404 protein-coding genes, 1 other RNA gene, 11 pseudogenes and 1 riboswitch (2 of these 417 cut by a window edge) are annotated in these 458,742 nt (G+C 60.1%); of the genes and pseudogenes, 229 read left to right on the plus strand and 187 right to left on the minus strand.

The features are described from left to right. Positions 1–6,658: the start of an immunoglobulin-like domain-containing protein gene (locus LOY38_RS00735; protein ID WP_258698439.1), read on the minus strand. It extends 18,575 nt beyond the left edge of the window; only the first 6,658 of its 25,233 coding nucleotides appear in the window; its start codon is at positions 6,656–6,658; the stop codon falls past the left edge of the window. Positions 6,659–7,017: 359 nt separating this feature from the next. Between LOY38_RS00735 and LOY38_RS00740 the strand changes: the two genes are divergently transcribed. From LOY38_RS00740 to LOY38_RS00790, 11 genes are all read left to right on the plus strand, one after another. After that, positions 7,018–8,370: a TolC family outer membrane protein gene (locus tag LOY38_RS00740; protein WP_258698440.1), complete on the plus strand. Its 1,353-nt coding sequence runs from the start codon at positions 7,018–7,020 to the stop codon at positions 8,368–8,370. Between the two features lie 39 nt (positions 8,371–8,409). Next, entirely contained in the window at positions 8,410–10,566 is a 2,157-nt protein-coding gene (locus LOY38_RS00745) for a type I secretion system permease/ATPase (RefSeq protein ID WP_258698441.1), read from the plus strand. Further along, the gene (locus LOY38_RS00750; RefSeq protein WP_258698442.1) at positions 10,556–11,923 is read left to right on the plus strand and encodes an HlyD family type I secretion periplasmic adaptor subunit; all 1,368 of its coding nucleotides are present in this window, start codon (positions 10,556–10,558) and stop codon (positions 11,921–11,923) included. Before LOY38_RS00745 ends, LOY38_RS00750 begins: the two co-directional genes overlap by 11 nt. 201 nt (positions 11,924–12,124) lie before the next feature. Next, positions 12,125–13,045 carry a LysR family transcriptional regulator gene (locus tag LOY38_RS00755; protein WP_258698443.1) on the plus strand — a complete coding sequence of 307 codons (921 nt, stop codon included), beginning with the start codon at positions 12,125–12,127 and terminating at the stop codon, positions 13,043–13,045. A 237-nt stretch (positions 13,046–13,282) separates the two neighbouring features. Next, on the plus strand, positions 13,283–14,821 hold the full coding sequence (locus tag LOY38_RS00760; protein WP_258698444.1) for an MFS transporter: 1,539 nt from the start codon (positions 13,283–13,285) through the stop codon (positions 14,819–14,821). A gap of 26 nt (positions 14,822–14,847) precedes the next feature. Beyond that, positions 14,848–15,912: an HlyD family secretion protein gene (locus LOY38_RS00765; RefSeq protein ID WP_258698445.1), complete on the plus strand. Its 1,065-nt coding sequence runs from the start codon at positions 14,848–14,850 to the stop codon at positions 15,910–15,912. After that, positions 15,909–17,477, plus strand: a complete 1,569-nt coding sequence (locus LOY38_RS00770) for an efflux transporter outer membrane subunit (RefSeq protein ID WP_258698446.1) — start codon at positions 15,909–15,911, stop codon at positions 17,475–17,477. Before LOY38_RS00765 ends, LOY38_RS00770 begins: the two co-directional genes overlap by 4 nt. 94 nt (positions 17,478–17,571) lie before the next feature. Beyond that, complete coding sequence (locus LOY38_RS00775; protein ID WP_258698447.1) at positions 17,572–18,354, plus strand: efflux RND transporter periplasmic adaptor subunit; 783 nt, start codon at positions 17,572–17,574, stop codon at positions 18,352–18,354. After that, positions 18,351–19,670, plus strand: a complete 1,320-nt coding sequence (locus tag LOY38_RS00780) for an efflux RND transporter periplasmic adaptor subunit (RefSeq protein WP_258698448.1) — start codon at positions 18,351–18,353, stop codon at positions 19,668–19,670. The genes LOY38_RS00775 and LOY38_RS00780 overlap by 4 nt, the downstream gene beginning before the upstream one ends. Continuing rightward, positions 19,671–21,767: an HlyD family efflux transporter periplasmic adaptor subunit gene (locus tag LOY38_RS00785; protein ID WP_258698449.1), complete on the plus strand. Its 2,097-nt coding sequence runs from the start codon at positions 19,671–19,673 to the stop codon at positions 21,765–21,767. Between the two features lie 12 nt (positions 21,768–21,779). Further along, on the plus strand, positions 21,780–22,277 hold the full coding sequence (locus tag LOY38_RS00790; protein WP_258698450.1) for a GNAT family N-acetyltransferase: 498 nt from the start codon (positions 21,780–21,782) through the stop codon (positions 22,275–22,277). 118 nt (positions 22,278–22,395) lie between these two features. Here LOY38_RS00790 and LOY38_RS00795 read toward each other — a convergent pair whose 3' ends face one another. Continuing rightward, positions 22,396–22,707: a DUF6916 family protein gene (locus LOY38_RS00795; RefSeq protein WP_258698451.1), complete on the minus strand. Its 312-nt coding sequence runs from the start codon at positions 22,705–22,707 to the stop codon at positions 22,396–22,398. A 56-nt stretch (positions 22,708–22,763) separates the two neighbouring features. Beyond that, entirely contained in the window at positions 22,764–23,351 is a 588-nt protein-coding gene (locus tag LOY38_RS00800) for a phage tail protein (protein ID WP_258698452.1), read from the minus strand. A gap of 261 nt (positions 23,352–23,612) precedes the next feature. On the opposite strand from LOY38_RS00800, the gene LOY38_RS00805 reads away from it, so the two are divergent. From LOY38_RS00805 to LOY38_RS00835, 7 genes are all read left to right on the plus strand, one after another. Next, on the plus strand, positions 23,613–25,184 hold the full coding sequence (locus LOY38_RS00805; protein WP_258698453.1) for a glycosyltransferase family 39 protein: 1,572 nt from the start codon (positions 23,613–23,615) through the stop codon (positions 25,182–25,184). 158 nt (positions 25,185–25,342) lie between these two features. Next, positions 25,343–26,179: a sulfotransferase gene (locus tag LOY38_RS00810; protein ID WP_258698454.1), complete on the plus strand. Its 837-nt coding sequence runs from the start codon at positions 25,343–25,345 to the stop codon at positions 26,177–26,179. Between the two features lie 50 nt (positions 26,180–26,229). Continuing rightward, positions 26,230–34,086, plus strand: coding sequence for an Ig-like domain-containing protein (locus tag LOY38_RS00815; protein WP_258698455.1), 7,857 nt, complete (start codon positions 26,230–26,232; stop codon positions 34,084–34,086). Positions 34,087–34,127: 41 nt separating this feature from the next. Further along, complete coding sequence (locus tag LOY38_RS00820) at positions 34,128–35,645, plus strand: TolC family protein (protein WP_258698456.1); 1,518 nt, start codon at positions 34,128–34,130, stop codon at positions 35,643–35,645. Beyond that, positions 35,629–36,234: an adenylyl-sulfate kinase gene (gene cysC, locus LOY38_RS00825; protein ID WP_258698457.1), complete on the plus strand. Its 606-nt coding sequence runs from the start codon at positions 35,629–35,631 to the stop codon at positions 36,232–36,234. Before LOY38_RS00820 ends, cysC begins: the two co-directional genes overlap by 17 nt. Then, entirely contained in the window at positions 36,231–37,016 is a 786-nt protein-coding gene (locus LOY38_RS00830; RefSeq protein WP_258698458.1) for an aspartyl/asparaginyl beta-hydroxylase domain-containing protein, read from the plus strand. The genes cysC and LOY38_RS00830 overlap by 4 nt, the downstream gene beginning before the upstream one ends. Then, a complete protein-coding gene (locus LOY38_RS00835; protein WP_258698459.1) occupies positions 37,004–37,939 on the plus strand; it encodes a sulfotransferase family protein in 936 nt (311 codons plus the stop codon). The genes LOY38_RS00830 and LOY38_RS00835 overlap by 13 nt, the downstream gene beginning before the upstream one ends. Before the next feature lie 146 nt (positions 37,940–38,085). On the opposite strand, the gene LOY38_RS00840 is transcribed toward LOY38_RS00835, so the two are convergent. The 3 genes from LOY38_RS00840 to LOY38_RS00850 form a co-directional block, all read right to left on the minus strand. After that, complete coding sequence (locus LOY38_RS00840) at positions 38,086–38,466, minus strand: DUF6124 family protein (RefSeq protein WP_258698460.1); 381 nt, start codon at positions 38,464–38,466, stop codon at positions 38,086–38,088. Between the two features lie 466 nt (positions 38,467–38,932). Beyond that, complete coding sequence (locus LOY38_RS00845) at positions 38,933–39,691, minus strand: slipin family protein (RefSeq protein WP_258698461.1); 759 nt, start codon at positions 39,689–39,691, stop codon at positions 38,933–38,935. Positions 39,692–39,693: 2 nt separating this feature from the next. Continuing rightward, positions 39,694–40,227 carry an NfeD family protein gene (locus tag LOY38_RS00850; protein ID WP_258698462.1) on the minus strand — a complete coding sequence of 178 codons (534 nt, stop codon included), beginning with the start codon at positions 40,225–40,227 and terminating at the stop codon, positions 39,694–39,696. A 214-nt stretch (positions 40,228–40,441) separates the two neighbouring features. On the opposite strand from LOY38_RS00850, the gene LOY38_RS00855 reads away from it, so the two are divergent. The 9 genes from LOY38_RS00855 to LOY38_RS00895 all read left to right on the plus strand — a co-directional run bounded on the left by LOY38_RS00855 (position 40,442) and on the right by LOY38_RS00895 (position 48,743). Beyond that, a complete protein-coding gene (locus LOY38_RS00855) occupies positions 40,442–40,909 on the plus strand; it encodes an aminoacyl-tRNA deacylase (protein WP_258698463.1) in 468 nt (155 codons plus the stop codon). 130 nt (positions 40,910–41,039) lie between these two features. Further along, positions 41,040–41,285, plus strand: coding sequence for a DUF2789 domain-containing protein (locus LOY38_RS00860; protein ID WP_258698464.1), 246 nt, complete (start codon positions 41,040–41,042; stop codon positions 41,283–41,285). Between the two features lie 101 nt (positions 41,286–41,386). Next, positions 41,387–42,862 (plus strand): Fic family protein, encoded by a 1,476-nt coding sequence (locus LOY38_RS00865; protein ID WP_258698465.1) that lies wholly within the window; start codon positions 41,387–41,389, stop codon positions 42,860–42,862. A 131-nt stretch (positions 42,863–42,993) separates the two neighbouring features. Next, positions 42,994–43,422, plus strand: a complete 429-nt coding sequence (locus LOY38_RS00870; protein ID WP_258700639.1) for a MarR family winged helix-turn-helix transcriptional regulator — start codon at positions 42,994–42,996, stop codon at positions 43,420–43,422. Continuing rightward, a complete protein-coding gene (locus tag LOY38_RS00875) occupies positions 43,419–45,491 on the plus strand; it encodes an FUSC family protein (protein ID WP_258698466.1) in 2,073 nt (690 codons plus the stop codon). The genes LOY38_RS00870 and LOY38_RS00875 overlap by 4 nt, the downstream gene beginning before the upstream one ends. Further along, positions 45,488–45,697: a DUF1656 domain-containing protein gene (locus LOY38_RS00880; RefSeq protein ID WP_018929385.1), complete on the plus strand. Its 210-nt coding sequence runs from the start codon at positions 45,488–45,490 to the stop codon at positions 45,695–45,697. The genes LOY38_RS00875 and LOY38_RS00880 overlap by 4 nt, the downstream gene beginning before the upstream one ends. Then, entirely contained in the window at positions 45,694–46,581 is an 888-nt protein-coding gene (locus LOY38_RS00885) for an HlyD family secretion protein (RefSeq protein WP_258698467.1), read from the plus strand. Before LOY38_RS00880 ends, LOY38_RS00885 begins: the two co-directional genes overlap by 4 nt. After that, positions 46,578–48,026 (plus strand): efflux transporter outer membrane subunit, encoded by a 1,449-nt coding sequence (locus LOY38_RS00890; protein WP_258698468.1) that lies wholly within the window; start codon positions 46,578–46,580, stop codon positions 48,024–48,026. The genes LOY38_RS00885 and LOY38_RS00890 overlap by 4 nt, the downstream gene beginning before the upstream one ends. Before the next feature lie 81 nt (positions 48,027–48,107). After that, positions 48,108–48,743: an NADH:ubiquinone oxidoreductase subunit N gene (locus LOY38_RS00895; RefSeq protein WP_258698469.1), complete on the plus strand. Its 636-nt coding sequence runs from the start codon at positions 48,108–48,110 to the stop codon at positions 48,741–48,743. Positions 48,744–48,805: 62 nt separating this feature from the next. Here LOY38_RS00895 and LOY38_RS00900 read toward each other — a convergent pair whose 3' ends face one another. The 3 genes from LOY38_RS00900 to exbB are packed head-to-tail and all read right to left on the minus strand — an operon-like array spanning position 48,806 to position 50,934. Next, complete coding sequence (locus LOY38_RS00900; RefSeq protein ID WP_258698470.1) at positions 48,806–49,552, minus strand: energy transducer TonB; 747 nt, start codon at positions 49,550–49,552, stop codon at positions 48,806–48,808. Beyond that, positions 49,549–49,977, minus strand: coding sequence for a TonB system transport protein ExbD (gene exbD, locus LOY38_RS00905; RefSeq protein WP_258698471.1), 429 nt, complete (start codon positions 49,975–49,977; stop codon positions 49,549–49,551). Before exbD ends, LOY38_RS00900 begins: the two co-directional genes overlap by 4 nt. A gap of 6 nt (positions 49,978–49,983) precedes the next feature. Further along, the gene (gene exbB / locus LOY38_RS00910) at positions 49,984–50,934 is read right to left on the minus strand and encodes a tonB-system energizer ExbB (RefSeq protein WP_258698472.1); all 951 of its coding nucleotides are present in this window, start codon (positions 50,932–50,934) and stop codon (positions 49,984–49,986) included. A 190-nt stretch (positions 50,935–51,124) separates the two neighbouring features. Here exbB and LOY38_RS00915 point away from each other — a divergent pair, with 190 nt between their 5' ends. Further along, positions 51,125–51,982 carry an SDR family oxidoreductase gene (locus tag LOY38_RS00915; RefSeq protein ID WP_258698473.1) on the plus strand — a complete coding sequence of 286 codons (858 nt, stop codon included), beginning with the start codon at positions 51,125–51,127 and terminating at the stop codon, positions 51,980–51,982. A 138-nt stretch (positions 51,983–52,120) separates the two neighbouring features. On the opposite strand, the gene LOY38_RS00920 is transcribed toward LOY38_RS00915, so the two are convergent. The 6 genes from LOY38_RS00920 to LOY38_RS00945 all read right to left on the minus strand — a co-directional run bounded on the left by LOY38_RS00920 (position 52,121) and on the right by LOY38_RS00945 (position 57,425). After that, positions 52,121–52,861, minus strand: a complete 741-nt coding sequence (locus tag LOY38_RS00920) for a hypothetical protein (RefSeq protein WP_258698474.1) — start codon at positions 52,859–52,861, stop codon at positions 52,121–52,123. 68 nt (positions 52,862–52,929) lie between these two features. Next, positions 52,930–53,310 carry a RidA family protein gene (locus LOY38_RS00925; protein WP_253546077.1) on the minus strand — a complete coding sequence of 127 codons (381 nt, stop codon included), beginning with the start codon at positions 53,308–53,310 and terminating at the stop codon, positions 52,930–52,932. A gap of 24 nt (positions 53,311–53,334) precedes the next feature. Further along, positions 53,335–55,440 (minus strand): bifunctional GTP diphosphokinase/guanosine-3',5'-bis pyrophosphate 3'-pyrophosphohydrolase, encoded by a 2,106-nt coding sequence (gene spoT / locus LOY38_RS00930; RefSeq protein WP_007934594.1) that lies wholly within the window; start codon positions 55,438–55,440, stop codon positions 53,335–53,337. A gap of 57 nt (positions 55,441–55,497) precedes the next feature. Then, entirely contained in the window at positions 55,498–55,761 is a 264-nt protein-coding gene (gene rpoZ / locus LOY38_RS00935) for a DNA-directed RNA polymerase subunit omega (RefSeq protein WP_003177259.1), read from the minus strand. Between the two features lie 167 nt (positions 55,762–55,928). Continuing rightward, positions 55,929–56,549, minus strand: a complete 621-nt coding sequence (gene gmk, locus LOY38_RS00940; protein WP_258698475.1) for a guanylate kinase — start codon at positions 56,547–56,549, stop codon at positions 55,929–55,931. Positions 56,550–56,561: 12 nt separating this feature from the next. Further along, on the minus strand, positions 56,562–57,425 hold the full coding sequence (locus tag LOY38_RS00945; protein WP_258698476.1) for a YicC/YloC family endoribonuclease: 864 nt from the start codon (positions 57,423–57,425) through the stop codon (positions 56,562–56,564). 268 nt (positions 57,426–57,693) lie between these two features. Between LOY38_RS00945 and rph the strand changes: the two genes are divergently transcribed. Together rph and LOY38_RS00955 are read left to right on the plus strand one after the other, a co-directional pair. Beyond that, the gene (gene rph / locus LOY38_RS00950; RefSeq protein ID WP_258698477.1) at positions 57,694–58,416 is read left to right on the plus strand and encodes a ribonuclease PH; all 723 of its coding nucleotides are present in this window, start codon (positions 57,694–57,696) and stop codon (positions 58,414–58,416) included. A gap of 30 nt (positions 58,417–58,446) precedes the next feature. Further along, the gene (locus LOY38_RS00955; RefSeq protein WP_258698478.1) at positions 58,447–58,815 is read left to right on the plus strand and encodes a DUF4870 domain-containing protein; all 369 of its coding nucleotides are present in this window, start codon (positions 58,447–58,449) and stop codon (positions 58,813–58,815) included. 109 nt (positions 58,816–58,924) lie between these two features. Here LOY38_RS00955 and LOY38_RS00960 read toward each other — a convergent pair whose 3' ends face one another. Next, positions 58,925–59,704: an exodeoxyribonuclease III gene (locus tag LOY38_RS00960; RefSeq protein WP_007934608.1), complete on the minus strand. Its 780-nt coding sequence runs from the start codon at positions 59,702–59,704 to the stop codon at positions 58,925–58,927. Positions 59,705–59,786: 82 nt separating this feature from the next. Between LOY38_RS00960 and pyrE the strand changes: the two genes are divergently transcribed. Beyond that, a complete protein-coding gene (gene pyrE / locus LOY38_RS00965; RefSeq protein WP_258698479.1) occupies positions 59,787–60,431 on the plus strand; it encodes an orotate phosphoribosyltransferase in 645 nt (214 codons plus the stop codon). Between the two features lie 205 nt (positions 60,432–60,636). Here pyrE and argB read toward each other — a convergent pair whose 3' ends face one another. The 4 genes and pseudogenes from argB to coaBC form a co-directional block, all read right to left on the minus strand. Beyond that, positions 60,637–61,542, minus strand: coding sequence for an acetylglutamate kinase (gene argB / locus LOY38_RS00970; RefSeq protein WP_071552791.1), 906 nt, complete (start codon positions 61,540–61,542; stop codon positions 60,637–60,639). A gap of 25 nt (positions 61,543–61,567) precedes the next feature. Further along, positions 61,568–62,971 (minus strand): annotated as a pseudogene (locus LOY38_RS00975) (phosphomannomutase/phosphoglucomutase); the annotation flags it as partial. A gap of 253 nt (positions 62,972–63,224) precedes the next feature. Continuing rightward, a complete protein-coding gene (gene dut / locus LOY38_RS00980; protein ID WP_258698480.1) occupies positions 63,225–63,680 on the minus strand; it encodes a dUTP diphosphatase in 456 nt (151 codons plus the stop codon). Between the two features lie 5 nt (positions 63,681–63,685). Further along, entirely contained in the window at positions 63,686–64,894 is a 1,209-nt protein-coding gene (coaBC, locus tag LOY38_RS00985) for a bifunctional phosphopantothenoylcysteine decarboxylase/phosphopantothenate--cysteine ligase CoaBC (RefSeq protein WP_258700640.1), read from the minus strand. A 135-nt stretch (positions 64,895–65,029) separates the two neighbouring features. Between coaBC and radC the strand changes: the two genes are divergently transcribed. Continuing rightward, a complete protein-coding gene (gene radC, locus LOY38_RS00990; RefSeq protein ID WP_258698481.1) occupies positions 65,030–65,704 on the plus strand; it encodes a RadC family protein in 675 nt (224 codons plus the stop codon). Positions 65,705–65,841: 137 nt separating this feature from the next. Here radC and LOY38_RS00995 read toward each other — a convergent pair whose 3' ends face one another. Further along, positions 65,842–67,428, minus strand: coding sequence for an ABC transporter substrate-binding protein (locus LOY38_RS00995; RefSeq protein ID WP_258698482.1), 1,587 nt, complete (start codon positions 67,426–67,428; stop codon positions 65,842–65,844). A gap of 447 nt (positions 67,429–67,875) precedes the next feature. Between LOY38_RS00995 and rpmB the strand changes: the two genes are divergently transcribed. Continuing rightward, a complete protein-coding gene (gene rpmB, locus LOY38_RS01000; RefSeq protein WP_007894701.1) occupies positions 67,876–68,109 on the plus strand; it encodes a 50S ribosomal protein L28 in 234 nt (77 codons plus the stop codon). An 11-nt stretch (positions 68,110–68,120) separates the two neighbouring features. Continuing rightward, complete coding sequence (rpmG, locus tag LOY38_RS01005) at positions 68,121–68,276, plus strand: 50S ribosomal protein L33 (RefSeq protein ID WP_007894709.1); 156 nt, start codon at positions 68,121–68,123, stop codon at positions 68,274–68,276. Positions 68,277–68,465: 189 nt separating this feature from the next. Here rpmG and LOY38_RS01010 read toward each other — a convergent pair whose 3' ends face one another. After that, complete coding sequence (locus tag LOY38_RS01010) at positions 68,466–68,828, minus strand: cupin domain-containing protein (protein WP_258698483.1); 363 nt, start codon at positions 68,826–68,828, stop codon at positions 68,466–68,468. Between the two features lie 229 nt (positions 68,829–69,057). Between LOY38_RS01010 and LOY38_RS01015 the strand changes: the two genes are divergently transcribed. Beyond that, entirely contained in the window at positions 69,058–70,551 is a 1,494-nt protein-coding gene (locus tag LOY38_RS01015; protein WP_258698484.1) for an aldehyde dehydrogenase, read from the plus strand. A 182-nt stretch (positions 70,552–70,733) separates the two neighbouring features. Continuing rightward, entirely contained in the window at positions 70,734–71,879 is a 1,146-nt protein-coding gene (locus tag LOY38_RS01020; protein ID WP_258698485.1) for an MFS transporter, read from the plus strand. A gap of 29 nt (positions 71,880–71,908) precedes the next feature. Here LOY38_RS01020 and LOY38_RS01025 read toward each other — a convergent pair whose 3' ends face one another. Further along, the gene (locus LOY38_RS01025) at positions 71,909–73,474 is read right to left on the minus strand and encodes a phospholipase D family protein (protein ID WP_258698486.1); all 1,566 of its coding nucleotides are present in this window, start codon (positions 73,472–73,474) and stop codon (positions 71,909–71,911) included. A 58-nt stretch (positions 73,475–73,532) separates the two neighbouring features. Next, positions 73,533–74,954, minus strand: a complete 1,422-nt coding sequence (locus LOY38_RS01030; RefSeq protein ID WP_258698487.1) for a PLP-dependent aminotransferase family protein — start codon at positions 74,952–74,954, stop codon at positions 73,533–73,535. Positions 74,955–75,134: 180 nt separating this feature from the next. Between LOY38_RS01030 and LOY38_RS01035 the strand changes: the two genes are divergently transcribed. Continuing rightward, positions 75,135–75,380 (plus strand): DUF1127 domain-containing protein, encoded by a 246-nt coding sequence (locus tag LOY38_RS01035; protein WP_258698488.1) that lies wholly within the window; start codon positions 75,135–75,137, stop codon positions 75,378–75,380. 127 nt (positions 75,381–75,507) lie between these two features. On the opposite strand, the gene LOY38_RS01040 is transcribed toward LOY38_RS01035, so the two are convergent. Beyond that, on the minus strand, positions 75,508–76,821 hold the full coding sequence (locus tag LOY38_RS01040; protein WP_258698489.1) for an FAD-binding oxidoreductase: 1,314 nt from the start codon (positions 76,819–76,821) through the stop codon (positions 75,508–75,510). Positions 76,822–76,968: 147 nt separating this feature from the next. On the opposite strand from LOY38_RS01040, the gene LOY38_RS01045 reads away from it, so the two are divergent. After that, positions 76,969–77,322 carry a YkgJ family cysteine cluster protein gene (locus LOY38_RS01045; RefSeq protein WP_258698490.1) on the plus strand — a complete coding sequence of 118 codons (354 nt, stop codon included), beginning with the start codon at positions 76,969–76,971 and terminating at the stop codon, positions 77,320–77,322. 126 nt (positions 77,323–77,448) lie between these two features. Here the strand turns inward: LOY38_RS01045 and LOY38_RS01050 are convergent, their stop codons facing one another. Further along, positions 77,449–77,937 (minus strand): Lrp/AsnC ligand binding domain-containing protein, encoded by a 489-nt coding sequence (locus LOY38_RS01050; protein ID WP_123403812.1) that lies wholly within the window; start codon positions 77,935–77,937, stop codon positions 77,449–77,451. A gap of 156 nt (positions 77,938–78,093) precedes the next feature. Between LOY38_RS01050 and dadA the strand changes: the two genes are divergently transcribed. The 6 genes from dadA to LOY38_RS01080 all read left to right on the plus strand — a co-directional run bounded on the left by dadA (position 78,094) and on the right by LOY38_RS01080 (position 84,226). Then, positions 78,094–79,398 carry a D-amino acid dehydrogenase gene (dadA, locus tag LOY38_RS01055; protein WP_258698491.1) on the plus strand — a complete coding sequence of 435 codons (1,305 nt, stop codon included), beginning with the start codon at positions 78,094–78,096 and terminating at the stop codon, positions 79,396–79,398. Further along, a complete protein-coding gene (locus LOY38_RS01060; RefSeq protein ID WP_123357430.1) occupies positions 79,370–79,723 on the plus strand; it encodes a RidA family protein in 354 nt (117 codons plus the stop codon). The genes dadA and LOY38_RS01060 overlap by 29 nt, the downstream gene beginning before the upstream one ends. A 97-nt stretch (positions 79,724–79,820) precedes the next feature. After that, positions 79,821–80,894, plus strand: coding sequence for an alanine racemase (gene alr / locus LOY38_RS01065; protein WP_258698492.1), 1,074 nt, complete (start codon positions 79,821–79,823; stop codon positions 80,892–80,894). A gap of 128 nt (positions 80,895–81,022) precedes the next feature. After that, entirely contained in the window at positions 81,023–81,571 is a 549-nt protein-coding gene (locus tag LOY38_RS01070) for a cupin domain-containing protein (RefSeq protein WP_258698493.1), read from the plus strand. A 182-nt stretch (positions 81,572–81,753) separates the two neighbouring features. Then, on the plus strand, positions 81,754–82,170 hold the full coding sequence (locus LOY38_RS01075; protein ID WP_258698494.1) for a cytochrome c5 family protein: 417 nt from the start codon (positions 81,754–81,756) through the stop codon (positions 82,168–82,170). 133 nt (positions 82,171–82,303) lie between these two features. Further along, on the plus strand, positions 82,304–84,226 hold the full coding sequence (locus LOY38_RS01080; RefSeq protein ID WP_258698495.1) for an acetyl-CoA hydrolase/transferase C-terminal domain-containing protein: 1,923 nt from the start codon (positions 82,304–82,306) through the stop codon (positions 84,224–84,226). A 127-nt stretch (positions 84,227–84,353) separates the two neighbouring features. On the opposite strand, the gene LOY38_RS01085 is transcribed toward LOY38_RS01080, so the two are convergent. Both LOY38_RS01085 and rep read right to left on the minus strand, forming a co-directional pair. Continuing rightward, complete coding sequence (locus LOY38_RS01085) at positions 84,354–84,926, minus strand: xanthine phosphoribosyltransferase (RefSeq protein ID WP_007934646.1); 573 nt, start codon at positions 84,924–84,926, stop codon at positions 84,354–84,356. Between the two features lie 58 nt (positions 84,927–84,984). Beyond that, positions 84,985–86,994, minus strand: a complete 2,010-nt coding sequence (rep, locus tag LOY38_RS01090; protein WP_095052389.1) for a DNA helicase Rep — start codon at positions 86,992–86,994, stop codon at positions 84,985–84,987. Between the two features lie 261 nt (positions 86,995–87,255). Here rep and LOY38_RS01095 point away from each other — a divergent pair, with 261 nt between their 5' ends. Beyond that, positions 87,256–88,929 carry a bifunctional diguanylate cyclase/phosphodiesterase gene (locus tag LOY38_RS01095; RefSeq protein ID WP_258698496.1) on the plus strand — a complete coding sequence of 558 codons (1,674 nt, stop codon included), beginning with the start codon at positions 87,256–87,258 and terminating at the stop codon, positions 88,927–88,929. 124 nt (positions 88,930–89,053) lie between these two features. Here the strand turns inward: LOY38_RS01095 and LOY38_RS01100 are convergent, their stop codons facing one another. Further along, the gene (locus tag LOY38_RS01100) at positions 89,054–90,448 is read right to left on the minus strand and encodes a NorM family multidrug efflux MATE transporter (protein WP_258698497.1); all 1,395 of its coding nucleotides are present in this window, start codon (positions 90,446–90,448) and stop codon (positions 89,054–89,056) included. A gap of 157 nt (positions 90,449–90,605) precedes the next feature. On the opposite strand from LOY38_RS01100, the gene LOY38_RS01105 reads away from it, so the two are divergent. The 3 genes from LOY38_RS01105 (at position 90,606) to LOY38_RS01115 (ending at position 95,168) form a co-directional block, all read left to right on the plus strand. Next, positions 90,606–91,526, plus strand: a complete 921-nt coding sequence (locus LOY38_RS01105) for a LysR substrate-binding domain-containing protein (protein ID WP_258698498.1) — start codon at positions 90,606–90,608, stop codon at positions 91,524–91,526. Positions 91,527–91,711: 185 nt separating this feature from the next. Continuing rightward, positions 91,712–93,688: a methyl-accepting chemotaxis protein gene (locus LOY38_RS01110; protein WP_258698499.1), complete on the plus strand. Its 1,977-nt coding sequence runs from the start codon at positions 91,712–91,714 to the stop codon at positions 93,686–93,688. Positions 93,689–93,953: 265 nt separating this feature from the next. After that, positions 93,954–95,168, plus strand: coding sequence for an aldose 1-epimerase family protein (locus LOY38_RS01115; RefSeq protein WP_008076137.1), 1,215 nt, complete (start codon positions 93,954–93,956; stop codon positions 95,166–95,168). Positions 95,169–95,174: 6 nt separating this feature from the next. Here the strand turns inward: LOY38_RS01115 and LOY38_RS01120 are convergent. Both LOY38_RS01120 and LOY38_RS01125 read right to left on the minus strand, forming a co-directional pair. After that, a pseudogene (locus LOY38_RS01120) lies at positions 95,175–95,345 on the minus strand (magnesium chelatase); the annotation flags it as partial. A 32-nt stretch (positions 95,346–95,377) separates the two neighbouring features. Next, on the minus strand, positions 95,378–96,877 hold the full coding sequence (locus LOY38_RS01125; RefSeq protein ID WP_258698500.1) for a PLP-dependent aminotransferase family protein: 1,500 nt from the start codon (positions 96,875–96,877) through the stop codon (positions 95,378–95,380). A gap of 288 nt (positions 96,878–97,165) precedes the next feature. Between LOY38_RS01125 and LOY38_RS01130 the strand changes: the two genes are divergently transcribed. From LOY38_RS01130 to glyA (LOY38_RS01140), 3 genes are read left to right on the plus strand one after another with little or no spacing between them, the layout of a single operon-like run. Continuing rightward, entirely contained in the window at positions 97,166–98,416 is a 1,251-nt protein-coding gene (locus LOY38_RS01130; RefSeq protein ID WP_258698501.1) for a benzoate/H(+) symporter BenE family transporter, read from the plus strand. Further along, on the plus strand, positions 98,416–99,234 hold the full coding sequence (locus LOY38_RS01135; protein ID WP_258698502.1) for a YggS family pyridoxal phosphate-dependent enzyme: 819 nt from the start codon (positions 98,416–98,418) through the stop codon (positions 99,232–99,234). Before LOY38_RS01130 ends, LOY38_RS01135 begins: the two co-directional genes overlap by 1 nt. A gap of 55 nt (positions 99,235–99,289) precedes the next feature. Continuing rightward, positions 99,290–100,555: a serine hydroxymethyltransferase gene (gene glyA, locus LOY38_RS01140; RefSeq protein ID WP_258698503.1), complete on the plus strand. Its 1,266-nt coding sequence runs from the start codon at positions 99,290–99,292 to the stop codon at positions 100,553–100,555. Positions 100,556–100,647: 92 nt separating this feature from the next. Here the strand turns inward: glyA (LOY38_RS01140) and LOY38_RS01145 are convergent. Next, positions 100,648–101,508 (minus strand): annotated as a pseudogene (locus tag LOY38_RS01145) (YifB family Mg chelatase-like AAA ATPase); the annotation flags it as partial. A 98-nt stretch (positions 101,509–101,606) separates the two neighbouring features. Between LOY38_RS01145 and LOY38_RS01150 the strand changes: the two are divergent. Then, positions 101,607–101,930, plus strand: a complete 324-nt coding sequence (locus LOY38_RS01150; RefSeq protein ID WP_258698504.1) for a hypothetical protein — start codon at positions 101,607–101,609, stop codon at positions 101,928–101,930. 108 nt (positions 101,931–102,038) lie between these two features. Next, a complete protein-coding gene (locus tag LOY38_RS01155; protein WP_258698505.1) occupies positions 102,039–102,470 on the plus strand; it encodes a response regulator in 432 nt (143 codons plus the stop codon). 190 nt (positions 102,471–102,660) lie between these two features. Here the strand turns inward: LOY38_RS01155 and LOY38_RS01160 are convergent, their stop codons facing one another. Beyond that, positions 102,661–103,368 carry a recombinase family protein gene (locus LOY38_RS01160; RefSeq protein WP_258698506.1) on the minus strand — a complete coding sequence of 236 codons (708 nt, stop codon included), beginning with the start codon at positions 103,366–103,368 and terminating at the stop codon, positions 102,661–102,663. Positions 103,369–103,548: 180 nt separating this feature from the next. Here LOY38_RS01160 and LOY38_RS01165 point away from each other — a divergent pair, with 180 nt between their 5' ends. After that, entirely contained in the window at positions 103,549–105,180 is a 1,632-nt protein-coding gene (locus LOY38_RS01165; protein WP_258698507.1) for a restriction endonuclease, read from the plus strand. A 408-nt stretch (positions 105,181–105,588) separates the two neighbouring features. On the opposite strand, the gene LOY38_RS01170 is transcribed toward LOY38_RS01165, so the two are convergent. The 6 genes and pseudogenes from LOY38_RS01170 to LOY38_RS01195 all read right to left on the minus strand — a co-directional run. Beyond that, positions 105,589–105,825: a hypothetical protein gene (locus LOY38_RS01170; RefSeq protein ID WP_258698508.1), complete on the minus strand. Its 237-nt coding sequence runs from the start codon at positions 105,823–105,825 to the stop codon at positions 105,589–105,591. A gap of 324 nt (positions 105,826–106,149) precedes the next feature. Continuing rightward, entirely contained in the window at positions 106,150–106,617 is a 468-nt protein-coding gene (locus LOY38_RS01175) for a hypothetical protein (protein ID WP_258698509.1), read from the minus strand. A 173-nt stretch (positions 106,618–106,790) separates the two neighbouring features. Beyond that, positions 106,791–108,188 (minus strand): hypothetical protein, encoded by a 1,398-nt coding sequence (locus tag LOY38_RS01180; protein ID WP_258698510.1) that lies wholly within the window; start codon positions 108,186–108,188, stop codon positions 106,791–106,793. Positions 108,189–108,420: 232 nt separating this feature from the next. Continuing rightward, positions 108,421–108,597, minus strand: a complete 177-nt coding sequence (locus LOY38_RS01185; protein ID WP_258698511.1) for a hypothetical protein — start codon at positions 108,595–108,597, stop codon at positions 108,421–108,423. A 1,632-nt stretch (positions 108,598–110,229) separates the two neighbouring features. Continuing rightward, on the minus strand, positions 110,230–111,957 hold the full coding sequence (locus tag LOY38_RS01190) for a recombinase family protein (RefSeq protein ID WP_258698512.1): 1,728 nt from the start codon (positions 111,955–111,957) through the stop codon (positions 110,230–110,232). Between the two features lie 46 nt (positions 111,958–112,003). Next, positions 112,004–112,648: pseudogene (locus LOY38_RS01195) on the minus strand (magnesium chelatase domain-containing protein); the annotation flags it as partial. Positions 112,649–113,031: 383 nt separating this feature from the next. Here LOY38_RS01195 and LOY38_RS01200 point away from each other — a divergent pair. Beyond that, the gene (locus LOY38_RS01200) at positions 113,032–113,295 is read left to right on the plus strand and encodes a HigA family addiction module antitoxin (RefSeq protein ID WP_258698513.1); all 264 of its coding nucleotides are present in this window, start codon (positions 113,032–113,034) and stop codon (positions 113,293–113,295) included. 11 nt (positions 113,296–113,306) lie between these two features. Here the strand turns inward: LOY38_RS01200 and LOY38_RS01205 are convergent, their stop codons facing one another. Both LOY38_RS01205 and LOY38_RS01210 read right to left on the minus strand, forming a co-directional pair. Beyond that, positions 113,307–113,828, minus strand: a complete 522-nt coding sequence (locus tag LOY38_RS01205; protein ID WP_258698514.1) for a Bro-N domain-containing protein — start codon at positions 113,826–113,828, stop codon at positions 113,307–113,309. 437 nt (positions 113,829–114,265) lie between these two features. After that, the gene (locus tag LOY38_RS01210) at positions 114,266–114,526 is read right to left on the minus strand and encodes an accessory factor UbiK family protein (protein ID WP_123720247.1); all 261 of its coding nucleotides are present in this window, start codon (positions 114,524–114,526) and stop codon (positions 114,266–114,268) included. Positions 114,527–114,942: 416 nt separating this feature from the next. Here LOY38_RS01210 and glnK point away from each other — a divergent pair, with 416 nt between their 5' ends. The 4 genes from glnK (at position 114,943) to sutA (ending at position 117,719) form a co-directional block, all read left to right on the plus strand. Continuing rightward, positions 114,943–115,281 carry a P-II family nitrogen regulator gene (gene glnK, locus LOY38_RS01215; RefSeq protein WP_002555808.1) on the plus strand — a complete coding sequence of 113 codons (339 nt, stop codon included), beginning with the start codon at positions 114,943–114,945 and terminating at the stop codon, positions 115,279–115,281. Between the two features lie 35 nt (positions 115,282–115,316). Continuing rightward, positions 115,317–116,654, plus strand: a complete 1,338-nt coding sequence (locus LOY38_RS01220) for an ammonium transporter (protein WP_052964517.1) — start codon at positions 115,317–115,319, stop codon at positions 116,652–116,654. A gap of 213 nt (positions 116,655–116,867) precedes the next feature. Further along, positions 116,868–117,293, plus strand: a complete 426-nt coding sequence (locus tag LOY38_RS01225; protein WP_008015517.1) for a secondary thiamine-phosphate synthase enzyme YjbQ — start codon at positions 116,868–116,870, stop codon at positions 117,291–117,293. A 102-nt stretch (positions 117,294–117,395) separates the two neighbouring features. Further along, complete coding sequence (sutA, locus tag LOY38_RS01230) at positions 117,396–117,719, plus strand: transcriptional regulator SutA (protein WP_007980816.1); 324 nt, start codon at positions 117,396–117,398, stop codon at positions 117,717–117,719. 188 nt (positions 117,720–117,907) lie between these two features. On the opposite strand, the gene LOY38_RS01235 is transcribed toward sutA, so the two are convergent. Genes LOY38_RS01235 through lptM form a run of 6 tightly spaced genes read right to left on the minus strand, consistent with a single transcriptional unit; the run spans position 117,908 to position 122,515 of the window. Then, the gene (locus LOY38_RS01235; protein ID WP_258698515.1) at positions 117,908–118,615 is read right to left on the minus strand and encodes an HAD family hydrolase; all 708 of its coding nucleotides are present in this window, start codon (positions 118,613–118,615) and stop codon (positions 117,908–117,910) included. Beyond that, positions 118,612–119,511: a tyrosine recombinase XerC gene (gene xerC / locus LOY38_RS01240; protein WP_258698516.1), complete on the minus strand. Its 900-nt coding sequence runs from the start codon at positions 119,509–119,511 to the stop codon at positions 118,612–118,614. The genes LOY38_RS01235 and xerC overlap by 4 nt, the downstream gene beginning before the upstream one ends. 2 nt (positions 119,512–119,513) lie before the next feature. Beyond that, positions 119,514–120,239 (minus strand): DUF484 family protein, encoded by a 726-nt coding sequence (locus LOY38_RS01245; RefSeq protein WP_258698517.1) that lies wholly within the window; start codon positions 120,237–120,239, stop codon positions 119,514–119,516. A 13-nt stretch (positions 120,240–120,252) separates the two neighbouring features. Continuing rightward, complete coding sequence (gene dapF / locus LOY38_RS01250; protein WP_258698518.1) at positions 120,253–121,083, minus strand: diaminopimelate epimerase; 831 nt, start codon at positions 121,081–121,083, stop codon at positions 120,253–120,255. Between the two features lie 4 nt (positions 121,084–121,087). Continuing rightward, positions 121,088–122,335 (minus strand): diaminopimelate decarboxylase, encoded by a 1,248-nt coding sequence (gene lysA / locus LOY38_RS01255; RefSeq protein ID WP_258698519.1) that lies wholly within the window; start codon positions 122,333–122,335, stop codon positions 121,088–121,090. Positions 122,336–122,344: 9 nt separating this feature from the next. Continuing rightward, positions 122,345–122,515, minus strand: a complete 171-nt coding sequence (gene lptM / locus LOY38_RS01260) for an LPS translocon maturation chaperone LptM (protein WP_074871901.1) — start codon at positions 122,513–122,515, stop codon at positions 122,345–122,347. Positions 122,516–122,884: 369 nt separating this feature from the next. Here lptM and cyaY point away from each other — a divergent pair, with 369 nt between their 5' ends. From cyaY to rnk, 3 genes are all read left to right on the plus strand, one after another. Next, positions 122,885–123,217 carry an iron donor protein CyaY gene (gene cyaY / locus LOY38_RS01265; RefSeq protein WP_258698520.1) on the plus strand — a complete coding sequence of 111 codons (333 nt, stop codon included), beginning with the start codon at positions 122,885–122,887 and terminating at the stop codon, positions 123,215–123,217. Positions 123,218–123,221: 4 nt separating this feature from the next. Continuing rightward, on the plus strand, positions 123,222–123,449 hold the full coding sequence (locus LOY38_RS01270; RefSeq protein WP_258698521.1) for a DUF1289 domain-containing protein: 228 nt from the start codon (positions 123,222–123,224) through the stop codon (positions 123,447–123,449). Between the two features lie 243 nt (positions 123,450–123,692). Beyond that, positions 123,693–124,103 (plus strand): nucleoside diphosphate kinase regulator, encoded by a 411-nt coding sequence (rnk, locus tag LOY38_RS01275; RefSeq protein WP_258698522.1) that lies wholly within the window; start codon positions 123,693–123,695, stop codon positions 124,101–124,103. 6 nt (positions 124,104–124,109) lie between these two features. On the opposite strand, the gene LOY38_RS01280 is transcribed toward rnk, so the two are convergent. The 3 genes from LOY38_RS01280 to LOY38_RS01290 form a co-directional block, all read right to left on the minus strand. Further along, positions 124,110–126,959: a class I adenylate cyclase gene (locus LOY38_RS01280; RefSeq protein ID WP_258698523.1), complete on the minus strand. Its 2,850-nt coding sequence runs from the start codon at positions 126,957–126,959 to the stop codon at positions 124,110–124,112. 207 nt (positions 126,960–127,166) lie between these two features. Next, a complete protein-coding gene (locus LOY38_RS01285; protein ID WP_007894898.1) occupies positions 127,167–127,412 on the minus strand; it encodes a TIGR02647 family protein in 246 nt (81 codons plus the stop codon). Between the two features lie 273 nt (positions 127,413–127,685). Next, positions 127,686–127,970, minus strand: a complete 285-nt coding sequence (locus LOY38_RS01290) for a hypothetical protein (protein ID WP_258698524.1) — start codon at positions 127,968–127,970, stop codon at positions 127,686–127,688. A 125-nt stretch (positions 127,971–128,095) separates the two neighbouring features. Here LOY38_RS01290 and LOY38_RS01295 point away from each other — a divergent pair, with 125 nt between their 5' ends. Next, positions 128,096–128,755: a glutathione S-transferase gene (locus LOY38_RS01295; protein WP_258698525.1), complete on the plus strand. Its 660-nt coding sequence runs from the start codon at positions 128,096–128,098 to the stop codon at positions 128,753–128,755. A gap of 126 nt (positions 128,756–128,881) precedes the next feature. Here LOY38_RS01295 and argH read toward each other — a convergent pair whose 3' ends face one another. After that, positions 128,882–130,276 carry an argininosuccinate lyase gene (gene argH, locus LOY38_RS01300; protein ID WP_258698526.1) on the minus strand — a complete coding sequence of 465 codons (1,395 nt, stop codon included), beginning with the start codon at positions 130,274–130,276 and terminating at the stop codon, positions 128,882–128,884. Between the two features lie 462 nt (positions 130,277–130,738). Here argH and LOY38_RS01305 point away from each other — a divergent pair, with 462 nt between their 5' ends. From LOY38_RS01305 to rsd, 7 genes are all read left to right on the plus strand, one after another. Beyond that, complete coding sequence (locus tag LOY38_RS01305) at positions 130,739–131,485, plus strand: LytTR family DNA-binding domain-containing protein (protein ID WP_258698527.1); 747 nt, start codon at positions 130,739–130,741, stop codon at positions 131,483–131,485. A 136-nt stretch (positions 131,486–131,621) separates the two neighbouring features. Beyond that, positions 131,622–132,563: a hydroxymethylbilane synthase gene (hemC, locus tag LOY38_RS01310; RefSeq protein WP_258698528.1), complete on the plus strand. Its 942-nt coding sequence runs from the start codon at positions 131,622–131,624 to the stop codon at positions 132,561–132,563. Then, positions 132,560–133,327, plus strand: a complete 768-nt coding sequence (locus LOY38_RS01315) for a uroporphyrinogen-III synthase (protein ID WP_258698529.1) — start codon at positions 132,560–132,562, stop codon at positions 133,325–133,327. The genes hemC and LOY38_RS01315 overlap by 4 nt, the downstream gene beginning before the upstream one ends. 16 nt (positions 133,328–133,343) lie before the next feature. After that, on the plus strand, positions 133,344–134,498 hold the full coding sequence (locus LOY38_RS01320) for a uroporphyrinogen-III C-methyltransferase (RefSeq protein WP_258698530.1): 1,155 nt from the start codon (positions 133,344–133,346) through the stop codon (positions 134,496–134,498). Continuing rightward, positions 134,495–135,733, plus strand: a complete 1,239-nt coding sequence (locus tag LOY38_RS01325; protein ID WP_258698531.1) for a heme biosynthesis protein HemY — start codon at positions 134,495–134,497, stop codon at positions 135,731–135,733. The genes LOY38_RS01320 and LOY38_RS01325 overlap by 4 nt, the downstream gene beginning before the upstream one ends. Before the next feature lie 263 nt (positions 135,734–135,996). Beyond that, the gene (locus LOY38_RS01330) at positions 135,997–136,548 is read left to right on the plus strand and encodes a disulfide bond formation protein B (RefSeq protein ID WP_258698532.1); all 552 of its coding nucleotides are present in this window, start codon (positions 135,997–135,999) and stop codon (positions 136,546–136,548) included. A 179-nt stretch (positions 136,549–136,727) separates the two neighbouring features. Continuing rightward, positions 136,728–137,198 (plus strand): sigma D regulator, encoded by a 471-nt coding sequence (gene rsd / locus LOY38_RS01335; protein ID WP_258698533.1) that lies wholly within the window; start codon positions 136,728–136,730, stop codon positions 137,196–137,198. A 61-nt stretch (positions 137,199–137,259) separates the two neighbouring features. Here the strand turns inward: rsd and LOY38_RS01340 are convergent, their stop codons facing one another. Further along, a complete protein-coding gene (locus tag LOY38_RS01340) occupies positions 137,260–137,925 on the minus strand; it encodes an FKBP-type peptidyl-prolyl cis-trans isomerase (protein WP_258698534.1) in 666 nt (221 codons plus the stop codon). Positions 137,926–138,117: 192 nt separating this feature from the next. Here LOY38_RS01340 and LOY38_RS01345 point away from each other — a divergent pair, with 192 nt between their 5' ends. Then, positions 138,118–139,215 (plus strand): AlgP family protein, encoded by a 1,098-nt coding sequence (locus tag LOY38_RS01345; RefSeq protein ID WP_258698535.1) that lies wholly within the window; start codon positions 138,118–138,120, stop codon positions 139,213–139,215. Here LOY38_RS01345 and LOY38_RS01350 read toward each other — a convergent pair. Further along, positions 139,212–139,676, minus strand: coding sequence for a TIGR02444 family protein (locus tag LOY38_RS01350; RefSeq protein WP_258698536.1), 465 nt, complete (start codon positions 139,674–139,676; stop codon positions 139,212–139,214). The two genes, LOY38_RS01345 and LOY38_RS01350, sit on opposite strands and share 4 nt — an antisense overlap. Positions 139,677–139,726: 50 nt before the next feature. Between LOY38_RS01350 and LOY38_RS01355 the strand changes: the two genes are divergently transcribed. From LOY38_RS01355 to LOY38_RS01365, 3 genes are all read left to right on the plus strand, one after another. Continuing rightward, positions 139,727–141,637, plus strand: coding sequence for an ATP-binding cassette domain-containing protein (locus tag LOY38_RS01355; protein ID WP_258698537.1), 1,911 nt, complete (start codon positions 139,727–139,729; stop codon positions 141,635–141,637). Further along, the gene (locus LOY38_RS01360) at positions 141,637–142,218 is read left to right on the plus strand and encodes a mechanosensitive ion channel family protein (RefSeq protein ID WP_258698538.1); all 582 of its coding nucleotides are present in this window, start codon (positions 141,637–141,639) and stop codon (positions 142,216–142,218) included. The genes LOY38_RS01355 and LOY38_RS01360 overlap by 1 nt, the downstream gene beginning before the upstream one ends. Before the next feature lie 213 nt (positions 142,219–142,431). Further along, complete coding sequence (locus LOY38_RS01365; protein ID WP_258698539.1) at positions 142,432–143,064, plus strand: LysE family transporter; 633 nt, start codon at positions 142,432–142,434, stop codon at positions 143,062–143,064. Between the two features lie 79 nt (positions 143,065–143,143). On the opposite strand, the gene LOY38_RS01370 is transcribed toward LOY38_RS01365, so the two are convergent. The 5 genes from LOY38_RS01370 to LOY38_RS01390 all read right to left on the minus strand — a co-directional run bounded on the left by LOY38_RS01370 (position 143,144) and on the right by LOY38_RS01390 (position 147,904). After that, positions 143,144–143,887 (minus strand): penicillin-binding protein activator LpoB, encoded by a 744-nt coding sequence (locus LOY38_RS01370; RefSeq protein WP_258698540.1) that lies wholly within the window; start codon positions 143,885–143,887, stop codon positions 143,144–143,146. 3 nt (positions 143,888–143,890) lie between these two features. Then, positions 143,891–144,478 (minus strand): penicillin-binding protein activator LpoB, encoded by a 588-nt coding sequence (lpoB, locus tag LOY38_RS01375; RefSeq protein ID WP_105340689.1) that lies wholly within the window; start codon positions 144,476–144,478, stop codon positions 143,891–143,893. 39 nt (positions 144,479–144,517) lie between these two features. Continuing rightward, positions 144,518–144,889 (minus strand): YcfL family protein, encoded by a 372-nt coding sequence (locus LOY38_RS01380; protein ID WP_223490503.1) that lies wholly within the window; start codon positions 144,887–144,889, stop codon positions 144,518–144,520. A 15-nt stretch (positions 144,890–144,904) separates the two neighbouring features. Beyond that, entirely contained in the window at positions 144,905–146,299 is a 1,395-nt protein-coding gene (locus LOY38_RS01385; protein WP_258698541.1) for a COG3014 family protein, read from the minus strand. A gap of 207 nt (positions 146,300–146,506) precedes the next feature. Further along, entirely contained in the window at positions 146,507–147,904 is a 1,398-nt protein-coding gene (locus LOY38_RS01390; RefSeq protein WP_258698542.1) for a COG3014 family protein, read from the minus strand. Positions 147,905–148,057: 153 nt separating this feature from the next. Between LOY38_RS01390 and LOY38_RS01395 the strand changes: the two genes are divergently transcribed. Both LOY38_RS01395 and LOY38_RS01400 read left to right on the plus strand, forming a co-directional pair. Further along, positions 148,058–149,956 carry an FTR1 family protein gene (locus tag LOY38_RS01395; protein ID WP_258698543.1) on the plus strand — a complete coding sequence of 633 codons (1,899 nt, stop codon included), beginning with the start codon at positions 148,058–148,060 and terminating at the stop codon, positions 149,954–149,956. Between the two features lie 107 nt (positions 149,957–150,063). Then, positions 150,064–150,519 carry a YaiI/YqxD family protein gene (locus LOY38_RS01400; RefSeq protein WP_258698544.1) on the plus strand — a complete coding sequence of 152 codons (456 nt, stop codon included), beginning with the start codon at positions 150,064–150,066 and terminating at the stop codon, positions 150,517–150,519. Between the two features lie 116 nt (positions 150,520–150,635). Here LOY38_RS01400 and elbB read toward each other — a convergent pair whose 3' ends face one another. Then, entirely contained in the window at positions 150,636–151,304 is a 669-nt protein-coding gene (gene elbB, locus LOY38_RS01405) for an isoprenoid biosynthesis glyoxalase ElbB (RefSeq protein ID WP_258698545.1), read from the minus strand. Between the two features lie 114 nt (positions 151,305–151,418). On the opposite strand from elbB, the gene LOY38_RS01410 reads away from it, so the two are divergent. After that, positions 151,419–152,666, plus strand: a complete 1,248-nt coding sequence (locus LOY38_RS01410; protein WP_258698546.1) for a sterol desaturase family protein — start codon at positions 151,419–151,421, stop codon at positions 152,664–152,666. Here LOY38_RS01410 and LOY38_RS01415 read toward each other — a convergent pair. Further along, a complete protein-coding gene (locus LOY38_RS01415) occupies positions 152,647–153,279 on the minus strand; it encodes a DedA family protein (protein ID WP_258698547.1) in 633 nt (210 codons plus the stop codon). The genes LOY38_RS01410 and LOY38_RS01415 overlap by 20 nt on opposite strands. 201 nt (positions 153,280–153,480) lie before the next feature. Between LOY38_RS01415 and hemB the strand changes: the two genes are divergently transcribed. Next, complete coding sequence (gene hemB / locus LOY38_RS01420; RefSeq protein WP_258698548.1) at positions 153,481–154,494, plus strand: porphobilinogen synthase; 1,014 nt, start codon at positions 153,481–153,483, stop codon at positions 154,492–154,494. Between the two features lie 18 nt (positions 154,495–154,512). After that, positions 154,513–156,735, plus strand: coding sequence for a polyphosphate kinase 1 (gene ppk1 / locus LOY38_RS01425; RefSeq protein WP_258698549.1), 2,223 nt, complete (start codon positions 154,513–154,515; stop codon positions 156,733–156,735). Positions 156,736–156,908: 173 nt separating this feature from the next. Here the strand turns inward: ppk1 and ppx are convergent, their stop codons facing one another. The 5 genes from ppx to LOY38_RS01450 all read right to left on the minus strand — a co-directional run bounded on the left by ppx (position 156,909) and on the right by LOY38_RS01450 (position 161,516). Beyond that, the gene (gene ppx, locus LOY38_RS01430) at positions 156,909–158,411 is read right to left on the minus strand and encodes an exopolyphosphatase (protein ID WP_258698550.1); all 1,503 of its coding nucleotides are present in this window, start codon (positions 158,409–158,411) and stop codon (positions 156,909–156,911) included. Between the two features lie 245 nt (positions 158,412–158,656). Further along, positions 158,657–159,394: an amino acid ABC transporter ATP-binding protein gene (locus LOY38_RS01435; protein WP_258698551.1), complete on the minus strand. Its 738-nt coding sequence runs from the start codon at positions 159,392–159,394 to the stop codon at positions 158,657–158,659. Further along, a complete protein-coding gene (locus tag LOY38_RS01440) occupies positions 159,381–160,031 on the minus strand; it encodes an amino acid ABC transporter permease (RefSeq protein ID WP_258698552.1) in 651 nt (216 codons plus the stop codon). Before LOY38_RS01440 ends, LOY38_RS01435 begins: the two co-directional genes overlap by 14 nt. Further along, positions 160,028–160,708 (minus strand): amino acid ABC transporter permease, encoded by a 681-nt coding sequence (locus LOY38_RS01445; RefSeq protein ID WP_258698553.1) that lies wholly within the window; start codon positions 160,706–160,708, stop codon positions 160,028–160,030. Before LOY38_RS01445 ends, LOY38_RS01440 begins: the two co-directional genes overlap by 4 nt. Positions 160,709–160,730: 22 nt before the next feature. Next, positions 160,731–161,516 (minus strand): transporter substrate-binding domain-containing protein, encoded by a 786-nt coding sequence (locus tag LOY38_RS01450; protein ID WP_258698554.1) that lies wholly within the window; start codon positions 161,514–161,516, stop codon positions 160,731–160,733. A 257-nt stretch (positions 161,517–161,773) separates the two neighbouring features. On the opposite strand from LOY38_RS01450, the gene LOY38_RS01455 reads away from it, so the two are divergent. The 6 genes from LOY38_RS01455 (at position 161,774) to LOY38_RS01480 (ending at position 167,875) form a co-directional block, all read left to right on the plus strand. Further along, a complete protein-coding gene (locus tag LOY38_RS01455) occupies positions 161,774–162,481 on the plus strand; it encodes a FadR/GntR family transcriptional regulator (RefSeq protein WP_258698555.1) in 708 nt (235 codons plus the stop codon). A gap of 120 nt (positions 162,482–162,601) precedes the next feature. Beyond that, positions 162,602–162,931 carry a thioredoxin TrxA gene (gene trxA / locus LOY38_RS01460; RefSeq protein WP_003206727.1) on the plus strand — a complete coding sequence of 110 codons (330 nt, stop codon included), beginning with the start codon at positions 162,602–162,604 and terminating at the stop codon, positions 162,929–162,931. A gap of 247 nt (positions 162,932–163,178) precedes the next feature. Then, complete coding sequence (gene rho / locus LOY38_RS01465; protein ID WP_007899384.1) at positions 163,179–164,438, plus strand: transcription termination factor Rho; 1,260 nt, start codon at positions 163,179–163,181, stop codon at positions 164,436–164,438. Between the two features lie 138 nt (positions 164,439–164,576). After that, positions 164,577–166,043, plus strand: a complete 1,467-nt coding sequence (ubiD, locus tag LOY38_RS01470; protein ID WP_258698556.1) for a 4-hydroxy-3-polyprenylbenzoate decarboxylase — start codon at positions 164,577–164,579, stop codon at positions 166,041–166,043. After that, on the plus strand, positions 166,043–167,011 hold the full coding sequence (locus LOY38_RS01475; RefSeq protein WP_258698557.1) for a CDP-6-deoxy-delta-3,4-glucoseen reductase: 969 nt from the start codon (positions 166,043–166,045) through the stop codon (positions 167,009–167,011). Before ubiD ends, LOY38_RS01475 begins: the two co-directional genes overlap by 1 nt. Before the next feature lie 195 nt (positions 167,012–167,206). After that, positions 167,207–167,875 carry a gamma-glutamylcyclotransferase gene (locus tag LOY38_RS01480; RefSeq protein ID WP_258698558.1) on the plus strand — a complete coding sequence of 223 codons (669 nt, stop codon included), beginning with the start codon at positions 167,207–167,209 and terminating at the stop codon, positions 167,873–167,875. On the opposite strand, the gene glpT is transcribed toward LOY38_RS01480, so the two are convergent. After that, entirely contained in the window at positions 167,851–169,200 is a 1,350-nt protein-coding gene (glpT, locus tag LOY38_RS01485) for a glycerol-3-phosphate transporter (RefSeq protein WP_258698559.1), read from the minus strand. The two genes, LOY38_RS01480 and glpT, sit on opposite strands and share 25 nt — an antisense overlap. Before the next feature lie 205 nt (positions 169,201–169,405). Further along, positions 169,406–170,383: an NADPH:quinone oxidoreductase family protein gene (locus LOY38_RS01490; protein ID WP_007899393.1), complete on the minus strand. Its 978-nt coding sequence runs from the start codon at positions 170,381–170,383 to the stop codon at positions 169,406–169,408. Between the two features lie 150 nt (positions 170,384–170,533). On the opposite strand from LOY38_RS01490, the gene LOY38_RS01495 reads away from it, so the two are divergent. Further along, positions 170,534–170,941, plus strand: a complete 408-nt coding sequence (locus LOY38_RS01495; protein WP_258698560.1) for a flagellar basal body-associated protein FliL — start codon at positions 170,534–170,536, stop codon at positions 170,939–170,941. Between the two features lie 101 nt (positions 170,942–171,042). Here the strand turns inward: LOY38_RS01495 and LOY38_RS01500 are convergent, their stop codons facing one another. From LOY38_RS01500 to LOY38_RS01515, 4 genes are all read right to left on the minus strand, one after another. After that, entirely contained in the window at positions 171,043–172,161 is a 1,119-nt protein-coding gene (locus LOY38_RS01500) for an ABC transporter permease (protein WP_258698561.1), read from the minus strand. Next, entirely contained in the window at positions 172,161–174,884 is a 2,724-nt protein-coding gene (gene rbbA, locus LOY38_RS01505) for a ribosome-associated ATPase/putative transporter RbbA (protein WP_258698562.1), read from the minus strand. Before rbbA ends, LOY38_RS01500 begins: the two co-directional genes overlap by 1 nt. Further along, positions 174,881–175,846, minus strand: a complete 966-nt coding sequence (locus LOY38_RS01510) for an HlyD family secretion protein (RefSeq protein WP_258698563.1) — start codon at positions 175,844–175,846, stop codon at positions 174,881–174,883. Before LOY38_RS01510 ends, rbbA begins: the two co-directional genes overlap by 4 nt. A gap of 129 nt (positions 175,847–175,975) precedes the next feature. Then, complete coding sequence (locus LOY38_RS01515) at positions 175,976–176,425, minus strand: EVE domain-containing protein (RefSeq protein ID WP_258698564.1); 450 nt, start codon at positions 176,423–176,425, stop codon at positions 175,976–175,978. A 194-nt stretch (positions 176,426–176,619) separates the two neighbouring features. On the opposite strand from LOY38_RS01515, the gene LOY38_RS01520 reads away from it, so the two are divergent. Next, a complete protein-coding gene (locus LOY38_RS01520; protein ID WP_007899400.1) occupies positions 176,620–176,769 on the plus strand; it encodes a hypothetical protein in 150 nt (49 codons plus the stop codon). Between the two features lie 35 nt (positions 176,770–176,804). Here LOY38_RS01520 and LOY38_RS01525 read toward each other — a convergent pair whose 3' ends face one another. The 4 genes from LOY38_RS01525 to LOY38_RS01540 form a co-directional block, all read right to left on the minus strand. Then, positions 176,805–177,410 carry a 5-formyltetrahydrofolate cyclo-ligase gene (locus LOY38_RS01525; RefSeq protein WP_258698565.1) on the minus strand — a complete coding sequence of 202 codons (606 nt, stop codon included), beginning with the start codon at positions 177,408–177,410 and terminating at the stop codon, positions 176,805–176,807. Positions 177,411–177,495: 85 nt separating this feature from the next. Continuing rightward, positions 177,496–177,674, minus strand: a non-coding RNA gene (gene ssrS, locus LOY38_RS01530) — 6S RNA. Positions 177,675–177,704: 30 nt separating this feature from the next. Then, complete coding sequence (locus LOY38_RS01535) at positions 177,705–178,022, minus strand: cell division protein ZapA (RefSeq protein ID WP_258698566.1); 318 nt, start codon at positions 178,020–178,022, stop codon at positions 177,705–177,707. Next, entirely contained in the window at positions 178,019–178,228 is a 210-nt protein-coding gene (locus tag LOY38_RS01540) for a TIGR02449 family protein (protein ID WP_007982902.1), read from the minus strand. The genes LOY38_RS01535 and LOY38_RS01540 overlap by 4 nt, the downstream gene beginning before the upstream one ends. Before the next feature lie 123 nt (positions 178,229–178,351). Between LOY38_RS01540 and LOY38_RS01545 the strand changes: the two genes are divergently transcribed. The 10 genes and pseudogenes from LOY38_RS01545 (at position 178,352) to gcvH (ending at position 187,657) form a co-directional block, all read left to right on the plus strand. Beyond that, a complete protein-coding gene (locus LOY38_RS01545) occupies positions 178,352–178,906 on the plus strand; it encodes a YecA family protein (RefSeq protein WP_258698567.1) in 555 nt (184 codons plus the stop codon). A 27-nt stretch (positions 178,907–178,933) separates the two neighbouring features. After that, positions 178,934–180,268 carry a Xaa-Pro aminopeptidase gene (pepP, locus tag LOY38_RS01550; protein WP_258698568.1) on the plus strand — a complete coding sequence of 445 codons (1,335 nt, stop codon included), beginning with the start codon at positions 178,934–178,936 and terminating at the stop codon, positions 180,266–180,268. Further along, positions 180,265–181,452 (plus strand): 2-octaprenyl-6-methoxyphenyl hydroxylase, encoded by a 1,188-nt coding sequence (ubiH, locus tag LOY38_RS01555; protein ID WP_258698569.1) that lies wholly within the window; start codon positions 180,265–180,267, stop codon positions 181,450–181,452. The genes pepP and ubiH overlap by 4 nt, the downstream gene beginning before the upstream one ends. A gap of 16 nt (positions 181,453–181,468) precedes the next feature. Then, positions 181,469–181,558, plus strand: a pseudogene (locus LOY38_RS01560) (tetrameric acyl-CoA thioesterase); the annotation flags it as partial. A gap of 9 nt (positions 181,559–181,567) precedes the next feature. Next, positions 181,568–182,785, plus strand: coding sequence for a 2-octaprenyl-3-methyl-6-methoxy-1,4-benzoquinol hydroxylase (locus tag LOY38_RS01565; RefSeq protein WP_258700641.1), 1,218 nt, complete (start codon positions 181,568–181,570; stop codon positions 182,783–182,785). Positions 182,786–182,882: 97 nt separating this feature from the next. Next, positions 182,883–182,975, plus strand: a pseudogene (locus LOY38_RS30230) (hypothetical protein); the annotation flags it as partial. 247 nt (positions 182,976–183,222) lie between these two features. Continuing rightward, complete coding sequence (locus tag LOY38_RS01575; protein WP_258698571.1) at positions 183,223–184,227, plus strand: extracellular solute-binding protein; 1,005 nt, start codon at positions 183,223–183,225, stop codon at positions 184,225–184,227. A gap of 140 nt (positions 184,228–184,367) precedes the next feature. Further along, a complete protein-coding gene (locus LOY38_RS01580; RefSeq protein ID WP_258698572.1) occupies positions 184,368–185,984 on the plus strand; it encodes an iron ABC transporter permease in 1,617 nt (538 codons plus the stop codon). A gap of 156 nt (positions 185,985–186,140) precedes the next feature. Beyond that, a complete protein-coding gene (gene gcvT / locus LOY38_RS01585; protein WP_258698573.1) occupies positions 186,141–187,223 on the plus strand; it encodes a glycine cleavage system aminomethyltransferase GcvT in 1,083 nt (360 codons plus the stop codon). A 50-nt stretch (positions 187,224–187,273) separates the two neighbouring features. Beyond that, positions 187,274–187,657: a glycine cleavage system protein GcvH gene (gene gcvH, locus LOY38_RS01590; protein ID WP_258698574.1), complete on the plus strand. Its 384-nt coding sequence runs from the start codon at positions 187,274–187,276 to the stop codon at positions 187,655–187,657. A 98-nt stretch (positions 187,658–187,755) separates the two neighbouring features. Here the strand turns inward: gcvH and LOY38_RS01595 are convergent. After that, a pseudogene (locus LOY38_RS01595) lies at positions 187,756–188,895 on the minus strand (DegT/DnrJ/EryC1/StrS family aminotransferase). A gap of 153 nt (positions 188,896–189,048) precedes the next feature. On the opposite strand from LOY38_RS01595, the gene gcvP reads away from it, so the two are divergent. After that, positions 189,049–191,922 (plus strand): aminomethyl-transferring glycine dehydrogenase, encoded by a 2,874-nt coding sequence (gene gcvP, locus LOY38_RS01600; protein WP_258698575.1) that lies wholly within the window; start codon positions 189,049–189,051, stop codon positions 191,920–191,922. A 176-nt stretch (positions 191,923–192,098) separates the two neighbouring features. Here gcvP and LOY38_RS01605 read toward each other — a convergent pair whose 3' ends face one another. The 5 genes from LOY38_RS01605 to LOY38_RS01625 form a co-directional block, all read right to left on the minus strand. Then, on the minus strand, positions 192,099–192,419 hold the full coding sequence (locus tag LOY38_RS01605; protein ID WP_258698576.1) for a DUF2388 domain-containing protein: 321 nt from the start codon (positions 192,417–192,419) through the stop codon (positions 192,099–192,101). Between the two features lie 68 nt (positions 192,420–192,487). Next, a complete protein-coding gene (locus tag LOY38_RS01610) occupies positions 192,488–192,925 on the minus strand; it encodes an NfeD family protein (RefSeq protein ID WP_258698577.1) in 438 nt (145 codons plus the stop codon). Between the two features lie 11 nt (positions 192,926–192,936). Then, on the minus strand, positions 192,937–193,851 hold the full coding sequence (locus LOY38_RS01615; RefSeq protein WP_258698578.1) for an SPFH domain-containing protein: 915 nt from the start codon (positions 193,849–193,851) through the stop codon (positions 192,937–192,939). 243 nt (positions 193,852–194,094) lie between these two features. Then, positions 194,095–195,879, minus strand: coding sequence for a GspE/PulE family protein (locus LOY38_RS01620; RefSeq protein WP_258698579.1), 1,785 nt, complete (start codon positions 195,877–195,879; stop codon positions 194,095–194,097). A 102-nt stretch (positions 195,880–195,981) separates the two neighbouring features. Further along, on the minus strand, positions 195,982–196,320 hold the full coding sequence (locus LOY38_RS01625; RefSeq protein WP_258698580.1) for a hypothetical protein: 339 nt from the start codon (positions 196,318–196,320) through the stop codon (positions 195,982–195,984). 126 nt (positions 196,321–196,446) lie between these two features. On the opposite strand from LOY38_RS01625, the gene LOY38_RS01630 reads away from it, so the two are divergent. Continuing rightward, entirely contained in the window at positions 196,447–196,911 is a 465-nt protein-coding gene (locus tag LOY38_RS01630; RefSeq protein WP_109635733.1) for an Lrp/AsnC family transcriptional regulator, read from the plus strand. 127 nt (positions 196,912–197,038) lie between these two features. Here the strand turns inward: LOY38_RS01630 and LOY38_RS01635 are convergent, their stop codons facing one another. After that, the gene (locus LOY38_RS01635; protein ID WP_258698581.1) at positions 197,039–198,406 is read right to left on the minus strand and encodes an inorganic triphosphatase; all 1,368 of its coding nucleotides are present in this window, start codon (positions 198,404–198,406) and stop codon (positions 197,039–197,041) included. 320 nt (positions 198,407–198,726) lie between these two features. On the opposite strand from LOY38_RS01635, the gene argE reads away from it, so the two are divergent. Next, the gene (gene argE, locus LOY38_RS01640; RefSeq protein WP_258698582.1) at positions 198,727–199,896 is read left to right on the plus strand and encodes an acetylornithine deacetylase; all 1,170 of its coding nucleotides are present in this window, start codon (positions 198,727–198,729) and stop codon (positions 199,894–199,896) included. A 267-nt stretch (positions 199,897–200,163) separates the two neighbouring features. Next, positions 200,164–201,462, plus strand: coding sequence for an amino-acid N-acetyltransferase (gene argA, locus LOY38_RS01645; RefSeq protein ID WP_007899457.1), 1,299 nt, complete (start codon positions 200,164–200,166; stop codon positions 201,460–201,462). Between the two features lie 162 nt (positions 201,463–201,624). Here the strand turns inward: argA and tauA are convergent. Next, positions 201,625–201,864 (minus strand): annotated as a pseudogene (tauA, locus tag LOY38_RS01650) (taurine ABC transporter substrate-binding protein); the annotation flags it as partial. A 454-nt stretch (positions 201,865–202,318) separates the two neighbouring features. On the opposite strand from tauA, the gene LOY38_RS01655 reads away from it, so the two are divergent. The 8 genes from LOY38_RS01655 to LOY38_RS01690 all read left to right on the plus strand — a co-directional run bounded on the left by LOY38_RS01655 (position 202,319) and on the right by LOY38_RS01690 (position 209,489). Further along, complete coding sequence (locus tag LOY38_RS01655; RefSeq protein ID WP_258698583.1) at positions 202,319–203,665, plus strand: OprD family porin; 1,347 nt, start codon at positions 202,319–202,321, stop codon at positions 203,663–203,665. Between the two features lie 293 nt (positions 203,666–203,958). After that, positions 203,959–204,597, plus strand: coding sequence for a peroxiredoxin (locus tag LOY38_RS01660; RefSeq protein WP_258698584.1), 639 nt, complete (start codon positions 203,959–203,961; stop codon positions 204,595–204,597). A gap of 212 nt (positions 204,598–204,809) precedes the next feature. Beyond that, a complete protein-coding gene (gene ssuE / locus LOY38_RS01665; protein ID WP_258698585.1) occupies positions 204,810–205,403 on the plus strand; it encodes an NADPH-dependent FMN reductase in 594 nt (197 codons plus the stop codon). A gap of 101 nt (positions 205,404–205,504) precedes the next feature. Then, positions 205,505–206,470, plus strand: coding sequence for a sulfonate ABC transporter substrate-binding protein (locus tag LOY38_RS01670; RefSeq protein ID WP_258698586.1), 966 nt, complete (start codon positions 205,505–205,507; stop codon positions 206,468–206,470). Between the two features lie 25 nt (positions 206,471–206,495). Beyond that, positions 206,496–207,644 carry an FMNH2-dependent alkanesulfonate monooxygenase gene (ssuD, locus tag LOY38_RS01675; protein WP_258698587.1) on the plus strand — a complete coding sequence of 383 codons (1,149 nt, stop codon included), beginning with the start codon at positions 206,496–206,498 and terminating at the stop codon, positions 207,642–207,644. Positions 207,645–207,653: 9 nt separating this feature from the next. Continuing rightward, positions 207,654–208,436, plus strand: coding sequence for an aliphatic sulfonate ABC transporter permease SsuC (ssuC, locus tag LOY38_RS01680; RefSeq protein ID WP_258698588.1), 783 nt, complete (start codon positions 207,654–207,656; stop codon positions 208,434–208,436). After that, entirely contained in the window at positions 208,433–209,239 is an 807-nt protein-coding gene (ssuB, locus tag LOY38_RS01685; RefSeq protein WP_258698589.1) for an aliphatic sulfonates ABC transporter ATP-binding protein, read from the plus strand. Before ssuC ends, ssuB begins: the two co-directional genes overlap by 4 nt. A 34-nt stretch (positions 209,240–209,273) precedes the next feature. Continuing rightward, a complete protein-coding gene (locus tag LOY38_RS01690) occupies positions 209,274–209,489 on the plus strand; it encodes a molybdopterin-binding protein (protein ID WP_003229256.1) in 216 nt (71 codons plus the stop codon). Positions 209,490–209,634: 145 nt separating this feature from the next. Here the strand turns inward: LOY38_RS01690 and LOY38_RS01695 are convergent, their stop codons facing one another. Together LOY38_RS01695 and LOY38_RS01700 are read right to left on the minus strand one after the other, a co-directional pair. After that, positions 209,635–210,270 (minus strand): TetR/AcrR family transcriptional regulator, encoded by a 636-nt coding sequence (locus tag LOY38_RS01695; RefSeq protein ID WP_258698590.1) that lies wholly within the window; start codon positions 210,268–210,270, stop codon positions 209,635–209,637. Positions 210,271–210,562: 292 nt separating this feature from the next. Further along, the gene (locus LOY38_RS01700) at positions 210,563–211,939 is read right to left on the minus strand and encodes a glutamine synthetase family protein (protein WP_007897683.1); all 1,377 of its coding nucleotides are present in this window, start codon (positions 211,937–211,939) and stop codon (positions 210,563–210,565) included. Positions 211,940–212,217: 278 nt separating this feature from the next. Between LOY38_RS01700 and LOY38_RS01705 the strand changes: the two genes are divergently transcribed. The 8 genes from LOY38_RS01705 to LOY38_RS01740 all read left to right on the plus strand — a co-directional run bounded on the left by LOY38_RS01705 (position 212,218) and on the right by LOY38_RS01740 (position 221,385). Next, positions 212,218–212,994: a gamma-glutamyl-gamma-aminobutyrate hydrolase family protein gene (locus tag LOY38_RS01705; RefSeq protein ID WP_258698591.1), complete on the plus strand. Its 777-nt coding sequence runs from the start codon at positions 212,218–212,220 to the stop codon at positions 212,992–212,994. Positions 212,995–213,031: 37 nt separating this feature from the next. Continuing rightward, the gene (locus tag LOY38_RS01710) at positions 213,032–214,390 is read left to right on the plus strand and encodes a glutamine synthetase family protein (RefSeq protein ID WP_258698592.1); all 1,359 of its coding nucleotides are present in this window, start codon (positions 213,032–213,034) and stop codon (positions 214,388–214,390) included. A gap of 57 nt (positions 214,391–214,447) precedes the next feature. After that, positions 214,448–215,812 carry an aspartate aminotransferase family protein gene (locus tag LOY38_RS01715; protein WP_258698593.1) on the plus strand — a complete coding sequence of 455 codons (1,365 nt, stop codon included), beginning with the start codon at positions 214,448–214,450 and terminating at the stop codon, positions 215,810–215,812. A 182-nt stretch (positions 215,813–215,994) separates the two neighbouring features. Next, positions 215,995–217,092, plus strand: a complete 1,098-nt coding sequence (locus tag LOY38_RS01720; RefSeq protein ID WP_038980879.1) for a polyamine ABC transporter substrate-binding protein — start codon at positions 215,995–215,997, stop codon at positions 217,090–217,092. 187 nt (positions 217,093–217,279) lie between these two features. Further along, the gene (locus LOY38_RS01725) at positions 217,280–218,377 is read left to right on the plus strand and encodes a polyamine ABC transporter substrate-binding protein (RefSeq protein ID WP_258698594.1); all 1,098 of its coding nucleotides are present in this window, start codon (positions 217,280–217,282) and stop codon (positions 218,375–218,377) included. A gap of 61 nt (positions 218,378–218,438) precedes the next feature. Next, on the plus strand, positions 218,439–219,581 hold the full coding sequence (locus LOY38_RS01730) for an ABC transporter ATP-binding protein (protein ID WP_258698595.1): 1,143 nt from the start codon (positions 218,439–218,441) through the stop codon (positions 219,579–219,581). A gap of 35 nt (positions 219,582–219,616) precedes the next feature. Beyond that, positions 219,617–220,498: an ABC transporter permease subunit gene (locus LOY38_RS01735; RefSeq protein ID WP_258700642.1), complete on the plus strand. Its 882-nt coding sequence runs from the start codon at positions 219,617–219,619 to the stop codon at positions 220,496–220,498. Continuing rightward, positions 220,495–221,385 carry an ABC transporter permease subunit gene (locus tag LOY38_RS01740; protein ID WP_258698596.1) on the plus strand — a complete coding sequence of 297 codons (891 nt, stop codon included), beginning with the start codon at positions 220,495–220,497 and terminating at the stop codon, positions 221,383–221,385. Before LOY38_RS01735 ends, LOY38_RS01740 begins: the two co-directional genes overlap by 4 nt. Before the next feature lie 227 nt (positions 221,386–221,612). Here the strand turns inward: LOY38_RS01740 and LOY38_RS01745 are convergent, their stop codons facing one another. Together LOY38_RS01745 and LOY38_RS01750 are read right to left on the minus strand one after the other, a co-directional pair. Next, on the minus strand, positions 221,613–224,015 hold the full coding sequence (locus LOY38_RS01745; protein WP_258698597.1) for a penicillin acylase family protein: 2,403 nt from the start codon (positions 224,013–224,015) through the stop codon (positions 221,613–221,615). 103 nt (positions 224,016–224,118) lie between these two features. Further along, entirely contained in the window at positions 224,119–224,697 is a 579-nt protein-coding gene (locus LOY38_RS01750; protein WP_258698598.1) for a DUF6436 domain-containing protein, read from the minus strand. Between the two features lie 97 nt (positions 224,698–224,794). On the opposite strand from LOY38_RS01750, the gene LOY38_RS01755 reads away from it, so the two are divergent. Both LOY38_RS01755 and LOY38_RS01760 read left to right on the plus strand, forming a co-directional pair. After that, on the plus strand, positions 224,795–225,742 hold the full coding sequence (locus LOY38_RS01755; protein ID WP_258698599.1) for an alpha/beta hydrolase: 948 nt from the start codon (positions 224,795–224,797) through the stop codon (positions 225,740–225,742). 238 nt (positions 225,743–225,980) lie between these two features. Continuing rightward, positions 225,981–226,928 (plus strand): transposase, encoded by a 948-nt coding sequence (locus LOY38_RS01760; RefSeq protein WP_258696476.1) that lies wholly within the window; start codon positions 225,981–225,983, stop codon positions 226,926–226,928. A 119-nt stretch (positions 226,929–227,047) separates the two neighbouring features. Here the strand turns inward: LOY38_RS01760 and LOY38_RS01765 are convergent, their stop codons facing one another. Next, positions 227,048–227,800: a DUF2059 domain-containing protein gene (locus LOY38_RS01765; RefSeq protein ID WP_258698600.1), complete on the minus strand. Its 753-nt coding sequence runs from the start codon at positions 227,798–227,800 to the stop codon at positions 227,048–227,050. 133 nt (positions 227,801–227,933) lie between these two features. Between LOY38_RS01765 and LOY38_RS01770 the strand changes: the two genes are divergently transcribed. Further along, positions 227,934–228,566, plus strand: coding sequence for a 2OG-Fe(II) oxygenase (locus LOY38_RS01770; protein WP_258698601.1), 633 nt, complete (start codon positions 227,934–227,936; stop codon positions 228,564–228,566). 2 nt (positions 228,567–228,568) lie between these two features. Beyond that, positions 228,569–229,054 carry a DUF523 domain-containing protein gene (locus LOY38_RS01775; protein ID WP_258698602.1) on the plus strand — a complete coding sequence of 162 codons (486 nt, stop codon included), beginning with the start codon at positions 228,569–228,571 and terminating at the stop codon, positions 229,052–229,054. Positions 229,055–229,177: 123 nt separating this feature from the next. Here the strand turns inward: LOY38_RS01775 and LOY38_RS01780 are convergent, their stop codons facing one another. After that, complete coding sequence (locus LOY38_RS01780) at positions 229,178–229,762, minus strand: transporter substrate-binding domain-containing protein (RefSeq protein WP_258698603.1); 585 nt, start codon at positions 229,760–229,762, stop codon at positions 229,178–229,180. Between the two features lie 136 nt (positions 229,763–229,898). Here LOY38_RS01780 and LOY38_RS01785 point away from each other — a divergent pair, with 136 nt between their 5' ends. After that, entirely contained in the window at positions 229,899–230,324 is a 426-nt protein-coding gene (locus LOY38_RS01785; protein WP_258698604.1) for a DUF4399 domain-containing protein, read from the plus strand. 130 nt (positions 230,325–230,454) lie between these two features. On the opposite strand, the gene serA is transcribed toward LOY38_RS01785, so the two are convergent. Then, on the minus strand, positions 230,455–231,684 hold the full coding sequence (gene serA / locus LOY38_RS01790) for a phosphoglycerate dehydrogenase (RefSeq protein ID WP_223488214.1): 1,230 nt from the start codon (positions 231,682–231,684) through the stop codon (positions 230,455–230,457). A 205-nt stretch (positions 231,685–231,889) separates the two neighbouring features. Between serA and LOY38_RS01795 the strand changes: the two genes are divergently transcribed. The 4 genes from LOY38_RS01795 (at position 231,890) to LOY38_RS01810 (ending at position 236,281) form a co-directional block, all read left to right on the plus strand. Next, positions 231,890–233,284 carry an FAD-binding oxidoreductase gene (locus LOY38_RS01795; RefSeq protein ID WP_032835036.1) on the plus strand — a complete coding sequence of 465 codons (1,395 nt, stop codon included), beginning with the start codon at positions 231,890–231,892 and terminating at the stop codon, positions 233,282–233,284. 36 nt (positions 233,285–233,320) lie between these two features. Then, complete coding sequence (locus LOY38_RS01800; protein ID WP_258698605.1) at positions 233,321–233,986, plus strand: fumarylacetoacetate hydrolase family protein; 666 nt, start codon at positions 233,321–233,323, stop codon at positions 233,984–233,986. A 255-nt stretch (positions 233,987–234,241) separates the two neighbouring features. After that, on the plus strand, positions 234,242–235,171 hold the full coding sequence (locus LOY38_RS01805) for an SdiA-regulated domain-containing protein (RefSeq protein ID WP_258698606.1): 930 nt from the start codon (positions 234,242–234,244) through the stop codon (positions 235,169–235,171). 192 nt (positions 235,172–235,363) lie between these two features. Continuing rightward, positions 235,364–236,281, plus strand: coding sequence for an SdiA-regulated domain-containing protein (locus LOY38_RS01810; RefSeq protein ID WP_258698607.1), 918 nt, complete (start codon positions 235,364–235,366; stop codon positions 236,279–236,281). A gap of 145 nt (positions 236,282–236,426) precedes the next feature. Here the strand turns inward: LOY38_RS01810 and rpiA are convergent, their stop codons facing one another. Beyond that, positions 236,427–237,101 (minus strand): ribose-5-phosphate isomerase RpiA, encoded by a 675-nt coding sequence (gene rpiA / locus LOY38_RS01815; RefSeq protein ID WP_111448403.1) that lies wholly within the window; start codon positions 237,099–237,101, stop codon positions 236,427–236,429. Positions 237,102–237,451: 350 nt separating this feature from the next. Between rpiA and ilvA the strand changes: the two genes are divergently transcribed. From ilvA to LOY38_RS01830, 3 genes are all read left to right on the plus strand, one after another. Continuing rightward, the gene (gene ilvA / locus LOY38_RS01820; protein ID WP_258698608.1) at positions 237,452–238,966 is read left to right on the plus strand and encodes a threonine ammonia-lyase, biosynthetic; all 1,515 of its coding nucleotides are present in this window, start codon (positions 237,452–237,454) and stop codon (positions 238,964–238,966) included. Between the two features lie 39 nt (positions 238,967–239,005). After that, positions 239,006–239,434, plus strand: a complete 429-nt coding sequence (locus LOY38_RS01825; RefSeq protein ID WP_258698609.1) for a DUF2269 domain-containing protein — start codon at positions 239,006–239,008, stop codon at positions 239,432–239,434. 244 nt (positions 239,435–239,678) lie between these two features. Beyond that, positions 239,679–240,626, plus strand: a complete 948-nt coding sequence (locus LOY38_RS01830) for a transposase (protein ID WP_258696476.1) — start codon at positions 239,679–239,681, stop codon at positions 240,624–240,626. A gap of 106 nt (positions 240,627–240,732) precedes the next feature. On the opposite strand, the gene LOY38_RS01835 is transcribed toward LOY38_RS01830, so the two are convergent. Continuing rightward, entirely contained in the window at positions 240,733–241,389 is a 657-nt protein-coding gene (locus tag LOY38_RS01835; RefSeq protein ID WP_258698610.1) for an HAD family phosphatase, read from the minus strand. Positions 241,390–241,532: 143 nt separating this feature from the next. Between LOY38_RS01835 and LOY38_RS01840 the strand changes: the two genes are divergently transcribed. Continuing rightward, positions 241,533–242,012, plus strand: coding sequence for an RNA pyrophosphohydrolase (locus LOY38_RS01840; RefSeq protein WP_007897732.1), 480 nt, complete (start codon positions 241,533–241,535; stop codon positions 242,010–242,012). 22 nt (positions 242,013–242,034) lie between these two features. Continuing rightward, entirely contained in the window at positions 242,035–244,314 is a 2,280-nt protein-coding gene (gene ptsP / locus LOY38_RS01845; RefSeq protein WP_258698611.1) for a phosphoenolpyruvate--protein phosphotransferase, read from the plus strand. A 162-nt stretch (positions 244,315–244,476) separates the two neighbouring features. On the opposite strand, the gene LOY38_RS01850 is transcribed toward ptsP, so the two are convergent. Beyond that, positions 244,477–245,223 carry an NRDE family protein gene (locus LOY38_RS01850; protein WP_258698612.1) on the minus strand — a complete coding sequence of 249 codons (747 nt, stop codon included), beginning with the start codon at positions 245,221–245,223 and terminating at the stop codon, positions 244,477–244,479. A 134-nt stretch (positions 245,224–245,357) separates the two neighbouring features. On the opposite strand from LOY38_RS01850, the gene LOY38_RS01855 reads away from it, so the two are divergent. From LOY38_RS01855 to LOY38_RS01865, 3 genes are all read left to right on the plus strand, one after another. Next, complete coding sequence (locus LOY38_RS01855) at positions 245,358–246,140, plus strand: sulfite exporter TauE/SafE family protein (RefSeq protein ID WP_258698613.1); 783 nt, start codon at positions 245,358–245,360, stop codon at positions 246,138–246,140. Between the two features lie 83 nt (positions 246,141–246,223). Then, positions 246,224–247,030: a prolipoprotein diacylglyceryl transferase gene (gene lgt / locus LOY38_RS01860; RefSeq protein ID WP_258698614.1), complete on the plus strand. Its 807-nt coding sequence runs from the start codon at positions 246,224–246,226 to the stop codon at positions 247,028–247,030. A gap of 65 nt (positions 247,031–247,095) precedes the next feature. Further along, entirely contained in the window at positions 247,096–248,067 is a 972-nt protein-coding gene (locus LOY38_RS01865) for a thymidylate synthase (protein ID WP_008068024.1), read from the plus strand. A 122-nt stretch (positions 248,068–248,189) separates the two neighbouring features. Here the strand turns inward: LOY38_RS01865 and cadR are convergent, their stop codons facing one another. Beyond that, the gene (cadR, locus tag LOY38_RS01870) at positions 248,190–248,639 is read right to left on the minus strand and encodes a Cd(II)/Pb(II)-responsive transcriptional regulator (RefSeq protein ID WP_258698615.1); all 450 of its coding nucleotides are present in this window, start codon (positions 248,637–248,639) and stop codon (positions 248,190–248,192) included. A gap of 84 nt (positions 248,640–248,723) precedes the next feature. On the opposite strand from cadR, the gene LOY38_RS01875 reads away from it, so the two are divergent. Continuing rightward, complete coding sequence (locus LOY38_RS01875) at positions 248,724–251,021, plus strand: heavy metal translocating P-type ATPase (protein ID WP_258698616.1); 2,298 nt, start codon at positions 248,724–248,726, stop codon at positions 251,019–251,021. Between the two features lie 102 nt (positions 251,022–251,123). Here the strand turns inward: LOY38_RS01875 and LOY38_RS01880 are convergent, their stop codons facing one another. Both LOY38_RS01880 and LOY38_RS01885 read right to left on the minus strand, forming a co-directional pair. Beyond that, a complete protein-coding gene (locus LOY38_RS01880; protein ID WP_258698617.1) occupies positions 251,124–252,500 on the minus strand; it encodes a GTPase/DUF3482 domain-containing protein in 1,377 nt (458 codons plus the stop codon). Then, positions 252,493–253,872 (minus strand): DUF2868 domain-containing protein, encoded by a 1,380-nt coding sequence (locus tag LOY38_RS01885; RefSeq protein WP_258698618.1) that lies wholly within the window; start codon positions 253,870–253,872, stop codon positions 252,493–252,495. Before LOY38_RS01885 ends, LOY38_RS01880 begins: the two co-directional genes overlap by 8 nt. Before the next feature lie 85 nt (positions 253,873–253,957). Here LOY38_RS01885 and LOY38_RS01890 point away from each other — a divergent pair, with 85 nt between their 5' ends. After that, a complete protein-coding gene (locus LOY38_RS01890) occupies positions 253,958–254,470 on the plus strand; it encodes a dihydrofolate reductase (protein WP_258698619.1) in 513 nt (170 codons plus the stop codon). Positions 254,471–254,588: 118 nt separating this feature from the next. Here the strand turns inward: LOY38_RS01890 and LOY38_RS01895 are convergent, their stop codons facing one another. Then, positions 254,589–255,980 (minus strand): L-cystine transporter, encoded by a 1,392-nt coding sequence (locus LOY38_RS01895; protein WP_258698620.1) that lies wholly within the window; start codon positions 255,978–255,980, stop codon positions 254,589–254,591. Positions 255,981–256,218: 238 nt separating this feature from the next. Between LOY38_RS01895 and LOY38_RS01900 the strand changes: the two genes are divergently transcribed. Beyond that, on the plus strand, positions 256,219–257,286 hold the full coding sequence (locus tag LOY38_RS01900; protein ID WP_258698621.1) for a haloacid dehalogenase-like hydrolase: 1,068 nt from the start codon (positions 256,219–256,221) through the stop codon (positions 257,284–257,286). Positions 257,287–257,488: 202 nt separating this feature from the next. Here the strand turns inward: LOY38_RS01900 and ilvD are convergent, their stop codons facing one another. The 5 genes from ilvD to LOY38_RS01925 form a co-directional block, all read right to left on the minus strand. Beyond that, entirely contained in the window at positions 257,489–259,330 is a 1,842-nt protein-coding gene (ilvD, locus tag LOY38_RS01905; protein ID WP_258698622.1) for a dihydroxy-acid dehydratase, read from the minus strand. A 257-nt stretch (positions 259,331–259,587) separates the two neighbouring features. Further along, the gene (locus LOY38_RS01910; RefSeq protein WP_258698623.1) at positions 259,588–260,808 is read right to left on the minus strand and encodes an MFS transporter; all 1,221 of its coding nucleotides are present in this window, start codon (positions 260,806–260,808) and stop codon (positions 259,588–259,590) included. Further along, on the minus strand, positions 260,801–261,778 hold the full coding sequence (locus LOY38_RS01915; RefSeq protein WP_258698624.1) for a diiron oxygenase: 978 nt from the start codon (positions 261,776–261,778) through the stop codon (positions 260,801–260,803). Before LOY38_RS01915 ends, LOY38_RS01910 begins: the two co-directional genes overlap by 8 nt. Beyond that, a complete protein-coding gene (locus tag LOY38_RS01920) occupies positions 261,775–262,854 on the minus strand; it encodes a SagB/ThcOx family dehydrogenase (RefSeq protein WP_258698625.1) in 1,080 nt (359 codons plus the stop codon). The genes LOY38_RS01915 and LOY38_RS01920 overlap by 4 nt, the downstream gene beginning before the upstream one ends. A gap of 435 nt (positions 262,855–263,289) precedes the next feature. Then, the gene (locus tag LOY38_RS01925; RefSeq protein WP_017341306.1) at positions 263,290–264,486 is read right to left on the minus strand and encodes a class I SAM-dependent rRNA methyltransferase; all 1,197 of its coding nucleotides are present in this window, start codon (positions 264,484–264,486) and stop codon (positions 263,290–263,292) included. A 345-nt stretch (positions 264,487–264,831) separates the two neighbouring features. On the opposite strand from LOY38_RS01925, the gene LOY38_RS01930 reads away from it, so the two are divergent. Genes LOY38_RS01930 through LOY38_RS01940 form a run of 3 tightly spaced genes read left to right on the plus strand, consistent with a single transcriptional unit; the run spans position 264,832 to position 266,865 of the window. Further along, positions 264,832–265,644, plus strand: coding sequence for an HDOD domain-containing protein (locus LOY38_RS01930; protein WP_258700643.1), 813 nt, complete (start codon positions 264,832–264,834; stop codon positions 265,642–265,644). 30 nt (positions 265,645–265,674) lie between these two features. Then, positions 265,675–266,487, plus strand: a complete 813-nt coding sequence (gene mutM, locus LOY38_RS01935; protein WP_258698626.1) for a bifunctional DNA-formamidopyrimidine glycosylase/DNA-(apurinic or apyrimidinic site) lyase — start codon at positions 265,675–265,677, stop codon at positions 266,485–266,487. A gap of 54 nt (positions 266,488–266,541) precedes the next feature. Further along, positions 266,542–266,865 carry a multidrug transporter gene (locus LOY38_RS01940; RefSeq protein WP_258698627.1) on the plus strand — a complete coding sequence of 108 codons (324 nt, stop codon included), beginning with the start codon at positions 266,542–266,544 and terminating at the stop codon, positions 266,863–266,865. 92 nt (positions 266,866–266,957) lie between these two features. Here the strand turns inward: LOY38_RS01940 and LOY38_RS01945 are convergent, their stop codons facing one another. The 5 genes from LOY38_RS01945 to LOY38_RS01965 form a co-directional block, all read right to left on the minus strand. Next, a complete protein-coding gene (locus tag LOY38_RS01945; protein WP_003195146.1) occupies positions 266,958–267,209 on the minus strand; it encodes a YfhL family 4Fe-4S dicluster ferredoxin in 252 nt (83 codons plus the stop codon). A gap of 148 nt (positions 267,210–267,357) precedes the next feature. Further along, positions 267,358–267,837 (minus strand): pantetheine-phosphate adenylyltransferase, encoded by a 480-nt coding sequence (gene coaD, locus LOY38_RS01950; RefSeq protein WP_040071510.1) that lies wholly within the window; start codon positions 267,835–267,837, stop codon positions 267,358–267,360. Positions 267,838–267,952: 115 nt separating this feature from the next. After that, on the minus strand, positions 267,953–269,548 hold the full coding sequence (locus LOY38_RS01955) for a GMC family oxidoreductase (protein ID WP_258698628.1): 1,596 nt from the start codon (positions 269,546–269,548) through the stop codon (positions 267,953–267,955). Between the two features lie 154 nt (positions 269,549–269,702). Beyond that, positions 269,703–270,248 (minus strand): twin-arginine translocation pathway signal protein, encoded by a 546-nt coding sequence (locus LOY38_RS01960; RefSeq protein ID WP_258698629.1) that lies wholly within the window; start codon positions 270,246–270,248, stop codon positions 269,703–269,705. A 28-nt stretch (positions 270,249–270,276) separates the two neighbouring features. Next, positions 270,277–271,707, minus strand: a complete 1,431-nt coding sequence (locus LOY38_RS01965) for a coniferyl aldehyde dehydrogenase (RefSeq protein ID WP_258698630.1) — start codon at positions 271,705–271,707, stop codon at positions 270,277–270,279. Between the two features lie 141 nt (positions 271,708–271,848). On the opposite strand from LOY38_RS01965, the gene LOY38_RS01970 reads away from it, so the two are divergent. Next, positions 271,849–272,520, plus strand: a complete 672-nt coding sequence (locus tag LOY38_RS01970; protein ID WP_258698631.1) for a TetR/AcrR family transcriptional regulator — start codon at positions 271,849–271,851, stop codon at positions 272,518–272,520. 45 nt (positions 272,521–272,565) lie between these two features. Then, the gene (locus LOY38_RS01975) at positions 272,566–273,420 is read left to right on the plus strand and encodes a sulfurtransferase (RefSeq protein ID WP_258698632.1); all 855 of its coding nucleotides are present in this window, start codon (positions 272,566–272,568) and stop codon (positions 273,418–273,420) included. Between the two features lie 138 nt (positions 273,421–273,558). Here LOY38_RS01975 and LOY38_RS01980 read toward each other — a convergent pair. The 5 genes and pseudogenes from LOY38_RS01980 to LOY38_RS02000 form a co-directional block, all read right to left on the minus strand. Further along, positions 273,559–273,657, minus strand: a pseudogene (locus LOY38_RS01980) (AraC family transcriptional regulator); the annotation flags it as partial. Between the two features lie 25 nt (positions 273,658–273,682). Next, positions 273,683–274,693 (minus strand): hydrolase, encoded by a 1,011-nt coding sequence (locus LOY38_RS01985; protein ID WP_258698633.1) that lies wholly within the window; start codon positions 274,691–274,693, stop codon positions 273,683–273,685. Positions 274,694–274,766: 73 nt separating this feature from the next. Next, the gene (rsmD, locus tag LOY38_RS01990) at positions 274,767–275,375 is read right to left on the minus strand and encodes a 16S rRNA (guanine(966)-N(2))-methyltransferase RsmD (protein ID WP_258698634.1); all 609 of its coding nucleotides are present in this window, start codon (positions 275,373–275,375) and stop codon (positions 274,767–274,769) included. Beyond that, positions 275,375–276,865: a pitrilysin family protein gene (locus LOY38_RS01995; protein ID WP_258698635.1), complete on the minus strand. Its 1,491-nt coding sequence runs from the start codon at positions 276,863–276,865 to the stop codon at positions 275,375–275,377. The genes rsmD and LOY38_RS01995 overlap by 1 nt, the downstream gene beginning before the upstream one ends. Continuing rightward, positions 276,858–278,213, minus strand: coding sequence for a pitrilysin family protein (locus LOY38_RS02000; RefSeq protein WP_258698636.1), 1,356 nt, complete (start codon positions 278,211–278,213; stop codon positions 276,858–276,860). Before LOY38_RS02000 ends, LOY38_RS01995 begins: the two co-directional genes overlap by 8 nt. Positions 278,214–278,556: 343 nt before the next feature. On the opposite strand from LOY38_RS02000, the gene ftsY reads away from it, so the two are divergent. From ftsY to rpoH, 4 genes are all read left to right on the plus strand, one after another. Continuing rightward, on the plus strand, positions 278,557–280,068 hold the full coding sequence (gene ftsY / locus LOY38_RS02005; protein ID WP_258698637.1) for a signal recognition particle-docking protein FtsY: 1,512 nt from the start codon (positions 278,557–278,559) through the stop codon (positions 280,066–280,068). Beyond that, positions 280,065–280,736 (plus strand): cell division ATP-binding protein FtsE, encoded by a 672-nt coding sequence (gene ftsE, locus LOY38_RS02010; RefSeq protein WP_105340799.1) that lies wholly within the window; start codon positions 280,065–280,067, stop codon positions 280,734–280,736. The genes ftsY and ftsE overlap by 4 nt, the downstream gene beginning before the upstream one ends. After that, positions 280,733–281,755: a permease-like cell division protein FtsX gene (gene ftsX, locus LOY38_RS02015; RefSeq protein WP_258698638.1), complete on the plus strand. Its 1,023-nt coding sequence runs from the start codon at positions 280,733–280,735 to the stop codon at positions 281,753–281,755. Before ftsE ends, ftsX begins: the two co-directional genes overlap by 4 nt. 113 nt (positions 281,756–281,868) lie before the next feature. Then, positions 281,869–282,723, plus strand: a complete 855-nt coding sequence (gene rpoH / locus LOY38_RS02020; RefSeq protein WP_007897890.1) for an RNA polymerase sigma factor RpoH — start codon at positions 281,869–281,871, stop codon at positions 282,721–282,723. A 180-nt stretch (positions 282,724–282,903) separates the two neighbouring features. On the opposite strand, the gene mtgA is transcribed toward rpoH, so the two are convergent. Next, the gene (mtgA, locus tag LOY38_RS02025) at positions 282,904–283,626 is read right to left on the minus strand and encodes a monofunctional biosynthetic peptidoglycan transglycosylase (RefSeq protein ID WP_258698639.1); all 723 of its coding nucleotides are present in this window, start codon (positions 283,624–283,626) and stop codon (positions 282,904–282,906) included. 74 nt (positions 283,627–283,700) lie between these two features. Here mtgA and LOY38_RS02030 point away from each other — a divergent pair, with 74 nt between their 5' ends. The 4 genes from LOY38_RS02030 (at position 283,701) to trmB (ending at position 285,971) form a co-directional block, all read left to right on the plus strand. Then, on the plus strand, positions 283,701–284,072 hold the full coding sequence (locus tag LOY38_RS02030; RefSeq protein WP_258698640.1) for a DUF423 domain-containing protein: 372 nt from the start codon (positions 283,701–283,703) through the stop codon (positions 284,070–284,072). 105 nt (positions 284,073–284,177) lie between these two features. Then, complete coding sequence (gene thiS / locus LOY38_RS02035) at positions 284,178–284,378, plus strand: sulfur carrier protein ThiS (RefSeq protein ID WP_007897898.1); 201 nt, start codon at positions 284,178–284,180, stop codon at positions 284,376–284,378. 63 nt (positions 284,379–284,441) lie between these two features. After that, entirely contained in the window at positions 284,442–285,236 is a 795-nt protein-coding gene (locus tag LOY38_RS02040) for a thiazole synthase (protein ID WP_258698641.1), read from the plus strand. Positions 285,237–285,245: 9 nt separating this feature from the next. After that, entirely contained in the window at positions 285,246–285,971 is a 726-nt protein-coding gene (trmB, locus tag LOY38_RS02045; RefSeq protein WP_258698642.1) for a tRNA (guanosine(46)-N7)-methyltransferase TrmB, read from the plus strand. A 113-nt stretch (positions 285,972–286,084) separates the two neighbouring features. On the opposite strand, the gene LOY38_RS02050 is transcribed toward trmB, so the two are convergent. From LOY38_RS02050 to LOY38_RS02095, 10 genes are all read right to left on the minus strand, one after another. Next, complete coding sequence (locus LOY38_RS02050; RefSeq protein ID WP_084322429.1) at positions 286,085–286,408, minus strand: DUF3392 domain-containing protein; 324 nt, start codon at positions 286,406–286,408, stop codon at positions 286,085–286,087. A gap of 23 nt (positions 286,409–286,431) precedes the next feature. After that, the gene (hemW, locus tag LOY38_RS02055) at positions 286,432–287,637 is read right to left on the minus strand and encodes a radical SAM family heme chaperone HemW (RefSeq protein ID WP_258698643.1); all 1,206 of its coding nucleotides are present in this window, start codon (positions 287,635–287,637) and stop codon (positions 286,432–286,434) included. After that, entirely contained in the window at positions 287,634–288,230 is a 597-nt protein-coding gene (gene rdgB / locus LOY38_RS02060) for an RdgB/HAM1 family non-canonical purine NTP pyrophosphatase (protein ID WP_258698644.1), read from the minus strand. Before rdgB ends, hemW begins: the two co-directional genes overlap by 4 nt. Then, positions 288,227–288,661, minus strand: coding sequence for a DUF4426 domain-containing protein (locus LOY38_RS02065; protein WP_223485289.1), 435 nt, complete (start codon positions 288,659–288,661; stop codon positions 288,227–288,229). The genes rdgB and LOY38_RS02065 overlap by 4 nt, the downstream gene beginning before the upstream one ends. 26 nt (positions 288,662–288,687) lie before the next feature. After that, on the minus strand, positions 288,688–289,308 hold the full coding sequence (gene metW, locus LOY38_RS02070) for a methionine biosynthesis protein MetW (RefSeq protein WP_027926558.1): 621 nt from the start codon (positions 289,306–289,308) through the stop codon (positions 288,688–288,690). A gap of 7 nt (positions 289,309–289,315) precedes the next feature. Next, positions 289,316–290,455, minus strand: coding sequence for a homoserine O-acetyltransferase (locus LOY38_RS02075; RefSeq protein ID WP_258698645.1), 1,140 nt, complete (start codon positions 290,453–290,455; stop codon positions 289,316–289,318). A gap of 279 nt (positions 290,456–290,734) precedes the next feature. Next, positions 290,735–291,028 carry a DUF167 domain-containing protein gene (locus tag LOY38_RS02080; protein WP_258698646.1) on the minus strand — a complete coding sequence of 98 codons (294 nt, stop codon included), beginning with the start codon at positions 291,026–291,028 and terminating at the stop codon, positions 290,735–290,737. Positions 291,029–291,032: 4 nt separating this feature from the next. After that, complete coding sequence (locus LOY38_RS02085; protein ID WP_258698647.1) at positions 291,033–291,623, minus strand: YggT family protein; 591 nt, start codon at positions 291,621–291,623, stop codon at positions 291,033–291,035. A 10-nt stretch (positions 291,624–291,633) separates the two neighbouring features. Next, positions 291,634–292,452 carry a pyrroline-5-carboxylate reductase gene (gene proC, locus LOY38_RS02090; protein WP_258698648.1) on the minus strand — a complete coding sequence of 273 codons (819 nt, stop codon included), beginning with the start codon at positions 292,450–292,452 and terminating at the stop codon, positions 291,634–291,636. Between the two features lie 33 nt (positions 292,453–292,485). Then, positions 292,486–293,172 carry a YggS family pyridoxal phosphate-dependent enzyme gene (locus tag LOY38_RS02095; protein ID WP_258698649.1) on the minus strand — a complete coding sequence of 229 codons (687 nt, stop codon included), beginning with the start codon at positions 293,170–293,172 and terminating at the stop codon, positions 292,486–292,488. A 56-nt stretch (positions 293,173–293,228) separates the two neighbouring features. Between LOY38_RS02095 and LOY38_RS02100 the strand changes: the two genes are divergently transcribed. Beyond that, on the plus strand, positions 293,229–294,263 hold the full coding sequence (locus tag LOY38_RS02100; RefSeq protein WP_258698650.1) for a type IV pilus twitching motility protein PilT: 1,035 nt from the start codon (positions 293,229–293,231) through the stop codon (positions 294,261–294,263). A 129-nt stretch (positions 294,264–294,392) separates the two neighbouring features. Here the strand turns inward: LOY38_RS02100 and LOY38_RS02105 are convergent, their stop codons facing one another. Then, a complete protein-coding gene (locus LOY38_RS02105) occupies positions 294,393–295,013 on the minus strand; it encodes a C40 family peptidase (protein WP_258698651.1) in 621 nt (206 codons plus the stop codon). Between the two features lie 250 nt (positions 295,014–295,263). On the opposite strand from LOY38_RS02105, the gene LOY38_RS02110 reads away from it, so the two are divergent. Continuing rightward, positions 295,264–295,695, plus strand: coding sequence for a TM2 domain-containing protein (locus tag LOY38_RS02110; RefSeq protein ID WP_258698652.1), 432 nt, complete (start codon positions 295,264–295,266; stop codon positions 295,693–295,695). 110 nt (positions 295,696–295,805) lie between these two features. Here the strand turns inward: LOY38_RS02110 and LOY38_RS02115 are convergent, their stop codons facing one another. The 7 genes from LOY38_RS02115 to gshB form a co-directional block, all read right to left on the minus strand. Next, a complete protein-coding gene (locus tag LOY38_RS02115; protein ID WP_258698653.1) occupies positions 295,806–297,077 on the minus strand; it encodes a dihydroorotase in 1,272 nt (423 codons plus the stop codon). Then, positions 297,074–298,078 (minus strand): aspartate carbamoyltransferase catalytic subunit, encoded by a 1,005-nt coding sequence (locus LOY38_RS02120; RefSeq protein WP_007897943.1) that lies wholly within the window; start codon positions 298,076–298,078, stop codon positions 297,074–297,076. Before LOY38_RS02120 ends, LOY38_RS02115 begins: the two co-directional genes overlap by 4 nt. 27 nt (positions 298,079–298,105) lie before the next feature. Next, complete coding sequence (pyrR, locus tag LOY38_RS02125) at positions 298,106–298,609, minus strand: bifunctional pyr operon transcriptional regulator/uracil phosphoribosyltransferase PyrR (protein WP_258698654.1); 504 nt, start codon at positions 298,607–298,609, stop codon at positions 298,106–298,108. Positions 298,610–298,698: 89 nt separating this feature from the next. Next, complete coding sequence (gene ruvX / locus LOY38_RS02130; RefSeq protein ID WP_018928712.1) at positions 298,699–299,145, minus strand: Holliday junction resolvase RuvX; 447 nt, start codon at positions 299,143–299,145, stop codon at positions 298,699–298,701. Then, entirely contained in the window at positions 299,145–299,717 is a 573-nt protein-coding gene (locus tag LOY38_RS02135) for a YqgE/AlgH family protein (RefSeq protein ID WP_258698655.1), read from the minus strand. The genes ruvX and LOY38_RS02135 overlap by 1 nt, the downstream gene beginning before the upstream one ends. A 190-nt stretch (positions 299,718–299,907) precedes the next feature. Further along, positions 299,908–300,807 carry an energy transducer TonB gene (locus LOY38_RS02140; RefSeq protein WP_258698656.1) on the minus strand — a complete coding sequence of 300 codons (900 nt, stop codon included), beginning with the start codon at positions 300,805–300,807 and terminating at the stop codon, positions 299,908–299,910. A gap of 77 nt (positions 300,808–300,884) precedes the next feature. Further along, positions 300,885–301,838 (minus strand): glutathione synthase, encoded by a 954-nt coding sequence (gene gshB / locus LOY38_RS02145; protein WP_258698657.1) that lies wholly within the window; start codon positions 301,836–301,838, stop codon positions 300,885–300,887. A gap of 233 nt (positions 301,839–302,071) precedes the next feature. Here gshB and pilG point away from each other — a divergent pair, with 233 nt between their 5' ends. The 6 genes from pilG (at position 302,072) to LOY38_RS02175 (ending at position 312,057) form a co-directional block, all read left to right on the plus strand. After that, a complete protein-coding gene (gene pilG, locus LOY38_RS02150; protein ID WP_038980984.1) occupies positions 302,072–302,476 on the plus strand; it encodes a twitching motility response regulator PilG in 405 nt (134 codons plus the stop codon). A 57-nt stretch (positions 302,477–302,533) separates the two neighbouring features. After that, positions 302,534–302,899 (plus strand): twitching motility response regulator PilH, encoded by a 366-nt coding sequence (gene pilH / locus LOY38_RS02155; RefSeq protein WP_258698658.1) that lies wholly within the window; start codon positions 302,534–302,536, stop codon positions 302,897–302,899. Between the two features lie 10 nt (positions 302,900–302,909). Then, positions 302,910–303,464: a chemotaxis protein CheW gene (locus tag LOY38_RS02160; RefSeq protein ID WP_258698659.1), complete on the plus strand. Its 555-nt coding sequence runs from the start codon at positions 302,910–302,912 to the stop codon at positions 303,462–303,464. Between the two features lie 141 nt (positions 303,465–303,605). After that, a complete protein-coding gene (locus LOY38_RS02165) occupies positions 303,606–305,663 on the plus strand; it encodes a methyl-accepting chemotaxis protein (RefSeq protein WP_258698660.1) in 2,058 nt (685 codons plus the stop codon). Positions 305,664–305,699: 36 nt separating this feature from the next. After that, positions 305,700–311,606, plus strand: coding sequence for an Hpt domain-containing protein (locus tag LOY38_RS02170; RefSeq protein WP_258698661.1), 5,907 nt, complete (start codon positions 305,700–305,702; stop codon positions 311,604–311,606). Then, the gene (locus LOY38_RS02175; protein ID WP_258698662.1) at positions 311,599–312,057 is read left to right on the plus strand and encodes a chemotaxis protein CheW; all 459 of its coding nucleotides are present in this window, start codon (positions 311,599–311,601) and stop codon (positions 312,055–312,057) included. Before LOY38_RS02170 ends, LOY38_RS02175 begins: the two co-directional genes overlap by 8 nt. A gap of 127 nt (positions 312,058–312,184) precedes the next feature. Here LOY38_RS02175 and LOY38_RS02180 read toward each other — a convergent pair whose 3' ends face one another. Next, a complete protein-coding gene (locus LOY38_RS02180; protein WP_258698663.1) occupies positions 312,185–312,562 on the minus strand; it encodes a DUF6124 family protein in 378 nt (125 codons plus the stop codon). 456 nt (positions 312,563–313,018) lie between these two features. On the opposite strand from LOY38_RS02180, the gene LOY38_RS02185 reads away from it, so the two are divergent. The 11 genes from LOY38_RS02185 (at position 313,019) to madM (ending at position 321,488) form a co-directional block, all read left to right on the plus strand. Beyond that, positions 313,019–313,648, plus strand: a complete 630-nt coding sequence (locus LOY38_RS02185; RefSeq protein ID WP_095052539.1) for a nucleotidyltransferase domain-containing protein — start codon at positions 313,019–313,021, stop codon at positions 313,646–313,648. Beyond that, positions 313,611–314,003 (plus strand): hypothetical protein, encoded by a 393-nt coding sequence (locus LOY38_RS02190; protein ID WP_258698664.1) that lies wholly within the window; start codon positions 313,611–313,613, stop codon positions 314,001–314,003. The genes LOY38_RS02185 and LOY38_RS02190 overlap by 38 nt, the downstream gene beginning before the upstream one ends. 225 nt (positions 314,004–314,228) lie before the next feature. Continuing rightward, on the plus strand, positions 314,229–315,899 hold the full coding sequence (gene mdcA / locus LOY38_RS02195; RefSeq protein WP_258698665.1) for a malonate decarboxylase subunit alpha: 1,671 nt from the start codon (positions 314,229–314,231) through the stop codon (positions 315,897–315,899). Further along, positions 315,899–316,774, plus strand: a complete 876-nt coding sequence (locus LOY38_RS02200; RefSeq protein WP_258698666.1) for a triphosphoribosyl-dephospho-CoA synthase — start codon at positions 315,899–315,901, stop codon at positions 316,772–316,774. Before mdcA ends, LOY38_RS02200 begins: the two co-directional genes overlap by 1 nt. Beyond that, positions 316,774–317,073: a malonate decarboxylase subunit delta gene (locus tag LOY38_RS02205; RefSeq protein WP_258698667.1), complete on the plus strand. Its 300-nt coding sequence runs from the start codon at positions 316,774–316,776 to the stop codon at positions 317,071–317,073. The genes LOY38_RS02200 and LOY38_RS02205 overlap by 1 nt, the downstream gene beginning before the upstream one ends. Then, positions 317,066–317,917, plus strand: a complete 852-nt coding sequence (locus LOY38_RS02210) for a biotin-independent malonate decarboxylase subunit beta (RefSeq protein ID WP_258698668.1) — start codon at positions 317,066–317,068, stop codon at positions 317,915–317,917. Before LOY38_RS02205 ends, LOY38_RS02210 begins: the two co-directional genes overlap by 8 nt. Then, positions 317,914–318,717: a biotin-independent malonate decarboxylase subunit gamma gene (gene mdcE / locus LOY38_RS02215; RefSeq protein WP_258698669.1), complete on the plus strand. Its 804-nt coding sequence runs from the start codon at positions 317,914–317,916 to the stop codon at positions 318,715–318,717. Before LOY38_RS02210 ends, mdcE begins: the two co-directional genes overlap by 4 nt. Continuing rightward, positions 318,711–319,331, plus strand: coding sequence for a malonate decarboxylase holo-ACP synthase (locus tag LOY38_RS02220; protein WP_258698670.1), 621 nt, complete (start codon positions 318,711–318,713; stop codon positions 319,329–319,331). Before mdcE ends, LOY38_RS02220 begins: the two co-directional genes overlap by 7 nt. After that, entirely contained in the window at positions 319,328–320,239 is a 912-nt protein-coding gene (gene mdcH, locus LOY38_RS02225; protein ID WP_258698671.1) for a malonate decarboxylase subunit epsilon, read from the plus strand. Before LOY38_RS02220 ends, mdcH begins: the two co-directional genes overlap by 4 nt. Before the next feature lie 66 nt (positions 320,240–320,305). Beyond that, a complete protein-coding gene (madL, locus tag LOY38_RS02230; RefSeq protein ID WP_258698672.1) occupies positions 320,306–320,722 on the plus strand; it encodes a malonate transporter subunit MadL in 417 nt (138 codons plus the stop codon). Position 320,723: 1 nt separating this feature from the next. Beyond that, positions 320,724–321,488 carry a malonate transporter subunit MadM gene (madM, locus tag LOY38_RS02235; RefSeq protein ID WP_038981001.1) on the plus strand — a complete coding sequence of 255 codons (765 nt, stop codon included), beginning with the start codon at positions 320,724–320,726 and terminating at the stop codon, positions 321,486–321,488. Between the two features lie 150 nt (positions 321,489–321,638). Here madM and LOY38_RS02240 read toward each other — a convergent pair whose 3' ends face one another. Continuing rightward, entirely contained in the window at positions 321,639–322,553 is a 915-nt protein-coding gene (locus LOY38_RS02240; protein WP_258698673.1) for a LysR substrate-binding domain-containing protein, read from the minus strand. 154 nt (positions 322,554–322,707) lie between these two features. Here LOY38_RS02240 and LOY38_RS02245 point away from each other — a divergent pair, with 154 nt between their 5' ends. Next, positions 322,708–323,325: a PAQR family membrane homeostasis protein TrhA gene (locus LOY38_RS02245; RefSeq protein WP_258698674.1), complete on the plus strand. Its 618-nt coding sequence runs from the start codon at positions 322,708–322,710 to the stop codon at positions 323,323–323,325. 36 nt (positions 323,326–323,361) lie between these two features. On the opposite strand, the gene LOY38_RS02250 is transcribed toward LOY38_RS02245, so the two are convergent. Both LOY38_RS02250 and LOY38_RS02255 read right to left on the minus strand, forming a co-directional pair. Further along, positions 323,362–324,081, minus strand: a complete 720-nt coding sequence (locus LOY38_RS02250; RefSeq protein ID WP_258698675.1) for a 16S rRNA (uracil(1498)-N(3))-methyltransferase — start codon at positions 324,079–324,081, stop codon at positions 323,362–323,364. Between the two features lie 179 nt (positions 324,082–324,260). Continuing rightward, a complete protein-coding gene (locus LOY38_RS02255; RefSeq protein ID WP_258698676.1) occupies positions 324,261–325,667 on the minus strand; it encodes an adenosylmethionine--8-amino-7-oxononanoate transaminase in 1,407 nt (468 codons plus the stop codon). 222 nt (positions 325,668–325,889) lie between these two features. Between LOY38_RS02255 and LOY38_RS02260 the strand changes: the two genes are divergently transcribed. Further along, positions 325,890–327,758, plus strand: a complete 1,869-nt coding sequence (locus LOY38_RS02260; protein WP_258698677.1) for a flavin monoamine oxidase family protein — start codon at positions 325,890–325,892, stop codon at positions 327,756–327,758. Between the two features lie 218 nt (positions 327,759–327,976). Here LOY38_RS02260 and LOY38_RS02265 read toward each other — a convergent pair whose 3' ends face one another. After that, positions 327,977–328,906, minus strand: coding sequence for a YncE family protein (locus LOY38_RS02265; protein WP_258698678.1), 930 nt, complete (start codon positions 328,904–328,906; stop codon positions 327,977–327,979). A 276-nt stretch (positions 328,907–329,182) separates the two neighbouring features. Between LOY38_RS02265 and LOY38_RS02270 the strand changes: the two genes are divergently transcribed. Together LOY38_RS02270 and LOY38_RS02275 are read left to right on the plus strand one after the other, a co-directional pair. Next, complete coding sequence (locus tag LOY38_RS02270) at positions 329,183–329,734, plus strand: cytochrome b (protein ID WP_258698679.1); 552 nt, start codon at positions 329,183–329,185, stop codon at positions 329,732–329,734. A gap of 32 nt (positions 329,735–329,766) precedes the next feature. Then, positions 329,767–330,360, plus strand: coding sequence for a YceI family protein (locus tag LOY38_RS02275; RefSeq protein ID WP_223485361.1), 594 nt, complete (start codon positions 329,767–329,769; stop codon positions 330,358–330,360). 253 nt (positions 330,361–330,613) lie between these two features. On the opposite strand, the gene LOY38_RS02280 is transcribed toward LOY38_RS02275, so the two are convergent. The 4 genes from LOY38_RS02280 to ahcY all read right to left on the minus strand — a co-directional run bounded on the left by LOY38_RS02280 (position 330,614) and on the right by ahcY (position 336,104). Next, positions 330,614–332,479 (minus strand): DEAD/DEAH box helicase, encoded by a 1,866-nt coding sequence (locus tag LOY38_RS02280; protein WP_258698680.1) that lies wholly within the window; start codon positions 332,477–332,479, stop codon positions 330,614–330,616. Between the two features lie 223 nt (positions 332,480–332,702). Further along, on the minus strand, positions 332,703–333,518 hold the full coding sequence (locus tag LOY38_RS02285; protein WP_258698681.1) for an ABC transporter substrate-binding protein: 816 nt from the start codon (positions 333,516–333,518) through the stop codon (positions 332,703–332,705). 169 nt (positions 333,519–333,687) lie between these two features. Then, positions 333,688–334,533: a methylenetetrahydrofolate reductase [NAD(P)H] gene (gene metF, locus LOY38_RS02290; RefSeq protein WP_258698682.1), complete on the minus strand. Its 846-nt coding sequence runs from the start codon at positions 334,531–334,533 to the stop codon at positions 333,688–333,690. Between the two features lie 161 nt (positions 334,534–334,694). Further along, positions 334,695–336,104, minus strand: a complete 1,410-nt coding sequence (gene ahcY, locus LOY38_RS02295) for an adenosylhomocysteinase (RefSeq protein WP_258698683.1) — start codon at positions 336,102–336,104, stop codon at positions 334,695–334,697. A gap of 23 nt (positions 336,105–336,127) precedes the next feature. After that, positions 336,128–336,226, minus strand: a riboswitch (S-adenosyl-L-homocysteine riboswitch). 198 nt (positions 336,227–336,424) lie between these two features. Here ahcY and LOY38_RS02300 point away from each other — a divergent pair. Continuing rightward, positions 336,425–336,883: a hotdog domain-containing protein gene (locus LOY38_RS02300; RefSeq protein ID WP_309475866.1), complete on the plus strand. Its 459-nt coding sequence runs from the start codon at positions 336,425–336,427 to the stop codon at positions 336,881–336,883. A gap of 150 nt (positions 336,884–337,033) precedes the next feature. Further along, a complete protein-coding gene (locus tag LOY38_RS02305; RefSeq protein ID WP_258698684.1) occupies positions 337,034–337,921 on the plus strand; it encodes a formate/nitrite transporter family protein in 888 nt (295 codons plus the stop codon). A 137-nt stretch (positions 337,922–338,058) separates the two neighbouring features. Here LOY38_RS02305 and LOY38_RS02310 read toward each other — a convergent pair whose 3' ends face one another. Next, entirely contained in the window at positions 338,059–339,228 is a 1,170-nt protein-coding gene (locus LOY38_RS02310) for an MFS transporter (protein WP_258698685.1), read from the minus strand. Between the two features lie 294 nt (positions 339,229–339,522). Between LOY38_RS02310 and LOY38_RS02315 the strand changes: the two genes are divergently transcribed. Further along, positions 339,523–340,356 carry an EamA family transporter gene (locus LOY38_RS02315; protein WP_258698686.1) on the plus strand — a complete coding sequence of 278 codons (834 nt, stop codon included), beginning with the start codon at positions 339,523–339,525 and terminating at the stop codon, positions 340,354–340,356. Between the two features lie 50 nt (positions 340,357–340,406). Further along, the gene (locus LOY38_RS02320) at positions 340,407–340,793 is read left to right on the plus strand and encodes an MAPEG family protein (RefSeq protein ID WP_258698687.1); all 387 of its coding nucleotides are present in this window, start codon (positions 340,407–340,409) and stop codon (positions 340,791–340,793) included. 116 nt (positions 340,794–340,909) lie between these two features. On the opposite strand, the gene LOY38_RS02325 is transcribed toward LOY38_RS02320, so the two are convergent. Next, on the minus strand, positions 340,910–342,094 hold the full coding sequence (locus LOY38_RS02325; protein ID WP_258698688.1) for a murein transglycosylase A: 1,185 nt from the start codon (positions 342,092–342,094) through the stop codon (positions 340,910–340,912). Between the two features lie 128 nt (positions 342,095–342,222). Here LOY38_RS02325 and LOY38_RS02330 point away from each other — a divergent pair, with 128 nt between their 5' ends. Then, complete coding sequence (locus tag LOY38_RS02330) at positions 342,223–342,672, plus strand: cytochrome c (RefSeq protein WP_258698689.1); 450 nt, start codon at positions 342,223–342,225, stop codon at positions 342,670–342,672. A gap of 130 nt (positions 342,673–342,802) precedes the next feature. Here LOY38_RS02330 and LOY38_RS02335 read toward each other — a convergent pair whose 3' ends face one another. The 4 genes from LOY38_RS02335 to LOY38_RS02350 all read right to left on the minus strand — a co-directional run bounded on the left by LOY38_RS02335 (position 342,803) and on the right by LOY38_RS02350 (position 347,380). Further along, the gene (locus LOY38_RS02335) at positions 342,803–343,198 is read right to left on the minus strand and encodes a DUF1090 domain-containing protein (protein ID WP_258698690.1); all 396 of its coding nucleotides are present in this window, start codon (positions 343,196–343,198) and stop codon (positions 342,803–342,805) included. 91 nt (positions 343,199–343,289) lie between these two features. Continuing rightward, on the minus strand, positions 343,290–344,969 hold the full coding sequence (gene ligB, locus LOY38_RS02340; protein WP_258698691.1) for an NAD-dependent DNA ligase LigB: 1,680 nt from the start codon (positions 344,967–344,969) through the stop codon (positions 343,290–343,292). Between the two features lie 206 nt (positions 344,970–345,175). Then, the gene (metK, locus tag LOY38_RS02345; RefSeq protein WP_258698692.1) at positions 345,176–346,366 is read right to left on the minus strand and encodes a methionine adenosyltransferase; all 1,191 of its coding nucleotides are present in this window, start codon (positions 346,364–346,366) and stop codon (positions 345,176–345,178) included. Between the two features lie 18 nt (positions 346,367–346,384). Next, positions 346,385–347,380: a metalloregulator ArsR/SmtB family transcription factor gene (locus LOY38_RS02350; protein WP_258698693.1), complete on the minus strand. Its 996-nt coding sequence runs from the start codon at positions 347,378–347,380 to the stop codon at positions 346,385–346,387. A 273-nt stretch (positions 347,381–347,653) separates the two neighbouring features. Between LOY38_RS02350 and tkt the strand changes: the two genes are divergently transcribed. The 6 genes from tkt (at position 347,654) to fba (ending at position 354,006) form a co-directional block, all read left to right on the plus strand. Then, a complete protein-coding gene (gene tkt, locus LOY38_RS02355; protein WP_258698694.1) occupies positions 347,654–349,651 on the plus strand; it encodes a transketolase in 1,998 nt (665 codons plus the stop codon). A 150-nt stretch (positions 349,652–349,801) separates the two neighbouring features. Further along, positions 349,802–350,863, plus strand: coding sequence for an erythrose-4-phosphate dehydrogenase (epd, locus tag LOY38_RS02360; protein WP_258698695.1), 1,062 nt, complete (start codon positions 349,802–349,804; stop codon positions 350,861–350,863). A 17-nt stretch (positions 350,864–350,880) separates the two neighbouring features. Then, a complete protein-coding gene (locus LOY38_RS02365) occupies positions 350,881–352,044 on the plus strand; it encodes a phosphoglycerate kinase (protein WP_105340859.1) in 1,164 nt (387 codons plus the stop codon). A gap of 35 nt (positions 352,045–352,079) precedes the next feature. Next, positions 352,080–352,301: a hypothetical protein gene (locus LOY38_RS02370; RefSeq protein ID WP_258698696.1), complete on the plus strand. Its 222-nt coding sequence runs from the start codon at positions 352,080–352,082 to the stop codon at positions 352,299–352,301. Between the two features lie 56 nt (positions 352,302–352,357). Next, positions 352,358–352,690, plus strand: coding sequence for an MliC family protein (locus LOY38_RS02375; RefSeq protein ID WP_258698697.1), 333 nt, complete (start codon positions 352,358–352,360; stop codon positions 352,688–352,690). A gap of 251 nt (positions 352,691–352,941) precedes the next feature. Continuing rightward, positions 352,942–354,006, plus strand: coding sequence for a class II fructose-bisphosphate aldolase (gene fba / locus LOY38_RS02380; protein WP_007975467.1), 1,065 nt, complete (start codon positions 352,942–352,944; stop codon positions 354,004–354,006). A gap of 708 nt (positions 354,007–354,714) precedes the next feature. Here the strand turns inward: fba and LOY38_RS02385 are convergent. After that, complete coding sequence (locus LOY38_RS02385) at positions 354,715–355,113, minus strand: hypothetical protein (RefSeq protein WP_258698698.1); 399 nt, start codon at positions 355,111–355,113, stop codon at positions 354,715–354,717. 429 nt (positions 355,114–355,542) lie between these two features. On the opposite strand from LOY38_RS02385, the gene LOY38_RS02390 reads away from it, so the two are divergent. Beyond that, positions 355,543–355,680: a hypothetical protein gene (locus tag LOY38_RS02390; RefSeq protein ID WP_258698699.1), complete on the plus strand. Its 138-nt coding sequence runs from the start codon at positions 355,543–355,545 to the stop codon at positions 355,678–355,680. Positions 355,681–355,950: 270 nt separating this feature from the next. On the opposite strand, the pseudogene LOY38_RS02395 reads toward LOY38_RS02390, so the two are convergent. The 3 genes and pseudogenes from LOY38_RS02395 to LOY38_RS02405 form a co-directional block, all read right to left on the minus strand. Next, a pseudogene (locus tag LOY38_RS02395) lies at positions 355,951–356,984 on the minus strand (IS110 family transposase). Between the two features lie 113 nt (positions 356,985–357,097). Further along, the gene (locus LOY38_RS02400) at positions 357,098–357,385 is read right to left on the minus strand and encodes a fructose-bisphosphate aldolase (protein ID WP_258698700.1); all 288 of its coding nucleotides are present in this window, start codon (positions 357,383–357,385) and stop codon (positions 357,098–357,100) included. Positions 357,386–357,928: 543 nt separating this feature from the next. Next, on the minus strand, positions 357,929–358,597 hold the full coding sequence (locus LOY38_RS02405) for a polysaccharide lyase family 7 protein (RefSeq protein WP_258698701.1): 669 nt from the start codon (positions 358,595–358,597) through the stop codon (positions 357,929–357,931). A 317-nt stretch (positions 358,598–358,914) separates the two neighbouring features. Here LOY38_RS02405 and LOY38_RS02410 point away from each other — a divergent pair, with 317 nt between their 5' ends. From LOY38_RS02410 to LOY38_RS02420, 3 genes are all read left to right on the plus strand, one after another. Beyond that, complete coding sequence (locus tag LOY38_RS02410) at positions 358,915–361,038, plus strand: bifunctional diguanylate cyclase/phosphodiesterase (RefSeq protein ID WP_258698702.1); 2,124 nt, start codon at positions 358,915–358,917, stop codon at positions 361,036–361,038. Between the two features lie 45 nt (positions 361,039–361,083). Next, positions 361,084–361,575, plus strand: coding sequence for a M48 family metallopeptidase (locus LOY38_RS02415; RefSeq protein ID WP_258698703.1), 492 nt, complete (start codon positions 361,084–361,086; stop codon positions 361,573–361,575). An 86-nt stretch (positions 361,576–361,661) separates the two neighbouring features. Beyond that, on the plus strand, positions 361,662–361,958 hold the full coding sequence (locus LOY38_RS02420; protein WP_258698704.1) for a winged helix-turn-helix domain-containing protein: 297 nt from the start codon (positions 361,662–361,664) through the stop codon (positions 361,956–361,958). Positions 361,959–362,062: 104 nt separating this feature from the next. Here LOY38_RS02420 and LOY38_RS02425 read toward each other — a convergent pair whose 3' ends face one another. Next, on the minus strand, positions 362,063–362,515 hold the full coding sequence (locus LOY38_RS02425) for a GNAT family N-acetyltransferase (RefSeq protein WP_258698705.1): 453 nt from the start codon (positions 362,513–362,515) through the stop codon (positions 362,063–362,065). 259 nt (positions 362,516–362,774) lie between these two features. Here LOY38_RS02425 and LOY38_RS02430 point away from each other — a divergent pair, with 259 nt between their 5' ends. Beyond that, complete coding sequence (locus LOY38_RS02430) at positions 362,775–363,512, plus strand: ABC transporter substrate-binding protein (protein WP_258698706.1); 738 nt, start codon at positions 362,775–362,777, stop codon at positions 363,510–363,512. Positions 363,513–363,646: 134 nt separating this feature from the next. On the opposite strand, the gene yccS is transcribed toward LOY38_RS02430, so the two are convergent. The 9 genes from yccS to betI form a co-directional block, all read right to left on the minus strand. Next, positions 363,647–365,830, minus strand: a complete 2,184-nt coding sequence (yccS, locus tag LOY38_RS02435; RefSeq protein ID WP_258698707.1) for a YccS family putative transporter — start codon at positions 365,828–365,830, stop codon at positions 363,647–363,649. A 223-nt stretch (positions 365,831–366,053) separates the two neighbouring features. Next, positions 366,054–367,232 carry an NAD(P)/FAD-dependent oxidoreductase gene (locus tag LOY38_RS02440; RefSeq protein WP_258698708.1) on the minus strand — a complete coding sequence of 393 codons (1,179 nt, stop codon included), beginning with the start codon at positions 367,230–367,232 and terminating at the stop codon, positions 366,054–366,056. Positions 367,233–367,363: 131 nt separating this feature from the next. Continuing rightward, positions 367,364–368,701 carry an ATP-dependent RNA helicase DbpA gene (gene dbpA, locus LOY38_RS02445; protein WP_258700644.1) on the minus strand — a complete coding sequence of 446 codons (1,338 nt, stop codon included), beginning with the start codon at positions 368,699–368,701 and terminating at the stop codon, positions 367,364–367,366. A gap of 105 nt (positions 368,702–368,806) precedes the next feature. Beyond that, positions 368,807–370,234 carry a multidrug transporter subunit MdtD gene (gene mdtD, locus LOY38_RS02450; protein WP_258698709.1) on the minus strand — a complete coding sequence of 476 codons (1,428 nt, stop codon included), beginning with the start codon at positions 370,232–370,234 and terminating at the stop codon, positions 368,807–368,809. A gap of 189 nt (positions 370,235–370,423) precedes the next feature. Beyond that, entirely contained in the window at positions 370,424–371,773 is a 1,350-nt protein-coding gene (locus LOY38_RS02455; RefSeq protein ID WP_258698710.1) for a TldD/PmbA family protein, read from the minus strand. Further along, complete coding sequence (locus LOY38_RS02460; protein ID WP_258698711.1) at positions 371,773–373,215, minus strand: TldD/PmbA family protein; 1,443 nt, start codon at positions 373,213–373,215, stop codon at positions 371,773–371,775. Before LOY38_RS02460 ends, LOY38_RS02455 begins: the two co-directional genes overlap by 1 nt. A gap of 270 nt (positions 373,216–373,485) precedes the next feature. Further along, on the minus strand, positions 373,486–375,189 hold the full coding sequence (gene betA / locus LOY38_RS02465) for a choline dehydrogenase (RefSeq protein WP_258698712.1): 1,704 nt from the start codon (positions 375,187–375,189) through the stop codon (positions 373,486–373,488). A 145-nt stretch (positions 375,190–375,334) separates the two neighbouring features. After that, positions 375,335–376,807 (minus strand): betaine-aldehyde dehydrogenase, encoded by a 1,473-nt coding sequence (gene betB / locus LOY38_RS02470; RefSeq protein ID WP_258698713.1) that lies wholly within the window; start codon positions 376,805–376,807, stop codon positions 375,335–375,337. Between the two features lie 107 nt (positions 376,808–376,914). After that, entirely contained in the window at positions 376,915–377,508 is a 594-nt protein-coding gene (gene betI, locus LOY38_RS02475; protein ID WP_258698714.1) for a transcriptional regulator BetI, read from the minus strand. Between the two features lie 380 nt (positions 377,509–377,888). Here betI and LOY38_RS02480 point away from each other — a divergent pair, with 380 nt between their 5' ends. Then, entirely contained in the window at positions 377,889–379,838 is a 1,950-nt protein-coding gene (locus tag LOY38_RS02480; RefSeq protein ID WP_258700645.1) for a BCCT family transporter, read from the plus strand. A 254-nt stretch (positions 379,839–380,092) separates the two neighbouring features. Here the strand turns inward: LOY38_RS02480 and choV are convergent, their stop codons facing one another. From choV to LOY38_RS02495, 3 genes are all read right to left on the minus strand, one after another. Beyond that, positions 380,093–381,271: a choline ABC transporter ATP-binding protein gene (gene choV / locus LOY38_RS02485; protein ID WP_258698715.1), complete on the minus strand. Its 1,179-nt coding sequence runs from the start codon at positions 381,269–381,271 to the stop codon at positions 380,093–380,095. Beyond that, complete coding sequence (choW, locus tag LOY38_RS02490) at positions 381,268–382,113, minus strand: choline ABC transporter permease subunit (RefSeq protein ID WP_258698716.1); 846 nt, start codon at positions 382,111–382,113, stop codon at positions 381,268–381,270. Before choW ends, choV begins: the two co-directional genes overlap by 4 nt. 65 nt (positions 382,114–382,178) lie before the next feature. Next, positions 382,179–383,126 carry a choline ABC transporter substrate-binding protein gene (locus LOY38_RS02495; protein ID WP_258698717.1) on the minus strand — a complete coding sequence of 316 codons (948 nt, stop codon included), beginning with the start codon at positions 383,124–383,126 and terminating at the stop codon, positions 382,179–382,181. A 437-nt stretch (positions 383,127–383,563) separates the two neighbouring features. Here LOY38_RS02495 and LOY38_RS02500 point away from each other — a divergent pair, with 437 nt between their 5' ends. Together LOY38_RS02500 and LOY38_RS02505 are read left to right on the plus strand one after the other, a co-directional pair. Further along, positions 383,564–384,940 (plus strand): L-serine ammonia-lyase, encoded by a 1,377-nt coding sequence (locus tag LOY38_RS02500; protein ID WP_258698718.1) that lies wholly within the window; start codon positions 383,564–383,566, stop codon positions 384,938–384,940. A gap of 537 nt (positions 384,941–385,477) precedes the next feature. Beyond that, complete coding sequence (locus tag LOY38_RS02505; protein WP_007937970.1) at positions 385,478–386,581, plus strand: GlxA family transcriptional regulator; 1,104 nt, start codon at positions 385,478–385,480, stop codon at positions 386,579–386,581. Positions 386,582–386,712: 131 nt separating this feature from the next. On the opposite strand, the gene LOY38_RS02510 is transcribed toward LOY38_RS02505, so the two are convergent. The 6 genes from LOY38_RS02510 to choX all read right to left on the minus strand — a co-directional run bounded on the left by LOY38_RS02510 (position 386,713) and on the right by choX (position 392,218). Then, positions 386,713–386,976, minus strand: a complete 264-nt coding sequence (locus tag LOY38_RS02510; RefSeq protein WP_253417918.1) for a hypothetical protein — start codon at positions 386,974–386,976, stop codon at positions 386,713–386,715. 372 nt (positions 386,977–387,348) lie between these two features. Then, positions 387,349–388,512 (minus strand): gamma-butyrobetaine dioxygenase, encoded by a 1,164-nt coding sequence (locus tag LOY38_RS02515; protein ID WP_258698719.1) that lies wholly within the window; start codon positions 388,510–388,512, stop codon positions 387,349–387,351. A 13-nt stretch (positions 388,513–388,525) separates the two neighbouring features. Then, entirely contained in the window at positions 388,526–389,002 is a 477-nt protein-coding gene (locus LOY38_RS02520; protein ID WP_258698720.1) for a thioesterase family protein, read from the minus strand. A 177-nt stretch (positions 389,003–389,179) separates the two neighbouring features. After that, a complete protein-coding gene (locus LOY38_RS02525; RefSeq protein ID WP_258698721.1) occupies positions 389,180–390,145 on the minus strand; it encodes an L-carnitine dehydrogenase in 966 nt (321 codons plus the stop codon). A gap of 141 nt (positions 390,146–390,286) precedes the next feature. Beyond that, on the minus strand, positions 390,287–391,174 hold the full coding sequence (locus LOY38_RS02530; protein ID WP_258698722.1) for a 3-keto-5-aminohexanoate cleavage protein: 888 nt from the start codon (positions 391,172–391,174) through the stop codon (positions 390,287–390,289). A 99-nt stretch (positions 391,175–391,273) separates the two neighbouring features. Continuing rightward, on the minus strand, positions 391,274–392,218 hold the full coding sequence (gene choX, locus LOY38_RS02535; protein ID WP_258698723.1) for a choline ABC transporter substrate-binding protein: 945 nt from the start codon (positions 392,216–392,218) through the stop codon (positions 391,274–391,276). 207 nt (positions 392,219–392,425) lie between these two features. Between choX and LOY38_RS02540 the strand changes: the two genes are divergently transcribed. Beyond that, the gene (locus LOY38_RS02540; RefSeq protein ID WP_258698724.1) at positions 392,426–393,370 is read left to right on the plus strand and encodes a GlxA family transcriptional regulator; all 945 of its coding nucleotides are present in this window, start codon (positions 392,426–392,428) and stop codon (positions 393,368–393,370) included. Between the two features lie 138 nt (positions 393,371–393,508). Here LOY38_RS02540 and LOY38_RS02545 read toward each other — a convergent pair whose 3' ends face one another. The 4 genes from LOY38_RS02545 to LOY38_RS02560 all read right to left on the minus strand — a co-directional run bounded on the left by LOY38_RS02545 (position 393,509) and on the right by LOY38_RS02560 (position 395,132). Next, positions 393,509–393,925, minus strand: coding sequence for a DUF3010 family protein (locus LOY38_RS02545; RefSeq protein WP_258698725.1), 417 nt, complete (start codon positions 393,923–393,925; stop codon positions 393,509–393,511). 32 nt (positions 393,926–393,957) lie between these two features. Further along, positions 393,958–394,281: a helix-turn-helix domain-containing protein gene (locus LOY38_RS02550; RefSeq protein ID WP_123719627.1), complete on the minus strand. Its 324-nt coding sequence runs from the start codon at positions 394,279–394,281 to the stop codon at positions 393,958–393,960. Beyond that, entirely contained in the window at positions 394,265–394,519 is a 255-nt protein-coding gene (locus tag LOY38_RS02555) for a type II toxin-antitoxin system RelE/ParE family toxin (RefSeq protein ID WP_123497261.1), read from the minus strand. Before LOY38_RS02555 ends, LOY38_RS02550 begins: the two co-directional genes overlap by 17 nt. A 211-nt stretch (positions 394,520–394,730) precedes the next feature. Further along, positions 394,731–395,132, minus strand: coding sequence for a lysozyme inhibitor LprI family protein (locus LOY38_RS02560; RefSeq protein ID WP_038981114.1), 402 nt, complete (start codon positions 395,130–395,132; stop codon positions 394,731–394,733). Between the two features lie 248 nt (positions 395,133–395,380). Here LOY38_RS02560 and LOY38_RS02565 point away from each other — a divergent pair, with 248 nt between their 5' ends. From LOY38_RS02565 to LOY38_RS02610, 10 genes and pseudogenes are all read left to right on the plus strand, one after another. Continuing rightward, entirely contained in the window at positions 395,381–396,358 is a 978-nt protein-coding gene (locus LOY38_RS02565; RefSeq protein WP_258698726.1) for a dipeptidase, read from the plus strand. Positions 396,359–396,437: 79 nt separating this feature from the next. After that, the gene (locus tag LOY38_RS02570) at positions 396,438–396,968 is read left to right on the plus strand and encodes a DUF5943 domain-containing protein (protein ID WP_007926354.1); all 531 of its coding nucleotides are present in this window, start codon (positions 396,438–396,440) and stop codon (positions 396,966–396,968) included. 15 nt (positions 396,969–396,983) lie between these two features. After that, complete coding sequence (dgcA, locus tag LOY38_RS02575; RefSeq protein ID WP_258698727.1) at positions 396,984–399,044, plus strand: dimethylglycine demethylation protein DgcA; 2,061 nt, start codon at positions 396,984–396,986, stop codon at positions 399,042–399,044. A gap of 145 nt (positions 399,045–399,189) precedes the next feature. Beyond that, entirely contained in the window at positions 399,190–401,139 is a 1,950-nt protein-coding gene (gene dgcB, locus LOY38_RS02580; protein ID WP_258698728.1) for a dimethylglycine demethylation protein DgcB, read from the plus strand. Next, on the plus strand, positions 401,139–402,359 hold the full coding sequence (locus LOY38_RS02585) for an electron transfer flavoprotein subunit alpha/FixB family protein (RefSeq protein ID WP_258698729.1): 1,221 nt from the start codon (positions 401,139–401,141) through the stop codon (positions 402,357–402,359). The genes dgcB and LOY38_RS02585 overlap by 1 nt, the downstream gene beginning before the upstream one ends. Before the next feature lie 15 nt (positions 402,360–402,374). Continuing rightward, on the plus strand, positions 402,375–403,145 hold the full coding sequence (locus tag LOY38_RS02590; protein WP_258698730.1) for an electron transfer flavoprotein subunit beta: 771 nt from the start codon (positions 402,375–402,377) through the stop codon (positions 403,143–403,145). 21 nt (positions 403,146–403,166) lie between these two features. Then, positions 403,167–403,365, plus strand: a pseudogene (locus LOY38_RS02595) (GNAT family N-acetyltransferase); the annotation flags it as partial. A 1,139-nt stretch (positions 403,366–404,504) separates the two neighbouring features. After that, complete coding sequence (locus LOY38_RS02600; protein WP_258698731.1) at positions 404,505–407,957, plus strand: GMC family oxidoreductase N-terminal domain-containing protein; 3,453 nt, start codon at positions 404,505–404,507, stop codon at positions 407,955–407,957. A gap of 22 nt (positions 407,958–407,979) precedes the next feature. Next, positions 407,980–409,848, plus strand: a complete 1,869-nt coding sequence (locus LOY38_RS02605) for a hypothetical protein (RefSeq protein ID WP_258698732.1) — start codon at positions 407,980–407,982, stop codon at positions 409,846–409,848. A gap of 26 nt (positions 409,849–409,874) precedes the next feature. After that, positions 409,875–411,122: a metallophosphoesterase gene (locus LOY38_RS02610; protein ID WP_258698733.1), complete on the plus strand. Its 1,248-nt coding sequence runs from the start codon at positions 409,875–409,877 to the stop codon at positions 411,120–411,122. 120 nt (positions 411,123–411,242) lie between these two features. Here LOY38_RS02610 and gbcA read toward each other — a convergent pair whose 3' ends face one another. After that, complete coding sequence (gene gbcA, locus LOY38_RS02615; RefSeq protein ID WP_258698734.1) at positions 411,243–412,535, minus strand: glycine-betaine demethylase subunit GbcA; 1,293 nt, start codon at positions 412,533–412,535, stop codon at positions 411,243–411,245. 282 nt (positions 412,536–412,817) lie between these two features. Here gbcA and gbcB point away from each other — a divergent pair, with 282 nt between their 5' ends. Beyond that, the gene (gene gbcB, locus LOY38_RS02620; protein WP_258698735.1) at positions 412,818–413,918 is read left to right on the plus strand and encodes a glycine-betaine demethylase subunit GbcB; all 1,101 of its coding nucleotides are present in this window, start codon (positions 412,818–412,820) and stop codon (positions 413,916–413,918) included. Positions 413,919–413,972: 54 nt separating this feature from the next. Here gbcB and LOY38_RS02625 read toward each other — a convergent pair whose 3' ends face one another. The 3 genes from LOY38_RS02625 to LOY38_RS02635 all read right to left on the minus strand — a co-directional run bounded on the left by LOY38_RS02625 (position 413,973) and on the right by LOY38_RS02635 (position 416,835). Beyond that, positions 413,973–414,797: an NAD(P)-dependent oxidoreductase gene (locus LOY38_RS02625; RefSeq protein WP_258698736.1), complete on the minus strand. Its 825-nt coding sequence runs from the start codon at positions 414,795–414,797 to the stop codon at positions 413,973–413,975. Positions 414,798–415,010: 213 nt separating this feature from the next. Then, a complete protein-coding gene (locus LOY38_RS02630) occupies positions 415,011–415,544 on the minus strand; it encodes an REP-associated tyrosine transposase (protein WP_258698737.1) in 534 nt (177 codons plus the stop codon). Between the two features lie 250 nt (positions 415,545–415,794). Then, positions 415,795–416,835, minus strand: coding sequence for a low specificity L-threonine aldolase (locus tag LOY38_RS02635; RefSeq protein ID WP_258698738.1), 1,041 nt, complete (start codon positions 416,833–416,835; stop codon positions 415,795–415,797). 132 nt (positions 416,836–416,967) lie between these two features. On the opposite strand from LOY38_RS02635, the gene LOY38_RS02640 reads away from it, so the two are divergent. From LOY38_RS02640 to LOY38_RS02680, 9 genes are all read left to right on the plus strand, one after another. Then, positions 416,968–417,684 carry a conjugal transfer protein TraX gene (locus tag LOY38_RS02640; RefSeq protein ID WP_258700646.1) on the plus strand — a complete coding sequence of 239 codons (717 nt, stop codon included), beginning with the start codon at positions 416,968–416,970 and terminating at the stop codon, positions 417,682–417,684. 312 nt (positions 417,685–417,996) lie between these two features. Continuing rightward, positions 417,997–419,250, plus strand: a complete 1,254-nt coding sequence (glyA, locus tag LOY38_RS02645; RefSeq protein ID WP_095052613.1) for a serine hydroxymethyltransferase — start codon at positions 417,997–417,999, stop codon at positions 419,248–419,250. A gap of 23 nt (positions 419,251–419,273) precedes the next feature. Next, entirely contained in the window at positions 419,274–420,524 is a 1,251-nt protein-coding gene (locus LOY38_RS02650; RefSeq protein WP_007907561.1) for a sarcosine oxidase subunit beta, read from the plus strand. Positions 420,525–420,538: 14 nt separating this feature from the next. Further along, positions 420,539–420,868: a sarcosine oxidase subunit delta gene (locus LOY38_RS02655; protein WP_008008142.1), complete on the plus strand. Its 330-nt coding sequence runs from the start codon at positions 420,539–420,541 to the stop codon at positions 420,866–420,868. After that, positions 420,865–423,882 carry a sarcosine oxidase subunit alpha gene (locus LOY38_RS02660; RefSeq protein ID WP_258698739.1) on the plus strand — a complete coding sequence of 1,006 codons (3,018 nt, stop codon included), beginning with the start codon at positions 420,865–420,867 and terminating at the stop codon, positions 423,880–423,882. The genes LOY38_RS02655 and LOY38_RS02660 overlap by 4 nt, the downstream gene beginning before the upstream one ends. A 150-nt stretch (positions 423,883–424,032) precedes the next feature. Beyond that, positions 424,033–424,665: a sarcosine oxidase subunit gamma gene (locus tag LOY38_RS02665; RefSeq protein WP_258698740.1), complete on the plus strand. Its 633-nt coding sequence runs from the start codon at positions 424,033–424,035 to the stop codon at positions 424,663–424,665. A 151-nt stretch (positions 424,666–424,816) separates the two neighbouring features. After that, positions 424,817–425,674 (plus strand): formyltetrahydrofolate deformylase, encoded by an 858-nt coding sequence (gene purU, locus LOY38_RS02670; protein WP_258698741.1) that lies wholly within the window; start codon positions 424,817–424,819, stop codon positions 425,672–425,674. Between the two features lie 207 nt (positions 425,675–425,881). Then, the gene (fdhA, locus tag LOY38_RS02675) at positions 425,882–427,081 is read left to right on the plus strand and encodes a formaldehyde dehydrogenase, glutathione-independent (protein WP_258698742.1); all 1,200 of its coding nucleotides are present in this window, start codon (positions 425,882–425,884) and stop codon (positions 427,079–427,081) included. 248 nt (positions 427,082–427,329) lie between these two features. Further along, a complete protein-coding gene (locus LOY38_RS02680; protein WP_258698743.1) occupies positions 427,330–427,944 on the plus strand; it encodes a DUF2780 domain-containing protein in 615 nt (204 codons plus the stop codon). A gap of 1 nt (position 427,945) precedes the next feature. Here the strand turns inward: LOY38_RS02680 and LOY38_RS02685 are convergent, their stop codons facing one another. Next, a complete protein-coding gene (locus LOY38_RS02685) occupies positions 427,946–428,830 on the minus strand; it encodes an acyltransferase (RefSeq protein ID WP_258698744.1) in 885 nt (294 codons plus the stop codon). Positions 428,831–429,167: 337 nt separating this feature from the next. Between LOY38_RS02685 and LOY38_RS02690 the strand changes: the two genes are divergently transcribed. From LOY38_RS02690 to creD, 4 genes are all read left to right on the plus strand, one after another. Then, entirely contained in the window at positions 429,168–429,674 is a 507-nt protein-coding gene (locus tag LOY38_RS02690) for an ATP-dependent zinc protease (protein WP_008008151.1), read from the plus strand. Positions 429,675–429,733: 59 nt separating this feature from the next. Then, positions 429,734–430,414 carry a two-component system response regulator CreB gene (gene creB, locus LOY38_RS02695; protein ID WP_258698745.1) on the plus strand — a complete coding sequence of 227 codons (681 nt, stop codon included), beginning with the start codon at positions 429,734–429,736 and terminating at the stop codon, positions 430,412–430,414. Continuing rightward, positions 430,414–431,841 carry a two-component system sensor histidine kinase CreC gene (gene creC / locus LOY38_RS02700; protein WP_258698746.1) on the plus strand — a complete coding sequence of 476 codons (1,428 nt, stop codon included), beginning with the start codon at positions 430,414–430,416 and terminating at the stop codon, positions 431,839–431,841. The genes creB and creC overlap by 1 nt, the downstream gene beginning before the upstream one ends. A gap of 112 nt (positions 431,842–431,953) precedes the next feature. Continuing rightward, the gene (gene creD / locus LOY38_RS02705) at positions 431,954–433,324 is read left to right on the plus strand and encodes a cell envelope integrity protein CreD (RefSeq protein ID WP_258698747.1); all 1,371 of its coding nucleotides are present in this window, start codon (positions 431,954–431,956) and stop codon (positions 433,322–433,324) included. A 210-nt stretch (positions 433,325–433,534) separates the two neighbouring features. On the opposite strand, the gene LOY38_RS02710 is transcribed toward creD, so the two are convergent. The 3 genes from LOY38_RS02710 to LOY38_RS02720 form a co-directional block, all read right to left on the minus strand. Beyond that, positions 433,535–434,164, minus strand: a complete 630-nt coding sequence (locus tag LOY38_RS02710; RefSeq protein WP_258698748.1) for a glutathione S-transferase — start codon at positions 434,162–434,164, stop codon at positions 433,535–433,537. A gap of 201 nt (positions 434,165–434,365) precedes the next feature. Beyond that, positions 434,366–435,073 carry a PolC-type DNA polymerase III gene (locus tag LOY38_RS02715; RefSeq protein ID WP_258698749.1) on the minus strand — a complete coding sequence of 236 codons (708 nt, stop codon included), beginning with the start codon at positions 435,071–435,073 and terminating at the stop codon, positions 434,366–434,368. Next, the gene (locus LOY38_RS02720) at positions 435,070–437,010 is read right to left on the minus strand and encodes a putative nucleotidyltransferase substrate binding domain-containing protein (protein WP_258698750.1); all 1,941 of its coding nucleotides are present in this window, start codon (positions 437,008–437,010) and stop codon (positions 435,070–435,072) included. The genes LOY38_RS02715 and LOY38_RS02720 overlap by 4 nt, the downstream gene beginning before the upstream one ends. Before the next feature lie 252 nt (positions 437,011–437,262). Here LOY38_RS02720 and LOY38_RS02725 point away from each other — a divergent pair, with 252 nt between their 5' ends. Next, complete coding sequence (locus LOY38_RS02725) at positions 437,263–437,709, plus strand: response regulator (RefSeq protein WP_258698751.1); 447 nt, start codon at positions 437,263–437,265, stop codon at positions 437,707–437,709. A gap of 220 nt (positions 437,710–437,929) precedes the next feature. Here the strand turns inward: LOY38_RS02725 and LOY38_RS02730 are convergent, their stop codons facing one another. Then, positions 437,930–440,122 carry a malate synthase G gene (locus LOY38_RS02730; RefSeq protein WP_258698752.1) on the minus strand — a complete coding sequence of 731 codons (2,193 nt, stop codon included), beginning with the start codon at positions 440,120–440,122 and terminating at the stop codon, positions 437,930–437,932. A 485-nt stretch (positions 440,123–440,607) separates the two neighbouring features. On the opposite strand from LOY38_RS02730, the gene LOY38_RS02735 reads away from it, so the two are divergent. Next, a complete protein-coding gene (locus LOY38_RS02735) occupies positions 440,608–441,126 on the plus strand; it encodes a glycine cleavage system protein R (RefSeq protein ID WP_007936467.1) in 519 nt (172 codons plus the stop codon). A 215-nt stretch (positions 441,127–441,341) separates the two neighbouring features. Here the strand turns inward: LOY38_RS02735 and rarD are convergent, their stop codons facing one another. The 5 genes from rarD to LOY38_RS02760 all read right to left on the minus strand — a co-directional run bounded on the left by rarD (position 441,342) and on the right by LOY38_RS02760 (position 447,196). Next, positions 441,342–442,229: an EamA family transporter RarD gene (gene rarD / locus LOY38_RS02740; protein WP_258698753.1), complete on the minus strand. Its 888-nt coding sequence runs from the start codon at positions 442,227–442,229 to the stop codon at positions 441,342–441,344. Positions 442,230–442,403: 174 nt separating this feature from the next. Next, positions 442,404–443,378 carry a serine/threonine protein kinase gene (locus tag LOY38_RS02745; protein WP_258698754.1) on the minus strand — a complete coding sequence of 325 codons (975 nt, stop codon included), beginning with the start codon at positions 443,376–443,378 and terminating at the stop codon, positions 442,404–442,406. Positions 443,379–443,584: 206 nt separating this feature from the next. After that, positions 443,585–445,486 carry a PhoX family phosphatase gene (locus tag LOY38_RS02750; protein ID WP_258698755.1) on the minus strand — a complete coding sequence of 634 codons (1,902 nt, stop codon included), beginning with the start codon at positions 445,484–445,486 and terminating at the stop codon, positions 443,585–443,587. Positions 445,487–445,627: 141 nt separating this feature from the next. Next, entirely contained in the window at positions 445,628–446,392 is a 765-nt protein-coding gene (locus tag LOY38_RS02755; protein WP_258698756.1) for a TOBE domain-containing protein, read from the minus strand. Positions 446,393–446,455: 63 nt separating this feature from the next. Beyond that, positions 446,456–447,196, minus strand: a complete 741-nt coding sequence (locus LOY38_RS02760) for a ComF family protein (RefSeq protein WP_258698757.1) — start codon at positions 447,194–447,196, stop codon at positions 446,456–446,458. Between the two features lie 90 nt (positions 447,197–447,286). Between LOY38_RS02760 and bioB the strand changes: the two genes are divergently transcribed. The 10 genes from bioB to LOY38_RS02810 all read left to right on the plus strand — a co-directional run. Continuing rightward, a complete protein-coding gene (gene bioB, locus LOY38_RS02765; RefSeq protein WP_008008198.1) occupies positions 447,287–448,342 on the plus strand; it encodes a biotin synthase BioB in 1,056 nt (351 codons plus the stop codon). Positions 448,343–448,581: 239 nt separating this feature from the next. Further along, the gene (gene bioF / locus LOY38_RS02770) at positions 448,582–449,760 is read left to right on the plus strand and encodes an 8-amino-7-oxononanoate synthase (RefSeq protein ID WP_258698758.1); all 1,179 of its coding nucleotides are present in this window, start codon (positions 448,582–448,584) and stop codon (positions 449,758–449,760) included. Then, the gene (locus tag LOY38_RS02775) at positions 449,753–450,484 is read left to right on the plus strand and encodes an alpha/beta fold hydrolase (protein WP_258698759.1); all 732 of its coding nucleotides are present in this window, start codon (positions 449,753–449,755) and stop codon (positions 450,482–450,484) included. The genes bioF and LOY38_RS02775 overlap by 8 nt, the downstream gene beginning before the upstream one ends. Continuing rightward, positions 450,477–451,289, plus strand: a complete 813-nt coding sequence (gene bioC / locus LOY38_RS02780) for a malonyl-ACP O-methyltransferase BioC (protein ID WP_258698760.1) — start codon at positions 450,477–450,479, stop codon at positions 451,287–451,289. The genes LOY38_RS02775 and bioC overlap by 8 nt, the downstream gene beginning before the upstream one ends. Continuing rightward, positions 451,286–451,966: a dethiobiotin synthase gene (gene bioD, locus LOY38_RS02785; protein WP_258698761.1), complete on the plus strand. Its 681-nt coding sequence runs from the start codon at positions 451,286–451,288 to the stop codon at positions 451,964–451,966. The genes bioC and bioD overlap by 4 nt, the downstream gene beginning before the upstream one ends. Before the next feature lie 120 nt (positions 451,967–452,086). Further along, positions 452,087–452,383, plus strand: a complete 297-nt coding sequence (locus LOY38_RS02790) for a pyrroloquinoline quinone biosynthesis protein PqqE (RefSeq protein WP_105340933.1) — start codon at positions 452,087–452,089, stop codon at positions 452,381–452,383. Positions 452,384–452,660: 277 nt separating this feature from the next. Next, a complete protein-coding gene (locus LOY38_RS02795) occupies positions 452,661–454,466 on the plus strand; it encodes a phenylacyl-CoA dehydrogenase (RefSeq protein WP_007936490.1) in 1,806 nt (601 codons plus the stop codon). A 226-nt stretch (positions 454,467–454,692) separates the two neighbouring features. Continuing rightward, complete coding sequence (locus tag LOY38_RS02800; protein ID WP_258698762.1) at positions 454,693–455,982, plus strand: GGDEF domain-containing protein; 1,290 nt, start codon at positions 454,693–454,695, stop codon at positions 455,980–455,982. Positions 455,983–456,072: 90 nt separating this feature from the next. Further along, complete coding sequence (locus tag LOY38_RS02805; RefSeq protein ID WP_258698763.1) at positions 456,073–457,869, plus strand: acyl-CoA dehydrogenase C-terminal domain-containing protein; 1,797 nt, start codon at positions 456,073–456,075, stop codon at positions 457,867–457,869. A gap of 268 nt (positions 457,870–458,137) precedes the next feature. Beyond that, positions 458,138–458,742: the beginning of an acyl-CoA dehydrogenase C-terminal domain-containing protein gene (locus LOY38_RS02810; protein WP_258698764.1), read on the plus strand. Its footprint extends 1,174 nt past the window's final position; only the first 605 of its 1,779 coding nucleotides appear in the window; the start codon lies at positions 458,138–458,140; its stop codon lies off the right edge, out of view.

A 458,742-nucleotide genomic window follows, 5' to 3' on the forward strand; every position in this document is an offset into this window, starting at 1 on the left:
CCGGGATGGTGATGGTCTGGCCGTTCGACAGGGTCACGACCACCGGCGAACCGGTGACCGGTGCCGAGACGGACGCGGTGTAAACCACGGTGCCGCCTTCGGCGACGGTGGACGTCGCGGTCAGGTTCACCGTCGAGGTGTCGACGGTGTCGGTGACTTCGGTAACTGCCGCCGCCGGATTGGTGGCCAGATTTTCGAAATTGCCACCGGTCGCGTCTTTGATCGTTGCTTCGACGGTACCGGCGTCTTTGTAGACGTCGTCTTTCGGCGCATCGACGGTCACGGAGCCACTGGTTGCGCCGGCGGCGATGGTGATCACGGCACCGTTCGACAGGGTCACGGTGACCGGAGTGCCGGCGGCATTGGTCAGGGTGGCGGTGTAAACGATGGAGCCGCCTTCTGCCACGGAGTCGGTCGCGCTCAGGCTCAGAGTCGTGGTGTCCGCCGTGTCGGTGATCGAGGTGTCCGCCGACTTGCCGTCGACTTCCAGCTTCTCGTAGTTACCGCCCTTGGCATCGTCGATCTTGACGCTCAGGGAACCACCGCCGGCCAACGCATCGTTCGGCGCGGTGAAGTTGACGCTGGCACTGCTCGAGCCGACTGGGATGGTGATGGTCTGGCCGTTGGACAAGGTCACAACGACTGGTGAACCGGTGACCGGAGCGGACACGGACGCGGTGTAAATCACGGTGCCGCCTTCGGCCACACTCGAAGTCGCGGTCAGGTTCACCGTCGAGGTGTCGGTGGTATCGGTGACGTCGGTAACCGCTGCCGCTGGGTTGGTGGCCAGGTTTTCAAAGTTGCCGCCGGCGGCATCTTTGATCGTCACCTCGACTTGGCCGGCATCTTTGTAGACGTCGTCCTTCGGTGCATCGACGGTCACGGAGCCACTGGTGGCGCCGGCGGCGATGGTGATCACCGCGCCGTTCGACAAGGTCACAGTGACCGGAGTCCCAGCGGCGTTGGTCAGGGTGGCGGTGTAAACAATGGAGCCGCCTTCTGCCACGGAGTCAGTAGCGCTCAGGCTGAGGGTGGTAGTGTCTGCCGTGTCGGTAACCGAGGTGTCGGCTGACTTGCCATCGACTTCCAGCTTCTCGTAGTTACCGCCCTTGGCATCGTCGATTTTGACGCTCAGGGAGCCACCACCGGTCAGGGCATCGTTCGGTGCGGTGAAGTTGACACTGGCACTGCTCGAGCCGACCGGGATGGTGATGGTCTGGCCGTTCGACAGGGTCACGACCACCGGCGAACCGGTGACCGGTGCCGAGACGGACGCGGTGTAAACCACGGTGCCGCCTTCGGCGACGGTGGACGTCGCGGTCAGGTTCACCGTCGAGGTGTCGACGGTGTCGGTGACTTCGGTAACTGCCGCCGCCGGATTGGTCGCCAGGTTTTCGAAGTTACCGCCGGCCGCGTCTTTGATCGTTGCTTCAACGGTACCGGCGTCTTTGTAGACATCGTCTTTTGGCGCGTCGACGGTCACGGAGCCTGTGGTTTTACCCGCTTCAATGGTGATGACTGCGCCGTTCGACAAGGTCACAGTGACCGGAGTCCCAGCGGCGTTGGTCAGGGTGGCGGTGTAAACGATGGAACCGCCTTCAGCCACGGAGTCGGTTGCGCTCAGGCTGAGGGTGGTGGTGTCCGCCGTGTCGGTCACCGAGGTGTCAGCCGACTTGCCATCGACTTCCAGCTTCTCGTAGTTGCCGCCCTTGGCATCGTCGATTTTGACGCTCAGGGAGCCACCACCGGTCAGGGCATCGTTCGGCGCGGTGAAGTTGACACTGGCACTGCTCGAGCCGACCGGGATGGTGATGGTCTGGCCGTTCGACAGGGTCACGACCACCGGCGAACCGGTGACAGGCGAAGTCACGGACGCGGTGTACACCACGGTGCCGCCTTCGGCAATGTCCGCGGTGGCCGTCAGCGATACGGTGCTGGTATCGAGGGTATCGTTAACAGTGGTGACAGCGGACGTATCGTTGGTGACCAGGTTCTCGAAATTGCCACCTGTCGCGTCTTTGATCGTTGCTTCGACGGTGCCGGCGTCTTTGTAGACGTCGTCCTTTGGCGCGTCGACAGTTACGGAACCGCTGATTTTACCGGCCTCGATGGTGATGACGGCACCGTTGCTCAGGGTCACGGTGACCGGCGTGCCGGCGGCGTTGGTCAGGGTCGCCGTATAGGTGATCTGGCCGCCTTCATCCACAGCGCCGGTGGCGGTCAGCGACAGGTTGGTGGTGTCCTGAGTATCAGTGATCGAGGTATCCGCTGACTTGCCATCGACTTCCAGCTTCTCGTAGTTGCCGCCCTTGGCATCGTCAATCTTGACGCTCAGGGAGCCGCCGCCGGCCAACGCATCGTTCGGCGCGGTGAAGTTGACGCTGGCGCTGCTGGCGCCGACCGGGATGGTGATGGTCTGACCATTCGACAGCGTCACGACCACTGGCGAACCGGTCACTGGCGCGGTAACGGAAGCCGTATAAACCACCGTGCCGCCTTCGGCCACACTCGAAGTTGCGGTCAGGTTGACGGTCGAAGTATCGAGGGTGTCGGTGACGTCGGTGACAGCTGCCGCCGGGTCAGTTACCAGGTTCTCAAAGTTGCCGCCCGCGGCGTCCTTGATGGTGACTTCAACCTTGCCGGCATCTTTATAGACATCATCGGCCGGGGCGGCGACGCTCACGCTGCCGGTGGTGGCGCCAGCGGCGATGGTGATCACCGCGCCGTTGCTCAAAGTCACGGTCACTGGTGTGCCGGCCGGATTGGTCAGGGTCGCGGTGTACAGAATCTGACCACCTTCGGCCACTTCGGTGGACGCCGACAGGCTCAGGCCGGTGTCGTCTTTCGAATCGGTAATGGTGGTGAGCGCCGGCTCGGTGCTCGGGGTCAGTTGTTCGAAGTTGCCGCCGGTGGTGCCGGTGATCGTAGTGCTGACGGTGCTGCCATTGTTGTAGACATCGTTGGCCGCGGTATCGACCGTCACGCTGCCGGTGGTCTTGCCCGCTTCGATGGTAATGACCGAGCCGTTGCTCAAGGTCACGGTCATCGGGGTGCCGGCCGGGTTGGTCAGGGTAGCGGTGTAGGTGATCTGGCCACCTTCGACGACGGTGCCGGTGGCGCTGAGGCTCAGGCCGGTGTTGTCGATCGAGTCGGTGATGGTGGTGACGGCCGGCGTGGTGCTCGGCACCAGGTTCTCGAAGTTGCCGCCGGTAGCGCCAGTGATCGTGGTGCTGATGGTGCTGCCGTTGTTGTAGACGTCATTGGCCGGGGTGTCGACGCTCACGGAACCGATGGTTTTACCGGCTTCGATGGTGATGGTCGAACCGTTGGACAGGGTGACGGTGACCGGCGTCTGCGCCGGGTTGGTCAAGGTCGCGGTGTAGGTGATCTGGCCGCCTTCAGTGACGCTGCCGGTGGCGGTCAGGGTCAGGCCGGTGTTGTCGACCGAATCGGTAATGGTGGTGACCGCCGGGGTCGTGTTCGGCACCAGATTCTCGAAGTTGCCGCCGGTAGTCCCGGTGATCGTAGTGCTGACGGTGCTGCCATTGTTGTAGACATCATTGGCCGGCGTCGGAACGTTCACGCTGCCGGTGGTGTTGCCTGCGGCGATGGTGATGGTCGAACCGTTGGACAGGGTGACGGTGACCGGCGTCTGCGCCGGGTTGGTCAAGGTCGCGGTGTAGGTGATCTGGCCGCCTTCAGTGACGGTCGAACCCGCTGTCAGTGTGACGGTGGTGGTGTCGACCGAGTCGGTAACGGTGGTGACCGCCGGTGTCGGGTTCGGCACCAGGTTCTCGAAGTTGCCGCCGGTAGTCCCGGTGATCGTGGTGCTGACGGTGCTGCCATTGTTGTAGACATCATTGGCCGGCGTCGGAACGTTCACGCTGCCGGTGGTGTTGCCAGCGGCGATGGTGATGGTCGAACCGTTGGACAGGGTGACAGTGACTGGCGTCTGCGCCGGGTTGGTCAAGGTCGCGGTGTAGGTGATCTGGCCGCCTTCAGTGACGGTCGAACCCGCTGTCAGTGTGACGGTGGTGGTGTCGACCGAGTCGGTAACGGTGGTGACCGCCGGTGTCGGGTTCGGCACCAGGTTCTCGAAGTTGCCGCCGGTAGTCCCGGTGATCGTGGTGCTGACGGTGCTGCCATTGTTGTAGACATCATTGGCCGGCGTCGGAACGTTCACGCTGCCGGTGGTGTTGCCTGCGGCGATGGTGATGGTCGAACCGTTGGACAGGGTGACAGTGACCGGCGTCTGCGCCGGGTTGGTCAAGGTCGCGGTGTAGGTGATCTGGCCGCCTTCAGTGACGGTCGAACCCGCTGTCAGTGTGACGGTGGTGGTGTCGACCGAGTCGGTAACGGTGGTGACCGCCGGTGTCGGGTTCGGCACCAGGTTCTCGAAGTTGCCGCCGGTAGTCCCGGTGATCGTGGTGCTGACGGTGCTGCCATTGTTGTAGACGTCGTTGGCCGGCGTCGGAACGTTCACGCTGCCGGTGGTGTTGCCAGCGGCGATGGTGATGGTCGAACCGTTGGACAGGGTGACGGTGACCGGCGTCTGCGCCGGGTTGGTCAAGGTCGCGGTGTAGGTGATCTGGCCGCCTTCAGTGACGCTGCCGGTGGCGGTCAGGGTCAGGCCGGTGTTGTCGACCGAATCGGTAATGGTGGTGACCGCCGGGGTCGTGTTCGGCACCAGATTCTCGAAGTTGCCGCCGGTAGTCCCGGTGATCGTGGTGCTGACGGTGCTGCCATTGTTGTAGACATCATTGGCCGGCGTCGGAACGTTCACGCTGCCGGTGGTGTTGCCTGCGGCGATGGTGATGGTCGAACCGTTGGACAGGGTGACGGTGACCGGCGTCTGCGCCGGGTTGGTCAAGGTCGCGGTGTAGGTGATCTGGCCGCCTTCAGTGACGCTGCCGGTGGCGGTCAGGGTCAGGCCGGTGTTGTCGACCGAATCGGTAATGGTGGTGACCGCCGGGGTCGTGTTCGGCACCAGATTCTCGAAGTTGCCGCCGGTAGTCCCGGTGATCGTGGTGCTGACGGTGCTGCCATTGTTGTAGACATCATTGGCCGGCGTCGGAACGTTCACGCTGCCGGTGGTGTTGCCTGCGGCGATGGTGATGGTCGAACCGTTGGACAGGGTGACGGTGACCGGCGTCTGCGCCGGGTTGGTCAAGGTCGCGGTGTAGGTGATCTGGCCGCCTTCAGTGACGCTGCCGGTGGCGGTCAGGGTCAGGCCGGTGTTGTCGACCGAATCGGTAATGGTGGTGACCGCCGGGGTCGTGTTCGGCACCAGATTCTCGAAGTTGCCGCCGGTAGTCCCGGTGATCGTGGTGCTGACGGTGCTGCCATTGTTGTAGACATCATTGGCCGGCGTCGGAACGTTCACGCTGCCGGTGGTGTTGCCTGCGGCGATGGTGATGGTCGAACCGTTGGACAGGGTGACAGTGACCGGCGTCTGCGCCGGGTTGGTCAAGGTCGCGGTGTAGGTGATCTGGCCGCCTTCAGTGACGGTCGAACCCGCTGTCAGTGTGACGGTGGTGGTGTCGACCGAGTCGGTAACGGTGGTGACCGCCGGTGTCGGGTTCGGCACCAGGTTCTCGAAGTTGCCGCCGGTAGTCCCGGTGATCGTGGTGCTGACGGTGCTGCCATTGTTGTAGACATCATTGGCCGGCGTCGGAACGTTCACGCTGCCGGTGGCGTTGCCAGCGGCGATGGTGATGGTCGAACCGTTGGACAGGGTGACAGTGACTGGCGTCTGCGCCGGGTTGGTCAAGGTCGCGGTGTAGGTGATCTGGCCGCCTTCGTTGACGGTCGAACCGGCCGTCAGTGTGACGGTGGTGGTGTCGACGGTGTCGGTGACCTGGGTCACGGCCGGTGCGGTCGGCGGGGTGACCGCGATACCGCTACCGCCCGTGGTGCCGGTGACGGTCACGTCGATCTGGGTCGAATCGTTATAAACAGTGTCGTTCGGTGCCAGCGGAACGTTGACGGTGCCGGTGGTTTGGCCGGCTGCGATCACGATCACCGAGCCGTTGGACAGGGTGATGGTCAGGTCGGTCAGCGGCGCCTGGGTCAGGGTCGCGGTATAAACCAGCACGCCACCGGCTTCGGTGATGGTCGGCGTGGCGCTCAGGCTCAGGGTCGATTCGAGCAGAGTGTTGGCGCTGGTGTTGGCCGTCTGGCTGCCGGTAATGTCTTGTGTTGCCGACGCGGCAGTGGCGAGGCCCGCTGTCTCGAAACCAATGGTCGGGGCAACCCGGGCCGCAGTTGCCTCCAGGTCCACGAAGCTGTGGCCACCACCGGCAGATCCACCCGTGCTCGCAGCAGTAGGGCCGGCTGCGGTGGCTTCAAGAGCAGTGGTCGGGTCGACGCCGGCGGCGATGGCTTGCTGTAATTCGTCAACCGATGGCGCGGCTTGTGCGGTGGCTTGCGCAAGGTCGGTGCTGGAGTCCGGATTGCTGCCGCTCCATTGAGTGTCGCGGCCCAGGTCCAGGGTCCGGCCGTCAGCCAGTTCGAGCGTGATGGCGCCAGCGGCACCAGTGTCTATCTGGTCGCCCACCAACAACCGGTCGCCTTCAACGAGTACGCGGCGGATGCCCTCTGGGGACACCGCGAAAACCTGACCAACAATGCTTTTGACGATGGCAACAACACTGCTCATTGAAGACTCTCCGGGTGTCACGTTCAGTTGACTTCCATGAACCGCTCGGGGGTGTTCACCGAGCGGGGCTGGACGTACTTTCTAAAATATTTGGTGCATAACGTTGATGCGAAATAGTCAATAATTTGACTATATTTTTTCGGAATTAACTTTATGCCAAACTATTGACCTTATTGGATCCATCCTAAACAATCGCCCCATTAATGTCACATTGATATTTAAGCGGCGACCTGTCCTACAGAGTGTGACCCAGTTCCGATTTTTAACTTTCCGACATACGGTCATTCCGGTTGCCATCATCCGATGCAGCGCCACGTTCTGCAGTGATTCAAGACAAGAAGTCCCGGGAAATTCCAACTATGCGTTTGCACCTGTTCAAGGTTCTACCCTTCGCCCTAGCCGCCAGCTTTGTTCAGGCGCAGACCCTTCCGCAGGCGATGCAGCAGGCACTGGACGTCCATCCGGAAATCCAGGCCGGGGTTAACAGTCGGCTGGCCGCGGATTATCAGTTAAAGGCGGCAAAAGGTGGATACTTGCCAAAGGTTGATCTGCTGGGCGGTTATGGTCGCGAAGGCACCGATAGCGTCAGCACCCGTGCCGCTGGCAACAGCAATCACTGGGAAACGCTGAACCGGAGTGAGTCAAGTTTACGTCTGTCGCAGATGGTTTTTGATGGTTTTGCGACGTCCAGCGAAGTGGGGCGTCAACAAGCCACCGTTAATTCCCGCGCTTATTCCTTGCTGGGCACGTCGGAACGCACTGCGCTGACCGTCGCTCAGGTCTATCTCGATGTGCTGACCCGCCGCGAATTCGTGCGTCTGGCCGAAGACAACCTGAAGAACCACGAACGGATTTTTGACCAGATCAAATTGCGCACCCAGCGTGGCGTGGGCAGCGGCGCCGACCTAGATCAGGCTGAAGCGCGTATGGCTCAGGCCCGCAACAACCTGATCACTGAGCAGACCAACCTGGCTGATGCCGAGACCAACTTCCTCAGCGCCGTCGGCCAGATGCCCGATCAACTGGAGCGGCCTGCCGATTTTATGGCGCTGTTGCCGGCCAACCTGAATGAAGCCCGGGCGCAGATGCTGGAAAACAGCCCGATCCTGCGTTCCGCCGAATCCGATATCGCTGCCGCCGAGAAACAGTACGAAGCCGCCAAGTCGAGCTTCTACCCACGCTTCGATGCCGAACTGGGGCGCACCGCCGACAACGATCTCGACGGTCAGAACGGTCACAGCAACGAATGGCAGGCCATGCTGCGCATGCGCTTCAATTTGTTTGCCGGTGGCAGCAACAAGGCTGATCTGGAATCCAAGTCTTATCTATCGAACCAGGCGCTGGATATTCGCAACAATGCCCTGCGTGTGTTGAACGAAGAGCTGGGCCTGGCCTGGAACGCCCTGAACAACGCCAACGCCCAAGTGCCGATCGCCCAGCAATATGTCGATCACAGCACCAGTGTGCGCGGCGCGTATCAGAAGCAGTTCGGCCTCGGCGAGCGGACGTTGCTCGACTTGCTCGACAGTGAAAACGAGCTATTCAGCGCTTCCCGTCGGCTGGTCGAGATCAAAAACATTCAGTTATTTACTCAATACCGAATCAAGGCGACCATGGGCGAATTGCTCAAAAGCCAGGGCGTGGTCGCACCGTTGGCTTCCGTCGTGCAAGACGACGTGAAGCCCAAGGTCCAGCTGCCTGGGATGAATTGAGTCCTGCCCCATTTCAATCGTTAGCCAAGAGTGTCGAGCGTGGAATCAGAAGTCAGTCGAGTTCAACTCATTCATGATCCACGCGCGCTGCACGACGATCCGTTACTGGACGGCCTGCTAGCCCTTTGCACCTTGCACCAGAAGCCGGCCAGCGCGGCGATGCTGACCACTGGCCTGCCGTTACCCAAACAACGCCTGAGCGTCGAACTGCTGCCCCGCGCGGCCGCTCGCGCCGGGCTGCAAGGGCGGGTGTTGCAACGCAAACTGGAGCAGATTCCGGCGATTGCCATGCCGGCGCTGTTGCTGCTCAAGGAGGGGCGCAGTGCGGTGCTGCTCGGCTGGCACGGTGAAGATCAGGCCCGCTTGCTGCTCAGCGAAAGCGATGGCGGCGAAGTCTGTGTCAATCGTGAGCTGTTGGCCGACGACTACAGTGGCAAAGTCTTCTTCGCCCAACCCCAGCACAAATTCGACGTTAACCATGGCACGCTGATCCCGCGCGCGCGTTCGTGGTTTCGCGACACCCTCAAGCGTTCGCGCTGGCTGTACGCCGACGCCATCGCCGCCAGTTTACTGATCAACATCATTGCCATGGCCGCGCCGCTGTTCGTGATGAATGTCTACGACCGCGTGGTGCCGAACCAGGCCGAGTCGACCCTTTGGGTCCTGGCCATCGGCATCACCGGCGCTTATATATTCGACCTGATCCTCAAGAGCCTGCGCAGCCTGTGTCTGGACCTGGCCGGCAAGAAAACCGACCTGATCATCTCCGCGACGCTGTTCGAGCGCATCGTCGGCATGGCCATGAAGTTCCGCCCGGCGCGGGTCGGTAGCTTCGCCCAGAATATTCATGAGTTTCAGAGCCTGCGGGACTTTCTCGCGTCGCTGACCCTCACCAGCCTGATCGACCTGCCGTTTACGCTGCTGATCTTCCTGGTCATTGCGATCCTGGGTGGGCATCTGGTGTGGATTCCGGTGCTGGCGTTCCCGATTGCCTTGCTGATTGGTTATGCCTTGCAGAAGCCGCTGGTGGCGACCATGGAGCGAACCATGGCCCTGGGCGCCGAGCGCCAGTCGAGCCTGATCGAAACCCTCGCCGGCCTTGATGCGGTGAAGGTCAACAACGCCGAAAGCGAACGCCAGTATCAGTGGGAGCAAACGATCGGCACCCTCAGCCGCCTCGAGCTGCGGGTGAAAATGCTGTCCGGTCTGGCGATGAACATCACCTTGCTGATTCAGCAACTGGCCGGGGTGATCATGATTGTCTTCGGCGTGTACCAGATCATCGACGGCCACCTGAGCATGGGCGGTTTGATCGCGTGCTACATGCTCAGCGGTCGCGCCCTCAGCCCATTGGCCTCGTTGTCTGGCCTGCTGACCCGCTACCAGCAGGCTCGTGTGACCATGACCTCGGTCGATCAGATGATGGAGCTGCCTCAGGAGCGCAATTTCGACGAGCGCCCGCTGAGCCGCAAGGTGCTGCAAGGCGCCATTGAATGCCGTCAGCTGAGCTTCACCTATCCGAATCAGCAGAACCCCGCGCTGAAGAACATCAACCTGATCATCAAGCCCGGCGAGAAGATCGGCATTATCGGCCGCAGCGGCTCGGGCAAAAGCTCCCTGGCCAAACTGCTGGTGGGCCTCTATCAGCCGGACGACGGCGCGTTGCTGGTGGATGGTGTGGATATCCGTCAGATCGACGTCAGCGAACTGCGCCACAACATTGGCTACGTGGCTCAGGACATCCAGTTGCTCGCTGGTACGTTACGCGACAACCTGGTGTCGGGCGCGCGCTACGTCGAAGACGAACTGGTGCTACAAGCCGCGGAACTGGCTGGCGTCCACGAGTTCGCCCGTCTGCATCCGCAAGGCTATGAGCTGCAAGTCGGTGAGCGTGGGCAGAACCTGTCCGGTGGTCAGCGCCAGAATGTGGCCCTGGCTCGAGCACTGCTGCTCAACCCGCCGATTTTGCTGCTGGATGAACCCACCAGCGCCATGGACAACACCGGCGAAGAACGCCTCAAGCAACGCCTCATGGCCGTGGTTGAAAACAAGACCGTGGTGCTGGTGACACACCGGGCCTCGTTGTTATCGCTGGTGGATCGCCTGTTGGTGATCGACCGTGGGCAGATTCTCGCCGATGGTCCGAAAGCCGTCGTGATGGAAGCGTTGAAGAAGGGGCAGATCAGTGTTGCTTAAGTCCGGGATCAAAGATTCCATTCGCCGCTACTTCAAAGGCTCCGCGTCGTTGCAAGGCCAGCCCCTTCCCGAGGTCAACAAAGCGCTGATCGAAGACGCCCCGCGCGTGGTGCGGTTGACGATCTGGGCGATCATCGGCTTCTTCGTGTTCCTGATGCTTTGGGCCAATTTTGCGGTGATCGACGAAGTCACCAAGGGCGACGGCAAGGCGATTCCGTCGTCGAAGATCCAGAAAATCCAGAACCTTGAGGGCGGCATCGTTTCCGAGCTGTTCGTCACCGAAGGACAAATCGTCGAGGCTGGCGCGCCGCTGATTCGTCTGGACGACACACGGTTCGCCTCCAACGTTGGTGAGACCGAGGCCGATCGGCTGTCGATGCTGTTGCGTGTGGAGCGCTTGAGTGCCGAGGTCGATGATCGCCCGTTGAATTTTCCCGCCGATGTGCTCAAAGCCGTACCCGGCCAGGCCGCCAGCGAACAGTCGTTGTACATCAGTCGTCGTCAGCAACTGCACGATGAGATCGGTGGCTTGCAGGAGCAGTTGATCCAGAAGCAGCAAGAGCTGCGCGAGTTCACCTCCAAACAGGCCCAGTACCGCAGCGGTCTGTCCTTGCAGCGTCAGGAAATCGCCATGTCCGAGCCGTTGGTGGCTCAGGGCGCGGTGTCCCCGGTTGAGGTTTTGCGACTCAAGCGTGCCGAGGTCGAAACCCGCGGCCAACTGGACGCCACCACCCTGGCGATCCCTCGCGCCGAATCGGCGATCAAGGAAGTGCAGCGCAAGATCGACGAGACTCGCGGCAAATTCCGCAGCGAAGCCCTGACCCAACTCAACGAAGCGCGCACCGATCTGAACAAGGCCCAGGCCACTGGCAAGGCGCTGGAAGACCGGGTCAGCCGGACGCTGGTGACATCGCCGGTGCGCGGTATCGTCAACAAGTTGCTGGTGAACACCATCGGCGGCGTGATCCAGCCGGGCAGCGACCTGGTGGAGATCGTGCCACTGGATGACACCCTGTTGGTGGAAGCCAAAATTCGCCCGCAAGACATCGCGTTCCTGCATCCGGGCCAGGACGCCACGGTGAAGTTCACGGCTTACGACTACACCATTTATGGTGGGCTCAAAGCCAAGCTGGAGCAGATCGGTGCCGACACCATCACCGACGAAGACAAGAAGACCACTTACTACATCATCAAATTGCGTACCGAACGCAGCCACCTCGGGACGGATGAAAAGCCGTTGCTGATCATTCCGGGGATGGTGGCGTCGGTGGATATCATTACCGGCAAGAAGACTGTGCTCAGTTACTTGCTCAAGCCGATTATTCGGGCTCGGGCCGAGGCGTTGCACGAGCGGTAGTTTTTCGGTGCTGCTGATGGCCTCTTCGCGAGCAAGCCCGCTCCCACAATTGATCTTCAGTGGTCGCGGGTTTTGTGTACGACAAAGAACCCATGTGGGAGCGGGCTTGCTCGCGAAGAGGCCAGTCCTGTCGCCACCTCATCCAGGGATGTTTGCTAGCATTGCGTCTGAATCAACTCAGATCAGACACGAGTGCTCAGCATGCAACTCCCGGACATGAACCTGTTGGTCGCCCTCGACGCTTTGCTCGATGAAGGCAGCGTGGTGGGCGCTGCGCGGCGGATGAACCTCAGCCCGGCGGCCATGAGCCGGACGCTGACGCGGATTCGAGAGGCCATCGGCGACCCGATTCTGGTGCGCGCCGGCCGTGGGCTGGTGCCGACGCCCAAGGCGCTGGAGTTGCGCGAGCAGGTGCGGGATCTGGTGGAACAGGCCGCATTGCTGTTCCGCTCCGCCGCCGACGTGGACTTGGGCAGTTTGCGCCGGCGGTTCAGCATTCGCGCCAATGATTTCTTTGTTGGCGTCTACGGCGGCAAGCTGTTCGACACGATGGAGCGCCAGGCCCCGCATTGTGAACTGCGCTTCGTCCCTGTAGGTGATGGCGACGACGAAGCCTTGCGCGAAGGACGCATCGATTTGAGCGTCAGCAACAATCGGCCGCTGATGCCGGAAGTGAAAGTGCAGAACCTGTTTTCCACTCACTTTGTCGGGCTGGTGCGCGAGGATCATCCACTGTTCGATGCAGAGATCACCGCCGAGCGTTACGCCGGTTTTTCCCATATCAGCATGTCGCGCCGGGGGATCGCCCGCGGACCCATCGATACAGCGCTCAACGCCTTGGGGCTGGAGCGACGGGTGGCGGTGATTGCGCCGAGTTTCCATGCGGCGATGTTCGCCTTGCCGGATTCCGATCTGATTCTGCCGGTACCCGAGGAAGCCTTGCTGAGTGTGCGGCGCCTGGGTTTGAAACTGCGCTCGTTTACCCTGCCGATCCCATTACCGACCCTGATGTTGACCCAGGCCTGGCATCCGCGTTTCGACAAGGATCCGGCGCACCGTTGGATGCGTGAAACGCTCAAGACCTGTTGCGACGAGACCTGGTTGGCCGCACAGCCAACCTAAAGTTGATCCCCAAATCCCTGTGGGAGCGAGCCTGCTCGCGATAGCAGTGGATCAGTCAACATCGATGTTGAATGTGGTGGCCCTATCGCGAGCAGGCTCGCTCCCACAGGGATCTGTGTTGTTTTCCGGAGTTAATTGCTGCATGAAACACACTTATAAGCTGTCAATAAGTCAATTTTCGTAAGTTTCCACGCTCCCTAAAATGCTTCGGTATTCCCCTCCCGGAGCTTGCAGTACATGACTTCCCTCACGGTCACGGCGCCTCTCGCAGCGGCCAAACCAGCGGCCGTCGTCACGCCACCGGTCTTCGGCCCGAGAATCATCATCGGCCTGGTGGGCGTGTTGCTGGCGGTGCTGGTGTCAGGTCTGAACGAGATGGTGACCAAGGTCGCCCTGGCCGACATTCGCGGTGCGTTGGCCATCGGTTATGACGAAGGCACCTGGCTGGTCGCCAGTTACACCGCGACCTCGGTGGCCGCCATGGCGTTTGCCCCTTGGTGTTCGGTGACGTTCTCGTTGCGGCGCTTCACTCTGTGCGCCATCAGTGCGTTCACGCTGTTGGGCGTGCTGTGCCCGTTTGCCCCGAATTACGAAAGCCTGCTGGTCTTGCGCACCTTGCAAGGTCTGGCCGGCGGCGCGTTGCCGCCGATGCTGATGACCGTAGCCCTGCGATTCCTGCCGGCCAACGTGAAACTCTACGGCCTGGCCGGTTATGCCCTGACGGCGACCTTCGGCCCCGGTCTCGGCACGCCATTGGCCGGGTTGTGGACCGAGTACGTCGGTTGGCAATGGACCTTCTGGCAAATCATCGTGCCGTGCCTGGCAGCGATGGCGGCAGTGGCTTACGGTTTGCCCCAGGATCCGCTACGGCTGGAACGCTTCAAACAGTTCAACTGGCGCGGTTTGCTGCTGGGGCTTGCGGCGATCTGCATGCTGGTGATCGGCATCCTGCAAGGTAATCGGCTGGACTGGTTCGAGTCGAGCCTGATCTGCGCGCTGCTCGGCGGCGGGATGCTGTTGCTGGTGCTGTTCCTGATCAACGAGTGGTCGCAACCGATTCCATTCTTCAAGTTGCAGATGCTCGGTATCCGCAACCTGTCGTTCGCGCTGTTGACCCTGGCCGGCGTGCTGGTGGTGTTGCTCGCGGTGATCATCATTCCTTCCAGTTACCTGGCTCAGGTCCAGGGTTATCGCCCGCTGCAGACCGCGCCGATCATGCTGCTGGCGGCGCTGCCACAGTTGATCGCACTGCCGTTGGTGGCGGCGCTGTGCAATCTGCGCTGGGTCGATTGCCGCTGGGTGCTGGGGATCGGCCTGGGCATGTTGGCGCTGTCTTGCATCGGCGGTTCGCAGCTGACGTCGGCGTGGATTCGCGATGACTTCTACGCGCTACAACTGCTGCAAATCTTCGGTCAGCCCATGGCCGTGCTGCCGCTGTTGATGCTCTCCACCGGCAGCATCAGCCCGATGGAAGGGCCGTTCGCTTCGGCCTGGTTCAATACCGTGAAAGGCCTGGCGGCGGTGATCGCCACCGGTGTGATCGAAGCGCTGACCACTGCAAGGCTGCATTTCCACTCGACCATGCTGGTGGACAACCTGGGTAATTCGCCTCTGGTTGACGGTGCTAGCGCTGGTCTCGCTCACCGACTGCATCAACAGGCCGTGGTGCTGACGTCCTCCGATCTTTATCTGTGCATGGCCGGTATCGCCGTGATGCTGATCCTGATGATTTTCTGGCTGCCGACGCGGATCTATCCACCGCGCGCGCCGACTTGAACGCTTCACTGAAACAGAAGGTTTTTATGACAACTCAATCAAAGCAAAAAATCGCTGTCGGCGTTGCCGCGGTGATGGCGGTCGGCGTGTTGATTTACCTGCTGGCGCCGGGCTTGTTCGGCAAGCGCACCCAGCAGAACACCAACGATGCTTTCGTCTCGGCGGACTTCACCCTGGTGGCACCGCGCGTGGCGGGGTTCATCAAGGAAGTGCTGGTGGAAGACAATCAGCAGGTCAAGGCAGGACAGCTACTGGCCTTGATCGACGATCGCGATCTGCGTGCTGCCGCAGAGGCTGCCGACGCTGAAACCCTGGTGGCCAGGGCGCAACTTCAGAACGCTCGTTCAACCCTTGAGCGCCAGACATCGGTGATCGCTCAGGCCCAGGCCACGGTGGTTTCGGCGAAAGCGGAAATGGCCTTCGCCGAGCATGAACTTAACCGCTACAACCACCTCGCCGGGGTAGGCGCTGGCACGGTGCAGAATGCTCAGCAAGCGCGCACGCGCATCGACCAGGCCTCCGCTCGCTTGGCCAATGCCACGGCAGTGCTCGCGGCGGAACGCAAGCAGGTAGAGATCCTGACCGCCCAGCGTGACGCGGCCGAAGGTGGGCTGAAACGAGCGCAAGCGGCGCTGGAAATGGCCAGCTATGAGTTGTCCTATACGCGCATCGTCGCGCCCCAGGACGGCATGGTCGGCGAGCGCGCGGTGCGGGTCGGCGCTTATGTCACACCGGGCAGCAAGATTCTGGCCGTGGTGCCGTTGGAGCGGGCCTATGTGGTCGCCAATTTTCAGGAAACCCAACTGACTGATGTACAGCCGGGGCAGAGCGTGCAAGTGCACGTCGACAGCCTCGGCGGCGAAGCCCTGCGCGGTCGCGTCGAGAGCATCGCACCGGCCACTGGCGTGACCTTCGCCTCGGTCAAACCGGACAACGCCACCGGCAACTTCACCAAGGTTGTGCAACGGATTGCGGTGAAAATCGTTCTGGAGCCGGGTCAGGCGTTGGCCGAGCGGTTGCGGGTGGGGATGTCGGTGGAGGCGAGGATTGATACTGCCAGCAGCGGCGAACGTGAGGTCGCGCAACGATGAACTTTGTTAATCGCACACCCCTGTGGCGAGGGAGCTTGCTCCCGCTGGGCTGCGAAGCGGCCCCAAAAATTGCGAGTGCTGCGCACTCGAACGGGAGCAAGCTCCCTCGCCACAGAGTCAGCATTCATTCAGTGGTTTTTGTGCTGAGCCTGTTTTCATTGAGCGCCTGCACCGTCGGCCCGGACTTCCAGAAACCGCTGCCGCAGCAAGTGGCCGAATGGTCAAAACCGGGCAACGCCGCCGCCAGTCAGATCGCTTCCAGCGAAATGGACGAACGCTGGTGGGAGGTATTCAACGACCCAAAACTCTCGGCCCTGACCCAACGCGCCCTGACCGATAACCTCGACCTGAAACTCGCCAGCAGCCGCTTGCAGCAAAGCCGCGCCGCGCGTCAGGTGGTCACCGCCAACCGCTATCCCAACACCGCCGCCACCGGCAGCTACGGGCGCAAACGCAACAGCGGTGAAGGCCTGAACGATCCGTCGGGCAACAACGGCGACTCGGCGTACAACCTGTGGGATGCAGGCTTTTCCGCCTCCTGGGAACTGGATTTCTGGGGCCGGGTGCGCCGCGAAACCGAAGCCGCCGATGCCACCCTGGAAGTGGCGGAAAACGATCGTCGTGGCGTGCTGCTGTCGGTGCTCGCCGAAACCGCTCAGGACTACATTCAACTGCGCGGTGTGCAAAGCACCCGGGCCGTCACCGAGCAGAACCTCGACGTCGCCCGGCACAGTTTGAAACTCTCGCAACTGCGCCTGGCGGACGGGGTGGCGACGGACCTGGACGTTGCCGAAGCCGCTGCGCAAGTCGCGGCCATCGAATCACGTTTGCCGGCGCTGGAGCAGCGTCAGTCGCAACTGATCAACGCCCTGAGCCTGTTGATGGGCGAACCGCCGCAAGCGCTGTCCGCCGAGTTATCCACAGACGCTCCCGTGCCGCAAACCCCGCGTCAGGTCGCCATCGGCTTGCCGTCGCAATTGGCCGAGCGCCGCCCGGACATCCGTCAGGCCGAAGCCCGTTTGCATGCCGCTACCGCCAGCATCGGCGTGGCCAAGGGTGACTTCTATCCGCGGATCACCCTGTCGGGCAACATCGGTTCACAAGCCCTGCAACTGAGCGATTTCGGCTCCTGGGGCTCACGTTCGTTCGGCATCGGCCCGCAATTGAGCCTGCCGCTGTTCGATGGCGGCCGCCTGCGCGGCATGTTGCACCTGCGCGAAGCACAGCAACAGGAAGCGGCCCTGGCCTACCAGCAAACCGTGCTGCGGGCCTGGCATGAAATCGACGATCAACTCACCGCCTACAACGCCAGTCAGTTGCGTCGCGACAGCCTCGCCGAAGCCGTGCGTCAGAACCAGATCGCCCTGCGCACCGCGCAACAGCAATACGTCGAAGGGGTGGTGGATTTCGTCAATGTCCTCACCGTGCAAGGCGAATTGCTGGCGACCCAGCAGCAGTGGGTCGAGAGCTCGACCGGGGTGTCGTTGGCGATGGTTGGCTTGTATAAGGCGCTGGGTGGGGGATGGGAGTCGGTGTATCCGGTGGCGGAGACGGCGCAGCTCTGATCGGCGAGCACACTCTTTCAACCAATGATGGCCATCCGCTTGACGCGCACCCCCGCTGTCGTAGACTCCGCTCATCCGTCAGGGAGTTACGGTTATGCGGCGTTTTCGTATTTTGGTTATGGGATTGACCTTTGTAACGTGCGTAGTACAGGCGCAAACGCCTGCGCCAGACGATCCGTTGCTGGAAAGCAGCGCGGTCGGCGGTGATGCGTCGGCCAGCAGTGAAGCCCGTGGTGTGCTGCGAGCCCGGGATCAGGCAGTGCTCGCCAGTGAGTTGTCGGGGCGGATTGTCGAGTTGCCGTTCAGTGAGGGCGAGTCGTTCAAGAAGGGCGATATCCTGGCGCGGTTTGACTGTTCGGCCTATCAGGCTCAGCTCAACGCGGCCCAGGCCGCCAACCGTGGCGCCGGTGAGGAGCTGGCCCATAACCGGCAACTGGCGGCGTTGAATTCGGTCGGGCGCTTTGAAGTGGCGCGGGCCGAGGCCAAGGTCAGCGAAACCCAGGCGCAATCTCAGGTTTATCAGGTTCAGGTCAAGCGTTGCAGCGTGGTCGCGCCGTTCGATGGTCAGGTCGTCGAACGCAAGGTCAAGCGCTACGAAAGCGTCGCTGCTGGCACGCCGCTGCTGGACGTAGTCGATAACCGCACTCTGGAAATTCATCTGTTGGTGCCGTCGCGCTGGATGGGCAAACTCAAGCCCGGCCAGACGTTCAGTTTTGTCCCCGATGAAACCGGTCGGCCTCTGGATGCCACGGTCAAGCGCCTCGGTGCGCGGATCGATGAAGGCAGCCAGACCTTGCTGCTGGTGGCGACACTGCCCAACGCCAGCGGTCTGTTGGCCGGCATGAGCGGAACGGCGCGTTTCGCGGAGCTCAAGTGAACGCCCCGGTAACGGGCGGCGCCGAGCAGGTGTTCGCAAGGTTTCTTGACCTCGAACGCCAGACCCGCGCCGCTCGCAATCCTTCGCAACTGGCTTACAGTCTGGTCAATGACGGCCAGGCGCTGTTCGGTTTCCGCCATGCCGCGCTGTTGATCGCCGGCAAGGTGCAGGCGGTGACCGGTGTCAGCGCCGTGGAACCGAATGCGCCGTTCGTGGCGTTTGTCGAGCAAGCGGTCGCGCAGTTGTTCAAGCTTGGCGTGCTGAAACAGGCTCGGGTGATCACACCCGATCTCCTTGGCCAATCCATTCAGGCCGACTGGCAAAGTCTGTCAGCCGCTCAGGTGTTCTGGTTGCCGCTGATCGATCATCGGGGCGAGGTGTTCGGTGGTCTGTGGCTGGCGCGGGATGTGCCGTGGAATCCTTCCGAGCAAGTGCTGCTGTCGCAACTGGGCGACACCTACAGCCACGCCTGGCTGGCGCTCCAACCGCGCAAACCCTGGCGGCTACGCTGGACGCGCAAGCGTCAGGTGGCGCTGGTCGCTGTGTTGTTGCTCGGGTTGCTGATTCCGGTGCGCCAATCGGTGCTGGCACCGGCCGAAGTCGTCCCGCTGGGCGGTCGGGTGGTGGCGGCGCCGCTGGACGGGGTGATCGCCGAGTTCCTGGTCAAACCCAACCAGACGGTGAAAACCGGCGACCTGCTGCTGCGCTTCGAAAGCACCACGCTCAAGGCTCAGGCCGATGTGGCCGAGCGCGCCCTGGGCGTTGCCGAAGCGGAACTCAAGGCCAATTCCCAACGCTCCTTCGCCGATGCCGAATCCAGTTCGAAAATCGATCTGCTGGCGGCCCGCGTCGAGCAAAAGCGCGCCGAGCGGGATTACGCCCGTGAACTGCTCAAACGCAGCGAGGTACGCGCCGAACGGGACGGCATCGCGGTGTTCGCCGACGCTGAGCGTTGGACCGGCAAACCGGTGCAAACCGGCGAGCGGCTGATGGAAATCGCCGACCCGAACCAGGCCGAGTTGCGCATCGAATTGGCCGTGGGCGATGCGATTTCCCTGGCGCCGGGAGCGCAAGTCGCGCTGTTTCTTGACAGCGATCCGTTGCAGCGGCATCTGGCCAAACTCGAACGTTCGGCCTACGAAGCGCAGCCCACCGCTGCCGGGCAACTGGCTTATCGACTGGATGCGACGTTCGACGCCGCACCGCCACGCATCGGCTTGCGTGGCACCGCGAAAGTCTTCGGCGACCGAGCGCCGCTGGCGTTGTACCTGTTGCGTCGACCGCTGGCCGGGTTACGTCAGAGCGTGGGTCTTTAGATGAGCCTGCCGAGCCTGCGGGCAGACCTGCAATTGTCGACGGCGGCTCCGGCCCTCGACGGTTCACCGTGCTGGACCCTGGCCGACCCGGTGCGAGGGCGTTATTTCAAACTTGGTGCGGCGGCGATGCGTCTGTTGCGCCATTGGTCTCTGGGCGATCCCGAGCAAGTGCTGCGTGCGGCCAACCGCGAGCCGGGGCTGGCGCTGGATGGCGCGGCGCTTGAGCAATTGCTGGAATTTTTGCGTGGCCACGACCTGATCAGCGCCCTCGATGCGCCGCAGCGCGCCAGTTACAGCTTGAAGGCCGCGGCTCAGCGCCAGAGCCTGTGGCAAATCCTGTTGCATCAATACCTGTTTTTCCGGATTCCGCTGTGGCGCCCGGACGCTTTTCTCAATCGCGTCTGGCCGTGGCTGGAGCGTTTCGGCCCACGCGCATTGCGCTACGGATTGCCCGCGACGCTGGGGCTTGGGGTGTTTCTGGTGTCGCGGGACTGGCAGCGATTCATCGCCACGTTTCCGCACCTGTTCAGCCTCGGCGGTGCGCTGGCGTTCGCAGTGGCGCTGTTTTTCGCCAAGCTGTGCCACGAGTTCGGCCACGCCTTCATGGCCAAGCGCGCCGGTTGTCGGGTGCAGAGCATGGGCGTGGCGTTCATGGTGCTGCTGCCGATGTTTTACACGGACGTCAGCGACGCCTGGCGCGTCAATGATCGACGTGCACGGTTGCTGATCGGTGCCGGTGGGGTGCTGGCGGAACTGGTGCTGGCGTGTATTGCGCTGCTTGCCTGGTCACTGCTGCCTGACGGCCCCGGACGTACGGCGGCGTTCATGCTCGCCAGTGCGACCTGGATCACCACACTGGTGATCAACCTCAACCCGTTCATGCGTTTCGACGGCTACTTCTTGCTCAGCGATTTCTGGGAAGTGGACAACCTTCAAGGGCGCGCCTTTGCCTTGTGCCGCTGGCGGCTGCGCGAGTTTTTGTTTGGTTACGCTGCCCCGGCGCCGGAGCCGTGGTCGCCGAAGATGCAGCGGCGTCTGCTGATCTGGGGGTATGGCGCGTGGCTGTGGCGCGCGGCGCTGTTTTTCGGGATTGCGCTGGCGGTCTATCACCTGTTCTTCAAGGTATTGGGGATCTTCCTGATGCTGGTGGAACTGGTCTGGTTCATCTTCTTGCCGATCCTGAACGAGTGGCGGCAATGGTGGAGCCGTCGCGAACAGGCGCATGCGCCTCGAGTGCTGCTCAGCGGTTTGACGTTGCTCGGGTTGTTGTTGCTGCTGGCGTTGCCGTGGCGCAGCGCGGTGGAGTTGCCGACGATGCTGGAGGCTGGACGCGCCAGTGCCCTGCACGCGCCGGTGGCGGCGCGGGTCAAAACAGTGAGTGTGCACGACGGCCAGGTCGTCGCTCAGGGTGAGGTGTTGATCGAACTGGAGTCGCCGGACCTGGACTCACGCCAGGCCATCGTCCGTCGCGAGATCCAGATTCAGCAGTTACAGATGCGTCGTCAGGCCGGTCGTAGCGAAACCGCGGCCGATGCTGGAATCGTCGAACAGCGCTTGGCTGAAGCCGTGGCCGAATACCGAGGCCTGGCCGCCCAGCGCGAGCGACTGCTGTTGCGCGCACCCCACGCCGGCAAAGTGCGCGATCTGCTGCCGCAGTTGGTGGCCGGTCGCTGGCTTTCGACCAAAGATCCTTTGGCGCGGGTGGTCGAAGACGGCGCGCGGTTGCGCGGTTATCTGGCCGAAGCCGAACTCTGGCGTGTTGCTCCGGGTGCCAGTGGGCGGTTCATCGCCGATGACCCGATGCACCCTGCGATCGCCGTGCAATTGACCGAAATCGATACCAACGGCGTGGCTTACGTCGATCAGGAAGCACTGACTTCCGATCACCATGGGCCGATTGCCGTACGCCGGGATCAGCATCAGCGCGCCGAGCCGGTACAGGCGCAGTACGGCGCGCGGTTGAGCATCCTCGAAAACACCCCGACACCGGTGCAACCCTTGCGCGGCCTAGTGGTGTTGCAGGGCCGCGGCGAGTCGGTGCTGGGCGTTGCCTGGCGGCGCATGGCGGCTCTGGGGGTCAGGGAAAGCGGTTTCTAAGGGAGAACAGCGATGGCGAACAGCGCTTCAGTGGCACCGGACGGTTTGGTGGTCAGGCCTTCGCGGGCCAGCGATGGACCTTTTTTGCACAGCCTTTACCAGGCGGCGCGCCCGGATCTGCAGTGGATCGACGGTGAGCAGGAGGTGGTTGAACAGGTGGTTGCCCAGCAATTCAACGTGCAGGAACAAGGGCTGGGGGAGAATTTCCCCAACGCCATGCATTACGTGATCGAGAAGCTCGACACGGCCATCGGCGCGCTGACCACGGATTTCGGCCCCAATGAAATTCGCGTGCTGTACCTGGCGTTCATCCCCCAGGCCCGAGGCCGGGGTTACGGTCGGACGGTGCTGCAAGGCGTGCAAAAAGCCGCGCAACAAATCCGCTGCCCGGTGGCAACGGTGGTCTGGGCCAACAACCCCCATGCGCGCCAGCATTACCTGGCCCTGGGGTTTCAGGTTGAAGAGCGCAACCCGGCGGCGGAGCGGCTGGTGTGGTATCCGAAGGGTTGAATACATACCGCCCCTTGTGGGAGCGAGCCTGCTCGCGAAAGGACCATCACTTTCAAAATCATTATTGAATGACCCACCGCTATCGCGAGCAGGCTCGCTCCCACATTGAGATCCATGTTCAGTTGAACGCGATGTAGAAGTACCCCAGTTGCGGATCACGCCCCATCGCCGGTACTCGCGAAACAAAAATATCTTCTACCTGACCCAGCTCCGGCAACTCCAGCGCACACAAGCCATCGACAAAGTCAGTGGGTTGCAGGCTGTTGAGCTCGACACTGAACGGCATGCGCTCGCTTTTGGGCATCTGTGAGTGGGGCGTTTCTTTCAGGGCGTCGATATGGATCGGCAGTTCACTGCCATCGGGCAACCGCAGCGTCCCCGTCTTGCCCAGCAGAGCCTGAAAGTGTTGGCTTTGAACCTGTTGCAGCATGGCATCACTCCATCAAGCAAAAGTGGCCGGGGGATTTGCATCCCCCGGCCAGCCCCTCAGTTACGCGAAGGGAACAAGCCGTTCAGGGCGATGCTGAAGTTGAGCACCAGGAACGGGTTCATCACCTCCATGGGCAAACCGTTGCCGGCGGACGAGATTTCCCCCGTCACCGTGCTGGTTACGCCCTTGAGCGGCACGGCTGCGGCACCTTGTTGATCGGAGTAAATACTCGCCGAGCCGGGCCCACCACCCGAAGCGCCGATGTAGGAGTTGGTCGCGGTCGGGTTGGTGACCGGGTTGCTCGCCGGGCTGGCCAGTTGCAGGGTGGTGGTGGCCGTGAGCCCGGACAAGGCGTGGGTGTGGTTGGGCAGGTTGTTGATGGTCGCGGTGACGTTCTCGGTGCCGGAGAATTCGCCGATGACACGCGGGGTCAGGCCCAGGCCGTTGCCCTGGGCCATCGGCAGACGGCCCTGCAGATTGGGCAACATGAAATTGGTGGTGCCATTGCCTCCATAGTAGGTTCCCAGTAGTGCGAAAACCGTGTTGTATTGCGAGATGCTCAGCGTCTGGCCGTTGCATAGGGCCCAGCCGTTGGGCGCGAAGTTAAAGGCGAAAGACTGGATAGTGCCGATGAATACTTCCATGGTTCCTCATCCCTCAGGTTAGTGTCTGAAGCGTCACGTTGCAGGCCCGGTTATCCGGGTAGATCGCAGTGATCAGCCGACTCCATTCATCTCCGTGGCTGGGTCACGCCACGCCAAAGCGTAGACGCTGATTGGAATGATTGCCGGACGTCGTCCGTCGCAAGGCCAGCATCGACGACGGCCCCGCGCCTGTCCTACAGTGCTCGGGACACTTCGGTATTCATTGGGTTGTAGCTCACCAGGTCGCAAGAAGGGGAGGCAATGGAGGCACGCAGAGAAACACCGCTGGGCGACACTCAGGACCCGCACGCGACGCCGGGGTCATGGGCGGTTGCCCGCCGCTTGCTTCGATGGGCGCGGGAGCACTGGTTGCTGCCGATCCTGGTATTGGCCACGCTGGTGCGTTTATACGACCTGACAGCGGCGGCGATCTGGGGCGACGAAGGTTCCAGCCTGTTGCTGAGCCAGTATTCGCTGGCCGGAATCTGGGAGCACGCGGCCCATGATGTGCATCCGCCGTTGTATTTCATGCTCCTGCACGGCTGGATCGAGTTGTTCGGCGACGGCATTTTTTCGATTCGCAGCCTGAGTGCGCTGCCGGGGATTGCCACCGTGGGGCTCGGCGTCTGGCTGGTGGACCTGCTCGCGACTCGCCGCGCCGCGTTGCTGGCCGGGGTTCTGCTGGCGCTGCTGCCCACGGCGGTGCGTTACAGCCAGGAAGTGCGGATGTATTCGCTGCTGGGGCTGTGGCTGATCGGTGCCACGATTGCCCTGATGTGCTGGATAAGACAGCCGCAACGCACGCGCTATCTGGTGATTTACACCTTGCTGATGAGTGCGGCGTTCTACACCCATTACTTCACCGCGCTGTGCGTGCTGTGTCATTGGCTGTATCTGGGCCTGATCCGCGTGCAGCCAGGGTATCGATTGCGGCACATTCAGCGCTCCGGCTGGTGGCTGGCCAATGTGGCCATTGTGCTGTTGTACCTGCCGTGGGTGCCCAGCCTGATCGATCTGATCCAGCACATGGATCAGCTCAAGGCCAATGGCGATGTGGGCTGGGAGAACCCCGTCACGCTCGGCTCATTGCCGTCGATGATCTGGTCGCTCCTGATCCAGGACGATGGCGAGAACCTGCCCACGCTGATTTTTATCGCGCTGCCACTGGCGCTGGCGGCCCTGGCGGGTGTGGCGCTGGCCCGGGACCGCAGTGTGTTCCGTGGCAGTGCGCTGGCGGTGATCTACTCCGTTGTCCCGTTGTTGCTGGTGTTTTCGGCGTCGTTCATCTCGCCGGTGTTCATCGAGCGTTACCTGACCGCTTATGCCTTGGGCCTGCCGATGTTTGTCGCGCTGGCCGTCGATCGCTTATACGCAGACTTCAAGGTATTGGCGCTGGCCGTGCTGCTGCTGTTTGTCGGCGTTGAGCTGGTGGGTCTGAAGAACAATGCCACGGTGGATACCAACGATCAGATCAGCGTCATGGTCAACTACGTGAACCAGCACTTCACCCCCGGCGACCGAATCGTCACCAGCGACATGCTCTGGTACCTCAGTTATGTCTATTACAACCGGACAGACGCCAAACCGTTGCTGTACACACCGCCCTTGGCCGATGGCAGGTCGAGCAGGCCGAACGCTTACGGTTTCGGCACGCTGGTAAGCAATGACATCTACCTGGATAGCCTCGGCGGCTTGGCCAAAGACACTGGTCGCGTGTGGCTGGTCGGTACCATCGACGGGCCGGACGAGTTCGCCTCCTTGCCCGCGGGGTGGCAACGTATCAACGAGACCCGGGCGGGAGGCGCCTATGCGCGCTTGTATGTGTTGAAGTAATCCCGTGATGGAAGGCTTAAACGATTCATCTTTCAGGCCGTTATATAAATGGCGTTTTCCAGTCGATTTAGCTCCGGTTTGATATCAAAACACCACTAGCTGTAAGACAATTCATGGTCTACGCTCGTCATACAAAAGGACTTTTGGCGGGTGAATGGATGCAGCACTTTCACTTTATTTCCGGTTTGCCGCGCTCAGGCTCGACCCTGCTTTCTGCGATTCTTTTGCAGAACCCACGCTTTCATGCCGGCATGACCAGCCCCGTTGGCGCGCTATTTTCCGGTGTTCTGGAGCAATGCAGCGCCGGCAGCGAATTCGGTGCGGTGATCGATACCGATCTGCGTCGCCGCCTGTTGCGTGGCCTGTTCGATTCCTTCTACGCCGACAAGGCCGACAAACAGGTGGTGTTCGACACGAACCGCCTGTGGAGTTCGCGCCTGCCGGCGATCAGCGATCTGTTTCCTCAAGCCAAGATCATTGCCTGCGTGCGCAATGTCGCCTGGGTCATGGACAGCCTCGAGCGCTTGTACCGCGCCAATCCCTTCGAAAACACCAAGCTGTTCGGCGATGCAGTCGAACGCAACACGGTCTACAGCCGCTGCGAAACCCTGGCCCAGCGCAATCGGCTGGTGGGGTTTTCCTGGGCCGCCCTCAAGGAAGCCTATTACGGCGAACACGCCGACTCGTTGCTGATCATCGATTACGACCTGCTGAGCCAGGCGCCGGAGCGGGTGATGCGGTTGGTCTACGACTTCATCGGCGAACCCTGGTTCGAACATGACTTCGATCATTTGGCCTACGACGCACCGGAATTCGATCAGGCCCTCGGCCTTTCGGGGTTGCACAAGGTGAAGGCCAAGGTCCAATTGCAATCCAGGCGCACAATCCTGCCGCCGGATTTGTTCAAGCAGTACGCCGAGTTGTCCTTTTGGCTCGATGGCTCTGCCAGCGCCGCCAATGTCATTCGTATGAAAGCCGACGCCGCGATCAGTTGATCGCGGCGTTTTCATTGATCCGTCAAAAAGTTCGAGTCCGGGTGAGCAGCATGTGGTGGAGCAAAGGCAAGTCGCGGGTTACCGAAGGCGCACGAGCGCTGGCCTCGCCAATGATTATGTCCCTGGAGCCGCGCATGCTGTTCGACGGCGCGGTGGCCGCCACGGTTGCCGACACCGCCCAGGCTGACAGCCATACCACCGCCGAGGCGATCAAGGCGCCGACTGCCGACCAGCCGGTCGCCAGCAAGGACACCCACGGTCAGGCCGATGCCACGCCCACACCGACCCCCGTTGCGGTGCCGGGGCAGAGCGTGGTGTTTGTCGATTCTCGGGTCAAGGACGCCAACAGCCTGCTTCAGGGCGTCGCGCCCGGCACTCAAGTGGTTCAGTTGGATGCGAGCAAGGACGGCTTGCAGCAGATTGCCGACTACCTCGATCACCATCAGGGCATCAGCTCGGTGCAGATCATTGCCCACGGCAACGCGGGCGATCTGTGGTTGGGCAATAGCTACCTGTCTGCCGACAACGTCGCGGCCCGCAGCGCCGTGCTGGCGGAAATCGGCAAGGACATGAACGTCGGCGGCGATATCCTGATCTACGGCTGCTACACCGCCGAAGGCGAGCGCGGCTTGAGTTTCGTCGACTCCCTGGCGCAACTGACCGGCCGTGATATCGCCGCTTCCAGCAACCGCACCGGGGTGGGTGGCGACTGGAATCTGGAAATCGCTACCGGCAACATCGAAAGCGCCAACGTGCTCTCGACCACGGCCATGAGTGACTATCAGTGGGGGCTGGCCACCTGGACCGCCACCAACAACGCCAACACGGGCGTCGGCTCACTGCGTGCGGCCATCGCCTCGGCGCAGAACGGCGACATCGTCACCTTTAGCAGCAGCATGACGGTGCAGCTGACCTCCGAACTGCTGATCAACAAGAACATCACCGTTGATGGCGACTTGAACAACGACGGCGCGGCGGATGTGACTCTCGATGGTCAGTACAGGACCCGAGTGATTGAAGTGGCGTCTGGCAGCATCGTGACGCTCGATGGTCTGGTGATCACCCGGGGTCTGGTGTCGGGCACGGGTGGTAACGGTGGCTACGGTGCCTCGGGCGCGATGGCCGGGGGGATTTTCAACGCAGGGATTCTGACCCTGAGCAACGTTACCGTGACCTCCAACGCCGCTTCCGGTGGCGGTGGCGGCGGCGGTGTCACCGGCGCTTTTTACGGCGGTGGCGGTGGTGGTGGCGGCGGCTTGGGCGGCCAGGGCGGCGGGCATGGCGGTTCGGCAGGGCCGGGCACCGGCACGTTGGGCGGCCAGGCGGGCGGCGGCGGCGCCGGTGGTTACGGCGGCGGTTATGACGCGACCCACATGGGCGGTCGCGGCGGTACCACCACTGGCGGAGCTGGCGGGCAGGGCGTTTCCTATTACAGCAACGGCGGTAACGGTGCGACGGCCACCAATGGCACGATTTCCATTGGCGGTGGCGGCGGCGGGGCCGGTTGGGACAAGGTAGGTGGCGCTGGCGGCAATGCGGTAGGCGGGATCTACAACGCCAGCAGCGGCACCATCACCATTGTCGGCACGTCGACCATTAGCAACAACATCGGCGCCGGTGGCGGTGGCGGCGGTGGCGGTGGCTACGGCAGCAATGCCACCAATGGCGGCGCGGGCGGCCGGGGCGTCGGTGCGATCTGGAACAAAGGCACGCTGCTGATCACGGCCGCCAACTTCGCCGCCCTGGCCGGTAATGCCGCGGGCAGTGGTGCCGGTGGTGCCGCGCTGGGCGGAGGTACAACCGGCACCTCGCCGACCTCCGTCGCGACCATCTACAACGACGGTGGTGTACTCAACACCGCGTATTCGCCGCCGCCGACCGCGACCATTGTGGTGGCTGACACCACGCTGAGCATCGGCGAAACGTCCTTGGTGACGATCACCTTTTCCGAGGCCGTGATCGGTTTCACCAATGCGGACCTGACCATCGCCAATGGCACCTTGAGTGCAGTAAGCAGCGGCGATGGCGGCATCACCTGGACGGCAACGTTCACGCCGTCCGCCAGTATTTCCGATACGACCAACGTCATCACCCTGGACAACACCGGGGTGATAAACGGCCTGGGCACCGCCGGCGTCGGCACCACCAACTCCAATAACTACACGGTCGACACGGTACGCCCGACCGCCAGCATCGTGTTTGCCGACACGGCACTGAAAGTCGGCGAAACCTCGCTGGTGACCATCACCTTCAACGAAGCGGTCACCGGTCTCACCAACGCCGACCTGACGATTGCCAACGGTACGCTCACAGCGGTGAGCAGCAGTGATGGCGGCATCACCTGGACGGGGACTTTCACCCCGACCGCCAGCATCACCGATTCGACCAACCTGGTCACCCTGGACAACACCGGGGTCAGTGACCTGGCGGGTAATGCCGGGAGCGGTACCACCGATTCGAACAACTACGCCATCGATACCGTGCGCCCGACCGCGACCCTGGTGGTGGCCGATACCAGCCTGAGTATTGGCGAAACGTCGCTGGTGACCATTACGTTCAGCGAAGCGGTCAGCGGGTTCACCAATGCCGACCTGACGATTGCCAACGGTACGCTCACGGCGGTGAGCAGCAGCGATGGCGGCATCACCTGGACGGCGACCTTCACCCCGACGGCCAGCGTCAATGACACGACCAACCTGATCACCCTGAACAACACCGGGGTCAGCGATCTGGCGGGCAACGCCGGTAGCGGCACCACCGATTCGAACAACTATGCGATCGATACGCTCCGTCCGACCGCGACCATCGTGGTGGCGGACACGGCGCTGAGAATCGGCGAAACCTCGCTGGTGACGATCACCTTCAGCGAGGCGGTGACCGGGCTCACCAATGCCGACCTGACCATCGCCAACGGTACACTCACTGCGGTGAGCAGCAGTGACGGCGGCATCACCTGGACGGCGACCTTCACCCCGAGCGCCAGCATCAGCGACACGACCAACCTGATCACCCTGGACAACACCGGGGTCAGCGATGCTGTCGGCAATGCCGGCAGCGGCACCACCGATTCCAACAACTATGCGATCGACACCGTGCGCCCGACAGCCACCATCGTGGTCGCGGACACGGCGCTGAAAATCGGCGAGACCTCGCTGGTGACCATCACCTTCTCCGAGGCGGTGAGCGGTTTTACCAACGCCGACCTGACCATCGCCAACGGTACGCTCACGGCGGTGAGCAGCAGCGATGGCGGTATCACCTGGACGGCGACCTTCACCCCGAGCGCCAGCATCAACGACACGACCAACCTGATCACCCTGGACAACACCGGAGTCAGCGACCTGGCGGGCAACGCCGGTAGCGGCACCACTGATTCGAACAACTACGCCATCGACACGGTGCGCCCGACCGCCACGATTGTGCTGGCTGATACAACCCTGACCGCGGGCGAAACGTCGCTGGTGACCATTACTTTCAGCGAAGCGGTGAGCGGTTTCACCAACGCCGACCTGACGATTGCCAACGGCACGTTAAGCGCGGTGAGCAGCAGCGATGGCGGCATCACCTGGACCGCGACATTTACTCCGACGGCCAGCGTCAATGACTCGACCAACCTGATCACCCTGAACAACACCGGGGTCAGCGATCTGGCGGGCAATGCCGGTAGCGGCACCACCGATTCGAACAACTACGCGATCGACACCGCTCCGCCGACCGCGACGATTGTGGTGGCGGACAACGCACTGAAAATCGGTGAAACCTCACTGGTGACCATCACCTTCGACCAGGCCGTTACCGGTTTCACCAACGCCGACCTGACGATTGCCAACGGCACGTTGACCGCGGTGAGCAGCAGTGACGGCGGCATAACATGGACCGCAACCTTCACTCCGACCGCCAGCATTACCGACGCGACCAACCTGATCACCCTGGACAACACCGGTGTGCAGGCTGCCGCCAGCGGTAACGTGGGCAGCGGCACGACCGACTCCAATAACTACGCCATCGACACGGTGCGCCCGACAGCCACCATCGTGGTCGCGGACACGGCGCTGAGAATCGGCGAAACCTCTCTGGTCACGATCACCTTCAGTGAAGCGGTCAGCGGTTTCACCAACGCCGACCTGACCATCGCCAATGGCACGTTGACTGCGGTCAGCAGCAGCGACGGCGGTATCACCTGGACCGCGACCTTCACACCTTCCGCGAGCATCAACGACACCACTAACCTGATTACCCTGGACAACACCGGGGCCAGCGACCTGGCGGGCAATGCCGGTAGCGGCACCACCGACTCCAACAACTACGCCATCGACACAGTGCGCCCGACCGCCACGATTGTGCTGGCTGATACAACGCTGACAGCAGGCGAAACCTCGCTGGTGACCATCACCTTCAGCGAAGCGGTGAGCGGTTTCACCAACGCCGACCTGACGATTGCCAACGGCACCTTGAGCGCGGTGAGCAGCAGCGACGGCGGCATCACCTGGACCGCGACCTTCACCCCGACCGTCGGTGTGAATGACTCGAGCAACGTCATTACCCTGGCCAATACCGGTGTCACCGATGTGGCCGGCAACACTGGCAGCGGCACCACCAACTCGGGTAACTACACCATCGATACGGTGCTGCCGACGGCCACCATCGTGGTGGCTGACAATGCATTGAAAATCGGTGAAACGTCGCTGGTGACCATTACTTTCAGCGAAGCGGTGAGCGGTTTCACCAACGCCGACCTGACGATTGCCAACGGCACCTTGAGCGCGGTCAGCAGCAGCGACGGCGGTATCACCTGGACCGCCACGTTCACCCCGACGGCCAGCATTACCGACGCAACCAACCTGATCACCCTGGATAACAGCGGTGTGCAAAATGGCTCGGGCAATGCCGGTAGCGGCACCACCGACTCCAACAACTACGCGATCGACACCGTGCGCCCGACGGCCACCATCGTGGTCGCGGACACGGCGCTGAAAATCGGCGAAACCTCCCTGGTGACGATCACTTTCAGCGAAGCGGTGAGCAGTTTCACCAACGCCGACCTGACCATTGCCAACGGCACGTTGAGCGCGGTGAGCAGCAGCGACGGCGGTATCACCTGGACCGCGACCTTCACACCTTCCGCGAGCATCGACGACACCACTAACCTGATTACCCTGGACAACACCGGGGTCAACGACCTGGCAGGCAATGCCGGGAGCGGCACCACCGATTCCAACAACTACGCCATCGACACGGTGCGCCCGACCGCGACCATTGTGCTAGCCGACGCTACCCTGAGTGCAGGCGAAACGTCGCTGGTGACCATTACCTTCTCCGAGGCAGTAACGGGTTTCACCAACGCCGACCTGAGCATCGCCAACGGCACCTTGAGCGCGGTCAGCAGCAGCGACGGCGGTATCACCTGGACTGCGACCTTCACCCCGACCGTCGGTGTGAATGACTCGAGCAACGTCATTACCCTGGCCAATACGGGTGTCACCGATGTGGCCGGCAACACTGGCAGCGGCACCACCAACTCCGGCAACTACACCATCGATACCGTGCTGCCGACGGCCACCATCGTGGTGGCTGACAATGCACTGAAAATCGGTGAAACGTCGCTGGTGACCATCACCTTCAGCGAAGCAGTGACCGGTTTCACTAACGCCGACCTGACCATCGCCAACGGCACCTTGACCTCCGTCAGCAGTGGCGATGGCGGTATCACCTGGACCGCAACCTTCACCCCGACCAGCGCCATCACCGACACCAGTAACGTCATCACCCTGGACAACAGCGGTGTGCAAAATGGCTCGGGCAACGCCGGCAGCGGCACCACTGACTCCAACAACTACGCCATCGACACCGTGCGACCAACGGCAACCATCGTGGTCGCGGACTCGGCACTGGCGGTGGGTCAAACATCGGTGGTGACCATCACGTTCTCCGAGGCGGTGACCGGATTTACCACGGCCGACCTGACGGTGAGCAACGGTACTCTGAGCAGTCTGAGCACCAGCGATAACATCACCTGGACCGCCACCCTGACGCCGACGGCGAGCATCACCGATTCGACCAACCTGATTACCCTGGACAACACCGGGGTGGCCGATGCGGCCGGCAACGCTGGTAGCGGCACCACCGATTCCAACAACTACGCCATCGACAGCCAACGCCCGACGGCGACCATCGTGTTGAGCGATACGACCCTGAAACCGGGGGAAACCGCCCTGGTCACCATCACCTTCAGCGAAGCGGTGACGGGTTTCGACAACAGTGATTTGAGCGTCGCCAACGGTACGTTGAGTGCGGTGAGCAGCAGCGACGGTGGCATCACCTGGACCGGGACCTTCACCCCGACTGCCGGGATTACCGACGCCAGCAACGTCATCACTCTGAACAATACCGGCGTGACCGACGTAGCCGGCAATACCGGGTCGGGCACCACCAACTCGGCCAACTATGTGGTGGAAACCCAGGTGCCGACCGCCACCATCGTGGTCGCCGACAACGCCCTCAAGGTCGGTGAAACCTCATTGGTCACCATCACCTTCTCTGAGGCGGTCAGCGGTTTCACCAACGCCGACCTGAGCGTTGCCAACGGCACCCTCAGCAGCGTTTCGTCCAGCGATGGCGGCGTCACCTGGACCGCGACGTTCACGCCTGCAGCCAGCGTGACGGACACCACTAACCTGATCACCCTGGACAACAGCGGTGTGATCAATGGGTCGGGCAACAGCGGCGTCGGCGTGACCGACTCCAACAACTACGCGATCGACACCGCTCGCCCGACCGCGACCATTGTGGTCGCGGACAATAAACTGGGTATCGGCGAGACCACCACGGTGACCTTTACCTTCAGCGAAGCAGTGTCCGGTTTCGACCTGTCGGACCTCAGCGTGGCCAATGGCGTGCTGTCCAACCTGGCCAGCAACGACGGTGGTGTGACCTGGACCGCTACGCTCACGCCGACCGCGAGCATCAACGATGCGACCAACCTGATCCTGCTCGACACCGGCAATGTGCTCGACGCCGCGGGCAATGCCGGCGCCAGCATCGCCATCTCCAACAACTACGCGCTCGATGCGACCCGCCCGACCGTCACCATCGTGGTTGCCAACCCGGTGCTGGGGATTGGCCAGACGACGCTGGTGACCTTCACGTTCAGCGAGGCGGTCAGCGATTTCGATTTGTCGGACCTGAGCGTGACCAACGGTGAACTGACCAACCTGGCCAGCAGCGACGGTGGCAAGACCTGGACCGGCACCTTCACGCCCACTGCGAACATCACCGACCCGAGTAACTTCATTGCACTGGACACCAGCAATGTAACGGACCTGGCGGGCAACCTGGGCGCCAGCGTCGCGGTATCCAACAACTACACGATCAACACCGTGCCGACGTTTGTGGTCTTACCGCCTGTCACCGTACCCGCTCAGCCCAACGTGCCATTGCAACCGATCATCTTCACCCCACCCACTGGCGATCTCGGCTCGCCGCTGACCTTTGCCCCGCTGTTTGAACAACGGGTGATCGGCAATGGCATTCGGCCTCTGGGCGACATTTTCATGAACCACGGGGCGCTGGCGCCAAGCTTTATCGCCCAGGTATTCAGCAGCAGCGACAACGGTGGCGATGGCTCGGGCCACGGTTTCCTGGGCTTTGGCGGGGGCGATGGCGGGGTTTTCGGCAGCAGCACGCTGTCGAGCCTGTTCAATCAAAACACCGGTAGCGAGGGGGATTCGCTGAACACCTTTGGTAATCAGTCAATCAGGGCGGGGGATGCTTCCCAAGGGTTGCGCGGCGTGTTTGGCGCACCAACTCTTGGCCAGCAATTACAACAGCTCAAAGACACCGAGCAACGGCAGGTCGACAGCCTGGCCGCGGCTTTGCAGCAGGTCGGCATCAGTGAAATGCAGGCCTGAAAAAACCATTAAAGCAGTGCGGCACCGGGGGCAATACGGGGATGAAAAGAAGTCAGAAGTTGTTCGGCGCCAGCTTGCTGGCGCTGGCGATCAGCGGATGTGCAGTCACCAGTCAACCGATCGAACGCAGCGTCAGCCAACAGCGCGCCAAAAGCGATCTGCAAAGCATGTACAAGGGTCAGGAGCCCCTCAGCGGGCCGCTGACCCTGCACCAGGCCATGGCTCGCGCGGTGAAATACAACCTCGAAGGCCGGCTCAAGATCATGGAAGAGGCCTTGGCTAAGCGCCAACTCGACCTCGCCAGTTTCGACATGTTGCCGCGCATGGCGCTGGATGCTGGTTACGTGGGGCGTAACAACGTCGACGCTTCCAGCAGCCAGAGCGTGCGAACCGGCACCCAGTCCCTGGAACCGTCGACCTCCCAGGACCGCGACCGTGACGTGGCGGACCTGACCATGGTCTGGAACGTGCTCGACTTCGGTGTCAGCTACATCAGCGCCAAGCAACAGGGCGATCAGCGGCTGATCGTGCAGGAGCGTCGGCGCAAGGTGATCAACACCATCGTCCAGGACGTGCGCTCGGCCTATTGGCGAGCCATGGCCGCCGAACGTTTGCTCAAACAGATCGACAGCCTGATGGCCCGGGTCGAAACCGCCCGCCACAATAGCCAAAGCATGAGCGAGCAGCGCATTGGCGATCCGATTCAGGCATTGGGTTATCAGCGCTCGCTGATTGAAGCCACCCGGCAACTGGAAGAACAACGCCGCGCGCTGTCGCTGGCGAAAACCGAACTGGCGACCCTGATCAACCTGCCACTGAATACCGAGCTGACGCTGGCGACCCAGGACGATTATGTCATTCCGGAACTCAAGGTCGACCTCGCCAGCCTGGAACAGGAAGCCCTGACCAGTCGGCCGGAGTTGCGCGAGCAGGATTACCAGACCCGCATCAGCGCCGCCGAAACCCGCAAAGCCATGCTGCGCCTGTTGCCGGGCCTGGAGTTCTCCGCTGGCGGGCATTACGACAGCAACTCGTTTTTAGTCGAGCAAGGCTGGGCGGATTACGGGGTGAAAGTCACCTGGAACCTGTTCAACGTGATTTCCGCACCCGCCGCGATCGACGTCGCCAAGGCCGGTGAAGAAGTCGCTACGGCGCGCCGTCAGGCGATGTCCATCGCGGTGCTGGCCCAGCTCTACGTGGCCAACGCCAATTACCGCGAAGCATTGCGACAGTTCCAGACCAATCAGCAACTGTCGAACATCGACGGGCAAATCGTCGGCCAACTGCGCAATCGCTATCAGGCGGCCGGGCTGGGCGAACTGGACCTGATCCAGGGCGAACTGAACACATTGCAGGCGGATCTGCGTCGCGACCTGTCCTACGCCGACCTGCGTAACGCTTATGGGCAAATCTTCGCCAGCGCCGGTCTCGATCCGCTGCCGGACGAAGTGCAATCGACCGAAGTCCAATCCATCGCCACGGCGCTGGCCAATCGCGAAGAGGCGTGGGCGGCGGGCAACATCTCAGTACCGCCGGTGGCCCATGCCCCGGCCCGCTAACCTGCTGGCACCGACGGCGAGCATCAGCCGCGCACAACGGGAGGCCCGCAACGGCCATCGCGGCACGGCGATTCTGCTGACCGGCTTACCGGCGGCGGGCAAGTCGACATTGGCCCAGGCACTGCACGCCGAGCTGTTCGAACACGGTGTGCAGAGTGTGGTGCTCGATGGCGACGGACTGCGGGTCGGGCTCAATCGCGATCTGGGGTTTGCCGACAGCGATCGCCTGGAAAACATCCGCCGCGCGAGCGAACTCGCGGCGCTGTTGGTCGAGAACGGGCAGATTGTCATCCTCGCGATGATTGCGCCCTTGGTGGAGTTGCGCGAAGTGTTCGCCCAACGGTTGGGCGAGGATTACCGCGAAGTCTGGTGCAGCGCCTCTTTGGCGGTGTGTGAACAGCGTGATCCAAAAGGTCATTACGCCCGGGCTCGACGGGGTGAGATGGCGGGGTTTACCGGTGTCTCTGCGCCTTACGAACCACCGCCGTGTGCGTCGCTGGTGCTCGACACGGGCGCGCAATCGGTCGAGGCCTGTCTTGACCGTTTGCTGACCTGGCTCGGCGAATGCGCGGTGCTGGCGAAACGATGAGCCGGCCGGCATTCTCCCGCTTGCCGGTGACGGTGGATTTGCCGTTGCTGTTGCAGGCGCTGGCGGCGATTGGCGAGGACGACTGGCATGGTCATTTCAACAGCGCTTATTACACTGGCGACTGGAGCGGCGTGGCGCTGATTTCCGCAGCCGATGCCTTGACTGAATTGTCGCCCGGTCGCGGTGATCCTCTTTTGCGTGCGCCATGGCTGCAAGATGTTCGATGGCAGCAAGGGCTGCGGGATCTGCCGCTGGAGATCGTCTGCGCGCGCCTTTTGCGGCTCGGCCCGGGCGGGCGCATCCACGAGCATCGCGACTATGACCTGGGCGAACCAGACGCTGATTTGCGTCTGCATATTCCGCTGCTCAGTCCCCCTCAAGTGGACTTCATGCTGGACGGTCGGCGCATGCCGATGACCGCTGGCGAGTGCTGGTATCTCGACCTGGCGCGGCCTCATCGCGTGGACAACCGCGATACCCAGGCACGGATTCATCTGGTGCTCGATTGCCGGCCCGGTGCCTGGCTGGAGCAGGCGATTATCGATGGGTTGGCAACCACGCCGTCGCCGCAAATCGCTCATGAAGCTTTTGCGCAGTTCAAGGCGTTGGTGGCCAGCGATCCGCAGTTATGCAAAACCTTGCAGAGTGTGCAGGACAACGAAGCCTTTATCGCCCGCACCCTGGCGCTGGCCACCGAGTGTGGCCTTGCGTTCACCCGTGAAGAACTGCGCGCGGCGATGCGCGACGGTCGCCGCCAATGGACTGAACAATGGAGCGCCTGAACCTGGAAGGCTGGTTGCCGATTCGCGTGTGGCCAGAGGCAGGGCAGTGGCAAGTCGACTGGTGCTGGTTCGGTGATACGCGGCTGCATCAGCCGTTTTTTCGTGATGCGGTGGAAGCCGCGCTGCGGCTGCCGTTCAATCAGGCGTTTCGCCGGAAAACTGCATTGTCGGCCCTCGCTGACTGGCAGGTTTGCAGCCCCGGTCTGACGCCGAGCGCCTTTATCTTTCACGCCTCCCGCTGCGGCTCGACCTTGATCAGCCAGATGCTGGCGCAACTCGACAACCACATCGTCATCAGCGAGCCACCGCCGCTGGATGCGTTGCTGCGCAGTGATTTACCGGCCATCGAGCGGCGTGCCGCCATCAAAGGATTGCTGTCTGCCTACGGACAATGCCGGCTCGGTATGGAACAACGGCTGGTGATCAAACTCGACACCTGGAACATCGGTGAACTGCCGTTGCTGCGCGAGTGCTTCCCCGAAACACCGTGGTTGTTTGTTTATCGCGATCCGCTGGAAATCGCCGTCTCGCATCTGCGTCGCCCGGGCATGCACATGGTGCCGGGGATGATCGGGGCGAGTGTGCTGGATGACGAATTTCCGTTCGGCAGCCGCGAGGATTACATCGCCCGACGATTGGGGCGGTTACTGGCGTCGGGCTTGGCGCAATGCCAGGCATTTGGCGGCCTGGCGGTGAATTACAGCGAACTGCCGCAGGCCATGGCGGGGCGGTTGGCAGCGTTCTTTGCGTTGGATATCGAGCAGCGCAGGCAGGTGTTTGCGGCAGTGGGGCAACATGCCAAGCAGCCGTCGCAGGTGTTTGTCGGCGACAGCGATGACAAGCATCGTGAAGCCTCGGCGCTGTTGCGTGAACGAGTGGAGCATTGGGCGCGAGCGTCTTATGAAGCGCTAGTTGCCAAGTGATGTATCGACGGCACTGACGCCATCGCGAGCAGGCTCGCTCCCACATTGAATCTCAGTCGTACACATAGGTTGTGTTCAATGAAGATCAACTGTGGGAGCGAGCCTGCTCGCGATGGCGGCGGTCAATTCACCACAAACCTGCGAGGCTAGGCCTTGGCCCGAGCCTGCACCTGCGACGCCTCCCAGTTATCCAGCGCTCGCTCTACGAGCAACTGCACGCCATCGGCCAAGCGGCTGAGGGCCAGGACTACCGAGCGCCGGGTCCCGTCCACATCGTCCGCCAGGTCGGCAGCAATGGCGCTGATGGACAGCAGGTCTTCGGAGGCGTTGGCCAGAAGGGCTTCGGTGTCGATGTCGGGAGAGACGGAGAAGAGGTTACCTTTGCGGCGTTTGGCCGGTTTTTCGGTGGCCGGGGGAAAGTAGTGGGCGAAGGCGCGGTCGGCGGCTTCTTTGAGTTTTTCGGCTTCGATGGATTCATCGGACGGGGTGCCAGAGTTTTCTGGCGGATTGGGCGTTACTTTGAACATGGGATTACTCGCTTTGATTGCAAGGAGGCTGACCTGATGTTCGCTTGCACGCGAATTAGGGTGGCAGCTATGTGCGGGGTGCAAGACCGAGTAAGCGATCCCAAAAACCTCGGCAGACCCGAAGGTCTCCCGCACACAGCCGCCATAAAGCAATCACAACAGGCATAGAAATGCCTGATGACTAGCCCGAAGCAGTGTTGGGAAATGCTTTTACCCGGACTTGCACGTCCGTGTCACCGATTATTCAGTGACAAAGCCAGACTAGACTTGGGCTAGGGTTGGAACAAGTTCACCAACACCGCTACAACTTGAAGGAAATCTCCGACGGGGCTACCGGACGTTGGTGTCTGTGGGGAAGGTCAAAAGATCGCAGCCTTCGGCAGCTCCTACGGAGCCGGGTTGGCCGCCGTTTCGGGTTGAAACACCGTCTGTAGGAGCTGCCGAAGGCTGCGATCTTTTAGCGCCCTCAAGGCTTGGACGACAAATCCGCCATCCCCTTGAGCAACTCGATCGGCAGCGGGAAGACGATGGTCGAACTCTTGTCCCCGGCAATCGAACTCAGCGTCTGCATGTAGCGCAACTGCATGGCCCCCGGCTGACGCCCGAGCATTTCGGCCGCCTGCATGAGTTTTTCCGAAGCCTGCAATTCACCTTCGGCGTGGATCACTTTGGCCCGACGCTCCCGTTCGGCTTCGGCCTGTTTGGCAATGGCGCGGACCATCGATTCGTTGAGGTCCACGTGCTTGATCTCGACGGTGGCCACCTTGATACCCCAGGCATCGGTCTGCGCATCGAGCACTTGCTGGATGTCGACGTTTAGCCGTTCACGCTCGGCCAGCAATTCATCGAGTTCATGCTTGCCGAGCACCGCCCGCAACGTGGTCTGGGCCAGTTGGCTGGTGGCCATGAGAAAGTCTTCGACCTGAATGATCGCCCTTTGCGGGTCGAGCACGCGGAAATACAGCACCGCATTGACCTTGACCGAGACGTTGTCCCGGGTGATCACGTCTTGCGGCGGTATGTCGAGCACCACGGTCCGCAGGTCGACGCGGACCATTTGCTGAACCGCCGGAATCAGCAGGATCAGCCCAGGGCCCTTGACCTGCCAGAAGCGTCCGAGCTGGAACACCACGCCGCGTTCGTATTCGCGCAGGATGCGGAAGGTCGACCCCGCCAGTGCAATCAGCAATAACAGGAGCGCGGCAAAACCCAGTTGCAAGCCCATAACTATTCTCCACCCGGCGCCGCGTCAGCCGCAGCCACTTTCAGCAATAGACCCTTGCGCGCCACCACCCGGACCTGTTGTCCCGGTTGCAGCGGTGTGGCGCTCATTACTTGCCATTGTTCGCCTTGCAGGTGCACCCAGCCGACATACGCATTGCCAGCCTGCAACGACGTTATCGGTGTCACGCTGCCCAGCAATTCGGCGTCGCCGCTGAAATTGCGGCGCGGTCGGGTTTTCAAGGCGCGGATCAGCAGGAAAATCAGCAGCAGCGCGCTGATCAGCCCCAGGCCGATGATTAAGGGAACAGGCACTTCGGCATCGGTCAGAATCACCGCGCCGATCACGAACATCACAATGCCGCCCAAACCGACCACACCGAAATTGGGCAAGGCCGCTTCGGCGATCATAAACACGATGCCAAAGGTGATCAGCCAGATCCCGATGGGGTCGGGAACCAGCACTACGACGGTGTCCGCCGCGAAAACCGGTCCGCTCAAGGCCAGCAGCAGCGCAATTACACAGCAACGAATGTTCACTTGACCCTCCGGGAGAGTCATCCGTCCGCGAGCCGGTCGTGGCTCTGTGTACAAGTCTAGTTGAGCCTGCGGCTGTATGAATTTTGAGCAGTTGTCGACCGCGTCCGACGGGCGGATTTCCCGCCGGATCCCTCCAGCAGGCCTAGACTTTTAATGGAGATAAAAAATTCTAACCATCGTCCGCCCTTCGCTGTTGCGGACACCGAGGTGCATCATGCGTATGGCAAGAACCGTGCAGAACAGCCTGGAAAAGGCGCACTGCGAATATGACATCGTTTCCCATCCGCACTCGGCCAGCAGCCTTGAAACGGCTCGGCTCGCAGGCATTCCCGCCGAACGGGTGGCCAAATCGGTGATCCTCGACGATCGCCACGGGCATTACTTGATGGCCGTGCTGCCCGCCAGCCGTCACCTGGACCTGAGCAAAGTACGTGGCAGCAGCGAATGGCAAGTCACCCGGGAAAGCAACCTGCCGCGCCTGTTCGACGATTGCGAACGCGGCGCCGTGCCCGCATTGGGCGAATCCTACGGGCTGGACATGGTCATCGACCCAATGCTGACCCGGCAGCAAGACATCTACCTCGAAGCCGGCAACCACAACAATCTGGTACACATGAGCGTGCCGGAATATTTGAAAATGGTGCCGCATGCCGAAGTGTGCGAGTTGAGTCAAACGGCATAGCATCGACATAACCGCCGTCATCGCGGGCAAGCCCGCTCCCACAGGGAAACGCAGTCAACTGTGGGAGCGAGCCTGCTCGCGATTGACCGCGCAGTGGTCACCCCATTCAGCCATCAAGAAGGAGCCCAACATGGAATCCCCTACCCACAGCCTCTCGTCCTTGTTCAAACAACTCGGCCTGCCTGACGACGCCGAAAGCATTGATAAATTCATCGCGACCCATTCACCGCTCAAACCCGAACTGCACCTGGCGGACGCGTTCTTCTGGAGCGAGAGCCAGGCGGAGCTGCTGCGTGAGGAGATTCTGGATGATGCGGATTGGGCGGAGGTGGTGGATCAGTTGGATGTGCTATTGAGGAAGGGGCGGGGGGTGTAAAAAAATCTGGAGAAAAATGGCGAAATGTAAAAAAAACTGGTGAGTGGTAAAAAAATCTGAGCTTTAATCGCCAAAGTGAATTTTTTCCATGGAAGCTCGCCATGTCTGTTATTGGATACGCCTACCTGCGCGATGCGCTGAATCTCAAGGCCTTCGCGCCCAAACGCACGGCGACGATCAAGCCAGTCACTCGTATCACATTGATCGGTGATTGCCTGGCTGTTCCCCAGTCTGTGGCACCCATTCAGGGCTCAATGCTTGAGCATATTCTTTTTGCTCTCAAGCACGAAGGCATCAATCTCTGCATTCTTGCCCAGGCGCTTGAAACGGTTTCTGCTGAGCAACTACTGGATGAGTTGGCTAAAGCCCCGAATGGCGTGTTTATCCGCAAGGCCTGTTTCTTGTGGGAGAGCTTCACCGGCCAACAGCTTGAGTATTCGGTACCGGTGCGGGGCAGTGTTGTTACGCTATTTGATCCAAAACTCTACGTAACCGGCCCGGCCGTGCGTAATAGCCGCTGGCGCATTGATTTCAACGGCTTGGGTTCTCTGCGTTACTGCGCCACCGTGGAGCGAACGCCTGAACTCGAAACCCTGCTCAGTCTCGACATACTCGGCCGAGCCAAAGCTTTCATGGCGACGTTGCCCCCCGAAATGATGGACCGCGCCATCAACTGGGCTTACCTCCACGAAACTCGCGATTCCTTCGCCATCGAGAAAGAAGAACCCAGTGAAGAGAAATCTCGTCGTTTTGTTCAACTGCTGCGCCAGGCCCATGAAGGGCGCGAGCTGAGTGAAGACTATCTGGTTGAGCTGCAGAACAGCACCGTTTCCAACCCTTTCGACAAAGCTGTTCTGTTTCGCCACGAACAGAACCACCTGCATAACGGCTTGAGAGGCGCCGCCGGCGTCAGCTACGTCCCGCCCGCGCCGGACCTGTGCCGTGAACTGATGGAAGAACTGATGACCTTTTCCAATCAGTCTTCAAAACAGGTCGACCCCTTGGTGGCGGCTGCAGTGACCGCATTTGGTTTCGTCTTTCTTCACCCGTTCATGGATGGCAATGGCCGGCTGTCACGTTTCCTGATCCACCAGACCCTTTGCCATTCCGGCGCGCTGGAAAATGGCCTTTTACTGCCTGTTTCCGTAGCGATGAAACACGAGGAGTCCAACTATCTGGCTGCCCTCAAGGATTTCTCACACCCCGCTCGCGATTTTTGGAATGTCACTTGGCTGGACGCTGATCAAATGGCTTTCGAATTCATTGGCCACCCATCCATTTATCGCTACTGGGACGCCACTCGTTGCGTCGAATTCACCCTGCAAATGGCCCGTCGTGCCTTGGAGGTTGAATTGCGGGAAGAGACCGAGTTTCTCGACCGGTACGACCGTGTAATCAAGGCGGTGAATCAACGTTTTGATGTGCGCGGGAGTGATCTGTCGAAGTTGGTGATGATGTGCCTGGACAATGACGGGAAGGTGTCAAAGCACCGGCGCAAGCAGTTTCAGTACAGCGTGCCGGAGGAGGTTTTTGAGTTTATTGAAGAAGAAGCCGGAAGGTTATTGACTGGTGTCTAGGCGTCAGACGTTCTTTACGGATTAGATTTGTTTCAAAACTTGACCAACTTTCCCCTCCAATGCCATATTGATAGTTAGCAAGCTAACAGTGTGTGCAGCCCCTCGTGCCAAAGAACCTCGCCGCTCTCCAGATGACCATCAGCAGCTCCATGGTGGTGGCCGCCCGGCATTGGCGGAAGATCTGCCAGACCACGCTGGTCAACTATGGAATCTCCGAAGCCTGCGCCGTCCCGCTGTTGATGATCGGGCGTTTGGGCGAGGGTGTGCGGCAGGTGACGGTCGCGCAGGCGGCAGGGATGGAGAGTCCGTCTCTGGTGCGTTTGCTGGATCAGCTGTGCCATGCCGGTTACGTCTGCCGTACCGAAGACGTCCATGATCGCCGCGCCAAGTGCCTGAGCCTGACCGAGACCGGTCGCGAGCTGGTGCAGGCGGTCGAAGTCGAATTGGTGCGTTTGCGCCATGAAGTGCTCGAAGGGATCGCCCCGAGTGATCTGGAAGCGGCACTGCGGGTACTGAGAGCTTTCGAAGCGGCCAATCATCCAGCGGTGGCGCACCCTTGAGCGGATTTTTCACCGGCGTCCCCCCCGCGCGGGACTGGTTCTATGGTGTGCGCACGTTCGCCGCATCGATGATCGCGTTGTACATCGCCATGCTCATGCAAATGCCACGTCCGTATTGGGCGATGGCCACGGTGTATATCGTTTCCAGCCCGTTCGTCGGCCCGACCAGCTCCAAGGCGCTGTACCGCGCAGTTGGCACTTTGCTCGGTGCGGCGGCGGCGGTTTTTTTCGTGCCGATGTTTGTGCAGAGCCCTTATGTGCTGGTGGTGGTCGTCGCGCTGTGGACCGGGATTCTGCTGTTCCTGTCCTTGCATTTGCGCACCGCCAACAGCTACGCCTTGATGCTCGCCGGTTACACCTTGCCGCTGATCGCCCTGCCGGTGGTGGATAACCCGCTGGCGGTGTGGGATGTGGCCGAGGCGCGCACCGAAGAGATCTTTCTCGGCATCGCCGTTGCGGCGGTGGTCGGTGCCATGTTCTGGCCGCGACGGCTGGCGCCGGTGTTCAACGATTCGGTGAACAAATGGTTTGCCGATGCCTCGACCTACAGCCTGCGCTTCCTCAGCCGTAACGTGCTGCCGGAGGAAGTCAGCGCCCTGCGTTCATCGATGGTGGCGAACTTCAACAGCCTGGAATTGATGATTGGCCAGTTGCCCCACGAGGGCGCGCGACCGCAGACGGTGCGTAATACCAACGAACTGCGCGGGCGAATGATCCATCTGCTGCCGGTGATCGATGCCCTCGACGATGCGCTTTACGCCCTCGAGCGGCGCACGCCGGAGCTTGTGGATAAGTTCGCGCCACTGCTGATCGCGACCACCGAATGGCTCGACCACAAAGACGCTGACCTCGACCGCTGGCAGGCCCTGAAAAACCGGCTTGAAGCGCTGCAACCGAGTGCCGAGGCGCTGGATGATCGCAAGCAGTTGTTGTTCTCCAACGCCCTGTATCGCCTCGGCGAATGGATCGATGTATGGCAAGACTGCCGCAGCCTGCAATACGCCATTCAGTGCGAGAGCCAGGACAGTTGGCGCGCGGTGTATCGGCACTGGCGCCTCGGTCGGCTGTCACCGTTTCTCGACCGTGGGCTGATGCTCTATTCAGCCGCGTCCACGGTCACTGCCATCATTGTCGCTTCGGTGCTGTGGATTCTGCTCGGCTGGACCGATGGCGGCAGCGCAGTGATCCTGGCGGCGGTGGCGTGCAGTTTTTTCGCTTCGATGGATGACCCGGCACCGCAGATCTACCGGTTCTTTTTCTGGACCGCGATGTCGGTGCTGTTTGCCAGCCTTTATCTGTTTCTGATCCTGCCGAACCTGCATGACTTCCCGATGCTGGTGCTGGCGTTCGCCATCCCGTTCATCTGCGTCGGCACCCTGACGGTGCAGCCGCGTTTCTACCTGGGGATGTTGCTGACCATCGTCAACACGTCGTCTTTCATCAGCATTCAGGGCGCCTACGACGCGGATTTTCTCAGCTTCGCCAACTCCAACCTGGCCGGTCCCATGGGTTTGCTGTTCGCGTTCATCTGGACCTTGATCGCCCGGCCATTCGGCGCGGAACTGGCGGCCAAGCGCCTGACCCGTTTCAGCTGGCGCGACATCGTCAGCCTGACCGAGCCGGCCACGCTGGCCGAACATCGGCACATGGGGGTGCAGATGCTCGATCGCCTGATGCAGCATTTGCCGCGTCTGGCCATGACCGGCCAGGACACCGGCATCGCCCTGCGGGAAGTGCGCGTGGCGCTGAATCTGCTGGACCTGCTCGCCTATTCGCCGCGAGTGCCCGGTGCGCCGCAAGTGCTGCTGCGCCAGGTGGTGGCCGAAGTCGGTGCGTACTTCAAGGCCTGTCTCAAGGCCGGTGAACGTCTGCCGGCTCCCAGTCCGTTGCTGATGACCCTCGACCGTACCCGCCGCGCCCTCGGCGGCCAAGGTGATGACGAAACCCGTCTGCATTTGCTGCACGCCTTGAGCGGCCTGCGTCTGGCGCTGTTGCCGGGGGTCGAATTTGTCGGCGCGGGTGAACTCGAGGAACCGCTTCCCCATGGCATCGATGGAGCGCCTTTATGATCGGTGATCTGGATATCAGCGGGGTGTTCCTGCCCACGCTGCTGGTGCTGATGGGCATTACCTACGTGTTGTTCCTGTTGGTGCACGGGGTGCTGACGCGCCTGCACTTTTACCGTCTGGTCTGGCACCGGGCATTGTTCAACGTGGCTCTCTACGCTGTGCTGCTTGGCGCTGTGGACTCACTCAGTCGATACCTGATGACATGAAAAAACCTTTTTTGACCCTCGGCCGTGTGGTCCTGACGCTGTTGATCGTGACCTTCGCCGTTGTCATGGTCTGGCGCATGGTCATGTATTACATGTTCGCGCCCTGGACCCGGGACGGGCACATCCGTGCCGATATCGTGCAGATCGCCCCGGACGTGTCGGGGCTGATCCAGCAAGTGGAGGTGCGTGATAACCAATGGGTGAAGCGCGGCCAAGTGCTGTTCAGCATCGATCAGGACCGTTTCAAACTGGCCCTGCGTCAGGCCAAAGCCGCTGTCGCCGACCGCCAGGAAACCCTGGCCCAGGCTCAGCGCGAAGCCAAGCGTAACCGTGGTCTCGGCAATCTGGTCCCGGCCGAACAACTGGAGGAAAGCCAGTCCCGTGTGGCCCGCGCCGAAGTGGCGTTAATGGAGGCGCAGGTGACGGTGGACAGCGCCCAGCTCAACCTCGACCGCTCGCTGATCCGCAGCCCGGTGGATGGCTACGTCAACGACCGTGCGCCGCGTTCCCAGGAGTTCGTCACCGCCGGGCGGCCGGTGTTGTCGGTGGTGGACAGCAATTCCTTCCACATCGACGGTTATTTCGAAGAAACCAAACTGGACGGCATTCATGTCGGCCAGAGCGTCGATATTCGCGTGATCGGCGACCGTGCGCGCCTGCGCGGCCATGTTGAAAGCATCGTCGCCGGCATCGAAGACCGCGATCGCAGCAGCGGCAGCAACCTGTTGCCCAACGTCAATCCGGCGTTCAGCTGGGTGCGGTTGGCGCAGCGGATTCCGGTGCGGATTGCTTTCGACGAAGTGCCGGAGGATTTCCGCATGATTGCCGGGCGTACAGCCACGGTGTCGATCATTGACGATCAAACCGGGGAGCCGGCGAAATGAGCAGGGCCTCGGGTTTGGCGGTCGCCGGATTGGGCTTGTTGCTGTCGGCCTGTCAGGTGGTCGGGCCGGATTATCACTTGCCGAACGAGGCCGCCGTGCACCGTGAAGAATTTCAGGGTGATCTGGCGGTGAGCGGTAAAGATGTGGTCTCGGCACCGGTGCCCAGTGATTGGTGGCGCTTGTATCAGGACCCGCGTCTAGACCAATTGGTGCAGCAGGCCATGGCTTCCAACACCGATTTGCGGGTGGCGGCGGCGAATCTTTCGCGGGCTCGTGCTCAGGTCGACGAAGCGCAGGCGGCGGGAGGGTGGAGCGGCGGCGTGAAAGTCGGCGCCCAGCGTTTGCAGGAGTCCGGTGAGGCGTTCTTGCTGGCGGATAAAGTGCCGGTGGTCAACGTCGGCGATATCGGCATCACCACGTCCTATCAGTTCGACCTGTTCGGCACGTTACAGCGCGGCATCGAAGCGGCCAAAGCCAATGCCGATGCGACTCAGGCGGCAGCGGACACCGCGCGCATCACGTTGGTGGCCGATGTGGTGCGGGCTTATACCCAGGTCTGTGCGGCCAACGAAGAGCGGGAGATTGCTCAGCATTCCCTCGATCTGCAAGCCCAGAGCACCACACTGACCCAGCGCCTGCGCGATGCCGGGCGCGGCGATGAAACCCAGGTCACCCGTTCGCAAACCCAATTCAAATCCTTGCGCGCCGAATTGCCGCGTTATGAAGCGGCACGTCAGGCCGGACTGTTTCGCTTGTCGATGCTGCTGGCCAAACCGGTCGAGCAATTGCCTGCGGGCACCAGCGACTGCGCTGAGCTGCCGAAAATTGCGCAATTGTTGCCGGTGGGTGACGGCGCCACGCTGCTCAAGCGTCGCCCCGACGTACGGCAGGCCGAGCGCAGATTGGCAGTCGCGACCGCCGGCATCGGCATTGCCACCGGCGAGTTGTACCCGGACATCAGCATCGGCGCGACCGTCGGTACCGTCGGCATTTTGGAAAACCTCGGCAAACCGGCGACCAATCGCTGGGGCTTCGGCCCGTTGCTGACCTGGACCGTACCGTCCAACGGCTCCCGCGCGCGAATCCGTGAGGCCGAGGCCGCGACCCAAGGCGCGCTGGCGCATTTCGATGGTGTGGTGCTCAACGCCATCCGCGAGACTCAGACTGGCCTGGCGCAGTATTCCGCGCAGCTTCAGCGCCGCGATGCGTTGGCTGACGCCGAGCAATCGGCGCAACTGGCGGCAGACCAGACCCACCGCTTCTTTCAGGCCGGTCGCGCGTCGTTCCTGGCGGATTTGCAAGCCACCCGCACCTACACCGATGTCCGGGCGCAACTGGCCTCGGCCAACACCCAAGTCGCCATGAGCCAGATCGATTTGTTCCTCGCTTTGGGCGGCGGCTGGGAAAGCGGACGAACGCAAGGCTCACAACCCGGCAAACCCTGAGGCCGTTGCTATGCTTTGAATTGATGGGGACGCGCGGCGAACCCGTCGAGCAAGGCTTGCGTTGGTCATGGGGATCTAATAATGAAAAACCCTTATGCTCCCGGCTTCTGGTGCGCCATTGCGGCATTGGTTTTGCTGTCGGCCACCTATTTCTACGGTGTCATGCTGGCCCACCAGCTCGACAAGGCGCTGATCTTCCTCGACAGCGTGGCGGCGCTGATCGCCGTGATGGCTATCGTGGTGGTCGCCTGGGCCTCGCTCCAGAACCAGCGCATCAAGAGACGACAACTCGAGCAAGGCAAAACCCTGGTACTGATCTGGGACACCAAGGTGGCTTTGCGCCGGGTAGAAACGGTGTTTGACCGGTATTTCTGGGGCAGTTACTGGCAACCGGGGCGCACCTTCCAGGAAGTCATGGGCGAACTCACCGGCACGCCGCTGGAAAAAAGCCTCGAAACCTTGAAGAAACAGTGTCTGGCGCTGGACAAGCAAGTACCCGACGAGGGGTGGCACTGGCTCAACAATGCCCGAGAACTGTCTGATGTCGCCAACGCCATGGCTCGCGAACGTTATCAGCTGGACTTCTGCGACCCGCGGGCGGAAGTGACCGGCGGGGCGGTGATCAATCGGGATTTTGAAGTGCTGGTGTATACGTGGACCGCGCGGTTGAAAAGCTTTGATCATCAGCTTGATGAGATCGAGGTTCAGTATTCCTGATCCGGTGTTGGCGGGACTGACGCCTTCGCGAGCAAGCCCGCTCCCACATGGGGGGCGGTGTTTTAACGGCGTCGTTCCAGCGAGTAAACAAACGGCGCAACGATTTCGATGGAGCCGTTGTTCAGCATGTCGGCCGGTGGCTTGGGCAGCGGTTGGGCGCGGCGGATCATTTCCAGGGTGGCCCGGTCCAGATCGGCGTTGCCGGAGCGGCCCACCAGTTCGAACGACAACACGTTACCGTCGGCATCCACTACGAAGCGCAGACGGTTCAAGCCTTCCTTGCCCCGCTGCTGTGCACTGGCCGGGTACTTTTTGTACTTGGCCAGGTGCGCGAGCAGGGTGCCTTGCCAGCTGGCCTTGGCAGCTTGTTGCGCCGGTGATGGGCCGGGTGCCGGCTGAGCGGATTTCTCCGTCGGTGCCTGGGTCGGTTGCGCGTCGCTCGGTTTTTCCTCGGAAGGCTTTTCCTTCGGCGGCTCTGGCTTTTTCTCCACAGGCTTGGGCGGTTGAGGCTTCGGCTTGGGTTTGACCGGCTTGGGCACGGCAATCTCGGCCTTCGGCGCTTCAGCGAGTTTCGGCAGCGGCAGTTCTTCCACCGGGGCCGGTGGCTGCGGTGGCGTGATCACCTTTGGCGGTGCGGGCGGTGGCGGGGCTGGAAGCGGCGCCAGTTCGACCATCATCGCTTGCGGTGGCAGCTCGATCGGCGGGCGCGACGTCCAGTTCAGCGCCAGCGCAATGGCCAGCGCATGGATGCCCAGCACCACGGCCAGGCTCCCGCTGTAACGCGTCAGCTTTTGGCGCATGTTGATCATTTTTTGGCTGCCGTCTCGAGTCCGACCAGGCCGACCTTCAGGTAACCGGCGGCGCGCAGGGCATCCATCACGCTCATCAGGTCGCCGTAGTCCACGCCTTTGTCAGCCTGGAAGAAGATCGTCGTGTCTTTCTTGCCCCGGGTCTTGGCGTCGAGTGTGGCGCCGAGGGCTTCGGCCTTCACTTCGTCTTCGCCGAGGAACAGGCGCTGGTCAGCTTTCACGCTGAGGAACACCGGTTTTTCTGGCCGAGGCGCCGGTTTGGCGGTGGAGGCGGGCAGGTCGACCTTGATGTCCACGGTGGCCAGCGGCGCCGCCACCATGAAGATGATCAACAGCACCAGCATCACGTCGATGAACGGCGTGACATTGATTTCGTGGTTCTCGGCCAGATCGTCGTCTGCGCCTTCTTTCAAATGCAGGCCCATGGCCGATTACCCCACTTTCACCATGTGCGGTTGCGAGATGCGCTCGGGCGGCAGGTGGTCGAGGTCACGGCTGACCAGCAGCAGGACTTCTGCCGAGGCATCGGACACTTGCGCTTTGTAACCGGCGATGGAGCGGGCGAAGATGTTGTAGATGACCACCGCGGGAATCGCTGCAACCAGACCCAGCGCGGTCGCCAACAGGGCTTCGGCGATGCCGGGGGCCACGACGGCGAGGTTGGTGGTCTGGGTTTTGGCGATGCCGATGAAACTGTTCATGATGCCCCACACGGTGCCGAACAGGCCGACGAACGGTGCGGTGGAACCGATGGTGGCGAGCACGCCGGTGCCGCTGCTCATGTTGCGACCGCAGGCGGCAACCAGGCGCTCCAGGCGGAAGCTCACACGTTCCTTGATGCCTTCTTTTTCGCGGCTGTTGGCCGACAGGCGCATTTCTTCCAGCGCGTCGTGGACCAGCAGGTTGGCGAGTGTGCCTTCCTTGGCCGCCGTCGCGCTGGCTTCTTTAAGGGTGGCGGCTTTTTTCAGGTGGGCGATTTCAACACGCAGACGACGCTTTGCGCCGATCAACTCGAAGCCCTTGGCGATCCAGATAGTCCAGGTGATGATCGAGGCGATGGCCAGGCCGATCATCACGATCTTCACGATAATGTCGGCGTTCTGGTACATGCCCCACGGCGACAGGTCATGGGCCATGCCCAGCGAGTTGTCGGCTTCGAGGACTTCCGGCACGTCAGCAGCGTCTACGGCCTGAGCCGGGTCGGTCGCGGCAGGTGCGGTTTGAACGGCTGGTGTCTGAGCGGCGGCAGGCTGTGTGGCTGGCGCTTGTGCATCGGCGAATGCGGCGGTCGGCGCCAGCGTCAGGCTGAGCAACAGGGCGGCCACCGCACTCCAGGCGCGAGGTCGTTTGGTTGGCGAAGCGGGGAATTGATTGCGTGTCATGCTGGCCGGACCTGAAAGGAAAAAAACGGTAGATGTTCTTCCAGGCCTCGTGAGGCCGAGAACAAAAGTGACCCGCATTATTGCAAGTAATTCTTGTTAACAAAAGTAATAGAGTATCTTTTTTTCCTTCATTGCTAGCCGCTCGTCCCTTGCCAGCGCTAGTCTGTGGCTTTCCGATAGGAGTTTTCTGATGTCCGCGCCTTCTGTTTTAATCGCCGGCTGCGGTGATGTCGGCAGTCGTCTGGCCACGCAATTGCTGAATTCAGGGTGGGAGGTTCACGGTTTGCGGCGTGACGTCTCACGCCTGCCCCAAGGGGTAATTGGCGTTGCCGGTGACTTGTTCAATAAAGACTGCCCGCCGACCTGGCCAATCGGCGCGGTGGATTACCTGGTGTATTGCGCGGCGGCTACCGATCACGATGAGGCCGGATACCGCGCCGCTTATATCCAGGGTTTGCAACACGTGCTGGAATGGCTGGGGGACTACGGGCAAGTGCCCAATCGGCTGCTATTCGTTTCCAGCAGCAGCGTTTACGGTCAGCAAGAGGGCGAGTGGGTCGACGAGAACTCGCCGACCGTGGCGGCTGGCTATTCAGGGCGTGTGATGCTGGAGGCCGAGCAAGTGGCGCGTGATAGCGGCATTCCGGCCAGCATCGTGCGCCTGACCGGCATTTATGGTCCGGGCCGAGAGTGGCTGCTGACCCAGGTCCGTCGCGGTTATCGCGTGGCGATCGATCCACCGTTGTACGCCAACCGCATTCACGTCGATGACGCTGCGGGGTTGCTGGCGTTTCTGCTTGAGGAGGATCGGCGTGGGGTGACGCTGGATGATGACTATATAGGCGTCGACGATGCGCCCGCGTCATTGGCGGAGGTGGTGGGCTGGTTGCGTGAGTATCTGGGTGTGACCGAATGGGCCGAGGATGCGAGTGTGCGTCGTGCCGGCAGCAAGCGCTGCAGCAATGCCCGGGCGAAGGCGTTGGGTTGGCAACCAAAATATCCGAGTTTCCGCGAAGGCTACGCTGCGATCCTCGAAGGTCGCTGCTGAAATCCGGTTACACACTACAACTGTGGGAGCGGGCTTGCCCGCGATGGCGGTGTAACAGTCAACCTGGATGTTGAATGTTATGGCCTCATCGCGGGCAAGCCCGCTCCCACAGGGTTATCTGTTGGCTTCAGATTCGGGTTACTGCTTTTCCAGCAACCATTTGCGATCACCCGGCGTAAACGAAGGCATCTCGTCCGCCAGTGCGGTATTCACGGTCTGGAAAATCTCCAGTTCCTTGCCCTTGCGCGCAAAGATCCAGGTATTGCCCTGGCCGTTCACCTGCAGCCAGATGTTGTCGTGGCCGCCGCTCATCGACGCGCAATCGCCTGCCAGGCACAGAGCATAACGATCGGTACCCGGAAGACCGGCAACCTGGCCATCGGCCTGGAACTGCACGGTGTTGCCTTCGCCGGGGCCGCTGAGGATTTTCCAGCTGCCGCCCATATAAGCCGAATACAGCGCCCGCTCGAAACTCGCGCCAATCGGTGCGCCGTCCGGCACCTGGACCGATGCGCGGTCGAAGACTTGCTCCGGCTCGTTGTCGTTGGCGGCCTGGCTCAGTTGCTTGCCGTCACGCTTCAGCTCGCTGGCGGAGCTGCCATAAAAGTCGATTTTCCAGGCGCCGGACTGTTCGCCCAGCAGCTTGCCTTCGACGTTTTCAAAACCATTGGTGTAGCGGGCCTGACCGGCCTTGGTGTTGACGTCCCATTCCAGGTTCGGGCCATAGGCCTGGAGCGCTTCACGCAGGGGGCCGCCTTTGGATGCAGCATCGATCGCTACCTGATTGATCCAGGTGCCGCTGATATCACGGTCGGCAGGGTTGCTGGCACATCCGCCCAAGAGTAGGGCGACCAGCGAGAGAACTAGCGCTTGGCGCATGGTGGAATCCTTTCAGAACCCTTTTTACAAGATCAGTCGGCGCAGCCTCGCAAGGCTGCGCCGCACGTTTACTCGATGACCAGAATGGCATCCATTTCAACCTGCGCACCCTTTGGCAGGGCCGCTACGCCGATGGCGGCGCGGGCCGGGTATGGCTGGTCGAAGTACTTGCCCATGATCTCGTTGACCTTGGCGAAGTGGCTCAGGTCGGTGAGGAAGATGTTCAGTTTGACGATGTCCTTGAACGAACCACCGGCCGCTTCAGCCACGGCTTTGAGGTTCTCGAACACCTGGACGGTCTGGGCTTCGAAGCCTTCGACCAGTTCCATGGTTTTTGGGTCCAGAGGAATCTGACCCGACATGTAAACGGTGTTGCCAGCCTTGATCGCCTGGGAGTAAGTACCGATGGCGGCCGGGGCCTTGTCGCTGTTGATAACGGTCTTGGTCATGTAAGACTCCTTGTGAAGGGTGGGCTACGCGCGCATGCGGGTGATGCGGATCACGCCGGTCAGGGCGCGCAGTTTCTTGATCACGCGGGCCAGGTGCACGCGGTCGTGCACACTGACCACCAGTTGGACCACGCTGATACGACCGTCGCGTTCGTCCATGCTGATTTTTTCGATATTGCCGTCGGCCGCGTTGACGCTGCTGGCCAGCAGGGCGATCAGGCCGCGCTGGTGTTCCAGTTCGACGCGCAGCTCGACGTTGAATTCGCCGGTGACATCCTTGGCCCACGAGAGCTGGATGCATTTTTCCGGGTTATGGCGGATTTCGCTGATGTTGCGGCAGTTGTCCAGGTGCACCACCATCCCTTTGCCGGCGGACAGATGGCCGACAATCGGGTCGCCCGGGATCGGCGTGCAACACTTGGCGTAACTGAGCACCAGACCTTCGGTGCCACGAATCGCCAGCGGACCTTCTGGGCTCGGCAGCTGTTCGCCTTCGCCCAGCAGACGACGGGCGACCACGTAAGCCATGCGATTACCCAGGCCGATGTCTTCGAGCAGGTCTTCGATCAGTTCGAGGCGGTATTCGTGGAGCATCAACTGCACGCGCTCGGCCGGAACTTTTTCCAGGGAGCTGTCGAAACCGTTGAGCACCTTGTTCAGCAGGCGTTCGCCGAGGCTGATGGATTCGGAGCGGCGTTGCAGTTTCAGCGCATGGCGGATGTGGGTCCGCGCTTTGCCGGTGACCACGAAGTTGAGCCATGCCGGGTTCGGCCGCGCGCCAGGGGCGCTGACGATCTCGACCGTGGAGCCGCTTTGCAGCGGTTCGGACAGCGGCGCGAGACGACGGTTGATCCGGCAGGCAATGCAGCTGTTGCCCACGTCGGTGTGCACCGCGTAAGCGAAGTCGACCGCCGTGGAGCCTTTGGGCAGCTCCATGATCCGGCCCTTGGGCGTGAACACGTAGACCTCGTCCGGGAACAGGTCGATCTTCACGCTCTCGATGAATTCCAGCGAGTTGCCGGCCCGTTGCTGCATTTCCAGCACGCCTTTGACCCACTGGCGGGCGCGGGCATGGGTGCCTTTGGGCTGCTCGTCGCCGCTGGATTTGTACAGCCAGTGGGCGGCGATGCCGTTGTTGGCCATCTCTTCCATTTCACGGGTGCGGATCTGGATCTCGATCGGTACACCGTGCATGCCGAACAGCGTGGTATGCAGCGACTGGTAGCCGTTGGCCTTGGGGATCGCGATGTAATCCTTGAAGCGCCCCGGCAACGGTTTGTACAAATTATGTACGGCACCCAGCACGCGGTAGCAGGTATCGACCTTGTCGACGATGATCCGGAACGCGTAGACGTCCATGATCTCGTTGAAGGCTCGACGCTTGCCGCGCATTTTCTTGTAGATGCCGTAGAGGTGTTTCTGACGACCGCTGACCTCGCCCTGAATGCCGTCGATGGCCAGGCAGTGGCTGAGGGACTCTTCGATCTTGTTGACGATTTCCTTGCGGTTGCCCCGGGCGCGCTTGACCGCCTGGTTGATCCGCGCGGAACGCATCGGGTGCATCGCCTTGAAGCCGAGGTCTTCGAACTCTATGCGGATGGCGTGCATGCCCAGCCGGTTGGCGATGGGCGCATAGATTTCCAGGGTTTCCTTGGCAATCCGCCGACGTTTTTCGCCGGACAGCACTTCCAGGGTGCGCATGTTGTGCAGGCGGTCGGCCAGTTTGACCAGGATCACGCGAATGTCGCGCGCCATGGCCATGGCCATTTTCTGGAAGTTTTCGGCCTGGGCTTCGGCTTTGGTCTCGAAGTTCATCTGGGTCAGTTTGCTGACCCCGTCGACCAGTTCGGCCACGGTTTCGCCGAACTGCGCTTGCAGCGCTTCCTTGGCAATACCGGTGTCTTCGATTACGTCATGCAGCATCGCAGCCATCAGGCTCTGATGGTCCATGTGCATGTCGGCAAGAATATTCGCAACCGCGAGTGGGTGCGTGACGTACGCCTCACCGCTACGGCGGCGTTGGCCGTCATGGGCTTGTTCGGCGTAGAAGTACGCTCGGCGGACCAGATTGACCTGGTCCTTGCCGAGGTAGGTCGATAAGCGATCGGCGAGGGCGTCTATGCTCGGCATGATAATTCCTGCCGTTTGCTATGACCCCGCGCCGTGCTACGTCGACCAGGCATGACCTTATACTGCCTCGTTGGACTCGTCCTCGAACGCTGCGAACAGCGGTTCGTCTTCGACGATTTCAGCGTTGGCGATGAACTCGTAGCTCATCAGGCCTTCAGCGATTTCACGCAGAGCTACAACAGTGGGCTTGTCGTTTTCCCACTGAACCAGGGGCTCTTTGCCACCGGTGGCCAGTTGACGGGCACGCTTGGTAGAGAGCATGACCAGCTCAAAGCGGTTTTCCACGTGTTCTAGGCAGTCTTCAACGGTTACGCGGGCCATGGTATTCCTCGGAGCGAATGCAATATGCGCGCTGCCCGGTTGGGCGAGCGGACTCAACAGTTTAAAAAATCACCAGCGATTAGGGAAGCGCTGATTTTTTGACCAGGCTCTTCAACGCGCTATAAGTGCCAATGTAAAGCCCTTGCAGCGGTTTTGGGAAGAGCTGTTTAGCCAAGCAATTCAGCCAATAACTTGCCATGACGCTGCTGCTGACGCTTCTGATGCAGCTGATTGGCGCGGAAAATCGCCTTCAGATCGTCCAGTGCGTGGGCAAAATCGTCGTTGATGATCAGGTAGTCATAGTCGACGTAGTGGCTCATCTCGCTGACGGCTTCGCGCATCCGGCCGTCAATGATCTCGTCGCTGTCCTGGCCTCGATTGGTCAGGCGCTGGTGCAAGGCCTCCAGGGACGGCGGTAGAATGAAAATCGAGCGGGCCTGGGGCATCAACTTGCGTACTTGCTCTGCACCCTGCCAGTCGATTTCCAGAATCAGGTCATGGCCCGCGTCCAGTGTCTGCTGCAGGTGGCTTTGGGACGTACCGTAGAGATTGCCGAACACTTCGGCGCGCTCGAGGAAGTCACCATGCTCGCCCATCTTCACGAACGCTTCACGCGAGACGAAGTGATAGTTCACGCCGTTCACTTCACCTGGGCGCATGGCGCGAGTGGTGTGGGAGACCGAGACGCGGATCGCCGGATCAGTATCGGTCAGGGCTTTGACCAGGCTGCTCTTGCCCGCGCCCGAAGGCGCAGAAATGATGTATAGGGTGCCGGTGCTGTGGGTCATGTCGGGTTTGCCTTACTCAATATTCTGCACTTGTTCGCGCATCTGCTCTATCAACACTTTGAGGTTGACCGCCGCCTGTGTGCTGCGCGGGTCGAAGGCTTTGGAGCCCAGTGTGTTGGCTTCGCGGTTGAGCTCCTGCATCAGGAAGTCCAGGCGCCGACCGGCGGCGCCACCGGATTTGAGTACCCGACGAACTTCGATGATGTGAGTGCTCAGGCGATCCAGTTCTTCGGCGACGTCGCTCTTTTGCGCGAGCATGACCATTTCCTGTTCCAGTCGCTGCGGGTCGAGGTCGGCCTTCATGTCGGTGAAGCGGTCGAGGACTTTCTGGCGCTGGGTGGCAAGCATTTGCGGGACCAGTTCACGCAGGGTCACCACATCTTCCTCGATGGACGTCAGGCGCTCGTTGATCAACCGCGCCAGCTCTGCGCCTTCGCGCTCGCGGCCGGCCTTGAGTTCCTTCAGACCCAGGTTGAACAGCGCCAGGGCTTCGGCATTCAGCGCTTGCGGGTCGGCGGCATCGGCCACCAGCACGCCGGGCCAGGCCAGGACTTCCAGCGGGTTCAGCGCGGCCGGGTTCTTGATCAGGCTGGCGACCGTCTCGGCGGCAGCGACCAGTTGAGCGGCGCGTTCGCGATCCACCTGCAACGGTTTACCGGTGCTTTCTTCGGTAAAGCGCAGGGTGCATTCGAGCTTGCCCCGGGAAATTCCCTGGCGCAGGGCTTCGCGGACCGCGCCCTCGAGGTCGCGGAATGATTCCGGCAGGCGCAGATGGGGTTCCAGGTAGCGGCTGTTGACCGAGCGCAGTTCCCAGCTCAGGGTGCCCTGGACGCCGGCTTTCTCGACGCGGGCGAAGGCGGTCATGCTGTGCACCATGGAGGTACCTCGCAATGCAGGTCGTCGCGTAACCAGAGTTTCGCGGACCCGCTATCTGTGAATTAAAGCCGACAGGCAGCAAAGGCGCAGGATTGTAGCGCAGTGGGGCGGATGCGCCCAAACACACGCTGTGACAAAGAGCTGCAGGCCGTCGGCTACGCTCTATTCAGGGGCTTCAATCGTCGGGCGATTTTTTTAGAAGTGCCCAGTCGCGGCCCACGGCTCTATAATGCTCGGCAGTTTTCCGTCCCCCGTACAGGTAATCCCTATGAAACGTCCAAGTGGTCGCGCTGCCGATCAGCTCCGCTCGATCCGCATTACCCGCAACTACACCAAACACGCCGAGGGTTCTGTGCTGGTCGAGTTCGGTGATACCAAGGTCATCTGCACCGTCAGCGTCGAGAACGGCGTGCCGCGTTTCCTCAAAGGTCAGGGCCAGGGCTGGTTGACCGCTGAATACGGCATGCTGCCGCGCGCCACCGGCGAGCGTAACCAGCGTGAAGCGAGCCGTGGCAAGCAAGGTGGCCGCACTCTGGAAATCCAGCGGCTGATCGGCCGCTCCCTGCGCGCTGCGCTGGACATGTCCAAGCTGGGCGACATCACCTTGTACGTCGACTGCGACGTGATCCAGGCTGACGGCGGTACCCGCACCGCGTCCATCACTGGCGCCATGGTTGCACTGGTCGATGCCTTGAAAGTGATCAAGAAGCGTGGCGGCCTCAAAGGTGGCGACCCGCTCAAGCAAATGATCGCTGCCGTGTCGGTGGGCATGTACCAGGGCGAGCCTGTGCTTGACCTCGACTACCTGGAAGACTCGGCGGCCGAGACTGACCTTAACGTGGTGATGACCAGCACGGGTGGCTTCATCGAAGTTCAGGGCACTGCCGAAGGCGCGCCGTTCCAGCCGGAAGAGCTGAACGCGATGCTGGCACTGGCGAAGAAAGGCATGATCGAGATTTTCGAACTGCAGAAGGCTGCACTGGCCGACTGATTGTTTTGACGTCCGGCAAAGGAGAGCGCCATGAGTGATGAACAGCAGTTGCTCCCCACCCCGAGCCCCGAGGCTCGCCAGTGGGCGATGTTTTGTCACCTCTCGGCGTTTCTCGGAGTCTGGTTTCCGCTCGGTCACCTGATCGGGCCGCTGATACTCTGGCAGTGGAAGCGTGAAACCGATCCGTTCATTGACGCCCAGGGCAAAGAAGCGCTGAACTTTCAGATCACCGTGGCGCTGGTCTCGGGCATCTGTTACCTGCTGATGCTGGTGTTGATCGGCTTTGTGCTGCTGCCGTTGGTGCTGATCGGGGCGATGGTGCTGTGCATCATTGCCGGGCTCAAGGCCAATGACGGGGTGCCTTACCGCTATCCCTTCACCTGGCGGTTGGTGACATAAATACACTGCTGATCCCCTGTGGGAGCGGGCTTGCTCGCTCCCACAGGGGATCAGCGCGCACAAAAAAGCCGACAGCGATGTCGGCTTTTTTGCATCTGCGAAAAGACGCTTAGATCGTCAGCGTCCAGTCGTAGTCCACGATCAGCGGCGCATGCTGCGAGAACCGTGGCTGACGCGGCAGGCGCGCACTGCGTACGAAGCGGCGCAGGCCCGGGGTCAGCAACTGGTAGTCGAAGCGCCAGCCCAGGTTGAGCATCTCGGCCTGTTCGTTGTCCGGCCACCAGCTGTACTGGTCGCCTTCACGGCTGACTTCCCGCAGGGCATCGACGTAACCCATGTTGCCGACAATCTCGTCCATCCAGGCACGCTCAGGCGCCAGGAAGCCCGGGGATTGCTGGCTGTCGCGCCAGTTCTTGATATCCAGCTTCTGTTGCGCCACGTACAGCGAGCCACAATAAATGTACTCGCGACGTTTGCGCCGCTGTTTATCCAGATAACGGGCGAAGTCGTCCATTAGCTTGAACTTCTGGTTCAAGTCTTCATCGCCGTTCTGCCCCGAAGGGAGCAGCAAGGTCGCGATGCTGACCTTGTCGAAATCGGCTTGCAGGTAACGCCCGTAGCGGTCGGCCGTCTCGAAGCCAAGACCGCTGATGACAGCCTTCGGTTGCAACCGCGAGTACAAAGCCACGCCACCTTGGGCGGGAACTTCGGCTTCGCAGGCATAAAGGAAGTAGCCATCCAGTTGGAAGGCTGGATCGTCCAGTTCAAAGGCGGAGGCACGGGTGTCCTGCAGGCAGATGACGTCGGCATTCTGTGCTTGCAGCCAACTGAGCAAACCACGCTCGACTGCAGCCTGAATACCATTGACGTTCACACTGATGATCCGCATAAGTGGCCCCAAAAATCGCGTGCGGGTATGATACACGGCGTCTACCTAATTAGCTAAATCCGTGGTATTTGGGGTTTTTTTCATGCAAGCGTATCAGCGCGACTTCATTCGTTTTGCCATTGATCGTGGCGTTTTGCGCTTCGGTGAGTTCACCCTGAAGTCCGGACGCACCAGTCCTTACTTCTTCAATGCCGGCCTGTTCAACTCGGGTTCCGCCCTGGCGCAGCTGGGGCGTTTCTATGCGGCAGCCATCGTCGAGAGCGGTATTTCGTTCGACGTGCTGTTCGGCCCGGCCTACAAAGGCATCCCGCTGGCGGCGACCACTGCGGTGGCGCTGGCCGAACATCATGGCCGTGATTTGCCATGGTGCTTCAACCGCAAGGAAGCCAAGGCCCATGGCGAAGGCGGCAGCCTGGTCGGCGCGCCATTGACCGGCGACGTGCTGATCATCGACGACGTGATCACCGCAGGCACCGCCATCCGTGAAGTGATGCAGATCATCGCTTCCCAGGACGGCGCCAAGGCCAAGGGCGTGCTGATCGCCCTGAACCGTCAGGAGCGTGGCAACGGCGAATTGTCGGCCATCCAGGAAGTGGAGCGCGATTTCGGTATTCCGGTGATCAGCATTGTTTCGCTGAACCAGGTGCTCGAGTTCCTGGCGGATGATCCGCAGCTCAAGCAGCATTTGCCGGCGGTTGAAGCCTATCGCGCCCAGTTCGGCGTCTGACCACAATTCCCCCTGTGGTATCGGGCTTGTGTGGCGAGGGAGCTTGCTCCCGCTGGGCTGCGTAGCAGACCCAAGGATTTTGTGAGTGCTGCGCACTCAAGCGGGAGCAAGCTCCCTCGCCACAAAAGGTGAATTACCACAGGAATTGCATACAAAAAAAGACCCCGCTCAGCTTGGCTGAGCGGGGTCTTTTTGTTTGTGTTGCTTAGTGACGCTTGCGGTTGCTGATCAAGGTACCCACACCCGTGTCGGTGAAGATTTCCAGCAGAATCGCATTCGGCACCCGACCATCGATGATCAACGAGCTGCCCACGCCGCCTTGTACCGCTTCCAGCGCGCAACGAATCTTCGGTAGCATGCCGCCGTAGATGGTGCCGTCGGCGATCAGCTCGTCGACTTGCTGGGTGCTCAGGCCGGTCAGGACCTTGCCGGTCTTGTCCATCAGGCCGGCGATGTTGGTCAGCAGCATCAGCTTTTCAGCCTTCAGTGCTTCGGCCACTTTACCGGCCACCAGGTCGGCGTTGATGTTGTACGACTCGCCGTTGGCGCCCACGCCGATTGGCGCGATCACCGGGATGAAATCGCCTTTGACCAGCAGGTTCAGCAGGTCGGTGTTGATGCCGACCACTTCGCCCACCTGGCCAATATCAATGATTTCCGGCTGGGTCATTTCCGGCGTCTGACGGGTAACAGTGAGCTTTTTCGCGCGAATCAGCTCGGCGTCTTTGCCGGTCAGGCCGATGGCGCTGCCGCCATGACGGTTGATCAGGTTGACGATGTCCTTGTTCACCTGGCCGCCGAGGACCATCTCCACCACGTCCATGGTCTGCGCGTCAGTCACGCGCATACCATCGATGAAGTGGCTCTCGATCGACAGACGCTTGAGCAGGTCGCCGATTTGCGGGCCACCGCCGTGAACCACCACCGGGTTGATACCGACGGCTTTCATCAGCACGATGTCGCGGGCGAAGCCGGTTTTCAGCTCCTCGCTTTCCATCGCGTTGCCGCCGTATTTGATCACCAGCGTCTTGCCGACATAGCGGCGAATGTAAGGCAGCGCTTCGGACAGGACCTTGGCGGTGTTGGCGGCGGCTTCGCGTTCGAGGGTCATTCAGGGCTCCGGGTGCTTCAGAAGATCAAAACGGTAATTGGAGATCAGGTGCAACGCGTTTCAGCTGGACGTGGAACACATCCTTGATGCGCTGCAATTCAGCCTCGTCATCGGCCTCGAAGCGCAGCACCAGCACCGGTGTGGTGTTGGAGGCGCGAACCAGGCCCCAGCCTTTGGCATAGTCGACTCGCACGCCGTCAATGGTGGTCAGGTCGGCGCCTTCACCCCACTGCGCGTCGTGCAGTGCATCAATGATGCTGAATTTGCTCTCTTCGGTCACATGGATATTGATCTCTGGCGTAGAAATATCGTTCGGGAAGGTCGCGAACAGCTCTTCCGCGGTGGATTTTTCCTTGCTGAGGATCTCCAGCAGCCGCGCGGCGCTGTAGATACCGTCGTCGAAACCGAACCAGCGTTCCTTGAAGAAGATGTGCCCGCTCATTTCACCGGCCAACAGGGCGCCGGATTGTTTCATTTTCTTTTTGATCAACGAGTGACCGGTTTTCCACATCAGCGGACGACCGCCGTATTCCTTGATCAGCGGGACCAGGCGGCGGGTGCATTTGACGTCGAAGATGATTTCCGCGTTCGGGTTGCGCGCCACGACGTCGCGGGCGAACAGCATCAGCAGGCGATCAGGGAAGACGATGCTGCCGGTGTTGGTGACGACGCCTACGCGGTCGCCATCGCCGTCGAAGGCCAGGCCCAGGTCAGCGTTGGTTTCCTTGACCTTGGCGATCAGGTCCACGAGGTTTTCAGGCTTGCCCGGGTCCGGGTGGTGGTTCGGGAAGTTGCCGTCGACGTCGCAAAACAGCGGGATGACTTCGCAGTTCAGCGCTTCGATCAGTTGCGGGGCGATCACGCCGGCCGCGCCGTTACCGCAATCGACCACTACTTTCAGGCGGCGGGCGAGTTTGATGTCCTGGACGATTTCGGTGTTGTAGCGGTCGAGGATCTCGACCTTGGTGATGCTGCCCTTGCCGCTGCTCAGGTTGTTGGTCTTGAGGCGTTCGTGCAGGGCCTGGATCTGTTCGTTGGCCAGGGTGTCACCGGCAATGACGATCTTGAAGCCGTTGTAGTTCGAGGGGTTGTGGCTGCCGGTGAGCATCACGCCGGATTTGCCGGCCAGTACGTTGGCGGCGTAGTACAGCGCAGGCGTTGGCACCAGGCCCACATCGCTGACGTGGCAACCGCTGTCGGCCAGACCCTGAATCAGTTGTTCCACCAGTTCCGGGCCGGACAGGCGACCGTCGCGGCCGACGGACACGTTGGGTTCGTCCTGGGCCAGGCTCTGGGAGCCGATGGCGCGACCAAGCCAATAAGCGGTTTCAGCGTTCAAGAATTCCGGGACGGTGCCGCGAATGTCGTAGGCACGGAAGATGCTGTCGGGGAACGTAGGTGCGACTTGGGCTGGGGTGCTCATTTCTGGAAATGCTCCATCTCTAAAGTGGCTGGACAAACCGGCGAAAAACTCGCGGGCTGGCTCAAACTGAAGGGTATGACGGCGTTTTCGGCAGAGAGTTCGTGGTGTGCAAAGGCCATGTCACCGGTGTTCGCGAGTGAATGGCCGGTCAATGCCTTGATTTTGGGCGGTAAACCTTTCAGGTGAGGTCTGCGCAATTTTTTCGTCCTTGAATACAAAATGCAGGATTCGGGCCGGGCAGGGTGCCCGGCCTTTGTGATCAGTGGCTGCCGGAGTGGCCGAAACCGCCGGTGCCGCGCTGGGTTTCGACGAACTCTTCGACCATTTCGAAGTGCGCTTGAACCACCGGCACCAGAACCAGCTGGGCAAGACGCTCGCCAACGACGATGTTGAAGTCGGCCTGGCCACGGTTCCAGCACGACACCATCAGCGGGCCCTGGTAATCGGAGTCGATCAGGCCAACCAGGTTGCCCAGCACGATGCCGTGCTTATGGCCCAGGCCTGAGCGCGGAAGAATCAAGGCCGCCAGGCCCGGATCGCCGATGTACACCGACAGGCCAGTAGGGATCAGCAGGGTTTCGCCCGGCTTGATGACGGTATCTTTTTCCAGCATGGCGCGCAGGTCGAGGCCGGCGGAGCCTGGCGTGGCGTACTGCGGCAGCGGGAATTCGGTGCCGATGCGTGGGTCGAGGATCTTGGCTTGCAAAGCGTGCATGTAAATTAAACCTGGTTCAGACGTTCGGCGATAAAAGTGATCAGCTGGCGGGCAATCTTGCCCTTGCTGGTCTGGGCAAAAACAGTGGCGTGCAGCTCCCGATCAATCACGCTGCAGGCGTTTTCTTCGCTGTTGAAGCCAATACTCGGGTTGGCGACGTCGTTGGCGACGATCAGATCGAGATTCTTGTCTTTCAACTTGCGTGCAGCGTAGTCGAGCAAGTGTTCGGTTTCGGCGGCGAAACCGACACTGAACGGACGGTCGGGACGGGTGGCGATGGTGGCCAGGATGTCTGGGTTGCGCACCATCTGTAGTAACAAGCCGTCGCCGCTCGTAGGGTCTTTCTTGAGTTTCTGTGGGGCGACGACCTCCGGGCGGTAGTCCGCGACTGCCGCAGAGGCGATGAACAGGTCGCAGGGGATCGCGGCTTCACAGGCTGCGAGCATGTCGCGGGCGCTGACTACGTCGATGCGCGTGACGCGATCCGGGGTCGGCAGGTGCACCGGGCCTGTGATCAGGGTCACGCGGGCGCCGGCTTCTACCGCGGCTTCGGCCAGGGCGAAGCCCATTTTCCCGGAGCTGTGGTTGGTGATGTAGCGCACCGGGTCGATGTTTTCCTGGGTCGGCCCCGCGGTGATCAGCACGTGCTTGCCAGTCAGTGCCTGACGCTGGAAGCAGTCTGCCGCGCACTGGGCGAGGTCGGTGGCTTCGAGCATGCGGCCCATGCCGACGTCGCCACAGGCCTGGCTGCCGGAGGCCGGGCCGAAGACTTTGAGGTCGCGGCTTTCGAGGGTTCGCAGGTTCGCCTGGGTCGCCGGGTCGCGCCACATGGCCTGATTCATCGCCGGTGCAACGGCAACGACCGCGTCGGTGGCTAGCACCAGCGTGGTCAGCAGGTCGTCGGCAATGCCTTGGGCCAGGCGGGCAATCAGGTCCGCGGTGGCGGGGGCGATCAGCACCAGGTCGGCCCATTTGGCCAGTTCGATGTGGCCCATGGCGGCTTCGGCCGCCGGGTCCAGCAGGTCCAGATGGACCGGGTGCCCGGACAGCGCCTGCATGGTCAGCGGGGTAATGAATTCGCTCCCGCCACGGGTCATGACCACGCGCACTTCGGCGCCCTGGTCGATCAGGCGGCGAACCAGATCGGCGCTCTTGTAGGCAGCAATGCCGCCGCCGACGCCCAGAACGATGCGTTTCCGATACAGCCGCTGCATAGGTCTGCCTTTCATTTCGTTGATGACTGCGTTGCGATACCCCCTCCCCAGGGGTGAAATCGCCCGCAAAAAAGATGGGCTACGATATCACAGCGACCGCTATGGAACAGCGGCGCCCACAGACATGGAGGTGTTATGAGCATTCGCGATTGGCCGGCGGCGGAACGGCCGCGGGAGAGGTTGCTTGAGTTTGGCTCGGGGAGTCTTTCGGACGCAGAGCTGCTGGCTATTTTTTTAAGAACCGGCGTATCGGGTAAAAGCGCGGTGGATCTGGCGCGACACCTGTTGAATCAGTTTGGCAGTTTGCGCGCACTACTTGAGGCCGATCAGGCGGCGTTCAGCAGGCAGCTGGGTCTCGGGCCGGCAAAATTCGCTCAGTTGCAAGCGGCCCAGGAAATGGGCCGGCGGCATTTGGCCGAACGTGCGCGCCAGAAATCGGCGCTGGAAAATCCGCAGGCGGTTCGTGATTACCTGAAATCGATGTTGCGCCACGAGCCTCACGAGGTGTTCGGCTGTCTGTTTCTGGATTCCAGGCATCAAGTACTGACCTTTGAAGTGCTGTTTCGCGGCTCCATCGACAGCACCAGTGTTTATCCGAGGCAAGTGGTTAAGCGCGCCTTGGTCCACAACGCCGCAGCGTTGATCCTCTGCCACAACCATCCGTCGGGTAACACCAACCCCAGCCAGGCCGACCGCACGCTGACCAAGCGCCTGCAAGAGGCGCTGGACCTGATTGATGTGCGGGTACTCGACCATTTCATCGTCGGCGACGGCGATCCGCTGTCGATGGCTGAGTATGGGTGGATGTGAGCGAGGGATGCGGAACCAAGTGAGTCCATGTGGGAGCGAGTCTGCTCGCGATGGCGTTGTGTCAGTCAACCTGTTCAGTGACTGAAGGGACGCTATCGCGAGCAGGCTCGCTCCCACAGGTTTTGTGTCGACGCTGATTACTTGAGGTTGACCTTGGAGTAGTCCTGGCGACCAAACGGGCTGACTGCATAACCCTCGACGTCTTTACGCGTCAGCGCAAAGGCGGTCGGGTGAGCCAGCGGCAGCCACAATGCCTGTTGCTGGATCTGTGTCTGGGCCTGTTCGTAGAGCTTGGTGCGTACGCCTTGCTCGTCGGTGGTCTTGCCGGCGCTGATCAGCTTGTCCAGATCCTGATTGCAGTAGCGGGCGAAGTTGGTGCCGGATTTGACCGCCGCGCAGGAAAACTGCGGCGTGAGGAAGTTGTCCGGGTCACCGTTGTCGCCGGACCAGCCCATGAACAGAAGGTCGTGCTCGCCGGCCTTGGCACGGCGAATCAGCTCACCCCATTCGATTACGCGGATCTCGGCCTGGATGCCGATTTCCGCCAGGTCGGCCTGCAGCAATTGTGCGCCGAGGCTCGGATTGGGGTTCAGCAGGCTGCCGGAAGGGCGGGTCCAGATGGTGGTCTGGAAACCATTCTTGAGCCCGGCCTTGGCCATCAATGCGCGGGCCTTTTCGACGTCATGCGGGTAGCCCGGCAAGCCTTTGGCGTAGCTCCAGGTATTGGGCGGGTACGGGCCGTTGGCGGCTTCGGCGGTGTCTTCGAACACAGCCTTGATGTAGTTGGCCTTGTCGAATGCGAGGTTGATCGCCTGGCGCACTTCAGGCTTGTCCAGCGGCGGATGTTGGCTGTTGATGCCGACGAACGCGGTCATGAACGCGTCGGTCTTTTCCACTTTCAGGGCCGGCTCTTTCAATGCGGCTTGTACGTCCAGAGGCTTCGGCGACAGGGCGATCTGGCACTCGTTGCGGCGCAATTTCTGCAAGCGAACGTTGGCGTCCGGGGTGATGGCGAAGATCAGTGGGTCAACCGATGGCTTGCCTTGGAAGTAGTCGCGGTTGGCCTTGTAGCGAATCGAGGCGTCTTTCTGGAAGCGCGTGAAAATGAACGGCCCGCTGCCGATCGGCTGGCTGTTGAGCTTTTCCGGCGTGCCGGCCTTCATCAGTTGATCGGCGTATTCGGCCGAATAGATCGAGGCGAAACCCATGCTCAGGGTTGGCAGGAAAGTCGAGTCCGGGTGATCGAGGGTGAAGCGGATGGTGAGCGGGTCCAGTGCGTCGATCTTCTTGATCAGCGCGGGTAACTGCATCGACTGGGCGTGCGGGAAGCCGCTCTGGGCGACTTTGTGCCACGGGTTTGCCGGATCGAGCATGCGGTCGAAGCTGAACTTCACGTCTTCGGCGGTCAGGTCGCGCGTCGGGCTGAAGTATTCGGTGCGATGAAATTTCACCTGCGGGTGCAATTTGAAGACGTAGGTCAGGCCGTCGGGCGTGACTTCCCAACTGTCCGCGAGGCTGGGGACTACTTTGCCGCTGGCGGTGTCGAAGTCCACCAGGCGGTTCATCAGCACGTCGGCCGAGGCGTTGGTGGTGGTCAGCGAGTTGTATTGCACCACATCGAACCCTTCCGGGCTGGCCTCGGTGCAGACGCTCAGGGCGGCGGCATGGGCCAGGGGGCTCAGCAGAAGCGGGGCAAGCAGCAGCGGTAGGGCAGCGAGGCGCATGGTCGGATTCCTTTACAGATCGAAGGCCCATCTGCAAGTGCAGTCTGGAAAAGGCCTACCCTAGTGGGCTCTTTTGCAAATGACTATCCCCTTTTTCATTTTGAGGGGAGTATGGGTGATTGTTTTCGGTGAGTGACGGTTGAGAAAAACCCGGAATGGGCCCGTTGGCCGATTCTCGGCGACGAGCGGTCGTTATCGGGCACGGCCTTTGTCCAAGGCGTTCGGCGCCAAAAAAACAGGGTTTTTATCAACTCAATGCACACCGGTTGTTGTTGCTCTCTGGTCTTTCTGGTATAAAGCAGCGCTCTTTTCTAGGGGCCCGGTTCCTTCACTTGTAGGTGTAGCCGGTAAGACCTCTAAAGAAACGCGGCGCCTGGCGCCAAATGACTGAGAGATTAAGCGGCCAACCCATGCCGGGTTGGGCATGTGGTTTTAGAGGGCTGAGGCATGTCGAGAGTATGTCAAGTTACCGGTAAGGGTCCGGTGACTGGGAATAACATTTCCCACGCAAACAACAAAACCCGTCGTCGTTTCCTGCCGAACCTGCAGCATCACCGCTTCTGGGTTGAAGAAGAGAAACGTTTCGTGCGTCTGCGCGTATCTGCCAAAGGCATGCGTATCATCGACAAGCGTGGCATCACTGTCGTGCTGGCCGAAATTCGCAAAGCTGGCAAGATCTAAGGGAGCTAATCATGCGTGAATTGATTCGTTTGATTTCGAGCGCCGGTACTGGTCACTTCTACACTACCGACAAGAACAAGCGCACTACTCCGGACAAAATCGAGATCAAGAAATTTGATCCGGTTGTTCGTAAGCACGTGATCTACAAAGAAGGCAAAATCAAGTAATTGATTTTTCCCTCTTACGAAAAAGGCCCGTATCGCGAGATACGGGCCTTTTTTGTTGCCTGTGGATTTTGTGTTGTCTGTCAGGGCCCCATCGCGGGCAAGCCCGCTCCCACAGGTATTGTGATCGACACAGATCCCTGTGGGAGCGTGGCTTGCCCGCGATGAGGTCGGCCCAAACAGCACAAATCTTCAGACCTTCTGTTCAAACACCACATAAATCTTGCGGCACGGCTCCAGCACCTCCCAAGTGCCCCTGAAACCGGCCGGAATCACGAAGCGATCGCCCACGCGAAGGGTCTTGGCGTTGCCGTCGTTGTCGCGCAGTACTGAAACCCCCTGCACGATTTCGCAGTACTCGTGTTCGGTGTAGTTCACCCGCCATTGGCCGACTTCGCCTTCCCAAACACCTGCACTCATCTGGCCGCACGGGCTGTTGTAGTGGTTGTACACCGCTTGCTCGGGATCGCCCTTGAGGATTTTTGCCGGGTCTGGCCGATAGCGATCGGGCTGGGTGGTGGCTTGGCTGAAATCGACGATATCCTGAATGCTCATGCGGGTATTCCCCCGTGATTGCGGCCTGGAAAATTGAAAGTCTATGTTTATTAAAATGAACATCGTAAGGCCGTTTACCGGCCTTTTGTCAAATATATTGAAACTTCACCTGCCGCTGGTTTAGGGTAACGGTTGCCTTGAGCCGAAAAGCAGGCTGGCCGGGCAGAATTCCTGACAGCGCCCGCGAAGACCGCGGGGCGCTCGTATTCAATAAGAGGAGGACACTCGTATGACCACCCTGACTCGTGCCGATTGGGAGCAACGGGCTCGCGATCTGAAGATCGAAGGCCGCGCCTACATCAATGGCGAATACACCGATGCAGTCTCCGGCGAGATGTTCGAGTGCATCAGCCCCGTCGATGGCCGTCTGCTGGGCAAGATTGCCAGCTGTGACGCCGCCGACGCCCAGCGTGCCGTGGAAAACGCCCGCGCCACTTTCAATTCCGGCGTCTGGTCGCGTCTGGCACCGACCAAGCGCAAAGCCACCATGATTCGTTTTGCCGGCCTGCTGAAACAGCACGCCGAAGAATTGGCCCTGCTCGAAACCCTGGACATGGGCAAACCGATCAGCGATTCCCTGTACATCGACGTTCCCGGCGCGGCGCAAGCCCTGAGCTGGAGCGGTGAAGCCATCGACAAGATCTACGACGAAGTCGCCGCCACCCCGCACGATCAGTTGGGTCTGGTGACTCGCGAGCCGGTCGGCGTGGTCGGCGCGATCGTGCCGTGGAACTTCCCGTTGATGATGGCCTGCTGGAAACTCGGCCCGGCGCTGTCCACCGGTAACTCGGTGATCCTCAAACCTTCCGAAAAATCGCCGCTGACGGCCATTCGCATCGCTGCATTGGCGGTTGAGGCTGGTATTCCGAAAGGTGTGCTGAACGTGTTGCCGGGATATGGTCACACCGTTGGCAAGGCCCTGGCCCTGCACAACGACGTCGACACCCTGGTGTTCACCGGCTCGACCAAGATCGCCAAGCAACTGCTGATCTACTCCGGCGAATCGAACATGAAGCGTGTCTGGCTCGAAGCCGGTGGCAAGAGCCCAAACATCGTGTTTGCCGATGCGCCAGACCTGCAAGCCGCCGCCGAATCGGCTGCCAGTGCCATCGCCTTCAACCAGGGCGAGGTCTGCACCGCCGGTTCGCGCCTGCTGGTCGAGCGTTCGATCAAAGACAAATTCCTGCCGCTGGTGATCGAAGCCCTCAAGGCCTGGAAGCCGGGCAATCCGCTGGACCCTGCGACCAACGTCGGTGCGCTGGTGGATACCCAGCAGATGAACACCGTGCTGTCCTACATCGAATCCGGTCACACCGATGGCGCCAAACTGGTGGCTGGCGGCAAGCGCATTCTTCAGGAAACCGGTGGCACCTACGTCGAGCCGACGATTTTCGACGGTGTCAGCAACGCGATGAAAATTGCCCAGGAGGAGATCTTTGGTCCCGTGTTGTCGGTGATTACCTTCGATACCGCCGAAGAAGCCATTGCGATTGCCAACGACACCCCTTACGGCCTCGCGGCTGCGGTATGGACCACGGACATCTCGAAGGCCCACCTCACCGCCAAGGCCTTGCGCGCCGGTAGCGTGTGGGTCAACCAGTACGATGGTGGCGACATGACCGCGCCGTTCGGTGGTTTCAAACAGTCTGGCAACGGTCGTGACAAGTCGCTGCACGCGTTCGACAAGTACACCGAGCTGAAGGCGACCTGGATCAAGTTGTAATAGGTCGCGGGCCCCGGTTCATATCGGGGCCCGCTGCAACATAGATCCCTTGTGGGAGCGAGCCTGCTCGCGATAGCGGTATGACAGTCGACGTCTATGTTGAATGTTGCTCCGTCATCGCGAGCAGGCTCGCTCCCACAGTGTTTTGCGCTGCACATAAAATATCCACAGGAGCGTGGAACATGCGTTGGGCGACGTATTTCGCCGTTTTGGCGTCTGTCTTGAGTGTCGGCCTGGCCCTGGGTGTCAGCATGCCGTTGGTATCGCTGCGCCTGGAAGGCTGGGGTTATGGCTCGTTTGCCATTGGTGTGATGGCGGCGATGCCGGCTATTGGCGTATTGCTGGGGGCGAAAATCTCCAGCCACCTCGCGGCCCGTCTCGGCACGGCCAATCTGATGCGCCTGTGCCTGTGGGCCGGGGCGGTATCCATCGGCTTGCTGGCGCTGTGGCCGAGCTACCCGATCTGGCTGGTGCTGCGGTTGATGATCGGGGTGATCCTGACCCTTGTCTTCATCCTCGGCGAAAGCTGGATCAATCAGCTGGTAGTGGAACAATGGCGCGGGCGACTGGTGGCGCTGTATGGCAGTAGCTATGCGCTGAGCCAGCTGGCCGGGCCGTTATTGTTGGGTGCGTTGGGCACCGAGCACGATTATGGCTTCTGGGTCGGCGTCGGTTTGCTGATGACTTCACCGCTCCTGCTGCTGGGCCGCAGCGGCGCACCCACCAGCGAAGCCTGCGGCGTGACCTTGAGCGACCTGCTGAATTTCTGCCGTGGCCTGCCGGCAATTGCCTGGGCGGTGTCGCTGTTCGCCGCGTTCGAAGCGATGATCCTGACCTTGTTGCCGGTCTATTGCCTGCGTCAGGGGTTCACCACGGAAATCGCCCTGGCGATGGTCAGCACCGTGGTGGTGGGTGATGCCTTGCTGCAATTGCCGATTGGCGCACTGGCTGATCGCTTGTCGAGGCGTGCATTGTTCACCGGCTGCGCGATGCTCTTGCTGCTGTCGAGTCTGGCGATTCCGTTGTTGATCGATACGCTGTTGATCTGGCCACTCTGGGTGTTGTTCGGTGCCAGTGCCGGCGGTTTGTTCACCTTGTCGCTGATTCTGATCGGCGAGCGTTACCGCGACGATGCCTTGGTGCGGGCCAATGCCCATATCGCACAGCTATGGGGGGTTGGTTGCCTGATCGGGCCGTTGGCGGCTGGTGCCGGGAGCCAGTGGATCAGCGGGCATGCCTTGCCGTTGCTGATGGCGGCGGGTGCGTTGGGGTTGGTGATTCTGGTGTCGCGGCAAGGGGCGTTTGGCACGGTTGCCGAACCGGCCTGAGCGCTGCGCAAGCCCCCTCGCCACAGGGTCTAGAGCATCTTCTCCAGGCCGACCGTACTGCTGAGCCACGAATTGAAGTGTCGCCACCAACTCCCCGGCTCCTCGGTCAATGTGTGCTGTTTGCCGTCATCTTCGGTGACCCAGACCATCTGACCTTTTTCCAGCCGTGCCTGATAGCTGAGGGCAGGCGCCATACCCTCCAGTGCCAGTTCGCGCACACGCCCGGCGAGTTCCGGGCTGTCCACCAGCACCCCGACTTCGGTGTTCCACAGCACCGAGCGCGGGTCGAAATTGAATGAGCCGATGAAGGCTTTCTGCCGGTCGAAGATGATCGCCTTGCTGTGCAGGCTGGAACCGGAACCGCGATAAGACTTGCTGTGAAAGAGATGCGGCGCACTGCCGCCTTCACCGGGCTGGCCGCGCAATTCGAATAACTGCACGCCATGCTCCAGCATCGTCTTGCGATACGGCGCGTACCCGCCATGCACCGCCGGTACGTCGGTGGCTTCCAGTGAGTTGGTCAGCATGCTTACCGACACCCCGGCATCGGCGCGCCCGGTCAGGTACACCAGCCCCGGTGGGCCAGGTACGAAGTAGGCCGAGATCATGATCAGCTCTTTGCTGACTCCATTGAGTTCGGGCGCCAACTGGGTGCTCAGCAGCAAGTGCGGATCAGGCTCGCCGTTGGACAGCACCTTGCTCGGTGCGTCCCACAGCGCCTTGTTCCAGGCCCAGATCAGCTCCCGACGCCAGACGTCCAGGCGCGGGTGAGTGGCGTAGGTCATCAACTGTTGATAGAGCGCGTGATTCTGTTTGCGCGTTTCCTCCAGGGACTCGTCCAGTCGGGTCCGGGTATTTTTCAGGTCCCTGGTTGTCGGCTTGCTCGAGAGAAACTGTTCGATCGGCTTGCTCAGGGCGCTGTTCCAGTACTGATCGAAGCTGTGCCCCAGCTGTTCTGCAACCGGGCCGACGCTGAGCATGTCGATGTCGGTGAAATTCAGCTTGGGCTCGGCATCGAAATACTCGTCCCCCAGGTTACGCCCGCCAACGATCGCCGCGCTGTTGTCCGCCAACCACAGTTTGTTGTGCATGCGTCGGTGTTGCAGCGACACGTTGAACAATCGGCCCATGGCTCGCGTGACGCCGGTGCTGCGACCCAGGTGCAGCGGGTTGAACACGCGGATCTGAATCTGTGGATGCGCGGCAAGGGTTGCGATGATCCGGTCCAGGCCATCGCTGGCGGTGTCGTCGAGCAAAATCCGCACCCGCACGCCACGGTCGACGGCTTTGAGCAACTCGCTTACCAGTATCCGTGTGCTGATGCCGTCATGGACGATGTAGTACTGCAAATCGAGGCTGCTTTGGGCGTTGCGAATCAGCTCGGCGCGAGCGGTGAAGGCCTCGGTGCTGTCGGAGAGCAAGCGAAAGCCCGATTGGCCCTGGTGGGGAGCGGCCTGGGCCTGGATCGAACGGCCGAACGCAGAAGTAGCCGCCGGCAGGGCCTGACTTGGTTCGCGAGGGATGTGGGGCGTCGCGCAGCCACCCAGGAACGAGGCGAGGAACAGAAGAGCAAGCAGGGGCTGTCTGATTCTCACGGGTAATGTTCCGGTGGCGGCCGTTGTTAGTATATGGACGCTGGTTCCCGAAGAAAGGTCAGTCGGTCTCCGCCAGCAGCTTGATCGCCGCGGCGCCGACCTTGCGCACGGCTTCTTCGATTTGCGGTGTGGGCTTGGCAGCGTAGTTCATACGCAGGCAATTGCGGTATTTGCCCGAGGCGGAAAAGATACTGCCGACGGCAATTTGTACGCCTTGATCATGCAGCGCACGATTGAGTTTCAGGGTGTCGAAACCCTCTGGCAGTTCGACCCACAGCATGAAGCTGCCTTGCGGACGACTGGCGCGGGTGCCTGTGGGGAAATAGCGGGTGACCCAATCGATCATCAAGTCGCGATTGCGCTGGTATTGCGTACGCATCCGCCGCAAATGCGGTTCGAAAAGCCCTGCCTTGAGAAACTCGGCAATCGCAATTTGCGGTTGCGGCGCAGTGGAGCCGGTGCTGATGTATTTCATGTGCAGCACTCGTTCCAGATAACGGCCCGGTGCGACCCAGCCAATGCGCAGGCCTGGTGCCAGGGTCTTGGAAAATGAACTGCACAGCAGGACGCGGCCGTCTTCGTCGAAGGATTTGATCGTGCGCGGGCGTGGGTAGGTGTAGGCCAGTTCGCCATACACATCGTCCTCGATAATCGCCACGTCGAAGCGCTGTGCCAGCGTCAACAACGCACGTTTGCGCGACTCCGGCATGATGTAGCCCAACGGGTTATTGCAGTTGGGGGTCAACTGTATGACCTTGATCGGCCATTGCTCCAACGCCAGTTCCAAAGCATCGAGGCTGATGCCGGTGAGCGGGTCGGTGGGGATTTCCAGGGCTTTCATGCCCAGGCCCTTGAGCGTCTGCATGGCGCCGTGAAAGCTCGGTGAGTCCACGGCCACGATATCCCCCGGCTCGCAGATAGCGCGGATGCTGGTGGACAGCGCTTCGTGGCAACCGGTGGTGATCACCAGATCGTTGGCGCTCAACTGGCAACCGGAATCGAGCAGCAGGCGAGCGATCTGTTCGCGCAGTTCGAGGGTGCCGCAGATGTTGTCGTAATACAGGCCGGGCATGTCCTGCCGACGGCTGATTCGCGCCAGGTTGCGTAGCAGAGGCTTCATGGTCGGCGTGGTGATGTCCGGCATGCCACGGCCCAGTTGCACGACATCCTTGCGTGGCACCGCGCGGATCAGTTCCAGCACCTGATCCCATTGCGAAATATCCACCGGGCGTTGGGCGGGGCGACCAACCACTGGCAGCTCCGGTAGCTCGCGGCCCACGGGCACGAAGTAGCCGGATTTGGGTTTGGGCATCGCCAGGCCCACGTCTTCCAGCACGCGATAGGCCTGCTGCACCGTGCTCAGGCTGACCCCGTGTTCGACACTCAGCGCCCGCACCGACGGTAGCCGGTCGCCGGGGCGATAAAAGCCCTGTTCGATACGTGTGCCGAGCAACTCGGCAAGGTTGACGTATAGGGTCATAGCTCAGTCTCGGTATGGGGGACTCGGTTAACCAGTACAGATTTGGCAAAAATAAGTGATTCAGAGGCCGAAACGGAAAAACTGTATGGAATTAATACAGGCTCTTTGAATCTGTAATGCTTTTATCCGTCCGCGCATCATGAAAGCTCTGGCTACCCAAGTAAACAGGAGCGACGAAAAATGAACGGCTTGAGCGATGTGCGGCTGACGTTACACAGTCAGGAACTGGCGGCAGGGCAAAAGAACGGCGCACGCGAGGCGGTCATGCGCAACGCACCGTCCTTCCTGGGTCGCTGGGGTCTGTTCTGGCATCGTCTGCACACGCGCAAGGCATTGCTGGAGCTGACACCGGCGCAACTCAAGGATGTCGGATTGAGTCTGGAGCAGGCGCGGGAGGAGGGGCTTAAACCCTTTTGGCGGATCTGAGCATTGCTGCGCTCATTAAATCGATTCGCGAGCAAGCCCGCTCCCACACTAAACCGGGTTGTTGGATAGAACGCGGTCAAATGTGGGGCTTGCTCGCGAAGGCGTCGGCACTGGCACCGAAAATCCGTCAGGCCCACTCTTTAAGACGATGCCAAAGCATCCCCAACGCCAGCAACGGCGAACGCAAATGCTGGCCGCCCGGGAAGGTGATGTGCGGCACTTTGGCAAACAGGTCGAACCCACCGCTCTGTTGGCCGCTGATGGCTTCAGTCAACAACTTGCCCGCCAGGTGTGTGGCGTTTACACCATGACCGGAATAGGCCTGGGCGTAATACACATTCGGCTGCTCCTTGAGCCGACCGATCTGTGGCAGGCGATTGGCGCCGATGCCGATCATCCCGCCCCATTGATAGTCGATCTTCACCCCGGCCAGTTGCGGGAACACCTCCAGCATCTTCGGCCGCATGTACGCGGCGATGTCCTTCGGGTCGCGTCCTGAATAATGGCAGGCGCCGCCGAACAGCAAACGTCGGTCCGCCGAGAGTCGGTAGTAATCCAGCGCCACTCGTTGATCGCAGACCGCCATGTTCTGCGGTAGCAGTGCGTGGGCCTGTCTTTCGCTCAAGGGTTCGGTGGCAATGATGTAACTGCCGGCCGGCAGCACCTTGCCGCCGAGTTGCGGGTTGAGATCGTTGAGGTAGGCGTTACAGCCCAGCACCAGCGTCTTGGCGCGAACCGTGCCCTGGGCGGTATGGACCTTGACCTCGGGGCCGTAATCGATACGGGTCACCGCCGACTGTTCGAACAGCTTCGCGCCCAATTGCCGGGCGGCGGCGGCTTCGCCCAGTGCCAGGTTCAGTGGGTGCAGATGCCCGGAGCCCATGTCGATCAAGCCGCCGACGTAGCGGTCGGAACCCACCACGCTGTGCATTTCGTTGGCTTGCAGCAGACGGGTTTCGTAACGGTAACCGAGGCTGCGCAGCTCGATGGCGTCTTCGGCGAAGCCTTCCAGGTCACGAGCTTTGTTGGCGAGGTCGCAGTAGCCCCAGGTCAGGTCGCAAGGGATCTGAAAACGCTCGATCCGCTGTCGGACGATTTCCACCGCCTCCAGCCCCATCAATTTCATCTGGCGCACACCCTCGACGCCAATCACGTTGGCGAACTGATCGAGGCCATGGCCGACGCCGCGAATCAATTGCCCGCCATTGCGTCCGCTGGCGCCCCAACCGATCTTGTGCGCTTCCAGCAGCACCACGTTGAAGCCACGTTCGGCCAGTTCGAGCGCGGTGTTCAGCCCCGAAAACCCACCGCCCACTACACACACGTCCGCGACCCACTCACCTGTGAGCACCGCAAGATCGGGTTGCGGCAGGCTGCTGGCGGCGTAATAAGAGGCCGCGTGCCGGTGGCTCGGGGCAGGTTGCTGAGCGGAGGCGTTCATGTGCGTCATCCAGAGGCGTGTGTTTGAAAAAGTTGACGGAGCATAAGCCGCCCCTTCGGACGCGGGCAACATTGGTCGGTTGGCGCTGTCTGGATCGGAGCTTTTACGTCAGAATCCCGGTCTATTCCGCATTCGGTCACGGCTTCGATGAGTTGCAACAGTCAGAAAATTCGTACGCTGCGCCAGCAGATCCCCACGTTCGAGTGCGTGCCCGGGTGTCATGACTGCTGTGGCCCGGTGACCACCTCGCCCGAAGAAATGTCCCGCCTGCCGCGCAAAACCCGGGCCGAGCAGGATGCCGCGATGGACGAGCTCAATTGCGTCCACCTGGGACCCAACGGCTGCACGGTGTATGACGAGCGACCGCTGATCTGTCGGCTGTTCGGTACCACCAAGACCCTGCCGTGCCCCAACGGGCGGCGGCCGGTGGAACTGATACATCCGCGGGTCGAGCAGCAGATTCATGAGTACATGGCTTCTACCCGACAGGTGTTGGTCTGACTGTTGCGTGAATTAGAGTCACCGAGTCGACCCCATCGCGGGCAAGCCCCGCTCCCACAAGATCGGCGCAACACCTGTGGGAGCGGGGCTTGCCCGCGATGGGGCCCGAACATGCACCACAAAGCCTCAATCCGGAATCGGCAGGCTCAAGCTCTCTTTCACTTCTTCCATCACGATGTAGCTCTTGGATTCCCGTACATGCGGCAGCTTGAGCAGAATGTCGCCCAGCAGTTTGCGGTACGAGGCCATCTCGGAGATCCGCGCTTTAACCAGATAGTCGAAGTCCCCTGACACCAAATGGCATTCCAAAACGTGGGGCAGTTTCAGCACCGCGCGTCGGAACTCTTCGAAAGTATCGCCGGATTTATAGTCGAGACTTATCTCGACGAACACCAGCAGGCTACCCTTCAAGTGCTGCGGATTCAGGCGAGCGTTGTAGCTCATGATGATCCCTTCGCGCTCCAGTCGCCGTACCCGTTCAGTGCAGGGTGTGGTGGAGAGGCCGACCTTTTCCCCCAGTTCGGTGAAGGAGATGCGCCCGTCCGCTTGCAGGATCCGCAGGATGTTGCGGTCGATCTTGTCCAGCTCACGTTTGGTCTGAGTGTTGGTACGCATAGGGGATGCGCCTCCGTGAAAAGGGTTTTTGCCGAGAATTGTCGCCAAATATAAGCACTTATATAGTGAAAAGCACTGGCTAATCTTTTTTAAACTGCCCACATCTTCGGTCTGCACAATACACGTCAGCGGTAAGCCGCGATGAGGGATATGAAAATGCGCGTTCTGGTCTTGGGTAGCGGCGTCATCGGTACCGCCAGTGCCTATTATCTGGCACGGGCCGGCTTTGAGGTGACGGTGGTTGACCGTCAGCCAGCAGCGGCCATGGAAACCAGTTTCGCCAACGCCGGGCAGGTTTCGCCGGGTTATGCCTCGCCGTGGGCCGCGCCGGGCGTACCGCTCAAAGCCATCAAGTGGCTGTTGCAGCGTCACGCGCCATTGGCGATCAAGGCCACCGCCGACATCGACCAATACCTATGGATGGCGCAGATGCTGCGCAACTGCACCGCCAGCCGTTACGCGGTGAACAAGGAGCGCATGGTGCGCCTGTCCGAGTACAGCCGTGACTGCCTCGACGAATTGCGCGCCGAAACCGGCATTGCCTACGAAGGCCGCAGCCTCGGTACTACTCAGCTGTTCCGCACCCAGGCGCAGCTTGATGGCGCCGCCAAAGACATCGCCGTGCTGCAAGAGTCCGGTGTGCCGTTCGAACTGCTCGACCGCGCCGGCATTGCCCGGGTCGAACCGGCCCTGGCCAGTGTCACCGACATCCTCGCTGGTGCGTTGCGCCTGCCGAACGACCAGACCGGCGACTGCCAGATTTTCACCACCCGCCTGGCCGAAATGGCCACGAAACTGGGTGTGGAATTCCGTTTCGGCCAGGACATTCAGCGCCTCGACTTCGCCGGTGATCGCATCAACGGCGTATGGATCGACGGCAAGCTGGAAACCGCCGACCGTTACGTGCTGGCGCTGGGCAGCTACTCGCCGCAACTGCTCAAGCCGCTGGGCATCAGGGCTCCGGTGTATCCGCTCAAGGGTTACTCGCTGACCGTGCCAATCATCAACCCGGCGATGGCCCCGACGTCGACCATTCTCGACGAAACCTACAAGGTCGCGATCACCCGTTTCGACAACCGCATCCGCGTCGGCGGCATGGCGGAAATCGCCGGCTTTGACCTGTCGTTGAACCCGCGCCGGCGTGAAACCCTGGAGATGATCGTCAACGACCTTTATCCTCAGGGCGGCGATCTGGCCCAGGCGAGTTTCTGGACCGGCCTGCGTCCGACCACTCCGGACGGCACGCCGATTGTCGGCGCTACGCCGTTCAAGAACCTGTTCTTGAACACGGGGCATGGCACGCTCGGCTGGACCATGGCCTGTGGTTCCGGTCGTTTGCTGGCCGACCTGATGGCGAAAAGGACGCCGCAGATCAGCGCCGAAGGTCTCGATATTTCCCGTTATGGCAACAAACTTCAGGAGTCTGCAAAACATGTCAATCCAGCGCCAGCTCACCAATGAGCGTATGAGCCAGATCGTTGTCCACAACAGTACCGTGTATCTGGCAGGGCAGGTCGGCGATGACATGAGCGCCGGGATTGAACAGCAGACCCGTGAAACCCTCGCCAACATCGAGCGTTTGCTGGATCTGGCCGGAACCGACAAGAACCGTCTGCTGTCGGTGACGATTTACCTGAAAGACATAGACGCGCACTTCGAAGGCATGAACGCGGTGTGGGACCAGTGGCTGCCAAAAGGCGTTGCCCCGGCCCGCGCGACGGTCGAATCGAAGCTGTGCGAACCGCAAATCCTGGTCGAGCTGTCGGTTGTTGCCGCGCTGCCATAACGCCAAGCCAGAAAGATCCCTCTCCCGGCGCTGTTGGCGGTTCACGCTGTCAGCCAGCGCCGGTTTTTTTCAAATGACCGACTAGAAGTCTGCCGCCATGCGTCCTGCCCGTGCCCTGATCGACCTTCAAGCCTTGCGTCACAACTACCGGATCGCCCGTGAAGTCACGGGGGCCAAGGCCCTCGCCGTGATCAAGGCCGATGCCTATGGCCATGGCGCGGTGCGCTGCGCCCAGGCGCTGGAAGCCGAGGCGGACGGGTTCGCCGTGGCATGCATTGAAGAGGCTCTGGAACTGCGCGCCGCCGGCATTCGAGCGCCGGTATTGTTGCTGGAAGGTTTTTTCGAAGCCGAAGAACTGTCGCTGATCGTCGAACATGACTTCTGGTGCGTGGTGCATTCGCTGTGGCAGCTCGAAGCCATCGAAAAAGCCGCGCTGAGCAAACCGATCACGGTCTGGCTCAAGCTCGACTCGGGCATGCATCGCGTTGGCCTGCACCCGGCGGATTACCAGGCGGCCTATCAACGGCTGCTGGCCAGCGGCAAAGTGGCGAAGATCGTGCTGATGAGTCACTTCGCCCGCGCCGATGAGCTGCACTGCCAGACCAGCGCCGAGCAGGTCGCGGTGTTCGAGGCGGCGCGTCAGGGTTTGTCGGCCGAAATCAGCCTGCGTAACTCGCCGGCGGTGCTCGGTTGGCCGCAGATTCCAAGCGATTGGGTGCGCCCAGGCATCATGCTCTACGGTGCAACGCCGTTCGAAGAAGCCAATGTCGTGGCGTCCCGCCTGCAACCGGTGATGACCCTGGCGTCGAAAGTGATTTGCGTACGCGAACTACCCGCCGGCGAGCCAATTGGTTACGGCGCGAAATTCGTCACCCCCAAGCCGATGCGCGTGGGCGTGGTGGCAATGGGTTATGCCGACGGTTATCCGCGCCAGGCACCGAGCGGCACGCCGGTGCTGGTGGCCGGGCAGCGCAGTCAGCTGTTGGGCCGGGTATCGATGGACATGCTCTGCATCGACTTGACCGACGTGCCGCAAGCCGGCCTCGGTTCGCCCGTCGAGTTGTGGGGTAAAAATATCCTCGCCAGTGACGTCGCGACGGCCGCGGGCACGATTCCTTACCAGATCTTCTGCAACCTGCGTCGAGTGCCGCTGCTCTATTCCGGGGCCTGACGAAAAACGTTCCCGACCGAAAGTCGTTTCGCCAAACAGGATTCCGGCCCAAGTGTTGTAAATACTGAACGCTGTCGCCATGATAACGCTCATTATTCCTGCAACCTGAATCCCTGGAGGCGCAAGCATTGGACGTCGGTGAACGACTGCAATCGATCCGTAAGCTCAAAGGTCTTTCCCAGCGTGAACTCGCCAAACGCGCGGGCGTCACCAACAGCACCATTTCGATGATCGAGAAAAACAGCGTCAGCCCCTCGATCAGTTCGCTGAGGAAGGTGCTGGGCGGAATTCCCATGTCCATGGTCGAGTTCTTTTCCGAAGAAATCCTGGAGGAAAAACCGACTCAGATCGTCTACAAAGCCCACGAACTGATCGATATTTCCGATGGCGCAGTGACCATGAAACTGGTCGGTCGGGCCCACCCGAGCCGGGCTATCGCGTTCCTCAACGAAATCTACCCGCCAGGCGCCGACACCGGTGACGAGATGCTCACCCATGAGGGCGAGGAAACCGGGATTCTGGTGGAAGGTCGGCTGGAACTGGTGGTCGGCCTCGAAACATTTGTGCTCGAAGCCGGCGATAGCTACTACTTTGAAAGTACCAAGCCGCACCGCTTCCGTAACCCGTTCGATGCCCCGGCGCGACTAATCAGCGCAGCCACGCCAGCGAATTTCTAAGAGAAGAGGCGTCCTGCCCGGATTGCGGAGACGCCCATGCTGTATATCCGTCCCACGACAAGACCCCTCCGACTTTGGGGTTGTTTCAGTGTGACGGGCTTACCGCTATACTTGCGCCCGCCTGCGAACCGTGGCCGTAGGCGTGACTAGCCACCATTGAGGGTGTACGCGTGAACCTAATTATGAAAATGCTGGCCGTACCAGCAACCGTATTGGCCCTATGGGCAGTCAGCGCACAAGCAGCGACCAACGACGATATTGCTAAACGTCTTGAGCCCGTTGGCCAGGTTTGTGTGCAGGGTAAAGAGTGCAAGGGGATGGAAGTCGCTGCTTCGGTTGGTGGCGGTGCAGCGAAAACTCCCGACGAAATCATTGCCAAACACTGCAATGCTTGTCATGGCACCGGCCTGTTGGGCGCACCCAAAATCGGTGATGCCGCAGACTGGAAAAAACGCGCCGATAAAGAAGGCGGCACCGCTGCTGGCTTGGCGAAGGTAGCATTGAGCGGGCTCAATGCGATGCCGCCAAAAGGCACATGCAGTGACTGCGAACTGAAAGACCTTGAAGGCGCCATCCAGAAGATGTCTGGCCTGAAATAAGCACGTCTTCAACGAAAAGCCGCTTTCGAGCGGCTTTTTTGTGCCCGCGATTTGCTCTGCGACACTGTTCATTGCCGCAAAGACCCGGCAAGCTCGATCCAACCCCAATTCATGGAACGGGCGGGAGGAGCAGATGGTGCAGTTGTGTTCTATCGAGCGGGCGGTCGATGACGTCCTGGCGCGGTTGCCGGCGCACATCCACATGGGCCTGCCACTGGGGCTGGGCAAACCCAACCACTTTGTCAACGCGCTGTATCAACGCGTCGCGCAACTGCCCGAGCGGCAGCTGACGGTCTACACCGCCCTGTGCCTCGGACGCCCGCCACTGGGCGATGGCTTGCAAAAGCGCTTCCTCGAACCCTTCATCGAGCGGGTGTTCGGCGATTACCCGGAGCTGGATTTCCTCGCTGATCTGCATCGCGACAGCCTGCCGGGCAACATCCACGTTCATCAGTTTTTCATGCAGCCGGGCAGCCTGCTTAACAGCGCAGCGGCCCAGCAGGATTACGTCAGCAGCAATTACAGCCACGCCGCACGGGATATCAACGCCGCCGGTTTGAACCTGGTGGCGCAACTGGTGGCCAGCCATGTCGAGCATCCCGATCGTCTGAGCCTGAGCTGCAACCCGGACATCACCCTCGACCTGTTGCCGATGATCGCCAAACGCCGGGCGGCGGGGGAGACGATCCTGATGGTGGGCCAGGTGCATAACGATTTGCCGTACATGCCGGGGGACGCGGAAATCGGCATCGACACCTTCGACCTGCTGATCGACGCGAAGGACAACACCACGCTGTTCTCCACACCGAACATGCCGGTGGGTTTTCAGGACCATTTCATTGGGCTGCACGCCAGCACGTTGGTGCGCGATGGCGGCACCTTGCAGATTGGCATCGGTGCCATGGGCGATGCCCTGACGGCGGCGTTGCTGGCGCGGCAGGCTGACAGTGACGGTTACAAGGCGCTGCTGGCGGACCTGGATCTCAGCCAGTGGGCGCAACTGATTGAGCGCGAAGGGGGCATCGAACCGTTCGCCAAGGGCCTTTATGGTTGCAGCGAAATGTTCGTCAACGGCTTGCTGGTGTTGGCGGATGCCGGGATCGTGCGGCGCAAGGTTTACCCGGACGTGCCGACCCAGCAGCAGGCGAATGACGGGACGCTGGACGAGGCCGCACAGACTGACGGCATCTCGGTGCATGGCGGGTTTTTTCTCGGGCCGCGCAGTTATTACGAGCGCTTGCGCGAGCTACCGCAGAGTAAGCTGCTTGAATTCAACATGACCCGCATCAGCTACATCAACGAGCTCTACGGTCAGGAAGAACTCAAACGCTTGCAGCGCCTCGATGCGCGCTTCATCAACACCGTCTTCACCATGACCCTGCTCGGTGCCGGCGTGGCCGATCAGCTTGAAGACGGGCGAGTGCTGAGCGGTGTCGGCGGGCAGTACAACTTTGTAGCCCAGGGCCATGCGCTGGAAGGCGCGCGCTCGATCCTGCTGCTGCGCAGTTGGCGCGAGTCGGGCGGTGAAGTCAGTTCGAACTTCGTCTGGGAATACGGTCACTGCACGATCCCACGGCATCTGCGAGACATCGTCGTCACCGAGTACGGCATCGCTGATTTGCGGGGCAAGACCGACGCAGCGGTGATCGAGGCGTTGCTGAACATCAGCGACTCACGTTTCCAGTTGGGGCTGATCGAGCAGGCGCAAAACATTGGCAAATTGCCGAAGCATTTCCGCCTCGATCCGCGTTTCGCCGACAACAGCCCACAGCGTTTGCAGGCCATCCAGGCACGGCATTCGAATTTGTTTCCGGAGTATCCACTGGGCTGCGATTTCACAGCTGAGGAGCGGGACTTATTGCGGGCGCTGAACTGGTTGAAGAGCAAGTTCAAGCTCCCGGAAATTCTGGAGCTGGGCAAGGCTGCGCTGGATGCACCAGAGCCTTCGGAATTTCCCATGCATCTGGAGCGGATGCAGCTGACCCACCCCGAAGGATTGAAAGAGGACTTGTTTCAGCGGCTACTGCTCACCGGCCTCAAAGCCACCGTGCAGTAACAGCCACCACAAAAACCTGTGGGAGCGGGCTTGCCCGCGATGGCGGTGGAACAGCCAACATCAATGTTGAATGTGATGACCTCATCGCGGGCAAGCCCGCTCCCACAGGTTCGGTGATGCAGCTGGTTTATTCGATGAAGGTTACAACGCCATCCTTCAGGGACTGCACCCGCGCCAACGATTCAACCCGATAACCCTGGGCATCCAATTCCGCACGACCACCCTGGAACGACTTCTCGATCACAATCCCCAAACCGGCCACGGTCGCGCCGGCCTGTTTGATGATCGAAATCAGCGCTTGCGACGCCTTACCGTTGGCCAAAAAGTCGTCGATGATCAGCACGCGGTCGCTGCTGGTCAGGTGGCGCGGGGAGATCGCCACGGTGCTTTCGGTTTGCTTGGTGAACGAGTAAACGGTCGCCGACAGCAGGTTTTCAGTCAGGGTCAGGGACTGATGCTTGCGGGCGAAAATCACCGGCACGCCAAGGTTCAGGCCAGTCATGATCGCCGGGGCGATGCCCGAGGCTTCAATGGTGACGATCTTGGTGATGCCCGAGTCCTTGAACAGCGTGGCGAATTCGTCGCCGATCAGCTTCATCAGGGCCGGGTCGATCTGGTGGTTCAGAAAGGCGTCGACTTTCAGGACCTGGTCGGAAAGCACGATGCCTTCTTCGCGAATTTTCTTGTGCAGTGCTTCCATGAAGCTTTCCTCTTCGGCGCCTTGTGCGCCCCTAAGCTCTTATGAAAAGTGTTCGATTCTAGCGCTTTAACATTGCGCGTATATCCGCCAATGCGCTGTTGCCCCGAACGGCTTTGACTTCGGTCGGGGTGTCATCGTTGCCTTCCCAGGCCAGATCGTCCGGCGGCAGTTCATCGAGGAAGCGGCTGGGCGCACAGTCGATGATCTCGCCGTATTGCTTACGCTTGGCGGCGAAGGTGAACGCCAGCGTCTGACGCGCTCGGGTAATTCCGACGTAGGCCAGGCGGCGTTCCTCTTCGATGGTGTCGGCTTCGATGCTGGAGCGGTGCGGGAGAATTTCCTCTTCCATGCCCATGATAAATACGTAGGGGAATTCCAGACCCTTGGAGGCGTGCAAGGTCATCATCTGCACACCTTCGGCGCCGTCTTCCTCTTCCTGCTGACGTTCCAGCATGTCGCGCAGCACGAGTTTGCCGATCGCGTCCTCGACGGTCATCTCGCCTTCTTCGTCTTTCTCCAGCGTGTTCTTTAGCGCCTCGATCAGGAACCAGACGTTACCCATGCGGTAATCGGCGGCCTTGTCGCTGGAGCTGTTGGTGCGCAGCCAGTTTTCGTAATCGATGTCCATGACCATGCTGCGCAGGGCGGAGATCGGGTCTTCTCCGGCGCACTGCTCGCGGACCTTGTCCATGAAACGCTTGAACCGCGACAGGCGATCGGTGAAGCGCGTGTCCAGATGCTCGCCCAAGCCGATTTCGTCGGTGGCGGCGTACATCGAGATTTTTCGCTCAGTGGCGTAGTTGCCCAGCTTCTCAAGCGTGGTCGAACCGATCTCCCGGCGTGGGACGTTGATCACCCGCAGGAAGGCGTTGTCGTCGTCCGGGTTCACGATCAGCCGGAAGTAGGCCATCAGGTCTTTCACTTCCTGACGTCCGAAAAAGCTGTTGCCGCCAGAGAGTCGGTAAGGCACCTGGTGATGCTGCAACTTCAGCTCGATCAGCTTGGCCTGGTAGTTGCCGCGATACAGAATCGCGAAATCACTGTAAGGCCGGTCGGTGCGCAAGTGCAGGCTAAGGATTTCCACGGCCACGCGCTCGGCTTCGGCGTCTTCGTTGCGGCAACGGATCACGCGGATTTCGTCGCCATGGCCCATCTCACTCCACAGCTGCTTCTCGAATTCGTGCGGGTTGTTGGAAATCAGCACGTTGGCGCAGCGCAGGATGCGGCTGGTGGAGCGGTAGTTCTGCTCCAGCATCACCACTTTCAGGGACGGATAATCGTCCTTGAGCAGCATCAGGTTTTCCGGGCGGGCGCCGCGCCAGGCATAGATCGACTGGTCGTCGTCGCCCACCACGGTGAACTGGTTGCGTTTGCCGATCAGCAGTTTCACCAGCAAATACTGGCTGGCGTTGGTGTCCTGGTATTCGTCCACCAACAGGTAGCGGACCTTGTTCTGCCATTTTTCCAGGATGTCGTCGTGTTCCTGGAACAGTTTTACCGGCAACAGGATCAGGTCGTCGAAGTCCACCGCGTTGAACGCCTTGAGCGTACGCTGGTAGTGGGTATAGACGATGGCGGCGGTCTGTTCCTTGGGGTTGCGCGCGTTTTCCAGGGCTTCGGGCGGCAGGATCAGGTCGTTTTTCCAGGCGCCGATCATGTTCTTGATCTCGTCGACGCCGTCGTCGCCCGAGTATTCCTTCTGCATGATGTCGGTCATCAAGGCTTTGACGTCGGTCTCGTCGAAGATCGAGAAGCCCGGTTTATAGCCCAGCCGCACGTGTTCCTTGCGGATGATGTTCAGGCCCAGGTTGTGGAAGGTACACACGGTCAGGCCACGGCCTTCGCCGCCTTTGAGCAGGGTGCCGACCCGTTCCTTCATCTCCCGCGCGGCCTTGTTGGTAAAGGTCATGGCGACGATGTACTGGGCGCGGATGCCGCAGCTCTGGATCAGGTGCGCAATTTTGCGCGTGATCACGCTGGTCTTGCCGGAGCCTGCGCCGGCGAGCACCAAAAGAGGGCCGCCGACGTAGCTCACGGCTTCTTGCTGCCGGGGATTGAGTCGGGACATACGAAATCAGGGAGTCGTTAGCGAAATGGGCCGGCATTTTAACAGGCTCAGCGAATTGTGCTGCTCTCTCCGACTTGTGACGCAACACACCATCTTCATTTGCCGGTTTAGCAACTTTCACGCAGGATGCGCGGTGAGTTTGCGTCTAATGTTCGTATTCAAGACACAAAACGTGTTTGATAACCGATGTCATTTTGTCATTGGATATCAGCGCGGCATAATGCCCGCCGCCTACATCATTGCAGAGTCTAGGGAGATAGCTTGTCTACGCCTGTCGAACCCTTGCGTTTGCTGCTACTGGCCGAAGAGCCGGCGTGGGCAGCGTTGTTGCGCGAGTGTCTGGCTCCGATGGGGAGTGCGGCGGTGCTGATCTGCGCGCCGAGCTGGGAGTCTGTCAGCAGCCTGTTCGATGACAACCGCTGCGCGGTGTTATTGACGATTCCTGCTCTCCAGCCGGCACCTGGCCGTTGCAGCCTGCCGACGGTGCTGCTGCTCGAACACGAGCCGCTGCTGCCGCCCGACGGTGTGAGCGACTGGCTGGTGCGCGATCTGCTGGACCCCGGCATGCTGCGTCGCTGCTTGCGTCATGTGCGTGAGCGCGGTGTGCTGGAAAACACGTTGCAGCGCCTGGCCGAACAAGACCCGTTGACCGGCATCGCCAACCGTCAGGGTTTCCAGACCTTGCTGGCGGCGCGTCTGGCGGAAAACGACGGCCGTGGCCTGGCCCTCGGTCACCTCGACCTCGACAACTTTCGCCATGCCAACGACGCCCTCGGCCATCAGGCCGGCGACCGGTTGATCTTGCAAGTGGTCGCGCGTCTGAAAAGCCAGCTGGAGGCCAGCGATCAATTGGCGCGGCTGGGCAGCGATGAATTCGCCCTGCTGATCGACACCCGCCGCGCCCCTCAGCGCGCCGAATGGATGGCCGAACGGATCATAGAAGTCCTGTCGGAGCCGTACTGGGTCGACGGCGAAAGCTTGTTGATCGGTTCCAGCCTCGGCGTTGCCCATGCTCGAGCCCAGGCCGGTGCCGACCCGCTGATGTGGCATGCGCACATCGCTATGCAGCAGGCCAAAAGCACCCAAGGTTGCACCTTTCACATCTTCAACGAACGGATCAATCGCAATGCCCGCAGCATCGCGGACCTCGAAAGCGAGCTGCGCCGGGCCTTGCGCCGCGATGAGCTGGAGCTGCATTACCAGCCTCGCCTGAACCTTGAAGACGGCCAGATTGTCGGCCTCGAAGCCTTGGTGCGCTGGCGTCATGGCGAACGCGGCTTGCTACCCCCTAGCGAATTCGTGCCGCTGGCCGAGCAAAGCGGCTTGATCGTGCCGCTGGGGTACTGGGTGATTTCCCGGGCCCTGCGGGACATGCAGGCGTTGCGCGAACGGGGGCTGCCGGCGCTGCACATGGCGATCAACCTGTCGTTCCGGCAGTTTCAGGACAGCCAACTGTTGTCGACCCTGAGCCGGCTGATTGCCGAGCGTGGCGTCGAGGCGCAATGGCTGGAATTCGAACTGACCGAAACCGCCGTGATGCGCCGCAGCGATCTGGTCAAGCAGACCATGGACGCTCTCGGGCGCCTCGGCGTGCGCTTCTCGCTGGACGATTTCGGCACCGGGTTCTCTTCGTTCGTGCACCTCAACAGCCTGCCGATTGCGTTGTTAAAGGTCGACAAGAGCTTTGTCGGTGGCATGGAAGAGCGGGAAGAGAATCGCAAACTGGTGCACGCGATGATCAACCTGGCGCACAACCTCAACCTCGAAGTGGTCGCCGAAGGTGTGGAAACGCCGGAGCAGCTGGATTTGTTGCGCGGGTTTGGTTGCGATCAGGTGCAGGGGTATCTGATCAGCAAGCCGTTGCCGTTGGCCGAGTTGGTGGAGTATCTGGCCTTTGGCAGCAGTCAGCAGCCGGTGCTGGAAATCGTGAGCTGACCACGACTTTTCAGTTGGCACAAAACCTGTGGGAGCGAGCTTGCTCGCGATAGCGGAGTATCAGTCGACATGGATTTTGACTGACCTGGCCTCATCGCGAGCAAGCTCGCTCCCACAGGGGATCTCACTCCGCCTGAACTGTCTCGAATTGCTGTGACCCCGGCTCGGACCGAATCATCCGCGTCATCTTCCACTCAAACGCCAGCGTCAGACTCACCGCCGCACACGCCAGCCCCAGCGCCAACCCCCACCAGACCCCCGTTGGCCCCCAGTTCAAATGGAAGGCCATCCACCAGGCGGCCGGTGCACCGATCAGCCAGTAGCAACCCAAACCCACCAGGAACGTGGTCTTGGCATCCTTGAGCCCGCGAATGCAGCCCATGGCGATGGTTTGCGTGCCGTCGAACAGTTCGAACCACGCCGCCACCGCCAGCAGGCTCACGGCCAGATTGATGACTTCGCGGAACGCCGGGTCGTTGTGGTCCAGGAACAAGCCGATCAACTGATTCGGCAGCAGCCAGAAGACCATCGCAAACCCCAGCATCGACGCGGCTCCAAAGGCGATCCCGACGCGGCCGGCCAGCCGTGCATCTCGCAATTGCCCGGCACCGTAATGCTGGCCGATGCGCATGGTGATCGCATAGGAAAGCCCCGCCGGCACCATGAACGCCACCGAGACGATTTGCAGGGCGATCTGGTGCGCTGCCAGTTGCGTACTGCCCATGGTGCCCATGCACAGCGCGGCGAAGGCAAACAGGCCGACTTCCACCGCATAAGTGCCGCCAATCGGCAGGCCCAGGCGCCACAATTCCTTCAAGTACTGACGATTGGGCCGCGACAGACCCTGGCGCAATGGATACGCGTCATAGGCCGGATGCCGACGAATGTGCAGCGCGAGTGCCAGCGCCATGAGGTTGGCCACGATCGCTGTGACCAGACCGATGCCCATCAGACCCATTTTCGGCAGACCGAACATGCCGGTGATCAATGCATAGTTGAGCAGGAAGTTGGCCACGGTGCCGGCGAGGCTGATGACCATCACCGGTGTCGCCCGACCGATGGCACTGGTGAAGCCGAGCAGCGCCATGAAGCTCAGGTAGCCGGGCAGGGCGAGCGGCAGGATCAACAGAAACTGGCCGGCAGCCTGGACGTTGGTTTCGGTCTGACCGAACAGCAGCAACACCGGTTTCAGGTTCCACAGCAGCAAACCCGCCACCAGCGCCATCAACCATGCCAGCCACAACCCGGCCTGGGTCAGCCGCGCCGCGCCAATGATGTCGCCCGCGCCCTGACGAATCGCCACCAGGGTGCCGACGGCGGCGATCACGCCGATGCAGAAAATCGACACGAACGAATACGTCGCCGCGCCCAGACCACCGCCGGCGAGCGCCTCGGGGCTCAGGCGCGCCATCATCAAAGTGTCGGTGAGGACCATCAACATGTGCGCCAACTGCGAGGCAATCAACGGCCCCGCCAGCCGCAGGATGGCCCAGAGCTCAATACGCACTGGATGCTGCATGATCATCACGCTCGATTGTCAGAGAGAACAGGAAGCGTCGATTCTCGGCGCTCTGCGGGGTTTGCACAAAGGGATAAAAAGGATGGGTGGCATGATTAAAACTCATGCTCAGGGCTTTCTGATAAGTTGAGGCAACCGCGCTATAGGAGCTTTCCCAATGTCCCGTCGTCTTCCTCCCTTGTATGCCCTTCGAGCATTCGAAGCGGCGGCGCGGCATAGCTCGTTTACCCGTGCCGCCGAAGAATTGTCGATCACGCAAAGTGCGGTCAGTCGGCACATTCGTACGCTCGAAGAGCATTTTTCCTGTCGGCTGTTTCATCGCAGCGGGCGCAACCTGCAACTGACCGAATCGGCGCGGTTGATCCTGCCCGGCATTCGCGAAGGCTTCACCGCCCTTGAACGGGCCTGCAATACCTTGCGCGCCGAGGACGACATCCTGCGCATGAAGGCCCCGTCGACCCTGACCATGCGCTGGCTGCTGGCGCGGCTCAGTCGATTTCGGCACCTGCGGCCGGGGAACGAGGTGCAATTGACCAGCGCCTGGATGGATGTCGATACGGTGGACTTCAACCACGAACCCTTCGATTGCGCGGTCATCCTCAGTAACGGGCATTTTCCACCGGACTGGGAGACGACTTTGCTGTTCCCCGAAGAGCTGATACCGGTGGGGGCGCCGAATCTTCTGAAGGATCAACCGTGGGACGTTGCGCGCCTGGCCAGCACCGAGCTGCTGCACCCGACGCCGGACCGCCGTGACTGGCGCAACTGGCTGGAACGCATGGGCCTGACCGATCAGGTTTCGCTCAAGGGCGGGCAGGTATTCGACACGCTGGAGCTGGGCATGATTGCTGCCGCCCGAGGTTACGGCGTGTCGATGGGGGATTTGCTGATGGTGGCGGAGGACGTTGCGCAAGGACGTCTGAGTTTGCCGTGGCCGACGGCCGTTGCCAGTGGTGAGCATTATTACCTGGTCTGGCCGAAAACCCGTCCGGGAGGTGAACGTTTGCGCCGGCTCAGCGACTTCCTGCAAGGGGAAGTCCGAGCCATGGAATTACCGGATGTCGAACGCTTGGGCTGAATCGATGGAGTCGCCGCAATGGCGGCCTTGAGCCATATCCCGGTTAATCACTCAAGTATTCAGCTCTGCCGCCGAAAATCTGCTCATGGAACCTTCGTGCAGGGTCCACGTTATTCCCACTATCAGAAATTTTGCCGAGTGTGCGATGGGATCAGAGTGATCCGGCCACTGGGTCAGGAGCTGTCATGTCTCAACCTCGTGCTCGGATCGCTTCACAGCTGGGTCTTGCGCTTGCCGTGATACTGGCAATTGTCATCAGCGGCAGTACCGTGTTTGCCCTGCGTTCGCTGGACGCCGCCAACCTCGCCACCCGCGAAGAGCACCTGGCCAGCGAGGCACGGCTGCTGGCCGATCAGCTGAGCACTTTCCACGGCACGTTGCGTGAAAGTACCCAGCGCCTCAGCGGCCTGTTCGAGAAGCGCTTCAGCGCCGGTTTGAGTGTTCATCCGGATGAGCCGGTGACTGTGGCGGGTGTGCAGGCCCCGGGCCTGCACCTGGGCAGTGAAGTGCTGAATAACAACTTCGCGGAAGTCGATGAGTTCAAGCAGATGACCGCCGGCGTCGCCACGCTGTTCGTGCGCAAAGGCGAAGACTTCATTCGGGTCAGCACGTCCTTGAGCAAACAGGACGGCACCCGGGCCATCGGCACGCTGCTGGATCACGCTCACCCGGCCTATGCACGTTTGATAGCCGGGCAGAGCTATGTGGGTCGCGCCTTGCTCTTTGAACGCTCCTACATGACTCAGTACACCCCCGTACGCGACAGCGGCGGTAAGGTGATTGCCGTGCTGTTCGTAGGATTCGATTACACCGACGCACAGAAGGCCCAGTTCGAAAACCTCAAACGCTTCCGCATCGGCCAGACTGGCTCCCTGGCGCTGCTTGATGAGCAGAACAAATGGCTGGTGCCGATCGCCGGTGTGCAAGCGCCGGATCAGGCGGTCCCAAACATCGTTGGTCTGGCCAAGACGCCGGGCAAGGGTGATTTCTGGAGCGACACGTCGCAAGACTTCTACAGCGTTGCGGTGCCGTTCGAGGGCGGGCCCTGGTCGGTGGTGGCGAGTATGCCGAAAACCGAAATCCGCGCCGTGACGTGGAGCGTCGGTATTCAATTGGCCATCGGCAGTCTGCTGGCGATGTTGCTGGCGGTCGGAGCGGCAGTCTGGTTGTTGCGCAGCAAACTGGCGCCGCTGAGTGATCTGGTGCGTCAGGCCGAAGCCTTGGGCGCCGGTGATTTGAGTGTGCGCCTGAACGTGTCGAGCAATGACGAGATCGGTCAGTTGGCCCGTGCCTTCAACCAGATGAGCCAGGCACTGTCGGCCATGGTCGAGCATATCCGCAAGGCCTCGGAAGAGGTCAACAGCCGTGCTCAGGCGTTGTCCGGCTTATCAGGTGGTGCCTACGAAGGGATGGAGCAGCAGTCCGGCGAAATCACCAGCATGGCCGGCGCCGTGGAAGAGTTCAGCGCCACTTCGCTGAACATCGCCGACAACATGGGCAACACCCAGCGTCTGGCGCAGGAAAACGCACAGCAAACCCAGATCGGTCGTACGTCGATGGACGAAGCTTCCTCATCCCTGGAGCAAATCGCCGGTGCACTGAACAGCACCGCGACGGTGATCAATACCTTGGGTCAGCGTTCTCAGGAAATCGGCGGCATTGTCGGGGTGATTACCGCGATCGCCGAACAAACCAACCTGCTGGCGCTCAACGCCGCCATCGAAGCCGCCCGCGCCGGTGAGCAGGGCCGTGGGTTTGCGGTGGTGGCCGATGAGGTGCGCAACCTGGCCTCACGCACCCGCCAGGCCACTGACGAAATTTCCGGGATGATTCAAAGCATCCAGCAGGAAACCGGCAATGCCATCAGCACCATGGAACAGGGCAACGTACTGATGCAGGAAGGCCTGTCGCGCAACGCCAACGTCGCTTCGGCCCTGGCGCGGATCGATGAACAAAGCCGCTCGGCCGGTCAGCAGTTCGCTGCGATCACCACAGCGACCCAGGAACAAAGCAGCACCGCGACCTTGCTCAGCAGCAATCTGCAAAGCATCGCTTTGGCGAACAGTGAACAGCGGGAAGTGGTGTCGAACCTGGCTGTGACCGCCAAAGAGCTGGAGAAGCTCGCGGCGGATTTGCGGCATGAGGTTGACCGGTTTCGTTGAGTCACCTCTGAAATCGCCTTCGCGAGCAAGCCCGCTCCCACAGTAGATCTGCGGTGAACACAGTATTTGTGAACGCTGGAGATCATGTGGGAGCGGGCTTGCCCGCGAAGGGATCGACTCGATTCCCAATTTGTCTCAAAGCTGTGGATCAATTCCTCACTAATAGTCTTCCTTGGCATTTAGCACCAGTGTCTCGATTTTTATGCTTGCTGAAACGTTTCTTCAAGTCTATAAAATTGGCACAACTCCAAGAAAGGCTGCTGCCATGACCCCGCTCAAACTCTTCGTTGCCCTCAGCGCACTGTCCGCTGCCTCCCAAGCCATGGCCTGGGATTATGTTTTGCTCGACACCGACAAAGCCGCCCAGAACTGGCAGATCACCAGCCAGCAACTCGGCGTAAAAACCGACAAACCCTTCAGCGTCACCCTGCGCACCTTGCACGGCGGTCGGCAGGAAGGCGTCAGCATCGTCGACATCGATAACGGCACGATGAAACTTTCAGTAGTACCGACTCGTGGCATGAACGTCCTGCAGGCCTCCGTCGGCGATGTGCGCATGGGCTGGGATTCGCCGGTCAAGGAAGTGGTCAATCCTTCCTTCATCGAACTCAACGGCCGTGGTGGCCTGGGCTGGCTGGAAGGCTTCAACGAACTGGTCACCCGCTGTGGCTACGAATGGGTCGGTCACCCCGGCATCGACAACGGCGAACTGCTGACCCTGCACGGTCGCGCCGCCAACATCCCTGCGAACAAAGTCACCCTGCACATCGATGAAAAACCGCCGTACGCCATCACTCTGCGCGGCGAGCTGAAAGAGCAGGCGTTCAAGAAAGTCGACTTCTCCGTCGCGACCGAACTGGTCACCGAACCCGGCAGCGTAGCGTTCGCCCTCAACGACACCCTGACCAACAACGGCGACTATCCGAAGGAATACCAGGCGCTGTATCACAGCAACTTCAGTACCCCATTCCTGGAGCAGGGCGCTCGCTTCGCCGCGCCGGTGAAACAGGTGTCGCCATTCAACGACAAGGCCAAGGGCGATCTGCCCGACTGGCAAACCTACCGCGCACCGACCAAGGACTACGACGAAACGGTCTATAACGTGGTGCCATATGCCGATGCCAAGGGCGATACATTAACCGTGCTGCATAACAAGGCCGGCAGCCTGGGGGTTTCGGTCGGCTTCAATACTCAAACACTGCCCGTGTTCTCCCTGTGGAAAAACACCGATACCCAGGGGCAGGGCTATGTCACGGGACTGGAGCCGGGGACGAGTTTTTCTTACAACCGCCGGTATCAGCGGCCATTGAACCTGGTGCCGACAATTGGGCCGAAGGAACAGAAGCAGTTCGGGATCAGCTACAGCTTGTTGGCGGATAAGGCGGCTGTGGATAAGGCGTTGAAGCGTGTGAGCGAGATTCAGGGTGGGCGGGAGACAGAGGTGCGGCAGACGCCATTGGTTGATCTCACCAAGGGGTGACGCCTGCTAATTTGTGCTCGGCCGGTATTGCAGTGCCTCGGCCAAGTGCTCGCGGGTAATGCCATCGACTTGCTCAAGGTCCGCCAGGGTGCGCGCCACTTTGAGCAGTCGATGGGCTGACCTCAGCGACAAGGTCAGCCGTTCGCACGCCGTTTCCAGCCAGGTTTGGTCAGCAGTGACGGGTATCGCGCGAGCCTTCCCAAAATGCCCTACCGGGTTTTCAGTGCATTGGCCAAGCGCAGCATGGCCGCTTCGATTTCATAAGCGGTCAGGGACGAGTAACCCAATAGCCAGCCTTGTTTCTTCTCCTCGCCGGCGTACAACCGGCTCAGGCCGGAAAGCTGCACGCCCGCGCTGGCCGCTTGGCGGATGGTTTTTTCTTCAGACCAGCCATCGTGCAGCAGGCAGGGAATTTGTAGCCCGCCGGGAGGGCGCAAGGCGGTAACGATGCCGTCCAGGTGCTTGCCGATCGTGTCGAGCATGATGGCGCGGCGTCCGGCATACAACTTGCGCATGGCTCGGACGTGGGCGTTGTAATGGCCGTCCTCCATAAAGCGCGCCAGGGTCAGTTGCAGGATTTGTGGTGTATGGCCGTCAATCATGCTGCGGGCGTAGGTGAAAGCCTTGATCAGCTCGTGGGGCAGTACCATGTAACCCATTCGCAAGCCGGGGTAGAGGGTCTTGCTGAAGGTGCCGATATAGAGCGTACGCTGATACTTGTCCAGGCCCTGTACGCAGGCGGTCGGTTGCCCGTCGTAGTGAAACTCGCTGTCGTAATCATCTTCGATGATCCATTTGCCCTTCTCCGCTGCCCAGTTGATCAACTCAAGACGACGCTCCAGCGGCAAGGTCGCGCCGGTGGGGTATTGATGAGAAGGCGTGACATAAACGCAATTGGCGCCGCTGCGGTCGGCGTACAGCAGGTCGGTGCGTATGCCCAGTTCATCGACATCGATGGGAAGAACGTTGGTCTCGGCGGTTTCAAAGGCTTTCTTGGCGCCGTAGTAACCCGGGTTTTCCAGCAGGATCGGTTTGCCGGCGTCCACCAGCAACTGCGCACACAGAAAAAGAGCCTGGCGAGTGCTGCTCAATACCATGATCTGGTCGGGGGAGCATTTGGCCCCGCGCTCGAGGTTCAAGTAGGTGGCGATGGCCTTGCGCAGCGGCTCGGCGCCTTGCGGATCGCCGTGCAATAGCACGTTGGCGCGATAGTCCTTCATCACTTGGCGTTGCAGGCGCTCCCAGACATCGGTGGGGAAGGTGCGGGTTTCCGGCAGGCCGGTCGCGAATGCCTTGATTACCTGCTGATCGTTCACGCCGCCACTGTCGAAGATCATCCGCCCGCGCTGGCTCAATCCCGCCCCCGGTGCCGCCTGACTGCTTTTGACTTCCTGCGCCTTGATGCGTCGGCGCGCTGCGCCGCGCAATTCGGTGCCCAGCGTTTCACAGACATAACTGCCAGCCCCCTCGCGCCGCACGATAAAACCGTCGCGGTGCAGTTGCACGTAGGCGTTTTCAACAGTGTCGCGGGCAATCCCGAGTGACTTGGCCAGGACCCGGGTCGCGGGCAGCTTCAAGCCTGGGGCAAGGGCGCCATCGAGGATCAATGCACGCAGTGCGCGCTGAATCCGCTGATGCAGATTCAACAGCTGGAACTCAACATCGTTGAGGCGCATTTTCAGCGTTTCCAGCTCGAACGTCTTCGCCATGCGGTCTGCCTGATCTTAGTAAATTGGCCTGCAAAGGCAGGCCAGTCTATCCGTAGAATCCGCCCATCGTCACTGCCTTTGCGCTCGGTGATCGGTCGCTGCATTGAGCGACTTCATGAAGAATTTTGCCCGCGGGCTGAGGCAGGGATCGCTTTCAGTCACAGCAAGCGGTCTGGTAAGTGGTCTGGCCTTCTGCGAGAAAGTGCAGGGGCAAAACATGCCATTTCAACGTTATAAATCCGCCCTTATCCGGGACAGGCACCTCGTTTTGCAAGGAGCAAAGCCATCATGTCGTCTTCAGCATTGCCATCGCCCCTGCGTTTACGGGACCTTCTGCATCCGACTGTCGCCGGGCTGATTTCAGTCATCGTCAACTATGGCGGCACTTTCATCCTGGTCTTTCAGGCCGCCAAAGTGGCCGGGCTCAGCCCAGAACTGACAGCGTCGTGGGTATGGTCGGTGTCGATTGGCGTGGGCATTACCGGGCTGTTTCTGAGTTGGGTGAGCCGAGAGCCGATCATTACCGCCTGGTCGACACCCGCGGCGGCTTTTCTGGTCGTCGCGCTGTCCACCACGCCTTACGCCGAGGCGGTGGGTGCGTACATTATTTCGGCCGCCGCCTTCGTGCTGCTGGGTTTGTCCGGTTGCTTCGAAAAACTCATCCGCCTGATTCCGTCGGGTGTGGCTGCGGGCCTGCTGGCCGGTATCTTGTTGCAGTTCGGTATCGGCGCATTTGGTGGCATGAGTCTTGACCCAATGTTGGTCGGGTTGCTGATTGCCATTTACGTTGTGCTCAAGCGTTTTACCGCCCGCTATGCGGTGGTGGGCATTCTGGTGCTGGGGCTGGCGTTTCTTCTGACGCAGGGCCGTGTGGATCTTTCGGGGTTGGCGCTGCAATTCGCGGCACCGGTATTCACCCGACCTGAGTTTTCGATCAATGCGCTGCTCAGCGTGGCGCTGCCGCTGTTCCTGATCACCCTCACCGGCCAGTACATGCCGGGCATGCTGGTGCTGCGCAACGATGGCTTCAGCACCAGCGCTAACCCTATCCTGACTGTCACAGGGCTGGGTTCCCTGCTAATGGCGCCCTTCGGTTCTCACGCCTTCAATATCGCGGCCATCACGGCGGCCATCTGCACCGGCAAAGAAGCCTCGGAGGATCCGTCCAAGCGCTGGATCGCCGGGGTTGCTGCGGGACTGTTCTACATCCTCGTAGGGATTTTCGGGGTGACCCTTGCTGCGGTGTTCATGGCGTTACCGGCCACCTTCATTACGACGCTGGCCGGGCTGGCCCTGCTCGGCACTATCGGCGCGAGCCTGGCCAGCGCCATGGCTGACGTCAAAGCCCGCGAAGCCTCGCTGATCACCTTTCTGGCGTCCGCCGCGAACATCACCTTGCTGGGGATTGGTGGGGCGTTCTGGGGGTTGCTGATCGGTCTGGCGGCTTACGCCTTGCTCAATGGCCGCTTACCGCGTCGCGAGACGATGGTCATTCCGGCTGCCGACGCTGTTGTGACGACCAAAGGAGCCTCCCACTGATGTTTGATCAACTGGAACAAACCGTCACCCTGCACGAGCGTCATGGCCGTTACCCACAGGCCACCAGCGTCGAGGACTTTCGCCGCAACCTGGCAGCCGTGCAGCAGCGAATCGCCAATGCCTGTCAGCGGGTCGGACGTGATCCGGCGAGTGTGCGCCTGCTGCCGGTCAGCAAAACCTTTGACGAAGCTCATCTGCGTCTGGCCTACGCCGCTGGCTGCCGTCTACTCGGTGAGAACAAGGTGCAGGAAGCGCAGCGCAAATGGCAGGCCATGACCGACCTGGCCGACCTGCAATGGTCGGTTATCGGCCACCTACAAACCAACAAGGCCAAGCAGGTGGCGCGTTTTGCCAGTGAGTTTCAGGCGCTGGACAGCTTGCGAGTGGCCGAGGCCCTGGATCGTCGCCTGCACATCGAGGGGCGCCAACTGGATGTGTTCGTTCAGGTCAATACCTCCGGCGAAGCCAGCAAATACGGCTTGGCGCCCGAAGCCGTCGCGGACTTTTTGAATGCCCTGCCGGCGTTCCCGGCGTTACGGGTGCGTGGGTTGATGACACTGGCGCTGTTTTCGGCCGACGTGGTCCGTGTCCGTCCTTGCTTTGTACGGCTGCGCGAACTGCGCGAGCGCTTGCGCCAGCGCGCCCCGGCGGGCGTCGGGCTGGAGGAATTGTCCATGGGCATGTCCGGTGATTTCGAAGTCGCCATTGAAGAGGGGGCCACCGTGGTGCGTGTCGGTCAGGCCATCTTCGGTGCACGTGCCATGCCTGATGTCTACTACTGGCCGAACGCGGATGCCCATCCGGGAAGTGATGAGTAGTCGCCGCTGACACCCTCCTTAACATATTGATCCAGCTCTACAGGAAGCCAATCCGATGTACGACTCAACGCTGACCCTTAAAGCATTCGACGCCGAGCTGTGTGAGGCGATTCATAACGAAGAACATCGTCAGGAAGACCACGTCGAACTGATCGCTTCCGAAAATTACGCCAGCCCTCTGGTGATGAAAATCCAGAGCACCGTGCTCACCAATAAATACGCCGAAGGCTACCCAGGCAAGCGCTACTACAGCGGCTGCGAGTATGTCGATGTGGCCGAGCGTCTGGCCATCGAGCGGGTCAAGGCCCTGTTCAACTGCGACTACGCCAACGTGCAGCCGCATGCGGGTGCCCAGGCGAACGCTGCGGTATTCCTGGCATTGATCAATCCTGGCGATACGGTGATGGGCATGAACCTGGCCCAAGGTGGCCACCTGACCCACGGTAACCCTTCAAACTTCTCGGGCCGTCATTACAAGATCGTTCCTTATGGCCTTGACCCGCAGACGGGCTTTCTCGATTACGACGAGATGGAGCGTATCGCCCTGGAAACCCGGCCGAAGATGCTGATCGGTGGTTTTTCCGCCTACTCCCGGTACAAAGACTGGGCGCGTATGCGGGCCATTGCCGACAAGGTCGGAGCCATTTTCTGGGTCGACATGGCCCACGTCGCAGGATTGGTCGCCGCGGGAGAATACCCGGACCCATTGCCGCACGCCCATGTGATCACCAGCACCACGCACAAGACCCTGCGGGGCCCACGGGGTGGCTTGATTTTGTCCAAGGGGCAAGATGACGCATTCTACAAAAAGCTTGATTCTGCGGTATTCCCGGGTGTTCAGGGCGGCCCATTGATGCACCAGATCGCCGCCAAGGCCGTCGCTTTCAAGGAAGCACTGAAGCCAGAGTTCAAAACCTATCAGGCCCAGGTGGTGATCAACGCCCGGGCCATGGCGGCCGTGCTGCAAGAGCGGGGTTACAAGATCGTCTCCGGTGGCACCGATAACCACATGATGCTAATCGACCTGTCCGACAGGCCTTATACCGGCAAGGAAGCCGATACGGCCCTGAGCAATGCCTATATCACCGCTAACAAGAACTCGGTGCCCAACGACCCGCGCTCACCGTTCGTGACCTCCGGGTTGCGCATCGGTACCCCAGCCATCACCACCCGTGGTTTCGGCGTGATCGAATGTGAACAATTGGCGGGCTGGTTGTGCGACGTACTGGACGCCCTGGAAAACGGCAACAGCGAGAAGGTGGGGCATCACGTGCGTGAACAGGTGGTGGAGCTCTGCCGCCGTCATCCTGTCTATCGTTAACCCTGTTACTCCGGGCCATTACCCGGCTGATGTCATCATCGGGCGAAAAACCAGACGCTTGGGACGACCGGGTGCACTCGATGCCAATCTCTCTAGCTGGATGCGGATGGCCGATATTGCAGTGCTTCGGCGACGTGGCTGCGACCGATAGCGTCTACTTGTTCCAGATCCGCCAGGGTACGGGCGACTTTCAGTAGGCGGTGAGCGGCACGAAGCGAAAGGGTTAGTCGCTCGCAGGCGCTTTCCAGCCAGCCTTCATCTGCTTTGGATAACGCGCAATGCTGGCGCAGCCCTGGCAGGTCGAGAAAGGCGTTGGCGCAGCCCTGACGCTGTTGCTGACGCTCCCGGGCTTGGGCGACCAGGGCAGAAGCGCTGGCCGTATCGTCACCGGTTTTGATCGGGTTCAGCGCCGTGCTTTCCCGGGCCACTGTTAGATGCAGATCGATGCGGTCCAGCAGCGGCCCCGACAGTTTGTTGCGATAGCGCTGAACCATGTCCGGCGTACAGGAGCAACGACCGCTCGGCTCGCCAAGATATCCACAGGGGCAGGGATTCATCGCGGCGACCAGCTGAAAGCGCGCCGGGAAGCGTACTCGGTCCTTGGCGCGGGAAATCACGATATGGCCGGATTCCAGTGGCTCTCTCAGTACTTCCAACACCTTGCGATCAAATTCCGGGAGTTCATCGAGGAACAGCACACCATGGTGGGCGAGGGTGATTTCGCCGGGTTGCGGTTTCGAGCCGCCGCCCACCAGCGCCGGGCCTGAAGCGGAGTGGTGTGGTTGTCGGAAGGGGCGTTGCGGCCAATGACTCAGTGGCACACAACTGGCGACGGATTGAATCGCCGCGACTTCCAGCGCTTCACTCTCGGCCAATGGCGGCAACAGACCGGGCAGACGACTCGCCAACAACGTTTTCCCCGTCCCCGGCGGCCCGCTGAACAGCAGGTTGTGGCACAAAACACCTACGTAATGTGTTGATGGTGCTGGCGGCAAGGACAGCATCTATATGGTGGTCTAGGCTCCCCCACTACCTATCAGGAGAATGCCGCATGGACAGTGAAAAAAAGGCTACGTGCTACTACAAATATGAAATCGAGGGTCAGGAGAAATCTAGGAAAACTGTGTTATCAGAAGATCTCAAGCATCCGGCCTCAGTGGGACGCTTAGCAGAGCAATTGAGACAGGCAATCAGGCTGGATGAACCAAAGTATTTTATAAAAACACCCGAGGAGCACGGAACAACGCGCACGGGATATTTTGTAGGGCCTGCCAAGATCGTATTTGGTTGGGATAAAGAATTCGAGCGAGGGTTTGAGTCGGGAGCAACTGACAGATTCAACTTTTACGTAAAGGATAGGCCTCTCAAATTGTGAGGTTCGCTGCGCGAGGGCTGATCTGACCGTACCGCACGACAAGCCGTAGACCCAGCACACCGAAGGTGAAAGACTGACTAGCCAGATTGGAGGGTGGACAACTTCGCTATGGATGTGAACTTCCGGCTACAGCCAATCGATGGTGAAATCGTTGTGGTCGAGGACGACCCTCTACTACGTGACCTGATGCAAGACATCTTGGTGGACGTTGGCGCTCAGTGTGTCGCGTTCAGCAGCGGCGACGATGCGTTGATTTACTTGCTGCAATCTGACACCAAATGCGCCCTAATCATTGCTGACCACGGGCTACCGGGACAGGTTCAAGGAGCAGAGTTGGCGGAGCTTGTCCGTGGCAGATGGCCCGAGATACCAATAGTCATTACAAGCGGCTGGACTGACACCTTTATCGGGCTGCCGGGGGCTACCAACTTCCTTCCAAAACCGTGGACGTTAGAAGGTTTGGTGACGGCAGTTGCGGAATTGCTTCAACCCGGTGTGCCGGTGAGTAAGAAGTCTTCACTCCTCAGCGAAGATGATTGAGAGCTATGGCCGAAAACGGCGCTTTCTCAGGGGCATTAAGCAGTACCTGGATTTTCAATGACGGGGGCCGCTATCTTTGCCGAATATCTGAGGTTTCAGGGGCGCTTGAGGCTACCCCTGACGTTGTCTTGGGAGAGGCGCTAGAACGCCTCAGAAGGGTGGAAAAGCCCCTGTAATAGCCCGTTTCGACTTAGGGAAAGGTGATACCGAGACGTTGAACCAATCGGCTCACTGTCATAGGGGTGAACTCAGCACCACGGCTAGTCTTGATCGACTGTTTGTTGAGATAGGCTGCTACCCCAGCAAGAGTTTTGATTCCGTCGAAGCTTGCCGCCTTGATGTGATTCTTAACAGTCTGAGCGTAAACGTCTGCCTTCTCTACCTTGGCGGCTGTTGCTGCCTTAGGTCCAACCTTATGGGCCTCCTTACGACCAGCATCACGCCGTTCAATCTTAGCCTGAGCCGACATATCCCCATTTTCAGCACGTTGCTTCAGCGAGCCTAGAGCGTCTTTGGTGCGTTGGCTGATGAACTCTCGTTCCTGCTGTGCGAGTGCGGCGTAAATGTGGAGTTGGAAAGCGTCGGCGTCGGGCATCGTCGCAACCTTGAAGGAAGCCCGTTTCATCAGGCCCGCAATGTGTTCAACATCACGAGAGATACGGTCAAGTTTTGCCACTACGAGGATTGCACCTGTCTCTTTAGCAGCATTCATTGCCTTGATGCATTCAGGGCGATCCGTTGGCGCTATCGTGCCCGAAGCTGTATCGACGAATTCCGCGATGATTTCCCAGCCTTTCGCCTTAGCTGCAAGGGCGATATAGTCACGCTGAGCTTCCAGACCCAAGCCTGACTCGCCTTGCTTGACTGTACTGACTCGAAGATAGCTGACTACTTTCATGGTGGTGATTCCCGTCAATTCCTGTTGATGGGTCAATCATATCATAACGCTGACGAACGTCAATGGAATGATATGGTACGTTTTCACGACAGCGAGCGCTTGATGGAACCGTCTTGCAGTGGCAATCTGCCTTACACTTAGGCGTGTAACGTCTTCTGCCAACCATGGAAGGCCCATAACATGGAATTTTTCTATGTGCTCCTGATCACGCTCGTAATCTACTACGTGGGTGACTTCTGGAGAGCGCGTCTCTCCAAGCAACCTTGGGCAGTTAAAAAGTTAAACCCATTCAGTCAACGGGTAGATGTGGAGGCTTGGACGGGTTGGGATGAAAGCCCGTCCGAGGAGAAACCACGCCGGACCCTCCGAGAAATTAAAGATCGGCACGTCCAACAACGTGAAGCGGAAGCTTCGTTGAAGAATCAATGGAACGAAGAGATATTTGAAACCTACGAAAACATTTTGCATGAGAGTCTTCAGGCGCAACACTTTCTCGACTTTAACTCCCTTTACGAACCAGTCCTCCTTCCCGAATCCTCTGTTCCGTCTCATTTGGTGCAATGCGCTGCGCCTCCTAAGATAGAAAACTTCCGGCAAAGCAGATGGGTAGAGATATTGAGCAGGTTCTATCCGGGACATGCTTCGCGACTGATCAATGCAGACGAAGAGCAATCCTATCTGTATCAGCACGCATTGGAAGTTTGGGAGGAGGCAGAGAAGGCCAGGATTGCAGCCCTACAAACCTACAAAGATGAATTCGAACGTCAATACTTGGAAGCCGTTGCTCATAACGAATTAATAGTACAAAAGAAGAGCAGACTTACCGAAAATTATCTTTTGGGCGATGAGTTCATTGTTGCAGCTTATGTGAAGAAGATATTGGAAGCATCACCGTATCCAAAGTCACTTCCTCGTAAAATCAAAGTCACCTACGTAGGTTCGTCCAAACAGCTGATAGTGGATTTCGAGCTGCCCAAAGTTGACGTGATACCGGACCAGTCTGATTTCAGGTATGTCAAAGCAAGCGACAAGATATTGGGGAAGCGGAGGAAGACTAGGGATATCGACGACGACTACACAAAGCTTATTTCAGCGATAGCGCTGAAGGTGCTTCACGAGGTCTTTGCTTCTGACAGCGGTAACGTTATTGAGGTGTGTTGCTTCAACGGCTACCTAGACACAATCGACAGGTCTACAGGCAGCAAGGTCAGACCTTGCTTAATCTCCACTAGAACTACAAAGGAAAAATTGGCCGCTATTGATTTGGCACACGTGGACGCTCGCCTTTGTGTCCGCAATTTGGGCTCACATGTTTCAAGAAGTGCGACAGAGCTACAAGCAGTAAAACCTATTATCGAGTTCAACATGACGGACCGGCGCTTTGTTGGCGAAGGTGATATGTCGTTCCTAAGCTCTGCTCAGAATCTGATGGACTTGAACCCTTACGAATTCGAAAGGTTGATTGTTAAATTGTTTCAAGAGCTAGGATTGGATGCGAAATTAACGCAATCTTCACGAGATGGAGGTGTCGACTGCGTGGCATACGACACTCGCCCTATCATTGGCGGAAAGGTTGTTATACAGGCGAAACGATACCGACACACGGTCGGGGTATCGGCTGTAAGAGATCTGTTTGGAACTATGGGGCACGAAGGCGCGAATAAAGGTATTTTGGTCACAACAAGCGGTTATGGTCCCGACGCGTTCAACTTTGCAAAGGATAAGCCCATCGAACTTATTGATGGCGGTGGTTTACTCCATTATCTGCAAACTGTGGGGATTGAGGCTCGTATCGTCATGCCTAACGATTGAGCCGCCTAGTCATCACTACATGCGCTGCCGTGCATCCAAAACGTTCAACTGACTCTCTAGGCGATTGGTAGAGTTGTCCAGTCGTTCGGATAGGGTGTTTAACCTCTGCTCCTCGTATGCGGCCTGTGAAAGTTGAATCAGCCGTTGCTGTGCGAGGTCGTGCGTTAGGTTCGCTACCTGTTCCATTGCTGACTGTGCCTGGCTGTATGTGTGCAACGTGAACATGAGCGTTGTGGCTGCAATTGTTATCACTCCTGCACTAATTATGTAATTTATTCTTGTATTAATTGTATTGTCTCGTAATTGTGGGGCGGAACACGTCCGTGCTTGATTAATTTAATATTGACGTCAATAAACATGGCGTATTGAGAGATGAAGGGAGGGTGTCAGTCTCCCTGTCTCAGTTACTTAATTACCTGCTAAATTCTGTTGTGGGAATCTTTCAAGAAGGATTTGTTTAGTGCGGTCAACATACTCCGTGGGCTTGCTCGCCTCTAGCATTAGGTCGATGTAATGTTGTATCTCTTCTTCAGATAACTTAGGCGTAGGAGCTGGTTCTGGTGTTTTCTCTTTCTTGTTGAAGTATTGTTTGCTTAAGAGCTTTTCTTCGTAGGTTTTGGGAAATAGAACTTTCTTAATTGGCATTTTGTTACTCCGATTTCTTTAGATGGGAAAGTGTTTCGTTGGCGTACGTTAAAGCGTACGTGTCGATAAAAGTGTTGAAGGCGAAAAGGTCGTCGTGTCCGCCGATAGGCTTGCCATTTATAATCAGACGATGATTGACCCACAGCAACGACATTGCGTCCAAGTCATAAAGTATCTTGTACACATTAATGTTTGATATGGGACTATCAATCAGATATGACACCCTGCCGTTACGCAACGGCTGGGATGACACAACGTTAGGTATAAATGTACTGGCGATTCTACCGGCGTCGACGGGTCGGCCTGTGATAAGCCAGAAGTACATTAACTGGCTTTAAGGTTTTGGAATACTTCCTGAGCTTCAGCCAAAGCAGCAGCCATTTCCTTCTCTTCTTTTACTTGAAGAGCCTTGGCTTCTTTTGCTTTCTTTTGATCGAACAACTGCTGAGCCAGGAGCTGAATGTTACGTTCCTTGTCTGCTTCCAGTTCAAGTTCGTATTGCGCTTTCACCTCTTGTTCAATTCGCTGAAGCTCTTCTTCCAGATTTTCTTTCTCAAAACATACGAGCAAGTATCCGTTCAAGTTTTGAGGAGTTCGGAACTGACTGAGCTTTCGTCCTTTGGTAGCCATTTCCATAACCTTTGGAATTGCAAGGGATACAGGCTCGTGAATAGTTTCCAATGCTGCTGCTGAGCTTTTGAAACTGAAGATGGCGTTCTTCAATCGTTTATCAAATACTTCCTGATTGAACTGGAAGCTTTGGAGGCTGACGTGCTCTTTGATGCTGGTCATATTGTGTTTCCTTCTGTGATTTAGATGCCATTACGGCTTTGTGTAGGCAAAGAGATTACCTGTGTCGCCCTTATTGCAAGAGCAGATTCTTTAGTGTTAATTGTCTGAGAGCCTTATATATCAACGCTTAGAGTATGATGTGTGAATCAGTTGTACTATCTAGTAAGGTGTTGTTAGAAGTCGCAGAAAATAGGTTCTATGAACTTCTTTATCCGTGGGTTGTTTGGGTTAGGGACGTAATCTTCCTCTATCTGAATATTGATCGTTGAATAATCATGTTCGTCTGTACATGTTTCGTATCCAAAACTCTCAAAAATCGCCATTTCCCTATCGGCTTCACGGACCTTTTCAAGATATTCGTATTCTTGAATGCTGCTGCACACTCCCACAGCCAATATAGCTTTTTGTATCACTGGCACCTGAGAGTAGAAATTAGCATACTGATCTCTAAACGCTGATTGCATGCTGCTATTACTACGGCTGTAGTCAGGGGTCATTGCAGGAACGTGTAGATACTTACGCAAAGTTTTCAAGATCATCTTTCTATCAAGTGGTGCTCCCTGCATTGTCTGGAAAGTCTGAAATGCGACGAAATCCCGAAAGTCAGAAGCATCCATTCCGTCGCGAAGCTCTGCCGGGTTCCAATGCACGCCGTAAGGGCGATCTAGAATTGCAGCTAGGCCATCTTGCTCTTCCTGCCGGCTCAGCCACGCTCCAGCGACGGTTAGCACGGGAATGAGGAAAGCTATGTCGTCTCTGTGTTTACCGTGTGGGAGCTGCTTAGAAAGCCTTACAGCCTCATCCAGCGCTACGACGATTGATCGCTTGGTAGAAAGATCCATCTGATAGACCTCTTTCTCTTCAAACGCAGCCCTGATCTTCCTTAGCTCCGTCATGCCCATGCGCTCAAGCTTCGCTAGCGTGTGAACACAGCCCGTCACGTTCTTATGAATCCATTTAGCCAACGACAGCCGTTGACTCATGCGAATAGGGTTAACCTTGGCATATTCGATCAATACTGGCCCTAGATACTTCTGCACCTTCTGCAAGACTTTCGGGTCAGGCATGTCTTCAGAAATAAACCAGCGGGATTGGAGATTAAAGCGGCTGATGTCCAGCCCCGCGTTCTGATAACACTTCGTGCTGTGAACTTGATTCGCTAAGCTAGGGCCGATGAACAGGTTATGAGGATGAAGCAGACCTACAGTGTTTTGACCTTTAACCGGCTGGATATGGCAGAGATGAAACTTGCTTCTCTTCTTTTCAAAATCGAAGTCGTATGTTTTGTATTTGTAGTTGCGGAGTTCGAAAAGCTGTTCAAGTGTTTCTACTGTATGAGAATGCAAGCACTCGACTGTACCCGCTCGTCTAACCTCTCTTGCAATCCAAAGCCATTCTTCAGATACAGGTAATTTTACAACTCGTTTCTCTGCAAGCTTCTGCCGTTTTGCTTTTGTATTACTGATCTTCTGGGCGGTTCTGCACTCTTCACTACAATACTTGCTTTTGACCTGGGCTGTGACATAGGGGTTATTGCAATGCAGGCATGTTCTGTTTCTTGTGATAGTCATGTGTATCCTCACTAGGGGATTGTTGTTTTAAGAGTTGCATGAGGTGGAACAATGCTACGTTAGCTGTATGTGTTGGTGATTTATGACCGTACATATCCATAAGCTTCAATAGCAGTTCACTCGCCTCTTGAGAAAGACTTACTTTTATCTTTGACATTCTTATTACCTGTTGAATGGCTAGAGACCTTTAAACATCAAGGTTTGAGGGTGATGTAGGGATCATCTGTACTATCTACCGCAGCTTACTAAACTCTTTCTTCAGTTCTTTGTGCAGGAAGTATCGACGTACAACGGCTTGCACAGTCTTAGTGAAGCTTTCATAGTCGCGGGCTTCTTCTTCCAGCAAAGCAATCAAATCTAAGGGGAGAGCAATTCGAATTACTTTTGTGTCATGGATGGCTTGTGTCATTTTTAATTCCTTCTGCAATGTATTTATTTACCAATTCGCTGACGCTAGCGTTTTTTTGCAAGCTGAGTCCCTGAAGGCTGGCAAGAAGGCTACGCTCAATTAATAGCGTCTCTTTCGTGTAGCATTTGTCATTTATATAGATTTCGTTTCTCATGAACACACGTCTAGTACGTCTTGAAGCGATGCATCAAATGTCTTAAGAGCATCGGGAGTCTTCAATGTCTTCAGGGTTGCATTAATTTGCTCTCTTACCTTTTTACGCAAACCGTAAATACGAACTACACACAAATTGGAACAGTATTTATGGTTTGCGTTGGTGGGTTCAAAGTCGGTATCACATACTAAGCATTGGTTCATGGTTTTCTTCCTCGGCTGGTGTTTCATGGGTGGCTTCAAGTTCTGTCTTGTACAGTGAGATGATTTCATTCGTGCTCAGACCAAGCTTGACTCTTCGTTTATGCATTTTCGAGTGACAGAGGTTTGAGCAAGCGTACTTGTTGTTCCTTGCGCACTTCATAGGGGAGTGACAAACAATGCAGGGCCTAATTGTTATAGGCATGGGTATTTCTCCAAAGGGGATTGGTGAACTAAATTGTGGGTGGAATAAAAGATTTTAATTAAAAAACTAACCACAGCCTAGACTAAATTGTTAGCATAAGAAGTGGTTTGAAACTGGGGTGGTTTTTTAATGGCAGATATTGAAAGAAGGAGAACAATAGCTGCCTGCATTGACCGAGTGGGAGGAAACTCTTATTTAACCACCACCAGATCGATGTTCTTTTAACGAGGGGATGCGAGAGGGTGAAGCAAGTGAAACTTAGAATTTTTCGGCGTTGTTCTTTATTTACTGGTAAAGTATCTCATACTTGATGTTGAAATTGCAAATTTAGTTGTGTATGTTTAAGACTATTATATTATAACAACATAACAGTTAATAACTTAAATTGCATTATATTGTTTGTGGTTATATACCTTACTTATCGAAATGGGTTTCAGGAAGAACTTCGGTAAAAGCAACCCTTACCCAGCCATACAGAGCAAGCGCTCTGCCTAAGACCGAGTAAGAGCCTTCTACCTAAAGCTCAGCCTGATTCCATACCCGTAAAAGCAATAAATGCTATCGAAATTGGGAACGAGGTGAGTTGAACCCAATTATCTTAGGCTCAGTACAGTCTACACGGGTGGAGTAGCTGCCTTCGGAATTGGGACACTGATAACGCCCAATCTAGTCAGATAGAGTTCACACAGCTTTAGCAGAGCTGCTGGGGGGTGCTGACTTGAAGCTCACCCATCGACCTTTCCCATCTCACAGTAGGTCGCTTATTTAAGATTGTTGCTGCCAGTTCGTGCAGGAAGACACAAATCCACCACACTAGCCGACCACTTAGCCTAATTAGGGACAATCCGATCTTATAAATTTTACAAGAGCGTAATATTATACGGCATATATTTTAAATAGCAATTAATATGTTGCAATTACTGCTAGGGAAGTGTAGCGGCTCTAGAGCGTCTAGATAAGGCGGCAGGTATGAGGGGCTACACGGGTAGCTCTTTTCAGAGAACGGCGATTTGGCACCCAAAAACACCGCTGAAATACGGCTTTTCGATAGACATTAGAGGTGTTGAAGTGGGTTATTCTTCGCTTTCGATTTGATCAAGCATTGTTTCGTGAAACCTAGCAAGGTCTTCAGCCGTCACCGACCTACTTCCTTTGACTTTGCTAATGTCACGGCTGCGGTTGAGGTGCTCCATCATACCTATAGCGAAACTGTCGCCTTGATCCTCTGACAAGATTGTTAATGGTCGAGTTAAGGGAATAAAAACCAAACTCTCACCGTCATCCTTGATACCGAGTAAGGTTTTGTCACCTGAAAAAGCCCAATAGTTGATAATGTGTGTGGATAGGCCTTTTCCCCTACGACTAAGAGTTACTGTGATATCCAGTCCCTTCAAAAGCCCATTGGCACGCGATCTGCCTTGGAAGCTAACAAGGTCTAGACGTTGAAAGAAATCAGTTTTAGAGAGGATTTTCTCTCGTGAAAGGTCTGTCTTTAACTGTTCACGTTGGCGCTGCCAGTCCTCCAGGCTGTCTTCAAGATCGACCATCGTTTGGACAAGAAAAGAGGGCAATTTTCCGACTGACGCCACTTGCTCCTTAAGTTCGCCTAGCCTTGATTGGACTTCAGCTATCTTGCCGTCCAGCACCTGCACGTTGCGCTGAAGCTGGCCCTGACTATTTTGAACCAGACTCAAACTGTCCACTTTAGCCAATAGCTCTCTGAATACGACTTCTGATCTATCCAGCCGGAACTGCTTGCTCGGGCATACGCCTTTTGCACTGTTGTAGCAACGAAGGTACTTACTTCCCTTTGGAGGCTTGCCCTTGTTTACGAGGTGCAGCGGCCCTTTGCACAAACCACATTTGGCTATTCCTTGCCACACGTTGAAATTCTTGGAAGGCTTCGTCGCCTTGCTGACATTTCGGGACACGCGAGCCGCTTGGGCCGCATAGTAATCAGCTTCCGATATGACTGCTGGAAAGAAATCCTTTACCGGATCCCCTATAAGCTGACGCGAGCCATCTACAAGACCAGTTGGCTGGTATTCGCCCAATAGAGCCTTGTTACTGAGGATCTTACCGGTGGAGCTGCTGCCCCACTTCCCGGTCAGGTTACGTTTAAGGCTCCCAAAAACCGGTACGTTTTCTTCATTCAGAATCTTAGCGATTGCGCGATGCCCATGCCCATCACACGCAAGCTGAAATATTCGTTTCACAACCTCTACACGTTCGGGCAATGGGTGGTATTCGCCATTGTTGAATTCGAGCCAATAGGGGCATGCACGACCTAGCGGTTTCTTCTCGGTTCGTGCCAATGTTTGTTTTTGTTTCCACGCTTTGCTAACCCGCTGTCCCTTGAGATTGCTCTCATTATGGGCACGGCTCATGTGGACAATTGAAATGATTAGGTCTAGCTCGTTGTAATCCTCCGTGTATAGCTTGCCATCGGCAGAGGTGTAGACCTTGATGCCTTTGTTCAGGAGGTCAAGAAAACGCGGTAGAGCATCTTTCACCCGTTCCCGACTCAGGCGGTCCAAGCTCTCTACAATCAGAGTCGAGCCAGCAGGTACGGTGCCGTCTTCCACGTATCCGAGGAATCTCGCTAACTCGCCCGTATCGTCAAGGTGTTTCGCCCTAAACGCTGATCGCCCCTTGTCAAAAAATAGATAGTCACGAGAGCTAACAAGCTCTAACCCATTGGCCTGACAGTACTGATCTGCTGCCTCCCGCTGGCGCCTGTAACTATCACCTTTAGCTTGCTCTGGGCTGCTGAAGCGTATGTAGCTGTAGGCTTTTGACATGACAAAGGGCACGGTTAATGGGTGGAGGTGTAAAGTAGCACAAGGTAAGCAAGTTGTGAGCCCCTGCCGCTGCAATCAGCAACGCGCGTTTGGCCGCAAGTTGCCCCTGCACTTCATTCAAGTCTGGATAGGGCTTGTTGGCATAGAGCAAACCATTGGAAGCGTAGGGTGCGATGGGCGTGTGACCATTGAAATGCGCGACCGCTTCCAGCAAATGATCCACCGCAATCACTTTCAACCCCGAAGCCAGGCAGGCCTCCTCGGCATTCGCTCGCGGCACCACCAGCGTGCGCCCGGCCTTGCGCGCTGCCAGCGCCGCCGGCAACACCCCGCGAACCGCCCTCACCGCGCCCGACAGCGCCAGCTCTCCCAGGCACTCCACATCATCCAGCGTCAACGTCGGCACTTGCACACTGGCCGACAGAATTCCCAAGGCAATCGCCAGATCGAACCGCCCGCCATCCTTCGGCAAGTCTGCCGGGGCGAGATTCAAGGTGATACGCCGTGCTGGAAATTGCAGCCCCGAATTGATGATCGCGCTGCGTACCCGGTCCTTGCTTTCCTTCACCGCCGCCTCGGGCAGCCCGACCATGGTCAGCGACGGCAAGCCGTTGGCCAGATGGACTTCTACGGTGACGGCGGGTGCATCTACGCCAATCTGGGCGCGGCTGTGGACGATGGAGAGGGACATGGTCGTTCCTTGAGCTACATGGAAACCGCTTCCTGCGGTTTTTTGAAGGGTAGTCGGGGAGTCAGGGTTTAGCGTGGCAGTAGAGCTGCCAAACTTTCGCAGGATGTTGCTGGGGGCGGTGAGTTGATTCCAGTCAGTTAAGCCGTAACGCGACTCGTAGCAGCTGGCGGAGCCTGCGTTCGGCTGCGCAGCCGAACGCAGGCTCCGCCAGCTGCTACAACGGTATGTCGCGGCTGGTATTTGGGTGTAATCAACTGCGAGAGCTGTTTTTTGTAGGATCGGGCCTGGATAGATGAAGGACTTCGGTGAAAACGCATAGACACCCTTGTCGGATCGAAGTGGCTACTTATGATCACGGCTGATCAAGCCCTCAGGAGGGGGAAATGAGCAATTCTGGAATGCGGCCGATTCATCCTGGCGAAATCCTTGAAAAGGAGTTTCTTAAGCCAATGGGCATTACGGCGGCTGGTTTGGCTAGCTCGTTGAATGAGGTTGGAGATGAGGTGAGTGCCCTTGTGATGCAGGAGAGCGGTGTAGGCCCTGATCTTGCCGAGAGGCTTTCCATTTACCTGAACACCACGCCCGATTTCTGGCTAAACCTGCAATCGACCTACGATCTGCGTAAAGCCGAAATCGAGCGTGGTTGAGCTTCGGGTACTTAAAAAGACTGCAGCACCCGCGAAGCACGCTTCCACCACGGAGCATTGACCGTACTCCGTGGTCGTTCCTCATTCGGCAGCAGTTGCGGAACATCCTGCAACCGAATCCACGGCTGGTTATTCCAGTGCAGCAAACTCAACGACATCTGCGGCCAATTCAGCAGGCTCAGAATCGGGCGTTCGGTTGAGGTGGGTTGCTGAGCGTCTCTAAGGGTTGGCACTACGTCGTGGGTCAGCCATTCGCGCAGGCCTCGGTATTCGGGGCAGTAGTGGTAGACCAGCAATGCGTAGACGCCGGATTCGCTGATTAGCAGGGTGTTTTCGACGGTGCCGTGGATGAACATCTGCAAGTTCTGGTGTTGGTCGGGATCGAGTTTGCGTAGTGCTCGTTCGTCCAGGAATAGCCTGAGTAAGCGGCCGAGGTCGCGAGCGCTGAACCAGGGTTGGTTTTCGAGGAGGAGGGCGTGGAGGTGGAGTTTGTGGCGGGTGAAGATGTGAGGGATTAGATAGTTTTCGTTCATGGTGCAGTTCTCAAGGTGCGATGAAGAAAACTGCCTCTGATCGTCGCCAAACGAAAAGGGTGGCAGCCATGCGGGGGTTGGCGAACCGGTAACGCACCAAACCGGCAGACCCGAAGGTCTCCCACGCATAGCCGCCATAATTCGAGATGAGAGCAAATTTCTCGGTCGAATGCGGTCGCGATGCGTTGTGGTTTTCCGGGTCGCCAAACCCAGAGCTGAACATTCAGCTGGGGATGAGCATAGAAACTGGAGGCCTTACGACGCAATCGGACGGCGGTGGTTTTGTTGTAGGAAGGTGCTTGGATTTTTGAGCGCTTAAAGATCAAAAGATCGCAGCCTTCGGCAGCTCCTACAGATAAATCTGAAGGTCGTTCCGACCTTATCGCGAGCAGGCTCGCTCCCACAGTGGATTGGGTTTCACAGTGGGATCGGTGGGGTTATTCAGTCGGTGGATTCAGCTTCGCTTCCAGCTCAGTCACTTTCGCCTCAAGACTCTCCAGCCGTGCGCGGGTTCGTGCCAGCACAACCATCTGGCTATCGAATTCTTCCCGGCTCACCAGATCCAGCTTGCTGAAGCCGCTCTGCAACAAAGCTTTGAACTGGCTTTCGATTTCGCTTTTTGGCAGTGGGGTGTCGCCGCTGAAGAGGCGGGAGGCGGTGCCGCTCAGGGCGTCGAGGAAGTCTTTGGGCGCGAGCATGGGAAATGTCCTGTCAACAATGGCGGGCAGTGTATCACGCAGTGTCTATAGTCAATCTCGGCGGCTGCGATGCACGCTTTTCGCGCATGCGGGCGGATGGCGCTGCACTGTTTTTGTGCGTAACCGTGGCGTCAGTCGTGCGAAGGGGCCTGCGGCAGCGGCCAAGGGCTTGAAATCAATGGGTTTTGGATAGATGGCAAGCTTTCTGCTTAGTTGCTGGTGACCCATGCACTGATGCAGTCGCTGTGACGAATGCAGTGCGCCAAGCGGAACGGAGGAAGTTTCGTGCGGAGTGGTTAGCTGGCGTCGGACGGGCAGGTAAGGCCGACGATGCGTTACAAAGCCAGGCACTGCGCTTAGACTTGAGTCGGGTTTGTTTTCCTGGGGCAAGTCCACCAATTCGGGAGAGAGTTTTCATGAAGCTAGTCACTGCCATCATCAAGCCGTTCAAACTGGACGACGTGCGCGAGTCGCTGTCCGAGATCGGCGTGCAGGGCATTACCGTTACTGAGGTCAAAGGCTTCGGTCGGCAGAAGGGTCATACCGAGCTGTATCGCGGCGCGGAGTACGTGGTCGATTTTCTGCCCAAGGTGAAGATCGATGTCGCCATTGACGACAAGGATCTGGATCGGGTTATCGAGGCGATAACCAAGGCTGCCAACACCGGCAAGATCGGTGACGGCAAGATCTTCGTGGTCAATCTGGAACAGGCGATTCGCATCCGTACCGGCGAAACCGATACCGACGCAATCTAAGCCGCCACAAACCCAACGCCCCAGGAGAAAACAATATGACTCTGCGTAAAATCGCAGGGCTAGGAGCCCTGTTGTCCCTCGTAATGCCCGGCCTGGCCATGGCGGCAGACGAAGTGGCGGCCCCAGTCCTCAACTCCGGCGATACCGCCTGGATGATGACCTCGACAGCCCTTGTGCTGTTCATGACCATTCCCGGTCTCGCGCTGTTCTACGGCGGCATGGTTCGCTCGAAAAACATTCTTTCCGTGATGATGCAGTGCTTCGCCATTACCGGTCTGATCAGCATTCTGTGGGTCATTTATGGCTACAGCATTGCGTTCGACACCACCGGCATGGAGCAGGGCGTCGTCAACTTCAACTCGTTCTTTGGCGGCATGGGCAAGGCGTTCCTCGCCGGTGTCACGCCTTCGAGCCTGACCGGCCCCGCGGCGCTGTTCCCCGAGGCGGTCTTCATTACCTTCCAGATGACTTTTGCCATCATCACCCCAGCGTTGATCGTCGGTGCTTTCGCCGAGCGGATGAAGTTTTCCGCCATGCTGATCTTCATGGGCATCTGGTTCACCCTGGTTTACGCACCGATTGCGCACATGGTCTGGTCCGGCAACGGTGGTCTGATGTGGGATTGGGGCGTACTCGACTTCGCCGGCGGCACCGTGGTGCACATCAACGCCGGTGTGGCCGGTCTGATTGCCTGCCTGGTGTTGGGCAAGCGTAAAGGTTTCCCGACCACCCCGATGGCTCCGCATAACCTCGGCTACACCCTGATGGGCGCCGCGATGCTGTGGGTCGGCTGGTTCGGCTTCAACGCCGGTTCTGCTGCCGCCGCTAACGGCACTGCCGGCATGGCGATGTTGGTCACCCAGATCGCCACTGCTGCTGCGGCGCTGGGCTGGATGTTTGCCGAGTGGATTACCCACGGCAAGCCAAGCGCACTGGGTATCGCTTCGGGTGTTGTGGCCGGTCTGGTTGCAATCACTCCGGCGGCCGGCACCGTGGGCCCGATGGGCGCTCTGGTGATCGGTCTGGCGGCGGGCGTGGTGTGCTTCTTCTGCGCAACCACCCTGAAACGCAAGCTCGGTTATGACGACTCCCTGGACGCCTTCGGCGTACACGGTATCGGCGGTATCCTCGGCGCGATCCTGACGGGTGTCTTCGCGGCACCGTCCCTGGGTGGCTTCGGCACCGTCACCGACATCGCGGCTCAAGTCTGGATTCAGTGCAAAGGCGTCGGCTTCACGGTGATCTACACCGCGATCGTCACCTTCATCATCCTCAAGGTGCTGGACGCCGTCATGGGTCTGCGTGTCACCGAGGAAGAAGAGGCGGTTGGCATCGATCTGGCGCTCCACAACGAACGCGGCTACAACTTGTAAGCACGCCTATAAAAAAATGCCCGGCTTGCCGGGCATTTTTTTGTCTTGAATTTGTCAGTGAAGGACGGGCTGAAAGGTTTTTTCATACGCGTTCAGGGGCGTTTACAACGGGCGTTTTTCTGCGGCCAATGGCTTACACGATTGAAGGAATATTAGGGCCTTTGTTTTTTCCCAGAGCGCGCTAGAATGCGCCCCGAACGTGCGGAGAACTGTATGTGGCAACAGACTCTGATTACCTTGCGGGCACGGCCCCGGGGCTTTCATCTGGTAACGGACGAGTTACTCGCCGGCTTGCCTGAACTCAAGGCGTGTCGGGTCGGTCTGTTGCATTTGTGGCTGCAGCATACCTCGGCGTCGTTGACCATCAACGAGAACGCCGATCCGGCGGTACGTCGCGACTTCGAACGATTTTTCAATCGTCTGATCCCACAAGGAACAGACGGCTATGAGCATAACGACGAAGGCCTGGACGACCTCCCGGCGCACTTCAAGGCCAGCGTGCTTGGCTGTCAGCTCAGTTTGCCGATCTCGGCAGGCCGACTGGCGTTGGGGACCTGGCAAGGTGTTTATCTGGGCGAGCACCGTGATCATGGCGGTGCCCGCAAAGTCCTCGCCACCGTGCACGGTGAAGAGGCATAAACCGCTGGTCACCAGCGGTGGTTGAATTTTTTCCAGCAGCCTTCGACAGATGGCAAAGCTGGGCTATAACTAATCTGCTTTTCGCAAGTCATGAGGTAGAACATGAGCGACGATGATCTGGAAAACGACGACCTCGAAGTAGGCGACGACGACGAAACCGAAGAAGGCCTTGAAGCGGCGGCAGAAGACGTCGCTGAAGACGACGGCGGTGATGCACCCGTTCCGACTGCCAAAGGCAAGGCCAAGGCTGCGGTATCGGTCGATGAGCTGCCGAGCGTCGAAGCCAAGAACAAGGAACGCGACGCCCTGGCCAAGGCCATGGAAGAGTTTCTGGCACGGGGTGGCAAGGTGCAGGAAGTGGAGGCCAATGTGGTCGCCGATCCTCCCAAGAAGCCTGATAACAAGTACGGCAGCCGGCCTATCTAAGCGCCTGCTTCCTGCTTGCTGAGAAAGCCCGCCGTCGCTGCGGGCTTTTTCATGGGTGAGGATAAGAAATCAAAGTTTACGGTGATCCCTGTGGGAGCGGGCTTGCCCGCGATTGGGGCGTCACATTCGAAATTGATGTCGTCTGACACGCCGCTATCGCGGGCAAGCCCGCTCCCACAGGTTATGTGTCAGGCGGAAGCCGAATTCCACTGCGCCAACAACCCCGGCAACTCGGTCAAACTGCGAACCTCGGCATCCGGCGTCTTCTCGGCTTCCCACACCTTGCCCGCCGGGTTAAACCAGATTGCCCGCAACCCCGCCTGCTGGGCGCCGGCAATGTCATCGCCGGGATGATCGCCGATATGCACCGCGGTTTCGGCGGTCGCGCCGCCACGTTGCAGCGCTTCATGAAACAGTCGTGCATCCGGCTTGGCGATGCCGAGGTCTTCGGCGCACAGGGCAAATTTGAAGTAGTCCGCCAGCCCCAGCCGACGCACATCGGCATTGCCGTTGGTGACTACACCGAGGGCGTAGTGCTTGGCCAGAGTCTCCAGAGTCGGCTCGACGTCGGGGAATACTTCCAGCTGATGCCGGGCATGCAGAAACACTTCAAAACTTTGATCAGCCAGGTCTTGGGCCTGACCATGGTCGTAACCAGCCTCTTCCAGAGCATGAAAAAGCACGCGGCGCCGCAAGGCGCTGATGCGGTGCTTAAGGCTCGGTTCGTTGCTCAAAACCCGTTCGCGAATCAACCACAAATGCTCCACCGGCACCGCGCCCAGGTTCGGTGCATGCTCGGTCAGCCATTCACGCAATACGACTTCGGCGCTGGCGATCACCGGGGCGGTGTCCCACAGGGTGTCGTCGAGGTCGAAGGTGATCAATTGGATGGTCATGAATCATCGCCTTTAATGCGTTTGGCCCGTGGATGGGCGCTGTCGTAGACCGTCGCCAGGTGCTGGAAGTCCAGGTGGGTATAGATCTGGGTGGTCTTGATGTCCGAGTGGCCGAGCAATTCCTGCACCGCGCGCAAGTCCTGGGAGGACTCCAGCAAATGACTGGCGAAGGAATGTCGCAACATGTGCGGATGCAGGTTCTGCCCCAGCTCGCGCTCGCCGGCGGCCTTGACCCGCACCTGAATCGCCCGAGGGCCAAGGCGCCGACCTTGCTGGCTGACAAACACCGCGTCATCCGCCGGGTTGGTCATGGCCCGCAACGGCAACCATAGCTCCAGTGCTTCACGAGCCTTTTTGCCCACCGGCAGCAGTCGCGTCTTGCTGCCCTTGCCTAGGACCTGAACCATGCCGTCAGCCAGATCCAGCTGATCAAGGTTGAGTCCGGTCAGCTCCGAAAGCCGCAAGCCGGAGGAATAGAACAGCTCCAGAATTGCCTGATCCCGACGCGCCAGAAAGTCATCCTCAACCGCGCCTTCCAGCAGTTGCAACGCGCGATCGGTGTCGAGGGTTTTCGGCAGGCGGCGTTCGCCCTTGGGCGGTGCCAGACCATTGGCCGGGTCGTGGTCGCACAGACCTTCGCGGTTCAGATAGTGATAGAGCCCGCGCACCGCCGAGAGCAGTCGCGCCAGGCTGCGGGACGACTGGCCTTGGGCATGCAAACGAGCGATCAGGCTGCGCAGACGCTGGATGTCCAGCGCGGCCCAGCTACCGATGTTTTGTTTGAGGCACCAGCCCAGCACTTTGTCGAGGTCGCGGCGGTAGGCGTACAGCGTGTGTGGCGACACCTGCCGCTCACTGCGCAGGTGTTCGCAGTAAGCGTCCAGTTGTCGTTCCATGGTTAGCGTACCGAGCGCAGGGAATTGTTGACCCGTGGCAGCACGCGGCCCATGACTTCGGCGATGTAACTCAGGAACAGCGTGCCCACCGAACTTTTGTAGTGCTGCGGATCGTGGCTGGCGATGGCCAGGACGCCGTGGATGCCCTGGTGGCTGATGGCGACGACGGCAGTGGAGCCGATCTGCTTGCGCTGTTCTTCGCCGAACAGGAAGTCCAGTTCGTATTCACGCAGGCTGCCGCTGACGCTTTTGTCTTCCGAGAGCAAACCGCCGATGGCTGTTTGCGCGTCGGCATGTGTCACCCAGCGCCCCACCGGCATCGGGTTGTCGCCCAACAGGATCAAGCTGACAAAGGGCACCTGGAAGTCCTGGCGCAGGCTGTCTTCGACGCTGATCACCACGTCTTCCAGGCTGGTGGCGTCCATCAGCGCGAGAATCAGGCGACGGGTTTTATCGAAGAGACGGTCGTTGTCGCGGGCCACGTCCATCAAGTGCGAGAGGCGGTGACGCAACTCGATGTTGCGGTCGCGCAGAATCGTCATCTGGCGTTCGACCAGCGAAATGGTGTCGCCGCGCTGGTGCGGAATGCGCAGGGCCGGGAGCAGTTCTTCGTGCTCGATGAAGAAATCCGGATGAGCCTCCAGGTACGCGGCAATCGCCGCCGCCTCAAGGCTTTCGGAAGGGGATTCGTCGGGCTGTAGGGCGGGAACCTGAGGCTTGTCGGTCATGGATTTGGCTCACTCAAAGACGCACTTGTCCTTCGTATACGCGCACTGCCGGGCCGGTCATCATGACCGGTTGGCCAGGGCCTGCCCATTCAATGGACAAACGCCCGCCGGGCAGGTCGATCAATAGCGGCGAATCCATCCACCCCTGGCTGATCGCGGCCACTGCGGCGGCACAGGCACCGGTTCCGCATGCCTGGGTTTCCCCGGCCCCGCGTTCCCAGACGCGCAACTGCGCACGGCTCCGGTCGATGACCTGGAGAAAACCAACATTGACCCGCGCCGGGAAGCGCGGGTGATGTTCGATTTTCGGTCCCAGTTCATGCACCGGTGCGTTGTTGATGTCGCTGACCCGCAACACGGCATGGGGGTTGCCCATGGACACCGCGGCCAGTTCGACCGAGGTGCCGTCGACGTCGACCTGATAGCTCAGGGCCTGGCTCGGGGCTTCGAACGGAATCTCGGCCGGCACCAGGCGCGGAGCGCCCATGTTGACGCTGATCTGGCCATCGTTGCGGATGTCCAGTTCGATGATGCCGCTTTTGGTCTCGACGCGAATCAGCCGCTTGGCGGTCAGGCGCTTGTCGAGAACGAAGCGGGCGAAACAGCGCGCACCGTTGCCGCACTGTTCCACTTCGGAGCCGTCGGCGTTGAAGATCCGATAGCGGAAATCCACGTCCGGGTTGCTGGGGGCTTCGACGATCAGCAACTGGTCGAACCCGATGCCGGTGTGCCGATCGCCCCAAAGCTTTGCGTGCTTGGGCAGGATGTGCGCGTGCTGGCTGACCAGGTCGAGGACCATGAAGTCATTGCCCAGGCCGTGCATCTTGGTAAAACGCAGCAGCATGGTTTTACTCCGGCAGCAGGCTTTCGCCAGCAAACAACTCGGCTACCGCCTCACGGCGACGCACTTCAAATGCCTGATCACCGTCCACCAACACTTCAGCGGTACGGCCGCGGGTGTTGTAGTTGGAACTCATGACAAACCCGTAGGCACCGGCCGAATGCACGGCCAGCAGATCGCCTTCTTCCAGGGCCAGCTGACGATCCTTGGCCAGGAAGTCGCCGGTTTCGCAGATCGGGCCGACGATGTCGTAGGCGCGAGCGGCGCTGTTGCGCGGGCGCACGGCGGTGACGTCCATCCAGGCTTGATACAGCGCCGGGCGAATCAGGTCGTTCATGGCCGCGTCGACGATGGCGAAGTCTTTGTGTTCGGTGTGCTTGAGGTATTCGACCTGGGTCAGCAGCACGCCGGCGTTGGCGACGATGAAGCGGCCTGGTTCGAACACCAGCGCCAGGTCACGACCGTCGAGACGTTCGCGCACGGCTTTGATGTAGTCGGCAGCCAATGGCGGCTCTTCATCGCGATAACGCACACCCAAGCCACCACCGAGATCGATGTGGCGCAGATAGATGCCGCAATCGCCGAGGCGGTCGACCAGGCCCAGCAGACGGTCGAGGGCATCGATGAACGGCGGCAGGGTGGTCAGTTGCGAACCGATGTGGCAATCGACGCCGACCACTTCCAGGTTAGGCAGTTGCGCGGCACGGATGTACACGTCTTCGGCGTCGGCGATGGCGATGCCGAACTTGTTTTCTTTAAGACCGGTAGAAATGTACGGGTGAGTGCCGGCATCGACGTCCGGGTTGACGCGCAGCGAGATCGGCGCGCGAACGCCCAGCTCGGCTGCCACCACTTGCAGGCGTTCCAGCTCATCGGTGGATTCGACGTTGAAGCAATGCACGCCGACTTCCAGGGCGCGACGCATGTCGTCACGGGTCTTGCCGACACCGGAGAACACGATCTTGTCGGCGCTGCCGCCCGCGGCCAGTACGCGCTCCAGCTCGCCACGGGAAACGATGTCGAAACCGGCGCCAAGGCGGGCCAGGACATTCAGTACACCCAGGTTGGAGTTGGCCTTGACCGCAAAGCAGACCAGATGCGGCGTGCCGGCCAGCGCATCGGCGTAAGCCAGGTACTGGGATTCGATGTGGGCACGGGAGTAGACGTAGGTCGGTGTTCCAAAGCGTTCGGCGATGGCGGACAGGGCAACACCTTCCGCGAACAGCTCGCCGTCACGGTAGTTAAAAGCGTCCATGGCGTTCCCTTAGTAGACGTCGTGCTTGTGAGCTTTCGACGGAGTCTGCTGCGACGATTTGGCTTGCTCTGCAGGATCCTGATTTTCATCGGGCAGGTACAGCGGGCCTTTTTGACCACAGGCCGACACCAGGCAGGCAACCGCGACGAGCGCAGCAAGGGAAGAGATCAGGCGCTTCATGGCGAAATCCTTGAAAATGCGTTAATTGCGCCGGAGTATACCGGCCACCCGGCAGCTTGCCTATGCGACGCGGCTCCCGTCCGGCGGGCCTTCGCCCGATGCCGGTCAGTTATGTGTAATCCATCGTGGGAGCGGGCTTGCTCGCGAATGCGGTCATTCATTCAATATTGATGTTGACTGACACGGCGCTTTCGCGAGCAAGTCGGATCGCCGCACCGCCGCTCCCACATTAGATTTTGGCGCTATCAGGTCCTGCGTCGATATTTCGTACCGCTAGCGAGCCCTTGGTGGTTATCCTTTGCAATCACCGGGGCTCGCCCGTATCTTGCGGCGCTTGAGCGTGAGTAGACACTTTTTGAGGTTCCCGCAATGAGTTTGACCGAAGCCCGTTTCCACGACCTGGTCGATGCAACCCAGCAGTCGCTGGAGGATATTTTCGACGAAAGTGACCTGGATATCGATCTGGAGAGCTCGGCCGGTGTGCTCACCGTCAAGTTCGAAAACGGCAGCCAATTGATTTTCAGTCGGCAGGAGCCATTGCGACAGTTGTGGCTGGCGGCGGTGTCCGGTGGCTTCCACTTCGATTACGACGAAGAGAGCAAGCGCTGGATGTGCGACAAGAGCGACGAACAACTGGGCGAGATGCTCGAGCGCATCGTCAAGCAGCAAGCCGACGTCGAACTCGATTTCGAAGGCCTGTGAAGTCATGACCCAGCCTGCGCCCGTTCGCCCGCCCAAACCGCTCTATAGCAACGTCAGCCCGGCAGTGCCTTCGCCGTGCAGCGGTGTGTGTCGGTTGGATGAGCAGAAGGTTTGCCTCGGGTGTTTTCGGCATGTCGAAGATATTCGCGAATGGCGCTCGGCCGACGATGAGCGGCGGCGGGTAATCTGCGCGCAGGCCTCGAATCGCAAGACCACCGCCAATCCCTTGTAGGAGCTGCCGAAGGCTGCGATCTTTTGGCGGCGCTGAAGATTGCCGAAGAGCAAGATCAAAAGATCGCAGCCTGCGGCAGCTCCTTGTACAGGGTTCGCGCAGGCTGTCCGGTGGCGGCTTGTATATTTATTGAGCTGTGATAGTGTCCAGAGACGCCTCAACCCATCGAGGTTCGTGAAAACCCCGCCTTTTTCTGGCGGGGTTTTGCTTTTTTCGTGCAGAAGAAAGGAGTCTGCCCTGATCATGACCGCACCTTCCATCACCCTTACCCGTCTGGACGTGCAACGTCTGGAGCGCCTGATCGACAGCCTGGATGACACGCTGCCGGGCGTTATCGCGCTGCAAACCGAACTGGATCGCGCCGATACCCTGGTCGGTCACGAAGATGTGCCTGCTGATGTCGTGACCATGAATTCCAAAGTGCATTGCCGTGAAGAAAGCAGCGGCAAGGACTACCACCTGACGTTGGTTTACCCCAAGGACGCCAACGCCGACGAAGGCAGGATCTCCATTCTGGCGCCGGTCGGTAGCGCACTGCTGGGTCTCAAGGTCGGTCAGCACATTGACTGGCCTGCTCCGGGTGGCAAGACCCTGAAACTGACCTTGCTGGAAGTCGAATCGCAGCCGGCCAATGGCGGCGACTTCCCGGAATAACCCCCCTCAGACCTGCTCGAGCGCCTCGTTCAATGCGTTCTCCAGGTCGGCCTTGTAACGCAGATACAGCTGGCTTGAACTCTGACCATCACCGAGCAAGCCCGACAGGTCCAGGTCGGTGATGTAGCAGCGATAGCGTTCGGTCTCGCGGCGCTGCTCGACGATTTCCCGGGCGACCACGCTGAACAGTTGGTCGCCATGTTCCAGCTCTGAAAATTCCCGCTGATTGCAATACAACGTGACCTGCACCTGTCCCGGTGCGGCTTTGCCGACGATCGCCTGCACGTCGTAGAACGGTTTGTTGACCGGGGTTTGCGGTGCCGGCCGGGCTTCGACCCGACGCGCCCGCGCGGTACCCGAAGGCAACAATTGGTAATACAAAGTGTCCAGGCTCAGTGGTTGGGCGGCGTCCATCGGCAGCAAGGCGTCGCGCCGGTACTGGATCGATTGCAGGAAACGTTGCAGCGGCACCAGCAGGCTTTGCTCGTCGTGATAGGGCAAGCGCTGCTGCCACAGGGCATTGAATTCATCCAGTACGTACAAATCAGCCTGGTGTTCGTTGTTGATTCGGTAGAACACCTGAACGCAGTCGGGTTGCCCCATGGGCAGGATCAGCGCCAGATCGTGGTCTTCCAGCGCCATCGGGTCCAGATGCAGGGGGCTGTAGCTCGCCAGTTCTTCGCTGAGGTAGGCAAGCAGCGCCGGCAGCGTGGCGAGGGCAACGTGATTGATCTGGCCGGGCACCAGCTCCAGCACGTGGTAATGCTGCTGGACCTGAATCAGGTAACGATGATTGAGTTTGCTCAGCAGCAGGTTCTGCGCGGTGTCGAGGATTTCTTCAACCCGTCGGGCGATGAATTGCGCGCGGTTGTGGCAGAAGCAACGCACCCGCAACTTGGGCTGCTCTGGCCCGCTTGGCAGGTTGTTGAGGTAATCGCGCAGGCAGTCGAGCAGAGCGTGGGGGCCGCCAAAGCGGCTGACCAGCACCTCATTCCAACTATTGAGCGTGACCTGATCCAGGGTCAGCACCAGGTTTTCCCGCACGCCGGCGTAGCTCAGGGAATCGGTGCGCTCGGTAGTCATCAGGATATTCAGGTCGCGATGGTGCTTGAGCGGATCGATGCCGACGTTCACCAGAATCAGTACTTCGCTCGGCACGCTGGCGCGCAGCAAAGGCTCCTCGGCGACGGTGGTCAGGGGCAGGGCGATGCTTTGTTGCAGGCTGCCGAGCAAGTTGAACAGTTCGAACTCGCTCAAGTCGCTGGTGCCGGGGTGCAGGGCCAGGCGGGTGCTGCTGTCGATCACGCCATTGCGGTGGCACCAGGTGAGCAGCTCCAGTAACTGACGGCTGCGCTTGATGGGCGCGAAATGCTCCCACTCGTGGGCGGCCAGGCTGCCGTTGTACAAACCCCATTGGGTTTGTCCCGGTTCTCTCTTGTTCGGGGCTTGCACCAGCGTCAGGGTGTCTTCGGCGAGATCGGGGGCGATGCCCGGGTTGATGAATTCGACCTTGTCGGCCTTGCGTTCGAAGGCCGCGTACAACCGCCGGCCCAGCACATTGAGGTCGCGTTTGTTGATCAGGCTGACGGTCTGTTCGTTGCGGGCAAACTGCGTCAGGAAGCGGTAGCTGTAATTCAGCTCGCTGACCAGGGCCCGCCGTTCGGCGCTGACCTGGCGGACTTTCCACTGGCTGCGGCTGTCGAGCAATGCCAACTGACGCTGATCCCAATGCCATTCGTGGGCCAGGCGTTCGAGCAGCGAACGCTGCCAGCTCTGGGTGCGTCCGCTGCTGCCGGTGAGCTTGCGATTGACCTTCAGGTACAGCGCGCGGCGTACCAGCTCCAGCCGTTCCGGTTCGCCCCGGGCCGTGAGGTATTCCTCGATGCGCCGGTAAACCACCATGTACGGGTCCAGCTCATCGAGGTCCAGTTGATTGGCAAACACGGCCTGCTTGAAACGCAGGCTCAGGCAGTGGACCTTGGGGTGTTCGCTGGCGTAAACCTCGGTCAGCAGCAGTTTGAGCACCGATTTGTACGGTGACTCAATGCCTTTGAATAACTGCCAGAGCCCGGCACCAACGAATTCCCCGGGCGGGATGTACGCCAGATGCCCCAGGTCCAGGGTTTCGTCGGCACGGATGAAACGCTTGGAAAGCAGCGTATGGGTGTAACGGTCATACGCCGCCTCTTCGTAAACCGGCACCAGCCACCAGATGGGTGTGCGCCCGGCCAGCCAGATTGCGGTGCGGTAGAACTCGTCCAGCAGCAGATAGTGCTGGGTGGTGCCGCAGTCTTCCGAACTCAATTGCGTATCGCGTTCGCCGAGCACGAAGCGGGCCGGGTCGATCAGGAAGAAATGCGCCTCGGCGCCCTGGCTGGCGGCCCATATCTCAAGCAACTGGCATTTCTTGCGCAGCTCAGCAAGCTCGCTTTCGCTCAAGTCCGGCCCGTGGCAGACCCATACATCCATGTCGCTCTGGTCAGCCTGGGCCAGAGTGCCGAGGCTGCCCATCAGGAACAGGCCGTGAATCGGTCGCGGCGGATTGCTGCCGTGGCGTGGCTTGTAGGAAAACGAGCGGGTCAGGCGTTGGGCTTCGGCGAGGGTGTTGGTGTCGGGTTCGTAATTCGACAACCCGGCTGGGGTGCTACCCGAAACGTAACCCGGCAATAGCGGATGATTGACGTGGAAAAACAGCGGCAACAAGGTCAGAACCGCTTGCTGGCGGGTCGACAACCCTTCCATGGCACGGGCCATGCGGCCCTCGTTGAGCTTCAGAAAACGGGCGCGCAGCTGGCTGAGAACCTTGCGGTCGATTCCCTCGTCCAGATCGGGGCGGATTTCATGGGTGCGGGTCATGTCAGCTCAATCCGGCTCGCGGGGCTCGGACGTGGGAGGGCTCAGGATGAGGGGCAGTTTAGCGCCTCGGCCCCGGGACTTTTAAGCTGATTTTGTTTTTCTGGCGTCAGATTTTTATCGTTTGGCGACGGCAGATAACAGGGCCGGTAATCAAGTGAGCCCGCGGAAATCCCGTGACAGAGGTTTCCGTGGGCAATGCAGTGGTACTCAGGCAGTTTCCCGCACGGACAGAATGGTTAGAACGGTTTGCACGTTTTGTGCAGCGTCACGACCCAGGCTGGTCAGGTAACCGCCATCGGGTTGGGTGATCAATTCTTTGTCGAACAGTCTTTGGGCGGCGGCAATGGCTTTCGGGGCAGCGGTCTGATGAATTTTCAAACCTTCCTGGGAACTGTCCAGGTTGAAGAGTGCGAGGATTTCCAGTTCGGCAACCAGCTCAGGGGTAAGCGACATAAGGACTCCAGACTTTCTAGGAATTGGACGACAGCGCCCCTAAGGTGATCCCACACGCGCAGCATGTCCAGTGCTCGTAACAGGGTTTTTCGCCTCGGGGGCGGTTTCCAGTGTAGTCAGGGTCTGGGGGAAGGCGGCACTGAATGGGTGACAATCTGTGTGGGAGCGGGCTTGCTCGCGAAAGCGGCGTGTCAGCCAACATCAATGCTGGATGTGACGGCCTATTCGCGAGCAAGCCCGCTCCCCCAGTTATTGCGCCAGGCAATCGCTTGTTTATTGTTTTTCCGGCGGCAACTCTGGCAGCGCGCGCAGCGCCGCTTCATACCATTGGGTGTTGAACGCGCGGTCTTCTTCGAGGATCGCGTCGATTTCCACCGCCAGCACGTGGGCCATCAGGTTGAGGATTTCTTCACGCTCGTAACCCACCAGGGTCAGCTTGTTGAAGGTCGCCTTGGCCGCTGGCGGGTTATCGCTTTCGATCTGGTTCTCGATCGCTTCGATCAGCGTCGTTTCGGCGAACGCTTCTTCGTCGTTGTCGATGTCGTTTGGCTCGCTCATGGCAGGCTCCTCAAGGAAAGGCGGCCAGTTTACCTGCATTCAGCGCTGTGATGCTGCTGGCAAGAAGTGCCCGGGCGTTCTATAACTGGCGTTGCCAACCCCCTGCACGGCCTGGAGGCTATGTAATGCTCAAGCTTTATGGATTTTGCGTCAGCAACTACTACAACATGGTCAAGCTGGCGTTGCTGGAGAAGGGACTGCCGTTTGAAGAAGTGCCGTTTTACCCAAGCGCAACCCCCGAGGCGCTGGCTATCAGCCCACGTGGAAAGGTTCCGGTGCTGGGCGTCGAACAAGGTTTCATCAACGAAACCAGCGTGATTCTCGAGTACCTCGAACAGAGTCAGAAAGGCACGCCGCTGCTGTCCAGCGAGCCCTTCGAGCGAGCGCAGGCGCTGGCTTTGGCCAAGGAAGTCGAGTTGTACATCGAACTGCCGGCGCGCGCCTGCTACCCCGAAGCATTTTTCGGCATGTCTGTGCCGGAGGCGATCAAGGACAAGACCAAGGCCGAGCTGCTGCTGGGGTTCGCCTCGCTGGGCAGGCACGGCAAGTTCGCCCCTTACGTAGCGGGCGACAGTCTCAGCATTGCGGATTTGTATTTCCTGTACAGCGTGCCGATGGCCTGTGCCGTGGCGCAGAAGCTGTTCGATATTGATCTGCTGGCCGAGATGCCAGCGGCCAGGGCGCTGCTGGAGCGTCTGGGGCAGAACCCGCATGTACAGCGGATCGCAAAGGACAAGGACGCGGCGATGCCAGCGTTCCTGGAGATGATCGCGTCGAAGAAGTAAGTTTGTAGTGCTCTGAAGTCAGTCATCGCGGGCAAGCCCGCTCCCACAAGGATCTCCGGCCAGCCAAAATCTATGGCAGACAGGGAAACCTGTGGGGGCGGGTTTGCTCGCGAAGCTCTTGGCGATTTAGCGGCTGGCGAGCAGCGCCTGACCGCGAGCAACAGCCTTCTTGACCTGCGCCGGCGCAGTCCCGCCGATATGGTCACGGGCATTCACCGAACCTTCCAGGGTCAGCACGGCAAACACGTCCTGCTCGATCTGGTCGCTGAATTTGCGCAGTTCTTCCAGGCTCATTTCCGCCAGGTCCTTGCCGCTTTCCACGCCGTACTTCACCGCGTGGCCAACGATCTCGTGGCAGTCACGGAACGGCAGCCCGCGGCGTACCAGGTAGTCGGCCAGGTCGGTGGCCGTGGAGAAACCGCGCAGGGCCGCTTCGCGCATCATGGCGTGCTTGGGCTTGATCGCCGGGATCATGTCGGCAAAGGCCCGCAGCGAGTCGCGCAAAGTGTCGGCGGCGTCAAACAGCGGTTCCTTGTCTTCCTGGTTGTCCTTGTTGTAGGCCAGGGGCTGGCCTTTCATCAGGGTCAGCAGGCCCATCAGTGCGCCGAACACCCGGCCAGTCTTGCCGCGAACCAGCTCCGGCACGTCCGGGTTTTTCTTTTGCGGCATGATCGAACTGCCGGTGCAGAAACGGTCCGGCAGATCGATGAACTGGAACTGCGCGCTGGTCCACAGCACCAGCTCTTCGGAGAACCGCGACAAGTGCATCATCGCGATGCTGGCGGCCGAGCAGAACTCGATGGCGAAGTCGCGATCGGACACGTTGTCCAGGGAGTTGCCGCCGACAGCGTCGAATCCCAGCAGTTGCGCGGTGTATTCGCGGTCGATCGGGTAGGTGGTACCGGCCAGTGCGGCGCTGCCCAGCGGCATGCGGTTGGTGCGCTTGCGGCAGTCCACCAGACGCTCGTAGTCGCGGCTGAGCATTTCGAACCAGGCCAGCATGTGGTGTCCGAAGGTCACCGGCTGTGCGGTTTGCAGGTGCGTGAAGCCTGGCATGATACTGCCGGCTTCGCGCTCGGCCTGCTCCAGCAAGCCTTGTTGCAGGCGGGTGATTTCGCCGAGGATCAGGTCGATCTCGTCACGCAGCCACAGGCGGATGTCGGTGGCGACCTGGTCGTTACGGCTGCGGCCGGTGTGCAGTTTTTTACCGGTCACGCCGATGCGGTCGGTCAGACGCGCCTCGATGTTCATGTGCACGTCTTCGAGGTCGATGCGCCAGTCGAACTGGCCGGCCTCGATTTCACCCTGGATGGTCTTGAGGCCATCGATGATGCTGTCGCGCTCGGCATCGGTCAGCACGCCGACCTTGGCCAGCATGGTGGCGTGGGCGATCGAGCCCATGATGTCGTGGCGATACAGGCGCTGGTCGAAGGTGACGGAGGCGGTGAAGCGGGCGACGAAGGCGTCGACGGGTTCACTGAAGCGGCCGCCCCAGGACTGATTGGTCTTGTCAGTGCTCATGAATTCGCTCGTATCGGCTTGAAGAAAGATGGCGTGGAACGCTGAGGCGGATAATAACAGGGTTGCCAATCCTGTCGCTGACACTGGTCGACACGTTTTTTTCTCATGGCGTGACCCATACTCGAAGCAAGCGATGCGCAAATTGCGCAACGATATTTCTCATTTGAGCAATATCGTCCCGGCAACCGTCTACAGTTGGACAGTAGGATCAGCGCACTTCTCGATGCTGCAGCTGACTATATAGAGAAGAGGGGTGTTCATATTGTGTATCAGCAAACCCTACGGCGATGCCTCGCCAATGCGGGCCTGGGCCGCTAGTCACCCGGCAGATGAAAATTTAGCCGGCGGTCTCGCGGCACTTTTTGGCCCTCGCGCTAGTCTTAGCGTGGATCGCGGTGACGGACGTCACTTCACCTGTCTACGCTATCTTTGTGCGAGACTCACGCAGGAATCCAGCGCAATATGAATGTCCTGATCGTTGATGACGAACCCTTGGCCCGCGAGCGCCTGAGCCGAATGATCGGCGAACTCGAGGGATACAACGTCCTGGAGCCCAGCGCTACGAATGGCGAAGAGGCGTTGGCACTGATCGACAGCCACAAGCCGGATATCGTACTGCTCGATATTCGCATGCCGGGCCTCGATGGCCTGCAAGTGGCGGCACGATTGTGCGAACGTGAAACCCCGCCCTCCGTGGTGTTTTGCACAGGGCCCGATGAATTTGCCGTGGAAGCCCTACAGGCCAGCGCCGTGGGCTATCTGGTGAAGCCAGTGCGCACAGAACAGTTGCACGAAGCATTGAAGAAAGCCGAGCGTCCCAATCGCGTCCAGCTCGCGGCCTTGACTCGCCCGGCGGCCGAAACCGGCAACGGTCCGCGCAGTCACATCAGCGCCCGTACCCGTAAAGGCATCGAGTTGATCCCGTTGGGGCAGGTGGTCTACTTCATCGCCGACCACAAGTACGTGACCTTGCGCCATGAAGGCGGTGAAGTGCTGCTCGACGAGCCGCTCAAGGCCCTCGAAGACGAATTTGGCGACCGTTTCGTGCGGATCCACCGCAATGCACTGGTTGCCCGCGAACGCATCGAACGGCTGCAACGCACCCCCCTGGGACATTTCCAGCTGTTTCTCAAAGGCCTGAACGGCGACGCCTTGATCGTCAGCCGACGTCATGTGGCCGGCGTGCGCAAAATGATGCAACAACTGTAATCCGCCATTCGGGGCGGATTTCTACCCTGTTTCTGGGCATTGAAGGCCAGGGAGGCCATGCAGTTTCTGATACAAGTCAAAGTGGATTTGGCTGAGCTGTTATTATCCGCCGTATCTATTCAGTACGGATTGATCCATGTCCTCTCGCGAAATCCGCATCGCCACCCGCAAAAGTGCTCTCGCCCTGTGGCAGGCCGAATACGTCAAGGCTCGTCTGGAACAGGCCCATCCGGGTCTGCTCGTGACGCTGGTGCCCATGGTCAGTCGCGGCGACAAGCTGCTCGATTCGCCTCTGTCGAAAATCGGCGGCAAGGGCCTGTTCGTCAAAGAACTGGAAACCGCGCTGCTGGAAAACGAAGCCGACATCGCCGTGCATTCCATGAAAGACGTGCCGATGGACTTCCCCGAAGGCCTCGGTCTGTTCTGCATCTGCGAGCGCGAAGACCCGCGCGATGCGTTCGTTTCCAACACTTACTCCAGCCTGGATGAGTTGCCGCCGGGCAGCATTGTCGGGACCTCCAGCCTGCGCCGCCAGGCGCAACTGTTGACCCGTCGCCCGGACCTGGAAATCCGCTTCCTGCGCGGCAACGTCAACACTCGCCTGGCCAAGCTCGATGCCGGCGAATACGACGCCATCATCCTCGCCGCGGCGGGTTTGATTCGCCTGGGCTTCGAAGACCGCATCACGTCAGCCATCCGTGTCGAAGACAGTCTGCCGGCCGGTGGCCAGGGCGCGGTCGGTATCGAGTGCCGCAGCGTCGATACTGAAATCCACGCGCTGCTGGCGCCGCTGCATCATCAGGACACCGCCACCCGCGTGACCGCCGAACGTGCACTCAACAAGCATCTGAATGGCGGCTGCCAGGTACCGATCGCTTGCTACGCGGTGCTTGAAGGTGAGCAGATCTGGTTGCGTGGTTTGGTGGGCGATCCGAGCGGTGGCCTGTTGCTCAGTGCCGAGGCTCGTGCACCACGGGTTGATGCCGAGGCCTTGGGCGTTAAAGTGGCTGAAGACCTGCTGAGTCAGGGCGCCGACGAGATTCTGAAAGCAATCTATGGCGAGGCAGGGCACGAGTGACTGGCTGGCGCCTGTTGCTGACACGCCCTGCGGATGAGTCGGCGGCGCTTGCCGGTGTGCTGACCGAAGCGGGGGTTTTCAGTAGCAGCCTGCCGCTTTTGGACATCGAGCCGATTCCTGCCTCTGCCAAAATGCTCGAAGTGATTCAGAATCTGAATCGCTATTGCGCGGTGATCGTGGTCAGCAAACCGGCCGCCAGAATCGCTGTCGATCTGCTCAACCGGCACGGGCCGCAACCACCGGTTCTGAAGTGGTTCAGCGTGGGCGCGGCGACGGCGCAGATCCTTGAGGATAACGGGCTGGATGTGAGCTTCCCGGTCGACGGCGATGACAGCGAAGCCTTGCTTGAACTTCCACAGTTGCGCGAGGCTATCGTCCGACCCGATGCACGGGTGCTGATCATGCGCGGGGAGGGTGGGCGCGAGTTGCTGGCTGAGCGTTTACGCGAGCTTGGTGCTAGTGTCGAGTATCTGGAGTTGTACCGACGCGGTTTGCCGCAGTACCCGCCAGCGACGCTGCCTGAGCGGATCGAAGCGGAACGCTTGAACGGGCTGGTGGTCAGCAGTGGACAGGGTTTTGAGCACCTGCACCGATTGGCCGGCGATGCCTGGCCGCTCATGGCACGGTTGCCGTTGTTTGTTCCAAGCCCCAGGGTCGCCGAGCTGGCACGTGCCGCCGGGGCCCAAACAGTTGTGGATTGTCGTGGCGCCAGTGCCGCGGCCTTGCTGACGGCGTTACGGGAGCACCCCGTACCCGTTTTCTAATGCAAAGGATGGATACGTGAGCAAAACAGCCTTGCCTGAAGATGACGTCCAGCCGGTGCTCGATGCGCCGGTAGAAGCACCGGTTGAAACCGGGCTACCTGCTACTGAGCCGCGCCGAGGCAATGGGCTGGCAATCATCGCGCTGCTGTTGGGCGCTGCCGGTGTTGCCGTGGGCGGTTGGGGAGTCTGGCAGGTGCGTCACCTGCAAGCCAATAACCTGCAACAGTTGAGTCAGGTACAGGCGTTGAACGATCAGGCGCAGAGCCTGAAGCTCAACGAGCAGCGTCTGACCGCTCGCCTCGAACAAATGCCTGCCGCCGAAGAACTCGATGCGCGCAGTCGCTTGGTCACTCAACTTCAGGGTGATCAACAACGCTTGAATCAACGCCTGGAAACCGTCCTCGGCGCCAGCCGCAAGGATTGGCGTTTGGCCGAAGCCGAGCATTTGCTGCGTCTGGCCAGCCTGCGTCTGTCGGCGTTGCAGGACATCAGCAGCGCCCAGGCCCTGGTGCAGGGCGCCGATGAAATTCTCCGTGAACAGAACGACCCGGGCTCATTTGCCGCCCGCGAGCAAGTGGCCAAAACGTTGGTAGCGCTACGCAGTACCGAACAGCCGGATCGCACCGGGTTGTTCCTGCGACTGGGCGCCTTGCGCGATCAGGTGATCAACCTCACCGAGCTGGCGCCTGAGTACAAGGACCGTGGCGAATCCCTGCTGGGCCTGACTGCCGATGGCGACGGTGCCAGTCGCTGGGCGCAATGGTGGGATCAGATCTCGCGTTATATCCGCATCGACTTCAACGCCGACAAGAATGTCCGTCCGTTGCTGGCAGGGCAGAGCCTGAGCCAGGTGCGTCTGGCCCTGAGCCTGGCGCTGGAGCAGGCGCAGTGGGCCGCGCTCAATGGCCAGGCCGCGGTTTACACCCAGGCGCTGGCCGAGGCGCGGGACGTGCTCAAGGGCAACTTCAACCCGGACAACCCGCAGAGCAAAATCATGCTGGAGCAGGTGGGCGAATTGAGCAAGCAGCCGGTCATAGTGGTCACGCCAGATCTGACGGGCACGTTGAGCGCGGTTCAGGCCTACCTTGAGCGGCGCAATGTCAACGCCGAGGACTCGGTGAAACCTCTGGTCAAACCGACTGCGAACGCCGCGCAGGAGGCGACGCCATGAAGCGCCTCTATGTGATCGTGTTCGTGGTCATCGCCGCTGCCGCGGCGCTGGGGCTGGCGATTGCCGAGCATTCCGGTTACGTGCTGATTGCCTACAAAACCTTCCGTTACGAATCGAGCCTGTGGGCCACCCTGGCCCTGGTGGCCGTGCTGTGGCTGGTGTTCTGGGGCATCAAGGCGTTGATCGAGCTGGTGACGACTTCCGGTGGAGTGGTCAATCCATGGTCGCGACGCAATCGCAGTCGGCGGGTGCAAGTGGCGATCGAGCACGGCCAGCTGGATCTGGCCGAGGGCCGTTGGGCCAGTGCGCAGCGTCATTTGTATCGCGCAGCGGAAGCCGAACGGCAACCGCTGCTCTATTACCTGGGGGCTGCCCGTGCCGCGAACGAACAAGGTCACTATGAGGAAAGCGACAACCTGCTGGAGCGCGCGCTGGAGCGCCAGCCCCAGGCCGAGTTGGCGATTGCCTTGAGCCATGCCCAATTGCAGACCGACCGCGGCGACACTGAAGGCGCCCTGGTGACCCTGCAAGCCATGCACGAGCGTCATCCTCACAACGTCCAGACCTTGCGCCAGTTGCAACGCCTGCATCAGCAGAGGGGCGATTGGTCGGCAGTGATTCGCTTGTTGCCGGAGTTACGCAAGGACAAGGTGCTGCCGACGGCCGAGCTGGCTGAACTGGAGCGCCGCGCCTGGGGTGAGAATCTTTCTCTGGCGGCACACCGGGAAGAGGACGGAACGGTCGGTTTGCAATCGCTCAATCGCGCCTGGCAGCAGCTCACCGCCGCTCAGCGCCAGGAACCGCAACTGGTGCTGGCCTATGCCGAGCAATTGCGGCAACTGGGCGCGCAGGTCGAGGCCGAAGAGGTTCTGCGTGCGGCTCTCAAGCGCCAATACGACAGTCATCTGGCACGGCTGTACGGTCTGGTTCGCGGCAGCGATCCGGCCAGGCAACTGCACACCGCCGAAGGTTGGCTCAAGGATCATCCGGCCGATCCGAGCCTGTTGCTGACGTTGGGCCGCCTGTGTCTGCAAAGCAGTCTATGGGGCAAGGCCCGGGATTATCTGGAGAACAGCTTGCGCGTGCAGCGCAATCCTGAGGCCTGCGCCGAACTGGCGCGGTTGCTGGCGCAACTGGGTGACACCGAACGCAGTAATCAGCTGTTCCAGGAGGGCTTGGGTCTGCTGGACGAGCGCTTGCTGTCGGCACCGCTGCCGCTGCCGGCTCACGCCTGAGACCTGTCGCCGGGCCTACGTAGGAGCTGCCGAAGGCTGCGATCTTTTGATCTTGTTATTAAGAGCGCAGTCGCTCCGAATCCAACACTGTTTTTGCGCTGTAGTCCTTCGCCGGCAAAGTCCTACAGCGGATTACATCTTATCCTCTCGACTCTGTCGGGAATTCCCTACACTTCTGGTGAAGTGTCCGTGCTGGCCTGCCTTGAAAGGCTGCCGTGCTTTCCTCTACCGTAACCGCTTGTCTCTACAGTTACGGAAAAGCCATGTCTTTGGCCTGCTCACGCTCCTTGTTTTTCATGGTTTTCATTGCAGGTGCCCTGGCCTTGGGCGTTTCCTATTACCTGGAATATTCGGTCGGCCTCAAGCCTTGCGGGTTGTGCCTGCTACAGCGGTTTTGCCTGGCGCTGCTCACGGGTATTTGTTTGACGGCTTCGGTGCAGGGGCCTGGCCGCTTCGGATCGTTCCTGTATTGGCTGCTGGGCCTGCTTTGCAGTCTGGCGGGTACCGTCACGGCGTGGCGGCAGGTCGTGTTGCAGAGTGATCCGGTGCATCAGTTATCGGCGTGCTCACCCAATCTGGCCGATCTATTCGCCAGTACGCCCTGGTTGTGTGTCGTGCAGCGAATGTTCAAGGGCACCGCCGACTGCGCGGAAATCTCCTGGACGCTGTTCGACCTGAGCATCCCGGAATGGAGCCTGCTGTTCTTCGTTGCGATGATGATCCTGGGCGGGTATCAGTTGCTGCGCCTTGTCTGGATCGCGTGTCAGCGACCGCTCGGCGGCGAGTCGTCGCACCGGGTACTGGCGGGCGATTAAACACTTGTATGAACTTTATCTCCTGCGTACCTTGAAGCCATAGGCGTGCGGGCATAATCTGGCCCGCACGTGTCATTGGAATTATGTTGCTCGTTGCTGTTCTGTCTGAGCCAAACCGGATATACCGAGTCTTGTTGCAGGTGTAGAACGGCATGACCCATTAGGGAAGAGAGATCGCCATGTTAGATAGTTGTCAGAATGCTCAGGAACGCTGGGGTGGGGTTCATAAGCTCATTGACCGCTGGCTACAGGAGCGTGAAGAGTTGGTAAAGGCGTTCCGCGACTTGCGAGATGCCAAACCGGCTTTCGCCGACAAGTCCTTGAACGGTCGGTTCTGCGAGATTCTTGTCGATTACGTTTCTGCCTGGCACTTCGAAGTAAGTGAGCATCTGGTCAATGAGGCCAAGGCCTTTGGTGACGATGGCGGTCTTGAGCTGGTTGAGCAGATCAACCCGCGTATCGACGTGAGCACCGAGATGGCTCTGTCCTTCAATGATCATTGTCACAAGGGTGACTGCAACGACACCGAGCGTTTCGCCGAAGCGCTGGAAAAGCTGGGCAGCCAACTGCGTGAACGCTTCGAACTGGAAGACTGCCTGATCGAAGTGCTGCATACCGCCCACAAGGAAGAGAGTTCGGTTCAGGCCTGAACCCTTCCTGGCCAGAAACTGGAAACGGTGCGCAATGCGCACCGTTTTTCGTTTCTGGCATTCAGCTTGTCGCACCACGCAATTCGACTTCGAATACCAGCGGTGTGAACGGCGCGATCAAGTCGCCGGCACCGTCGGCGCCATACGCTTGCGCCGATGGAATCACCAGGCGCCATTTCGCGCCGACCGGCATGTTTTGCAAGGCAGTGCGCCAGCCCGTGATCACACTATCAAGACTGAACCACTGCGGCTGGCTGTTCTGGTCGAACACTGTGCCGTCAGGCAAGCGACCGATATACAGCACCTGCACTTTGCCGTTCGGACCTGCCTTGGCGCCGGTGCCCGGCGCCAGCTCTGTCAGCAATATTCCATCCGCCAGTTCGCGAACCCCTGGTTTGGCTTTTTCTTCAGTGAGAAAACGCCGTTCCTTTTCGAGGGCGACTTCGCTTTGCGCGACTGCGGGTTGCTCGGCAGTCTGTGCTTCGTGCTCGGCAAGAATCTGTTCGATCCGCTCGTCTTTCAGTGCCAGCGGCTTACCTTGATAGGCTTGCTGCAAACCGTCGAGCAGCGCCTGAAGTTGCAGATCCGGAACCTCCTGGCGCAAGCGTTCGCCAAGGCTCGCACCCAGGCTGTAAGCGAGATCGTGAGCGTCATTCGTGGAGGTTTTTTCGGCGGCCTGAGCCATGGGAAAAAACACGCACAGCGATAAAAAAAGGTAGCGCGACATGGGCACTCTCCGACCTGAGATGCGCAGGATTATGCCAGTGTGAATGCGCTCGAAGGTGAACTGGTTTTGCGTAAGTGCAGAACATTTTTACTTCGTTGCAACGTAGCGCTTTCGATACTGTCAACATGCCCTAGCGGCGGTTGCAGCAGAGGTCTAGTATGAGCCGCATTCACGTCAGCCAGGAGGTAAACCATGTCGGCCACCAAGAAGCCAGTAAATACTCCGTTGCACTTACTCCAACAACTCTCGGGCAGCCTGCTCGAGCATTTGGAAAACGCTTGTTCCCAAGCCTTGGCTGATGCTGAAAAACTGCTCGCCAAACTGGAAAAGCAGCGCGGAAAAGCGCAGGAAAAACTGCACAAGTCTCGCACCAAATTGCAGGACGCTGCGGCGGCCGGCAAAGCCAAGGCACAAGCCAAGGCCAAAGAGGCGGTGAAAGAACTTGAGGACCTGCTCGACGCCCTCAAGAATCGTCAGTCCGAAACTCGCAGCTACATCCTGCAACTCAAACGCGACGCTCAAGAAAGCCTGAAACTGGCCCAGGGCGTCGGTCGTGTTCAAGAGGCTGTCGGCAAGGCGTTGTCCCTGCGTTCGGCCAAGCCTACTGCGGCACCTGCGAAGAAAGCCGCTGCCAAACCGGCTGCTGCAAAAGCACCGGCCAAGCCTGTCGCCAAACCGGCTGCCAAAGCACCGGTAAAAGCCGCAGCAAAACCTGCGGCGAAAAAAACAGTCGCTGCCAGCGCTGCGAAACCAGCAGCTAAAACGGCGGCTGCCAAACCTGCCACCAAGCCAGCTGCTGCCAAAACAGCTGCTGCTAAACCTGCTGCAAAAACCACCGCTGCCAAACCCGCCGTGGCGAAAACCGCAGCTGCAAAACCGGCCGCTAAACCAGCAGCCAAAACTGCCGCCGTAAAACCAGCTGCCAAGCCAGCCGCCAAACCTGTCACGGCTAAAACAGCTGCTGCCAAGCCTGCTGCAAAACCGGCGGCGAAACCCGCCGCTAAACCTGCTGCTGCGAAACCTGCCGTCGCTGCCAAGCCAGCCACTGCCGCCAAGCCAGCTGTAGCGAAACCAGCAGCCAAACGTGCCGCTGCCAAACCGGCTGTAAAACCTGCCGCCAAGCCAGCCGTGAAAAAGCCAGTAGTTGCTGCGAAGCCGACTGCCGCACCTGCTGCCAAGCCAGCAACCCCGGCTCCGGCTGCGGCGGTCCCGGCAGCCACTACCTCGACAGCTTCGCCTGCGCCAACGCCAGCCGTGTCGTCGAGCACCACCCCAACCAGCGCTTCCTAAGTGCCGGTTACCGCGACGCGCAGCTGATGCAGCGCGTCGCGGTCCAGGTTGGCGGCGCCTGCCGCCATACCTTCCAGCCAGGTCGAGAGATCGTTCGTCTCATCCTGCGGCCAGCCCTGCGCCAGTCGTTCCAGCCGCAACAACAGTTGCCGCTCGGCTTCCAGTTCCAGTGTTTTGACTTGCTCGCGCAACGTATTCAGTTCGGCGTCCTCCGCCGCGTCGGCTTTCCATTGCCTGCGCAACGCCCGTAGCGGTCGCACGACATCCGCGTCCCAGGGGGTGACCACATCGCGAAGTTGCTGCAATCGTTGTTCGTTACAGGCGACGCCCCGCTGTCCCAGCCACAATCCACAGAGCAGCAGGCACACGTTCACCCCCGCCGACTGCAATTGCAGGCAGGCGTCTTCAACGCCGGGACGGGCGTAAGTGTCGAGGGAAAAGCTCCACAGGTCAGAGGACATAGTGCTACTCGCGCCAGTTGCGAGCGAAGCTGGTAGACTCCGCCGCCATTATGATTCGACTTCAGAACCTGACTTTACAGCGTGGCCCGCAACGTCTGCTAGAAGACGCCGAGCTGACCCTGCACGCCGGCCACAAAGCCGGCCTCATCGGTGCCAACGGCGCCGGCAAATCGAGCCTGTTCGCCTTGCTTCGGGGCGAGCTGCACCCGGACTCGGGTGACTGCTTTCTGCCGGCCGACTGGCGCATCGCCCACATGCGCCAGGAGGTCGACACGCTCGAACGCCTGGCGGTCGACTACGTGCTCGATGGCGACCTGCGCCTGCGCCAGGTACAACATGACCTGGCGGCAGCCGAAGCGGCGCATGACGGTGCCGCTCAGGCCCGCCTGCACTCGGAACTCGACAGCGCCGATGGCTACACCGCCGACGCCCGGGCGCGCAAGTTGTTGGCAGGCCTTGGGTTCACCAACGATCAGATGGATCGACAGGTAGGAGATTTCTCCGGTGGCTGGAGGATGCGTCTGAACCTGGCGCAGGCCTTGATGTGCCCTTCAGACCTGTTGCTGCTCGACGAACCGACCAACCACTTGGACCTCGATGCCATCATCTGGCTCGAAGAGTGGCTCAAAAGCTATCCCGGCACCTTATTGCTGATTTCCCACGACCGCGATTTCCTCGATGCCGTGGTCGATCACGTGGCCCACGTCGACCAACGCAAGATCACCCTGTATCGCGGTGGTTATACAGCGTTTGAGCGGGCCCGTGCCGAACGTCTGGCCCAGCAACAGCAGGCCTACGAGAAGCAACAGGCACAACGTGCGCACATGGAAAGCTACATCGCCCGCTTCAAGGCCCAGGCCACCAAGGCCCGTCAGGCCCAGAGCCGGATCAAGGCGCTGGAGCGGATGGAGGAACTGTCCGCCGCCCACGTCGATTCACCCTTCGACTTCGTCTTCCGCGAATCGCAGAAAATCTCCAGCCCGTTGATCGACCTGTCGGATGCGCGCTTGGGTTACGGCGACAAAACCGTGCTGGAGAAGGTCAAGCTGCAACTGACCCCCGGGGCGCGGATCGGTTTGCTCGGCCCTAACGGTGCGGGTAAATCGACCCTGATCAAAAACCTCTCCGGTGAACTCGAGCCATTGGCTGGCCGACTGACCCGGGGCGAGAACACCGTGGTCGGCTACTTCGCCCAGCATCAACTCGACTCCCTTGACTCCAAGGCCAGCCCGTTGCTGCATTTGCAGTGCCTGGCGCCAACCGAGCGTGAGCAGACCCTGCGCGATTTCCTTGGCGGTTTCGACTTCCGTGGGGCGCGCATCGATGAGCCGGTGCTGAATTTCTCCGGCGGTGAGAAGGCCCGTCTAGCCCTGGCGTTGATCGCCTGGGGGCGGCCGAACCTGTTGCTGCTCGACGAACCGACCAACCACCTGGACCTGGAAATGCGCCTGGCGCTGACCATGGCCTTGCAGGAATTCAGTGGCGCGGTACTGGTGGTCTCCCACGATCGTCATCTGCTCAAAAGCACCACCGACAATTTCTATCTGGTGGCCGACGGCAAGGTCGAGGAGTTCGACGGCGACCTGGAAGACTACACCCGTTGGCTGGTGGAATACCGTCAGCGCAATACGCCGGTCAGCAACACCCCGGTCAACCCGGACAAGACCGACAAGAAAGCTCAGCGCCAGGCCGCCGCCGCGTTGCGTCAGCAACTGGCACCGCACAAGCGCGAGGCCGACAAGCTCGAGGCCGAGCTGGGCAAACTGCACGAAAAACTGGCGAAAATCGACGCCAGCCTCGGTGACAGCGATATTTACGAGCCGGCGCGCAAGAACGAATTGCGTGATCTGCTGGCCGAACAGGCCAGGCTGAAGGTGCGTGAAGCCGAACTGGAAGAGGCCTGGATGGAAGCGCTCGAATTGCTCGAAAGCATGCAGGCGGAGCTGGAGGCCCTGTCTTGATGGAGGCCTTCAAGCTGCCGTTGCCGGCGATGTGGGTCGAGCCGATCTGGCTGGTCGTGCAAATCCTGCTGATCCTGCTGGCCGGTTATATCGCCCAGCGCGTCGTCGCTAAATGCCTGACTCGCCTGGGCGAGCGCTACCCGTTTCCGCCGCAGTTTTTGCTGCCGCTGCGTGGCGGTTTGCGCTGGCTGATCATGGGCAGTGCGCTGATTTTTGTGCTGGAACGCCTTGGGGTGTCGGCAACGGTGCTCTGGACGGCATTATCCGGTTTCGTTGCGGTGGCCGCCGTGGCGTTTTTCGCCATGTGGAGTGTGCTCTCCAACCTGTTGTGCGCGATCCTGATCTTCACCGTCGGCCCATTCCGTATCGGCGATGTGGTCGAGTTGGTGGACACTACCGACAAGCCCGGCGTCAAAGGCCGGGTGGTGGCGATCAATCTGCTCTACACCACGTTGATCGAAGCCGAAGAGCTCGGTACCGGCAGCGCCATGGTGCAAGTGCCCAACAGCCTGTTCTTCCAGCGCTCGGTTCGACGCTGGCGCGGTACTGATGCATTCCCTTCGAACGGGTTCGAAAAGTAAGCCTTCTGTTGCCTGATACACCGCTTTCGCGAGCAAGCCCGCTCTCACCCTCAGTCTAATTCCTGCGCAAGACACAAGCGGGCTTGCTCGCGAAGGGGCCCTACTGCCGTAAACGCTGTTCGGCAGCCGCCACGTCCTATAAAAAATCGGTAGTCATCGGCCCAAAGGCGCATTAGCTTAGACGTCTGTCACGGGTCTGAGTCGAGGTGTGCAATGGTGCTTCAAACATGGCTGGCGTTTTTTGCCGCCTGCTGGGTGATCAGTCTTTCCCCCGGTGCCGGCGCCATTGCGTCGATGTCCAGCGGTTTGCGCTACGGTTTCTGGCGCGGTTACTGGAATGCCCTGGGCCTGCAACTGGGCCTGGCGTTGCAGATTGTGATCGTCGCTGCCGGTGTCGGCGCAATCCTCGCGGCCTCCGCCACTGCCTTTTACGTGATCAAATGGTTCGGCGTGGCCTACCTGGTCTACCTCGCGGTCAAACAATGGCGCGCGCTGCCTGGCGAGATGAGCGACGACGCTGCCATTCGGCAGATCGGCAAGCCGATGGCGCTGGTGTTCCGCGGTTTTCTGGTGAACGTCAGCAATCCCAAGGCCTTGGTGTTCATGCTTGCGGTGCTGCCGCAATTCATCGACCCCCACGAGCCGTTGGTAGCCCAGTACCTGATCCTCGGCGTGACCATGATCTGTGTCGATCTGATCGTCATGGCCGGCTACACCGGGCTGGCGGCCAAGGTCCTGCGTTTGTTGCGCACGCCCAAGCAGCAGAAGCGCATGAGCCGTACCTTTGCCGGACTGTTCATCGGCGCGGCGGCGTTCATGGCGACCCTGCGCAAAGCGGCGGTATAAAACCTCAGGCACAAAAAAGGCGACCTATCGAGGTCGCCTTTTTTATGGTGGCTGGGAGCTTTTTGTGGCCAGCCTGAGATCAGTGCAGAATCACCGGTGCCGTATCCCGCGGCAGGTTGTTGCGCAGTGGCGCTTGCCCTGGTTGCTCGTAGCCACCGCCACCGAGCTGTTGGCTCAGTTGCGCGGCCACGTCTTCACCCAGCGCCTTGGACACGTCACGCACCACCCGTGGGCGGTTCAGGGAAACCCGAATGTCCCGGCCATTCACCAGTTTGGTGTCCTGACCTTCGCCCATCGCCGTGAAGGCCGAGGTGATCTCAAAGGTCTTGGTGTTGATCAGGCTGAAGTCTGCCACCAGCGTCAGCCCCAGCACCGCCGAATAGCTGTCGGTGTTGGCCAGCTCGTTCATGTCGCGGGTGAAGTCGATGTCGGACACGGTGCCGAACAGCACGTAGTCGGCACCCTTGAAACTACCGGCCTTGATGCGCTTGATCACGTCATATACGTCACCTTTGGACGATGCTGTGTAAGGCGTGCCCTGCACCAGCTGAAACATGCCGGTGCGCAGAATCTCGCCCTTGATGTCGCCGGTGAATTTGCGTAACTCACCTTGCTCGATGTAGCTGCTGGTTGCTTCGTACTCTTCGTAACTGGACGAACCACTGGCGCCGTAATAGCTCTGGCTGTGGTTGCTCTGGGCCGAAATAGTGTGGACGTATTGCTCCACCCGTTCCTGATAGGCCAGGTCAGCCACTGCGACTTTCGGGGCCGCTTGCACGCTGAACGCGCAAGCCAGGGCCATCATGCCAATCCATGTGCGCATCGATTAACGCTCCGTGGTTTTGCGGATCTCTTTTTCGTCCATCCACTCGGCCAGACCGCTCTCAACGTCGATCAATTGCAGGCTGAATTTGTAGAAGACGTCCTTGTAGTCGCTGCTGCGCTTGACGATCGAGCTGATCGAACCTTCAAGACGGTATTGGGCGGCGATCATGTTGCCAGTCTTGGCCACAGTGCTCTTCTTGTACAGGCCGCTCTGGTTTTGCAGCTTGAGCTGGTCGACCTGGCTCTGCATGGCGGTGTTGTCGCTGGCAAAACGGGCCACGCCGGTTTTCATCAGCTGGGTCTTGATGCTGGTGGTGATTTCGCGGGTATCGATGTACTCGCTGGTCTTGTTCTTCACGTCGTAGACCTGAACCACCGGGCGGCCTTGCAGAATGCCGGACTGGGCCAGGGAGCGGGTCATGGATTCGGCGATCATCTGCAGGTCGGTGGAGCCGAACTCGTTGGTCACGGTTTCCACAGCCTTGGTGTCGCCGTAGCTGATGTTTTTACTGCCCAGCGTCGGCGAAGTGTTGGCGCAACCACTGGCCAGGAGGGCGATGACGGCGATGAATGAAAAGCGTGCAAACATGGGAATGCTCTCTAGAACTGAACGAATAGGGTGTCGAGCTTAAGGCGTTTTGATTTCGAGACGGAAATCCACGGCTTTGGCGGTTGGCGCAATGGCCTGAATGAAACTGGTCTGCTCGCCGTACATCATCTGGCTTTTCCAGGTCTCTTCTTCTGCAACCGGGAAACCTTCAGGGCCGAGCCAGGCAAAACGGTAGTAGAAGGTCTTGTTGTTGTAGCTGGTGTTGCTCAGCTGCACATTGACCGTCATGAAGCCGTTTTCCCGGGCCACGCGCATGGCGCCGACCACGATGTTCTTGAGCTTGCCCATGGCCACGACCTTGCTGGCAGCGCTGCCTGGTTCCGGTGGTGGCGGGGTGGCGCAGCCGGCCAGCAAGGCCAGGGCGACGACAGCGATGAGTTTGAAGCGCATGCAAAGACTCCGTTCTTAAGGTTGTTTGAGGCTGGCCACGGCGGTCGGGTTGGCGCTCGGGATCACGTGAGCGGCCAGGCCGCTGGCGAATACCTGATTGCCCACGGCGCGAAGGCTGATGACCTGATAGCGCTGATCCACAGTGACCTTGACCACTGAGCCGCCCACGGCGCTCGGCAGGGTGACTTGGTGCTCGCCTTTCTTCAAGCGCAGACGCACTACTTGAGTGTTGTCCGGCAGGGTGCGCCACGTACGGGTATCGGCACCTTCGAGCACGGCTGAAGAGATACCGACTGCAAGACCCGCCAGCGGGTTGGTTTCGTTGATCTGCTTCTGTGCCACGCCACGGGTGATCGCCCGCACGGTGGTGCGCAGGATGATCCCCGGCATGTCGTCACGCAATGCGCGGCGGGACATGGCGGTGGTGCTGTTGAGTTGAGTCAGGTTCAGTTGCTGACCGTCCACGCCGATCTGGGCAAAGGTGGCGGTGGAGGTATCCGGTTTGATGATCGGGAACGACAGCGGCGTGATCACCACGTTGTTGCTGATCGGCAACGGCAGCGGAATGCGGATGGAGTCGCGGGACGGCGCCAGACCGCTTTGCACGACGATCAGGATGTCGCTGTCCTCGTCCTTGGCGGGTTTGTCGAGATTCACCAGCGCCTGTTCCAGCAGCGGCGTGTTCGGGCGCAGCTCGGCGGCCTTGCGATAGCCCGGTGCGGCCAGGTCTTTCTCGCCCAGGGCTTCATACACGAAACCGGCCAGGTAATGGCTGAACGCACTCTGGTAGCTGTTTTTCAGGCTGACCACGTCCGGCGCGTCGAGGCTGGCCACCGGATAACCCTGAAGATCCTTGTACTGGGTTTTGACGCCTTCTTTCTCGGCCTGCTCTTCGCTCTTGAGGTATTCCTTGTCGCGCAAGTCGGCGATCACCGCTTCACGTTCGTGGGTCTTCTTGATTGCGGTGCGCGCGCCGTCGAAGTCATTCACCGCCAGCAGGTTGAGGGCCATCTGCGTGGTCAGCATGACTTTTTCGTAGTCGTAGCCTTCGTAGCGACGGACCTTGTCGTTGACCAGAAAACTGCCGAACTGGGCCAGGTACTTGTCGGTGTCGAGCTTGACCGAGTCTTCCCACTTGCCCACCACCTGATCGGCGCTGGTCCAGGCGTTCTGGCTGCCGGACAAATCGCCCTTGGCGCGCAGCAGTTCACCCTTCTCGAAGTAATAGAGCAGGTCTTTGTCGGCGCCGGTGTTGTTCTTTTCCAGCAGGGTCAAGGCGGCATCGACGTTGCCGGCAGCCAGTTGCTGGTTGGTCTGTGCCAGTTCGGAGTCGTAGTTACGAAAAGCCGAGCAGCCGGAGAGCAAGGTGACAGCACTGAGCGCGATCGAGGTAAGGGCGCGGGAGGCCATAGGGGGTACTTCTTCCCTGAGTTAAGCAGCCACGCGTGCTGGTCGGGCTGTTGGGACCTATCGGCAGGGCTGTTGGCGTCCTGCCAATTCCTCATAAAAAGAGGAGCTTAAATGCCATATCGAAATAACGAAGGCGCGGCATTATAAACAGGGATGCTGGCTATGTAATGGCTTTTTAATTACATGTTTTCACAACTGTGCCATTGCTTATTTCTGGCCTGATACCGGCGCTGGCGAGGTTTGCACATAAGTCCTTCCGACGACGAATGTCACGGTGTTTATTGTGCGCAGGTTGATGACTTGAAAGTCGCGGTCGATGCGCAGGGTAACCGGTGCGGTGCCGGGCGCGTTCGGCGCGTTGAACAGGTGTTCACCTTTTTTCAGCCGCAGACGCGCGACCAGGGTTTTGTCCGGCAGGGTGCGCCACGTGCGGGTGTCGGCCTCCTCGAATGGGTCTTCGCGGGTGACCACCAGCGATGCTTTGGCCGGGTTGCGTTCGTTTTCCTCGGCCTGGCCGATTGCCGCCATGTTGGCGCGGAACATGGCCCGCGAGATGATGGCGGGCATGTCATCACGCAAGGTGCGCAAAGCCATGTCGGTGACGCTGTTGAGTGCGGTCAGCGGCCGTTTGCGACCATCGACGATGATGTGGTCGAACGTTGGCGTGATGGTGTCCTGGATCATCACCGGGAAAGAAATCGGGGCAACGATCACCAGGTTTTCGTTCAGCCGTACCGGAATCGGCACGCGCACCGAGCTGCGTGCCGGCGCCAGGCCGCTTTGGACGATGATTAACACATCACTTTCATCGGCTTTTGCCGGCGGCTTGTCTAGATTGCGCAGCGCCTGCTCGAGAAGCGGCAGGTTCGGGCGCAATTCAATTGCCTGGCGATAGCCCGGCGCGGCGAGATCGCGTTCGCCGAGGGCTTCGTAGGTGAAGCCAGCCAGGTAATGACTGAAGGCACTCTGATAGCCGTTTTTCAGTTCGATGACGGCCGGCGCATCGAGCGTGGTCACCGGGTAGCCCTGCAGATCCTTGTAGCGCACGGCAATGCCCTGGGCCTTGGCCTGCTCCTCGAGCTCTTCGTACTGCAGCTCGCGCTGACGGGCAATCAGCGCTTCGCGTTCGTGGGTTTTCTTGATGTCGGCGCGGGCGCCGTCGAAGTCATTCGCAGCTAATTGGTTGAGGGCCATTTGCGTGGTCAACATGACTTTTTCGTAGTCGTAACCTTCATAGCGACGCAGTTTGTCATTGACCAGCAGGGTGCCCATTTCATTGCCAAACCGTGTGAGCAGTTTCATGGCGCCGGAGGGCACCGCTTCTTCGCGCTGGAACACCATCTGGTCGGCGCTGCGCCAGGCTTTCTGGCTCTGCGGCAGCGCACTGGCGACACTAAGGATGGCGCCTTTCTCGAAGTAATAGAGCAGATCCTTGTCTTCCCAGGGATTGTGCAACTCCACCAGGTCCAGCGCACCCTGGAGGTTACCCACCAATAGTTGGTCGTTGGTCTGTTGCATTTCCTGATCATAATTTCGGTACGCGGCACATCCACTCAGTTGCAGGGCGAGACTCAGAAGCAGCGAGAAAAACAGGCAGGAGCGCATGGACGATGATTCTTCCCTGATCGGATACCGCGAAGAGATAGCAATTTGCCGCCGAATGTACACGCCGTTGCGCGGGAAATACCAACAAAGCTTGAGCGAAACTCATTGGAAGTGAACAATGTGTTACTTCGTATTTCCATTTGAGATTTATTCATGACTGGCTCCTCTCGTTTTCTGGCGTGGCTCATGCTGCCGATGATCGCGTTCTGCAGCTTCAATGCGCTGGCCGAAACCGCAGAGGGTGCGCCCAAGGCCCTGCATTTGCTCGATTACATCGCCGCCGATTACCCGGCGGCGGTCGAGGGTGGCAAGGTTATTGATGAGGCTGAATATCTCGAACAGCAGGCGTTTCTGGGGTCGCTGCAAGGGTTGATCGCCGATTTGCCGGCCAAACCCGAACGTGCCGAACTGGAGCAGGGCGTCAACGGCCTGCGCACCGCGATCGCCGCTCGCAAGGACAGCGCGGACGTCGCCCGTCAGGCGCGGCAACTGGGGGCAAAGCTGGCAGTGACCTATGAAGTCAGCCAGGCCCCGGTCATCACCCCGGACCCAACCCGCGGCGCGCCGCTGTATGCCCAGCAATGCTCGGTGTGCCATGGCGATGCGGGCGCCGGTGACGGCCCGGCGGGCGTCGGCATGACACCACCGCCGACCAATCTGCGCGATGCCGCGCGACTGGACCGTCTGAGCCTCTACGCGATCTACAACACGCTGGGCATGGGCGTCGAAGGCACCGACATGCCGGCCTTCGCCGATCAGCTGGATGATCGTCAGCGTTGGGACCTGGCGACCTATATCGCTAGCTTCAGCGCCGATCCGGCTGCGGCAAAATCCGAGAAAACCTACAACATCGCTGACCTGGCACGTCAGACGCCAGCCGAAGTGCAGGCCGCCGAAGGTCCGCAAGCGGCCGCGACCTTCCGGGCGCAACGGGCGCAACCGCCGCAGGTCAAGCGTGGCCCGGGGCAACTGCTGGAATACACGGCTGCCACGTTGGACAAGAGCATCGCCGCCTACCGTGCCGGCGATCACGACCAGGCCTACGACCTGTCGGTGGCGGCGTACCTGGAAGGCTTCGAACTGGTCGAAAGCTCCCTGGACAACGTCGACGCCAATGTGCGCAAAGACACCGAGAAGTCCCTGATGGCTTACCGTCAGTCGTTGCAGGACGGCTTGCCGGTGGCCCAGGCCGAGCAGCGTCTGGAGGTGGCCAAGGCCAAGTTGAAAGAGTCCGCTGGCCTGCTTGGTAGCGATGGCTTGAGCTGGTCGCTGAGCTATATTTCCGGTCTGTTGATTCTGTTGCGCGAAGGTCTGGAAGCGATTCTGGTGCTCGCGGCGATCCTCGCGTTCCTGCGCAATACCGGCCAGCAATCGGCGGTGCGCAGCGTCAATATCGGTTGGGGCCTGGCGCTGCTGGCCGGGCTGGCGACCTGGGCGGTGGCGGCGTATGTGATCGACGTCAGCGGGGCCCAGCGTGAGCTGCTGGAAGGTGCCACGGCGCTGTTTGCCAGCGTCATGGTGCTCTGGCTCGGCGTGTGGATGCACGACCGTCGCCACGCAGCGGCCTGGCAGGATTACATCAAGAGCAGTCTGGTCAGTGGTGGCGGACGTTTCGGGTTTGCGATCCTGGCGTTCTTCTCGGTGTATCGCGAGCTGTTCGAAGTGATCCTGTTTTACGAAACCCTGTGGTTGCAGGCCGGGCCTGCTGGGCATAACGCCGTACTGGCTGGCGGGGCGACGGCGCTGGTTATGCTGGTCGGTTTGGCCTGGGTGATTCTGCGCGGCTCGGCGAAACTTCCGCTGGCGTTGTTCTTCGGCATCAATGCCGGGCTGCTGTGCGCGTTGTCGGTGGTGTTTGCCGGCCATGGCGTGAAGGCGTTGCAGGAAGCCGGGATCTTCGGCACGCGGCCGGTACCGTTTTTTGACTTCGACTGGCTGGGGATCCACGCTGATGCGTATTCGCTGAGTGCTCAGGCCGTGGCGATCATTGCGATCGTCGTGCTGTACAGCCGTAGCCGGATGGCCGAGAAGCGGCGTCTGCCGGTTTCTTAAAAGCATTCGCTGCGCTCACAATCGCGAGCAGGCTCGCTCCCACAGGTTCAGCGCTAACCTTGTGGGAGCGGGCTTGCCCGCGATGCTTTTCAACAGAGGAAAACACAATGCGCGTGTGGATCGATGCCGACGCCTGCCCAAGGGCAGCCAAGGATCTGGTGGTGAAATTCGCCCTCAAGCGTCAGTTCGAAGTGGTGATGGTGGCCGGGCAGCCGCAGATCAAGCCGGGCCTCGCTCTGGTGAAGCTGATCGTGGTGCCCAGCGGCCCGGATGCCGCCGACGATTACCTGGTGGAACACGCGGTGCCGGGGGAGTTGGTGATTTGCAGCGATGTACCGCTGGCGGACCGGCTGGTGAAGAAGGGTGTTGCGGCGCTGGATCCACGGGGCAAGGAGTTCGATGCGCAGAACATGGGCGATCGACTGGCGGTGCGTAACCTGTTCACCGACCTGCGCGAGCAGGGTCAGATGAGCGGCGGACCGGCGCCGTTCGGCGACCGCGAGAAGCAGGCGTTCGCCAATGCGCTGGACCGGATACTCACGCGGTTGTCCCGCAGGTCTTAAGCAAGACGGTGGTCCCTGTGGGAGCGAGCCTGCTCGCGATGGGGTCGGCACGCTCAACATTGATGTTGACGGTTAGACCGCTATCGCGAGCAGGCTCGCTCCCACATTAAACAGTGTTACTCGTCGTTTTCGTGGGTCAGTTCCAGTACGCGGTCGACCAGTTTGTTGATGCCGGAAGCCGCCTCGCTGATCGATTGCGCCAGCATATAGGCCGGGGTACTCACCAGCTTGCGTGCTTTATCTTCGATGATATCGGTTACCGCGCACTCGGCATGGGTGGCGCCCATTTTGTTCACCGCGGCGGCGGTATCGGCGTCGTTACCGATGGTGCAGGTCACGCCCGGGCCGTAGATTTTTGCCGCCAGGGCCGGCGAGATGCAGATCAGCCCCACCGGTTTGCCAGCCTCGGCGAACGCTTCGGTCAACGCCAGGACGTCAGGTTGAACGCTGCATCCGGCGCCTTCGACGGCAAAGCTCGACAGGTTCTTGGCCGCCCCGAAACCACCGGGAACGATCAGCGCATCGAAATCTTCGACGTCCGCTTCACGGATATCCTTGATGTTGCCCCGGGCGATACGCGCCGATTCCACCAGCACGTTGCGCGATTCGGGCATTTCTTCGCCGGTCAGGTGGTTGATCACATGCAACTGCGCGATATCGGGTGCGAAACACTGCACCTGGGCACCGCGCTGGTCCAGCCGCAGCAGGGTGATCACGCTTTCGTGGATCTCGGCGCCGTCGTACACGCCACAGCCGGAAAGGATCACTGCAATTTTTTTGCTCATGGGCTTTTCTCCAGGTTCATGGCGTTAAATGTCCACTAATTTGTCACTCGTTGCCATAGGGTTAATTCGCGGCTACACCTAATCTCTGCTGAACGATTCCGATCAGGTCGCGTCATGAACTTCATTCTGTATGCGGTGCCGTTTTTCTTTGTGCTGATTGCGGTCGAATTGCTGGCCGACCGTTGGCGCGGGGCGAGCAATTACCGCGTGGCAGACGCGATCAACAGCCTCAGTACCGGCGTGCTGTCGACCACCACGGGCCTGTTGACCAAGGGCGTCGGGCTGGTGACTTATGCCTTCGCCCTGGAGCACCTGGCCGTGATCGAACTGTCGGCCGACAGTGTCTGGGTCTGGGTGTTCGCTTTCGTCTTCTATGACTTCTGCTACTACTGGCTGCATCGCATGGGCCACGAGCGCAACATCCTCTGGGCTGCCCATTCGGTGCATCACCAGAGCGAGGACTACAACCTCTCCACCGCCTTGCGCCAGACCAGCACCGGGTTTCTGCTGAGCTGGATTTTCTACCTGCCCCTGGCCGTGCTCGGCGTGCCGCTGCTGGTGTTTGTCAGCGTTGCGGCGCTGAACCTGCTGTACCAATTCTGGGTGCATACCCGGCACATTCCCAAGCTCGGCTGGTTCGAGTGGTTCTTCGTCACGCCGTCCAATCATCGGGCTCACCATGCACAGAACGCCCTCTACATGGATCGCAACTATGGCGGGGTGTTCATTATTTGGGACCGTCTGTTCGGCTCGTTCCAGGAAGAGGACGACAACGAACCGGTGATTTTCGGCGTGACCACGCCGCTGGCGAGCTGGAATCCGTTGTGGGCGAACGTGCAGTTCTATGCGCAGTTGTGGGATGACGCCCGGCGAGCCGAGCGCGGGTGGGACAAGCTGCGGATCTGGTTCATGCGCACCGGGTGGCGGCCGGCGGATGTGGCGGCCAAATACCCGATGAACAAGCCGGACCTGGCTCAGTTCCGCAAATTCGAGGTGCCGCTGGATGGGCGCCAGCAGTGGTATGTGGCGCTGCAATTCTGCGTTTACATCGCCTTGGGCAGTTACTTGATGAATTTGGAGCAGAGCCTGCCGACCGCAGCCCTGGTGTTGGGCTGGGGCGCCGTGGCGTTGGGGTTGTTTGTGTTGGGCGCGGCCCTGGAGAATCGCCCGCAGGCACTGAAACTGGAGCTGTTGCGGCTGGCGTCGAACCTGCCGCTGGTATGGCTGGCACCGATGGTCGGGCTATGGCCGGGCGGTGTGGTGGGAAGCGCGGCGGGCTGGGTGGTGCTGCTCAGTTACAGCCTGCTCAGCGGCATCGGTCTCTACTGTTGTAGAAGCCGTGTCACTCGATGGGCGTCGTAGGTTCGTTGGACTTGGCCTGTTCGGCTTTCAGCGCCTGCTCGTCGGCGTAGACCTTCTTCGCCAGACGGGCATTCTTGAAGCGCCGCCGCAGCCATAGGAAAAAGCCCAGGACCAGCAGGGCGCCCAGCACCCACAGCTCGTACTTTTTGACGCTGCCCAGCATGCCTTCGAGCACCGAGCCGAAGTGATACGCGGCAGCGGCCAGTGCGGCGGCCCAGATCGCCGCGCCAATCCCGTTGAGTAGCAAATAGCGTCCTGGCGGATAGCCCGACAGGCCGATCGCCACCGGCATCACGGTGCGCAAGCCATAGACAAAGCGGAAGCTCAGCACCCAGATGTCCGGGTGTTTGCGGATATGTTCCAGTGCCCGATCGCCCATCAGTTGCCAGCGCGGTTTGCGTGCCAGCAATTTGCGCCCGTGCTTGCGCCCCAGGAAGTACCACAGCTGATCGCCGGCATAACTGCCGAAGAACGCCACGACCACCACCAGATTGATGTCCATGTATCCGCGGAACGCGAGGAAGCCTGCGAGTACCAGAATGGTTTCGCCTTCGAAAAACGTGCCGAGGAATAGGGCAAAGTAGCCGAAGTCATGCAGAAATTGTTGGAGCATTGTCTGGGTGCTGGCGAAATGAACGCGCAGCCTAACCCTTCGTGCACATTCATGAAAGTGTCCAAATGTGTCTCGACGTGAACATTTCCTACAAGGACAATGGAATGCGGCTCTAGGGGTGCACATAACTGTCATGCGTTCGTCATAATGGCCGCTTATAACTGTCACGCTCGCCCGCCAGCGCGGGCTCAGGAGTCTGCCGTGAGCTTTACCCCCGCCAACCGTTTGTTTCCTGCAACCCGCCTGCGTCGCAATCGCCGTGATGATTTTTCGCGTCGACTGGTCCGTGAAAACGTTCTGACCGTCGACGATCTGATCCTGCCGGTGTTTGTGCTGGACGGTGAAAACCGTCGCGAAGCGGTGGCCTCGATGCCGGGCGTCGAACGCCTGACCATCGATCTGTTGCTCGAAGAGGCCGCCAAGTGGGTCGAGCTGGGGATTCCGGCATTGGCACTGTTCCCGGTGACGCCACCGGAGCTCAAATCCCTGGACGCCGCCGAAGCCTGGAACCCCAACGGCATCGCCCAGCGTGCTACTCGTGCCTTGCGCGCGCGGTTCCCTGAACTGGGTGTGATCACCGACGTCGCCCTGGACCCGTTCACCACCCACGGTCAGGACGGCATTCTCGACGAAGAAGGCTACGTGCAGAACGACATCACCGTCGACGCACTCGTCAAACAGGCCCTGTCCCACGCCGAAGCCGGTGCCCAGGTGGTGGCCCCGTCGGACATGATGGACGGCCGCATTCAGGGGATTCGCGAAGCGCTGGAGCTGGCCGGCCACGTCAATGTGCGGATCATGGCTTACTCGGCCAAATACGCCAGCGCCTATTACGGCCCGTTCCGCGATGCGGTGGGCTCGGCGCTGAACCTGGGCAAGGCCAACAAGGCCTCCTATCAGATGGACCCGGCCAACAGCAACGAAGCCCTGCACGAAGTGGCGGCCGACTTGTCAGAAGGCGCGGACATGGTCATGGTCAAGCCAGGCATGCCGTATCTGGATATCCTCTATCGGGTCAAGGAAGAGTTCAAAGTGCCGACCTTTGTGTATCAGGTCAGCGGCGAATACGCCATGCACATGGCAGCGATCCAGAATGGCTGGTTGAGCGAAGGGGTTATTCTCGAATCCCTGACCGCTTTTAAACGTGCAGGCGCTGATGGCATCCTGACTTACTTTGCCGTCCGTGCTGCTCAATTGTTACGAGAGCAAAAATAGCCCTCCCAGGAACATTCGATGAATACCGAAGGACTCACTGAAGTTGCCGTAAAGGATGCTCAACCCGTGGTGGAGCAAATCGCCGAAACCCCGCCGGAGCTGGAGCCTGCTCCACCGGCGGTGGTGGCCGAGCCCGTTGTTGCGGCGCCAGCGATTGCCATTCCCGGCCTGGATGACAGCAGCCTGTACATCCATCGCGAGCTCTCGCAACTGCAGTTCAACATCCGCGTGCTGGAACAGGCGCTGGATGAGTCCTACCCATTGCTGGAGCGGCTGAAGTTTCTGTTGATCTTCTCCAGCAACCTGGACGAGTTCTTCGAGATTCGTGTGGCCGGCCTGAAGAAACAAATTACCTTTGCCCGCGAACAGGCCGGTGCCGATGGCCTGCAACCGCACCAGGCCCTGGCCCGTATCAGCGAGTTGGTGCACGGTCACGTCGACCGTCAATACGCGATCCTCAACGACATTCTGTTGCCGGAACTGGAAAAACATCAGGTCCGCTTCATTCGTCGCCGCTACTGGACCACCAAGCTCAAGACCTGGGTTCGCCGTTATTTCCGCGACGAGATCGCGCCGATCATCACCCCGATCGGCCTCGACCCGACGCACCCGTTCCCGTTGCTGGTGAACAAGAGCCTGAACTTCATCGTCGAGCTCGAAGGCATCGACGCCTTCGGTCGCGATTCCGGTCTGGCGATTATTCCTGCACCACGTCTGCTGCCGCGGATCATCAAGGTGCCGGAAGAAGTCGGTGGCCCAGGCGACAACTACGTGTTCCTGTCGTCGATGATCCACGCCCACGCCGATGACCTGTTCCAGGGCATGAAGGTCAAGGGCTGCTACCAGTTCCGCCTGACCCGCAACGCCGACCTCGCGGTCGATACCGAAGACGTGGAAGACCTGGCCCGCGCGCTGCGCGGCGAGTTGTTCTCCCGTCGCTACGGTGACGCGGTGCGGCTGGAAGTGGCTGACACCTGCCCGAAACACCTGTCCGATTACCTGCTCAAGCAGTTCAACCTGCAGGAGACCGAGCTGTATCAGGTCAACGGTCCGGTCAACCTGACCCGGCTGTTCAGCATCACCGGCCTGGACAGTCACCCGGAGCTGCAATACACGCCGTTTACTCCGCAGATCCCGAAACTGCTGCAAAACAGCGAGAACATTTTCAGCGTGATCAGCAAGCAGGACATCCTGCTGCTGCACCCGTTCGAGTCGTTCACCCCGGTGGTCGACTTGCTGCGCCAGGCGGCCAAGGATCCGCACGTGTTGGCGGTTCGCCAGACGTTGTATCGCAGCGGCGCCAACTCGGAAATCGTCGATGCGCTGGTGGACGCGGCGCGTAACGGCAAGGAAGTGACGGCGGTCATCGAATTGCGCGCGCGGTTCGACGAAGAATCCAACCTGCAACTGGCCAGCCGTCTGCAAGCGGCCGGTGCGGTGGTGATTTATGGCGTGGTGGGCTTCAAGACCCACGCCAAGATGATGCTGATCTTGCGTCGTGAGGCTGGCGAGATTGTCCGTTACGCCCACTTGGGGACCGGCAACTACCACGCGGCCAACGCCCGCCTGTACACCGACTACAGCCTGCTGACCTCCGACGATGCCTTGTGCGAAGACGTTGGCAAACTGTTCAGCCAGTTGATTGGCATGGGTAAAACCCTGCGCATGAAAAAACTGCTGCACGCGCCGTTCACGTTGAAGAAGGGCATGCTCGACATGATTGCCCGGGAGACTCAGTTCGCTCTGGACGGCAAACCGGCGCACATCATCGCCAAGTTCAACTCGCTGACCGATCCGAAGATCATCCGCGCGTTGTACAAGGCCAGCCAGTCCGGGGTACGCATCGATCTGGTGGTGCGTGGCATGTGCTGCCTGCGGCCGGGCATCGCGGGGGTCTCGCACAACATCCATGTGCGCTCGATCATCGGTCGCTTCCTGGAACACACCCGGGTCTTCTACTTCCTCAATGGCGGTGAAGAGCAGATGTTCCTGTCCAGTGCCGACTGGATGGAGCGCAACCTCGACAAGCGCGTCGAGACTTGCTTCCCGGTAGAAGGGAAGAAGCTGATTTTGCGGGTCAAGAAAGAGCTGGAGCTTTATCTCACCGATAACACTCACAGCTGGAGCCTGCAGTCGGACGGTCGCTACGTGCGCAATACGCCGACCGGCAACCAGAACCCGCGCAGTGCCCAGGCAACGTTGCTTGAGCGTTTGGGCAGTCCGATTCTGGCTGTTCGTTAACGTAGATTCGGTTGATACAAAAAAGGGCGATCCGCATGGATCGCCCTTTTTTACCCCGCCCGAGCGGTGAATGACTTGTGGCGAGGGAGCTTGCTCCCGTTGGACTGCGCAGCAGTCCCTCTTTTTGGGGCCGCTTCGCAGCCCAGCGGGAGCAAGCTCCCTCGCCACAGAGTTTAGCGAACGTTCAGCACAAAGCTGACGCGGGTCAGCCATTCCGCTTCGAGGGCGAAGTCGGCCTGGGTCAGCTGGTTGTCGTCCAGCCAGTGTTCCGGGAACAACACGTCCAGGCTATGGCCGTTGACGCGCAACACGACCTGAGGCATTTCCTGGGTGCCGCGGATGTGGTGAAACAGGATCGCAAAGCGCAGCAGCACGCACAGACGAATCAGCTTGATGCCGTCGTCGCCGAATTCGGCGAACTTGTCCTTGGGAATGTTGCGTCGGTGGCCCCGCACCAGCAGCGCGAGCATTTGCTGGTCTTCGCGGGAGAATCCGGCCAGGTCCGAGTGCTCGATCAGGTAGGCGCCGTGCTTGTGGTACTGATAGTGTGCGATGTCCAGGCCCACTTCATGGACCTTGGCCGCCCAGCTCAGCAGCTCGCGCCAGACGCCGTCATCCAGCTCCCAATCCTCAGCCACTTGATCGAAGGCATGCAGCGCCTTGCGTTCGACTCGTGCCGCTTGTTCGAGGTCGACGTGGTAACGCTCCATCAACGAGCTGAGCGTGCGCTCACGGACGTCTTCGTGATGATGACGGCCCAGCAGATCATAGAGCACGCCTTCGCGCAGGGCGCCTTCACAGTGGTCCATGCGTTGCAGCTCGAGGGCATCGAAGATCGCTTCGAGAATCGCCAGGCCCGCGGGGAAGATCGCCCGGCGGTCGGGCTTGATGCCTTCGAAGTCGATTTTCTCGACATCGCCGAGTTTGATCAGCTTGCGCTTGAGCCAGGCCAGGCCTTCGGCATTCACCTCGCCAGTGCCATGCCCGCCGGCCTTCAGCGCCAGGCCAATGGCGCGAATGGTACCCGAGGAGCCGATGGCTTCATCCCAGGTCAGGCGGTGCAGGGCGTGTTCGATGCTCATGATCTCCAGCCGCGCCGCGGTGTACGCCTGGGCGTAGCGGGCCGGGGTGATCTTGCCGTCCTTGAAATAACGTTGGGTGTAGCTGACGCAACCCATTTGCAGGCTTTCACGCAGCAATGGTTCGAAGCGCTGGCCGATGATGAATTCGGTACTGCCGCCGCCGATGTCGGCCACCAGGCGTTTGCCCGGGGTATCGGCGAGGGTGTGGGAGACGCCGAGGTAAATCAGGCGCGCTTCTTCACGGCCGGAGATGACTTCTACCGGATGGCCGAGGATTTCTTCGGCGCGGTGGATGAATTCGCCGCGGTTACGGGCTTCGCGCAGGGCGTTGGTGCCGACGATCCGTACGGTGCCGGGTGGCATACCGTTGATCAGTTGGGCAAAACGCTTCAGGCAATCGAGCCCGCGCTGCATCGATTCTTCGCTGAGTTGACGTTCTTCGTCGATGCCGGCGGCCAGCTGAACCTTCTCCCCGAGACGCTCGAGAATCCGGATTTCGCCGTTCTGGGCCTTGGCCACGACCATGTGAAAGCTGTTGGAGCCCAGGTCGATGGCGGCGATCAGGGACAGATTCTTGACTTGGGGTAGCGGCATGGTCAGGGGTCTCGGTCGATAACCCCGACATCGTGCCACGATCAAACGCTCGCGCCAACGCGCAGGAGCTGCCGAAGGCTGCGATCTTTTACCACGGGTGGCATTCGTGGGCGTTGCAGAAGGCCTCTTCGCGGGCAAGCCCGCTCCCACAGGTTTTTGCGTCGAACACATGATCGCGTTCCAACAGAGAACCCTGTGGGAGCGGGCTTGCCCGCGAAGGCGGCCTTAAAGGCACTGAATATCCTTCAGCCCGCCGCTTCCACCGTCCCAATGAAATTCGCCAGCTCCGCCGTCTGCGGGTTGGCAAACAGAATCTTCGGATCCCCCACCTCATGCACCTTGCCATGGTGCATGAACACCAACTTGTCCCCAACCTCGCGGGCAAAGCGCATTTCATGGGTGACCATGATCAGCGTCATGCCTTCCTTGGCCAGTTGCCGGACCACGCTCAACACTTCGTTGACCAGTTCCGGGTCCAGGGCCGAGGTGATTTCATCGCACAACAAGACTTTCGGCGACATGGCCAGCGCCCGGGCGATTGCCACGCGCTGTTGCTGGCCGCCGGAGAGTCGATCCGGGAAGGCGTCGAATTTCTCCCCCAGCCCGACCCGCTCCAGCATCTCTCGCGCCAGTTCGGCGGCTCTGGCTTTTGGCACTTTCTGCACCACTTGCGGCGCGAGCATGACGTTCTCGCCGACGGTCAGGTGCGGGAACAGGTTGAACTGCTGGAACACCATCCCGACTTTCTGCCGCAGGCTGCGCAGGTCGGCGCGGGCGGCGTCGAGGTATTCGCCGTCGACTTCGATCACGCCGTCATTGATCGACTCCAGGCCATTGAGGGTGCGCAACAAGGTGGATTTTCCCGAGCCGCTGCGGCCGATGATCGCCACGACCTGGCCTTCTTCGACACTCAGGTCGATGCCTTTGAGCACATGGTGGTCGCCGTAATATTTATGCAGGGCGGAAATTCTAAGCAGAGGCATGCAGTCTCCTTTCCAGGTAGCGCGCACTGAGGGACAAGGGGTAGCAGAGCAGGAAGTAACCGAGGGCGACGAGGCCGTAAACCATGAACGGCTCGAAGGTCGCGTTGGCGAGCATGCCGCCGGTTTTGGTCAGTTCGGTGAAGCCGATGATCGAGGTGACGGCGGTGCCTTTGACCACTTGCACCGAAAAGCCCACGGTTGGCGCCACGGCGATGCGCAGGGCTTGCGGCAGGATCACGTAACGCAATTGCTCCAGCGGGTTGAGCGCCAGGCTCGACGAGGCTTCCCACTGGCCGTTGGGGATCGAGTCGACGCAACCACGCCAGATCTCCGCCAGGTAGGCGCTGGTGAACAGCGTCAACGCAATCGCCGCCGCCATCCACGGTGAAATTTCCACGCCGGCCAATGCCACGCCGAAGAACACCAGAAACAGCTGCATCAACAGCGGCGTGCCCTGGAACAGTTCGATGTAGGTGCGGGCGAAGTGGCTGGGCAGGGATTTTTTTGAAATCCGCATCACCATGATCAGCAGGCCGATCATCCCGCCGCCGATAAACGCCACCAGCGACAACGCCAGGGTCCATTGCAGGCCCGTGAGCAGGTTGCGCAGGATGTCCCAGAAGGTAAAGTCGCTCATTGACTGGTCCTTACGCTGCTTCTTGATATAAACCGGCGGCCGATCCAGTTCAGCAATTGGCGGATCAACAGCGCCATGCACAGGTAGATCAGCGTGGTCAGGGCATAGGTTTCAAAGGCGCGAAAGTTGCGCGATTGAATGAAGTTGGCGGCGAAGCTCAACTCTTCGGTGGCGATCTGCGAACAGACCGCCGAGCCGAGCATGACGATGATGATCTGGCTGCTCAGGGCCGGCCAGACCTTGCCCAGCGCCGGCAGCAGAACCACGTGGCGGAAGGCTTCGAGGCGAGTCATCGCCAAGGCGGCCGCGGCTTCCAACTGCCCACGGGGGATCGCCTGAATGCCGGCGCGGATGATCTCGGTCGAATAGGCGCCCAGGTTGATCACCATCGCCAGCACCGCCGCCTGCCATTCGGAAATCTGCAGGCCCAGCGACGGTAAACCGAAGAAGATGAAAAACAACTGCACCAGGAAGGGCGTGTTGCGGATCAACTCGACGTAGACCCCGAAAATGCCGGCAAACGGGCGGATGTTCCACGCCCGCACCAGCGCCCCGACGATGCCTACGCTCACCCCGAGTAACGCGCCGATGGCCGTCAGTTCAAGGGTGAACAGCGCACCGCGTAGCAGCAGATCGGTGTTTTCCACCACTGGCAAGAAATCGAACTGATAAGCCATAAGTCGTCTCCCGCGCGAACGATCAGAGATCGGCCGGCAGCGGCTCTTTCAGCCAGGTTTGCGCGTTCTTTTCCAGTGCACCGTCAGCCTTGGCCGTGGTGAGGATGTCGTTGACCTTGCCCAGCAGCGCCGGCTCGTTCTTGTTCACGCCAACGTAAACCGGCGAGTCCTTGAGCTTCACTTTCAGGGCTGGCACGCGTTTCGGGTTTTTCTCGCTGATCGCCACCATCACCACGTTGCCGCTGGCGATCAGGTCGACTTGCCCCGCGAGGTAGGCGGCGATGGTCGAGTTGTTGTCTTCGAAGCGTTTGATGGTTGCGCCTTCGGGGGCGACTTTGGTCAGCTCGATGTCTTCGATGGCGCCACGGGTGACGCTGATGGTTTTGCCCTTGAGATCGTCCAGACCCTTGATGGCGGCGTCTGGCGGGCCGAACACGGCGAGGTAGAACGGCGCATAGGCACGGGAGAAGTCGATGACTTTCTCGCGCTCAGGGTTCTTGCCGAGGCTGGAAATCACCAGGTCGACCTTGCCGGTGGTCAGGAACGGGATGCGGTTGGTGCTGTTGACCGGGGTCAGTTCGAGTTTGACCTTGAGCTGGTCGGCCAGCAGTTTGGCGGTGTCGATATCGAGGCCGCGAGGCTTCATGTCCGGGCCGACCGAGCCGAATGGCGGGAAGTCCTGGGGCACGGCAACTTTGAGGGTGCCGCGTTTGACCACATCCTCCAGACCGTCGGCGTGGGCGGGTGCCTGGCTCAGCATCAGGCTGGCAAACAGGGCGGCGAGAAGGGCGCTATAACGCTGAGTCATGGCAAATCTCCGGATCGGCGGGAAGTGATTTCTGCGGATCGACAGAGCACGGGTCATGCCAAGATTCGTTTTTGAGGGCCGCAGGCCACGGTTTTGCTGGTGTCTATCGGTCTTACTGGTCTGAACAGTCAGGTGGCATTTCGCACCCTGATGGCGCACCCGTGAAAATACTCGAACCCCCATGGGGCACGACTTGCCGGACGTCGCGAATAGCTTTACAACTAGCCGCTCATTGGCCTGGCTCATCCAAAACAATCATGAACTCGATCTCTCGCGCGGTGCCCGAAGTGGCGCTGCAAGCCATCCGCAAACTGATCACCGAGCAAGGCTTCGGGGCGGGGGATGCGTTGCCCTCGCAACGGGACCTGGCGGTGCAATTGGGGGTCAGTCGGGCGTCGCTCCGCGAGGCGTTGTCGTCCCTGAGTGCGCTGGGCGTGATCAGTATCCAGCCGGGCAAGGGCGTGTTCGTGCAGTCACCGGTCGATTTGCCCCGGGGTGATGCGACGCCGGGCTGGCCGTTCGCGGCCCAGGCATCGCCGTTGGACATCTTCCAGTTGCGCTACGCGCTGGAAGGTTTTGCCGCCGGGTTGGCAGCCGTGACCCTGAGCACCGATGAGCTCGATGCCCTGGAAGACAATGTCGCTGCCATGCGCAACGAACTGCGTGCCGCCGACTTCGATGCGGCGGCGCGACTGGACTTCGAGTTTCACCGGCGCATCCTCCTGGCCAGCGGCAATCAGGCGATGCTGAGCATCCTGACGGCCAGCGCCGACATCTTCCTGGAGAGCCAGAAGCTACCGTTCATCCGGGCCGAACGGGCCATGGAAACCTGGCAGGAACACCGTAAAATCCTCCGTGCGCTGGCTCGCCGGGCCTCAGGTGCCGCGCAGAAGGCCATGCAGGAACACGTACGCAACGCCGCCCTGCGCACCGGAATTGCCTTCGTCGCCCCCGCCACCTCGTGACTTGAGCTATACCCAAATTCATGGGGCACCATAGCGAGACTCAATCATCTGCGGCTTCCTGAACGGGGGAAGGGCAGCTATGATGGGCCACGTTTTTTTGCTTACAACCTGGAGACTTCCATGAGCAGCGATCTTATCAAACACGTTAGCGACGCTAGCTTCGAGGCTGACGTACTCAAGGCCGAAGGCGCTGTACTGGTCGACTACTGGGCTGAATGGTGCGGCCCTTGCAAAATGATCGCTCCTGTTCTGGACGAAATCGCTGAAACCTACAAAGGCAAGCTGACCGTTGCCAAACTGAACATCGACGAGAACCAGGAAACTCCGGCCAAGCACGGCGTGCGTGGTATCCCGACGCTGATGCTGTTCAAGAACGGCAACGTCGAAGCCACCAAGGTTGGCGCGCTGTCGAAGTCGCAACTGGCGGCCTTCCTCGACGCCAACATCTAAGCGTTGTTATAAAGCGTCATGAAAAGGCCCCGCATATTGCGGGGCCTTTTCGTTATTGAGGGCTAGACGCTCCGAAACTCAGGTGGTACATTCGGCCCCGCACTGGTTTCTCCACTGCCCCCTGCTAGCCGTCGCCGACGCACTCCTTTTCGAATAAGTACGCGATCCTGTCGCCTTCTCTGCGGCGCGGCCTCATTAAGCCAAAAGCTTAATTTCCCCCCTCCATAAATGATTACGTCATTCCTATATGAATCTGACTGAACTCAAGCAAAAGCCGATTACCGAACTGCTCGAATTGGCCGAACAGATGGGCATAGAAAATATGGCCCGTTCGCGCAAGCAGGACGTGATTTTCTCCCTGCTCAAAAAGCACGCTAAAAGCGGCGAGGAAATCTCCGGTGATGGCGTGCTGGAGATTCTCCAGGACGGCTTCGGCTTCCTGCGCTCCGCTGACGCTTCCTATCTTGCCGGCCCGGACGATATCTACGTCTCGCCGAGCCAGATCCGCCGCTTCAACTTGCGCACCGGTGACACCATCGTTGGCAAGATCCGTCCTCCAAAGGAAGGCGAGCGGTATTTCGCGCTGCTCAAGGTCGACACGATCAACTACGATCGTCCCGAGAACGCGAAAAACAAGATTCTCTTCGAGAACCTGACCCCGCTGTTCCCGACCGTGCGCATGAAAATGGAAGCCGGCAACGGTTCCACCGAAGACTTGACCGGTCGTGTCATCGACCTGTGCGCCCCGATCGGCAAAGGCCAGCGCGGCCTGATCGTTGCACCGCCGAAAGCCGGTAAAACGATCATGCTGCAGAACATCGCGGCGAACATCGCACGTAACAATCCTGAAGTTCATCTGATCGTGCTGTTGATCGACGAACGTCCGGAAGAAGTGACCGAAATGCAGCGCACCGTGCGCGGTGAAGTGGTTGCCTCGACGTTCGACGAGCCGCCAACCCGCCACGTGCAGGTTGCCGAAATGGTGATCGAGAAGGCCAAGCGCCTGGTCGAGCACAAGAAGGACGTGGTGATCCTGCTCGACTCCATCACCCGTCTGGCACGTGCCTACAACACCGTGATCCCGAGCTCCGGCAAGGTGCTGACTGGTGGTGTCGATGCTCACGCCCTGGAGAAACCGAAACGTTTCTTCGGCGCTGCACGGAACATCGAAGAAGGCGGTTCGCTGACCATCATCGCTACCGCGCTGGTTGAAACCGGCTCGAAGATGGACGAAGTGATCTACGAGGAATTCAAAGGCACCGGCAACATGGAACTGCCTCTGGATCGCAAGATCGCCGAAAAGCGTGTGTTCCCGGCCATCAACATCAACCGTTCCGGTACTCGCCGCGAAGAGTTGCTGACGGCCGACGACGAACTGCAGCGTATGTGGATCCTGCGCAAGCTGTTGCACCCGATGGACGAAGTCTCTGCCATCGAGTTCCTGGTCGACAAGCTGAAACAGACCAAGACCAACGATGAGTTCTTCCTGTCGATGAAACGCAAGTAAATCGAACAGGCCAAAAAGCCGGGGAAACCCGGCTTTTTGCTATCTGATTTTTGATCAACGGCAGTTCGTGGTTCTGAACTGAGGGGTTCGGCGCTAAACTGCCACCCCCGAACGCCACGGCCAAAACGAGGCTCACGCATGCAGTATCGCGACTTGCGCGACTTTATCAGCGGCCTGGAAAAGCGCGGCGAACTCAAGCGCATCCAGGTTCCGGTGTCCCCAGTGCTCGAAATGACCGAGGTCTGCGACCGCACATTGCGCGCCAAAGGCCCGGCCCTGCTTTTCGAAAACCCGACCGGTTATGACATCCCTGTGCTCGGCAACCTGTTTGGCACGCCTGAGCGCGTGGCGCTGGGCATGGGTGCAGAAGCGGTCAGCGAGCTGCGCGAAATTGGCAAGCTGCTGGCGTTCCTCAAGGAACCCGAGCCGCCGAAAGGTTTGAAGGACGCCTGGTCCAAGCTGCCGATCTTCCGCAAGATCATCTCGATGGCGCCGAAAGTGGTCAAAGACGCGGTCTGCCAGGAAGTGGTCATTGAAGGCGATGATGTCGATCTGGCGATGCTGCCGGTGCAGACCTGCTGGCCAGGCGACGTCGGTCCGCTGATCACCTGGGGCCTGACCGTCACCAAAGGTCCGAACAAGGATCGGCAGAACCTCGGCATCTACCGTCAGCAAGTGATCGGCCGCAACAAGGTGATCATGCGCTGGTTGAGCCACCGTGGCGGCGCGCTGGATTATCGCGAGTGGTGCGAGAAACACCCCGGCCAGCCGTTCCCGGTTTCCGTTGCACTGGGCGCTGACCCGGCAACCATTCTTGGCGCCGTGACGCCGGTGCCGGACAGTCTCTCCGAATACGCCTTCGCTGGTCTGCTGCGCGGCAATCGCACCGAACTGGTGAAATGCCGCGGCAATGACCTGCAAGTCCCGGCTACCGCCGAAATCATCCTCGAAGGCGTGATCCATCCGGGTGAAATGGCCGATGAAGGTCCATACGGCGACCACACCGGCTACTACAACGAAGTCGACAGCTTCCCGGTGTTCACCGTCGAGCGCATCACCCACCGGATCAAACCGATCTACCACAGCACCTACACCGGCCGTCCGCCGGATGAGCCGGCGATTCTCGGCGTGGCGCTGAACGAAGTGTTCGTGCCGATCCTGCAAAAGCAGTTCCCGGAGATCACTGATTTCTACCTGCCGCCTGAAGGCTGCTCATACCGCATGGCCATCGTGACCATGAAGAAGTCATATCCTGGTCATGCCAAGCGGGTAATGCTCGGTGTCTGGTCGTTTTTGCGACAGTTCATGTACACCAAGTTCGTTATCGTCACCGACGACGATATCAACGCACGGGACTGGAACGACGTGATCTGGGCCATTACCACGCGCATGGACCCCAAGCGCGACACGGTGATGATCGACAACACGCCGATCGACTACCTGGACTTCGCCTCGCCGGTCTCCGGCCTGGGTTCGAAGATGGGGCTCGATGCCACGCATAAATGGCCGGGCGAAACCACTCGCGAGTGGGGCCGGGTCATCGTCAAGGATGAAGCCGTTACCCAACGGATCGATGCCATCTGGAATCAGTTAGGAATAGATTGATGCGTGTAACTTTGCAGCCCTCCGGAGCAGTGCTACAGATTCTGCCCGGCGAGCGGATTCTCGATGGCGCGCGGCGCCTGGGCTATGAATGCCCGCAAAGCTGTCGCAACGGCAATTGCCATGTGTGCGGCGCATTGTTGGTGGAAGGGCGGGTCGAGCAGGCCGGTGATGTGCGCGACCATGGCGAGTTCTACACTTGCATTGCAGAGCCGCTGGAAGACTGCATCGTGCTGTGGGATGGCGTGCTCGCGCTGGGAGAACTGCCGGTGCGTAGCGTGTCGTGTCAGGTCATTGAGTGCAGAGACGTCGGCGGCGATACCTGGCGCGTGCGTCTACGGGCGCCAGCGGGCAAGCCGCCGCGCTATCACGCCGGCCAGTACCTGATGATCGAGCGTGAGAATGGCGAGAAGTCTGCCTTCTCCCTCGCTTCTGCTCCGCATTCGGGACGTGATCTGGAAATACATGTGCTGGCGCGCGAAAGCAGTGCGCTGAGCCTGATCGAACAGCTTCAGCGCAACCCGATGGTGCGGATCGAAATGCCATTCGGCGACACCCATCTGGCGGAACTGCCGGACGGTCCACTGGTACTGATTGCTGCCGGTACCGGTATGGGCCAGATCCACAGCCTGATCGAACATTGCCGGGCTGCGGGTTTCAAGCATCCGGTACATTTGTATTGGGGCGTGCGCCGTCCTGAAGACTTTTATGACATCGAACATTGGGATGAGTGGGAGAAACTACCCAATCTGTTCCTGCATAAAGTCGTCAGCGATCAATGCGGCTGGCAAGGGCGCTGCGGCATGTTGCATGAGGCGGTGTGTGAAGATTTCCCTGATCTGAAAGCCTTGCACGTCTATGCCAGCGGCTCTCCGGCCATGGTCTATGGCACGCTGGATGCGCTGGTCGAAGCGGGGATGGATGCCCATCAGATGCGCGCGGATGTGTTCGCTTACGCTCCGCGATCTTGATCGTTATAACTCCATATATAGCCGATCGGTATTTATAAAAAGATATAAATGCCGGTAGGTTATATGTCATTCAGGCAATAAGTTTAAAACAGAGCCATGGCACTTAAATTGCCTTAAAACATATGTGCCTTGTTGTTACAGCGGTGCGTTCTATTAAGTAGTTCTTTACCCGCGGGGAGCTGAACGCTATTCGCCATGAGTGCCATTGAATCTGCTTTTTTGAATCTGGCTTACCCTCCGCGACTCGATCTGGGGCCGCAGCTTACGCACGAACAATTGCTTACCTCGATGCAGTCCACCATGGCCCGCCACAAGGGTGGGCCAGTCTGGCTGTTCGCTTACGGTTCGCTGATCTGGCGCCCTGAATGCCCGGCGGTGGAGCGGGTGCGCGGCCGGGTGCATGGCTATCATCGCGGCTTGTACCTGTGGTCCCACGAACATCGCGGCACGCCGGAAGTACCGGGTCTGGTGTTTGGCCTGGATCGCGGCGGCTCTTGCAGCGGGTTCGCCTATCGCTTGCCCGAAGAACAACTCGAAGCTTCGCTTTATGCGCTCTGGCAGCGTGAAATGCCATTCCCGTCCTATCGCCCACACTGGCTCAACTGCCGTCTTGAAGACGGAAGCCAGGTTCAGGCATTGGGATTCGTTCTGGAGCGGCACCTGCCCAGCTATGCCGGCAACTTGCCGGATCATGTGCTGAGTCAGGTGTTCGAAAACGCTTGCGGGCGTTACGGCACCACTCGCGAGTATGTCGAGCAGACCGCCCACGCCCTGCGTAGCCACGCCATGCCAGACCGGAATCTGGAGGCGCGGCTCAAGCGCTGTAAATCAAAGGTTGATCAGGCGAGCGCTTCGCGACCCTGACTGGCGACGTTCTTGTGGCCCAGAGTGGGTGCCAGGAACGCCATCGCCAGCAGGCAGGCAGCGACCAACAGAATGAAGCCGCCATCCCAGCCAAAATAGTCCACCGTGTAGCCCATCATGGCACTGGCCGCGACTGAACCACCCAAGTAACCGAACAGACCGGTAAACCCCGCGGCCGTACCCGCCGCCTTCTTCGGAACCAGCTCCAGCGCCTGCAGGCCGACCAGCATCACCGGTCCGTAGATCAGGAAGCCGATCGCGAACAGCGAGATCATATCGATCATCGGGTTGCCCGGCGGATTCAGCCAATACACGATCGTCGCAACGGTCACCAACGCCATGAACACCATGCCGGTCAGGCCACGGTTACCCCGGAAGATCTTGTCCGACATCCAGCCACACAGCAGCGTGCCCGGAATGCCTGCCCACTCGTACAGGAAATACGCCCACGACGTTTTGTCGAAGTCGAAGTGCTTGACCTCTTTGAGGTAGGTCGGCGCCCAATCCAGAATGCCGTAGCGCAGCAAGTAGACGAAGACGTTGGCCAGGGCGATGAACCAGAGCATTTTGTTGCGCAGCACGTATTTGACGAAGATGTCTTTGGCGCTGAATTCTTCTTCGTGACTGGCGTCGTAGCCTTCCGGGTAATCGTTCTTGTACTTCTCGATCGGCGGCAGGCCAGTCGATTGCGGCGTATCGCGCATCACAATGAAGGCGAATACGGCGACCAGTAAGGCCACGGCAGCCGGCACGTAGAACTTGCTGTGCCAGTCGTTGAACCAGCCCATGCCGAGTATCGCCAGCGGGCCGATCAAACCGCCGCCGACGTTATGCGCGGTGTTCCAGACCGAAACCACACCACCGCGCTCTTTCTGCGACCACCAGTGCACCATGGTTCGCCCGCTCGGCGGCCAGCCCATGCCTTGCGCCCAGCCGTTGATGAACAACAAGATGAACATCATGGTCACGCTGGACGTTGCCCATGGCGCGAAACCGAAAACGAACATCACCCCGGCGGACACCACCAGGCCAAAGGGCAAGAAGTAACGGGGGTTGGAGCGGTCGGACACGATGCCCATCAGAAACTTGGAAAGACCGTAGGCGATCGCAATCGCCGACATGGCTACACCCAGTTGACCTTTTGTATAGCCCTGGGCGATCAGATCCGGGAACGCCAGGGTGAAGTTCTTGCGCAGCAGGTAGTAACCCGCATAGCCAATGAAAATCCCGGCGAAGATCTGCCAGCGAAGGCGCCGGTAGGTGCTGTCTATTTTTTCTTCAGGCAATGGAGCCTGATGTGCGGCAGGACGAAAGAAAGCAAACATTCAAGAGCTCCAGATTTCTTGTTTTGACTGCGGATACGAATGTTACAGTTTCGTTACCGAAAATAGCATCGGTTCGCATCGGCAAAACAGCGGAAATGTTGGAGATGGTATGTTCCTTTATGAACATGTCGCTCAGGTATAAATGCAGGTCGTTGTAGGGATGGTGGACCCGAGTCGCGAGGCTGCGACTCGGTCAGGTAAACAATCAGCGAACCTGCACCACCACTTTCCCGACCGCCTTGCGCTGACCAAGATCATTGATCGCCTGCGCCGCATTGCTCAGCGGATACACCTGCGACACCAGCGGCTTCAACTTGCCTTCGGCAAACCAGCCAAACAACTGCTGGAAGTTCGCCGCGTTGTCCTGGGGCTGGCGTTGGGCGAAGGAGCCCCAGAACACGCCGACCACCGCTGCGCCCTTGAGCAGCGCCAGGTTCACTGGCAATTCCGGAATGCGTCCGCTGGCGAAACCGACCACCAGCAGGCGGCCGTTCCAGGCGATGGCGCGGATGGCCTGGTCGAACAGGTCGCCGCCCACCGGATCGTAAATCACGTCGGCACCCTGGCCGTCGGTCAGGCGTTTGATCTCGTCCTTGAGGCTGGTTTCGCTGTAGTTGATCAACTCATCGGCACCGGCGGCCTTGGCCACCGCGAGTTTTTCCGCGCTGCTGGCGGCGGCGATCACCCGGGCACCCATGGCTTTGCCGATTTCCACGGCGGCGAGGCCGACACCGCCGGAAGCGCCGAGCACCAGCAAGGTTTCGCCAGGTTGCAGGTTGCCCCGTTGCTTGAGGGCGTGCATCGAAGTGCCGTAGGTCATGCTGAATGCGGCGGCGGTGTTGAAGTCCATCGATGGCGGGATCGGCAGCACGTTGTAGCCCGGCACCGCGACCTGCTCGGCGAAACTGCCCCATCCTGTCAGGGCCATGACCCGGTCACCGACCTTGAGGTGGCTGACCTTTTCGCCCACCGCGCTGACCACGCCGGCCGCTTCGCCACCCGGTGAAAACGGGAAGGGCGGTTTGAACTGGTATTTGCCCTCGATGATCAGCGTGTCCGGGAAGTTCACCCCGGCGGCGTGCACGTCCAGCAGGATTTCGTTCTTCTTCGCGACAGGACTGGCGACGTCTTCCAGCACCAGCGATTCGGCAGGGCCGAAGGCTTTGCACAGCACGGCTTTCATCAGGGCTATTCCTTTGGGAGTGATGGCCGATAAGTGTAGGTGTGTGAGTCAACGGGTCAACGAGCATGCCCGACCCTGATAGTCAGCCATAAGCTTGTGCTTGAGCGGCGGGTCGTTATGCTAGGCCGCAAACCGGATAAGGAGCGAATTGTGAAAGCGTGGATCATGTTGATGCTGGCCCTGTCTCTGCCTGTGGCAGCGATGGCCGAAGAAGCCAAAGAAGGTGAAGCCCCGAAGGTCAACTACATCACCCTGAGCCCGCCGTTCGTGGGCAACTATGGGCTGGACGGCACGCAGAAGCTCAAGGTCTACAAGGCCGATGTGGCATTGCGGGTGACCGGCGAAGAGGCGACCAAAGCGGTGAAGGCCAACGAGCCATTGATCCGTAATCAGCTGGTGGCGTTGTTTACGCAGCAGACCACCGAAACCATGAACAATGTCGAAGCCAAGGAAAAGCTGCGTCAGGAAGCCTTGAAGCAGACCCAGCAAGTGATGAGCGATGAAACCGGTAAGCCGGTGGTTGAGGATTTGTTGTTCAACAACCTCATTATCCAGTAAGACTTTTGTTGTCTGGGCTGGCCTCATCGCGGGCAAGTCGGATCGCCGCACCGCCGCTCCCACAGGAACTGCGCAAATCCTGTGGGGGGACGACCGGTCCGTCAGGACGTCAGGCTCCTGCGAAACCGCATCAGCGCAATGGTAAAAAACAGCAGGCCAATGGCGCTCAACGCCAGCAAGTCCGGCCAGACCACGCTGATGCCGGCATCGCGAAACAGTATCGCGGCGCTGAGGCTGACGAAGTGCGTCGATGGCGAGCCTTGCATCACCCATTGCAACCATTGCGGCATGCTGTCGAGCGGTGTACTGCCGCCAGAAAGCAGCAACATCGGGATAATCACCGGAATCGCCAACAGGCCGAACTGCGGTGTCGAGCGGGCGAGGGTCGCGAGAAATATCCCCAGCGCTGTGCTGGCGAACAGATAAACCGCCGTCACCAGTAAGAACAAAGTCATGGAGCCGGCCAGCGGCACGCCGAGGGCGCCTTTGACAATCACCTCCAACGAGATCCAGGTGCACAGCACCACCACCAGCATGTTGCTCCAGATTTTTGCCAGCATGATCTCCAGCGCCGTCAGTGGCAGCACCAGCAAATGGTTGAGAGTGCCGTGTTCGCGCTCACGCAGCAGCGCTGTGCCGGTCAGGATGATGGCGAGGATGGTGATGTTGTTGACGATCTGAATCACCGCCAGGAACCAGCCACCCTCCAGGTTGGTATTGAACAGTGCTCGCGTCGTCAGCCGCACGGGTGTCGTGCTCGCCGCATCGGCCTGGCCACTGTAAGTCAGCAGCTCACGCTGGAAAATCCGTCCGATGTAGCCCGCGCCCATGAACGCCTGGCTCATGGCGGTGGCGTCGACGTTGACCTGCAACGCCGGCTGGCGGCCGGCCAACAGATCCGTCTGGAAATTGGCCGGAACATTGATCACGAAGGTGTATCGCCCGCTGTCGAGCACTTCGTCCATTTGCCCATAGGGCAGCGACACCGGCGGCTGGAATTCCGGGGGTTGCAGGGCTTGGGCCAATTGTCGTGACAGGTGGCTGTGATCTTCATCGACCATGGCCACGCTGGCATTGTGCACGCCGATCACGGAGCCCGCGGCCGGCATGTAGATCGCCACTGTGAAGGCGTAGAACAGGAACAGCAGCAACACACTGTCGTGTCGCAGGCTTGTGAGTTCCTTGAGACCAAGACGCAGGATATGCGCAAGCTTATGCATCAGACCTCCTGCTTTTTCAGCATGGCCAGGCTAAGCCCGGTGAACCCGAGAAAGAACCCGAACAGTGCCAGGCATTGCGGCCATAACTGTCGGATATCCAGCGCCTTGGTAAAGGTGCCGACGGCGATGTCGAGGAAGTAGCCCGCCGGAAACAACATCCCCATGACGGCGGCCGCGCCATCAAGGGACGAGCGCGGCACGATCAAACCGGAAAACTGAATGGTCGGCAGACTGGTGATGATCATGGTGCCGAGGATGGCGGCGATCTGGGTTCGGGTGAACGCCGAAATCAACAGACCCATGCTGGTGGTCGCCAGCACGTAGAGCAGCCCGCCGAAGGCCAGGGTCAGTGCGCTGCCCTTGAAGGGCACGCCGAACAGCCAGCGGTTCATGGCCGTCAGGACGGCGAGGTTGATCAGGCTGACGGCCAGATACGGCGCTTGTTTGCCTAGCAGGAACTCCAGGCGGGTCAGCGGTGTGGCGTAGAAGTTGGTGATCGAGCCCAATTCTTTCTCCCGCACGATGCCCAGCGCAGTCAGCATGGCCGGGATGAACGCCAGGATCAGTGCCATCACCCCGGGACCGATGGCGTTGACGCTGATGACGTCCTGGTTGTAGCGGAAGCGGGTTTCCAGTTCGGCCGCTGCTTGCCGGTTTGGCGCTGGGCTGGACTGCTCGGCCAATTGCTCCAGATTGGCCAGGTGTACCGCTTCCACATAGTTGCGGCTGGTTTCGGCGCGAAACGGCATGCCGCCATCGAGCCAGGCCGCCACAGCGGGTTGGCGACCGGCGAACAGGTCTCGGCCGAACCCTGGCGGGATCTCCAGCGCCAGTTTGATTTCCGAGCGCTGCAGCCGTCGATGCAACTGCGTCGCATCGCTTATGGGGGGTTGCTCATCGAAGTAGCGGGAGCCGCGGAAGGCCTCCAGATAAGCCCGGCTTTGCGGAGTCTGGTCCTGGTCGTAGACCGCGAAGGCGAGTTTTTCCACATCCAGGGAAATGCCGTAGCCGAAGATCACCATCATGAGCATCGCCCCGAGCAGGGCGAAGGCCATGCGCACTTTATCGCGCAGCAGTTCCTTGCCTTCACGACTCGCCAGTGCCCGCAGCCGTCCAAAACTGAAGCCGTGATCTTTCATCGGTGTGGTCGGTGCGATTGTCGCGTCGATGGATGCTGGTGGCGCCGCCGTTGCGTTCGGGCCCTGGGCCTGTTCCAGGCAGGTGACAAATGCGGCCTCCAGTGTCTGGCCGTTGAACTGCTGTTGCAGGGCTACCGGGGTGTCGCAGGCCAGTACCTTGCCGGCATGCATCAGTGAAATGCGGTCGCAGCGCTGGGCTTCGTTCATGAAATGGGTGGACAGGAAAATCGTCACGCCCTGTTCGCGGGACAGTTCGATCAGCAGTCGCCAGAAATCGTCCCGGGCCGCCGGGTCGACGCCGGAGGTCGGTTCGTCGAGGATCAGCACTTCCGGGCGATGCAGTACCGCCACCGCCAGGGATAACCGTTGGCGCAGGCCAAGCGGCAGTGCACCGGATGATTGATGAGCGACGCTGCCCAGGTTGAAGCGCTGGATCAGCTCGTCGATGCGCTGCGCGCTGTCGGCCTTGGGCAAATCGAACATCCGCGCGTGCAAGTCCAGGTTCTGCCGCACGCTGAGTTCGCCATACAGCGAGAAGCTCTGGGACATGAAGCCGACGCGTTTGCGGGTGGCCAGATCCTTGGCGTTCACCGGATTGCCCAGCAGCGTGGCGCTGCCTTCGCTGGCAGGAATCAGCCCGGTGAGCACTTTCATGGTGGTGGTTTTGCCGCAGCCGTTGGAGCCCAGAAACCCGAAGATCTCGCCGCGGCCGATGGCGAAGCTGACCTTGTCCACAGCCGTGAAATCGCCGAAGCGCAGGGTCAGGTCATGGGCTTGGATGGCGATGTCGGCAGTGGCATTGGTTCGAGGAGGGATTGCCAGCGGCTGGTTGTCATGGCCAGTGACGCCCTGAAAATGGGTGAAGGCCTCATCGAGCTTGCCGCTGGGGGTAGCCGCTCCCAAGTCGCGGCTCAAACCGGCGGCGATCAGTTTGCCGCCATCGAGCATCAGGCAGTGTTCGAACTGCTCGGCCTCTTCCATATACGCGGTAGCGACCAGTAGCGTCAGTTGCGGGCGTTGGCACCGAACGTCATCAATCAACTCCCAGAAGCGCCGCCGGGACAAGGGATCGACGCCAGTGGTCGGTTCATCGAGGATCAACAGGTCCGGTTCATGGATCAGCGCACAACAGAGGCCGAGCTTCTGTTTCATTCCGCCCGATAGCTTGCCGGCCGGGCGCTCGGCAAAGCGTAGTAGATCAGTGGCCAGCAGCAGGCTATGCATGCGCTGATCGCATTCGGCCCCGGACAGCCCGAACAGTGTGGCGAAGAAGTGAATGTTCTCGCGGATCGAGAGATCAGGGTACAGGTTGCCGCCCAAACCTTGAGGCATGAACGCGATTCGCGAGTAGAGGCTGTTGCGGTGGCGCCGGTCCTGGATCGAGCCACCGAGCACTTCCAGTTGGCCGTCTTGTAACGTCTTCACGCCGGCGATCAATCCCAGCAGGCTGGATTTACCGGCGCCATCCGGACCAATCAACCCGCATCGGATACCGGCGGGCAGGCTGAACGTGATGTCGGTCAGCGCCTGCTGTTGGCCATAACGGTGCTGAAGGCGCGTGGCGTTCAGTGCCAGGCCGGTCATTGAAGATTGGCCGGCCAGTCAATGGGAGCGGTGCGCACGTAGCCACTACCGGGCATCCCCGGTTTGGCCTGGGGCACGGCGCTGGGTTGGGTCAGGCGTAGCTTGACCCGAAACACCAGTTTCTGACGCTCGTCGCGGGTTTCGACTTCTTTGGGCGTGAACTGCGATTTGGCCGCCACGAAACTGATTTTCGCCGGCAACGGCTGGCCGGGCAGGGCGTCCAGCAGAATCCGCGCATCATCGCCGACCGCCAGGCGTCCGGCCACGGATGCCGCTAGATAGAGGTTCATGTACTGGTCGTTCGGGTCGATCAGCAGCAGTACCCGCCCACCGGCGCCGAGCACTTCACCGGGTTCGGCCATGCGAAGCTGAATCACTCCGTCGATGGGGGCCCGTAAGCTGCTGTCGTCAATTTCGCTGGTTAACTGAGCGACTTGTGCCTGAGCCGCGCCAATGGCTGCGCCAACGGCGGACACCTGAGCGCGGGCCGCGGTGACGGCCGCGTTACCGGTGTCGAAGCGCGACTGCTGTTGGTCGATGATCTGGCCACTGGCGAACCCGCGCTTAAACAATTCCTGGGAGCGTTTGAGCTCTTGATGGGCAAGCAGCTGCTCGCTCTGGCGCAGTTGCACATTGGCCTGGGCGGCAGAGAGGTTTTCCCGGGCGCGTATCACTTCGGCTTCAGCCTGACGGCGTTGAGCTTCAAGGGTTCGGGTGTCCATGCGGGCCAGCAGTTGGCCTTTGGTCACCTTGTCGCCTTCGTCCACCAGTACTTCAGCCAGCCGGCCGGGTGTCTTGCTGGCGATCTGCACTTCAGTGGCTTCAAGCCGGCCATTGCCGACATACAGCCCTGCAGGCAGCCGGTTAAGCGTCGACTTCCAATAACCAAATCCCCCAGCGGCCAGTAGCAAAGCCCCCAGTAGAAAAGCGAAAAAAAGCGAGGAACGGCTGTGCGTCGACATGTCTGCATCCTGCGTCTGTAGCGTCGTAGTCTGACAGGCAAGCGCCTGGGCGACTTGATGTCAGTCAACTGAGGGCCAAACCTGACCGATCGGTAAGGTAAACCAGAGTGACGGGCGGTTCTGCTTTATTTAGCGCAGACCAAGCACCGCTGCCCATTGCTCGGCCGTCACCGGCATCACCGACAGTCGCGAACCTTTCTGTACCAGTGGCATCTGCGCCAGCGCCGCTTGCTGCTTCAGATAGTCCAGCTTCAGAACGTTGGGAAACGTTTTGACGTGAGCAACATCGATCGCACTCCAGGCGTTTTTCTCCTGGGTGGCTTTCGGGTCGAAGTAATGACTCTCCGGCTCCAGTGCCGTCGGGTCCGGGTACGCCGCCTCGACAATCTTGCCGATCCCGGCAATCCCTGGCTCAGGGCAGCTGGAATGGTAGAAAAAGAACTCATCCCCCACCGCCATGGTTCGCAGAAAATTCCGCGCCTGATAGTTACGAACCCCGTCCCAGCGCGCTCGGCCAAGCTTCTCCAGATCTTGGATAGAGAACTCGTCCGGCTCGGATTTCATCAGCCAATAGGCCATGTTTTTTGCTCCTTGCGAGGTAGTGGCAAACTTGTCGGGCAATTTTATGACAAACCGACAGTCGGTTGACGCCAGCGTTTGCGTGTGGGTTCACGTTGTCGCAAAATGCCGGCCTTCTAAGCTTGACGCTGCTGCACGGCCTACAACGGAAACCGCTGCTGTCATCGTGTTGATATGCCTTTGGGGGGCAATCGATGAAACGCAAACCGGATTTACTATGGATATTGGTTATTTTGTTCGGTTTGGGCGTCGTGACCACCGGCTATGCCCAAAGCCTGTGGGCCAACAAGACCGATGCTCCCGTCGAGATCGCGCAGCAACAGCCGTCGGCCTTCAAGCGCTGAACTGGTCTTTTGGACACCGCTGATTTCAGTGGCGTCTAGCCCGCGAGATACCACGCCTTGTCCGTGACCGTTCCCTGCAGCGGCACATCCCAGCTCGCCTGAGCCAATCGTTGAACCTTCTGACATTCATGGGCCAGGCCCAATAGCGTCGGCTTGCGCCAATTTTTACGGCGCGCCAGGTACGCCAGGCTCCGATCGTAGAAACCACCGCCCATTCCCAGGCGCCCGCCGACATCGTCAAACCCCACCAGCGGCAACAACACCAGATCCAGCGCCCAGACCTTGCGTTGTCGGGCGATGTTGTGCCGTGGTTCGGGGATACGGAAGCGGTTGGGTTTGAGCTTTTCGCCGGGACGAATCCGCTGGAACACCATTTTGGTTCGCGGCCAGGCACTGAGCACCGGCAGGTACGTCGCCTTGCCCCGACGTTGCGCGGCACGCATCAGCAGGCGCGGATCGATTTCACCGTCGGTGGGCAGGTACAGAGATATGTGTTTGGCGCGGCGGAACAGCGGGTGCTGGGCCAATTGCTTATACAGCCCGCGAGCGGCCTGGCGCTGCTGATTGGGAGTCAGTGCGCGGCGGGCCTTGCGCAGCATGCGTCGAAGTTGCGGGCGGGGCAGCAGCGCAGGTTCGGTCATGGATTCGGGCTTCGGATGTGCGAGTACTAAAGCGTACCCGTAAAAAAGCCGATGCCGGTATGAAAACCGGCATCGGACTGAAATCAGGCTCCCCGGATGAACCGCTGTCGACTTAGCCCTTGAACCCGAAAGTTCAAGGTGGAAGATGCAGTAGGCTTTAAGGCTTTCCGTCTAGCGGACATGCACACCAGCCCAACGTGCAACCTCCAGGGTAGTGCGAATCGGCTCAGGGACGTCGTCAACTGGCAAGCACCCCAGGGAGTGATGCGAGTATACCCCAAGCGGTCTCGCGTTTCAGCCCTTGGTGACATCCGGATCGGTCGACAGCACCAGATCGACGCGGTCCAGCAGGTCGCGAACCTGCTCTCGGGTCGAGCTGCTGGCCTGCACATCCGGGCGTTCTTCCTTGTGCAGGAGATCGTGCGTAATGTTCAGCGCGGCCATCACCGCGATGCGGTCGGCGCCGATGACTTTGCCGCTGCTGCGGATTTCGCGCATCTTGCCGTCCAGGTAACGGGCGGCGCTGATCAGGTTGCTGCGCTCTTCCTGGGGGCAGATGATCGAATATTCTTTGTCGAGGATCTGCACGGTAACGCTATTGCTTGAACTCATGAGTCTTGCTCCAGGGCCTTGAGGCGCGAAATCATCGATTCGACCTTACGCCGGGCGATTTCATTTTTTTCAATGAGGTGCGCGCGTTCCTCGCGCCAGGTCTTTTCCTGAGCTAATAGGAGTCCATTCTGACTCTTTAGTTGCTCGACTCGAGTAATTAGCAGTTCAAGTCTGGCCATCAGCGCTTGCAGGTCGGTGTCTTCCATTGGGTCCACTGGGGTCTGATGGATGGTAGCGGGCGGACAGCCTTTAATAGTCTTGGCGAGTCTGTCGATGTAGGATACAAGGCCTTCATTCTAGACATAGCGCCGTCTGGCGCCTAGCTGCCCATGCCCATTCAGAATTCTCCGTACCAAGCCTTTGCCACCCTGCTGAGCACCAGCGGCCATCCCGTCTCGCCTGCCGAACTGCACGGCCTGTTGCTCGGCCGCAGTTGCGCCGGTGCCGGTTTCGATGCCGACAGCTGGCTGGCCGACGCCACCGAGCTGCTCGAAGGCGAGCCGCAAGACAACGTTCGCAACGCCTTGATCGGCCTGCAAGAGATGGTCAAGGGCGAGCTGACCAGCGACGACATGACCGTGGTTCTGCTGCTGCCGACCGACGACGCGCCGCTCACCGAGCGTGCGGCCGCGCTGGGCCAGTGGTGCCAGGGCTTCCTCACCGGCTTCGGGCTGACCCGTCGCGAATATGCCCTGAGCACTGAAGCCACCGAAGTGCTGCAGGATCTGGCCGCCATCGCCCAGGTGCAAGACGCCCTGGAAGAGTCCGACGACGGCGAAAGCGACTACATGGAAGTCATGGAATACCTGCGCGTCGCGCCGCTGTTGCTGTTCACCGAAACCAAGAAAACCGACGAAGCGGCTGCCAAACCGTCGTTGCATTAATCGCGTGCAAGGGAAAGCCATCTGCCCATGATTCATATCCCGAAATCGGAATACAGCCGTCGCCGCAAGGCCCTGATGGCGCAGATGGAACCCAACAGCATCGCCATTCTGCCCGCTGCCGCGGTTGCCATCCGCAACCGCGACGTCGAGCACGTCTACCGTCAGGACAGCGACTTCCAGTACCTCAGCGGGTTTCCCGAGCCTCAGGCCGTTATCGTGCTAATGCCGGGTCGCGAACATGGCCAATACGTGCTGTTTTGCCGTGAGCGTAATCCCGAGCGTGAATTGTGGGACGGTTTGCGCGCCGGTCAGGAAGGCGCGATCCGCGATTTCGGCGCTGACGACGCTTTCCCGATCTCCGACATCGACGACATCCTGCCGGGCCTGATCGAAGGCCGTGACCGGGTGTATACGGCCATGGGCAGCAACCCGGAGTTCGATCGACACCTTATGGACTGGATCAACGTGATCCGCTCCAAGGCGAACCTCGGCGCCCAGCCGCCGAACGAGTTCGTTGCCCTGGATCATCTGCTTCATGACATGCGCCTGTATAAATCGGCGGCAGAAGTGAAGGTGATGCGCGAAGCCGCGCGGATTTCCGCTCAAGCCCATATTCGTGCGATGCAGGCCAGCCGCGCCGGTTTGCATGAATTCAGCCTCGAAGCCGAGTTGGATTACGAATTCCGCAAGGGTGGGGCGAAGATGCCGGCCTACGGTTCGATCGTCGCCGCTGGGCGCAACAGCTGCATCCTGCATTACCAGCAGAATGACGCGGTGCTCAAGGACGGCGATCTGGTGCTGATCGACGCCGGTTGCGAGATCGACTGCTACGCCAGCGATATCACCCGCACCTGGCCGGTCAACGGCAAGTATTCACCGGAGCAGAAGGCGATCTACGAGTTGGTGCTGGCTTCCCAGGAAGCGGCGTTTGCCGAAATCGCGCCGAACAAACACTGGAATCAGGCGCACGAAGCCACGGTCCGGGTGATTACCGCCGGGTTGGTGAAATTGGGCCTGTTGCAGGGCGATGTCGACGAACTGATCGCCAGCGAAGCCTACAAGGCGTTTTACATGCACCGCGCCGGCCACTGGCTGGGCATGGATGTGCATGACGTTGGCGAGTACAAGGTCGGCGGTGAATGGCGCGTGTTGGAAGTCGGCATGGCGCTGACGGTGGAGCCGGGCATCTACATTGCTGCGGACAACCAGAACGTGGCGAAGAAATGGCGCGGCATTGGCGTGCGTATCGAGGACGACGTGGTGGTCACCAAAACCGGTTGTGAAATCCTGACTGACGGCGTGCCGAAAACGGTCGCCGAGATCGAGGCCTTGATGGCCGCTGCACGGACACAAGCGGCATGAATCGAGTCAATCTGGCAATCATCGGCGGTGGCCTGGTTGGCGCCAGTCTGGCGTTGGCGTTGCAGGCCGGGGCCAAGGCCCGTGGCTGGAAGATCGTGCTGATCGAACCGTTTGCCCCCGGCGATACGTACCAGCCAAGCTATGACGCCCGTTCTTCGGCGCTGTCCTTTGGCGCCCGGCAGATTTATCAACGGTTGGGTGTGTGGCAGGAAATCTCCCGCCGCGCCGAGCCGATCAAACAGATTCATGTCTCCGACCGTGGGCGTTTCTCCACCGCGCGGCTGTCGGCAATGGAAGAGGGCGTTCCGGCGCTGGGTTATGTGGTGGAAAACGCCTGGCTCGGCCAATGCCTCTGGCAAGGTCTGGACAAGGACGTAATCAGTTGGCGTTGCCCGGCGGAAGTCACCGGCATGGAACCGCTGACCGATGGCTATCGCCTGACCCTCAACGATGAAACCCTGCTGGAGTGCGACCTCGCGGTGCTGGCCGATGGCGGGCGTTCGGGGCTGCGTGAACAACTGGGGATCGGTATCAAAAAACGCCCTTACAACCAGAGCGCGCTGATCGCCAACATCACCCCGAGCGAAGCCCACAACGGCATGGCCTTCGAGCGTTTTACCGACGATGGCCCGATGGCCTTGCTGCCGCTGCCGGACAATCGCTGCGCCTTGGTCTGGACCCGTCTGGGCATGGACGCGCAACGGCTGGCGGCCCTCGATGAGCGCAGCTTTCTCAGCGAGTTGCAGGGCGTCTTCGGTTATCGCCTGGGCACCCTGAAACAGGTCGGTGCACGGAATTTGTATCCGCTGTCGCTGATCGAAGCCGAGGAACAAGTCCGCCCGCATCTGGCGATCCTCGGCAACGCCGCTCACAGCCTGCATCCGATTGCCGGACAAGGCTTCAACCTGTCCCTGCGCGATGCCCAGGCCTTGGCCGACACCTTGTTGGGCAGCGAGACAGCGCCCGGCGACTTCGCCACCTTGCAGGCCTACCGTGAGCGCCAGCGTCTGGACCAGAACCTGACCGTGGGTTTCTCCGATCAGGTCACCCGGTTGTTCGGCAGTACCCAGCCGCTGGTTTCCCTGGGCCGCAACATCGGCCTGCTCGGCCTCGATCTGCTGCCGCCGGCCAAGCGCTGGTTCGCCCGGCAGGCCATGGGCCTGGGTACGCGTCCCGATGTTTGAGTGGCTGGCGAACCCAGTCGATATTCACGACAGCGCAGGCACCTTGGTGGCGTGCGTCGAGAAAACCCTTTACGTGCGGCTCAAGCCGCAAGCGAGACAGGCCTAAAGCATGGAAATGCGCGCAGATCTGCTGATTGTCGGGGCCGGAATGGTCGGCAGTGCCCTGGCGCTGGCGTTACAGAACAGTGGGCTCGAAGTCCTGCTGCTGGACGGTAGCCCCCTGAGCGTCAAACCCTTCGATGGGCAAGCGCCGTTCGAACCGCGTGTAAGCGCCCTGTCGGCGGCCAGCCAACGCATACTCGAACGCCTGGGCGTCTGGGACGGCATCGCCAATCGACGCAGCAGCCCCTACACCGACATGCACGTCTGGGACGGCAGCGGCACCGGGCAGATCCATTTCTCGGCGACCAGCGTACATGCCGACGTGCTCGGGCATATCGTCGAGAACCGCGTGGTTCAGGACGCCTTGCTCGATCGACTGCACGACTGCGATCTCGGGATGCTGGCCAATGCGCGTCTGGAGCAGATGCGCCGCTCCGGTGACGACTGGCTGCTGACCCTGGCCGATGGCCGTACCTTGCGGGCGCCGTTGGTGATCGCGGCGGATGGCGCCAACTCGGCGGTGCGGCGCCTGACCGGCGTCGCGACCCGCGAGTGGGATTACATGCACCACGCGATCGTCACCAGTGTGCGCAGTTCCAAACCTCATCAAATGACCGCCTGGCAGCGTTTCACCGACAACGGCCCGCTGGCGTTTCTGCCACTGGAACGGGACGGCCAGCAGGATTGGTGCTCGATCGTCTGGTCGACCACGCCGAGCGAAGCCGAACGCCTGATGGCGCTGGACGACGAAGGCTTCTGCAAGGCGCTGGAGCGGGCCTTTGAAGGCTGCCTCGGCACGGTACTCAGCGTCGACCCGCGCCTGTGCGTGCCGCTGCGTCAGCGTCATGCCAAGCGTTACGTGGCCGAAGGCCTGGCGCTGATCGGTGACGCGGCCCACACCATCCATCCGTTGGCCGGGCAGGGCGTGAACCTCGGCTTTCTCGATGCCGCGGTGCTGGCCGAAGTGCTGCTGCAAGCGGCCGCGCGCGGTGAGCGGTTGGCGGATGTGAAAGTGCTCAGTCGCTACGAGCGTCGGCGCATGCCCCACAACCTGGCGTTGATGGCGGCGATGGAAGGGTTCGAGCGCTTGTTCCAGGCCGATCCGTTGCCGGTGCGCTGGTTGCGCAATGCCGGGTTGAAGATGGTCGATCAGATGCCCGAGGCCAAGGCATTGTTCGTGCGCGAAGCGCTTGGGTTGATCGGGGATTTGCCGGCGCTTGCCAAGGCTTGAGATCTTCGCTGCGGTAACTGGCGCCATCGCGGGCAAGCCCGCTCCCACAGGATCTTCAGGGCTCACACATAATGCATTAACACCTGAATACCTGTGGGAGATGGTCGATCAGATGCCCGAGGCCAAGGCGTTGTTCGTGCGCGAAGCGCTTGGGTTGATCGGGGATTTGCCGGCGCTTGCCAAGGCTTGAGATCTTCGCTGCGGTAACTGGCGCCATCGCGGGCAAGCCCGCTCCCACAGGATCTTCAGGGCTCACACATAATGCATTAACACCTGAATACCTGTGGGAGCGGGCTTGCCCGCGATGGCGGCAGATCAGACACCTCATATCCCTAGCTGTGCAACATCTGGTAACGCCTCCACCCACTGTTCGATTGAGAAGCGAAATGTGAGTCCTTATCATTTGGCATCACTTCCCCTTTCGAGAGACCGCCTCCATGTTGGCACCCAAGCGTCTACTGACCGCACTGGCCCTGACCCTGATTGGCAGCGCCGCCGCCCAGGCCGCCGACGAGGTGGTGGTTTACTCCTCGCGTATCGATGAACTGATCAAACCGGTCTTCGATGCCTACACCCAAAAGACCGGCGTGCAGGTGAAGTTCATCACCGACAAGGAAGCGCCGCTGATGCAGCGGATCAAGGCCGAGGGCGAAAACGCCACCGCCGACCTGCTGCTGACCGTCGATGCCGGCAACCTCTGGCAGGCCGAGCAGATGGGCATTCTCCAGCCGTTCACGTCCACGGTGATCGACGCCAACATCCCGCTGCAATACCGCGCTTCTTCCCATGCCTGGACCGGTCTGAGCCTGCGGGCGCGGACCATCGCCTACTCCACCGGCCGGGTAAAACCCGGTGAGCTGACCACCTACGAAGCGCTGGCCGACAAACAGTGGGAAGGCCGCCTGTGCCTGCGCACGGCGAAGAAGGTCTACAACCAGTCCCTGACCGCCACCATGATCGAAGTCCATGGCGCCGAGAAAACCGAGAAAATCCTCAAGGGCTGGGTCAACAACCTGTCCACCGACGTGTTCTCCGACGACATCGCGGTACTGGAAGCGATCAACGCCGGTCAGTGCGACGTCGGCATCGTCAACACTTACTACTACGGCCGCCTGCACAAACAGAAGCCAGACCTGCCGGTGAAGCTGTTCTGGCCGAATCAGGGCGACCGGGGCGTACACGTGAACCTGTCGGGCATTGGCCTGACCAAGCACGCGCCGCACCCGGAAGCCGCCAAGGCTTTGGTGGAGTGGATGACCACGCCTGAAGCGCAAAAGATTTTCGCTGACGTGAACCAGGAGTTCCCGGCCAACCCTGCCGTTCAGCCTTCAGCGGAAGTCGCGAGTTGGGGCAAGTTCGTGGCCGACACCTTGCCGGTGGAAATCGCCGGCAAGCGCCAGGCTGAAGCGATTCGGATGATGGATCGGGTCGGCTGGAACTGAGTCTGTTGTTTTAAAGATCAAAAGATCGCAGCCTTCGGCAGCTCCTATATTGGGATGATGTACGCCCGGTAGGAGCTGCCGCGGGCTGCGATCTTTTTGCATATTCCCTACACTTCGTTGATTTACCCGAGAGCTTTTCCTTGGCCCACCCCGCCCAACGCCGCTGGTATCCCCTGGTCTTCGCCATCGCTGCGCTGGTCCTGCTGCCCCTGAGCGTCCTGCTTCTCTCCTGGCAAACCATCGATCAGCAGATCTGGTCCCACCTGTGGGACACCCAAATGCCGCGACTGCTGGGCAATACCCTCACTTTGGTACTCGGCGTTGGCTTCGGTGTAACACTGCTGGGCGTCAGCCTGGCCTGGCTCACTAGCCTCTGTGAGTTCCCGGGGCGGCGGTGGCTGGACTGGGCGTTGATGCTGCCATTCGCGATTCCTGCTTACGTGCTGGCCTTCGTCTTCGTCGGCCTGCTGGATTTCGCCGGCCCGGTGCAAACCCTGCTGCGCGAATGGTTCGGCAGTGGTTTGAGGCTGCCGCGAGTGCGCTCCACCGGCGGCGTGGTTCTGGTGCTGGTGCTGGTCTTCTATCCCTATGTTTACCTGTTGGCGCGCACCGCGTTTCTGGCCCAGGGCAAGGGGTTGATGGAAGCGGCGCGAGTCCTTGGGCAATCCCCGTGGCAGGCGTTCTGGCGAGTTGCGTTGCCGATGGCACGTCCGGCCATCGGCGCGGGGGTGGCGTTGGCGCTGATGGAAACCCTGGCGGATTTCGGTGCGGTGTCGGTGTTCAACTTCGATACGTTCACCACCGCCATCTACAAGACCTGGTACGGATTTTTCAGTCTCTCCACCGCCGCGCAACTGGCCAGTCTGTTGCTGTTGGTGGTGATGGTCGTGCTGTATGGCGAGCGCCGCGCCCGTGGGGCCAATCGGGCGAGTAACGAGCGGCCGCGGGTCAAGGCGTTGTATCACCTGCGCGGAGTCAAGGCACTGGCGGCCATGAGCTGGTGTGGTCTGGTGTTCGCCTGCGCCTTCGTCATTCCCGTGCTGCAACTGGTGGTGTGGTTCTGGCAACGCGGGCGCTTCGATCTGGATGAGCGTTATGCCGGATTGATCGTCCATACCCTTTACCTGGGCGGCGTGGCGGCGCTGATCACCGTCAGTGTCGCACTGGTGCTGGCCTTTGCCCGTCGATTGGCGCCGACCCGGGCGATCCGTTCCGGCATCAGCCTGGCCAACCTTGGCTATGCCTTGCCGGGCTCGGTGCTGGCGGTATCGATCATGCTGGCGTTCAGTTACCTGGATCGCGAACTGGTGGTTCCGTTGTCGGGCTGGCTTGGCGGCGCGGGCAAGCCGTTGCTGCTGGGCAGCCTGTCGGCGTTGTTGCTGGCCTATCTGGTGCGATTCATCGCCGTGGCTTATGGCCCGCTGGAAAGCAGCCTGGCGCGAATACGACCCTCTTTGCCCGAAGCAGCACGTAGCCTTGGCGTCAGTGGGCCACGACTGTTTTTCAAAGTGTATCTGCCGCTGCTGCTGCCGGGCACGTTGAGCGCGGCGTTGCTGGTGTTCGTCGATGTGCTCAAGGAAATGCCCGCAACCCTGCTGATGCGCCCGTTTGGCTGGGACACGCTGGCGGTGCGGATCTTTGAAATGACCAGCGAAGGCGAGTGGGCCAGGGCCTCGTTGCCGGCACTGACCCTGGTGTTGGTCGGGCTGTTACCGGTCATCGGATTGATCCGACGTTCGGCGCATCGAAACACGTAGGTGTCAGTCCTACACCATGCGGCTACAATGCGCGGCATTCGGTGCGGTCCGTCTTTGAGACCGGTTCGCTGAGATCGGCTGAAAGCCTTTATTTCAAGGCGTTTCACCCCGTACAGCGTCTGTCCGCACCTTCGCCACGCCCGGAAGGAGAAACCCATGGGACAGCGCACGCCTCTGTATGACCTTCATCTCGCCCTCGGCGCGAAGATGGTCGATTTTGGCGGTTGGGATATGCCTCTGCATTACGGCTCGCAGGTCGAGGAACACCATCAGGTGCGCCGCGATTGCGGGGTATTCGATGTATCCCACATGACCGTGATCGATGTCGACGGCCCCCAGGCCAAGGCCTGGCTGCAATATTTGCTGGCCAATGACGTCGAACGCCTGCACAGCCCCGGCCGTGCCTTGTACAGCGCCATGCTCAACGAGCACGGCGGTATCGTCGACGACATGATCGTCTATCGTCTCGATGACGGCTATCGGCTGGTGGTCAACGCCTCCACCCGCAACCAGGACCTGGCCTGGATGCAGGCTCATCTCGGCGACTTCGATGTGCAGCTCAACGAGCGCTCCGAGTTGGCGATGCTGGCCATTCAAGGGCCTCACGCCCGGCACAAGATTGCCGAACTGGTGACGCAGTCCCGTAGCACGTTGATCCAGCAACTCAAATATTTCGAGGGGCAGACCGACGGTGACTGGTTCATTGCGCGCACCGGTTACACCGGTGAGGATGGTCTGGAAATCGTGCTGCCGGCCGATCAGGCGCCGGGGTTCTTCAACGATCTGGTGGGCGCGGGTATTTCCCCGATCGGCCTCGGCGCGCGGGACACCTTGCGGGTCGAAGCCGGCATGAACCTCTACGGTCAGGACATTCATCAAGAGGTTTCACCGCTGGCCTCCAACATGGCCTGGAGCATTGCCTGGGAACCGGCCACGCGCCAGTTCATCGGTCGTACTGCTCTGGAAGCCGAACAGGCCAGTGGCGTGCAGCACAAACTGGTCGGTCTGGTCCTTGAGGAACGTGGGGTTTTGCGTGCTCATCAGGTGGTTCGCATCGCCGATGTTGGCGAAGGGGAGATCACCAGTGGTAGTTTCTCTCCTACGCTTAGCAAGTCGATTGCACTGGCGCGCGTGCCGGTGGCCACCGCCGACCGCGCTGAAGTGGAAATCCGTGGCAAGTGGTACCCGGTCCGAGTGGTCAAACCGACCTTCGTACGCCACGGCAAAACCTTGATCTAACTTTTTTTGGCGGGCAATGACCGCTGACATTTTTCTTGAGGACACAGAACATGAGCGAAATCCCTGTCGACCTGCGTTTTGCCGAAAGTCACGAATGGGCCCGTCTAGACCATGATGGCGGCGTGAAAGTGGGTATTTCAGACCATGCTCAGGAAGCCTTGGGTGATGTAGTGTTCGTTGAGCTACCGGAAATCGGCAAAGTGTTCGCTGCCGGTGAGGCTGCGGGTGTCGTCGAGTCGGTCAAGGCCGCGTCGGATATCTACTCGCCAGTCTCCGGCACAGTCATTGCCGTTAATGAAGAGCTGGCCAACAGCCCGGAACTGGTCAACAGCGCGCCCTATGACAGCTGGTTCTTCAAACTGGAGCCAAGCGATACCTCTGAGCTGAACAACCTGCTCGACCCGGTGGCCTACAAGGCCGCTATCGGCGAGTAATTCATGTGGGAGCGAGCCTGCTCGCGAAAGCGGTGTGTCAGCAAACATTTATGCCAACTGACACGCCCACTTCGCGAGCAGGCTCGCTCCCACAGGTTCTACGGCTTTAGAACGGCTTTCACCGCTGCCACCGAACGCTCGACATCCGCTTTATCCATGGTCGTGAACATCGGTAGCGAGACGATCAGTCGTCCGACCCGTTCGGCTACCGGGAACATGCCTTCCTTGAACCCGCGTTCGCGGTAAAGACTCAGCAGGTGGATCGGCGGGTAGTGATAGCCGATACCAACCCCCAGTGCCTGCATCTGCTCCATGAACGTGGCCCTTGCCGGTTTGCCATCCTGGCGTTCCGGGAGCACCAGCTGGAACAAATGCCAATTGCTGTTCTCGAAGTCCGCAGGGGGCAGTTGAGCCCCGTATTGCGCTTCGAAGTCCTCGCCAAAGCAGGCGAAATAATGTTTGGCCAGCTCACGACGATGAGCGGTGATCGCCTCGATGTGGGCAAACTGCCCCAGGCCAATGGCTGCCGCGACATCGGTCATGTTGAACTTGCCGCCCAGCACATCAACGTCCAGCCCATCGAACCCGCTGCGGGTGACGCCCTGCAAGCGGTACTTTTCCGTCAACCGCACTTCCTCGGCATTGTTCAGCACCAGGCAACCGCCCTCTTAGCAGGTGACGTTCTTGTTCGCCTGGAAACTGAAGGACACGAAATCGCCAGTCGCACCGATTCGCTGCCCGTTCCAGCTCGAACCCAATGCTTGGGCCGCGTCTTCCACTACTCGCAAACCGTGCTTTTTTGCCAGCGCGTAAAGGCGCGTCATGTCCACGGGCAGTCCCGCGAGAAACACCGGGATGATGGCTTTGGTGCGCGGGGTAATCGCCGCTTCAAGCTGAGCCAGGTCGATATTGCGGGTGACCGGGTCGATGTCGGCAAACACGGGCGTAGCGCCAACTTCCAGAATCACGTTGGCGGTGGCCACCCAGGAAATCGGCGTGGTGATCACTTCATCGCCCGGCCCGACTCCGGCAATACGCAACGCGATCTCCATGGTACAGGTGCCGGAATTGAACGTACGCACCGGGCGCCCGCCAAAATATTCCGAGAGTTGCGCTTCAAAAGCCTGCACCTTGGGGCCGCTGGTAATCCAGCCCGAGCGCAGCACATCGCCGACAGCGGCAATCGTGGCTTCATCGATGGTGGGTTTGGAGAAGGGCAGGAAAGACAGTTGGCTCATAAATGCAGATACCCGATCAGCGAACGTTTGTAGGCCCCGAGCATGATGATCCGGATTGACCAACGGCGCCACGCCATCCGTGCGGGTATCGACTGCTATGCTGGTTTGACCGTATCGCATCGACGCTGAGCGCCAGTCAAGAGAGAGCCCGTCATGTCCCAGTTGCCGTCCTTGAGTCAGTTACGCGATCCCAATGCTTTCCTGCGCCGCCACCTCGGGCCCGATGCCGCCGAGCAGCAGGCGATGCTCGACAGCCTCGGCCTTGGCAGCCGCGTCGAGTTGATCGAGCAGACGGTGCCGCCGGGAATTCGCCTCAACCGACCGCTGGACCTGCCGCCCGCCCTCGATGAAGAAGCCGCGCTAGCCAAACTGCGCAGCTACGCCGAACAGAACCAGGTCTGGACCAGCCTGATCGGCATGGGTTATCACGGCACTCTCACACCGGCCGTCATCCTGCGCAACGTGCTGGAAAATCCCGGTTGGTACACCGCTTACACGCCCTATCAACCGGAGATCGCCCAAGGCCGGCTCGAAGCGTTGCTGAACTTCCAGCAGCTGACCATCGACCTGACCGGTCTGGAACTGGCCAACGCCTCGCTGCTGGATGAAGCCACGGCGGCGGCCGAGGCCATGGCCTTGGCCAAACGCGTGGCCAAATCCAGAAGCAACCTGTTTTTCGTCGATGAGAATTGCCATCCCCAGACCATTTCCGTGGTGCAGACCCGTGCCGAAGGCTTCGGTTTCGACCTGATCATCGACGCTGTGGATAACTTGAAGCAGCATCAGGTGTTCGGCGCGCTGCTGCAATATCCCGACACCCATGGTGAAGTACGCGATCTGCGTCCATTGATCGATCATCTGCATGCCCAGCAAGCCCTGGCCTGTGTGGCGACCGATCTGCTGAGCCTGCTGTTGCTGACTCCGCCGGGAGAGTTGGGCGCCGATGTGGTGTTCGGTTCATCACAGCGCTTTGGTGTGCCCATGGGCTACGGCGGCCCGCACGCGGCGTTTTTTGCCAGTCGCGATGAATACAAACGGGCGATTCCCGGGCGGATCATCGGCGTGTCGAAAGATGCTCGCGGCAACGTGGCATTGCGCATGGCCCTGCAAACCCGCGAGCAACATATTCGCCGGGAGAAGGCCAACTCCAACATTTGCACCGCCCAGGTACTGCTGGCCAATATCGCCAGTTTCTACGCGGTCTACCACGGCCCGGAAGGGCTCAAACGGATTGCCCAGCGCGTCCATCGACTGACCTGCATCCTCGCCGCCGGCCTGGAACGTCACGGGATCACTCGTCTCAACCAGCACTTCTTCGACACCCTGACCCTGGAGGTCGGTGGTACTCAGACCGCGATCATCGAAAGTGCCCAGGCGGCGCACATCAACTTGCGCATTCTCGGTCGTGGGCTGTTGGGCCTGAGCCTCGACGAAACCTGTGACGAAGCCACCGTGGCGAAGCTGTTCGATGTATTTCTCGGTGCCGACCATGGGCTCAATGTCGACGAACTGGACGCTGAAGTCCTGTTGTCCGGCATCCCTGCGGAGTTGCAGCGCCGTACGCCTTGTCTGCGTCATCCGGTGTTCAACGCTCATCACAGCGAAACCGAAATGCTGCGTTACCTCAAGCAGCTGGAAAACAAAGACCTGGCGCTCAATCAGTCAATGATCCCGTTGGGCTCCTGCACCATGAAGCTCAATGCCACCAGCGAGATGATCCCGATCACCTGGCCGCAGTTCGCCAACCTGCACCCGTTCGTACCGAAAGAGCAGGTGGCGGGTTATTCGTTGATGATCGAGGAACTGGAGCGTTGGCTCTGCGCAATCACCGGTTTCGATGCGATCTGCATGCAACCCAACTCGGGCGCTCAAGGCGAGTACGCCGGGTTGCTGGCGATCCGTAAATATCACGAGAGCCGCCATCAAGGCGCGCGGGATATCTGCCTGATCCCGTCCTCGGCCCACGGCACCAACCCGGCCTCGGCGCAAATGGCCGGGATGCGGGTGGTGATCGTCGAGTGCGACGAGGCGGGTAACGTTGATCTGGATGATCTGAAGGAAAAGGCCACGCAGGCGGGGGACAAACTCGCCTGCCTGATGGCGACCTATCCTTCGACCCACGGGGTCTACGAGGAAGGCATCAGCCAGATCTGTGAAGTTATCCACAGCCATGGCGGTCAGGTGTACATGGATGGCGCCAACCTCAACGCGCAGGTCGGGTTGGCGCGGCCGGCAGACATCGGTGCCGACGTGTCGCACATGAACCTGCACAAAACTTTCTGCATTCCCCACGGCGGTGGCGGACCGGGGATGGGCCCGATTGGCGTCCGGGCACACCTGGCGCCGTTCGTCGCCAATCACCCGGTGGTGCCGATCGATGGCCCGCTGCCGGAGAACGGTGCGGTGAGTGCGGCCCCCTGGGGCAGTGCAAGCATTTTGCCCATCAGCTGGATGTACATTGCCATGATGGGGCCGCAACTGGCGGATGCGAGTGAGGTGGCGATCCTCGCCGCGAATTACCTGGCGCAGCATTTGTCCGGGGCGTTCCCGGTGCTCTACACCGGGCGCAACGATCGAGTGGCCCATGAATGCATTCTCGACTTGCGGCCGCTCAAGGCGCTGACCGGGATCAGCGAAGAAGACGTTGCCAAGCGCCTGATGGATTACGGCTTCCATGCGCCGACCATGTCGTTCCCGGTGCCGGGGACGTTGATGGTCGAGCCTACCGAGAGTGAATCGAAGGCGGAGCTGGACCGTTTTATCGGCGCGATGCTGAGCATTCGCGCGGAAATCAACGAGGTGCAGAATGGCAACTGGCCGGCGGAGGACAACCCGCTGAAGCGTTCGCCGCATACCTTGGCCGACATCACCGGGGTTTGGGAGCGGCCGTACAGCATCGAGCAGGCGGTGACGCCGGATGCTCACACCAAGGCCCATAAGTACTGGCCGGTGGTGAACCGTGTGGACAATGTCTACGGCGACCGCAATCTGTTTTGCGCGTGTGTGCCGGTGGACGAATACCGCTGAAGTCACGGAACACACAAACCCAATGTGGGAGCGAGCTTGCTCGCGATAGCGGCGTAACAGTCACTGATGGTTTCGACTGATCCACCGCTATCGCGAGCAGGCTCGCTCCCACAGGGATTTGCATCAGGCAAAAAAATGCCGCTCATCCAGAGCGGCATTTTGTTGAGCAACGAACCTTATTTCGAGGCGATGGCATTCTTCGCCAGGATGGCGTTCGCCAGTTCCATGTCCGTGGCTTGCAGGCCAGGGTTTTCAGCGCGGACTCTCTGCATGGCGGCTTCCAGATAGGGGCCGCGAATGGCGCCGTCACTGGCGACAAAGCTACCGGCGTCGTCTTGGGCGGCGACGACCAGTTTGTGATCCCTGGAGGTCAGGTAGGACGTACCGGTGGTGGCACCGGAAGTAAGGACGTTACGCAAAAAGCTGTCATCAGCCATCGCCGAACCGACTGGAAGGGACAACACGGCGAAGGTAGCGACAGCAAGTTTGAGACGCATAAAAGGTGACTCCACTGGGTTTTAACTGCGGCCTTTGATTGCCCATAACCCAATCGAGTTCCGTGACGTTAGTCGGCCCGCTCCACCAGTAAAATTGCCCCTTGCTGCCCGACCACCCGAACACGGCTGCCGGATGCGGTGTCGGGCCCCCGGGCCATCCACACGCCGTCGGCGACCTTGATCTTGCCGCGGCCGTCGACAATCGCTTCGCTGACCACGAACACCTTGCCGATCAGCTCTTGCCCTCGCAGGTTCAGGTTCGGCTGATCGCTGGCCCGCACCACACCGCGTTGACGTCTCCACCAGTACAGGGCGGTGAGGATTGAAAAGACGGCAAACAGCAGCACCTGCAATTCCCAGGGCAAGCCCGGTATCACGAAGGTCAGCACGCCGACGGCGGCGGCCGCCATGCCGATCCACAGAAGATAACCGCCGGCACCGAACACTTCGAGGATCAATAGCAGCGTGCCCAGGGCCAACCAGCTCCAGAACGAAAACAGTTCCATGGGCAGCGACCTCAGCCTTTCTTGCCGTCGAAGGTGGCTTTGACGATTTCGCCAATGCCACCGACGGCGCCGATCATCGAACCGGCTTCGAGCGGCATCAGGATCACTTTGCTGTTGTTGGCCGAAGCCAGTTTGCCCAAGGCATCGATGTACTTCTGCGCAACGAAGTAATTGACCGCTTGCACGTTACCGCCGGCGATGGCTTCGGACACCACTTTGGTGGCTTGGGCTTCGGCCTCGGCCTGACGCTCCCGGGCCTCGGCTTCGAGGAACGCCGCCTGACGGCTACCCTCGGCTTCGAGAATCTGCGCCTGCTTCTTGCCTTCGGCGGTGAGGATCGCCGAGGCGCGCAAACCTTCGGCTTCAAGAATCTGTGCGCGTTTGATTCGCTCGGCTTTCATCTGGCCGGACATGGCGGCCATCAGGTCGGCGGGAGGGCTGATGTCCTTGATCTCGATCCGGGTGATCTTGATGCCCCACGGCGCCGTGGCCTCATCGACGGTGCGCAGCAGCTTTTCGTTGATGTTGTCGCGCTGGCTGAGCATCGCGTCCAGCTCCATGGACCCGAGCACGGTGCGGATATTGGTTTGCAGCAGATTGCGGACGGCATGTTCGAGGTTGTTCACCTCGTAGGCGGCCTGGGCGGTATTGACCACCTGGAAGAAGCACACGGCGTCGATCTGCACGGTGGCGTTGTCGGCGGTGATGACTTCCTGGGGCGGAATGTCCAGCACGCTTTCCATCACGTTGATCTTGCGGCCGATGCGGTCCATCACCGGAATGATGATGCTCAGGCCTGGCTTGAGGGTGTTGGTGTAGCGGCCGAAGCGTTCGACCGTCCATTCAAACCCCTGGGGCACCACTTTGAAGCCCATGAAAAGAATGGCCACGGCCAGCGCGACGAAGAGAATCAGTGCAATGCCCATAACGGTCCCTGTCCAGTCTGGTTGAGTTGCGATGACCAGAGTGTAGGGCAAAAGATTTGAATGCGACTTGGAGAGGCCAAATGCCGGTAAGTCTAGAAATTTGAGCGACGAAAATCCTGTGGGAGCGTGGCTTGCCCGCGAAGAACGATGACGCGTAATGCCTGAAAAAACGCGGTGTATTCTTCGCGGGCAAGCCACGCTCCCACAGGTTATGCGTCCTGACTTGCCGGCATTAGGGGCTGTCTATTTCTGCTCACTCTGCGGCGTCACTCGCAACACCTCTTCGAGCGTGGTCAAACCCGCCGCCACTTTCTGCGCCCCCGACAAGCGCAAACTGCGCATGCCTTCCTTGAAGGCCTGGCGCCGGACCGCGAGCAAATCGGTGTCGGGGTTGATCAGCGCTTTGATGCCGTCCGTCAGCTGCATGATTTCGTAAACCCCGGCGCGACCGCGATAGCCGGTTTCGCGGCATTCCAGGCAACCGATGGCGCGTTGGGCATTGCCTGGCAATGGTGCTTGCCAGGGTCGGGTCAGGGTTTGCCAGTCGTCCTCACCCAAGGTCAGCGGCGCCTTGCAGTGAGGGCATAACGTGCGAACCAGGCGCTGGGCCATGACCCCGAGCACCGTGGCCTTGATCAGGTAATGCGGCACGCCGAGTTCCAGCAGGCGGCTGATGGCGCTCGGGGCATCGTTGGTGTGCAACGTCGACAGCACCAAGTGGCCGGTGAGTGCGGCCTGAATCGCCATCTCGGCGGTTTCGAGGTCGCGGATCTCGCCGATCATGATGATGTCCGGGTCTTGCCGCATCAGCGCGCGCACGCCGGCGGCAAAGGTCAGGTCGATGTTGTGCTGGACCTGCATCTGATTGAACGCCGGCTCGACCATTTCGATCGGGTCTTCGATGGTGCAGAGGTTGACCTCTGGCGTCGCCAGCTTCTTCAGGGTGGTGTACAGCGTGGTGGTTTTGCCTGAACCGGTGGGCCCGGTCACCAGAATGATGCCGTTGGGCTGGCGGATCATGTCTTGCCAGCGGCGCAGGTCATCGGCGGAAAAGCCCAACTGATCGAAATCCTTGAGCAGCACTTCCGGGTCGAAGATCCGCATGACCATTTTTTCGCCGAATGCAGTCGGCAAGGTCGACAGCCGCAGCTCGACTTCGCCGCCGTCCGGGGTTTTGGTCTTGACCCGACCGTCCTGGGGTTTGCGCTTTTCCGCGACGTTCATTCGCCCCAGGCTTTTCAGGCGACTGACGATGGCCATGGTCACCTGCGGCGGGAATTGATAGACGTTGTGCAGCACGCCGTCGATGCGAAAGCGCACCGTCCCTTGCTCGCGCCGGGGTTCGATGTGGATATCGCTGGCCCGCTGCTGGAACGCGTACTGGAACAGCCAATCGACGATATTGACGATGTGCGCATCGTTGGCGTCCGGCTCCTGGTCGCTGGCGCCGAGGTTGAGCAACTGTTCGAAGTTGCCCAGGGTGCTGGTCTGCTGATCAGCGTTGGTGGCGCCGCTGACCGATTTGGCCAGGCGGAAAAACTCCACGCTGAAGCGCTGGATGTCCACCGGGTTGGCCACCACGCGCTTGATCGGCAGCTTCAACACGTGGGTCAGATCGGCTTCCCAGCCGCTGACGAAGGGTTGGGCGCTGGCCACGGTGACGGCGTCGCGGTCGATGGACACTGCCAGAATCTTGTGGCGTTGGGCGAAGGCATAGGACATCAGCGGCGTAATGGCCGCGACGTTGATTTTCAGTGGGTCGATGCGCAAGTAAGGCTGGCCGGCCTGCTGAGACAGCCACAGCGTCAGGCTTTCCAGGTCGAGATGTTTGCCGGGACGACTGAGGTCGTCCAGGTGTTGGCTGGCGATGAACTCCAGCGGGTGCTGCTGAGCATTTATGGCGTGACGGCGGCGGGCGTTGAGTGCGTGTTCGGCCGAGTCCTGGCTGATGAAGCCTTGGGCGACCAGTTCACGCAGCAAATCGTTAAGGTCCAGCCAGCGGTCCTGAGTGGCAAGTTGAACGGACATGCGGGCTCCTTATGAACAACCGTTCGCAAAGGATAGCTGCGCTCCCGCAGACCGTTGGGCCACTACCGGACCAAGGCGTGTCGGTTTTTTTCAGGTTTTTTTTTAACCAGCTGCCTGAACCGGCTCATCCCACGCAGAGTCAGCGGCTTGCAGATTCACTGAGCAGACGCTGATCAGGTTACGTAATTTTTCCGCGATCACCTGAGCACGGTGCCAGCTCAGGCCGTCCATGACGATGTCGACCGACAGCAGATCGTCCATGCGCTGCACGTTGACCCGCTGCGGCGTCAGAAACTGCAAGGCGAACAGGTTGAGCGCCCGGCACAGCAGATCCGGCTCGGCCTCGGCCAGCAGTTGGTAATGAACCCGGCAGTGGGCGTTGCTGACGTTCCAGACATCGGCGCGGACGGGAAGGGGGTTCACGGCTTCAAGAGGCGGCATGGTCGGGCTCCAAAATTACTGGAGGAATTTTTACATTCGGTGCGGGGTATTTCTTATCTATGATGGAGACTATTGACGGTTTTTCGAATCGTTCAATTCGATTTTATGCAAACTATGGGTTTTTCTATGCACAGCGAGCTGGATAGCTACGACCGCAAGATTCTCGCGTTGCTGCAGGAGGACGCTTCGCTCTCCAGCGCGCAGATCGCCGAACAGGTAGGGCTCTCGCAGTCGCCATGCTGGCGGCGGATTCAGCGGATGAAGGAGGAGGGAATCATTCGCGGTCAGGTGACGTTGCTTGACCGCAAGAAAATCGGCCTTAACACGCAGATCTTCGCCGAGATCAAACTCAACGCTCACGGACGTTCGAACTTCACCGAATTCACCGAGGCGATTCGCGGTTTTCCCGAAGTGCTGGAGTGTTATGTGCTGATGGGGTCGGTGGATTTCTTGCTGCGGATCGTCACGGCAGACATCGAGGCTTATGAGCGCTTCTTCTTCGAGAAGTTGTCGATGGTGCCGGGGATTCAGGAGGTCAACTCGATCGTGGCCTTGTCGGAAATCAAGTCCACGACGAGTTTGCCGGTCTGAAGCTTTTGCGGTGAATGTGCTGGCCTCATCGCGAGCAGGCTCGCTCCCACACTTGATCTTCAGCGAACACAAAATATGTGTACGACAGATAACTCAAGTGGGAGCGAGCCTGCTCGCGATGGCGGTATTACAGACGCAGCAAAGTCTTCCAGGCACGATTCTGATACACCGCGATCGCCTGCTGCTTGCGCGCATCCAGCGACTCATCGGTGATCGGCTCGTTAGCTAGCAGGGCAAGCTGTTTCAGCTCACCGTACAGGCGATCCATTTCCGGGATGTCCAGCACGCTACGGGCGTGGTGCAGCCAGGCCTGGATACGCTCGATGCGCGGCAGTTGCTCGGCCAGGTCCTCCGGCTGTTGCTGGTAACGCTGCAATTGCAGCGAGTTGGCTTCTTCGCCCAGAAGGCGTGGCAGCCAGCTGCCCAGTTGCGCGGCGCCCTGGCGATTGCCACGGGTGTTGCGATCGGCAGCCCAGGTACGGGCCAGCAACCAGCGCGAAGTGTTCAGCGAGAACAGGCCCCAACGCGGGTCTTCCAGCTCTTCGAGGAACTGCTCCGGCGCGGCTTTGCGCACGTCTTCGTCGTCCAGGCCGGCTTGTACCAGCGGGCGCCAGTCTTCCAGCAAGGCATCCAGCGCGACCCGCAGATCGTGAGTCGACTGACGCGGCGCGGCCTGACCGAGGCTGCTGATCAGCGCGCGCATTTCAGCGAGGTTCTCGACCCAGTCCTGCAGCAGGCGCCAGTGGCCATTGAAGCGATATTGCTCGGCCAGGCGCTGGCTGCTGCCCAGCAAATGCCAGCACAGGGCGGCGAACGCATCGTCCAGCGGCATTTCGGCGGTGATCTGCGGCGCCGGCAAGCTCAGCGAGTAGCTGTTGGCGTCGAACAGGCGATAACCGCGTTCGGCCTTGCTGATGTCGCATGGCATCAGCGGCAGGGTCGCGGCCAGTTCGGCGGCCAGTTCCAGCAGCGCGGCCGGCTCGCCTTCGCGCAGTTCCAGTTCCAGTTCGCAGATTTCTTCTTTCTGCTTGCCGACCACCACGTGGCCCAGGTCCAGCGCGGCTTCGATGACCACTTTGGTCTTGCCACGGCCCCAGGCGATTTCCGCGCGTTCGCGAACGAAATCGGTGGTGAAGATGGCTTTCAGGGTTTTCTTGTCCAGCTCGGCCAGCTCTTCGGGCCAGCATTCACCGTCGAGTTTCTTCACGTCGAGCTTGGCTTTGGGTAGATCCCAGTCGTATTCGTGACGCTCGGACAGGCCGGCGACGCTCTGGCCACGGGTCTTGAGGGTCTGAATCACTTCTTCGCCATCGCGGCGCAGGCGCAGGGCAACCTTGGCGCGGGCCAGATCGCGCTCGGGCGTGTCGAAGTACTGGTTCATCAGTTCACGGCGTTCCCAGCCACTTTTGTTGCGTTTTTTCAGTAACGGGTGCTCGCGCAAGGCGGCGAGGGTTTCGCGGCTGACGCGGAGTTTGATTTCGGTTTCTTTCTGCATGGCCGGAAAATCCAGGATCGGGAGCGCAGCCGGGGGAATGTGTGGCTGCCAAGGTCGTGCAGTGTACAGGACTCACCCGAGATAGGGTCTGTTGACGCTTGGTGACGACCGGGACGGGCCCCACTTGGCGCAGGGCTGCGTTGCTCGGAACTTATTTGGGACAACCAAACCACGTTCCTCGCGCCTTGCCCTGCACCAAGTGGGCCGCCGTCGCGGCTCGTCACCAAGCGTCAACAGACCCTACCCGCGTCGCGGCGGTTTATTCCTGTCGCCGGATGGTTCTATGATGGACTTCAATTCGGGAGTGTTGGGAGTCAGCGATGCCTTTGCCGTCCATGAAAGATCAGTTCGCTGCGCTGATTGCCGCGCCGTCCGTCAGCTGTACCCAACCCAGCCTGGATCAAACCAATCGGCCGGTCATCGACTTGTTGGCGACATGGCTCGGGGACTTGGGTTTTGCCTGCGATATCCAGCAGGTCAGCCCCGGCAAATTCAACCTGCTGGCCAGTTTCGGTTCTGGCCCCGGCGGCCTGGTGCTGGCTGGTCACAGCGATACGGTGCCGTACGACGCGGCGCTGTGGCAGACCGACCCGCTGAAACTGACGGAAGTGGACGGCCGTTGGGTCGGCCTGGGCAGTTGCGACATGAAGGGTTTTTTCGCCCTGGCCATCGAAGCGGTCAAACCCTTGCTCGACCAACCGTTCAAGCAACCCTTGCTGATCCTCGCCACCTGCGATGAAGAAAGCTCGATGTCCGGGGCTCGCGCCTTGGCCGCAGCCGGGCGTCCACTGGGCCGGGCGGCGGTGATCGGCGAGCCGACCGGGCTGAAGCCGATCCGTCTGCACAAAGGCGTGATGATGGAGCGTATCGACATCCTCGGTCAGAGCGGTCACTCCTCGGACCCGAGCCTGGGCCATAGCGCCCTCGAAGCCATGCACGATGCCATCGGCGAACTGCGCGGCTTGCGTCTGGCGTGGCAGCGGGAATTTCGTAATCCGCAGTTCAGCGTGCCGCAGCCGACGATGAATTTCGGCTGTATTCACGGTGGCGATAACCCCAACCGCATCTGCGGCCAGTGCTCCCTGGAGTTTGACCTGCGTCCGCTGCCGGGCATGGATCCCGGCGCCCTGCGCGCGGCGATCCTGGAGAAGCTCAACCCCATTGCCGCGCGGCACCAGGTGAAGATCGATTACGCGCCGCTGTTCCCCGAAGTGCCGCCGTTCGAGCAGGCCGAGGACTGTGAATTGGTCCGGGTCGCGGAAAAGCTCACCGGCCATCGCGCCGAAGCAGTGGCGTTCGGCACGGAAGCGCCTTATCTTCAGCGCCTTGGCTGTGAAACACTGGTCTTGGGCCCCGGCGATATCGCCTGCGCCCACCAACCGGGGGAATACCTCGAAATGTCACGTTTGCAGCCTACCGTGCATCTATTACGTCAACTGATCGAACATTACTGCCTGACGCCGGCCAAAACGGCGATGTCAGTCAGTTGAGCGCATATACAAGTGGGAGCGGGCTTGCTCGCGAATAGGGAGTGTCAGTTGATATTAATGTGCCTGATACGCCGCCTTCGCGAGCAAGCCCGCTCCCACAGGTTCTGTGTTTTGACTGGCTAACCGTATAAATTGCCGATGTCCCAACCCGTATTCATGAGGAGAGCGCGCGTGTCGCCAAGCCTGTTCCGACGATAACCATCAGCCCGCTGTGCGTTTATTGCGTTAATTTTTTTTTCGGCTGCTATTTATTACAGGCCCAGGTTCATGCCCGAATACGTCAATTGGCTTCGTCACGCTTCGCCTTACATCAACGCCCACCGCGATTGCACCTTCGTCGTCATGCTGCCCGGCGACGGCGTGGAGCACCCGAACTTCGGCAACATCGTCCACGACCTGGTGCTGCTGCACAGCCTGGGGGTGCGTCTGGTGCTGGTTCACGGTTCCCGTCCGCAAATTGAAACCCGCCTCGCTGCTCGCGGCCTGACCCCGCATTACCATCACGGCATGCGCATCACCGATGCGGCGACGCTGGAGTGCGTGATCGATGCGGTCGGTCAACTGCGCATTGCCATCGAAGCGCGACTGTCCATGGACATGGCCTCGTCGCCGATGCAGGGTTCGCGCCTGCGGGTTGCCAGCGGCAATCTGGTCACCGCACGGCCGATCGGTGTGCTCGAAGGTGTCGACTACCACCACACCGGCGAAGTGCGCCGGGTCGACCGCAAGGGCATCAATCGCCTGCTGGACGAACGCTCCATCGTGCTGTTGTCGCCGTTGGGTTACTCGCCGACCGGTGAGATCTTCAACCTCGCTTGCGAAGACGTCGCTACTCGCGCGGCCATCGACCTTGGGGCAGACAAGCTGCTGTTGTTTGGCGCGGATCTCGGTCTGATCGACGAAAATGGTCGTCTGGTGCGCGAACTGCGTCCGCAACAGGTGCCGGCGCATTTGCAGCGTCTGGGCAGCAACTATCAGGCCGAGCTGCTGGACGCGGCCGCTGAGGCGTGCCGGGGCGGTGTGGCGCGCAGTCATATCGTCAGCTATGCCGAAGACGGCGCGCTGCTGACCGAACTGTTCACCCGTGACGGTGGCGGTACGCTGGTGGCTCAGGAGCAATTCGAAGTTGTGCGCGAGGCTGCTATCGAGGATGTCGGCGGTTTGCTGGACTTGATCAGCCCGCTGGAAGAGCAGGGCATTCTGGTGCGTCGTTCCCGCGAGGTGCTGGAGCGTGAGATCGAGCAATTCAGCGTGGTCGAACGTGAAGGCATGATCATCGCCTGCGCGGCGCTGTACCAGATTGCCGATTCGGATGCGGGGGAGTTGGCGTGTCTGGCGGTGAACCCGGAGTACCGCCATGGCGGTCGCGGCGATGAATTGCTGGAACGCATCGAAACCCGCGCCCGGGCTCAGGGGCTGAAAACCTTGTTCGTGCTGACCACCCGGACCGCCCACTGGTTTCGTGAGCGGGGTTTCGTGCCGAGCAGCGTCGAACGGCTACCGTCGGCGCGGGCGTCGCTTTACAACTACCAGCGTAATTCGAAGATCTTCGAAAAAGCGCTCTGACGAAATGGCCGTCGGTGTCTCGGCTTTTGTGGCGAGGGAGCTTGCTCCCGCTGAGTTGCGAAGCAGCCCCAAAACCAGTGAACGCGTTATGACTGATTCACCGCGTTGTCGGGTTTGGGAGTCCTCCGGCCTCCAGCGGGAGCAAGCTCCCTCGCCACGGGGTTACTCGGCGACAAACTTCGCGCTGACATACGGCGAATAATCCGGCAGCACCGTTTCTACCTTTCCTTGCTCCTTCAAGAACTTCGCCGTCTCGCCAATCGCCTGGGCCGTGCCACCGTCCAACAGCGCGGTGATCCGTTGTGCCTTGGCATCCGGGAAGGCGGAACCAGCCAGCAGTTCCGGCACATCGAGGGCATTGGCACCGGTCAGTTTGGCGATTTTCTGCACCGGTACCGAATCGACGTGAGATTCGCTGCCTGGGCGGAGAAAGAAAATACTAGCGATATACAAACTGTAACAAATTGACTAGATAGTGCGCGTTTAGTCATGATCGCGTCGCCTTTTCGAAAGTGATTGACGTATAGGGGATGCGGCAACGCTAATCGATCTAAAAAAATGGCAATAAATACCATTTAGGAATTAGCTTATGAGTCGATACCTTGTGATCCGGCTCGAATCATTGGTAGCGAGCTATATTCCTAAAAGGTATGAAAAAGAATTGAATAATTCTTTTTGGGTTTATGAGGAAATCATTACCCTGCAGGGACCAAATTACTGCGGTTAGACCTTGGTCGTAGACACACATGGTTGCAATTGACTTGGCAGTCACGGTCCAGAGCTAATCGCGCATCTGTGGATCTGGGGCGTTAGACCCGAGACCAAAGAACACAAAAATTAGAACGAGGAGCGATACATGAAGAAGTCCACCTTGGCCCTGGCTGTGGCCGTAGGGGTTTTGGCGCAGCAGGCAGGCGCCGCCGGTTTCATCGAAGACAGCAAGGCCACATTGGGGCTGCGTAACTTCTACATCAACACCGATAACCGCGATTCTGCTGCCAGCACCGCTGCGGGCGTTCAGAACAAAAACGAAGAATGGGGCCAAGGCTTCGATCTGCGTTTCACCTCGGGCTACACCCAAGGCACCGTTGGCTTCGGTATTGACGCTATCGGCCTGCTGGGCGTGCGCCTGGACTCGGGTGGCGGCACTAACGGTGCCACTTCGACTTCTTACGGCGGCACTGTTTTCCCAAGCAAGTCCAACGGCGAAGCGGTTGATAACTTCTCCAGCCTGGGCCTGACTGCCAAAGCCAAGATCTCCCAGACCGAACTGAAGTTGGGCACCCTGCAGCCAAAACTGCCGGTGATCGTGACCAACGACGGTCGTATGCTGCCGCAAACCTTCCAGGGCGGTCAGATCACCTCGAACGAAATCAAAGACCTGACACTGGTCGGCGGTCAGATCGAGCACGCCAAGGGCCGTAACTCCAGCAACAACGAAGAACTGTCGATTGCTGGTGCAAACGCTCACACTGCTGCCGGTCGTGACAGCAACAAGTTCATCTACGGTGGCGGTGACTACAAAATCACCAAAGACCTGACTGCCCAGTACTACTACGGCAACCTGGAAGACTTCTACAAGCAGCACTTCCTGGGTCTGGTGCACAACTGGTCCATCGGTCCGGGCGTACTGAAAAGTGACCTGCGTTACTTCAACAGCAAAGACGATGGCGCCAACGGTCACAACTCCAGCTACTACACAAGCGGCTACTACCCGGACAGCACCCCTAAAACCAAGGGTAAAGTCGACAACAACCTGTACAGCGGCTTGTTCCTGTATACGGTTGAAGGTCACACCTTTGGTGGCGGCTACCAGGTCAGCAGCGGCAACAGCGACTTCCCATGGTTGAACCAGGGTGACGGTTCGTCGGCCTACCTGACCACCGACATGCAGATCCAGAAATTCGCCCGTGCCGGCGAACGTACCTGGCAAGCTCGCTACTCCTATGACTTCGCCAAGGTCGGCCTGCCGGGCGCTACCGCCGGTATCGTTTACCTGAAAGGCGATGACATTGATAACGCTTCTGGCGACAACCTCAGCGAGTGGGAACGCGACCTGACCCTGTCCTATGTCGTTCCGGAAGGCAAGCTGAAAAACCTGGGCTTCACCTGGAAAAACGCCATGTGGCGCAACGACGTCCCAGGTCAGCGCGACCAGGACGAAAACCGTCTGATCGTCAGCTACTCGATCCCGCTGTTGTAATAGCGCTCGCGTAACCGACGTAAAAAAGCCCCGCCCGGCATCACGCCGGGCGGGGCTTTTGCGTTTTCAAGGCGGGCTCACCCCCGTAAACCCTCCTTGAAGTTCCCTTCTTTTGCAGCAACTCAAGGCCTTCTCGAACCTTGTGATCGATGTTCGTCCCGATGACCGTTCAGGTCCAGTGAACAGATCTTTAATATTCTTTTCGGGTCTAAATAAATCGATATTTATTCTTTTTAATTAAGTTTGAACGCAGGCACAGTTGAGCTCAACAAGCACTCACCAGGAGCCGCACCATGAGCCTCAGACTTGGCGATATCGCCCCCGATTTCGAACAGGATTCCAGCGCCGGCACCATCCGTTTCCATGAATGGCTGAGCGATAGTTGGGGCGTGCTGTTTTCCCATCCGGCGGACTTCACGCCGGTGTGCACCACCGAGTTGGGCTTTACCGCCAGGCTCAAGGATGAATTCGCCCAGCGCGGCGTCAAAGCCATTGCTCTGTCGGTAGACCCGGTGGACTCGCACCACAAGTGGATCGAGGACATCAACGAAACCCAGAATGCCATCGTTAACTTCCCGATCCTCGCCGATGCGGACCGTAAAGTGTCCGACCTCTACGACCTGATCCACCCGAACGCCAACGACACCCTGACCGTGCGTTCGCTGTTCGTGATCGACCCGAACAAGAAGATTCGGCTGACCATCACTTACCCGGCGAGTACCGGCCGTAACTTCAATGAGATTCTGCGGGTGATCGATTCGCTGCAGCTCACCGACAACTACAAGGTGGCCACTCCGGCGAACTGGCAGGACGGTGATGAGGTCGTGATCGTGCCGTCGCTCAAGGACGAAGATGAAATCCAGCGACGTTTTCCCAAGGGGTATCGGGCGGTGAAGCCTTACCTGCGCCTGACGCCGCAACCTAATCGTTAGCGATCTGTTCAAGGCATACACCAAAGCAGGGGATTTCGGGCCGTTTCGACGGCCTGTTTTTTTGCCCGGAAAAAGACAATTGGCATATTCATTAAGAGAATAACTAAATGAATAAATATGATTTATAGATATATAAATCGCCTGCTAAGGTCACTCCATCGACGCGAGATCGCAAGCCGCGTATCGCCAACACCGCTCAAGGAATTGTCTGAATGCTGGTCGTCTCACTCGGTGGCAGTCCCAGCCCACGCTCCCGTTCCGGGGTGCTGCTGGAACGCTCCCAACGCTGGTTGCAAGCGCAAGGTGTGGAAGTGGTGAGTTATCAGGTACGGGACTTCCCGGCCGAAGACTTGCTGCATGCCCGCTTCGACAGCCCGAAGGTGATCGACCTGTTGCAACAGATTGATAACGCCGATGGATTGCTCATCGCTACACCGGTTTACAAGGCGTCGTTCTCCGGTGCGCTGAAAACCGTACTCGATCTGCTGCCCGAACGCGCCCTGAGCCACAAGGTGGTTCTGCCGATGGCCACCGGCGGCAGCATCGCCCACATGCTGGCGGTGGATTACGCGCTCAAGCCGGTGTTGTCGGCGTTGAAGGCCCAGGAAATGCTCCACGGGATTTTCGCCGTAGACAGTCAGATCGCTTACGGCGAAGGCAGTGCCCAGGCGCAGTTGGCACCGGAGCTTGCACAACGACTGAATGAATCGCTGGAGCTGTTTTTCAGCGCCATGGCCCGACGGCCGAAACCGCTCGATCCGAACCTGTTGAACGAACGTTTGTTGAGTGCTCGCTGGAGCATTTAAGCCGGCACTTAAGCCACACCTGAATTTGAAGTACTCACCTTACTCAGCCGCTAACGGCCAAGCAGGTGCAGCCAAAACCCAACTGCAAAAAGGAGAGCGCTATGCGCACTGTCATTTTGCGTCGGGGTCTGGTCGCTCTGTTTGCTGCGGCTGTGTCCTTCGGCGTCATTACTCAAGCTCAAGCCGAGACGTTGCGAATCGGCTATCAGAAATACGGCACTCTGGTGCTGCTCAAAGCCAAAGGCACCCTGGAAAAACGCCTCGCCGCCCAAGGCGTGGACGTGCAATGGACTGAATTCCCCGGAGGCCCGCAACTGCTCGAAGGCCTGAACGTAGGCTCCATCGATTTTGGCGTCACCGGTGAAACGCCGCCCGTGTTCGCCCAGGCGGCCGGCGCCGATCTGCTCTACGTCGCCTACGAGCCGCCAGCGCCGCACAGCGAAGCGATCCTGGTGCCGAAGGACTCGCCGATCAAATCGGTGCAGGAGCTCAAGGGCAAGAAAGTCGTGCTCAACAAAGGCTCCAACGTGCACTACCTGCTGGTGCGCGCACTTGAAGACGCCGGCCTCAAATACACCGACATCCAGACCGTGTTCCTGCCTCCAGCCGATGCCCGTGCCGCGTTCGAGCGTGGCAGTGTCGACGCCTGGGTGATCTGGGACCCCTACCAGGCCGCCGCCGAACAACAACTGCAAGCGCGCACCCTGCGCGATGGCAAAGGCCTCGTCGACAACCACCAGTTCTACCTGGCGACCAAACCCTACGCGCAGAAAAATCCTGAAGTGATCAAGGCGCTGGTGGAAGAAGTGCGCGCGGTTGGCGAATGGTCCAAGGCCAATCCCGAGGACGTGACCAAGCAAGTTTCGCCACTGCTCGGCCTGCCAGCGGACATCACCCTGAACTCGGTGAAACGCCAGGGCTACGGCGCGCTGTTCCTTACGCCGGAAGTAGTCGCGGCCCAGCAAAAAATCGCCGACAGCTTCTACCAGCTCAAGCTGATTCCCAAGCCCTTGAGCATCAAAGACGTGATCTGGACACCCTCCGCCGCTGTGGCCAAAGCGCCGTAATTCGATTCCCTAAGGAGACGACTCCATGAGCCTTAATATCTTCTGGTTCCTGCCTACCCACGGCGACGGCCATTACCTTGGCACCGCCGAAGGCGCTCGCGCCGTCGACCACGGTTATCTGCAACAGGTTGCGCAAGCGGCGGATCGTCTGGGCTTCGGCGGGGTACTTATTCCAACCGGTCGCTCCTGCGAAGATTCGTGGCTGGTGGCCGCATCGCTGATCCCGGTGACCCAGCGTTTGAAATTCCTTGTCGCCCTGCGCCCCGGGATCATTTCCCCGACGGTGGCGGCGCGTCAGGCCGCGACACTGGATCGCTTGTCTGGCGGTCGTGCGCTGTTCAACCTGGTTACCGGTGGCGATCCGGAAGAATTGGCCGGCGACGGTTTGTTCCTCAGTCACGAAGAACGCTATCAGGCCTCGGTGGAATTCACCCGCATCTGGCGCCGGGTGCTGGAAGGCGAAACGGTTGATTACGATGGTCAGCACATCAGCGTGAAGGGCGCCAAATTGCTCTATCCGCCAATCCAGCAACCGCGTCCGCCACTGTATTTCGGCGGCTCGTCGGAAGCCGCGCAAGACCTCGCGGCAGAACAGGTCGAAATGGTCCTGACCTGGGGCGAGCCACCGGCCGCGGTGGCGGAAAAGATCGAGCAGGTACGCGCCAAAGCCGCGAAGCTCGGCCGCACCGTGCGCTTCGGCATTCGCCTGCATGTGATCGTTCGCGAAACCAACGCCGAGGCGTGGCAGGCCGCGGATCGACTGATCTCTCATCTGGACGACGACACCATCGCCCGTGCCCAGGCTTCTCTGGCGCGTTTCGATTCGGTCGGCCAGCAGCGCATGGCGGCATTGCATGGTGGCAGTCGCGACAGTCTGGAAGTCAGCCCTAACCTGTGGGCCGGCGTCGGTCTGGTGCGCGGCGGTGCCGGCACGGCGCTGGTCGGCGATGGCCCGACCGTGGCCGCTCGGGTGAAGGAATACGCCGATCTGGGCATCGACACGTTCATCTTCTCCGGTTATCCACACCTGGAAGAATCCTACCGGGTGGCTGAGTTGCTGTTCCCGCACCTGGACATCGAGCGTCCGGAACTGCCGAAAAGCGCCGGTTACGTCAGCCCGTTCGGCGAGATGGTGGCCAACGACATTCTTCCCAAAGCCGCGTCCCAGAGCTGAGGCGCCGCCATGAAGAAAATTATCCACAGCCTCGCGCCCTGGGCGTTGCCGCTCTTGCTGCTGGCGGTATGGCAGTTGTCGGTGTCGGCGGGCTGGTTGTCGACGCGGATTCTGCCGGCGCCGATCGCAGTGATCGAAGCGGGTGTGAGCCTGTTCCGCAGCGGTGAAATCTGGACTCACCTGGCCATCAGCGGCTGGCGCGCGGCGCTCGGTTTCGCCATTGGCGGCGGCATCGGTCTGGCCCTGGGTTTCATCACCGGCCTGTCGAAATGGGGCGAACGCCTGCTCGACAGTTCGGTGCAGATGATCCGCAACGTGCCGCACCTGGCGCTGATTCCGCTGGTGATCCTGTGGTTCGGCATCGACGAGTCGGCGAAGATTTTCCTGGTGGCGTTGGGCACATTGTTCCCGATCTACCTCAATACGTATCACGGCATCCGCAACGTCGATCCGGCGCTGGTGGAGATGGCGCGCAGTTATGGCTTGTCCGGTTTCAGTCTGTTTCGCCAGGTGATCCTGCCGGGGGCATTGCCTTCGATTCTGGTCGGCGTGCGTTTTGCCCTGGGCTTCATGTGGCTGACCCTGATCGTCGCCGAAACCATCTCCGCCAGCTCCGGCATCGGCTACCTGGCGATGAATGCCCGGGAGTTCTTGCAGACCGACGTCGTGGTGCTGGCGATTCTTTTGTACGCGGTGCTCGGCAAGCTGGCCGACCTTGCGGCGCGCGGACTTGAACGCGTGTGGCTGCGCTGGCATCCGGCCTATCAGGTTGCCAAGGGAGGTGCCGCATGACGGCTCAACAACCTCCACGCTTGCTGCGCGGCATTCCGCTGGTGGTGCGCAAACTGCAAAAAACCTTCGGTTCGCGGCGAGTGCTGCGTGAAATCGATCTGCACATTCCGGCCGGGCAGTTTGTGGCGGTGGTCGGGCGTAGCGGTTGCGGTAAAAGTACCTTGCTGCGCTTGCTCGCCGGTCTCGACAAACCCACGGGGGGCGAATTGCTTGCAGGTGCAGCGCCGCTGAGTGAAGCCCGGGAAGACACCCGACTGATGTTCCAGGAAGCACGTCTGCTGCCGTGGAAAAAGATCATCGACAACGTCGGTCTCGGGCTCAAGGGCAACTGGCGGCCGCAAGCACTGGACGCGCTGGAAGCGGTCGGCCTGGCGGATCGCGCCAACGAGTGGCCGGCAGCGTTGTCCGGTGGGCAGAAGCAGCGTGTGGCCCTGGCTCGCGCGCTGATCCATCAACCGCGCTTGCTGCTGCTCGACGAGCCCCTGGGCGCACTGGATGCCTTGACCCGAATCGAGATGCAGCAACTGATCGAACGGCTCTGGCAACAGCATGGCTTCACCGTGTTGCTGGTGACCCACGACGTCAGCGAAGCGGTGGCGATCGCCGATCGGGTCATCCTGATTGAAGAGGGCGAAGTTGGCCTCGACCTGACGGTGGAACTGCCGCGCCCTCGGGTTCGTGGTTCCCATCGGCTGGCGGCTCTGGAAACCGAAGTGCTCAATCGCGTGCTGTCCTTGCCCGGCCAACCGCCGGAACCGGAACCTGTTTCACCACTACCTGCGCAATTGCGCTGGGCTCAATAACTTAAAGATTCATCCAACGACAGGAATCAACATCATGACTATCAAAGCCATCAACGTTCGTAACCAGTTCAAAGGCTCGATCAAGGAAATCGTGCTGGGTGACGTGTTGTCGGAAATCGACGTTCAGACTGCCTCCGGCATCGTCACTTCGGTGATCACCACCCGTTCGGTGAAAGAGCTGGAACTGGTGGTCGGCAGTGAAGTGATCGCGTTTGTGAAATCCACCGAGGTGTCGATCGCCAAGTTGTAAGTGCGTGCGCAAACAACAACCCCGGAGGGTGTGAGCCCTGATCGTTCCCACGCTCTGCGTGGGAATGCCTCTTCGGACGCTCCGCGTTCGGCTTTTGGGACGCAGAGCGTCCCGGGCTACATTCCCACGCAGAGCGTGGGAACGATCAAAGCACTTCGCGCTTGGGCAGGTAGGGTGGCAAATACAACCCAAGATAAGCATCAAACACCCGCATCCCTTCCTCAGCCATTCGCGGCGTGATCTGCCCATGCTGCTGTACCGAGCGTGCATACACCCGGTCCCCCAGCTCCATGGCCAGCGCAAACACATCGACATCCGTCGGCAGCGTTGGCAGTTCGAAGTGGTGATCGAACAGCTTGTGCATCAGGTCGCCGAGCTCGATGTCGTGCTGGCGGTCAGCCTGGGTGACTTCGGTCAGGCCGTGCTGGGCGAGGATCAGTTGGCGGGCGGCGGCGTCTTCGTCGTAGATGGCGAGCATGCGTTGTTCCACCAGTCGCGACAGGTCGCGCCAGCCGTTGAGGGCGCTGTGGTCGATGGGGGCTTGCAGGCAGGCACGGAACGCAGCGTGGACGTCGGCGGTCAGGGCTTCAAGCAGGGCCGGAACGCTGGCGAAGAAATGGTAGACGGAGGAGGGCGGGATCTCCGCGCGCTCGGCGACGCTGTAGATCGACAGACTGGCCACCCCCTCGGCGGCCAGCAGCGTGCGGGCGGCATCGAGTATCGAGTCGATCCGGGCCTGACTGCGGGCGCGGGGTTTGCGAATGGTGGCGGTGCGCGTCATTGAAGTCTCCTGCGGGGCAGCGGGCATTGTACGAGTCGAGTTGTGTGTTGTCTTCTCGGCCGCCATCGCGGGCAAGTTGATCGTTCCCACGCTCTGCGTGGGAATGCAGCCCGTGACGCTCCGCGTCACATCGATGTCAGGCAAGACATCATCGGTGAGACTGGAACGCGGAGCGTCCCTTGATGCATTCCCACGCAGGAGCGTGGGAACGATCGAAGTCGGATCGCCGCAGGCGGCCATAAAAAACGCCGCAGGCTGTGAGGCCGGCGGCGTTCTTTTTTACTGCAACCGCTTATACGGTATGCAGGTACCAGTTGTACTCGAGGTCGGAGATGGAGTGTTCGAACTCCTCCAGCTCGCTCTCTTTACAGGCCACGAAGATATCGATGTATTTCGGATCGATGTACTTGGCCATGACTTCGCTGTCGTCCAGCTCGCGCAGTGCATCGCGCAGGTTGTTCGGCAGGCTTTGCTCGTTCTGCTCGTAGGAGTTGCCTTCCACGGGGGCGCCTGGCTCGATCTTGTTGGTCAGACCGTGGTGCACGCCCGCCAAAACCGAAGCCATCAACAGATACGGGTTGGCGTCGGCGCCGGCGACACGATGCTCGATGCGCACGGCATCGGAGGAACCGGTCGGTACGCGGATGGCCACGGTGCGGTTGTCCAGGCCCCAGCACGGCGAGTTCGGCACGTAGAACTGTGCGCCGAAACGACGGTAGGAGTTGACGTTCGGGCAGAGGAAAGCCATCTGCGCCGGCAGGGTCTCGAGCACACCGCCGATCGCGTGACGCAGTGCGGCGTTCTGCTCGGGATCCTCGCTGGCAAAAATGTTTTTGCCATCTTTATCAAGAATCGAGATGTGGACGTGCAGACCGTTACCCGCCTGGCCCGGATAAGGCTTGGCCATGAAGGTGGTGTCCATCTCATGGTCGTAGGCGATGTTTTTGATCAGACGCTTGAGCAGGACCGCATAGTCGCAGGCCTTGATCGGGTCGGCCACGTGGTGCAGGTTCACTTCGAACTGTGCAGGGGCACTTTCCTTGACGATCGCATCGGCAGGGATGCCTTGCTCTTTCGCACCTTCCAGAATGTCCTGGAGGCAGTCGACGTATTCGTCGAGGTCGTCGATCAGGTAGACCTGTGTCGAATGCGGGCGTTTGCCGGAGATCGGCGAGCGCGGCGGTTGTGGGCGACCGTTCACGTTCTCCTGGTCGATCAGGTAGAACTCCAGTTCGAACGCGGCGCAGATGGTCAGGCCCATCTCGTCAAACTTGGCTACGACTTGTCGCAGGACTTCGCGCGGGTCGGCGAAGAAAGGATCACCTTCGAGTTCGTGCATGGTCATTAACAGTTGCGCGGTCGGGCGCTTCTGCCAGGGCTCATTGCACAGGGTGTCGGGGATTGGATAGCAGATTCGGTCAGCATCGCCGATGTCCAGGCCCAGGCCGGTGCTTTCCACCGTCGAGCCATTGATATCCAGAGCAAATAGAGAGGCCGGCAGGTTGATGCCTTTCTCGTAAACCTTGTGGAGGCTGGTGCGTTCGATGCGCTTGCCGCGCACCACACCATTCATATCCGCAATCAGAAGGTCAACGTACAGAACCTCAGGATGTTCCTTAAGGAACGCGTTCGCTTCGTTAAGCTGAACGGCACGCGGGGGTACCGACATGATGCAACACCTTTGTTGTTAAAAATATCAATCATTGATCTCTTCGGATTCCAGTCAACCCGAACGGCATGCCGAAGTCAAGCGAGGCCTTTTTTGCCCTAAAAAAGCGCTCGTTGGGCTTTTTTGAGGCACTTTGGAGCGTTTTTTTGCCTTCTGACGTCTTGGTCCCCGCGAGCTTGAGCGGGCCGTGTTGTATTTTTTACGGGGGTGTTGTGTAAAAAAATGAACAAGGCTAAGCTCGATTCAAACCCATAACAGCAATAATACCGGGGTGCTTCATGTCTCGCCTGCCGTTAATCGGCGTCACCGCCTGCTCAAAGCAGATCGGTCTGCATGCTTATCACATCAGTGGCGACAAATACGTACGCGCCGTGGCTTCAGCTGCCAAGGGCCTGCCGTTGGTCCTTCCATCCCTGGCGGATCGACTGGCGCCGTCCGATATTCTGGACGCTCTGGACGGCATTCTCTTTACAGGCTCTTCTTCTAATATAGAACCGTTTCACTATAACGGCCCGACCAGCGCGCCAGGCACTGCTCATGATTCTGCACGCGATGCCACTACTCTCCCGCTGATCCGCGCCGCTGTCGAGGCCGGCGTTCCCGTGCTCGGCATCTGCCGCGGCTTCCAGGAAATGAATGTGGCGTTCGGCGGCAGCCTGCATCAGAAGGTTCATGAGGTCGGTCCCTTCATGGATCACCGTGAAGACGACAGCCTGCCGCTGGAAGGGCAGTACGCCCCCAGTCACCCGGTGCACGTCCAGCCGGGCGGTGTACTGGCGGGCCTGGGCCTGTCTCGCGAGATTCAAGTCAATTCGATTCATGGTCAGGGCATTGAACGACTGGCGCCGGGCCTTCGCGTGGAAGCCGTAGCGCCCGACGGGTTGATCGAAGCCATCTCTGTGATCGAAGGCAAGGCTTTTGCTTTGGGCGTGCAATGGCATCCTGAATGGCAGGTAAGCTTGAATCCTGACTACCTTGCGATTTTCCAGGCATTTGGCGATGCCTGCCGCAAGCGCGCACGACAACGCGACGCCGATGCGTCAAACAACGCCTGACTTATAAAAGTCAGGAAACTCAGCCTAAGAGGCATTTATGAGTAACAACCTCGACCAGCTCACCGATTGGTTGAAAGACCACAAGATCACAGAAGTCGAATGCATGATTGGCGACCTGACCGGCATCACCCGGGGCAAGATCTCGCCGACCAACAAGTTCATTGCCGAAAAAGGCATGCGCCTGCCCGAAAGCGTTCTGTTGCAGACCGTGACCGGCGACTATGTCGAAGACGATATCTATTACGAACTGCTCGACCCGGCCGACATCGACATGATCTGCCGTCCCGACCAGAACGCCGTGTTCCTGGTGCCCTGGGCCATCGAGCCCACCGCCCAGGTGATCCACGACACCTACGACAAGCAGGGTAACCCGATCGAGCTGTCGCCGCGCAACGTGCTCAAGAAGGTGCTGAAACTCTACGCCGACCACGGCTGGCAGCCGATCGTGGCGCCGGAAATGGAGTTCTACCTCACCAAGCGCAGTGATGACCCGGACTACCCGCTGCAACCGCCGATTGGCCGTTCCGGTCGTCCGGAAACCGGTCGCCAGTCTTTCTCCATTGAAGCGGCGAACGAATTCGACCCGTTGTTCGAAGACGTCTACGACTGGTGCGAACTGCAGGAGCTGGACCTCGACACGCTGATCCACGAGGACGGCACGGCACAGATGGAAATCAACTTCCGTCATGGCGATGCCCTGTCCCTGGCCGACCAGATTCTGGTGTTCAAGCGCACCATGCGCGAAGCCGCGCTCAAGCACAACGTGGCCGCGACCTTCATGGCCAAGCCCATGACCGGCGAGCCGGGCAGTGCCATGCACTTGCACCAGAGCGTCATCGACATCGAGACCGGCAAGAACGTCTTCTCCAATGAAGACGGGACCATGAGCCAGCTGTTTCTCAATCACATCGGCGGTTTGCAGAAGTTCATCCCTGAGCTGCTGCCGTTGTTCGCACCCAACGTCAACTCGTTCCGCCGCTTCCTGCCGGATACCTCGGCGCCGGTGAACGTGGAGTGGGGGGAAGAGAACCGCACGGTGGGCCTGCGGGTTCCGGATGCCGGGCCGCAGAACCGTCGGGTGGAAAACCGTCTTCCGGGTGCCGATGCCAACCCTTACCTGGCCATCGCCGCCAGCCTGTTGTGCGGCTTTATCGGCATGGTCGAAGGGCATAACCCGAGTGCTCCGGTGGTGGGGCGTGGTTACGAGCGGCGCAACCTGCGCCTGCCACTGACTATTGAAGACGCCCTGGATCGCATGGAAAACAGCAAGACCATCGAAAAGTACCTGGGCAAGAAATTCATCACGGGCTACATCGCGGTCAAGCGGGCCGAGCATGAAAACTTCAAGCGCGTGATCAGTTCGTGGGAGCGGGAGTTCCTGCTCTTCGCCGTCTGATGCGCCGGGCGCGACGGATCCTCGTCGCGTCGTCACTGCAATCCAAGGAGAATTCGCATGACCAGCAACAATCCGCAAACCCGTGAATGGCAAACCCTGAGCAGCGATCACCACCTGGCCCCGTTCAGCGACTTCAAGCAGCTGAAAGAGAAAGGCCCGCGGATCATCACCCATGCCAAGGGCGTCTACCTCTGGGACAGCGAAGGCAACAAGATCCTCGATGGCATGGCCGGCCTGTGGTGCGTCGCGATCGGTTATGGTCGCGATGAGTTGGCCGATGCGGCCAGCAAACAGATGCGCGAACTGCCTTATTACAACCTGTTCTTCCAGACCGCTCACCCGCCGGTGCTGGAGTTGGCCAAGGTCATCGCCGATATAGCGCCTGAAGGCATGAACCACGTGTTCTTCACCGGCTCCGGCTCCGAAGGCAACGACACCATGCTGCGTATGGTCCGTCACTACTGGGCGATCAAGGGCCAGCCGAAGAAGAAAGTCATCATCAGTCGCAAGAACGGCTATCACGGTTCCACCGTGGCCGGCGCGAGCCTGGGCGGCATGACCTATATGCACGAACAGGGCGACTTGCCGATTCCGGGTATCGTCCACATCGCCCAGCCGTACTGGTTCGGCGAAGGCGGTGACATGACGCCGAACGAGTTCGGTATCTGGGCGGCCAATCAGCTGGAAGAGAAAATCCTGGAAGTCGGCGTCGACAACGTCGGTGCCTTTATTGCCGAGCCGATCCAGGGCGCCGGCGGCGTGATCATTCCGCCAGACAGCTACTGGCCGCGGATCAAGGAAATCCTCGCCAAGTACGACATTCTGTTCGTGGCCGACGAAGTGATCTGCGGTTTCGGCCGTACCGGTGAGTGGTTCGGTACCGATTTCTACGACCTCAAACCTCACATGATGACCATCGCCAAAGGCCTGACCTCCGGCTATATCCCGATGGGTGGCCTGATCGTGCGTGACGACGTGGTCGAGGTGCTCAACGAAGGTGGCGATTTCAACCACGGTTTCACTTATTCCGGGCACCCGGTGGCCGCTGCGGTGGCGCTGGAAAACATCCGCATCCTGCGCGACGAGAAGATTGTCGAGCGCGTGCGTGCAGAAACGGCACCTTATTTGCAAAAGCGTCTACGGGAACTGAACGATCACCCGTTGGTGGGGGAAGTGCGTGGGGTCGGTCTGTTGGGGGCCATCGAACTGGTTCAGGACAAAGCCACCCGCAAACGTTACGAAGGGCGGGGCGTCGGCATGATCTGCCGGCAGTTCTGCTTCGATAACGGCCTGATCATGCGTGCCGTCGGCGACACCATGATCATTGCTCCGCCACTGGTGATTACACCGGCTGAAATCGACGAGTTGGTAACCAAGGCACGCAAGTGCCTGGACCTGACCCTGAGTGCGTTGCAGGGCTAAGTGCTAGGCTCTGAGCGAGGTGCGAAGATCGCGCTTCGCTCAGTGCAAACAAAGGATGGGTCTTTCCTTGAAAGCCTGCCTTGGATCTTGCCAGACTACCGGTTGTTCGGATGCCCAGTAACAGGCCGCTGAGCACGTGGTTAAAAAGAAAAATTGGAGCATTACCCATGAAGGCATTAGGTATGAAGATAGCTGGCAAGACCCTCCTCGCCATGTCCCTGATGGGCGTGATGGCGGGTGCCGTTCAGGCCGACGACAAGGTGCTGCACGTGTACAACTGGTCCGATTACATCGCACCGGATACCGTGAAGAAGTTCGAGGCCGAGTCGGGTATCAAAGTCGTCTACGACGTGTTCGACAGTAACGAAACCCTTGAAGCCAAGTTGCTGGCAGGCAAGTCCGGCTACGACATCGTCGTGCCGTCCAACAACTTCCTGGCCAAGCAGATCAAGGCCGGCGTTTACCAGAAGCTGGACAAGTCCAAGCTGCCTAACTGGAAAAACCTGAACACCGACCTGCTCAAAGCGGTATCGGTGAGCGACCCGGGTAACGAACACGCGTTCCCTTACATGTGGGGTTCGATCGGTATCGGTTTCAACGCCGAGAAGGTCAAGGCTGCACTGGGTGCCGATGCGCCAACCAATTCCTGGGACTTGCTGTTCAAACCTGAAAACGCTGCCAAGTTGAAGGCGTGCGGTATCAGCTTCCTCGATTCGCCAACCGAGATGATTCCGGTGGCGTTGCATTACCTGGGCTATCCAACCGACAGCCAGGACAAGAAACAACTGGCTGAAGCCGAAGCACTGTTCCTGAAAATCCGTCCTTCGGTGGGCTACTTCCACTCCTCCAAGTACATCTCCGACCTGGCCAACGGCAACATCTGCGTCGCCGTGGGTTACTCGGGTGACATCTACCAGGCCAAGGCTCGCGCCGCTGAAGCCGGTGACAAGGTGAAAGTCAGCTACAACATTCCGAAAGAAGGTGCCGGCAGCTTCTATGACATGGTCGCCATCCCTAAAGATGCCGAAAACGTCGAAGGTGCCTACAAGTTCATGACCTTCCTGCAGAAGCCGGAAATCATGGCTGAAATCACCAACGCGGTACGTTTCCCGAACGGTAACGCGGCGTCTACCGCACTGGTTGATAAAGAAATCACCAGCGATCCAGGCATCTACCCGCCAGCGGAAGTACTGGCCAAGCTGTACGCGATTGCCGACTTGCCGGCCGCGACCCAGCGGATCCTGACTCGTAGCTGGACCAAGATCAAATCCGGTAAATAAGCCGGTTTGAGGCAATACCTGTTGCCGTCGTCTGCGCGACGGCGGCAACAGGAATAATTAAATGACAGAAAGTTTTGCTGGAACGGTTTTTCGAGGGTAAGTTGCGCGCCGGTTTTGTTGCCAGGCAGCCATGGCTGTCATGGAGCACGGGGCAACTTGGGCCCAACTCATTTTAGAGGACCTCCACTTGCCTATTTTTTCTTTGTTGCGCAATGCCCTGCTGGTCGGCGCCGGGCTGACGCTTGCCGTCAGTGTTCAGGCCGCTGGCACGGTGCATATTTATAATTGGTCGGACTACATCGGTGCGACCACCCTGGCCGACTTCCAGAAAGAAACCGGCATCAAGCCGGTATATGACGTCTTCGATTCCAACGAAACCCTGGAAGGCAAGTTGCTGGCCGGGCGCACCGGTTACGACGTGGTAGTGCCGTCCAACCACTTCCTTGGCAAGCAGATCAAGGCGGGCGCTTTCCAGAAGCTCGATAAATCGAAGCTGACTAACTATTCCAACCTCGACCCGGTGCTGCTTAAGCGCCTGGAGCAGAACGATCCGGGCAACCAGTACGCCGTGCCGTACCTGTGGGGCACCAACGGCATCGGTTACAACGTCGACAAGGTCAAGGCGGTGCTGGGCCTCGACAAGATCGATTCCTGGGATGTGGTGTTCGAGCCGCAGAACATCAAGAAGCTGCACAGCTGTGGCGTAGCGTTCCTCGACTCCGCCGATGAGATGATGCCGACGGTCCTCAACTACATGGGCCTCAACGCCAACAGCACCAACCCTGAAGACTATAAAAAGGCCGAAGCCAAGTTGCTGGCGGTACGGCCTTACGTGACGTACTTCCACTCGTCCAAATACATCGCAGACCTGGCCAATGGTGACATCTGCGTGGCGATCGGTTTCTCCGGCGATATGTTCCAGGCCAAGGCCCGCGCGGCTGAAGCCGGCAAAGGCATGAACATCGCCTACGCGATTCCGAAAGAGGGTGGTGCGCTCTGGTTCGACATGCTGGCGATCCCCAAGGATGCCGCCAACGCCAAAGAAGCCCATGCCTTCATCAACTATTTGCTCAAACCCGAAGTGATCGCCCAGGTCAGCGATTCCGTAGGCTACGCCAACCCGAACCCCGGGTCGGACAAACTGATGGAACAGTCCATACGCACCGACGCATCGGTCTATCCACCGCAAGCGGTCCTCGACAAGACGTACGTATCCATCGAGTTGCCACCGAACATTCAACGTTTGATGACGCGCAGCTGGACCAAGGTCAAGTCGGGCAAATAGCTTCAAACTATCCAGGTTCGCCACGTTGAGCGAACTGCAAATTCTGTTGGGAGTTTCGTAAATGGCAGTTGCCTCCGGCGCCTATAAGAAAGCCCTCGAGGGCGACCAGACACCTAAACAGGTGCTGGTCAAAATCGACCGGGTCACCAAAAAGTTCGACGAGACGATTGCCGTGGACGACGTGTCCCTGGAAATCAAGAAAGGCGAAATTTTCGCCTTGCTCGGCGGCTCGGGTTCGGGCAAGTCCACCTTGCTGCGGATGCTGGCAGGTTTCGAACGGCCCACGGAGGGGCGCATTTACCTCGACGGCGTCGACATCACGGAGATGCCGCCGTACGAACGGCCGATCAACATGATGTTCCAGTCCTATGCTTTGTTCCCGCACATGACGGTGGCGCAGAACATCGCCTTCGGCCTCAAGCAGGACAAGATCCCATCGGCTGAAGTCGATGCTCGTGTGGCCGAGATGCTCAAGCTGGTGCAGATGAGCCAGTACGCCAAGCGCAAACCCCATCAGTTGTCCGGCGGCCAGCGTCAGCGTGTGGCGCTGGCGCGTTCGTTGGCCAAGCGGCCGAAGCTGTTGCTGCTCGACGAACCGATGGGCGCGCTGGACAAGAAGCTGCGTTCGCAAATGCAGCTGGAACTGGTTGAGATCATCGAGCGGGTCGGCGTGACCTGCGTCATGGTGACCCACGATCAGGAAGAGGCCATGACCATGGCCGAGCGCATCGCGATCATGCACCTGGGCTGGATCGCCCAGATCGGCAGCCCGATCGACATCTACGAAACCCCGACCAGCCGTCTGGTCTGCGAGTTCATCGGCAACGTCAACATCTTCGAAGGCGAAGTGGTGGACGACGCCGAGGGCCATGCGCTGATCACCTGCAAGGACCTGGATCGCAACATCTACGTGGGCCACGGCATCAGCACCTCGGTGCAGGACAAGTCCGTCACCTACGCGATCCGTCCGGAAAAACTGCTGGTGACGGCCGACATGCCGACCTGTGAACACAACTGGTCCAGCGGCAAGGTGCACGACATCGCCTACCTGGGCGGCCACTCGGTGTTCTACGTCGAACTGCCGAGCGGCAAACTGGTGCAGTCCTTCGTCGCCAACGCCGAGCGCCGTGGCCAGCGGCCGACCTGGGGTGATCAGGTTTACGTGTGGTGGGAAGACGACAGCGGCGTGGTACTTCGCTCATGAACATGCGCAAACTCAAACGCCGCCTCAATCGAATAATTCCCGGTGGCCGTCAGCTGGTCATCGGGGTTCCGTTCATCTGGCTGTTCCTGTTCTTCATGTTGCCGTTCTTCATCGTCCTGAAGATCAGCTTCGCCGAAGCCGACGTGGCCATACCGCCGTACACCGAGATCTATAGCTTCATCGACCAGAAGCTCCAGGTGCTGCTTAACTTGGGCAACTACGCGATGCTCGGTGACGATGAGTTGTACATCGCCGCTTACCTCGGCTCGCTGAAGATGGCGCTGGTCAGCACCATCCTCTGCCTGCTGATCGGCTACCCGATGGCCTACGCCATCGCCAGTGCGCGCAAAGAGCTGCAAACGGTGCTGGTGCTGCTGATCATGATGCCGACCTGGACCGCGATCCTGATCCGCGTGTATGCGTGGATGGGCATCCTAAGCAACAACGGCCTGCTCAATGGTTTCCTGATGAGCATGGGCTGGATCGACGAACCGCTGCAGATCCTCAACACCAACCTGGCCGTGTACATCGGCGTGGTGTATTCGTACCTGCCCTTCATGATCCTGCCGCTCTACGCCAACCTGGTCAAACACGACACCAGCCTGCTGGAAGCCGCATCGGACCTCGGCTCGAGCACCTTCAACAGTTTCTGGAAGATCACCGTGCCGCTGTCGAAAAACGGCATCATCGCCGGCTGCATGTTGGTGTTCATCCCGGTGGTGGGGGAGTTCGTGATCCCGGAACTGCTCGGCGGTCCGGAAACCCTGATGATCGGTAAAGTGCTCTGGCAAGAGTTCTTCAACAACCGTGACTGGCCGGTGGCGTCAGCGCTTGCGGTGGTGATGCTGGCGATCCTGATTGTGCCGATTATCCTGTTCAACCGTAGTCAGGCCAAAGAAATGGAGGGCAAGGAATGAAGCGCTTCCGTTTCTCAAGTTTCATGCTGGTAGCGGGTTTGCTGTTCATCTACGCGCCGATGCTGATCCTGGTGATCTACTCGTTCAACGCCTCGAAACTGGTGACGGTGTGGGGCGGCTGGTCGATCAAGTGGTACGTGGGGTTGCTGGACAACACCCAATTGATGGGCTCGGTGGTGCGCTCGCTGGAAATCGCCTGCTACACGGCGATTGCAGCGGTGGCACTGGGGACGCTGGCGGCCTTCGTGCTGACCCGCATCACCCACTTCAAGGGCCGCACGCTGTTCGGTGGCCTGGTGACCGCGCCGTTGGTGATGCCCGAAGTGATCACCGGCCTGTCGTTGTTGCTGCTGTTCGTGGCCATGGCGCAGATGATCGGCTGGCCGCAGGAGCGCGGCATCGTCACCATCTGGATCGCTCACACCACGTTCTGCGCAGCCTATGTGGCGGTGGTGGTGTCGGCGCGCTTGCGTGAGCTGGACCTGTCCATCGAAGAAGCGGCCATGGACCTCGGTGCGCGGCCGTGGAAGGTGTTCTTCCTGATCACCATCCCGATGATCGCACCGTCCCTGGCGGCGGGGGGCATGATGTCGTTCGCGTTGTCCCTGGATGATCTGGTGCTGGCGAGCTTCGTGTCGGGCCCGGGTTCCACGACCCTGCCGATGGAAGTGTTCTCGGCGGTGCGCCTGGGCGTGAAACCCGAGATCAACGCCGTGGCCAGTCTGATTCTGCTGGCGGTGTCGCTGGTGACCTTCCTGGTCTGGTTCTTCAGCCGCCGTGCCGAAGAGATTCGCAAGCGTGCGATCCAGCAGGCTATCGAGGAAGGCGCCGCCGACTCCTGGAAACAACCGGACGTGCGCCGAGCGCCGGCGCCGGAAGCGGCTTGAGCGTCTGCAGGGTGACTACAAATGTGTGGCCACCCAGACCCACTGTGGGAGCGGGCTTGCCCGCGATAGCGATCTATCCATCGACATCTATGTTGAAGGTGAGGACGCCATCGCGGGCAAGCCCGCTCCCACAGTGGTTTTCTGTCATACACATGTTTTGTGTTCGCTGAAGATCAACTGTAGGAGCGAGGCTTGCCCGCGAAGGCGTCAGCCGGGCCAGCAAAAATCTACCGCGCCGGCAACAGCTTCAAGGTGCTGCGGGTATTGGCCGTCACTTCTTCATCATTGAAATTCGCCTGGTAATAAACCCCTTCGATATACGCCTCGGCCTGGTCGGCATAGTGGCTGTCGAACGGCACGCCGCTCTGGCCGACCGGGTTGATGGTCAGGCTGTGGGCCGGGTCGGCGAAGTCGATCAGGCGCCGGGTCGACGGGCCGTAGGTCACGGGCCACGGCGCCGGGCCGATCTTGGCCGAGAGGTTGTTCGGCACTTCGTGGGTGCCGGGTGCCGCGAACGGGCCAACGTTGAAGATCCGGTCCAGCGGCTTTTGCATCCCCAGCGGATGGCCGTGGGTCAGGGTGTGCGCCTTGCCCCACTGCCATTGCGTGACATCGGCGCCCAGGGCGGTCTTGAGGTGAGCCATGCTCGCTTGCCAGGCCACCTTGACCGTATCGGCGCGGGTTTCCTTGTCGGGGGTGTTGCGGTTGTCCCACCACGGCGAATCGGCGGAGGCCGCCAGACGCGGCAGTGCGGCATCGATCACCCGGGTCGGGAGCAACGTTTCGAAGAAGTCATTGCCCAGTTCATCGCGCATCGCTGCGTCGGCGAGGTTGAACAAGAACTGGTTGAACAGCGTGGCGCTGATGGAGTCCAGCGGGTAGTCGCCGCTCCACTGCGCCAGTTGCTCCACCCGTTTGAGCTCGGCGGGGTCGCTCACCACTTCACGCAGCACCGGCAACAATGGCGCCAGCAAACGCGGACCGTAGGCGGTGGTGGTGCCCAGTTGCAGCTTCTGGTTGGCTTCGTTGTCCCACTTCACGTTTTTGTCGCTGAGCTGACGATTGAGCTGCTGACCGCGATCGGCGAGGTTGTAGTAACCGGGAATCTCCATGCCGGTCGGCGATACCGGCTGGAAATTGGCCGAGACGATGTAGCCCCGCGCCGGATTCTCTTCCTGTGGGTTGGCGCTGAACGGATAAAAGCCTTCCTTGTCCGCCTGAGGGGTACTGCCGTCGAGGATGAAACCGGGCTTCACCCCGGCCGGGCGCTTGGGCAGCAGCGCCGAGGCCCACCAACCGATGTCGCCCTTGGCGTTGGCGTAGACGATGTTCAGCCCCGGTGCCTGAACCTTGGCCGATGCGGCGCGGGCCTTGGCCAGGGTGTCGGCGCGGTTGAGCTGATAGAAGCCGTCGAGGATCGGATTCGGGGTCTCGAGGAAGGCCCACCACATGGCAACCGGTGTCTTGCCGGCGGCAGTGCCGAGTGCATCGTTGATGATCGGACCGTGGGGCGATTGACGCAGGGTCAGCGTGACCGGTGACTGGCCTTTGACCGCGATCTGTTGTTCGGTGTTGACCATGTCGACCCACTGGCCGCGATACCAGACCTGGTTCGGGTTGTCCGGGTTGACCTTCTCGGCGATCAGGTCCAGATCGTCGTTCTGGAACATCGTCAGGCTCCAGCCGAAGTCCAGGTTGTGGCCGAGAAATGCAAACGGCACCAGCGCCTGATGGTAGCCATAAAGCTCGAAACCCGGCGCTGACAGGTGCGCTTCGTACCACACCGACGGCACCGAGAAGCGAATGTGCGGGTCACCGGCCAGCAGTGGTTTACCGCTTTTGCTGCGGTTGCCGGAAATCACCCAGGCATTGCTGCCTTCGAATTGCGGCAGGCCGTGGTCGGCCTGCGCTTGCTCACTCAAACGGGCGAGGGCGTTCAGGTCCTTCCAGTCATTGGCGGTGAGGGCCGGTGCGGGGGTGGTGTGCCCTTTGGCCAGCACGCCCTTGGGCTGCCAGTCGAGATCGAAGATGTTCAGGTATTCGACGCCCAGTTGGTCACGCACGTAAGTCAGCAAGGGTTCGGTGCGAAACGCCGCGGCAAAGCTGTAGGCCATGTAGCCGGCGATGCTGATGCTGTCTTCGGCGGTGAAAGGGCGCTTGGGGATCCCCAGCACGTCGAACTCTGCCGGCGCAGCGTGGTTGTCCTGATATTGATTGATGCCGTCCAGATAAGCTTGCAGGGCCTTCCACGCCGGCGACTGACGATCCAGCGCGGCCACGTAGCTTTCAGCCCGTTCGCGGATGCGCAGGCTGCGAAACAGTTTGTCGGTGTCGAGCAGTTTCGGGCCGAGGACTTCGGCCAGCTCCCCACGGGCCAGACGCCGCACGGCTTCCATCTGGAACAATCGGTCCTGGGCTTGCACGTAGCCGAGGGCGCGATAGAGGTCGGTTTCGTTTTCGGCGCGGATATGCGGCACGCCGCGCTCGTCGTAGCGCACGGTCACCGAACCTTGCAGGTGCTGCAACTTCACCAGGCCCTGGCGCGTCGGTTGCTTGCTGTACACATACCAGCCGCCCCCGGCGACGAGCACGACGATCAGCAAGGCAAGTACGGTCAGGACGCGTTTCATGGTGACTCCTTGTTCGGTCGGGATTGCCGCCCGCGTGGGCTGCAAACGTGTAGCACAGCCCTCCTGTGCCGGGCATCGCGGTCCTGGAAAAGCCAGGAATGCCTTACTTCACCTGCGCAGGCCACGGGCAGTAGCAACCCACCGCCAGCGTATGGGTGGCGTTCACCGCCCGGCCTTCGTTCAGCGCTTGCAGGATGGGCTCGATAAAACTGTTGCTCGAATTGCAGGTCAGGCCTTCGCTGTACGGACCGAAATACGCCAGCTGGCCGCTGCGGTCCCAAATCGCTACTGCCGGGCTGGCAGGGATCTGTTCGGAGCCTGGCAGGACGGCGATGGTTTTAAGGCGGCTCAAGGTGCCGGGCAACTGAGCATGGCTGCCGGGCTTTTGTACCGCATAGAACTCGACGCCCTGCGGTACATATTGCTCAACCAGTTCGGTCAGGTGTTGTTGGTTGCCGACATTGCACGGGCAGGCCGGGTCCCAGAAGTGCACCAGGCGGATGGCGCCGGGGCCGGCAAGTTCGTCCGGCAAGTGCAACGGGTCGCCGGAGAACACCGCCGTGTGCGAACTGAAGGCTCGCAAGTAGCGCCCCTGAAACCAGTCATAGGCGGCCCACAGCCCGCCGGCACACACAAGGGCGAGCAGGCTGGCAAGCAGTGTGGTGCGGTAGGCCGGGCGCATGGGTTTCAATCCTCGAAGGTCGGCTAGCTTGCCATGCTTGCCGCGACAGATGAATATCGCAGGCCCATAAAGTCCGTTTAGCGCTTTGGAATAGCCCATGTCTGCCACTTTCGACCCCGATCATTTGCGTGCCAGCCTGCGGCCATTGGCCGAGTGGCAGCCGCTGTCGACGGAGGCCATGGCCTATCAGCGTTTTTATGGGCTGGACTTTGCGCCGCGAGCCCTGCGCAGTGGCCTGGGGCGTTTCGAGGTCGATGGCTATGAAGTGGTCAGCCAGCTCTGGTGGCCCGAGCGGGCAAAGGCGACGCTGTTTTTGTTTCACGGTTTCTACGATCACACCGGGCTCTACGGGCATGTGATCGAGTGGGCGCTGGACCAGGGTTTTGCGGTGATCGCCTGTGATCTGCCGGGGCATGGGCTGTCCAGTGGCGAACGGGCGAGCATCAAGGACTTCGCCGAGTATCAGGATACTCTGCAAGGGCTGTTGGCCGAGGCGCAGTCGCTGGGCCTTCCGCAGCCCTGGCACTTGTGCGGGCAAAGCACCGGCGGGGCGATCGTGATCGACCATGTGCTCAATCAGGGGGCGAACAGTCCGGCCCAAGGGCAGGTGATTCTGCTGTCGCCACTGGTGCGGCCGCGAGCCTGGGGCTGGTCGAAGCTCAGTTATTACCTGCTCAAGCCGTTCGTCAATGGCATCGCCCGGCGCTTCAGCGAGAACTCCAACGACCCTGACTTCCTGGCATTCCTGCAAGCCGATCCGTTGCAGCCGCTGCGTCTGCCAACGGCCTGGGTCGGTGCGCTGGGACGGTGGATCAAGCGTATCGAAGCGGCACCGAAGAGCCCGCGGCGGCCGCTGATTGTGCAGGGGCAGGCGGACATGACGGTGGATTGGGAGCACAACCTTGAAGTGTTGCGGGCAAAGTTCGATCGGCCTCAGGTATTGATGCTGCCTGAGGCGCGGCATCATTTGGCGAATGAGTCGCCGGGGTTGCGGCAGGAGTATTTCGGGTTTTTGAGCAAGCGGATCGAGGGGCGGAATCTTTAGCGGTCGTTCGGGCCACATCGCGGGCAAGCCCGCTTGTATGGTAGGACTTGAAGGGAGGAGGAGGGACAAAGCCCGATTCTGACTGTTGACGCAGTACAGATCCGTGGGAGATTTCGCCCCTCCTCCTTTCACCCAAGCGCCGATAAAGAATGCATCTGGCTAGACCGACGATAGGAACAAGCCTGCGCCTCTGAGTGAGCCCTTCAAGTGTTCAAAACCATATCCCGGAGGAAATACAATGGCAATGCCGGTTTCTGTCACACAGCCGATCGTAGGCGTGGATGTCGCCAAGAACGAACTGGTGATCTATCGCGCCGAACTTGACCTGCTTGAAGAGATTCCCAACAACAAAGCAGCCATCAAGACGTGGTTGAAGGCCTTGCCAGGGACAGTCGCGGTAGCTATTGAATCGACCAATATCTATCACCTGGAGTTCGCTGATCTGGCCTATGAGGCCGGCTGCACGATTTACATGGTGGGTGGCTATGAGCTCAGCCATTACCGCAAAGGGGTGAATGTCCGTGCCAAAACCGACGCGCTGGATGCCAGGCTGCTCGCTCGCTATCTGAAGAACGAAGGTGATGATCTTCATCCATGGACCCCGCCATCACCGCTGTACCGCCAGCTCCTGAGCCTCTTCCGTCGTCGCGCAGCCTTGGTTCAGGCGCGGGTCGGCCTGGTGCAAAGCTGGGCGAATGAGCCACTGTTGAAGACAGCTTTTGCCGAGCAAGTGAAATCCATGCAGCAGCTTGAGGCGCTGGTCGAAAAGACGATTAATAATCATCTGAAGGAAGCCGGCTTGCTCGGTCAGTTGAAGCGTTGCGTGAAAGTTGAAGGCATTGGATTTTTGACCGGAGCCCGCTTGCTCACGGCGTTTCAGCGGGGCGACTTCAGAAACGCGGATGCCTTTATTGCCTTCCTGGGAATGGATCTGCGCGTGTCGAAGTCAGGACAAAAGGATGGTCGTCGGAGTCTGACCAAGCGAGGTGACCCGGAAGCCCGCCGGCTTTTGCACAATGCAGCCATGTCGGCCAGCCGTACGCCTGCCTGGAAAGGCTTTTACGAAGAGCAAAGAGCTCGGGGCTTCAGCACCACTCAGGCGCTGGTGATACTGGCTCGCAAGCTTGCTCGGATCGTATTCGCTCTGCTGAAAGGGCAGAGCGAATACCAACCAAAAGCCGGTTGAGGGCTTCCCCTCAACCATAGAATCTCCCACAGTATCTGTGTAAGTCACCCATTTTGTGACCCGTACAAAACTTGTGGGAGCGGGCTTGCCCGCGATGGCGATCTGGCGGACGCCAAAAACTACTGAGCCAGGCTCGACGTGCTTTGCCCCACCGCCAACCCCGCACGAATCGCCGCCAGTGCCGCTTGATAGTAAGCCTTGCCTTCAGTGGACTCGGCAAAGGTCGAAAACTCTTCCAGTTCGTCATCCGACAGGTCGCGATAGACATACAGCAGCGTGTTGTTCAGGTCGGCGCCGATCTGCTCCATCAGGCGCTGGCGCTGGCCGTTCAACATGCCCTGAGCCTGACCACCGCCGAGCAGGCCGGGGATCATCGAACTCAGGCTGTCGGCTGCCACGCCAGCGATCGCGAGGCTGACTTCCGCGCCGGCCTCGCGGGCGGGCAGGGCCTGGGCGAGGTGGCCGATGATCAGCTGGCGAGTATCGCTGGCCTGCATTTTCGGCAAGCCCTTGGCGTTTTTCGCCAATTGATCGCGACGGGTCGCCAGCAACTCGGCGGCGACGACTTTCTTGCCCAGGGGCGATTGGAAGAAGGTCAGCGCAGGTTTCGGGTCGGCGAGCTTCTTGCGCAGATGCGCTTCGGCACGCTGGTCCATGGATTTGGGGGCGAAACGCTGATTGCTGTTGTTGACCAGGGCCTGAAACACCGCTGGCGGCAGGCTGTTCTGGTAACGCTGCTGAGCGGCCGAGAGCGCATCGTTGAAATGCGCGCGTTGTTCTGGCCAACCGGCGACCTTGTACAACTGGTCGTGGCCGTCCGCCCAGGCGGGCAAAACGCAGAACATCAGCAGTGAGAAAAGCAAGCGACGCATAGGGGCTCCTGTCAGCAGCCGACTATTCTCCGTGCGGCATTCGTACTTGTCGAGAATTCGTATCAGGTTGAGTGCCTTATCCGACCAATCCTCCGCTGCGCGGCTCTGTCGGATTTGCGGGCACAGGAATACTATGCGCGCCATGCACATACCCTCTGATCACCCGCTGCTGTTACGTATCGTCGACGACCTGGCTGCACGCGGCTGGTCGCGGCAGAATATTTTCCTGCCTCTGGATCTGACTCGGGCACTGGCGGCCGAGTGCCGCAAGCGTGCCGCCGAGGGCGAGCTCGCACCGGCCGCCGTGGGGCGCGGGCCGTTTTCGGAGATCCGTGAGGGCATTCGCGGCGACCATATCCAGTGGATCGAGCCCGGTCAGGTCGAGGCTTGCGACCGCTATCTGGGGTTGATGGACAGCCTGCGCGAGGCGATGAATCGCGGCTTGTTTCTGGGGCTGGAAGATTTCGAAAGCCATTTCGCCCTGTACCCGCCTGGTGCTTTCTACCTCAAGCATGTCGACCGTTTCCGCGACGACGACCGGCGCATGGTCTCGGCGGTGATCTACCTCAATGACGCCTGGCTGCCCGAGCATGGCGGTCAGTTGCGCATGTACCTGGATGAGGGCGTCGAACACGATGTGGTGCCCACCGGCGGATGCCTGGTGGTGTTCCTGTCGGGCGAAGTCCCCCACGAAGTCTTGCCCGCGACCCGAGAGCGCCTGTCGTTGACGGGCTGGTTCCGCCGTCGTGGCAACGAGCCGTTCTGATCATGCAAAAGATTCTGGTAAGCCGCTGTTTGCTCGGCCACCGCGTCCGTTATGACGGCGGGGCCAGTGGGCCGTTCGATCTGTTGGAGCAGTGGATTGCCGAAGGCCGGGTGGTGCCGTTGTGCCCGGAAGTCGCCGGTGGTTTACCGACGCCAAGGGCCGCGGCGGAAATTCCGGGCGGGCAGGGCGGTGAAGTGCTTGATGGCTGTGCATCGGTCATCACCACCGAGGGCAAGGATGTCAGTGCCGAGTTTCTTTCGGGGGCTTATCAAGCGCTGGAACTGGTGCGGCAGCACGGCATCCGGATTGCCGTACTCAAGGCCAACAGCCCGTCCTGCGGGAATCTGTTGGCCTATGACGGGACGTTCAGTGGCGTGAAGGTCAGCGGTGAAGGTGTCACAGCGGCCTTGCTCAAGCGCCATGGCGTTCAGGTATTCAGCGAGTTGGACTTGGCCGAAGCGGCGCACGCTCTGGCAACCCTGAACTAGCGCCTTGCCCAAAACCCATGTGGGAGCGAGCCTGCTCGCGATAGCGGTCTTACATTTAGCATCAATGTTGACTGTTATGACCCCATCGCGAGCAGGCTCGCTCCCACAGGTTTCTCCGCGATTTCAGGGTTTCGGCACACCCGTATCCGCCCCAAACCATTTCTTCTCCAGCGCCTCCAGCCGGCCATCGGCCTTGATCCGCTGCAATGCGTTTTCCAAGCTGACGTGAAACGCCGGGTTACCCTTCTGAAATGGAATCGCCAGGCTCACAGCAGGGGCGGCTTTCGGCTTTTCCTCCGTCAGCGACTGCACCAACAGGATTGAACGCGGTTGCTCGTCTTTCTGCGCGATCAATTGCGCATCGGTGTGAATGTAAGGTTCGCTGAAGTCGAAACGATCCTTCAGGTCCGGAGTCAGTGCTATGTGATTGATGGCGACGTCGTACTTGCCGCTTTCGACGCCGGTCAACAGATCGTCGGAATCGGTGACGACGAAGTCGGCCCGTACATCCAGCTCATTGGCCAGCAGTTGACCCAGCTCGACCTCGAACCCGGCCAGTTTGTCGCCTTCCTTGAAATTGAAGGGCGGTGTATTAGCCTCAAGGGCAATGCGCAATTCGCCGCGGTCGTTTACATCGTCAATCAGTTCGGCATGAGCCAAGGGGCTCAAAAGGGGTAGCAGGCAGATCAGGCCAGGCAAAAAACGCATGGTCACTCCTTTGAATTCATTTATCGCGACGCGCTGTTCAGGCTCGCTTTGCTATGGTTATCGAGTGCCTTCGACAACGAATGGCCGTTAAGTTATTCACGGCCGAGCGAATTTTACGGAAAAACTGGAGAAGAGAATGAAAAGCTTTATGTCACGTGCAGCGTTGGCTGGTGTGCTGATGGGTATTTCGGTGCTGGCCAGTGCCGCCACCCCGGCTCCGAAGGGGGCAGAAGTATTCATCGTTTCTCCCGAGGACGGGGCCACTGTTGCGCAGACCTTCATTGTCAAGTTCGGCACCAAGGATGTTGCGCTCGCGCCGGCCGGTGATGTCACCAAGAACACCGGCCACCATCACCTGCTGATCGACGTCGACAAGATGCCGGCCGCCGGTCAGCCGATTCCGAACGATGCCAATCACATGCACTTCGGCAAAGCGCAGACCCAGGCTGAACTCAAACTGGCCCCGGGCAAGCACACCTTGCAGCTTGAACTGGGCGACAGCGGTCACATGCCGTTCGATCCGCCGATCGTTTCGAAGAAAATCACCGTAACGGTGAAGTGATTTTTCCACCGGCATGAAAAAGGGAGACCCTCGGGTCAATGCCTGTCAGTTAAGCGCAATCCACGTGGGAGCGTCTTAACTGACGGGCATTGGGCCCTCGGGTCTCCCTTTTTTGTCGCTCAAGTCGCTATCAGAACAATACACGGCAACGAATGGTGCCGTTGATGTGCTGCAGCTTCTCTTGCGCCAGGTCCGAGTACTCGGCATCGACGTCGATCACGACGTAACCGACTTTCTCGTTGGTCTGCAGGAACTGACCGGAAATGTTGATGCCGTTTTCGGCGAAGACCTTGTTGATCTCGCTCATCACACCCGGAATGTTCTCGTGGATGTGCAGCAGACGGTGCTTGCCAGGGTGAGCCGGCAGGGCCACTTCCGGGAAGTTCACCGATGATACCGACGTACCGTTGTCGCTGTACTTGACCAGTTTTTCCGCCACTTCCAGACCGATGTTGGCTTGCGCTTCAGCGGTGGAACCACCGATGTGCGGGGTCAGGATCACGTTGTCCAGGCCACGCAGCGGGCTTTCGAACTCTTCTTCGTTGGAGCGCGGCTCCACCGGGAATACGTCGATGGCCGCGCCGATCAGGTGCTTGTCCTTGATCGCGTCCGCCAGGGCGTCCAGTTCGACTACGGTGCCGCGCGCAGCGTTGATCAGGATGCCGCCTTTCTTGATGGCGCGGATTTCCTTCTCGCCGATCATCCACTGGGTGGCAGCGGTTTCCGGAACGTGCAGGGTGACGATGTCAGACATGCCCAGCAGCTCGGTCAGGCTGGCAACTTGCGTTGCGTTGCCCAATGGCAGCTTGGTCACGGTGTCGTAGAAATACACCTGCATGCCCAGGCCTTCAGCCAGAACAGACAGTTGAGTACCGATCGAGCCGTAACCGACGATACCCAGCTTCTTGCCGCGGATTTCGAAGGAGTTGGCTGCGCTCTTGATCCAGCCGCCACGGTGGCAGGAAGCGTTCTTCTCTGGGATGCCGCGCAGCAACAGGATCGCCTCGGCCAGTACCAGCTCGGCAACGGAGCGAGTGTTGGAGTACGGCGCGTTGAATACCGCGATACCGCGTTCGCGAGCCGCGTTGAGGTCGACCTGGTTGGTGCCGATGCAGAAACAGCCGACAGCCACCAGTTTCTTCGCGTGATCGAAGATTTCTTCGGTCAGTTGAGTGCGGGAGCGAATGCCGATGAAGTGAGCATCAGCGATCTTTTCCTTCAGCTGGGCTTCCGGCAGAGAACCTGTGAGGTACTCGATGCTGGTGTAGCCCGCCGCCTTGAGGACGTCGACAGCCGATTGGTGGACGCCTTCGAGAAGAAGGAACTTGATCTTGCTCTTATCGAGAGAAGTCTTGCTCATCTGCGTAAACCTGTGTCCCGGAGAAAAAATGGCAGGAAGTGGTCAACAGAGGCTGACCCGGACGGCAAGAAAGCCGTCACCGCAGAACAGCCTTTGGGCACTATCCTGCGGGGTCGGTATGCTAGCATATGCACCCCGCTAAACACTCATTCCTGCGACGTGAAGCGTTCTCAGGATGACCATGAAATGTTCGAGAGTTCTGTCGATGACCAATCCTGCCCTGATTGATGAGCTGAAGACCCTGGTTGAGCCTGGCAAGGTGCTGACCGATGCCGACTCCCTGAATGCTTACGGTAAGGATTGGACCAAGCATTTCGCCCCGGCCCCGACGGCCATTGTGTTCCCCAAGACCACTGAGCAGGTCCAGGCCATTGTCCGTTGGGCCAATGAGCACAAGGTTGCGCTGGTACCGTCCGGCGGTCGTACCGGGCTTTCCGCGGCTGCGGTGGCGGCCAATGGCGAAGTGGTCGTGTCCTTCGACTACATGAACCAGATCCTCGACGTGAACCTGACCGACCGCACGGCCGTTTGTCAGCCGGGCGTAGTCACCGAGCAATTGCAGAACAAGGCCGAAGAGCACGGCCTGTACTATCCGGTGGACTTCGCTTCGGCAGGTTCCAGCCAGATTGGCGGCAATATCGGCACCAATGCCGGCGGGATCAAGGTGATTCGCTACGGCATGACCCGCAACTGGGTGGCCGGCATGAAAGTCGTCACTGGCAAGGGTGATCTGCTGGAACTGAACAAGGACCTGATCAAGAACGCCACCGGCTACGACTTGCGTCAACTGTTCATTGGCGCCGAAGGCACCCTGGGCTTTGTGGTCGAGGCCACCATGCGTCTGGACCGTGCGCCGAAAAACCTCACCGCGATGGTCCTCGGCACCGCCGATTTCGATTCGATCATGCCGGTATTGCACGCGTTCCAGAGCAAACTGGACCTGACCGCGTTCGAATTCTTCTCTGACAAGGCCCTGGCCAAGGTCATGGCGCGCGGCGATGTGCCGGCGCCATTCGAATCCGACTGCCCGTTCTATGCGCTGCTGGAATTCGAAGCGACCACCGAAGAAGTGGCCAACCACGCCCTGGAAACCTTCGAGCACTGCGTCGAGCAGGGCTGGGTGCTGGACGGCGTGATGAGCCAGAGCGAAACCCAGTTGCAGAACCTCTGGAAGTTGCGCGAGTACATCTCCGAAACCATTTCCCACTGGACGCCGTACAAAAACGACATTTCGGTCACTGTGTCGAAAGTTCCGGGGTTCCTGAAGGAAATCGACGCGATCGTCGGCGAGCACTACCCGGATTTCGAAATCGTCTGGTTCGGCCACATCGGCGATGGCAACCTGCACTTGAACATCCTCAAGCCGGATAACCTGAGCAAGGACGAGTTCTTCGCCAAATGCGCCACCGTCAACAAGTGGGTGTTCGAAACCGTCGAGAAGTACAACGGTTCGATTTCCGCCGAGCACGGCGTGGGCATGACCAAGCGTGACTACTTGACCTATAGCCGTTCCCCGGTTGAGATCGAGTACATGAAAGCCGTCAAAGCGGTATTCGACCCGAACGGCATCATGAACCCGGGCAAGATTTTCGCTGTTTGATTCTTCGAATTTAAGAGCACGAAGCAGGAGTCGGTAATGAGCTATCAGCACCAGTATGTCGACGGTACGCGAATTCATTTCCCGCTGGGGAAGGTGGTGTGCATCGGCCGCAACTACGCCGAACACGCCAAGGAACTGGACAACCCGGTGCCTACCGAGCCACTGCTGTTCATCAAGCCCGGCAGTTGCGTGGTGCCGCTGGAAGACGGTTTCAGCATTCCGACCGAGCGTGGCTCGGTGCATTACGAGGCAGAAATCGCCGTGTTGATCGGCAAACCGTTGTCGACCAAGCCAAGTCGTGAAGAAGTGCTGGATGCCATCTCCGGATTCGCCCCGGCCCTGGACCTGACCCTGCGCGACAAACAGGCTGAGCTGAAAGCCAAGGGCCTGCCGTGGGAAATCGCCAAGTCCTTCGACGGTGCGGCGGTGATTGCACCGTTCGTGGCCGGCAGCACCTTTGCCGACCTGACCGACATCGCCATTCGCCTGACCATCAATGGCGAGGTCCGCCAGGATGGCAACAGCAAGGACATGCTCAATCCGATCGTACCGATGATCCAGTACATGGCCGGCTGCTTCTCGCTGCAGGCCGGTGATGTGATCCTCACTGGCACGCCGGTGGGCGTTGGCCCGCTGAATGTCGGCGACGAACTGGTGCTCGAATTGCCGGGCGTCAGCCGTTTCACCAGCAGCGTCCGCTAGCACCAACACCGCAAAACCCTGTGGGAGCGAGCCTGCTCGCGATGAGTCCATAACATTCAACATCTATGTTGACTGTTACACCGCCATCGCGAGCAGGCTCGCTCCCACATTTGTTTTGTGATCGGCCATAGAAGGGCGATCCCGCCATTTCCCGTTTTTTTCACATCGTATCTGGATAATTCCGGGGCTTCTGGCGTCTGAGCCTGCCTCAATGTGCTATTACCTATAGCCTGATTTTCTGGAACGCATCCCTGCATGACCACCCAACCGCTGCCCAAGCTGAAAATTGCCCGCCGCTCGCGCTTTGTCATGCGTTGGTATTCCTGGCTTTTACTGGCGGCGGTCGCTGCATATGGCCTTGCGTTTGCGATGCATTGGGATGATCGCGGCGTACTCTGGGTGAAGGAGCGCTTCGAAAGTCCGGCCGAACGTCAGGAGAGTGTCTGGCTGCCGGATTACCGGGCGGTGATCGACGCCAAGCTGCTGCCGGGCATGGAGACGGACGAAGCCTCGGATGTGTCTTATGACCCGCAGACCAAAACTCTGTTTGCGGTGATGGGCAAGCACCCGTTCCTGGTCGAGCTGACGTTGCAGGGCGACGTATTGCGCAAGATGCCGCTGGTAGGCTGGAGCAACCCGGAAGGGGTGACGGCAATGGGCAACGGTCTGCTGGCGATTACCGATGAGCGCGAACACCTGCTCTCCATCGTCAAGGTCGATGCCGATACCCGCGAGCTGAACATCGCCAATTTCCCGAAATACGACCTCGGCCCGTCGAAAGACCAGAATAAAGCCTTCGAAGCCGTCGTCTGGGATGCACACAACCAGCAACTGCTGTTGGGTGAAGAACGTCCGCCGGCGTTGTTCAGCTGGAAAAGCGACGGCAGCCAGACCCTCAAGGGCGACAAGCAAAAACTGCCCAGCGATGCACTGGATATCCGCAATTTGTCGGCCTTGGCCATCGACTCGCGCACCGGCCATACCCTGGTGCTGTCCGCCGACTCTCACTTGTTGCTGGAATTGGACGAGAAAGGCGAGCAGGTCAGTTTCATGACCTTGTTCGGTGGTTTCAACGGCCTGAAAAAAACCATTCCCCGCGCCGAAGGCGTGACCATTGACGAGGCGGGCACGCTCTACATGGTGAGCGAGCCGAACCTGTTCTACCGCTTCGAAAAACAACGCTGACCCTGTGGGAGCTGCCGCAGGCTGCGATGATCTTGATCTTTAGTCATGTCAGCACCGCCAGAAGATCAAAAGATCGCAGCCTTCGGCAGTTCCTGCGAGTTCGATGGTTGTGGTCGAAGGCCAGTGGCCATTAAGCTTGAATTCATACAGCCGTGGTATTTCATCCGCCCGTCCTGTTTTCGAGCTGCCTGAATGCGCCGACTTGTCCGTCCCAAGCCCCTGATACTGATTCTGTCGGTCATTGCACTGAGTGTGCTGGTTGCCGTCGGCCAGTACCTGCGCCTGTTCGAGCGCACCTGGTTCAATGTGCAGGCGCTGTGGCAGCCGATGAATGCCCAGTCCATTGGTCTGGATCAGTATCAGGTCGCGATCGAGGCGCGAGTCATTGACGGTCTGGACGACGATGTTTCAGCGCTGACCTTCGATCCCGTGCGCAAAAGCCTGTTCACCGTCACCAACAAAAACGCCGAGCTGATCGAATTGTCCCTGGAGGGCAAAATCCTGCGGCGTGTGGCGCTGGTCGGGTTTGGCGATCCGGAAGCGGTGGAGTTCATCAGCGCTGACACTTACGTGATCACCGACGAGCGCCAGCAACGGCTGATAAAGATTCATCTGGAGAAGGGCACGACGTTCCTGGATGCGGCGGATGCCGAACAGATGACCCTCGGTGTGCACATGGGCGGCAACAAGGGGTTCGAAGGGCTGGCCTATGATTCGGTGGGCAAGCGCCTGTTCGTCGCCAAGGAGCGCGACCCGATGCTGATCTACGAAGTGCAGGGCTTTCCCCATTACAACCCGGAGAAATCCTACGCGGTGCACGTGGTGAACAACCCCAGGCGCGATGCCGGAATGTTCGTGAGAGACCTGTCGAGCCTGCAATACGACGAGCGCAGCGGCCATCTGCTGGCGCTGTCCGATGAGTCGCGGCTGATTCTTGAGCTGGATGTGGATGGGCGACCGCTGAGCACGCTGTCACTGAGCAAGGGCCGTCAGGGATTGCGCAAGCCTGTGCCGCAAGCGGAAGGCATCGCCATGGATGACGACGGCACCCTGTACCTCGTCAGCGAGCCAAACCTTTTCTACGTCTTCAAAAAACCGGCACAACCCTGACAAACACCCCAAAACACCGTGGGAGCGGGCTTGCCCGCGATAGCGGCCTTTCAGTCAACATCAATGTTGAATGTGACGGCCCCATCGCGGGCAAGCCCGCTCCCACAGGTATTTCATCTGCCCGCAGATATGTGGGCAATTTCGCTTACTGGGCGCGCAGGGTTTTCACACCTTCACTCGTTCCTAGCAGCAGCAAGTCGGCCGGGCGGGCCGCGAACAAGCCGTTGGTGACCACGCCGACGATGGCGTTGATCTGTGTTTCCAGCTCCACCGGGTTGGTGATCTGCATGTTGAACACGTCGAGGATGATGTTGCCGTTGTCGGTCAGCACGCCTTCACGGTAGACCGGGTCGCCGCCGAGCTTCACCAGTTCGCGGGCCACATGGCTGCGGGCCATCGGGATCACTTCCACCGGCAGCGGGAACGCACCGAGGACCGGCACCAGTTTGCTGGCGTCGGCGATGCAGATAAAGGTCTTGGCCACGGCCGCCACGATCTTCTCGCGGGTCAGGGCTGCGCCGCCGCCTTTGATCAGGTTCAGGTGTTCATCGCTTTCGTCGGCGCCGTCGACATAGAACTCCAGATCGCTGACGGTATTGAGTTCATACACCGGAATGCCGTGGCCCTTGAGGCGAGCTGCGGTGGCTTCGGAGCTGGCAACTGCGCCGTCAAACGCGCCTTTGTGCTTGGCCAGGGCGTCGATGAAACAGTTGGCGGTGGAGCCGGTGCCGACGCCGACGATGCTCTTGTCGTCGAGTTTCGGAAGGATGAAGTCGACGGCGGCCTGGGCCACTGCCTGTTTGAGTTGATCCTGGGTCATGCGGGCTCCGAAGTGCCGAAGAGGGGACGATAGGCCGGCATTATAGGCCTCGCGATGGGGAAGGTCATTGCCGGTATGTCGAATGGTGACGGGGGGGGGCTTGCCTGTGGCGAGGGAGCTTGCTCCCGCTCGGCTGCGCAGCAGTCGTAAAACCTGCTGATGCGGTGTGTCTGAAAGAATGGGAGTGTCTGTTTTGGGAGCGCTTCGCGCTCCAACGGGAGCAAGCTCCCTCGCCACAATGAGTCTCTTGCGCTCGCGAGCGGCTAAAACCATCTGTTTAGTGTGGTCGCCCGCCCAATAGCCGGGTTAGACTCCTTGGTCCTGCCCAACCCGCTCAGTGATGCTTTCCGATGCTCGAACAGTACGTCAAAAAGATCCTCACCTCGCGCGTTTATGACGTTGCCGTAGAAACCCCATTACAGACTGCCCGCCAGCTCTCCGAGCGGCTGGGCAACGAAATCTGGCTCAAGCGTGAAGACCTGCAACCGGTGTTCTCGTTCAAGATTCGCGGCGCTTATAACAAGCTGACGCAGCTGAGCGATGAAGAGCGCGCGCGCGGCGTGGTCACCGCTTCGGCCGGCAACCATGCGCAAGGCCTGGCCCTGGCCGCCAAGGTATTGGGCGTGAAAGCGACCATCGTGATGCCCAAGACCACCCCGGAGATCAAGGTCGAAGGCGTGCGTTCGCGCGGCGGCAAAGTGTTGCTGCACGGGGATTCGTTCCCCGAAGCCCTGGCCTACTCGCTGAAACTGGTCGATGAAAAAGGCTACGTCTACATTCACCCTTACGACGATCCCCACACCATTGCCGGGCAGGGTACGGTGGCCATGGAGATTCTGCGCCAGCACCCGGGGCGTCTGGATGCGATTTTCGTTCCGGTGGGCGGCGGCGGGCTGATTGCCGGGATCGCGGCGTACGTGAAATACCTGCGCCCGGACATCAAAATCATCGGCGTCGAACCGGATGACTCCAACTGCCTGCAAGCCGCCATGGCGGCCGGCGAGCGCGTGGTGCTGCCGACCGTGGGCCTGTTTGCCGACGGCGTCGCGGTGGCGCAGATCGGCCAGCACACTTTCGATATCTGCAAAGACTACGTTGATGAAGTGTTAACTGTCAGCACCGACGAGATCTGTGCCGCAATCAAGGATATCTACGACGATACCCGCTCGATTACCGAGCCTGCCGGTGCACTGGGCGTGGCCGGGATCAAGAAATACGTTGAGCAACACAGCGTCACCGGCCACACCTTCGTGGCCATCGACTCCGGTGCCAACGTCAACTTCGACCGCCTTCGCCATGTCGCCGAGCGCGCCGAGCTGGGCGAGGGCCGCGAAGCGATCATCGCCGTGACCATCCCCGAGAAACCGGGCAGCTTCAAGGCGTTCTGTGAAGCGATCGGCAAACGGCAGATCACCGAATTCAACTACCGCTACAACACCGGCAGCGAAGCGCACATCTTTGTCGGCGTGCAGACCCATCCGGAAAGCGATCCGCGAAGTGCGCTGCTCGCCAGCCTCACCGAGCAGGGTTTCCCGGTGCTCGACCTGACCGACAACGAGCTGGCCAAGTTGCACATCCGCCATATGGTTGGCGGGCGTGCTGTGCATGTGGTCGATGAAGTGGTGCTGCGCTTCGAGTTTCCGGAGCGTCCGGGCGCGTTGTTCAACTTCCTCAACAAGCTCGGCGGGCGCTGGAACATTTCGATGTTCCACTACCGTAACCACGGCGCCGCGGATGGCCGTGTGGTCGCGGGCCTGCAAGTGCCGCACGACGAGCGTCATCTGGTACCCGCTGCACTGGAAGAAATCGGCTACCCGTACTGGGACGAAAGCGACAACCCGGCCTATCAGCTTTTTCTCGGCTGAACGGCTACGCTGACGAGCGGGCCATAAGGAAATCGAACAATGGAAACGCTAACCACCCTCAAAATCGCTCATGCCGTGGCGACAGCGCTGCTGTTGATCAGCGCACCGGGGCTGGCGATCTGGGTCTGGCGCACACGCCGTAACGGTGATGCGACGGCTCATGTTCGTACCTTGCGACGGCCGCAGGTGTTCATCTGGCTATTGATGGGGCTGGCGTTGCTGAGCATGCCGTTCACCGGGTGGTGGATGGTGCATCTGGTGGGCTGGCCGTTGGGGCAGACCTGGCTGCTGGCGTCCAGTGTGCTCTACACCGTGGCGGTACTGGGCTGGTTCTGGCTGCTGGTGCGGCTCAATCGGCTGCGCACGGCGCCGGCGGGGGGGAGCGGGAAGTTTACGTTTGCGTTGGCGCTGTTCAGTTTTGTTTGCTTTATCGCCATTGCGGGGTTGATGGGGGCCAAGCCGGTTTAAGGCTTCAGACCGAGTCGACCCAATCGCGGGCAAGCCCGCTTGTATGGTAGGACTTGAAGGGAGGAGGAGGGACAAAGCCCGATTCTGACTGTTGACGCAGTACAGATCCGTGGGAGATTTCGCCCCTCCTCCTTTCACCCAAGCGCCGATAAAGAATGCATCTGGCTAGACCGACGATAGGAACAAGCCTGCGCCTCTGAGTGAGCCCTTCAAGTGTTCAAAACCATATCCCGGAGGAAATACAATGGCAATGCCGGTTTCTGTCACACAGCCGATCGTAGGCGTGGATGTCGCCAAGAACGAACTGGTGATCTATCGCGCCGAACTTGACCTGCTTGAAGAGATTCCCAACAACAAAGCAGCCATCAAGACGTGGTTGAAGGCCTTGCCAGGGACAGTCGCGGTAGCTATTGAATCGACCAATATCTATCACCTGGAGTTCGCTGATCTGGCCTATGAGGCCGGCTGCACGATTTACATGGTGGGTGGCTATGAGCTCAGCCATTACCGCAAAGGGGTGAATGTCCGTGCCAAAACCGACGCGCTGGATGCCAGGCTGCTCGCTCGCTATCTGAAGAACGAAGGTGATGATCTTCATCCATGGACCCCGCCATCACCGCTGTACCGCCAGCTCCTGAGCCTCTTCCGTCGTCGCGCAGCCTTGGTTCAGGCGCGGGTCGGCCTGGTGCAAAGCTGGGCGAATGAGCCACTGTTGAAGACAGCTTTTGCCGAGCAAGTGAAATCCATGCAGCAGCTTGAGGCGCTGGTCGAAAAGACGATTAATAATCATCTGAAGGAAGCCGGCTTGCTCGGTCAGTTGAAGCGTTGCGTGAAAGTTGAAGGCATTGGATTTTTGACCGGAGCCCGCTTGCTCACGGCGTTTCAGCGGGGCGACTTCAGAAACGCGGATGCCTTTATTGCCTTCCTGGGAATGGATCTGCGCGTGTCGAAGTCAGGACAAAAGGATGGTCGTCGGAGTCTGACCAAGCGAGGTGACCCGGAAGCCCGCCGGCTTTTGCACAATGCAGCCATGTCGGCCAGCCGTACGCCTGCCTGGAAAGGCTTTTACGAAGAGCAAAGAGCTCGGGGCTTCAGCACCACTCAGGCGCTGGTGATACTGGCTCGCAAGCTTGCTCGGATCGTATTCGCTCTGCTGAAAGGGCAGAGCGAATACCAACCAAAAGCCGGTTGAGGGCTTCCCCTCAACCATAGAATCTCCCACAAGGTTCTGCTGTGTGGCATAGATAGTATTTACAACAGAGATCCCTGTGGGAGCGGGCTTGCCCGCGAAGGCGATCTCAACCGCGCAACGAAATCACCGGCCAACCCCGTTTCTCGGCCTCGGCCCGCAGGTTCGGGTCTGGATCGACAGCGATCGGATTCGTTACTTGCTCCAGCAACGCCAAATCATTCATCGAGTCGCTGTAGAAATAGCTGTCCTCCAGGCTGTGGCCAGTTTCTTCCAGCCAACGATTCAAGCGTGTCACCTTGCCTTCACGGAAGCACGGGACATCGGTGCTGCGCCCGCTGTAACGGCCGTCGATCATTTCGCATTCGGTGGCGATCAGGGTTTCAACGCCTAAGCGCGTGGCAATCGGCCCGGTCACAAAGCGGTTGGTGGCGGTGATGATCACCAGCTTGTCGCCAGCCTCGCGGTGTTGGGCCAACAGATCGAGGCCCTTGGCCAGCACGATCGGTTCGATGCAGTCGCGCATGTAGTCCATGTGCCATTGACCCAGCGTGGTCATGTCGGTGCGACCGAGGACTTCCAGGCAGAAGTTCAGGTACGCGTCATTATCCAGCTTGCCGGCCAGGTAGTCCTGATAGAACTCGTCGTTGCGTGCCTTGTAGGCGACGGCGTCGAGGAAGCCGCGTTCGCACAGATAATCGCCCCAGGCGTGGTCACTGTCACCGCCCAGAAGCGTGTTGTCCAAGTCGAATAAAGCCAGCCGCATTGAAGTTACTCGCTGAAAAGTCTGTAGAAAGGTGTCCAGAATACGGACTTTTCACAAGAGTGCACATAAGGTAGGTCGGCGCGTTGCTGCTTTCACAACCTTTGTGGAACAATGCGACGACATGCGTTTGCGAGGTTGTTGCCGTGATCGACCCCGATGGTTTCCGCCCCAATGTCGGGATCATTCTGACGAATGATGCTGGCCAGGTGCTATGGGCTCGCCGTATCAATCAAGATGCCTGGCAGTTTCCACAGGGCGGGATCAACCCCCAGGAGACGCCGGAAGACGCCTTGTACCGCGAGTTGAACGAAGAAGTGGGCCTGGAGCGCGAAGATGTTGAAATTCTCGCCTGCACCCGGGGCTGGTTGCGTTATCGTTTGCCGCAACGCTTGGTCAGAACGCACAGCCAACCGCTGTGCATCGGCCAGAAACAGAAATGGTTTCTCCTGCGCCTGATCTCCAACGAGCAGCGGGTGCGGATGGATTTGACCGGTAAACCGGAATTCGATGGCTGGCGCTGGGTCAGTTATTGGTATCCGTTGGGCCAGGTGGTGACATTCAAGCGCGAGGTGTATCGACGCGCTCTCAAAGAGCTTGCCCCGCGCCTTTTAGCGCGCGACTGACGACGGAGTTCGACCCCGAGCCATGCTCAATACGCTGCGCAAGATCGTCCAGGAAGTTAACTCCGCCAAGGATCTCAAGGCGGCGTTGGGGATTATTGTGTTGCGCGTCAAAGAGGCCATGGGCAGCCAGGTCTGCTCGGTCTACCTGCTTGATCCAGAGACCAACCGCTTCGTGCTGATGGCCACCGAGGGCTTGAACAAGCGCTCGATCGGCAAAGTCAGCATGGCACCCAACGAAGGTCTGGTCGGCCTGGTCGGCACGCGTGAAGAACCCCTGAACCTCGAAAACGCCGCGGATCACCCGCGCTACCGTTACTTCGCCGAGACCGGTGAAGAGCGCTACGCGTCGTTCCTCGGGGCGCCGATCATTCACCACCGTCGCGTCGTCGGCGTGTTGGTCATTCAGCAAAAGGAACGCCGCCAGTTCGATGAAGGTGAAGAAGCCTTCCTCGTGACCATGAGCGCGCAGCTCGCCGGTGTTATCGCTCACGCCGAGGCCACCGGTTCGATCCGCGGCCTGGGTCGTCAGGGCAAAGGCATCCAGGAAGCAAAGTTCATTGGCGTACCGGGTTCGCCGGGCGCGGCGGTCGGTACCGCGGTCGTCATGCTGCCACCGGCCGATCTGGACGTGGTGCCGGACAAGACCATCAGCGACATTGATGCAGAGCTTGCGCTGTTCAAGACCGCCATTGAAGGCGTGCGCGCCGACATGCGCGCCTTGTCCGCCAAGCTGGCGACCCAGCTGCGGCCGGAAGAGCGAGCGCTGTTCGACGTTTACCTGATGATGCTTGACGATGCCTCGCTCGGTAGTGAAATCACCACCGTGATCAAGACCGGTCAGTGGGCTCAGGGCGCGTTGCGTCAGGTGGTCACCGAACACGTCAACCGTTTCGAATTGATGGACGACGCCTACCTGCGTGAGCGCGCCTCGGACGTCAAAGACCTCGGCCGTCGCTTGCTCGCCTACTTGCAGGAAGAGCGGCAGCAGACGCTGGTCTACCCCGACAACACCATTCTGGTCAGCGAAGAACTGACGCCGGCGATGCTCGGCGAGGTGCCGGAAGGCAAGCTGGTCGGTCTGGTGTCGGTACTCGGCTCCGGTAACTCCCACGTGGCGATCCTGGCACGCGCCATGGGTATCCCGACGGTGATGGGCCTGGTCGACCTGCCGTATTCCAAGGTCGACGGCATCCAGATGATCGTCGACGGCTACCACGGCGAGGTTTATACCAACCCCAGTGACGTGCTGCGCAAGCAGTTCGCCGACGTGGTCGAGGAAGAGAAGCAACTGGCCCTCGGGCTGGATGCATTGCGTGACCTGCCGTGCGTAACGGTCGACGGCCACCGCATGCCGCTGTGGGTCAACACCGGCCTGCTGGCGGACGTGGCGCGGGCGCAAAAACGCGGTGCCGAGGGCGTAGGCCTGTACCGCACCGAAGTGCCGTTCATGATCAACCAGCGCTTCCCGAGCGAAAAGGAACAGCTGGCGATCTATCGCGAGCAGCTCGCCGCGTTCCATCCGCAACCGGTGACCATGCGCAGCCTGGACATCGGCGGCGACAAGGCGCTGTCGTACTTCCCGATCAAGGAAGACAACCCGTTCCTCGGCTGGCGCGGCATTCGTGTGACCCTCGACCACCCGGAAATCTTCCTGGTGCAGACCCGCGCCATGCTCAAGGCCAGTGAAGGCCTGAACAACCTGCGCATTCTGCTGCCGATGATTTCCGGCACTCACGAACTGGAAGAAGCCCTGCACCTGATCCATCGGGCCTGGGGCGAAGTCCGCGACGAAGGCACCGACGTGCCGATGCCGCCGGTTGGCGTGATGATCGAGATTCCGGCGGCGGTGTATCAGACCAAGGAACTGGCGCGGCAAGTGGACTTCCTGTCGGTCGGCTCCAATGACCTGACCCAGTACCTGCTGGCCGTGGACCGCAACAACCCACGGGTGGCCGACCTTTACGACTACCTGCATCCGGCCGTGTTGCAAGCCTTGCAGAACGTGGTGCGCGACGCCCATGCCGAAGGCAAGCCCGTGAGTATCTGCGGCGAAATGGCCGGTGACCCGGCAGCGGCAGTGCTGTTGATGGCGATGGGCTTCGACAGCCTGTCGATGAACGCCACCAACTTGCCGAAAGTGAAGTGGATGCTGCGTCAGATCAATCTGAGCAAGGCCAAGGAGTTGCTGGCGGAGCTGATGACCATCGACAACCCGCAAGTTATCCACAGCTCGCTGCAACTGGCGCTGAAGAACCTTGGGTTGGCGCGGATGATTAATCCGGCTTCGGTCAAAACCCTCTAAAACGCTGAGGGCCTGTGGCGAGGGAGCTTGCTCCCGCTGGAGGCCGAAGGACTCCCGATTCAGGCAACCGTGTTCTTTCATTGAGACACGGTTGTCTGGTTTCGCGGCTGCTGCGCAACCGAGCGGGAGCAAGCTCCCTCGCCACAGTTTATCGCTCGACCTTCAAATCCTGACCTCAACTTCCCCCAAATGCCCCCCATACGGCCCGAAGCTCCGCTCGACCATATGCCGCACTCCATCCGCCTGCACGATCAACGCCGTGCTCGCCCGTGTCCCGTAAGTCGGACTCTTGATAAACACGCTCGACAACAACGTCTCGGTGACCTGCCCCACGCCGGTGTCCGGCAGCTCGGCAAGCGGCGCCGTCTGCGGGTCACTGAGCAAGGCCAGCAGCGCCTGCGGCTGCGGATCACCCAACACTTCGCTCAACGCGGCCTTGGCCTTGAGCACTTTTGGCCACGGCGTATCCAGCCCCGCGTTCGATAACCCATAAACCCCAGGGTTGAGCATGACCGCCTCCGTCTCCCGGACATTGAAGTGCCACAGCTCATTAGCATCACCGATCAGCAGGTTAAACCCGGCGTATTCCGGCGAGCGTGCAGCAACATCGCTTAAGTAGTCGGTAATCGACATCTCCCCGCTGATAAATTGCGCCACCAGTTCACCCCGGGACTTGCGCGCCGTTGGCTGAAGGGGATCACGAATGTTGGTCAGTGCCGCGAAGCGCCTGTTGGCGCCGACACCGAGCCACGTACCGCCGGCCTCAAGGTCGCGACCGGCATACACATGTGGGGCATGCGGCCATTGCGCCAGGGGCAGGCTGGGCCGGGCATAGAATTCGTCGCGGTTGGCCGCCACGATCAGCGGCTGGGCATGACCCGGCCGCCAGGCAAAAACAATCAGGCACATAAGGTGGTCCTTGTGTGTTTTTTGCTCACTCTACGCAGACATCGCTCATCGATCCATCGCCATCCACAGTGGAGCCCGAGGCCATGCATCCGTTACCATGCCGCTCCTGATTTGGGATGCTTGGGGATGTGGCCATGGAATTTCTGCTCTATCTGGCGCTGGGCGCCTGTGCGGGCGTGCTGGCCGGGCTGTTCGGGGTAGGCGGCGGGATCATCATTGTCCCGGTGCTGGTGTTCAGTTTCACTTTGCAGGGATTCGATCCGTCGATCCTGACACATCTGGCTGTCGGCACATCTCTGGCGACGATCATCTTTACGTCGGTCAATGCGGTTCGCGAGCATCATCGCCGTGGCGCCGTGCGTTGGCCGATTTTTGCCTGGATGACCCTCGGCATTCTGATCGGTGCCGGTTTCGGCGCGCTGACCGCCGAAGCGATCTCCGGGCCGAATTTGCAGAAGATCATTGGCGTATTCGCGCTGATCATCGCTGTTCAACTCGCTTTGGACTTCAAACCCAAGGCCAGCCGAACGGTGCCCGGCAAAGTCGGCCTGACCGTGGCCGGCAGCGTCATTGGCTGGGCCTCGGCGATATTCGGGATTGGCGGCGGCTCGTTGACCGTGCCGTTCCTGACCTGGCGCAGCGTGCCGATGCAGCAAGCGGTGGCCACTTCGTCGGCCTGTGGCCTGCCCATCGCCTTGGCCAGTGCATTAAGTTTCATGATTCTGGGGTGGCACGATCCACTGCTGCCGGCCCATAGTCTCGGTTTTGTTTATTTGCCGGCGCTGCTGGGGATCGCCCTGACCAGCATGGTATTCGCCCGCCTCGGTGCGCGACTGGCCCACACGCTGTCGCCGCGCTTGCTGAAAAGACTGTTTGCCGCTTTGCTGTTTTGCGTCGGCTTGAGCTTCTTGCTCTGACGCGTAGCGCAATCCTGGCTTAATCCTGGTGTGACAGCGTCACCCGGGAATTTTGAAGGTTTCAACTCTAACGAGGAGTCGCAATGCTGCCTTACCCGCAGATCGACCCGGTGGCCCTGGCCATCGGTCCGCTGAAAATCCATTGGTACGGCCTGATGTACCTGATCGGCATCGGCGGTGCATGGCTGTTGGCGTCCCGTCGGCTGAACCGCTTCGATCCGACCTGGAGCAAAGAGAAACTCTCCGACATGGTGTTCTGGATGTCGATGGGCGTTATCGTCGGCGGCCGCTTGGGTTATGTGCTGTTCTACGACCTGAGCGCCTACATCGCCAACCCACTGCTGATTTTCGAAGTATGGAAGGGCGGCATGTCGTTCCATGGCGGCTTTATCGGCGTGATGCTGGCGGCGCTGTGGTTCGGTAAAAAGAACAACAAGTCGTTCTTCCAGCTGATGGACTTCGTCGCACCGATGGTGCCGATCGGCCTGGGTGCCGGGCGCATCGGTAACTTCATCAACGCCGAGTTGTGGGGCAAGGCGACCGACGTGCCGTGGGCGATGGTCTTCCCGACCGATCCGGCGCAACTGGCGCGTCATCCGTCGCAGCTGTACCAGTTCGCGCTGGAAGGCGTGGCGCTGTTCGCGATCCTCTGGCTGTTCTCGCGCAAGCCGCGGCCGACCATGGCGGTGTCCGGGATGTTCGCGCTGTTCTATGGCATCTTCCGTTTCATCGTCGAATTCGTTCGCGTGCCGGATGCGCAACTGGGCTATCTGGCCTGGAACTGGCTGACCATGGGCCAAGTGTTGTGCGTACCGATGATCGTCGGCGGGCTGTTCCTGATCTGGCTGGCTTATCGACGCGCCCCGGCGGCCCCCGCAGCTGCTGTGTAAGAAGCAGGCGCTATAAATTCGAACCCCGGGGGCTTTGGCCCCGGGTTCAAGGACACAGGTAATTCATGAAGCAATATCTCGAACTGGTCGCCCACGTCATCAAGAACGGCACCAAACAGGCCAACCGCACCGGCGTGAACACCATCAGCTTTCCGGGCGCGATGCTGCGCTTCGATCTGCAGGAAGGTTTCCCGGCGATCACCACTCGCAAGATGGCCTTCAAATCCGCCATCGGCGAGATGTGCGGTTTTCTGCGCGGGGTGAATAACGCCGCCGAATTCCGTGCGCTGGGCTGCAAGGTCTGGGACCAGAACGCCAACGAAAACGCGCAGTGGCTGGCCAACCCGTTCCGTCAGGGTGAAGACGACCTCGGCGAGATCTACGGCGTGCAATGGCGCAAATGGCCTGCGTACAAGCAGATCCCGGTCAGCAACCAGGCCGCCATCGAGCAGACCCTGAGCCAGGGTTATCGTCAGATCGCCGAAGGCGAAGAGGACGGTCAGGCTTATGTGGTGCTGTACAAGGCGATCGACCAGATTCGCCAGTGCGTCGACACCATCATCAAGGATCCGGGCAGCCGTCGCATCCTGTTCCACGGCTGGAACGTTGCGCAGCTTGATGAGATGGCCCTGCCGCCGTGCCACTTGCTGTACCAGTTCCACCCGAATGTCGAGACCAAAGAGATCTCTTTGACCCTCTACATCCGCTCCAACGACCTGGGCCTGGGCACGCCGTTCAACCTCACCGAAGGCGCCGCGTTGCTGAGCCTGATCGGTCGCCTGACCGGTTACACGCCGCGTTGGTTCACCTATTTCATCGGTGATGCCCACGTCTACGAAAACCACCTGGATATGCTGAATGAACAGCTCAAGCGCGAGCCGTTCCCGATGCCGAAACTGGTGATTTCCGACCGCGTGCCGGAGTTTGCCAAGACCGGTGTTTATCAGCCGGAATGGCTGGAGTTGATCGAGCCGAGTGATTTCTCGCTCGAAGGCTATGAGCACCATGCGCCGATGACGGCGCCGATGGCGGTCTGAAGATCAACGACTGAACCTGTGGGAGCGGGCTTGCCCGCGATGACGGCGTCACATCCAACATTGATGTGACTGACAAACCGCTATCGCGGGCAAGCCCGCTCCCACAGGTTTTTGTGGTGTTCTCAATGCCCATGACTTCTCCCGACATGGGAATGCTCCACCTCCGTCGCCACCACCCCGCCGCTCACTTCCAACCGCTGCAAAATCCCGCACTGATCGATATCCGGCCCTTCGCTGCAGCGTTGGCGCAGGTCGAGCAGTTGTGTCTGCAAGGCCAGTAATCCGTCGATCCGAGCCTTCACATGGTGGATGTGTTCGTCGATCAGCGCGTTGACGTTTTCGCATTGATCCTGCGGGCTGTCGCGCAGGGCCAGCAGGCTGCGGATTTCCTCGAGGGTCATGTCCAGGGTGCGGCAATTGCGGATGAAGGTCAGGCGCTCGACGTGGGCCTGGGTGTAGACGCGGTAATTTCCGTCGCTGCGGGCCGGCTCCGGTAGCAGGTTTTCGCGCTCGTAGTAGCGGATGGTTTCCACGGCGCAGTCGGTGAGTTTCGCCAGTTCTCCTATTTTCATCGCGACAATCTCCAAAAGGATGCTTGACCCTATAGTGGCTACAGGGTCTTTACTTGGCAACAGGCACCTTCATGGACGCGACCAATGAGCGATTCTCTTCACACCCACAAACCCGAGGCTGATCACGATCACGATCACGATCACGATCACGATCACAGCCACAAGCTGCAGCCTGTGCAGAAACATGACCATGGCGGCCACGGCGATTCCTGCTGTTCCTCCAAAGTCGCGGTGCCATCGCTGATCAAGTTGAGCGAGACGCCGACCGCCGGCGCGCGGCTGAGCAATTTCCGCATCGAGGCCATGGACTGCCCGACCGAGCAGACGCTGATCCAGAACAAACTCGGGAAGCTTTCGGGCGTGCAGCAACTGGAATTCAACCTGATCAACCGCGTACTGGGCGTGACCCACGACCTGCCGGGCACCGCGCCCATAATCGACGCCATCAAATCCCTCGGCATGCACGCCGAGCCACTGGAACAAGGCGTCGAAGCGCCAACTCCTGTGCCACAGAAAAAACCTTGGTGGCCATTGGCGCTGTCCGGCGTTGGTGCGCTGGCGGCTGAAGTTATCCACTTCACTAACGCTGCGCCCAATTGGGTGGTGGCGGTTATCGCGCTGATCTCGATCCTCAGCGGTGGCCTCAGCACGTACAAAAAGGGCTGGATTGCCCTGAAAAATCTCAACCTGAACATCAACGCGCTGATGAGCATCGCGGTGACCGGCGCGATCTTGATCGGTCAATGGCCGGAAGCGGCGATGGTGATGTTCCTGTTCACCGTGGCCGAGTTGATCGAAGCCAGGTCTCTGGACCGGGCACGCAACGCCATCGGCGGGCTGATGCAGATGACCCCCGAGCAAGCCACGGTGCAGCAGGCCGACGGCAGTTGGGTCGCTCAACCGGTGAAAAACATCGAATTGGGTGTACGGGTGCGAGTGCGTCCTGGCGAACGAATCGGTCTGGACGGCGAAGTGGTGGCCGGCAGCTCGACCATCGATCAGGCGCCCATCACCGGCGAAAGCCTGCCGGTAGAGAAAACCGTCGGCGACAAGGTGTTCGCTGGCACCATCAACCAGTCCGGTTCGCTGGAATATACCGTGACTGCTGCGGCCAACCATTCGACCCTGGCGCGGATCATCCACGCCGTGGAACAGGCCCAAGGGGCGCGGGCGCCGACCCAGCGTTTCGTCGACAGCTTCTCGAAAATCTACACACCGGCGGTGTTCATCCTGGCCCTGGCCGTGGCGGTGATCCCGCCGCTGTTCATGGATGCGCTGTGGTTCGACTGGATCTACCGGGCGCTGGTGTTGCTGGTAGTCGCCTGCCCGTGCGCACTGGTGATTTCCACCCCGGTGACCATCGTCAGCGGCCTCGCGGCAGCGGCGCGCAAAGGGATTCTGGTCAAGGGCGGCGTCTACCTGGAGCACGGCCACAAACTCGATTACCTGGCCCTCGACAAGACTGGCACCCTCACTCACGGCAAACCGGTGCAGACCGACTATTTGTCCCTCGACCCAATCGCTGATGAAATAGCCCCGGCTATTGCGGCGGCGCTGGCCGGTCGTTCGGATCACCCGGTATCGCTGGCCATCGCCAATGCGGCTGCGGATGCAGTTGTGGATAACCAACTCGCGCCGCTGACTGTGGATAACTTCGAAGCCCTGGCGGGGCGTGGTGTGCGTGGGGAGATCAACGGTGAGCTCTACCACTTGGGCAACCATCGTCTGGTGGAAGAGCTGAACCTGTGCTCGCCTGCGCTGGAAGAAAAGCTGTTTGCTCTGGAGAAACAGGGCAAGTCGGTGGTGCTGCTGCTCGACCAGTCCGGCCCGCTGGCGCTGTTTGCCGTGGCCGACACCGTGAAAGAGTCCAGCCGCGAGGCCATCCGGCAACTGCACGATCTGGGCATCAAAACCCTGATGCTCACCGGCGACAACGTCCACACCGCCCAGGCAATCGCTGCTCAAGTCGGTATCGATCAGGCGAAAGGCGACTTGTTGCCAACCGACAAGCTACAGGCCATCGAAGCGCTTTATGCACAGGGCCATAACGTCGGCATGGTCGGCGACGGCATCAATGATGCTCCGGCTCTGGCGCGTGCCGAAATCGGTTTCGCCATGGCGGCTGCTGGTACCGATACCGCCATCGAAACCGCCGATGTTGCTCTGATGGACGACGATCTGCGCAAAATCCCGGCCTTCATCCGCCTGTCGCAGCAGACCTCGAATATCCTCAAACAGAACATCGCCTTGGCATTGGTCATCAAAGCGATCTTTCTTGGGGTAACCTTCGCCGGGCTCGCCACCATGTGGATGGCGGTGTTCGCCGACATGGGCGTGAGCCTGTTGGTGGTGTTCAACGGTTTGCGCCTGTTGCGCAAATAGACGATTTGCTGAGGCTCCGGCTTAAGCATTGCGGTGACTGGTCTGGCGCCTTCGCGGGCTTGCTCGCGAAGGCGCCCGCCTGAACAACACATCACTCGGGCTCTACAACTGCTGCGCCAACACCTCAACCTGTTCCTGCCGCTCCGCCTGATTCAACTTCGAATGAGGATTGAGCGACGACCACTGCGGATGCGCCCGAGCCTTGTTCAGCGCTTCCGGCAGTTTGCCTTCGCGCCAGGTCTTGTCCTGCGGTGTAGCGACCTGAATGCTGTCCATCGCCGCATGCCCGCGCTGGTTCAGGGCTTGCAGCAATTGCCGCTGGCGCAAGGCCAACAGCCGCAGCACGCTGTCGTCGACGGTCAGTTCTCGCTGGCCTTTGATCTTGCCCAGCAGGCGGCTGCCGTAACTGCGCGCGGTTTGCAGGGCGCCACCGGCAATCGCTCCGGCCAGCGCCGCCGCGCCGAGGGTCAGGCCGCCCACCAGCAAGTCGACCCCGGCCCCGGCCGCTGCACCGGCCGCGATGCCGCCGCCGACCCGCACACCGAGCTGTTTCAGGGTTTCCGGGTTGAATAAGTCATCGCCCCAGCGGCCATCAAGCAGCGGCAGGTCACTGGCTGCCGCGTCTTGTGGGCGGAAGGCGTAGAGCTTGAGCAAGGCCTCGACGCAGCGTTGTTCGCGCTGACGCACCGCTTTGCGCAGTTCGCCGATCGCTTGCTGTTCCTGCTCCGCCTCGCTGACCACACTGCGGCGGCAGGCGGCGCAATCGATCAATAAGTCGGCAATCAGCTGCGCTGCACTCTGCTGACGGGCCAGGCGTTGGGCCTGTTGATCGGCGATCAAGCGTTCCAGCTGTTCACGAGAGTTTTCCAGCAGCAGCGCGAGGCTTTCATAGAGTCGGCGTTCGCCATCTTCCGGCGGCGCGACACTGTCGAACCGCACCAATGCGTGCAAGCCCAATCGCGCCAGGGCTTCACGCCAGTCAGGTTCGCGATGCTGGGCGCTGCTGACAAAGTTCAGCACCGGCAGCAGCGGTTTGCCGCAACTGGCCAGTACTTCCAGTTCGTCGCGGTACTTGGCCAGCACCGGCTCCCGGGCGTCAATCACATAGAGGCCAGCGTCCGAGGCGAGCAGTTGCCGCAGTACTTTGGCTTCTTGTTCGAAGCGCTGCCGGGCTTCGCAGCCCTCAAGGAATCGTGCCAGCCGTGCCGGGCCGTCGAGGCGTTCGCCGGGCCGCTCCAGGCGCTCGAGGTAGTCGAGCAGGGCGATGGCATCTTCCAGGCCCGGCGTGTCGAACAGATCGAGCAACGGCTCGCCGTCGACCGACAATCGCGCGCCTTCGACATGGCGCGTGGTGCTGGGGCGATGGGACACTTCGCCGAAACCGACATCCCGCGTCAGTGTTCGCAGCAACGAGGTTTTGCCGACGTTGGTGTGGCCGACCACGGCGAGTTTCAACGGCTGTTTCCAGGCATCAGTCATGACCCGTCTCCAGCCAGTTCAACGGTGCGCAATCGGCGAATGGCAGGTCCAGTTGTTGTAGCGCCACATGCCAGTCGCCCAGGCGTTCGGCATCCAGCGCTTCGCCGGGGGGCGCTTGCAGCAACCACACGCGGGTGGCGGTGGCGCTGCGGGCCAGTTCGGCAATCAGCGCCAGGCTGCCACGGTCCGGCGAACGCCGGGGATCGCAGGCGATAGCCAGGCGAGCCGGGGGAAAGCGACTCAGCTGTTCGAGCAGTCTGTGCCGGGACTCGCGGCTGTCGAGGACGCCGGCATTGTTGACGCTTTTCGGCAGCTGCGGCGGCCAGGGACGTTGATCGTCCAGCTCGATGGCCACCAACAGCGCGCCATCGCTTTGCAGATCGCTGGCCGCGTTTTCAACCCGATGAAGTTGCTCAGGCGCGGCATCGCTGATGCCCAGGCGTTCGCTGGTGGGCATCAGCCGTTCGCGCAGTTGGGCGTAGCCGGGCAGGTTCAAATCCAGACGCAAGGCTGTTTGACCGGTTTTCCAGCGCCACAGGCAGAACAGTGCGAGGAGCAGGCGCGGCAAAACGCCGTACACCAGCAGCACGCCCACCAGCCACGCCGCCCAGGCCTGGCGAGCGCTTTCGATGTTCAGCGCGGCATCGCCGCTGGCGCGAATCATCTCCACGCTGGGCACACTGAAACCGAGCAAGGCCGGCAGGGCGCCGAGGGCCTGGGTCATGGCGACGAAGGTGTCGCCGCCGAGAATGGTGGTTTCCCAGACGAAGCCGTAGCGCCGGGTCGCCATCAGCGTCAGCACCATCACCAAGGCGCTGAGCATCGCCAGCAACCACAGTCCGTTGACCAGCACACCCAACGCCCAACGGTTGAGTTTCTGTCGTTGCAGCAACAGCAGCAAGGCCGGCGCCAGTTGCGCGGCGTTGGCATCGCGGGCGAGTTTTTCACTGAGCCACAGCCACAAGCGTCCGAGGGCGGCACCCTGTTCGCCGGCGAGCACCAGGCCCAGGGCCCAGCTCAGTAGCAGAATCAGGTTCAGCCCGAGCAGACTGCCCAACGCCCAGAACACATTGACCGGGGTCTGACCGTCACCCAGCGCGGCAAACGCCAGGCCGGCGCCGCTGATCACCGCCAGCACGGCCAGCACGGCCAGCGCCAGTCGCGCGCCTTGCAGCCAGTGTTTGAGGGCGCGTGTCTGTCCGTCGCGTTCGGCCAGCCACAGGGCGCGGCGTTGAATGCGCGTCGGCAGGTCGCCGCCAGCGCTACGGGCGATTCGGTTGGCTTCCAGATCATCCAGGGGGCCGGCGTGTTCTTCACGCAGGCGTATGGTTTCGCTCAGCCAGAGGTTTTGCAGGGGAGTCAGTTCAGTCACGCGGCATTCCGTCGCTTAATTGAGCGATGAGCATAACCGCTGTGACGCTTATCGGGGTAAGTGAGGCTCTGGTATCCTCGCCGGCATGACTAAATCACTCCCCCTCAGCCTGATCGCAGCTCTCGGTGAAAACCGTGTGATCGGCGTCGACAACAGCATGCCCTGGCACTTGCCGGGGGACTTCAAATACTTCAAGGCCACCACCCTCGGAAAGCCGATCATCATGGGTCGCAAGACCTGGGATTCCCTCGGTCGTCCGCTGCCGGGCCGGTTGAACATCGTGGTCAGCCGTCAGGCGGATCTGCAGCTGGAAGGCGCGGAGGTGTATCCGTCGCTGGAGGCAGCGGTGGTTCGGGCGCAGCAATGGGCGAACGAGCAGGGCGTCGATGAGGTGATGTTGATTGGCGGTGCGCAGTTGTACACGCAAGGGTTGGCACAGGCTGATCGGCTATACCTGACCCGCGTGGCGCTGAGCCCGGAAGGGGATGCGTGGTTTCCGGAGTTTGATGTGAACCAGTGGAAACTGGTATCGAATGTTCCGAATCCGGCGGAGGGTGACAAGCCGGCGTATAGCTTTGAGGTGTGGGAAAAAGCATAAAAGCATCGCGGGCAAGCCCGCTCACAGTGATCAGGGTGGAACACAAATTGTGTAAACACCAAAAAACCTGTGGGAGCGAGGCTTGCCCGCGAAGAGGCCCGCTCAGACGATGAAAGTCTTAAGCCTGAGCCAACGCCCCATGCTCATCGGCATCCAGCAGTTCTTTATCGGTCTGCTGCATCATCTGGCTGGTGATCGCCCCAGCGGTGATCGAACCACTGACGTTCAACGCCGTACGCCCCATGTCGATCAGCGGCTCAACCGAAATCAGCAACGCCACCAGTGACACCGGCAAACCCATGGCCGGCAGCACGATCAACGCGGCGAAGGTCGCGCCACCACCGACCCCGGCCACGCCGGCCGAACTCAGCGTCACAATCGCCACCAATGTTGCGATCCACAGCGGGTCCAGCGGGTTGATGCCCACGGTCGGCGCGACCATCACCGCCAACATTGCCGGGTACAGACCAGCACAGCCGTTCTGGCCAATGGTCGCGCCAAACGAGGCGGCGAAACTGGCGATGGACTGTGGAATACCCAAACGGCTGGTCTGAGCTTCGATGCTCAGCGGAATGGTGGCGGCGCTGGAGCGGCTGGTGAAGGCAAACGTCAGCACCGGCCAGATCTTGCGGAAAAACCGCAGCGGGTTGATCCCGGCGGCCGATACCAGCAGGCCATGGACGACAAACATCAAACCCAGGCCGATGTAGGACACCACCACGAAACTGCCGAGCTTGATAATGTCTTGCAGGTTGGAGCCGGCGACCACTTTGGTCATCAGCGCCAATACGCCATACGGAGTCAGCTTCATCACCAGGCGCACCAGACGCATCACCCAGGCTTGCAGGGTGTCGATGGCGTTGATCACTTTCTGACCTTTCTCGACATCATCCTTGAGCAATTGCAGCGCCGCGACCCCAAGGAATGCGGCGAAGATCACCACGCTGATGATCGACGTCGGTTTAGCTCGAGCCAGGTCGGCGAACGGGTTCTGCGGGATGAACGACAACAACAGTTGCGGCACATTCAGGTCGGCGACCTTGCCCGCATAGTCGGTCTGGATGGTTTGCAGGCGAGCCATTTCCTGAGTACCGGCGACCAGGCCTTCGGCGGTGAGGCCGAACAGGTTGGTCAGGCCGATGCCAATCAGCGCCGCGATGGAGGTGGTGAACAGCAGCGTGCCGATGGTCAGGAAGCTGATCTTGCCCAGCGACGAAGCGTTGTGCAGACGGGCCACGGCGCTGAGGATCGAGGCGAACACCAGCGGGATCACGATCATTTGCAGCAACTGCACGTAACCGTTGCCCACCAGATCGAACCAGCCGATCGAGGCTTTCAGTACCGGGTTACCCGCACCAAAAATCGTGTGCAGGGCGACACCAAACGCCACGCCCAGCACCAGCGCCAGCAGCACCTTTTTGGCCAGGCTCCAGGTGGTGTGACGGGTTTGCGCCAGGCCAAAGAGCAAGGCGAGGAACACCAGCAGATTGAGGATCAGCGGCAGATTCATAGAGGCTCCATAGACTTGTGCCAGCCACCTTCGTGTGTGACTGCGAACCGGTAAGCCTAACAGCTTGATATGTAATGAATTAATATCAAAAACAGCGGTCGGCTGTCGTTTTTGGAATAAGCCGATGGCGCGATGAGGAATGCCGCTGGCGGAATCAGGATGCAAGCGGTCGCGGGTAGGCGAGGACTGTCACACTTATTTGTTAGCGTCGATTTCTTTGAAACGGGGAGAAACGCCGATGAAGCTTGCACCGAAATTTCTTGCTGCTGCACTTGGATTGGGTTTGAGCCTTGGCCTTGCCGGCCAGGCGTTCGCTACTGACCTGAAGCACTGGCCAGCCGATCAGGCCAAGGCGCTGGACGCGATGATCGCAGCCAATGCCAACAAGGGTAACTTTGCGGTGTTCGACATGGACAACACCAGTTACCGCTACGACCTCGAAGAGTCGTTGCTGCCGTTCATGGAAAACAAGGGCCTGATCACTCGCGAGAGCCTCGATCCCTCCCTGAAACTGATGCCGTTCAAGGACACCGCCGACCATAAGGAAAGCCTGTTCAGCTACTACTATCGCCTCTGCGAAATCGACGACATGGTTTGCTATCCATGGGTCGCCCAAGTGTTCTCCGGCTTCACGCTTCAGGAGCTCAAGGGCAACGTCGATGAGCTGATGGCGTCTGGCAAACCGGTGCCGAGCACTTATTACGACGGCGACGTGGTCAAGACCATCGACGTCAACCCACCGAAAATCTTCACCGGTCAGAAAGAGCTCTACAACAAGCTGATGGAGAACGGCATCGAGGTCTATGTGATGACCGCCGCCTCCGAAGAGCTGGTGCGCATGGTCGCCTCCGATCCGAAGTACGGCTACAACGTCAAACCACAGAACGTGATCGGCGTGAGCCTGTTGCTCAAGGACCGCAAGACCGGCGAGTTGACCACGGCACGCAAACAGGTCACTGCCGGCAAGTATGACGAGAAGGCCAACCTGGGCCTCGAACTGACCCCGTACCTGTGGACCCCGGCCACCTGGATGGCAGGTAAACAGTCGGCGATCCTGACGTACATCGATGAATGGAAAAAACCAGTCCTCGTGGGCGGCGATACCCCGACCAGCGATGGCTACATGCTGTTCCACAGCGTCGACGTGTCCAAGGGCGGCATCCATTTGTGGGTCAACCGCAAAGACAAGTACATGACCCAGATTAACGGCATGATGGCCAAAAACGCAGCAGCCCAGGCGAAAGAAGGGTTGGCGGTGACGGCGGACAAGAACTGGGTGATCGTGAAGCCGGAAGAGATTCAGTAAGACCGAGTCGCCTCCATCGCGGGCAAGCCTCGCTCCTACAGGGGCTGAGGTGATGATCGTTCCCACGCTCTGCGTGGGAACGCAGCCCGTGACGCTCCGCGTCACTGGACGCGGAGCGTCCCTTGAGGCATTCCCACGCGGGAGCGTGGGAACGATCAGCCCCGCACTTGGCGGGGCATTTTTTTTGTTCGGCGGTTAAGTATTACAGCCCGTCGAGCATCGCTTTGTTACGTACCGCACCCTTGTCGGCGCTGGTGGCCAACAGGGCATAGGCTTTCAGTGCAGTGGTCACTTTACGTGGACGCTTTTCCACTGGCTTCCAGCCTTTCTTGTCTTGCTCGACCCGGCGCGCGGCCAGTTCTTCGTCGCTGACCAACAGGTTGATCGAGCGGTTCGGAATGTCGATCAGTACCTTGTCGCCATCCTGCACCAGACCAATCGCGCCGCCGGCAGCGGCTTCTGGCGAAGCGTGGCCGATGGACAGGCCCGAGGTCCCGCCGGAGAAACGGCCATCGGTGAGCAGGGCGCAGGCTTTGCCCAGGCCTTTGGATTTCAGGTAAGACGTCGGGTACAGCATTTCCTGCATGCCCGGGCCGCCTTTCGGGCCTTCGTACCGAATGATCACGATATCGCCGGCCTTCACTTCGTCGGCGAGGATGCCGCGTACGGCGCTGTCCTGGCTTTCGAAGATCTTCGCGTTGCCTTCGAAGACGTGGATCGACTCGTCGACACCGGCGGTTTTCACCACGCAGCCGTCCAGCGCGATGTTGCCGTACAGAACGGCCAGGCCGCCTTCTTTCGAGTAAGCGTGTTCGACACTGCGGATGCAGCCGTTTTCACGGTCGTCGTCCAGGGTTTCCCAACGGGTCGACTGGCTGAACGCGGTTTGCGTCGGGATACCCGCAGGGCCGGCCTTGAAGAAGTGATGCACCGCTTCGTCGTTGGTCTGGGTGATGTCCCACTTGGCGATACCTTCGGCCATGCTCTTGCTGTGCACGGTCGGCAGGTCGGTGTGCAGCAGGCCGCCACGGGCCAGGGAACCGAGGATGCTGAAGATCCCGCCGGCACGGTGCACGTCTTCCATGTGGTATTTCTGGATGTTCGGCGCGACCTTGCACAGTTGCGGTACATGGCGGGAGAGGCGGTCGATGTCGCGCAGGTCGAAATCGATCTCGGCTTCCTGGGCCGCGGCCAGCAAGTGCAGGATGGTGTTGGTGGAACCGCCCATGGCGATGTCCAGGGTCATGGCGTTTTCGAACGCCTTGAAGTTGGCGATGTTGCGCGGCAACACCGACTCATCGTTCTCGCCGTAGTAACGCTTGCACAACTCGACGATGGTGCGGCCGGCTTGCAGGAACAGCTGTTCGCGGTCGCTGTGGGTGGCCAGGGTCGAACCGTTGCCCGGCAATGCCAGACCCAGGGCTTCAACCAGGCAGTTCATCGAGTTGGCGGTGAACATGCCGGAGCAGGAGCCGCAAGTTGGGCAGGCACTACGCTCGTACTCGGCGACTTTCTCGTCGGATGCGCTGGAGTCGGCGGCGATTACCATGGCATCGACCAGGTCGAGACCGTGGCTGGCCAGTTTGGTCTTGCCGGCTTCCATCGGACCGCCGGAAACGAAGATCACCGGAATGTTCAGGCGCAAGGCGGCCATCAGCATGCCGGGGGTGATCTTGTCGCAGTTGGAGATGCAGACGATGGCGTCGGCGCAGTGGGCGTTGACCATGTATTCGACGGAGTCGGCAATGATCTCGCGGCTCGGCAGCGAATAGAGCATGCCGTCGTGGCCCATGGCGATGCCGTCATCCACGGCGATGGTGTTGAATTCTTTGGCTACGCCGCCGGCCCGTTCGATTTCGCGAGCGACCAGTTGGCCCAGGTCCTTGAGGTGCACATGGCCCGGTACGAACTGGGTAAAGGAGTTGGCAATGGCGATGATCGGCTTCTTGAAGTCGTCATCTTTCATCCCCGTGGCGCGCCACAGTGCGCGAGCACCGGCCATGTTGCGGCCGTGGGTGGATGTTTTCGAGCGGTAATCAGGCATGGAGCACTCCGGGCGGCTAATCAGGTATCAAAAGGGAAGTGAGCTTCTATTGACGTCTGGAACACTCAGAAATGGCCGTGTGTCCGGAAGTTGCCGATGACTTTGCGGGATCGCCGCGCGCTTCAGCTTGAGCTCATAAACCCGCCGGGGGATGACTGGCGATGAATCTCGCGATTCTACACCGCTGGCGTCAGGAGGGAATGCCGGAAAGCGTTGATCCAGCGCTGACGGGGCGTGTGGGGTGACGATCGGCGAGGTTATTCGACGCTTGGGCTGGCTTGCGGGCTTTTGGCTCGGCGATTGATACGACTGTTGAGCGCCAGCGCCACGCTGCTCAAGATGATGAAGCTGTATCCAAGGGTGGATTGCAGGTTGGCCGGGCTCAAGCTGATGAGCGCACTGATCAACCCGCCGCAGATGAAAATCACTGTGCTGCCGGCCGATGCCGAGGTTCCCGCATTTTCGGGGAACAGGCTCATGGCTTTGGAGGTGGCGGCCGGTCTGGCGATGGTGGTGCCGGCGGTACAGATGAGCATCGGTACCAGGACGGTGATCGGGGACAGCGCAAAGTGGCTTGAGAGGTAAAGCATGATCAGGCCGGACAACAGGATCAGGCTCAGCCCGCTGATGATTTGATGACCGGGACTGATGCGTTTACCCAGCAGCGTCGCAACCATGCCGCCGACGATGTAGGCGCCGCCGTATACCAGCAGGATCAGCGAGAAGTCATAGGCCGATAGCTGGAGTTGATCCATGAAAATCAGCGGTGAAATGACGATGAAGGAAAAATGGCAGGCGAATGCAAAGGCTGAAATCAGCCAGTAGGACAGGAAGTCGAAATCGCACAAGACCCAGCGGTAGGGCTGGAAGATATTCGGTCGCGCTCCGGTTGCCGCGGGCCGAGTGTTCTCGAGAAGAAAACAGGCTTTGAGCAGCACTATTCCAGCCAGCACGGTAAACCCCCAGAAGCTGCCTTTCCAGCCCAGAGTGGCTTGCAGGAACGTGCCGGCCAACGGTGAGACCGAGATGAAAACGCCGGTGGCGGTGACCATCAGGATCCGCAACCGGTCACGTTCCTCACCCTCGAACAGATCCTGAACCAGTGCCTGTGACAACACGAAACACCCGCAGCCGAGCGCCTGAATGACACGGAACAGCAGGAAGTAGACATAGTCCTTGGCCAGTGTGCAGCCCACCGCACCCAGCATCGAAACGGTTATTCCGGCGAGCAACAGTCCTTTGCGCCCGATCACATCCGACAGCGGCCCAATCAGCAGTTGGGAGGCCGCTATACCGACGGCAAACAGACTGATCGAGAGCGCAATATCAGCGGGTGTGCTGCGAAAGTGTTCGGCGAGCGCAGGGAACGAGGGCAGCAGGACATCCAGCGGGAACACGCCAAGCAGCACCATTGCCAACAACAGGCTGACCGCCCCTCGACGCTGTTTGACGGTCGCCGCAGAGTGCCCTTTATCCATCGATAAGTCCTGCCTTCATAAACAGTTGCTGGTTGTAAGACAGGTCGAAGAAGCCGGCCTTTTTCAACGCCTGAAGCGTCGCGTCAGCACCGGATCGCGTCCTTTGAAGGGTGGCTTGGGGGGTGGTCAGTCCGCCGAGAATTTCCGTGAGGGTGGTCTCGCCGATACCCGCGCTGTGCAGGCTTTCCCGCAGCCATCGTTCATCGGCCTCGAAGAAAATCCGGATGATGTCCAGCAGCAGTCTGGCGGCGAACATGCGTTGACGGTTGTTCAGCGTCAGCCACAGGTAATGGAACACTTCAGAGAAATAGCGACTGTGGCGCGCCTCGTCCGCCAGATGGTCCCTGAGCATTGCCCGGACGCTGGAAACCAGATCGTCGCGGCAGACGTCGAGCAGTTCCTTGGCAATGATCGTCTCCGACACGAACCCGACGAGAAACCAGGCCAGCGCCCTGTGTGTTTCAGGCGCGTGGTCGAGCAGGGTGTTCAATCGGGTTATGCGGTGGGGCATGACCGGGCGCAGGCTGATCCCGTAGAACCTGGCAATTTGTTCGGCCAGGCTATTGGAAAACAGGGCGTGATAACCCTCGTCGGTATAAAGCTGAAGCGCGGCGGTCTTCATCCGTGAGGGGATGTGGACCTTCAGTTCCCCGTGGATGATGGTTTCCACGGATCGGTTGACGATGCGGTGTTCGAGCAAGGTGGTGTAGTCGAGGAAGTACACCAGATGATTGGCCGACAGCCGATGGGTGACAGTTTGACCCAATGCTTCGATAGCCGGGTGATTCAGGTAAGCCAGAAACCCCGGGGGAAACCAGTGGCGTGTTTCCAGTTGCTGCTCCAGGTCTGGCGGTAATAGATAGTCGTGCTCGCTGGTGCGCACCGAGGCGCGGTTATTCCAGTCGCCGAGGGTGAAACGAAGCGCCCGGGAAACGGGGGGATCTATTGGGGCAACGATGGGGGCGGTCATTGTTGCGGCTCCCGACTGCTCAGCAGATCTTTCAATTCCTTGCACATCACTTGCCCGTCGCTCTGCCCGCAACCGACAAAAAACAGCGGTTGCTCCGCACTGTCTTCAAGCCCAAGCAAGGCCTCGACCTGATCATCGGCCAGCGCCCCCGTCAGCCAGGTGTTCAACCCCAGCGCAGTGGCCACCAACTGGAACGTCTGAGAAATATGCCCGGCTTCCACGAAGGCCATTCGGTAGGCTCGCGAGTGTTCATATTTCCACCACAACTTGTCGAAGCGAGCGGTGATGAACAGGCCCATTGGCAGGTTGTTGATGAAGTGCTGCCCACACAGCAGCTGCCCCAGCGGCGATACAGGTGCCGGGTTAACGAAGCTCAGTGCATGCTCGGTGGGATGATAGGCGTAGAGCCCGGGTTTCAGGCCGTTGACGTTATGTACATGAAGAAAGCCTTCGCAGGCATTCAGTCCGCCACCGGATGGGCTGCTGCGCCGGGCATCGAGGCCTTCGACAAGGGTTTCGTCGACATCGTTTTCGCGCTCATGCAAGTAGCCCAGGGACAGGTAAAGCAGCGTGCCGATAGCATCCAGTGAAACAGCAGCATCGGTGAAGGTGCGGCAGGTTTTTCGGCCGATCAGGACGTTGGCAAGAGACCCTTCCGGCAGGCAGGAAGGTTTTGGCAGGGCAATCAGCTCCCGCGCCTGGCGTTCTGTGGGGCGGTTGCCCGGTGCAGGAGCGGCCAGCACGTCGGTGCAATGGTCCAGGTAGTGTCTCGACCATTCGTGAATATCCTGAGGGACATGTTCGCAGGGAATGTTTTTGGTGCCGATATGGAAGATCTTCGATAGTTCATCCCAGCCCCATTCAATAGTGCCTTGTATTGATGTTGTCAGTATTCCTGCGTTTAGGAGTTGAGTGTCAACTATATTGCTGTCGTTATACAGTTTTGGGTTGTTGATAAGTTGCGTAAGTCTGTTTGAGTATTCAGGGCTTAGTTCAAATTGTTTGTGGTTTTTGTAATCCCAGACTATTTGGCCGGGCGTGCGAGGAAGTATGAATAAATATGGGTTTATCTGCATGATGGGCGGTTCGCTCTGGGCTGTGCCAAAGAAAACGCTGGGTAGCCGGCACTCCCCAGCGTCTCATTTACTTAGCGGGCTTTTGGCGCAACCAGAAAAGCCAGATTAGCGATCTTGTTAGCTTCCAGAGTAATTGCTTTCATGTTTTGACTCCTTGTCATTGATAGTGAGTGTCACTTTGCGGTGACAACTCAATCATAGGCTGTAATGAACGCTTATCAAGGGGGTATTAAGTAGGAATGTTCCAGTAATTTTGTCGGAGCGATCTTACGGTTGGAACAGGTTTGTAAGTTATGTTCTTTCAAATAAAAGATGCAGGGAAACGTCCTGCAAGTCTGTAGGGCTGCAGAGTAAGAAGTTGGGGTTGAAGAGTCGGTGCTGCGGCGTTGGAACGGCTGACGGAGAGCCTGTGGGCTCCCCGTCAAACCAGCGTACTCAGCTGTTTGGCAGCAGACGGCAGGTGATGCTCTTGATGTAACGAGTCTCGGCAATCGCCGGGTGTACCGGGTGATCCGGGCCTTGACCGCCACGCTCCAGCATCTGGATGTTGCGGTCCAGGTGACGGGCGCTGGTCAGCAGGATGTTCTGCAGATCGTCTTCCGGCAGGTGCATCGAGCACGAGGCGCTGACCAGAATGCCGTCCTTGCTGAGCAGGCGCATGGCTTGCTCGTTCAGACGACGGTAGGCGCCTTCACCGTTTTTCATGTCTTTCTTGCGTTTGATGAAAGCAGGAGGGTCGGCCACGATGACGTCGAAACGTTCTTCGCTGGCTTTCAGCTCTTTCAGGGCTTCGAACACGTCGCCTTCGATGCAGGTCATTTTTTCAGCGAAACCGTTCAGTGCGGCGTTGCGCTCCACGCCGTCGAGGGCGAAGGCCGAAGCATCGACGCAGAACACTTCACTGGCGCCGAAGGCGGCCGCTTGCACGCCCCAGCCGCCGATGTAGCTGTACAAGTCCAGCACGCGCTTGCCTTTGGCATAAGGTGCCAGACGCGCGCGGTTCATGCGGTGGTCGTAGAACCAGCCGGTTTTCTGTCCCTGGATGACAGGCGCTTCGAACTTCACGCCGTTCTCTTCCAGCGCCACCCATTCCGGCACCAGGCCGAACACGGTTTCGACATAGCGATTGAGGCCTTCGGCGTCACGGGCAGCGGAGTCGTTCTTGAACAGAATGCCGCTTGGCTTGAGCACTTGGGTCAGTGCCGCGATCACGTCATCTTTGTGCGCTTCCATGGTCGCCGAGGCGATTTGGACCACCAGAATGTCGCCGAAACGGTCGACCACCAGGCCTGGCAGCAAGTCGGAGTCGCCATAGACCAAACGATAGAACGGCTTGTCGAACAGGCGATCGCGCAGGGACAGGGCAACGTTCAGGCGATGCACCAGCAGCGACTTGTCCAGCGGCAACTTGATGTCGCGCGACAGCAGGCGCGCGCAGATCAGGTTGTTCGGGCTCATGGCAACGATGCCCAGCGGCTTGCCGCCGGCGGCTTCGAGAATCGCCTGATCGCCCGCCTTGAAACCGTGCAAAGGAGTAGCGGCTACATCGATTTCGTTGCTGTAAACCCACAAGTGGCCGTTTCGCAGGCGTCGGTCGGCGTTGGCTTTGAGGCGCAGGCTAGGCAGGGACATGACGTCGCTCCGGAAAAAAGAGCGGGAGTATAGCGTGTTGCGCAAGGGCTCGGCTTGGCGGATGGACATGCGGTGAGGGGGCCTGCAACTTGTGGGAGCGAGCCTGCTCGCGATGACGGCGGTACATTCAGCATCAATGTTGGCTAATCCGACGCTATCGCGAGCAGGCTCGCTCCCACAGGGAGTGCATTTGTTCTGGGCAATAAATGAAATTTCGGCGACATAACTGCGGATGTGTCGGACCCATCTTTTTAAGGGTTAGAATCCCCGCCTGACCCGGAGTGCGTACTGATGTCCCAAGAACTGACGACCGAACAGATTCAACAGTCCCTGCAAGGCATCAGCGTGCCGGCCCAGCCGCAGATCATGGTGGATCTGCAGATGGAGCAGTACATGCCCGACCCGGACCTGGAGGTGATCGCCAAGCTGATCTCCCAGGACCCAGGTCTTTCCGGCGCCTTGCTGAAGATCGTCAACTCGCCGTACTACGGTTTGAGTAACAAGATCACCGCGATCCAGCGGGCAGTGAACCTGTTGGGCAGCCGTTCGATCATCAACCTGATCAATGCGCAATCGATCAAGGGTGAGCTGAACGACGACGCCATCGTCACCCTCAACCGTTTCTGGGACACGGCACAGGACGTGGCGATGACGTGCCTGACCCTGGCCAAGCGTGTCGGCGTCCAGGCTGGTGATGAGGCCTATGCGCTGGGGCTGTTCCACGATTGCGGCATCCCGTTGATGCTCAAGAAATTCCCCGATTACATGAAAGTGCTGGAACAGGCCTATGGCAACGCCAGCGCCGAATGTCGCGTGGTGGATACCGAGAACAAGCAATACAACACCAACCACGCCGTGGTCGGGTATTACACCGCAAAATCCTGGCGCCTGCCCGAACATGTCACCCAGGCCATTGCCAATCATCACAACGCCCTGGCCATTTTCAGCGATGAGTCGTCCCGCAATACGCCGCTGAAAAATCTGCTGGCGCTCCTGAAGATGGCCGAACACATTTGCGCCTCTTTCCGGGTACTGGGTAACCAGTCCGAAGACCATGAATGGAACCTCGTCGGGCCCCTGGTGCTCGATTACATCGGTTTATCGGAATACGATTTCGAAACCCAGAAACAAGAGATTCGCGACCTCGCCACTCGTTGAGTGTCGAACCTCGCCTGATTCGAGAGCCCCATGCCTGAATTGCCGGAAGTCGAAACCACCCGCCGCGGAATTGCACCGCATCTGGAAGGCCAGCGCGTCAGCCGGGTGATCGTTCGCGAGCGCCGTCTGCGCTGGCCGATCCCCGAAGACCTGGATGTGCGGCTGTCCGGGCAGCGCATCGTGCTGGTGGAGCGGCGCGCCAAGTACCTGTTGATCAATGCCGAAGTCGGCACGTTGATCAGCCATTTGGGCATGTCGGGGAATCTGCGACTGGTGGAAGCCGGCATGCCGGCGGCCAAGCATGAGCATGTGGACATCGAACTGGAATCGGGCCTGGCCCTGCGTTACACCGACCCGCGACGGTTTGGGGCGATGCTCTGGAGTCTCGACCCGCTGAACCACGAACTGCTGGTTCGCCTGGGGCCGGAGCCGTTGACCGATCTGTTCGACGGCGAGCGACTGTTCCAGCAATCCCGTGGGCGTTCCATGGCGGTCAAACCGTTCATCATGGACAACGCGGTGGTGGTCGGTGTCGGCAATATCTACGCAACCGAAGCGCTGTTTGCTGCCGGTATCGACCCGCGCCGCGAAGCCAAGAGCATTTCACGGGCGCGCTATTTGAAGCTGGCGATCGAGATCAAGCGCATCCTGGCCCTGGCCATCGAACGGGGCGGTACCACGTTGCGGGACTTTATCGGCGGTGACGGTCAGCCAGGTTACTTCCAGCAGGAACTGTTTGTGTATGGCCGTGGCGGTGAACACTGCAAGGTCTGTGGCACCGGGCTGCGGGAAGTCAAGCTGGGGCAGCGCGCCAGCGTCTTTTGCCCGCGTTGTCAGAGCTGATATCGGCTACGGTCTATAGTCAGTGTTCTCACTGCATAGCCGAAGGACCGTGCCATGAATCTGTTTCGAACCTTTGTCGTTGCGCTGTTACTGAGCGTCGGTGCGCCCGCGCTGGCGGCTGAGAACGGCAGCGGCGACCCGCGTTACACCATCCAGAACCCGCCAGCCTACGCCATGCTTGGCGATCTACTGATTGCCCGACCGTTGCTGGTGGTGGCGACAGTGATCGGTGCCGGGGCGTTTGTGGTGTCGCTGCCGTTTACCGCGCTGGGTGGTGGCATTGGCGATGCGGGGCAGGCGTTGGTGGTCGACCCGGCGAAAGCGGCGTTTGTGCGGTGTCTGGGGTGCATCGGGGAAGGGTTTGAGCAGCGGGAGTGAAGCAGAATCAAAAGATCGCAGCCTTCGGCAGCTCCTGCTGGTGTACGCATTCCAGGGTAGGAGCTGCCGAAGGCTGCGATCTTTTCAGGCTTTCAAGCCTTACCGGTAATCTTGCGGTACTTCTCCATCAACTGTTCTTCAGTTTCCGGATGGGCCTCGTCCAGCGGGATGCAATCCACCGGGCAGACTTGCTGGCACTGCGGTTCGTCGTAGTGGCCGACACATTGTGTGCACAGGTTCGGGTCGATCACGTAGATCTCTTCGCCCTGGGAGATGGCGGCGTTCGGGCACTCGGGTTCGCAGACGTCGCAGTTGATGCAATCGTCGGTGATGATCAGGGACATGCTAACTCCAGCCGGGGCGGCAGGCCCGGGCGCAATAAACCAATGCGCACAATTGTGCCGCATTGGCGCCCGCAGTGCACGCGGGCGCGATCAAGTGCAGCGATCGAAGATTGCGGTAGCCGCAAAAGATCGCAGCCTGCGGCAGCTCCTACTTTTTAAAGCGCAGGGTGAGGGCGTCGGCCACCGCCGGGTGGACGAACTTGGTGATATCGCCGCCCAGGGCTGCGATTTCACGGACCAGCGTCGAGGAAATGAACGAATAACGCTCGGACGGGGTGAGAAACAGGCTTTCCACATCCGGTGCCAGTTGGCGGTTCATGTTGGCCAGCTGGAATTCGTATTCGAAGTCCGACACCGCGCGCAAACCGCGCAGGAACACGTTGGCGTTCTGCTCTTTGGCGAAGTGCGCGAGCAGCGTCGAGAAGCCGACGACTTCAACGTTCGGTAAATGTTTGGTGACCTCGCGGGCCAGCTCTACACGTTGTTCCAGGGGAAACAGCGGGTTTTTCTTCGGGCTGGCGGCGACGGCGATGATCACGTGATCGAACAGGCGCGCGGCGCGTTCGACCAGATCGCCATGGCCCTTGGTAATAGGGTCGAAGGTACCTGGGTACAACACTCGGTTCATCGCGTCGTCCTGGCGGGAGTCCGTTGGGGAGTCGGATGGTATCGCAGCCTTCCCGGTCGGCCAAGTCGCCTGTTGGGTAAGAAAGCACTATAGACGATGGGAATATTCCGCGTTTTCATGGGTTTTTCAAACGTTCGGCCAGTGAATTCGCCAGTTGCGCCGTCAGCCCGTAGACCGATAATTGTGGGTTTGCGCCAATGCTGGTGGGGAATAGCGAGCCATCGTGAATCGACAGATTGCGCAGTTGGTGATGTCGGCCGAGGCTGTCGGTCACGGCGTTTTTCGGGTCTTCGCCCATGGCACAACCGCCCATCACATGAGCACTGCCCAGGCGCGTGCGATACAACTCAAGGCTCAGGCCATCTATCAGCGTGCGCGCTTCGGCGAGGGTTTTCACGTAGCGCGCGTCGGCGTGCATCGGCATCACGGCGTTGGCGCCACCGGCAAACTGGATCTCGGCCATGCTGTGGAACGCCCGGCGCAACCCATCCCAGGCGTAGGGTGAAACCTGATAGTCGAGCACTGGCGTGCCGTCACCGCGCAATTCGACACTGCCGCCAGGGCTGTCTGGGTGAAAACCGTCCCGCAGCAACGCCAGCATGGCGTGGGTGTGCGGCAGGTTTTCCATGTGCCGGGCGTTTTCCGTGCCGAAGCCGCCGAGCAGGGTGCTGGCCAGCGCCGGGTGCAGTGGTGGAACTTCCAGTTTGTAGGACATTTTGCCGGTGACGCCGTCCTGCCATTGGAAATGGTCGGAATAGATCGACTGCGGCGCACCGTAGAACGGGTTGATCACCTCGTCGAACAGCCCGGCGGACATGTTCACCAAGTGCAGAAAGGTCCGTTTACCCAGGCGCTCATGAGGATCCGGCGCCTCGGAGCGCAACAGCAGTGCCGGGCTGTTGATCCCGCCGCCGGCCAGTACGTAATGCCGTGCCTTGACCTTAATCGTGCGTCCGGTTGGCGCAACACAACGCTCATCCATCGCCACACAGTGCAGGCCTGTGACCTTGCCGTCGTTAATCGACAGTTTTTCGGCGCGGGCCAGATAGAGCAGCTCGCCGCCTTTTTCCAGGGTCGCCGGGATGGTCGTGACCAGCATCGATTGCTTGGCGTTGGTCGGGCAACCCATGCCGCAGTAGCCGATATTCCAGCAGCCACGCACATTGCGCGGAATCACATGCCAGACGTAGCCGAGTTTTTCGCAACCTTTGCGGATGACATCGTTGTTGGCGTTGGGCGGCACCCTCCACGGGGCGACGCCCAGGCGTTGTTCCATGTGCTCGAACCAGGGCGCCATCTCGGCCGGCGTGTGGCCTTTGACGTCATGCTCTTTGGCCCAGTGTTCCAGCGTCGGGTCCGGGGTGCGAAAGCTCGAGGTCCAGTTGATCAACGTGGTGCCGCCCACCGCCCGACCCTGGAGGATGGTGATCGCACCGTCCTTGCTCATGCGCCCGATGCCTTCCTGATAGAGGCTGGTGTAGGCCTGGTCTTCGAGCATCTTGAAGTCACTGCTGGTTTTGAGTGGACCTTCTTCGATCAGCAACACCTTGTAGCCGGCGGCGCTGAGGATTTCGGCGGTGGTCCCGCCGCCGGCACCGCTGCCGATGATCGCCACGTCCGCGTCGAGGGTCAGGTCCTGGGTCAGTTGCGAACCGTTGTAGGTTTTCCAGCCACGGGCCAGGCCTTCGCGGAACAGATCGGGTACGGGCATGTATGGGTTCTCTTATTATTTTGGATTTGGTGGTGATGCGGCTGACGCCATCGCGGGCAAGCCACGCACCCACAGGTTTGAGTCGTTCACAAAAGGGCTGGCCACCTCAAACCCTGTGGGAGCGTGGCTTGCCCGCGATAGGGTCGCCACGATTTCAAACGGTTGGCGGCCCCGGATATCCGCAATGCACCCACGACTCCGCCCGGCTGTACCACGCCATCATCACCATTTGCAGCAATGAGCTATGCCCCATGCGCAACAGGCTTAACGAACTGTTTTCCCAACGATCAAGAAAGTGCCGGATCTGTTCGCTGCTGGCGTTTTCCCAACTGCCCCATACCCCGGTCAGTGGGCCACGGGTGATGCTCATCTCCAACACATCAAACAATTGCCCGGTCAGTTTGAGCATTTCCGGCGACAGGTGATTCAGTCCGTTATCAAGGCCGTGCAGGGTCTCGGCGACGGCGGCCGGCACTTTCTCGACGATCATGGCGCCGTCGAGCATCACCGGGATCAGTGCCCGCAGAAACAGCAGGTCACTGCTGCGCAGAATCGCGAAACCGCTGGCCGGGGTGCTCGACGAGCAGCCGCTGAGGCTCGCGCCTAATCCGGCCGTGGCCAGAAAAGCGCTGGCGCCGAGGCTGAGTTCAAGCAGGCCGCGCCGCGACAGCGCGGGTGTATCGGACAGGCTTGGGCTCATTATTGTTATTACCCGGCGGTGATGATCGTTAGCGGATGAATAGCTTCTGGATCAGTTTCTGAATGAATTTACCGTACGGCGGATAGATCAGCTTCGCTGCGTTGAAACGCTGTTTGATCAGTACGCCCTTGGCCTTGCTGAAGGTCAGGAAACCCTCGTGGCCGTGGTAGTGGCCCATGCCCGAGGCACCGATGCCGCCGAACGGCATGTCGTCCTGAGCAACGTGCAGCAAGGTGTCATTGAGGCAGACGCCGCCGGAATGGGTTTCGTGGAGGACGCGGTTTTGCTCGCGCTTGTCGTAGCCGAAGTAATACAGCGCCAGCGGACGAGGCCGTTGGTTGATGTAGGCAAACGCTTCATCGAGATCCTTGTACGGCACGATCGGCAGCAGCGGGCCGAAGATTTCGTCCTGCATCACCGTCATGTCGTCGCTGACGTTGAGCAGCAGGCTATGACCCATGCGTCGGCCCTGGCCCTGATCGAACAGCGGAATCAGCAGCGCGCCCTTGCTGGTGGCGTCGCTGAGGTAGCCGTTGAGCCGCGCCAGTTGTCGGTCATTGATGATGGCGGTGTAGTCCGGATTGTCGGCCAGGGTCGGATAAAACCCGCGAACCGCCTGACGATAGGCTTCGACGAAAGAGCCTACGCGGTCTTCCGGCACCAGCGCATAGTCCGGGGCGACGCAGGTTTGCCCGGCGTTGAGGGTCTTGCCGAAAGCGATACGTTCGGCGGCGTCCTTGAGCGGGACATCGCGGGAAACGATGGCCGGGGACTTGCCGCCCAGTTCGAGGGTCACCGGCGTCAGATTCTCGGCCGCCGCGCGCATCACGTGTTTGCCGATGCTGGTGGCTCCCGTGAACAGCAAATGATCGAAACGCAGCCGCGAGAACGCCACACCGATATCGGCCTCGCCGAGCACCACGCAGACCAGATCCTGGGGGAAAACCCGGCCCAGCAGTTCCTTGAGCAGCAAACCGGTGGCGGGGGTCGATTCGCTGAGTTTGAGCATCACCCGGTTACCCGCCGACAATGCACCCACCAACGGCCCGACGGCCAGGTAAAGGGGGTAGTTCCACGGCACGATCACTCCGACCACGCCCAACGGTTGATAAACCACTTTGGCCGACGCTGGTTGAAAGGCGAGACCGACTTTGCGTCGCGAGGTTTTCATCCAGTTTTTGAGGTGCCGGCTGGCGTAGTGAATACCGTGCAAGCTGGGCATCAATTCGGCGAGCAGGGTTTCATCGGCGCTGCGGTGGCTGAAGTCCTGGCTGATGGCGTCGATCAGGGCCTGGCGCTCATTGCTCAGCAGGTCCTTCAACGCCTTTAGCCATTGCTGGCGCTGAGCGGCGGGTGGCATCGGGTTGGCTGCATACGCTGCGCGTTGAGCGTCGAACAGGGTTTGGAGTTCGTCCAGAGGCTGCTGCAGGTTGTTCAGGTAGGCAATGTCAGCAGGCATGGTCGGCACCGGATTTATTGGAATGAGGAACTTTTTAGAGTCTATGCTCTAGAAAGTCAAATGGCACTTCGGTGCAGCTTTGTTTTAACCACGGGCGGATAGGTCGTAAGATGCCCTCATCGCACAATTAAAGCTCAAGCCATGGCCCCTCGGATCAAAACCAGCGAGCGCATCGTGCAGAACAGCCTGGAGCTGTTCAATCAACAGGGCGAGCGCAGTATCAGCACCAACCACATTGCTGCCCACATGGAGATTTCCCCGGGCAACCTGTACTACCACTTCCCCAACAAGCAGGCGATCATCGCCGTGTTGTTCAGTGAGTACGAAAACCTGGTGGACAGCTTTCTGCGCCCGCCCCAGGGGCGTGCCGCGACAGTCGAAGACAAGCGCTTCTACCTCAAGGAATTGCTCGCCGCCATGTGGCAATACCGGTTCCTGCATCGCGACCTCGAGCATTTGCTCGACAGCGATCCCGAGCTGGCCGCCCGTTATCGGCGCTTTTCCCAGCGCTGCCTGATCCAGGGCACACACATCTACGCGGGCTTCGTCGAGGCCGGCATTCTGTGCATGGACAAGGTTCAGATCGAATCCCTGACCCTCAATGCCTGGATCATCCTCACCTCGTGGGTGCGTTTTCTGTGCACTACGCGGGAAAACTCCAACCATCTGAGCGAACAGGCCATGAAACGAGGCGTGTATCAGGTGCTGGTGCTGGAGGCCGGGTTCGTCACTGATCAATCTCGCGATGCGGTGAATGCACTGTTCGAAGAGTTTTATGTGCCGCTGGCCCAGGCGCTGGAAGAAGTGGGATAAAGAGTGCCGTAGGATTGCAGACAGACAACATCACAGGAGCCCGTTATGCCCATTGCGCAACTGATCAGCCCGCAAGCGTTGGACCTGAAAAAGGAGGCGCCGGGGCTGGTAATTCTGGATTGTCGTTTTGCCCTCGAAGACCCGGACTACGGTCAGCGCAGCTATTGCGAAGGTCATATCGCCGGGTCGAGTTTTGCCGATCTTGAGCGTGATTTGAGCGGGACAGTGGTCAAGGGTGTGACCGGGCGTCATCCGTTGCCTGAGCCCGAAAACCTGATCGAGCGTCTGCAGGCCTGGGGCATCAACGCCGACAGCGAGGTGGTTTTGTATGATGACGGTCCCGGCGCCTACGCGGCGCGGGCCTGGTGGTTGCTGGCCTGGCTGGGCAAGCGCGATGGCGTGTTCATACTCGATGGCGGGCTGAAAGCCTGGCATGCCGCCGGATTGCCCTTGAGTCTTGATGCGCCGTCGATCACCCGCGGTACCTTCACCGGGACGCCGGATGCTTCGCTGTTGCTCAGCGCCGAACAGCTGCAGCAACGTCTCGGCCAGCCAGCGTTGACCTTGCTCGACGCCCGCGCCCTGCCGCGCTTCAAGGGCGAAGTGGAGCCGATCGATCCGATAGCCGGACACATCCCCGGCGCGCAATGTGCCGCGTTCACCGACAACCTGGGCAGTGACGGGCGTTTCCTGCCGGCCGATCAGCTCAAGCAACGGTTTGCTGCGAAGCTAGGTGTTCGTTCGCCGACGGAACTGGTCGCGTATTGCGGTTCTGGCGTGACGGCCTGCCACAACCTGTTCGCCCTGTGCCTGGCGGGTTATCCGTTGGGGTCGCTGTATGCCGGGTCGTGGAGTGAGTGGATCAACGATCCCGCACGAGGCGTCGCCACCGGCGAATGATCACCTCAATCCCCTGTGGGAGCGAGCTTGCTCGCGATGGGGCCATAACATTCAACGACGGTGGTGACTGTCCCGCCGCTATCGCGAGCAAGCTCGCTCCCACAGGGATAATGGGTGTTTGTGAGGCCTCATTAAACCTCAAGCACCTGCTGCGCACTGCAATACGCCCCCCGGTCCTACACCGTAAACCTGCTTGAACTGCCGACTCAGATGGCTCTGGTCGGCAAAACCTGGCTGATTCACCCTGACCGGAGTCCATGGTTCAGGTGCGCCCCGTGGCGGCCAGCCATTGGGGAATGCGCCGCTCCAGGTAGTAACCCGGTTGCCTGAACGTGCCCTCGACGAAACCGACATGCCCACCCTTGGCCTGCAACTCGAATTGAGTGCTGGCGGACAATTCGTCGGCTTGCGGCAGGCTATGAGGAAACACAAACGGGTCATCGGCCGCCTGGATAATCAGGGTCGGCGTGCGAATCTCTCCAAGGAAATAACGACTTGAGGCGCGGCGATAGTAATCCGCGGCATCGGCGAAACCGTTCAGAGGTGCGGTGACCCGGCCATCGAAATCCCAGAAGGTGCGCAAGTTCTCCAGCGAGCCCAGGGCTGCCAACGCCGCCAGGCCATCCTCATGTCCGTCATGCTGGAATTTGCGCTGCTTGTTCTTGATGTAGGCGACCATCTCACGCATGAAATGCGCTTGATAGAATTTGGAAAAACCCTGGCTGATACGATCGGCACACTGATCGAGGCGAAACGGCACCGACACTGCCACCGCGCCGAGCACACCGCTGTTGCTGCCGGTTTCGCCCAGATGCTTGAGCAATACGTTACCGCCCATGGAATAACCGACCGCATACAGCGGCGCGAGGGGGCGCAGGGTTCGCAAGTGTTTGATGGTTTCCGCCAGGTCTTCACTGGCCCCGGAATGGTAGCTGCGCGGCAACAGATTGGGCTCGCCGGAGCAGCCTCGCCAGTTCAGCGCGACGCTGGCCCAACCCCGGGCGCCCAGCGCCTTTTGCATGCCGGCCACATAAGGCGAATTCGACGAACCGGTCAGGCCGTGCAATACCAGCACCAGCGGCGCATTCGCGCTGTGGGGGGCGTGCCAGTCCAGGTCAAGGAAGTCGCCGTCTTCAAGCCACAATCGTTCCCGCTCGCGCTCGATATGCGTGGTTTTGCGCCATAGCGGTCCCCACAAGGTTTGTAAGTGCGGATTGCCCAGGCCGTAGGCGGGCGTGAAGGCGGGGGTGAAACGTTCTGGCAGATGGGACACGATTGCTCTCGATGCTGCGGTGCGTACCCGCAGCGTTAGCTGACGGAGCTTCGCACCGTTTTCTCAGGCCGGACTAGCCGGCGATCCCTGCCATACGTTGCCACAACGCGTAATACACTCGTCCGGATTTCTGCTCCCGATGCAGGCGCCAGTTTCCCGGCAAGCCAAGTATCGACGGTGCTGTTTCGCTTTCAGTGTAGACCCACGCATCGTCGGCCAGCCAATGACGCTCTTCGAGCAGAGTGCAAACGACTGGCAAAAGATTCTGATTGAACGGAGGGTCGAGAAATACCAGATCGAACGCCGTGGCCGGTTGGGTTTCCAGATAACGCAATGCGTCGGCAGTCTGTACCTGACCGGTGGTGCAGCGCAGGGTGCCCAGATGTTCTTTCAGGCTGGACACCGCGATGTTGCTGGCGTCCAGCGCCTGACCCATGGCCGCGCCACGGGACAAGGCTTCCAGAAACAACGCGCCACTGCCGGTAAACGGATCGAGCACCTTGGCCCCGGCGACGTAAGGCGCGAGCCAGTTGAACAGGGTTTCACGCACCCGGTCCGGGGTCGGCCGCAGGCCCGGAGCATCCGGGAAACTCAGGCGCCGGCTACGCCATTCGCCGCCGATGATGCGCAGTTGATTCACACCGTTATGGACGTTGTGAACAGGTTTTTTTGGACTGGCCATTAATGCTCCGGAACCCCGAGCGGTTGCTCGGCAGGTTTATCAGTAGGGGCCGGTAACGGCTTTTGTGGCACGGTCGGGCCAGCGCTGACGATGACCAGTTTGTCCGTGCTCAGGTGTTTGTTCAGGGCGGTTTTGATTTGCTCGACGGTCAGGCTCTGGGACTGCTGCATGAAGTCCTCCAGGTAGCTCAACGGCAAGTTGTAGAAACCCATGGCGCCGAGCTGACCGACGATATCGGCGTTGCTGGCGGTGGACAGCGGGAAGCTGCCGGCCAGTTCGCGCTTGGCGTCATCGAGTTCTTTTTCGGTGGGGCCGGTTTTAAGGTAGTCGGCGAGCACATCCTGCACCAGTTTCAGCGTGCCTTCGCTCATCTCGGCGCGGGTTTGCAGATTGATCATGAACGGGCCGCGAACCTGCATCGGGCTGAAACCCGAATACACGCCGTAGGCCAGGCCGCGCTTCTCGCGCACTTCGCTCATCAACCGGGTGCCGAAACCACCGCCGCCAAGGATCTGATTGCCCATGGACAACGCCGCGTAATCCGGATCGTCACGGTCGATACCCAGTTGCGCGATCATCAGGTTGGTCTGCTTGGACGGAAACTCGATGTGACCGATGCTGGGCGTGGGGTCGGTCGGTTGTTCGATTTTCGCCAGGGCCGGGCCTTTGGGCAGGTCGGCGGATACTTGTGCGGCAACCGCCTCGGCCTCGGCGCGCGACAGGTCGCCCACCAGCGCAATCACTACGTTGCCAGCGGCGTAGGCTTTCTGATGGAAGGCCCGCAACTGCGCCAGGGTGATCGGTGGAATGCTCTTCGCCGTGCCGTCACTGGAGTGCGCGTACGGGTGAGCGCCATACAAGCGATTCATCAGCTCCAGGCTGGCGAGTTTGCCGGGGTTTTGTTTCTGGTATTCGAAGCCGGCGAGCATCTGGTTTTTGATGCGGGCAAACGAATCGGCGGGGAAGGTCGGTTTGCCGACGACTTCAGCGAACAGCTTCAAGGCAGGCTCGCGTTTGTCCACGGCACTCAGGCTGCGCAAGGAGGCAAGCGCCATGTCTTTGTACGCGCCGTTGCCGAAGTCGGCGCCCAGGCCTTCGAAGCCCTGGGCGATAGCGCTGACATCTTTGCCGGCCACACCTTCGTTGAGCATGGCGTTGGTCAGCAGTGCCAGGCCGGGTGCATCGCCGTCCTGGCTGCTGCCGGCGGCGAAGATCAGGCGCATGTCGAACATCGGCAGCTCACGGGCTTCGACGAACAGCACCTTGGCGCCTTCGGCGGTGTTCCAGGTCTGCACGTTCAGCGAGCGATGGCTTGGGGCCTTGCCGTCGAGTTCGGCCAGCGATTGCAGCTTCTGGCTGGCCTTGGCTTTGTCGAGGGCTTCGCTGGCGTTGGACTCGTCGGGTTTGGACAAATAGAAGGCGGCAGACCCGATCAGTGCGACAGCGATCAGGCCGATCAGGGCCAGACGCGATTTTTTACGCTCACTCATGAGTCGTCTCCTGTGGCAGTACATGGGCGACGCTGAGACGTTCGCGGGTGAAATACAGCTTGGCGGCCTTCTGGATGTCTTGCGGGGTCACGCTTTCCAGGTCGGCGAGTTCGGTGTCCATCAGTTTCCAGGACAGCCCGACGGTTTCCAGTTGGCCGATGGCGGTGGCCTGACTGGTGATCGAGTCACGCTCGTAGACCAGACCGGCAATGACCTGTGCTCGCACGCGCTCCAGCTCTTCGGTGGACGGCGCAGTGGTTTTCAGCTGTTCGAGCAGTTTCCACAACCCGGCTTCAGCCTGGGCCATGGTTTTCTTCTTCTGGGTGTTCGGCGTGGCCGACAACGTGAACAGACTGTCGCCACGGGTGTAGGCGTCGTAGCTCGACGAACCGCCGGACACCAGTTCTTCGCCGCGCTCCAGTTGCGTCGGGATGCGGCCGCTGTAGCCGCCGTCGAGCAGGGCGGAAATCAAGCGCAGGGCGTTGACCGACTGTTTGTCTGCGGCGGTGGCGATGCTCGGCACGTTGAAGGCCAGCATCAGGCTGGGCAATTGGGTTTGTACATGCAGGGTTATCTTGCGTTCGCCAGGCTCAGCCAGCTCCAGCGGGATTTTCGCCGGTGGCACGTCGCGCTTGGCGATTGGGCCGAAGTAGCGCTGGGCGAGGGTTTTGACTTCGTCCGGGGTCACATCACCGACCACCACCAGGGTGGCGTTGTTCGGCACATACCAGGACTGGTACCAGTGGCGCAGTTCTTCGATCTTCATGCGGTCGAGGTCCGCCATCCAGCCGATGGTCGGCGTGTGATAGCCGCTGGCGGGGTAGGCCATGGCCATGAAGCGTTCGTAGGCTTTGGACATCGGCTTGTCGTCGGTGCGCAAGCGACGTTCTTCTTTGATCACCTCGATCTCGCGGGCGAACTCGTCGGCCGGCAGGCGCAGGTTGGCCATGCGGTCGGCTTCCAGTTCGAAGGCCACGCCCAGACGGTCGCGGGCCAGCACCTGGTAATACGCGGTGAAGTCGTCGCTGGTGAAGGCGTTCTCTTCGGCGCCGAGGTCGCGCAGGATCAGCGAGGCTTCGCCGGGGCCGACTTTCTCGCTGCCCTTGAACATCATGTGTTCCAGCGCGTGGGACAACCCGGTCTGGCCCGGGGTCTCGTAGCTGGAGCCGACCTTGTACCAGATCTGGGAAACGACGACCGGCGCACGATGGTCTTCGCGCACGACAACCTTCAGGCCGTTGTCGAGGGTGAATTCGTGGGTCGGTTGTGGATCGGCAGCCAGGGCCGAGAGGGGCAGACAAACTGTGCTGAGCAGCAGGCCTGCAGCGCGGCGGGCTAGAGCATTCATTCGTTTTTAAACCTGTTGGGCTGCCCGCTTGGTCTTAGCGTCGGCGGGCGAGAGGGTGCTAGGATACTGATCCGTTTTACTGGCGGCCACGCCTATCAAGCCTTGGTGTTTGATCAGGTTGTATGGGTTTGCGGCAGAAGACTGAGGTTTATCAACTAAACTCTGCTTTTTCGCCGATTTTGCCGCTTCAGTCCTTCGTGAAATCGTTTCTGTGAGGTGCCGTTCGCACCTCGACAAAATGTTGCGCGTGAACAAGCTGGATGAATCGCAGTCTGTTCTGCATCGAATTATTTATTGCCGAGGCGCCCTTTGGCGCGTCGCTACCGTGAGATAGCCGTCCTCCATGTTTGGTTCCAACGACGACAAGAAGACCCCAGCTGCGGCTGGCGAGAAGAAAAGCCTGTTCGGATGGCTGCGCAAAAAGCCGCAGGAGCCCGTTGTCGAACAGCCACAGCCACTTTCTGAGTCAGCACCAGCGCCGGTTATAGAGCAAAAGCCTGCGCCGATTGCCGAGCCGGCGCTACAACCTGCGGCCGTGCGTGCAACTGAAACCGAAGTCGCGGCCCCATTGCCGCTGACGCCAGTGGCCGCGCCGTGGCTGACATTGCCGGTAGCGGAAGAACCGGTGGCGTTGGTCGAAGATGAGCAAGCGCCTCACATCACGCCACCAATTCCGGCCCCGACCGCGTTTGCTCCTGAGCCGGTTCGGGCGCCAGTGGTTGAACCGGCAGGCGTTGCGCCCGTGTTCGTAGCCGAACCTGCGCCGGTTGTTCCAGAACCTGTAGTACCAGCATTTGTCGCTCCAGTTGCTCCAGTTGCTCAAGCGCCAGAACCGGCACCAGCACCAGCCATCGCTCCTGTTGCCGCCATACCGGTTGCGCCCGTCGAAACCCCGGCCGAGCCTGTGCGTACCGAAGAGACCAAGGCCGGTTTCTTCGCCCGTCTCAAGCAAGGCCTGTCCAAGACCAGCGCCAGCATTGGCGAGGGCATGGCCAGCCTGTTCCTCGGCAAGAAAATCATCGACGACGAGCTGCTCGAAGACATCGAAACCCGTCTGCTGACCGCCGATGTCGGCGTCGAAGCGACGTCGGTGATCATTCAGCGCCTGACTCAGAAAGTCGCCCGCAAAGAACTGGCCGATGCCGATGCGCTGTACAAATCCCTGCAAGCCGAGCTGGCAGCGATGCTCAAACCCGTCGAACAGCCGCTGAAAATCACCTCACAGAGCAAGCCATTCGTGATTCTGGTGGTGGGCGTCAACGGCGCCGGCAAGACCACCACCATCGGCAAACTGGCGAAGAAGCTGCAACTGGAAGGCAAGAAAGTCATGCTCGCCGCCGGTGACACCTTCCGCGCCGCCGCGGTCGAGCAATTGCAGGTCTGGGGCGAGCGCAACAAGATTCCGGTCATCGCCCAGCACACCGGCGCCGACTCCGCTTCGGTGATCTTCGACGCCGTGCAGGCCGCCAAGGCCCGGGGCATCGACGTGCTGATCGCCGACACCGCTGGTCGCCTGCACACCAAAGACAACTTGATGGAAGAACTGAAAAAGGTTCGCCGGGTGATCGGCAAGCTCGATGCCGACGCACCCCATGAGGTGCTGTTGGTGCTCGACGCCGGTACCGGCCAGAACGCCATCAACCAGGCCAAGCAATTCAACCAGACCGTCGAACTGACCGGCCTGGCGCTGACCAAGCTCGACGGCACCGCCAAGGGTGGGGTGATTTTTGCCCTGGCCAAGCAGTTTGGCTTGCCGATTCGCTATATCGGCGTCGGTGAAGGCATCGACGATTTGCGTACTTTTGAAGCAGAACCCTTTGTCCAGGCATTGTTTGCCGAGCGGGAGCGTTCATGATTCGTTTCGAACAGGTCGGTAAACGCTACCCGAACGGTCACGTCGGCTTGCATGAGCTGAGCTTTCGAGTCCGTCGGGGTGAATTCTTGTTTGTCACCGGCCATTCCGGCGCCGGTAAAAGCACCTTGTTGCGGCTGCTGCTGGCCATGGAGCGTCCGACCACCGGCAAATTGCTGCTGGCAGGGCAAGACCTGGGCACCATCAGCAACGCGCAGATTCCGTTCCTGCGTCGGCAGATCGGCGTGGTGTTCCAGAACCACCAGTTGCTGTTCGATCGCACGGTATTCAATAACGTCGCGTTGCCGTTGCAGATCCTTGGCCTGTCCAAGGCCGAAGTTGCCAAGCGTGTGGACTCAGCCCTGGAACGCGTGGCGCTCTCGGACAAAACCGATCTCTACCCCGGCGACCTGTCCACCGGCCAGCAACAGCGCGTCGGCATCGCTCGCGCCATCGTTCACCGCCCGGCCTTGCTGCTGGCGGATGAACCGACCGGTAACCTCGACCCGCGTCTGGCGGCGGAAATCATGGGTGTGTTCGAAGATATCAACCGTCTGGGCACCAGCGTGCTGATCGCCAGTCACGACCTGGCGCTGATAGCTCGCATGCGTCACCGCATGCTGACCCTGCAGCGTGGCCGATTGATCGGCGACGGGGAGGCTGGCGTATGAGTGCAACACGTAGCCCCAAGGTTTCCGAGCGCGTGGCCCCGAAGGCCGCCGATCCGCAACCGCAGAAGAAAAAGCGCGACGATGACGACGGCCCGGATTTCGCCACGCTGTTCCGCGCCTGGATCGAAAGCCACCGCGCCAGTCTGCTGGACAGCTTGCGCCGTTTGGGCAAACACCCGATCGGCAGCTTTTTCACCTGCATGGTGATGGCAGTTGCCCTGAGTTTGCCGATGGGTCTGTCACTTCTGCTAAGTAACGTCGAGCGTCTCGGCGGTTCCTGGCAGCGTGCGGCGCAGATTTCCTTGTACCTGCAACTCGATGCCGGCCCTGAACAGGGCGAGTCGTTGCGTGAGCAGATCAAGGGCATGCCGGGCGTGGCCGACGCCGAATACGTGGGTCGTGATCAGGCACTGGAAGAGTTCCAGCAGCAGTCCGGACTGGGCGAAGCGCTCAAGGAACTCCCGGAAAACCCGCTGCCGGGCGTGGTCCTGGTGACCCCGAACGAGGTCGACAAGCCCGCGCTTGAAGCATTGAGACAAAAACTTTCCGAATTGCCGAAGGTACAACAGGCGCAACTTGATCTAGTCTGGGTCGAGCGTCTGGCAGCCATCCTCAAGCTGGGCGACCGTTTTGTCTTCGGTCTGACCGTGCTTTTGGTTTCTGCATTACTTTTGGTGATAGGCAATACCATTCGTCTTCATATTGAAAACCGCCGCACAGAGATAGAAGTGATTAAACTCGTCGGCGGCACTGACAGCTATGTGCGCAGGCCCTTTCTGTATATGGGTGCGCTTTATGGCTTTGGTGCGGGGATTCTGTCCTGGGGTGTATTGGCGTTCGGCCTGAACTGGCTGAACGACGCGGTGGTTGGACTGGCCGGTTTGTACGGCAGTGATTTTGCGCTGGCCGGAGTGCCAGTTGCCGACGGTCTATCGCTCTTGCTTGGCGCGGTGCTGTTGGGGTATATCGGTGCATGGATTGCAGTCGCACGCCACCTGCGGGAGCTTGCGCCAAAGTAATATCATTTTGCTCGTATTGACCTTTCAGCGTTTATGGGAACTTGTCTTTTGGTTTCCGGTCAATTTTCGCAGTGCTGAACTGCACGAGTTATGTAAGTCGGAGGTTTTTTCGTATGACCAATTCTTTGCAGCCTGCATATGCTCTGGTCCCGGGTGCGAACCTGGAGGCCTATGTGCACACGGTGAACAGCATTCCATTGCTGACACCGGAGCAGGAGCGTGAACTGGCCGAGAGTCTCTATTATGAGCAGGATTTGGGGGCGGCTCGGCAGATGGTGCTCGCCCACCTGCGTTTTGTCGTACACATTGCCCGTAGCTATTCCGGTTACGGCCTGGCCCAGGCTGACCTGATCCAGGAAGGCAACGTCGGCCTGATGAAAGCGGTCAAGCGTTTCAACCCGGAAATGGGCGTACGCCTGGTGTCCTTTGCGGTGCATTGGATCAAGGCGGAAATCCACGAGTTCATCCTGCGCAACTGGCGGATCGTGAAAGTCGCGACCACCAAGGCTCAGCGCAAGTTGTTCTTCAACCTGCGCAGCCAGAAGAAACGTCTGGCCTGGCTGAACAACGAGGAAGTCCATCGCGTGGCGGAAAGCCTCGGCGTAGAGCCGCGGGAAGTACGCGAGATGGAAAGTCGCCTGACCGGCCATGACATGGCGTTCGATCCGGCCGCGGAAGCGGACGACGACAGTGCTTTCCAATCGCCGGCCAATTATCTGGAAGACCACCGGTACGATCCGGCCCGTCAACTGGAAGATGCCGACTGGAGCGACAACTCCAACCACAACCTGCACGAAGCGCTTGAAGTGCTGGACGACCGCAGCCGCGACATCCTCTACCAGCGCTGGCTGGCAGAGGAAAAGGCCACGCTGCACGACCTGGCGCAGAAGTACAACGTGTCGGCCGAGCGTATTCGTCAGCTCGAGAAGAGCGCGATGAACAAGCTCAAGTTGTCGATCGCCGCGTAACCTGCGCGAACGCAATAAAAAACGCCCCGATCATTGATCGGGGCGTTTTTGTTTCTGTGCCACACCACAAAACTAATGTGGGAGCGGGCTTGCTCGCGAATGCGGTATATCAGTCAACATTGATGTCGACTGGCACGACGCCTTCGCGAGCAAGCTCGCTCCCACAAGGGATTTGCGGCGTTATTGAGACCAAGGCGCCCGGCGCGAATCGTTCAGGTCGACCAGATAACTGTCACCACCCAACTGACTCATCTGCTGGCGAATCCACCCGGCTCGCCTTGCAACGTAAGAGGTCGGATGGCTGGCGCTCCACACCCGCGGGTTCGGCAGTACTGCGGCCAGTAAACTCGCCTGCTGCCGGGACAGTGAACGAGCGCCCACACCAAAGTGATGCCGAGCCGCGGCTTCGGCGCCAAACACGCCTTCATCCCACTCGACGCTGTTGAGGTACACCTCAAGAATCCGCTGCTTGGGCCAGAACACTTCGATCAGCCCGGTAAACCAGGCCTCCAGGCCTTTGCGCAACCAACTGCGCCCGGACCACAAAAACAGGTTCTTCGAAACCTGCTGGCTTAGCGTGCTGGCACCCCGAATCGAACCGCCCAGCTCGTTATGAGCCAGTGCCGCCTGAATCGCCCCGAAGTCAAAACCCCAATGCTCCGGGAATTTCTGATCCTCACCGGCAATCACCGCGACCTTCAGGTCGTCGGAGATTTCATCCCAGGGTTTCCAGGTACGTTGCAAGTCGATAGGTTCACCGTCGAACCAGGATTCAATCTTGCGTTCGACCATCAGTGCCGTTCCCGGTGGTGGCACCACCCGAAACAGCAACACCAGCAATACGCTGCCGCCCGCGAACCAGAGCAGGACCTTCGTGAAACGACGGAAAATTAATTGCAGCATAGAGATGGCTTGGCCGAACCCGTTGAGCCGGCCATTATACAGACCCTGTTGATCGAGTCTGACTGGAGTTCTTCATGTTGCGTGGCTTCCTGATGCTGGCTGCCTTTTTCGGCTTCACCGGTGTTGCCCTGGGGGCATTCGCCGCCCACGGCCTGAAAAGCCGTCTGACGCCGGAGTATTTGGCGATATTCCATACAGGCGTCACCTATCAACTGGTGCATACCCTGGCGTTACTGGGTGTGGCGCTGTTGGCTACGCAGGTTCCCGGTCGGCTGATCACTTGGGCTGGTGCGTCCTTTGCCATCGGTATTGTGTTGTTTTCCGGCAGTCTGTACCTGTTGACGATGACAGGCGTCAGCAAGCTCGGGATCGTCACCCCCTTCGGTGGTCTGGCATTCCTGGTGGGCTGGTTTTGCCTGGGGCTTGCCGCCTGGCGGTTGAGCTGACCTTGTAGGAGCTGCCGCAGGATCGTATTACAAGACGAATGGCTTGGGTCGGCCTGACTGATCGGGCTAGAATGCCAGCCCCTAAAAATGATGGCGGCATTCGGCATGCGCATTCAATTGAACGGCGAATCCCTTGAATTGCCCGACGGCGAAACCGTTGCGGCCCTGCTGACCCGTCTGGAACTGACCGGGCGCCGGGTGGCGGTCGAACTCAATCTGGATATCGTCCCGCGCAGCCAGCACGCAGAAACCACGTTGAACGACGGTGACTCGGTCGAAGTCGTGCACGCCATCGGCGGCGGCTAGCTGCCCGGCCCAAGCGGCCACAGAATTATTCTGCAAGAACCTCACCCCAACAGAGGATTTCCCATGAGCATCGTTCGTAGCGACAAGCCCTTCGTTCTGGCCGGTCGTACTTACCAGTCGCGTTTGCTGGTAGGCACCGGCAAGTACCGTGACATGGAAGAAACCCGCCTGGCCATCGAAGCCTCGGGTGCCGAGATCGTCACGTTCGCCGTGCGCCGCACTAACCTCGGCCAGAACCCGGGTGAACCGAACCTGCTCGAAGTCCTGTCGCCGGATCGCTTCACCTTCCTGCCGAACACTGCCGGTTGCTACGACGCCATCGAAGCCGTGCGCACCTGCCGCCTGGCCCGTGAGCTGCTCGACGGCCACAACCTGGTGAAGCTGGAAGTGCTGGCGGATCAGAAAACCCTGTTCCCCAACGTGATCGAAACCCTCAAGGCCGCCGAAGTGCTGGTCAAGGAAGGCTTCGACGTGATGGTCTACACCAGCGATGACCCGATCATCGCCCGGCAACTGGCGGAAATCGGCTGCATCGCGGTCATGCCACTGGCCGGTTTGATCGGTTCGGGTCTGGGGATCTGCAACCCTTACAACCTGCAGATCATCCTCGAAGAAGCGAAAATTCCGGTGTTGGTGGATGCCGGTGTCGGTACCGCTTCCGACGCCACCATCGCCATGGAGCTGGGCTGTGACGCGGTGCTGATGAACTCGGCTATCGCCCACGCCCAACAGCCGATCATGATGGCCGAAGCCATGAAACACGCCATCGTGGCGGGCCGTCTGGCCTACCTCGCTGGCCGCATGCCGAGAAAACTCTATGCCAGCGCCTCCTCGCCGCTGGATGGTCTGATCAAGTAAGAGCCATTGATGACTGAATCGAACGACACGCCTATCCAGACGGAAGAAGGCGACGAGCGCCAACACCGCCGCATCAAGAGTTTCGTGATGCGCGCCGGGCGCATGACTGAAGGCCAGCAACGCGGTCTGGATCAGGGCACGCCACTGTTCGTGCTGCCATTGGCCGATGCGCCGGTGGACTTCGACCAAGTGTTCGGTCGCTCGGCACCGCGCTCGCTGGAAATCGGTTTCGGCATGGGCCACTCGCTGCTGGAAATGGCCGTGGCTTCGCCGGAACAGGACTTCATTGGTGTGGAAGTGCACCGTCCGGGTGTCGGCGCGCTGCTCAATGGCGTGCTGACTCAGGGCCTGACCAACCTGCGCGTCTACGATTGCGATGCGATCGAAGTGCTCAACCGTTGCATCGCCGACAACAGCCTCGATCGACTGATGCTGTTTTTCCCAGACCCATGGCACAAAAGCCGTCACCACAAGCGTCGTATCGTTCAGGCATCGTTCGCTGAACTGGTGCGCAGCAAGTTGAAGGTTGGCGGTGTGCTACACATGGCCACCGACTGGGAACCGTACGCCGAGTACATGCTGGAAGTAATGAACGTCGCACCGGGCTATCGCAACCTCGCCGAAGACGGCAAATGCGTCCCACGTCCGGCCGAACGCCCGATCACCAAGTTCGAACGCCGCGGCGAACGTCTTGGGCATGGCGTGTGGGATCTGAAGTTCGAAAAACAGTCCTAACCGGCCAATGATCGTTCCCACGCTCCGCGTGGGAATACCTCAATGGACGCTCTTGGGACGCGGAGCGTCCCTGGCTGCATTCCCACGCAGAGCGTGGGAACGATCATCAGCGCTCAGCGGCGGTCTGCTACGACGCCAATCAACACCAGCACCACCAACAACACCGGCGCCAGGCTGTAGTTGTTGAACTGGCTCAGGCCTTTGATGATCCATGGCGTGGCATAGATCAGCGCCACGCCGCTGCCGACCATGCACAGCAGGGCCATCAGCGGGACGCGCAAGGCGCCGGCGATGCTGCCCAGGCGTTGGTCGACCCAGCCTTTGATGTCGGCGCCAAACAGCACCAGCAGGCAGCCTACCAGTGCCAGAGAGATTTCCGACAGGTTGCTACGGCTCCAGCGGGACACGGTGGCGAGCAGGTCGAGTATCAAATCCATTCGTTTTCCCTTAAGGCTGAAAATCAGCTCAGAAAATTCTGCAGCAAATCATTGAGAAAGAGTTGCCCGCGCAGCGTGGCCGCCAGACGTGACGGTTCGACCTGCAACAAGCCACTTTGTTCGGCTTCGCGGCGGCCTTCGGCGAGGCTTTCCAGAGGTAGCCCGGTGCGTTCGGGATACAACCGCGCTTCGACGCCCTCGGTCAGGCGCAAGGCGTTCATCAGAAACTCGAACGGCAACTCTTCGTTGGTCAGGGCTTTCTCGCCGGCCTGGAAGCTTTTGGCCGGGTTCAAATAATCCTTCGGCAAGCGAGTCTTCCAGGTGCGCACAATGCGCCCGTCCGGATGGCTGAGCTTGCCATGGGCGCCGGCGCCGATGCCGATGAAGTCGCCGAAACTCCAGTAATTGAGGTTATGCCGCGCCGGACGGCCGGGCTGGGCATAGGCCGAGACTTCGTATTGCGCGTAACCGTGTTCGGCCAACAGCGCCTGACCGGCCTCTTGAATATCCCACAGGGTGTCATCTTCCGGGAGTGTCGGTGGCTGGTTCCAGAACACCGTGTTCGGTTCCAGTGTCAGCTGATACCAGGACAGGTGGGTCGGCTTCAGGGCAATGGCCTGGCGCAGGTCGTTCAGGGCATCGTCCAGGGACTGATCGGGCAAACCATGCATCAGGTCCAGGTTGAAGTTGTCGAAGCCGGCCTGACGGGCCATGCCGGCGGCACGCACGGCTTCATCACCGTTGTGAATCCGCCCCAGGGCCTTGAGTTTCTCTTCCTGAAAGCTCTGGATGCCGATCGACAGGCGATTGATGCCCAGTGCCCGGTAGGCACGGAATTTTTCCTGCTCAAACGTTCCGGGGTTGGCTTCCAGGGTGATTTCGATGTCGCTGGCGAACGCAATGCGTTGCTCGACGCCCTTGAGCAAGCGACCCAGCGCCTCGGCACTGAACAGGCTCGGCGTGCCGCCTCCGAAGAAGATCGAGCTCAGCTCACGGCCATAAACCGCATGCAGGTCCTGATCGAGGTCGGCCAGCAAGGCGTCGACATATTCTTCCTCCGGCAATACGGGGCTGGCGGTGTGGGAGTTGAAGTCGCAATAAGGGCATTTGCGTACACACCACGGGATGTGGATGTACAGCGCCAGAGGCGGCAGCACGGGCAAGGGCGCTCGAGGCGATTGTGCGGCGCCACCGAAAATCAGCGGCGACGCGGACGATTCATGGATCATTTCAGGCCCAGACGCTGGCGCAGCAGATCCATTGCACGGGCGCGGTGGCTGATGAGGTTCTTGTCGCTCGAGCTCAATTCGGCGCTGGAGCATTCGCGCTCCGGCACCCAGAACAGCGGATCGTAGCCAAAACCGTGCTCGCCGCTGGCCTGGGTCAGGATGCGCCCATGCCACAGGCCTTCGCAGAGGATCGGCAACGGATCGTCGGCATGACGCACCAGCGCCAATACGCAGACGAATTGCGCGCCGCGCTCGGCTTGCGGCACGTCTTTCATGACGTCGAGCAGTTTGGCGTTGTTCGCCGCATCGCCTTTACCGTCAGCGTAACGGGCCGAATAGATACCCGGCGCACCGCCGAGGAAATCCACCGCCAGCCCCGAATCGTCGGCCAAGGCCGGCAGGCCGGAAATGCGCGAGGCATTGCGGGCCTTGAGAATGGCGTTCTCGACGAACGACAGACCGGTTTCTTCAGGCTCGACGCTGCTGAACTCGCCGATCGAGCGCAAGTGCACCGATTCGCCGAGCATGGCCTGGAGTTCCTTGAGTTTGCCGGCGTTATGGCTGGCCAGTACGAGTTGCGTGAAGTTCATCATTCGCCGGGGAAAAGCTCTTGGTTGAAATTGATGGTGTTGATTTTGTCACCGGTCTGCACCTTGATTTCAAAGGTGCGGATTTCCTGCTGTGGCACCGGGTACTGGGCGATGTAGTAGACCGCGCCTGTTTCGGTGATCTGTTTGAACTTCAACGGGACGCTTTGGCTGGTCAGGTCTTTGACCGTGCCGCTGACCTGAGCTGTTTGCGGTTTGCCATCCTTGAGTACCGAGATGTTGATGACGCCCTGGTTCTTGCTGCGGGTCAGCTCGGCGGCTTTGGCGATGTCCGGTGTCAGGAAAGTCGAGTTGAAGGTGTTGTAGTGCACCGTCACGTCGCCAAAGGTTTCCTGGCGCTCACCCTTGATGGCGTCGGCGGCCATGGCGGTGACGCTCAGGCAGGCAGTAAGTAAAAACAGCGCTAGACGACCCATGATCATTCTCCTCGAAGTGTCGTGATTCAGACCGCAACCTTGTGGTCTTGCAGCCCGGGGCTGCTGACTCGGTAGATACCGATTTCACCTAACAGATTAGGCCATAGCTTACTGGCCCACCCGTGCCGATGCTGTTGATCCACGGCAAGCCGATCAATGACCTTGGCTTCACGTTCGCGACACAGCGCTTCAAAGTCTTCGAAAGTGCAGAAGTGGATGTTCGGCGTGTTGTACCAGGTGTACGGCAGAAACTCCGAAACCGGCATCCGGCCCTTGCTCGCCAGGTACCAGCGGCAGCGCCAGTGACCGAAGTTGGGGAAGGTGATGATGCACTGGCGACCGACCCGCAGCATTTCGTCGAGGATCTTGTCCGGGTAATGCACGGCTTGCAGGGCCTGGGTCATGACCACGATGTCGAAGCTGTTGCTGGCGAAGTTACCCAGGCCCTTGTCCAGGTCCTGCTCGATGACGTTGATGCCCTTGGCCACGCATTCGGCAATGTTGTCCGGGTCGTTTTCCAGGCCATAGCCGGTGACCTGCTTGTTATCGCGCAGCCAGGTCAGCAGCTCGCCGTCACCGCAGCCGAGGTCGAGCACGCGGCTGCCGGCGGGGATCCATTCCTGGATGATTTCCAGATCGGCTCTCATGTCTTCCTCAAAGCGCTATACGGTTCATGTAATTGCTGAAGGCCTGCAAGTAACGCGGGATCGGAATCAGGAAGGCGTCGTGGCCTTGCGGAGCATCGATCTCCAGATAGCAGACGTCTTTCCTGGCCGCCATCAGCGCGTCCACCAGCTCCCGTGAGCGGGCAGGGGAGAAGCGCCAGTCGGTGGTGAACGACATCACACAGAACCTGGCCTGGGCATTGGCGAAGGTTTTCGCCAGGTCATCGTCGAAATTCGCCGCCGGGTCGAAGTAATCCAGGGCCTTGGTCATCAGCAGGTAGGTGTTGGCGTCGAAACGCCCGGAAAACTCCTCGCCCTGATACCGCAGGTAGCTTTCGACCTGGAACTCGACGCTGTGGAAGTCGTAGTTGAGCTTTTCGCTCTTAAGGCCGCGACCGAATTTCTCGCCCATGGAGTCGTCGGACAGGTAGGTGATGTGCCCAACCATCCGCGCCAGCATCAGCCCGCGCTTGGGGATCACGCCCGCCTCCTGGAACGAACCACCGTGGAATTCCGGGTCGGTGAGGATCGCCTGGCGTGCGACTTCGTTGAACGCGATGTTCTGTGCCGACAGTTTCGGCGCCGAGGCGATGGCCAGGCAGTGCCGCACGCGGTCCGGGTAGGTGATGGTCCATTGCAAGGCCTGCATGCCACCGAGGCTGCCGCCGATTACCGCCGCCCATTGGCGGATGCCGAGCAGGTCGGCGAGGCGCGCCTGGCTGTGCACCCAGTCTTCCACGGTCAGCACCGGGAAGTCGGCGCCAAATGGCTTGCCGGTCTCCGGATTGATGCTGCTGGGGCCGGTAGAACCATTGCAGCCGCCGAGGTTGTTCAGGCTGACCACGAAGAACTTGTTGGTGTCGATCGGTTTGCCGGGGCCGATGCAGCTGTCCCACCAACCGGGTTTGCGGTCGTCGGGGCTGTGGAAGCCGGCGGCGTGATGGTGGCCGGACAAGGCGTGGCAGATCAGCACGGCGTTGCTCGCCGTAGCATTGAGCGTGCCGTAGGTTTCGTAGATCAGGTCATAAGCTGGCAGTGAACGGCCACAGGCCAGGGCCAGGGGTTCACTGAAGTGCGCCAGTTGCGGCGTCACCAGACCAACAGAATCGGGGGGGAAGGCAGCTGGCATCGACCCTGCTCTCGTTGAAATGAGGCGTAAGTCTAAAGACCGGTGGGGTTAGCGGCAAGCAAAGGCCGGGCCTGATTTTTTGCCGGTGTACCTGTGGCGAGGGAGCTTGCTCCCGTTGGGGCGCGAAGCGGCCCCCGTAGGAGCTGTCGAGTGCAACGAGGCTGCGATCTTTCCTCTACCAATTGAATCCAAAGCAAAGATCAGATCAAAAGATCGCAGCCTTCGGCAGCTCCTACAGGGCGCAGCCCAGCGGGGATAAATCTCCTGGCCACATTGAAGTCAGGCCGGACGCACCAGATACGGCAACTCAGGCAGCGTCTTCGGCGAACAAATCCGCACCCGCTTCTGCCGGTTCAGCTCCCCGCTGATCAAGCTCACCTGACTCTTGGAGACCCCGAACGCCTTGGCCAGAAACGCCATCAGATACGCATTGGCCTTGCCCTCGACCGGCGGCGCCGTCAGGCGGATCTTCAGGCGATCGCCATGCAGCCCGCAGAAGTCATCGCTGCGGGCCGCCGGTTGCAGGTGGCATTCCAGAATCAGGTCATCACCGTCCCAGCGAAAGTAGCTCACCGGGTCAGATCAGCAGACGCAGGATTTGCGGCATCATGGTCAAGGCCGCGAGGTTGTTGATCACCAGCATATCGATCAGCTTGAGCACCATGAACGCCAGGATCGGTGAGATATCCAGGCCGCCGAGGTTTGGCACAATCTTGCGGAACGGCGCCAGGGCCGGCTCGCAGATCTGGTTCACCAGTTCGGCGCCCGGATTATGGCTACCCGGTGCGACCCAGGACAGAATCACGCTGATGATCAGGGCATAGAAGAAGATATTCAGGAACAGCGCAGTCACGCCGATCAGCGACCAGATCAGCAATTGCAGCGGGTTGCCGATGGTGCCGAAGGTCAGCAACAGGGTCAAGGCCATCAACGCCAGCTGCACGAGGATTGCCAGCACCAGCGAGGACATGTCCAGGCCGAACAGGCTCGGGATGATCCGGCGCAGCGGCTTGAGCAGCGGCTGGGTCGCTTTTACGGCGAACTGGCACAGTGGGTTGTAGAAGTTTGCGCGCACCAGTTGCAGCACGAAACGCAACAGCACGATCAGCAGGTACAGACTGCCGAGGGTTTGCAGCACGTAAATCGCCGCAGTGTTCAATCCAATCATGTAAGGCTCCTTATTTGCCCAGTTGTTCGGCCATTTCGGCCGAGCGGTGCGCGGCGGCGCCAAGTGCTTTTTCTACCAGAGCTTCGAAGCCGCCGGCCTGGAACGACTTGATCGCCGCTTCGGTAGTGCCCGCAGGCGACGTCACGCGGCGACGCAGTTCAGCGGCGTCGACATCACTGGTGACCGCCATCTGTGCAGCGCCCAACGCGGTTTGCAGGGTCAGTTGTGCAGCGGTTTCGGGTGGCAGACCGAGCTTCACGCCAGCGGCGGTCATGGCTTCGATCAGCAGGAAGAAATACGCAGGGCCCGAGCCGGAAACGGCAGTGACCGCGTCCAGTTGCTGTTCTTCATCCAGCCACAAGGCAATGCCGACCGCCGCCAGCAGCTCTTGCGCCTGCTGGCGTTGCCCGGCGCTCACTTCGGCCGTGGCGTACAAACCGCTCACGCCCTGGCGCAGCAGCGCCGGGGTGTTGGGCATGCAGCGCACGATGGGCTGGGCGCCAAGCCAGTTGTTCATGCTGGCGCAGGTGATGCCGGCCGCAATCGAGACCACCAGTTGATTCGGCTTGAGGCTTGGGCGAATGGCTTCGCAAACGGCTTTCATCGCCTGGGGTTTGATCGCCAGTACAACCACGTCCGCGCCCTGAATGGCTTCGGCATTGTCGGCAAACACTTCGATGCCGTGCTCGGCGTGTACGCGGGCACGGGTTTCTTCACCCGGATCGCTGGCGCGGATCTGCGCGGCGTCCAGACCTTTGGCGCGCAGGCCGCCGATCAGGCTGGCGGCCATGTTGCCGGCTCCGATAAAGGCAATACGAGTCTTGCTCATGTCAGGTCCTTAGATAGAGGGGTGTCAGCCACGTTATGGCTTGCTGTAGTCGCGGGCGCCAAACAGGGCCGTTCCGATACGGACCCAAGTGGCGCCCATGGCGATGGCCGACTCGAGGTCGTGGCTCATGCCCATGGAAAGTGTGTCGAGTGGCAGGTTCAGGCTGGCTTGCAGGCTCTGCACGGCAGCAAAGGCTGCATCCTGGGCGGCGCGATCTTCAGTCGGCTCGGGGATTGCCATCAGACCGCGCAATTTCAGGCGGGGCAGGGCACCGATGGCATTGGCCAGGACGGGCAGGTCGGCCGGGGTGCAGCCGGATTTGCTCGCTTCACCGCTGACGTTGACCTGGATACAGATGTTCAAGGGAGGCAAATCGGCAGGGCGTTGTTCGGACAGGCGTTGTGCGATTTTCAAGCGATCCACGGAATGCACCCAGTCGAAATGCTCGGCGATAGCGCGAGTCTTGTTCGATTGAATGGGGCCGATGAAGTGCCAGATCAAGGGCAGGTCGGCCAATTCGAGCTGTTTGCTCAAGGCTTCCTGCAAATAGTTTTCGCCAAAGTCACGGATCCCGGCGGCATAGGCTTCACGCAAGGCCTCGGCGGGCTTGGTCTTGCTCACGGCCAGCAGCTGGATGCTGTGTTCGTCCCGCTTTGCGGCAAGGGCGGCAGCGTGGATGCGTGAACTAACCTGAGCGATGTTGTCTGCTATCGTGGACATCAAGAGGCGCCAGCGGTCTGAAGGATCGCGGCATTCTACTGGAATTGAGGAGCGCTATGGATATCACTGAGCTGCTGGCTTTCAGCGCTAAACAGGGCGCGTCCGACCTGCACCTGTCCGCCGGCCTGCCACCGATGATTCGTGTCGACGGCGATGTGAGGCGCATCAACTTACCGGCGCTGGACCACAAGGCGGTGCATGATCTGATCTACGACATCATGAACGACCTCCAGCGGGTGGACTTCGAGAAGCATCTTGAAACCGACTTTTCCTTCGAAGTGCCCGGCGTGGCGCGTTTTCGGGTCAATGCCTTCAACCAGAATCGCGGTGCGGGCGCGGTATTCCGGACCATTCCGTCCAAGGTCCTGAGCATGGACGACCTGGGCATGGGGGAAGTGTTTCGCAAGATTACCGACGCGCCCCGGGGCCTGGTGCTGGTGACCGGCCCGACCGGTTCGGGCAAGTCCACCACGCTGGCAGCGATGATCGATTACCTGAACAGCCATCGCCATCACCACATCCTCACCATCGAAGACCCCATCGAGTTCGTCCACGAATCGCGTAAATGCCTGATCAATCAGCGCGAAGTCCATCGCGATACCCGCAGCTTCGCCACTGCCCTGCGCTCTGCCCTGCGCGAAGACCCGGACGTGATTCTGGTGGGGGAGATGCGTGATCTGGAGACTATCCGCCTGGCGTTGACTGCCGCCGAGACCGGCCACCTGGTGTTTGGCACACTGCACACCACGTCGGCGGCGAAAACCATCGACCGGGTGGTGGACGTGTTTCCGGGCGACGAGAAATCGATGGTGCGTTCGATGCTCTCCGAGTCATTGCTGGCGGTGGTGTCCCAGACATTGATCAAGAAAATCGGCGGCGGGCGGGTTGCCGCCCACGAAATCATGCTCGGCACCGCGGCGATTCGTAACCTGATCCGTGAAGACAAGGTGGCGCAGATGTACTCGTCGATTCAGACCGGAGGGTCGCTGGGGATGCAGACGCTGGATATGTGCCTGAAGGAGCTGGTGACCAAGGGCGTGATCAGCCGCGAACATGCGCGGGAGAAGGCGCGGTCGCCGGATAATTTCTGACAGGAAGTTGATCGTTCCCACGCTCTGCGTGGGAATGCCTCAATGGACGCTCCGCGTCCGCTTTGGCAGGGGGACGCGGAGCGTCCCGGGCTGCATCCCACGCAGAGCGTGGGAACGATCAGTGTCGGATCAACGCTGAACAACCCGCAATGCGTTTTGATCTTTAGGCAGAACCCGCTTGGCAACCACATAGTGGTTTTCCCAGTACGGTTTATTCAGGGTGTCGATGCTCACCGACTTGCCACGGCGTGGCGCATGGATGAAGCGGTCGTTGCCCAGGTAGATGGCAACGTGGTTGACCCGGCGGCTCTTGATATTGAAGAAAATCAAGTCACCTGGCTTCAGATCGTTACGATCGACTTTCTCGCCGCGACCGCTGGCCATGGCGTTGGAGGTGCGTGGCAGGTCAAACGTGGCGTCATTGAACGCGTATTTCACCAGGCCACTGCAATCGAACCCTTTACTTGGGCTGCTGCCGCCCCAACGATAAGGCGTGCCGAGGACGTTTACCGCGCGGCTCAACACGTTGCTGCTTTCTTTGGTCGCCATCGACGGGACCAGCTTGCGGTCGGCGCTGCTCAGTTGGGTGGAGCGTTTTACTGTCTGTTTGTTTTTGCTCGAAGGAGCAGAAACATGGGATTTTGGGGTGTAACCATTAACGTTGGGAAGACGTTGCTCACGATTGGTGGCGTGGGCGGCCAGGGGCAATAATAGGCAAATGGTTAGCCATGTCTTGAAAAATGGATGCATTAGGCAAGGCTCGTATGGGTTGGCGCGCAACTTTATAACAGCTTTTTTGGCCCTTCCGAGGCCGTTGGTCGATTCAACCTTGGGGTCAACGGAACCAAATAAGCGAAAAAAGGACGCAATTATCTGACACAAGTCAGGCGGTACAGGGCTTTGACGGAAGTGAAGGTAGCATTTGCCGTATGTCGGCCGCCTGTAAAAAAGTCACAAAGAATTCAAGAATATTTCTCTATCGTGTGAATCGAGGTCATCCATGAACACCTATCGACAACCCGTTTCACAACAAGATACGCACAGCAAAGTGATTGGTTACCTGCTGTGGATTTTCGGTTTTACCGGGGCTCACCGCTTCTATTACGGCAAGCCGGTGACCGGGACGATCTGGTTTTTTACCTTCGGTTTGCTGGGTATTGGCTGGTTGATTGACGTGTTCCTGATCCCGGCCATGGATCGTGAAGCGGACCTGCGCTTTACCGCCGGCCCCATCGAATACAACGTTGCGTGGATTCTGCTGACGTTTCTGGGGGTATTCGGTGTGCACCGGATGTATCAGGGCAAGTGGGTCAGCGGGTTGCTGTACCTGGTGACGGGTGGGCTGTTCTTTCTGGGGGTGTTGTATGACTTCTGGACGTTGAATGACCAGGTTTCTGTGCGCAATGCCCAGAATAGAGGCGCCTTTCAGTAAGTCATCGCGGGCAAGCCCGCTCCCACAGTGGATGTGTATTGTCCGCAAATCTTGCGGCCAACCGATAACCCTGTGGGAGCGGGCTTGCCCGCGATTGGAGCAGCGCGGTTTTAAGCCTGGTGACTGATCCGCCCATCCACCAGGGTATAACGCACCACGCTCGGCAGGCTATGGCCAATGAACGGGCAGTTTTCGCCCTTCGACAGCCAGGTCTCACCGGCCACGGTCGAGGCCGCCGGGTCGAACAGCACGATATCTGCCGGCCCACCCACCGCCAGCTTGCCCGCCGGCAAGCGCAACGCTTCGGCAGGACCGGCGCTCAAGCGTGCGAGCAGGGTCGGCAAGTCGAGCAAGCCGTCTTCCACCAATGTCATCGCCAGCGGCAACAGTAGTTCCACGCTGCTGATGCCAGGCTCGGTGGCGCCGAACGGTGCCAGTTTGGCGTCCCGCTCGTGGGGCTGGTGATGGCTGGAGATGGCTGACACCACACCGGACTTCACCGCTGCCCGCAGGCCGTCGCGGTCGGCGCGGGTGCGCAGCGGCGGCTGGACGTGATAGAGGCTGCTGAAATCGATCAGTGCTTCATCGGTGAGGATCAACTGATACAACGCCACGTCTGCGGTGACCTTCAGGCCACGGGCCTGGGCCTGGGCGATCAGCGCCACGCCACGCGCGCTGGTGAGCTGGCTGAAGTGCGCACGCACGCCGCTTTGCTCGACCAGCAGCAGATCCCGGGCCAGGGCCACGGTTTCGGCGGTTTCCGGAATGCCCGGCAAGCCGAGGAAACTGGCGGTCGGGCCTTCGTGAGCCAAGCCACCTTCGGCCAGATCATGGTCCTGCGAATTGAAAATCACCGTCAGGTCGAACGTCGCCGCGTATTCCAGCGCCCGGCACAGGGTGCGGGTATTGCGGAAACTCTCCAGGCCATTGCCGAAGGCCACGCAGCCGGCATCGCGCAAGGCGACCAGCTCTGCCAGCTGTTCGCCGTCCAGGCCTTTGCTCAGGGCGCCGATCGGGAACACTTTGGTGTTGCCGGCCTCGCGGGCGCGGTCGAGGATCAATTCAGCCACGGCCGAGGTGTCCAGCACCGGCCTGGTTTTTGGCGGGCAGCACAGGCTGGTGACGCCACCGGCGGCGGCGGCACGGGTTTCGCTGGCGATCGAGCCTTTGCGGCTGTAGCCCGGCTCGCGCAGGGCGACGTTCAGGTCAACCAGACCCGGGGCCGCCACCAGGCCCTTGGCGTCGATGGTGTCTACTGCAACAAAACCGGCCGGAGCGGCGCCGAGGGCGACGATCTTGCAGGCTTCAACGTGGATATCAGTCACTTGATCCAGGCCGCTGACCGGATCGATAACGCGTGCGCCGAGAATGCTGAGCTTCACTGGGCGTTCTCCTGCTCGAATTGGCGCTGGGCAGTCTGCCCGCTCATGGCCATGGACAACACGGCCATACGAATCGCGATGCCGTAAGTCACCTGGTTGAGGATCACCGAGTGCGGACCGTCGGCCACCGCTGACTCAATCTCCACCCCACGGTTGATCGGCCCCGGGTGCATGACGATGCAATCCGGTTTGGCCCCGGCCAGGCGCGCGGTGGTCAGGCCGAACAGGCGGTAGAATTCGCCTTCGCTCGGCAGCAGGCCACCCGTCATGCGTTCACGCTGCAAGCGCAGCATGATCACCACGTCGACGTCTTTCAGGCCTTCGGTCATGTCGGTGTAGACCTTCACGCCATATTGCTCGATGCCGATCGGCAGCAGCGTCTTCGGCGCGATCACGCGGATGTCCGGGCAACCGAGGGTTTTCAGGGCCAGCATGTTCGAGCGCGCCACCCGCGAGTGCAGGATGTCGCCGACGATGGCCACCGAGAGGTTTTCGAAGCCGCCCTTGTGCCGACGGATGGTGAGCATGTCGAGCATGCCCTGGGTCGGGTGGGCGTGACGGCCGTCGCCGCCGTTGATGATCGCCACTTGCGGGCAGACATGCTCGGCGATGAAGTGCGCCGCACCGGAATCACCGTGACGCACGACGAACATGTCGGCGGCCATGGCTTCCAGGTTGCGCAGGGTGTCGAGCAGGGTTTCGCCCTTGCTCGCCGACGACGTGGACACGTTCAGGGTGATCACGTCGGCCGACAGCCGCTGGGCCGCCAGTTCGAAGGTGGTGCGGGTGCGGGTGGAGTTTTCGAAGAACACATTGCACACGGTCTTGCCGCGCAGCAACGGGACTTTCTTCACCGCCCGTGCGCCGACTTCGAGGAACGAGTCGGCGGTGTCGAGGATTTCCGTCAACAGCTCGCGGCGCAAACCGTCGAGCGAGAGGAAGTGGCGCAGCTGACCCTGATCATTGAGCTGCAGCGGGCGCTTGGTTTCTAGAGGCGTCATCGCGAGGGGGACTCTCAATAGGGCGAATTAAAGGGCGAGGTCTTGAAGTTCGAGCTTGAGCTCCGGGCCGGACAGCTTCACCCGTTCGTGGGCCGCGAGCGTCAGGGTCGCGCCGACCACGTTCGGGCGGATCGGCAGCTCACCGGCGTCCAGGTCCAGCAGGCATACCAGCGTCACGCTGGCCGGGCGGCCGTAGTCGAAGAGTTCGTTCATCGCGGCGCGGATGGTGCGACCGCTCATCAGCACGTCGTCGATCAACACCAGGTGCTGGCCTTCGATCTCGAACGGTAGCGCCGAAGGGCGTACTTGCGGGTGCAGGCCGTTCTGGCTGAAGTCGTCGCGGTAGAAGGACACGTCCAGGGTGCCCAAGGGCGAGTCGCTGCCCAGTTTATCGAGCAACGCCTGAGCGACCCAGACGCCACCGGTCCGAATGCCGATGTAACGTGGTTCGCTGATGCCACGGTTTTCCAGATAAGCCTTGAGACGGATCGCCATCTGGCTGATCAGTTCGGCGGGATTGGGCAGGCTCATGGTTTGCTCCTTCTTTGTCCCGAGCCGGGTTCTTCTTGAATGGTGGCTCGGGTTGTCGCTAAGGGAGACGCCGCAGCGGCTCTTCAGAATCAGGTGCTTGAGGATTCAAACAGTGCGGTGTTTTCGTCGAGCCAGCCTTGCAGCAGCAGGGCGGCGGCGATGGCATCGACGGGGTTGTCGCGGTAACTGCCCTTCTGGCCGCCACGGACCAGGCGTTCGCCCTTGGCCTCGAAGGTGGTCAGGCGTTCATCGTGAGTATAGAAGGGCAGGTTGTAGCGGCCGTTCAGGCGGCGGGCGAACTTTTCGGCCCGCAGGCACATGTCGCTGGGTGTGCCGTCCATGTTCAGCGGCAGGCCGACCACCACGGCGTCGGGTTTCCACTCTTTGATCAGGGCTTCGACCTGATTCCAGTCGGGAATGCCGTTTTGCGCCTTCAAGGTGCACAGCTCGCGGGCCTGGCCGGTAATCACCTGGCCGACCGCAACGCCGATCTGTTTGGTGCCGTAGTCGAAACCCAGAATCAGCCGCAGGGCCATCAGGCGTGCCCCGCCTGGCTGGTGAGCAGGCTGAGGTTGACTCCCAGATGCCTGGCGGCCGCTTCGAGGCGCAATTCACTGCTGGTGTTGAACAGGATGTCGGCATTGAACGGGCAGGTCAGCCAGGCGTTGTCGGCCAGTTCGGCTTCCAGTTGCCCGGCTTCCCAACCGGCGTAGCCGAGGGTGATCAGGCTTTTCGCGGGGCCGACGCCGTCGGCGATGGCGAACAGCACGTCCTGGGAGGTCGACAGCGACAGTTCGCCTTCCAGATCAACGGTCGCCTGAAAAGATTTACCCGATGGGTGCAGGACAAAACCACGATCGGTTTGCACCGGGCCACCCATAAAGATCGGCACATGCTGGCAGAGCAATGGCGGTTCGATATCGGGGCGCAATTGCTCGAGGATATCGGCCAGGTTCAGGTCCTGCGGACGGTTGACCACCAGCCCCATGGCACCATTGGCCGTGTGCTCGACGATGTAGGTCAAGGTGTGCGCAAAGTTCGGGTCGGCCATGTGAGGCATGGCGATCAGGAAGTGATGCTTGAGGTAGCTGGGGCTGACGTTCTTCATGAGCGCTAGTGTGGCGTTGGAGGGGCGAACTGACAAGCTGAGGATGCACAGGAAATGCCCCGAATACCCGCAAACAACCTGTTCCCTGTGGGCGCGGGCTTGCCCGCGATGACGGCGGTACATCCAAAATTGAAGTGTCAGACAGACCGCTATCGCGGGCAAGCCCGCTCCCACAGGGGGTTTGCGGTGGTCAGTTACTGGAGAGCCTGTCCCCGCGCGCAAACCTCCAGGTGCGGATGATTTCCAGGCGGTCGATGTCTGACAGATCCCCGGTAAACGGTGCAAACGGTGCCGCGAGCCTTACGATGCGCTGCGCCGCCTGGTCCAGCAGCGGCTGGCCGGACGATTCCAGCACCAACACTTCATACAGCGAGCCGTCGCGGTTGATCGAGACCATCAGGCGCAAATTGCCGTAAATCTGTTTGCGCCGGGCCTCGTCGGGGTAGTTGAGGTTGCCGATGCGCTCGACCTTCTTGCGCCATTCGTCCTTGTACCAGGCACCTTTGTCGCGCATGGTCGACGCGGCGCTCAGGCGGTGGATGCGCGGGCGCTTGGCGTACAGCTGTTGTTCGTTGGCCAGTTCCGCTTCCAGGCTGGCGATGTCGCTGGACAGCTGCGAGCTGTCGAAGGTCGGCGCCTCGACCTTGGGCTTGGTCTCGGTCTTGACCTCTACCTGCTTGGTCGCGGCTTTTTTCGGCTTCGGCGCGACAGTCGTCACGGCGGCCTTGGGCGCGGCTTCCTGCACTTGGGGCTTGGCGGTTGGCGGTGGAGTGACCGTCTGCACCTTGTTGTCCTGGAAGGGCGCGACCTCGGTGGTCTTGGGTATCGCCTTTTTATCCAGGGTGCCACTGCCTTGCTGATTCTCTTGGGCGAGGAAATCGGCTTTCTTGGGCTTGGTTTCGCTTTTGAAGGTGGCGAGGGTGATTTCCAGGGTTTTGCTGATTTGCTTGGGTTCAACCATGGTGAACCCGACGCCCAACAGCAAGGCCAGGTGAATCAGCGCCGCGAGAAACAGGGTAAAACCGAGGCGATCGGCCGGGCGCACGCCACGATGGGCGAGTTCAGCGGGCAGATCGGACGGGAGTGTCATGACAAGAAAACCAACATCGCGTTTTTTACAGGCCGGGGATGATAACGCAATGTTGGTTGTTTCTTGGCTGTTCTCTATCAACGAGCCTTGAGCTTCTGATCGATGGCATCCATCAGCAAGCCGCCGATGTCGGTGCCGAACGCGTTATCGATCTCGCGAATGCAGGTCGGGCTGGTGACGTTGATTTCAGTCAGGTGCTCACCGATCACGTCGAGACCGACGAACAGCAGGCCTTTCTCGCGCAGGGTCGGGCCGACTTGTGCGGCGATCCAGCGATCCTTGTCGGTCAACGGTCGGGCTTCGCCACGGCCGCCGGCGGCGAGGTTGCCACGGGTTTCGCCTGCGGCCGGAATCCGTGCCAGGCAGTAATCCACAGGCTCGCCGTCGATCATCAGGATGCGCTTGTCGCCATCGACGATCGCTGGCAGGTAGCCCTGGATCATGATCTGTTGCTTGCCATGCAGGGTCAGGGTTTCGAGGATCACCGACAGGTTCGGGTGGCCAGCGGTGTGACGGAAGATCGACGAACCGCCCATGCCGTCCAACGGCTTGAGGATCACGTCGCCGTGATGGTCGGCGAATTCACGCAACACATCCGGGCGACGGCTGACGATGGTCGGCGGCGTGCACTGCGGGAACAGCGTGGCGAACAGCTTCTCGTTGCAGTCACGCAGGCTTTGCGGTTTGTTGACCACCAGCACGCCGGCGCGCTCGGCCTGCTCCAGCAGGTAAGTGGAGTAGACGAACTCCATGTCGAACGGCGGATCCTTGCGCATCAGGATCACGTCCAGGTCGCTCAGCAGTGCGTCGGATTCGGCGCCCAGTTCGAACCACTTTTCCGGGTTGGCGAACACCTTCAGCGGACGCATCCGCGCGCGAGCTTCGCCTTCGGCCTGATACAAATCACGCTGTTCCATATAGAACAGTTCCCAGCCACGCTTTTGCGCGGCCAGCAGCATGGCCAGCGAGCTATCCTTTTTATAGGAGATGCTGGCGATAGGATCCATGACAATCCCGACGCGAACGCTCATGGGGTTTTCCTCGAAATTGGGGTGGAAAGTGCGATGAAAAAGTGGCGTCAGAGTGGCGCCGAGTGGGTTCCCGGTCAAGGAAAAACCACTGCAAAGGCCACCCGATAGATTGGATGGGGAGACTGTGCTAAAAAGGCTGCCATGTCGTGCCGGCCCTTGAACATCAAGGGTTTCGAGCTGCCGATGAGCGGCAAACCGACAAATTGATTCACAAAGGCGACGGTAGAGCCACTATGGAACAGCATTCCAGCGCCTTGAAGGTCATGGTGATCGACGATTCGAAAACGATTCGTCGCACCGCCGAAACGCTGTTGAAAAATGTGGGCTGTGAAGTCATCACTGCAATCGATGGTTTCGATGCCCTGGCCAAGATTGCCGACAATCACCCCGGCATCATCTTTGTCGACATCATGATGCCGCGTCTGGATGGTTATCAGACCTGCGCTTTAATCAAGAACAACAGTGCGTTCAAGTCCACGCCAGTGATTATGCTGTCGTCCAAGGACGGGTTGTTCGACAAGGCCAAGGGTCGGATCGTCGGTTCCGACCAGTTTTTGACCAAGCCTTTCAGCAAGGAAGAACTGCTGAACGCGATTCAGGCCCACGTACCGGGCTTCGCCGCCGTTTCGCCGCAGTAGGACACGCACAGTGACGCTCGGCCATGGGGCCTGGTGTCGACAAGAATGGGGAAGACCATGGCACGTATTCTGATCGTCGATGACTCGCCGACTGAAATGTACAAACTGACCGGCATGCTCGAAAAGCACGGTCATGAGGTGTTGAAAGCCGAAAACGGCGCCGACGGCGTGGCCCTGGCCCGTCAGGAAAAACCCGACGCGGTGCTGATGGACATCGTCATGCCCGGCCTCAACGGTTTCCAGGCAACCCGTCAGCTGACCAAAGACCCGGAAACCGGGCGCATTCCGGTGATCATCATCACCACCAAGGATCAGGAAACCGACAAAGTCTGGGGTACGCGCCAAGGCGCCAAGGACTACCTGACCAAGCCGGTCGACGAAGACACCCTGATCAAGACCCTGAACAACGTGCTGGCCGGTTGATCGCCTAGCCATGACCGAGTCGCTGACGGCCTTCGAACTGCTGCTGCAGATTGACCGGCGCTGTCGTCTGCTGGCGGCGGACCTGCCGTCCCAGCCGGCTCGCCAGGACAGTTGGAGCGGCATCGGCTTTCGCTTGGGCGAGCATTGGTACGTTGCGCCCATGGGCGAAGTCAGCGAAGTCCTGCACGAACCGCGGGTTACCCAATTGCCGGGGGTCAAACCCTGGGTCAAGGGTGTGGCGAACCTGCGCGGGCGACTGCTGCCGATCATGGATTTGTGTGGCTTCTTTTATGGTTATGGGCTCGGTCATGAGCTATCGGCCCTGCGCAAGCAGCGGCGGATATTGGTGGTGGAGCACAAAGACGTGTTTGCCGGGTTGATGGTCGATGAGATTTTCGGCTTGCAACATTTTGCCCAGAACAGTCTGGAATCGGTGCCCATGGACGAGCTGCTGGGCCCGATCGCGCCGTTCGTCAAAGGCCGGTTTCAGCGTGAACAGAGTTGGCAGGTATTCAGCCCGTTTGCGTTGGTGCAATCGCAAGGTGTCATGAACGTAGCCGCATAACCCTGTGGGAGCGGGCTTGCCCGCGATAGCGGTGTGTCAGGTTCAACAGGTGTCGACTGACACGCCCTCATCGCGGGCAAGCCCGCTCCCACAGGGTTTCTGGCGGGTCTCACAAGGGTGTTGGTTAACAGGCGAGGACCGATGATAAAAGCTAAAACAGGCAAGCCAGAAGGGTCGCGCAGCCGGTCGCAGATCATCGTGCTGTTCATCGCGCTGATTGTCTTCATCATGTTGCTGTTCGCCAACTTCGCTTACCTCAACACCCAGGCGACGTACGACAAGCAGTACATCGGCCATGCCGGTGAGCTGCGCGTGCTATCCCAGCGCATTGCCAAGAACGCCACCGAAGCCGCCGCCGGCAAGGCCGCGGCGTTCAAGTTGCTCAGCGATGCACGCAACGACTTCGCCCAGCGTTGGGGCTATCTGAAGAAAGGCGATCCTTCCACGGGCCTGCCGCCGGCACCGTCGGTAGTGCGCCCGGAAATGCGCGCCGTGCAGCTGGATTGGGAGCGCCTGCTGAAAAACACCGACGCCATCCTCTCCAGCGAACAAACCGTGCTGTCCTTGCATCAAGTCGCCGCGACGCTGGCCGAAACCGTGCCGCAGTTGCAGGTCGAGTATGAAAAGGTCGTCGAAACCCTCCTGCAACGTGGCGCCCCAGCCGCTCAGGTGGTGATGGCTCAGCGTCAGTCGTTGCTGGCCGAGCGGATTCTCGGCGCGGTAAATACCGTGTTGTCCGGCGACGAAAGCTCGCAGCAGGCGGCCGACGCTTTTGGTCGCGACGCGGCGCGTTTCGGTCAGGTGCTCAACGGCATGCTTCAGGGCAACCCGGCGTTGAAAATCAGCCAGGTCGAAGACCGCGATGCGCGCGCCCGGTTGACCGAAATTTCCGAATTGTTTGAATTCGTGTCGGGTTCGGTGGATGAAATCCTCGAAACCTCGCCGCAGCTGCTCAAGGTCCGTGAATCGGCCACCAACATATTTACCCTGTCGCAAACCCTGCTTGATGAAGCCTCGCACCTGGCCAGCCGTTTCGAAAACCTCGCCGGCGGGCGTAACACCGACACCATCGGCGGCTACGTGCTGGGCTTGCTCGCATTGATGTCGATCATCCTCATCGGCCTGGTGATGGTGCGCGAAACCAACCGTCAGCTGCGTGAAACCGCTGAGAAGAACGAGCGCAACCAGAACGCGATCATGCGCTTGCTGGATGAAATCGAAGATCTGGCCGATGGCGACCTGACCGTGACCGCCTCGGTGACTGAAGACTTCACCGGGACCATCGCCGACTCGATCAACTATTCCGTGGACCAATTGCGCGATCTGGTGGCGACCATCAACCTCACCGCCGGCCAGGTCGCCGCCGCCGTGCAGGAAACCCAGGCCACCGCCATGCACCTGGCCCAGGCCTCGGAGCATCAGGCCCAGCAGATTTCCGAAGCTTCTACGGCCATCAACGACATGGCCCAGTCCATCGATCAGGTCTCGGCCAACGCCGCCGAATCCTCGGCGGTGGCCGAACGCTCGGTGGAAATCGCCAACAAGGGCAACGAGGTGGTGCATAACACCATCAACGGCATGGACAATATTCGCGAGCAGATCCAGGACACCGCCAAGCGTATCAAACGCCTTGGTGAGTCTTCCCAGGAAATCGGCGACATTGTCAGCCTGATCGATGACATTGCCGATCAGACCAACATCCTCGCCCTCAACGCGGCGATTCAGGCGTCCATGGCCGGTGACGCCGGGCGCGGTTTTGCGGTGGTGGCCGACGAAGTACAGCGCCTGGCCGAACGTTCGTCCGCGGCGACCCGGCAGATCGAAACCCTGGTGCGGGCGATTCAGACCGACACCAACGAAGCGGTGATTTCCATGGAGCAGACCACCACCGAAGTGGTGCGCGGCGCGCGTCTGGCGCAGGATGCCGGGGTGGCCCTGGAAGAAATCGAAGGCGTATCGAAGACCCTCGCGGCGCTGATCCAGAGTATTTCCAACGCCGCGCAGCAGCAGACTTCGTCGGCCGGCCAGATCTCCCTGACGATGAACGTGATCCAGCAGATCACCACGCAGACCTCGTCCGGTTCCACTGCTACCGCCGAGAGCATTGGCAACCTGGCGAAAATGGCCAGCCAGTTGCGGCGTTCGGTGTCTGGTTTCACCTTGCCGACCAAGCCTGTGCAGGCTGCGGACAACGCTTGAACCGCCTCAGGGCGTATGCATTTGATTGGAGTAGTTATGGGTGATCGGCACGACTATGTGGCCCTCGAGTGGGTCAAAGGCGAGATTGCCGAAACGCTGAAGCAGGCTCATCAGGCGATCGAAACCCTGATCGACGACCCGCAGGCGACGCACGCCCTGAGTGAGTGCCTGGCCTGTGTCCATCAGGTTCACGGCAGTTTGCAGATGGTCGAATTCTACGGCGCGGCGCTGCTCGCCGAAGAGATCGAGCAGTTGACCAGCGCCTTGCAGCACAACCGTGTCAGCCATCGTGACGAGGCGCTCCATCTCTTGCTCCAGGCCCTGGGGCAATTGCCGACTTACCTGGACCGGGTGCAAGGCGCCCGTCGTGACTTGCCGCTGGTGGTGTTGCCGTTGATCAACGACCTGCGCAGCGCCCGCGGCGAAAGCCTGTTGTCGGAAACCAGCCTGTTCAGCCCGCAACTGCCGGACCTGCCGCCCCTGAGCCAAGAAGCCCTGGCGCTGCTGGAACCGTCCGACTTGCCGAATGTGCTGCGCAAGTTGCGGCAAATGTTGCAGATGGCGCTGGTCGGCTTGCTGCGCGAGCAGGATGACGAAACCCACTTCGGTTATCTGGCCAGGGTTTTTACCCGTCTCGAAGGGCTGTGCGCCAATGCACCCCTGAGCCCGTTGTGGCAGGCCGCTTCGGCGCTGGTCGAAGGCATGCGCCATGGCGCGATCGCCAATAGCCCAGCGTTGCGCAGCCTGTTCAAGGACGCCGACAAAGAGCTCAAGCGTTGGCTCGAGCAAGGCATGTCCGCCATCAATCAACCGGCACCGCCAGAGCTGCTCAGGAGTTTGTTGTTCTATATTGCCAAGGCCGAACACCCCACCGGGCAGATGCTGACCATGAAAGATCGCTACTCACTGGACGACGCGCTACCCGACAGCGCGATGGTCGACGAAGAACGGGCACGGCTGGCCGGCCCTGACCGCGACGCCATGCGTTCGGTATTGGCGGCGCTGTGCGAAGAGCTGGTGCGGGTCAAGGAACGCCTGGACCTGTTCGTGCGCAGCGACCGTCAGCACACCTCGGACCTCGAAAGCCTGCTGGCACCTCTGCGGCAAATCGCCGACACCCTGGCGGTGCTCGGTTTCGGCCAGCCGCGCAAGGTCATCATCGATCAACTGGCGGTGGTGCTGAGCCTCGCCCAGGGCCAGCGCGAACCCAACGACGCGACCCTCATGGACGTCGCCGGGGCCTTGCTCTACGTCGAAGCGACCCTGGCCGGCATGGTCGGTACCGTAGAGCCGGAAAGCCAGGAAGACAGCCGTCTGCCGACCACCGACCTGACGCAGATCCACCAGATCGTGATCAAGGAATCGCGCATCTGCCTGCAACAGGCCAAAGACATGATCGTCGACTACATCGACGCCGACTGGGACCGTCAGTATTTGCAACCCTTGCCAGCGTTGCTGACCCAAGTGCGCGGTGCACTGGCGATGATACCGTTGGCCCGCGCGGCGAGCCTGGTCGAGGCCTGCAACGGTTTCATCCGCGAGCATCTATTGGTGGACCCGGGCCAGCCCGGCTGGCAGCAACTGGACAGCCTGGCCGATGTCGTCACCAGCATCGAGTATTACCTGGAGCGCCTCAGCGACGACCCCGAAGCGCCCGGAGAACAACTGCTCGACGTCGCGGAAAAGGGCCTGGCCTCACTCGGTTTTTTCCCCAGCGAACAGCACGTGCCAATGCTTGAAGATGTGCTCAGCCCCAATGAAGCCCTGGTCATGCAGGACATGCAGGAACTCGACGACCCCGAAACCGTTCAGTCTCTGGCCGATGTGTTGGCCAGCCCGGTGTCGTCCGTCAACCCGCCAGCTCTGACCACGCCGGGCAGCCTGTTGCCGCCGCCCGCCGGTGAAGAACCGGTGGACGATGAGCTACGGGAAGTCTTCCTCGAAGAAACTGACGAAGTGCTGGAAATCCTCCAGGAGTACTTGCCGCGCTGGTCGGCCAATCCCGACAGCACCTCGGCGCTGAGTGAACTACGTCGCGCCTTCCACACCCTCAAAGGCAGTGGCCGGATGGTCCGTGCGCTGGTGCTGGGCGAGCTGGTCTGGGCGGTGGAAAACCTGCTCAATCGTGTGCTTGAACACAGCGTTGCACCTGGGCCTGCGGTGCAGCAACTGGTGGGCGATGCGCTGAAACTGCTGCCGGAACTGGTGGCCGAGTTTGCCGCCAATGCCCAGCGCCAGCGCAACGATGTCGATCAATTGGCCGCCCGTGCCCATGCCCTCGCCAAGGGCGATGAACCGCTGCCCGATGAGGATGCGCAGGATGTCGCGGCGCTCGATCCTCTGTTGCTGGAGATCTTCCGCAACGAAGCCGAAACCCACTTGAACAGCCTCAATCGCTTCCTCGATCAAGCCGCCGAGCATGTGCCGCTTCAGGCCAGTGACGAGTTGCAGCGGGCGTTGCATACGCTCAAGGGCAGCGCCTCGATGGCTGGGGTGCTGCCGATTGCCGAGTTGGCGGCGTCGCTGGATGAACTGACCCGGGAATACAAGGCGCACCGGATTACCCTCGATCTGGACGAAGTCGAATTGCTGCTGGAAGCCGAAGGTTTGTTCCGCCTGGGGCTGCGACAGCTCAAGAGCGACCCGCTGGCCGACATCCCCGGCGCCCGTTCGTTGATCGAACGCACCCAGGCCTTGCTGGCCGAGCGTCTGCAAAGCCTGTCGAGCGCGCCCAATACGGGGCTGCGGATCAAGCGCGATCCGCAACTGATCAACAACTTCCTCGCCCAGGGCATGGACATCCTGCTGGATGCCGAAAGCCTGTTGCAGCGCTGGCAGCAGCATCCCGGCGAGCGGCAGGAACTCAGCGCATTGCTGGACGAACTGACCACCCTGGGCGAAGGCGCGCATCTGGCCGATCTGCATCCGGTGGATGAACTCTGCGAAGCCTTGCTCGACCTTTATGGCGCGGTGGAAGAAAGCAGCCTGGCGGTCAGCGACAGGTTTTTCCACGAGGCGCAAAGTGCCCACGAAGCGCTGATCAACATGCTCGACGAACTGGCCGCCGGCCAGGAAGTCACTGCGCAACCACAGCGAGTACAGGCCTTGCGCGGTTTGCTCGATGAGAGTCTCGACCCCTCCTCAATGGGCCTGATCCGCAGTGACGGCAGCCGCACCCTGAGCATTCGGGAGCTGGGCAGCGCCACGGCCGAGCTGGAACAGGCCGCCACTCAGGTGGAACTGGACGACGAAATCGTTTCGATCTTCCTTGAAGAAGCGGTGGATATCCTGGAAAGCGCCGGCCAGGCCTTGCAGCGCTGGCTGAGTGACCCGGACAACGCCGCGCCGCTGTCGTCCTTGCAGCGCGACCTGCATACCCTCAAGGGCGGTGCGCGGATGGCCGAGGTCGAGCCGGTCGGCGATCTGGCCCATGAACTGGAAAACCTTTACGCAGGCCTGGTAGACCGCCGTTACAGTCACAGCGAAGCGCTGGCGCAGTTGCTGCAACAGAGCCATGACCGGCTGGCCATGTTCCTTGAGCAGTTGCAGCACAACCGCCCGTTGGGCGATCCGGGTGAGTTGATCGAAGCCATTCGTGAGTTTCGCCAGGGCAATGCCGCCGGCAGCGCCGAGGTGATCGAACCGGCAGCCAGCAACGACTCGGCGGGCCATGATCCCGAGCTTCTGGAGATCTTCCTCGAGGAAGGTTTCGACATCATTGAAAACTCCGGTGCGGCACTGTTGCGCTGGCAGGCCGAGCCGTCGAATCGCCAGGAAGTGGAAACCCTGCTGCGCGATCTGCACACCCTCAAGGGTGGTGCACGGATGGTGGAGATTGCGCCGATTGGCGACCTGGCCCATGAACTGGAATTCCTCTACGAAGGCTTGTCGGCTGGCGTGCTGCAACCCACCGCGGCGCTGTTCACGCTGTTGCAGAGCAGCCATGACCGACTGGCGCAGATGCTCGACGCCGTCCGTGCCGGTCAGCCATTGCCACCGGCCGATCGGCTGATCGACGCGATCAAGAATTTCAGCCATCCGGCGGTGCTCGAAACACCGGCGCCGGTGGTGATGCCCGTAGGCCCTAAAGCCGAACCAGCCGCACCGCAATCCGAAGGCACCGACACGGTCAAGGTCTCGGCGGAGCTGCTCGACGATCTGGTCAACCTGGCCGGGGAAACCTCGATCTTTCGCGGGCGCATCGAACAACAGGTTAACGACGCACGGGTAGCCCTGAGCGAGATGGAAACCACCATCGAACGCATGCGCGACCAATTGCGCCGCCTCGATACCGAAACCCAGGGGCGGATTCTCAGCCGTCAGCAAGTCGAAGCCGAGCGCCTGGGCTACGAAGAATTCGACCCGCTGGAGATGGACCGTCACTCGCAGTTGCAACAGTTGTCGCGGGCGCTGTTCGAGTCTGCCTCCGACCTGCTCGACCTCAAGGAAACCCTCGAGCGGCGTAATCAGGATGCGGAAAACCTGCTGCAACAGCAGGGCCGCATCAACACCGAATTGCAGGAAGGCCTGATGCGCACGCGCATGGTGCCGTTCGAGCGAATGCTGCCGCGTTTGAAGCGCATCGTCCGTCAGGTTTCCAGCGAGCTGGGCAAGGACGTGGAATTCGTCGTCGGCAACGCCGAAGGCGAGATGGACCGCAACGTCCTCGAACGCATGGCCGCGCCGCTGGAACACATGCTGCGCAACGCCGTCGATCATGGGCTGGAATCGGCCGAGGTGCGTATCGCGGCGGGTAAACCGGCCCAGGGCAAGATCACCCTCGACCTGTCGCGAGAGGGCGGTGACATCATTTTCGACATCCGCGACGACGGTGCCGGCGTGCCGCTGGACGCCGTGCGGCGCAAGGCGATCAAGCGCGGGCTGCTCGACCAGGACAGCGACATCAGCGATCGCGATGTGCTGCAATTCATCCTGCAGCCGGGGTTCTCAACTGCCGAGAAAATCACCCAGATCTCCGGGCGTGGCGTGGGCATGGACGTGGTTCACGAAGAGGTCCGGCAGCTTGGCGGCAGCATGAGCATCGACTCGACGTCGGGGCAGGGCGTGCATTTCCGGATTCGCCTGCCGTTCACCGTGTCGGTCAACCGTGCGCTGATGGTGCAATGCGGGGAGGATCAATACGCGATCCCGCTGAACACCATCGACGGCATCGTTCGGGTGTTGCCCAACGAACTCGAAGGGCATTACCGGCTCGATCCGCCGACCTACGAATACGCCGGGCAACGTTATGAGTTGTGCTACCTCGGCGAGCTGCTGAAAACCAGCACCCGCCCGAAATTGCTGGGCCAGAGCCTGCCGTTGCCGGTATTGCTGGTGCAGTGCAACGAGCGGCATGTCGCGGTGCAGGTGGATGCCATGGCCGGCACCCGGGAAATCGTGGTCAAAAGCCTCGGCCCGCAGTTCGCCGCGGTGCAGGGTTTGTCCGGCGCGACAATTCTGGGCGATGGCCGGGTGGTGCTGATTCTCGACTTGCTGGCGCCGATCCGCGCGATGCAAACGCGGGTGCCGCAACGACCGGTGACGCAGGACGTAGAGCCCGAGTCGCAACGACCCTTGCTGGTGCTGGTGGTCGACGATTCGGTCACCGTGCGCAAGGTCACCAGCCGCTTGCTGGAACGCCACGGCATGAACGTGCTGACCGCCAAGGACGGTGTCGACGCCATGTTGCTGCTCGAAGAACACATGCCCGACCTGATGCTGCTGGACATCGAAATGCCGCGCATGGACGGCTTCGAAGTGGCGACCCAGGTGCGCGCTGACGAGCGTCTGCGGCATCTGCCGATCATCATGATCACCTCCCGCACCGGCCAGAAACACCGCGACCGCGCCATGGCCATCGGCGTCAACGACTACCTCGGCAAGCCGTATCAGGAATCGGTGCTGCTCGACAGCATCGCCCGGTGGAGCAAAACCCATGCATGAACACCGCTCCAGCAACCTCACTGGGCTTTTACTGCCCTTGGCGGATCGCAACCTGATCCTGCCCAATGTTGCCGTCGCCGAACTCATCGACTATCAGCCGGGGGCTTTCGATCTCGATACACCGCCGTGGTATCTGGGACGGGTGACGTGGCGAAACCGGCAGATTCCGTTGCTCAGTTTCGAATCGGCGTGTGGCAACAAAGTGGTGATCGGTGAGCGAGCACGGATCGTCATCCTCAACGCCCTCGGCGGGCGGTCTGAGCTGAAGTTCATTGCACTGCTGGTGCAGGGGATTCCGCGGTCTTACAAGCTGGATAGCCAGTTGAGCTATGTCGATGTGCCGTTGTGTTCGCTGGAGCAGGCGGCGGTGCAGGTGGGGGAGCAAGTGGCGAAGGTGCCTGACTTGCTCGCGCTGGAGGAGTTGCTTGTTACAGCAGGGTTAGCCCACTGATCGTTCCCAACGCTCCGCGTGGGAATGCCTCAACGGACGCTCCGCGTTCGGCTTTTTGGGACGCAGAGCGCCCCGGGCTGCATTCCCACGCAGAGCGTGGGAACGATCATGAACAAAGGTTTCTGCGCTAAACCCCGGTCTGAGCCTTCATCTGCAACGACTCATGATGATCCAGCACCCGCTCCACCAACAACTGCACGCCATCTGCCAAACGACTGAGCGCCAAGGCGACAGAGCGGCGTGAGCCCTCCACATCGTCCGCCAGATCGGCCGCAATGGCGCTGATGGACAGCAGGTCTTCGGAGGCATTGGCCAGAAGGGCTTCGGTGTCGATATCGGGGGAGACGGTGAAGAGCTGGGACTTGCGGCGTTTGGCCGGTTTTTCGTGGGGTGACGGGAAGTAATGGGAGAAGGCGCGGTCGGCGGCTTCCTTGAATTTCTCGGCTTCGAGGGATGCTTGGGAATCGACGCCGGTTTCCGGGGGATTGGGAGTAGCTTTGAACATAGTGAAGCTCCATTTAATGAGTTTCAGCTGCTCCATCGGGTTCCAATCGAAGGGGTGGCAGCTGTACGCGGGCTGGAACCCGGGCAAACGGACAAAACCCGACAGACACTAAGGTCTCCCGCGCACAGCCGCCATAACGGAATGCACACATTAAAGGTGCGCAAGCATACGTTATGAAAGGCGCTTTTGCCTCGTTAACACCACGGGGTTCCAATCCCGGTCGCTGAGCTTGCAGCGACCTCCAAACGATAGAGATCAACGCAAAACCGCACCAGTCAGCGGGTTCCGGCATTGCTGTAGGCAGCGACGCCAGATTGCGTAGCCTCACACCGTTCCTGCGGACAAACTTTTAAACACAAAACCCCAAGCGGTCGGACCTCGCCACAAAGGTTTCTGGCTTGAAGATTCCCAAAAAGGGACCTATCGTTCCTTTTTTGGGACTTATCGGTCGTTGCCGTGAAAAACCTGTCATTGAGCGAAGCCTTGTTCACCACCACCCAGCAAAAAGTGCTGGGCCTGCTGTTTGGTAAACCCGACCGTAGTTTTTATGCCAACGAAATCGCCCGCTGGGCTCAAGTGGGTAAAGGCAGCCTCATGCGCGAGCTGGATCGGTTGCAGCGGGCAGGCGTGCTGACCATGACCCGTCAGGGCAACCAGACCCACTATCAAGCCAATCCCGACTGCCCGATCTATGCGGAACTGCTGGGCATCGCCCGCAAAACCTTTGGTATTGCCGAACCTCTGCGTCAGGCGCTCCAACCCTTTGCCGAACAGATTACTTGGGCATTTGTGTACGGCTCTATCGCCAAGGATCAGGCAAACGCATCCAGTGACATTGATCTCATGCTGATCGGCGAGGGCCTGCACTACAGTGAAGTGATGGAGCGGCTTATACCGATGGAAGAGCAGTTGGGCCGCGTCCTCAACCCGACGCTCTACACCCCCGACGACTGGGCCGCAAAACTGGCGGCTGAAAATAGTTTTGTCGTGCGGGTAGCGCAGCAGGACAAGATCAACCTGATGGGGGGAAACCCTTTGGAGTCCAAGGATGGGCAGCAACGAGAACCTGGAAAACCTGTTACGTAGCGGTGGGCTGAAAGCTGAGCCGCCGGATCGCAAGGAGTGCGAAGGGCTGATGCGTTCGGCTGTGGATCGATTGAAAGACGCGCAAACGTCTTCGCTTTCCTTCGCGAGTCGTTTCGACCTGGCTTACAACGCTGCCCATGCCCTTGCACTGACGGCTCTTCGCTTGTGCGGCTACCGTTCAGACAAGCGATATCTGGTGTTTCAGTGCCTGTGTCATGAGCGACGAAACCTGGCGGAGTACGAAGGCTATATGGATGAAGATCCGGCGTTGTTGGCGCAGTTGTTGGAAAGTGCTGAACAGCTTCTGATTCGAGTGCAGGAACAGATGGCGTCCTTCAGTTCATCGCAGACCTGATCGTTCCTACGCGCAGCAAAGGAATGCAGCCCGGGACGCTCCGCGTCCCATTCGAGAGCTGGAACGCGGAGCGTCCCTTGAGGCATTCCCACGCAGAGCGTGGGAACGATCGGGACGGTGTTCGATCATTACGGTCAGCGTAACGATCCAACACTCTGCTTGATTGATGCCCCCCACCCAACGCTCCTAAGGTGACTCCCACGACAGCGAACCCGTGGAGTGGTCATGACAACAACAATATCCCCCGACTCGCGATGGACGCGGCGGCGCAGCGAAAAGCAGCGGCGTCTCGAGCTAGTGCGGGGTTTCGCCGACGGTGTGGTGCTGCCCACCGACAAGATCGTTGCGGCGCTGGAGGCGTTGATTCTGCCTGGCGACCGTGTGGTGCTGGAGGGCAATAACCAGAAACAGGCGGATTTCCTGTCTCGTTCCCTGGCCAAGGCCGACCCGGGCAAGCTGCATGACCTGCACATGATCATGCCCAGCGTCGGGCGCTCCGAGCACCTGGACCTGTTCGAGCGCGGCATTGCCCGCAAGCTCGATTTCTCGTTCGCCGGCACCCAGAGCCTGCGCATCAGCCAGTTGCTCGAAGACGGTCTGTTGGAAATCGGCGCAATCCACACCTACATCGAGCTCTATGCGCGGCTGGTGGTGGACCTGATCCCCAACGTCGTGCTCTCGGCCGGTTTCATGGCTGATCGCGCCGGCAACATCTATACCGGGCCGAGTACCGAAGACACCCCCGCGTTGATCGAACCGGCCGCCTTCAGCGACGGCATCGTCATCGTTCAGGTCAACCAATTGGTGGACGACGTCAGCGAACTGCCCCGTGTCGACATCCCCGCATCCTGGGCCGATTTCGTGGTGGTGGCTGACAAGCCGTTCTACATCGAACCACTGTTCACCCGCGACCCACGGCACATCAAGCCTGTGCACGTGTTGATGGCGATGATGGCGATCCGCGGGATCTACGAAAAACACAACGTTCAGTCGCTCAATCACGGCATCGGTTTCAACACCGCGGCCATCGAACTGATCCTGCCGACCTACGGCGAATCCCTCGGTTTGAAAGGCAAGATCTGCCGCAACTGGACGCTCAATCCTCACCCGACCCTGATCCCGGCCATCGAAAGCGGCTGGGTCGAAAGCGTGCATTGTTTCGGCACTGAACTGGGCATGGAAAACTACATCGCTGCCCGGCCTGATGTGTTTTTCACTGGCCGCGACGGCTCCCTGCGCTCCAACCGGATGTTCTGCCAATTGGCTGGGCAGTACGCGGTGGACCTGTTCATCGGCGCGACCCTGCAAGTCGACGGCGACGGTCATTCCTCCACCGTGACACGCGGTCGCCTGGCCGGTTTCGGGGGGGCGCCGAACATGGGTCACGACCCGCGCGGTCGCCGTCACGGCACACCGGCCTGGCTCGACATGCGTCACGACGATGCACCCGAAGCCTTGCTCGAACGCGGCAAGAAACTCGTGGTGCAAATGGTCGAGACCTTCCAGGAGGGCGGCAAACCGACCTTCGTCGAAACCCTCGACGCGGTGGACGTGGCGAAGAAAAGCGGCATGCCACTGGCGCCGATCATGATCTATGGCGACGACGTCACTCACCTGCTGACCGAAGAAGGCATCGCCTATTTGTACAAGGCCCGTTCCCTCGAAGAACGTCAGGCGATGATCGCGGCTGTGGCCGGCGTAACCGCCATCGGCCTGCGCCACAATCCGAAAGACACCGCGCGCATGCGCCGCGAAGGCCTGATCGCTTTGCCCGAAGATCTCGGCATCCGCCGCACCGACGCCACCCGCGAGCTACTTGCAGCGAAAAGCGTGGCCGATCTGGTGGAGTGGTCCGGTGGCCTCTACAACCCACCCGCCAAGTTCAGGAGCTGGTAATGCACGCACTCAATCTGCAACCCAAAAACCTCACCCTGGCCGAACGGCTGGCGGACCTGGCAGTGGATGCGCTGATCGACGAAGCGGACCTGTCGCCGAAACCCGCGCTGGTCGATCGTCGCGGCAATGGCGCTCATACCGATTTGCACCTCGGGCTGATGCACGCTTCGGCGTTGTCCTTATGGCCGGCGTTCAAGGCCATGGCGGACGCGGCCATCGAGTTCGGCGAAGTCGGTTTACCGCTGCGCGAAACCGTTGGGCGGCTTGGTCGTGAAGGGGAGCAAGAGATGCTTGCCACCACGGGCGGCGTGAACACCCATCGTGGTGCGATCTGGGCGTTGGGTCTTTTGGTCACTGCCGCCGCGCTGGAACCTGAATCCTGTTCTGCAGGCTCAATCGCTTTGCGCGCTGCACGCCTGGCCTTGCTCGATGACCGTTACTCGCCACGTCCTTTAAGCCACGGTGCCCAGGTCGCCCAACGTTACGGCGTTCGCGGTGCCCGTGAAGAGGCGCAGCTTGGTTTCCCGGCCGTGCTGCAACGTGGCTTGCCGCAACTCAAACGCAGCCGCGCCGCCGGCCATGGCGAACAGAACGCCCGGCTCGACGCCTTGCTGGCGATCATGACGACACTGGCCGACACCTGCGTGCTCTACCGCGCCGGCGAACAAGGCCTGCACACCATGCAACTTGGTGCTCAAGCCGTGCTCGACGCCGGCGGCAGTGCGAGCCTGGCCGGTCGCCGCCGTTTGCATGAGCTGGACCAACAATTAATCGCGTTGAATGCCTCGCCCGGCGGCGCTGCGGACTTGCTCGCAGCCTGCCTGTTTATCGACCGCATCGAGTCGGGCGCCGGCATCTTCCAGGGAGCGTTTTGATGGAAACCTTATCCTTTGAGTTCCCCGCCGGGCAGCCGCCTCGGGGCAGGGCGCTGGTGGGCTGCGTGGGCTCGGGCGATCTGGAAGTGCTGATCGAGCCGGGGTTGGCGGGCAGGCTGACGATCCAGGTGCAGACCTCGGTCAACGGCAGCGAACAACGCTGGCAGCATCTGTTCGCGCGGATGTTCGACGGCCAGACACCGCCCGCGATGGCGATCGATATCCACGATTTCGGCGCCACTCCCGGCGTGGTGCGTTTGCGCCTGGAACAAGGCTTCGAGGAGATCAGCCATGACTGACAACGCAGCGCTTCTCCACAAGCACAGTTTCGTCGAACTCGGCGCCCGGCAACGGGCAAAAGCGCTGCTCGACATCGGGACTTTTCGTGAACTGCTCGACCCGTTTCAGCGCGTCATGTCGCCGTGGCTGTCGCGCCAGGGCGTGGTGCCGCAAGCCGATGACGGCGTGGTGGTCGCCAAGGGCAGCATCGGTGGTTTGCCGGTGGTGATCGCGGCCATCGAAGGCGCGTTTCAGGGCGGCAGCCTGGGTGAAGTCGGCGGGGCGAAGATTGCCGGTGCGCTGGAACTGGCCGCCGAGGACAACCGCAAAGGCATTCCCACGCGTGCCGTGTTGCTGCTGGAAACCGGTGGCGTGCGTTTGCAGGAGGCCAACCTGGGGCTGGCGGCGATTGCCGATATTCATGCGGCGATTGTCGATCTGCGCCAGTACCAACCGGTAATCGGCGTGGTCGCCGGCAGCGTCGGTTGCTTTGGCGGCATGTCGATTGCCGCCGGGTTGTGCAGCTATTTGCTGGTGACTCAGGAAGCGCGCCTTGGCCTCAACGGCCCACAGGTGATCGAGCAGGAAGCCGGGCTTGAGGAATACGACTCCCGTGACCGGCCGTTTATCTGGAGCCTGACCGGTGGCGAGCAACGGTTCGCCAGTGGGTTGGTGGATCGCTATGTCGCTGACGACGTGGCGCAGATTCAGCAGCAGGTCGGCGAATTGCTCAAGCAGGGTTTGCCGGCGCAACAACGTAGCCGCCAGGCCGAATGGTTCCTGCAACGGCTGGCCAGCCTGGACGCTGAACCACAAATCGAGCCGGCGACGGTTCGCGATCTGTATCAAGGAGAGCGCTCATGAGTTCGTATTCCCTGAGGGGCTTGAATTGGTTCAACGCCTTGAGTGCCGGCGCGAAACCGGTCGCGGGTTTGCCGGCGTCGTTGAAAGTCGCCGATGGTTTATTGGGCAATCAGCCCGTGCGTTTTATCGCAGTGGTGGCCGACCCCGACAACCGCTTCGTCCGCGCCCGCAATGGCGAGGTGGGCTTACTGGAAGGCTGGGGCCTGGCCAAAGCGGTGGATGACGTCATTGCTGCGGACAACGACAAACCTCAAAAACGCGCCTTGATCGCCATTGTCGATGTGCCCAGCCAGGCTTACGGCCGGCGCGAAGAGGCCCTCGGCATTCATCAGGCCCTGGCCGGTGCGGCGGACAGTTATGCCCGCGCCCGACTGGCCGGGCACGCGGTGATCGGTTTGCTGGTGGGCAAGGCGATGTCCGGGGCGTTTCTCGCGCATGGCTATCAGGCCAACCGGCTGATCGCGTTGCGCGATCCGGGCGTGATGGTGCATGCCATGGGCAAGGCTTCGGCGGCGCGGGTGACGTTGCGCAGTGTCGAAGAACTGGAGGCGTTGGCTGCCAGTGTGCCGCCGATGGCCTATGACATCGACAGCTTTGCCAGCCTGGGTTTGCTCTGGGAAACCTTGTCGGTGGAGCAGATCGAACAGCCGACGACGGCGGATCTGGCGCGGGTGAACGAGTGTCTGGTTCAGGCGATTGCGGATGTCGAGGCAGGTCGTTGCGATTTGAGCGGCCGACTGGGTGCGAACAATCGCGCCGCGTCGAGCAAGGTTCGCCAACTGCTGAGAGAGCAGTGGTGAACACGCTTCTGGCCCACGACCTGCTGTGGGGGATGACCCCGGAGCAGTTGCCTGCAGATGCGCCTGCGTGGGTGGTCGAATCGATCAGCGCGGGTCAGCCGGTGGTGGTTCGGCGTGCGATGACTGCGCCGGATCAAATCGCGGTCGGGGTGCGCGGACGCTTGCGCGAGCAGCGTTATGCAACGTCGATGGCGATCACGGCGATTTCGCGTCGGGTCAGGCCGGAAGCGCTTTGTCGTGTCGCGACGACCCGCGACCTGCCGGCCCTGCGAGCGCTGGCGCAACTGCGGCCGATGCTCGACGCCTGCGGTTGGGTGTGGGGTGTCAGCGGCAGCGCCGGGTTTGAATTGGCCAGCGGTTTGGCGGCGCTCCATGAGCGCAGCGATCTCGATTTGATTCTGCGTACACCACAACCGTTGAGCCGACTTCAAGCGCAAGCGTTGGTGACACTTCTCGGTGCCGCTGAATGTCTGGTCGACATGCAATTGCAGACGCCGAATGGCGCCGTGGCCCTGCGCGAATGGGCCGGCCCGTCGCAACGGGTGCTGCTCAAAAACGCTCAGGTCGCTTGCCTGGTCACCGATCCCTGGAACCCGCAGGAGCAAGCAGCGTGAGCAGTTTGCTGGTGTTCCCCGGCCAGGGCGCGCAGCAACCGGGCATGCTCCATCGCTTGCCTCGGGAAACGTTGATCGAGGCGAGCGAGGTGCTGGGTGAAGATGTTTTGTTGCTCGATTCTGCCGAGGTGTTGCAGTCGACGAGGGCGGTTCAACTGTGCCTGCTGATTGCTGGCGTGGCGGCTTCACGTCAGTTGTTATTGAAAGCGGACTACGTGGCCGGATTGTCCATTGGCGCCTATCCGGCGGCGGTGGTCGCCGGCGCCTTGAGCTTCAGTGATGCACTGCATCTGGTCAGCCTGCGCGGCGAACTGATGCAGCAGGCTTATCCTCAGGGCTATGGCATGACCGCGATCATCGGTCTGGATCTGGCGAAGGTGGAAAGGTTGCTGGCGCAGGTTCACAGCGTCGACACGCCGGTTTACCTGGCCAATATCAACGCCGATAACCAGGTCGTCATCGCTGGCAGCGATGGTGCGATGAAAGCGGTTGCCGAGTTGGCGAAGGGTTGTGGCGCCGGACTGGCCAAACGCCTGGCGGTCAGCGTGCCGTCCCATTGCCCGCTGCTGGAAACACCGGCAAAAACCCTGGCCGAAGCCTTCGCCAAGGTGCAATTGAAAACGCCGATCCTGGGTTATCTGAGCGGCAGTCGCGCCCGGCCTGTTATCAATCCCGAGGCGTTACGCGACGACCTGGCCTTCAACATGTGCCGTGTGGTGGATTGGCGCGGCACGGTGCAAAGCGCTTACGAGCGTGGCGTACGTCTACAGATCGAACTGCCGCCCGGTGCGGTGCTGACCGGATTGGCGCGCCGGGTGTTCGAGCAGGGCACCGTGATTGCCTTCGACGGCGCGCGGCTCGATACCTTGCAGGCGCTGTTGCGTGAGGAGGGAAGCCGCCAACCCTAGATCACCGACTCAGGCTGCGAACTACAAAAACAACAATTCCGACGATGCACTTTGAGGACTACAACAATGATTATTTACGGTGTGGCGCTGTTGGCGATCTGTACGCTGGCAGGGGTGATCATGGGTGACATGCTCGGCGCATTGCTGGGCGTGAAATCCAACGTCGGCGGGGTCGGGATCGCGATGATCCTGCTGATTTGCGCGCGGTTGTGGATGCAAAAACGCGGCGGCATGACCAAGGACTGCGAGATGGGCGTCGGCTTCTGGGGCGCCATGTACATTCCGGTAGTGGTGGCGATGGCCGCGCAACAGAACGTCGTTACCGCCCTGCACGGCGGCCCGGTGGCGGTGTTGGCGGCGATCGGTTCGGTGGTGCTCTGCGGCTGCACCATTGCGCTGATCAGCCGGACCCACAAAGGTGAACCCTTGCCCGATGAACCGGCGGACGTAACGCCGGTTGGCGCACCGGCAGGAGGTCGCTGATATGTGGGATCTCATCGAGAAAGGTCTGGAACATAACGGGTTGGTGACAGCGTTCGCGTTCGTTGGCGTGATCATGTGGGTGTCGGTGGTGTTGTCCAAACGCCTGACGTTCGGGCGGATTCACGGCTCGGCGATTGCCATCGTCATCGGCCTGGTGCTGGCCTGGGTCGGAGGCACCATGACCGGCGGGCAAAAAGGCCTGGCGGATTTGTCGCTGTTTTCCGGCATTGGTTTGATGGGCGGTGCGATGTTGCGTGACTTCGCCATTGTCGCCACCGCGTTCGAGGTGCAGGCCACCGAAGCGAAAAAGGCCGGGATGATTGGTGTTATCGCGCTGCTGCTGGGCACGATCCTGCCGTTCATTGTCGGGGCGAGCATTGCCTGGGTGTTCGGTTATCGCGATGCGGTGAGCATGACGACCATTGGCGCAGGCGCGGTGACGTACATCGTCGGGCCAGTGACCGGGGCGGCGATTGGTGCCACGTCCGATGTGATGGCGTTGTCGATTGCCACCGGGCTGATCAAGGCGATTCTGGTGATGGTCGGTACGCCGATGGCGGCGCGCTGGATGGGGCTGGATAACCCGCGCTCGGCCATGGTGTTTGGTGGCCTCGCCGGGACGGTGAGTGGGGTGACGGCCGGGCTGGCGGCGACGGATCGGCGGTTGGTGCCATATGGCGCGTTGACGGCGACGTTTCACACCGGGCTTGGGTGCTTGCTTGGGCCTTCGTTGCTGTACTTCATTGTTCGCGGGATTGTTGGCTAGATTGGTGATTGCTTTTTGTGGTGAGGGAGCTTGCTCCCGCTGGGCTGCGCAGCAGCCCCAACTTCTACCACCGAGGTGTATCAGGTAAATTCGGTGGTCTGATTTTGCGGGCGCTTCGCACCCGAGCGGGAGCAAGCTCCCTCGCCACATTCAAGCCTGCCGATTGGCATACATCCGACACTCCGCCAGCAACGCCAGCAAATTCGGGTCACGCTCCTTGGCCTTCAGAAACACCACGCCGATGTGCTGTTGCAACCGATACTTTTCCTGCAACGGAATCAGCTTCACCCGGTTCTCATACACCGCCGCAATCCGCCCTGGAAGCAACGCATAACCCACCCCGGAGCTGACCATGCTCAGCAGGGTGAAAATGTCGTTGACCTGCATCGCCACCTTCGGCTCGAACCCCGCCTGCTTGAACACCCGAATACCGTCCTGGTGCGTGGCGAAGCCTTGGGTCAAGGTGATGAACGTCTCGTCGCGCACCTCGGCCAGATCGACTTCGGCCCGCTGGGCAAAGGGCGAGTCAGCCGGGGTGGCGAGGAAGATGTCATCGGAAAACAGCGGGATCTGCTCGCAATCCGGGTCGTTGACGCTGTCGTCCAGCGACACCAGGATCGCGTCGACTTCCATGTTTTTGAGCTTGTACAACAGGTCGATGTTCGAGCCCAGGATCAGGTCGATATTGAGTTCGCTACGGCGGATTTTCAGGCCCATGATCAGCTGCGGCACGGTCTTCACCGTCAGCGAATACAGCGAGCCGAGTTTGAAGCGCTCAGCGGAGAACCCGGCGGCTTCGCGGGTCAGGCGCACGGTTTCGAGCACGTCCTGAATCAGCTTCTGCGCCCGTTCTTCCAGCACATAAGCGCTTTCGAGTGGGGTCAGGTTGCGGCCTTCGTGTTTGAATAGCGGGCAACGCAGGGCGCTTTCCAGAGAGTGGATGGCGCGGTGCACGCTGACGTTGCTGGTTTGCAACTCGGCGGCAGCGCGGGCCAGGTTGCCGGTACGCATGAAGGCCAGGAACACCTCGAGTTTTTTCAGGGTCAACTCTTCATCGATCAGCATGGGCGTGACTCTTATTCGAATCGCTCGATTGTGCCCAATTGGCTGACGTTTGGCTCGATGGCTTTTTGAGCTGCGCTATACGGAAACATTGCGCTTTTAACCTTGAGGCCTGAGCCTTGCGCAAGGCTGTGACGAATTTTGAGGTGAGCAACACATGTATCACGGGGAAAGATTGAACGCCTGGACGCATTTGGTCGGGGCGGTGGCGGCGGTTGTCGGGGGCGTGTGGCTGCTGGTGATCGCCAGTATGGACGGCAGTCCGTGGAAGATTGTCAGCGTGGCGATTTACGCGTTCACCTTGCTGGTGCTCTACAGCGCCTCGACCGTGTACCACAGCGTGCGCGGGCGCAAAAAAGCGATCATGCAGAAGGTCGATCACTTTTCGATCTACCTGCTGATTGCCGGCAGTTACACGCCGTTTTGCCTGGTGACCCTGCGTGGGCCGTGGGGCTGGACGCTGTTCGGGATTGTCTGGGGGCTGGCGCTGATCGGTATCCTGCAAGAGATCAAACCCCGCTCGGAAGCGCGAATTCTGTCGATTGTGATTTATGCGGTGATGGGCTGGATCGTGCTGGTGGCAGTCAAGCCGTTACTGGCGGCGTTGGGCCCTGTCGGCTTCGCCTGGCTGGCGTCGGGCGGGGTGTTGTACACCGTGGGGATTATCTTTTTTGCCCTCGACCATCGTCTGCGCCATGCCCACGGCATCTGGCATCTGTTCGTGATCGGCGGGAGTCTGCTGCACTTTGTGGCGATTTGGTTTTACGTTCTGTAGGAGCGGGCAAGCCTCGCTCCTACAGTCGAAGGTGGCCTAGAAGTCCCCCCAAAGTTGCTGGGCCACCGCCAGTGCCACCACCGGCGCGGTTTCGGTGCGCAGCACACGCGGGCCGAGACGGGCGGCGTGGAAGCCGCCAGCCTTGGCCTGTTCGACTTCGACGTCGGACAAACCGCCTTCCGGGCCGATCAGGAATGCCAGGCTTGAGGGTTTGGCGTGACTCACCAGCGGCTCGGCCACCGGGTGCAGCACCAGTTTCAATTCGGCCTGCGTCTGCTTCAACCAGTCGGCCAACAGCAGCGGTGGGTGAATCACCGGCACCCGTGAGCGCCCGCACTGCTCGCAGGCGCTGATCGCCACCTGACGCCAGTGCATCAGGCGTTTGTCGGCACGCTCGTCCTTGAGGCGGACTTCGCAGCGGTCGGTGAAGATCGGGGTGATTTCAGTGACGCCCAGTTCGGTGGCTTTCTGTATCGCCCAGTCCATCCGCTCGCCACGGGACAAACCCTGGCCGAGATGGACCGCAAGCGACGACTCGACCTGCCCAGCGAAGCTTTCATCGATTTGCACCACCACGCGCTTCTTGCCGACTTCCGCCAGCGTGCCGCGAAACTCGTGGCCCGAGCCGTCGAACAATTGCACCGTATCACCCTCGGCCATGCGCAGCACACGGCTGATGTAATGGGCCTGGGCCTCGGGCAGCTCGTGTTCGCCGGTGCTTAAAGGGGCGTCGATAAAAAAGCGGGACAGTCTCATCAATGGTCTCTACTGAATCTGATGTTCGGTATCGTAAGTTGGAACAAACTGGCTTTTGTGGCGAGGGAGCTTGCTCCCGCTGGACTGCGCAGCAGTCCCCTTCTTTTCAGATAGAGAGGGGGGCCGCTTCGCGACCCAGCGGGAGCAAGCTCCCTCGCCACAGGGTTTCTCGGTGACTTCTAGCCCGGATCACGGTAACCCGGATGAAAGTCCTTCGGCACCGCCACGCTGACGCTGTCACGGGTGGCGATGTCGATGCCTTCGCTGGCCACCTCGGCCAGAAAATCGATCTGCTCCGGGGTGATCACGTAGGGCGGCAGGAAATACACCACGCTGCCCAACGGCCTCAGTAAAGCACCTCGTTGCAGTGCATGCTGGAACACGGTCAAACCGCGACGTTCCTGCCACGGGTAAGCGGTCTTGCTGGCCTTGTCCTTGACCATCTCGATCGCCAGGACCATGCCGGTCTGGCGCACTTCGGCAACGTTCGGGTGATCGGCAAGGTGCGCCGTGGAGGAGGCCATGCGCTGGGCCAGGGCCTTGTTTTTCTCGATGACGTTGTCTTCTTCGAAGATATCCAGCGTCGCCAATGCTGCCGCGCAGGCCAGGGGATTACCCGTGTAGCTGTGGGAGTGCAGGAAGGCGCGCAGGGTCGGGTAGTCGTCGTAGAAAGCGCTGTAGACCTCATCGGTGGTCAGGCAGGCGGCCAACGGCAGGTAACCGCCGGTCAGGGCCTTGGACAGGCAGAGGAAATCCGGGCGGGTGCCGGCCTGTTCGCAGGCGAACATCGTGCCGGTGCGACCGAAGCCGACGGCGATTTCATCGTGGATCAGGTGCACGCCATAACGGTCGCAGGCGTCGCGCAGGAGCTTGAGGTACACCGGGTGATACATGCGCATGCCGCCGGCGCCCTGAATCAGCGGCTCCAGAATCACGGCGGCCACGGTATCGTGATGGTCGGCCAGCGTTTGCTCCATGGCGGCGAACATATTGCGCGAGTGTTCTTCCCAGCTCATGCCCTCGGGGCGCAGGTAGCAATCGGGGCTCGGCACCTTGATGGTGTCCATCAGCAGGGCTTTGTAGGTTTCGGTGAACAGCGGCACGTCGCCCACCGCCATCGCCGCCATGGTTTCGCCGTGGTAGCCGTTGGTGAGGGTGACGAAGCGTTTCTTGTTCGGCTGGCCGCGGTTGAGCCAGTAGTGAAAGCTCATTTTCAGCGCGATTTCGATACACGACGAACCGTTATCGCCATAGAAGCAACGGGTCAGGCCTTCGGGCGTCATTTTTACAAGGCGCTCGGACAGCTCGATCACCGGCTGATGGCTGAAACCGGCGAGGATCACATGTTCCAGCTGATCGACCTGATCCTTGATGCGCTGGTTGATCCGCGGGTTGGCGTGGCCGAATACGTTGACCCACCAGGAGCTGACGGCGTCGAGGTAGCGTTTGCCTTCGAAGTCCTCAAGCCACACGCCCTCACCGCGCTTGATGGGGATCAGCGGCAGCTGTTCGTGGTCTTTCATCTGGGTGCAGGGATGCCATAACACGGCGAGATCGCGTTCCATCCACTGTTTATTCAGGCCCATACTCTGTCTCCTCGAGGCTACCCGTGACGTAGGCGGGTAAACAATCGCGCAAGCCTATGCAATGCGCGTCACCGGGACAACCCATTGTGTCGATTGAGCTACTTTGTATAGGACGATAGACGTTGCTGGCGGCGTTTTGATGGCTGACGTATTCTTCGCGGCTCTTTGAGTCGTCTGACTCGTAAAACCGCTATTTCCTCGTGTATTTCCGGAGTTCGCTGAATGTCTGCTGGTTGGCTGCGCGCCTGTGCGCTGGTGATGTTGGGGCTGTTCAGCGTTTCGGCGCTGGCCAAGGATAAAACGGCGATCGTGGTCGGCGGTGGGCTTTCGGGCCTCACCGCGGCTTACGAACTGCAGAACAAAGGCTGGCAGGTCACCTTGCTGGAAGCCAAACCGACCCTGGGCGGTCGCTCCGGCATGGCCACCAGTGAGTGGATCGGCAACGACAAGACCCAGCCGGTGCTGAACAAGTACGTCTCGACGTTCAAGCTGAGCACCACGCCAGCCCCTGAATTCGTGCGCACCCCAGGCTATCTGATCGACGGTGAATACTTCACCGCCGCCGATCTGACCGCTAAACAGCCGGCCACCGCCGAAGCGCTGAAACGCTACGAAAAGACCCTGGATGACCTGGCGCGTTCGATCGAAGACCCGCTGAACCCGGCCGCCAACAGCACGTTGTTCGCCCTGGATCAGATCAACGTGGCCAACTGGCTCGATCGCCTGAACCTGCCAGCCACTGCGCGTCAGTTGGTGAATCAGGAGATTCGTACCCGTTACGACGAACCTTCACGCCTGTCTCTGCTGTACTTCGCACAGCAGAGCCGCGTCTACCGGGGCGTTGCCGACCGTGACCTGCGCGCTTCGCGTCTGCCCGGCGGCAGCCCGGTATTGGCCCAGGCCTTCGTCAAACAACTGAAAACCATCAAGACCGGCTCTCCGGTTTCGTCCATTACCCAGGACAAGGACGGTGTGACCGTCAAGGTCGGCAGCGTTGGCTATCAGGCGGACTACGTCGTACTGGCCGTGCCGTTGCGCGCACTGAGCAAGATCCAGATGACTCCGGCGCTGGATGCCCAGCACATGGGCGCCATCAAGGGCACCAACTACGGCTGGCGTGACCAGATCATGCTGAAGTTCAAGACGCCAGTGTGGGAAAGCAAGGCGCGCATGTCTGGCGAGATCTACAGCAACGCCGGTCTGGGCATGTTGTGGATCGAGCCGGCCTTGAAGGGCGGCGCCAACGTGGTGATCAACATTTCCGGAGACAACGCGCGGGTGATGCAAGCCTTCGGCGACAAGCAGATGGCCGATCAGGTGCTGATTCGTCTGCACACCTTTTATCCACAGGCACGCGGTTCGTTCACCGGTTATGAAATCCGCCGCTACAGCACCGACCCGTCGATGGGCGGTGCTTACCTGGCCTTTGGTCCGGGCCAGATCAGCAAGTACTGGCGCCTGTGGGAACGTCCGCTGCAACGCGTAGCCTTTGCCGGTGAACACACCGACACCTTGTACCCAGGCACCCTGGAAGGTGCATTGCGCACCGGTCAGCGTGCAGCCAGTCAGCTGGAAGACCTGGCAGCGGGCAAGTCGTTTGAACCGGTGAAGGTTGTGCCGGCGGCGACCGCAGCAGCGGCAGGCGCGGTGGTGGCGAAGAAAGGCAATTTCTTCAGCAACATGTTCGGTGGTTCGTCCGATAAAGCGGCTGACAAGCCAGAACCGGCCAAGGTTGAAGCGAAAGCTGAAGAGTCCAAGCCTGGCTTCTTCTCGCGGATGTTCGGCGGTGGTTCCGACAAGGCTCCGGCCAAGGCCGCTGAGCCAGTGGCACCGGTTGCGACGGCACCCGCCCCAGTACCCGCGCCGGCCCCAGCGCCAGTGCCGGTTGAGGCTGCGAAACCGGCAGAACCTGTGAAAGCCGAGCCGGTGAAGAAGGCACCGGCCAAAGCGTCAGTGAAAAAGCCTGCTGCCAAAACCGAGGCCAAAAAGGCTCCGGCCAAGGCAACGGCGAAAAAGGCTGAGCCGGTGAAGAAACCAGCGGCGAGTACCGCTGCGAAGACCCCGGCGACGACTGAAACCAAGACGCAGTAAGTCTTGGGATCAAAAAAAGCGCGGCAGTGATGCCTGACGCCAGTCGGTGTAAGGTGCGGAACCTGTGGGCGCGGGCTTGCTCGCGAAGAAGGCGTGTCAGTCGACAGTAATGTTGCCTGATACACCGCCTTCGCGGGCAAGCCCGCTCCCACATGGGTTGCGCTAACTAACTGGCATCAGGCAGAGATGCCGTGTTTTTTGCTGATTGTGCTTTGACGCTAAGCGAGATCGACAATATGTACTTCGTCGCTTTGGTAGTCGCTGATATAGGCACGGTTGTGTTGATCAAGCACCATGTCATACGGTTCGAAGGCACCTGGGATGGGAATCCTGCGAGCAATCTCATGCGTGGTGGTACTCACTTCCACGACCTCTTTGTTGGTTTGATCAACGGCATAAGCGTGTTTTTCGCCGAACACTATTTTCCCTTCGCACGTCACAAAATCGAAATGCCGGGTGGTCAATGACCGAGCGTCCAGCACGGTCAGTTTTCGAGCGTCCAGACCCACGATATACACTTCCTTGCCATCGGGGCTGACGTTAACCGCTGACGGATATTGTTCGGTGTTGATGATGCCGATGACTTCGAAAGTCTTGCTGCTGATGACCGTGAGTGCGTCCTGATAAGGGCCGGCTGGGGCGTTGGTACTGGAAATATAAAGTCGCGAATCGTCCTGGCTGACATCCACACTTATGGATGGCGAGGGTAATCCTCGCACTCTGCTCACCGCATAAGTGCGGGTGTCAATAATGGCTAGCCATTCTTTATCCTGTCGAACAGTGACGTAAACATGCTTCCCGTCTCGGCTCACGACGACTGCGCAAGGGTGCCTCCCCACCGTGAGGTTTCCTACCGCGTATGTTTCGGTATCAATAACCGAAACCGAACTTGAACCATAGTTGGTCACGTAAGCTCTTTTCCCCCCATGGCCAAGGGCGATGCTTCGGGGGTAACGCTCGACGGCGATAGTGCGGATTACCTTTTTGTTCCGGGTGTCGATGACTGACACATTGCCTGAAATGTAATTGCAAGCAAAAACCCGTGATCCATCATCGCTGATGGCGATCCCTCGCGGTCCTTCCCCTACAGGTATCGAATTGGGTTGACTGTGTGTTATCACGGAAGATGAACTCGAATTGTGATGCATGATAGAACTCCTGTTCAGACGCTCGTACTCGAATTCAAGTTCATCAATGACCAGTAATGGAAGCTACTGTCGGATATGACAGTTCTGACGAGTGATATCGGCTTTTAAATGAAGATAAGGAGGGTGCCTGAAGGTTTTTTTATCCGGTTAACACTCTCTTAACCTCTCGGCCCCAAGGTCTTGATCGTATTTTTCGATATTTCAAAGCAAAATTTTCCGCTTTAAATCGATAGATAACTCGATAGTCTTGGGCGCAGTTCTTACAGGATTTGGGCAATGCAGCTACGTAACTCTTCTTCCCGCTACGGTTGGGTCAGCATCTTTATGCACTGGGGTGTGGCGCTGGCAGTCTTCGGCCTGTTCGCGTTGGGGTTGTGGATGGTCGGTCTCGACTACTACAGCACGTGGCGCAAAGACGCGCCGGATCTGCACAAGAGCATTGGTCTGGTGTTACTGGCCGTCATGTTGCTGCGAGCGTTGTGGCGCTTCATCAGCCCACCGCCGCCACTCCTGCCAAACTATAGCCGCCTGACGCGCCTTGGCGCCAAGCTTGGCCATTCCTTCCTCTATCTCAGTCTGTTCGCTGTGATGATTGCCGGTTACCTGATTTCCACCGCAGACGGTGTTGGGATTCCGGTGTTCGGACTGTTTGAAGTACCTGCGCTGGTTTCCGGACTACCGGACCAGGCAGACACCGCTGGTGTGATCCATTTGTACCTGGCTTGGGTGTTGGTAATTTTTTCCGGCCTCCATGCGTTGGCAGCATTGAAACACCACTTTATCGATCGTGATGCGACCCTGACACGAATGCTGGGACGCAAAGCCTGATATTCAATCTCGACTCCTAAGGAATAGAAAGTATGTTGAAAAAGACGCTCGCTGCTCTGGCAATCGGTTCTGCTCTGCTGTCGGCTAACGTGATGGCGGCCGATTACGTGGTCGACAAAGAAGGCCAGCACGCCTTCGTTGATTTCAAGATCAGCCACCTGGGCTACAGCTACATTACCGGTACCTTCAAAGATATCGACGGTAAGTTCAGTTTCGACGCCGCCAAGCCTGAAGACAGCAAAATCGAGTTCAATGTACGCACCGCCAGCGTGTTCACCAACCACGCCGAACGTGACAAGCATATCGCCAGTGCTGACTTCCTGAACGTGGGCAAATTCGCCGACGCCAAGTTCGTCTCCACCAGCGTCAAATCCACCGGTAAAAACGCCGCTGGTAAAGACACTGCGGACGTGACCGGCAACCTGACTATCCTCGGCGTGACCAAGCCCGTTGTAGTCAAGGCTACCTTCCTGGGTGAAGGCAAGGATCCATGGGGCGGCTACCGTGCCGGTTTCGAAGGCACCACCAGCATCAAGCGTTCCGATTTCGGCAAGCAGAAAGACCTGGGCCCAGCGTCCGACGCGGTTGAGCTGTACGTGACGTTTGAAGGTGTCAAAGCGAAATAAATTTCGCTGCTTGAACAAAAAAACGCCCCTGATCGCGAGATCCGGGGCGTTTTTTATGGTCTGCCAGAATCCATACGGACGGTACCGAGCCACTGTGGGAGCGGGCTTGCCCGCGATGGCGGTGGGTCAGTCAATATCAATGTTTGCTGGACGGACGTCATCGCGGGCAAGCCCGCTCTCACAGGGTTCTTCGCCAGCATAAAAAATGCCCCTGATCTTGCGATCCGGGGCATTTTTCATGACTTTGAAAAACTCAGCGGTTGCGGGTCAGCAACGCTGGTTTTTCGCCGCGCGGACGGCCTGGCAGTTGATCCAGTTGCTCGGGTGTCGGGAAGCGATCGCTTTTCGACTCCTTGTGAATGATCTTCGGTGCCGGGCCCCGCGGGTTCTGCACGGCCGGTTCCGAACGAGGCTGGTCGTCACGGGCCGGGCGGCGGTTGCGGGACTCTTCGCGACGGGCCTGGCCATCACGTGGAGCACCGTTGCGTGGGCCGCTGCGCTTGGCCGGCGGGGTGCCGGTGGTTGCGCCGCTGCTGTTGCGCGGACCGTTCTGACGGCCTTGTGGCTGGCCGGTGCGTGGAGCACCCGCGCCTGTGCCTTGTGCCGGTGCGCCCGGACGGCGGCCACGGCCCTGAGCCGGTTTGGCTTGAGGTACGTAGTCGACGCGATTACCGAAGTTATCGATGTCGTCGTCCAGGAACTCGTCCGGAGCACGGTCAGCGGCGACGCGAGGGGCTGGACGCTGTTGTTCGCGGGCCGGAGTGCCTTCGCGTGGTTTGTGTTCACGGGCCGGGCGATCGCCACGGCCAGTGGCAGCAGGTTTTTCCTTGCCGCCCTTGTCCTTGCCTTTGTCTTTACGACCGCCACCACCACCGCTGCCATTCGGACCATCGCCGCGCGGGCCACGTGGGTTGCGCGGGTTACGCACATCCGGACGCTCGCGAACTTCCGGTTTCTCTGCTTCCACGGCGTTGGAATCGAAGCCCATCAGGTCGCCATCGGCGATTTTCTGCTTGGTCATGCGCTCGATGCTTTTGAGCAGCTTCTCTTCGTCCGGAGCCACCAGCGAGATCGCCTCGCCCGAACGACCGGCACGGCCGGTACGACCGATACGGTGCACGTAATCTTCGTCGACGTTCGGCAATTCGAAGTTGACCACGTGGGGCAGTTGGTCGATGTCCAGGCCGCGAGCGGCGATGTCGGTGGCGACCAGGATGCGTACTTCACCGGCCTTGAAGTCGGCCAGGGCTTTGGTGCGGGCGTTCTGGCTCTTGTTACCGTGGATCGCGACAGCGGTGAGGCCGTGTTTGTCCAGGTACTCGGCCAGGCGGTTGGCGCCGTGCTTGGTGCGGGTGAATACCAGCACCTGTTCCCAGGCGCCGGCAGTGATCAGGTGCGCCAGCAACGAACGCTTGTGGCTGGCGGCCAGACGGAATACGCGTTGTTCGATCCGCTCGACCGTGGTGTTCGGTGGCGTGACTTCGATGCGTTCCGGGTTGTGCAGCAGCTTGCCGGCAAGATCGGTGATGTCTTTGGAGAAGGTCGCCGAGAACAGCAGGTTCTGCCGTTTGGCCGGGAGGCGGGCGAGAACCTTTTTCACGTCATGGACAAAGCCCATGTCGAGCATGCGGTCGGCTTCATCCAGCACGAGGATTTCCACGTGGGACAGGTCGACGCTGCCTTGGCCGGCGAGGTCGAGCAGGCGACCGGGACAGGCTACCAGCACGTCGACACCGCGGGACATGGCCTGAACTTGTGGGTTCATGCCGACGCCGCCGAAGATGCAGGCGCTGACGAACTTCAGGTCACGGGCATAGACCTTGAAGCTTTCGTGTACCTGGGCCGCGAGTTCGCGGGTTGGGGTCAGGACCAGTACGCGGGGTTGGCGCGGACCGTGACGCTGGGATTTGTCCGGGTGACCGTTGGGAAACAACCGCTCCAGAATCGGAAGGGCGAAGCCGCCGGTTTTACCAGTACCTGTCTGAGCCGCAACCATCAGGTCGCGACCTTGCAACACGGCGGGAATGGCCCGCTGTTGCACCGGAGTAGGCTCGGTATAGCCCGCTGCCTCGATGGCGCGGACTAAAGCCTCGGAGAGACCGAGGGAAGCAAAGGACATGAGTAATCCTGTTTTAGTTAGGGCTTGGCCCAATGGGAGTCTTGCCTGGCGCGAATGGCGTTTAAGAGGACGCAATCCCGTCCGGTCCTGCTGGGCCTCGAAGGCTCGTCTGGAGCGCTCGCGCGGGCTGGTAAAGCTGCGCTGTAGCGGGATCGAGATGCCTTGAACAAGTCCGAGCGTCCGGGCGTGAGCCTGGCGGGAAGGCCGGAGTATAACAGAGCAATCACTGTGCGCCGCTTTCCTGCTGCTCAACGGTTTTTCCGCCGGTTGCGGTGGCGTGGGCGGCCCGTGCTTCAATGGCCGGGCCGGCGCCATAGCGGGCGCTCAGTTCGGCATAGGCCGGCTCGCGCTTGAAGCGTTTGAGCTCGGCACCGAAACGCTGCACCAACAAATCCATCCCGGCACTATGGCGTACCGCCAGATACTGGCTTTGCTGGCTGATGACGGTCGGGTTTTCGGTGATCTTGTCGCGGATGTTCAGTTGATCGAGCAAATACTGGCCGACCCGGCGATCGGTGATCAACAGGTCGATTCGTCCGCGCACCAGTTTGCCGAAATTGGCTTCATGGGTGGGCGCCGGTTCCCGGGTGAACAGCGTCGACTCGCTGAAATCCTTGCTGTACAGGTAGCCTGGCGAGGTGCCGATGGTCAGGCCTTTCAGGTCGTCCAGCGTGCGGAACGGAAACGGTCGTTCGTTGGCGTAGAACATCACGAACTCGACTTGCGAGAGCGGTTCGCTGGGGTAGAGCAGGGTCGCGTCGCGTTCATCGCTGTGGAAAATATCCAGTGCACCATCCGCCTGGCCTTGCTCAAGCATCGACAGGCAGCGTTTCCACGGCAGGAACTGCCATTCCACGTCGATCCCGAGGCGTTTGAAGACGATAGCGGTGGTGTCGTAGTCGAGCCCCAGAGCCGTACCGTTTTCCTCATACACGTAAGGCGCCCAGGGTTCGGTGACAATACGCAACTTCTCGCCCCGAGCGGTGAAGCTCAGGCAAGTGAACAGAAACACGGTCAGTAACTGAGCGATCAGGGGCATGGCTTGAGATTACGACGAGAAATCATAAAGAGCCAGAAACCGGATCCAGAAGCTCTGGTTCGGACCTTAAAAGCAAAAGATCGCAGCCTTCGGCAGCTCCTACAGAGGTGCGTATTCCCATATAGGAGCTGCCGAAGGCTGCGATCTCTTGATCTTGCTTTAACAACTATTAACGCGGCAACTTCAGGTTATTCCACACCGCCAGGCTCGGCTCAGCCTGGTTCAACGTGTAGAAATGCAGCCCGGGTGCGCCACCTTGCAACAGACGTTCGCACATCTCGGTGACGACTTGCTCACCAAAGCCTTGAATGCTCTGGGTGTCGTCGCCGTAGGCTTCCAGTTGCTTGCGGATCCAGCGCGGGATTTCCGCACCGCAGGCGTCGGAGAAACGCGCCAGTTTGCTGTAGTTGGTGATCGGCATGATCCCCGGCACGATCGGGATGTTCACGCCCTTCGCCCGTACACGCTCGACGAAGTAGAAATAGCTGTCGGCGTTGAAGAAGTACTGGGTGATCGCACTGTCAGCGCCGGCGTTGGCCTTGCGCACGAAGTTGTTGAGGTCGTCTTCGAAATTGCGCGCTTGCGGATGCATTTCCGGGTAAGCGGCGATTTCGATGTGGAAATGATCGCCGGTCTCTTCACGAATGAATTCAACCAGGTCGTTGGCGTGACGCATCTCGCCGCTGGCCATGCCCATGCCCGAGGGCAGGTCACCGCGAAGCGCAACGATACGGTTGATGCCGGCTGCCTTGTACTGGCTCAGCAGGCCGCGCAGGTCGTCCTTGCTGTCGCCCACGCAAGACAGATGCGGCGCGGCAGGGACTTTGATTTCGCTTTCCAGCTGCAACACGGTGTTGAGGGTGCGATCACGGGTCGAACCGCCGGCGCCGTAGGTGCAGGAGAAGAAGTCGGGATTGTAGGTCGCCAGATGACGGGCAGTGGCGATCAGTTTTTCATGCCCGGCATCGGTCTTCGTAGGGAAGAACTCGAAGCTGTAGCGACGTTCTTGGGACATGGTCATATCCTTGGAAACACGTAAGCCTGGAAGACGTGCACATCCCAATGTGGGAGGGGACTTGCTCGCGAAAGCGGTAGGTCAGACGACATTAATGTTGAATGATAAACCGCCTTCGCGAGCAAGCCCGCTCCCACAGGGAGAGCAGGCGGCAGGACCGATCAGTAGCGGTAAGCGTGCGGCTTGAACGGGCCTTCGACGGTCACGCCGATGTAGTCGGCCTGGGTCTTGGTCAGTTGAGTCACAACGCCGCCGAAACCGCGGACCATTTCCAGGGCCACTTCTTCGTCGAGTTTCTTCGGCAGTACTTCAACGGTCAGGCGCTCGGCCTTCTGGGCCGGCGACAGGTCGGCGTACTTCTGGCCGAACAGGAAGATCTGTGCCAGAACCTGGTTGGCGAACGAACCGTCCATGATGCGGCTTGGGTGGCCGGTGGCGTTGCCCAGGTTAACCAGACGGCCTTCGGCCAGCAGGATCAGGTAGTCGTCGTTCTGAGCGTCGAAAGCGCCCGGGCCGGTACGGTGAATCTTGTGAACCTGTGGCTTCACTTCTTCCCATGCCCAGTTCTTGCGCATGAAAGCGGTGTCGATTTCGTTGTCGAAGTGGCCGATGTTGCAGACAACAGCGCGCTTCTTCAGGGCTTTGAGCATGTTTGCGTCGCAAACATTGACGTTACCGGTGGTGGTCACGATCAGGTCGATCTTGCCCAGCAGCGCTTTGTCGATGCTCGCTTCGGTACCGTTGTTGATACCGTCGATGAACGGCGAAACCAGTTCGAAACCGTCCATGCAGGCTTGCATGGCGCAGATCGGGTCGACTTCGGACACTTTAACGATCATGCCTTCCTGACGCAGGGACTGGGCCGAGCCCTTGCCCACGTCACCGTAACCGATGACCAGCGCTTGCTTGCCGGACAGCAGGTGGTCGGTGCCGCGCTTGATCGCGTCGTTCAGGCTGTGACGGCAGCCGTACTTGTTGTCGTTCTTGCTCTTGGTCACCGAGTCGTTGACGTTGATGGCCGGGATTTTCAGCTCGCCCTTGGCCAGCATGTCCAGCAGGCGGTGAACGCCAGTGGTGGTTTCTTCGGTGACGCCGTGGACGCGGTCCAGGATCGCCGGGTATTTCTTGTGCAGCAGCTCGGTCAGGTCGCCGCCGTCGTCGAGGATCATGTTGGCATCCCAAGGCGCGCCATCTTTGAGGATGGTTTGCTCCAGGCACCACTCGTACTCTTCTTCAGTCTCACCTTTCCAGGCGAAAACCGGGATGCCGGCAGCAGCGATAGCGGCAGCGGCCTGGTCTTGAGTCGAGAAAATGTTGCAGGACGACCAACGCACTTCGGCACCCAGGGCAACCAGGGTTTCGATCAGCACGGCAGTCTGAATGGTCATGTGGATGCAGCCGAGAATCTTCGCGCCTTTGAGCGGTTGCTCGGCGGAGTACTTGCGGCGCAGACCCATCAGGGCTGGCATTTCGGATTCGGCGATGATGGTTTCGCGACGGCCCCAGGCAGCCAGGGACATGTCGGCGACTTTGTAATCGTTAAAATCTACAGGCGTGATAACAGCGCTCATGAAGAGCCTCCATTCGTAATGTATGCGAATGGGCGCCGTTGTGCGTTTAGTGTCTGGCCGTGGCCAGGCAACGCCCCATCCGAGCCTGACAGGTTGAACCTGCTGCAGCGCCCCTCGGACAGGTGGCGGGAAAACGGTAGCAAGTGAACATTACCGTTTTGAAACGGGGGCGATTATAGCGGGCTATGCTGATCTTCCAAAGCCTTTCTGTTGGTCAATGTCTGAACGGTAATCGAGACCATAGTCGATGCTTAATAGAGCCCTGGTCCGGGCTCTGCCATGATGGCCGGCATCAATCGGCAAGACGGTCAGGAGTGAATATGAATTTCCACACCCGAAAATGGGTTAAACCCGAAGACCTCAACCCCAACGGCACGTTGTTCGGTGGCAGTCTGTTGCGCTGGATCGACGAAGAAGCGGCGATCTACGCCATCGTCCAGCTGGGTAATCAGCGCGTGGTCACCAAGTACATTTCCGAAATCAACTTTGTCAGCGCTTCGCGCCAGGGCGACATTATCGAGTTGGGCATCACCGCCACCGAGTTCGGTCGTACCTCGATCACCCTGACCTGCGAAGTGCGCAACAAGATCACCCGCAAGAGCATCCTGACGGTGGAGAAGATGGTTTTCGTGAATCTGGGCGAAGACGGACTGCCCACGCCGCATGGCCGGACCGAGATCAGGTACGTCAAAGACCAGTTCAAGGATGACGTCATCGCGGGTGAAATCGGCGGTGCGGCCTTCGCGAGCAAGCCCGCTCCCACATTTGATCCTCAGTGAACACAGACTTTGTGCACGACAGAGATCCAGTGTGGGAGCGGGCTTGCTCGCTAAAGCGGTCTATCGGTCAGCGATGATTTAACGGACCACTGAACAGCTCCGAACCTGGCGTGTCGTAATTAAACGACACGCCACCGGTTCAGGTGCTTTATGGACACGCCCCAAGACGGCAAGACCCCTGACCTCTCGGCGCAAGAACAGCGCGAGGTCGACAAGAGCCAGCCGCCGCGCGCGGCGGTGCTGCATGAAATCATTCGCACCCAAGGCGATCAGGAACTCGAGCGTAGCGTTGCGGCGCTGTGGTGGTCGGCCCTGGCTGCCGGCCTGACCATGGGTTTGTCGCTGATGGGCATGGGGCTGCTCAATTCGCGTCTGCCGGACGGCGAAGGCTTCAAGGTGATCGCCAGCTTCGGTTACTGCGCAGGTTTTCTCGCGGTGATACTCGCCCGTCAGCAACTTTTCACCGAGAACACCCTGACCGCTGTGCTGCCGATCATGAGCAAACCTACGCTGGGTAATTTCGGTCGACTGTTACGGCTGTGGACGGTGGTTTTGGCAGGCAACCTCTGCGGCACCTTGCTGGTGGCGTATGTGATGCTGCACCTGCCGATTTTCGACACCAAGACCGATCTGGCTTTCCTCGACATCGGGCGCAAGGTCATGGAGAACGACGCCAGCAAAATGTTCGCCAAAGGCATCATCTCGGGCTGGATGATCGCCACGATGGTCTGGATGATCCCGTCGATGGAGAGCGCCAAGATGTGGATCATCATCCTCATCACCTATTTCATGGCGCTGGGCGATTTCACCCACATCGTGGTCGGATCGGTGGAGGTCTCGTACCTGGTGTTTGCCGGCGAGTTGCCGTGGAAGGACTTCTGGCTGGTGTTCGCAGGTCCCACGCTGGTGGGGAATATCATCGGTGGCAGTTGTATCTTCGCGCTGATCAGCCACGCGCAGATTCGCAGTGAAAGCGGACCGCCGAAGACATCTGCGCAGCGGGCTCGGGAGCCCGAACCGCAGAAGATCAAAAAATGAAGGGTAAAGTGCCTGATGCCGGTGCGAAACCTGTGGGAGCGGCCTTGCTCGCGAAGGCGGTGTGTCAGGCGACATCAATCTTGACTGTGCCACCGTCTTCGCGAGCAAGCCCGCCCACCTGTATTGCGCCTTGGCTTTTACCCGGACACATTGACTGCGGCGGCACTGCGACGTTGCAGGTAGATGAAGAACAGCGCCGTCAGCACCGTCAACCCGCTGACCAGTGCGCCGGTCCACGGCAAGTCCGCCAGATCTGCGCCACTGGCCACAACCAACCCGCCAATCCACGCCCCGGCTGCGTTGCCGAGATTGAATGCGCTTTGATTCAACGTCGACCCGAGGTTAGGCGCCTCATGGGCCTGATCGATGATCAGCAATTGCAGGATCGGGCACAGCGCGAACGCGAAGATGCCCCACAACACCAGCGTGACCGCCGCCGGTATCACCGAATGGCTGGTCTGGCTGAAGGCCGCCAGCACCACGGCCACGGCCAACGTCATCCCTACCAGTGAAGGCAGCAAACGACTGTCCGCCAATCGACCGCCAAGCATGCTGCCCGCGGTCAAGCCGACGCCGAACAACAGCAACATGATGGTCACGCCATGGGGGCTGACGCCGGTAATGTCTTGCAGGATCGGTGCAATGTAAGTGAACACGCTGAACAGGCTGGTCGACGCCAGTACGCTCATGCCCAGCGCCAGTAGCACGTTGAGCTTGCCCAGCACTTTGAACTCGCTGGCCAGGTTGGCCTTGTCCATGGGGATTTCCTTCGGCAGCCAGACCCACTGCGCAATAGCCGCAATCACGCCAATCACCGACACCGCCCAGAAGGTCGAGCGCCAGCCGGCGTATTGCCCCAGTGCGGTGCCCAATGGCACGCCCAGCACGTTGGCCAAGGTCAGGCCGGTGAACATCATGGCAATCGCCTGGGCTCGTTTGTTCGGCGCCACCAGGCTGGCAGCGACCACTGAGCCGATGCCGAAGAACGCTCCATGGCACAAAGCGGTAATCACCCGTGCGGCCATCAACGTGGCGTAGTTCGGCGCCAGGGCGCAGAGGATGTTGCCGAGAATGAACATCAACGTCATGCCCAACAACGTGGCTTTGCGCGGCATGTTGGCGGTGCCGACCGCGAGGATCGGCGCACCGAACACCACGCCCAGGGCGTAACCGGTGATGAGCAGGCCGGCATGAGGAATGCTTACGGCGAGGTCGCGGGCGACATCGGGCAGCAAGCCCATGATGACGAATTCAGTGGTGCCGATGCCGAAGGCGGCAACGGCCAGTGCAAGCAAGGCGAGTGGCATGCGCAAGGTCTCTGTCGGTAGTCTTGACGCTTTGATCAGGCATACGCAGGCCGACAACCGTTCTCGGTGAGAGCGGGCAGTGGCAGGAATTATTGGAATTAATCTGTGCGCAACTGAGTGCGGCGTGGTCGCTTGCAGTATAAACAGCTGCGGACATATGGCGAATCAATTCTGTGCCTTACCCCCCCCCCGGTAGGAGCTGCCGAAGGCTGCGATATTTTGCTTTTGGAGGATCAAAAGATCGCAGCCTTCGGCAGCTCCTACGGGGGAGGTGGGCAAAACAAGGAGTGTGCTGTGCTTGCGACGGTTCTGGTGTTGGTGGCGGCGCTGTTACACGCGGCGTGGAATACCCTGATCAAATTCAGCGCGGAGCGGCTGTTGGTGGTGGCCTGCATGGACAGCGTGGCGCTGCTGTTTGTCGCCCTGATGCTGCCCTTCGTAGCGTTGCCACCACTGCAGATGTGGCCTTGGATTCTCGCGTCGGCGGCATTCGAGTTGCTCTATCGCTACCTGCTGATCCAGGCTTATCGGGTCGGCGATCTTGGTTTGGTCTATCCGTTGATGCGTGGTTTGTCGCCGCTGGTGGTGCTGGCACTAACGCTGATCTTCGCCGGGGAAGTGCTGACGTCTCAGCAGATATTCGGCATTTTGCTGATCCCGTTCGGCATGTTGTGCCTGCTCTGGCAGGGCGGTGGCGGGGTACGCCTGCCGTGGTCGATGCTGCCGGTGGTGGCGTTGATCGGGTTGTGCATCGGCTGCTACACCTTCATCGATGGCCAGGCCTTGCGGCGCTGGTCCCATCCGCTGGACTACCTGGTTTGGGTCACCGTGCTCAGCGCCTGGCCATTTCCGTTGTTGGCGCTGGTGCGCAAGCGGCCGGCGTTCATGCTGTTCTGGCGCGAGCAGTGGCGGCTGGGGTTGGCGGTCGGGTTCTGCGTGTTGTTCAGCTACGCTCTGGTGCTGTGGGCCATGCAGCTCGGCTCGATTGCCGAAGCGGCGGCGCTGCGCGAGATCAGTGTGATTCTGGTGGTGCTGTTCGGCATGCGTTACCTCAAAGAACCTTTTGGCAGACCGCGGCTCCTGGCCTGTGGGTTGGTGCTGATCGGCATGTTGGTGATGAAGTATTAGTCGCCCTGATGGGGCTCGATTCTCTATAACTTGGAAGAAGGGACTGCGTTATGACGGTTGCTCTGTGGTGCATTTTGATTGCGATCTTCCTGCCGTATCTATGCACAGGCGTCGCCAAGTTCAGCGGTGGCAAGTTTGGGCTGAAGCAGAATCACGACCCACGGGCGTTTCTGGATTCGCTTGAGGGCGTGGCCAGGCGTGCGCATTCGGCGCAATTGAACAGCTTCGAAGTGACCCCGGCGTTTGCGGCAGCGGTGATCGTCGCGCATCTGGCCGGCAATGCCGAACTGGTAACGATCAATGTGCTGTCGGTGTTGTTTATCACCAGTCGGCTGCTCTACATCATTTGCTATCTGGCGGACTGGGCGATTCTGCGGTCGCTGGTGTGGGCGGTTGGCATGGGGCTGATCGTCAGTTTCTTTGTTGTGTCGGTCTGACTACTACTTCGGTGTTTTTACCGACCTCATCGCGGACAAGCCCGTTCCCACAGGTTATGCGCAATCCCTGTGGGAGCGGGCTTGCCCGCGATTGCTATCTATCAGTCGCCGCAAATTCAAGGGCTGGCTTTAACCGCGTCGGCAACTTGAGGTACTTGTGGCAACGCTGCCCCTTTAGGCCAAAGCATCCAGATCTGCCCCTGCTGTTTCATGTCGCCGGCCAATTGCCCGGCCGCCTCGCCCGTGCCCCAGAACAGATCCGCGCGGACCTCGCCGGCAATCGCGCCGCCAGTATCTTGAGCCGCCACCGGACGCACCAGTGTGCTGCCGTCCGGGCGCGTGGTCGATAACCACAACAGGCTGCCGAGCGGGATCACCTTGCGGTCCACCGCCGCGCTATAACCTGCGGTCAATGGCACGTTCAGCGAGCCGCGCGGCCCTTCGTTGCTGTCTGGGTTGCGATTGAAGAACACGTAGCTGGGGTTGCTGCCGAGCAGTTCGGGAATGCGCGTCGGATTCGCCTTGGCCCAGTTATCGATGGCACTCATTGTTACGTCTTCTTTCTTCAACTCTCCCTGATCCACCAGCCAGCGGCCGATGGGTCGATAGGGGTGGCCGTTCTGGTCGGCATAACCGATGCGCAATTGACGGCCATCGTCGAGCTGGATACGCCCTGAGCCCTGGATTTGCAGAAACTGCAGGTTCATCGGGTCGGTCAGCCAGGCAATCACCGGCGCTTTCACGCCTTTGGTTTCAATGGTTGCCGCATCGTCATAAGGTTTGAGCACGCGACCTTCGAGCCGTCCGCGCAGGCGTTTGCCTTTGAGCTCCGGGTAGATACTGTCCAGGGAAACGATGATCATGTCCTCGGGCACGCCGTACACCGGGATGTTGGCTTCCTCGGTTTGAGTCAGGCTGCCGGGATACACCGGTTCGTAGTAACCGGTGATCAACCCGTTGGGATTGTCATTGGCGGCACGCAGACTGTAGACGTCGAGGTTCTGTTTGAGAAAACCGCGGATGTCACTGGCGGTTGTCGGCACGTTGGCGGAAGCCGCGCAGGTGCTGCCCCAGACCGGGTCGGCCTTGAGTCGGGTGCAGGCGCTGCGCCATGAGTCGAAACCGGCGACGAGGTCGTTGTCGGACACTGCCGGAAGCGCTTCCCAGGTGGCGCTGGAGTAGGTCGCCAGTGCGTGGGTTTTCGGTTTGCTGCTGTCGCCACCGGTGCAACCCGCAAGCACGGCCACCATCGGAAGGGTCCAGGCCAGGTTGTGACGCCATGCCTTGAAACGGCTGTTCATGGAGTAATTCCTTTGCTGGTTGCCTGAGTGCTCCATGCGCTCAAACAACCCGCATTGATAATAGGGCTATTGGTCTTTGCCGGTGACGCGAGGATACTGGCGGCCGTTACCAGTGACCTGAAGCCACCATGACTCTTAAAAGACTTTCTGTTGTATTGCTGGCCTGCCTGACCTTGTCCGCCTGCGGTGGTGTCGACCCGAATTCGCCGCTGGGTCAGCGCAAGGCGATCTTCAAGCAGATGCTCAAGACCGGCGAAGACCTGGGCGGCATGTTGCGTGGGCGTATTCCGTTCGATGGCCCGAAATTCGCTGACGGCGCTGTGAAACTCGACACGTTGTCCCGTGAGCCGTGGAAGCATTTTCCGCAAGTGCGCGAAGATGCTCACACCAGCGCCAAGGACGATGTCTGGCAGAAGCAGGCCCGCTTCCAGGAAATGGCCCGCACCCTTGAAGGCGCCACCGGTGAATTGGTGATTGCCAGCAAGATTCAGCCCTACAAGGCCAGCAATCTGGGGCCGGCGGTACAGAAGGTCGAAGATGCTTGTAGTGCTTGCCATAAAGAGTTTCGGGATCATTGATTTGCGGCGCTCTGGCTAACGTCTTCGCGAGCAAGCCCGCTCCCACAGGAAATCACCGCACATGTGGGAGCGGGCTTGCTCGCGAAGGCTGCCCGGAGCACGACAAAAATCCTTGATCGTTTACCTCTGCTTACTTATCCAACTCATCCAGCGCTTCCTGCAATTCCTTGCGCGATTGAGCCAGTTTGTCTTTGCGCTTGTCGATTTTCTCGGCGTCGCCTTTTTTCATCGCCTTGTCGAGATCGGCCTGACGCCTGCTGACTTCGTGCTTGGCGTCGAGCACCTTGTTTTCCCGTTCCTTCTTCAGGGAGGCGTCGGTGCAATGGGCGGTGACTTCGCTCAGAGCGGTTTCCAGGCCAGCCTGTTGATCGGCGTTACCGCGGGACTTGGCCAGTTCGATCTGGTTGATGATGCCTTGTTTTTTGGCGGCGCAACCGGTCAGGCCAGGGGCCTCTTCGGTGGCCATCAATGGAGCGGCCATCACGCTGCACAGGGCCAGCAAGGCGAGCGGTGAAAGAAGTTTCATAAAAGCTCCAGGTGAAAAAGTCGATGTAGCAATGGGCTGTTTGAGCGCATCGGTACCTTTGGGTTCCCGGGCCAGCGGGCATCGCCGGCTGCTAAAAACCGTCAATCCCGGCAACACGTAATGTCTCGCTCAAGGCCAGCACTTGAGGGTCGCGGAAAAAAGCGCTCAATTGCGCGGCGCGTCCCGGGCCGATGCCGGCTTCGGCCTGCCATTGTTCGGTGTTTCGTTGCGCCAGCGCCTGCCATGAATCGGCGAGGCGCGCCTGGCCGGTTGGCGGCAAGCCCAGGGCTTTGAGCCAGCGAGCGAACGGGCGTTGTCGGGCGCTGTTGAAACTGTTCAAGAGGCGAGCACTGCTGCGTTCGCCGAAGCCGTCAATGTTAGCAAGCTCTTGCTCATCGAGGGTCAACCAATCGAGCAGGCTGCCGAGGCGTTCGGCCTTGAGCAGTTTCTCCCAGGTGCCTGGCCCGACATGGGGCAAGGCCAGTCCTTGTTTGCCGCTGAGCCAGCTCAGGCGTGCGAGGAATTGGCTTTCGCATCCGGGTGTCGGCTGCCAGCAGCTTAACGGATGAAAGTCTGCTGCCCGCGGTACATTCAATTCAGGGCGTTCGGTGCTGCGCAATACGACACCGTCGAGCCTGGGGATGGTCAGCCCCGCCAGACTGATGGCGACCTGATCGCCAGGACGAATGTCCAGCGCTTCCCAGCGTTGCAGGGAGCTGACACTGACGCGCTTGATCTGCCGGTCATCAAGCATCACCGGTGCCAGATCCAGCACCGGTGTGATCCGGCCAGTGCGTCCGATCTTGAAGTGGACCTTGCGCACCTCGGCCAGCGCCTGGGCAAAGGGGTATTTCCAGGCGACGCTCCAGTAAGGCGTTTTTGCCTGCCAGCGCTCGGCCGGTGGACGCTGGTCCTGACGCAAAACGATGCCATCGCTGGCGAAGGGCAGGGGCGAGCGATACCAGTGATCGCGCCAGCGTTCGGCATCGGCAAATGTCTCGATCGGCTGACTGTAGGGCGTTGTGCTCGGGAACCCCAGCTCATCCAGAGCCGCCACGCGGGCCGGCAGGCTTCTCGGGCCTTGCGGCCAATCCCAGACAAACAGCCCGATACCGGCGGCTTGCTCAGGGCTCAGCGCCTTGCGCGCCATCAATCCGGCCACCGTGGTGCGGGCATTGACGCTGCCGGCCTGGGCTTGCACCTGTTCGGTCAGGCGCCAATAGAGTTCGCCTTGCAGCAACAGGTCCAGCGGTTGCGGAAGTTTTTGAGGGATGGCGGCGATCTGACGCGCCGAGGCGGTCCAGTCCTGGCCGTTTACCCCGTCACCCCGACTGATCGCCTGATGTAGTCGGCCGTTGCGATAGATCAGCGTCACCGCCACGCCGTCGACCTTGGGCTGAATCCACACATCCTCGCGATCTTTTAGCCAGGCTTCGACGGCGCGCCCATCGCGCAGTTTTTCCAGGCCGGTATGGGCGATGGGATGAGCAAGCGTGCCGCCGGCCGTACGCAACGGTTCGGGGGAGGGGCCGGAATCAAAACACTCGCGCCATTCGCTCAGTCGCGCACGGGACTGATCGTAGAGTTCATCGGCGACCAAGGAGCGGCCTTCGCGATGATAGCTGTCGTCCCAGAGGTCTATTCGCTTTTGCAGTGCGGTGATTTCGTCCAGAGCGCGGGCCGGCGGCCAGTCAGGGCATTCGGTGGCATTGGCGGTCAGGCAGGTGAGGGTCAGCAGGAAACCGAAAAACAGGCGCAGGTTGGGCAGCATCGGGAGCGTCCTTGCTCGTTGGGATGCTTTCAAGGCTAGATCAGTGTTGGTGGGTGCAACGGATGGTCTTTTTGCTGAGTGTTTCTGGCGTGATGCAGAGGTGACTGGGCTTGCTCGCGAAGGCGGCGACACGGTCTTGAGCAGCAGGGCAATAAAAAGCCCCGCACGGCGAACCGTGCGGGGCTTTGGGTACCGCCAGGAAAGTCTTACAGGCCGGCAGCCGAACGGAGGTCGTCGGCGCGGTCGGTTTTTTCCCAGGTGAACGTGGTGAACGTATCGTTGCCCACGGTCTTGGATTCCGGGGTGCGACCGAAGTGGCCGTACGCAGCGGTTTCCTGGTACATCGGGTGCAGCAGGTCGAGCATGGTGGTGATCGCGTATGGACGCAGGTCGAACACTTCGCGAACCAGTTTGACGATCTTGTCGTCGCTGATTTTGCCGGTGCCGAAGGTGTTCAACGAAATCGAAGTCGGTTGAGCGACGCCGATTGCGTAGGAAACCTGAATCTCGCAACGCTCGGCCAGGCCAGCAGCCACGATGTTCTTGGCCACATAACGACCAGCGTAGGCTGCCGAACGGTCAACCTTCGATGGATCTTTACCGGAGAACGCGCCACCGCCGTGACGGGCCATGCCGCCGTAGCTGTCGACGATGATCTTGCGACCGGTCAGGCCGCAGTCGCCCACCGGGCCACCGATGATGAACTGGCCAGTCGGGTTGATGTGGAACTGGGTGTCCTTGGACAGCAACTCGGCAGGCAGTACGTGCTTGACGATCAGTTCCATCACGCCTTCGCGCAGGTCTTTGTACGACACTTCCGGGTTGTGCTGGGTCGACAGTACAACGGCGTCGATACCGACAACCTTGCCGTTTTCGTAGCGGCAGGTTACTTGCGACTTGGCGTCTGGGCGCAGCCAAGGCAGCAGGCCGGATTTACGGGCTTCGGCCTGACGCTGAACCAATTGGTGCGAGAAGGTGATCGGTGCTGGCATCAGCACGTCGGTTTCGTTGCTGGCATAGCCGAACATCAGGCCCTGGTCGCCGGCGCCCTGGTCTTCAGGCTTGGCACGATCAACGCCTTGGTTGATGTCGGGGGACTGCTTGCCGATGATGTTCATCACACCGCAGGTCGCACCGTCGAAGCCGACATTGGAGCTGTTGTAGCCGATGTCGAGAATCACGTTACGGACGATGTCTTCCAGATCGACCCAGGCCGACGTGGTGACTTCACCAGCGATGATTGCCACGCCGGTTTTTACCAGAGTCTCGCACGCCACGCGGGCGAACTTGTCTTCAGCAATGATGGCGTCCAGCACCGCATCGGAAATCTGGTCGGCGATTTTGTCCGGATGCCCTTCAGACACGGACTCGGAGGTGAAGAGGGAGTATTCGCTCATCTCGATTGTTTCCTGAATTTACCGATGGTGAGTGTCGCCAGCCGGTCGCTGAAAGTGGCGGACCTGAATCTGGAAACCATTACGTAAACCTACATAGAGGCTTTCCCCGGGAACGAGTCCCGCAGCGGTGGCCCAACGGGCCAGATCGTCCTGTTCAAACCCCAACCAGAGATCACCGCAGGCCTCCCTGGCCCAACTCTGGTTGTGGCTACATAACTCTGTCACTAACAGGCTACCGCCTGGTTGCAGCAAGTCGGCCATGTGCTTGAGCGCTTCGGCCGGCGCGGCAAAATGGTGCAGCACCATGTTCAGTACAACGCAATCGGCCTGAAGGCTCACACCGTTCAATGCATCGGCCAATTGCAGGCTGACGTTAGCCAGCGTTTCACGTTCGCAGACCTGGCGGGCCAGTTCGAGCATCGCCGGGCTATTGTCCAGTGCTGTGACTTGGGTAAACCGACGCGCCAACTCTGGCAGAAAAGCGCCATCGCCGGGGCCCACTTCGATGGCCGTGGCGCCGGGTCCGAAACTCAACTTGTCGAGCAGTGCCACCACGCTTTCGCGGTATTGCGGCAGGCCGGCGATCAAGTCTTGCTGGGCGCGAAATTTCTCCGCGACCCGTGAGAAAAAGTCCTGGCTGGCCGCAGCCCGTTGCCCGTGGACCTGACCGATCCGCGACTGAACGTCAGTCGGCAGGGTCAGGTTGTCCACTTCTTCCAGCAGTGCGGCATGTAGCTTGCCGCCCGGCAAGTCGGTGTGGGGCAGGGCGCGACGGTAGAAAATCGCATTGCCTTCACGGCGGGTCGCCACCAGATCGGCCTGGGCCAATACCTTGAGGTGATGACTCATGCCGGACTGGCCGATGCCGAAGATCTGCGCCAGTTCCAGTACGCCGAACGAGTCGTTGGCCAGCGCGCGCAATACATTCAGCCGCAGAGGATCGCCGCCGGCCTTGCACAGGGCCGCCAGCTCATCGCAATCGTCATGTTGAATGGAAGGCACGCGTAAATTCATAAGGCCAGCAGTCTAGTGACGCTCAGAAATCATCGCAAGAGCAATATCAAAAAGTTTTGATATTGCTCGATAGATGGCACTTCTTAACGTTAGGTTCAGTCAACAAACGAGCAGCGGAAAGGTTTCATCAGCCGAATACGTCGTTATGCATGGGAAAAACGCCTTCAGATGACTATCTGTCATTGCCCCGAGGCGGGTGGGTGAGGGAAAATGCTCGCCTTTTTTCCGTTTCGTTTTATTCACTCTCAATTCAGAACCCGCAGGAGATCAGCGATGCCCAGCCGTCGTGAGCGTGCCAACGCCATTCGTGCCCTCAGCATGGATGCCGTGCAAAAAGCCAACAGCGGCCATCCCGGTGCCCCTATGGGTATGGCGGATATCGCCGAAGTACTTTGGCGTGACTACCTCAAGCACAACCCGAGCAATCCATCGTTCGCCGACCGTGACCGCTTCGTGCTGTCCAACGGTCACGGCTCGATGTTGATCTACTCGCTGCTGCACCTGACCGGCTACGACCTATCGATCGATGACCTGAAAAACTTCCGCCAGCTGCACAGCCGCACCCCGGGTCACCCGGAATACGGCTACACCCCTGGCGTTGAAACCACCACTGGTCCATTGGGCCAGGGCCTGGCCAATGCCGTGGGTTTCGCCCTGGCGGAAAAAGTCCTGGCGGCGCAGTTCAACCGTCCTGGCCACAACGTCGTCGATCACCACACCTACGTGTTCCTCGGTGATGGCTGCATGATGGAAGGCATTTCCCATGAAGTCAGCTCCCTGGCCGGTACCTTGGGCCTGGGCAAGCTGATCGCCTTCTATGATGACAACGGTATCTCCATCGACGGCGAAGTCGAAGGCTGGTTCACCGACGACACGCCGAAGCGTTTCGAGTCCTACAACTGGCAAGTGATCCGCAACGTCGACGGTCACGACCCGGAAGAAATCAAGATCGCCATCGAAACCGCGCGTAAAAGCGCACAACCGACGCTGATCTGCTGCAAAACCACCATCGGCTTCGGTTCGCCGAACAAGCAAGGCAAGGAAGATTGCCACGGCGCCCCGCTGGGTGACGCGGAAATCGCTCTGACCCGTGAAGCCCTGAAGTGGAACCACGGCCCGTTCGAAATCCCGGCCAACATTTATGCCGAGTGGGATGCCAAGGAAGCCGGTCGCGCGGCCGAAGCCGAGTGGGATCAGCGTTTCGCTGCTTACTCCGCCGACTTCCCTGAGCTGGCCAACGAACTGGTTCGTCGTCTGAGCGGCGACCTGCCGACCGATTTCGCCGAGAAGGCCCAAGCCTACATCGCTGAAGTCGCGGCTAAAGGCGAATCCATCGCCAGCCGTAAAGCCAGCCAGAACGCCCTGAACGCGTTCGGCCCGTTGCTGCCGGAACTGCTCGGCGGTTCGGCTGACCTGGCCGGTTCCAACCTGACCCTGTGGAAAGGCTGCAAAGGCGTCACCGCTGAAGACGCCAGCGGCAACTACATGTACTACGGCGTTCGCGAGTTCGGCATGAGCGCGATCATGAACGGCGTGGCCCTGCACGGCGGCCTGGTGCCTTACGGCGCGACCTTCCTGATGTTCATGGAATACGCCCGCAACGCGGTACGCATGTCGGCACTGATGAAGAAACGCATCGTCTATGTGTTCACCCACGACTCCATCGGTCTGGGCGAAGACGGCCCGACGCACCAGCCGATCGAGCAACTGGCCAGCCTGCGCTGCACGCCGAACCTCGACACCTGGCGCCCGGCCGATGCCGTTGAATCGGCGGTGGCCTGGAAGTTCGCCCTGGAGCGTGACGACGGTCCTTCGGCGCTGATCTTCTCTCGTCAGAACCTGCAGCACCAAACCCGCAATGCGATCCAGATCGAAGAGATCGCCCGTGGCGGTTACGTGTTGAAGGACTGCGCAGGCGAGCCTGAGCTGATCCTGATCGCCACCGGTTCGGAAGTCGGCCTGGCGGTTCAAGCCTTCGACAAACTGACCGAGCAAGGCCGCAAGGTCCGTGTGGTGTCGATGCCGTGCACCAGCGTCTTCGAAGCCCAGGATGCCGGTTACAAGCAATCGGTTCTGCCGTTGCAGGTCAGCGCGCGTATCGCCATCGAAGCCGCCCACGCGGACTACTGGTACAAGTACGTGGGCCTGGAAGGCCGCGTGATCGGCATGACCACCTACGGCGAGTCGGCGCCTGCGCCTGCCTTGTTCGAAGAGTTCGGTTTCACCCTGGAAAACATCCTGGGTCAGGCTGAAGAGCTGCTGGAAGACTGATCCAGAAGTTGCGTTATCCGGACTGCCGCCTTCGCGAGCGAGCCCGCTCCCACATGAGATCGCATTCTCCTGTGGGAGCGGGCTTGCTCGCGAAGACGGTGGTCCAGCCAGCGCTGCAATGACAGATTCACCACGGTAATCGAGAACCCCATGCCTCAACCGCGTCCTTACAAAGTTGCACTCAACGGCTACGGCCGGATTGGTCGTTGCGTCTTGCGTGCGTTGTTTGAGCGAGGCTCGACGGCTGGGTTTGAAATTGTCGCGATCAACGATCTGGCGGACATGGCCAGCATCGAATACCTGACACGCTTCGACTCCACTCACGGGCGGTTTCCCGGTGAAGTGAAGGTCGAGGGCGATTGTCTGCATATTAATGGCGACTGCGTGAAGGTCCTGCGCAGTGCCACCCCTGAAGGCATCGATTGGGCGTCGTTGGGCGTCGATCTGGTGCTGGAGTGCTCCGGCGCTTATCACACCCGTCAGGATGGCCAGCGTTTCCTCGACGCCGGTGCGCCACGGGTGCTGTTTTCCCAGCCGATGGCCAGCGAGGCGGATGTCGACGCCACCATCGTCTACGGCGTGAACCAGGATTGCCTGACCGGCGACGAGCTGCTGGTGTCCAACGCGTCCTGCACCACCAACTGCGGCGTGCCGCTGTTGCGCCTGCTGGATCAGGCCATTGGTCTGGAATACGTGTCGATCACCACCATCCACTCGGCGATGAACGATCAGCCGGTGATCGACGCTTATCACCACGAAGACCTGCGCCGCACCCGCTCGGCGTTTCAATCGGTGATTCCGGTGTCCACTGGTCTGGCGCGAGGCATTGAACGCTTGCTGCCGGAACTTGCCGGGCGAATTCAGGCCAAAGCCGTGCGGGTGCCGACGGTTAACGTGTCTTGCCTCGACATTACGATGCAGACCGTAAGCGATACCGACGCCACCGAGGTCAACCGGATTCTGCGCGAGGCCGCCACCCATGGCCCGCTCAAAGGCCTTCTGGCCTACACCGAGTTGCCTCACGCCAGTTGTGATTTCAACCATGACCCACATTCGGCGATCGTCGATGCCAGTCAGACCCGCGTTTCCGGCCCACGGCTGGTGAACATCCTGGCCTGGTTCGACAACGAATGGGGGTTTGCCAACCGAATGCTGGATGTTGCAGAACACTATCTGCAAACAGCTACTCCAACAGCTTCTCCAAAACAGTAACCCAGGAATTGCGACCCATGACCGTGTTGAAGATGACCGACCTCGATCTGCAAGGTAAGCGCGTACTGATCCGCGAAGACCTCAATGTCCCAGTCAAGGACGGTGTTGTCACCAGCGATGCGCGAATCCTGGCTTCGCTGCCGACCATCAAGCTGGCCCTGGAAAAAGGCGCGGCCGTGATGGTCTGCTCGCACCTTGGCCGTCCGACCGAAGGCGAGTTCTCGGCCGAGAACAGCCTCAAGCCGGTGGCTGACTACTTGAGCAAGGCGCTGGGCCGCGAAGTGCCGCTGGTGTCCGATTACCTGGGCGGCGTCGACGTGAAAGCCGGCGACATCGTGCTGTTCGAAAACGTGCGCTTCAACAAGGGCGAGAAAAAGAACGCTGACGAACTGGCCAAGCAATACGCGGCCCTGTGCGACGTGTTTGTGATGGACGCCTTCGGCACCGCTCACCGTGCCGAGGGTTCGACCCACGGCGTGGCCAAGTTCGCCAAAGTCGCCGCCGCTGGCCCGTTGCTGGCCGCTGAACTGGACGCACTGGGCAAGGCCCTGGGCTCCCCGGCTCAGCCAATGGCCGCTATCGTGGCCGGTTCCAAAGTGTCGACCAAACTCGACGTGCTCAACAGCCTGAGCCAGATCTGCAACCAGCTGATCGTCGGTGGCGGCATCGCCAACACCTTCCTGGCCGCGGCCGGTCACCCGGTCGGCAAGTCCCTGTACGAGCCAGACCTGCTGGACACTGCACGCGAAATCGCCGCCAAAGTCAGCGTGCCACTGCCGGTGGACGTAGTGGTCGCCAAGGAATTCGCTGAAAGCGCCACCGCCACCGTCAAGCTGATCGCCGACGTGGCGGCAGACGACATGATTCTGGACATCGGCCCGCAGACCGCGGCGAATTTCGCCGAGCTGCTGAAGTCGTCCAAGACCATCCTGTGGAACGGCCCGGTGGGCGTGTTCGAATTCGACCAGTTCGGCAACGGCACCAAAGTGCTGGCCCAGGCCATCGCTGAAAGCTCGGCGTTCTCCATCGCTGGCGGTGGCGACACCCTGGCGGCCATTGATAAATATGGCGTTGCCGATCAAATCTCCTACATTTCTACCGGCGGCGGCGCGTTCCTCGAATTCGTCGAAGGCAAAGTGCTGCCGGCCGTTGAAGTCCTGGAAAGCCGGGCCAAGGCCTGAGGGCCGTGCATTTGACCAGGCAAAGGAGTATTCACATGGTCAGGACCCTGGTGCTGTTGATCGCCGCGGGTATGCTGGCGGCTTGCGGGAGTAACCCGAAAGCCACGCCGGAACCCGCGCCGCAAACACAGGAAAAAGGCTGCTACCAGGCCGACTGGCAAGCGGAAACCAACCCGGTGATCAACAAGCGTTCCGGGCCGGATGGCCTGGACAAATACGAGGCACAGACCCCGGCCAAGGAACATGGCTGCCCTTGACGGGTCTGACTCTTTACTCAAGGCGGGCGGCGTGCGCCGTCAGTCGAGGAACACGGATGAAAGGCTTTATCGCCGTTGCGGCACTGGCATTGCTGGCAGGTTGCTCCAGTTTGAATCTGTTCAACGCTGCCAAGCCTGCGGACAGCTGGACCACCTGGACCTGCGACAGTCAGGCCAAGGTGCTCTGGCGCTACACTGATGTCAGCCGCAAGGAAGTCGACGTTCGCCTGGGCGGTGCTGATCAGGTTTACCGCCTGAAGCTTGAACCGGGCGCCGAAGGTTCGCTGTACAGCAACGACATGCTGGCGTTTCACGTAAAAGGTGAGGAAGGCCTGGTGTACTGGGTCGCCACCAATGATTTGATTGGCCGCGGTTGTAAAGCGCAGTAACTGACACACCACGGACCTGATGTGGGAGCGAGCCTGCTCGCGATAGCGGTCTGACAGTCGCTGCACTGTTGACTGCAAGACCGCTATCGCGAGCAGGCTCGCTCCCACAGTGGGTCTGTGTAGTTCTTGAGATTTTAGTTACACCGAATCCGCAGCCCGGGCCAACCCCCGATCTGCAATAACTTGAATAGCCGCCGCCGCTACGGCAGGCTGGCACGATTAACGACCCTCAACCGGGAGAGACACACACAATGGCACTTATCAGCATGCGCCAGATGCTGGACCACGCAGCCGAGTTCGGCTACGGAGTTCCAGCCTTCAACGTCAACAACCTTGAGCAGATGCGCGCCATCATGGAAGCCGCTGACAAGACTGACTCCCCGGTGATCGTCCAGGCTTCGGCCGGTGCTCGCAAATACGCAGGCGCCCCGTTCCTGCGTCACCTGATCCTGGCGGCCATCGAAGAATTCCCGCACATCCCGGTGTGCATGCACCAGGACCACGGCACCAGCCCTGACGTCTGCCAGCGCTCCATCCAGCTGGGCTTCAGCTCGGTGATGATGGACGGCTCCCTCGGCGAAGACGGCAAGACCCCGACCGACTACGACTACAACGTCCGCGTTACCCAACAAACCGTAGCCATGGCTCACGCCTGCGGCGTTTCGGTAGAAGGCGAGCTGGGCTGCCTGGGTTCGCTGGAAACCGGTATGGCCGGTGAAGAAGACGGCATCGGCGCCGAAGGCGTTCTGGATCACAGCCAAATGCTGACCGACCCGGAAGAAGCCGCTGACTTCGTCAAACGCACCCAAGTCGATGCCCTGGCCATCGCGATCGGCACCAGCCACGGCGCCTACAAGTTCACCAAGCCACCTACCGGCGACGTACTGGCCATCGACCGCATCAAAGAAATCCACAAACGCATCCCGAACACCCACCTGGTGATGCACGGTTCGTCTTCGGTTCCGCAAGAGTGGCTGGCGATCATCAACCAGTACGGCGGCGACATCAAAGAAACCTACGGCGTACCGGTTGAAGAAATCGTCGAAGGCATCAAGCACGGCGTGCGCAAGGTCAACATCGACACCGACCTGCGCCTGGCCTCCACCGGCGCGATGCGTCGCCTGATGGCCACCAACCCTAGCGAATTCGATCCGCGTAAGTTCTTCGGTGCTACCGTGACCGCGATGCGTGATGTGTGTATCGCTCGTTATGAAGCGTTCGGTACTGCCGGTAATGCTTCGAAGATCAAGCCGATCTCGTTGGAAGGGATGTATCAGCGTTATCTGAAAGGTGAGTTGAACGCTAAGGTTAACTAAGCCTGAGCGTTAAGTCGGTTATTTAAGAAACCCGCCGCGAGGCGGGTTTTTTTGTGAGGGTTTATCGCTAAATTATCTAAATACCTGTCAAGTTTGACAGGTGTAAGTCATTTTTAGATCGGTCAAGATAAGTATTGGTAAGCAGTTATACGCTCACATGTGATATCGGCAATAACTGCTTGATGCTTTTTGGTAAAGCAGTCCGAGGCTGATGTTGAAAAAATCTTCAGTTCGGTGGGTGTGGGCAATAAGTGTACATTCAAAATGTCTGCAGGTAATACGCCTAAATCCTATAAGGGTCTACTTCAGAGCTACAGTGTGCCGAAGCGGAAATTCAACGTCATGATGCATAATTCTGAAAATGGAAATTGTAATGTGGAGTTTAACATGAACGAGTTGGTATCCATCGAGAAATCGGCTAGTTGAGGTGGAATAAGAGAAGTCAGTCAAAAGGGGGATGTTTAATCGTCCTCTAGTGCTTCTGTGAGGATTAAATGAATCTACCCCAAATCGGTCCCCCTTTTTTATTGTAATGTTGGCGATACTTTTAATTAAGAGAGTCTTCTATTTAAAAATCTTGGGCGCACCACAAAAAAACCGCAGTTAGTTCTACGGTTTTTTTGTGAGGTGCGACTTACTAAGCGCTATCCTACGCAGTAATGTGTCGGAGAGGCCAGCTTAGTGATGACTGTCCTCCACTGAGCTCGCTCAAAAGTCCCCAGCACGCCCGTATGCCGCTGACTGGCTGCCAGTTCCAATATTTAGGACATCGCTTGCACCTTCCCCTGACAAGTCCATATAAAATGGCCACAGCGCAGTAGCATCGGGGTTGGACTTTTCTTTTTTCAGGCCGGTCCATTCCTCGAAGAATGGTCCGTCACTATTGTATTTAGCCTCGAAAGTCCAATTTGCGTCAGAGGTGGAAAAACTCAAGTCGGTTTTCTTGGCCTCGTTGTTAAAATTAAACCATCCACTGATACTTTCCTTGCCTGCAGGTGTAAGGAGCGTACCGCTAAAACGGCCTTTCGACTCATCCATGGTAGTGACCGTTAGTTGGTGGCCGCGTGGATGAGAGTTGTAAACAGCTTTCATGTTTGAATGGGACATTTGACGCCTCCGCAATAAGTTTCAATGTTCAGATCCCTTGATTAATCCCTCAAGAGCTGTTGCATGGGTAGATTAGTTTTGGGTGTGTGTGTTGTCACCTATAAGAACTGACAGTTTTTTATGGCTTTCTACTATGGTACATCACGGGTTTGTAGGGGAGTGGTTGAGCTATTGATTGTTGGAAACTAAAAGGGGCAGATATATTTAATCGTCCCTAGTGCTTCTCTCAGTTGGGTTGGGGCTAAGGCGTAAACCTGTGGGCAAGGCAGACAGTTGATTGGCGTGATAAGCACAGATCATCGCCTTGTCTCGTCTTAACGTATTGAGCGTTATCGCCAATGTATCTAAGTGACTGTCATATCTGACAGTAGACAGTCTGTATCGGCTCTCTCACGATGAACACTCCACCCTGTAATGGAGTACTCAATCATGAGCACCAAGGATGTAAAACCAAAAGCGAAAGGCCCTGCACCTTTCACCATTCCAGTTGCGCCACAACAAGAGCCGGGAAGTATCCAAAACTCTAAAGGGCCAGCGCCTTTCACATTGCCGAAAGAGTCAGAATAAGCACGTAATAAAAATCTATGGTCACCCCCATTTTTGCAATACTGATCAGTGGGTGAAGTGGTCGGCTTGCCTAAATCTATCCGGCGTCTGTCTGGGGCATGCCCCGCGCCACGATGAGAGTCGCACCTGACGATCCTTAAAAACCCGTCGGCCTCTGAAGCCGATTTTATTGTCAGGATCCTCGTCAGGCCGGTGGGCCGTTCACGTCATCTGTTGTTCAGCTATCGCAAAACCTGAAGGGTGGATCGTGGTACTGCAACAACCGCAGGGTCAGGCGTTCAGTGCGTCTGGCCCTGCTTCATACTGCGTATGGTGAGTGGCTATCGCCCAAGCAATACGCGCCAACTTGTTCGCCAAGGCACAGGCCACCACGTTCGAGTGTCGCCGTCCAAGCAACGAGCGCACCCAGTCAGCCAAAAACCCTTTTTGTTGCTCCAGTCTCTGTAGGTAGACCCGGGCGCACTGGACCAACAATCCAACAATCGCCTGAGGTTTTTGTCACCGCGCTTGCTAATACCAAGCAGGTTGGCTCGACCACCCGTACTGTATTGCCTGGGCTCCAGCCCCACAAAGGCGGCAAAGTTGCGGCTGCACTTGTACTGCCGACCATCGCCCATTTCGACAGCCAGCAGGCTGGCGGTGATCGGGCCGACGCACGGCAGGCTCAGCAAACGACAGCCCAGATCATCGTCGGCCAGCTGGCTTGCCAGCTCCTTATCCAGTCCCTTGATCTGCTCGTCCAGGTAGACGAAATGATCGTGCAGGCGTTGCAACAACACCGTGAGCCGAACGGGCAACTCATGCTCGGCCAGAACATCCGCCAAGCGCTTCATGATCGCTAGTCCCGTGGGCAGGCTGATACCGAATTCCAGCAGGAAACCATGCATTTGATTAGCGGTTTTGGTGCGATCACGCACCAGCGATTCGCGCATTCGGTGTAGGACGGAAAGCGTCTGCTAGGCCTCGGTCTTGGGCGAGACAAAATGCATTGATGGCCGTGAGGCAGCCTCACAAACCGCTTCGGCATCTATGAAGTCGTTCTTGTTGCCTTTGACGAAGGGGCGAACGAATTGCGGGGAAATCAGCTTGGTTTCATGCCCCATAGCCATCAGTTGGCGAGTGACAAAGTGCGCGCTGGCACAGGCCTCCATCGCTACAGTACAGGCCGGATGAGTGCCGAAGAACTGCATCATTTGTTGTCGTGAGAGCTGCTTGCGAAATACCTCTCGGCCCGATTTATCCTGGCCGTGTAGATGAAAACTGTGTTTGCCGAGATCGATACCGATCAGCGCTGAGTCGCTCATGATGATGGCCTCCGAAAACAAAACACCCTGCGAAAGCGTAGCCCTCGCAGGGTGTGGGGGTGACCATCTCATTAACCCGCAGAAATGCGGGTTTTTTAATGGCTGAAATTTGATTACTGACCTTTAGGTGTATCGAACCCACGCTGCTCAATCACCCCAAACACATCGGCAATGTCCTGGACCATGATCCGGGCGATGTTGGTGACGGTGTTGATGTCGTTCTCGGCGTAGTCAGGCAGACTGGTGCAGACCATGAGGTTGAGGTATTTGAGGACGGCGTTGAGGCGTTCGCTGACGCAGTTGTGGAGATCGCGTAGTGAGGCGTCATTGTCGATGAAGAGAATAGGGTGGTCGGTGGCGAAGTGGGACATGGGGGTGAAGCGGCGGGGCGGGTTGCTCATAAGTAAATCTTCCTTGTACTCAAAAAGAAGAGCTACTGCCGTTCGCTGCGAAACGAATTGGGTGGTCGCTGTGCGCGGGTTCGCAGACCGAGGTACAAGGAAACCCGGCAGACCCGAAGGTCTCCCACACACAGCCACCATAAAACTGACGATGGGCGCTGATGCGCCCGTCGTTGCTCATTATGGTGCTTGGTTACGACTTGTACTGTAGGGCTGCGAAACCCTATCGCCGATTGCTGTCAGCGACGGGACGAACTATAAAGCGGCGACTTTGGTGACCGCAGCCGGGCTGTAGGACGCAACGTGGTCGTTGTGGTGAGGGGGGTTGTCCCTGTTCGGTGGTGCAGCCGTCGTAAAACCGGGCACTGCGGTGTGTCTGAGGAAATTGGGTCGCAGGACTTGGGGCTGCTTCGCAGCCCAACGGGGGGCAAGCCCTCTCACCACAATGGGTGGATTCCTACGAGGTTTTCGGAGCTGAAGATCAAAAGATCGCAGCCTTCGGCAGCTCCTACAGGGCGCGCGAAGGCTGCAATCTTTTAGGGATTACGTATCGTGATCGATATCCAGTTTGCTGAACGTCACTTCCCCGCCCTCGCTGGTGTACCCGGTGTTGTCCTGCACATAGACCCCGGCCTTGAAGTACAACGGCTTATCACGCCACATCGCGCTGATGTCGGTGTCCCACTGGTAGCCCGCCGCACTGATGCCTAATGCACCGCCCGGGCTGAGGTGGATGAGGTAGGAGAATTCCTGATTGAGTTTCACGCCGGTGGCGATGGTGATGACCCGGGGGGTGTCGTCGTCGGGGTGCATGCGCACTTTGGCGACGATGTTGCCGGTCGTGCTGTAGTCTTTATATTGATACTCGACCTTCACCATGGGCTTCTGGCTGTTGTAGGCGTGGATCTGGCCAATAACGATCTTGCCCGAGCTGGGTACCTTGCTGACCGAAAGGGTCGCACGCAGGGAATTGTCCGCGTCGGGGTAGTACCAGTTTTTCAGCGTGCCATTGCTGTAGGTTTCGCGCAGTTCGGTGCGAGGGTAAATCGCGTTTTCAGTGCGGGAGCCGGTCACCGGAGACCAGAAAAACAACGTGCCGGTATCGGAGTGGAAGTATTGATCCTTGAAGCCGTCCACCAGCTTGGCTGTTTCGACGGTATACGGCGGGCTGCCGACAGGAACACTGAGGTTCCAGGTTGCGAGATCGATCATATTCAAACTTCCACATTTTTTGCTGCACGCACGTGCCAGACGCTCTAGCACGTGCCTTCGGGGGGTCTTTATAAGCGTAGAAGACAGCTTTGTTAACGCCCGTCCGGCAGATGGTTGGCGTCAACATCCTGTCGAAATGCCATCTTTCCCGGTTTCCGGGGGCTGTAGGACTGACCGTTAGTCGGCTTCTGAAACTTTGCTTGAGTGATGGCACACCGGCAGCTTCTGCTTTCGCGGATCCGGGGCTAGAGTGAAGTCGCAACATATGTCCGGTTTTCACAAGAGGCCGGCCTGAGTTCCCGAACAAGAGATGCAGCATGGAATGCGCACAACTTACGCCAGATGAAGGCAGCTCAATCCTTTTAATTGTTGATGATTACCCTGAAAACCTGATCAGCATGCGCGCCTTGTTACAGCGCCAGGACTGGCAGGTCATCACCGCGGCTTCCGGCTTTGAGGCCCTTGGCCTGTTACTCGAACACGATGTCGACCTGGTGCTGCTGGATGTGCAGATGCCGGGCATGGACGGTTTCGAAGTGGCGCGTCTGATGCGTGGCAGCCAGCGAACCCGCCTCACGCCGATCATTTTCCTCACCGCCAACGAACAGTCCCAGGATGCTGTGATCAAGGGCTATGCCAGTGGCGCGGTGGATTACCTGTTCAAACCGTTCGACCCGCAAATTCTCAAACCCAAAGTCCAGGCCTTGCTGGAGCACCAGCGTAATCGCCGTGCCTTGCAGCGGTTGAGTCATGACCTGGAAGTCGCCCGAGCCTTCAATGCCTCGGTGCTGGATAATGCCGCCGAAGGCATTCTAGTGGTGGGCGAGGACGGGCTGATTCGCTTTGCCAACCCGGCGATGTCTCGCCTGCTCAATGCCACGGTGCACGACCTGCAAGGCAAAGAGTTTCTGGATTTCCTGCAAAAACCGCACATCCCGATCTGGGTCGACTCCGAATTGTTTGCCGGCTACAAGCGCGGTGAAACCCTGCGCCTGCACGATGCGTTGCTGCGCACGGCGCCCGGCCAGCAAGTGCCGGTAGCGTTGTCCTGCGCGCCGTTACCCATCGAACAACACGCCATGGTGGTGACGGTGCTGGACATGTCGGTGGTGCGCCATCTGCATCAGCAGCTGGAGTTCCAGGCGGTGACCGACCCGCTGACCGGGCTGCTCAATCGCCGGGGTTTCTATCAGACCGTTGAAAACCTGCTGCTGCGTGGCGAACGCTCCGACAGCACGTGGGTGCTGTTGTACCTGGACCTCGACGGCTTCAAGCGGGTTAACGATTCCCTCGGTCACGATGCCGGCGACCGGGTGCTGCGTTGGGTGTCCGAGCAGTTGAAGGCGTGTCTGCGGCCTTTCGACATTCTGGCGCGGATGGGCGGCGATGAGTTCACCGCGCTGCTGGATCTTGAACTCCCCGAGCAAGCAGCAAAGATTGCCGAGAAACTCATCGAGCGGGTGTCGATCTGTCAGCAAATCGAAGGCATGGACATCGTCTTGGGCGCCAGCATCGGCATTGCCACTTACCCCGATTGCGGGGCTAATCTGGACGGATTAATGCGCGCGTCCGACATTGCCATGTACGAAGCCAAGCGTGCCGGGCGTCAGCAATATCGTTTCTACGATCACGAAATGAACGGCCGGGCGCGCTCGCGGCTGATGCTCGAAGAAAGCGTGCGCACGGCCATCGAGAACCGCGATTTCAACCTGGTGTATCAGCCTCAGGTGGCCATTGCCGATGGCCGGATTCGCGGGTTCGAGGCGTTGCTGCGCTGGCAGCATCCGAGTGTCGGCGATGTACCGCCGGGGCTGTTTTTGCCGTTGCTGGAAGAGGCGCGGTTGATCAGTCGCCTGGGCAGCTGGATTTATCATCGCGGGGCCAAACAGCGAAAAGCCTGGGAAACGTTATTTGCCGAAGATCTGGTGTTGGGTGTCAGTTTGAGCAGCACGCAGTTCGGTTTGCCCAACCTGGTCACCGAGTTGCGTCAGGTATTGGAGCGTCATGGTTTGAAGCCGCGTCAGCTGGAGGTGGAGGTCACGGAAGAGGCCTTGATGCATAACCCCGATGAAACCCGCAAACAACTGCGCTTGTTGCGCAATCTGGGGGTGCGGGTGGCGCTGGATGACTTCGGCTCCGGGGCTTGTTCGCTGGCGCACTTGCGAGATCTGGAACTGGACACGCTCAAACTCGACCGGCATTTGATTGCCCGGTTGCCGGGGTCCGCACGGGATGCGGCGCTGGCGCGCAGTGTCATCGATTTGTGCAAACAGTTCGGTCTGCTGGTGATTGCCGAAGGGGTTGAAACCGTGGCGCAATATGAGTGGCTGCAGGCCAACGGTTGCCAGTATGTACAGGGTTTTCTGGTAGCGCGGCCGTTGATGGCCGAGGACACCCGTCACTTTGTCGAACCGTTCGACTGGAGCGCGCTGACGAGTTGAATTCGCTACACTGGCGACCTTTTCGTGACGCGTGTTGCCGCCCCAATGACTGTGTTGAAATACCTCCAGGCCTACCCCGCTGCGTTGCAGGACCAGGTGCGCCAGTTGATCGCCGAAAGTCGGCTGGGCGATTACCTGAGCCAGCGCTATCCGGAAAAGCACGGGGTGCAGAGCGACAAGGCGCTGTACGCCTATGCCCTGGACCTCAAGCAGGAATACCTGCGTAACGCCCCGGCCATCGACAAGGTGTTATTCGACAACCGCCTGGACCTGACCCACCGCGCGCTCGGCCTGCACACCGCGATCTCCCGGGTGCAGGGTGGCAAGCTCAAGGCCAAGAAAGAAATTCGCATCGCCTCGCTGTTCAAGGATGCGGCGCCGCAGTTTCTGAAAATGATCGTGGTGCATGAGCTGGCGCACTTCAAAGAGTCGGATCACAACAAGGCGTTCTACAAACTGTGCGAACACATGTTGCCGGGGTATCACCAGGTGGAGTTCGATTTGCGGGTGTACCTGACGTGGCGGGATATGCACTGAAAGATCAAGATCAAAAGATCGCAGCCTTCGGCAGCTCCTACGCGCTTGTGGGCGCTGCCGAAGGCTCTTCTATAAGGAGCGCATGGATGGACGTGAGCAAGACCAAGAGCAGCTTCTACCGCCGGTTGTACGTGGCGTACCTGATCGACAGCGGACTGGCCAGCAGCGTCCCGGCATTGACCGAAGTGACCGGCATGCCCCGGCGCACGGCCCAGGACACCATCGCGGCGTTGGCGGATCTGGATATCATGTGTGAATTCGAGCAGGAAGAGGGCGCGCGCAACCATGCGGGACGCTATCGGATTCGCGAGTGGGGGGCGATTGATCGGGGGTGGATCGAGCGTAATCTGCGGCAGATCAAAGCGGTGCTGGAATACCCCTGAGCGCTTGTGGTGATTCGGCTGACGCTTTCGCGGGCAAGCCCGCTCCCACACTGGAACTGCGTTCACAGGACTAATGTGTGTGGGGCTTGCCCGCGAAGGGGCCCTTACGGGCGGCGCATCCCGATATGCGGAATGTCATCTTCCAGGTATTCCTCTCCCACCACCACAAACCCGTACCGCCCGTAGTACCCCTGCAAATGCGCTTGGGCCGAGAGATAGATCGGCATTTCAGGCCAGTGCTTCTCGGCCTGTTTCAACGCTTGGCTCATCATTTCATGCCCAAGCCCGGTGCCGCGAGCAGCGGGGGCAATGATCACCCGGCCGATCACCACGTCGCCGCCCTGTAACTCCGGGTCGAGCAAGCGCAGGTAAGCCATCAGACGATCCCCGTCCCAGCCCATCAAATGGCAGGTGTCACCTTCCAGGTCCTGACCATCGATGTCCTGATAAATGCATTTCTGCTCGACGACGAACACCTCGGCGCGCAGCTGCAAAATGGCGTACAGCTGTTCTTTGCCCAGATTGCTGTGGTGTTTGCAGACCCAATCGATTGTCATCTTCACATTCCTTGAACAACGTTGTTCCGATACTAAGCGCCCTGACGCGGGATGTCTTGATGGCAGAGAAATCTGTGATAAAGGCCAAAATGCCATCATTCATTTCTCGCGAGGTTGTCTTCTTTGTGTAATCTGCGATGAAGCGCTGTGCAATGGCCTCAATGAGCTAATGTTAGGACCTGGGTTATGCCGGTAGAGGGGCCCTGGAGTTTTGGCTGAAAAAGACGTCGGGCAGCCCGCCCGCTAAGGATTTTCTGGCATGCCGCGATTACATCGAGCGTTTGCTTGGATTGGATTGCTGTTGCTGACACAGAGCGCGGCAGCGGAAAAGCTGCGTCTGGTAGCTGATGCCTGGCCACCTTTTACCGACGCCATGCTGGTCAATGGCGGATTGGCCACGGACATCGTCAGTACCGCGCTGGCCCGGGCCGGTTATGCCAGTGATTTCGAACAGGTGCCGTGGGCGCGAGCCTTGTTTGGGGTCGGCGAGGGGCGTTACGACGTGCTGGTCAACGCCTGGTACGCCGACGAGCGCACGAAGCTGGGGCAGTTTTCTGGTGAGTACCTGCTCAACCGCGTGCGCTTTCTCAAGCGTAAAGACGCGCCGATCGAATTCAACAACCTGCAACAACTGCACACCTACCCGATAGCGGTGGTACGCGGTTATGCCTATTCGCACGAGTTTGACGATGATGTGTCGCTGCAGAAAGTCCCGGTGCATAACTTCGCCATGGCCGTGCGCATGGTTGCGGCCGACCGGGTCAAGCTGACCCTGGAAGATGAGTTCGTCGCCAAGTATTACCTCGCTCGGGAATCGTCCAAAGTGCGCAATGCCGTGGAGTTTTTACCCAAGCCGTTGAGCGAGAACAGCCTGCACATTCTGGTGAGCCTGAAGAATCCGCAGCATGAACAGATCGTCGCCGGTTTCGACCGCGAGATTGCGGCGATGAAGGCCGATGGGAGTTATGACAAGTTGCTCAGGCAGCATGGGATGTGAGGTGGGTTGATCCGGGTTTTGTGGTGAGGCGGATGGCCTTTTCGTGAGCAAGCCCGCTCTCACCCTCAGTCTAATTCCTGCGCAAGACACAAGCGGGCCTGCTCGCGAAGAGGTCAGTCCAGTCACTACAAATCTCAGGTTTCGCTGGTGTCTTTAATGAGATGCGCCGCCAACGTCCGCAACGGCCCCAGTTGCCGGCAGATCAACGCCAGTTGCGTCTGCACCAACCGCTGGCCTTCATCGATTTCATCCGGCATTTGCTCCAGCCCGTTGGCCAGCGCCTCTTCCTCATCGCTCTGAATCTCAATCGGTTGTTTACTCGCCAGGCCCTGGGCGATTTCGTCGATGCTGGCGGCCAGGCTCACGCCGGCACCGTCGATCAAATGCGCACGCACGTCCGACGGTAATTGGGTTTCGCGGTGCGCCCCCAACCCCGACAAATAGCTGAGCAAGGTGTGCGACAGCACCAGGAATCGGAAACCGACATCCGCTTCCTTACGGAAATGCCCCGGCTCCATCAGCATGTTGGCCAGCGTCGTCGACAATGCGGCGTCGGCGTTGTGCGCGTTACGTCGGGCGAGGCGATAAGCCAGGTCGTCGCTTTTACCGACGGCGTATTGCTGCATGATCTGGCGCAGGTAAATGCTGTTGCAGGTCAGGGTATTAGCCAGCACTTTGTTCAGGCGTCGACCCTGCCAGTCCGGCAGAAACAGGAACACCGCCAGCCCGGCGATCAGGCTGCCGAGCAAGGTATCGAACAGTCGCGGCAGGAGCAGCCCGTAACCGTCCCCCACCTGGTTGAAGCAGAACAGCACCATGATCGTGATTGCGGCAGTCGCTAAGGTGTAGCGGGTGGTGCGGTTGGTAAAGAACACCACCCCGGCAACGATGGCGAAGCTCGACTGGATCAACGGGTTCGGGAATAGATCGAACAGCGCCCAGGCCACGGTCAGGCCGATGGCGGTGCCGATAATCCGCTGGCCAAGTTTACGGCGGGTGGCGCCGTAGTTCGGCTGACAGACAAACAGCGTGGTGAGGATGATCCAGTAACCCTGCGAGGGGTGGATCAAATGCACCATCGCGTAGCCGATGCTCAACGCCAGGGGCAGGCGCAGGGCGTGGCGGAACAGCAAGGATGTCGGCGTCAGCTGTGTGCGCAAGCGTATCCAGACATCCTTGAGGCTGCGGGGTGAGCGGTCGAGCAGACTGCTGTCGGTGGCGTCTGCGAGCGCATCGGGGTTGCTGGCGTCGCTGAGCAAACGGTCAAGGGTGCCGAGGTTGGCGGCCAGTGCCCGCAGCGAACGCAACAGACCGCGCCAGGCCGGATTGCTCTGGATGCGCAGGTGTTCGAGGGAGGCGTGCAGGTCGCTCAGGGCCTCGGCGAAGCTTGCGTCATAAGTGAACGGCTGACGCATCTGGATCGACTCGGCCAGTGCGCGGCAAGCCTTGCCTTGCTGGCGCAGCAGGCGCTGACAGCGGAACAGCACGTCGCTGTGGAAGAACGCTTCGGCCAGAGCGTTGTAGGGGTAGTGCGAAGAACTGGCGCGCTCGTGAATGTCCTGGGCGAGGAAGTACAGCTTCAGGTAGCGGCTGAGCTTCGAGCCTGGCCGGCCATCGCCGACCCGGTGCAGAATGATTTCCTTGGCAGCGTTCAATGCAGCAACCACACGACCGTTCTGCTGGGCCAGTTCCAGTCGTCGCGACTCTACATCCATCTGCCGGATCGGCTCGAACAGCGACGACTTCAGTTTCAGGTAATAACCCAATTCACGGAACAGTCGCGCCAGGCTCTGCTGCACCGGCTGGTTGGAAAACATCGCCTGCCACAGCACCGAGAGCAAGCCATACCACGCCGCACCGGCCACCAGCAGCACCGGCTCGTGCCAGAAATCGGTGACTGCGCCGCCGCGCTGGTCCACGCCGATCATGGTGTAGACCGACAGAATCAGTGTCGCCGAAGCAATCGCGCCATAACGTTCGCCCAACGCGCCAAGCATGGTCAGACAGAAGCTGGCCAGTGCGAAGGCGATGATAAAGAGGATGGGGTAGGGGAAGAGCAGTTCGACGGACAGGGCGGCGACCATAAAACACACCAGCGTCACGGCCAGCGCATTGAGGCGACCCTGCCAGCTGTCGTCGGTTTCGGCCAGGGCGCTGGCGATGATTCCCAGGAACAACGGGATCAGCAGCCCCATTTGATCCTGATACCAACACAGCGCCATGCTGCCGGTCAGGGCGATGAATACCCGCACGCTATAACTGAATTTATCCAGCGCCCAGAGGCGACGCAGAGACTGACGAAATGTGGTCGATGGCATGAAGTGCGAAGGCCTTCCGAGGCAATGACGCTAAATTGAGCCACTAATGACGCCGACGCAATGGCGCCGATCACATCTGACAGCAAAATCTGTTCCTTCAGAGATCAACGCATAACAAATGTGGGAGCGAGCCTGCTCGCGATGAGGCCGGCACATTCAACATTGATGTCGACTGTCAGACCGCTATCGCGAGCAGGCTCGCTCCCACAGGTTATTGGTTGAGTCAGACGTACTGCGCGGCTGCGTAACCGGAGGCCCAGGCCCACTGGAAGTTGAAGCCGCCGAGATGCCCGGTGACGTCGAGCACTTCGCCGATGAAATACAAACTGGGGCTCTTCAGCGATTCCATGGTCTTGGACGACACTTCACGCGTGTCGACGCCGCCCAGGGTTACTTCGGCAGTGCGGTAGCCTTCAGTGCCGGCCGGTACGACTTTCCAGCTCGCCAGTTTTTCGGCGATATCCGCCAGTTCGGCGTGGGTGTACTGCTTCATCGGTTTGGAGACAAACCAGTTGTCCGCGAGCAGGTTGGCCATCTTCTTGGTGAAGATTTCACCGAGCAGGGTTTTCAACTCGCTGTTCGGGCGTTCGGCCTGCTGTTGTTGCAGCCAGGTCGGCACGTCGTGGTCCGGCATCAGGTTGATCTCTACCGTGTCGCCGGATTCCCAGAACGAAGAAATCTGCAAAATCGCCGGACCGCTGAGGCCACGGTGAGTGAACAGGATGTTCTCGCGAAAGCTCTGGTCGTTGCAGCTCACCAGGCAGTCCACCGAGGTGCCGGACAGCTCGGTGCAAAGCGCCTTGAGCTGATCGGTGATGGTGAACGGCACCAAGCCTGCGCGGGTCGGCAGCAAGTCGTGGCCAAACTGCTTGGCGACTTGATAACCGAAACCGGTGGCGCCGAGGGTCGGAATCGACAGGCCGCCGGTGGCGATCACCAGGGATTCGCAGGTGATCTGGCCCAGCGTGGTGTCCAGCAGGTAGCCGCTTTCGAGTTTTTCGATGGTCTGGATCGAGGTGTCCAGGTGCAAGCTCACGCCGACCTGGTCGCATTCGTTGAGCAGCATCTCAAGGATGTCGCTGGATTTGTTGTCGCAGAACAGCTGACCGAGTTTTTTCTCGTGGTACGGCACACCATGCTTGGCGACCATGCCGATGAAGTCCCATTGGGTATAGCGCGCCAGGGCGGATTTGCAGAAATGTGCGTTCTGCGAGAGGAAATTGCCCGGTTCGGTGTACATGTTGGTGAAATTGCAGCGGCCACCGCCCGACATCAGGATTTTCTTGCCGGCCTTGTTCGCGTGGTCAAGCAACATCACCTTGCGCCCGCGCCCGGCGGCGGTCAGCGCACACATCAACCCTGCGGCGCCAGCGCCAATGATCACGACTTCGGTAGAACGCAAAACGGTGTCCTCACACAATGATCGTTCCCACGCTCTGCGTGGGAATGCCGCCATGGACGCTCTGCGTCCGCCGTTATGTGACGCGGAGCGTCACGGGATGCATTCCCACGCAGAGCGTGGGAACGATCAGGTTAGAGGATGCGCACGCGCAACGAGCGGCCTTTGATCTTGCCGTCGTTCAAACGCTGCAAGGCTTGCTTGGCGATCCCGCGTTCCACGGCCACATAGGCCTGGAAGTCGAAAATCGCGATCTTGCCGACCTGAGCGCCCGGAATACCGGCGTCGCCGGTCAGTGCGCCGAGAATGTCACCCGGACGCACCTTGTCTTTACGGCCCGCACCAATGCACAGCGTGCTCATTACCGGTAGCAGCGGTGCGCCGCCCTGGGATTTCAGGTTGTCCAGCTGATCCCAGCTCAGCGGCGACTTCTGCAGTTGCTCGATAGCCTGGGCGCGATGGGCTTCGGACGGAGCGACCAGGCTGATCGCGATACCTTTCTCACCGGCACGACCGGTACGGCCAACGCGGTGAATGTGGATTTCCGAGTCACGGGCCAGTTCGACGTTGATCACCATGTCCAGCGCATCGATATCCAGACCGCGCGCGGCGACGTCGGTGGCAACCAGTACCGACGTACTGCGGTTGGCGAACATCGCCAAGACCTGATCGCGGTCACGCTGTTCCAGATCGCCGTGCAGGCCTACTGCGGAAATGCCTTTGGCGGTCAGGTGATCGACGGTTTCCTGAACCTGCTGCTTGGTGAAGCAGAACGCGACGCAGGAAGCCGGACGATGATGCGCGAGGACTTTAACCACGGCGTCCATGCGCTCTTCCGGGGAAATCTCGTAGAAGCGTTGTTCGATCTGGGTGTCGTCGTGGAATGCCTCGGCCTTCACTTGCTGCGGGTTACGCATGAATTTCGAGGCCAACTGCTTGATGCCTACCGGGTAAGTGGCAGAGAACAGCAGGGTCTGGCGACGTTCCGGGCACTGGGCGATGATTTCTTCGATGGAATCGTAGAAGCCCATGTCGAGCATGCGGTCGGCTTCGTCGAGGATCAGGGTGTTCAGGCCGTGGAGTACCAGCGAACCCTTGCGCAGGTGCTGCTGAATGCGCCCCGGGGTGCCGACGATGATGTGCGCGCCGTGTTCCAGCGAACCGATCTGCGGACCGAACGACACGCCGCCACACAGGGTCAGGACCTTGATGTTGTCTTCGGAACGGGCCAGACGGCGGATTTCCTTGGCAACCTGGTCGGCCAGCTCACGGGTCGGGCAGATGACCAGCGCCTGGCAACCGAAAAAGCGCGGATTGATCGGGTTCAACAGGCCGATACCGAAGGCCGCGGTCTTGCCGCTGCCGGTCTTGGCCTGGGCGATCAGGTCCATCCCCTTGAGGATCACCGGCAAGCTTTGCGCCTGGATCGGCGTCATCTGGGCATAACCGAGGGAGTCGAGGTTAGCCAGCATGGCGGCGGACAGCGGCAAAGTATTAAAAGCGGTGGCGATGGTGGTCACGGGACTGGCCTGCAAAACAAAATGTCGCGCAGTGTATCAGTCCCATGGCCATTCGCCCTAAGGCTCTATGTGCTGTTCCGGACGTTTGACGCGCCGTCCGTCTTCTCTCGACAGCTGCGAGAAGATGGTTGCAGCCAGCATCGCCATGACTCCGACCGTCACGAACGTCAGCTGGAACGCGCCCAGAACCGTGTCCACGCCGTCATTGCCGATCTCCGCCGTGAAGCCGCCGAGCAGGGCACCCGCGCAGGCCACGCCGAGGCTCAGGGACAGTTGCGCGACCACCGACAGCAAACTGTTGCCGCTGCTGGCGCTGGCGTCATCGAGGTCGATCAGGGTGACGGTGTTCATCGCGGTGAACTGCAAGGAGTTGATCGCCCCCAGAATCGCCAACTGGGCCAGCAGCAGCCAATACGGCGTCTGCTCGCTGACCAGGCCCATGCTTGCCAGCATGATTCCCAACGCCAGTGTGTTGCCGGTCAGCACGATGCGGTAGCCGAAACGTTCGATCAACGGCCGCGCCACCGACTTGGCGACCATCGCGGCCGCAGCCAGGGGCAGCATGCTCATCCCGGCCTGTGACGGCGAATAACCCAGCGCCACTTGCAGCAGCAACGGCACCAGAAACGGCAATGCGCCGCTGCCCAGCCGGGCGAACAGATTGCCGAGGATGCCCACGGCGAAGGTCCGGGTCTTGAACAGCGATGGCGCAAACAGCGGATTGTCGATGTGCCCGGCCCGCAGCCAATACGCCGCCAGACACGCCATGCCGCCAAACAGCAGCAACATCACCCGCAAGTGCGGCAGGTGCAGTTCGCCGAGGCCTTCCATGGCGATGGTGATCAGCACCATCGCCGCGCCGAACAGCAAAAAGCCCATGCTATCGAAGCGGGTGCGCTCGCTGCCGCGCAGGTCGGGAATGAATTTCCATACCGCGTAGCAACCGAGGACGCCCACCGGCAGGTTGATCAGGAAGATCCAGTGCCAGGTCAGGTATTGCACCATCCAGCCGCCCATGGTCGGGCCGATCAGCGGGCCGAGCAGGCCAGGGATGGTAATGAACCCCATGATTCGCACCAGCTCCGAGCGCGGATACGCACGCAGCACCACCAATCGTCCGACCGGCAGCATCAAGGCGCCGCCCAGGCCCTGGATCACCCGGGCGCCGATGAGCATGCTCAGAGTGCTCGACAAGGCGCAGAGCAATGAGCCGATGCTGAACAACAGGATGGCGCCGAAGAAGATTTTTTTGGTGCCGAAACGGTCGGCGATCCAGCCGGAGGCGGGGATCAGTAACGCGACGGTGAGCATGTAGGCGATGATCACCCCCTGCATGCGCAGCGGGTCTTCGGCCAGGTCTCGGGCCATGGCGGGGAGGGCGGTGTTGAGGATCGTCCCGTCGAGGGACTGCATGAAGAAGGCAATGGCAACGACCCACGGCAACCAGCGGGCCGTGACAGCGTCGAGAGGTGGGCGGTTGGGCATGGGACCTCTTGTGGGTTAATGCAGATTCATGGCTGACGTTGAACCCTGTGGCGAGGGAGCTTGCTCCCGTTCGGCTGCGTAGCAGTCGTAAATCCGGCGAATGCGGTATGTCTGATAGAACGCGTTTGCCGATCTAGGGGGTCGCTTCGCAACCCAGCGGGAGCAAGCTCCCTCGCCACAGTTTTGTGTTTACAGGGTCAGGGTCAATCGGCTGACGAGCGCACCGGGCAACAACGCCGAAGCAGTCGCCCGCTGACTGTACGTGCTGGCCGACAACAACAGCTCGCGTTCCTCGGTCAACGCTTCCAACTGCGAACCCAGCAAGCTGTAGGCGCTGTCATCGAAACGCATGGTGCTGACCGGCGCCTGAATCTCGCCGTTCTCGACCCAGAAGGTCGCGAACCGTGTCATGCCGGTCAGGCGCGCCGCCGGTTGGTCCGAGTAGTTCAGGTACCACAGGTTGCTGATGTACAAACCGGTGCCCAGTTGCTTGAGAATCTCGGCATCAGGCAACACCCCGGCCGCCATGTTCAACGCACTCGGCGCTTCACCGCCGCTGGCACCGTTGGCGGTCAAATCGTATTCGGCGGCGCTGCGTGAGCCGACCAGTTGTGCGCCGGCCTTGCCCTCGACAATCAGGCTCAGATCACTGCGCGGATAACCTTCGCCTGAAAACGCCGGGCTCAGGGAACCGCTGACTTTTTCATCCAGAGACACCAACGGGCTGAACGAACTGTCGCCACCGTAGAGCTTCTGCAAAGGACTGCTCTTGCTGGCAATCGACTGCGCCGAGAACCCGCCCCAGCTGAGCATGCCCATGATTTCTTCCAGGGCCGCCGGCGCGAGGTAAGCGCGGTACTGACCCGGCGCCAGCGTGCGCAACGGCCGCCCCAGAAACGCCAACTGCTCGCGGGCCTGCTGGAAACGTCTGGCAAACCCTTCGCTGTTCCAGTCGTGCCCGGCATAGCTGGCTTTCACCGCCTGACCGTTTTCATGGAACAGGCTGAAATCGAAGTTGAAGCTGTTGGCCTGATGCCAGCCGAACGCGCCCGAGGAACTGGCGAAGCCGCGACTGATCGGCCCGGCGGCATAGAAACCCACCAGGTCCAACCCCTCGGCAGCCTGAGTGATTTCAGCGACCACCTGCTCGGTATCCGGCAGGGGATGATCCTGCACGTTGTTGCTCTGCCAGTCATTCTGGTTGAGCAGCAGGTATGGGTCCTGAGGCAACAGTGGCAGGGTTTCGCGCAACTGCTGAAGACCTTCGGCCAAGCGCTGAAGGTCGATTTCGGAGTCGCCTGACAGCGTGATATTCAGGTCGGCATGACGTCCATCGTTGATCAGTTTGAAACCGACGCTCGCCTGCTGCACCTGTCCGGCCTGACGGACCTTGGCGTGGTTGAAACGCACGAAGGCCGACGATTCGGCGGCGTAGCTGAGGGTGAATTGTTCAGGCGTACGCAGCGCATCGCGCAGCCAGTTGACCAGGGCCTTGAACGAATCGGCCTGGCTTTTTGAAGTGCTCGTGGACGTACTCATCAGGCATCTCCCCCAAACACATCAACATTGCTGAACACACAGGCCGGCGACGCATGGCCGACGCGGATCACCTGGTTCGGTTCGCCCTTGCCGCAGTTTGGCGTGCCTAACACTTTGACGGTGTTGGCATCGCCGACAGCGCTGAGGCTTTTCCAGAATTGTGCGGAAATCGCCCGGTAATTCGGGTTCTTCACCACGCCCTTGAGTTCGCCATTTTCGATCAGTTGGCCCCATTCGCAGCCAAACTGGAATTTGTTACGCGCATCGTCGATTGACCACGAACGGTTGGTGCTCATCAAAATGCCGTGCTCGATATTGCCGATCATCTGCTCCAGCGGCTGATCGCCGGGCTCGATGTTGAGGTTGGCCATGCGGTCGATCGGCGGACGGTTCCAGCCGCAGGCGCGGCTGTTGGCAACGCCATCCATGCCGGCACGAAATTGCGAGAGCGCGCCGCCCAATGGCCGCAGCAGCAAACCTTCCTTAATCAGAAATTGCTTGCTGGCGGCGCTGCCGTCGTCGTCATGCCCATAGCTGGCGAGTTGCTCGGGGATGTCCGGGTCGAACGTCACGTTGAGCAGTGCGGAGCCGTATTGCAGGCGGCCGAAGTCTTCTGCCTTGACGAAACTGGTGCCGGCGTAATTGCGTTCGTCGCCGAGGATGCGGTCCAGTTCCAGCGGATGACCGATGGACTCGTGGATCTGCAGCATCATCTGGTCGGGCATCAGTAACAGGTCGCGCGGGCCTTGCGGGGTGTTCGGCGCCAGCAGCAATTGCAGCGCCTGATCGGCGACTTTCGGGCCGCAGCCGACCAGGCCGCAGCGGCTGATCACATCAAAGCCGCCCTGCTGGCCGAAGTTCTCGCGGCCCAGGGTGCGGGTCTGGCTGTCGCTACCGTCGTAGGCGGTGACGTCCATGCTCGGGTAGACGAAGCGCTGGGCCTGGCGCAATTCGGCACCGGCGTTGTTGAGGTAAATCTGCTCGACGTTGGTGATACCGATGCTCGCCTGCCAGTTCACCAGTCGCTCGTCCTTGGGCACGGCGGCGGATTCGGCGCCGAGCAGTTGGTAGCAATCGCTCAGGGACGGGAAGGGCTGGTCGAGGTTGGGTGAGAAATAGTCGGCGCGGTCGCTGGAGACGGCTTGCTCGCGCAGGTCGAGCAGGGCGTGGGGCATGAGTCGACGGGCTTGTTGCTCAGCCCTCTCCAGTGCAGCTTGCAGGCCGGATAGGGACAGGTCGTTGGTCGCGGCGTAGGCTTCGACGCCGTTGACCCGAACAGTCAGCATCGCCCCTTCGTCCCGGCTCAGGCTCGGCGGTTCGGCGACGTTCTTGCGCACTGACAGGTACTGGCCGGACTCGCGTACATATCGCAGCGAAAAAAATTCAGCGCCCGTGCGCAACGCAGCGAAGCGCTGCTTGAGCTGGGGGTGGAAATCGAACATTCGGGAACCTCCTTGTTATGGAGTGGCGGCGTATCGATGTTGCGAGGGGAGGGTGAAACGTTTGCGTGGCGCTAGATTAGGCCTGCGTGGGGGTAGGATCAAGGGCGGAGCGGTGTAGGAAGGGTTTACCTGGCCTGCGGCGTCTGGTCGGACCCCATTGAGGGCAAGCCCGCTCCCACAGTGGGCTTGGGTGGATCACAAATTGCGAATCCACCCCGGAACCTGTGGGAGCGGGCTTGCCCGCGATTGGCCGCGATGCGGTGTTACGGCTTACTGCGCGGTAGGGCTCACATCACGCAACGGCTTGCCCTTCACCGGTGCATCACCGGCCACGTAGTATTTGGCCTTGCTGCGCGGCAGTGGCTTGCGACCGCGGATCTTGTCGGCGATTTTCTCGGCCATCATGATCGTTGGCGCGTTCAGGTTGCCCGTGGTGATGATCGGCATGATCGAGGCATCGACCACGCGCAGGGCCTGCATGCCATGCACACGACCTTCGCCATCGACCACGGCCATCTCGTCGGTGCCCATCTTGCACGAGCAGGACGGGTGGAACGCGGTTTCGGCGTGCTCGCGGATGAACTTGTCCAGTTGCTCGTCGGTTTGCACGTCGATGCCCGGGCTGATTTCGCGACCACGGAAGGCGTCGAGAGCTGGCTGTTGCATGATTTCACGGGTCAGGCGGATGCCATCGCGGAACTCCTGCCAGTCCTGCTCGGTGGCCATGTAGTTGAACAGGATGCTCGGGTACTCGCGCGGATCCTTGGACTTGGCCTGGATGCGACCACGGCTTGGCGAACGCATGGAGCCCATGTGCGCCTGGAAGCCGTGTTCTTTCACACCGTTGCTGCCGTTGTAGTTAATCGCCACCGGCAGGAAGTGGTACTGAATGTTCGGCCAATCGAATTCCGGACGGGTGCGGATGAAACCGCCGGCTTCGAACTGGTTGCTGGCGCCGATGCCGGTGCCGTTGAACAGCCACTCGGCGCCGATGGCCGGTTGGTTGTGCAGCAGCAGCGAGGGGTACAGCGAGACCGGTTGGGTGCAGGCGTATTGCAGGTACAGCTCAAGGTGATCCTGCAGGTTTTCACCGACGCCTGGCAGGTCATGAACCACCGGAATATCGAGCTTTTTCAGCAGTTCGGCCGGGCCGACACCGGAACGTTGCAGGATCTGTGGCGACGCGATGGCGCCGGAGCACAGCAACACTTCCTTGCGGGCACGGACTTCAACGCGCTCTTCAGCCGCGCCGATCAGGTAACGCACGCCAACCGCACGCTTGCCTTCGAACAGAATCTTGTCGGTCAGGGCATGGGTGACGATGGTCAGGGTCGAACGCTTCTTGGCGACGTCCAGGTAACCGCGAGCGGTACTGGCACGACGGCCGTTCGGCGTCACGGTGCGGTCCATCGGGCCGAAACCTTCCTGCTGGTAGCCGTTCAGGTCTTCGGTACGCGGGTAACCGGCTTGCACGCCTGCTTCAACCATCGCATGGAACAGCGGATTGTTGCCGGCTTTCGGCGTGGTCACGCTGACCGGACCGTCGCCACCGTGGTAGTCGTTCGGGCCGATGTCACGGGTTTCCGCCTTGCGGAAATACGGCAGGCAGTCGAGGTAGGTCCAGTCTTCCAGGCCGGGCAGTTTCGACCAGTTGTCGTAGTCCATCGCGTTACCACGGATGTAGCACATGCCGTTGATCAGCGAAGAACCACCCAGGCCCTTGCCACGACCGCATTCCATCCGGCGGCCGTCCATGTGTGGCTCTGGATCGGTTTCGTAAGCCCAGTTGTAGCGACGACCTTGCAGCGGGAACGCCAGCGCGGCCGGCATTTGCGTGCGGAAATCCAGACGGTAGTCCGGGCCGCCCGCTTCGAGCAGCAGGACGGTGACGCCTTCGTCTTCAGTCAGACGGGTCGCCAGGGTGTTACCGGCCGAGCCGGCACCGATGATGATGTAATCGAATTCTTGGGACATTGAATGCACCCTCTTTGAAGTTGGTCAGGTCAGGCGAGTGCTTCGCACTCGATCGCGAGCAGGCTCGCTCCCACATTGGAATGAAGTCTTCTGTGGGAGCGAGCCTGCTCGCGAAGGCGATCTCGCAGGCGAAGCAAATGCCGCCTTAGAACACCGAGGCGTAATCGCCCAGTTCGACCTGTACCGATTTGATGCGTGTGAAGTTGTTCAGCGAGCTGATGCCGTTCTCACGGCCCACGCCCGACTGCTTGTAGCCGCCGACCGGCATCTTGGCGTCGGATTCGCCCCAGGCGTTGATCCAGCAGATACCGGCTTCCAGTTGATGAATCACGCGGTGAGCGCGGTTCAGGTCTTTGGTGACAACGCCAGCTGCCAAACCGAACTCGGTGTCGTTGGCACGACGGATCACTTCTTCTTCGGTCTCGTAGGTCAGGATGCTCATCACCGGGCCGAAGATCTCTTCGCGAACGATGGTCATCTCGTCGGTGCAGTCGGTGAACACGGTCGGTGCCACGAACGCGCCTTTGGCGAATTCGCCATCGGTCAGACGCTCGCCGCCACACAGCAGACGTGCACCTTCTTCCTTACCTTTGGCGATGTAACCCAGCACGCTTTCCATGTGGGCGAAGCTGACCAGAGGACCGAAATTGGTGTTTTCGTCTTCCGGGTTGCCGACGCGAATGCGCGCAACGCGTTCAACGATCTTGGCTTCGAACGCGGCTTTCAGATGGCTCGGTACAAACACGCGAGTGCCGTTGGTGCAGACCTGACCGGAGCTGTAGAAGTTGGCCATCATGGCGGTGTCGGCGGCGCGATCCAGATCGGCGTCGTCGAAAATGATCAGCGGGGATTTGCCGCCCAGTTCCATGGTCACGTCTTTGAGCGACGAGGCGGAAGCGCTGGCCATGACCTTCTTGCCGGTGTCGGTGCCGCCGGTGAAGGAGACTTTTTCGATGCGTGGGTGTTCGGTCAACCAGGTGCCGACTTCACGGCCACTGCCGGTCAGTACGTTGAACACGCCAGCCGGCAGGCCGGCTTCGGTATAGATCTCGGCCAGTTTCAGGGTGGTCAGCGAGGTGACTTCGCTCGGCTTGAAGATCATTGCGTTACCGGCTGCCAGGGCTGGAGCGGATTTCCACAGGGCGATCTGGATCGGGTAGTTCCACGCGCCGATACCAGCGACGATGCCCAGCGGCTCGCGACGGGTGTAGACGAAAGAGGTGGTACGCAGCGGGATCTGCTCGCCTTCGATGGCCGGCACCAGGCCTGCGTAGTACTCCAGCACGTCAGCGCCGGTGACGATGTCGACGTAACGGGTTTCGGAGTACGCCTTGCCGGTGTCCAGGGTTTCCAGGGCGGCCAGTTCATCGTTGCGCTCGCGCAGGATGTCCACGGCGCGACGCAGGATGCGCGAACGCTCCATGGCGGTCATTGCAGCCCAGATTTTCTGGCCCTTTTCGGCGCTGAGCACAGCGCGCTCAACGTCTTCCTTGGTCGCACGTTGTACGGTTGCGAGGACTTCACCGTTAGCCGGGTTGATGGCTTCGAAGGTGGCGTCGCTGCTGGCGTCGGAGTAACCGCCATCGATGTAGAGTTTTTGCAGTTCGAAACGGGCCATAGTGTCCTCGCAAGTGCATTAAGTGGTTGGCGTTGACCACCGGGCGTGCCGTATAGCATTGGCATCGCGGTCGGTAGCGGTTCAGGGGTTGAGCGATTATGTGTGCTCTAACTCACCTGCTTGGCCAATTGGAAATCCATGTATTCGTAAGCGATCTGGTGCGCTTGCGCGGTGTCGAAAGCGTCTCCCGACAGCGCACCGCGCAACCACAAACCGTCAATGAGGGCTGCCAGGCCGCGGGCGGCGCTGCGCGCTTGATCAAGCGGCAACACACGGCGGAACTGGCAGCACAGGTTGGAATACAGACGGTGATCGTTGATCCGCTGCAACCTGTGCAAAGACGGGTGGTGCATGCTGGTGGCCCAGAAGGCCAGCCAGGTTTTCATTGCCGGGCCATTGACCTGGCTGGCGTCGAAGTTGCCTTCGATAATCACCTGGAGGTGAGCCCGTGGGCTGGTGTCCTCCAGCGCCTGACGGCGCGCGGTGACGTTCTCGCTGAGGACACTCATCAGATACTGCGCCGTGGCGGCGATCAGGCCGTTCTTGTCCTGAAAGTAGTGACTGATGATGCCATTCGAGACACCGGCCAAACGGGCGATCAGCGCAATGCTGGCGTCCCCCATCCCGACCTGATCGACGGCCTGTAACGTGGCTTCGATCAATTGCTGACGGCGGATGGGTTGCATACCGACCTTGGGCATCTTGCACATCTCCTTAGGCCTTCCCGTGGACGAAATACGCCTACCGGGTTGAGGGCCAGTCTATTTTGTTTTGATTGAACGTTCAATCAACAAAGAATAAGATCTGCGACAATTCGTCGCTGCCTACAGGTTTTTCCTACGCGTAGTGGGCGGAAAAACGACATCTAAAAATGCTCGAAACCCACACGCAATGGCGTTCCATGGGTTTCGGGCTTTTTTCGGGGTGTCTTTATATCACCCGCCGATCGGCTGCCAACTAACCGATTGGTCGGGTAACGCGTTGCCTTGTGTTCTTCTCTCGCACTGCCTGGAGCATCTGTGCCATGAGTTCTGCCTCTCTAATAAAAACCCCACCCGAGAAGGTGACGGTCAACGGTTGGGTGTTCTACACCTCTACCGCGTTGATCCTGCTATTAACTGCCATTCTGATCATCGCCCCGCAAGCGGCCGGTAGAATGCTCGGCATTGCCCAGGCGTGGTTGTCCCGCAGCTTCGGCTGGTATTACATGGTGGTGATCGCCGCTTACCTGGTTTTTGTGGTTGGCCTGGCGTTTTCGTCCTACGGCAAGCTCAAGCTGGGCAGCAAGGACGATACCCCGGACTTCAGCTATGGCGCCTGGGCGGGGATGCTGTTCTCCTCGGGTATCGGCATTTCCTTGCTGTACTTCGGTGCGTCCGAGCCGCTGGACCACTACTTCAATCCGCCGGAAGGCGTGGCCGGCAGTAACCTTGCCGCACGTCAGGCGGTGCAGCTGACGTTCCTGCACTGGGGCCTGCATGGCTGGGCGATCTACGCACTGGTCGGCCTGGCCGTGGCGTACTTTGCCTATCGTCATAACCAGCCACTGGCGTTGCGTTCGGCGCTGTATCCGCTGGTCGGCGAGCGTTGGGTCAAAGGCGCGGCCGGTCATGCGGTGGACGGCTTCGGCATGTTCGTGACCCTGCTGGGGCTGGTGACGAACCTGGGGATCGGTTCGCTGCAAGTGTCGTCGGGGCTGGAAAACCTGTTCGGCATGGAACACAGCAACACTAACCTGCTGATCGTGATCATCGTGATGAGCACCGTGGCGACCATCGCCGCTGTGTCCGGCGTGGAAAACGGCATTCGCCGTCTGTCCAACCTGAACATCGTGCTGTTCAGCGGTCTGCTGATTTTCGTCCTGCTGTTCGGCCCGACCCTGCACCTGCTCAACGGCTTTGTGCAAAACATCGGCGACTACCTGAACGGTGCGGTCCTGAAGACCTTCGACCTCTATGTGTATGAAGGCGACAGTGAGAAGTCCGACCGCTGGTTGGGCCTGTGGACCCTGTTCTACTGGGCCTGGTGGATTTCCTGGGCGCCATTCGTCGGCATGTTCATCGCGCGTATTTCCCGGGGTCGCACGGTGCGTGAACTGGTGGCTGGTGTGCTGCTGATTCCGCTGGGCTTCACCCTGGCATGGCTGTCGATCTTCGGTAACTCGGCCCTGGACCTGGTGATGAACCATGGGGCGGTGGAACTCGGGAAGACGGCGCTCGAACAGCCGTCGATGGCGATCTACCAGTTGCTCGAGCATTACCCGGCGTCGAAGGTCGTGATCGGCGTGTCGATTTTTGTCGGTTTCGTGCTGTTCCTGACCCCGGCGGACTCCGGCGCGGTGATGATGGCCAACCTTTCCTGCAAGGGCGGCAACGTCGACGAAGATGCACCGCATTGGCTGCGGATTTTCTGGTCGGTGGTGATCACCCTGGTGACCATCGGCCTGCTGTTAGCCGGTAACTTCGAAGCCATGCAAACCATGGTGGTGCTGGCGGGGCTGCCGTTCTCGGTGGTGCTGGTGTTCTTCATGTTTGGCTTGCACAAGGCCATGCGCCAGGACGTGCAAATCGAACAGGAGCAAGCGGAACTGGCGGCGCGTGGTCGTCGTGGTTTCAGCGAGCGTCTGACCCAGCTGGATCTGCAACCGAACCAGTCGATCGTTCAGCGTTTCATGGACAAGCACGTCAGCCCGGCGCTGGAAGATGCGACTGTGCAATTGCGTGCTCAGGGTCTGGATGTGCAGACGTTGCTGGGCAAGTCGAAACGCTGCATGGGCGTGCGGATCGAGATGGAAGAGGGCAACCCTTTTGTCTACGAAGTGAGCCTGGACGGTTATCTGGCGGCGGCGAGTGACACGGTGTCGGCTGAAAGCGCCGATGAACCGCGCGCACGTTACTACCGTGCCGAGGTGTACCTGCACAACGGCAGCCAGGATTACGACTTGATGGGCTTCACTCAGGATCAGATCACCCGTGACGTGCTCGATCAGTTTGAAAGCCATCGGCAGCTTCTAGGCCGGGTTTATAGCTGAGACTTGAGGTGATGCGGTGCAGTGATGCACCGCAGTTCTATTGTGGCGAGGGAGCTTGCTCCCGCTCGACTGCGCAGCAGTCGCAAATCCGGATAACGCGATCTCTCTGAAATACCGCAGTGTCTGGGTTTTGGGCTGCTTCGCAACCCAGCGGGAGCAAGCTCCCTCGCCACAGTTGTCAGTATTCCAAGATAAATATCTGCACTAACAAAAACGCCGCGATCATCTCGCGGCGTTTTTGTGTCTGCTGTCTCTTACCCCAGGTTCTTGCCGAGCAGCGCGTGGTACAGCTCGCTGTCACCGAGGATCCCGACAACCTTGTTGTTGTCATGCAGCACCAGCTTGTTGCCGGTCTGGTAGCGAATCTGCAGCGCATCGCGCATGCCGATGTTGGAATCCACCAGCGTTGGCCGACGACCCAAACCTTCAACCGCTTGCCCCGGTATCCAGTTCTGCAGGTCCAGGTTCGAGCCGTTCTGGCGTGCACCTTTGATGGTGTTGCCTTCGGCCAGGTCCAGCCACGAGTCGCCGCCCGGATCGAGGCACACCGAACCGTTGATACGTTTGCAGTTGTCCAGAGTGCGCATCAGGCTGCGACCGCACAGTACGTTCAGCGGATTGGTGTGGGCGACGAAGGTGCGCACGTAGTCGTCTGCAGGGTTGAGGACGATTTCTTCCGGCTTGCTGTACTGGATGATCCGGCCGTCTTTCATGATCGCGATACGGCTGCCGAGCTTCAGGGCTTCATCGAGGTCGTGGCTCACGAACACGATGGTTTTGCTGAGCTTGTTTTGCAGTTCCAGCAGTTCGTCTTGCAGGCCTTGGCGGATCAGCGGGTCGAGGGCCGAGAACGGTTCGTCCATCAGCAGGATGTCGGCGTCCATCGCCAGCGCGCGGGCCAGGCCCACACGTTGCTGCATACCACCGGACAGCTCATCGGGTTTCTTGTTGCGCCACTGGGTCAGGCCCACCAGCTCAAGCTTCTCGTCCACCAGTTTGCGGCGTTCTTTCTCGGGGCGACCCTGCATTTCCAGGCCGAAGCTGATGTTCTCGCGCACCGTCAGCCAAGGCATCAGGGCGAACTTCTGGAACACCATCGCGATGCGCTTGGTGCGCATCATTTTCAGTTCCGCGGGGGTGCAGGAAGCGATGTCGATCTGCTTGCCTTCGTGCTCGACGAACAACTTGCCACGGCTGACGGTGTTGAGGCCGTTGATGCAGCGCAACAGGCTGGATTTGCCGGAGCCGGACAGGCCCATCAGTACGCAGATTTCGCCTTTTTCGATGTCCAGGCTGGCTTTTTCAACGCCGACAATCTGCCCGGTCTTTTTCAGGATCTGGTCACGGGTCATGCCCTGGTCGAGGAGTTTGAGCGCCTCGCGCGGGTCTTTGGAGAAGATTACGTCGACGTCTTCGAAGCGAATAATGCTCATGCGTCACCCCCTACTTTAGCGTCGGGTTGTTTGCAGATACGGTCGAGCATGATCGCCAGCAATACGATCGCCAGGCCGGCTTCGAAGCCCAGGGCGATATCAGCAGTGTTCAGTGCGTTGACCACGGGTTTGCCCAGGCCGTCGGCGCCCACCAGTGCCGCGATCACCACCATCGACAACGACAGCATGATGCACTGGGTGATGCCGGCCGCGATGCTTGGCATGGCGTGAGGCAGTTCAATCCGTGAGAGCAGTTGACGGCGCGAGCAGCCGAAGGCTTTGCCGGCGTCCATCAGTTCCTGTGGAACATCGCGAATGCCCAGGTAGGTCAGGCGGATAGGCGCGGCAATCGCGAACACTACCGTCGAGATCAGGCCCGGGACCACACCCAGACCGAAGAGGGTCAGGGTAGGAATGAGGTACACGAAGGTCGGTACGGTCTGCATCAGATCGAGCACCGGACGCATCAGTGTGTAGAACATCGGTTTGTGCGCGGCGACGATGCCCAACGGCACGCCGATGACCACGCACACCAGGGTGGCGAACAGCACCTGGGCGAGGGTTTCCATGGTTTCCTGCCAGTACCCCAGATTGAGGATCAGCAGAAAGGAGGCGATGACGAAAACGGTCAGGCCCCATTTGCGTTGAATGAGGTGTGCCAGTAGCGCGATGAGGCCGATCAATGCCAGCGGGTTGAACCAGGTCAGCGCAAAAGTCACGCCGTGGATCATCGTTTCCAGTGACACGGCGATGGCGTCGAAGGTGCTGGCGCCGTGTTGCGTCAACCATTCAACGAAGCCCGCGATGTACTGGCCTAAAGGGATTTTCTGATCAATCAGCATGGTAGTGAACGTCCGCATGCAAGGGAATAAACAGCCCGGGCGAGCGAACTCGCCCGGCATAAGCATTACTGCGCGAGCTTGGCTTTCACAGCCTCCAGGCCAGGTTTACCGTCAATGGTGGTTACGCCAGCCAGCCAGGTATCGAGCACCTGTGGATTCTTTTTCAGCCAGGCCTTGGCGGCCGCGTCAGGCTTCATCTTGTCGTCCAGGATGTTGCCCATCAGAGAGCTTTCCATGTCGACGGTAAATTCCAGGTTTTTCAGCAGTTGGCCGACGTTGCTGCATTCTTCGGTATAACCCTTGCGAGTGTTGGTCGCAACCGTGGCGGCACCAAAGTCCGGGCCGAAAAAGTCATCACCACCGGTCAAGTATTGAATCTTGAAGCGCTTGTTCATCGGGTGCGGTGCCCAGCCGAGGAACACCACGGCGGTGTCGCGTTTTTGCGCGCGGTCGACTTGCGACAGCATGCCCGCTTCGCTGGACTCGACGACTTTGAAACCGGCGGTTTTGAGACCGAAGGCGTCTTTGTCGATCATGCTCTGGATCAGACGGTTGCCGTCGTTGCCAGGCTCGATGCCGTAGATCTTGCCGTCGAGTTCTTTCTTGAATTTGGCGATGTCGGCAAAGTCATGCAGCCCTTTGTCGTACAGCGCTTGCGGCACGGCGAGGGTGTATTTGGCGCCTTTGAGGTTGGTGCGCACGGTTTCCACGGTGCCGGCATCCCGATAGGCCTTGATGTCGTTTTCCATGGTCGGCATCCAGTTACCCAGGAAGACGTCCATGTTCTTGCCGTCGGCCAGGGACTTGTAGGTCACCGGCACGGAAATCATCGTGGTTTTGGTCTTGTAACCGAGGGCGTTGAGCACAACGCTGGTGGCCGCGGTGGTTGCGGTAATGTCCGTCCAGCCGACATCGGAGAAGTTTACGGTACTGCATTGGGCCGGTTCTGCGGCTTGAGCCATGAACGGCAGACTCAGCATGGCGGCCAACAACAACGACGGGGAACCTTTCATAAGGGGGGACTCCTTGGTGTTTTTTTTGGCAGTGTTCCGACTGGACCACCGCACTTATCTGTTGCGGTTGGATGGCGTTTTGGAGACAGCTCTACCACGGCGCCTTGCAATCGAGTCGATACGATCATGTACCAGTGAAAATCTGACGCCTACAGGGTGCGTCGTAACCAGTACAGGGATGGTCGCATCCAGTGTCGGTAACGTCGTTTACAGCTTTTTTCAGCCCGTTTTGCTTCGCTGATCCGCAAAAAAACGGCGAAAACATAGCGTAAGCGGCCTGCGGCGCTAGCGGACATGAGTGCGTCGGTGTGAGACGTTGAAGGACATGGCAAAAGCCTGATGATGCGGCCATCTCGGCGGATTGCAGCTTGAGCGTAGCAGCTCCGTCACTGGGCGCTTTTGCGCCTGGAGCAGGCACATCCAGGAGTTCAGCAGTAATGGCTATCAGCGTTTTCGACCTGTTCAAAATCGGCATCGGCCCTTCCAGTTCGCACACCGTGGGGCCTATGCGCGCCGCGGCGCTGTTCGTGCAAGGTTTGCGCGAGCGGGGACTTTTGGAACAGGTACATCGCGTCGAAGTTCAACTTTATGGATCGCTCTCGGCCACCGGCATCGGTCACGGCAGCGACAACGCGGTGATCATGGGGCTTATGGGCGAGTGGCCGGACGCGATCGATCCGTCGCAAATCGGCATTCGCATCGAGGCTCTGCGTGAAACCCAAACGCTATTGCTCGACGGCCGCTTGTCGGTCCCGTTCATCTGGGCCCGGGACATGCGTCTGATCGACGAGAACCTGCCGTTCCATCCCAACGCCATGACCCTGGTTGCCGAAGGCGATCACGGCGAGCTGCATCGCGACACCTACTATTCCATCGGCGGCGGTTTTGTCGTCGATCAGGCGCAGGCTTCCAGCGGCGTGGTGGATCTGGATCGCACCGTGCTGCCTTACGACTTCTCCAGTGCCGTCGAACTGCTCAGCCTGTGCAAGAAGCACAACCTGCGCGTGGCCGAATTGATGATGGCCAACGAGAAGGTCTGGCGCAGCGAAGAAGAAATCCGCAGCGGCCTGATGAAACTCTGGCGCGCCATGCAGGATTGCGTGGAACAAGGCCTCAAACATGAAGGCATCCTGCCCGGCGGCCTCAATGTGCGCCGTCGCGCGGCCAAGTTGCACCGTAGCCTGCAAGAACTGAACAAACCCAACGTGATCGGCTCGACCTTGAGCGCGATGGAGTGGGTCAACCTGTTCGCCCTGGCGGTCAACGAAGAAAATGCCGCCGGCGGGCGCATGGTCACGGCGCCGACCAACGGTGCGGCGGGGATCATTCCGGCGGTGTTGCACTACTTTATGAAATTCAGCGAGGCAGTGACTGACGCCAACGTGGTCGATTACTTCCTCAGTGCCGCGGCGGTGGGGATTCTGTGCAAGAAGAACGCCTCGATCTCCGGTGCCGAAGTCGGTTGCCAGGGCGAAGTCGGTTCGGCTTGCGCCATGGCGGCGGCCGGGTTGGCGGAGGTTCTCGGTGCCACGCCGGAGCAACTGTGCAACGCGGCGGAAATCGGCCTGGAACATAACCTCGGCCTGACCTGCGACCCGGTGGGCGGGCTGGTGCAAGTGCCGTGCATCGAGCGCAATGCGATTGCCGCGGTGAAAGCGATCAACGCTGCGCAGATGGCGTTGCGGGGCGACGGTCAGCACTTTATCTCGCTGGACCGGGTGATCCGCACCATGCGTGATACCGGTGCCGACATGCACGACAAATATAAAGAGACCTCGCGCGGTGGGTTGGCTGTCAGTGCAGTTGAGTGCTGAGACCGAGTTGACCCTGTGGCGAGGGAGCTTGCTCCCGCTCGGCTGCGCAGCAGTCGTAAAGATTTTAGGGCCGCTTCGCACCCCAGCGGGAGCAAGCTCCCTCGCCACACCAGACCAGTCAAAACTGCGCGCTAAGTGAACACTCGATTCAAAACGCGCCACCTTTTAGAGCGTCGCAAACAGATAAGCCTGCCTGCCCCGGTCAGGGATCCAATTCAAGCCTGACCGTCCGTCACCCGTGCTTGCGGTGACACTCTCTCCTGGAGCGTCGTAGCCCTGTTCCCACAAGTGCTACCGATTTGCTCACACGCAACGGGGCAGAGCGCTGCGCCCCTTGATGACACTTATAACCTCCTGTCTCTACGAGTCATATTTAGACACATCGCGACGTCGTTTTCAGGAGTTATTGAACGCGCATTCAATTTAGGCATGGCAATTGCTCTGTCATTACAAAGCCCGTCTCCCACGCGAGAACGATGGCAATAAAAAGAGCCTCCGCCTGAGGCCATCACCCGCTTTGTGTGAGGAGATACCGCGATGACGACGTTCAACTCCGGGGCTCAACCCCAGAACCGTGCGCCTCAATCCATCGGCTTTTTGCTGCTGGACAATTTCACGCTGATTTCTCTGGCCTCCGCAGTGGAACCCCTGCGCATGGCCAACCAATTGTCCGGCCGCGAGCTGTATCGCTGGACCACACTCACTGTCGATGGCGGGCAGGTCTGGGCCAGTGACGGTCTGCAGATCACCCCCGACGCCTCCATGCACAAAGCGCCGCCCCTGGACACCGTCATTGTCTGCGGCGGTATCGGCATCCAGCGCACCGTAACCCGTGAGCACGTGTCGTGGCTGCAAAGCCAGGCGCGTCAGTCCCGTCGTCTCGGCGCGGTCTGCACCGGCAGCTGGGCCCTGGCGTGCGCCGGCCTGCTGGACGGTTTCGATTGCAGCGTGCACTGGGAATGTCTGGCATCGATGCAGGAAGCTTTCCCGCGGGTGGCCATGAGTACCCGGCTGTTCACCCTCGACCGTAACCGTTTCACCAGCTCCGGCGGCACCGCGCCGCTGGACATGATGCTGCACCTGATCAGCCGCGATCACGGCCGTGAGCTGTCGGCAGCGATTTCGGAAATGTTCGTCTACGAGCGCATCCGCAACGAACAGGATCACCAGCGCGTGCCGCTCAAGCACATGCTCGGCACCAACCAGCCGAAGTTGCAGGAAATCGTCGCGCTGATGGAAGCCAACCTCGAAGAGCCGATCGACCTCGACGAACTGGCGGTGTACGTCGCCGTGTCGCGTCGTCAGCTGGAGCGGCTGTTCCAGAAATACCTGCACTGCTCGCCGTCGCGTTACTACCTGAAACTGCGTCTGATCCGTGCTCGGCAGCTGCTCAAGCAAACGCCAATGTCGATCATCGAAGTGGCGTCGGTATGTGGTTTCGTGTCCACGCCGCACTTCTCCAAGTGCTACCGCGAATACTTCGGCATTCCGCCGCGTGACGAACGTGTAGGTTCCAATACGACTCAGCAGGTAGCGATGATGCCGCTGCCGCAAGCCTTGGTGCTGTCACCGTTGTCCGGGCCGCTGTCGGCGTTGAGCCAGGCGCGTAATGAGTCGACGTTTGCCAGCGTAAGGCTCTAATGCTCTGATCGTTCCCACGCTCTGCGTGGGAATGCCTCAATGGACGCTCTGCGTCCGCTTCGGCAGGGACGCGGAGCGTCCCGGGCTGCATTCCCACGCAGAGCGTGGGAACGATCATGGCGAGGCGGTACTCAGGCGCTACGGCTTTGCTGATACTCCGCCAACGCGGGCAGCAATTGCTTGTCGATGGCCTGGCGCACGGCCGGCAGGATGGTCGCGCTGCTGGTGTACATCTGCTTGACCATAGTGCGCAGCGTCATCGCACGCTCATCGTTCAAGCCTCGCACTGCACATTCGCAAGCCTGCTCGGCTGTAGCGCCATTCGGCACTTGAAACCCCAACGATTTTAGCTGGCCCAACAGGTCTTCCTGGTCAATCAAATCGGCGTGCATCATGACGCAATCCTTCTTCAGGGAACGGTGTCGTGGCTCGATTCTGGTAGGGGCCGGGGATGGCGGCAAGGACGATTTGTCGCAATGGCCGCATTACCTATGAACAGGTCGTTTTCGGCTAACTTGCGAGCGGGGAGAGTAGGCACACTGGATTCAGCTGGCTTCACGAAGGTTTGGTCACCCTCGCGCAACAGCTCCTCAACAGTACCCTCTGCCCCGATCCTGTCACGGCTTGATCGGGGCTTTTTTTTGCGTGTGTGAATCAGTCATGAAAGTGTTGATTGGGCTGACGCTTTCGCGGGCAAGCCACGCTCCCACAGGACTTGCGAATAACCTATGGGAGCGTGGCTTGCCCGCGATGAACGATGACTCGGTCTAGCGTTGCAACACAAGGATGCGCGACAACAACTCATCACGATCCACATAACACCCCTGGAAATGCCGGGCACCAGTAGCAGGGTCGAAGGCGTTGCGGGCGTGGAGGGTGCGGCGGTTGTCGAAGCACCACAACTCGCCGTGGTTGAGCCGCGTCATCACCCGGAAGCGCGCCTCGCGAGTCATCGCAATGAAGCGCCGGTAAGCGCGATAGAGCCTGGGCATCTGCTCCACCGAAGCATCGAACGGCCCACGCAGAAAGTTCGCCATGCGGATTTCCGACACTTGCCCGAACGCACCCAGGGCAATGATCGGCGCCAGGCAGCGGTAGTCGCTGTGGCGGTCCTTGTTGCGGAACTCCACGGGGATTTCACACAAGGCTTGAAACGCCTCGGGATCTTCCTCGCGCAAGGCTTCGGCGATGGCAAAACCGTCGACGAAAATGCTCTCGCCACCGTCGGCGTCATTGACCAGACAATGCAGAAATTGCAGCCCCGGTTGCAACTCTCGGGTTGGCAGGTCGCTGTGCAGCGGCAGGTTGAAGGCGGTGTAGGCATTGCTGTCTGCATCGGCCTTGGATTGCACATTGAACAGCACGCCGAAATTGCTCTCGCGGATGAAAGAGATCCGCTGGGCGATCAGCTTCAATGAACCCGGCTCGGTGGGTACGCCGCGCACTTGAGTCAGGCCGGTATCGCGCACGGCCAGCAGCCATTGCAGCAAGGCGTCGTTGTTCTCCATCAGGGCCTGGTATTCGAATACTGGTAGTTGCAAATCGCTGTGCCAAAGCCTGGCTTTCGGTTTGCTGGCCTGGCGTTCAGCGCGGGACTCATCGTCATAGGCGTGAGCCCGTAGCCAGCCCGGATCGAAGCGGCTGAGGTGGCCGTCCTGCCAATCGACGCACAGACAACCTTGGGCATCGACCGTGGCGTTTTCAGGCGTCAGGTGCTCTGCGACATCGACGATTTCCAGCACTTGCTCGCGGGTCACCGTGTAGACGCACAACGGGCACGGGCAGTTGTCCCGCAGCCATTGATGATGAAAAGGGCTGACCCGACCGTCCGCCCATGTCACTTGAATTCGGTCCGCCAGGGTACGCACGGCGGTCAACGCGCTAATCAACGGGTAGGTGCGGAAATCGGCAAAAGCGGCGGCGGTGTTCATGGCGGGTTCCTTGTTATTTTTCGGGGGGTAAAGCAATCACTCGGCCGATCCAGGCGGGTGCGGGCAGGTCGGCTTGCTCGGCGACAATGGCCTGCAGTTTGCTCAAGGTTTCTTCGCTGAACGGTGCGGATCGCGGCCCGTTGAGGTCGACGTGCAGCAGCATTTGTTCATTGCCCGCCAGCTCCTTGTCACCGCCCACCAGATGCAGGCTGTGGTAGAGGTGCAGACGCTTGCGGTCGTGGCCGATGATCTGAGTGTGCACTTCGACGTCGGCATCGAGCTTCACTTCGTGCAGATAGTTGAGGTGCAGCTCGAGGGTGAACAGCGAGTTGCCGCTGGCTTCGCGGTTGTTGCTGTCCATGCCCAGTTGATCCATCAGCGCGTCGGTGGCGTAGCTGAAAATCAGCAGGTAGAAGGCATCGCGCAGATGGCCGTTGTAGTCGACCCAGTCGGGGATGATTTTGGTTTGGTAGGTGGTGAGGGTGGGCATGGTTGAGTGATCCAACGTTGGTGGTGTCTGGGCTGTCGCTATCGCGGGCAAGCCCGCTCCCACAGTGATTTGAGGTGTAAATACAATTTATGCCACCCAGTAGATCCCTGTGGGAGCGGCGGTGCGGCGATCCGACTTGCCCGCGATGAGGCCAGACCTGCTGGCCCCTGACTTGGTTTATTCGCTAAACGCCATGCCATGTTTGGCCTTGGTGGTCTTCACCGCTTCCAGTACCGCCAGCAAGCAATCATCACGATAGCGCTCCAGCGCCGAAATGCTGTGCGTGCCCAACTGTTCGCTGGTGCCATCCACCACGTCATCGATCAATTTGTCGGTCAGCTCCGGTGCCGGCAGGTAGGTCCACGGCAACTGCAACGCCGGCCCGAATTGCGCCATGAAGTGCCGCATGCCCGCATCGCCACCCGCCAGGGTGTACGTCAGGAAAGTACCCATAAACGACCAGCGCAGGCCCGCGCCAAAACGAATTGCATCGTCGATTTCAGCGGTGGTCGCCACACCGTCGTTGACCAGATGCAACGCCTCACGCCACAGCGCTTCGAGCAAACGGTCGGCGATAAATCCAGGTACTTCCTTGCGCACATGCAGCGGGCGCATCCCTAAGGATTCGTAGACTTTTATTGCCGCTTGAACCGCTTCCGGCGCGGTATTTTTGCCGCCGACCACTTCCACCAATGGCAGCAGGTAAACCGGGTTGAACGGGTGCCCGACCACGCAGCGTTCCGGGTGGGTCGAACTCTCGTAGAACTCGCTCGGCAACAGCCCCGACGTACTGGAACCGATCAAGGCATTGGGCTTGGCCGCCGCGCTGATTTTGCTGTGCAGTTCCAGTTTCAGGTCCAGTCGTTCTGGAGCACTTTCCTGAATGAAATCCGCATCGCGAACGCATTCTTCGATGGTGGCGACAAAGCGCAGCCGATCCTGCGACGCGCCGGGGGCCAGGCCTTGTTTCTCCAGCGCGCCCCAGGCATTGGCGACGCGTTTGCGCAGGGCGGCTTCGGCGCCGGGCGCCGGGTCCCAGGCCACTACATCAAGGCCGTGGGCGAGGGTGCGGGATACCCAGCCGCTGCCGATGACACCGCTGCCCAGAGCGGCGAAGGTTTTGATATCAGTGATGAAGCTCATGGCGTCGTCCTAAAGAGTTCGGTGATCCCAGGTGGGAGCTGGCTTGCCTGCGATGGCATCAGTACATCCAGTGCATCTTCTGCGGCTGGACTACCGTCATCGCGGGCAAGCCCGCTCCCACAGGTGAGGTGTAGGTTGGGGTTAACCGCGCTTGGTCAGGCCCATTTTTGCCCGGCCTTCAGCTGGGGTCAGAACGCGGGCGCCGAGGCGGCTGAGGATTTCCGAGGCACGCTCGACCAGTTGGCCGTTGGTCGCCAATACACCCTTGTCCAGCCACAGGTTGTCTTCCAGGCCGACCCGCACGTTGCCGCCGAGCAGCACCGCTTGCGCAGCCATCGGCATCTGCATGCGACCGATGCCGAACGCGGCCCAGACCGCGTCGGCCGGCAGGTTGTCGACCATGGCTTTCATGGTGGTGGTATCGGCCGGAGCGCCCCACGGGATGCCCAGGCACAGCTGAAACAGCGGGTTATCGAGCAGGCCTTCCTTGATCATTTGCTTGGCGAACCACAGGTGACCGGTGTCGAAGATTTCCAGCTCAGGCTTGACGCCCAGCTCTTGAATGCGTTTGGCGCCAGCACGCAGCTGGGCCGGGGTGGACACGTAAATGGTGTCGCCGTCGCCGAAGTTCAGGGTGCCGCAATCCAGGGTGCAGATTTCCGGCAGCAATTCTTCAACGTGGGCCAGACGGGTCAGCGGACCGACCAGGTCGGTGTTCGGGCCGAACTCCATCGGGTTCTCTCCCGCACCGATTTCCAGGTCGCCGCCCATGCCTGCGGTGAGGTTGACGATGATGTCGACGTCGGCCTCGCGGATGCGCTCCATCACTTCGCGGTACAGCGCCACGTCACGGCTGAACTTGCCGGTTTGCGGATCGCGAACGTGGCAGTGGACCACGGTAGCGCCCGCCTTGGCGGCCTCCACGGCGGCCGCGGCGATTTGTTTCGGGGTGACCGGCACGTGTGGGCTTCTGGCGGTCGTGTCGCCAGCACCGGTGAGTGCGCAGGTGATGATGACGTCGTGGTTCATGAGGCGGTTCCTTACAGGCGTGATTTTGGGGTGTAGCTCAGGGCGTGACGGTTCCGTTCGCAGCCCGGTCGGGCTGCGAATCGGTGATTCATTTCAGGTTCATTTACTGGTCAGTTTCAGGTTTTCAGCGGCCGGTTTGCCATCGAAGGTGGTCACGCCTTCGAGCCAGCGTTGCTTGTCTTGCGGGTGATCTTTCAGCCATTGCTTGGCCGATTCGAACGCGTCTTTGTGATCGAGCAGCGGCTGCATCATCCGGCTCTCGTCTTCGGCGGTGTAGGTCAGGTTGCTCAGCAAACGACCAATGTTCGGGCATTGCTCGGCGTATTTCGGTGCGGTGACCGTCCACACGGTGGCCATGCCTTCGTTCGGGCCGAGGGCATCTTCACTGCCGGTGAGATAAGTCATTTGCACGTTGACGTTCATCGGGTGCGGGGCCCAGCCGAAGAACACCACGGCTTCCTTGCGCCGCACGGCGCGATCCACCGCCGCAAGCATGCCGGCTTCGCTAGACTCGACCAGCTGGAACTTGCCCAGGCCAAATTGATTCTTGGCGATCATCGCCTTGATCTGGGTGTTGGCGCCCGAACCTGGCTCGATGCCGTAGATCTTGCCGCCCAGTTCTTTTTCAAACTTGGCGATATCAGCGAAGGTTTTCAGGCCCTTGTCGGCGAGGTAAGTCGGTACGGCGAGGGTGGCGCGGGCGTCTTTCAGGCTTGGCGTCTCAAGCACCTTGACCTGATTGGCCGCGACGAACGGCGTGATGGTTTGGGTCATCAGCGGGTTCCAGTACCCGAGGAACAAGTCCAGGCGCTGGTCGCGGATCCCGGCGAAGATGATTTGCTGGGAGGCGCTGGTTTGTTTGGTGTTGTAGCCGAGGCCATCGAGCAGGACCTGAGTCATGGCGCTGGTGGCGATCACGTCGGTCCAGTTCACTACACCCATGCGCACGTTCTGGCACGCGGCGGGTTCGGCGGCCATGACACTGGCGCTCAAGAAAGCGGTACCGCTGAGTGCAAGAACACAGCTGCTGATCAGTCGTTTCATGGTGGGTTCCTCGGCAGGTCGTTATTGTGGGTTCCGGTGTCTGATGCGCCGGTGATGCCAAGTTACGCAGCTCAAGGCCCGTGAAAACGCACTGCGGCGACCAGCTCTTGCACTGCGGCGACCTGTGCACTTGAATGCCGCTGACAAGTGGCGTATCAACGTCCACACGCTTCCCGCCCTCTCGCTACCTGCCATCGAGTGCGCTCCATGTCCCAGGATTTCTACTTCTTGTTGATGCCGGGTTTTTCGGCGATCGGTTTTATCTCGGCGATCGAGCCGCTGCGGGTCGCCAATCGCTTTCGCGGCGAGTTGTACCGCTGGCATGTGTTGAGTGCCGATGGCGGGGCGGTGCTGGCCAGTAACGGCATGTCGGTCAACGCCGATGCGGCGCTGGAGCCGCTGAAGAAAGGCGCGACCTTGCTGGTGGTCGCCGGTTTCGAACCGCTGAAGTTCGCCACTCCGGCACTGGAGCACTGGTTGCGCCGCCTGGATAACGAAGGTGTGACGCTCGGCGCCATCGACACCGGCAGCTTCGTCCTCGCCGAAGCCGGCCTGCTCGACGGCCATCGCCTGACCCTGCACTGGGAAGCCATCGACGCGTTCAAGGAGTCTTATCCACAGCTCAGCGTCACTCAGGAGCTGTTCGAGATCGACCGTCGGCGTATCACCTCTGCCGGCGGTACGGCTTCTATCGACCTGATGCTCGACCTCATCGGCCAGGCCCACGGCCCGGAACTGGCAATCCAGGTCAGCGAACAATTCGTACTCGGGCGCATCCGCCCGCGCAAAGATCACCAACGCATGGAAGTCGCCACGCGGTATGGCATCAGCAACAAGAAACTGGTGCAGGTGATCGGGGAGATGGAGCAGCACAGCGAACCGCCGCTGAGTACCCTGGAGCTGGCGGAATCGATCAAAGTGACCCGGCGGCAGTTGGAGCGCCTGTTTCGCCTGCACCTGAACGACACGCCGAGCAATTTCTATCTGCGGTTAAGACTGGAGAAGGCGCGGCAGTTGTTGCGTCAGACGAACATGAGTGTGTTGGAAGTGAGCATCGCGTGCGGGTTTGAATCGCCGTCGTATTTCACCCGCAGTTATCGGGCACGGTTTGAACGGTGCCCGCGAGAGGATCGCCGTACAGCCCAGGCATAATTCTGACGACACCGAAAAAACCTGTGGGAGCGGGCTTGCCCGCGATGGGGGCGACACATTCAATGTGGATGCTGACTGACACACCGTCATCGCGGGCAAGCCCGCTCCCACAGTTGTTCGGTGTTGGCAAGAATGGAGTTACTTTTTCATCAGTGCCGAGCATGCCGCCTTGTAAGCCTCATGCTGATACTTGTTCAGCGTGGCCGGCAGCTCAAAATCGAACTTCTTGTTCTGCGCATTGATCGTCTGAGGCGACAGCAGCGTCACCTCGCAATTTTCCAGCAACTGGAAAACCCCTTCGATTTTGAACGTGGTCGGCCCACCGGCGAACTCGCCTTTCTTGCTGCGCTTCTTGATCGCGATGCGGTCGATGGAGTTCTCACGAACAAACGAGGCGACCTGAGCGGCGAAAACTTTGACGTTGGCGGCTTCGTCGTCATCGTCGAGGGCGATTTTCTTGGTGTTCAGTTCGACATGGCTCAGGGCCTGACCGTCGAGGGAGGCCACGGCGATGATCGCTTCGCTGCCTTTGATTTCGATGCCGCAAATTTTCATTTCAATCCCTTTTCCTGATGCTGGCGTTCAGCTTACAACTCTAGTTGGTTGGCGGTGATGCCAAAAGCTGCGGCAATTTTTTCACGGGTTGCCTTGCGGGGCTTGGCGACGGTTTCCTGCTGGGCGAAAGCCGGTTGGGAAATGCCCATGCGCTTGGCAACTTCATCCTGCGTAAGGTTCAGGTGTTCGCGCCAGGCGCGAATGGGCGTCGCGCCATCGACGATGCGACTGACCACTTCGTGGGGGATCAGATCGGGCTCGATCTTCTGCGCCACATACTGCGCGTACGGAATGACCACGAACGCCGGTTTTCCCTCCGCGTCGTTGATGATTTGAATCTCAGTAGGTGCGTTCATCGCGTTTTTTGACCTCTTGAATACTGACCACTTTGATCGCGCCATCCCAGTCGAACATGACCCGATAACTACCGACTCGCAGTCGATAGGCGTAGTCATGACCAACCAGTGCTTTGACGTTGCCTACATCAGGCATGCCAGCTAGCGCCGTGATGGCATCACGAACCTGGATCTGATGAACGGAATGCAATTTCAAGAGCTGCTTAACGGCCTTTCGAGTCCAGTGAATGCTGTTCATGGAAGAATATAAGTCTTTTATAAGATTTGCTAATCTTTGCTTATATTTTTCAGGTGGCCAACAAACGAAATTTATCGGGATGTTGCTCGAAAAAACTGCTTTAACCCTTACCCCGCGGGACTTGTAGGCTTGCTCGGTGAAGCCTGTGGGAAAGGTCTTGATTGAAGGTAAAAGCTGGGAGGGCTACCAGCTTTCGACGGACGATTCAGGATCACTCCTGCCCAATCGACTCCAAAAACTCCGACCGCTCGTCACTCATGCGCGCCACGCAATCATTTTGCGCAATGGTGAACGCTTTGCTACCACTGGTCGCCGGAAATGCGTCCACTGCGCAATCGGCGTCCCGGGTTTTCAGCCATTGCTGTTGCGCGGTTTTGATTTTGGCGGTGATGTCGGTCAGTTGCGCCTTGTTGTTGCCGTAAAGCGTTTGCATGCGCTCGGTCAGGCTCTGATAGTTGTCGCTTAGCAGCTGTTCGGCGGTGGTTCTGCTGTAGGCCGAGCATTCCAGGGTCTGGATTTCGTTTTCGACAGCATCGCAAGGGTTGTCGTCGGCCTCTTCAGCTGCTTGTACGCCAGTCGCAATCAGTGCCAAAGCCAGGAAGATCGATTTCATTGCGTCGCCGCCCCTTAATCCAGTCATGCATTCAGTAAAACATCCAGTGATGCGGCGAATTCTGGCCCATGCGAACGGGCTTGAACAGGTAGGCAATGACGCCTGTTGATGACCCTTTGTCGCGGATTGACGCTTTCGGCAATTCCCCTGTCGTTTTTGCACCCGGCTGCCCTGTCCCTCAGGCATATGCTGGCCCCAAAGCGCCGGCACACGATTCGGCGCATGAATCGCTAATAGGGGACAGCCTGATGAGCCCAGCCGAATTGCACGCCGACAGCATCGTTATCGACGGGCTGATTATCGCCAAGTGGAACCGCGACCTGTTCGAAGACATGCGCAAGGGCGGCCTGACCGCGGCCAACTGCACCGTGTCGGTGTGGGAGGGCTTCCAGGCCACCGTCAACAACATCGCCGCCAGCCAGAAGCTGATTCGCGAGAACAGCGACCTGGTGATTCCGGTGCGCACCACCGCCGACATCCGTAAAGCCAAGGAGCAGGGCAAGACCGGCATCCTGTTCGGCTTCCAGAATGCTCACGCCTTCGAAGACCAGATCGGCTATGTCGAGGTCTTCAAGCAGTTGGGCGTCGGTATTGTGCAGATGTGCTACAACACCCAGAACCTGGTGGGTACCGGTTGCTACGAGCGCGATGGCGGCCTGTCGGGTTTCGGTCGTGAAATCGTCGCCGAGATGAACCGCGTTGGCGTCATGTGCGACCTGTCCCACGTCGGCTCGAAAACCTCCGAAGAAGTCATCCTCGAATCCAAGAAGCCGGTCTGCTACTCCCATTGCCTGCCGTCGGGCCTGAAAGTGCACCCGCGCAACAAATCCGATGAAGAACTGAAGTTCATCGCCGATCACGGCGGTTTCGTCGGTGTGACCATGTTCGCGCCGTTCCTGGCCAAGGGCATCGATTCGACCATCGACGATTACGCCGAAGCCATCGAATACACCATGAACATCGTCGGCGAAGACGCCATCGGCATCGGCACCGACTTCACCCAGGGCCATGGCCAGGACTTCTTCGAATACCTGACCCATGACAAGGGCTACGCCCGCCGTCTGACCAGCTTCGGCAAGATCATCAACCCGCTGGGCATCCGCACCGTGGGCGAGTTCCCGAACCTGACCGAGACCCTGCTCAAACGCGGCCATTCCGAGCGTGTGGTGCGCAAGATCATGGGCGAGAACTGGGTCAACGTTTTGAAAGACGTTTGGGGCGAATAAGCCGCCGCATCTGAAGAATCCTTTCCCCCGGCCGTCCGTGCCGGGGGCAACACAACGAATTTTCTGGAGTTAAGTTTCCATGGCCAAGATCGCCCCGCAATTGCCAATCGAAGTCGACAGCGAAACCGGTGTCTGGACCTCCGACGCCCTGCCGATGCTGTATGTGCCGCGTCACTTCTTCGTCAACAACCACATGGGCATCGAGGAAGTGCTGGGCGCCGACGCCTACGCCGAAATCCTCTACAAGGCCGGCTACAAGTCCGCCTGGCACTGGTGTGAAAAAGAAGCCGAATGCCACGGCCTGGAAGGCGTCGCGGTGTTCGAGCACTACATGAAGCGTCTGTCGCAACGCGGCTGGGGCCTGTTCAAGATCCAGGACATCGACCTCGACAAAGGCACCGCCAGCGTCAAGCTCGAACACTCCGCATTCGTCTACGTGTACGGCAAGGTCGGGCGCAAGGTCGACTACATGTTCACTGGCTGGTTCGCCGGCGCCATGGACCAGATCCTGGCCGCTCGTGGCAGCAAGATCCGCACGGTCGCCGAACAAGTCTACGGTGGCTCCGAAGAAGGCCACGACGACGGTTTGTTCACCGTCAAGCCGTTGTAAGTCGAGGACCCCGCCATGGCTTTCGAAGCAATGTTCCAGCCGATCCAGATCGGCAAACTGACCATCCGCAACCGCGTGCTCAGCACCGCGCACGCCGAGGTCTACGCCACCGACGGCGGCATGACCACCGATCGGTACGTCAAGTATTACGAAGAGAAAGCCAAGGGCGGGATCGGCCTGGCGATTTGCGGCGGTTCCTCCAGCGTGGCCATCGACAGCCCGCAAGGCTGGTGGAAGTCGGTCAACCTGGCCGACGACCGGATCATTCCGCACTTCCAGAACCTGGCCGACGCCATGCACAAGCATGGCGCCAAGATCATGATCCAGATTACCCACATGGGCCGTCGCTCGCGCTGGGACGGCGAGCATTGGCCAACCCTGCTGTCGCCGTCGGGCATCCGTGAGCCGGTGCACCGCGCGACCTGCAAAACCATCGAACCGGAAGAAATCTGGCGGGTGATCGGCAACTACGCCAGCGCAGCCGCGCGGGCCAAGGCCGGTGGCCTGGATGGCGTCGAGCTGTCCGCCGTGCACCAGCACATGATCGACCAGTTCTGGAGCCCGCGGGTTAACAAGCGTACCGACGAATGGGGCGGCAGCTTCGAAAACCGCATGCGTTTCGGCCTGGAAGTGATCAAGGCGGTGCGCAAGGAAGTGGGCCCGGACTTCTGCGTCGGCATCCGTATCTGTGGTGACGAGTTCCATCCTGATGGCCTGAGCCATGAGGACATGAAGCAGATCGCCAAGTACTACGACGACACCGGCATGATCGACTTCATCGGCGTCGTGGGCTCGGGTTGCGACACCCACAACACCCTGGCCAACGTTATTCCGAACATGAGTTATCCACCGGAGCCATTCCTGCATTTGGCCGCCGGTATCAAGGAAGTGGTGAAGGCTCCGGTACTGCATGCGCAGAACATCAAGGACCCGAACCAGGCGACCCGTATTCTGGAAGGTGGTTACGTCGACATGGTCGGCATGACCCGTGCCCACATCGCCGACCCGCACCTGATCGCCAAGATCAAGATGGGCCAGGTCGACCAAATCAAACAGTGCGTTGGCGCCAACTACTGCATCGACCGTCAGTACCAGGGCCTGGACGTCTTGTGCATCCAGAACGCCGCGACCTCCCGTGAATACATGGGCGTGCCGCACATCATCGAGAAATCGACCGGTGTGAAGCGCAAAGTCGTGGTGGTCGGTGCCGGCCCTGCCGGGATGGAAGCGGCTCGCGTGTCGGCCGAACGTGGCCACGACGTGACCCTGTTCGAGAAGAAAGAATTCATCGGCGGGCAGATCACCACCGCGTCGAAAGCTCCGCAACGGGACCAGATCGCCGGCATCACTCGTTGGTTCCAGCTGGAACTGGCGCGTTTGAAAGTCGACCTGCGCCTGGGCGTGGCGGCGGATGCGGCAACCATTCTCGACCTGCGTCCGGACGTGGTGGTGCTCGCTGTCGGCGGTCATCCGTTCCTGGAACAGAACGAGCATTGGGGCGCGGCTGAAGGCCTGGTGGTCAGCAGCTGGGACATCCTCGATGGCAAGGTTGCGCCGGGCAAGAACGTGCTGGTCTACGACACCATTTGCGAGTTCACCGGGATGTCGACGGCCGACTTCCTCGCCGACAAGGGCAGCCAGGTCGAGATCGTCACCGACGACATCAAACCGGGCGTGGCCATCGGCGGTACGTCGTTCCCGACTTACTACCGCAGCATGTACCCGAAAGAAGTGATCATGACCGGCGACATGATGCTGGAGAAGGTCTACCGCGAAGGAGACAAGCTGGTGGCGGTCCTGGAAAACGAATACACCGGCGCCAAAGAGGAGCGGGTGGTGGACCAGGTCGTCGTCGAAAACGGCGTGCGTCCGGACGAAGAAATCTACTACGCGCTGAAGGAAGGCTCGCGCAACAAAGGCCAGATGGACATCGAAGCCCTGTTCGCGATCAAGCCACAACCTTCGTTGAGCCAGGCGGGCGACGGCTACTTGCTGTTCCGCATTGGCGACTGCGTGGCCCAGCGCAACACCCACGCGGCGATCTATGACGCGTTGCGGTTGTGCAAGGATTTCTAAGCCGGTGAGCTGATCGTTCCCACGCTCTGCGTGGGAATGCAGCCCGTGACGCTCCGCGTCACATTCAAAAGCGGACGCAGAGCGTCCGGTGAGGCATTCCCACGCAGAGCGTGGGAACGATCAACGAGTCCCGTGGGAGCTCCACATGTTGAACACCCTTCTTCCAATTCTGTTGTTCGCTGCCCTGGGCCTGGCTGTCCTGGGCGCGTTGCGGCGGGTGGCTATGTGGCGCCAGGGCCGGGCTTCGAAAGTCGACCTGATCGGCGGCCTGTTCGCCATGCCCAAGCGTTACATGGTCGATTTGCACCACGTCGTCGCGCGGGACAAATACATTGCCAACACCCACGTCGCCACGGCGGGTGGTGCGGTGGCGTCCATTGTGCTGGCGATTCTGGTTCATGGTTTTGGCCTGCATAACCGCATCCTCGGTTATGCACTGCTGCTGATGTCGGCGGTGATGTTCGTCGGCGCGATCTTTATGTTCCTGCGCCGTCGCAACCCACCGGCCCGTTTGTCCAAAGGCCCGTGGATGCGCCTGCCGAAAAGCCTGATGGCGTTCTCGGCGTCGTTCTTCCTGCTGACCCTGCCGGTCGCCGGCATCCTTCCGGAAAACTTCGGTGGTTGGGTGGTGGCTGCGATCCTCGGCGTCGGCGTGCTCTGGGGCGTGTCGGAACTGTTCTTCGGCATGACTTGGGGCGGGCCGATGAAGCACGCCTTCGCTGGTGCCCTGCACCTGGCCTGGCACCGTCGCGCCGAACGTTTTGGTGGCGGTCGTTCCACCGGTTTGAAGCCGCTGGATCTGAATGACCCGAACGCGCCGCTGGGCGTGGAAAAACCCAAGGATTTCACCTGGAACCAACTGCTCGGCTTTGACGCCTGCGTGCAGTGCGGTAAATGCGAAGCCGCGTGTCCGGCGTTCGCCGCCGGCCAGCCGCTGAACCCGAAAAAACTGATTCAGGACATGGTCGTTGGCCTGGCTGGCGGTACTGACGCCAAGTTCGCTGGTAGCCCTTATCCGGGCAAAGCCATCGGCGAACACGGTGGCAATCCGCATCAACCAATCGTCAACGGTCTGGTGGACGCTGAAACCCTGTGGTCCTGCACCACTTGCCGTGCCTGCGTCGAGGAATGCCCGATGATGATCGAGCACGTCGACGCCATCGTCGATATGCGTCGCCATCTGACGCTGGAAAAAGGCGCGACCCCGAACAAGGGCGCCGAAGTCCTGGAAAACCTGATCGCCACCGATAACCCTGGCGGCTTCGCGCCGGGCGGGCGGATGAACTGGGCGGCGGATTTGAACCTGAACCTGCTCAGCGAGAAGAAATCCACCGACGTGCTGTTCTGGGTCGGCGACGGAGCCTTCGACATGCGCAACCAGCGCACCCTGCGTGCCTTCGTCAAAGTGCTGAAAGCGGCCAAGGTCGACTTCGCGGTGCTGGGGCTTGAAGAACGCGACAGCGGTGACGTGGCCCGGCGTCTGGGCGATGAAGCGACCTTCCAGCTGTTGGCCAAACGCAACATCCAGACCCTGGCCAAGTACAGCTTCAACCGCATCGTCACCTGCGACCCGCACAGCTTCCATGTGCTGAAAAACGAGTACGGCGCCTTCGACGGCAACTACCTCGTGCAGCACCACAGCACCTACATGGCCGAGATCATTGGCGAAGGTGCCTTGAACCTCGGCCAGCACAAAGGCAGCAGCGTGACCTATCACGACCCGTGCTACCTCGGTCGCTACAACGGCGAATACGAGGCGCCGCGTGAAGTACTGCGCGCACTCGGGATTGAAGTGAAAGAGATGCAACGCTCCGGTTTCCGCTCACGCTGCTGCGGTGGCGGTGGTGGTGCACCGATCACCGACATTCCGGGCAAGCAACGGATCCCCGACATGCGCATGGAGGACATCCGCGAAACCGGCGCCGAACTGGTGGCCGTGGGTTGTCCACAGTGCACTGCGATGCTCGAAGGCGTGGTCGAACCGCGTCCACTGATCAAGGACATCGCCGAACTGGTGGCTGATGCGCTGCTCGAAGACGCCGCGCCGGGAAAGCCTTCGGCACCGGCCAAACGTGAACCTGCGGAGGTGCATTGATGAGCGACATTATCCGCCGCGACCCACGCGCCGAATGGATCGCCCGCAACCGTCTGCACCCGCTGCACGCGGCCATGCAGCCGGCGCAACACAGCTGGATGGGGCCTAACGGCCTCATCCGCAAGAATCCTCACGGGATCGGTTTTATCGGTCCCAATGGCATCAAACGAATCGACCGCAGCGGCGCTCAGCAGGGCGGGGCGACCAAACGCTCGGCCGCCGTTGAAGTGCAATTGCCGCTGCATCAAGTGGCTGCGCCTGCGTTCTACATCAGCGTGGTGCCGGACATGGTCGGCGGTCGCTTGAGCAGCCACGACCGCGACTTGCTCGGCCTTGCTCATCAGTTGGCCGGCAAGGACGGCGCGGTATTGGCGGTGGTCTTCGGTGAGCACAAGGAAAACGCCTTCGCCACGGCTGGCGTTGACCGCTTGCTGGTACTGGAAGGCGACGAATTCAGCGGTTATGCACCGGAACAACGGGTCCAGGGCCTGCGGGCTGTGGATAACCAGTTCAGCCCACGCCATTGGTTGCTGCCAGACAGCCGCAGCGGTGGTGGTGAGTTGGGTCGACGCTTTGCTGCCGCACTGGGCGAACGCCCGGCCACACGGGTCTGGCAGGTCAAGGATCAGGAATGCATCGGCCGCGCCGGTGCCGGTTTGCAAGACCTTGCGCGGCCGGTGGCACGCTTGATTCTGGCGGCTGCCGAATGCGCCGAACCGGTTAGCGAAACCCGTCACGAAGCGTTGCCGGTGGAGTTATCCACAGCGGTCGCTCGCAGCTTGTCGCGCATCGAGGATTTGGGCGCGGTGGCAGTGGATCCGGCGGCGATTCCCATGGCCGAAGCGGAGTTCATCTTCTCGGGCGGCAACGGGGTCAAGGACTGGGGACTTTTCCACAGGACGGCCGAGGCGTTGGGCGCGACCGAAGGTGCGTCGCGAGTGGCGGTGGACGACGGTTTCATGGCCCGCGACCGTCAGGTCGGTGCGTCCGGCACTTGGGTCACTGCACGGGTTTACGTGGCGGTGGGCATTTCCGGGGCGATCCAGCACCTGCAAGGCATCGGTGCCTGCGACAAGGTGGTGGCGATCAACCTCGATCCGGGTTGCGACATGATCAAACGGGCCGACCTGTCGGTGATCGGTGAGAGCGCCGAGATTCTTCAAGCCTTGATCGATGCGGTAGAGGCTTACCGCAACGACGCCAAGCGCGATGCGGCTTAAGGGAAGGAAAGGGTTATGAGCACGAAAATCATCAGCCTGGTGTCCATCGGCGCCCACCCGACCTCCGGCCGGCCTCGTCGCGCCGAGCAGGATGCGCGGGCCGTTGAGCTGGGTCTGCAACTGGCTGGGGATAACCTGCAAGTGCTGCATGCTGGCGACGTCGCGGAGCCGGCACTGCGCGCGTATCTGGGCATGGGCCTGGAACAGTTGCATGTGCTGGAGCAACCGGTCGGCGCAGATGCACTGCCGGCGTTGACCGCTTATTTACGTGACGCCGGGGCGCAAGTGGTGCTGACCGGCAGTCAGGCGGAAACCGGTGAAGGCTCAGGCATGTTGCCGTTCTTGCTGGCGGAAAGCCTCGGCTGGCCGCTGGTGGTGGGGTTGGCCCAGGTCGAATCCATCGACGGCGGCTCGGCGCTGGTGCTGCAGGCCTTGCCTCGCGGGCAGCGTCGTCGCTTGGAAGTACGCCTGCCGTTCCTGGCGACTGTGGATAACGCGGCGCCCAAGCCTCGGCAGAGCGCCTATGGTCCGGCACGTCGCGGGGTATTGCAGGCGGATGAAGTCGAGGTGATCGACGATGAACTGCTGGCGGTGGCCACGCTACAACCGGCCAAGCCACGGCCCAAACGCTTGAAAGTGATCAAGGCCAAGAGCGGTGCAGACCGTATGAAAGCCGCGACGGCCAAGGCCAGTGGCGGCGGCGGGCAGGTTCTCAAGGGCGTGACCGCTCAGGCGGGCGCCGAAGCCATTCTCAAGTTGCTGATTGAAGAAGGCGTGGTTCGCTAACGGTCCTGTGGAGCCCGGTAAATGGCCGTTGAGTTTCGTTCGGCCCTGCGCGCGGATGCGCGGGAGATTGCTCGCTTGTTTCAGATTTCATCAGACGGTGCGGCGGATTACATCTGGAGCCAACTGGCGCAGCCTGGCCCTGCATGAGGGCTGGCGCAATCAGGGGTTGGGCAAACAATTTCTCGCCTATGCCTACGACCGTTCCAACCGGTTGGCCTTAAGGCATGAACCCATGTGGGAGCGGGCTTGCTCGCGAAGGCTGACTGACATTCAACATCAATGTCGACTGACCCGCCGCTTTCGCGAGCAAGCCCGCTCCCACACGGGTTCAATGTCGATCACAGATTGTGTGCACACCAACAAGCCACTGTGGTTACCCACAATCCCTGTTAGCGCTTCTGTGGATAACATGTTTGTCCCTCGCTACACCCCATGCCAATCAAGCCCTCCAGACCTCCGTACAAAAAACGATCAGTCTAACCCTCGGTTTTTTCGAGCTTTTTCCACAGAATGACTTCGCTCACAGGCCAATACTTGCCCCCAATCTCTGTTGGCGCTTCTGTGGATAAGATGTTCGCTGTCCGCTACAAGCCATATAAAACGTGGCTTCCAGTAGATTGATCAAATAATGTTCAATCGGGCCTGTTCCTTCACTAATGTCCCCGCAAACCCCGAATTCTTGTGGCTTTCAGCGGTTTTCCACAGAACCTGCAAAGTTGCCCCCAAAGTCTGTTGGTGCTTCTGTGGATAAGGTGTTCGCCATCCCTTGTACGCCACGTAGAACGTGCCCTATAAGCTTCTGGTCAAAAAACAGCCAGTGCATGATTGAAACCCTGTTTCTGGATAAGTCACGGTTTTTCTTCGGTTTTTGTGAAGAAAATTGGCCTCCCATCCACAGTTGTCCCCATTAGCTGTGGGTGGAGATGTGGATAACTTGTTCGCTGAACCCTGCAAGCCACGGCCTGCATAGGCTGGAACGCGATAGATCAGATTTCATACAGTTCTAAGGCACTTCCTTGACTTCGATCTGACGCCTGTCTTCACTCTCATGCACAAGGACAACCGTCACTTATCCACATCTGGTTCAGGGAGAACGCGTGATGGATAGCCAGCCACATCGCTCGCAGCCACATTCGCACCCCAGCCCCTGCATAACCTGTGTACCGACGCCCGCCACCTTGCTGCGTAAACGGATCCATCGTCGCGCCGCTAATCAGCGTGCTCGCCTATAGCGACCTTTATCCCATGCCATAACGCCGCTGCCATTGAGGCCTGACCGTGGCCGGTGACCAGGCGGTCGCTCGTCTATCGATTGCAGGCAACCGCAGAGTTGCCCATCTTCCTGAGAGGAAATGCCCCATGACACGGATCGCCACGCCCATCAGCGACATCAAGGAACATTACGACGTGATCGTCATCGGCTCCGGCTACGGCGGCGGGATCGCGGCGTCGCGCCTGTCCCGGGCCGGCAAGCGGGTGTGCCTGCTGGAGCGAGGCCGGGAAATCCAGCCCGGCGAATACCCCAACACGATGCTGGCGGCCACTGAAGAACTGCAAGTCCATGACCCGGACGGACACATCGGTTCGCGTACCGGGTTGTTCGACTTGCACGTCAACGCCCAGCAGAACGTGGTGGTCGGTTGCGGCCTGGGCGGCACGTCGCTGATCAACGCCAACGTTGCGCTGGAACCGGAGCCCGGCGTGTTCGACGATCCGCGCTGGCCGCTGGCGGTGCGCGAGCATCGGGATACCTTGCTCAAGGACGGTTACGCCCGGGCTCGGGAGATGCTCAAGCCCAATCCCTACCCAAAAACCTCGCCGGTGCTACCGAAACTGGAGGCCAACAAAAAGTCCGCCGACTACCTCAAGCAAGGCGCGCACTTCTACAAGCCGCCGATCAACGTGACCTTCGACAAACTGCCGAACAACCTCAACCACGTCGGTGTCGAGCAGTTACCGTGCAATCACTGTGGCGACTGCGTTTCAGGCTGTAACAACAAGGCCAAGAACACCACGCTGATGAATTACCTGCCGGATGCCTGGAACCACGGCGCGGAAATTTTCTGCCAGGCCGAGGTGCGGCACCTGGAGCGCGATGGCGAAGGCTGGATCGTGCACTTCCAATACCTGGACAGCGGCCGCGAGAAGTTTTCGGCGCCGACGCTGTTCGTCAAGGCGGACATTGTCGTGGTCTCGGCCGGCACTCTGGGCTCCACCGAAATCCTCCTGCGCTCTCGGGACAAAGGCCTGTCGACGTCCAATCAGCTCGGCGAAAACATGAGCGGCAACGGCGACATCCTCGGTTTTGGCCACAACTGCGATGAAACGATCAACGGCATCGGTTTCGGCGCCCATCCGGCCAATGAAATGAAACCGGTCGGCCCGTGCATCACCTCGATCATCGACATGCGCACCGAAGGCGACTGGCGCAGCCGCATGGTCATCGAGGAAGGCTCGATCCCCGGCGCGCTTGGCCGGCCCATGGTGCCGAGCATGGCCACGTTCGCCGGGTTGCTCGGCAAGCCCACCGATGACAGTTTCACCGGCAAGCTCAAGTACGCGGAGCGCGAAACCGAGAGCTTCCTGCGCGGCCCGTATCACGGCGCCCTGCACAACATGCAGACCTACCTGATCATGAGCCACGACGACGGCAAGGGGCGCATGGTGCTCGACAGCAAGGATCAGCTGCGCATCGACTGGCCGGGCGTTGGCGAGCAGGAAAACGTGAAGATCGGCAACGAACGCCTGCACCAGAGCACCAAGGCCTTGGGCGGGATATGGGTCGAGAACCCGATCTGGACCGAGCTGCTCAAGCACAGCATCGTTTCCGTTCACCCGCTGGGCGGTTGTGTGATGGGCGAGGATGCGGCGCAGGGCGTGGTCAACCACAAGGGCCAGGTGTTCAGTGGTGTCAGCGGCACCGATGTCTATGCCGGGTTGTACGTGACCGACGGCGCGGTGATTCCGACCTCCCTGGCGGTCAATCCGTTGCTGACCATCTCCGCCGTAAGTGAGCGCAACATGGGCCTGCTAGCCGCCGATCGCGGTTGGCATATCGATTACACGCTGCCCTCGGCACCGCGCAAAGCGGTGGCACCGCCGACCCTCGGCGTGCAGTTCACCGAAACCATGAAGGGCTATTTTTCCAAAGACTTCACCCAGCCTCAGGGCACCGATCTCAAACGCTACGAAGCGGCGGCCAAACGCGGCGAGTCGGACAACTCGCCGATCGAGTTCACCCTGACCATCACCGCCAACGACCTCAACCGCATGATCAAGGAGCCGGAACACGCCGCGACGCTGGTCGGCACTCTGGATGCGCCGGGCCTGTCGCCGGAGCCGCTGACCGCCAGCAATGGCGTGTTCAATCTGTTCGAGGAATATCAGGAACAGGTCGGCGTGCGGCACATGAACTACGACATGAAACTGACTGCCGAGGACGGCAGTGATTATTACTTCAGCGCGTTCAAGACCGTGCCCGAAGACAACGGCGTGCTGAACGTCTGGCACGACACCAGCACCCTCTACGTAACGCTGTATCGCGGGTCGGACAAGACCGGCGAGGTAATTGGTTCGGGTGTGATGCACATCCTCCCAACTGATTTCGCCAAGCAAATGACCACCATGAAGGTGCTCAATGCACGCAACGAACGCGAGCGTATCGATGGGCTGGCGCGGTTTGGCAAGTTCTTCGCCGGCATTTTGTGGGAGAGCTACGGAGGCGTGTTCGCCGGTGACATCTACTTCAACCCCGATGCGCCACCCCGGCAGAAACGACCGCTGGATGCGCCGACCCCGAGCGTGCAGTTCTTCCAGACCGAAGACAGCGTTCAGCTACGCCTGACCCGTTATCAGGGCGGCAGTAAAGGGCCGGTGATGCTGGTGCATGGCTTGGGGGTGGGCTCGAATATTTTCACCACCGACACCATCCAGACCAATCTGCTGGAGTATTTGTGCAAGCACGAGTACGACGTTTGGCTGCTGGATTTCCGGGTGAGCATTCTGCTGCCGGCCAGCAAGCACGAATGGAACGGCGATCAGATTGCGCAGTACGACTTCAAGGCTGCCATTGAGCATATCCAGCAGGCAACCAAGGCCGCGGATGTGCAATGCGTGGTGCATTGCTACGGGGCGACGACCTTCTTCATGTCGCTGCTGGCCGGGTTGCAGGGGGTGCGCTCGGTGGTCTGTTCGCAGATTGCCGCAGACACGGTGGTCGCCACGGCAACGGGGCTCAAGGCCGGTCTGCACCTTCCGGGAATGCTCGACGCCATCGGCATCAAATCCCTCACCGCGTATGCCGACAACAAGGAGAGCTGGTTCAACAAACTCTACGACAAGGCCCTCAACGTCTACGCCCGCATCGAGGCCCAGGGCTACTGCACCAACCCGGTGTGCCATCGCATCACCTTCATGTACGCGTCGCTGTACCGCCACGACACGCTCAACGAGACCCTGCACGACAACCTGCACGAACTGTTCGGCGAGTCGAACATGCAGACCTTCGAGCACCTGGCGCTGATCCTGCGCAAAGGTCATCTGGTGGACTTCAAGGGGCAGGACGTCTACATGCCGCACTTCGACCGGCTGACCATGCCGATCTGCTTTATCAGTGGCGAAGACAACCAGTGCTACCTGCCGGAAAGCACGCTCAAGACCTATGAGCGCGTGTGCAAAGCCCATGGCCCGGAGCGCTACAGCCGGCATGTGGTGCCGGGTTACGGGCATATCGACTGCATGTTCGGCAAAAATGCAGTGGTCGATGTGTACCCGATCATCCTGCAACACCTGGAGAAAACGGCGCTCGGCTAGGTGATCGTTCCGGGGAACAAATATGGACAGTTACATCCGCTGGTTTCAACGCTTCATCTGGCTAGGCATCGTGATGAACATGGTCTTCGCGATCCCGGCGCTGTTCGCGCCGGCGTTGCTGACCTCGATGCTCGGAATGCCTCCCCAACTCTCCGATCCGTGGCTGGAAAACGCCGGTATGTTGCTGGTGGGGATCAGCCTGTTCTACATGCCGTCAGGCTTCAACGCACCCAAATACGTCGTGCATTCGTGGCTGTGCGTGTTGTCGCGATTGGTCGCCGTGGCGTTCTGGATCTACCTGATCAACACCAGCAACCAGGCCCAGGTGTTCGTGCCGATGCTGCTGGGCGATCTGAGTATGTTCCTGATCCTCGGGATTCTGCTGTACCTGGGCAGCGCTCCGGCCAATCGGCCTTTCGCGCTGCTTCGCGATGGCTGGCGTGAGTGGTGCGCAGCGTGGGCGCGACGCTGGCGGCGACATAGCTTCAAGGTCGCCACGCTGGTCGTGGTGCTGGCGCTGGGGTTTATCGGCTACGAAACCTGGTATCAGATGCTGCGGGTGGTGCCGGCAGAGCAATACGCCTCCGATGAGGACCACTACAAGTACGGCGCCATCGGCCTGGGCATCGAAGCGCGGATTCCCTATTACCTGTTCGCCGTGTTGCCGCAGATGTGCCCGGATAAACTGCCCAAACCCGGTGGCTATGAAGTCTTTGGTTTTCTCTACGAGAACGGCAAGGACCTGCCGATCGGCATGGCCAAGCGGCAGATCGGCTACCCGACCGTGGAGCCCAACTGCGCCCTGTGCCACACCGGTTCCTACCGGGCCAATACCAGCGAGGTCGCCATCCCGGTGGCCACCGCGCCGGCCAATACCCTGCAACTGCAGGCCTTCCAGTGGTTCGCCTACAATTGCGCCAGCGACCCGAAGTTCACCACCGACGCGGTGATGACGGCGATCAACAGCAAGTTTCAGCTCGGGTTCTTCGAGCGCCTGTATAACCGCTACCTGATCATCCCGATGGCCACCAGCGCGCTGATCAAGCAGAAACAGGCCTACGCCTGGCAGCAACTGCGCGCACCGCAAGGGCCGGGGCGCACCGACACCTTCAACCCGACGAAAATGGTGGTGTTCGGCTTCCCGGATGACTCGACCATCGGCACCGTCGATTTGCCGCAAGTCTGGAACCAGAAACCCCGGGAGTCGCTGTACTTGCACTGGGACGGCAACAACAACGACATCCATGAGCGCAACTACGCGGCGGCCATGGCCGTGGGCGCGACACCGGAGTCGGTGCTGCCGGACAGTTTCAACCGGGTGACCAATTGGCTACTCGGGCACAAGGCACCGGCCTGGCCGTTCGCGCTGGACCAGACCAAAGTCGCCCGGGGCAAACCGGTCTGGGAAAACAACTGCGCCGGTTGCCATGATTTCGGCCGCACCGACACCGGTCAGGTCACCACCAACATTGATGTACTGGGCACCGATCCCCATCGGCTGAACTCGTTCACCAGCGGTTTAGTCACGGCTTTCCATGGCTTCAAGAAAGCGCCGTTCGACTTTGGCGCCTATCGCAAGACCCAGAGCTACAGCAACACGCCCACCGATGGCATCTGGTTGCGCGCGCCGTACTTGCACAACGGTTCGGTGCCGACCCTGTGGGATTTGCTGCAACCACCGGAAAAGCGGCCGCCGGTGTTCTTCACCGGCTCCGACATTTACGACCAGGACAAGGTCGGCTTCGTCACCAGTGGCCAGCAGATGAAAGCCTCGGCGGACTTCAAATACGACACGCGTCTGGAGGGCAACCACAACGGTGGCCACCTGTACGGCACGCAACTGTCGGAACTCGATAAGCGGGCGCTCATCGAGTTCATGAAAACCCTGTGATTCCACTACGGATGGAGGAAGGCGACATGTCATTGGTCAGTCATTGGGAACACGAGTACGACAAGCTCAAAGTGCGGCTGCATGGTTTGCTCACGCGCGTGGAAATGGCCTGGATGAAGCTCGTCAGTGAGCTCGAACCCCAGGAGTTCGAAGCCATCATTGCGCTGCTCAAACGCGGCCACGATCAGGCGCAGCACGTGCTCAAGCATGGCGAGTTGCCGGACGATCAGCCGGGCGTGCCGTGGGAGTTGGCCCATGGCTTGTCGATCCTGCGCATCGGCAATGCCAGCCCGTTGCCGCAAACGGTGGATGAGTTACAAACCCGGGTGCTGAAGGACGGCAGTCTGCTCGGTTGCCGCAAATGGGAACTGCTCGACCTGTTATGGAGTGAAGCCCTGCTGAAATGGATCGAAAACCTGCGGCATCACGCGCCATTCGCCACTGACCCGGCATTGGTGAAAATGGATCGCGATGTGACTCTGGCGATCGCCGGCGACTGGGGCACCGGACCGTTCGACAGCCATGCCCCGGCGGTGGCGGTGGCGAATCAGATGCAACTGGCCCGGGCCAATTTCACCATTCACCTGGGGGATGTGTATTACGCCGGCACCCATTCCCAGGAAGACGTGGACATGGCCGGCTGGCCGATGGGCACGCAGGGCTCTTTCACTCTCAATTCCAACCACGAGATGTACAGCGGCGCCCACGGCTATTTCAAGGAACTGGCCAAGCGTTTTCCGGCGCAGCAGGGCACCAGTTACTTCGCCCTGTACAACGACGATTGGCTGGTGATCGGCCTCGACACGGCGTATGCCTCGGACGCCATGAACCTGTACATGGATGGCACCCTGAACCAACCGCAGATCGACTGGATGAAAAGCCTGCCCCAACGCAAGAAGATCATGGTGCTCAGCCATCACCAGGGCTTCGATATTTCCGGGCACAACAAGACCGCGCTGTATCAACCCGTCTGCGATGCCCTGGGGCGCGAGCCGGATTACTGGTATTGGGGGCATTTGCACAACGGCATCTGCTATGCCACTCAAGGCGGGTTGCATGCGCGCTGCGCCGGGCACGGGGCGATTCCCTACGGCAATGCCAGCGAGTTGAATGGACATTCGCGGGTGCTGTGGTCGGAAACGCAAAATGCGCGGGATGCGGCGTACCCGGATCGGGTGTTGAATGGTTATGTGAAGGTGCGGCTGGTGGGGGAGAACATCGAAGAGACGTTTATTGGCGAGGATGGCAGTGTGAGGTGGGCCTCAGCCCAATGATCGTTCCCACGCTCTGCGTGGGAATGCAGCCCGGGACGCTCCGCGTCCCAAGAGCCGAACGCGGAGCGTCCGTTGAGGCATTCCCACGCGGAGCGTGGGAACGATCAAACGATCAAGCTTTTATTGCGCCGCGACACCCTTGAGGTAGGCTGGAGCTTCCGCCCCAAGGTTGTTCAGCAACCGCTCGCTGTACCAATCCACGAAGTTCACCACACCAAACTCATAGGTCTTGGAGTAAGGTCCAGGCTGGTAAGCCGTGGAGTTGATCCCGCGCTGGTTCTCTTCGGCCAGGCGACGGTCCTGATCGTTGGTGGCATCCCAGACCTGGCGCATGCGCTCCACGTCGTAGTCCACGCCTTCGACCGCGTCCTTGTGCACGATCCACTTGGTGGTGACCATGGTCTCCTGAGCGCTGATCGGCCACACGGTGAACACGATGATGTGGTCGCCCATGCAGTGGTTCCACGAGTGCGGCAGGTGCAGGATGCGCATCGAGCCCAGGTCCGGGTTCTTGATGCGGCCCATCAGTTTGGCGCAGCCCTGTTTGCCGTCCATGGTCATCGACACGGTGCCCTTGAGCAGCGGCATGCGCACGATGCGGTTACGCAGGCCGAAACTGGCGTGGGCGTAAGGGATTTTCTCGGCTTCCCAAGCAGCGGCCGAGGCGGCTACGTGATCCTTGAAGGCCTGGTCGGCACGCGGGTCGGTGACGTCGTCCCATTCCAGCAGGGTTTTCAGCAGTTCCGGGTGCGACGCGTTGCAGTGGTAGCACTCGCGGTTGTTTTCCAGCACCAGTTTCCAGTTGGCCTTTTCCATCAAGGTGGTTTGCACCGCCACCTTGGTGTTCTCCATGTCGTACGGTTCCATGTAATGGCTGAGCGTCGACAGGAAGTCATCGATGGCCGGCGGGTTCTCCGACAGGCTGATGAAGATGTAACCGCCGGCGGTCTTCACGTTCACCGGTTTGAGGCCGTACTGCTTCATGTCGAAGTCGGCGCCCATTTCGGTGCCGGCGAACAGCAGGCGACCGTCCAGCTCGTAAGTCCACTGGTGGTAGTGGCAGACCAGTTTGGCGACTTTGCCTTTTTCACTGGTGCACAACCGTGAACCGCGGTGGCGGCAGACGTTGTGGAACGCATGCACCACGCCGTCGGCGCCGCGAATCACGATAATCGGGTTCTTGCCGACTTGCAGGGTCAGGTAGTTGCCCTTGGTCGGGATCTCGCAGGTCATGCCGGCGATCAACCACTCTTTCTGGAAGATTTCCTGCATGTCGATATCAAACAGCCGCTCGTCAGAGTAAAACGGCTGCGGCAGCGAGAAAGTGCGCTCGCGCTCTTGCAGCATCTGCGCGGTGGCCTTGCGTGCGGGTTCCAGTGGATCGCCCAGGCTCAGTGTAGTGGTGACGTCCATCGTGTGTTTCCTCAAGGCCATCTGCGTGGCCGCGAAAGTGGCTGATCAGGTTTGCTACGCAAGGTGTAAAGAGTGTGTCTTGGTATGGGGCGAGTGTGGGGCCGGCGCTCGCCAGAACCTTATCCATGGGCGACATGGCCCAATCTGTTCCCGACGCGCAACCCCCGGTAATTGGGGGCTGGTCGCGATAAGTATGTGAATGTCGCAGATAGGTAAATGGCGGGGCTGCGCTATACGCAGAATCGCCAACATGAAGGCCGGTAGTCGGCCGTGGAGATCAGCATGTCCAACAGCTTCCTGAACCCGGTAACCACCCAGACCTGGGCCAATGGTCGACACATTGTCCGTTGCGTCAAAGTCATCCAGGAAACCTGGGATGTGCGCACCTTCTGCTTTATGGCCGACCAGCCGATCCTGTTCTTCTTCAAGCCCGGGCAGTTCGTCACCCTGGAGCTGGAAATCGACGGCGTGCCGATCATGCGCTCCTACACCATTTCCAGTTCGCCGTCGGTGCCGTACAGCTTTTCGGTGACCATCAAGCGCGTGCCGGGGGGCAAGGTCTCCAACTGGCTGCACGACACCCTGCACGAAGGCCAGGAGCTGGCAGTGCACGGGCCGGTCGGGCTGTTCAACGCCATGGACTTCACCGCGCCGAAAGTACTCTACCTCAGCGGTGGTGTCGGCATCACGCCGTGCATGTCCATGGCGCGCTGGTTCTATGACACCAACGGCAACGTCGACATGGTGTTTATCCACAGCGCCCGTTCGCCCAAAGACATCATTTACCACCGCGAGCTGGAACACATGGCGTCGCGGATCGATAACTTCAGCCTGCACCTGATCTGCGAGAAGCATGGCCTGGGCGAACCGTGGGCCGGTTATCGCGGTTACCTGAATCACAAGATGCTTGAACTGATGGCGCCGGACTTCCTTGAGCGTGAAGTCTTCTGCTGCGGCCCGACCCCGTACATGAACGCGGTCAAGCGCATGCTCGAGGCGGCGGGTTTCGACATGAAGCGTTATCACGAAGAATCCTTCGGCGCGACGCCGCCGGAAGCCCGTGCCGACGCGGTGGAGCAAGCCGAACAAGCAGCGGACGCGCCGGAAGTCGACGCGGCGGATCTGCACCAGGTGGAATTCACCGCCTCCGGCAAAAGCATTCGCGTCGCGCCGGGCGAAACCGTCCATGCGGCGGCAGCCAAGCTGGGTCTGCTGATTCCGAAAGCCTGCGGGATGGGGATCTGCGGAACGTGCAAGGTGATGAAACTGGGCGGGGAGGTCGAAATGGACCACAACGGCGGGATCACAGAAGAAGACGAAGCCGAGGGTTACATCCTGTCGTGCTGCAGCGTGCCGAAGGGGGATGTGCGGATCGAGTTCTGATTCTCACCGCAGAACCTATGTGGGAGCTGGCTCGCTCCCACAATGGTCAATATTTCAGTCGATAAACAGGTCGGGCATCAGCTTGTCATTGCTGTCCGGCTCAAAACGGTAATGATCAAATTCGGTCACCCCCTGCTCACGCAAAATCTCCTCATCGATCAGCAAGCGCCCGGTAATGCTTCGGCCGCTACTATCGAGAATCGCGTAAGCCGCATCCGCCATAATCACCGGCGAACGCGCGTGCTTGAACGACTCGCGTGACCCCAGTTGAAACTCGATTGCGGCAGTGGCGATCATGGTCTGCGGCCACAGGGAATTGACGCTGATGCCGTAGGAGGCGAATTCCTCGCTCATGCCCAGGGTGAGCATGCTCATCCCGTACTTGGTCACTGTGTAAGGGCTGTACTGGGCGAACCACTTGGTGGCCAGGTTCAGCGGCGGGGACAGGTTGAGGATGTGTCCGCCGGACTTCTTCAGATAGGGCAGGGCCGCCTGGCTGCACAGCAGCACGGCGCGGGTGTTGATCTGATGCATCAGGTCAAAGCGCTTGAGTTCGATGTGTTGCACCCCGGTCAGCTTGATCGCCCCGGCATTGTTGATCAGCGCATCGATGCCGCCGAAATGCTCGCTGGCATCGGCCATGGCCTGCTGCACGACGGTTTCATCGCGAACATCCACCTGCAAGGCCAGCGCCTTGCCGCCCGCAGCTTCGACTTCCGCCGCCACGCTGAAAATCGTGCCAGGCAGTTTGGGGTGAGGGGCAGCGCTTTTGGCGGCAATCACGATGTTGGCCCCATCCTTTGCTGCCCGCAGCGCAATCTCACGCCCGATGCCACGGCTGGCGCCGGTGATGAACAGGGTTTTGCCTTGTAATGACATGCGTACGCTCCTGAGGGGTGTGATCCGAGCGGATCGAAAGGGCTCGCCAGTCAATGTAGACCAACTCTCCAGCCGCCACTGATCGTTCCCAAGCTCCGCGTGGGAATGCCTTTTCCTGCCTCACCGCTGACGCAACGCCCGGCACCGTAATGACGCAGAGCGTCACGGGCTGCGTTCCCACGCAGAGCGTGGGAACGATCAGGTGGGGGACCCTCAGTACCAGCGCTGAACTTCGATCAGCCCCTCCATCCCTGCATAATTCCTCGCACTGGAATAGCGCCAGTGCTCAGGTAAATCCACGTACCCACGCTTCACCGGGTTGTAATGGATGTAATCCAGCTTCTGGCGCATCACCGTTTCGCTGTACACCATTTCCGCGTGCGAACCTTCCTGCCACAGCTGATAAACCCGATCCTGCTTATGTGCTCGTTTGCTGAAGCGCAGTCTTTGCAATGCGCGTTCGGCACCTTTGCTTTGCAGGTCATCAATGATTTGACGTGCGGTGAAGGATTTGAACTGGCGGAGGCATTTGCTCAGGTCTGGAGCCTCGGCAACGAAATGCAGATGGTTTTCCAGGATTACATAGCCGTACAGCTGCAGATTCTGGTGGGTTTGTTGGTGGCGCCAACAGCTGAGCAAGTGATCGACAATGTAGGGGCGGATAAACAGCGGAAGCCATTCCATGAGGGTGCAGGTCAGGAAATGGGGTTTGTCGGGTTCGGTAATGGTGTAGCGGCTTCGGCCCATGGATGCATTCCTTTGCGAGGGAATGCCTAGGGTGAGCGGGGTTGTGTGATGGCGCTAGAGGACAGTGCCGCAGAGAGAGTGGGAAATTGCGATGCGCCTCCAATGATCGTTCCCACGCTCCGCGTGGGAATGCAGCCGTGACGCTCTGCGTCACAACGGTGCTCGGCACTGCGTCAGCGGTGAGGCAGGAACGCGGAGCGTCCCGAGAGGCATTCCCACGCAGAGCGTGGGAACGATCGCCTGGTGGGTGTCAGGCTGCCATCACTTCCCGAATATCCGTCGCCAATTCCCGCACGCGTTCTTCTTCGGTGTCCCACGAGCACATGAACCGTGCGCCACCGTTGCCGATGAAGGTGTAGAAGCGCCAGCCCTTGGCGGTCAGCGCGGCGATGGCCGGTTCCGACAGTTGCAGGAACACGCCGTTGGCCTGCACCGGGAACATCAGTTCCACGCCCGGAATGTCGCTCACCAGTTCGGCCAGCAGCTGCGCGCAGTGGTTGGCGTGGCGGGCGTATTTGAGCCAGGCGTCGTTTTCCAGAATCCCGACCCACGGCGCCGAGAGGAAGCGCATCTTCGACGCCAGTTGCCCGGCCTGTTTGCAGCGGTAATCGAAGTCTTCGGCCAGTTTGTGGTTGAAGAACAGAATCGCTTCGCCCACCGCCATGCCGTTTTTCGTGCCGCCGAAGCACAACACGTCGACGCCGGCCTTCCAGGTCAGGTCGGCTGGTGAGCAGCCAAGAAATGCGCAAGCGTTGGAGAACCGCGCGCCGTCCATGTGCAGGTTCAGGCCCAGTTCTTTGCAGGTGGCGCTGATGGCGCGGATTTCTTCCGGGGTGTACACGCTGCCGACTTCGGTGGCCTGGGTCAGGGTCACGACGCGGGGTTTCGGGTAGTGGATGTCCTGGCGTTTGAGGGCGATTTCGCGGATCGATTCCGGCGTCAGCTTGCCGTTTTCGGTACGGGCGATGAGCAGCTTGGAACCGTTGGAGAAAAACTCCGGCGCGCCGCATTCGTCGGTTTCGACGTGGGCGGTTTCCGAACAGATCACGCTGTGGTAACTCTGGCACAGCGACGACAGGGCCAACGAGTTGGCCGCAGTGCCGTTGAAGGCGAAGAACACTTCGCAGTCGGTTTCGAACAGTTTGCGGAATTGATCGGCCGCGCGTGCGGTCCATTCATCGTCGCCGTATGCGCGCTGGTGGCCGTGGTTGGCCTGTTCCATGGCAGCCCAGGCTTCAGGGCAGATACCGGAATAGTTGTCGCTGGCGAATTGTTGGCTCTTATCGGTCATGGCCGGCTTCCGTGGTCGAAACTCTTATGGTGAAGAGCTTCGTGGTCAATGATGGTGCGCACTCTACCGAAGATCGTCCGGGGAGCACACGGGATGAGTCTGTCAGAAAAAATACAAACGCCTCGGGCAATTATGCACATGACTCAACGGGATGGTGCACTGGATCTGCTCAAGTGGCTGGGGCTGCTGAGCATGGTGCTCGATCACCTGCGATATGTCGGGTACTCCATCGATCTGCTGTATGTGCCGGGCAGATTGGCGTTTCCATGGTTCTGCCTGGCGATGGCGGCAAACCTGTCGCGTGCCCGCGCAGTCATGACCGACGGCCAGTGGCGCTACCTCGGTTGGTTGCTGCTGTTTAGTGCTCTGAGCGAAATCCCCTACCGGATGTACATTCCTGACTCCGACACCTTAAACGTGTTGCCCACGCTGGCTCTGGGGTTGTTGGTGGCCCGTGGCTGGCAGTACGGAAGGCTGCAATCGCGACTGTTGGCGGTCGGTGCCTTGATGCTGGCGGCACTGTTCCAGGAGCGACTGATGTTCGGTTTCTTCGGTGTGCTGTTGCCACTGTCGATGTTGCTGGTGATCCACCGGCCCTGGTATTTCAGCCTGTTGCCGGGGCTGGTCTGCCTGGCGGCCAATCAATGGCAGGTGCTGTATGCCGCTGCCCGGTTCGGCAGCGGTGCGGCGATCCTCGGCATTGCCGCGTGTCTGATTGCGCCGTTGCTGGGGCTGCTGCTATTGCGACACACCCAAGGCATCCGGCCACTGCCGATGCGCCGCTGGGCTTACACGCTCTATCCCGCGCATTTCCTCGTGCTTCTGACCTTACGCCCACTCATCGCTTGACTCCTGACCTTCTACAGGGGTGCGCAAAACCCTGTGGGAGCGGGCTTGCCCGCGATGGCGGCATCACATCCAGCATGATGTCAGCTGACCCACCGCTATCGCGGGCAAGCCCGCTCCCACAAGGGATCCATTCTGATTTGAAGATTGTGTCCGGTCAGGCTTTTCGGCTCATGTCGTAAACGCACCTTTGCGTGGCGTCCATAGGCATTTGGCCTGTCTGCGCCGGTCATACCATCGCATTCAAAGGGCACTGTCGAAACACCAGTGCCTTACCGAGACGAATGGCGCATAGATGCCGCTGGGAGAGACGCGATGTTCAGCAAGCAAGACCAGATCCAGGGTTACGACGATGCACTGCTGGCGGCGATGAATGCCGAGGAGCAACGCCAGGAAGATCACATCGAGCTGATCGCGTCAGAGAACTACACCAGCAAACGCGTCATGGAAGCGCAAGGCAGCGGCCTGACCAACAAGTACGCCGAAGGCTATCCGGGCAAGCGCTACTACGGTGGCTGCGAGCACGTCGACAAGGTTGAAGCCCTGGCCATCGAGCGCGCCAAGCAACTGTTCGGCGCCGACTACGCCAACGTGCAGCCGCACTCCGGTTCCTCGGCCAACAGCGCCGTGTACCTAGCCCTGCTGCAAGCCGGCGACACCATTCTCGGCATGAGCCTGGCCCACGGTGGTCACCTGACCCACGGCGCTAAAGTGTCGTCCTCGGGCAAGCTGTACAACGCCGTGCAGTACGGCATCGACACCAAAACCGGGTTGATCGATTACGACGAAGTCGAGCGCCTGGCCGTCGAGTGCAAGCCGAAAATGATCGTTGCCGGGTTCTCGGCCTACTCCAAGACCCTCGACTTCCCACGTTTCCGCCAGATCGCCGACAAGGTCGGTGCCCTGCTGTTCGTCGACATGGCGCACGTCGCAGGTTTAGTCGCTGCTGGCCTGTACCCGAACCCGCTGCCTTACGCTGACGTGGTCACCACCACCACCCACAAGACCCTGCGCGGTCCGCGTGGCGGCCTGATCCTGGCCAAGGCCAACGAAGAAATCGAGAAGAAGCTCAACGCCGCGGTGTTCCCGGGTGCCCAGGGCGGCCCGCTGATGCACGTCATCGCCGGTAAAGCAGTGTGCTTCAAGGAAGCACTGGAGCCTGGCTTCAAGGCCTACCAGCAACAAGTGATCGACAACGCCCAGGCCATGGCCGGCGTATTTATCAAACGCGGCTACGATGTAGTGTCCGGCGGCACCGATAACCACCTGTTCCTGGTCAGCCTGATCCGTCAGGGCCTCACCGGCAAAGAGGCGGACGCAGCACTCGGTCGCGCCCACATCACCGTGAACAAGAACGCTGTCCCGAATGATCCACAGTCGCCGTTCGTGACCTCCGGCCTGCGTATCGGCACCCCGGCGGTGACGACTCGCGGCTTCAAGGTCACCCAGTGCGTCACGCTGGCCGGCTGGATCTGCGACATCCTCGACAACCTCGGCGATGCCGATGTCGAGGCCAATGTCGCGCAGCAAGTGGCAGCCCTGTGCGCGGACTTCCCGGTTTATCGCTGAGCGCGGTTTTGGAGTAAATGACTATGCAACGCTATTCGGGCTTCGGCCTCTTCAAACACTCCCTCAGCCATCACGAAAACTGGCAGAAGATGTGGCGCACGCCGACCCCGAAAAAGGTCTATGACGTGGTCATCGTCGGCGGTGGCGGGCATGGTCTGGCGACCGCCTACTACCTGGCCAAGGAACACGGCATCACCAACGTGGCCGTGGTCGAGAAAGGCTGGCTGGGCGGCGGTAACACCGCGCGCAACACCACCATCGTTCGCTCCAACTACCTGTGGGACGAGTCGGCGCACCTGTACGAACACGCGATGAAATTGTGGGAAGGCCTGTCCCAGGACCTGAACTACAACGTGATGTTCTCCCAGCGTGGCGTTTACAACCTGTGCCACACGCTTCAAGACATTCGTGATTCCGAGCGTCGGGTCAGCGCCAACCGCCTCAACGGCGTGGACGGTGAACTGCTCGATGCCAAACAGGTAGCCGACGAGATTCCGTACCTCGACTGCTCCAAGAACACTCGCTACCCGGTGATGGGCGCAACCGTCCAGCGTCGCGGCGGCGTGGCCCGTCACGATGCCGTGGCGTGGGGCTTTGCCCGTGCTGCCGACGCATTGGGCGTGGACCTGATTCAACAGACCGAAGTGATCGGCTTCCGCAAGGAAAACGGCGTGTGCATCGGTGTGGAAACCAACAAGGGCTTCATCGGCGCCAAGCGCGTCGGTGTGGTCACCGCCGGTAACTCCGGGCACATGGCCAAACTCGCCGGTTTCCGTCTGCCGATCGAATCGCACCCGCTGCAAGCGCTGGTGTCCGAGCCGATCAAGCCGATTATCGACAGCGTGATCATGTCCAACGCCGTACACGGTTACATCAGTCAGTCCGACAAGGGCGACCTGGTGATCGGCGCCGGTATCGACGGCTACAACGGCTACGGCCAGCGTGGTTCGTACCCGGTGATCGAGCACACCATCCAGGCCATCGTCGAGATGTTCCCGGTGCTGTCCCGCGTACGCATGAACCGTCAGTGGGGCGGCATCGTCGACACCACGCCGGATGCGTGCCCGATCATCTCGAAAACCCCGGTACCGAACATGTTCTTCAACTGCGGTTGGGGCACCGGTGGCTTCAAGGCTACACCTGGCTCGGGCAACGTGTTTGCCGCCAGTCTGGCCAAGGGTGAAATGCACCCATTGGCTGCACCTTTCTCCATCGACCGCTTCCACAGCGGTGCGTTGATCGATGAACACGGCGCTGCGGCAGTCGCCCACTAACAGGAGAAATCCCTATGTTGCATATCTTCTGTCCTCACTGTGGCGAACTGCGCTCCGAAGAGGAATTCCATGCATCCGGCCAGGCGCACATCCCGCGTCCACTGGATCCGAACAGCTGCACCGACGAGGAGTGGGGCGACTACATGTTCTTCCGCGATAACCCTCGCGGTCTGCACCACGAGCTGTGGGATCACGTTGCCGGTTGCCGTCAGTACTTCAACGTCACCCGTGACACCGTGACCTACGAGATTCTCGAAACCTACAAGATCGGCGCCAAGCCGCAGTTCACCGACAAGACCGACAGCCCGAAAGCGGCCGCCACGGCTCTGGGAGAGAAGGTATGAGCCAGATCAATCGCCTGTCCAACGGCGGACGCATCGACCGTAACAAAGTGCTGAGCTTCACCTTCAACGGCCAGGTCTACAAAGGCTTTGAAGGCGACTCCCTGGCCGCTGCATTGCTGGCCAACGGTGTCGACATCATCGGCCGCAGCTTCAAGTATTCGCGCCCACGCGGCATCTTCGCCGCCGGTGCCGAAGAGCCGAACGCGGTGCTGCAGATCGGTGCGACCGAAGCCACGCAGATCCCGAACGTACGCGCCACGCAACAAGCGCTGTATCAAGGCCTGGTCGCCACCAGCACCAACGGCTGGCCGAGCGTGAACAACGACATGATGGGGATTCTCGGCAAGGTCGGCGGCAAGCTGATGCCGCCGGGCTTCTACTACAAAACCTTCATGTACCCGCAATCGTTCTGGATGACCTACGAGAAGTACATTCGTAAGGCTGCCGGCCTTGGCCGCTCGCCGACCGAGAACGATCCGGACACCTACGACTACATGAACCAGCACTGCGACGTGCTGATCGTTGGCGCTGGCCCTGCGGGTCTGGCGGCTGCACTGGCGGCTGCCCGTAGCGGTGCGCGTGTGATCCTGGCCGATGAGCAGGAAGAGTTCGGCGGCAGCCTGCTCGATTCCCGCGAAAGCCTTGATGGCAAGCCTGCTACCGAGTGGGTCGCCAGCGTCATCGCCGAGCTGAAAAACACCCCGGACGTGCTGCTGTTGCCGCGCGCCACGGTCAACGGCTACCACGACCATAACTTCCTGACCATTCACGAGCGCCTCACCGATCACCTCGGCGACCGCGCCCCGATTGGCCAGGTGCGTCAGCGCATCCACCGGGTTCGCGCCAAGCGTGTAGTGCTGGCGACCGGCACCCACGAGCGTCCACTGGTTTATGGCAACAACGACGTGCCGGGCAACATGCTCGCCGGCGCTGTGTCGACTTATGTGCGTCGTTACGGCGTGGCACCGGGCAAAAAACTCGTGCTGTCGACCAACAACGATCACGCTTACCGCGTAGCGCTGGATTGGCTCGATGCCAGTCTGCAAGTGGTGGCGATCGCCGATGCCCGCAGCAACCCTCGCGGTGCGCTGGTGGAAGAAGCTCGCGCCAAAGGCATCCGCATCCTGACCGGCAGCGCCGTGATCGAGGCCCGTGGCAGCAAGCACGTCACCGCCGCTCGCGTTGCCGCGATTGATGTAAAAGCACACACCGTGACCAGCCCGGGCGAGTGGCTCGATTGCGACCTGGTCGCCAGTTCCGGCGGTTACAGCCCGGTGGTTCACCTAGCGTCGCACTTGGGTGGCAAGCCGATCTGGCGTGAAGACATCCTCGGTTTCGTACCGGGCGAAGCACCGCAAAAACGCGTGTGCGTCGGTGGCATCAACGGCGTTTATGGCCTCGGCGATTCGTTGGCCGATGGTTTTGAAGGTGGTGCTCGCGCGGCCAGCGAAGCCGGTTTCAGCAAGGTCGAAGGCGTATTGCCCAAAGCCTTGAGCCGTCTGGAAGAGCCGACTCTGGCGCTGTTCCAGGTGCCTCACGAAAAAGCCACCGCACGGGCGCCGAAGCAATTCGTCGACCTGCAGAACGACGTCACCGCTGCCGCCATCGAACTGGCGACCCGCGAAGGCTTCGAGTCGGTCGAGCACGTCAAACGCTACACCGCACTGGGCTTCGGCACCGATCAGGGCAAGCTCGGCAACGTCAACGGTCTGGCCATCGCCGCCCGCTCGCTGAACGTGACCATCCCGCAGATGGGCACCACCATGTTCCGCCCGAACTACACGCCGGTGACTTTCGGCGCCGTGGCTGGTCGTCACTGTGGGCACATCTTCGAGCCGGTTCGCTACACCGCGCTGCACGCCTGGCACGTAAAAAACGGTGCCGAATTCGAAGACGTCGGTCAGTGGAAACGTCCTTGGTACTTCCCGAAAAACGGTGAAGACCTGCACGCCGCGGTCAAACGCGAATGCAAAGCCGTGCGCGACAGCGTCGGCCTGCTGGACGCTTCGACCCTGGGCAAGATCGATATCCAGGGCCCGGACTCCCGTGAGTTCCTCAACCGCATCTACACCAACGCCTGGACCAAGCTCGACGTGGGCAAGGCCCGCTACGGCCTGATGTGCAAAGAAGACGGCATGGTGTTCGACGACGGTGTGACTGCATGCCTGGCCGACAACCATTTCGTGATGACCACCACCACCGGCGGCGCTGCACGCGTGCTGCAATGGCTGGAAATCTACCACCAGACCGAATGGCCAGACCTGAAGGTGTACTTCACTTCCGTGACGGATCACTGGGCGACCATGACCCTGTCGGGGCCGAACAGCCGCAAGCTGCTCAGCGAAGTCACCGACATCGACCTGAGCAACGAAGCGTTCCCGTTCATGACCTGGAAAGAAGGTCTGGTCGGCGGTGTACCAGCGCGGGTGTTCCGGATTTCGTTCACCGGTGAGCTGTCGTACGAAGTCAACGTGCAGGCCGACTATGCAATGGGCGTGCTGGAAAAAATCGTCGAGGCTGGCAAGCAATACAACCTGACCCCGTACGGCACCGAAACCATGCACGTACTGCGGGCGGAGAAGGGCTTCATCATCGTTGGCCAGGACACTGACAGCTCGATGACCCCGGACGACCTGAACATGGGCTGGTGTGTTGGTCGCACCAAACCGTTCTCGTGGATCGGCTGGCGTGGCATGAACCGCGAAGACTGCGTGCGTGATCAGCGCAAACAGCTGGTCGGCCTGAAGCCGATCGATCCGACCAAATGGCTGCCGGAAGGTGCGCAACTGGTGTTCAACACCAAGCAAACCATCCCGATGACCATGGTCGGTCACGTGACTTCCAGCTACCTGCACAACTCCCTCGGTTATTCGTTTGCCATGGGTGTGGTCAAGGGCGGCTTGAAGCGGATGGGTGAGCGGGTGTTCGCACCGCTGGCCGACGGCAGCGTGATCGAGGCGGAAATCGTTTCTTCGGTGTTCTTCGATCCTAAAGGCGATCGCCAGAACGTGTAAGTCGATCGTTCCCACGCTGATCGTTCCCACGCTCAGCGTGGGAATGCATCCCGGGACGCTCCGCGTCCCTCTTTAACAGCCGGACGCAGAGCGTCCATGGCGGCATTCCCACGCAGAGCGTGGGAACGATCAACAAAAGAAAGGTGCTTTATGACCGCAGCCAATGTTTACCAACAACGCCCAACCACTGGGGCCAAGGCCGAGTCGTCGCTGCATCATGCCGACCTCGCCAGCCTGGTGGGCAAGGGTCGCAAGAACGCCGGCGTGACCGTGCGTGAGAAAAAACTCCTCGGTCACCTGACCATCCGTGGCGATGGCCACGATGCCGCGTTCGCCGCTGGCGTGCACAAGGCCCTCGGCCTGGAACTGCCGTCCGCGCTGACCGTGGTGATCAAAGGCGAAACCAGCCTGCAATGGATGGGGCCGGATGAATGGCTGCTGATCGTGCCGACCGGTGAAGAGTTCGCCGCCGAGAAAAAACTGCGTGAAGCGCTGGGCGACCTGCACATCCAGATCGTCAACGTCAGTGGTGGCCAGCAGATCCTCGAACTGAGCGGCCCGAATGTGCGCCAGGTGCTGATGAAATCCACCAGCTACGACGTGCACCCCAACAACTTCCCGGTGGGCAAGGCTGTTGGCACGGTGTTCGCCAAGTCGCAACTGGTGATCCGCCATACCGCCGAAGACACTTGGGAACTGCTGATCCGCCGTAGCTTCTCGGATTACTGGTGGTTGTGGTTGCAGGATGCCTCTGCTGAGTTCGGGCTTAGCGTCCAGGCGTAATGATCGTTCCCACGCTCCGCTGATCGTTCCCACGCTCAGCGTGGGAATGCATCCCGGGACGCTCTGCGTCCCTTTTACAGCCGGACGCAGAGCGTCCATGGCGGCGTTCCCACGCAGAGCGTGGGAACGATCAGATAGGAGTCACCGCACTATGAGCCGCGCCCCAGACACATGGATTCTGACCGCCGATTGCCCCAGCGTCCTCGGCACCGTGGATGCGGTGACCCGCTTTCTGTTCGAGCAGGGCTGCTACGTTACCGAGCACCATTCATTCGATGACCGGCTCTCGGGCCGTTTCTTCATTCGCGTGGAATTTCGTCAACCCGACGGTTTCGACGAACAAGCCTTTCGCGCAGGTCTGGCAGAGCGTGGTAACGCCTTCGGGATGATCTTCGAGCTGACCCCGCCGAATTACCGGCCAAAAGTGGTGATCATGGTCTCCAAGGCCGATCACTGCCTCAACGATTTGCTCTACCGCCAGCGCATCGGCCAATTGTCGATGGACGTGGCCGCCGTGGTTTCCAACCACCCGGACCTCAAGCCGTTGGCCGACTGGCACCAGATTCCGTACTACCATTTTCCGCTGGACCCCAACGACAAGCCGTCCCAGGAGCGTCAGGTCTGGCAGGTGATCGAAGAGTCCGGCGCCGAACTGGTGATTCTTGCCCGTTACATGCAGGTCCTGTCGCCAGAGCTGTGCCGCAAACTCGACGGCAAGGCGATCAATATTCACCACTCCCTGCTGCCGGGTTTCAAGGGGGCCAAGCCCTATCACCAGGCCTACAACAAGGGCGTGAAACTGGTTGGCGCCACGGCGCATTACATCAACAACGACCTGGACGAAGGCCCGATCATCGCCCAGGGCGTGGAGGCTGTGGATCACAGCCACTATCCCGAAGACTTGATTGCCAAGGGGCGGGATATTGAAGGGCTGACCCTGGCGCGGGCCGTTGGTTATCACATTGAACGACGCGTGTTTTTGAATGCCAATCGCACTGTTGTTCTTTAGATCGCCATCGCGGGCAAGCCCGCTCCCACAGTGGGCTGCGGTGTGCCCGAGATCTGTGGACGACACAAAACCCTGTGGGAGCGGGCTTGCCCGCGATGAGGCCCTGACAGGCAACGCAAAAAGACACAAGCAATAACCCGAGCAATCAACGCGCCGCCGATCCTTGGCGACGCGACCGCTACATAAAAACAACAGCGAGGTGAAAGCATGTCTGGTAATCGTGGTGTGGTGTATCTCGGCGCTGGCAAGGTCGGAGTACAGAAAATCGACTATCCCAAAATGCAGGACCCGCGCGGCAGGAAGATCGAGCACGGTGTCATCCTGCGCGTAGTTTCCACCAACATCTGTGGTTCCGATCAGCACATGGTGCGCGGTCGTACCACCGCTCAGACCGGTCTGGTACTGGGCCACGAGATCACCGGTGAAGTGATCGAGAAGGGCAGCGATGTCGAGAACCTGAAGATCGGCGATCTGGTATCGGTACCATTCAACGTCGCTTGCGGGCGCTGCCGTTCCTGCAAAGAGATGCACACCGGTGTCTGCCTGAGCGTCAACCCGGCGCGTCCGGGCGGTGCCTATGGTTATGTCGACATGGGTGACTGGACCGGTGGCCAGGCCGAATACGCCATGGTGCCGTATGCCGACTTCAACCTGCTGAAACTGCCGGATCGCGATCGGGCCATGGAGAAAATCCGCGACCTGACCTGCCTCTCCGACATCCTGCCAACCGGCTACCACGGCGCAGTGACCGCCGGTGTTGGCCCAGGCAGCACGGTGTACATCGCGGGCGCCGGCCCGGTTGGTCTGGCGGCTGCCGCTTCCGCTCGCCTGTTGGGCGCGGCGGTGGTGATCATCGGTGACGTCAACCCGATCCGCCTGGCACACGCCAAGGCTCAGGGTTTCGAAATCGCCGACCTGTCGACAGACACTCCGCTGCACGAGCAGATCGCTGCGCTGTTGGGCGAGCCTGAAGTCGATTGCGCCGTCGATGCGGTGGGCTTCGAAGCCCGCGGTCATGGCCATTCTGGCGTGAAACACGAAGCCCCGGCCACCGTGCTCAACTCCCTGATGGGCGTAGTTCGCGTGGCTGGCAAAATCGGTATCCCTGGCCTGTACGTGACCGAAGATCCAGGTGCGGTGGATGCCGCCGCGAAAATGGGCAGCCTGAGCATCCGCTTCGGTCTGGGCTGGGCTAAATCCCATAGCTTCCACACCGGCCAGACGCCAGTGATGAAGTACAACCGCCAGTTGATGCAGGCGATCATGTGGGACCGCATCAAGATTGCCGACATCGTGGGGGTGGAAGTCATCAGCCTGGACGACGCACCACGGGGCTACGGCGAGTTCGATGCGGGCGTGCCGAAGAAGTTTGTGATCGATCCGCACAAGTTGTTTAGTGCGGCGTAAAGCTTCATGCAAAACAAAAGCGGCGGCCTTCGGGTCGCCGTTTTTTATGGGGAACACCCCCCCCCTCGCCACAAGGAACCGCCCTGCGACCGTTCAGCGGGAGCGGGCGTGCCATTCATCGCGCGAACGCCACCTGGGTAAAAAATGCTCGCGCAGACGAGGAACATGCCAGCGGATACCCGGTCAAATCGGCAGTTTTGCCGTCCTCGTTATTGGGCGGTCTTCGTGTGGCACAAGAGGATGTCTGGATGAACGTTTCACGCGGTTTTGCACTGGCATCGCTCATGGCTGTCGCTTCGTTGACGACGCTGGCCGCCAGCCCGGCCTTTGCACAGTTCAGCCTCGTTGATGCGGCCAAAGCGGTTTCGGCGATGCAGGGCGACGAGGGGGATGATGCCGACGAGGGCGATGATGCCGATGGCATCGTGGCGGCGGCGCCCAAGGCGGCCGGTTTGCTCAATACCCTGGGTTCGCAGCTCGACATCACCCCGGAGCAGGCTATCGGCGGTGCCGGCGCGATGCTGGGGCTGGCGAGGAATCAGCTCAGCGGTCAGGACTTCTCTGAACTGAGCAAAAATGTTCCGGGCCTCGCTCAGATCGCCGGCAACAGCGCGATCAGTGGTCTGAATGGATTGGGCGGGCTGCTTGGCGCCGGTTCGGATAAGAATGCGTTGCTCGATGGCTTGCTGGGTAACGTCAAGGACACCAAGGACCTGAACAACGCCTTCAGCGCTTTGGGCATGGACACCGGGATGGTCGGCCTGTTTGCCCCGGTGATCCTGCAATACCTCGGTCAACAAGGCGTTGCCGGTTCGCTGCTGCAAAATCTTGGCGGGATCTGGGGCACAGGCGCTGGTAGCTGAGTCAGCCCTTGGCGCGTAGTGCCTTGATGCGCCGGTCCTTCTCGATCCAGAGCTGGTTGACCCAGTTCTGGATCGTTTCGCGAAACGCCGGATCGTTTTCGTAATCGCCTTGCCAAAGTGCCGGGTCCAGTTCGCGAGTGTGGATGTCGATGATCACCCTGGGCACGTTGCCGCTGATCAAATCCCAGAACCCCGGAATCTTCTGCTGCGGATACACCACCGTCACGTCGAGAATGGCATCCAGCTGTTCGCCCATCGCTGCCAGCACGAACGCCACGCCGCCCGCCTTGGGCTTGAGCAAGTAGGTGAAGGGTGACTGTTGTTGGTCGCTTTTCGCTGCTGTGTAGCGGGTGCCTTCCAGATAATTTACCACCGTCACTGACTGGCGTTTGTACAACTTGCAGGCTTGTTTGGTGATCTCCAGGTCCTTGCCGGCCAGCTCCGGGTGCTTCTCCAGGAACGCCTTGCTGTAGCGCTTCATGAACGGATAGTCCAACGCCCACCAGGCCAGGCCCAGGAACGGCACCCAGATCAGTTCTTTCTTGAGGAAGAACTTGAAGAACGGCGTGCGTCGGTTAAGCGTCTGGATCAGCGCCGGGATATCGACCCAGGACTGATGGTTGCTGATCACCAGATACGATGTGTCGCGGCGCAGTTCATCGCCGCCGCGAATGTCCCATTGCGTGGGGATGCACAGCCGGAAGATCAGTTTGTCGATCTCGGCCCAGGTTTCGGCAATCCACATCACCGCCCACGAGGCGTAATCGCGAAAGCGCCCGGGCAGGAGCAGTTTGAGCAGCGCGAATACCATCAAAGGCCCGAACAGGACCAGGGTGTTAAGCAACAGCAGCAGGGTAACGAAACAGCCGGTGAGCAGGCGGCGCATAAGTAACTCTTGAAAGCGTTTGGGCGCGCCATGATAAGCAGCTTCGCATGGCAGGCCAAATCGCTGGCGACGAATGTTTCACGTTTGCGGCGGTATGCTTTTGGCATATCGCAATTGCCTTGTGGCGAGGGAGCTTGCTCCCGCTGGGCTGCGAAGCGGCCCCAAAACCAGACGCTGCGATTTTTCAGGTATACCGCATGCAGCGGTTTTACGAGTGCTGCGCACTCGAACGGGAGCAAGCTCCCTCGCCACATAGGTGTGAGGCGGACCAACTATCGTTGTTTTTTACGGTCTAGAATTCGGCCATGCCTCCACATTCCCTAAGGAAGCCCCCTACGTGAAATCTCTCCTTGCACTGCTTTCCCTCGTGGCCCTTCCAGTCCTGGCCGCCGAGCCGACCCTGTACGGGCGTTACGAATACATCGCGCTGCCGGAAATCGGCGGCGAAGTCCTCAAGGCCAAAATGGACACCGGCGCCCTGACCGCGTCGCTGTCAGCCAAAGACATCGAAACCTTCACCCGCGACGGTGATGAGTGGGTGCGCTTCCGCCTTGCCACCAAAGGCGCGAGCAACAAGGTCTACGAACACAAGGTCGCGCGGATCAGCAAGATCAAGACCCGCTCCGAAGAAGACGAGGATGACAAGGAAGTGATCGAGCCGACCAAGCGTCCGGTGGTCGATCTGGAACTGTGCCTGGGCAATGTCAAGCGCACCGTCGAGGTCAACCTCACCGACCGCAGCAGTTTCAACTACCCGTTGTTGATCGGCGCCAAAGCCCTGCGTGAGTTCGGTGCGGCGGTGAACCCGGCGCGTCGCTTCACGGCCGACAAACCCGACTGCTGATTGACGGCGAATCAGCCTTGGGGCACCGTTCGCCCACTTAACTTCCGGGCTCGGATGCCATGCCTCATATCCTGATTGTCGAAGACGAAGCGGCGATTGCCGACACCCTGATTTTCGCCTTGCAGGGCGACGGCTTCACCACCGCCTGGTTGAGCCTTGGTGTGGCGGCGCTTGAACATCAGCGCGCCACGCCGGCCGACCTGATCATTCTCGACATTGGCCTACCAGACATCAGCGGCTTCGAGACCTGCAAGCAGTTGCGGCGTTTCAGCGACGTGCCGGTGATCTTCCTCAGCGCCCGTGACGCCGAAATCGACCGTGTGGTGGGCCTGGAGATCGGCGCCGACGACTACGTGGTCAAACCGTTCAGCCCTCGGGAAGTGGCGGCGCGGGTCAGGGCGATTCTCAAACGCATGGCGCCACGACCGGTGGCGGAGGTGGCTTCAGCGCTGTTTCGCATCGACAGCGAACGGGTGCAGATCAGCTATCGCAGTCAGCCCCTGAGCCTGACTCGCCATGAGTTTCGTTTGCTGCAATGCCTGCTGGAACAGCCCGAGCGAGTCTTCAGCCGCGAACAACTGCTCGATGCGCTGGGCGTGGCCGCCGATGCCGGTTACGACCGCAGCATCGACAGCCACATCAAGAGCGTGCGCGCCAAATTGCGTCTGGTGAAGGCCGACGCCGAGCCAATCCAGACCCACCGCGGCCTCGGTTACAGCTACAGCCCGGGGCACAGCTGATGCCACTGGGGATCCGGATTTTTCTGGTCTACGTGCTGTTCATCGGCCTGACTGGCTACTTTGTGCTCAACACCGTGATGGAGGAAATCCGCCCCGGTGTGCGCCAGTCCACCGAAGAAACCCTGGTAGACACCGCCAACCTGATGGCCGAGATCCTGCGTGACGACTTCAAGGCCGGCACCCTCAGCCAGAACCGCTGGCCCGAGTTGCTCAAGGCTTATGGCGAACGGCAACCGAAGGCGAAAATCTGGGGGCTGCCGAAGAATCAGGTCAACCACCGCATTTACGTCACCGATGCCAAGGGCATTGTGGTGCTGGATTCCAGCGGCATCGCGGTGGGCCAGGACTTCTCGCGCTGGAACGACGTCTATCTGACCCTGCGTGGCGAATACGGCGCTCGTTCGACTCGCAGCAACCCGGATGACTCAACCTCGTCGGTGATGCACGTGGGGGCGCCGATTCGCGACAACGGCCAGATCATCGGCGTGGTGACGGTGGCCAAGCCCAACAGCTCGCTGCAGCCTTACGTTGATCGCACCGAGCGGCGATTGCTGGCGTATGGTGCCGGCCTGATCGGCCTCGGTTTGCTGTTCGGCGCGCTGTTGTCCTGGTGGTTGAGCGCGGCGCTGCGGCGGTTGACGGCGTATGCCCAGGCTGTCAGCGAAGGCCGGAGGGTCGAGGTGCCGCATTATCGTGGCGGCGAGCTGGAACAACTGGCCACGGCGGTGGAGCAGATGCGCACCCAGCTCGAAGGCAAAGCCTACGTCGAGCGTTATGTACACACCCTGACCCATGAATTGAAAAGCCCGCTGGCGGCGATTCGTGGCGCGGCGGAGTTGCTGCAAGGCGAGATGCCGCTGGCTCAGCAGCAGCGATTCGTCAGCAACATCGACAGCGAAAGTGCACGCATGCAGCAGTTGATCGAACGACTGTTGAACCTGGCGCAGGTGGAACAGCGCCAAGGGCTGGAAGAGCGGGTGGCCGTGCCGTTGGTGGATTTGGTCGATGAGCTGCTGAGCGCGCAGGCTGCACGAATCGAAGGCAAGCAGTTGCGTGTGGAACTGCACATTGCAGCGGATCTGAATCTGCTCGGCGAGCCGTTTCTGTTGCGTCAGGCACTGGGCAATCTGCTGGAGAATGCGTTGGATTTCACCCCGGCGTACGGTGTGTTGCGATTTTGCGCCGAACGAGTCGGTGAGCAGATTGAGTTCAGGCTGTTCAACCAGGCCGAGGCGATTCCCGACTATGCATTGCCGCGCTTGAGTGAGCGCTTCTACTCACTGCCGCGTCCGGACAGTGGGCGTAAAAGTACGGGGTTGGGGCTTAACTTCGTTGAAGAGGTGGTCAAGTTGCATGGCGGCATGATGAGCATCGGTAATGTTGACGGCGGTGTGCAGGTGAGTTTACGCCTGCCTTCAGACCGCTAAAGATCGCAGCCTTCGGACGATCTTTGTTCAACTCCACACAATTCCCACATTCCCCACATACATCCTCCATATACGAATCCCAGACTCTCCCCATCCAAACAGGGAGAGTCCCATGAACCGTAGCCTGACCCTAAAACTCGGGGCGATTGCCCTTTTGATTCTGTTGTTGCTGATCCCGTTGCTGATGATCAACGGCGTGATCCAGGATCGGCAACAACTGCGCGACGGTGTGCTCGAAGACATCGCCCGCAGTTCCAGCTATAGCCAGCAACTGAGCGGTCCGCTGATGGTGGTGCCCTATCGCAAAACGGTGCGCACCTGGAAAACCAATGAAAAAACCAACCAGCGTTACCAGGATGTCGGCGAGGAGCGCGGGCGTTTGTATTTCCTGCCGGAGCGCTTTGAACTGGACGGCCAGGTCCAGACTGAACTGCGTGCCCGGGGTATCTACGAGGCGCGGTTGTTTCACGCCGACAACCGCATCAGCGGGCATTTCTCGGTCCCGGCACAACTGGGCATCAAGGAAGACTTCGCCGATTACCGCTTCGATCAGCCGTTCCTGGCTGTCGGCATCAGCGACATTCGCGGCATCGAAAATGCCCTGAAACTCGAACTCAATGGCCAGAGCCTGGACTTTGTACCGGGTAGCCAAGTGGGCTGGTTGGGCGAGGGTGTGCACGTCACGCTGCCAGCGCTGGACACCAGGCAGGCCACGGAATTGGCATTCGGTTTCGACTTGCGCCTGCAAGGCACCGGCCAGTTGCAGATTCTCCCGGTGGGCAAGACCAGCAAGGTTTCACTGGCCGCCAACTGGCCTCATCCCAGCTTCATCGGTAACTACCTGCCGGCCCAGCGTGAAATCACCGATCAGGGCTTCACCGCCAATTGGCAGACCTCGTTTTTCTCCACCAACCTGCAAGAGGCGTTGAGCAGTTGCGTGTCGAGTGGTCAGTGCGAGGCGTTCAGCGGTCGCAGTTTCGGCGTGAGTTTCATCGACCCGGTGGACCAGTACCTGAAAAGCGACCGGGCAATCAAATACGCGTTGCTATTCATCGTCCTGACCTTCGCGGGTTTCTTCCTCTTCGAAGTGCTGAAAAGCCTGGCGGTACACCCGGTGCAATACGCGTTGGTGGGCGTGGCGCTGGCGTTCTTCTACCTGTTGCTGCTGTCGCTGTCCGAACACATCGGCTTTGCCTTGGCGTATCTGTTGTCGGCGAGTGGCTGTGTGGCGTTGATCGGGTTCTATGTCTGCCATGTGCTGCGCAGCGTGCTTCACGGCTTGAGCTTTTCGGCGGGGTTGGCGGCGTTGTATGGCTTGCTCTACGGCCTATTGAGTGCCGAGGATTACGCGCTGTTGATGGGCTCGCTGCTGCTGTTCGGGTTGCTGGGCGTGTTTATGGTGCTGACTCGCAAGCTGGACTGGTACGGGATCGGGCAAAAGTCCGCCAAGCCGCTGGCGTTTGATATTGGGGCGGTGGAATGAGCCGGTCGTTGGGGTTGCGCGAAGATCAGCGGGTGGGCGAGGTGTTGGCGACGCGGATTGCCGGGTTGTTTCCGTTGGATCCGGCGTGGTGCCATCGCGAGCAGGCTCGCTCCCACAAAAGATCTCCAGTGAACACAAAGGTTGTGCATACCAAAGATCAAATGTGGGAGCGAGCCTGCTCGCGATGAGGCCGACACAGTTGCCGAGAATCTAAACCTTGGGCATCGTCGCGATCATCGAAGGCCGCTGACTCACCTCGAAATACCACTCCGCCAGCTTCGGATTCTCTTTGCGCCATTCCAGATCCGGATGGCGCAGATCCAGATAACCCAAGGCACAGGCAACACTGATCGCCGCCACATCGAAATGGCTGGTCAGCTCGGCAATCGCATCGGCCTCCAGCAGCGCCAGGGCGCGACGAATCTTGTCGCGCTGACTGTCGAGCCATGTGTCCCAATGTTTTTCCGGCGAGCGCAGGGCTACTTCATAGCGAATCATCACTGCGGCATCCATGATCCCGTCAGCCAGAGAAGCCAGGGTCAAACGCCGCCAGCGCGCCGAGCCTTCACGAGGAATCAGAGGATTGCCGACGTGCTGGTGATCGAGGTAGTCGAGGATCACCCGGCTGTCGTACAACACATTGCCGTCGGCCAGGCGCAGCGCCGGAATCTTGCCCAACGGGTTGTCTTCGTTGAGGGCCGGATCCGGGCTGACGGGCGTGAGCTGGCTGGCTTGCAGCGCCACGCGGTTCGTTTGCCCGGTTTCGTGCAGCAGCACCATGACTTTACGAACAAAAGGCGACGCGGGGTTGTGGAACAAGGTCATGCTGGGGACGGACATGGCGACGATCTCGATCGTGGGCAGTGTCGGCAGCATAGCGCTTTAATGCTTGAGCTCAAGCGCAAGCTCACGGCTGAACATGGAACGAAGTGTAGGAGTTTGCTCCCACAGGTATTGCGTCGTTCGCGAAATCGGCGCACGACGCAATACCTGTGGGAGCGTGGCTTGCCCGCGAAGGCGCCAGAACAGGCGCCATAAAACTCAAAAAGACGGAGCCTGCCGCCGCCGCTTCCACTGACTCAGCCGCTGCTGCAAATTCAATGGGCTATAAATCTGCTGCTGTCGCGCCCGGCTGAATAAAATCAGCATCAGCTCCGCCGTCGCCAGCGCATCGGCACTGGCGTTATGCCGCTCGAAGACCTCCAGCTTGAACCAGTCGATCCACTCGTCCAGCCCAGCCTCGCGAAAATGCGCCTGCGGGCACAGCAACGGGGCGATGTCTGCCACGTCCAGAAACGGATGCTGCAACTTGTAGCCCAGATGTTCTTTCAGCGCGCGCCCCAGCATGTGCTGGTCGAACGGCGCATGAAACGCCAACACCGGACTGTCGCCGACGAACTCCATGAATTCGAGCAGGGCCTGCGCAGGGTCGCTGCCGGCGGCAATGGCGCTCGGGCCAAGACCATGAATCAACACGCTGGGGCCGAGTTTGAGTTCGGTGCATTGCAACGTGCGTTCGAACTGCTGGCTGAAATCGATCGCCCCGTCCTCGATCACCACCGCGCCGATGGACAACAGCCGGTCTTTATTCAGGTTCAGCCCGGTGGTTTCCAGGTCGAGTACCACCCAGCGTTGCTCGCGCAGGCTGCAATCGCTCAGCTCGGCCACGGCCGGCAAGCGCTCCAGACGCTGTTGCAGTTCGCCGGGCAAAACGGGACTGGCCGGGCGCAGCCATGAAAACAGGCTCATAACTGATACCGCAGGGTCAGGCTGCTTTGCAGGCGTTGAGCCTGGCGCAGGGATTCACGCAGGATGCGTCGGTCCAGATGATTGAGGCTGTCCGGATCGACGCGGTTGGAGTAGGGCAAATTCTCCCGTGTCTGTAACTGATGCTGCTGCATGCGGGTTTGCTGGATGAAGTGATATGCCTCTTCATAGGCGGCGCCGTCCAGCCGTTCGATGACCTCTTTGGCCACCAATTGGCGAAAGCGCTCCAGGGTATTGTTGGCGTCGATGCCGTGGGCCAGGGCCAGCACTCGAGCACCGTCGACGAAAGGGGTCAGGCCCTGAAGCTTCAGGTCGAGCGTGGCTTTCTCGCCATTTTTGCGCGCCAGGACGAATTCACGGAAACGCCCTACGGGCGGACGGTTGCGCAGGGCATTCTCGGCCATCATGCGCTGGAACAACCGGTTGTCGCCGACCTGATCGAGAATGCCCTGGCGCAGCTGTTCGCAGCCTCGCTCGTCGCCCCAGACTACGCGCAGGTCGAAATAGATGCTCGAACCCAACAGGTTTTCCGGTGTCGCCTCGCGGATAAACGCCGCAAAACGTCGCGCCCATTCGGCCCGGGACAAACACAGCTCGGGGTTGCCGGCCATGATGTTGCCCTTGCACAAAGTGAAACCACACAGCGCCAGGTTCTGATTGATCTGCTGGGCGAGGGGCAGCAACTTGCCGCGAATCTCGGCGGCGTGGGCCGCGTCGCGGGCTTCGAACAGAATGCCGTTGTCCTGATCGGTGTGCAGCGTCTGCTCGCGGCGGCCTTCGCTGCCGAAACACAGCCAACTGAACGGCACGCCGGGGTCGCCTTTCTCGGCGAGCACCAGTTCGATCACCCGGCACACGGTATGGTCGTTGAGCAAGGTGATGATGTGGGTGATCTGGGTCGAGGATGCGCCGTGGGCCAGCATCCGCTCCACCAATTGGCCGATTTCGCCGCGCATCGCCACCAGGTTTTCCAACTTCTGGGCACTGCGAATAGTCCGCGCCAGATGCACCAGATCGACCCTTTGCAGGGAAAACAGGTCGCGTTCCGAGACCACTCCACACAGGCGCTGATCCTTGACCAGGCAGACGTGGGCGATGTGCCGCTCGGTCATGGCAATCGCTGCGTCGAAGGCGCTGTGGTCCGGCGTCAGGTAAAACGGCGCCCGGGTCATGTGCCTTTCGATCGCTTCATTGAAGTCGCTGGTGCCGTTGGCCACCACATGTCGCAAGTCGCGCAGGGTGAAAATGCCCAGCGGCGCTTTTTGCTCATCGACCACCACAATGCTCCCGACTTGCTGATCGTGCATCAGCGTCACGGCTTCACGCAGGGGGGTAATCGGGCTGCAGGTTACCGGGTGGCGCATGGCCAATTCGCCCAACCGGGTATTGAGCGAGTACTGGGTGCCGAGGGTTTCCACAGCTTTTTGCTGGACTTGCTGGTTGACCTGATCCAGCAAGCTGCTGACACCACGCAGGGCAAAGTCGCGAAACGGGCTGGACAGTGCGAACAGTTTGATGAACGCCAGCTTGTTCAGCTGTAGGCAAAAGGTGTCTTCGGCCGCCAGATGTTCGGTGCGAGTCGCTCGTTCCCCCAGTAGCGCGGCGAGGGGGAAACACTCGCCGGTGGTGATTTCGAAGGTGGTTTCGGTCTCGCCCTTGGCCGTGTGCGGGCGTTCACCCACGACCCGGCCCTGTTTGACGATGTAGAAATGCTCAATCGGGCCATCGGCGGGTTTGATGATGCTTTCGCCGGGGGCATAAAAACGCAGCTGACATTGCTCCACCAGATAAGCCAGGTGGGCGTTTTCCATCTGATTGAAGGGCGGGAAGCGCTGGAGGAATTGCAAAGTACCCTGGATGTTCTGCAACACCGCGGTTTTCCCTGCCTGGGTGAAGGCGTCCGCTTTACTCATAACCATTACCGCAGTCTTTTTCGAATTGTTGTGTCGGATTGTTCCAGCCATGGTCGACCCCTGCGGGCGGGGTGCCCATTGGACGTAAGTCTAGGTAGGCAGGGCTGTGGTCTGAATATGGGAAATGTCTGACACAACTGTGGGAAAAACCTCCTACATTGTCTATTGGAAAGATTTCCGACGAAGTGCACATTGAAGCTCTGCCGCGCGATGTCTGACCACTGTGCCAGGGATCGAGCCGAAAACGTTGAGAACGCCATGTCCGACCACGATATTTTGAGTGATGCCGAGCGCGAAGCGCTCAGTGCCGTCATGTTGGAACCAGATTTGCCGCCGCAGCGGGTGCTGATCGTCGATGACGATAAGGATGCCAGGGAGCTGCTGTCGGAAATTCTGGGGCTGGATGGCATTCACTGCATGACGGCGGCCAGCGGCGAAACGGCGCTCAAATTGCTGGAGGCGAAGCCGTCGATTGGTCTGGTGATTACTGACCTGCGGATGGGGCACGTCGATGGCCTGGAACTGATCCGTCAGGTGCGGGAGTCGGCGCGTGCGGCGTTGCCGATCATCATCGTTTCCGGCGATGCCGACGTGAAGGATGCGATCGAAGCCATGCATTTGCACGTAGTGGACTTTCTGCTCAAGCCTATCGATAGCGAAAAATTGCTTGAATTGGTCAAGCATGAGCTGGGGATGGATGTGTAGCGCGGACCTCCAGGCTGGCAGCTTTTTATGGCGAGGGAGCTTGCTCCCGCTGGGTTGCGCAGCAGCCCCAAAACCAGCGATCTGATACACCGCATACACAGGGTTTACGACTGCTGCGCAGTCGAGCGGGAGCAAGCTCCCTCGCCACAAGGGACCGCGGCGTAAAAAAAAGCCCCGATCTCTCGATCAGGGCTTTTTCACGTCCGGCGTCAGCGTTTACTCAAAGGCCGTTGGCGGCCTTGAACTCGCGACGACGACGGTGCAGAACCGGCTCGGTGTAGCCGTTCGGCTGCTTGGTGCCTTCGACGACCAGTTCGACTGCCGCCTGGAAGGCGATATTGCTGTCGAAGTTCGGTGCCAGCGGGCGGTACAGCGGGTCGTTGGCGTTCTGACGATCAACCACTGGCGCCATGCGCTTGAGGCTTTCCATCACCTGATCTTCAGTGACGATGCCGTGGCGCAGCCAGTTGGCGATGTGCTGGCTGGAAATGCGCAGCGTCGCACGGTCTTCCATCAGGCCGACGTCATTGATATCCGGCACTTTCGAGCAACCCACGCCCTGGTCGATCCAGCGCACCACGTAACCGAGAATGCCCTGAGCGTTGTTGTCCAGTTCATTCTTGATCTGCTCCGCGGTCCAGCTCGGATTCACAGCCAACGGGATGGTCAGGATGTCGTCCACCGAAGCGCGCGCACGTTTGGCCAGTTCGACCTGACGGGCGAACACATCGACCTTGTGATAGTGCAATGCGTGCAGTGCAGCAGCAGTCGGCGATGGAACCCAGGCCGTGTTGGCACCGGCCATCGGGTGAGCGATCTTCTGTTCCAGCATCGCCGCCATCAGGTCGGGCATGGCCCACATGCCTTTACCGATCTGGGCGCGACCTTGCAGGCCGGTGCTCAAACCGATGTCGACGTTCCAGTTCTCGTAGGCGCCGATCCACTTCTCGGCCTTCATGTCGGCCTTGCGCACCATCGGGCCGGCTTCCATGGAGGTGTGGATTTCATCGCCCGTGCGGTCGAGGAAACCGGTGTTGATGAACACTACACGCTCGCTGGCGGCCTTGATGCAGGCCTTGAGGTTGACCGTGGTACGGCGTTCCTCGTCCATGATCCCGACTTTCAGGGTATTGCGTGTCAGGCCCAGTACGTCTTCGATGCGCCCGAACAGCTCGTTGGTGAACGCCGCTTCTTCCGGGCCGTGCATCTTCGGCTTCACGATATAGACCGAGCCAGTGCGGCTGTTCTTGCGCGCGCTGTTGCCGTTCAGGCTGTGGATCGCTGCCAGGCAGGTCACCAGACCGTCGAGAATGCCTTCCGGCACTTCGTTGCCGTCTTTGTCGAGGATCGCGTCAATGGTCATCAGGTGACCGACGTTGCGCACGAACAACAACGAACGACCATGCAGGCTCAGTTCTTTACCGTCGACACCGGTATAAGTGCGGTCGGCGTTCATGGTGCGGGTAAAGGTCTGACCGCCCTTGGAGACTTCTTCCGACAGATCGCCCTTCATCAGGCCGAGCCAGTTGCGGTAGATCACCACTTTGTCATCGGCATCGACTGCGGCGACCGAGTCTTCGCAGTCCATGATGGTGGTCAGCGCGGCTTCCATCAGGATGTCTTTGACACCGGCGGCATCGGTCTGGCCGACCGGGGTGCTGGCATCGATCTGGATTTCGAAGTGCAGGCCATTGTTTTTCAACAGGATTGCGGTCGGAGCCGCTGCATCGCCGTGGAAACCGATCAGTTGGGCATCGTTGCGCAGGCCAGAGCTCTTCAAAACCGAGTTGCTGCCGCCTTTGAGGGCGACGACCAGTTTGCCGTCAACGATTTTGTAGCCGGTGGAGTCGACGTGGGAGCCGGCAGCCAATGGCGCGGCTTCGTTGAGGAAGGCGCGGGCGAAGGCGATGACCTTGTCGCCGCGCACCTTGTTATAGCCTTTGCCTTTTTCCGCGCCACCCGCTTCGCTGATGGCGTCGGTGCCGTAGAGCGCGTCATACAACGAACCCCAGCGGGCGTTCGAGGCGTTGAGCGCGAAGCGCGCGTTCATCACCGGCACCACCAGCTGCGGGCCGGCCATGCGGGCGATTTCGTCATCGACGTTTTGCGTCGTTGCCTGGAAATCGGCCGCTTCTGGCAGCAGATAACCGATGTCTTGCATGAAGGCTTTGTAGGCCACCGCATCGTGCGCAACACCTGCACGAGCCTGGTGCCAGGCATCAATGCGAGCCTGGAAATCATCGCGTTTGGCGAGTAGGGCTTTGTTCTTCGGCGCCAGGTCATGAATGACCTTGTCGGCACCGGCCCAGAACTTGTCGGCGGTGAGGCCGGTACCGGGAATGGCTTCGTTGTTCACGAAGTCGAACAGGACTTTGGCGACCTGCAGGCCACCGACTTGAACGTGTTCAGTCATTGCTTGCCTCACTCTGCTCAGCTATTTCGCTTTTCAGCTCTTCAATTTAACAATGAAGCCTCTGGCCATTTAAACCACAAACCCTTCTACCAGTACATGCCATTGCGGGCGGCTGGGTTCGGTCCGATCAACGGCCTTGCGGCCTTGCTGACGGGGCTTTCAGGGTTGCGACGGCGCCTGCGGCAGACATCGATCCAACGTTATGTAGTGCGCGCTGCGGCATACTACATGATGAATTGCGGTTGTGAAAATTAGACTAATTACGTCGTTCTGCGACTCGCCGACGTCGTGCAGTCACGTCGGGGCACGGGATGTTCTCAAAAAACTATTGGATTGTTCCAGTTAAATCTAAAAACTTGTACACGATTTGTTTCTTCAACTGAATCTGCGGTGCCTTCATTCGCGAGCAAGCCCCGTCCACGCAGAGCCAGCCCTTGCCTATACTTGCTGTTCTATAACAAAAGTCATGACAAGAGGGCTGCGCCATGGACCATCTCGTACTCACCGTATTCGCCCCGGACAAGCCCGGGCAGGTCGAGCGTATTGCCCAATGCATTGCCGAGCACGGCGGCAACTGGCTGGAGAGCCGCATGTCGCGCATGGCCGGACAATTCGCCGGGATTCTTCGGGTGGGTGTGCCGGCCGAGGCCTACGATGAACTGGTAGACGCCCTACAGGGACTGTCGACCCAGGGCATCCGCGTGATGATCGCCGAAAGCAGCATCGAACAATCCTGCACCTGGAAGCCGATTGCCATGGAACTGGTGGGCAATGATCGTCCGGGCATTGTGCGAGACATTACGCGTCTGCTGAGTGAGCAGGGGGTGAGCCTGGAGCGGCTGGTGACCGAAGTGCGGCCGGCGCCGATGAGCAGCGAGCCGTTGTTCCATGCCGAAGCAATTCTCGCGGTACCACTGACCTTGTCGCTGGAGGTGCTGCAATCGCGCCTGGAAACCCTGGCGGACGATCTGATGGTCGAATTGGTGCTGCGCAGCGAACCTTGAACAGGTTATCCAAGTTATACGTGCACCTGCCTGTGGATAACCTGTAGAGACACCCCGCCAGGCCACGTCGGCCGGGACTCTTCGGGCTCTGATCAAAAAACCAGCAGTTTCAGTGACTTGCGCACAAACGCCGGGGATCACACTGTGGATAACCTTGGGAAGGATGGATGCAGGCCACGTCGGACGTGGCCTGTAGATGTTTGTACGTTTTCTGATCAGCGGCGACGGCGCAGACTTATCCACGCGTCGATGCTGTAAACCGCCAGACCTGCCCAGATAAAGATGAACGCCACCAACGTGCTGGACGACAAGTGCTCGCCAAACAGCAGAACGGCTTGCAGCAACACCAGCGTCGGCGCCAGGTACTGGAGAAATCCGAGTGTGGTGTAGGGCAAGTGTCGTGCAGCGGCGTTGAAACACACCAGTGGCACCAGCGTTACCGGGCCGGCGGCCACCAGCCACCAGGCTTCGGAGGAGGTCCAGAATTCGGCTTGCGCGCTGGTCGCCGTCGGATTGAACAGCAGCCAGGCGGCGGCAATCGGCACCAGCATCCAGGTTTCCACCACCAGCCCCGGTAATGCCTTGACCGGTGCCTGCTTGCGGATCAGGCCGTAGAAGCCGAAGGTCAATGCCAGCACCAGCGACACCCACGGCAGACTGCCGACTTGCCACACTTGCTGCGCGACACCGACTGCCGCCAGCCCCACCGCGATCCACTGCATGCGCCGTAGCCGTTCGCCGAGAATCAGCATCCCCAACAGTACGTTCACCAGCGGGTTGATGTAGTAGCCAAGGCTGGCCTCAAGCATGCGTCCATTGTTCACCGACCAGACGTAAGTCAGCCAGTTGGCCGCGATCAGTGTGCCGCTCAGCGCCAGGATCGCCAGCCGTCGCGGATTCTCGCGCAGCTCGCGCCACCAGCCGGGATGCTTCCAGACGAGCAGCAGCAACGCGCCGAACAGCGCGGACCAAAGCACTCGGTGGATGATGATCTCCACGGCGGGCACGCTGGCGATGGCTTTGAAGTAGAGCGGGAACAGTCCCCAGATGATGTAGGCGCTCAGGCCCAGGATGTACCCGCGACGCGGGTTGGCGGCTTGCATGAGAATCCTTGCTTAGGCAGCTAACAAAGAGGGGATTGTAAGGAGATTTGCCTTAATGTGTTGTGAACGTTTGTGGGAGCGGGCTTGCTCGCGAATGCGGTCATTCAGTCAGCATCTCTGTTGAATGTGAAACCGTATTCGCGAGCAAGCCCGCACACATTGGATTTGTGTTCGTCAGAACAACTTCAGTGGCTCTTCATTGAGTGCTGCCAATTGCTCACGCAACGCCAACACCTGATCGCCCCAATAGCGCTCGGTGCCGAACCATGGAAAGCTGCGAGGGAAGGCCGGGTCGTCCCAGCGACGGGCGAGCCAGGCGCTGTAGTGCATCAGCCGCAAGGCGCGCAGCGGTTCGATCAGCGCCAGTTCCCGCGGATCGAAGTCGTGGAATTCGTTGTAGCCGTCCATCAATTCCGACAACTGCCCCAGACATTCCTGACGATCACCCGCCAGCATCATCCAGATATCCTGCACCGCCGGGCCCATGCGGCAGTCGTCGAGATCGACGATGTGGAACATCTCGTCGCGACACATCATGTTGCCGGGGTGGCAATCGCCGTGCATGCGGATGTTCTGGTGCGGCGTGGCCTGGTAAACCTCTTCCACGCGCTTGAGCAGGTCGCGGGCCACGGACTCGTAGGCGGGCAGCAGGCTTTTGGGAACGAAATTGCCTTCGAGCAATGTGGTCAGCGAGTCATGACCGAAGTTCTTCACCCCCAGCGCTTCTCGGTGTGCGAACGGTTTGGTAGCACCGACCGCATGCAGACGACCGAGCAACTGGCCCAGTCGATACAGCTGATCGAGATTGCCCGGCTCCGGTGCGCGGCCGCCACGGCGGGGGAACAGGGTGAAACGGAAACCGTTGTGTTCGTGCAGGCTGGCACCGTTGTGGATCATCGGCGCGACCACCGGCACGTCGCACTCGGCGAGTTCGAAGGTGAACTGATGCTCTTCGAGGATCGCTTCGTTGGTCCAGCGCTGCGGGCGGTAGAACTTGGCAATCAGTGGCTCGGAGTCTTCGATGCCGACCTGATAGACGCGGTTCTCGTAGCTGTTGAGCGCCAGAATGCGCGCGTCGCTGAGAAAGCCGATGCTTTCGACGGCATCGAGCACGAGGTCTGGGGTGAGGGTTGCAAACGGGTGGGCCATGCTGACTCCTGCGCGCGGCAGGCTGCCGCGTCCGGCCAAGCATGGTAGCGCAGACGGGGCTTCTTTAGTGGTTGGGTTGAGGTAAGTGTTGTTCGCACCGACGCCTTCGCGGGCAAGCCCGCTCCCACATGGATCTTGGGTGTGCACACTATTTGTCACACGCAGGAGATCCCTGTGGGAGCGGGCTTGCCCGCGAAGAGGCCCTATCAGGCGCCGACGATCCCGCCATCCTCACGGGAAATAGCCATCACCGAAGACCGCGGCTTACCGTTGGGCAGATGCTCAGGGAACGTCGACCCACCGCTTTCACCCGGATGCTGAATCCCGACAAACAAGGTTTTCTGATCCGGTGAGAAGCTGATCCCCGTCACCTCACAACCTACCGGCCCGACCATGAAGCGGCGGATCTCGCCAGTCACCGGGTCGGCACAGAGCATCTGGTTATTGCCCATGCCCGCGAAGTCGCCTGTATTGCTTGAATCGCCATCGGTGAGAATCCACAAGCGCCCGGCCTTGTCGAAGCCCAGGCCATCCGGGCTGTTGAACATGTTCTGCGGGGTGATGTTCGACGAACCGGCCTTCGGTGTACCGGCGTGGACGCCCGGGTTGCCGGCGACCACAAACAGGTCCCAGGCAAAGCTATTCGAACCGTGATCGTCGCGGTCGGTGCGCCAGCGCAGGATCTGCCCATAGACGTTCTTCTCGCGCGGGTTCGGACCGCCCACCGGCTGGCCTTCTTCGCCGCGCTTGGCGTTGTTGGTCAGGGTGCAGTAGACCTGGCCGTCCTTGGGGCTGACGACGATCCATTCCGGGCGGTCCATGCGCGTTGCATTCACCACGCTGGCTGCGAGGCGTGCGTGAATCAGCACTTCGGCCTGGTCGGCAAAACCGCTGCTGGCGTCGATGCCGTTCTTGCCGTGGGTCAGTTCGATCCACTGGCCCTGGCCTTTCGGGTGGTCGGCATTGCCGTCGCCCGCGTCGAAGCGCGCCACGTACAAGGTGCCGTGATCCAGCAGATCGCGGTTGGCCTTGGGGTTTTTGTGGTTGATCTTGTCGCGGCTGACGAATTTGTAGATGAACTCGCCACGTTCGTCGTCGCCCATGTACACCACGGCGCGACCGTCGTTGGTTTCGGCCAGGGCTGCGTTTTCATGTTTGAAGCGGCCCAGCGCGGTGCGTTTGACCGGCGTCGATTGCGGATCGAACGGGTCGATTTCCACCACCCAGCCGTGGCGGTTGAGCTCGTTGGGGTTCTTCGCCAGGTCAAAGCGTTCATCGTGCGGGTGCCAGTTGATCTCTTTGCTGGCCGCCACTGCGCCATAGCGCTTCTGCGCGGCGTCGAATTTTTGCTCGGCATTGCTGCTGCCGAAGCAGTCGGTGAAGTTCTCTTCGCAGGTCAGATAAGTGCCCCACGGCGTCTTGCCGTTGGCGCAGTTCTGGAAGGTGCCGAGGACGTTCTTGCCGTGTTTGTCGGCGCTGGTTTTCAGCAGCTCGTGACCGGCGGCCGGGCCACTCAGGCTGATCGGCGCGTTACCGTGAATACGCCGGTTGTAGCGCGAGCCCTGGACGAATTGCCATTGGCCGTTCTTGCGCTGTACCTCGATCACCGACACGCCTTCGCAGGCCAGGGCCTTGCGCACCTCTGCCGCCGATTGCGGCATGCCGCCGTGGGGATAGAGGTAGCGGTAGTTGGTGTATTCGTTGTTGATCGCCATCAACGCCCGGTCTCTGTCACCGGGGAATTCGAACAGGCTCATGCCGTCGTTGTTGTCGCCGAACTGGACTTCCTGGTGCTCGGCCGTGCCGTTGCCGCTCGGGTCGAACACCGGGCCATTCTTCTGCAGAGGCTGGCCCCAGCTGATCAGCACCGAGGATTTGTAGCCCGGCGGCAGGGTGATGGTATCGGTGGTGGCGGCGGCGATGCTGTCGAAGCCCAACAATTTGCTGGAGCCGGCGCTGACGCTGGCGGCCAGCACGCTACGACTCAGCAGGTTGCCACCGAGAAACATCGCTGCACCGCAGAGGGCACCAGCGCTGATGAAGCCACGACGGCTGAGGCCGACCATTTTTTCGAGGTCGGTGGGTTGGTTGTCTTCTAATAGGCTCACATCAGGCTCCCTGCGGGTTTTTGCAGCCACCTTAATGGTGATCGATGAAGCTTTTGTTGCAGTCGCCTCGTAGGAGCTGCCGAAGGCTGCGATCTTTTGATCTTAAAATCAGGATCAGAAGATCGCAGCCTTCGGCAGCTCCTACAGCGGTGTGCCGAGCAACACGTTGGACGGCGCGAACTGCACCTGCACCGGTTTCCCGGCGGCAAGCCCGAGGGTTTTCAGGTGCAGCGGCTCGGCCAGGGCGCAAAGTGTCTGGCCATTGGGCAGGCTGATGCGCACTTCGCTGGGACCGTCTTCGGCGTCGAGGATTTCTTCGACCGTGCCCTTCAGGGAGTTGTCGCCGGGTGTTGTGGTTTGATCGACGCTCAGCAGTTCCAGCCAGCCGGCCTTGATCAGTGCCACCACTTCGGTGCCGGTTTCCAGTTCCAGGCGCAGAGTGCTGTCGTGAGTGATCTGCGTATCGATAAGCAAACCTTCAGCCAGTTCAAGGCGGATCCGGTCGTTGCGCCCCTGTGTATCGATCGCCACGACCTTGCCGTGCAGTTGGTTGCGCGCGCTGGTTCTGAGCATCAGCCGACCGAGCAGGTCCAGGTCACTGGCCTCTTCGGCGGCTTCCAGCACCTGAGCCTGCAAGGCCTGCAACTTTTGATACAGGCGCAACACGCGTTCGCCTTCGCTGGACAACTTGGCGCCACCGCCACCCTTGCCGCCGACGCTGCGCTCCACCAGCGGTTTCTGCGCGAGGTTGTTCAGTTCGTCGATGGCATCCCACGCCGCCTTGTAACTCAGGCCCGCGCTTTTCGCGGCGCGGGTGATCGAGCCTTGTTCGGCGATGTGTTGCAGCAACGCGATGCGCTGCGGGCGACGGACAATGTGTTGGGACAACAACGTAGGCAAGGACATGGCGAGACGCTTTGGACTGTGGCGATGGGGAGGACGTTGGCGGCTTGGCGCACGAGAGTCAAGTCAGGCCCCATCGCCAGGTTTTGGGGTACGGGCCAGGCAATAGACGTCGACCCGCGTGGCACCCGCCTCCATCAACAGGCGAGCCAGGGCCTGGGCGGTGGCGCCGGTGGTCAGCACGTCGTCGACCAACGCGAAGTGACGACCCTTGATCGAGGCCGCGGGCGCCAGGGCAAAGGCGTGGCGCAGGTTCTTTTTACGGGCGTCGGCATTCAGCTCTTGTTGCGCGCTGGTGTCCTGAATCCTCAGCAACAGCGTTTCATCGCAAGGAATGTCGAGGTTGGTGCTGAGCCAGCGGGCGAGCATCGCCGCCTGGTTGAAACCCCGCTGGCGCAGACGTTTGGAGGCCAGCGGCACCGGTATCAGCGCGTCGGGCCGATCCAGGTCCTCATCGAGGCGATGTTGCAGGAACTGAGCGAGCAGTTCGCCGAGCAGGCGGCCGAACGGCCACTTTGCGTTGTGCTTGAAACGGGTGATCAAACTGTCGACGGGAAAGCTGTAAGTCCAGGGCGCGGCGACCCGCTCGAAGGCGGGCGGTTGTTTCAGGCATTGGCTGCACGTCAGGCCCGTGGCGGGCAAGGGCAGGGCGCAGGTTTGGCAGTGATCGCCCAGCCAGGGCAACTCGGTTTCACAGGCCATGCAGATCGGCGTGGTGTCGTCTGCGGCTTCTGCGCAGAGCAAACAGAATTGTTTGTTTTTTAACCAGATGTAAACCGGTCCTTCGTATCGTGGTTGACAGTGCATGAGTCTTCCTTAAATATGCCGAACATCCGTGTCGCGTCTGTGGGTATTCCATTCCCCAGCCGCTTGCCAAGCATAAACAAGGAAACGCCCATGAGCGCCAGCACCACTGCAACCCTGCGTCATGACTGGTCTTTGGCCGAAGTCAAAGCACTCTTCGTTCAGCCATTCAACGACCTGCTGTTCCAGGCGCAAACGGTGCACCGCGCGCATTTCGACGCCAATCGCGTCCAGGTTTCCACCCTGCTGTCGATCAAGACCGGCGCGTGCCCGGAAGATTGCAAATATTGTCCGCAGTCGGGCCACTACAACACTGGCCTTGAAAAAGAAAAACTGATGGAAGTGCAGAAGGTCCTCGAAGAGGCCGCTCGCGCCAAGGCCATCGGTTCGACCCGTTTCTGCATGGGCGCGGCGTGGAAACACCCGTCGGCCAAAGACATGCCTTACGTGCTGGAGATGGTCAAAGGCGTGAAGGCCATGGGCCTGGAAACCTGCATGACCCTCGGCCGTCTCGATCAGGACCAGACCGTCGCCCTGGCCGAAGCCGGCCTGGACTACTACAACCACAACCTCGACACCTCGCCGGAGTTCTACGGCAGCATCATCACCACCCGCACTTACAGCGAGCGCCTGCAAACCCTGGCCTACGTGCGTGATTCGGGGATGAAGATCTGCTCCGGCGGCATTCTCGGCATGGGCGAGTCCCTCGACGATCGCGCCAACCTGCTGATCCAGCTGGCCAACCTGCCAGAGCATCCGGAATCGGTGCCGATCAACATGCTGGTGAAAGTCGCCGGCACGCCGCTGGAAAATGCCGACGACGTCGATCCGTTCGATTTCATCCGCATGCTCGCGGTCGCCCGCATCCTGATGCCAAAATCCCACGTGCGCCTGTCCGCCGGCCGCGAAGCGATGAACGAACAGATGCAGGCCCTGGCCTTCTTTGCCGGCGCCAACTCGATTTTCTACGGCGAAAAACTGCTGACCACCGCCAACCCGCAGGCCGACAAGGACATGCAGTTGTTCTCGCGTCTGGGCATCCTTCCGGAAGCTCGCGAAGAGCACGCCGACGAAGTGCACCAGGCCGCCATCGAACAGGCACTGGTGGAGCAGAAGAGCAGCGAGCAGTTCTATAACGCTGCTGTCTGAAACCTTCACCGATTCCTCTGAAGGAATGCAAAACCCCTGTGGGAGCGAGCCTGCTCGCGATAGCAATTAGATATTCAACATAGATGTTGGATGTCATGGCCTCATCGCGAGCAGGCTCGCTCCCACAAGGAACTGCGTAGAACCTGTGGGAGCGTGGCTTGCCCGCGATGGCCGCGACTCGGTTTCCAGCCAAGTCCATTGTTCCTGCATCAGATTGTGAAATGACCTTCGAGGCCTGCATGTCTTTCGATCTCAGCGCGCGCCTTGCTGCCCGTCGTGCCGAAAACCTTTATCGCCAGCGCCCATTGCTCGAAAGCCCCCAAGGCCCGGAAGTGGTGGTTGATGGTCAGCCGTTGCTGGCGTTCTGTAACAACGACTACCTGGGCCTGGCCAATCACCCGCAAGTGATCGAAGCCTGGCGCGCCGGCGCGTCGCGTTGGGGCGTGGGCGGTGGTGCTTCGCATCTGGTGATCGGCCACAGCGGTCCGCATCACGCGTTGGAAGAAACTCTTGCCGAGTTCACCGGGCGCCCACGAGCGCTGCTGTTCACCACCGGTTACATGGCCAACCTTGGCGCGGTCACCGCATTGGTCGGGCAGGGCGATACAGTGCTGGAAGACCGACTCAATCATGCGTCGTTGCTGGATGCAGGGTTGTTGTCCGGTGCGCGTTTTAATCGTTATCTGCATAACGACGCGGCCAGCTTGGCCAAGCGCCTTGAGAAGGCCACCGGCAATACGCTGGTGGTTACCGACGGCGTGTTCAGCATGGACGGCGACATCGCCGACCTGCCGGCGCTGGCGCGGGAAGCCAGGGCCAAAGGCGCTTGGCTGATGGTCGATGACGCGCACGGTTTTGGTCCGCTGGGCGCCAATGGCGGCGGGATCGTCGAGCATTTCGGTCTGAGTCAGGAAGACGTGCCGGTCTTGGTCGGCACCCTCGGCAAGGCTTTCGGTACGGCCGGTGCTTTTGTGGCTGGCAGTGAAGAGCTGATCGAAAGCCTGATCCAGTTCGCTCGCCCTTACATCTACACCACCAGCCAACCGCCGGCGCTGGCCTGCGCGACGCTGAAAAGCCTGGAGCTGCTACGCAGTGAACACTGGCGACGTGAGCATCTGCAGACGCTGATTCGCCAGTTCCGCCAAGGCGCCGAACAGATTGGTCTGGAGTTGATGGACAGCTTCACGCCGATCCAGCCGATCATGATCGGCGACGCCGGGCGTGCGGTTCGACTGTCGCAGATGCTGCGCGAACGCGGCCTGATGGTGACAGCGATTCGTCCACCGACTGTGCCCGCGGGCAGCGCACGCTTGCGCGTAACCCTGACCGCCGCTCACAGCGAGGCGCAGGTACAGCTATTGTTAGATGGACTGGCCGATTGTTTTCAACAACTGGGACCGGAGCCAAGCCATGCGTGATCGTCTGATTCTGCTGCCGGGTTGGGGTCTCGGGATTTCGCCGCTGGAACCCTTGGCGGCTGCCTTGCAGGGCCTGGATGAGCACCTGCGCGTCGAGATCGAGCCATTGCCGGAACTGGAATCGAGCGACCTTGAAGAATGGCTCGATGAGTTGGACTCCACGTTGCCACAGGATGCCTGGCTCGGTGGCTGGTCGTTGGGCGGCATGCTGGCGTCCGAATTGGCGGCGCGACGCGGTGACCGCTGCTGCGGCCTGGTAACCCTGGCGAGTAACTCTTCTTTTGTCGCCCATGAGCAGTGGCCGAGCGCGATGCCCGGCGAGACCTTCGATGCGTTTCTGGCCGGCTGCAAGGCTGACCTGCGCATGACGTTGAAACGCTTCTCGCTGTTGTGCGCACAAGGCGCCGCAGACCCACGCGGGATATCGCGACTCTTGCTTGCTGGTGCACCGCATACGTCTTCGCCGGTGCTGATAAGCGGCCTGGAGTTGCTCGCACAACTGGACACCCTGCGAGCGTTGCAGGCGTTTCGTGGTCCGCAATTGCACTTGTTTGGCGGCCTCGACGGGCTGGTTCCGGCCGAAGCGGCGGGGGATCTGCTGACGTTACTGCCGGATGTTGAAATCGGTCTGATTGAACAGGCCAGTCACGCGTTTCTTCTGGAAGACCCCCACGGTGTGGCGGGGGCGATTCAGGCCTTTTTGCATGAGTTCGGTGATGACTGATTTATCCCTTCCCAACCTGCCCGGCGGCTTGCCCGACAAACGCCAGGTGGCGGCGTCCTTTTCCCGTGCTGCGGCAAGTTACGATAGCGTGGCCGAATTGCAACGCGACGTGGGCAGCGAGTTGTTGCGTCGGTTACCGGAAGATTTTGTCCCTGCTCGTTGGCTGGATATGGGCTGCGGCACCGGGTATTTCAGCCGAGCCTTGGCGGACAAGTTTCCTGCGAGCGCCGGAGTGGCGTTGGACATCGCAGAAGGCATGCTCAATCACGCTCGTCCCTTGGGCGGCGCCACGCATTTCATTGCCGGTGATGCCGAACGCTTGCCGTTGCAGGCGTCGACCTGCGACCTGGTCTTCTCCAGCCTGGCGGTGCAATGGTGCGCGGATTTCGCCTCAGTGCTAAATGAAGCGTATCGAGTGCTGAAACCGGGCGGGATTTTCGCGTTTGCTAGTCTGTGTGTAGGCACGCTGTACGAATTGCGCGACAGTTGGCGTCAGGTGGATGGCATGGTGCACGTCAACCGCTTCCGCGAGTTCGGTGTTTACCAACAGCTTTGCGCGGGCAGCGGTTCGAAGGTCGTCAGCCTCGAAACGCAGCCGCATGTGTTGCATTACCCCGATGTCCGCAGCCTGACCCATGAGCTGAAGGCACTTGGGGCGCACAACCTGAACCCCGGTCGGCCGGGCGGTTTGACTGGCAGGGCGCGGATCCTCGGCTTGATCGAGGCTTATGAGCAGTTTCGTCAGGCACAGGGACTGCCGGCGACTTATCAAGTGGTTTACGCCGTGTTGGAGAAACCCTTATGAGCGCAGCCTATTTCATCGCCGGCACTGACACCGATGTCGGCAAGACCACCATCGCCGCCGGTTTGCTGCATGCCGCGCGATTGGCGGGTTTGAGCACGGCGGCGGGCAAACCGGTGGCCTCCGGTTGCGAGCTGACGCCCAAGGGATTGCGCAACGCCGATGCGCTGGCATTGTTTGCCGAGTGTTCGGTGCCTTTGACTTATGAACAGGTCAATCCGGTCGCGTTCGAACCGGCGATCGCCCCGCATCTGGCGGCGCGGGAGGCTGGTGTGGCGTTGACCGTGCAATCGCTGTTGACCCCGATGCGGCAGATTCTCGACATGCAGGCGGACTTCACCTTGATCGAAGGCGCTGGCGGCTGGCGAGTGCCGTTGGCGGATCAGGACAATCTGTCGGACCTGGCGATGGCGCTGGATCTGCCGGTGATTCTTGTGGTCGGCGTGCGCCTGGGCTGTATCAACCATGCGCTGCTGACGGCTGAGGCGATTGCTCGGGATGGTTTGCAGCTGGCAGGGTGGGTGGCCAACATCATCGATCCCAAGACCTCGCGCCTGGAAGAGAACCTCGCGACGCTGGCCGAGCGCATTCCCGCGCCGTGCCTGGGTCGGGTGCCGAAACTCAAGTCAGTGACAGCCGAAGCGGTGGCCGAGTTTCTACAGCTGGATCTGCTGGACTGAGGTTTCTGGGTTAGGTGTTACCTATGACAAGGCACTGTGCCATTAGTGTTTTTGTCGGGCCTTTTGTCGGCGTGTCTGGTTCAATGGCCGCTGTTGATCCTTTGTCGGACGAGTTCCCCCATGGAAATCTCAGGAAACACCGCTTTTTATGCCGGTCTGAGCACTATTCAGACAGGGCAGAACCGCGTCGATCAGGCTTCGGGCCAGATCGCCAACAACACCATCGAGCGTTCGGTCACCAGTCAGTCTTCCGAGGTTCAGGTGGATCGTCTGCGCTCGGTAGATCGCAGCCAGCAATCGGACTTGGCCAGCAATATGGTCGAGATGTCCCAGGGCAAGTTCCAGGTGGAACTTGGCGTCAAAGTCGCCAAGGCATCCGATGAAATGCTCGGTACGTTGATCGATACCTACGCCTGATTTCTCGCTTAGTCCGCTACTCCAACGCCGCGCCTGTTCGCGGCGTTTTTCTGCGTAAGTCCTTCTGCCTCAACTAATCTCTCCAACATGACGTGTTGCTCATTCAACGGCGATGCGTAACGGTGTGGGCGACGTTTTCAGGGGGCGATGACGAATGGCAAAAGATCGACGCTTGACAAGATTTGGGCGTAAACGTATGTTTCAAACAACTGTTTGACCGTCACAACAAATCGACACGGTCGTTCATTCCCGGTTACATCAGCAGAGGTTTATCGCTATGCCTGACTACAAGGCCCCCTTGCGTGATATTCGCTTCGTTCGTGACGAACTGCTCGGCTACGAAGCGCACTATCAGAGCCTTCCGGCTTGCCAGGACGCAACTCCGGACATGGTTGACGCCATTCTCGAAGAAGGCGCCAAGTTTTGTGAGCAAGTGCTGGCGCCGCTGAACCGCGTGGGTGACACCGAAGGCTGCACCTGGAGCGAGTCCGGCGTTAAAACCCCAACCGGTTTCAAAGAAGCCTACAAGCAATTCGTCGAAGGTGGCTGGCCAAGCCTGGCTCACGACGTAGAGCACGGCGGCCAGGGCCTGCCGGAGTCTTTGGGTCTGGCCGTCAGCGAAATGGTCGGCGAGGCCAACTGGTCGTGGGGCATGTACCCAGGCCTGTCCCATGGCGCGATGAACACCATTTCCGAGCACGGCACGCCTGAGCAACAAGAGGCTTACCTGACCAAACTGGTCTCCGGCGAATGGACCGGCACCATGTGCCTGACCGAACCGCACTGCGGCACTGACCTGGGCATGTTGCGCACCAAGGCCGAGCCTCAGGCCGACGGGTCCTACAAAGTGTCCGGCACCAAGATCTTCATCTCGGCCGGCGAACACGATATGGCCGACAACATCGTCCACATCGTTCTGGCACGTCTGCCGGACGCACCGGCCGGCACCAAAGGCATTTCCCTGTTCATCGTTCCGAAATTCCTGCCGAACGCAGACGGCTCGATCGGCGCACGCAACGCTGTGAGCTGCGGTTCCCTGGAACACAAAATGGGCATCCACGGTAACGCCACCTGCGTGATGAACTTCGACGCGGCCACCGGTTACCTGATCGGCCCGGCGAACAAAGGCCTGAACTGCATGTTCACCTTTATGAACACCGCACGTCTGGGTACTGCGCTGCAAGGTCTGGCGCACGCCGAGATCGGCTTCCAGGGCGGTCTGAAATACGCTCGCGATCGTCTGCAAATGCGCTCTCTGACTGGCCCGAAAGCGCCGGACAAAGCCGCTGACCCGATCATCGTTCACCCTGACGTACGTCGCATGCTGTTGACCATGAAGGCTTTCGCCGAAGGCAACCGTGCGATGGTTTATTTCACCGCCAAGCAAGTCGACATCGTCAAGTACGGCGTCGATGAAGAAGAGAAGAAGAAAGCCGACGCGCTGCTGGCCTTCATGACGCCGATCGCCAAAGCCTTCATGACTGAAGTCGGTTTCGAATCCGCTAACCACGGCGTGCAGATCTACGGCGGTCACGGCTTCATCGCCGAGTGGGGCATGGAACAGAACGTTCGCGACAGCCGCATTTCGATGCTGTACGAAGGCACCACCGGCATCCAGGCACTGGACCTGCTGGGCCGTAAAGTGCTGATGACTCAAGGCGAGGCTCTGAAAGGCTTCACCAAGATCGTCCACAAGTTCTGCCAGAGCAACGAAGGCAATGACGCGGTCAAAGAGTTCGTCGAGCCATTGGCTGCGCTGAACAAAGAGTGGGGCGAGCTGACCATGAAGGTCGGTATGGCAGCAATGAAAGACCGCGAAGAAGTCGGCGCGGCGTCGGTGGACTACCTGATGTACTCCGGTTACGCGTGCCTTGCCTACTTCTGGGCTGACATGGCGCGTCTGGCGGCCGAGAAACTGGCTGCCGGTACCACCGAAGAGGCGTTCTACACCGCCAAGCTGCAGACTGCGCGCTTCTACTTCCAGCGCATCCTGCCGCGTACCCGCACTCACGTTGCAACCATGCTGTCGGGCGCCAACAACCTGATGGACATGAAAGAAGAAGACTTCGCACTGGGTTACTAAGCCCTACGCAGTCCATTCTCAAAGCCGCTGCTTCCTCGGGAGCAGCGGCTTTTTTATGCCTGACGCAAACGATCACGTCTGTAAATATTCCTGACTAAAACGCTAAGAAGAACGACTTTGCTGCCGTTAAAGAGGCTGCGATGTGACACACGTCTCGTTGCACGTGCTTGGCTGCTCCAAATGCAGGCACAATGCCATCCTTGTTTGCCGGGTCGGAGCTTTACCCTTGCCGCGTTCTTCCGCTGTACGTTTCAGCCATTTCTTGCCATCACTGCTGTTGTTGCTCGCAGGGCTTGCGGCTGCTTACGTCAAGGATCTCAACGTCTTCTTCACTTCGCTGTTCAACGTGCTGCCCACGCTGGTGTTGTTGCTCGGCGGCGCGTATTGCGCGGTTTACCGACGTCAGCGTGAACTGTTTCTGATGGTCACGGTGTACATCGCCTACTTCCTGCTCGACACCCAGACCGACTACTACCGTGACAATGGCAAAGTTCGTGAAGACGCCGCGGTGGTGTTCCATCTGTGCTGTCTGTTGCTGCCGTTGCTCTTTGGCTTGTTCGCCGCCTGGCAGGAGCGCACCCACCTGTTCCAGGACATGGTGGCGCGCTTCGCCGTGTTGCTGGCGTTCGGCAGCGTGGCGCTGGGGCTGGAGCAAAGTTACCCACAGGCGCTGTTGATGTGGCTGTCGGAGATCCGTTGGCCAGCCCTGCATGGCGCCTGGATGAGCCTGATCCAGTTGTCTTATCCCGTGTTCATCGCCTCGTTTCTATTACTGAGCTGGCAATACTGGCGCAATCCAAGACCTTTGCACGCTGCGCAGCTAGTGGGGCTGTTGGGATTGTTCTGGATGTTGCCGAAAACCTTCATCCTGCCCTTCACCCTGAACATCATGTGCAGCCAGGTGATGTTGATGATTGCCGCCGCGGTTGCCCATGAGGCCTATCAGATGGCCTTCCGCGATGAACTCACGGGGCTGCCGGGGCGCCGCGCCCTGAACGAACGCATGCAACGGCTGGGGCGCAATTACGTGCTGGCCATGAGTGATGTCGATCACTTCAAGAAATTCAACGACACCCATGGCCACGATGTCGGCGATCAGGTGTTGCGACTGGTGGCCAGCAAGTTGTCGAAAATCAGCGGCGGCGGTAGGGCGTATCGCTATGGCGGTGAAGAATTTGCTCTGGTGTTCGCAGGTAAAACCCTCGAAGAGTGCATGCCGCACCTGGAGGTCATCCGCGAATCCATCGCCACTTACAACATCCAGCTGCGTAATCAGGACAGCCGTCCCCAGGATGATCAGCAGGGACGCCAGCGCCGCGCCGGCTCGGGCACCTCGAGTGTATCGGTCACTGTCAGCATCGGCGTCGCCGAACGGCTGGAGCAGCGCACCCCCGAAGAAGTGCTCAAATCCGCTGACCAGGCGCTCTACAGTGCCAAGGGTGCGGGGCGAAACTGTGTGATGGCCTTCGGTCAGAACCGCCGTGGCGCAGTGCGCATGGACGCCGCTGCGGGTTGAGTGATGATGGCGCATTCAGCGTCTGGACTGTGATTGTGAGGCGTGGTGCACGGCAGTAGGTTTGAGCCATCTGCTGCCGGAGAAATGACCATGCCCGAGTACAAAGCTCCCCTGCGCGACATGCGCTTTCTGATCGACCATGTCTTCGATTTTCACAGCGACTACGCCGCGCTGGGGGCCACCGATGCCAGCCCGGACATGGTCAATGCGATCCTCGAAGAAGGCGCGAAATTCTGTGAGAACGTTCTCGCACCGCTGAACCGCAGTGGCGACGAAGAAGGCTGCCATTTCGACAACGGCGTGGTTACAACGCCTACAGGCTTCAAGCAAGCATTCGCGCAGTATGTGGAAGGTGGCTGGCATGGTCTGGCGGCGGATCCGGCTTACGGTGGTCAGGGATTGCCTAGTTCTCTGGGGCTGGTCATCAGTGAGATGGTTGGCTCCAGCAACACCTCCTGGGGCATGTACCCCGGCCTGACTCACGGCGCGATGTCAGCCATCCATGCCCATGGCACCGAAGAACAGAAACAGACCTACCTGAGCAAGCTCACCGCTGGCCAATGGACCGGCACCATGTGCCTGACCGAAGCCCATTGCGGCACCGACCTGGGCATCATCAAGACCCGCGCCGTGCCTCAGGCCGACGGCAGTTACGCGATCTCCGGCAGCAAGATCTTCATCTCCGCCGGCGAACACGACATGAGTGACAACATCATTCATCTGGTGCTGGCCAAACTGCCGGACGCGCCGGCAGGGACCAAGGGTATTTCGCTGTTTATCGTTCCTAAATTCCTACCCAATGCCGAAGGTGAAGCGGGCGAGCGCAATGGTGTTTCCTGCGGCTCGATCGAGCACAAAATGGGCATCAAGGCCTCGGCCACCTGCGTGCTGAATTTCGACGACGCCAAGGGTTTCTTGATCGGTGAACCGAACAAGGGCCTGAACTGTATGTTCACCATGATGAACCACGCGCGGCTTGGCACCGGGATGCAAGGTTTGTGTCTGGGGGAGGCGAGCTTCCAGGGCGCGATCAGGTACGCCAACGACCGTCTGCAAATGCGCTCACTCACCGGACCGAAAGCACCGGAAAAACCCGCTGACCCGATCATCGTTCATCCCGATGTGCGCAGGATGTTGCTGATCATGAAGGCCTTCAACGAAGGCAACCGGGCGCTGACTTATTTCACCGCACAGTTGCTGGACGCTGCGCATCTGAGCCGGGATGAAACGGCGCGCCAGGACGCCGAGGATTTGCTGGCATTCCTGACGCCGATCTGCAAAGCCTTCATCACCGACACCGGATTGGAGGTGACCAACCTCGGCATGCAGGTGTTTGGCGGCCACGGTTTCATTCGTGAGTGGGGCATGGAGCAGTTGGTTCGTGACTGTCGGATCGCGCCGATCTACGAAGGCACCAACGGCATTCAGGCGCTGGATCTGCTTGGGCGCAAAGTCCTTGGCAGTCAGGGAAAACTGCTGCGCGGGTTCACCAAAATCGTCCACAAGCTCTGTGTGGCCAATGCTGAGCATCCGCAACTCGGCAGCTATGTGGCGCAACTCAACGGTCTGAATCAGCAGTGGGGCGAGTTGACCACCAAGGTCGGCATGGCGGCGATGAAAAATCCGGATGAAGTCGGCGCCGCGTCGGTGGATTACTTGATGTACAGCGGCTACATCATCCTCGGCTACCTGTGGCTACGCATGGCATTGGTGGCTCAGGCGCAGTTGGAGGCGGGCAGCGGTGATGCCGATTACTGCCGGGGCAAGTTGGCGACCAGCGAGTTTTACTTCAAGCGTTTGCTGCCGCGTACTTGCGCTCATCGGGCGGCCATCGAGGCGGGCAGTGATTGCCTGATGACGCTGCCGGCGGAGTTGTTTGCGCTCTGACGAATATTTGAAAAGCTTCGCGGGCAAGCCTCGCTCCTACAGTTTGTTGTCGTTCATGTGAAATGCGTGCGACATGACCTGTAGGAGCGAGGCTTGCCCGCGAATGCGTTCTGGAAGGCGAGAACAGTCTCAGCTGAAATGCCTATGACTAAAAATAACAAAACAGTCATGAGTTGACCCTATGTGTCGTAAAAGTTGTTGAGGTACACTCGGACACAACGAAATCACTATTCTACGAACCACCTGTTTAGATCCTGCGAGGTTTGCCATGGCTGACTACAAAGCGCCCCTGCGCGATATGCGCTTCGTCCTCAATGAAGTTTTCGAGGTCGCCAAACTCTGGGCCGAATTGCCTGCGCTGGCCGAGACTGTCGATGCTGAAACTGTCGAAGCCATTCTGGAAGAAGCCGGCAAGGTCACCAGCAAAAGCATCGCGCCCCTGAGCCGTGCAGCTGACGAAGAAGGTTGTCACTGGGCCGACGGTGCCGTCACCACCCCGGCCGGTTTCCCGCAGGCGTATCAGACCTACGCTGAAGGCGGTTGGGTCGGTGTCGGTGGCGATCCGACCTACGGCGGCATGGGCATGCCCAAGGCTGTTTCGGCGCAGGTCGAAGAAATGGTCAACTCCGCGAGCCTGTCGTTCGGTCTGTACCCAATGTTGACTGCCGGCGCTTGCCTGTCGATCAACGCCCACGCCAGCGAAGAGCTGAAAGCGGCGTACCTGCCAAACATGTACGCCGGTGTCTGGGCCGGTTCCATGTGCCTGACCGAGCCGCACGCCGGTACAGACCTTGGGATTATCCGCACCAGGGCCGAGCCCCAGGCCGACGGCTCCTACAAAGTCAGCGGCACCAAAATCTTCATCACCGGCGG

Source organism: Pseudomonas sp. B21-015 (genome assembly GCF_024749285.1).
In the GTDB taxonomy this organism is placed as follows: Bacteria; Pseudomonadota; Gammaproteobacteria; order Pseudomonadales; family Pseudomonadaceae; genus Aquipseudomonas.

Coding starts and splice junctions, on each gene's coding strand:
- LOY38_RS00740 (WP_258698440.1), top strand. CDS start 7,018: ATGCGTTTGCACCTGTTCAAGGTTCTACCCTTCGCCCTAGCCGCCAGC.
- LOY38_RS00755 (WP_258698443.1), top strand. CDS start 12,125: ATGCAACTCCCGGACATGAACCTGTTGGTCGCCCTCGACGCTTTGCTC.
- LOY38_RS00760 (WP_258698444.1), top strand. CDS start 13,283: ATGACTTCCCTCACGGTCACGGCGCCTCTCGCAGCGGCCAAACCAGCG.
- LOY38_RS00765 (WP_258698445.1), top strand. CDS start 14,848: ATGACAACTCAATCAAAGCAAAAAATCGCTGTCGGCGTTGCCGCGGTG.
- LOY38_RS00770 (WP_258698446.1), top strand. CDS start 15,909: ATGAACTTTGTTAATCGCACACCCCTGTGGCGAGGGAGCTTGCTCCCG.
- LOY38_RS00775 (WP_258698447.1), top strand. CDS start 17,572: ATGCGGCGTTTTCGTATTTTGGTTATGGGATTGACCTTTGTAACGTGC.
- LOY38_RS00785 (WP_258698449.1), top strand. CDS start 19,671: ATGAGCCTGCCGAGCCTGCGGGCAGACCTGCAATTGTCGACGGCGGCT.
- LOY38_RS00790 (WP_258698450.1), top strand. CDS start 21,780: ATGGCGAACAGCGCTTCAGTGGCACCGGACGGTTTGGTGGTCAGGCCT.
- LOY38_RS00795 (WP_258698451.1), bottom strand. CDS start 22,707: ATGCTGCAACAGGTTCAAAGCCAACACTTTCAGGCTCTGCTGGGCAAG.
- LOY38_RS00800 (WP_258698452.1), bottom strand. CDS start 23,351: ATGGAAGTATTCATCGGCACTATCCAGTCTTTCGCCTTTAACTTCGCG.
- LOY38_RS00805 (WP_258698453.1), top strand. CDS start 23,613: ATGGAGGCACGCAGAGAAACACCGCTGGGCGACACTCAGGACCCGCAC.
- LOY38_RS00810 (WP_258698454.1), top strand. CDS start 25,343: ATGCAGCACTTTCACTTTATTTCCGGTTTGCCGCGCTCAGGCTCGACC.
- LOY38_RS00815 (WP_258698455.1), top strand. CDS start 26,230: ATGTGGTGGAGCAAAGGCAAGTCGCGGGTTACCGAAGGCGCACGAGCG.
- LOY38_RS00820 (WP_258698456.1), top strand. CDS start 34,128: ATGAAAAGAAGTCAGAAGTTGTTCGGCGCCAGCTTGCTGGCGCTGGCG.
- cysC (WP_258698457.1), top strand. CDS start 35,629: ATGCCCCGGCCCGCTAACCTGCTGGCACCGACGGCGAGCATCAGCCGC.
- LOY38_RS00830 (WP_258698458.1), top strand. CDS start 36,231: ATGAGCCGGCCGGCATTCTCCCGCTTGCCGGTGACGGTGGATTTGCCG.
- LOY38_RS00835 (WP_258698459.1), top strand. CDS start 37,004: ATGGAGCGCCTGAACCTGGAAGGCTGGTTGCCGATTCGCGTGTGGCCA.
- LOY38_RS00840 (WP_258698460.1), bottom strand. CDS start 38,466: ATGTTCAAAGTAACGCCCAATCCGCCAGAAAACTCTGGCACCCCGTCC.
- LOY38_RS00845 (WP_258698461.1), bottom strand. CDS start 39,691: ATGGGCTTGCAACTGGGTTTTGCCGCGCTCCTGTTATTGCTGATTGCA.
- LOY38_RS00855 (WP_258698463.1), top strand. CDS start 40,442: ATGCGTATGGCAAGAACCGTGCAGAACAGCCTGGAAAAGGCGCACTGC.
- LOY38_RS00860 (WP_258698464.1), top strand. CDS start 41,040: ATGGAATCCCCTACCCACAGCCTCTCGTCCTTGTTCAAACAACTCGGC.
- LOY38_RS00865 (WP_258698465.1), top strand. CDS start 41,387: ATGTCTGTTATTGGATACGCCTACCTGCGCGATGCGCTGAATCTCAAG.
- LOY38_RS00870 (WP_258700639.1), top strand. CDS start 42,994: ATGACCATCAGCAGCTCCATGGTGGTGGCCGCCCGGCATTGGCGGAAG.
- LOY38_RS00880 (WP_018929385.1), top strand. CDS start 45,488: ATGATCGGTGATCTGGATATCAGCGGGGTGTTCCTGCCCACGCTGCTG.
- LOY38_RS00885 (WP_258698467.1), top strand. CDS start 45,694: ATGAAAAAACCTTTTTTGACCCTCGGCCGTGTGGTCCTGACGCTGTTG.
- LOY38_RS00890 (WP_258698468.1), top strand. CDS start 46,578: ATGAGCAGGGCCTCGGGTTTGGCGGTCGCCGGATTGGGCTTGTTGCTG.
- LOY38_RS00895 (WP_258698469.1), top strand. CDS start 48,108: ATGAAAAACCCTTATGCTCCCGGCTTCTGGTGCGCCATTGCGGCATTG.
- LOY38_RS00900 (WP_258698470.1), bottom strand. CDS start 49,552: ATGATCAACATGCGCCAAAAGCTGACGCGTTACAGCGGGAGCCTGGCC.
- exbD (WP_258698471.1), bottom strand. CDS start 49,977: ATGGGCCTGCATTTGAAAGAAGGCGCAGACGACGATCTGGCCGAGAAC.
- exbB (WP_258698472.1), bottom strand. CDS start 50,934: ATGACACGCAATCAATTCCCCGCTTCGCCAACCAAACGACCTCGCGCC.
- LOY38_RS00915 (WP_258698473.1), top strand. CDS start 51,125: ATGTCCGCGCCTTCTGTTTTAATCGCCGGCTGCGGTGATGTCGGCAGT.
- LOY38_RS00920 (WP_258698474.1), bottom strand. CDS start 52,861: ATGCGCCAAGCGCTAGTTCTCTCGCTGGTCGCCCTACTCTTGGGCGGA.
- LOY38_RS00925 (WP_253546077.1), bottom strand. CDS start 53,310: ATGACCAAGACCGTTATCAACAGCGACAAGGCCCCGGCCGCCATCGGT.
- spoT (WP_007934594.1), bottom strand. CDS start 55,440: ATGCCGAGCATAGACGCCCTCGCCGATCGCTTATCGACCTACCTCGGC.
- rpoZ (WP_003177259.1), bottom strand. CDS start 55,761: ATGGCCCGCGTAACCGTTGAAGACTGCCTAGAACACGTGGAAAACCGC.
- gmk (WP_258698475.1), bottom strand. CDS start 56,549: ATGACCCACAGCACCGGCACCCTATACATCATTTCTGCGCCTTCGGGC.
- LOY38_RS00945 (WP_258698476.1), bottom strand. CDS start 57,425: ATGGTGCACAGCATGACCGCCTTCGCCCGCGTCGAGAAAGCCGGCGTC.
- rph (WP_258698477.1), top strand. CDS start 57,694: ATGAAACGTCCAAGTGGTCGCGCTGCCGATCAGCTCCGCTCGATCCGC.
- LOY38_RS00955 (WP_258698478.1), top strand. CDS start 58,447: ATGAGTGATGAACAGCAGTTGCTCCCCACCCCGAGCCCCGAGGCTCGC.
- LOY38_RS00960 (WP_007934608.1), bottom strand. CDS start 59,704: ATGCGGATCATCAGTGTGAACGTCAATGGTATTCAGGCTGCAGTCGAG.
- pyrE (WP_258698479.1), top strand. CDS start 59,787: ATGCAAGCGTATCAGCGCGACTTCATTCGTTTTGCCATTGATCGTGGC.
- argB (WP_071552791.1), bottom strand. CDS start 61,542: ATGACCCTCGAACGCGAAGCCGCCGCCAACACCGCCAAGGTCCTGTCC.
- dut (WP_258698480.1), bottom strand. CDS start 63,680: ATGCACGCTTTGCAAGCCAAGATCCTCGACCCACGCATCGGCACCGAA.
- coaBC (WP_258700640.1), bottom strand. CDS start 64,894: ATGCAGCGGCTGTATCGGAAACGCATCGTTCTGGGCGTCGGCGGCGGC.
- radC (WP_258698481.1), top strand. CDS start 65,030: ATGAGCATTCGCGATTGGCCGGCGGCGGAACGGCCGCGGGAGAGGTTG.
- LOY38_RS00995 (WP_258698482.1), bottom strand. CDS start 67,428: ATGCGCCTCGCTGCCCTACCGCTGCTGCTTGCCCCGCTTCTGCTGAGC.
- rpmB (WP_007894701.1), top strand. CDS start 67,876: ATGTCGAGAGTATGTCAAGTTACCGGTAAGGGTCCGGTGACTGGGAAT.
- rpmG (WP_007894709.1), top strand. CDS start 68,121: ATGCGTGAATTGATTCGTTTGATTTCGAGCGCCGGTACTGGTCACTTC.
- LOY38_RS01010 (WP_258698483.1), bottom strand. CDS start 68,828: ATGAGCATTCAGGATATCGTCGATTTCAGCCAAGCCACCACCCAGCCC.
- LOY38_RS01015 (WP_258698484.1), top strand. CDS start 69,058: ATGACCACCCTGACTCGTGCCGATTGGGAGCAACGGGCTCGCGATCTG.
- LOY38_RS01020 (WP_258698485.1), top strand. CDS start 70,734: ATGCGTTGGGCGACGTATTTCGCCGTTTTGGCGTCTGTCTTGAGTGTC.
- LOY38_RS01030 (WP_258698487.1), bottom strand. CDS start 74,954: ATGACCCTATACGTCAACCTTGCCGAGTTGCTCGGCACACGTATCGAA.
- LOY38_RS01035 (WP_258698488.1), top strand. CDS start 75,135: ATGAACGGCTTGAGCGATGTGCGGCTGACGTTACACAGTCAGGAACTG.
- LOY38_RS01040 (WP_258698489.1), bottom strand. CDS start 76,821: ATGAACGCCTCCGCTCAGCAACCTGCCCCGAGCCACCGGCACGCGGCC.
- LOY38_RS01045 (WP_258698490.1), top strand. CDS start 76,969: ATGAGTTGCAACAGTCAGAAAATTCGTACGCTGCGCCAGCAGATCCCC.
- LOY38_RS01050 (WP_123403812.1), bottom strand. CDS start 77,937: ATGCGTACCAACACTCAGACCAAACGTGAGCTGGACAAGATCGACCGC.
- dadA (WP_258698491.1), top strand. CDS start 78,094: ATGCGCGTTCTGGTCTTGGGTAGCGGCGTCATCGGTACCGCCAGTGCC.
- LOY38_RS01060 (WP_123357430.1), top strand. CDS start 79,370: ATGTCAATCCAGCGCCAGCTCACCAATGAGCGTATGAGCCAGATCGTT.
- alr (WP_258698492.1), top strand. CDS start 79,821: ATGCGTCCTGCCCGTGCCCTGATCGACCTTCAAGCCTTGCGTCACAAC.
- LOY38_RS01075 (WP_258698494.1), top strand. CDS start 81,754: ATGAAAATGCTGGCCGTACCAGCAACCGTATTGGCCCTATGGGCAGTC.
- LOY38_RS01080 (WP_258698495.1), top strand. CDS start 82,304: ATGGTGCAGTTGTGTTCTATCGAGCGGGCGGTCGATGACGTCCTGGCG.
- LOY38_RS01085 (WP_007934646.1), bottom strand. CDS start 84,926: ATGGAAGCACTGCACAAGAAAATTCGCGAAGAAGGCATCGTGCTTTCC.
- rep (WP_095052389.1), bottom strand. CDS start 86,994: ATGTCCCGACTCAATCCCCGGCAGCAAGAAGCCGTGAGCTACGTCGGC.
- LOY38_RS01100 (WP_258698497.1), bottom strand. CDS start 90,448: ATGCAGCATCCAGTGCGTATTGAGCTCTGGGCCATCCTGCGGCTGGCG.
- LOY38_RS01105 (WP_258698498.1), top strand. CDS start 90,606: ATGTCCCGTCGTCTTCCTCCCTTGTATGCCCTTCGAGCATTCGAAGCG.
- LOY38_RS01110 (WP_258698499.1), top strand. CDS start 91,712: ATGTCTCAACCTCGTGCTCGGATCGCTTCACAGCTGGGTCTTGCGCTT.
- LOY38_RS01115 (WP_008076137.1), top strand. CDS start 93,954: ATGACCCCGCTCAAACTCTTCGTTGCCCTCAGCGCACTGTCCGCTGCC.
- LOY38_RS01125 (WP_258698500.1), bottom strand. CDS start 96,877: ATGGCGAAGACGTTCGAGCTGGAAACGCTGAAAATGCGCCTCAACGAT.
- LOY38_RS01130 (WP_258698501.1), top strand. CDS start 97,166: ATGTCGTCTTCAGCATTGCCATCGCCCCTGCGTTTACGGGACCTTCTG.
- LOY38_RS01135 (WP_258698502.1), top strand. CDS start 98,416: ATGTTTGATCAACTGGAACAAACCGTCACCCTGCACGAGCGTCATGGC.
- glyA (WP_258698503.1), top strand. CDS start 99,290: ATGTACGACTCAACGCTGACCCTTAAAGCATTCGACGCCGAGCTGTGT.
- LOY38_RS01150 (WP_258698504.1), top strand. CDS start 101,607: ATGGACAGTGAAAAAAAGGCTACGTGCTACTACAAATATGAAATCGAG.
- LOY38_RS01155 (WP_258698505.1), top strand. CDS start 102,039: ATGGATGTGAACTTCCGGCTACAGCCAATCGATGGTGAAATCGTTGTG.
- LOY38_RS01160 (WP_258698506.1), bottom strand. CDS start 103,368: ATGAAAGTAGTCAGCTATCTTCGAGTCAGTACAGTCAAGCAAGGCGAG.
- LOY38_RS01165 (WP_258698507.1), top strand. CDS start 103,549: ATGGAATTTTTCTATGTGCTCCTGATCACGCTCGTAATCTACTACGTG.
- LOY38_RS01170 (WP_258698508.1), bottom strand. CDS start 105,825: ATGCCAATTAAGAAAGTTCTATTTCCCAAAACCTACGAAGAAAAGCTC.
- LOY38_RS01175 (WP_258698509.1), bottom strand. CDS start 106,617: ATGACCAGCATCAAAGAGCACGTCAGCCTCCAAAGCTTCCAGTTCAAT.
- LOY38_RS01180 (WP_258698510.1), bottom strand. CDS start 108,188: ATGACTATCACAAGAAACAGAACATGCCTGCATTGCAATAACCCCTAT.
- LOY38_RS01185 (WP_258698511.1), bottom strand. CDS start 108,597: ATGACACAAGCCATCCATGACACAAAAGTAATTCGAATTGCTCTCCCC.
- LOY38_RS01190 (WP_258698512.1), bottom strand. CDS start 111,957: ATGTCAAAAGCCTACAGCTACATACGCTTCAGCAGCCCAGAGCAAGCT.
- LOY38_RS01200 (WP_258698513.1), top strand. CDS start 113,032: ATGAGCAATTCTGGAATGCGGCCGATTCATCCTGGCGAAATCCTTGAA.
- LOY38_RS01205 (WP_258698514.1), bottom strand. CDS start 113,828: ATGAACGAAAACTATCTAATCCCTCACATCTTCACCCGCCACAAACTC.
- LOY38_RS01210 (WP_123720247.1), bottom strand. CDS start 114,526: ATGCTCGCGCCCAAAGACTTCCTCGACGCCCTGAGCGGCACCGCCTCC.
- glnK (WP_002555808.1), top strand. CDS start 114,943: ATGAAGCTAGTCACTGCCATCATCAAGCCGTTCAAACTGGACGACGTG.
- LOY38_RS01220 (WP_052964517.1), top strand. CDS start 115,317: ATGACTCTGCGTAAAATCGCAGGGCTAGGAGCCCTGTTGTCCCTCGTA.
- LOY38_RS01225 (WP_008015517.1), top strand. CDS start 116,868: ATGTGGCAACAGACTCTGATTACCTTGCGGGCACGGCCCCGGGGCTTT.
- sutA (WP_007980816.1), top strand. CDS start 117,396: ATGAGCGACGATGATCTGGAAAACGACGACCTCGAAGTAGGCGACGAC.
- LOY38_RS01235 (WP_258698515.1), bottom strand. CDS start 118,615: ATGACCATCCAATTGATCACCTTCGACCTCGACGACACCCTGTGGGAC.
- xerC (WP_258698516.1), bottom strand. CDS start 119,511: ATGGAACGACAACTGGACGCTTACTGCGAACACCTGCGCAGTGAGCGG.
- LOY38_RS01245 (WP_258698517.1), bottom strand. CDS start 120,239: ATGACCGACAAGCCTCAGGTTCCCGCCCTACAGCCCGACGAATCCCCT.
- dapF (WP_258698518.1), bottom strand. CDS start 121,083: ATGCTGCTGCGTTTTACCAAGATGCACGGCCTGGGCAATGACTTCATG.
- lysA (WP_258698519.1), bottom strand. CDS start 122,335: ATGGACGCTTTTAACTACCGTGACGGCGAGCTGTTCGCGGAAGGTGTT.
- lptM (WP_074871901.1), bottom strand. CDS start 122,515: ATGAAGCGCCTGATCTCTTCCCTTGCTGCGCTCGTCGCGGTTGCCTGC.
- cyaY (WP_258698520.1), top strand. CDS start 122,885: ATGAGTTTGACCGAAGCCCGTTTCCACGACCTGGTCGATGCAACCCAG.
- LOY38_RS01270 (WP_258698521.1), top strand. CDS start 123,222: ATGACCCAGCCTGCGCCCGTTCGCCCGCCCAAACCGCTCTATAGCAAC.
- rnk (WP_258698522.1), top strand. CDS start 123,693: ATGACCGCACCTTCCATCACCCTTACCCGTCTGGACGTGCAACGTCTG.
- LOY38_RS01280 (WP_258698523.1), bottom strand. CDS start 126,959: ATGACCCGCACCCATGAAATCCGCCCCGATCTGGACGAGGGAATCGAC.
- LOY38_RS01285 (WP_007894898.1), bottom strand. CDS start 127,412: ATGTCGCTTACCCCTGAGCTGGTTGCCGAACTGGAAATCCTCGCACTC.
- LOY38_RS01290 (WP_258698524.1), bottom strand. CDS start 127,970: ATGAGCGAGCCAAACGACATCGACAACGACGAAGAAGCGTTCGCCGAA.
- LOY38_RS01295 (WP_258698525.1), top strand. CDS start 128,096: ATGCTCAAGCTTTATGGATTTTGCGTCAGCAACTACTACAACATGGTC.
- argH (WP_258698526.1), bottom strand. CDS start 130,276: ATGAGCACTGACAAGACCAATCAGTCCTGGGGCGGCCGCTTCAGTGAA.
- LOY38_RS01305 (WP_258698527.1), top strand. CDS start 130,739: ATGAATGTCCTGATCGTTGATGACGAACCCTTGGCCCGCGAGCGCCTG.
- hemC (WP_258698528.1), top strand. CDS start 131,622: ATGTCCTCTCGCGAAATCCGCATCGCCACCCGCAAAAGTGCTCTCGCC.
- LOY38_RS01325 (WP_258698531.1), top strand. CDS start 134,495: ATGAAGCGCCTCTATGTGATCGTGTTCGTGGTCATCGCCGCTGCCGCG.
- LOY38_RS01330 (WP_258698532.1), top strand. CDS start 135,997: ATGTCTTTGGCCTGCTCACGCTCCTTGTTTTTCATGGTTTTCATTGCA.
- rsd (WP_258698533.1), top strand. CDS start 136,728: ATGTTAGATAGTTGTCAGAATGCTCAGGAACGCTGGGGTGGGGTTCAT.
- LOY38_RS01340 (WP_258698534.1), bottom strand. CDS start 137,925: ATGTCGCGCTACCTTTTTTTATCGCTGTGCGTGTTTTTTCCCATGGCT.
- LOY38_RS01345 (WP_258698535.1), top strand. CDS start 138,118: ATGTCGGCCACCAAGAAGCCAGTAAATACTCCGTTGCACTTACTCCAA.
- LOY38_RS01350 (WP_258698536.1), bottom strand. CDS start 139,676: ATGTCCTCTGACCTGTGGAGCTTTTCCCTCGACACTTACGCCCGTCCC.
- LOY38_RS01355 (WP_258698537.1), top strand. CDS start 139,727: ATGATTCGACTTCAGAACCTGACTTTACAGCGTGGCCCGCAACGTCTG.
- LOY38_RS01360 (WP_258698538.1), top strand. CDS start 141,637: ATGGAGGCCTTCAAGCTGCCGTTGCCGGCGATGTGGGTCGAGCCGATC.
- LOY38_RS01365 (WP_258698539.1), top strand. CDS start 142,432: ATGGTGCTTCAAACATGGCTGGCGTTTTTTGCCGCCTGCTGGGTGATC.
- LOY38_RS01370 (WP_258698540.1), bottom strand. CDS start 143,887: ATGCGCACATGGATTGGCATGATGGCCCTGGCTTGCGCGTTCAGCGTG.
- lpoB (WP_105340689.1), bottom strand. CDS start 144,478: ATGTTTGCACGCTTTTCATTCATCGCCGTCATCGCCCTCCTGGCCAGT.
- LOY38_RS01380 (WP_223490503.1), bottom strand. CDS start 144,889: ATGCGCTTCAAACTCATCGCTGTCGTCGCCCTGGCCTTGCTGGCCGGC.
- LOY38_RS01385 (WP_258698541.1), bottom strand. CDS start 146,299: ATGGCCTCCCGCGCCCTTACCTCGATCGCGCTCAGTGCTGTCACCTTG.
- LOY38_RS01390 (WP_258698542.1), bottom strand. CDS start 147,904: ATGCGCTCCTGCCTGTTTTTCTCGCTGCTTCTGAGTCTCGCCCTGCAA.
- LOY38_RS01395 (WP_258698543.1), top strand. CDS start 148,058: ATGACTGGCTCCTCTCGTTTTCTGGCGTGGCTCATGCTGCCGATGATC.
- LOY38_RS01400 (WP_258698544.1), top strand. CDS start 150,064: ATGCGCGTGTGGATCGATGCCGACGCCTGCCCAAGGGCAGCCAAGGAT.
- elbB (WP_258698545.1), bottom strand. CDS start 151,304: ATGAGCAAAAAAATTGCAGTGATCCTTTCCGGCTGTGGCGTGTACGAC.
- LOY38_RS01410 (WP_258698546.1), top strand. CDS start 151,419: ATGAACTTCATTCTGTATGCGGTGCCGTTTTTCTTTGTGCTGATTGCG.
- LOY38_RS01415 (WP_258698547.1), bottom strand. CDS start 153,279: ATGCTCCAACAATTTCTGCATGACTTCGGCTACTTTGCCCTATTCCTC.
- ppk1 (WP_258698549.1), top strand. CDS start 154,513: ATGAATACCGAAGGACTCACTGAAGTTGCCGTAAAGGATGCTCAACCC.
- ppx (WP_258698550.1), bottom strand. CDS start 158,411: ATGCCGCTACCCCAAGTCAAGAATCTGTCCCTGATCGCCGCCATCGAC.
- LOY38_RS01435 (WP_258698551.1), bottom strand. CDS start 159,394: ATGCCTCTGCTTAGAATTTCCGCCCTGCATAAATATTACGGCGACCAC.
- LOY38_RS01440 (WP_258698552.1), bottom strand. CDS start 160,031: ATGAGCGACTTTACCTTCTGGGACATCCTGCGCAACCTGCTCACGGGC.
- LOY38_RS01445 (WP_258698553.1), bottom strand. CDS start 160,708: ATGGCTTATCAGTTCGATTTCTTGCCAGTGGTGGAAAACACCGATCTG.
- LOY38_RS01450 (WP_258698554.1), bottom strand. CDS start 161,516: ATGACTCAGCGTTATAGCGCCCTTCTCGCCGCCCTGTTTGCCAGCCTG.
- LOY38_RS01455 (WP_258698555.1), top strand. CDS start 161,774: ATGAACTCGATCTCTCGCGCGGTGCCCGAAGTGGCGCTGCAAGCCATC.
- trxA (WP_003206727.1), top strand. CDS start 162,602: ATGAGCAGCGATCTTATCAAACACGTTAGCGACGCTAGCTTCGAGGCT.
- rho (WP_007899384.1), top strand. CDS start 163,179: ATGAATCTGACTGAACTCAAGCAAAAGCCGATTACCGAACTGCTCGAA.
- ubiD (WP_258698556.1), top strand. CDS start 164,577: ATGCAGTATCGCGACTTGCGCGACTTTATCAGCGGCCTGGAAAAGCGC.
- LOY38_RS01475 (WP_258698557.1), top strand. CDS start 166,043: ATGCGTGTAACTTTGCAGCCCTCCGGAGCAGTGCTACAGATTCTGCCC.
- LOY38_RS01480 (WP_258698558.1), top strand. CDS start 167,207: ATGAGTGCCATTGAATCTGCTTTTTTGAATCTGGCTTACCCTCCGCGA.
- glpT (WP_258698559.1), bottom strand. CDS start 169,200: ATGTTTGCTTTCTTTCGTCCTGCCGCACATCAGGCTCCATTGCCTGAA.
- LOY38_RS01490 (WP_007899393.1), bottom strand. CDS start 170,383: ATGAAAGCCGTGCTGTGCAAAGCCTTCGGCCCTGCCGAATCGCTGGTG.
- LOY38_RS01500 (WP_258698561.1), bottom strand. CDS start 172,161: ATGCATAAGCTTGCGCATATCCTGCGTCTTGGTCTCAAGGAACTCACA.
- rbbA (WP_258698562.1), bottom strand. CDS start 174,884: ATGACCGGCCTGGCACTGAACGCCACGCGCCTTCAGCACCGTTATGGC.
- LOY38_RS01510 (WP_258698563.1), bottom strand. CDS start 175,846: ATGTCGACGCACAGCCGTTCCTCGCTTTTTTTCGCTTTTCTACTGGGG.
- LOY38_RS01515 (WP_258698564.1), bottom strand. CDS start 176,425: ATGGCCTATTGGCTGATGAAATCCGAGCCGGACGAGTTCTCTATCCAA.
- LOY38_RS01520 (WP_007899400.1), top strand. CDS start 176,620: ATGAAACGCAAACCGGATTTACTATGGATATTGGTTATTTTGTTCGGT.
- LOY38_RS01525 (WP_258698565.1), bottom strand. CDS start 177,410: ATGACCGAACCTGCGCTGCTGCCCCGCCCGCAACTTCGACGCATGCTG.
- LOY38_RS01535 (WP_258698566.1), bottom strand. CDS start 178,022: ATGAGTTCAAGCAATAGCGTTACCGTGCAGATCCTCGACAAAGAATAT.
- LOY38_RS01540 (WP_007982902.1), bottom strand. CDS start 178,228: ATGGAAGACACCGACCTGCAAGCGCTGATGGCCAGACTTGAACTGCTA.
- LOY38_RS01545 (WP_258698567.1), top strand. CDS start 178,352: ATGCCCATTCAGAATTCTCCGTACCAAGCCTTTGCCACCCTGCTGAGC.
- pepP (WP_258698568.1), top strand. CDS start 178,934: ATGATTCATATCCCGAAATCGGAATACAGCCGTCGCCGCAAGGCCCTG.
- ubiH (WP_258698569.1), top strand. CDS start 180,265: ATGAATCGAGTCAATCTGGCAATCATCGGCGGTGGCCTGGTTGGCGCC.
- LOY38_RS01565 (WP_258700641.1), top strand. CDS start 181,568: ATGCGCGCAGATCTGCTGATTGTCGGGGCCGGAATGGTCGGCAGTGCC.
- LOY38_RS01575 (WP_258698571.1), top strand. CDS start 183,223: ATGTTGGCACCCAAGCGTCTACTGACCGCACTGGCCCTGACCCTGATT.
- gcvT (WP_258698573.1), top strand. CDS start 186,141: ATGGGACAGCGCACGCCTCTGTATGACCTTCATCTCGCCCTCGGCGCG.
- gcvH (WP_258698574.1), top strand. CDS start 187,274: ATGAGCGAAATCCCTGTCGACCTGCGTTTTGCCGAAAGTCACGAATGG.
- gcvP (WP_258698575.1), top strand. CDS start 189,049: ATGTCCCAGTTGCCGTCCTTGAGTCAGTTACGCGATCCCAATGCTTTC.
- LOY38_RS01605 (WP_258698576.1), bottom strand. CDS start 192,419: ATGCGTCTCAAACTTGCTGTCGCTACCTTCGCCGTGTTGTCCCTTCCA.
- LOY38_RS01610 (WP_258698577.1), bottom strand. CDS start 192,925: ATGGAACTGTTTTCGTTCTGGAGCTGGTTGGCCCTGGGCACGCTGCTA.
- LOY38_RS01615 (WP_258698578.1), bottom strand. CDS start 193,851: ATGGGCATTGCACTGATTCTCTTCGTCGCGCTGGCCGTGGCCATTCTT.
- LOY38_RS01620 (WP_258698579.1), bottom strand. CDS start 195,879: ATGTCCGTTCAACTTGCCACTCAGGACCGCTGGCTGGACCTTAACGAT.
- LOY38_RS01625 (WP_258698580.1), bottom strand. CDS start 196,320: ATGCCGCCTCTTGAAGCCGTGAACCCCCTTCCCGTCCGCGCCGATGTC.
- LOY38_RS01630 (WP_109635733.1), top strand. CDS start 196,447: ATGCACAGCGAGCTGGATAGCTACGACCGCAAGATTCTCGCGTTGCTG.
- LOY38_RS01635 (WP_258698581.1), bottom strand. CDS start 198,406: ATGCAGAAAGAAACCGAAATCAAACTCCGCGTCAGCCGCGAAACCCTC.
- argE (WP_258698582.1), top strand. CDS start 198,727: ATGCCTTTGCCGTCCATGAAAGATCAGTTCGCTGCGCTGATTGCCGCG.
- argA (WP_007899457.1), top strand. CDS start 200,164: ATGCCCGAATACGTCAATTGGCTTCGTCACGCTTCGCCTTACATCAAC.
- LOY38_RS01655 (WP_258698583.1), top strand. CDS start 202,319: ATGAAGAAGTCCACCTTGGCCCTGGCTGTGGCCGTAGGGGTTTTGGCG.
- LOY38_RS01660 (WP_258698584.1), top strand. CDS start 203,959: ATGAGCCTCAGACTTGGCGATATCGCCCCCGATTTCGAACAGGATTCC.
- ssuE (WP_258698585.1), top strand. CDS start 204,810: ATGCTGGTCGTCTCACTCGGTGGCAGTCCCAGCCCACGCTCCCGTTCC.
- LOY38_RS01670 (WP_258698586.1), top strand. CDS start 205,505: ATGCGCACTGTCATTTTGCGTCGGGGTCTGGTCGCTCTGTTTGCTGCG.
- ssuD (WP_258698587.1), top strand. CDS start 206,496: ATGAGCCTTAATATCTTCTGGTTCCTGCCTACCCACGGCGACGGCCAT.
- ssuC (WP_258698588.1), top strand. CDS start 207,654: ATGAAGAAAATTATCCACAGCCTCGCGCCCTGGGCGTTGCCGCTCTTG.
- ssuB (WP_258698589.1), top strand. CDS start 208,433: ATGACGGCTCAACAACCTCCACGCTTGCTGCGCGGCATTCCGCTGGTG.
- LOY38_RS01690 (WP_003229256.1), top strand. CDS start 209,274: ATGACTATCAAAGCCATCAACGTTCGTAACCAGTTCAAAGGCTCGATC.
- LOY38_RS01695 (WP_258698590.1), bottom strand. CDS start 210,270: ATGACGCGCACCGCCACCATTCGCAAACCCCGCGCCCGCAGTCAGGCC.
- LOY38_RS01700 (WP_007897683.1), bottom strand. CDS start 211,939: ATGTCGGTACCCCCGCGTGCCGTTCAGCTTAACGAAGCGAACGCGTTC.
- LOY38_RS01705 (WP_258698591.1), top strand. CDS start 212,218: ATGTCTCGCCTGCCGTTAATCGGCGTCACCGCCTGCTCAAAGCAGATC.
- LOY38_RS01710 (WP_258698592.1), top strand. CDS start 213,032: ATGAGTAACAACCTCGACCAGCTCACCGATTGGTTGAAAGACCACAAG.
- LOY38_RS01715 (WP_258698593.1), top strand. CDS start 214,448: ATGACCAGCAACAATCCGCAAACCCGTGAATGGCAAACCCTGAGCAGC.
- LOY38_RS01720 (WP_038980879.1), top strand. CDS start 215,995: ATGAAGATAGCTGGCAAGACCCTCCTCGCCATGTCCCTGATGGGCGTG.
- LOY38_RS01730 (WP_258698595.1), top strand. CDS start 218,439: ATGGCAGTTGCCTCCGGCGCCTATAAGAAAGCCCTCGAGGGCGACCAG.
- LOY38_RS01740 (WP_258698596.1), top strand. CDS start 220,495: ATGAAGCGCTTCCGTTTCTCAAGTTTCATGCTGGTAGCGGGTTTGCTG.
- LOY38_RS01745 (WP_258698597.1), bottom strand. CDS start 224,015: ATGAAACGCGTCCTGACCGTACTTGCCTTGCTGATCGTCGTGCTCGTC.
- LOY38_RS01750 (WP_258698598.1), bottom strand. CDS start 224,697: ATGCGCCCGGCCTACCGCACCACACTGCTTGCCAGCCTGCTCGCCCTT.
- LOY38_RS01755 (WP_258698599.1), top strand. CDS start 224,795: ATGTCTGCCACTTTCGACCCCGATCATTTGCGTGCCAGCCTGCGGCCA.
- LOY38_RS01760 (WP_258696476.1), top strand. CDS start 225,981: ATGGCAATGCCGGTTTCTGTCACACAGCCGATCGTAGGCGTGGATGTC.
- LOY38_RS01765 (WP_258698600.1), bottom strand. CDS start 227,800: ATGCGTCGCTTGCTTTTCTCACTGCTGATGTTCTGCGTTTTGCCCGCC.
- LOY38_RS01770 (WP_258698601.1), top strand. CDS start 227,934: ATGCGCGCCATGCACATACCCTCTGATCACCCGCTGCTGTTACGTATC.
- LOY38_RS01775 (WP_258698602.1), top strand. CDS start 228,569: ATGCAAAAGATTCTGGTAAGCCGCTGTTTGCTCGGCCACCGCGTCCGT.
- LOY38_RS01780 (WP_258698603.1), bottom strand. CDS start 229,762: ATGCGTTTTTTGCCTGGCCTGATCTGCCTGCTACCCCTTTTGAGCCCC.
- LOY38_RS01785 (WP_258698604.1), top strand. CDS start 229,899: ATGAAAAGCTTTATGTCACGTGCAGCGTTGGCTGGTGTGCTGATGGGT.
- serA (WP_223488214.1), bottom strand. CDS start 231,684: ATGAGCAAGACTTCTCTCGATAAGAGCAAGATCAAGTTCCTTCTTCTC.
- LOY38_RS01795 (WP_032835036.1), top strand. CDS start 231,890: ATGACCAATCCTGCCCTGATTGATGAGCTGAAGACCCTGGTTGAGCCT.
- LOY38_RS01800 (WP_258698605.1), top strand. CDS start 233,321: ATGAGCTATCAGCACCAGTATGTCGACGGTACGCGAATTCATTTCCCG.
- LOY38_RS01805 (WP_258698606.1), top strand. CDS start 234,242: ATGACCACCCAACCGCTGCCCAAGCTGAAAATTGCCCGCCGCTCGCGC.
- LOY38_RS01810 (WP_258698607.1), top strand. CDS start 235,364: ATGCGCCGACTTGTCCGTCCCAAGCCCCTGATACTGATTCTGTCGGTC.
- rpiA (WP_111448403.1), bottom strand. CDS start 237,101: ATGACCCAGGATCAACTCAAACAGGCAGTGGCCCAGGCCGCCGTCGAC.
- ilvA (WP_258698608.1), top strand. CDS start 237,452: ATGCTCGAACAGTACGTCAAAAAGATCCTCACCTCGCGCGTTTATGAC.
- LOY38_RS01825 (WP_258698609.1), top strand. CDS start 239,006: ATGGAAACGCTAACCACCCTCAAAATCGCTCATGCCGTGGCGACAGCG.
- LOY38_RS01830 (WP_258696476.1), top strand. CDS start 239,679: ATGGCAATGCCGGTTTCTGTCACACAGCCGATCGTAGGCGTGGATGTC.
- LOY38_RS01835 (WP_258698610.1), bottom strand. CDS start 241,389: ATGCGGCTGGCTTTATTCGACTTGGACAACACGCTTCTGGGCGGTGAC.
- ptsP (WP_258698611.1), top strand. CDS start 242,035: ATGCTCAATACGCTGCGCAAGATCGTCCAGGAAGTTAACTCCGCCAAG.
- LOY38_RS01850 (WP_258698612.1), bottom strand. CDS start 245,223: ATGTGCCTGATTGTTTTTGCCTGGCGGCCGGGTCATGCCCAGCCGCTG.
- LOY38_RS01855 (WP_258698613.1), top strand. CDS start 245,358: ATGGAATTTCTGCTCTATCTGGCGCTGGGCGCCTGTGCGGGCGTGCTG.
- lgt (WP_258698614.1), top strand. CDS start 246,224: ATGCTGCCTTACCCGCAGATCGACCCGGTGGCCCTGGCCATCGGTCCG.
- LOY38_RS01865 (WP_008068024.1), top strand. CDS start 247,096: ATGAAGCAATATCTCGAACTGGTCGCCCACGTCATCAAGAACGGCACC.
- cadR (WP_258698615.1), bottom strand. CDS start 248,639: ATGAAAATAGGAGAACTGGCGAAACTCACCGACTGCGCCGTGGAAACC.
- LOY38_RS01875 (WP_258698616.1), top strand. CDS start 248,724: ATGAGCGATTCTCTTCACACCCACAAACCCGAGGCTGATCACGATCAC.
- LOY38_RS01880 (WP_258698617.1), bottom strand. CDS start 252,500: ATGACTGATGCCTGGAAACAGCCGTTGAAACTCGCCGTGGTCGGCCAC.
- LOY38_RS01890 (WP_258698619.1), top strand. CDS start 253,958: ATGACTAAATCACTCCCCCTCAGCCTGATCGCAGCTCTCGGTGAAAAC.
- LOY38_RS01895 (WP_258698620.1), bottom strand. CDS start 255,980: ATGAATCTGCCGCTGATCCTCAATCTGCTGGTGTTCCTCGCCTTGCTC.
- LOY38_RS01900 (WP_258698621.1), top strand. CDS start 256,219: ATGAAGCTTGCACCGAAATTTCTTGCTGCTGCACTTGGATTGGGTTTG.
- ilvD (WP_258698622.1), bottom strand. CDS start 259,330: ATGCCTGATTACCGCTCGAAAACATCCACCCACGGCCGCAACATGGCC.
- LOY38_RS01910 (WP_258698623.1), bottom strand. CDS start 260,808: ATGGATAAAGGGCACTCTGCGGCGACCGTCAAACAGCGTCGAGGGGCG.
- LOY38_RS01915 (WP_258698624.1), bottom strand. CDS start 261,778: ATGACCGCCCCCATCGTTGCCCCAATAGATCCCCCCGTTTCCCGGGCG.
- LOY38_RS01920 (WP_258698625.1), bottom strand. CDS start 262,854: ATGCAGATAAACCCATATTTATTCATACTTCCTCGCACGCCCGGCCAA.
- LOY38_RS01925 (WP_017341306.1), bottom strand. CDS start 264,486: ATGTCCCTGCCTAGCCTGCGCCTCAAAGCCAACGCCGACCGACGCCTG.
- mutM (WP_258698626.1), top strand. CDS start 265,675: ATGCCTGAATTGCCGGAAGTCGAAACCACCCGCCGCGGAATTGCACCG.
- LOY38_RS01940 (WP_258698627.1), top strand. CDS start 266,542: ATGAATCTGTTTCGAACCTTTGTCGTTGCGCTGTTACTGAGCGTCGGT.
- LOY38_RS01945 (WP_003195146.1), bottom strand. CDS start 267,209: ATGTCCCTGATCATCACCGACGATTGCATCAACTGCGACGTCTGCGAA.
- coaD (WP_040071510.1), bottom strand. CDS start 267,837: ATGAACCGAGTGTTGTACCCAGGTACCTTCGACCCTATTACCAAGGGC.
- LOY38_RS01955 (WP_258698628.1), bottom strand. CDS start 269,548: ATGCCCGTACCCGATCTGTTCCGCGAAGGCCTGGCCCGTGGCTGGAAA.
- LOY38_RS01960 (WP_258698629.1), bottom strand. CDS start 270,248: ATGAGCCCAAGCCTGTCCGATACACCCGCGCTGTCGCGGCGCGGCCTG.
- LOY38_RS01965 (WP_258698630.1), bottom strand. CDS start 271,707: ATGCCTGCTGACATTGCCTACCTGAACAACCTGCAGCAGCCTCTGGAC.
- LOY38_RS01970 (WP_258698631.1), top strand. CDS start 271,849: ATGGCCCCTCGGATCAAAACCAGCGAGCGCATCGTGCAGAACAGCCTG.
- LOY38_RS01975 (WP_258698632.1), top strand. CDS start 272,566: ATGCCCATTGCGCAACTGATCAGCCCGCAAGCGTTGGACCTGAAAAAG.
- rsmD (WP_258698634.1), bottom strand. CDS start 275,375: ATGGCCAGTCCAAAAAAACCTGTTCACAACGTCCATAACGGTGTGAAT.
- LOY38_RS01995 (WP_258698635.1), bottom strand. CDS start 276,865: ATGAGTGAGCGTAAAAAATCGCGTCTGGCCCTGATCGGCCTGATCGCT.
- LOY38_RS02000 (WP_258698636.1), bottom strand. CDS start 278,213: ATGAATGCTCTAGCCCGCCGCGCTGCAGGCCTGCTGCTCAGCACAGTT.
- ftsY (WP_258698637.1), top strand. CDS start 278,557: ATGTTTGGTTCCAACGACGACAAGAAGACCCCAGCTGCGGCTGGCGAG.
- ftsE (WP_105340799.1), top strand. CDS start 280,065: ATGATTCGTTTCGAACAGGTCGGTAAACGCTACCCGAACGGTCACGTC.
- ftsX (WP_258698638.1), top strand. CDS start 280,733: ATGAGTGCAACACGTAGCCCCAAGGTTTCCGAGCGCGTGGCCCCGAAG.
- rpoH (WP_007897890.1), top strand. CDS start 281,869: ATGACCAATTCTTTGCAGCCTGCATATGCTCTGGTCCCGGGTGCGAAC.
- mtgA (WP_258698639.1), bottom strand. CDS start 283,626: ATGCTGCAATTAATTTTCCGTCGTTTCACGAAGGTCCTGCTCTGGTTC.
- LOY38_RS02030 (WP_258698640.1), top strand. CDS start 283,701: ATGTTGCGTGGCTTCCTGATGCTGGCTGCCTTTTTCGGCTTCACCGGT.
- thiS (WP_007897898.1), top strand. CDS start 284,178: ATGCGCATTCAATTGAACGGCGAATCCCTTGAATTGCCCGACGGCGAA.
- LOY38_RS02040 (WP_258698641.1), top strand. CDS start 284,442: ATGAGCATCGTTCGTAGCGACAAGCCCTTCGTTCTGGCCGGTCGTACT.
- trmB (WP_258698642.1), top strand. CDS start 285,246: ATGACTGAATCGAACGACACGCCTATCCAGACGGAAGAAGGCGACGAG.
- LOY38_RS02050 (WP_084322429.1), bottom strand. CDS start 286,408: ATGGATTTGATACTCGACCTGCTCGCCACCGTGTCCCGCTGGAGCCGT.
- hemW (WP_258698643.1), bottom strand. CDS start 287,637: ATGATCCATGAATCGTCCGCGTCGCCGCTGATTTTCGGTGGCGCCGCA.
- rdgB (WP_258698644.1), bottom strand. CDS start 288,230: ATGATGAACTTCACGCAACTCGTACTGGCCAGCCATAACGCCGGCAAA.
- LOY38_RS02065 (WP_223485289.1), bottom strand. CDS start 288,661: ATGGGTCGTCTAGCGCTGTTTTTACTTACTGCCTGCCTGAGCGTCACC.
- metW (WP_027926558.1), bottom strand. CDS start 289,308: ATGAGAGCCGATCTGGAAATCATCCAGGAATGGATCCCCGCCGGCAGC.
- LOY38_RS02075 (WP_258698645.1), bottom strand. CDS start 290,455: ATGCCAGCTGCCTTCCCCCCCGATTCTGTTGGTCTGGTGACGCCGCAA.
- LOY38_RS02085 (WP_258698647.1), bottom strand. CDS start 291,623: ATGATTGGATTGAACACTGCGGCGATTTACGTGCTGCAAACCCTCGGC.
- proC (WP_258698648.1), bottom strand. CDS start 292,452: ATGAGCAAGACTCGTATTGCCTTTATCGGAGCCGGCAACATGGCCGCC.
- LOY38_RS02095 (WP_258698649.1), bottom strand. CDS start 293,172: ATGTCCACGATAGCAGACAACATCGCTCAGGTTAGTTCACGCATCCAC.
- LOY38_RS02100 (WP_258698650.1), top strand. CDS start 293,229: ATGGATATCACTGAGCTGCTGGCTTTCAGCGCTAAACAGGGCGCGTCC.
- LOY38_RS02105 (WP_258698651.1), bottom strand. CDS start 295,013: ATGCATCCATTTTTCAAGACATGGCTAACCATTTGCCTATTATTGCCC.
- LOY38_RS02110 (WP_258698652.1), top strand. CDS start 295,264: ATGAACACCTATCGACAACCCGTTTCACAACAAGATACGCACAGCAAA.
- LOY38_RS02120 (WP_007897943.1), bottom strand. CDS start 298,078: ATGACGCCTCTAGAAACCAAGCGCCCGCTGCAGCTCAATGATCAGGGT.
- pyrR (WP_258698654.1), bottom strand. CDS start 298,609: ATGAGCCTGCCCAATCCCGCCGAACTGATCAGCCAGATGGCGATCCGT.
- ruvX (WP_018928712.1), bottom strand. CDS start 299,145: ATGGCCCTGCGGCTGATTCTGGGTTTCGACTACGGCACCAAACAGATC.
- LOY38_RS02135 (WP_258698655.1), bottom strand. CDS start 299,717: ATGAAGAACGTCAGCCCCAGCTACCTCAAGCATCACTTCCTGATCGCC.
- LOY38_RS02140 (WP_258698656.1), bottom strand. CDS start 300,807: ATGACACTCCCGTCCGATCTGCCCGCTGAACTCGCCCATCGTGGCGTG.
- gshB (WP_258698657.1), bottom strand. CDS start 301,838: ATGAGCGTTCGCGTCGGGATTGTCATGGATCCTATCGCCAGCATCTCC.
- pilG (WP_038980984.1), top strand. CDS start 302,072: ATGGAACAGCATTCCAGCGCCTTGAAGGTCATGGTGATCGACGATTCG.
- pilH (WP_258698658.1), top strand. CDS start 302,534: ATGGCACGTATTCTGATCGTCGATGACTCGCCGACTGAAATGTACAAA.
- LOY38_RS02160 (WP_258698659.1), top strand. CDS start 302,910: ATGACCGAGTCGCTGACGGCCTTCGAACTGCTGCTGCAGATTGACCGG.
- LOY38_RS02165 (WP_258698660.1), top strand. CDS start 303,606: ATGATAAAAGCTAAAACAGGCAAGCCAGAAGGGTCGCGCAGCCGGTCG.
- LOY38_RS02170 (WP_258698661.1), top strand. CDS start 305,700: ATGGGTGATCGGCACGACTATGTGGCCCTCGAGTGGGTCAAAGGCGAG.
- LOY38_RS02175 (WP_258698662.1), top strand. CDS start 311,599: ATGCATGAACACCGCTCCAGCAACCTCACTGGGCTTTTACTGCCCTTG.
- LOY38_RS02180 (WP_258698663.1), bottom strand. CDS start 312,562: ATGTTCAAAGCTACTCCCAATCCCCCGGAAACCGGCGTCGATTCCCAA.
- LOY38_RS02190 (WP_258698664.1), top strand. CDS start 313,611: ATGGGCAGCAACGAGAACCTGGAAAACCTGTTACGTAGCGGTGGGCTG.
- mdcA (WP_258698665.1), top strand. CDS start 314,229: ATGACAACAACAATATCCCCCGACTCGCGATGGACGCGGCGGCGCAGC.
- LOY38_RS02200 (WP_258698666.1), top strand. CDS start 315,899: ATGCACGCACTCAATCTGCAACCCAAAAACCTCACCCTGGCCGAACGG.
- LOY38_RS02205 (WP_258698667.1), top strand. CDS start 316,774: ATGGAAACCTTATCCTTTGAGTTCCCCGCCGGGCAGCCGCCTCGGGGC.
- LOY38_RS02210 (WP_258698668.1), top strand. CDS start 317,066: ATGACTGACAACGCAGCGCTTCTCCACAAGCACAGTTTCGTCGAACTC.
- mdcE (WP_258698669.1), top strand. CDS start 317,914: ATGAGTTCGTATTCCCTGAGGGGCTTGAATTGGTTCAACGCCTTGAGT.
- madL (WP_258698672.1), top strand. CDS start 320,306: ATGATTATTTACGGTGTGGCGCTGTTGGCGATCTGTACGCTGGCAGGG.
- madM (WP_038981001.1), top strand. CDS start 320,724: ATGTGGGATCTCATCGAGAAAGGTCTGGAACATAACGGGTTGGTGACA.
- LOY38_RS02240 (WP_258698673.1), bottom strand. CDS start 322,553: ATGCTGATCGATGAAGAGTTGACCCTGAAAAAACTCGAGGTGTTCCTG.
- LOY38_RS02245 (WP_258698674.1), top strand. CDS start 322,708: ATGTATCACGGGGAAAGATTGAACGCCTGGACGCATTTGGTCGGGGCG.
- LOY38_RS02250 (WP_258698675.1), bottom strand. CDS start 324,081: ATGAGACTGTCCCGCTTTTTTATCGACGCCCCTTTAAGCACCGGCGAA.
- LOY38_RS02255 (WP_258698676.1), bottom strand. CDS start 325,667: ATGGGCCTGAATAAACAGTGGATGGAACGCGATCTCGCCGTGTTATGG.
- LOY38_RS02260 (WP_258698677.1), top strand. CDS start 325,890: ATGTCTGCTGGTTGGCTGCGCGCCTGTGCGCTGGTGATGTTGGGGCTG.
- LOY38_RS02265 (WP_258698678.1), bottom strand. CDS start 328,906: ATGCATCACAATTCGAGTTCATCTTCCGTGATAACACACAGTCAACCC.
- LOY38_RS02270 (WP_258698679.1), top strand. CDS start 329,183: ATGCAGCTACGTAACTCTTCTTCCCGCTACGGTTGGGTCAGCATCTTT.
- LOY38_RS02275 (WP_223485361.1), top strand. CDS start 329,767: ATGTTGAAAAAGACGCTCGCTGCTCTGGCAATCGGTTCTGCTCTGCTG.
- LOY38_RS02280 (WP_258698680.1), bottom strand. CDS start 332,479: ATGTCCTTTGCTTCCCTCGGTCTCTCCGAGGCTTTAGTCCGCGCCATC.
- LOY38_RS02285 (WP_258698681.1), bottom strand. CDS start 333,518: ATGCCCCTGATCGCTCAGTTACTGACCGTGTTTCTGTTCACTTGCCTG.
- metF (WP_258698682.1), bottom strand. CDS start 334,533: ATGTCCCAAGAACGTCGCTACAGCTTCGAGTTCTTCCCTACGAAGACC.
- ahcY (WP_258698683.1), bottom strand. CDS start 336,104: ATGAGCGCTGTTATCACGCCTGTAGATTTTAACGATTACAAAGTCGCC.
- LOY38_RS02300 (WP_309475866.1), top strand. CDS start 336,425: ATGAATTTCCACACCCGAAAATGGGTTAAACCCGAAGACCTCAACCCC.
- LOY38_RS02305 (WP_258698684.1), top strand. CDS start 337,034: ATGGACACGCCCCAAGACGGCAAGACCCCTGACCTCTCGGCGCAAGAA.
- LOY38_RS02310 (WP_258698685.1), bottom strand. CDS start 339,228: ATGCCACTCGCCTTGCTTGCACTGGCCGTTGCCGCCTTCGGCATCGGC.
- LOY38_RS02320 (WP_258698687.1), top strand. CDS start 340,407: ATGACGGTTGCTCTGTGGTGCATTTTGATTGCGATCTTCCTGCCGTAT.
- LOY38_RS02325 (WP_258698688.1), bottom strand. CDS start 342,094: ATGAACAGCCGTTTCAAGGCATGGCGTCACAACCTGGCCTGGACCCTT.
- LOY38_RS02330 (WP_258698689.1), top strand. CDS start 342,223: ATGACTCTTAAAAGACTTTCTGTTGTATTGCTGGCCTGCCTGACCTTG.
- LOY38_RS02335 (WP_258698690.1), bottom strand. CDS start 343,198: ATGAAACTTCTTTCACCGCTCGCCTTGCTGGCCCTGTGCAGCGTGATG.
- ligB (WP_258698691.1), bottom strand. CDS start 344,969: ATGCTGCCCAACCTGCGCCTGTTTTTCGGTTTCCTGCTGACCCTCACC.
- metK (WP_258698692.1), bottom strand. CDS start 346,366: ATGAGCGAATACTCCCTCTTCACCTCCGAGTCCGTGTCTGAAGGGCAT.
- LOY38_RS02350 (WP_258698693.1), bottom strand. CDS start 347,380: ATGAATTTACGCGTGCCTTCCATTCAACATGACGATTGCGATGAGCTG.
- tkt (WP_258698694.1), top strand. CDS start 347,654: ATGCCCAGCCGTCGTGAGCGTGCCAACGCCATTCGTGCCCTCAGCATG.
- epd (WP_258698695.1), top strand. CDS start 349,802: ATGCCTCAACCGCGTCCTTACAAAGTTGCACTCAACGGCTACGGCCGG.
- LOY38_RS02365 (WP_105340859.1), top strand. CDS start 350,881: ATGACCGTGTTGAAGATGACCGACCTCGATCTGCAAGGTAAGCGCGTA.
- LOY38_RS02370 (WP_258698696.1), top strand. CDS start 352,080: ATGGTCAGGACCCTGGTGCTGTTGATCGCCGCGGGTATGCTGGCGGCT.
- LOY38_RS02375 (WP_258698697.1), top strand. CDS start 352,358: ATGAAAGGCTTTATCGCCGTTGCGGCACTGGCATTGCTGGCAGGTTGC.
- fba (WP_007975467.1), top strand. CDS start 352,942: ATGGCACTTATCAGCATGCGCCAGATGCTGGACCACGCAGCCGAGTTC.
- LOY38_RS02385 (WP_258698698.1), bottom strand. CDS start 355,113: ATGTCCCATTCAAACATGAAAGCTGTTTACAACTCTCATCCACGCGGC.
- LOY38_RS02390 (WP_258698699.1), top strand. CDS start 355,543: ATGAGCACCAAGGATGTAAAACCAAAAGCGAAAGGCCCTGCACCTTTC.
- LOY38_RS02400 (WP_258698700.1), bottom strand. CDS start 357,385: ATGAGCAACCCGCCCCGCCGCTTCACCCCCATGTCCCACTTCGCCACC.
- LOY38_RS02405 (WP_258698701.1), bottom strand. CDS start 358,597: ATGATCGATCTCGCAACCTGGAACCTCAGTGTTCCTGTCGGCAGCCCG.
- LOY38_RS02410 (WP_258698702.1), top strand. CDS start 358,915: ATGGAATGCGCACAACTTACGCCAGATGAAGGCAGCTCAATCCTTTTA.
- LOY38_RS02415 (WP_258698703.1), top strand. CDS start 361,084: ATGACTGTGTTGAAATACCTCCAGGCCTACCCCGCTGCGTTGCAGGAC.
- LOY38_RS02420 (WP_258698704.1), top strand. CDS start 361,662: ATGGACGTGAGCAAGACCAAGAGCAGCTTCTACCGCCGGTTGTACGTG.
- LOY38_RS02425 (WP_258698705.1), bottom strand. CDS start 362,515: ATGACAATCGATTGGGTCTGCAAACACCACAGCAATCTGGGCAAAGAA.
- LOY38_RS02430 (WP_258698706.1), top strand. CDS start 362,775: ATGCCGCGATTACATCGAGCGTTTGCTTGGATTGGATTGCTGTTGCTG.
- yccS (WP_258698707.1), bottom strand. CDS start 365,830: ATGCCATCGACCACATTTCGTCAGTCTCTGCGTCGCCTCTGGGCGCTG.
- dbpA (WP_258700644.1), bottom strand. CDS start 368,701: ATGCTGGCTAACCTCGACTCCCTCGGTTATGCCCAGATGACGCCGATC.
- mdtD (WP_258698709.1), bottom strand. CDS start 370,234: ATGCCCAACCGCCCACCTCTCGACGCTGTCACGGCCCGCTGGTTGCCG.
- LOY38_RS02455 (WP_258698710.1), bottom strand. CDS start 371,773: ATGAGTACGTCCACGAGCACTTCAAAAAGCCAGGCCGATTCGTTCAAG.
- LOY38_RS02460 (WP_258698711.1), bottom strand. CDS start 373,215: ATGTTCGATTTCCACCCCCAGCTCAAGCAGCGCTTCGCTGCGTTGCGC.
- betA (WP_258698712.1), bottom strand. CDS start 375,189: ATGTCCCAAGAATTCGATTACATCATCATCGGTGCCGGCTCGGCCGGT.
- betB (WP_258698713.1), bottom strand. CDS start 376,807: ATGGCCCGTTTCGAACTGCAAAAACTCTACATCGATGGCGGTTACTCC.
- betI (WP_258698714.1), bottom strand. CDS start 377,508: ATGCCCAAGGTCGGTATGCAACCCATCCGCCGTCAGCAATTGATCGAA.
- choV (WP_258698715.1), bottom strand. CDS start 381,271: ATGAGCATTATTCGCTTCGAAGACGTCGACGTAATCTTCTCCAAAGAC.
- choW (WP_258698716.1), bottom strand. CDS start 382,113: ATGCTGATTGATCAGAAAATCCCTTTAGGCCAGTACATCGCGGGCTTC.
- LOY38_RS02495 (WP_258698717.1), bottom strand. CDS start 383,126: ATGAAAGGTTCCCCGTCGTTGTTGTTGGCCGCCATGCTGAGTCTGCCG.
- LOY38_RS02500 (WP_258698718.1), top strand. CDS start 383,564: ATGGCTATCAGCGTTTTCGACCTGTTCAAAATCGGCATCGGCCCTTCC.
- LOY38_RS02505 (WP_007937970.1), top strand. CDS start 385,478: ATGACGACGTTCAACTCCGGGGCTCAACCCCAGAACCGTGCGCCTCAA.
- LOY38_RS02510 (WP_253417918.1), bottom strand. CDS start 386,976: ATGATGCACGCCGATTTGATTGACCAGGAAGACCTGTTGGGCCAGCTA.
- LOY38_RS02515 (WP_258698719.1), bottom strand. CDS start 388,512: ATGAACACCGCCGCCGCTTTTGCCGATTTCCGCACCTACCCGTTGATT.
- LOY38_RS02520 (WP_258698720.1), bottom strand. CDS start 389,002: ATGCCCACCCTCACCACCTACCAAACCAAAATCATCCCCGACTGGGTC.
- LOY38_RS02525 (WP_258698721.1), bottom strand. CDS start 390,145: ATGAGCTTCATCACTGATATCAAAACCTTCGCCGCTCTGGGCAGCGGT.
- LOY38_RS02530 (WP_258698722.1), bottom strand. CDS start 391,174: ATGAACCACGACGTCATCATCACCTGCGCACTCACCGGTGCTGGCGAC.
- choX (WP_258698723.1), bottom strand. CDS start 392,218: ATGAAACGACTGATCAGCAGCTGTGTTCTTGCACTCAGCGGTACCGCT.
- LOY38_RS02540 (WP_258698724.1), top strand. CDS start 392,426: ATGTCCCAGGATTTCTACTTCTTGTTGATGCCGGGTTTTTCGGCGATC.
- LOY38_RS02545 (WP_258698725.1), bottom strand. CDS start 393,925: ATGAAAATTTGCGGCATCGAAATCAAAGGCAGCGAAGCGATCATCGCC.
- LOY38_RS02550 (WP_123719627.1), bottom strand. CDS start 394,281: ATGAACGCACCTACTGAGATTCAAATCATCAACGACGCGGAGGGAAAA.
- LOY38_RS02555 (WP_123497261.1), bottom strand. CDS start 394,519: ATGAACAGCATTCACTGGACTCGAAAGGCCGTTAAGCAGCTCTTGAAA.
- LOY38_RS02560 (WP_038981114.1), bottom strand. CDS start 395,132: ATGAAATCGATCTTCCTGGCTTTGGCACTGATTGCGACTGGCGTACAA.
- LOY38_RS02565 (WP_258698726.1), top strand. CDS start 395,381: ATGAGCCCAGCCGAATTGCACGCCGACAGCATCGTTATCGACGGGCTG.
- LOY38_RS02570 (WP_007926354.1), top strand. CDS start 396,438: ATGGCCAAGATCGCCCCGCAATTGCCAATCGAAGTCGACAGCGAAACC.
- dgcA (WP_258698727.1), top strand. CDS start 396,984: ATGGCTTTCGAAGCAATGTTCCAGCCGATCCAGATCGGCAAACTGACC.
- dgcB (WP_258698728.1), top strand. CDS start 399,190: ATGTTGAACACCCTTCTTCCAATTCTGTTGTTCGCTGCCCTGGGCCTG.
- LOY38_RS02585 (WP_258698729.1), top strand. CDS start 401,139: ATGAGCGACATTATCCGCCGCGACCCACGCGCCGAATGGATCGCCCGC.
- LOY38_RS02590 (WP_258698730.1), top strand. CDS start 402,375: ATGAGCACGAAAATCATCAGCCTGGTGTCCATCGGCGCCCACCCGACC.
- LOY38_RS02600 (WP_258698731.1), top strand. CDS start 404,505: ATGACACGGATCGCCACGCCCATCAGCGACATCAAGGAACATTACGAC.
- LOY38_RS02605 (WP_258698732.1), top strand. CDS start 407,980: ATGGACAGTTACATCCGCTGGTTTCAACGCTTCATCTGGCTAGGCATC.
- LOY38_RS02610 (WP_258698733.1), top strand. CDS start 409,875: ATGTCATTGGTCAGTCATTGGGAACACGAGTACGACAAGCTCAAAGTG.
- gbcA (WP_258698734.1), bottom strand. CDS start 412,535: ATGGACGTCACCACTACACTGAGCCTGGGCGATCCACTGGAACCCGCA.
- gbcB (WP_258698735.1), top strand. CDS start 412,818: ATGTCCAACAGCTTCCTGAACCCGGTAACCACCCAGACCTGGGCCAAT.
- LOY38_RS02625 (WP_258698736.1), bottom strand. CDS start 414,797: ATGTCATTACAAGGCAAAACCCTGTTCATCACCGGCGCCAGCCGTGGC.
- LOY38_RS02630 (WP_258698737.1), bottom strand. CDS start 415,544: ATGGGCCGAAGCCGCTACACCATTACCGAACCCGACAAACCCCATTTC.
- LOY38_RS02635 (WP_258698738.1), bottom strand. CDS start 416,835: ATGACCGATAAGAGCCAACAATTCGCCAGCGACAACTATTCCGGTATC.
- LOY38_RS02640 (WP_258700646.1), top strand. CDS start 416,968: ATGCACATGACTCAACGGGATGGTGCACTGGATCTGCTCAAGTGGCTG.
- glyA (WP_095052613.1), top strand. CDS start 417,997: ATGTTCAGCAAGCAAGACCAGATCCAGGGTTACGACGATGCACTGCTG.
- LOY38_RS02650 (WP_007907561.1), top strand. CDS start 419,274: ATGCAACGCTATTCGGGCTTCGGCCTCTTCAAACACTCCCTCAGCCAT.
- LOY38_RS02655 (WP_008008142.1), top strand. CDS start 420,539: ATGTTGCATATCTTCTGTCCTCACTGTGGCGAACTGCGCTCCGAAGAG.
- LOY38_RS02660 (WP_258698739.1), top strand. CDS start 420,865: ATGAGCCAGATCAATCGCCTGTCCAACGGCGGACGCATCGACCGTAAC.
- LOY38_RS02665 (WP_258698740.1), top strand. CDS start 424,033: ATGACCGCAGCCAATGTTTACCAACAACGCCCAACCACTGGGGCCAAG.
- purU (WP_258698741.1), top strand. CDS start 424,817: ATGAGCCGCGCCCCAGACACATGGATTCTGACCGCCGATTGCCCCAGC.
- fdhA (WP_258698742.1), top strand. CDS start 425,882: ATGTCTGGTAATCGTGGTGTGGTGTATCTCGGCGCTGGCAAGGTCGGA.
- LOY38_RS02680 (WP_258698743.1), top strand. CDS start 427,330: ATGAACGTTTCACGCGGTTTTGCACTGGCATCGCTCATGGCTGTCGCT.
- LOY38_RS02685 (WP_258698744.1), bottom strand. CDS start 428,830: ATGCGCCGCCTGCTCACCGGCTGTTTCGTTACCCTGCTGCTGTTGCTT.
- creB (WP_258698745.1), top strand. CDS start 429,734: ATGCCTCATATCCTGATTGTCGAAGACGAAGCGGCGATTGCCGACACC.
- creC (WP_258698746.1), top strand. CDS start 430,414: ATGCCACTGGGGATCCGGATTTTTCTGGTCTACGTGCTGTTCATCGGC.
- creD (WP_258698747.1), top strand. CDS start 431,954: ATGAACCGTAGCCTGACCCTAAAACTCGGGGCGATTGCCCTTTTGATT.
- LOY38_RS02710 (WP_258698748.1), bottom strand. CDS start 434,164: ATGTCCGTCCCCAGCATGACCTTGTTCCACAACCCCGCGTCGCCTTTT.
- LOY38_RS02715 (WP_258698749.1), bottom strand. CDS start 435,073: ATGAGCCTGTTTTCATGGCTGCGCCCGGCCAGTCCCGTTTTGCCCGGC.
- LOY38_RS02720 (WP_258698750.1), bottom strand. CDS start 437,010: ATGGTTATGAGTAAAGCGGACGCCTTCACCCAGGCAGGGAAAACCGCG.
- LOY38_RS02725 (WP_258698751.1), top strand. CDS start 437,263: ATGTCCGACCACGATATTTTGAGTGATGCCGAGCGCGAAGCGCTCAGT.
- LOY38_RS02730 (WP_258698752.1), bottom strand. CDS start 440,122: ATGACTGAACACGTTCAAGTCGGTGGCCTGCAGGTCGCCAAAGTCCTG.
- LOY38_RS02735 (WP_007936467.1), top strand. CDS start 440,608: ATGGACCATCTCGTACTCACCGTATTCGCCCCGGACAAGCCCGGGCAG.
- rarD (WP_258698753.1), bottom strand. CDS start 442,229: ATGCAAGCCGCCAACCCGCGTCGCGGGTACATCCTGGGCCTGAGCGCC.
- LOY38_RS02745 (WP_258698754.1), bottom strand. CDS start 443,378: ATGGCCCACCCGTTTGCAACCCTCACCCCAGACCTCGTGCTCGATGCC.
- LOY38_RS02755 (WP_258698756.1), bottom strand. CDS start 446,392: ATGTCCTTGCCTACGTTGTTGTCCCAACACATTGTCCGTCGCCCGCAG.
- LOY38_RS02760 (WP_258698757.1), bottom strand. CDS start 447,196: ATGCACTGTCAACCACGATACGAAGGACCGGTTTACATCTGGTTAAAA.
- bioB (WP_008008198.1), top strand. CDS start 447,287: ATGAGCGCCAGCACCACTGCAACCCTGCGTCATGACTGGTCTTTGGCC.
- bioF (WP_258698758.1), top strand. CDS start 448,582: ATGTCTTTCGATCTCAGCGCGCGCCTTGCTGCCCGTCGTGCCGAAAAC.
- LOY38_RS02775 (WP_258698759.1), top strand. CDS start 449,753: ATGCGTGATCGTCTGATTCTGCTGCCGGGTTGGGGTCTCGGGATTTCG.
- bioC (WP_258698760.1), top strand. CDS start 450,477: ATGACTGATTTATCCCTTCCCAACCTGCCCGGCGGCTTGCCCGACAAA.
- bioD (WP_258698761.1), top strand. CDS start 451,286: ATGAGCGCAGCCTATTTCATCGCCGGCACTGACACCGATGTCGGCAAG.
- LOY38_RS02790 (WP_105340933.1), top strand. CDS start 452,087: ATGGAAATCTCAGGAAACACCGCTTTTTATGCCGGTCTGAGCACTATT.
- LOY38_RS02795 (WP_007936490.1), top strand. CDS start 452,661: ATGCCTGACTACAAGGCCCCCTTGCGTGATATTCGCTTCGTTCGTGAC.
- LOY38_RS02805 (WP_258698763.1), top strand. CDS start 456,073: ATGCCCGAGTACAAAGCTCCCCTGCGCGACATGCGCTTTCTGATCGAC.